The organism is Mucilaginibacter rubeus (genome assembly GCF_003286415.2).
GTDB lineage: Bacteria > Bacteroidota > Bacteroidia > Sphingobacteriales > Sphingobacteriaceae > Mucilaginibacter > Mucilaginibacter rubeus_A.
Genome location: NZ_CP043450.1, coordinates 2,998,915 through 3,460,287, shown reverse-complemented (window position 1 = coordinate 3,460,287; position 461,373 = coordinate 2,998,915). Strand labels below are relative to the sequence as shown.

At 42.9% G+C, this 461,373-nt stretch carries 310 protein-coding genes, 2 tRNA genes and 1 pseudogene (2 of these 313 cut by a window edge); 177 read left to right on the top strand and 136 right to left on the bottom strand.

The genetic code is table 11. The features are described from left to right. Nucleotides 1-573 carry the 3' portion of a response regulator transcription factor gene (locus tag DEO27_RS13490; RefSeq protein ID WP_190295408.1) on the top strand. Its footprint begins 69 nt before the window's first position, so 573 of the gene's 642 nt are visible here — the last part of the coding sequence; its start codon lies beyond the left edge, outside the window; the stop codon is at nt 571-573. Here DEO27_RS13490 and DEO27_RS13485 read toward each other — a convergent pair. Then, nucleotides 568-2,340, bottom strand: coding sequence for a tetratricopeptide repeat protein (locus tag DEO27_RS13485; protein WP_112574391.1), 1,773 nt, complete (start codon nt 2,338-2,340; stop codon nt 568-570). The two genes, DEO27_RS13490 and DEO27_RS13485, sit on opposite strands and share 6 nt — an antisense overlap. A 702-nt stretch (nt 2,341-3,042) precedes the next feature. On the opposite strand from DEO27_RS13485, the gene DEO27_RS13480 reads away from it, so the two are divergent. The 7 genes from DEO27_RS13480 to DEO27_RS13450 all read left to right on the top strand — a co-directional run bounded on the left by DEO27_RS13480 (nt 3,043) and on the right by DEO27_RS13450 (nt 8,553). Beyond that, a complete protein-coding gene (locus tag DEO27_RS13480) occupies nt 3,043-3,681 on the top strand; it encodes a hypothetical protein (RefSeq protein WP_146750095.1) in 639 nt (212 codons plus the stop codon). 51 nt (nt 3,682-3,732) lie between these two features. Next, nucleotides 3,733-4,533: a hypothetical protein gene (locus DEO27_RS13475; RefSeq protein ID WP_112574394.1), complete on the top strand. Its 801-nt coding sequence runs from the start codon at nt 3,733-3,735 to the stop codon at nt 4,531-4,533. Between the two features lie 236 nt (nt 4,534-4,769). Next, the gene (locus tag DEO27_RS13470; RefSeq protein WP_112574395.1) at nt 4,770-5,789 is read left to right on the top strand and encodes a metallophosphoesterase family protein; all 1,020 of its coding nucleotides are present in this window, start codon (nt 4,770-4,772) and stop codon (nt 5,787-5,789) included. Next, a complete protein-coding gene (locus DEO27_RS13465; RefSeq protein WP_112574396.1) occupies nt 5,789-6,343 on the top strand; it encodes a YceI family protein in 555 nt (184 codons plus the stop codon). Before DEO27_RS13470 ends, DEO27_RS13465 begins: the two co-directional genes overlap by 1 nt. A 7-nt stretch (nt 6,344-6,350) precedes the next feature. After that, complete coding sequence (locus DEO27_RS13460) at nt 6,351-6,770, top strand: c-type cytochrome (RefSeq protein WP_112574397.1); 420 nt, start codon at nt 6,351-6,353, stop codon at nt 6,768-6,770. Nucleotides 6,771-6,826: 56 nt separating this feature from the next. After that, a complete protein-coding gene (locus tag DEO27_RS13455; protein WP_112574398.1) occupies nt 6,827-7,840 on the top strand; it encodes a sensor histidine kinase in 1,014 nt (337 codons plus the stop codon). After that, the gene (locus DEO27_RS13450) at nt 7,837-8,553 is read left to right on the top strand and encodes a LytR/AlgR family response regulator transcription factor (RefSeq protein ID WP_112574399.1); all 717 of its coding nucleotides are present in this window, start codon (nt 7,837-7,839) and stop codon (nt 8,551-8,553) included. Before DEO27_RS13455 ends, DEO27_RS13450 begins: the two co-directional genes overlap by 4 nt. A gap of 27 nt (nt 8,554-8,580) precedes the next feature. On the opposite strand, the gene DEO27_RS13445 is transcribed toward DEO27_RS13450, so the two are convergent. Together DEO27_RS13445 and DEO27_RS13440 are read right to left on the bottom strand one after the other, a co-directional pair. Continuing rightward, nucleotides 8,581-9,672, bottom strand: a complete 1,092-nt coding sequence (locus DEO27_RS13445; RefSeq protein ID WP_112574400.1) for a hypothetical protein — start codon at nt 9,670-9,672, stop codon at nt 8,581-8,583. Nucleotides 9,673-9,846: 174 nt separating this feature from the next. Continuing rightward, complete coding sequence (locus DEO27_RS13440; protein ID WP_112574401.1) at nt 9,847-10,335, bottom strand: Lrp/AsnC family transcriptional regulator; 489 nt, start codon at nt 10,333-10,335, stop codon at nt 9,847-9,849. A 125-nt stretch (nt 10,336-10,460) separates the two neighbouring features. On the opposite strand from DEO27_RS13440, the gene DEO27_RS13435 reads away from it, so the two are divergent. After that, entirely contained in the window at nt 10,461-11,807 is a 1,347-nt protein-coding gene (locus tag DEO27_RS13435) for an MFS transporter (RefSeq protein ID WP_112574402.1), read from the top strand. 38 nt (nt 11,808-11,845) lie between these two features. Here the strand turns inward: DEO27_RS13435 and DEO27_RS13430 are convergent, their stop codons facing one another. From DEO27_RS13430 to DEO27_RS13420, 3 genes are all read right to left on the bottom strand, one after another. After that, nucleotides 11,846-12,379, bottom strand: coding sequence for a DinB family protein (locus DEO27_RS13430; protein WP_112574403.1), 534 nt, complete (start codon nt 12,377-12,379; stop codon nt 11,846-11,848). A gap of 107 nt (nt 12,380-12,486) precedes the next feature. Next, nucleotides 12,487-12,900: a VOC family protein gene (locus DEO27_RS13425; protein ID WP_112574408.1), complete on the bottom strand. Its 414-nt coding sequence runs from the start codon at nt 12,898-12,900 to the stop codon at nt 12,487-12,489. Nucleotides 12,901-12,949: 49 nt separating this feature from the next. Further along, a complete protein-coding gene (locus DEO27_RS13420; RefSeq protein ID WP_223818243.1) occupies nt 12,950-13,501 on the bottom strand; it encodes a helix-turn-helix domain-containing protein in 552 nt (183 codons plus the stop codon). A gap of 140 nt (nt 13,502-13,641) precedes the next feature. On the opposite strand from DEO27_RS13420, the gene DEO27_RS13415 reads away from it, so the two are divergent. Together DEO27_RS13415 and DEO27_RS13410 are read left to right on the top strand one after the other, a co-directional pair. Then, a tRNA-Pro gene (locus tag DEO27_RS13415) sits at nt 13,642-13,715 on the top strand. 96 nt (nt 13,716-13,811) lie between these two features. Continuing rightward, nucleotides 13,812-13,885 (top strand) — tRNA-Pro (locus tag DEO27_RS13410). Between the two features lie 77 nt (nt 13,886-13,962). Here the strand turns inward: DEO27_RS13410 and DEO27_RS13405 are convergent. The 31 genes from DEO27_RS13405 to glmS form a co-directional block, all read right to left on the bottom strand. After that, a complete protein-coding gene (locus DEO27_RS13405) occupies nt 13,963-15,087 on the bottom strand; it encodes an alpha/beta hydrolase (RefSeq protein WP_112574307.1) in 1,125 nt (374 codons plus the stop codon). 218 nt (nt 15,088-15,305) lie between these two features. Then, nucleotides 15,306-16,259 carry a hypothetical protein gene (locus DEO27_RS13400; protein WP_112574306.1) on the bottom strand — a complete coding sequence of 318 codons (954 nt, stop codon included), beginning with the start codon at nt 16,257-16,259 and terminating at the stop codon, nt 15,306-15,308. Nucleotides 16,260-16,262: 3 nt separating this feature from the next. Continuing rightward, a complete protein-coding gene (locus DEO27_RS13395; protein ID WP_112574305.1) occupies nt 16,263-17,714 on the bottom strand; it encodes an MBOAT family O-acyltransferase in 1,452 nt (483 codons plus the stop codon). Nucleotides 17,715-17,906: 192 nt separating this feature from the next. Continuing rightward, a complete protein-coding gene (locus DEO27_RS13390; protein WP_112574304.1) occupies nt 17,907-18,344 on the bottom strand; it encodes a helix-turn-helix domain-containing protein in 438 nt (145 codons plus the stop codon). A 594-nt stretch (nt 18,345-18,938) separates the two neighbouring features. Continuing rightward, nucleotides 18,939-20,426 carry a PAS domain-containing protein gene (locus DEO27_RS13385; protein WP_112574303.1) on the bottom strand — a complete coding sequence of 496 codons (1,488 nt, stop codon included), beginning with the start codon at nt 20,424-20,426 and terminating at the stop codon, nt 18,939-18,941. 137 nt (nt 20,427-20,563) lie between these two features. Then, the gene (locus DEO27_RS13380; protein WP_112574302.1) at nt 20,564-22,516 is read right to left on the bottom strand and encodes a polysaccharide biosynthesis protein; all 1,953 of its coding nucleotides are present in this window, start codon (nt 22,514-22,516) and stop codon (nt 20,564-20,566) included. Nucleotides 22,517-22,541: 25 nt separating this feature from the next. Continuing rightward, nucleotides 22,542-23,567: a GNAT family N-acetyltransferase gene (locus DEO27_RS13375; protein WP_112574301.1), complete on the bottom strand. Its 1,026-nt coding sequence runs from the start codon at nt 23,565-23,567 to the stop codon at nt 22,542-22,544. Between the two features lie 27 nt (nt 23,568-23,594). After that, complete coding sequence (locus tag DEO27_RS13370; protein WP_112574300.1) at nt 23,595-24,101, bottom strand: GNAT family N-acetyltransferase; 507 nt, start codon at nt 24,099-24,101, stop codon at nt 23,595-23,597. Further along, on the bottom strand, nt 24,098-25,072 hold the full coding sequence (locus DEO27_RS13365) for a hypothetical protein (protein ID WP_112574299.1): 975 nt from the start codon (nt 25,070-25,072) through the stop codon (nt 24,098-24,100). Before DEO27_RS13365 ends, DEO27_RS13370 begins: the two co-directional genes overlap by 4 nt. Before the next feature lie 31 nt (nt 25,073-25,103). Further along, nucleotides 25,104-25,907 carry a phytanoyl-CoA dioxygenase family protein gene (locus tag DEO27_RS13360; RefSeq protein WP_112574298.1) on the bottom strand — a complete coding sequence of 268 codons (804 nt, stop codon included), beginning with the start codon at nt 25,905-25,907 and terminating at the stop codon, nt 25,104-25,106. 26 nt (nt 25,908-25,933) lie between these two features. Further along, complete coding sequence (locus tag DEO27_RS13355) at nt 25,934-27,064, bottom strand: glycosyltransferase family 4 protein (RefSeq protein WP_112574297.1); 1,131 nt, start codon at nt 27,062-27,064, stop codon at nt 25,934-25,936. Between the two features lie 80 nt (nt 27,065-27,144). Then, on the bottom strand, nt 27,145-28,221 hold the full coding sequence (locus DEO27_RS13350; protein ID WP_112574296.1) for an NAD-dependent epimerase: 1,077 nt from the start codon (nt 28,219-28,221) through the stop codon (nt 27,145-27,147). Nucleotides 28,222-28,421: 200 nt separating this feature from the next. After that, nucleotides 28,422-28,856, bottom strand: a complete 435-nt coding sequence (locus tag DEO27_RS13345) for a hypothetical protein (protein ID WP_112574295.1) — start codon at nt 28,854-28,856, stop codon at nt 28,422-28,424. A gap of 55 nt (nt 28,857-28,911) precedes the next feature. After that, nucleotides 28,912-29,982, bottom strand: coding sequence for a glycosyltransferase (locus DEO27_RS13340; protein ID WP_112574294.1), 1,071 nt, complete (start codon nt 29,980-29,982; stop codon nt 28,912-28,914). Further along, nucleotides 29,982-30,899, bottom strand: a complete 918-nt coding sequence (locus DEO27_RS13335; protein WP_112574293.1) for a hypothetical protein — start codon at nt 30,897-30,899, stop codon at nt 29,982-29,984. The genes DEO27_RS13340 and DEO27_RS13335 overlap by 1 nt, the downstream gene beginning before the upstream one ends. Continuing rightward, a complete protein-coding gene (locus DEO27_RS13330) occupies nt 30,896-31,627 on the bottom strand; it encodes a hypothetical protein (RefSeq protein WP_146750089.1) in 732 nt (243 codons plus the stop codon). Before DEO27_RS13330 ends, DEO27_RS13335 begins: the two co-directional genes overlap by 4 nt. 14 nt (nt 31,628-31,641) lie before the next feature. Further along, complete coding sequence (asnB, locus tag DEO27_RS13325; protein ID WP_112574291.1) at nt 31,642-33,483, bottom strand: asparagine synthase (glutamine-hydrolyzing); 1,842 nt, start codon at nt 33,481-33,483, stop codon at nt 31,642-31,644. 28 nt (nt 33,484-33,511) lie between these two features. Next, nucleotides 33,512-34,573, bottom strand: a complete 1,062-nt coding sequence (locus tag DEO27_RS13320) for a glycosyltransferase (protein WP_112574290.1) — start codon at nt 34,571-34,573, stop codon at nt 33,512-33,514. Between the two features lie 26 nt (nt 34,574-34,599). Beyond that, on the bottom strand, nt 34,600-35,829 hold the full coding sequence (locus DEO27_RS13315; protein ID WP_112574289.1) for an O-antigen ligase family protein: 1,230 nt from the start codon (nt 35,827-35,829) through the stop codon (nt 34,600-34,602). A gap of 12 nt (nt 35,830-35,841) precedes the next feature. Continuing rightward, on the bottom strand, nt 35,842-36,432 hold the full coding sequence (locus tag DEO27_RS13310) for a sugar transferase (RefSeq protein ID WP_112574288.1): 591 nt from the start codon (nt 36,430-36,432) through the stop codon (nt 35,842-35,844). An 8-nt stretch (nt 36,433-36,440) separates the two neighbouring features. Then, nucleotides 36,441-37,685: a DegT/DnrJ/EryC1/StrS family aminotransferase gene (locus DEO27_RS13305; protein ID WP_112574287.1), complete on the bottom strand. Its 1,245-nt coding sequence runs from the start codon at nt 37,683-37,685 to the stop codon at nt 36,441-36,443. A 17-nt stretch (nt 37,686-37,702) separates the two neighbouring features. Beyond that, the gene (locus DEO27_RS13300) at nt 37,703-38,470 is read right to left on the bottom strand and encodes a DUF2334 domain-containing protein (RefSeq protein WP_112574286.1); all 768 of its coding nucleotides are present in this window, start codon (nt 38,468-38,470) and stop codon (nt 37,703-37,705) included. A 17-nt stretch (nt 38,471-38,487) separates the two neighbouring features. Then, nucleotides 38,488-39,657: a glycosyltransferase family 4 protein gene (locus tag DEO27_RS13295; protein WP_112574285.1), complete on the bottom strand. Its 1,170-nt coding sequence runs from the start codon at nt 39,655-39,657 to the stop codon at nt 38,488-38,490. 23 nt (nt 39,658-39,680) lie between these two features. Continuing rightward, on the bottom strand, nt 39,681-40,538 hold the full coding sequence (locus tag DEO27_RS13290) for a glycosyltransferase family 2 protein (protein ID WP_223818242.1): 858 nt from the start codon (nt 40,536-40,538) through the stop codon (nt 39,681-39,683). Beyond that, nucleotides 40,535-41,710 (bottom strand): DegT/DnrJ/EryC1/StrS family aminotransferase, encoded by a 1,176-nt coding sequence (locus tag DEO27_RS13285; RefSeq protein WP_112574284.1) that lies wholly within the window; start codon nt 41,708-41,710, stop codon nt 40,535-40,537. Before DEO27_RS13285 ends, DEO27_RS13290 begins: the two co-directional genes overlap by 4 nt. Continuing rightward, nucleotides 41,707-43,146, bottom strand: coding sequence for a lipopolysaccharide biosynthesis protein (locus tag DEO27_RS13280; protein WP_112574283.1), 1,440 nt, complete (start codon nt 43,144-43,146; stop codon nt 41,707-41,709). The genes DEO27_RS13285 and DEO27_RS13280 overlap by 4 nt, the downstream gene beginning before the upstream one ends. Before the next feature lie 5 nt (nt 43,147-43,151). Further along, a complete protein-coding gene (tviB, locus tag DEO27_RS13275) occupies nt 43,152-44,450 on the bottom strand; it encodes a Vi polysaccharide biosynthesis UDP-N-acetylglucosamine C-6 dehydrogenase TviB (RefSeq protein ID WP_317132986.1) in 1,299 nt (432 codons plus the stop codon). Next, nucleotides 44,440-45,000, bottom strand: a complete 561-nt coding sequence (locus DEO27_RS13270; protein WP_112574281.1) for a UpxY family transcription antiterminator — start codon at nt 44,998-45,000, stop codon at nt 44,440-44,442. The genes tviB and DEO27_RS13270 overlap by 11 nt, the downstream gene beginning before the upstream one ends. Before the next feature lie 626 nt (nt 45,001-45,626). Continuing rightward, entirely contained in the window at nt 45,627-47,939 is a 2,313-nt protein-coding gene (locus tag DEO27_RS13265) for a GumC family protein (RefSeq protein WP_112574280.1), read from the bottom strand. A gap of 33 nt (nt 47,940-47,972) precedes the next feature. Then, nucleotides 47,973-48,731 carry a polysaccharide biosynthesis/export family protein gene (locus DEO27_RS13260; protein WP_112574279.1) on the bottom strand — a complete coding sequence of 253 codons (759 nt, stop codon included), beginning with the start codon at nt 48,729-48,731 and terminating at the stop codon, nt 47,973-47,975. Nucleotides 48,732-49,040: 309 nt separating this feature from the next. Then, nucleotides 49,041-50,879 (bottom strand): glutamine--fructose-6-phosphate transaminase (isomerizing), encoded by a 1,839-nt coding sequence (gene glmS / locus DEO27_RS13255; protein ID WP_112574278.1) that lies wholly within the window; start codon nt 50,877-50,879, stop codon nt 49,041-49,043. 388 nt (nt 50,880-51,267) lie between these two features. Here glmS and DEO27_RS13250 point away from each other — a divergent pair, with 388 nt between their 5' ends. From DEO27_RS13250 to DEO27_RS13225, 6 genes are all read left to right on the top strand, one after another. Next, on the top strand, nt 51,268-52,554 hold the full coding sequence (locus tag DEO27_RS13250; protein ID WP_112574277.1) for an esterase-like activity of phytase family protein: 1,287 nt from the start codon (nt 51,268-51,270) through the stop codon (nt 52,552-52,554). A gap of 418 nt (nt 52,555-52,972) precedes the next feature. Beyond that, nucleotides 52,973-56,152, top strand: a complete 3,180-nt coding sequence (locus DEO27_RS13245) for a SusC/RagA family TonB-linked outer membrane protein (protein ID WP_112574276.1) — start codon at nt 52,973-52,975, stop codon at nt 56,150-56,152. Between the two features lie 27 nt (nt 56,153-56,179). Next, nucleotides 56,180-57,799, top strand: a complete 1,620-nt coding sequence (locus DEO27_RS13240) for a RagB/SusD family nutrient uptake outer membrane protein (RefSeq protein WP_112574275.1) — start codon at nt 56,180-56,182, stop codon at nt 57,797-57,799. Between the two features lie 363 nt (nt 57,800-58,162). Further along, nucleotides 58,163-59,911, top strand: coding sequence for a family 16 glycoside hydrolase (locus DEO27_RS13235; RefSeq protein ID WP_223818241.1), 1,749 nt, complete (start codon nt 58,163-58,165; stop codon nt 59,909-59,911). Between the two features lie 12 nt (nt 59,912-59,923). Next, nucleotides 59,924-61,885 carry a c-type cytochrome gene (locus DEO27_RS13230; RefSeq protein ID WP_223818240.1) on the top strand — a complete coding sequence of 654 codons (1,962 nt, stop codon included), beginning with the start codon at nt 59,924-59,926 and terminating at the stop codon, nt 61,883-61,885. A 68-nt stretch (nt 61,886-61,953) separates the two neighbouring features. After that, nucleotides 61,954-62,724 carry a DUF1080 domain-containing protein gene (locus DEO27_RS13225; protein WP_112574273.1) on the top strand — a complete coding sequence of 257 codons (771 nt, stop codon included), beginning with the start codon at nt 61,954-61,956 and terminating at the stop codon, nt 62,722-62,724. 188 nt (nt 62,725-62,912) lie between these two features. On the opposite strand, the gene DEO27_RS13220 is transcribed toward DEO27_RS13225, so the two are convergent. Next, on the bottom strand, nt 62,913-64,145 hold the full coding sequence (locus DEO27_RS13220) for an MFS transporter (protein WP_112574272.1): 1,233 nt from the start codon (nt 64,143-64,145) through the stop codon (nt 62,913-62,915). A gap of 57 nt (nt 64,146-64,202) precedes the next feature. Continuing rightward, complete coding sequence (locus DEO27_RS13215; RefSeq protein ID WP_112574271.1) at nt 64,203-64,856, bottom strand: FadR/GntR family transcriptional regulator; 654 nt, start codon at nt 64,854-64,856, stop codon at nt 64,203-64,205. Between the two features lie 185 nt (nt 64,857-65,041). Between DEO27_RS13215 and DEO27_RS13210 the strand changes: the two genes are divergently transcribed. The 5 genes from DEO27_RS13210 (at nt 65,042) to DEO27_RS13190 (ending at nt 73,543) form a co-directional block, all read left to right on the top strand. Continuing rightward, a complete protein-coding gene (locus DEO27_RS13210) occupies nt 65,042-65,650 on the top strand; it encodes an RNA polymerase sigma factor (RefSeq protein WP_190295406.1) in 609 nt (202 codons plus the stop codon). A gap of 48 nt (nt 65,651-65,698) precedes the next feature. Next, entirely contained in the window at nt 65,699-66,637 is a 939-nt protein-coding gene (locus tag DEO27_RS13205) for a FecR family protein (RefSeq protein WP_112574269.1), read from the top strand. A gap of 110 nt (nt 66,638-66,747) precedes the next feature. Then, nucleotides 66,748-70,101 carry a SusC/RagA family TonB-linked outer membrane protein gene (locus tag DEO27_RS13200; protein WP_112574268.1) on the top strand — a complete coding sequence of 1,118 codons (3,354 nt, stop codon included), beginning with the start codon at nt 66,748-66,750 and terminating at the stop codon, nt 70,099-70,101. A 33-nt stretch (nt 70,102-70,134) separates the two neighbouring features. After that, a complete protein-coding gene (locus DEO27_RS13195) occupies nt 70,135-71,649 on the top strand; it encodes a RagB/SusD family nutrient uptake outer membrane protein (protein WP_112574267.1) in 1,515 nt (504 codons plus the stop codon). 58 nt (nt 71,650-71,707) lie between these two features. Beyond that, nucleotides 71,708-73,543, top strand: a complete 1,836-nt coding sequence (locus DEO27_RS13190; RefSeq protein WP_112574266.1) for an alkaline phosphatase — start codon at nt 71,708-71,710, stop codon at nt 73,541-73,543. Nucleotides 73,544-73,700: 157 nt separating this feature from the next. Here DEO27_RS13190 and DEO27_RS13185 read toward each other — a convergent pair whose 3' ends face one another. The 4 genes from DEO27_RS13185 to DEO27_RS13170 all read right to left on the bottom strand — a co-directional run bounded on the left by DEO27_RS13185 (nt 73,701) and on the right by DEO27_RS13170 (nt 80,164). Beyond that, the gene (locus tag DEO27_RS13185) at nt 73,701-75,596 is read right to left on the bottom strand and encodes a gliding motility-associated C-terminal domain-containing protein (protein WP_112574265.1); all 1,896 of its coding nucleotides are present in this window, start codon (nt 75,594-75,596) and stop codon (nt 73,701-73,703) included. A 664-nt stretch (nt 75,597-76,260) separates the two neighbouring features. Beyond that, nucleotides 76,261-76,989, bottom strand: a complete 729-nt coding sequence (locus tag DEO27_RS13180; protein ID WP_112574264.1) for an MIP/aquaporin family protein — start codon at nt 76,987-76,989, stop codon at nt 76,261-76,263. A 24-nt stretch (nt 76,990-77,013) separates the two neighbouring features. After that, complete coding sequence (gene glpK / locus DEO27_RS13175; protein WP_112574263.1) at nt 77,014-78,528, bottom strand: glycerol kinase GlpK; 1,515 nt, start codon at nt 78,526-78,528, stop codon at nt 77,014-77,016. Nucleotides 78,529-78,583: 55 nt separating this feature from the next. Further along, entirely contained in the window at nt 78,584-80,164 is a 1,581-nt protein-coding gene (locus DEO27_RS13170; RefSeq protein ID WP_112574262.1) for a glycerol-3-phosphate dehydrogenase/oxidase, read from the bottom strand. Nucleotides 80,165-80,315: 151 nt separating this feature from the next. On the opposite strand from DEO27_RS13170, the gene DEO27_RS13165 reads away from it, so the two are divergent. Next, a complete protein-coding gene (locus tag DEO27_RS13165) occupies nt 80,316-81,080 on the top strand; it encodes a DeoR/GlpR family DNA-binding transcription regulator (protein WP_112574261.1) in 765 nt (254 codons plus the stop codon). Between the two features lie 4 nt (nt 81,081-81,084). On the opposite strand, the gene DEO27_RS13160 is transcribed toward DEO27_RS13165, so the two are convergent. Beyond that, entirely contained in the window at nt 81,085-82,113 is a 1,029-nt protein-coding gene (locus tag DEO27_RS13160; RefSeq protein ID WP_112574260.1) for a LacI family DNA-binding transcriptional regulator, read from the bottom strand. Between the two features lie 258 nt (nt 82,114-82,371). On the opposite strand from DEO27_RS13160, the gene DEO27_RS13155 reads away from it, so the two are divergent. From DEO27_RS13155 to DEO27_RS13135, 5 genes are all read left to right on the top strand, one after another. Further along, the gene (locus tag DEO27_RS13155; RefSeq protein WP_112574259.1) at nt 82,372-82,992 is read left to right on the top strand and encodes an RNA polymerase sigma factor; all 621 of its coding nucleotides are present in this window, start codon (nt 82,372-82,374) and stop codon (nt 82,990-82,992) included. An 80-nt stretch (nt 82,993-83,072) separates the two neighbouring features. After that, nucleotides 83,073-84,104, top strand: coding sequence for a FecR family protein (locus DEO27_RS13150; protein ID WP_112574258.1), 1,032 nt, complete (start codon nt 83,073-83,075; stop codon nt 84,102-84,104). 19 nt (nt 84,105-84,123) lie between these two features. Continuing rightward, a complete protein-coding gene (locus DEO27_RS13145; RefSeq protein WP_112574257.1) occupies nt 84,124-87,564 on the top strand; it encodes a SusC/RagA family TonB-linked outer membrane protein in 3,441 nt (1,146 codons plus the stop codon). Nucleotides 87,565-87,579: 15 nt separating this feature from the next. After that, nucleotides 87,580-89,115, top strand: a complete 1,536-nt coding sequence (locus DEO27_RS13140) for a SusD/RagB family nutrient-binding outer membrane lipoprotein (RefSeq protein ID WP_223818239.1) — start codon at nt 87,580-87,582, stop codon at nt 89,113-89,115. Nucleotides 89,116-89,189: 74 nt separating this feature from the next. Further along, nucleotides 89,190-90,818: an alpha-L-fucosidase gene (locus DEO27_RS13135; RefSeq protein WP_112574255.1), complete on the top strand. Its 1,629-nt coding sequence runs from the start codon at nt 89,190-89,192 to the stop codon at nt 90,816-90,818. Between the two features lie 160 nt (nt 90,819-90,978). On the opposite strand, the gene DEO27_RS13130 is transcribed toward DEO27_RS13135, so the two are convergent. The 6 genes from DEO27_RS13130 to DEO27_RS13105 are packed head-to-tail and all read right to left on the bottom strand — an operon-like array spanning nt 90,979 to nt 98,296. Further along, nucleotides 90,979-94,617 (bottom strand): ABC transporter permease/M1 family aminopeptidase, encoded by a 3,639-nt coding sequence (locus DEO27_RS13130; protein WP_112574254.1) that lies wholly within the window; start codon nt 94,615-94,617, stop codon nt 90,979-90,981. 22 nt (nt 94,618-94,639) lie between these two features. Continuing rightward, nucleotides 94,640-95,527, bottom strand: a complete 888-nt coding sequence (locus DEO27_RS13125; RefSeq protein ID WP_112574253.1) for an ABC transporter ATP-binding protein — start codon at nt 95,525-95,527, stop codon at nt 94,640-94,642. A 17-nt stretch (nt 95,528-95,544) separates the two neighbouring features. Next, entirely contained in the window at nt 95,545-96,282 is a 738-nt protein-coding gene (locus DEO27_RS13120) for a hypothetical protein (RefSeq protein WP_112574252.1), read from the bottom strand. Further along, nucleotides 96,266-96,673, bottom strand: a complete 408-nt coding sequence (locus DEO27_RS13115; RefSeq protein WP_112574251.1) for a GntR family transcriptional regulator — start codon at nt 96,671-96,673, stop codon at nt 96,266-96,268. The genes DEO27_RS13120 and DEO27_RS13115 overlap by 17 nt, the downstream gene beginning before the upstream one ends. A gap of 11 nt (nt 96,674-96,684) precedes the next feature. Beyond that, nucleotides 96,685-97,455 carry a hypothetical protein gene (locus DEO27_RS13110; RefSeq protein ID WP_112574250.1) on the bottom strand — a complete coding sequence of 257 codons (771 nt, stop codon included), beginning with the start codon at nt 97,453-97,455 and terminating at the stop codon, nt 96,685-96,687. Further along, nucleotides 97,448-98,296, bottom strand: a complete 849-nt coding sequence (locus tag DEO27_RS13105; RefSeq protein WP_112574249.1) for an ATP-binding cassette domain-containing protein — start codon at nt 98,294-98,296, stop codon at nt 97,448-97,450. Before DEO27_RS13105 ends, DEO27_RS13110 begins: the two co-directional genes overlap by 8 nt. A 123-nt stretch (nt 98,297-98,419) precedes the next feature. On the opposite strand from DEO27_RS13105, the gene DEO27_RS13100 reads away from it, so the two are divergent. Next, complete coding sequence (locus DEO27_RS13100) at nt 98,420-98,611, top strand: hypothetical protein (protein WP_146750087.1); 192 nt, start codon at nt 98,420-98,422, stop codon at nt 98,609-98,611. A gap of 110 nt (nt 98,612-98,721) precedes the next feature. Beyond that, nucleotides 98,722-99,504 carry an exodeoxyribonuclease III gene (gene xth, locus DEO27_RS13095; RefSeq protein WP_112574248.1) on the top strand — a complete coding sequence of 261 codons (783 nt, stop codon included), beginning with the start codon at nt 98,722-98,724 and terminating at the stop codon, nt 99,502-99,504. A 102-nt stretch (nt 99,505-99,606) separates the two neighbouring features. On the opposite strand, the gene DEO27_RS13090 is transcribed toward xth, so the two are convergent. Then, complete coding sequence (locus DEO27_RS13090; protein ID WP_112574247.1) at nt 99,607-100,218, bottom strand: hypothetical protein; 612 nt, start codon at nt 100,216-100,218, stop codon at nt 99,607-99,609. A 466-nt stretch (nt 100,219-100,684) separates the two neighbouring features. Between DEO27_RS13090 and DEO27_RS31420 the strand changes: the two genes are divergently transcribed. The 12 genes from DEO27_RS31420 (at nt 100,685) to DEO27_RS13040 (ending at nt 114,924) form a co-directional block, all read left to right on the top strand. Beyond that, the gene (locus tag DEO27_RS31420) at nt 100,685-100,858 is read left to right on the top strand and encodes a hypothetical protein (RefSeq protein ID WP_190295405.1); all 174 of its coding nucleotides are present in this window, start codon (nt 100,685-100,687) and stop codon (nt 100,856-100,858) included. Continuing rightward, the gene (locus DEO27_RS13085) at nt 100,855-101,052 is read left to right on the top strand and encodes a hypothetical protein (protein WP_112574246.1); all 198 of its coding nucleotides are present in this window, start codon (nt 100,855-100,857) and stop codon (nt 101,050-101,052) included. The genes DEO27_RS31420 and DEO27_RS13085 overlap by 4 nt, the downstream gene beginning before the upstream one ends. After that, entirely contained in the window at nt 101,045-102,010 is a 966-nt protein-coding gene (locus DEO27_RS13080; RefSeq protein WP_112574245.1) for a sterol desaturase family protein, read from the top strand. Before DEO27_RS13085 ends, DEO27_RS13080 begins: the two co-directional genes overlap by 8 nt. Further along, nucleotides 102,010-103,152 (top strand): formylglycine-generating enzyme family protein, encoded by a 1,143-nt coding sequence (locus DEO27_RS13075; protein ID WP_112574244.1) that lies wholly within the window; start codon nt 102,010-102,012, stop codon nt 103,150-103,152. Before DEO27_RS13080 ends, DEO27_RS13075 begins: the two co-directional genes overlap by 1 nt. A gap of 194 nt (nt 103,153-103,346) precedes the next feature. Further along, nucleotides 103,347-103,523, top strand: a complete 177-nt coding sequence (locus DEO27_RS31415; protein WP_190295404.1) for a hypothetical protein — start codon at nt 103,347-103,349, stop codon at nt 103,521-103,523. Then, complete coding sequence (locus DEO27_RS13070; RefSeq protein ID WP_112574243.1) at nt 103,520-106,609, top strand: SusC/RagA family TonB-linked outer membrane protein; 3,090 nt, start codon at nt 103,520-103,522, stop codon at nt 106,607-106,609. Before DEO27_RS31415 ends, DEO27_RS13070 begins: the two co-directional genes overlap by 4 nt. A gap of 24 nt (nt 106,610-106,633) precedes the next feature. Continuing rightward, entirely contained in the window at nt 106,634-108,190 is a 1,557-nt protein-coding gene (locus DEO27_RS13065) for a RagB/SusD family nutrient uptake outer membrane protein (RefSeq protein WP_112574242.1), read from the top strand. Between the two features lie 183 nt (nt 108,191-108,373). Beyond that, complete coding sequence (locus tag DEO27_RS13060; RefSeq protein ID WP_112574241.1) at nt 108,374-108,850, top strand: hypothetical protein; 477 nt, start codon at nt 108,374-108,376, stop codon at nt 108,848-108,850. 11 nt (nt 108,851-108,861) lie between these two features. Then, nucleotides 108,862-110,697: an arylsulfatase gene (locus DEO27_RS13055; protein ID WP_112574240.1), complete on the top strand. Its 1,836-nt coding sequence runs from the start codon at nt 108,862-108,864 to the stop codon at nt 110,695-110,697. A gap of 20 nt (nt 110,698-110,717) precedes the next feature. After that, nucleotides 110,718-112,598, top strand: a complete 1,881-nt coding sequence (locus DEO27_RS13050) for an arylsulfatase (RefSeq protein WP_190295403.1) — start codon at nt 110,718-110,720, stop codon at nt 112,596-112,598. A 2-nt stretch (nt 112,599-112,600) separates the two neighbouring features. Then, on the top strand, nt 112,601-113,332 hold the full coding sequence (locus DEO27_RS13045; protein ID WP_112574239.1) for a thioredoxin domain-containing protein: 732 nt from the start codon (nt 112,601-112,603) through the stop codon (nt 113,330-113,332). Nucleotides 113,333-113,340: 8 nt separating this feature from the next. Then, nucleotides 113,341-114,924: an arylsulfatase gene (locus DEO27_RS13040; RefSeq protein WP_112574238.1), complete on the top strand. Its 1,584-nt coding sequence runs from the start codon at nt 113,341-113,343 to the stop codon at nt 114,922-114,924. Between the two features lie 97 nt (nt 114,925-115,021). Here DEO27_RS13040 and DEO27_RS13035 read toward each other — a convergent pair whose 3' ends face one another. The 3 genes from DEO27_RS13035 to DEO27_RS13025 all read right to left on the bottom strand — a co-directional run bounded on the left by DEO27_RS13035 (nt 115,022) and on the right by DEO27_RS13025 (nt 119,195). Continuing rightward, nucleotides 115,022-116,875 (bottom strand): DNA topoisomerase 3, encoded by a 1,854-nt coding sequence (locus DEO27_RS13035; RefSeq protein ID WP_112574237.1) that lies wholly within the window; start codon nt 116,873-116,875, stop codon nt 115,022-115,024. A 127-nt stretch (nt 116,876-117,002) separates the two neighbouring features. Then, nucleotides 117,003-118,088 carry a phosphotransferase enzyme family protein gene (locus tag DEO27_RS13030; protein ID WP_112574236.1) on the bottom strand — a complete coding sequence of 362 codons (1,086 nt, stop codon included), beginning with the start codon at nt 118,086-118,088 and terminating at the stop codon, nt 117,003-117,005. A 75-nt stretch (nt 118,089-118,163) separates the two neighbouring features. Then, the gene (locus DEO27_RS13025) at nt 118,164-119,195 is read right to left on the bottom strand and encodes a LacI family DNA-binding transcriptional regulator (protein WP_112574235.1); all 1,032 of its coding nucleotides are present in this window, start codon (nt 119,193-119,195) and stop codon (nt 118,164-118,166) included. Between the two features lie 430 nt (nt 119,196-119,625). Here DEO27_RS13025 and DEO27_RS13020 point away from each other — a divergent pair, with 430 nt between their 5' ends. The 8 genes and pseudogenes from DEO27_RS13020 to DEO27_RS12985 all read left to right on the top strand — a co-directional run bounded on the left by DEO27_RS13020 (nt 119,626) and on the right by DEO27_RS12985 (nt 136,272). Continuing rightward, on the top strand, nt 119,626-120,936 hold the full coding sequence (locus tag DEO27_RS13020; RefSeq protein ID WP_146750086.1) for a DUF3472 domain-containing protein: 1,311 nt from the start codon (nt 119,626-119,628) through the stop codon (nt 120,934-120,936). A 24-nt stretch (nt 120,937-120,960) separates the two neighbouring features. Beyond that, on the top strand, nt 120,961-122,310 hold the full coding sequence (locus DEO27_RS13015) for a Gfo/Idh/MocA family protein (protein ID WP_112574233.1): 1,350 nt from the start codon (nt 120,961-120,963) through the stop codon (nt 122,308-122,310). Nucleotides 122,311-122,814: 504 nt separating this feature from the next. Continuing rightward, nucleotides 122,815-125,925: a SusC/RagA family TonB-linked outer membrane protein gene (locus DEO27_RS13010; RefSeq protein ID WP_112574232.1), complete on the top strand. Its 3,111-nt coding sequence runs from the start codon at nt 122,815-122,817 to the stop codon at nt 125,923-125,925. A 40-nt stretch (nt 125,926-125,965) separates the two neighbouring features. Continuing rightward, nucleotides 125,966-127,486 carry a RagB/SusD family nutrient uptake outer membrane protein gene (locus DEO27_RS13005; RefSeq protein WP_112574231.1) on the top strand — a complete coding sequence of 507 codons (1,521 nt, stop codon included), beginning with the start codon at nt 125,966-125,968 and terminating at the stop codon, nt 127,484-127,486. 85 nt (nt 127,487-127,571) lie between these two features. Then, nucleotides 127,572-128,972, top strand: a complete 1,401-nt coding sequence (locus DEO27_RS13000; protein ID WP_112574230.1) for an aryl-sulfate sulfotransferase — start codon at nt 127,572-127,574, stop codon at nt 128,970-128,972. A gap of 10 nt (nt 128,973-128,982) precedes the next feature. Then, on the top strand, nt 128,983-129,996 hold the full coding sequence (locus tag DEO27_RS12995) for a c-type cytochrome (protein ID WP_112574229.1): 1,014 nt from the start codon (nt 128,983-128,985) through the stop codon (nt 129,994-129,996). Nucleotides 129,997-130,178: 182 nt separating this feature from the next. Beyond that, nucleotides 130,179-133,162, top strand: a pseudogene (locus DEO27_RS12990) (glycoside hydrolase domain-containing protein). An 8-nt stretch (nt 133,163-133,170) separates the two neighbouring features. Beyond that, complete coding sequence (locus tag DEO27_RS12985; protein WP_112574228.1) at nt 133,171-136,272, top strand: DUF5107 domain-containing protein; 3,102 nt, start codon at nt 133,171-133,173, stop codon at nt 136,270-136,272. Here the strand turns inward: DEO27_RS12985 and DEO27_RS12980 are convergent, their stop codons facing one another. Continuing rightward, nucleotides 136,273-137,091, bottom strand: a complete 819-nt coding sequence (locus DEO27_RS12980; RefSeq protein ID WP_112574227.1) for an AraC family transcriptional regulator — start codon at nt 137,089-137,091, stop codon at nt 136,273-136,275. A 61-nt stretch (nt 137,092-137,152) separates the two neighbouring features. Here DEO27_RS12980 and DEO27_RS12975 point away from each other — a divergent pair, with 61 nt between their 5' ends. Genes DEO27_RS12975 through DEO27_RS12965 form a run of 3 tightly spaced genes read left to right on the top strand, consistent with a single transcriptional unit; the run spans nt 137,153 to nt 141,152 of the window. Further along, nucleotides 137,153-138,493 carry a TolC family protein gene (locus DEO27_RS12975; RefSeq protein ID WP_112574226.1) on the top strand — a complete coding sequence of 447 codons (1,341 nt, stop codon included), beginning with the start codon at nt 137,153-137,155 and terminating at the stop codon, nt 138,491-138,493. Nucleotides 138,494-138,495: 2 nt separating this feature from the next. Further along, nucleotides 138,496-139,551: an HlyD family secretion protein gene (locus DEO27_RS12970; protein ID WP_112574225.1), complete on the top strand. Its 1,056-nt coding sequence runs from the start codon at nt 138,496-138,498 to the stop codon at nt 139,549-139,551. Nucleotides 139,552-139,556: 5 nt separating this feature from the next. Further along, nucleotides 139,557-141,152 carry an MFS transporter gene (locus tag DEO27_RS12965; RefSeq protein ID WP_112574224.1) on the top strand — a complete coding sequence of 532 codons (1,596 nt, stop codon included), beginning with the start codon at nt 139,557-139,559 and terminating at the stop codon, nt 141,150-141,152. A gap of 275 nt (nt 141,153-141,427) precedes the next feature. Here the strand turns inward: DEO27_RS12965 and DEO27_RS12960 are convergent, their stop codons facing one another. Then, a complete protein-coding gene (locus DEO27_RS12960) occupies nt 141,428-141,760 on the bottom strand; it encodes a helix-turn-helix domain-containing protein (protein WP_112574223.1) in 333 nt (110 codons plus the stop codon). 867 nt (nt 141,761-142,627) lie between these two features. On the opposite strand from DEO27_RS12960, the gene DEO27_RS12955 reads away from it, so the two are divergent. Further along, the gene (locus DEO27_RS12955) at nt 142,628-143,194 is read left to right on the top strand and encodes an inorganic diphosphatase (protein WP_112574222.1); all 567 of its coding nucleotides are present in this window, start codon (nt 142,628-142,630) and stop codon (nt 143,192-143,194) included. A gap of 179 nt (nt 143,195-143,373) precedes the next feature. On the opposite strand, the gene DEO27_RS12950 is transcribed toward DEO27_RS12955, so the two are convergent. Further along, nucleotides 143,374-143,742 carry a hypothetical protein gene (locus tag DEO27_RS12950; protein ID WP_112575028.1) on the bottom strand — a complete coding sequence of 123 codons (369 nt, stop codon included), beginning with the start codon at nt 143,740-143,742 and terminating at the stop codon, nt 143,374-143,376. Nucleotides 143,743-143,844: 102 nt separating this feature from the next. After that, the gene (locus DEO27_RS12945) at nt 143,845-144,375 is read right to left on the bottom strand and encodes a UpxY family transcription antiterminator (protein WP_112575027.1); all 531 of its coding nucleotides are present in this window, start codon (nt 144,373-144,375) and stop codon (nt 143,845-143,847) included. Between the two features lie 832 nt (nt 144,376-145,207). Between DEO27_RS12945 and DEO27_RS12940 the strand changes: the two genes are divergently transcribed. Next, nucleotides 145,208-146,509: a WcaI family glycosyltransferase gene (locus tag DEO27_RS12940; protein WP_112575026.1), complete on the top strand. Its 1,302-nt coding sequence runs from the start codon at nt 145,208-145,210 to the stop codon at nt 146,507-146,509. 12 nt (nt 146,510-146,521) lie between these two features. Here DEO27_RS12940 and DEO27_RS12935 read toward each other — a convergent pair whose 3' ends face one another. Continuing rightward, nucleotides 146,522-146,743 (bottom strand): hypothetical protein, encoded by a 222-nt coding sequence (locus tag DEO27_RS12935; RefSeq protein WP_112575025.1) that lies wholly within the window; start codon nt 146,741-146,743, stop codon nt 146,522-146,524. A gap of 172 nt (nt 146,744-146,915) precedes the next feature. On the opposite strand from DEO27_RS12935, the gene DEO27_RS12930 reads away from it, so the two are divergent. From DEO27_RS12930 to DEO27_RS12805, 26 genes are all read left to right on the top strand, one after another. After that, the gene (locus DEO27_RS12930; protein WP_112575024.1) at nt 146,916-147,308 is read left to right on the top strand and encodes a response regulator; all 393 of its coding nucleotides are present in this window, start codon (nt 146,916-146,918) and stop codon (nt 147,306-147,308) included. Between the two features lie 447 nt (nt 147,309-147,755). Then, nucleotides 147,756-148,541, top strand: a complete 786-nt coding sequence (locus DEO27_RS12925) for a polysaccharide biosynthesis/export family protein (protein ID WP_112575022.1) — start codon at nt 147,756-147,758, stop codon at nt 148,539-148,541. 32 nt (nt 148,542-148,573) lie between these two features. Beyond that, entirely contained in the window at nt 148,574-150,907 is a 2,334-nt protein-coding gene (locus DEO27_RS12920) for a GumC family protein (protein ID WP_112575021.1), read from the top strand. A gap of 84 nt (nt 150,908-150,991) precedes the next feature. Next, nucleotides 150,992-152,296 carry a polysaccharide biosynthesis protein gene (locus DEO27_RS12915; RefSeq protein WP_112575020.1) on the top strand — a complete coding sequence of 435 codons (1,305 nt, stop codon included), beginning with the start codon at nt 150,992-150,994 and terminating at the stop codon, nt 152,294-152,296. After that, entirely contained in the window at nt 152,293-152,850 is a 558-nt protein-coding gene (locus DEO27_RS12910; protein WP_223818238.1) for an acyltransferase, read from the top strand. Before DEO27_RS12915 ends, DEO27_RS12910 begins: the two co-directional genes overlap by 4 nt. 7 nt (nt 152,851-152,857) lie before the next feature. Beyond that, nucleotides 152,858-153,826, top strand: coding sequence for a hypothetical protein (locus DEO27_RS12905; RefSeq protein ID WP_112575019.1), 969 nt, complete (start codon nt 152,858-152,860; stop codon nt 153,824-153,826). A gap of 33 nt (nt 153,827-153,859) precedes the next feature. Beyond that, nucleotides 153,860-154,981 carry a glycosyltransferase gene (locus tag DEO27_RS12900; RefSeq protein ID WP_112575018.1) on the top strand — a complete coding sequence of 374 codons (1,122 nt, stop codon included), beginning with the start codon at nt 153,860-153,862 and terminating at the stop codon, nt 154,979-154,981. A gap of 48 nt (nt 154,982-155,029) precedes the next feature. Then, on the top strand, nt 155,030-156,073 hold the full coding sequence (locus tag DEO27_RS12895) for a glycosyltransferase family 4 protein (protein WP_112575017.1): 1,044 nt from the start codon (nt 155,030-155,032) through the stop codon (nt 156,071-156,073). A gap of 4 nt (nt 156,074-156,077) precedes the next feature. After that, nucleotides 156,078-157,241, top strand: a complete 1,164-nt coding sequence (locus tag DEO27_RS12890; RefSeq protein WP_112575016.1) for a glycosyltransferase family 4 protein — start codon at nt 156,078-156,080, stop codon at nt 157,239-157,241. A gap of 11 nt (nt 157,242-157,252) precedes the next feature. Further along, on the top strand, nt 157,253-158,638 hold the full coding sequence (locus DEO27_RS12885) for a hypothetical protein (protein ID WP_112575015.1): 1,386 nt from the start codon (nt 157,253-157,255) through the stop codon (nt 158,636-158,638). 103 nt (nt 158,639-158,741) lie between these two features. Beyond that, complete coding sequence (locus DEO27_RS12880) at nt 158,742-159,869, top strand: glycosyltransferase family 4 protein (protein ID WP_190295402.1); 1,128 nt, start codon at nt 158,742-158,744, stop codon at nt 159,867-159,869. 3 nt (nt 159,870-159,872) lie between these two features. Continuing rightward, nucleotides 159,873-161,036, top strand: a complete 1,164-nt coding sequence (locus tag DEO27_RS12875; protein ID WP_112575013.1) for a glycosyltransferase — start codon at nt 159,873-159,875, stop codon at nt 161,034-161,036. A gap of 27 nt (nt 161,037-161,063) precedes the next feature. Continuing rightward, nucleotides 161,064-162,146, top strand: a complete 1,083-nt coding sequence (locus DEO27_RS12870; protein WP_112575012.1) for an acyltransferase family protein — start codon at nt 161,064-161,066, stop codon at nt 162,144-162,146. A gap of 42 nt (nt 162,147-162,188) precedes the next feature. Continuing rightward, on the top strand, nt 162,189-162,761 hold the full coding sequence (locus tag DEO27_RS12865; RefSeq protein ID WP_223818237.1) for a WcaF family extracellular polysaccharide biosynthesis acetyltransferase: 573 nt from the start codon (nt 162,189-162,191) through the stop codon (nt 162,759-162,761). A 13-nt stretch (nt 162,762-162,774) separates the two neighbouring features. Further along, nucleotides 162,775-163,494, top strand: coding sequence for a thioesterase II family protein (locus tag DEO27_RS12860; RefSeq protein WP_112575011.1), 720 nt, complete (start codon nt 162,775-162,777; stop codon nt 163,492-163,494). 2 nt (nt 163,495-163,496) lie between these two features. Beyond that, nucleotides 163,497-165,119, top strand: coding sequence for an MBL fold metallo-hydrolase (locus DEO27_RS12855; protein ID WP_112575010.1), 1,623 nt, complete (start codon nt 163,497-163,499; stop codon nt 165,117-165,119). A gap of 35 nt (nt 165,120-165,154) precedes the next feature. Further along, a complete protein-coding gene (locus DEO27_RS12850) occupies nt 165,155-171,454 on the top strand; it encodes a non-ribosomal peptide synthetase (RefSeq protein WP_112575009.1) in 6,300 nt (2,099 codons plus the stop codon). Between the two features lie 56 nt (nt 171,455-171,510). After that, nucleotides 171,511-185,766, top strand: coding sequence for a non-ribosomal peptide synthetase (locus DEO27_RS12845; RefSeq protein ID WP_149301874.1), 14,256 nt, complete (start codon nt 171,511-171,513; stop codon nt 185,764-185,766). A 48-nt stretch (nt 185,767-185,814) separates the two neighbouring features. Further along, nucleotides 185,815-199,386, top strand: coding sequence for a non-ribosomal peptide synthetase (locus tag DEO27_RS12840; RefSeq protein ID WP_190295401.1), 13,572 nt, complete (start codon nt 185,815-185,817; stop codon nt 199,384-199,386). Between the two features lie 15 nt (nt 199,387-199,401). Then, the gene (locus tag DEO27_RS12835) at nt 199,402-201,204 is read left to right on the top strand and encodes an ABC transporter ATP-binding protein (RefSeq protein WP_112565437.1); all 1,803 of its coding nucleotides are present in this window, start codon (nt 199,402-199,404) and stop codon (nt 201,202-201,204) included. Between the two features lie 64 nt (nt 201,205-201,268). Next, entirely contained in the window at nt 201,269-202,111 is an 843-nt protein-coding gene (locus tag DEO27_RS12830; RefSeq protein ID WP_112565440.1) for a glycosyltransferase family 2 protein, read from the top strand. A gap of 48 nt (nt 202,112-202,159) precedes the next feature. Further along, a complete protein-coding gene (locus DEO27_RS12825; protein WP_112565443.1) occupies nt 202,160-203,281 on the top strand; it encodes an XrtY-associated glycosyltransferase XYAG1 in 1,122 nt (373 codons plus the stop codon). A gap of 107 nt (nt 203,282-203,388) precedes the next feature. Then, nucleotides 203,389-204,306, top strand: a complete 918-nt coding sequence (locus tag DEO27_RS12820; protein ID WP_190295400.1) for an NDP-sugar synthase — start codon at nt 203,389-203,391, stop codon at nt 204,304-204,306. A 30-nt stretch (nt 204,307-204,336) separates the two neighbouring features. Beyond that, nucleotides 204,337-205,653 (top strand): UDP-glucose dehydrogenase family protein, encoded by a 1,317-nt coding sequence (locus DEO27_RS12815; RefSeq protein ID WP_112565446.1) that lies wholly within the window; start codon nt 204,337-204,339, stop codon nt 205,651-205,653. Further along, nucleotides 205,650-206,633, top strand: a complete 984-nt coding sequence (locus DEO27_RS12810) for a UDP-glucuronic acid decarboxylase family protein (protein WP_112565449.1) — start codon at nt 205,650-205,652, stop codon at nt 206,631-206,633. Before DEO27_RS12815 ends, DEO27_RS12810 begins: the two co-directional genes overlap by 4 nt. Nucleotides 206,634-206,835: 202 nt before the next feature. Further along, the gene (locus DEO27_RS12805) at nt 206,836-207,921 is read left to right on the top strand and encodes a mannose-1-phosphate guanylyltransferase (RefSeq protein WP_112565452.1); all 1,086 of its coding nucleotides are present in this window, start codon (nt 206,836-206,838) and stop codon (nt 207,919-207,921) included. Between the two features lie 120 nt (nt 207,922-208,041). Here DEO27_RS12805 and DEO27_RS12800 read toward each other — a convergent pair whose 3' ends face one another. From DEO27_RS12800 to DEO27_RS12785, 4 genes are all read right to left on the bottom strand, one after another. Beyond that, nucleotides 208,042-209,136 (bottom strand): SGNH/GDSL hydrolase family protein, encoded by a 1,095-nt coding sequence (locus DEO27_RS12800; protein WP_112565455.1) that lies wholly within the window; start codon nt 209,134-209,136, stop codon nt 208,042-208,044. Nucleotides 209,137-209,522: 386 nt separating this feature from the next. Beyond that, complete coding sequence (locus tag DEO27_RS12795) at nt 209,523-209,846, bottom strand: hypothetical protein (RefSeq protein ID WP_112565458.1); 324 nt, start codon at nt 209,844-209,846, stop codon at nt 209,523-209,525. 38 nt (nt 209,847-209,884) lie between these two features. Further along, entirely contained in the window at nt 209,885-210,817 is a 933-nt protein-coding gene (locus DEO27_RS12790) for a cation diffusion facilitator family transporter (protein ID WP_112565461.1), read from the bottom strand. A 5-nt stretch (nt 210,818-210,822) separates the two neighbouring features. Beyond that, entirely contained in the window at nt 210,823-211,863 is a 1,041-nt protein-coding gene (locus tag DEO27_RS12785; protein WP_112565464.1) for an AI-2E family transporter, read from the bottom strand. Between the two features lie 357 nt (nt 211,864-212,220). Here DEO27_RS12785 and DEO27_RS12780 point away from each other — a divergent pair, with 357 nt between their 5' ends. Genes DEO27_RS12780 through DEO27_RS12770 form a run of 3 tightly spaced genes read left to right on the top strand, consistent with a single transcriptional unit; the run spans nt 212,221 to nt 216,996 of the window. Then, the gene (locus DEO27_RS12780; RefSeq protein ID WP_112565467.1) at nt 212,221-213,459 is read left to right on the top strand and encodes an MFS transporter; all 1,239 of its coding nucleotides are present in this window, start codon (nt 212,221-212,223) and stop codon (nt 213,457-213,459) included. A gap of 8 nt (nt 213,460-213,467) precedes the next feature. After that, nucleotides 213,468-214,322 (top strand): ROK family protein, encoded by an 855-nt coding sequence (locus tag DEO27_RS12775; protein WP_190295399.1) that lies wholly within the window; start codon nt 213,468-213,470, stop codon nt 214,320-214,322. Nucleotides 214,323-214,335: 13 nt separating this feature from the next. After that, a complete protein-coding gene (locus tag DEO27_RS12770) occupies nt 214,336-216,996 on the top strand; it encodes a glycoside hydrolase family 2 protein (RefSeq protein WP_112565473.1) in 2,661 nt (886 codons plus the stop codon). A 144-nt stretch (nt 216,997-217,140) separates the two neighbouring features. On the opposite strand, the gene DEO27_RS12765 is transcribed toward DEO27_RS12770, so the two are convergent. Further along, nucleotides 217,141-218,073 carry an AraC family transcriptional regulator gene (locus DEO27_RS12765; RefSeq protein WP_112565476.1) on the bottom strand — a complete coding sequence of 311 codons (933 nt, stop codon included), beginning with the start codon at nt 218,071-218,073 and terminating at the stop codon, nt 217,141-217,143. Nucleotides 218,074-218,226: 153 nt separating this feature from the next. On the opposite strand from DEO27_RS12765, the gene DEO27_RS12760 reads away from it, so the two are divergent. After that, nucleotides 218,227-219,729 carry an aldehyde dehydrogenase family protein gene (locus tag DEO27_RS12760; RefSeq protein WP_112565479.1) on the top strand — a complete coding sequence of 501 codons (1,503 nt, stop codon included), beginning with the start codon at nt 218,227-218,229 and terminating at the stop codon, nt 219,727-219,729. An 89-nt stretch (nt 219,730-219,818) separates the two neighbouring features. Beyond that, a complete protein-coding gene (locus tag DEO27_RS12755) occupies nt 219,819-220,193 on the top strand; it encodes a DUF779 domain-containing protein (protein ID WP_112565482.1) in 375 nt (124 codons plus the stop codon). A gap of 260 nt (nt 220,194-220,453) precedes the next feature. On the opposite strand, the gene DEO27_RS12750 is transcribed toward DEO27_RS12755, so the two are convergent. Then, nucleotides 220,454-221,686 (bottom strand): alpha/beta hydrolase-fold protein, encoded by a 1,233-nt coding sequence (locus DEO27_RS12750; RefSeq protein ID WP_190295398.1) that lies wholly within the window; start codon nt 221,684-221,686, stop codon nt 220,454-220,456. Nucleotides 221,687-221,864: 178 nt separating this feature from the next. Here DEO27_RS12750 and DEO27_RS12745 point away from each other — a divergent pair, with 178 nt between their 5' ends. From DEO27_RS12745 to DEO27_RS12735, 3 genes are all read left to right on the top strand, one after another. Continuing rightward, entirely contained in the window at nt 221,865-222,557 is a 693-nt protein-coding gene (locus tag DEO27_RS12745; RefSeq protein WP_112565488.1) for a hypothetical protein, read from the top strand. Nucleotides 222,558-222,658: 101 nt separating this feature from the next. Then, nucleotides 222,659-224,200 (top strand): MFS transporter, encoded by a 1,542-nt coding sequence (locus tag DEO27_RS12740; protein WP_112565491.1) that lies wholly within the window; start codon nt 222,659-222,661, stop codon nt 224,198-224,200. A 178-nt stretch (nt 224,201-224,378) separates the two neighbouring features. Beyond that, nucleotides 224,379-224,960, top strand: a complete 582-nt coding sequence (locus DEO27_RS12735) for a hypothetical protein (RefSeq protein WP_112565493.1) — start codon at nt 224,379-224,381, stop codon at nt 224,958-224,960. A gap of 298 nt (nt 224,961-225,258) precedes the next feature. Here DEO27_RS12735 and DEO27_RS12730 read toward each other — a convergent pair whose 3' ends face one another. Further along, nucleotides 225,259-226,029 carry a DNA-formamidopyrimidine glycosylase family protein gene (locus DEO27_RS12730; protein WP_112565496.1) on the bottom strand — a complete coding sequence of 257 codons (771 nt, stop codon included), beginning with the start codon at nt 226,027-226,029 and terminating at the stop codon, nt 225,259-225,261. A 56-nt stretch (nt 226,030-226,085) separates the two neighbouring features. Beyond that, complete coding sequence (locus tag DEO27_RS12725; protein WP_112565499.1) at nt 226,086-227,132, bottom strand: winged helix DNA-binding domain-containing protein; 1,047 nt, start codon at nt 227,130-227,132, stop codon at nt 226,086-226,088. Between the two features lie 86 nt (nt 227,133-227,218). Here DEO27_RS12725 and DEO27_RS31410 point away from each other — a divergent pair, with 86 nt between their 5' ends. Beyond that, entirely contained in the window at nt 227,219-227,362 is a 144-nt protein-coding gene (locus DEO27_RS31410) for a hypothetical protein (RefSeq protein WP_190295397.1), read from the top strand. A 55-nt stretch (nt 227,363-227,417) separates the two neighbouring features. Here DEO27_RS31410 and DEO27_RS12720 read toward each other — a convergent pair whose 3' ends face one another. Then, nucleotides 227,418-229,046 (bottom strand): gliding motility protein RemB, encoded by a 1,629-nt coding sequence (locus DEO27_RS12720; RefSeq protein ID WP_112565502.1) that lies wholly within the window; start codon nt 229,044-229,046, stop codon nt 227,418-227,420. Nucleotides 229,047-229,366: 320 nt separating this feature from the next. On the opposite strand from DEO27_RS12720, the gene DEO27_RS12715 reads away from it, so the two are divergent. After that, nucleotides 229,367-232,387 carry a DUF2723 domain-containing protein gene (locus DEO27_RS12715; protein WP_112565505.1) on the top strand — a complete coding sequence of 1,007 codons (3,021 nt, stop codon included), beginning with the start codon at nt 229,367-229,369 and terminating at the stop codon, nt 232,385-232,387. 191 nt (nt 232,388-232,578) lie between these two features. Then, nucleotides 232,579-232,938 (top strand): endonuclease domain-containing protein, encoded by a 360-nt coding sequence (locus DEO27_RS12710; protein WP_112565508.1) that lies wholly within the window; start codon nt 232,579-232,581, stop codon nt 232,936-232,938. A gap of 14 nt (nt 232,939-232,952) precedes the next feature. Here DEO27_RS12710 and DEO27_RS31855 read toward each other — a convergent pair whose 3' ends face one another. Beyond that, nucleotides 232,953-233,075, bottom strand: coding sequence for a hypothetical protein (locus DEO27_RS31855; protein ID WP_262714166.1), 123 nt, complete (start codon nt 233,073-233,075; stop codon nt 232,953-232,955). Between the two features lie 87 nt (nt 233,076-233,162). On the opposite strand from DEO27_RS31855, the gene DEO27_RS12705 reads away from it, so the two are divergent. From DEO27_RS12705 to DEO27_RS12660, 10 genes are all read left to right on the top strand, one after another. Then, nucleotides 233,163-235,724, top strand: coding sequence for a DUF3857 domain-containing protein (locus tag DEO27_RS12705; RefSeq protein WP_112565511.1), 2,562 nt, complete (start codon nt 233,163-233,165; stop codon nt 235,722-235,724). A 282-nt stretch (nt 235,725-236,006) separates the two neighbouring features. Next, nucleotides 236,007-237,242: a Pycsar system effector family protein gene (locus DEO27_RS12700; protein ID WP_112565515.1), complete on the top strand. Its 1,236-nt coding sequence runs from the start codon at nt 236,007-236,009 to the stop codon at nt 237,240-237,242. 36 nt (nt 237,243-237,278) lie between these two features. After that, nucleotides 237,279-239,324, top strand: a complete 2,046-nt coding sequence (ppk1, locus tag DEO27_RS12695) for a polyphosphate kinase 1 (RefSeq protein WP_112565520.1) — start codon at nt 237,279-237,281, stop codon at nt 239,322-239,324. Next, complete coding sequence (locus DEO27_RS12690; RefSeq protein WP_112565524.1) at nt 239,311-240,207, top strand: SdiA-regulated domain-containing protein; 897 nt, start codon at nt 239,311-239,313, stop codon at nt 240,205-240,207. The genes ppk1 and DEO27_RS12690 overlap by 14 nt, the downstream gene beginning before the upstream one ends. Before the next feature lie 49 nt (nt 240,208-240,256). Then, the gene (locus tag DEO27_RS12685) at nt 240,257-243,862 is read left to right on the top strand and encodes a BamA/TamA family outer membrane protein (RefSeq protein ID WP_112565528.1); all 3,606 of its coding nucleotides are present in this window, start codon (nt 240,257-240,259) and stop codon (nt 243,860-243,862) included. A gap of 24 nt (nt 243,863-243,886) precedes the next feature. Continuing rightward, nucleotides 243,887-246,244 carry a GAF domain-containing protein gene (locus tag DEO27_RS12680; protein ID WP_112565533.1) on the top strand — a complete coding sequence of 786 codons (2,358 nt, stop codon included), beginning with the start codon at nt 243,887-243,889 and terminating at the stop codon, nt 246,242-246,244. A gap of 244 nt (nt 246,245-246,488) precedes the next feature. Beyond that, nucleotides 246,489-249,074, top strand: coding sequence for a hypothetical protein (locus tag DEO27_RS12675; RefSeq protein ID WP_223818236.1), 2,586 nt, complete (start codon nt 246,489-246,491; stop codon nt 249,072-249,074). Between the two features lie 449 nt (nt 249,075-249,523). After that, on the top strand, nt 249,524-250,174 hold the full coding sequence (gene rpe / locus DEO27_RS12670; protein ID WP_112565538.1) for a ribulose-phosphate 3-epimerase: 651 nt from the start codon (nt 249,524-249,526) through the stop codon (nt 250,172-250,174). Nucleotides 250,175-250,375: 201 nt separating this feature from the next. Further along, entirely contained in the window at nt 250,376-251,443 is a 1,068-nt protein-coding gene (gene serC, locus DEO27_RS12665; protein ID WP_112565543.1) for a 3-phosphoserine/phosphohydroxythreonine transaminase, read from the top strand. Nucleotides 251,444-251,524: 81 nt separating this feature from the next. Next, nucleotides 251,525-252,478 (top strand): D-2-hydroxyacid dehydrogenase, encoded by a 954-nt coding sequence (locus DEO27_RS12660; RefSeq protein ID WP_190295396.1) that lies wholly within the window; start codon nt 251,525-251,527, stop codon nt 252,476-252,478. A 74-nt stretch (nt 252,479-252,552) separates the two neighbouring features. Here DEO27_RS12660 and DEO27_RS12655 read toward each other — a convergent pair whose 3' ends face one another. From DEO27_RS12655 to DEO27_RS12635, 5 genes are all read right to left on the bottom strand, one after another. Further along, a complete protein-coding gene (locus tag DEO27_RS12655; RefSeq protein WP_112565547.1) occupies nt 252,553-253,299 on the bottom strand; it encodes a hypothetical protein in 747 nt (248 codons plus the stop codon). An 89-nt stretch (nt 253,300-253,388) separates the two neighbouring features. Continuing rightward, nucleotides 253,389-254,789 (bottom strand): MBL fold metallo-hydrolase, encoded by a 1,401-nt coding sequence (locus tag DEO27_RS12650; protein ID WP_112565550.1) that lies wholly within the window; start codon nt 254,787-254,789, stop codon nt 253,389-253,391. A 165-nt stretch (nt 254,790-254,954) separates the two neighbouring features. Beyond that, a complete protein-coding gene (locus DEO27_RS12645) occupies nt 254,955-256,787 on the bottom strand; it encodes an ABC transporter ATP-binding protein (protein WP_112565553.1) in 1,833 nt (610 codons plus the stop codon). Between the two features lie 29 nt (nt 256,788-256,816). Further along, complete coding sequence (locus DEO27_RS12640) at nt 256,817-257,344, bottom strand: hypothetical protein (RefSeq protein WP_112565558.1); 528 nt, start codon at nt 257,342-257,344, stop codon at nt 256,817-256,819. A gap of 15 nt (nt 257,345-257,359) precedes the next feature. Continuing rightward, the gene (locus DEO27_RS12635; RefSeq protein WP_112565561.1) at nt 257,360-258,136 is read right to left on the bottom strand and encodes an S-adenosyl-l-methionine hydroxide adenosyltransferase family protein; all 777 of its coding nucleotides are present in this window, start codon (nt 258,134-258,136) and stop codon (nt 257,360-257,362) included. A 102-nt stretch (nt 258,137-258,238) separates the two neighbouring features. Here DEO27_RS12635 and DEO27_RS12630 point away from each other — a divergent pair, with 102 nt between their 5' ends. The 4 genes from DEO27_RS12630 (at nt 258,239) to DEO27_RS12615 (ending at nt 261,606) form a co-directional block, all read left to right on the top strand. After that, complete coding sequence (locus DEO27_RS12630) at nt 258,239-259,204, top strand: PhoH family protein (protein ID WP_112565564.1); 966 nt, start codon at nt 258,239-258,241, stop codon at nt 259,202-259,204. A 92-nt stretch (nt 259,205-259,296) separates the two neighbouring features. Next, the gene (locus DEO27_RS12625; RefSeq protein WP_112566887.1) at nt 259,297-260,241 is read left to right on the top strand and encodes a phosphoribosylaminoimidazolesuccinocarboxamide synthase; all 945 of its coding nucleotides are present in this window, start codon (nt 259,297-259,299) and stop codon (nt 260,239-260,241) included. Between the two features lie 50 nt (nt 260,242-260,291). After that, nucleotides 260,292-260,669 carry an STAS domain-containing protein gene (locus DEO27_RS12620; protein WP_090527130.1) on the top strand — a complete coding sequence of 126 codons (378 nt, stop codon included), beginning with the start codon at nt 260,292-260,294 and terminating at the stop codon, nt 260,667-260,669. A 22-nt stretch (nt 260,670-260,691) separates the two neighbouring features. After that, nucleotides 260,692-261,606: a ribonuclease Z gene (locus DEO27_RS12615; RefSeq protein ID WP_112565567.1), complete on the top strand. Its 915-nt coding sequence runs from the start codon at nt 260,692-260,694 to the stop codon at nt 261,604-261,606. Nucleotides 261,607-261,650: 44 nt separating this feature from the next. On the opposite strand, the gene DEO27_RS12610 is transcribed toward DEO27_RS12615, so the two are convergent. Further along, nucleotides 261,651-262,595 carry an MlaD family protein gene (locus tag DEO27_RS12610; RefSeq protein ID WP_112565570.1) on the bottom strand — a complete coding sequence of 315 codons (945 nt, stop codon included), beginning with the start codon at nt 262,593-262,595 and terminating at the stop codon, nt 261,651-261,653. 111 nt (nt 262,596-262,706) lie between these two features. After that, entirely contained in the window at nt 262,707-263,639 is a 933-nt protein-coding gene (locus tag DEO27_RS12605; protein WP_112565573.1) for an N-acetylmuramoyl-L-alanine amidase, read from the bottom strand. A gap of 52 nt (nt 263,640-263,691) precedes the next feature. Between DEO27_RS12605 and DEO27_RS12600 the strand changes: the two genes are divergently transcribed. The 4 genes from DEO27_RS12600 (at nt 263,692) to DEO27_RS12585 (ending at nt 270,132) form a co-directional block, all read left to right on the top strand. Beyond that, the gene (locus DEO27_RS12600; RefSeq protein ID WP_112565576.1) at nt 263,692-266,430 is read left to right on the top strand and encodes a putative LPS assembly protein LptD; all 2,739 of its coding nucleotides are present in this window, start codon (nt 263,692-263,694) and stop codon (nt 266,428-266,430) included. A 7-nt stretch (nt 266,431-266,437) separates the two neighbouring features. Continuing rightward, nucleotides 266,438-267,685, top strand: a complete 1,248-nt coding sequence (locus DEO27_RS12595) for a competence/damage-inducible protein A (RefSeq protein WP_112565579.1) — start codon at nt 266,438-266,440, stop codon at nt 267,683-267,685. A gap of 43 nt (nt 267,686-267,728) precedes the next feature. Next, nucleotides 267,729-269,291, top strand: a complete 1,563-nt coding sequence (locus tag DEO27_RS12590) for a dihydrolipoamide acetyltransferase family protein (protein WP_112565582.1) — start codon at nt 267,729-267,731, stop codon at nt 269,289-269,291. Nucleotides 269,292-269,472: 181 nt separating this feature from the next. Further along, nucleotides 269,473-270,132 (top strand): protein-L-isoaspartate(D-aspartate) O-methyltransferase, encoded by a 660-nt coding sequence (locus DEO27_RS12585; RefSeq protein WP_112565585.1) that lies wholly within the window; start codon nt 269,473-269,475, stop codon nt 270,130-270,132. Between the two features lie 94 nt (nt 270,133-270,226). Here the strand turns inward: DEO27_RS12585 and smpB are convergent, their stop codons facing one another. Genes smpB through DEO27_RS12570 form a run of 3 tightly spaced genes read right to left on the bottom strand, consistent with a single transcriptional unit; the run spans nt 270,227 to nt 273,254 of the window. Continuing rightward, on the bottom strand, nt 270,227-270,679 hold the full coding sequence (gene smpB / locus DEO27_RS12580) for an SsrA-binding protein SmpB (RefSeq protein WP_090527145.1): 453 nt from the start codon (nt 270,677-270,679) through the stop codon (nt 270,227-270,229). A 26-nt stretch (nt 270,680-270,705) separates the two neighbouring features. After that, the gene (locus DEO27_RS12575) at nt 270,706-272,607 is read right to left on the bottom strand and encodes an Nramp family divalent metal transporter (protein ID WP_112565588.1); all 1,902 of its coding nucleotides are present in this window, start codon (nt 272,605-272,607) and stop codon (nt 270,706-270,708) included. Further along, on the bottom strand, nt 272,604-273,254 hold the full coding sequence (locus DEO27_RS12570; RefSeq protein ID WP_112565591.1) for a metal-dependent transcriptional regulator: 651 nt from the start codon (nt 273,252-273,254) through the stop codon (nt 272,604-272,606). The genes DEO27_RS12575 and DEO27_RS12570 overlap by 4 nt, the downstream gene beginning before the upstream one ends. Before the next feature lie 130 nt (nt 273,255-273,384). Between DEO27_RS12570 and DEO27_RS12565 the strand changes: the two genes are divergently transcribed. Continuing rightward, complete coding sequence (locus DEO27_RS12565) at nt 273,385-273,855, top strand: Lrp/AsnC family transcriptional regulator (RefSeq protein WP_022832833.1); 471 nt, start codon at nt 273,385-273,387, stop codon at nt 273,853-273,855. Nucleotides 273,856-274,045: 190 nt separating this feature from the next. Here DEO27_RS12565 and ung read toward each other — a convergent pair whose 3' ends face one another. Next, nucleotides 274,046-274,723, bottom strand: a complete 678-nt coding sequence (ung, locus tag DEO27_RS12560; protein ID WP_112565594.1) for a uracil-DNA glycosylase — start codon at nt 274,721-274,723, stop codon at nt 274,046-274,048. Between the two features lie 71 nt (nt 274,724-274,794). Between ung and DEO27_RS12555 the strand changes: the two genes are divergently transcribed. Then, entirely contained in the window at nt 274,795-275,343 is a 549-nt protein-coding gene (locus DEO27_RS12555; protein WP_112565597.1) for a DUF2892 domain-containing protein, read from the top strand. 57 nt (nt 275,344-275,400) lie between these two features. Here the strand turns inward: DEO27_RS12555 and DEO27_RS12550 are convergent, their stop codons facing one another. Continuing rightward, nucleotides 275,401-275,616 (bottom strand): hypothetical protein, encoded by a 216-nt coding sequence (locus DEO27_RS12550; protein WP_112565600.1) that lies wholly within the window; start codon nt 275,614-275,616, stop codon nt 275,401-275,403. A gap of 191 nt (nt 275,617-275,807) precedes the next feature. Beyond that, nucleotides 275,808-277,529, bottom strand: a complete 1,722-nt coding sequence (gene lysS, locus DEO27_RS12545) for a lysine--tRNA ligase (RefSeq protein ID WP_112565602.1) — start codon at nt 277,527-277,529, stop codon at nt 275,808-275,810. Between the two features lie 214 nt (nt 277,530-277,743). Between lysS and DEO27_RS12540 the strand changes: the two genes are divergently transcribed. After that, on the top strand, nt 277,744-278,637 hold the full coding sequence (locus tag DEO27_RS12540) for an SMP-30/gluconolactonase/LRE family protein (RefSeq protein WP_112565605.1): 894 nt from the start codon (nt 277,744-277,746) through the stop codon (nt 278,635-278,637). Between the two features lie 306 nt (nt 278,638-278,943). Here DEO27_RS12540 and DEO27_RS12535 read toward each other — a convergent pair whose 3' ends face one another. The 10 genes from DEO27_RS12535 to DEO27_RS12490 form a co-directional block, all read right to left on the bottom strand. After that, on the bottom strand, nt 278,944-280,392 hold the full coding sequence (locus tag DEO27_RS12535; RefSeq protein WP_112565608.1) for a DNA/RNA non-specific endonuclease: 1,449 nt from the start codon (nt 280,390-280,392) through the stop codon (nt 278,944-278,946). A 134-nt stretch (nt 280,393-280,526) separates the two neighbouring features. Beyond that, complete coding sequence (locus DEO27_RS12530; protein WP_112565611.1) at nt 280,527-281,678, bottom strand: hypothetical protein; 1,152 nt, start codon at nt 281,676-281,678, stop codon at nt 280,527-280,529. A gap of 20 nt (nt 281,679-281,698) precedes the next feature. Beyond that, complete coding sequence (locus DEO27_RS12525; protein WP_112565614.1) at nt 281,699-284,638, bottom strand: TonB-dependent receptor domain-containing protein; 2,940 nt, start codon at nt 284,636-284,638, stop codon at nt 281,699-281,701. 161 nt (nt 284,639-284,799) lie between these two features. After that, the gene (locus DEO27_RS12520) at nt 284,800-285,990 is read right to left on the bottom strand and encodes a FecR family protein (protein ID WP_112565617.1); all 1,191 of its coding nucleotides are present in this window, start codon (nt 285,988-285,990) and stop codon (nt 284,800-284,802) included. Between the two features lie 334 nt (nt 285,991-286,324). Continuing rightward, a complete protein-coding gene (locus DEO27_RS12515; RefSeq protein ID WP_112565620.1) occupies nt 286,325-286,918 on the bottom strand; it encodes an RNA polymerase sigma-70 factor in 594 nt (197 codons plus the stop codon). Between the two features lie 272 nt (nt 286,919-287,190). Beyond that, nucleotides 287,191-290,049 carry a M16 family metallopeptidase gene (locus DEO27_RS12510; RefSeq protein WP_112565622.1) on the bottom strand — a complete coding sequence of 953 codons (2,859 nt, stop codon included), beginning with the start codon at nt 290,047-290,049 and terminating at the stop codon, nt 287,191-287,193. A gap of 384 nt (nt 290,050-290,433) precedes the next feature. Further along, nucleotides 290,434-291,879: a TolC family protein gene (locus tag DEO27_RS12505; protein WP_223818235.1), complete on the bottom strand. Its 1,446-nt coding sequence runs from the start codon at nt 291,877-291,879 to the stop codon at nt 290,434-290,436. 12 nt (nt 291,880-291,891) lie between these two features. Further along, a complete protein-coding gene (locus DEO27_RS12500) occupies nt 291,892-295,056 on the bottom strand; it encodes an efflux RND transporter permease subunit (RefSeq protein ID WP_112565625.1) in 3,165 nt (1,054 codons plus the stop codon). 76 nt (nt 295,057-295,132) lie between these two features. After that, the gene (locus DEO27_RS12495) at nt 295,133-296,275 is read right to left on the bottom strand and encodes an efflux RND transporter periplasmic adaptor subunit (RefSeq protein WP_112565628.1); all 1,143 of its coding nucleotides are present in this window, start codon (nt 296,273-296,275) and stop codon (nt 295,133-295,135) included. Nucleotides 296,276-296,391: 116 nt separating this feature from the next. After that, a complete protein-coding gene (locus DEO27_RS12490) occupies nt 296,392-296,793 on the bottom strand; it encodes a hypothetical protein (RefSeq protein ID WP_112565631.1) in 402 nt (133 codons plus the stop codon). 248 nt (nt 296,794-297,041) lie between these two features. On the opposite strand from DEO27_RS12490, the gene DEO27_RS12485 reads away from it, so the two are divergent. Together DEO27_RS12485 and DEO27_RS12480 are read left to right on the top strand one after the other, a co-directional pair. Then, nucleotides 297,042-298,655 (top strand): Na+/H+ antiporter, encoded by a 1,614-nt coding sequence (locus DEO27_RS12485; RefSeq protein ID WP_190295395.1) that lies wholly within the window; start codon nt 297,042-297,044, stop codon nt 298,653-298,655. Between the two features lie 574 nt (nt 298,656-299,229). Further along, a complete protein-coding gene (locus tag DEO27_RS12480; RefSeq protein WP_223818234.1) occupies nt 299,230-300,609 on the top strand; it encodes a deoxyguanosinetriphosphate triphosphohydrolase in 1,380 nt (459 codons plus the stop codon). Nucleotides 300,610-300,696: 87 nt separating this feature from the next. Here the strand turns inward: DEO27_RS12480 and DEO27_RS12475 are convergent, their stop codons facing one another. Continuing rightward, nucleotides 300,697-301,092 carry a hypothetical protein gene (locus DEO27_RS12475; RefSeq protein WP_146749943.1) on the bottom strand — a complete coding sequence of 132 codons (396 nt, stop codon included), beginning with the start codon at nt 301,090-301,092 and terminating at the stop codon, nt 300,697-300,699. A 136-nt stretch (nt 301,093-301,228) separates the two neighbouring features. Here DEO27_RS12475 and DEO27_RS12470 point away from each other — a divergent pair, with 136 nt between their 5' ends. The 7 genes from DEO27_RS12470 to DEO27_RS12440 all read left to right on the top strand — a co-directional run bounded on the left by DEO27_RS12470 (nt 301,229) and on the right by DEO27_RS12440 (nt 310,334). Further along, nucleotides 301,229-302,128 carry a helix-turn-helix domain-containing protein gene (locus DEO27_RS12470; protein WP_112565633.1) on the top strand — a complete coding sequence of 300 codons (900 nt, stop codon included), beginning with the start codon at nt 301,229-301,231 and terminating at the stop codon, nt 302,126-302,128. 246 nt (nt 302,129-302,374) lie between these two features. Next, complete coding sequence (locus DEO27_RS12465; RefSeq protein ID WP_112566898.1) at nt 302,375-302,962, top strand: TetR/AcrR family transcriptional regulator; 588 nt, start codon at nt 302,375-302,377, stop codon at nt 302,960-302,962. Nucleotides 302,963-303,066: 104 nt separating this feature from the next. Next, the gene (locus tag DEO27_RS12460) at nt 303,067-304,233 is read left to right on the top strand and encodes an efflux RND transporter periplasmic adaptor subunit (protein WP_112565636.1); all 1,167 of its coding nucleotides are present in this window, start codon (nt 303,067-303,069) and stop codon (nt 304,231-304,233) included. Between the two features lie 54 nt (nt 304,234-304,287). Next, entirely contained in the window at nt 304,288-307,443 is a 3,156-nt protein-coding gene (locus DEO27_RS12455; RefSeq protein ID WP_112565639.1) for an efflux RND transporter permease subunit, read from the top strand. 37 nt (nt 307,444-307,480) lie between these two features. Next, the gene (locus DEO27_RS12450; protein ID WP_112565642.1) at nt 307,481-308,890 is read left to right on the top strand and encodes an efflux transporter outer membrane subunit; all 1,410 of its coding nucleotides are present in this window, start codon (nt 307,481-307,483) and stop codon (nt 308,888-308,890) included. Nucleotides 308,891-309,133: 243 nt separating this feature from the next. Then, on the top strand, nt 309,134-309,733 hold the full coding sequence (locus tag DEO27_RS12445; RefSeq protein WP_112565646.1) for a TetR/AcrR family transcriptional regulator: 600 nt from the start codon (nt 309,134-309,136) through the stop codon (nt 309,731-309,733). Nucleotides 309,734-309,737: 4 nt separating this feature from the next. Then, a complete protein-coding gene (locus tag DEO27_RS12440; RefSeq protein WP_112565648.1) occupies nt 309,738-310,334 on the top strand; it encodes a TetR/AcrR family transcriptional regulator in 597 nt (198 codons plus the stop codon). Between the two features lie 2 nt (nt 310,335-310,336). Here DEO27_RS12440 and rpiA read toward each other — a convergent pair whose 3' ends face one another. The 5 genes from rpiA to DEO27_RS12415 all read right to left on the bottom strand — a co-directional run bounded on the left by rpiA (nt 310,337) and on the right by DEO27_RS12415 (nt 318,928). Continuing rightward, nucleotides 310,337-311,026, bottom strand: a complete 690-nt coding sequence (rpiA, locus tag DEO27_RS12435) for a ribose 5-phosphate isomerase A (RefSeq protein WP_112565651.1) — start codon at nt 311,024-311,026, stop codon at nt 310,337-310,339. A gap of 229 nt (nt 311,027-311,255) precedes the next feature. Further along, a complete protein-coding gene (locus DEO27_RS12430) occupies nt 311,256-314,477 on the bottom strand; it encodes an error-prone DNA polymerase (RefSeq protein ID WP_112565654.1) in 3,222 nt (1,073 codons plus the stop codon). 6 nt (nt 314,478-314,483) lie between these two features. Beyond that, a complete protein-coding gene (locus DEO27_RS12425; protein ID WP_317132985.1) occupies nt 314,484-315,992 on the bottom strand; it encodes a DNA polymerase Y family protein in 1,509 nt (502 codons plus the stop codon). A gap of 6 nt (nt 315,993-315,998) precedes the next feature. After that, a complete protein-coding gene (locus tag DEO27_RS12420; protein WP_112565660.1) occupies nt 315,999-316,733 on the bottom strand; it encodes an ImuA family protein in 735 nt (244 codons plus the stop codon). Between the two features lie 452 nt (nt 316,734-317,185). Next, the gene (locus DEO27_RS12415) at nt 317,186-318,928 is read right to left on the bottom strand and encodes a tetratricopeptide repeat protein (RefSeq protein WP_112565663.1); all 1,743 of its coding nucleotides are present in this window, start codon (nt 318,926-318,928) and stop codon (nt 317,186-317,188) included. 99 nt (nt 318,929-319,027) lie between these two features. Between DEO27_RS12415 and DEO27_RS12410 the strand changes: the two genes are divergently transcribed. Beyond that, nucleotides 319,028-319,516, top strand: coding sequence for a cupin domain-containing protein (locus DEO27_RS12410; RefSeq protein ID WP_112565666.1), 489 nt, complete (start codon nt 319,028-319,030; stop codon nt 319,514-319,516). Nucleotides 319,517-319,520: 4 nt separating this feature from the next. Here DEO27_RS12410 and DEO27_RS12405 read toward each other — a convergent pair whose 3' ends face one another. Together DEO27_RS12405 and DEO27_RS12400 are read right to left on the bottom strand one after the other, a co-directional pair. Next, nucleotides 319,521-321,818, bottom strand: a complete 2,298-nt coding sequence (locus DEO27_RS12405) for a histidine kinase dimerization/phosphoacceptor domain -containing protein (protein ID WP_190295393.1) — start codon at nt 321,816-321,818, stop codon at nt 319,521-319,523. A gap of 322 nt (nt 321,819-322,140) precedes the next feature. Continuing rightward, nucleotides 322,141-323,043 (bottom strand): helix-turn-helix domain-containing protein, encoded by a 903-nt coding sequence (locus DEO27_RS12400; protein WP_112565672.1) that lies wholly within the window; start codon nt 323,041-323,043, stop codon nt 322,141-322,143. A 141-nt stretch (nt 323,044-323,184) separates the two neighbouring features. Here DEO27_RS12400 and DEO27_RS12395 point away from each other — a divergent pair, with 141 nt between their 5' ends. Then, a complete protein-coding gene (locus DEO27_RS12395; RefSeq protein WP_112565675.1) occupies nt 323,185-324,744 on the top strand; it encodes a DHA2 family efflux MFS transporter permease subunit in 1,560 nt (519 codons plus the stop codon). 264 nt (nt 324,745-325,008) lie between these two features. Beyond that, a complete protein-coding gene (locus DEO27_RS12390; protein WP_112565678.1) occupies nt 325,009-327,390 on the top strand; it encodes an ABC transporter permease in 2,382 nt (793 codons plus the stop codon). A gap of 70 nt (nt 327,391-327,460) precedes the next feature. Here the strand turns inward: DEO27_RS12390 and DEO27_RS12385 are convergent, their stop codons facing one another. From DEO27_RS12385 to DEO27_RS12375, 3 genes are all read right to left on the bottom strand, one after another. Beyond that, a complete protein-coding gene (locus DEO27_RS12385; protein ID WP_112565681.1) occupies nt 327,461-328,507 on the bottom strand; it encodes a PmoA family protein in 1,047 nt (348 codons plus the stop codon). A gap of 83 nt (nt 328,508-328,590) precedes the next feature. Then, nucleotides 328,591-329,946, bottom strand: coding sequence for a Gfo/Idh/MocA family protein (locus DEO27_RS12380; RefSeq protein WP_112565684.1), 1,356 nt, complete (start codon nt 329,944-329,946; stop codon nt 328,591-328,593). Nucleotides 329,947-330,178: 232 nt separating this feature from the next. Next, nucleotides 330,179-332,629, bottom strand: a complete 2,451-nt coding sequence (locus DEO27_RS12375) for an outer membrane beta-barrel protein (RefSeq protein ID WP_112565687.1) — start codon at nt 332,627-332,629, stop codon at nt 330,179-330,181. A gap of 150 nt (nt 332,630-332,779) precedes the next feature. On the opposite strand from DEO27_RS12375, the gene DEO27_RS12370 reads away from it, so the two are divergent. Beyond that, nucleotides 332,780-333,406 carry an NADAR family protein gene (locus tag DEO27_RS12370; protein WP_190295392.1) on the top strand — a complete coding sequence of 209 codons (627 nt, stop codon included), beginning with the start codon at nt 332,780-332,782 and terminating at the stop codon, nt 333,404-333,406. A gap of 282 nt (nt 333,407-333,688) precedes the next feature. On the opposite strand, the gene DEO27_RS12365 is transcribed toward DEO27_RS12370, so the two are convergent. Next, nucleotides 333,689-334,588 carry an AraC family transcriptional regulator gene (locus DEO27_RS12365; protein ID WP_112565693.1) on the bottom strand — a complete coding sequence of 300 codons (900 nt, stop codon included), beginning with the start codon at nt 334,586-334,588 and terminating at the stop codon, nt 333,689-333,691. A 121-nt stretch (nt 334,589-334,709) separates the two neighbouring features. Between DEO27_RS12365 and ppsA the strand changes: the two genes are divergently transcribed. The 3 genes from ppsA to DEO27_RS12350 all read left to right on the top strand — a co-directional run bounded on the left by ppsA (nt 334,710) and on the right by DEO27_RS12350 (nt 340,596). Next, entirely contained in the window at nt 334,710-337,169 is a 2,460-nt protein-coding gene (gene ppsA, locus DEO27_RS12360; RefSeq protein WP_112565696.1) for a phosphoenolpyruvate synthase, read from the top strand. A gap of 24 nt (nt 337,170-337,193) precedes the next feature. Further along, nucleotides 337,194-338,213: a class 1 fructose-bisphosphatase gene (gene fbp / locus DEO27_RS12355; protein WP_112565699.1), complete on the top strand. Its 1,020-nt coding sequence runs from the start codon at nt 337,194-337,196 to the stop codon at nt 338,211-338,213. 244 nt (nt 338,214-338,457) lie between these two features. Further along, the gene (locus DEO27_RS12350; RefSeq protein WP_112565702.1) at nt 338,458-340,596 is read left to right on the top strand and encodes a TIM-barrel domain-containing protein; all 2,139 of its coding nucleotides are present in this window, start codon (nt 338,458-338,460) and stop codon (nt 340,594-340,596) included. Between the two features lie 64 nt (nt 340,597-340,660). On the opposite strand, the gene DEO27_RS12345 is transcribed toward DEO27_RS12350, so the two are convergent. The 3 genes from DEO27_RS12345 to DEO27_RS12335 all read right to left on the bottom strand — a co-directional run bounded on the left by DEO27_RS12345 (nt 340,661) and on the right by DEO27_RS12335 (nt 348,560). Further along, nucleotides 340,661-343,861 (bottom strand): glycoside hydrolase family 2 TIM barrel-domain containing protein, encoded by a 3,201-nt coding sequence (locus DEO27_RS12345; RefSeq protein WP_112565705.1) that lies wholly within the window; start codon nt 343,859-343,861, stop codon nt 340,661-340,663. Nucleotides 343,862-343,978: 117 nt separating this feature from the next. Continuing rightward, nucleotides 343,979-345,283 carry a vanadium-dependent haloperoxidase gene (locus DEO27_RS12340; protein WP_223818233.1) on the bottom strand — a complete coding sequence of 435 codons (1,305 nt, stop codon included), beginning with the start codon at nt 345,281-345,283 and terminating at the stop codon, nt 343,979-343,981. 7 nt (nt 345,284-345,290) lie between these two features. After that, nucleotides 345,291-348,560 carry a VCBS repeat-containing protein gene (locus DEO27_RS12335; RefSeq protein ID WP_112565709.1) on the bottom strand — a complete coding sequence of 1,090 codons (3,270 nt, stop codon included), beginning with the start codon at nt 348,558-348,560 and terminating at the stop codon, nt 345,291-345,293. Between the two features lie 409 nt (nt 348,561-348,969). Here DEO27_RS12335 and DEO27_RS12330 point away from each other — a divergent pair, with 409 nt between their 5' ends. The 5 genes from DEO27_RS12330 (at nt 348,970) to DEO27_RS12310 (ending at nt 356,357) form a co-directional block, all read left to right on the top strand. Beyond that, nucleotides 348,970-351,126, top strand: coding sequence for a GH92 family glycosyl hydrolase (locus DEO27_RS12330; protein ID WP_112565712.1), 2,157 nt, complete (start codon nt 348,970-348,972; stop codon nt 351,124-351,126). A 634-nt stretch (nt 351,127-351,760) separates the two neighbouring features. Beyond that, entirely contained in the window at nt 351,761-352,561 is an 801-nt protein-coding gene (locus DEO27_RS12325; protein ID WP_112565718.1) for a polysaccharide deacetylase family protein, read from the top strand. A 9-nt stretch (nt 352,562-352,570) separates the two neighbouring features. Next, nucleotides 352,571-353,914, top strand: a complete 1,344-nt coding sequence (locus DEO27_RS12320; protein WP_112565721.1) for an alkaline phosphatase family protein — start codon at nt 352,571-352,573, stop codon at nt 353,912-353,914. Further along, nucleotides 353,898-355,688: a cytochrome c peroxidase gene (locus tag DEO27_RS12315; RefSeq protein ID WP_112565724.1), complete on the top strand. Its 1,791-nt coding sequence runs from the start codon at nt 353,898-353,900 to the stop codon at nt 355,686-355,688. Before DEO27_RS12320 ends, DEO27_RS12315 begins: the two co-directional genes overlap by 17 nt. Nucleotides 355,689-355,754: 66 nt before the next feature. Next, nucleotides 355,755-356,357 (top strand): HAD family hydrolase, encoded by a 603-nt coding sequence (locus DEO27_RS12310; protein ID WP_112565727.1) that lies wholly within the window; start codon nt 355,755-355,757, stop codon nt 356,355-356,357. A gap of 19 nt (nt 356,358-356,376) precedes the next feature. Here the strand turns inward: DEO27_RS12310 and DEO27_RS12305 are convergent, their stop codons facing one another. Continuing rightward, nucleotides 356,377-356,562, bottom strand: a complete 186-nt coding sequence (locus tag DEO27_RS12305; RefSeq protein WP_112565730.1) for a hypothetical protein — start codon at nt 356,560-356,562, stop codon at nt 356,377-356,379. A 51-nt stretch (nt 356,563-356,613) separates the two neighbouring features. Here DEO27_RS12305 and DEO27_RS12300 point away from each other — a divergent pair, with 51 nt between their 5' ends. The 15 genes from DEO27_RS12300 to DEO27_RS12230 all read left to right on the top strand — a co-directional run bounded on the left by DEO27_RS12300 (nt 356,614) and on the right by DEO27_RS12230 (nt 378,602). Then, nucleotides 356,614-356,853 (top strand): hypothetical protein, encoded by a 240-nt coding sequence (locus DEO27_RS12300; RefSeq protein WP_112565733.1) that lies wholly within the window; start codon nt 356,614-356,616, stop codon nt 356,851-356,853. 1 nt (nt 356,854) lies between these two features. Next, nucleotides 356,855-357,547, top strand: a complete 693-nt coding sequence (locus DEO27_RS12295; RefSeq protein WP_112565735.1) for a dihydrofolate reductase family protein — start codon at nt 356,855-356,857, stop codon at nt 357,545-357,547. Between the two features lie 122 nt (nt 357,548-357,669). Further along, nucleotides 357,670-358,686 (top strand): LacI family DNA-binding transcriptional regulator, encoded by a 1,017-nt coding sequence (locus DEO27_RS12290; protein WP_112565739.1) that lies wholly within the window; start codon nt 357,670-357,672, stop codon nt 358,684-358,686. A gap of 189 nt (nt 358,687-358,875) precedes the next feature. Then, a complete protein-coding gene (locus tag DEO27_RS12285) occupies nt 358,876-361,953 on the top strand; it encodes a SusC/RagA family TonB-linked outer membrane protein (protein ID WP_112565742.1) in 3,078 nt (1,025 codons plus the stop codon). A gap of 17 nt (nt 361,954-361,970) precedes the next feature. Next, nucleotides 361,971-363,686 (top strand): RagB/SusD family nutrient uptake outer membrane protein, encoded by a 1,716-nt coding sequence (locus DEO27_RS12280; RefSeq protein ID WP_112565746.1) that lies wholly within the window; start codon nt 361,971-361,973, stop codon nt 363,684-363,686. Nucleotides 363,687-363,698: 12 nt separating this feature from the next. Then, nucleotides 363,699-365,072 (top strand): sugar porter family MFS transporter, encoded by a 1,374-nt coding sequence (locus DEO27_RS12275; protein WP_112565749.1) that lies wholly within the window; start codon nt 363,699-363,701, stop codon nt 365,070-365,072. A gap of 30 nt (nt 365,073-365,102) precedes the next feature. After that, nucleotides 365,103-366,578 (top strand): family 43 glycosylhydrolase, encoded by a 1,476-nt coding sequence (locus DEO27_RS12270; RefSeq protein WP_112565753.1) that lies wholly within the window; start codon nt 365,103-365,105, stop codon nt 366,576-366,578. A 6-nt stretch (nt 366,579-366,584) separates the two neighbouring features. Continuing rightward, nucleotides 366,585-367,556, top strand: coding sequence for an ROK family protein (locus DEO27_RS12265; protein WP_112565756.1), 972 nt, complete (start codon nt 366,585-366,587; stop codon nt 367,554-367,556). Nucleotides 367,557-367,782: 226 nt separating this feature from the next. Beyond that, nucleotides 367,783-368,316 (top strand): N-acetyltransferase, encoded by a 534-nt coding sequence (locus DEO27_RS12260; protein WP_146749944.1) that lies wholly within the window; start codon nt 367,783-367,785, stop codon nt 368,314-368,316. 178 nt (nt 368,317-368,494) lie between these two features. Beyond that, nucleotides 368,495-369,238 carry a DeoR/GlpR family DNA-binding transcription regulator gene (locus DEO27_RS12255; RefSeq protein ID WP_112565762.1) on the top strand — a complete coding sequence of 248 codons (744 nt, stop codon included), beginning with the start codon at nt 368,495-368,497 and terminating at the stop codon, nt 369,236-369,238. Between the two features lie 264 nt (nt 369,239-369,502). After that, nucleotides 369,503-370,354, top strand: coding sequence for a phosphodiester glycosidase family protein (locus tag DEO27_RS12250; protein WP_112565767.1), 852 nt, complete (start codon nt 369,503-369,505; stop codon nt 370,352-370,354). Nucleotides 370,355-370,374: 20 nt separating this feature from the next. Then, nucleotides 370,375-371,604, top strand: coding sequence for an exo-beta-N-acetylmuramidase NamZ domain-containing protein (locus DEO27_RS12245; RefSeq protein ID WP_112565770.1), 1,230 nt, complete (start codon nt 370,375-370,377; stop codon nt 371,602-371,604). Nucleotides 371,605-371,685: 81 nt separating this feature from the next. Further along, the gene (locus tag DEO27_RS12240; protein WP_112565773.1) at nt 371,686-374,952 is read left to right on the top strand and encodes a SusC/RagA family TonB-linked outer membrane protein; all 3,267 of its coding nucleotides are present in this window, start codon (nt 371,686-371,688) and stop codon (nt 374,950-374,952) included. Between the two features lie 18 nt (nt 374,953-374,970). Continuing rightward, entirely contained in the window at nt 374,971-376,683 is a 1,713-nt protein-coding gene (locus DEO27_RS12235; protein WP_112565776.1) for a RagB/SusD family nutrient uptake outer membrane protein, read from the top strand. Between the two features lie 62 nt (nt 376,684-376,745). Next, nucleotides 376,746-378,602, top strand: coding sequence for a PQQ-binding-like beta-propeller repeat protein (locus DEO27_RS12230; protein WP_112565779.1), 1,857 nt, complete (start codon nt 376,746-376,748; stop codon nt 378,600-378,602). An 8-nt stretch (nt 378,603-378,610) separates the two neighbouring features. On the opposite strand, the gene DEO27_RS12225 is transcribed toward DEO27_RS12230, so the two are convergent. The 7 genes from DEO27_RS12225 to DEO27_RS12195 all read right to left on the bottom strand — a co-directional run bounded on the left by DEO27_RS12225 (nt 378,611) and on the right by DEO27_RS12195 (nt 389,831). Continuing rightward, nucleotides 378,611-379,114 carry a hypothetical protein gene (locus DEO27_RS12225; protein ID WP_112565782.1) on the bottom strand — a complete coding sequence of 168 codons (504 nt, stop codon included), beginning with the start codon at nt 379,112-379,114 and terminating at the stop codon, nt 378,611-378,613. Between the two features lie 429 nt (nt 379,115-379,543). Further along, on the bottom strand, nt 379,544-380,002 hold the full coding sequence (locus DEO27_RS12220; protein WP_112565785.1) for a MarR family winged helix-turn-helix transcriptional regulator: 459 nt from the start codon (nt 380,000-380,002) through the stop codon (nt 379,544-379,546). Between the two features lie 5 nt (nt 380,003-380,007). Next, a complete protein-coding gene (locus DEO27_RS12215; RefSeq protein ID WP_112565788.1) occupies nt 380,008-383,292 on the bottom strand; it encodes an efflux RND transporter permease subunit in 3,285 nt (1,094 codons plus the stop codon). A gap of 2 nt (nt 383,293-383,294) precedes the next feature. Then, nucleotides 383,295-386,549 carry an efflux RND transporter permease subunit gene (locus DEO27_RS12210; RefSeq protein WP_112565791.1) on the bottom strand — a complete coding sequence of 1,085 codons (3,255 nt, stop codon included), beginning with the start codon at nt 386,547-386,549 and terminating at the stop codon, nt 383,295-383,297. 44 nt (nt 386,550-386,593) lie between these two features. Further along, the gene (locus tag DEO27_RS12205) at nt 386,594-387,778 is read right to left on the bottom strand and encodes an efflux RND transporter periplasmic adaptor subunit (protein ID WP_112566904.1); all 1,185 of its coding nucleotides are present in this window, start codon (nt 387,776-387,778) and stop codon (nt 386,594-386,596) included. Between the two features lie 17 nt (nt 387,779-387,795). Beyond that, entirely contained in the window at nt 387,796-389,265 is a 1,470-nt protein-coding gene (locus tag DEO27_RS12200) for a TolC family protein (protein ID WP_112565794.1), read from the bottom strand. Nucleotides 389,266-389,450: 185 nt separating this feature from the next. Next, nucleotides 389,451-389,831, bottom strand: a complete 381-nt coding sequence (locus DEO27_RS12195) for a hypothetical protein (RefSeq protein WP_112565797.1) — start codon at nt 389,829-389,831, stop codon at nt 389,451-389,453. Between the two features lie 255 nt (nt 389,832-390,086). Between DEO27_RS12195 and DEO27_RS12190 the strand changes: the two genes are divergently transcribed. Continuing rightward, nucleotides 390,087-392,579 carry a M1 family metallopeptidase gene (locus DEO27_RS12190; protein WP_112565800.1) on the top strand — a complete coding sequence of 831 codons (2,493 nt, stop codon included), beginning with the start codon at nt 390,087-390,089 and terminating at the stop codon, nt 392,577-392,579. Nucleotides 392,580-392,634: 55 nt separating this feature from the next. Here DEO27_RS12190 and DEO27_RS12185 read toward each other — a convergent pair whose 3' ends face one another. Further along, complete coding sequence (locus tag DEO27_RS12185) at nt 392,635-393,000, bottom strand: DUF7009 family protein (RefSeq protein WP_112565803.1); 366 nt, start codon at nt 392,998-393,000, stop codon at nt 392,635-392,637. A 6-nt stretch (nt 393,001-393,006) separates the two neighbouring features. Beyond that, entirely contained in the window at nt 393,007-393,735 is a 729-nt protein-coding gene (gene cobA, locus DEO27_RS12180) for a uroporphyrinogen-III C-methyltransferase (protein WP_112565806.1), read from the bottom strand. Nucleotides 393,736-394,023: 288 nt separating this feature from the next. On the opposite strand from cobA, the gene nirB reads away from it, so the two are divergent. The 6 genes from nirB (at nt 394,024) to DEO27_RS12150 (ending at nt 405,590) form a co-directional block, all read left to right on the top strand. Then, nucleotides 394,024-396,519 (top strand): nitrite reductase large subunit NirB, encoded by a 2,496-nt coding sequence (nirB, locus tag DEO27_RS12175; protein WP_112565809.1) that lies wholly within the window; start codon nt 394,024-394,026, stop codon nt 396,517-396,519. Nucleotides 396,520-396,565: 46 nt separating this feature from the next. Beyond that, entirely contained in the window at nt 396,566-396,916 is a 351-nt protein-coding gene (gene nirD / locus DEO27_RS12170; RefSeq protein ID WP_112565812.1) for a nitrite reductase small subunit NirD, read from the top strand. Between the two features lie 675 nt (nt 396,917-397,591). Beyond that, entirely contained in the window at nt 397,592-399,133 is a 1,542-nt protein-coding gene (locus DEO27_RS12165; RefSeq protein WP_112565815.1) for an alginate export family protein, read from the top strand. 110 nt (nt 399,134-399,243) lie between these two features. Next, on the top strand, nt 399,244-400,539 hold the full coding sequence (locus DEO27_RS12160; RefSeq protein ID WP_112565818.1) for an MFS transporter: 1,296 nt from the start codon (nt 399,244-399,246) through the stop codon (nt 400,537-400,539). 91 nt (nt 400,540-400,630) lie between these two features. Next, on the top strand, nt 400,631-404,143 hold the full coding sequence (locus DEO27_RS12155; protein ID WP_112565821.1) for a nitrate reductase: 3,513 nt from the start codon (nt 400,631-400,633) through the stop codon (nt 404,141-404,143). A gap of 4 nt (nt 404,144-404,147) precedes the next feature. Then, the gene (locus DEO27_RS12150) at nt 404,148-405,590 is read left to right on the top strand and encodes a rubredoxin (protein WP_112565824.1); all 1,443 of its coding nucleotides are present in this window, start codon (nt 404,148-404,150) and stop codon (nt 405,588-405,590) included. A gap of 13 nt (nt 405,591-405,603) precedes the next feature. Here DEO27_RS12150 and uxuA read toward each other — a convergent pair whose 3' ends face one another. The 6 genes from uxuA to DEO27_RS12120 form a co-directional block, all read right to left on the bottom strand. Next, on the bottom strand, nt 405,604-406,794 hold the full coding sequence (gene uxuA, locus DEO27_RS12145) for a mannonate dehydratase (RefSeq protein WP_112565827.1): 1,191 nt from the start codon (nt 406,792-406,794) through the stop codon (nt 405,604-405,606). Nucleotides 406,795-406,847: 53 nt separating this feature from the next. Beyond that, a complete protein-coding gene (locus DEO27_RS12140) occupies nt 406,848-408,458 on the bottom strand; it encodes an FG-GAP-like repeat-containing protein (RefSeq protein ID WP_112565830.1) in 1,611 nt (536 codons plus the stop codon). Between the two features lie 160 nt (nt 408,459-408,618). Continuing rightward, nucleotides 408,619-410,307, bottom strand: a complete 1,689-nt coding sequence (locus DEO27_RS12135; RefSeq protein WP_112565833.1) for a RagB/SusD family nutrient uptake outer membrane protein — start codon at nt 410,305-410,307, stop codon at nt 408,619-408,621. 16 nt (nt 410,308-410,323) lie between these two features. Next, the gene (locus DEO27_RS12130) at nt 410,324-413,524 is read right to left on the bottom strand and encodes a SusC/RagA family TonB-linked outer membrane protein (protein ID WP_112565836.1); all 3,201 of its coding nucleotides are present in this window, start codon (nt 413,522-413,524) and stop codon (nt 410,324-410,326) included. Between the two features lie 534 nt (nt 413,525-414,058). Then, nucleotides 414,059-414,895 carry a family 16 glycosylhydrolase gene (locus DEO27_RS12125; RefSeq protein ID WP_223818232.1) on the bottom strand — a complete coding sequence of 279 codons (837 nt, stop codon included), beginning with the start codon at nt 414,893-414,895 and terminating at the stop codon, nt 414,059-414,061. Nucleotides 414,896-415,025: 130 nt separating this feature from the next. Continuing rightward, entirely contained in the window at nt 415,026-419,105 is a 4,080-nt protein-coding gene (locus DEO27_RS12120) for a hybrid sensor histidine kinase/response regulator transcription factor (RefSeq protein ID WP_112565842.1), read from the bottom strand. A 307-nt stretch (nt 419,106-419,412) separates the two neighbouring features. Here DEO27_RS12120 and DEO27_RS12115 point away from each other — a divergent pair, with 307 nt between their 5' ends. Continuing rightward, the gene (locus tag DEO27_RS12115; protein WP_223818231.1) at nt 419,413-420,270 is read left to right on the top strand and encodes a DUF1080 domain-containing protein; all 858 of its coding nucleotides are present in this window, start codon (nt 419,413-419,415) and stop codon (nt 420,268-420,270) included. 43 nt (nt 420,271-420,313) lie between these two features. Further along, nucleotides 420,314-422,992: a c-type cytochrome gene (locus tag DEO27_RS12110; RefSeq protein ID WP_112565845.1), complete on the top strand. Its 2,679-nt coding sequence runs from the start codon at nt 420,314-420,316 to the stop codon at nt 422,990-422,992. Between the two features lie 82 nt (nt 422,993-423,074). On the opposite strand, the gene DEO27_RS12105 is transcribed toward DEO27_RS12110, so the two are convergent. Beyond that, nucleotides 423,075-424,865 carry a hypothetical protein gene (locus DEO27_RS12105; RefSeq protein ID WP_112565848.1) on the bottom strand — a complete coding sequence of 597 codons (1,791 nt, stop codon included), beginning with the start codon at nt 424,863-424,865 and terminating at the stop codon, nt 423,075-423,077. Nucleotides 424,866-425,018: 153 nt separating this feature from the next. On the opposite strand from DEO27_RS12105, the gene DEO27_RS12100 reads away from it, so the two are divergent. The 8 genes from DEO27_RS12100 to DEO27_RS12065 all read left to right on the top strand — a co-directional run bounded on the left by DEO27_RS12100 (nt 425,019) and on the right by DEO27_RS12065 (nt 433,385). Beyond that, the gene (locus DEO27_RS12100; RefSeq protein WP_112565851.1) at nt 425,019-427,409 is read left to right on the top strand and encodes a heavy metal translocating P-type ATPase; all 2,391 of its coding nucleotides are present in this window, start codon (nt 425,019-425,021) and stop codon (nt 427,407-427,409) included. Next, nucleotides 427,406-427,567 carry a cbb3-type cytochrome oxidase assembly protein CcoS gene (gene ccoS / locus DEO27_RS12095; protein ID WP_112565854.1) on the top strand — a complete coding sequence of 54 codons (162 nt, stop codon included), beginning with the start codon at nt 427,406-427,408 and terminating at the stop codon, nt 427,565-427,567. The genes DEO27_RS12100 and ccoS overlap by 4 nt, the downstream gene beginning before the upstream one ends. Nucleotides 427,568-427,649: 82 nt before the next feature. After that, on the top strand, nt 427,650-429,776 hold the full coding sequence (gene ccoN / locus DEO27_RS12090) for a cytochrome-c oxidase, cbb3-type subunit I (protein ID WP_112565857.1): 2,127 nt from the start codon (nt 427,650-427,652) through the stop codon (nt 429,774-429,776). A 7-nt stretch (nt 429,777-429,783) separates the two neighbouring features. After that, on the top strand, nt 429,784-429,975 hold the full coding sequence (locus DEO27_RS12085; protein ID WP_091206730.1) for a hypothetical protein: 192 nt from the start codon (nt 429,784-429,786) through the stop codon (nt 429,973-429,975). After that, nucleotides 429,972-430,871: a cbb3-type cytochrome c oxidase N-terminal domain-containing protein gene (locus DEO27_RS12080; protein WP_112565860.1), complete on the top strand. Its 900-nt coding sequence runs from the start codon at nt 429,972-429,974 to the stop codon at nt 430,869-430,871. The genes DEO27_RS12085 and DEO27_RS12080 overlap by 4 nt, the downstream gene beginning before the upstream one ends. 21 nt (nt 430,872-430,892) lie before the next feature. Then, entirely contained in the window at nt 430,893-432,266 is a 1,374-nt protein-coding gene (gene ccoG / locus DEO27_RS12075; protein ID WP_112565862.1) for a cytochrome c oxidase accessory protein CcoG, read from the top strand. A gap of 4 nt (nt 432,267-432,270) precedes the next feature. Next, complete coding sequence (locus DEO27_RS12070; RefSeq protein WP_190295391.1) at nt 432,271-432,696, top strand: FixH family protein; 426 nt, start codon at nt 432,271-432,273, stop codon at nt 432,694-432,696. Then, nucleotides 432,693-433,385: a sulfite exporter TauE/SafE family protein gene (locus DEO27_RS12065; protein ID WP_112565868.1), complete on the top strand. Its 693-nt coding sequence runs from the start codon at nt 432,693-432,695 to the stop codon at nt 433,383-433,385. The genes DEO27_RS12070 and DEO27_RS12065 overlap by 4 nt, the downstream gene beginning before the upstream one ends. Before the next feature lie 132 nt (nt 433,386-433,517). On the opposite strand, the gene hemN is transcribed toward DEO27_RS12065, so the two are convergent. The 6 genes from hemN to DEO27_RS12035 form a co-directional block, all read right to left on the bottom strand. Further along, nucleotides 433,518-434,879 carry an oxygen-independent coproporphyrinogen III oxidase gene (hemN, locus tag DEO27_RS12060; protein WP_112565871.1) on the bottom strand — a complete coding sequence of 454 codons (1,362 nt, stop codon included), beginning with the start codon at nt 434,877-434,879 and terminating at the stop codon, nt 433,518-433,520. Nucleotides 434,880-434,890: 11 nt separating this feature from the next. Beyond that, nucleotides 434,891-435,913, bottom strand: coding sequence for a 2-hydroxyacid dehydrogenase (locus DEO27_RS12055; protein ID WP_112566910.1), 1,023 nt, complete (start codon nt 435,911-435,913; stop codon nt 434,891-434,893). A gap of 82 nt (nt 435,914-435,995) precedes the next feature. Continuing rightward, complete coding sequence (locus DEO27_RS12050) at nt 435,996-437,048, bottom strand: response regulator (RefSeq protein ID WP_112565874.1); 1,053 nt, start codon at nt 437,046-437,048, stop codon at nt 435,996-435,998. Next, nucleotides 437,045-438,232 (bottom strand): PAS domain-containing sensor histidine kinase, encoded by a 1,188-nt coding sequence (locus DEO27_RS12045; protein ID WP_112565876.1) that lies wholly within the window; start codon nt 438,230-438,232, stop codon nt 437,045-437,047. Before DEO27_RS12045 ends, DEO27_RS12050 begins: the two co-directional genes overlap by 4 nt. Before the next feature lie 134 nt (nt 438,233-438,366). Beyond that, nucleotides 438,367-438,741: a hypothetical protein gene (locus DEO27_RS12040; protein WP_112565879.1), complete on the bottom strand. Its 375-nt coding sequence runs from the start codon at nt 438,739-438,741 to the stop codon at nt 438,367-438,369. Nucleotides 438,742-438,892: 151 nt separating this feature from the next. Continuing rightward, the gene (locus DEO27_RS12035; protein WP_112565882.1) at nt 438,893-439,585 is read right to left on the bottom strand and encodes an OmpW/AlkL family protein; all 693 of its coding nucleotides are present in this window, start codon (nt 439,583-439,585) and stop codon (nt 438,893-438,895) included. Nucleotides 439,586-439,812: 227 nt separating this feature from the next. Here DEO27_RS12035 and queD point away from each other — a divergent pair, with 227 nt between their 5' ends. Beyond that, complete coding sequence (gene queD / locus DEO27_RS12030; protein WP_112565887.1) at nt 439,813-440,169, top strand: 6-carboxytetrahydropterin synthase QueD; 357 nt, start codon at nt 439,813-439,815, stop codon at nt 440,167-440,169. A gap of 151 nt (nt 440,170-440,320) precedes the next feature. After that, on the top strand, nt 440,321-441,178 hold the full coding sequence (locus tag DEO27_RS12025) for a universal stress protein (RefSeq protein WP_112565890.1): 858 nt from the start codon (nt 440,321-440,323) through the stop codon (nt 441,176-441,178). Between the two features lie 98 nt (nt 441,179-441,276). On the opposite strand, the gene DEO27_RS12020 is transcribed toward DEO27_RS12025, so the two are convergent. Both DEO27_RS12020 and DEO27_RS12015 read right to left on the bottom strand, forming a co-directional pair. Beyond that, a complete protein-coding gene (locus tag DEO27_RS12020) occupies nt 441,277-441,747 on the bottom strand; it encodes an organic hydroperoxide resistance protein (protein WP_112565893.1) in 471 nt (156 codons plus the stop codon). A 30-nt stretch (nt 441,748-441,777) separates the two neighbouring features. Further along, nucleotides 441,778-442,833, bottom strand: a complete 1,056-nt coding sequence (locus tag DEO27_RS12015; RefSeq protein WP_112565896.1) for an alpha/beta fold hydrolase — start codon at nt 442,831-442,833, stop codon at nt 441,778-441,780. Nucleotides 442,834-443,217: 384 nt separating this feature from the next. On the opposite strand from DEO27_RS12015, the gene DEO27_RS12010 reads away from it, so the two are divergent. Beyond that, nucleotides 443,218-445,572, top strand: coding sequence for a PAS domain S-box protein (locus DEO27_RS12010; protein ID WP_190295390.1), 2,355 nt, complete (start codon nt 443,218-443,220; stop codon nt 445,570-445,572). A gap of 4 nt (nt 445,573-445,576) precedes the next feature. Here DEO27_RS12010 and DEO27_RS12005 read toward each other — a convergent pair whose 3' ends face one another. Then, nucleotides 445,577-447,073: a lipase maturation factor family protein gene (locus tag DEO27_RS12005; protein WP_112565902.1), complete on the bottom strand. Its 1,497-nt coding sequence runs from the start codon at nt 447,071-447,073 to the stop codon at nt 445,577-445,579. Nucleotides 447,074-447,125: 52 nt separating this feature from the next. Beyond that, the gene (locus DEO27_RS12000; protein WP_112565905.1) at nt 447,126-447,635 is read right to left on the bottom strand and encodes a peptide-methionine (S)-S-oxide reductase; all 510 of its coding nucleotides are present in this window, start codon (nt 447,633-447,635) and stop codon (nt 447,126-447,128) included. Between the two features lie 116 nt (nt 447,636-447,751). Between DEO27_RS12000 and DEO27_RS11995 the strand changes: the two genes are divergently transcribed. The 3 genes from DEO27_RS11995 to DEO27_RS11985 all read left to right on the top strand — a co-directional run bounded on the left by DEO27_RS11995 (nt 447,752) and on the right by DEO27_RS11985 (nt 453,879). Further along, nucleotides 447,752-450,754 (top strand): PQQ-binding-like beta-propeller repeat protein, encoded by a 3,003-nt coding sequence (locus tag DEO27_RS11995; protein WP_112565908.1) that lies wholly within the window; start codon nt 447,752-447,754, stop codon nt 450,752-450,754. 162 nt (nt 450,755-450,916) lie between these two features. Continuing rightward, the gene (locus tag DEO27_RS11990; RefSeq protein WP_112565911.1) at nt 450,917-451,258 is read left to right on the top strand and encodes a HopJ type III effector protein; all 342 of its coding nucleotides are present in this window, start codon (nt 450,917-450,919) and stop codon (nt 451,256-451,258) included. A gap of 167 nt (nt 451,259-451,425) precedes the next feature. Beyond that, nucleotides 451,426-453,879 carry a bifunctional YncE family protein/alkaline phosphatase family protein gene (locus tag DEO27_RS11985; protein ID WP_112565914.1) on the top strand — a complete coding sequence of 818 codons (2,454 nt, stop codon included), beginning with the start codon at nt 451,426-451,428 and terminating at the stop codon, nt 453,877-453,879. Nucleotides 453,880-453,894: 15 nt separating this feature from the next. Here DEO27_RS11985 and DEO27_RS11980 read toward each other — a convergent pair whose 3' ends face one another. After that, on the bottom strand, nt 453,895-454,593 hold the full coding sequence (locus tag DEO27_RS11980; protein WP_112565917.1) for a Crp/Fnr family transcriptional regulator: 699 nt from the start codon (nt 454,591-454,593) through the stop codon (nt 453,895-453,897). A gap of 238 nt (nt 454,594-454,831) precedes the next feature. On the opposite strand from DEO27_RS11980, the gene DEO27_RS11975 reads away from it, so the two are divergent. Both DEO27_RS11975 and DEO27_RS11970 read left to right on the top strand, forming a co-directional pair. Continuing rightward, complete coding sequence (locus DEO27_RS11975) at nt 454,832-456,712, top strand: chloride channel protein (protein WP_112565920.1); 1,881 nt, start codon at nt 454,832-454,834, stop codon at nt 456,710-456,712. A 66-nt stretch (nt 456,713-456,778) separates the two neighbouring features. Then, entirely contained in the window at nt 456,779-457,018 is a 240-nt protein-coding gene (locus tag DEO27_RS11970; protein ID WP_112565923.1) for a hypothetical protein, read from the top strand. A gap of 106 nt (nt 457,019-457,124) precedes the next feature. On the opposite strand, the gene DEO27_RS11965 is transcribed toward DEO27_RS11970, so the two are convergent. Beyond that, nucleotides 457,125-457,901, bottom strand: a complete 777-nt coding sequence (locus DEO27_RS11965) for an SDR family oxidoreductase (RefSeq protein ID WP_112565926.1) — start codon at nt 457,899-457,901, stop codon at nt 457,125-457,127. A gap of 298 nt (nt 457,902-458,199) precedes the next feature. On the opposite strand from DEO27_RS11965, the gene DEO27_RS11960 reads away from it, so the two are divergent. The 3 genes from DEO27_RS11960 to DEO27_RS11950 form a co-directional block, all read left to right on the top strand. Continuing rightward, a complete protein-coding gene (locus tag DEO27_RS11960; protein WP_146749945.1) occupies nt 458,200-459,081 on the top strand; it encodes a PIG-L deacetylase family protein in 882 nt (293 codons plus the stop codon). Nucleotides 459,082-459,217: 136 nt separating this feature from the next. Further along, nucleotides 459,218-460,087 carry a helix-turn-helix domain-containing protein gene (locus DEO27_RS11955; protein WP_223818230.1) on the top strand — a complete coding sequence of 290 codons (870 nt, stop codon included), beginning with the start codon at nt 459,218-459,220 and terminating at the stop codon, nt 460,085-460,087. A gap of 112 nt (nt 460,088-460,199) precedes the next feature. Continuing rightward, a protein-coding gene (locus DEO27_RS11950; protein WP_112565932.1) for an amidohydrolase crosses the window boundary here: on the top strand, nt 460,200-461,373 show its 5' portion. It continues 170 nt past the right edge of the window; the window shows 1,174 of its 1,344 coding nt (coding positions 1-1,174); its start codon is at nt 460,200-460,202; its stop codon lies beyond the right edge, outside the window.

Sequence of the window (461,373 nt, the reverse complement as noted above, 5' to 3'; positions counted from 1 at the left end):
CGTATGTTATTACAGGGCGAGCCGGATATTGAAGTTATTAGTGTTGCGGCTAATGGTAAGGAAATGCTGCACTTGTTACATACCCATACGCCCAACCTTGTATTGCTTGATATCAATATGCCTGGTATAAATGGCTTTGAAGTACTTAAGCGGATAAAGGACTACTATCCTAAAATTAAGGTGATCATGCTTTCTACCTATAATGAAGAGCATCTGATTGAAAAGGCGAAAACAGAGGGGGCTAATGGTTACTTATTCAAAAATGCCGAAAAGGCAGAGCTGTTAAGTGTGATGAGATCGGTAGCAGGAGGGCAGCTTTGCTTTCCGTATAAACAACCTGCAGTTAGTTCATCGCTTAACGAGACGGATCCTTTTTTGAAACAATTTCAGCTTACCAAGAGAGAGACTGAACTTTTACAATTTATAAAGCAGAATTTTACCAATCAGCAAATGGCAGATCACCTTCACCTAAGTATCTATACTGTCGAGACGCATCGTAAAAATATTATGCAGAAGCTTAACCTGAAAAACCCGGTCGAACTTAACCGCTTTATAATGCAATATAATTTATGAGTTTTTCTTAGTGAGTGGGATGTAGACAGATACAAGCGTTCCCCTGTTAACCTGCGAATCAAATTCAACCTTGCCATTTAAAAAATTAATCCGCGACCGCAGGTTATTTAACCCCATCCCCTTAAAAATGTCAGGGTTGGTTGTGTCAAACCCTTTGCCGTTATCTTCAATGGTGAGGCTGATAGTTTCGTCGTTTCTAATCAATGAAATGTCAAGCCTATCGGCCTGGGCATGTTTCATTACATTGTTTACGCTTTCCTGCAGTACCCGGTATAAGATGATTTCGGTGGTATCATCATAAGGTGAATCAAAACCGTTGCTGAAAAAGTTTATTGCGATATTGTCGTTCCTGATATTTTCGATAAACTGTTTAATTACCTGTGCAAGCCCCGTTTTATGTAGTGCCCAGGGCATCATATTGTGCGATATTGTCCTTACCTCTTTAAATCCATAGTCAACAAGAGTGATCACTTTTTCAAAACGATTTCTTTGTTCGTTATTTATGAAAGGCAATTCGCTGCCAATAACCTGGAGATTGATCTTGGCTGCCGAAATAGTTTGGCTCACACTATCGTGCAAATCCTGGGCAATTCTGCGTCTTTCGCTTTCTTCGGTTGCAATGATTGCTTGCATCGCGATATTGCGTTGTTTTAACTGGTTTTGTTTGTAGTAGAAAAAACCTGAAAATAACATCAGCAGTATGAAAATTCCTGTACCTGCCATCCAGTAATTTCGTTTTGTAATTTCAAACTGCTGTTGTAGCACCTGGTCTTCCCGCTGCCTTATTTCATATTTTGCCTGTAGTTCATCAACAGTACTGCTGCCCGTTGGCTTAATTGTAGCATGCTTTTTTAAATAAATAAGCGACTGTTCATAATTTCCCATTCGTTCATACAGGTCAGCCAACTCATTCGTGGCACTTTTTTGCATGTCGGCATAATTTATTTGGGTGGCAAACTGCAGGCAGTTTTTTAAAGCATCAAGAGATTGCCCATATTGTTGCTTGTTTTTATAAAGTACGCCCAGGTTAAAATAATTTATTGAAAGTGCCAGGGTATCATTTAATGATTTTTTGATATCGATGGTTTTTAGAATTTCCTGCACCGATTGGCTTTGCCTGATACTCCCCATAACATCGCCCATAAATTGATGGCTATATGTTTCGGAAGTGTTTTGGTTTGTTTGCTTTACAAGGTTTAAAGAGTCTTTGATATCAAAAGACTGCCTGAAGTAGTTTAAAGCTTCCCGATAATTATTTTTAGCTTCATATACCTCCCCAAGTTGGCTTAACGCTTGCATCAGTTCGTTACGGTCGCCGGTTTGGGGCGCGTATGAAACAGCCAGCGTGTAAAATTCAATCGCCTTATCGTAGTTTTTCAGTTTAGCATAAGCTTTAGCTAATCTGCTGTAGTCGTTTGTTAAAATATACTGCTCATTTGTTTTACTGAGTATAATTGCAGCAATATTGTAATAGTAAGCGACCGAATCGTAGGAGTTGGTTTGGTAATAGGCTTTACCCAAAGTTTGGGATAGCAGGGCGATCTCTTTTTTATTGTTCAGTCTTTCGGCCAGGTTTAAACCTGCTTTGGCAACCGGAATCATCTTATCCGGATTTTGTCCCACCGGGTAAGAGGCCAATCGGGTAGCTGCCGCTAAACGCTTTTGCTGCGACGCGTTGCTGAAAACAATCTTTTTTAAACTATCAATATTTTGACCGGAACACGGAATTACAGTTAAAATAAGCAGAAGGAATATAAAGTATTTCATAGCCGGTTGCTGGTCCCGGTTAAAGATAACGATTTGACATTGATCAGCAATCAGGCTATAAGGATTATCAGAGCTGACATAACAGACAATACAAAAAATAAAATTTGCCGATGCCTGGCACTGATAATGCTGGGGATTCGGCCTGTTCCCTGTAGTTTGTTTAATTTAAGCTTATACATTGTTGATAGCCCCATGAAAGTTAGGGAAATAAAGCCTACAAGGTAGTTTAAGTTGTTTTCCATGATCTTTTTAATTTAGGTGATCAAAACTGTTAATATCAAAACCATTAGGGGCGGTACAGAAGTCACTGTGGTGTTTGATAATACAATTTTATGGAGCTGCCAAACCTTACACAATACAAAGCAGTTGGTATTTTGGTATAGAAGTATAAAGCTTAGTTTTACTGTTGATATTACAATAGGAATGCGATAGGCTTATATTGAACGCTGAATGCCGTGAATTAATAAAAACGATTAACTTTATTGGTGGCTTTGTTCGTATAAACTGCTTGGTAGCCAGATGTGGTTTTACCAATCAGCCATCGATATACATTTAATTTAGTTTACAAGAATATTTATAAAATTAAAACTCACTGATCGTTTTTAAACGATCGCTTTCTGCAGAAAGACACAAAAAATGCGAATGTTATACATCGTCCAAAAAAAGAAAAAAAATAGGCGGCGAAATAGATTGCTATCAGTTTTGATCGGATTGATTGCTGTATTAGGTAGTATGGATCATGCCACTGCCCAAAGCAGATATAACCAGTCGGACTGGAATGTGCCGCCGCCATTAACACCGGGAACGATAACTAAGGGAAATACGCTTGGTGGTAGTTCGGCCGGTAAACCTATTGTGCTTACACTTACAGATATTCCTGTGGTTTCGCAGCCGTTTGTTTCCGCAACTCAGGCGCCTGCACTGGCTGCAATTGGCACAAATCCACCAGTAGTTGACGCCCCAGGTCAGCCTAATATTGATGGAGTTGGTACTGGATTGCCGGAAATACCCGCACCTGAAGCTCCTGAAACCCCGCATTTGCCCAAGCAAATTATGCAGGATCTTCAGTTTTCGTCGGTGATAGATTTACCAGTACCTGAATCTCCCGAATTGCCAGCGGCTTCAGTTGAACCTACCGTGTCAGGGAAAATAAACATGATAAAAGGCCCGGTTCCGGTGATGCCGGAGATAACAGATGTAATGCCTGTTTTACAACCAACGGACGATATTAATCCCTGGTCTATCCCGCAAATTCCAGAAAGTACCGGTTTTAAATTGGCTGTATCAACCGGAAAGGAAGATAAGGCAAGAGGCAAATCCCATTCGAACAGGAAAAAATAACAGTTATGACGTAATGCCAGGCATTTAAGGGCATTATAACAAAACGCTAAAATGAAAAGTACCCCAATTGTGTTAAAATATATATTAGCTGCTATACTGACCTTTGCGAGTGGTGTTACATTTGCGCAGGTGAGGTTTAAACAGGGAGATGAGTTTCAGAGGCAGGTAATTACAAAATCAAATTGTGTTTTGCAGCGTGGCAGTCAAAACCTTCATGTTGGCTCGGTTTCGATAGTTGCTAAAACTTATAAGGTAACGGATGCTTCTGAAAAGGGTGTGTCTTTTACTATTACAACCGATAAGCTTGTTGATACCATTAATGCCATGAACCAGAACCTGATATATCATTCAGGTAAGCCTGCCGATCCAAATTCTATTATCCAGATTGGCCTGCAGAAAATTGTAAATAGCGCTGCTGTAGTTTCAGTAAATAATAAAGGCGAGATCACTAATTTAAAAAGGCCTGTAACGGCAAATGATACACTTTTATCATTTGCGGGGATTCAACCAGAGCATTTATCGCCAGGTAGCACATTGCAATTTATGGTTGATTTTCCGGTTAATGTTACACTAAAAAAGGGTTATTCATGGAAAGCCACCACATCATCGGCCGAAACCAATTATACGGTTTATGCCATTAACGGGCAAACTACGGTGGTTACTTATAAAACGTCTGTTTTGGGTGGTAGCTTAAATAGTCGTATAAATGGGTCGATACTTATTGATAACAACACGGGCATTATTTTAAAACGTTATTCGCAAAGTGTTTCAACCGGGTACGAAATGGTAAACGGAGTAGTTTATACTGCTACACGCCGTACCGCTGTTACCGAAATCTGTAATAAAAAGTAAATATTGATTCAAAATTGAATCAAATAACAAAAGGCCGCTGCATCCATTGCAGCGGCCTTTTGTTATTTAATACCCAATGTTTCGGCCAACGTATTGGCAGCAGGATAACCTCTGGATATCGCCCTTAAATCGTGTTCATCAAGTAATTGTGCGGGTTCATGTAAAATACTGTGCCAGGGGGAGTTGTTTGTGTTCTTTAGTGCTGTAATTCATTAAAGACACAAAAAAACAACTATATGAAAAATCACTTTCATGTTGATGAAAACTCAGACCACAATACCGGTAACGATGGAATAGACCGCCGTGGTTTTCTTGAATGTATGGCCTGGGCCGGTACCGGCGTATTATGGATGATGACTGGCGGGGTGCTAAAATCATACGGGATGAGCCAAATGATTGACAGGGCTACCGGTGGACTTAAAAAGGGTTTAATAGTGCCCAAGTCTGATTTTAGTTTTGTGCAGATCAGCGATAGTCATATCGGGTTTAATAAGGCTGCCAATCCTGACGTGGTAAGTACGCTGAACGCCACGATAGCCAAGATCAACAACATGCCCAGCGCACCTTCATTTGTATTGCATACCGGCGATCTGTCGCATCTGGCGCAGGCCGATGAATTTGACACGCTTGAGCAATCATTGAAGACTGTTAAAACCGAAAAGATATTTTATGTACCCGGCGAACATGATGTTACCGATAATGGTAAGCTATATCTTGAACGCTATGGTAAAGGTACTTTAGGCGACGGCTGGTATAGTTTTGATTCGCATGGTGTGCATTTTATTGGCCTGGTAAATGTAACCAATCATGTTGACGGGGGCTTAGGGTACATCGGACCTGCTCAGCTAAAATGGCTGGAGAATGATCTGAAGCCGCTATTCAACAGTACGCCAATAGTTGTGTTCGCGCATATCCCGCTTTGGGCTATTTATCCGCAATGGGGCTGGGGTACCGATGATAGTGCGCAGGCACTGGTCTTACTTAAACGCTTTGGATCGGTATCGGTATTGAACGGACATATTCACCAAACGATTCAAAAGGTTGAAGGTAATATTACTTTTCATACGGCCAATTCAACGGCATTTCCTCAGCCCGCTCCGGGCAGCGCGGCATCGCCCGGCCCTATGAAGGTACCAGCAGAAAAGCTTCGTAGTTTTTTAGGATTGACCAGTGTAAACTATGTGGAGCATGACCATTCGCTTGCGATCACTGATATCCCATTGATTGATGCTGAAAAAGCGATTGAGCAGAAATAATGAAAAAGTATAGGATGAAAAGGAATTTGTTGTTGTTGTTACTGATGATCGGCTTAGCAACAGAGAGCAAAGCTCAGTACAAGCCCGTAGAGCAGGGTTCAGGTTTGAAATTTATCATTAAAAATCTGGGATTTGATGTTGATGGCGCCTTTAGCGGGTTTGATGGTAATATTAATTTTGATCCTCAAAACATAGCTAACAGCAGTTTTGATGTAAGTATAAACGCGTCATCCGTAAATACCGATAACAGCTTGCGCGATGAGCACCTGCGCGGTGAAAATTATTTCGATGTGAAGAATTATCCCAAAATAAGGTTGGTTTCGGGAAAAGTGGCCGTATTAAATAAAAGTGGAATGTACCAGCTAACGGGAGTGCTAACTATAAAAGGTAAGGCAAAGCAGGTGTCATTCCCTTTTTCGGCCACACCTGCTGCCGACGGTTATATTTTTAAAGGGGGATTTAAAATAAACAGGAAAGATTTTGCGATAGGCGGCGTGAGTACCATTGCCGATGAACTTGAGGTGGATATCAGTGTAACTGCAAAGAGAGGTTAAAGAAGTTATGAACGTAAAAATAAATAGAAAGCTTTGTGTTATTGTGGTATTAGGTGCTTCGGTGACCTGTACCGCGGCAATAGCTAACAAACCTGAGCCTGTGCATTATGAAAACCTGAAAGTATTGCCAAGGGATATCAGCTCGCACGATTTGCAAAGCATCATGGCCGATGATTTTGAGGATGGTCTTGGTGTTACCTGTGGCTTTTGCCATGCCAACGCTAAAGATGGCCATGGTTTGGACTTTGTAAGCGACGCGAAGCCCGAAAAGGAAATTACCCGGCAAATGATGCGCATGACCATCGGTATCAATAAAAAGTATTTTAAGCTTAAACACCCCGGCATAGGCAACCAGGCGCTGGTAGTTTCCTGTATTACTTGTCATAAAGGTCAGCCATTTCCTGATGCTGCCACGGGCAATAATTAATTGTAAATTGCTTTATAAAGCTTTGCATGATAAACTGATTAAATAACCTTGAAAAATTGAAATTCAACAAAGTAGTATATCACATTGCATTTTGGCTGCTGGCGTACCTTTTCTGGATTTTTATTTTCAGGAACGGTACGCTGGTGTTAACTCATGCCATAACCATTCAGTTTTGTTACCTCGTATTTATTTCGGCTAATCATTACCTCAACACACTTTATGCAATTCCGTATTTGCTTAATAAAAAGCAATACATAAAATTCGGTCTTGTTTTTTTAACGGGGATATTGATCACAGCGGTACTAAGGGTTCCGGTATCGGCCTGGGTTACGGTACACTTATTTAAAACAAATCCCCGGTTTAATGCTGTTTCTGTTTTTGCCGACTCATTTGTTAATATCCTGTTTTGGGTGCTTTGCATCCTGGGAGCTCAAATGGTGATTGAAAAAATGCGGGCGCAGGTTTATATTGAGCAGATTGAAAAGGAGAAAGCCACCAATGAACTTAATTTTTTAAGGGCGCAGTTTAACCCTCATTTTCTTTTTAACTCCATTAATTCGATTTATGCCCATATCGATAAATCAAATAAGGATGCGCGTGATATGCTGCTGGTGTTTTCGGAAATGCTGCGCTACCAATTATACGAATGTAATGTAGAGCAAATAGACTTGAACCGCGAGATCAACTATATCCGAAATTACATAGCTATTCAAAAAGGGAGAATTGATGAAGAGGTTAATGTGAGTTTTTACGCAGATAATATTAACGGACAAGCTTTTGTAGCGCCCCTGTTATTTATAACGTTTGTGGAGAATGCCTTTAAATACGTGGGGTTTAACGAAGGGAGAATAAATAAGGTGGATATAAGCCTGAAGCAGGAGGAAGGAAAGCTGATTTTTAACGTGTATAATACTAAAGATAGTTTTGCGGGCAGGGATGAACATTCATCGGGCCTGGGGATAGCCAATACAAAACGGCGGCTTGAGATCCTGTATCCAGAAAAACACAAGCTTGATATAACCGATAGTGGCGATAGTTTTGAAATAAATTTAGTACTGCAGAACATATGATACTTAAATGCCTGATTATAGATGACGAGCCAATAGCACGTAAGTTGCTGCAAGAGTATATTGAAGAGACCGACTTTTTAGTATTGTCGGGCACGGCCGAAAATCCGCTTAAAGCAACCGGCCTGATCAATAAACTGGATATCGATTTGATTTTTCTTGATGTGAATATGCCAAAGATGAATGGTTTTCAATTTCTGCGGTCGGCGGTAAAATTGCCCATGGTGATCATGACAACAGCTTACGGCGAATATGCACTTGAAGGATTTAAAATGGCTGTGGTTGATTATCTCGTAAAACCATTCTCGCTCGAACGTTTTCTGAAGGCTTCACAAAAGGCATTTGAGCTGCATATATTAAAGCAAAAGGCCTCGCCCGAAAAAAATGAAGCCGACCATTTTTATGTTAAGTGCGATGGCAAAATTGAGCGGGTGCTATGTAGTGAACTGGTTTACATTGAAGCCATGGCTAATTACGTAACTCTTTATACCCTTCATAAAAAGCTTATTGTATACTTAACCATTAAAGGTTTACAGGAAAAGCTGCCGGTTGATAAGTTTATCCAGGTGCACAAAAGTTATATAGTTAATACAACCATGATCAGTAACATCGAGGGTAATATGCTTAATCTTAATGGGGCTAAAATTACCGTTGGGCAAAGCTTTTATGACGAGGTAATGGATAAGGTTTTAAAAGGCAGGCTTTTTAAAAGATAATATCGCCGGCATTTTAATAGTTAATGCTTAATTGTTTTTCAAGCCGATTTGGTGGTTGCTGTAATCAGTTAGGTATTCATTGCTAATGAAAAAGTCGAGACTGAAAATTGTGCGATAATCGCCGGTATTATTAGGATTTTGTACCTCCGTAAGATTGCCTGTACTTGATGTTGTATAGGTATAAACAAAGCCTTGGTTGGTGGTTATTGTAACAGTTGAATTTGCGGGCAGGCTGCCTGTTGAGGTAGTTGCCAGCCTGTCTTCAATAACTGTGGTTGAAGGTGTGCCTGTGTCAAACAGGATTTGCCCGGAAATAGTTTTGCCACTGTATGTTATAGTTGCCGGGATATTAGGTGAGTAGCCACCGCTGTTCGAATAACTAAGCGGATGCATGATGAATCCGGCTGATGAAAGATCACTATTGTTTAGTCCGATGGTTAAAAGGTTGCTTACATAAGTACCGCTGGTTGAAAATAAGCTTTTGTTTAACGTAGCCAATTTAAACCCGCTGGTGAGGTTGGTGCTGGTATTGAAATATCTTAAAGGGCTTTGAATTTCACTGGTTACATAGCTTGTGCCGGGGCCAACACCAAAAACGTCGCTTGCGTGAGCGGGCAGTTTAGCTCCTGTTTCATCAACTATTTTGTAATATAAAAAAAAGGGTACCCTTTTTAGCGCAAGATTACCTTGCGCATCACCTATGGTAATGTTGGCGTAGGCTAAGTTGCCATATTCTTTAGTTGAACTTAACTGATCTCCAAAGCTAATTGTGCCTTTGGTGCTGGTTATTGTAATTCCATTTACAACAGTAGAGTCGCCGGTAAACTGGAAGCCCGATGAGGTGATCATGGAAGCCGGTATGATGTCTGTTGCGTCAAGCGTCATGCCCGATGAACCGGTATCAAATACGGTATAATAGGTTACAGCCTTGGTTCCAACGAGTGTAACAGGTAAAAATATCCGTTTGTTTATCCCGCTGGCATACTCATATAAGCCCAGAGTAACAGGAGTTATTTGTGGCTGAACTACTGTTTTGTCTTTTTTACAGGAGAAAAAAGCGGTAGTTATTAATATGTAAACTATAATTTTAGACGTAAGCAGTAAATGTTTTGTAGTCATATATATCCTTTATAAACCCGGTTGGTAATAAATACGATAAAATAGCAGTTTTAGTTGGCTTAAAATTATGATAACGATTTGATAAGCCGGCCAATGAATCGATAAAACATAATGTTGAACCGATTAATTATCCGGACATATAAACGGATTAGCGGATGTCGCTATTGCCTGTAACTAAAGTAAATGGTTGGTTTCTTTAATGATATCCATTACAAAAGTGCTTTTTGAATGGCCAATTCCTTTTACCTCGCTTAGTTTATTTACAAAAAAAGAGTGGTAGCTATCCATGCTTTCAGACACGATCTTGAGCATAAAGTCAAAATCACCGGAGATATTATAGCACTCTATCACCTCGTCAAATTCAAGTACGGCGTTAATGAAATCCGCGCCCGCTTTGCGGCTGTGCTCGCGCAGGGTTACCATGCAAATCACCATAATGCGCTTGTTTAATAGCCGCTTATCTAAAATAGCGGTGTAGTTTTTAATTACTCCGGCTTTTTCAAGGCGTTTAATGCGTTCATGGGTGGGAGTAGGGCTTAAGTTAATCTTTACCGCAATCTCCCGTACTGTAAGTTTGGCATTTCGTTCAACCAATCGTAATATTTCATAATCCTTTTCGTCGAGTTGGATACCGGCTTTTTTTTGTTCTGTTTGATAGGCCATATGAAGGGGCTAATAGAATGTTTGTTCTTTTGTGACGCTTTTATTTTCTATTGTGTTCCAAAATTATAATAAATAATGTTATTAATTTCCGTGGATCTAATTTTGAAAGGACAAAAAATATAATTATGTCGCTGCAAAAGAACAAGATCCTCATCATCGCCTCCCTGGCCATATTTGTTGAAGCACTTGATATCGCTATTATCAACCTCACCATTCCCGCTATCCAAAAGCAGTTTCTGGTAACCAACGACCAGGTTCAATGGCTGCAAACGCTATATGTTTTGCTGTATGGCGGTTTCCTGATTATTGGCGGCAAACTATCGGATGTTGTGGGGCCAAAAAAGATCTTCATAGCAGGTGCCGCCCTGTTTCTGTTAACATCCCTGGGCGCAGGCTTAGCCGGTACTTTCGTGTTTCTTAGTTTGTCGAGGGCGATGCAGGGCTTGGCGGCAGCACTGATCATGCCATCAGCCTTTTCTATCATAACGCACACTTTTACCGAAGAGCGTGAAAGGAGCAAAGCAATTGGAATCTTTAGCTCGTTCGCGGCAGTTGGCTCGGGTATTGGCCTCTCGGTGGGCGGAATTATCAGTACCTACATGGGATGGCATTGGGTGTTCCTGATCAATGTGCCTGTGCTGGCCGTTATTATCATTGTAGGTTGGTTTTACCTGGCCAATGATACTCCTGAACAAAAACAACCTTCTCCCGATTTGTTTTCGGGCGTTTTATTGGTAATTAGCTTGTTAATGCTAAGCTATGGCGTGCATCAGCTGGCTGATGTTAAACAACAACTTTTCATGATCATGCTTTGCACCTTAGGTGTAATAGTTAGTTCAAGGTTGCTTTATATACGTTTAACGCGTCGAGCAAATCCGCTTATTGATCTTTCTGTTTTTAAAGCATCATCGGTTATTACAGCCAATGGTGTATTTATTCTGCTTGGGGCTTTTTTTACCGGGTACCTGTTTATCATATCTCAATTATTGCAAAAGGATATGCACTATAATGCAGCAAAGTCTGGTTTGCTACTTGTTCCTTTTAGTCTGCTTTCGGCTATTGTAGCGAAGTTTATGCTGCCGGGCATTATGAAACGCCTCACAACCGAACAAACCGGCTTACTGGGGATGTGCTGCATGTTAACCGGCGGACTGGTTTTAGTTTGCGCGGTATTTGCAGGCTATTCGCTCCCTTTGCTGCTGTTGTCGGCCGCTTTTATATCCGGTTTGGGCATGACCATCTGTTTTACAAGTTTATCTGTGCTCGCTGTAAAAAATATCCCTAAACAACACTACGGTTTGGCATCAAGCCTGGGTACTACCACTTACTTTTTAGGTGCAGGAGTTGGCTTGTCAATACTTACGCTGTTTATGCAACAAGGTAACCAGAGTGCTTCGGTAAGTGGTTTATCGCTTATTATTCTTTGCGTATACGCGCTGATAGGTTGCTGTGGCTTGTTATCTACCTTGTAAATTTAAAAGTTAAGAGCGTGCCTGTAACCCTGCCAAAATCACAAAGCTTGCCTGATGTTTTTTAACTGGTGGATGTGTTTTTGGGTATGATAGCAAATCAAGTACAGCCACTCCAGCCGGGTAAGTTCGCCGAAGAAAGGAACTACCAGTTCTGTGCTGATCGCGTAAAGATCTTTGGTGTTAATTACTTCTCTAACCTGGGAGATAGCTGTTTGTAATAAATCGATAAGCCCTGCTTTTTGATGAGGCCCGTCTGATGGCCATATGCCAGGCGCGGATTTAAATTTAGCTTCAAAATCAAGAAACAGGTCTTTAATCATTTTTACCTTTTCGTCTGGGTCTCTGTCTGCGGGCTTGCCGGCTCCGTTAAGTACAGGGATAAGTTGTGATGCAGATTTAAAAACGTGCTCAGCTATTTGTCCGGCTGTCCAGCTATCTGGTGAAAGTGTTATGTTTATTTGCTGCTCATTAAATAAAGCAACGGTTGATAACAATTTACTGGCAGTATCTTCAAATACTGCCAGTAAATTGATACGGGCATCAGTTTGGTGGTTGGTGGTTTGATTTTCCATGACGTTTTAAAGATTGATTGATACAAATCTCCGCCCAAAATCAAAGTTTGAACCTTGGCGTTTGTGCCATAATTGGGGTGGTTTTGCGCCATGCGCAAAATGAATAACTAACTTTTCTTTTCACCCAATGAAAACCAGTTACCCGAGTCGTCTTTAAACAGAGCTTCAAAGCCGTAAAACTCTTTAGTGGGGGTTTTTGTAAACTCAACCCCTTTGGCTTTTAACTCTTCATAAGTAGCTATCAGGTCATCGCATTCAAAAACGCCAAATCCGAAGGTACCGCGTTGTACTAATTCGCGCATTTGCTGCGCTGCCAATGAATCGAACATCATGCCTTCACTTATGGCCATGAGCGATATTTCCAATTCGGGCTGCTCCGGAGGGCAAACAGTAAGCCAGCGCATTCCGGGACCTATTGCTGCGTCGGTATTTACCTTAAAGCCCAGTTTGTTTACGTAAAAGTCATAAGCGCTGTCCTGGTTAAGCACAAATACGCTCACATGGTTCATTTTGGTTATCATTTGTGTGTTTTTTGATAAACCAAAAATCGAGATCATTAAAGAATGAAGCTTATTGAAAATTGCGTTTTTGCAGCCATTCTTTTTCACCGGCAAAACAGGCCGGTATAAATTTAAGGGGCGACTGCTGCATGTCATTTTGCCTTTTTAACTCTGCCTGCTGATAATTTGCCGGTGAACAGGAGGTAAGCTTTTTAAACAAGGCTGAAAAGGAGGTAATACTGTCAAAACCTACCGCATAACAAACATCAGCGACCGGAATATTCTTTTTTAAGAGCAAGCGGGCATTTTCAATCCTTACTTTAATGAGATACTGATGCGGCGTTTTGCCGTAGATGTTTTTAAACTGCCGGATGAAATGAAATTTGGAAAAATATGCCTCATCGGCAATGTCGTTGAGATCGATGGCTTCATGATAATTTTTATCGATGAACAACTTGGCCTGCACAAGTCTGCGGTAAAGATATATTTTGGGTAGTCGTTCAATCATCTGAATATAAATATCGGCTTTTATTTGGTTACCGCGCACAATAGCCCTTTCATTGCAACAAGGAAAATCAACCAAAATTCGTGGATAATTATATGATGAAAGGGGGGCTTTCATTGCGCCTGAAAAATCACACAAAATTTATTTTAGGGCAATATTTTGTTAATGAGTAGATTATATGAATACTTGAAAAATCTTTCAAAAAAAATTTTGCAACTTGATTTAAAATCCTACTTTTGCACACCCAATCAGGGAGACGGGATGTAGCGTAGCCCGGTATCGCGCCACATTTGGGATGTGGAGGCCGCAGGTTCGAATCCTGCCATCCCGACAAAAGCGATACCAAGTGTCAAAAACCCTCTAAATTGAAAGTTTAGAGGGTTTTATTTTCTGATTGGAAGAATCATAATACCCGGCGAAAGCCAAACGGGATGTAGCGTAGCCCGGTATCGCGCCACATTTGGGATGTGGAGGCCGCAGGTTCGAATCCTGCCATCCCGACTACCGGTAAACAAAAAAGCTTTGACGAAAGTCAGAGCTTTTTTGTTTTATAAGACTTTATAAACGAATCAGTTCAGTTATAATTTTGCCGCGTTTACCGAATGATAATCTCTCCAAAGCCATTCTAATGCTTCCGGAAGTGTTTGTTTTCTGACGTTATTGTCTACATGATGGGCGTTGCGCGCAAAAATAAACTGATATTGATAGTTTTTAGCTGCGAGTTCTTTGGCCATATTTTCGTTTGCAAGTACCCAGTCATGCATCCCGTCGCGCATTACATTTGGATTAAGAAGGTCCTGATCGCCCACTTCCAGCCAGATTCTTAATGGCTTTGGCCGGCTTCTGGCAATAAGGTGCTGATGAAATTCCCAGGCACCATGTGGTGTTTCCGGGTTATAGGGCCATTGCTGGTTAATGTAGGTGCCCGAATAGGTGAGCACTCTGTGATACCATTCCTGATGGAACCAAGCCATGATGAGGGCGCATGATCCGCCGGAGCTGCCGCCCATAGTGGCACGGCCATCCGGGTCTTTGGTTAATTTTACCTGGCATTTGTTTTCTACAAGTGGCAGCACTTCAGTTTCAACAAATTCTGCATATCTGCCGTTCATGGTATCGTATTCAAGGCCGCGTTGGCTCCCCTGTGCGTCGCCACCACCATTGCCAATTGATATAGCGATCATGGGAGGCAGTTTTCCTTCGGCAATAAGATTGTTCAAGACCGTAAAGAGCAAATCATCCGGCCCGTCGGTACCAATGATGAATGGGGCTTCGGTGCCGGCGACGTATTGTTTAGGAACATATACCGCTACCTGGCGGGTATAGGGAGCAGGGTGGCTTGTTGTAACAATCAGTTTAACTGGATTAGTCGGATCTGGTATACCAAACGTATTGGGTTCTCTTGCGATACCCGGATAGATTTTGCTTTCCTTCGAATTCATGGTAAACCGGTATATAGTGCCCTGCGGCACGTTGACCTGTACCATTGATTCTGTTGCGGGGGGATGGGTAGGCCCGATAATAAAATTCCCGTTTGCATTTGGCGAGGGATTGGTTCCATCCGGTAATTCTGTAGCGGTAACATACCCTGGGGTATGCGGGTCACGGATTGGTATTTGGGCTATGGTTGGGTTTACACGCCATATCGTGCAAAATAATATACCCAATACCAAGGGGCGATTGTATATTTTAATTAGCCTCATTTTGGTTTGATTTATGAAAGGGTGATTATTTAGGGTTGGTTTTAAAATTAGAATTTGCAGCTGATTATTACTAATTAGCCTACTGATTTACTTTTCGTAAAGGCGATAAAAGCTATGGTTGAGAATATATATTATGAAATAATAGATGGGAGTAAAAAAAAGCCCGATGCAAATTGTACCGGGCTTGTCAATATAGTTTAGTTGTTTGTTGTTGATTATTAGTGATTAAAGGTTACCAACTGCTTGTTTTCAAACGATTTTAAGGAATGTGCCGGGGGAGAAGCAAGCATTCCGTTCATGATCTGTTGCTTTATGAATGTCGAATATTTTATAGCTCCTTTATAATTTAAATGCCCAAAATCGGCAAACTCATCATTTTTTAGCGGAAAGTTATTGAAGTCAAGAAATTTTATATCACTGAAGTAACGTTGACGGATCAATGAAAATTCGGCCTCATTACTTCTGAATTCATACAATGGGTGCTGGGGGCTTCTGATCAGGAAAACGTTTTTGTGCATGCCATTGCAATAATCTACTATTTTCCTCAGGTATTGAATATTAGTTGCCGAAATGGTGCTTTCGTTTGGTGAGGCTTTAACATGTTGCCCTGCGGGATTAATTGAGGGTAAGGGTTTAGTACCTTCTATTTTAAAATAACCTCCCGTTTTTCCGGTGTAATTATAGTTAAATGAAATAGCCTTAATAAGATTGCTACGGGCAGCTATGCCTATACAATTCATAAAGTATTTTGAATTGTGTTGGGCCAGCAGTTTAAAATCCGATACTCCCATGAACGACGCATATTGCGGGAACATGTTCGACATATAGGTATACCCCCATGTCCAGTCGTCCATTTTAGGAGCAATTTGGTTATTTGAAAATTCAATTAGAACAGTTGTGATCTGCGGGTTTTGCGACAGGTACTTTTTTACTTTTTGAAAGGTGTAAAAATAAGATTCGGCAGAATGCGAAAGATTGGTAAGTTTGGGTATAAGCGTATCATCATAAGCACACTCAGAATGCGAGTGACCGAAGATTACAATGGTGTTGTCTTTTTTTATGCTGAATTTTGAAAACTTACTTACCATATAGCCCGGAATTAGGGCTATAGCCAATACAAGCAGACAGCCCGCAGAGGCAAATGTTACGGTTTTAATTACAAAGCGGTGCATGGCTTAAAACTGAAAATAAATAAACTGCTGCTCTTTACCTGTAAATAAAAATATCACGATAATTAGTGTGTAATAAAATGCTAATCTGTAGCCTCGTTTCCTTAGCCAGGTTAATTTTTCTATAGCATACTGGCTTTCCCGGCCTTGCCACTCCACTATAATAAAGGTGATAATAAGGAGGATAACTTCAAGTAGCTGCTCTTTGCTAACATCCAATTCAGGTACCGAGAAGAGTGATTTTGAGAAAATGCCGCCAATGTATTTAAACGCTTGTGTAACACTATCGGCCCTGAAAAAGATCCACGCAAAAATAACCTGTATAAACGTGATCACCATTTGTATAAATTCGCGGGGTGTTGGTAATGCCTTGCCCTTAGCTACAATTTCGAGGTGATTGCGGTTGGTTTTTAGCAGGATAGAGGGCAGGATGAATAACGCGTTCAGAAGCCCCCAGATAATAAACGTCCAATTGGCACCATGCCAGAAGCCACTCACCAGGAAAATTATTAAGGTGTTGCGTACCTTGAGCCAGGTTCCGGTTTTGCTGCCCCCAAGTGGTATGTACAAATAATCTCTGAACCATGATGATAACGAGATATGCCACCGGCGCCAAAACTCGGCCATATCCCGCGAAAAATAAGGGAATGCAAAGTTTCTGAGCAGTTCGAATCCGAAAAGCCTGGCAATGCCCAGGGCCATGTCTGAATAGCCCGAAAAATCGCAATAGATCTGGAACGCAAAAAATATAGCGCCTAAAACCAGCGTACTTCCCGAATAGTGGGCGCTGTTGGCAAATATCAGGTTGGCGTAGTCGGCGCATTGATCGGCTATGACAGCTTTTTTAAACAGGCCCCAAAGTATTTGTCTTAGGCCGTTAATGGCTTCCTGGTAATCAAATTTTCTTGGTGCTTTTACCTGAGGCAGCAAGTGTGTGGCACGCTCAATAGGGCCGGCTACTAAAAGCGGAAAAAAGCTTACGAATAATGAATAGTCGATAAAGTTTCGCTCGGCTTTAATACGGCCTTTATAAACGTCAATTACATATGATAAGCCGTGGAAGGTATAAAAGGAAATCCCGACAGGCAGGATAACATTAAGCGTAAACGGACTTAAATGAATGCCGATATCCGCGCATACTGAGGCAAGTGAAGCTGCGAAGAAGTTATAATATTTAAAAACGCCTAAAAAGCCCAGGTTTATTGTTATGCTTAACCAAAGCCAAAAGGTTTTGAGCCTCTGGTTTTTTGCCTCGTACATTTTTAGCCCGGTAAAATAATCCAGCAGGGTTGAAAATATCAATAAAAACAAAAAACGCCAATCCCAGCAAGCATAAAAAAAATAGCTTGCCGCCATCAACAATAAGTTTTGTTGCTGTAATTTTTGGTTAAATACAAACCAATAAAGCGCGAATACTACGATCAGAAATATTCCGAACCCAAACGAATTGAAAAGCATGGTACATGAAATTATTGGATCAGCTAAAAGGGGTGTTTAAGAAAAATCTGCAGAGGCAGGGCGCTGGAGGGGGTAGATGTATTAACGAAAGCAGCAATAAGCCGGCTGCTTTTATAGCGGCTAACTTATTGGTGCGTTAAAAGGGAAAGTATGTTTTTGTCAATATTTAAATGATTAAAAAGCAGGTGATTATCAATCAAGTTTTACTGTGTTTTCATTGCGTAAAGCTTCGTTGAATTTTTCAAGTAGCTTGATATATTTGTCCATCCAATAGTATATTGCATCAAGAGGGGCATCTTTTGCCTCATGAGTTTCAATATCCTTTTCGGCACTTTGTGAATTAAACCTCATGGCAAATTCATTCGGAAATTCTTTTGAAAAATCATGCTCTATAACAATGCCTATCTGGCAAATGATATCAAAGCTTAGCCTCTTTGTGTTGAACCAATTATACAAGGTTCGGCGGCTAACATTCAGTTTCCGGGCGATTTCACTTATTCCCATGTGGTCACGCCTCACAATTCGCTCTACAATTTTACCAAAATGTAAATCTTGAGTGTCATTAATACCAATAGATCTTTGATCATTATTGATATATGAGCTAACTGGGTAATAAACTTTGCTGTGCATAAGATTGGATTCGATTAGGTTGTCAATTTTTAGTTGGTTAGCATATGTAATTTAGGTTATATTAAATTGCAGGGTTACTTGCAGATATTTATGGCCATAAATATCCAATTTGGTTTTTTTGAGTCATGATATTAGGTTTAGGTTGTCCATTGGTTTAATATTTCTTTCCCTACTTTTCTACCCTGGTAAACAAATTGTAATTTTTTTGAAACTTTTGATTTGATGTTTACGTAATAAAAATATGTATACTTCTATTCTTATTTCAACCTATAAAAGGTCAAATTATACCTGTAAAAGGCGCTGATCAATGCTTTTTGACACCTATCAGCTATAAAGTGTCTTTCGTCTATCCATTTTGTGCATTTTTTTTGTGAGTGATAGTTAAGTTATTAAACTGTTACAGATCGAATATATTCATACGTTATCCGTATTTCTTTAAGGTGTAAGTAATTTCAAAATAAGATAAAATACTGATTGTGTAATTGCAAAGGTTCATTAATTCGTAAGATTCACCAAATAGCTAAAAAGTTTTTTATATGGTAATGGATGGCGGGTAATTAAGCACTTGTATTAAATAATGATTGGTTTTTATAATCAAACTGGAGTAACGTCAAAAAGTATTCCTGATAACTTTTTGCACTTGTTATTTTGAAGCTCGGGATATCCTATAATCCTAACTCGTCTTGAATTACCGCAGGCGGTTATCATTTCAACTTCAATGTCGAAAGGAGTTCCGTACCTTAATGAATTTTTTAAAGCTGTTTTAATCAGAATTTGGCTTTTACCTTTTTTTACAAATCTCCAGGCTGCTTTTATATCGGGTACAAAATGATCAGGTAGTTCAAGAATATTTTGTATAACCTTATCCCACTGGGTGGTATGCGTAATCATATCCCTGGTCCAGGTGCCTATTTTCGAGAAGGTATCAGCCCTTTTTAAAAGTTTTGCGGCTCGTTCATTTTCTTTTTCAATAGCCTTAACTTTTGAAATATCTTCGGTATGTACACATAAACCGCTAACCGCCCCAGATTGATTGAACCACGGATAAATATTCCATTTTAACCAGCTGCGAACACCATTGTTCTTTTTAAGTAACAAGCCATCGCACTGATAAATATTACCCTTTAAACAATGAAGATGTTGTTTCTCGCATTTCTTTTTTGTGTCGGGTAATATTTCATAAATGCTTTTTCCTATGAAATTTATATTCTGAAGATTGTATTCAGTAACCCAGCTTTTTGAAGCAGCTATAAATTGCATCTCCGTATCAAACATAGCAATCGTTATCGGAGCATCATCAATCAGCGTTGTATAATGATTAATATTTTCCTTTTTAGGTTCATTAATTTCCTGATCTGCCAATTTCTCTTCCAGATATTTATGATAGCATGCCGAAAAATTTGACGGGTTCGAGAAATTAAGCATTACTGCCATCTGGTTTTTATTGCAGCGCTTTTCCCGGATATACCTGTCGGCTATCTCCATTTGCAGGTACCGGTAATAGGAAAAAATTGTTCTTCCGAAACTCTGCTTAAAATCCCGTTTTAGTTTTGACTCTGATACGAAATGTTTTTTTGCAAGGGCTGATATGCTTGGAAAGCCGGTAAACAGGTTTTCATTTAACGTTTTAGCAACGTTTTCGAGTAGCTGATCATTCTGCGTTAAAAATTCCGGTAGCTCAATTCCTGTTTCTTCATCAGCCTGGTGGTTATTTAATGGGCTGATATCAGCCATATGTGCGTAAAAACCTTTTACTTTACCATCTACATAGTCGGGATGATAAGTTACCCGCACATTTTTAGCTTTACCTGAATACAGATGGATCACCTGGTCAAAAACCTGTATTTTTCCATCTAATGCCGCATTGATGTATGGCGTTTGTGCATCAAATAAACTTCCTAAAATTTCTGAAAGGTGCGATTTATTGATCATATGGTCTGGCGTAATGCCAAACCAATCGGCCGTAGCTTTATTGGCATACCGGCAAATCAGGTTTTTATCCCAATAAGCAAGCATAGCCTCTGTGTGCTCGGACACGTTGAATGCAATCTCAAAAAAATCAGAATTCAGGTCAAAGGACATAAGATTCCCTCTTAAAAAATATTACTCATCGGCTTTGCCCATCTTTTAGGCAGATGAGTCTTTAGGTTATAATTTGCTTAAATCTGCAAATTATTATTGATAACATTAGATATTGGTAATATAAAAATTACAAAAAATCAGTTGACCATGTGCTTATCAATCAGTTTTATATCGAGCTTCTCATACTGCGAATTATTGCTGATATAATCTGGTAGTATCGTTTTCATTTTCGAAACCATTAAATCAACCTCGTTGTGCAGGTTAAGCTCTAACAGATCTTTTATTAAATTGTTGATTTTAGTGTAACTAACGGGGATATTTTTGGAAATCTTAATATCCTTATTATATGTGGGTATAACCTCTTCCTCGGCATTTAATAGTTCTTCATATAACTTTTCGCCGGGGCGAAGACCTGTGTAAACAATTTGTATGTCTTTTCCGGGTACAAGGCCGGCCATCTTGATCATATTGGCTGCCAGATCGGCAATTTTCACCGGTTCGCCCATATCAAACAAGAATATTTCGCCGCCTTTACCCATTACCTCGGCCTCAAGTACCAGCTGCACAGCTTCGGGGATTGTCATAAAATACCTTGTAATATCCGGATGGGTAACGGTAACAGGTCCGCCTTTTTCAATTTGCGCTTTGAAACGAGGAATAACAGATCCGTTAGAACCAAGAACATTGCCAAAACGGGTTGTGATAAACCTGGTTTGATTGCCCTTTGCAGGATCGCTATTAAAAAAATGATCCTCAAACAACAGGTTGTTTAACGATTGAATATACATTTCGGCAATGCGTTTTGAAGCGCCCATGATGTTGGTAGGGCGTACCGCCTTATCGGTTGATATCATTACAAATTTTTCAACCTTATATTCAATGGATATATCAGCCAGGTTTTTTGTACCCCATACATTGGTTAAAATAGCCTCGGTAGGGTTGTTTTCCATCATAGGTACATGTTTATATGCCGCGGCATGAAAAACAATCTGAGGTCTGTACGTATTAAACAGCGTATTTATCCGGCCAGTGTTTTGGATATCTGCAATAAAAATTCGGGTGCGGTTGCCGTAAAGTCCATCTTCAATTTCCATTTGTATATCATGCAGCGGGGTTTCGGCCCTGTCACACAATACTACAAACTCCGGGTTGTACATCAACACTTGCCTTACCAGTTCTGACCCTATCGAACCTGCGGCTCCGGTAATCAGGATACGTTTGCCTTTTATTTCGCCTAATATATGTTCGTTACAGATTTTTATGGGTTTTCGCTCAAGCAGGTCTTCAATTTTTAAATCCTGAAACTGGTTTAAATTAGGTTTCCCGTTAATCCATTGATCTGATGAAGGCACAACAATAACTTTTATGCCCAGTTCAATACATTTTTCAACCGCTTCTCTTTTTCCGTCGACTTTTATGTCTTCAGCGGTTATCAATAATGATTTAATATCAAAGCGTTTTTTTAAGCTTTCAATTGATTTTATTGGGTAAACCCGCTTTTGTTCAATGATTTTTGATACCCGGTCAACACCATTGTCAATAAATCCCTGAACATTCAGCATAAAACCTTTTTGGGCTTCGAGGGCATTTTTGATCAGGATAGACGGTTCGTTTGAACCATAGATCAGCACGTTTTCTTTTTCAACTTTGTAACTTGTGGCTTCAATGAATTTAAACACATCCTTGATAATAATACGCATACACATCAGCATGGATGAGGTGATGAAAAAGTTGATCAGAAGTACATCCACCAGGCCCCTTACATCTATTTTAAGGTAGAAAGTAAAGAACAGGTTATAAAGCAACAAGAACGTAATATTGCTTGCCAGCACGGTTATCAATATCCGCATCATGTCCCTTGTGTTTGAATACCGGATAATGCAGGTATGTATCTTCATTATCATAAAAACCAATACCGCGTTGGCGCAGTAAAACATCATGTAATAAAGACTGATGGGATCAAACTGGAGCCGGTTTTTAAAATATAAGGATGTCCATAATGATAACAAAACCACCATTAGGTCAATTACCAGGATCAGCCATCTTGAATGGAATTTTTCCTGGAATAATAAATTTTTGAGGTATATCATAACTGGTTTATTTAGGTATTATCATTTAAGCGTATCTGTATAGTGGGAAAAAATCCACCTCGGTGGTTTCTTCGATACCTTTATCCTGTAAAAGCTTTTTGTATACTTCTGGGTTGGCGATATATCTCCAGGTTTGAAAATCAAAATGGAGATCGGAGAAAGCACATTTCCAATCAAAAAGCTTGTCGTTTTTAAAACCAAGACCGCCACCCAGGTTGTAATATTTCATACCCTTTTCCCGGCCTATCTGGGTTATTGAATCGGCCAGGAATTTGGTTGGACTATGGTGCAGATATTCTGCGCGGGTACCTACCAGGTGAGCCTGTATAATGCCATTGGTAAATGCGATAATAGTACTTGCAATGGGGATCTCTTTATAGTAAACCGTTAATAATCGGGCTTCATATTCGGAGGTGTTTAATATTTCCGAAAAGTATTTTTCATTAAACAGGTAGTAGTTGCTGGCACCCACCCGTTTCATGTTTTCGGTATAAATTTCAACAAAGGTGCTTACTCCGGCGGCGTTGGTTTCATCCTCAACTCTGAAACCTCTTTTCCATGCATGTTTAATGGCATCCATGGTTGATTGCCTGTACTTTTTACGCTGCTCTTCAAGGCTGAGTGAAAGGTCAAATACAACGGTTTTACCGTTTTCATGCACGCCTCCAAATTTGTCAAGCAATTTTTGTTGCTTATAAAAAGGATGCAACCTTACAAAAACAGATACGTACTTTTCATTTACAAGGAATTTGCTAAAAGCAGTTTTAAAGTTTTCCATCAGTGTCTCGTCTATCTCATCAATTTTTTGATTTGAGAACGGTCCGGAAAAACCATATACGCAGGTAAGGTCACTGTAATCAGATCCTGGAATCCTTCGCTGCAGCAACGGAAATCCTATATATGTATCTGCTTCTTCATATACAAAAAGAACCGGATCGCCGGCTGTTTCCAGCGAGTGGTAATGCCATGTATGATAAAAATCGTATTCGGCCGAATTGCCCACGTAAGAAATCCATTCCTCTTTGTTGAGGAGGGTAAGCATCTTGATCATTGAATTAAAGTTTAGGAAATGGTGATATTAAGCCTCTTGATTTTGAAGATGTACAAATTTGCTTTTAGTGATGTTCATTGTAATCAGGTCGTTTACTTTACCTGTAATTTCAAACCCTGCTTTTTCGTAAACTGATATTGCTGCAATATTGGCGGGGTGCACCTTTAAATAAATCTCGTCCAGCTCTTTATTTAAGAAACCATACTTAATCATTTGTACAGTTGCCTGGTACCCGATTCCTTTTCCCCAGTAAAGCTTGTTGCCAATAAACAGGTGCAGTTCAGCGTGGCCATCGGCTATGTCCAATAGCTGGATATTACCTATATAGGTATTAAGCTCTTTAACGCAAATAGCAAATCTGAGCTGATCAGGTCTGGCCAGTTTTTCGCGCAGCCAGGCTGTCTCTATTTCTGAACTAATGTAATGAGTTGGTTTGTAACCTGTATAAACCCATATTAGCGGGTCATTGCGCCAGGCGTAAGATGTGGACGCATCTTCTATTACAAGGGGGCGTATGTAAACTGAAATGGTCATAAAAAAAGTCTTAGAATATTTAACATATTGAACATATCCTGGAGGTCATAACGTTGGTCAATTGGGAGTGGCACAAGGCACTGCGCGAGAAAATTTTCGGTAGTGTTTTTTTTAGTCCATTTAAATACATTAGGCCAATAAGTTGCAACGTAGATTCTTTTTTGTATCAGGTGAACTTTCAGATGCTTATCGTTTGTTAAAAAGGGATAAACCATTGGCACGGTATGCTCGTCGGTAGCATCAAACTTAAGCAGGTTATATTCGGCAAGGTGTTTGTGCAAAAAGTTGAAGTTTCGTTGCCGCACAAACACACACTCATTATAATTAATACTCGAAAGCATTTTACGGGTTAATAACGACATGGATCTGATCTCGTTATTTTCCAGGTCCTTATTGTTGTTAACGTAGTCAGAGTAGCCCGATTCTATGCCCGAATCAATGCTCTTTATCAGGTGTGAAAACCGGTGTGTCGAATTATCGACCGGGAACTTTTTTGCAAGCTTTCTTTTAATGCTCAAATAAGCGCCATCAGGAACACCAAAAAACTTACGACAGGAATAAAATGTATCAACGCCGGGAAGTGGTTCAGAAAAAAAGGCTTGCGAATTATCAACTATAAGATTTTTGATTTTGTGGCTAAGCTCCACTATTTTTTCCAGCTTTATCCCGAAGTAGTTAGTGTACAGGAAGCTCGCATCCGATTCAATTTCAAAATCAATGATGGGATCTAACTGTTTGTCAACGTGATAAAACTGATATTGAATGTCTAATTTTACAATGGGCTCCAGTATGACGTCGCATGTAAAATAGGGGATATAGATTTTATGATATTTTTTTTGCAGCAATATGTACTCTAACGCGTTACGCCCTGTGTTTAAATGAACCAAATCGGGGTAGTATTCGTTCCCTTTGGGCAATTCCAGCTCTAAATACCCACCTATGGGTTTTACAGCGGCCTTATTTTTTTGCATGACTGTAAATTAATTTTGAAAAATAAAGTTGTTATCCCTGATCGCTTTTATACATTCTTAAATGGACCGGCTGGTAATATTCATCAAGGTTTTCAGGAATTCGTGAGTTGTATCCCAATACCTGCCGCTGATCGGCACTAAGCTTATCAATAAAATCATAGCCTAACATCCTTGGGTAATCCATCTGCGGTTTAATAAAGGGACGTGTAAAGCCCAGTGTTAATGCCCGGCGCTGTTTGATGGTTTTATTTTCACCCGCGGCGTGCCATATGTTAGAATCAAATAGAATGATGCTCCCTTTTGGAGCTATGGCCCTGTCTGCCGCCTGGAAGAAATAGCTTTCGTTAGGCTTGATATCTGTTTTATGGGATCCTGATAAAAAATAGGTAGCCCCGTTTTCTTCAGTAAAATCATCAAGCGTAACTATCATCTGCATCAGTAGCTTGGTATCGCCCATAAAAGTGCGTACATCGCGGTGCATGTTGCTTACATAAGGTTGCTGCTGTTGTGAATGTATTACAGCATTAAAGCCATTTAGTATGTAGTTTCCGCCTAAAAAATGAGCTATCTCATCAGCACAATACATTTTTTCAATAAAGGGCAGGCTGAAATTGTCTTTTTCAACAAGGTGATGAAGCGTACCCGCCATATTTGCACTTATTCCATTTTTTTCCTGTATGGCTCGTCGTTTAACATATGCTTCTTTCAGGTCCTCATTAATTTTCGCAACAAAATCGCTGTCTAAGGCATTCTCAAAAATCACCCATCCGTAATCACGTATCGCGACGCGGAAATCTTCGAAATGCCTGTCTCCGTAATTGACTCTATTTCTCATGTATCGTATTATTGATTTCCAGTAAATTAGTTTAACTCCATAATCTGCATCATCCTGGCGTTTACCTTATGCACGTCAAACTTTTCCCTGGCCAATGCCAGCCCGTTAAGTCCGAAACTGCTGATATCCTGATTGTTGGTTATGAAGTGCTCCATTTTGCGTACCAGCTCGGTTGTGTTTTTAACGGGGATTAAAAAGCCGTTGGCATTAGCAGATGTTTCTACCGTTTCCCGGCATCCAACCGAATCGCAGGTTATAATGGCGCGGGCCATAGCCATGGCTTCAAGCAAACAGCGGGGAATGCCCTCGCGGTAATATGAAGGCAACACAACAACCGATGAACTACTTAAATACGGCCTTACATCATCAACGGCTCCCAGGTAATCGATCACACTTCTGTGCTTTATCTCTTCAAATAAATCGGGATGAATGGCATCAACATTGTCATCATAAGGCCCTATAAGCTTGAAGGTTACCTGTGGGTATTTTAAATACACGATTTGTGCGGCTTCAAAATACTCTTGGATCCCTTTAGCGTTGATGAGCCTGGATACCATGATGAAACTTATGTTATTAATATCTGGCTGAGTAGGGGTGTAGTGGTTTAAATCAACCCCCGAGCCGTTAACAACACTGGTTTGATGCTTTGCAGTTATTATTTTGGAATCAAGCAGAGTTTGAACATCATCTTTATTCTGAAATATGACAGACAAGCCCGGTCTGTTTCTGAGACTTAGCTTAAGCAGCGTACGGGTAATTTTGCTTATGGCAGTTGTGTTTCCGGCTACAAAGTTGTAACCCAGGCCCGAAAGCATAGGGGTTATTTTTTGTACGCCGGCCAGTTTTGCCGCAAGTGTTCCGTAAATAACCGGTTTAAGCGTATAAGGGAAAAAAACATCCGGTTTTAGCTGTTTAATGAGCCGGTAAAGCCTGTATGCATATTGCAGATCGGACAAAACAGATACGTTACTGCCGTTCAGCTTGTTTTCAAAAATAATGATGTTTAGTAATTCAAGTTTTGCACGTTGATCAGCTGGTATGGTAGGAGTAAAAACATACACCGTATGTTCTTTTCGCATCAGTTCAACTAATTTGCCCCTGAAATCAATAAGCGACTTTGCTGAATCGCAGGCTATCAGCACTTTTTTGCTTGTCATAACAGTATAATAAGCAATGATTTAATTGAGATAAGGTTAATGCTGCTCAAGTGATCATGCACTAAGCAAAAGCGGCATTCTTAGTGAACAAGAACCGGTTCGGGCTGGATGTTATAGTACGTTTTATACCACGCTATAAATCGCTCTACCCCGGTAGGTACAGAAACTTCAGGTTTGTAGCCAAGCATTTCATCTAAATTTGAAACATCGGCACAGGTTTCGGCAACATCGCCATCCTGCATTGGCATTAATGTTTTGATTGCTTTTTTATTTACCTGTTTCTCTATTTCGGTAACAAAGTCAAGCAGGTTTACAGGTGCGCCCCTGCCAATGTTGAATACCCTGAACGGAGCAGATGAAGTAGCCGGATCTGGATTTTGAGCGTTCCACAAATAATTGCGTTCTGCCGGTTGGTCAATGGTATGAATAATGCCGTTAACGATATCATCTACATAGGTAAAATCGCGCAGCATGTTGCCATTGTTAAATACCTGGATAGGTTTACCTTCCAAAATTGCTTTGGTGAAAATAAATAAAGCCATATCCGGCCGGCCCCATGGCCCGTAAACTGTAAAAAAGCGCAATCCTGTGGTACGAAGGTTAAACAAATGGCTGTAAGTATGCGCCATCATTTCATTGGCTTTTTTTGATGCCGCGTACAGTGAAACCGGATGATCGGCAATTTCATGCTCGCTGAAAGGCATTTTTTTGTTTAAACCATACACACTTGACGAACTTGCGTAAACAAGGTGATCAATGCTGAAATGCCTGCAGCACTCCAGTATGTTCAGGAAGCCTTTGATGTTCGAGTCGATGTAAACCTCAGGGTTGGTAAGGCTATAGCGTACCCCTGCCTGGGCAGCCAGGTTGCAAACCGCGTCAAACTTATGATCCCGAAATTGTTGTTCAAGGTTTTCCTTGTCGGTTATGTCCAGTTTTACGAAAGTATAATTAGGATAGCTGGTGCTTACAACCGGTTTGTTATAAACAATATCAGACACTTTGATACCGGCATCCTGCAAGCGGGCATGTTTTAGATTTACATCATAGTAATCGTTAATGCTGTCGATACCAACAACGGTATCGCCGCGTTTTAGCAATTTTTGGGTTAAATGATAGCCAATAAACCCCGCTGTGCCGGTGATTAAAATTTTCATAAATGAGTGAAATTAGGTTTAAATGAAGCCTTTTGAGAAAAGGCGGTTGATTACTGGTTAAAGAGAAGCGCGAACGCTTAAGCAGGTTTCAGGTAGATGCCTACATAAAAGAATAAGAAAATGGTAGGTAGATGCAATTAGATTTATCTGAGTAAAAAGTGTACCAAATTGCGAGAGTTTTGAATGTGAGCAGATAAATCTTACTTCATAGAATACGTGTATTTCCTCCCGTTTTTTAGCGGATCGCTATTGTCTGAAGTTGAGAAATACAGGGTGTTGCCCCAGTGACTAAATTGCCCCAGCCCAAAATTGCGGATATCATTGTGGTTAGAATGAGCCGGCCCAAGCTCAACGCCATTTTCAAACAGCCTGAGTTTTGATACGGTTGGCGAGGTATTTGAATCGCCAATTTCGGGCAGATCGTAACCAATTTTGTAACAAAAACCGCTGTCTACCCTTAAGCCTATCAAACTTATTGTTTTGATAGTTTCATCCTGTGGGGCTACATTGGTAGTTGTGGGTGTTGTTGGCATTGGCTGCGCTCCTTTTTTACAGCCGTTCATCGAAGCCACAATAGCTACAATTGTTATTATAGGCAACACAACATTTCGGATGGATTTGATAATTGTTTTCATATTAATTTTATTTAGTTAGTTAAAGTTGTTGCGCTACTTGTATAGGTGGGGGAGGTTATACCAGAGCATTAAGTATTGACTTGATAAAAACTTCGGGGGTACGATCTTCTACATATTGCATTATTAGGTCCTTATTATGCTTTTTAGTGTTTAGGGCAGTGTTAATAGCTGTTGTTAATGAATTGACATTATCGGCTTCGGCAAGGTAAATTCCTGGGATTTCATCGATGCCTCCTGCGCAGTTGGTACTTATCACCACAGGGTTCAGGATCATCATTTGTAATAACACATTCGGGAAACCTTCTTTTATTGATGATACCACACAGGCTTTGGCCTGTTTAAAATAGGGCATCGGGTTAGCTACCCAGCCTTTCAATATAACACGGTCTTTTAATTTTAATTCGCTAATCAGGTTTTCGAGAGCGCCTTGTTCCGGGCCCTCACCCAATATGAATAGTTTCAGATTTGGGCGCGCTGCTTTAATTTCATCAAAAGCCATGATCAGTATGTCAAAGCCTTTTTCGGGGATGAGCCGGCCGGCGGCGCAAATGAATTCGGCTTTTGCATCTGCCGGCGGCAGCGCTGCTTTGGCTTTTATTAAATTTTGTTCAATATCAATCGGGTTTTTCTGAATGATAACCTTGTGCTCATCAATGTACGGAAGGTGCTCAACAAATGTATCCCGCATGCTTCCCGTTTGACATACTACCAGGTTTACACCCGGATAGCCAAACCAGTACGCAACTTTGTAGCTCCATTTTTTTATGCCACTATACCGGGTTAAAACAGATGAACATTCTCTTACTATCAATTTTGATTTTAAATATCCAATCCGCTTTAAAAAACCCAGATAGGCGTTTAAATACGGGTGGGTACTAAAAACAATATGATCTGTACGGTAAGGGCTTAAGCTCTTGATCAATCCGGAAAAGCCGCTTAACACGCTACCTGTACTTACATATTCGGCTTGCAGGTCATCAGGTATGCTTAAACCTCCGCTGTTTGCTTTTTTTAAAAATAGCAAACCGGCATTGCTGGCACTGGCCGCTTGTAATAGTATATTTTCGGCTCCGTTTGCCTGATCGGTGATTGAAACAAAAAGCAATTTTGGCTTCATCTCTGACATTAGTTATGCTTACTAAGGTTTTTGATTTTTCTGAACACTTTTTTAAACGGCCCCATGGCGCTAAATACCTTGCGTTTTCCGTCAACAACCAATAATCCGTTTTCAAAATTTATGGTGTGCAGGCCTTCATCATAAGGAGCCTGGGGTAGCAATTCAAACGCCGTGTGATATTGGAAATCAGACTCGGTGATGGTGGTTATTTCGTTGATCATTACCGAACCGCCATAACACCTTTTAGGGTTTTGGCTTGGCATATAAAGTTTTTGCCCCACAATAAACAGCCGACCGGCAGAACGGCTTACATTTGAAGCTACCCTTATAGGGTTTTGTTTGTGAGCTTTAAATGGGGCATCAAGATTATCTGCATAAAACAAGTATAATACGCCATGTTGCCCCGAAACGCTGGTAAAAAGCCAGTATTTGTTGTTATAACGTATGATGGAACTATCAACAAATGCCTGGCCTTCTAACAGCACCCTTATTTTTTCAAATTTATATGGATTGTTCATATCAATTTGATACAGCGAGACCTGTTTGGCTGTTGCTGTTTCCGGGATGCAATACAGTTGGTCGGAGTCGGTGAACATATAAGGGTATGAGAGGTGAATATCATCTTTCATGATACCATTTACTTTTTTCTTGTTCTTAAAATGCATATCGTCCGTCATCATGATCTCGCCTCGCCCCTTCCAAAAATTAAGCTCTTCGTAATAGAGGTGCACACGGCCGTTTATATTTGCTGTAAAAGGATCTGCAGCGTAATCGGCCTTATCTTCTGATAGCCAGTTGATTTTGCCGTTGAGTTGTTGAGTGCGGATTAGGTTTTCGGGAGATTGTATGATGTAGCCTATATTCCATTTATCATAGCTGAATAATTTATGAATAACAGAATTAAGGGCAGAGATAAGATCTTTCATAGTCGGAATACTTTTTTTAGAAATGACAGGAGTGTGAGTGATATAGGCAGATAGTCGGTTTCTTGCAGCAGGCTTCCACCAAAACTATCTTTGAATTTGTTTATTTTTAAAAGCTCAGTATCTGAAGTGTTATAGGCATAACCGCCCAGGTCATAAATTTTAAAGCCTTGCTGCTTAAAAAATCGGATATCTTCAAAATGCAGCAACCGGTTTGCCCTGCCTATAACTGCTCTCAACTGGCTGTCGTTTTCATTTCTGAACAAGGAGGCTGAATGCAGGAGCCTTACCCGTTGAGAGCCATTATCGCGGATGTAGGCATGCATAACAACGTCCTCATCCTGGTAAATGGCTTTCGTTATAAACACATGAGGTTTGTATTTATAAAAGCTCTTGTTAAGATTTTTCAATCCTTTGGTAACAGCGAAGGCATTATAAAAATCAATGAACTTTTTAATGCTGGTACCCATTACGGTGGTTACGCCATCTTTTACTGCTCTGCGTATTTCATAATTGGTATTTTTATCAAAGTTGGCTTCGATAACGGGTAACGACTCGTTAATGTCGATAACTTTGGTATAAAAATCTTCCCTGCGATATCCCGGAACTTCTTCATTGCTTTTACTTTGTTTATAATACTTCAAAAAACATCCCCATAAATTGGGTTTCGCGGCAAACCATACAACTGTATAAGGGACTATCCGCATAGCACGGTTGTTAATTTGGATCATAGGGTTAGTAAGTTTTAAGCTACCTGGTAAGTTGATATTGGGTTTGAACTTTGATTTTTTAGCCATTGGGTAAATACAAGCAACTTCCAGATCTGCGTGGCCCTGTTCCATTTGCCGCTCATGTGATCATTTATCATGTCAAATGATTTTTGTACGTTAATGCCCGGGATATTCTTTAGCTCATTTATTGAAAGATTATCCATAACATGATCTTTCAGTTCGTTTTTAAACCAGTGGTTGAGCGGCATGGTGAAGCCCGATTTTGGCCTGTCAAACAGTTGTGCCGGCGCGTACTGGTATAAAATATCTTTCAGGATCCGTTTTTGTACACCATATTTAAATTTATAGCTATCGGGCAGGTTTTGGGCAAAGGAAACTACCCTATGATCCATCAGTGGTGCCCTTGCTTCTAATGAAAAGGCCATTGTACCGCGGTCAACCTTGGTGTTTATATCGCCGTTTAAATAAGTTTTGGTATCAAACGCGGATAGTTTCTGCAAAACACTTGTTGATTTTGACGACCAGATATCCATGAATGGTACCTGCAGGCCGATACTTGGGTTTTCAAGCCAGGAGTATTCAAGTCCGCCAAGCATAAGCCCGTAAAGTGATCTTATTTCGGGGTTACAAATACCTATTGCAATTAGTTTATGCCTGTAGTTGGGTGAGATACTGATGATATCTGCCAGCTTTTTGCGCACGGCCAGCGGACATTTAAACAGCTGGTCAACCATGCTAAACCATTTATAGCGACTGTAACCTAAAAAGCTTTCATCGCCACCATCCCCGCTTAAAACTACGGTAACGTGTTTTTTGGTGTATTTGCTCAACAGCAGGGTAGGGATGGCGCTTGAATCGGCAAAAGGTTCATCGTAATACCTACCGAAGCTTTCAATTAGTTCGAGGCCTTCTTCTTTGTTGCACTCGATGGTATGATGATCTGTTTGCAGGTGTGCCGCGATCTTTGCTGCAAACACACTTTCATCAAAACCTTTTTCTCTGAATTTTATGCAGAATGTTTTTACGTTTTTAAAGTTTTTAGCGGCAAGTGAAGCAACCAATGATGAGTCGATACCACCCGAAAGATAAACACCCAGCGGCACATCGGCGTGCATGCGGATGTCAACCGCATTGGTTATTAGCCGGGTTAAGTCGGCCTGGGCTTCCTGGTATGAGCCTTCATAATGTTCGGCGTGCATTAAATCCAGTTCCCAGTATTTTTTAGCTCTAAAAATGCCGGTATTGCAATCGAAAGAGAATGAATGCCCTGCCTCTAATTTTTGAATTTCGTTCCATGCAGATTTAGGCTCAGGTACATAACCCCATATAAAGTATTCATTAATAGCCTGCTCATTAAGGGTAACATTACGGCCTATGCATATTTGCGATGGCTGACTGGCAAATTCAAAGTCGAGGCCGCAATGTGCATAGTAAAATGGTTTTTTACCCAGCCTGTCGCGTGCGCCAAAAAGCTGATGAGTGATGGTATTATAAATAACAAAGGCAAACATGCCATTAAAATGATTAACGCAGTTTTCGCCGTATTCAAGAAAAGCTGCGGTAATTACTTCTGTGTCCGAATCGGTAGTAAACCTATAACCTAACGCGGTTAATTTTACTCTTAAGGTTTTGTAATTGTAGATTTCGCCATTAAATACAATTTTAAGGTGATTGTAGGTAAATGGCTGATCTGAACGGTGATCCAGATCCACAATAGCCAGGCGGTTATGACCTAAAGTAACCAGTCCGCTGTGCTCAAACCCGGAGTAATCAGGCCCTCTGAAATCTGCCCGAGCTAATTTTTGAAATATGACATCATCGTCATACCTTACAGTTGATCCATAAATGCCGCACATACAAAAGGGGGAATAAGTTAATAGTTAGTTAATTAGCAAGTAATGTTTCGTATGCCAGGCCTATTTTGTTAAGCCCAAAGCGTTCACTGATATCCGCCTTGATATTAGGATGTTGCCATGTTTGACTGCAGGCGCGGATAATTTGTTGTTGTAATGTGCGAAGGTCGTTTTGTTCTGCTATAAATCCGTTGAAGCCTTCCCTGATCAGTTCATCAACTCCACCAACCCTGAAGGTAACAACCGGAACGCCAACAGATAATGCTTCAAGTACTACATTTGGAAAGCCCTCGGTAAAGGAGCTTAAAACCAGTAAATCATGCTTAGATATAACTTCGGCAACGTTTTTGATCTCGCCGATAAAAGTTACGCGTTCGTTGAGCCCGGTATTTATTACCTCTTCTTTTAATGTATTCATCAGAGGGCCATCGCCGGCTATAGTTAATACATAATTTTGAGGCAGCGCTTTCATAACCTCCAGCAAACGGAACACCCCTTTTTCTTTGATCAGGCGATTAACCGCTATCAGCCTTTTTAAATCAGATACCTGGGTCTGAGGTTTCAGAACGTTGGTTATAATAACCGGGTTATGGATAACTATGAGCCTGTTTAGGTTGATGTTGTAAAGCCGTGCAACTGATTGCTTCATCTCTTCCGACTGGCAAACTATAGTGTTAAAACGCACAAACAGAAACCTTGAAAAATAATTGTAAAAGCGGGCTTTAAATCCATAATACTGCCTCATTTGCTGCGGGTTGTTTGATGCCCTGGCTATTAATTGAGGTACTTTTACAAATATCGAAACAAAAGCTACCAGTATATTGATATGATCGGTAGTAGAGAAAACCGCATATGGTTTTTCATCTTTCAGCAGTTTCCGAAGTTTAAAAAATGAGCGTGAAGCTTTTAATGTTTTCAGATCCAAAAACCTGATGCCTGCTATTTCTTTCGAAAAGCTGCATATGTTTCCGTTCAAAAGCACTACTACTACTTCATAATCGGGTTTGTTAAAGTATTGGGATAGCAACCAGTAAACGCGCTCGGAACCACCCGCGCCAAGCGAACTGAGGACGAGGAAAATCTTCTTTCTCATTATAAGTTAAAAATTAGGATCAAGTTTTAGGCGATTGCCATTTCCTCCTGCACCAGTTCAGTCTTTTTTATCGGATCTTTTAATTTGTTGAAGTGTAATACAGCGAAATAAATGAATATGGTTGGTCCATCTACACTCATCAGCCATCCGTTGTGCGATAGCGCGTTTAACGAGAGGGCTATGAAAGTGAAAAATATCGCCACATAAATTGCGCTGCTTTTCTTTTTTATGTTTTTAATAGTTTGCCAAAACAAGCGGAGTGTTTTATAATACACCCCCCATAGTATCCCAAGCCCTAAAAATGGGCCAAGCACTGTAATGAACATCAGGTAAGCATTGTGCGATGATAGGCCGAATGTAAACAGGGGATTGCGATAAGTTACCTCGTCCCAGGTTTTGCCGTAAAATATGAGGCCAAAAGGATAGTCGGCATATATTTTAAGGTTTTCCGCTGCCATATCGGCCCGGTTAAAGTCATTGGCTTCTTTAGCCTGATTTTTGGATAAGATGTTGTTTTTCTCATCCATGTTATCCTTTAATACATAAGTATAAAGGCCGAAGCATATAATTACGGTGGCGGCAACCAGGAAAACCGCTTTATAGCGATAATAAATGAACAAAAACAAGGTAACAGCAGCGCCAAAGCTTATAAATGCCGAGCGGTTCATGCCAAGGTAAATACAAATGATGCCGGCTGCTAAAACTAAAAGCCTTACTATAACATATTGGTTAGTAGTGCATGAAGCAATGAAAGTAAAAGTACTAATTGCTACCACCTGGTACCCGAAGTTAAACTGGGTTACTGCTAAACCAGCGGGACTTTGTTTAACCGGCTCGCCTAATAACATGCTCCTTATAGGATCAATGGTGCTTGCCATACTATGATCTAATATCATGATGACCATAGAGCCTGCCAACAGCGTTAAGAACATCAATATAGAAGAATAATAACGTGTTTTATTTGATCCTACAAAGTAGTTAAAGTACAGGGAACAAGGTATGACGGTAAGCTGTATGGCAAAAAAAGTGATATAATTGCTCAGGCCAACTACCTGATACAAAAAAGTTCCTACTAATATAAGTATCAGCTCGTTGTAATAGCCAAAATCCAGCAGTGGCTTTTGCACGAAGAATAACAGCATGCAAAAAATTACAGGCGCTGGTATCCTTAAAGTATCTGTCATGAAAATGCCAAAGGCAAGTGTATACAGATAGAAGAACATTAAACTATAAAAGAGCGTTTTTTTAAGCAGCATGATAAAATGATACTATTGGAAAATTCGTTTTATGGTAGATAGTATTATTTTGACATCCATTAAAATGCCGTGGTTGTCAATGTATTCGAGGTTTTTGCTAATCTTTGACGGTACTATCACCCTGATATACATATCTTCAGGATCTTCACTACCAGCCAGGATATCATTTTCGTCGAAGTACTTGATAGATGCCCAATCTGTTACACCTGGTTTAACGCTTAGTACCCGCAACTGGGCCGGGGTATATAGGTTTACGTATTTGCGTACTTCTGGGCGGGGGCCAACAAAGCTCATGTCGCCTATCAGTACGTTTAGTAATTGTGGCAGCTCGTCAAGCTTATATTTCCTGAGCCAATAGCCTACGCCGGTAATCCGGTAATCTTTACTGCCTATGGTTAGCAGGCCGGCCCTGTCTGAGTTTACAAACATGGTCCTGAATTTAAACAAGTAAAACTCGTTGCCATCTTTACCAACCCGGGCTTGTTTATAAAACGCGCTCCCTCTTGAGTTAATTTTAATAGCAATGGCTATCAGCAGAAACAGGGGCGACAAAATAATCAGCGCTAAAAGTGAAAAGCTGATATCAAAAAGCCGTTTAAGCATAATGGTATTTATAATTCAACTTTTGCAGGTTCTTTACACACTTCCAGTACAGCATTAACCGAATTAATGACGGTTGTAATAATGAAGTCTATCTGCTCATCGGTAAGTTGCGGATAAATTGGCAGCGAGATCTCATTGGCATAAAGCGCATATGCTGATGAGTATTGAGAAATCTCGTAACCCAGATCTTTAAATAGTGTTAGCATGGGTAGCGGGGTAAAGTGCACGTTGGCCATGATCCCTTCGGCCATGATCATATCTATGATCTGATCGCGCTGAGCTTCTGTTATGCCTTTAATCCGGAGAGCAAACAGGTGATAAGATGATTCCCTTTGCTCATTTTTTAATGCCGGTTCAATAAACCAGTCCATGGCTTTAAAGCTGTCGCAATATATTGCAGCTACACGTTTGCGCATAGGAAGCAGTTGGGCGTCGTAGTTTTTGAGCTGGCCAAGACCTATTGCCGCGCAAATGTCGGGCATATTGATCTTGAGGCCCATAAACAGGATATCGTATTTCCAGCCGCCACCGTTGCTTTTGGTAAAGGCATCTTTAGTTTGGCCGTTAAGCGTATAAAGCTTTAAATATTTATACTCGTCGGCTGCGTTGAAATTGGCTGGCAGGTTAATGCAGATACAACCACCTTCTGCGGTAGTAACATTTTTTACCGCATGAAATGAAAATATCGAAACGTCGCTATATTTTGCAGCAGGCAATTCATTTATGGTTGCACCTATGGAATGTGCCGCGTCTGAAATTAAAAGGATCCTGCCTAAAAGCTGTTGTTTGGGACTTTCAGGAACAAAGAGTTTTTTAGTTTCCGGCGTGTTGATAATAGTTTTTAGTTGTTCGTAGTCGCAAGGCCAGCCTGCTATATCAACAGCAATAATTGCCTTGGTTTTTGGGGTTATGGCTTTGGCTACGGCTGTTGCTGAAATACAGCATTCATCATCAACATCAACAATAACCGGTGTGGCTCCGCAATGCAATACGCTTAAAGCGGTAGCGCAATAGGTATAAGCAGGAATAATTACTTCATCGCCCGCTTTTACGCCAAACCATTTTAACATTAGTATGGCGCCTGATGTCCAGGAATTTACGCAAATGGCCGCGTCTGAAGCGGTAAGTTGCTTCATCTGCTGTTCAAGAGCGGCTACTTTCGGTCCTGTGGTTATCCAGCCGGAAGTAAGGGTATCCATTACCTCGTTTATAACAGCCTGATCAATGTAAGGTGGCGCAAATGAAATTTTCATATCGGGTTTAAATAGGTTTAGTTTCCGGCAGGGATCCGTTCCATAAAAGCGAGTGCTTTTTGAGCATAATCGCGTGCTAATCTTTTATAAATGCAGTATTTTTCAAAAATGGCATTTGCCAGGGTGTAGCTTGAAAAATCCAGATTATCCAGTGATACAAAAAGCTGATGGTTTTTTTCGATAAAAACTTCAAGCTCGTTGAATGTTCGGGCCGAACAGGTTTCAGGATGATAATTGAATGTCCAGGTGTATTTTGTTTTTTGTTCAACCTCTGATAATTGAACAGGCACCCAATTAAAACCAAACCTTACATAAGGCGATCTGAGCAAGCCATCGCTTATTATTTTAATATTGGTGTACTCCTGTAAGGCCAGCAATGTATTACGATCAAACGTGTGTGCCGGAGCTATAAAAACAGAAGGATGAACGTTTTCGCGTCTGAAGATCTGGGAGGCCTTCCTTATTTTTTCTTTCTGGGTTTCTAAAGGTACACCGGCAAACTCCGACCGGTTGTTCATTTTTAGCAGGCCTGAGTTATGATTGATATAATAATGATCAAAACCGTGCATGCCTATCACATAATTTTTATCCTGAAGCTCGCGTACCAGTTGCCAGTAATAGGGGTTGAAATTACCGCAGGCCTGGAGTTTAGGATCCCTGTTGGCAGGTATAACTGCTATAATTGGCTTTATGCCATATCTGTCAAATAAATTAAAAAAACGGTCCCATTTGGCGAGATTATTTGTTGGGCACAAATCATCTAAACGAATTAAATATTGTAACATATTTTAGTGATAGGGGGTTACAAAGCTGGTTGGCTGCTTGCAATCTGAGCTGTTATAGCCGATGTGGCAGCATGTTTTTTGATCAAGGCTTCCCATTCGCCCAATATTTTATCGGGGTGATTGGTTTGTGATATAATGCGCGCTTTACTGCCGAGTTCATCCCTTAAAACCTGGTCGCTGGCAAGGCGTGCTATGGCATCGCTTAAACCTTTTACAGAGCCATTATTTACCAATATGCCGTTTTCGTTATTCGCAATGATCTCGGCAGGGCCAAAGTTGCAGTCAAAAGCAACAGATGGGCAACCAAAGCTCATGGCTTCAACCAATGCGTTAGGATAGCCTTCATTGCGCGATGGTAGTACATATATTTCGGCCTGGCTGTAATAGTTCTGCAGGTTGTTCCGGCTGCCCGGTAACAGTACCCGGTCTTTCAAGCCAAGTTTAGCAATCTGTTCTACCAGGGTCGCGCGTTCTTCGCCGTCGCCAACAACTATCAGATCAATATCCTCAAGGCCTGTTTTTGCATAAGCATCAATAAGGATATCAAAACCTTTTACATAAGCCAGGCGACCAACACCTAAAATAAACCTGCGGTTGTGTACTTTTTCATCTGAAGCGGGCTGAAAAATGGTAACCGCATTGGTAATACGATCAATGTTGCTCAGGCTTTTAAAATCCTTGTCTTTCAGCAAGCAATCTTCAACACCTTTAGCGCTTACAACAACTGCTGCCGCCCTTTTATAAAGAAATAAAGCAAGGTGTTTATGCCAATAAGTGAAACTGTTAACACTCCTGTCTGGTGAGGTACGTTCAGAAACAATGTAAGGTACACGGGTTAATGAACAGGTAATACCGCTCCAGATGTTAGCCGATGTAATAAATGATAAAGTACATACCGGCTTTAGGGTTCGTGATAGTTTTATGAGTTTATAAAAAGTTTCTGTTATATGATAAACACGGTCTACAAATCTGCTTTTCTGCCTATCTGTTAGATAATATACCTTAACATCATTGTCGATTTCATATGCCGGAATATCATTGTTTAAAGAAATAAGCACCGACTGAAAGTTGTTTTTATTAAAGTAATTAGCGAGCGATATGATAACTCTTTCTGCCCCGCCACCTTTCAGTGAGGGGATAATGAAAAACAGAACGGGTTTTGATAAGGGGGCGGCTGGTATGTTCATGTTTGTGTTAAATGCGCGGGCAGTTATAGCAGATATTTTAATGTATCGTAAGCTTTACGAAACCTTTTATTTTGTAATTCAAAAAGCAGATAGCGTTTAATATAAAGCAGTAATAGTTTTTTTTTGGCGATGGCAGAGTAGGTGAAGTTTTTGATGATCAGGTTAAAATCGCTGATCACCATTTCCATACGTACTTTGGTATTGATCATGCTCCAAATACCGCCTTTATGGTTTCGATAACAACTCATTACTTCGGGTATCACATAAATTTTGCCGCCTGTACGCTGAGTAGCCCATAGTTTAAACATTTTGTCGCCGGCGTGACATTCAAAAAACCAGGGCTTGGAAAATAGCCTTATGGTTTCGGGAGTATTACGGTAAACTACGGTTGCTGTTTTTGTTTCTTCCTGTTTCCCGGCCAATAAATCGGTATAAGTATGTACCAGTGGTTTGGGGTTGGGGTGCACATAAAGCGTTTCATTGTTGATATTTATTACCTTATGATAATGGCAGCAGATAACGAAATCGGCGTTGTTTTCTAAAAAGTCTACCTGTTTTTGCAGCTTATACTCATTTGTCCAGTAGTCGTCGCCTTCGCAAAGTGCTATGTATTTACCCTTACAATGTGCAATACAATTAATTAAATTTTTATGGGGCCCGGAATTGGTAGGGGTAGAGATCAGCTTGATCTTGCCCGGATAGGTTTCCGAATAAAATTTAATTATTGATTGTGTTTTATCCGATGAGCAATCGTCGCCAATGATGATGTCAAACTTAAAGTTGGTTTTTTGCATCAAAAAGCTCTGGATAGCTTCGGCTATAAAGTTCTCATGGTTGTAAGTAATACAACAGATACTCACCATTACCTCTTCATCAATCATACAGATCCATTTACGTTCACGGCTGTCACGTTTATTTCAGATTCAATTTTATCGGTAACCAGGGAGCCAAAATGTTTCGGCTTAACATTGTTATCGAAATTCTGCGCGCGAAGCAATAACCTGCAAATGAGATCAAGGTCGGAAAGGGAAAGGGTGTGGTATAACGGCAAACAAACTATTCTTGATGCAATGGAATCGCAAACAGGCATAGGCTGATTTTTTACGTATGGCAATGATGATAGTGAAGGGTAAAAATACCGCCTGCAATAAATTTGGGCCAGTTCAAGCTTTGCCTTGCTTTGGTGCATCAGTGCTTCACTTTCAAAAATAATAGGGAAGTATGCGTAGTTGTAATCCTGCTCATTTTCAAGTTTCTGGAACTGAACGTTCAGGTTGCTCAAACGCTGCAGATATTGCTCATACAAATACTTCCTTTTCTTAAGTATTTCATCAACATGGCGCAGGTTACATAGCCCCATTGCCGCATGGAATTCGCTGTTTTTTGCGTTTATCCCTTCCTCAGAGAAGGTATCTACTCCTGAATAACCGAAGTTACGCATCAGAGCCATCGTCCTTAACAATTCCGGATCCTGGGTAAATACCGCGCCACCTTCAATGGTGTGGTATAATTTGGTTGAGTGAAAACTGGTTACGCTGATATCGCCATATTCAAACACCGAGCGGTTTTTATAAAAAGTACCAAAGCAATGTGCCGCATCGTATATCACTTTTAAGTTATGCTTATCGGCAATAGCTTGTATAGCTGTAATATCGCAAGGGTTACCAAAAACGTGTGTAGCTAATATTGCTGTAGTTCTTGGAGTAATTGCCGCTTCAATCTTAGATGGATCGATGTTTAGCGTCCCCGGATCAATATCCACAAATACCGGCTCACAGCCTTGCCATACAATAGTGCTTGTAGTGGCAACAAATGAAAATGGCGTTGTGATAATTTCCCCGCTTATATTAAGCGCTTTAATAGCCAACTGTAATGCTATTGTACCATTTGTAACAAACAGCATATGGCTTATACCCAGGTATTGCTTTAGTTTTAACTCAAGTGTGTTTACAAGCGGGCCATTGTTGGTGAGCCATTGTCTTTCCCAGATACTTTTTACGTAAGCTCTGAATTCCTTTTCCGAAGGAAGAAATGGTTTGGTTACAGGAATCATCGTTTTAGGATTAATTGGTTAAAGTCTTTAATAGCAGATAGCTTAATTAATAAACTGGCTCCATAGTAAACCGCGGTAAATACTATGAGTAATATGCCAATTTGCATAGTAGGGATGAAAAAATCATTAATCAGGAGCTTATCAAGAAAATAACAGCATAGGCCGATGCCGCCGGCTAATGCTACTGTAGGTAAGATATCCTTTATCTGTTCGGTTACAGGGTAGTTAATTAAACGCCCGCTGTAAATGGAGTTAATGTAGTAGGCAATTACATTAAAAAATAGCTGGAAATACAGCAGCCCATAAATGCCGAAGGGGATAAAGCACAGGATACCGATGACACTTAAAACTTTTTTGACAACTTCTAATTTTAAAAACAACGCGCTTTGCCCCATTACTTTTAGCACATTTAAATTGTATGAGTGCAGCGGGTACATGATGCCTCCTATACACAATAACTGGAAAATCGGAACAGCGGGCAACCATTTGTCTGTTAATAAAATGTGAAATAGTGGTTTGGCAATGATACACAGCATAATGAGCACCGGCGCATTCCAGAACACTACCTGCTGCATGAGTCTTTTATAAACGTTTTTTAACTGTACCGGGTCGTTTGATATCTCCGCGAACATGGGGTAAGTGACCTTATTTATAGCTGCCGATATATTGCTGATAGGCAGCTGGCTTATCGAGTCGGCCCGGCTGTAGTAGCCAAGCTGAGTGGCCGAAAAGAACTTACCGATAATGATCAGGTAGATATTCTGATAAACAGTATCAATTAGCCCCGATAGTGTCATTTTGTAGCCAAAGTGGATGTGTTTTCTAAAACATGCTTTATCAAATATCAATGCCGGTCTCCAGTCTGAAGTAATCCAGTGTATAGCTGTTGATAAAAAGGATGTGCATAAACCCATCCAAACAAGGCTCCAAACGCCGTATCCTAATTTTGCCAGTATTATGCCCAATATGCCACCGCCAATTGCCGAGGGGATTTGAATGTTGGTTTGCTTCTTAAATTTTAAATCCTTAACCAGCAGCGTACTTTGTACGCCAAAAAACGCGTTTATGATCAAAATCAAGGTGTATACGCGTACTACTGAAGTTAACAACGGCTGATGGTAAAAAGCGGCAATAAGCGGTGCTGTTAAAAAGAGTAACAGGTACAGGATGCTGCTGCCAATGATATTGAAGTAAAACACGGTTGAGTAATCACGCTGATTGGCATCGGTAGTGCGGATCAGCGATGCTGTAAGGCCGCCATCCAGAAGGCTGTTACCTACCGAAATGAAAAGCGACAGCATGGCCAATAAACCAAATTGCGATGGCTCCAGGATCCGGGCAAGGAATATGGAAATGCCAAAGCTCACTACTTTTGAACTCAGCTGTTGCCACAACGCCCATACTATGCCTGATACGGCTCTTTGTTTATAGTTCATGATCTTTAAAGTCGGGCGTTAGCAACATTTTCTGGTAAAAATGCTTTCAAATCATAAAGGGCAGCATTCGGTTTGCAAAGCGCTTTTACATCCAGTGCTTTAAACTCTTCGTGGGCAACCGCGAGTAAAACACCATCATAGGTGCGGGTTTTTGATTCTCCGTTTTCGCAGATAATGCCATATTCTTTTTTAGCGTGCTCCGCGTTGGCCCATGGATCATGGATATGCACTTTTACTTTATACTCTCTCAGTCGTTTTACAATATCAATTACACGGGTATTCCTTACGTCGGGGCAGTTTTCTTTAAAGGTGAAGCCAAGTATCAGCACTTCGGCATCGGTTACAGAAGTACCCCGGCAAATCATTTGTTTAATAAACTGATCGGCAACATAAGCGCCCATCGAGTCGTTAATGCGGCGACCGGCCAGGATAATTTCAGGATGATAACCTGCTTCCTGGGCTTTTTGGGCCAGGTAATAAGGATCAACACCTATGCAGTGGCCGCCTACCAAACCCGGCCTGAAATTCAGGAAGTTCCATTTGGTACCTGCCGCTTCCAATACCTTGTGGGTATCTATGCCTAATTTATTAAAGATCATTGCTAATTCGTTAACGAAGGCGATGTTAATATCGCGCTGAGCATTTTCAATTACTTTGGCTGCTTCAGCTACTTTAATAGAGTGGGCCTTGAATGTGCCGGCAGTAATAACCGATTGATAAAGTTTGTCAATTGTTTCTGCAGCTTCAGGAGTGGAGCCAGAAGTGATCTTCCTGATTTTTGATACGGTATGCAGCTTATCGCCAGGATTGATCCTTTCAGGTGAGTAACCTGCAAAAAAGTCGACATTAAAGGTTAAGCCCGATACTTTTTCCAGTATAGGCATACACTCATCTTCTGTTACTCCGGGGTATACGGTAGATTCGTAAACTACAATATCATCCTTTTTTAAAACCTTGCCTACCACGCGGCTGGCACTAATTAATGGGGAAAGGTCGGGACGGTTGTTTTTATCAACCGGGGTTGGTACTGTTACAATGTAAACAGAACATTGCCTTAATTTTTCAACTTCATCGGTAACGTATAACCCGGTAGCGGTTGTGCAAACAGGGGTAATCACCGCGTTTAATTGTTCGGAGTCTATCTCCAGGGTATGGTCGATACCCGATTTGAGCTCATTAATGCGGTTCACATTAATGTCAAAGCCAATGACCTTGTATTTTTTTGCAAATTCAACTGCCAGGGGCAGGCCTACATAACCAAGACCGATGATGCCTAATTTAGGTTGGTAATTCTCAATTTTCATGATTTCCGCTGATGTTATGAACTGATAAGTTTTGGATTGAAACTCGTGTTACTAAGGCGCAATTGATGGTTTCAAAAACCATCAAAACATTTTTGCCCTGAATCTGCAGCACTTTACCCATCTGGTTTACAAGGGCTCCACCTTTTATAGTTACAGTATCGCCAATGCATAAATTCTGGAGGCTTATAATCTCCATATCTTTATAGCGTATAAGGTTCGCCCTGATCTCGTCAATAACATTGTCCCTAACTATGGCAGGTTTGCCCATGTAGTAAACAAAACCTAATACGCCCATGATATAAAGCGCCCGCGACTGCTCATAGGCGTCGACATGAACAAACACATAGGAGCTAAACAGTGGGACGCTGATCTCCTTTTTCCGGTCGGACCATTGGTTTACTACATCCCTCACAGGACAGTAGCATTCGATGCCGCTTTGCTTTAAAAGCTTGTCCACCTTTTTTTCCCATCGGGGCTTGGTGTAAATTACAAGCCATTTTTTTTCACGATAGTTTGTCATGCGATGTGCTACTCTTGATTGGGTTTCCATAAAGTGAATAAAGTTGGATCGGGTACTTAAGGCCTACTATAGCTTCGCCAACTCACTCACAGGTGCAGGGGTGATGATGTTGTGCAGAGGTATGGTAGTTGAAAATTATTGGCCTGGTTGCTTCAATTATTAGCTGCAAGCCTGGTTGGCTGTGGCTCCGCCAATCCAGTCACATGGTTGGTCGGTTGATGAAATAATCGAACTAAAGGTTTATAATATTCGCCGGTTTTACCCGGATTGTTTTGTTTGTCGCAGTTGCAACTTGCATTGGCTGTGGCTCCGCCAATCCAGTCACATGGTTAGGCGGTTTGTAAAAAATATCGAACTATCGGCTAAAATATTCTCCCATTTTTACCTGATATTTTATTTGTCTCAGCTAAAATTTGCGTCGGCTGCGGCTCCGCCAATCCAGTCACATGGTTAGGCGGTTGGTAAAAAATGGTCGAACTATCGGTTTATAATATTCCTCCGGTTTTACGCGGATTGCTTCTTCAAAACATCTGCAACTTACGTCGCTTGTGGCTCCGCCAATCCAGTCACATGGAGCCATGGCATTCAAATAAAACGGTCAAACTAAATGCTGATAAAAATTATATCAGTCTTACGGTATTGGTAAAAAGCTGCTATCAGCTGCCATAAGCCGACGCATATCCATAACTACCATAGGCATAAGCCGTGCGGTTTTCTTTTTTCGCGTCGTTAAACACTACCATAACATTATTTAGTTTTTTATTATCATAAATATCTCTCAGGATACTTAATTGCTCTGTATTGGTATAGTTATATCGTACAATGTAAATGCTTAGCTCTGCATATTTTGCCAGGCTAAATGCATCGGCAACAGCACCAACCGGCGAAGTATCAAGCACGATATAGTCAAACTCGGTTTTGCACCATTTAAAAAGCAGGTCGAGCCGTTTATCTGATAGCAGTTCGGCCGGGTTTATGGTCTTGGTTCCGCTGCCCATCACAAACAGATTTTCAGATTCACTATAAGCCTGTACGCAATCGGCCGGAGAATTGGTATTGCCGGTTAAGAAATCGTTTATACCAAGGCTTTGCTCCAGGTTGATGTTTTTAAGCAGATCGGGCTTACGTAAATCAAACTCCATGATCAGCACCCGTTTATTGAGCATAGCGAGCGTCAGTCCGAGGTTAATACTGAAGAAGGTTTTACCTTCACCTTTCATAGACGATGTAACCAGTATGGTTTTGTGCTGTGTGCCCTGGTTTAGGAAGCCAATGTTGCTCCTGATATACCTGAACAGTTCTGAAATATTGGTATTGCTTCCGTTTGATATAACCACCGAGTTTTTGTCTTCGTTGTTGTGGCATAGCTCGCCTAATATTTTTACGCCCTGTATATTCAGTAGGCTGGACTGATCTTTAATTTTTACGCTGAGTTTATCTTTCATGAAGATGAAAATACCCGGTGTAAATAATCCTGCTATGATTGCGAATAGATAGGTAAGCTGTGTTTTAGGAAATTCGGCTGTTGGATTAGCGGCAGGTTTATCAATCAATTGTGATGACGGAATTGTAGCGGATAACGACAATGCTGTTTCTTCCCTTTTTTGGAGCAGGTATTGGTATAAATTGGTTTTTACACCTTGTTCCCTGCTGCGTTGTAAAAGCCCGCGTTCAATTGACGGAACAGAGCGGATCCGGGAATCATACTGTGCAGAATTATCACTAAGTAATTTATGGCTGATAGCAAACCCTTTTTTAATGTTTTGAAGGTTTTCCAAAATATTAATACGTAACGCGGATATCTGGTTACTTAGGTTTTGCACAAGCGGGTTCTCAAGATTAGCACTGGTAAGCATACGGTTGCGCTCCAATTGCAAGTCGTTGAAACGGCTAACCAACGTATTTAATGAGGGGTCTTTTAATCCCATGGTGCTGGGTACCGCATTATATTGATTAGCCGAGCTTTTTAAATAAGTTTCAATAGATTTTATTATACCTAATTGTGTGTTTGCTTCTTCAATTAACTGGTTATACTCGGCAGATTTTGTAATGTTTACCTGTGTACTTGCATTGATCTCTGCAGCACCATTATGTTGTTTAAAGGTTTCGATATCGCCTTCGGTAAATGACAGATCGTGTTCAAGATCGTTTAACCTTTTATCGATAAACAATATGGTATTTACCGCAGTAACGTTTTTCTTAACAACATTTTCGGCGTTGTAAGTTGATATGATGTTGTTTAAAATATCGACACCTCTTTCAGGTACGGCATCAACCAGGCTTAACGTTAATGTATTTGATTCTTTAATAACCGGATTAACTTGCAGTAACCCTGCACTATATGACGAGGCCAGATTGGTAAGGTTTTTAAATTGAATTAGTATTGGAGTTTCGCTATCAATGCGTGCCGGGCCTTTTTCTACTTTGAACGAATAATCTTTATGCCTGATCATCTGGTTATAGCTATAGATCCAGGATTTGTTTTCATCCTTAAGCACAAACTTATCCTGCGTATATGGCTGCAGGTACAGTTTTTTTGCATACCCAATTTTGCTGATCTGGTTTATGGTGACAGTAAAAGGCCGCTCGGCTCCATAAAGCTCTTTTGTAGTAAATCCACTTTCGTCAAAAAAAGAAGTTTCCATGTGGAGTTTTGACAGGACCTTGTATATGAGGTCTTTTGATCGTAAAACTTCCATCTCGTTGTCAACGGTTTTAGTTTCCTGGAACATGTTCAGGTCACTGAACGCGGTTGCTTTTAAAATACCGTCACCCTTTTTATCGTCAGGTATTTGCAGTGTACTTGTTATTTTGTACAGTGGGGTAACATAGTTTAAGTAAGTCCAGGCGGCAGCTATGCAAACAACCATACTGATCAGGAATAAATACCAGCCGCTTAAATAAGGCGTAAGATTGTTCCTGAATTTGTTGCCTGGTAGAGGCTCTCTCAAAATAAAATTGTTATCCATATCACCAATGTTAGGTATCACTAAAACTGTATTTTATCTTCTTAAAAGTACTGCCGCCAATACAGCCAGGGCTGATATTGATGCTACTACAATAGGTGCCAGGCGTGTATTCTGGCTATATTCAACTGCTTTTGATTTATCAGGTTCCACGTAAACAATGTCATTTTGTTTAAGGTTGAAATAGGGCGAATCCATTGATTCAACTTTATTTAGGTTAAGGCGGTTCATGGTCTTGTGCCCGTTTTCGGTACGGATCACCAGCACGTTGTCCCTTTTTCCGTAAACTGTCATATCGCCTGCCATTCCTAATGCTTCAAGTAAGTTTACATTTTCATCAGTTATCACAAATGTTGATGGTTTGTTTACCTCGCCAATCACACTTATTTTAAAGTTTAATAGCTGGATATCAACCACCGGGCTTTTAACAAAGGCCGATAACCTTTTTGCAACTTCGGCCTGGGCCTCTTCAATGGTTTGTCCTTCAATTTTATAGTCGCCTATAAGAGGTAAATTCACAATGCCATTTTCATTTACTTTATATCCGCCGCGGTTTGAGGTATTGCCCGTTGTAGCATTTTTGTTTCCGTTAAAAAGTAAATTTGATTCGGGGTTTAAGCTGTTAACAGTTACATTTATAATGTCTTTCTGATGAATAATTACTGCTCCGCCCATGTTATTATTTACTGCACCTGTGTTAGCCATGTTACTGAAATAAACGAGGTCGCGTTTAGCGGCACACCCGGTCATCAACAGTAAGGCTGCAAGAAAACAGTATGTGTTAAATTTTTTCATCTCAATAGTTTAGAAGGTTAGGAAACTGGTTTCAACTGGTTTAATTGATTAATCAAATTTATCTATTTGGGTATTGATAGTATACGCTTTTGGGCGATTGCCGCTTTTTTGTAAACCTGTATCTTAACCTTTACAGAACCTGTAAAGTGCTCTTGCAGGCATGTGTAAAGGGTTGAGAAAAAAGTGTCTTTTAGTAGTTTTTTTGGCCACATTTTTCATACAATTGGGTTACAACAGGGTGTAATAACAAATAAAAAAAGCAGACCTAAGTCTGCTTTTTTTACGGATTGTTTGGTTAATTAATATGAATTATTCTACAGTAACTGACTTAGCCAGGTTCCGTGGCTGATCAACATTGCAGCCTCGTTTCACAGCTATGTGATATGATAACAGTTGTAAAGGGATGGTAGCCAAAAGCGGCAAGAATGCTTCGTCGGCGTCAGGTATTTCAATGCAGTAATCGGCCATGTTTTTTACCTTGACATCGCCTTGTGTAACAATGGCTATCACTATGCCTTTACGGGCCTTAACTTCCTGGATATTGCTAATCACTTTTTCGTATGATGAGTTTTTGGTGGCGATGAAAATTACCGGCATTTGCTCGTCAATCAGCGCGATAGGGCCGTGCTTCATTTCGGCGGCGGGGTAGCCTTCGGCATGTATGTAAGAGATCTCTTTTAATTTTAAAGCTCCTTCCAATGCTACCGGAAAACCAAACCCTCGACCTAAAAACAGGCAGTTGGGCGCATCTTTTATTTTAGTTGCAATGCCTTCAATCAAGTCGTTATCCTGTAGCAGCAATTGGATCTTATCGGGTATGGTATCAAGTTCGGTTAGCATATTGATGAGCTTGGCGGGTGTTAAGGTGCCTTTATGCTGTGCTATATATAAAGCAATTAAAGTTAAAACGGTAACCTGTGCTGTAAAGGCCTTTGTTGAGGCTACACCAATTTCGGGGCCGGCATGGGTGTAAACCCCGGCATCGGTTACACGCGGAATTGATGCCCCAACAACATTGCAAATCCCCAGAATTGTGGCGCCCCGTTCTTTGGCAATTTCAATAGCGGCCAATGTATCTGCAGTTTCGCCCGATTGTGATACGGCCATCACGATATCCTTGTCGGTAATTATGGGGTTGCGGTACCTGAATTCAGATGCATATTCAACCTCAACCTTAATGCGTCCGTATTCTTCAATAAGGTATTCGCCTGTGAGGCCGGCATGCCATGAGGTACCGCAGGCAATGATGATGATCCGCTCCGCGTTTTTGAGCTTATCGGTATATTGTTTAATACCACCTAACTCCACTTTGCCCTCAAGCGGGAAAATGCGACCGCGCATACAGTCCCGTACAGATCGTGGCTGTTCGAAGATCTCCTTCATCATGAAATGCTCAAAACCACCTTTTTCCAATGATTCAAGCTTTAACTCCAATTCCTGGATTAACGGGGTTTGTTCTACGTTATCCAGTTTTTTTATCAGGAGCCCATCGGGTTTAACAAGTACGATTTCGTTGTCTTTTAAATACACCACATTTTTGGTGTATTCAATAATAGGAGTGGCGTCTGAAGCGATAAAATACTCGCCCTGGCCAACGCCTATAACCAGCGGACTGCCTTTGCGGGCGGCGATGAGCCGGTCGGGATTTTCCCGGTCAAGTATAACGATGGCATAAGCACCTATCACGGTATTTAATGCTAAGCGAACGGCCTCGAGTAAATCTGTTTGTTCAATGTTCTGGATCTCCTCAATAAGGTGGATCAGGATCTCGGTATCTGTTTCGCTTTTAAAAGTGTGCCCGCGGGCCAAAAGTTCTTCCTTAAGGATCAGGTAATTTTCAATTATCCCGTTGTGAATAATGTGCAAACGGTTGTCATTTGAGCTGTGTGGGTGCGAGTTTGCATCAGAAGGGGCACCGTGTGTTGCCCACCTGGTATGTCCTATGGCAACCCGGCCACTTTTGTCCTTATCAGCAGTATACTCTTCAAGGCAAGCTACCTTCCCGGTTTTTTTATATACACTGAAACCTTCGTCATTAATGATAGCAATACCGGCACTATCATAACCACGATATTCTAATCGTTTGAGGCCGTTTAACACAACCGGCCACGCATCTCTCGATCCGATGTAACCAACAATTCCGCACATATTTTTAGGGCTTTAAATGGTAAATAAGTTTTTTGTTACTTGGTAAGTAAAATTATTTATTTGACTATCAATAAAGTAAGGCCTATGGCTGATTGACCGGAAATTGTAAATCTGTCAGAATTTTACACGATTAATCTGTAAAAGGATATAAATTACTTTACATTTTGAATTGATTGCCAGTAGTTACAGGCTTATTGGGGGGATATCCTGCAGCTTCGAATGAGCGACTTGTCACTAACCTGATGATCGATCAGTTAGAGATACTATCAGTCCTGAAACTGTAGGAATTATATATAATTTGTCTTTTAGGTTAAATTATTGTTATAAAATTAACAATAGGTTTACACGAGGCGGGTTCTTTTGTAGCAGTTAATCAATCACAGATCAAATGAAAAAACAATTACTCAGCGTCATCGCGGCTTCTGCGGTGATCCTATCTTCCTGCCATGACGATAATAAAATAAATCCATTCAGCTACCCCGATATGGCCGAAGCACAAAACCCGGCCGTGCTTTTCACCACTGCCGATGGTGTAAAAGTGTATAATGGTGGTTTCGGTTCGGCAGTTGCGGCCGATCCCAATCAGAAAGATGTATTTTATCTGCTTACAGACCGCGGCTCTAACGTTGCCGGGCAAACTGCAAATTCAATCATCATCGGTAAACCCGATTTCGATCCACAGATAGGCAAATTCAGGTTAATAGATGGTAAACTGATCCTGGAACAAACCATCGAACTTAAAAATGCCAATGGCGGGAAACTGAATGGCTTGCCAAATCCTGCAGGTATGGGAGCTTCCGGCGAGGTTCCTTTTGATCTTAGCGGCAACCAGTTAGCGGCCAGTGCCGATGGTATTGATTCGGAAGGCCTGGTATTGGCTGCCGACGGCACTTTTTGGATTAGTGACGAGTACGGTCCGCATATCGTACATTTTGACGCCAGCGGTAAAACCATTGAGCGCATCAACCCTTACGGTTCCGGAACCGGCGGCCGTAAAATTCCCGCTGTGTTTGCCACACGCAGGGCCAATAGGGGTATGGAAGGTTTGGCTATTACGCCTGATGGCAAAACACTGGTTGGCATGATGCAATCGCCAATGTATAACCCGTCTAAAGCAAAAGTTGCCAACTCAACTGTATTAAGGATCCTGACTTTTGATATTGTTTCAGGTGCTACAAAGCAATACGCTTATGTTATGGACAACGTTTCGTTAACAGGTGTAAGTGATATTACCGCTGTTAACGCCACAACATTTTTAACTGTTGAACGCGATGGTAATTTTGGTGGCGCGCCAACCAATCCGGCAACGTTTAAAAAAGTATTTAAGATTGATTTGAGTAATGCTACCGATATTTCTGACCCGGCAAACGGCGCTAACGGTAAATTATACAATGGTAAAACCGTTGAGGAGCTTAATGACGAGGCTGGTTTAAAAGCGGCCGGTATCACCCCGGTTACTAAAACGCAGGTGCTTGACCTGTTAAAAGATCTGCCAACCGTTTATCCGCATGATAAAGCCGAAGGTTTGGCTTTACTTCCGGGTAATATACTTGCTATATCTAATGATGACGACTTCGGTGTTATTGACAATGGTAAGAATGGTTTTGCAGCTAAAATTTTGCCTGCTACCAACACTGTCGACCGTAACAGGATCTATTTTGTAAAGCTTAAATAACAGCCCTGTAAAATCAAAATATTGTTAAGCCTTCCGGTTATGCCGGGAGGCTTTTTTATTGCTGCCAGTAGGGATGGTGTTTGGAGAAACCACTTGGGTTAAAAACTTATTTTATTGTTAAAATAACATTTATTGAATAGTTCGATTTTAACAATGGAAGATATTATTTTATCATCGAAACGATAAAATATTGGCCTGTTATTGATTTTTTATTTTTTAATTATTTGATAATTAGATTTTTATAAAATTATTTACCGTTTTTTTGATTGTGTTAAATTAGTACAAAAAACCACTCATATTGTATTACAATCGATTGTAACACGGAAGCTACATTTACTTAGCATAAAATCATATCTCAATAATTGTCAAAAAGTGATTTTATGTAACAAACCAATTTTAACAATTTAAAGTAAAATGTATGAGAGGAAAACTACACATCAAAAACGTTGTGGCCTTCATCTGTTTAAACTTATCGCTTGCGCTGATAAGTTTTTCAGGTTATGCTCAAAGTAAACAGGTAACCGGAAAAATCACCGGCTCAGATAACGGGCTGCCTTTGCCGGGTGTTACCGTTAAGGTAAAAGGAGGCACACAAGCCGTAGGTTCAAAACCTGATGGTACTTACGCTATAACCGCCGGCAGCAACGAAACACTTGTTTTTAGCTTTATTGGTTTCACAAACCAGGAGGTTGCAATAAACGGCAAATCGGTTGTAAACGTATCATTAGTGCCCGACAATAAAACCCTTACTGAGGTTGTAGTTGTGGGTTACGGTACCACCAAACGTAAGGATTTAACAGGTTCGGTGAGTTCGGTTACTTCCGAGCAAATAGCTAAGGTGCCGGTTACTGCTTTAGATCAGGCTTTACAGGGCCGTTCATCAGGTGTGCAGGTTACCAATAATGATGGTGCGCCGGGCGGTGGTGTTAGCGTGCAGATCAGGGGTATTGGTAGTTTGGGCAATAATGATCCTTTATATGTAGTGGATGGTTACCCTATTACCGGCGGCCTGAACAATATCAACCCCAATGATATTGCTTCTATGGATGTATTGAAAGATGCATCGGCTACTGCTATTTATGGTGTAAGGGCATCAAATGGCGTTGTTATCATCACCACCAAAAAAGGAAAAAAAGACGGCGTGCAGGTGTCATTAGATGCTTATGCTTCACTGCAGTCTGAACCTAAAAAATACAAAGTACTTAACGCGCAGCAGTGGGCTACCCTGGCAAATGAAGTGCACGCTGCCGAAGGCTTTACTGAATTGCCTGAATGGAGCAACCCTTCAGCTTTGCATAATGTGGATTGGCAGGATGCCGTATACCGTCAGGGTTTGAAACAAGATTATAACCTTGCCATCCGTGGGGGAAACGATAAAATTCAATCAGCTTTTTCAGCAGGTTATTATGATCAGAAAGGTATTGTACTTGGTTCGTTCTTCAAAAGGATCAACCTGGGTATGAATATTGATTATAATATCAGCAGCTGGTTAAAATCATCAACAAGTGCCAAATTCTCAAGGCAAAATACCAAAAATCCATTCGGAACAGGTTCATTAGCGCAATTGAGCGAGTTGATCCCAACGCTTGATGGCGGTAATAAACTTACCAGCGAAATTAAGGATTCAAAAGGTAATTATGGTTTCTTTAACCCGGTAAACATCTACACCAAAAGCTGGAATAACCCTGTTTATTCTATCGAAACACAGGATATCAAAAACTTACAGAACTACTTCTTAGGTTCAACATCGTTAGAGGCAACCATATTTGACGGATTGAAAATCAAAAGTAATTTAGGTATCAACACCAGTGATTTTTCTGGTTATTATTTTCAGCCTGAAGATAACAGGTCAAGCGAGCAATACAATTTAGGTGGTGCTAATCAGCTGAGCGTTTACTCGCAAAATGCAAGCAACACATTTGAGTGGCTTTGGGAAAATACCATATCATACAGCAAAACATTTGGCAAACATGCTATAGATTTTGTAGGTGGTGTATCTGAGCAGGAAAACACCGGCAGGCAGATTGGTGGCAGCGGTAATAACCTGCCAAGTAACTCCATCAGAGATTTAAGCCAGGTGCAAAATCTTGTTGCTTACGGCGGTCAGCAAACCTACTCGCTGGCATCGCAGTTTGCAAGGTTAAACTATAAGTTTGCCGATAAATATTTGCTTACAGCTACTGTAAGGCGTGACGGTTCATCTAAATTTTACACCGGCCATAAATACGGTACTTTCCCTTCTGGTTCAGTAGCCTGGAAAGCTAAAGAAGAATCATTTTTGAAGGATGTTAACTGGCTTTCTGATTTGAAATTCCGTGGCAGCTACGGTATGGTTGGTAATCAGTCAAGCATTGGTCTGTTCCAGTATTTAGCACGTTACACCTCTGGGGGGCCGGCTACTTCGGGTTCAAACGTTGGTTACCCTTTTGGCAAAATCTATCAGAGCGGCTTAGCGCTTACCAACCTTGATAACGTTAACTTAAAGTGGGAAACATCCAAACAAACCGATATTGGTATGGATATCGCTTTCCTGAACAACAGCTTAACCTTAACGGTTGATTACTATAAAAAAGACTCGAAAGATTTCTTGTTAAACCTGCTTACTCCTGCACAAACCGGCTTTACATCGGCAACACAAAATGCAGGCAGTATCAGCAATAAGGGTTTTGAGTTTGCTTTAAACTACAGGCATACCATTAGAGATTTTAATTACGGCTTAGGCTTAAATATTACTACCGTAAGCAACAAATTGGTTAGTATAAATAAGAACACTCAATTTATTACCAACCTGGTTAACCTGCCGCTTCCGGCAAATGGCTGGTCAACCTTCAGCGAAACCAATATCGGTCAGCCGGTAGGTGAGTTTTATGGTTACCAATCATTGGGCATATTCCAAAACCAGGCCGAGATTGACGCGCTGAATGCAAAATCGCCTACAGGCCATTATCAGGTAGCAACTACTCAACCTGGTGATCGTAAGTTCAAGGATATCAACGGCGACGGCCAGATCACGGCTGATGACCGTACCAGCTTAGGAAGCCCAATCCCTAAATTTTATGGAGGCTTCAATATCGACCTTTCATACAAAGCCTTTGATTTTAACGCGTTCTTTTATGGTAGCTATGGTAATAAAATCTTCAATTACCAGGAGCGTAACCTGGAAAGCTTCCAGGCACCGGGCTTTGTTGGAGTTGAAAACGTTAGCCAGCAGTATTATGAAAACCGCTGGACGCCAACCAACCCGTCAAATCGTTTTGCAAGGGCTACTTATAATGATGATGTTAGCGCAAATAACGTTGCATCAAGCGTTTATGTTGAAAACGGCAGTTACCTGCGTTTAAGAAACGTTACATTCGGTTATACACTACCTGCGGCACTTACCAAAAAAATGAGTGTTACCAAAATCAGGTTTTATATAGCGGCTCAAAACTTGTTCACTATTACCAAGTACACCGGTCTTGATCCGGAAATAGGGCAGGCCACCGGTACCGATCCAATTACGGGCGCTACTATCACCAACCCAACAGGTTCAGGTATCGATTTAGGTACTTACCCTTCATCAAAGTTTTACACCTTAGGTTTAAATGTAACTTTCTAATTCAACATTTAACATAACAGTAAAGAAATGAAATTCAACAAGAAATATATATACGTACTTTCAGTTGGACTGGCAGTATTGCTTCCATTAAGCTGTAAGAAAAACTTTCTGGATCAAACCGATTCGCAGCATCCTACGGCTACAACTTTGTTTGATAAGCCTGCCGATGGCATAGCCCTTGTAAATGCAATCTATGATACCTATCAAAATGCCGACCTTTTAAAGAAATCACTTTGGTATTACGCAAATTTCCAATCGCATGATTTTTTCAACTGGGGTAACGACAGGTTTTATAACACCTATGCAATCCCTTCAACCTTTGGCGCTATTGAGGTTTTCTGGACACGTGCCTATGTTGGTATAGCCCGTGCAAACTCGGCGCTGCCTATCATTGCAAAAATGAAGGCCGACGGTGTATTAACCGCCGCCCTTGCAGACAGGCTTACCGGCGAAATTTACTTTTTACGCGGTATGACCTACTATTACCTGGCTGCAAGCTTTGGTGGCGTTCCGTTAGAGTTAAAAGACGGTACCAACCAGGGTTTAACACCAAGAAGTACCCAGGATCAGGTGTTTACCCAGGTAGTGTCTGACCTGACAGCTGCAGCTGGTTTGTTGCCATGGAAAGAAGCATTGGCCGATTCTGAAAAAGGCCGTGCTACCAAGGGTGCCGCTTTAGGTTATTTGGGTGCGGCGCAAATGTGGCTTAAAAAATATGCTGATGCTTTAGCTTCATACAATCAGCTAACCGGTAAGTATACGCTTTTGCCCAATTTTATCGATGTACATGAATACGATAAGCAAAATAATGACGAGTCGCTTTTTGAAGTACAGTTTGATGTTGCCGGTACCCAAAGCTGGGGCGCAAGTAACGAGGTAGCCTGGATCAGCACCTTTGGTATGCCCGAAGAAGTAACCAACTTTGGTTATGATTACGCCAACTCAGCTTTAGCAAGTTCATTTCAGGATGGGGATTTGCGCAGGGTGGCAACAGTAATTGGCCCTGGTGATGAAAACCCAAGTCCGGGTATCAAGGCGAGGGGCGGCATAAAATCATATCCGTTAGTAATATCAGGCTTTGCCAGTACCGACCCGGCTGTGAAGGCAAAATATACCGGCGATGACGGGAAGATCATTAATACCTGCGGTACAAAAACTCGCCCATGGGTAGGTTCTGATAACACACAGTTAAGAACAGGCTATTATAATGAAAAGTTCTGGCGTGATCCTACATTGGTGGGTAACTCAGGCGATCAAACTATATTTGGTGCTCAAAACCAAACCCTGTTACGTTTTGGTGAGGTTTTGCTAAGTAAAGCTGAGTGCCAGGCGCGTACAGGCGATGCTGCAGGTGCTTTGGCTACGCTGAAACAAGTTCGTGACCGTGCGTTTGGTGGTTCGGCTCCTTTAACTTTCATTAGTGATGGTAAAGTAGTGACTGATCCGCTACAGATGGTTTACAGTGAATACAGGCACGAACTATCCGGCGAGTATTCAACTTTTTACGATTTGAGAAGAGCCGGTGTGGCAACAGATTTTGTGAAGAGTGTGTATGGTGTAACTATACCTACCGGTCGTGAGTTATATCCAATCCCTCAGTTTGAGATAGGGCTTAATCCTAATTTGACTCAAAACCCAGGTTATTAATAAGGCCTGATTTAAGAAAGCGGGTTTCTTCCAACCGGAAGAAACCCGTTTTGTATTTTAAGCTTTGCTAATGAAGAGAGTTAATGGCAGTTGATTGGACGATAATGGAGCCTAAGATGTTGTAAATTAGATTAGAAGATGCCAGTAAAAATTAAATCAGGTATTGATGAAATATTATTCGTAATCGATTGCGTAAATTAATTATCTTGCGTTACAAATGTGAGGCTGACATTACCATGCGCCTCAACCAATAAACCATATTATAATTCAAAACCAATGCATTGCTTTAATCAATCTCCTAAACTCCCCAGCCGGAAACCGTTTTGGATAGCTTGCGTGTGCTTGTTGGGTTGCCAGCAACTTATGGCGCAAAATGCTGTTCCTCTTAATGATCTCTCTTTTTTCGATAATCCATCATCAAACTGGAAGGTAGCGGCCAATGCACAGGCCGATATCACACAAGATGAAGTGTTAACTACAAAAGATGGCAATGGGATACTGGTAAATCTACCGGGCAAAAAGGGGGCAAAAGATCTGTTTACCAAAGCGGTTTATGGCGACGCCGATCTGGAGCTTGATTATATGATGGCCAAAGGCTCTAACTCGGGCATTTATTTACAGGGACGTTACGAAATCCAGCTATTGGATAGCTGGGGAACGCTGAACCCCAAATCGGGAGATAATGGCGGTATTTATGAACGTTGGGACGATAGTAAACCCGAGGGGCAGCAAGGTTATGACGGCCATGCGCCAAGGCAAAACGCAAGTCGCGCGCCGGGTTTGTGGCAGCATATGAAAATTTCGTTCCAGGCACCGCGCTTTGACGCTAATGGCCAGAAGATCAGTAATGCAAAAGTGCTTTATGTTTGGTTAAATGGTGTTTTGATCCAGGATAATGTGGAGCTTGCCGGGCCAACCCGGGGAGCTTTTGATAATAAGGAAGCAGCAACTGGTCCGCTGCGTTTACAGGGCGATCATGGGCCGGTAGCTTTCCGTAACATCAGGATCACCAATTACGATAAGCCGCACCCAACGTTATCAAACCTCAAATATTGGGTTTATAAAGGCGGTGAAATAGCAAGCGATAGTTATAAAAAGCTGAAACCTGAATCTGAAGGGACTTCACCTGTATTATCATCAAACCAAAGTAAGCTTAATAATGATTTTTTAATTCGTTACACAGGCAATATTCAAATTAAAGAAGCGGGCGAGTATGCCTTTAAATTGAACGTACCTGGTGGAAAGGGCATATTTCGTATTGACGGTAGCGATGCAGTTGCTTTAACAGAAAACAGGGGCGAGGGGAAAATACAATTGCAACCCGGCGATCATCCTTTTGAATTGTTCTACTCAAAAATTGTAGACTGGGCTAAACCAGCACTTGGTCTTACCGTTGCAGGGCCGGGTGTACGCGAATATCTGTTAAGCGATGCCAATGTGAGTAATAATGACCCGGTTGATCCTATCTTAATTAATGCCACATCGAATACCATTTTGCGCAGTTTCTCCGATTTGCCGGGCGGCATCCGGGTTACACATGGCGTAAATGTGGGCAGCCCCGAACTGTTGCATTACACTTATGATCTGGATAAAGGTATGATCGTAGAGATTTGGCGAGGCGGCTTTTTAGATGCTACACCCATGTGGCATGACAGGGGGGATGGTTCATCACGTCCTGCCGGCTCGGTTCAATATCTCGGCAAGCCCGTACCAGCTATTGAAAAGCTGAGCGATGCAAACGCCGCCTGGGCATTGGATACTGTTGGCACGGGATATAGGCCTAAAGGCTATGTGTTAAATGCCGATGATGTTCCGGCATTTAAATACAACATTTATGGCACTTCGGTAACTGATGCCAGCAGCATAATGGATAAGGGGCAGGGAATACACCGGGAAATTACGCTTGCTAATGCTGTTGATGGGTTGTTTTATCATCTCGCTTCAGGAAATATCGAAGCGCTTGGCAATGGATTGTATGCCATTGATGATAAATCCTATTATATCCGTGTTGATGATGCGGCGGGAGCCAAAGCAGTCGTTCGGGATGCAGGAGGGAAGCAGGAGCTTATCATTCCCATCCAAAAGAAATTAACCTATTCTATCATTTTTTAAGCTGCCCACATCATGAACAATACATTAAAACAAATGATAAACAGGGGCGCATTGCTTTTTACACTTGTAATTACAGCGCTGTTAAGCGATATTAAAAATACCTTCGCCCAGGCCGAATCGCCTAAAGAGGATGATTTTTTCAAGATCATGAAAGTGCCCGCACCCGAAGGTACTATACTGGAGGTTGGCGGTTTATGTACTTTGCCTAATGGTACTTTGGCGGTAACCACTCGTCGCGGTGATATTTTTATGGTCGAAAATCCAACCGGTCAGCATCCTTTCTTCCGCAAGTTTGCTTCGGGTTTGCATGAGGTGTTGGGGGCAGCCTGGAAAGACGGCGCTTTATACGTAGTTCAGCGTGGCGAGCTTACCAAGCTGGTTGATACCAATATGGACGGCAAGGCTGATGTTTTTGAAACCATCTACGCCTGGCCCTTATCCGGTAATTACCATGAATACAGCTTTGGCCCTAAAATAGCGCCGGATGGTTCGTTTTTTGTTACCCTGAACCTCGGCTTTCCGCCAGATTGGTGGCATCCGAAAAGCTTTGTGCCATGGCGCGGCTGGGCTTTAAATATCAAGGAAGATGGCACCGTTACACCTTGGGCGGCGGGTTTCCGTTCGCCATGCGGTATAAGTATGATCGATGGCGAACTTTGGTATGCCGATAACCAGGGCGATTGGGTAGGCTCTGGTAGTATCATGCCAATAAAAAAAGGTGCCTTTATGGGACATCCCTCAAGTTTGGTTTGGACAGGTTTGCCTAATTCACCGCTAAAACTCACTTCCGAACAGTTCTTTGCTAAAAATAACCCGCGGATTGAGTTTGATAAAAGCGGGCAACCGGTTAAACCACAAGATGTGGTTAATGAAAAATTCAAAACCGAATTTGAGGCTAAAAAAGAAATTCCTGAATTACAGCTGCCTGCCGTTTGGTTACCGCACGGTATATTAGGTATTTCCAATTCTGAGATAGTTAAAATTCCGGAAGGTGCGTTTGGGCCTTTTGCCGGTCAGTTGCTGATATGTGACCAGGGGCAAAGTATGGTAGACAGGATCTTTTTAGAGAAAGTTAATGGCGAATATCAGGGTGCAGCCTGGGCCTTCAGAAGTGGTTTTCAATCGGGAATTGTAAGGTTGGCCTGGTTGCCTGATGGTTCATTAGCGGCAGGCGAAACCAATCGCGGTTGGGGATCGGCAGGGGAGGCTACCATGGGTTTACAGCGTTTGGTGTGGAATAACAAAGTTCCGTTTGAGATGCGCGCTATCCGGGCTATGCCAGATGGTTTTGAGATAGAGTTTACCAAGCCGGTTGATAAAAAAGTGGCTGAAGATATTGCTTCCTATTCGGTTGAAAGTTATATCTATAAATATCATGGCGTATATGGCAGCCCGCCTGTAAATACCGAAAAATGCCCGATAGCCGGGGTTAAAGTATCGGAAAATGGTTTAAAAGCCCGCCTTATTGTAAATAACCTGCGGAAATATTATATCCATACCATTACGCTTGCTGCTATTCGTGACAAAGAGAACTATTTCAATTTAGTCCATCCAACCGCATATTATACACTGAATAACATCCCCGAAGGACAAAAACTTTCAATGAGCGAGGTAAGTACCGTGAATTCGGCCAAGGCGGTTTCTGCAGAGCTAAAAAAAGGTGTTGCAGGTAAAAAAGGAGTAGCGGCGAAACCTGTTTCGCCGGCTAATGCAATTCCTACCTATGCAGAAATACAGCCAATACTGCTAAAAAACACCTGCCTTTCTTGTCATAACGCTACCAAAAGGCAGGTTGGCCCGGCATACGTTGATGTGGCTAAGCGCAAATATAGCGTGGCCGAGCTGATCCAACTGATCCATAATCCTAAACCGGAACATTGGCCCGATTATTCAACACCGATGCCGCCAATGCCGCAGGTGTCTAAGGACGAAGCCCGGAAGATAGCTTTATGGATTAAATCGCTGGCTAAATAGTAGGGAAGCTTAAAGCCTAAAACAATTGGTTAATTATCGTTTGATATTAATGTTTTATATAAAGTTCAATGAAACACAAAATTATTTTCACTGCTTTATTAGCAGGTAGTTCAATAGCTGCATTCGCGCAGCAAAATGCAAAGCCGGAAGATACCGAGATCTGGTCGCCGGTGCCTGCTGTGGTTACACCGGGCAAAACTTTGGGTGATGCCCCTTCTGATGCTGTTGTTTTGTTTGATGGTAAAAACCTTGATGAGTGGGTGGCTACTAATGATACTACATCGGGCCATAAATGGAATGTGTTGGATAAAATAATTACCGTTGATAAAAGCGCGGGGGATATTCAAACCAAACGCAAGTTCATGGATTTTCAGTTGCATATAGAATACCGCATCCCTTCAAACATTACCGGTAGCGGTCAGGCACGTGGAAATAGCGGTATTTTCCTGGCGGCCTTGCCTTGGGGAGCAGGTGGTTACGAGTTACAGGTACTGGACAATTACAACAATAAAACCTACGTGAACGGACAGGTGGGCAGTTTGTATAAACAGGCAATTCCACTGGCCAATGCCTGCCGCAAACCCGGCGAGTGGCAAACTTATGATGTGATCTGGACGGCTCCGCGTTTTAACGAAGATGGTTCGTTAAAATCGGCAGCACGTGCTACCGTACTTCATAATGGCGTGCTGGTTCAAAACAATACTTCATTAATAGGAGATACCCCTTATATAGGTAAGCCTGAATATCGTAAACATGGTGCCTCGCCAATTAAATTGCAAGCGCATGGCGATAAAAGCGAGCCAATTAGTTATCGTAATATTTGGGTAAGGGAATTATAAACAAAAACGAGCGTCATTGCGAGGAACGAAGCAATCCCAACCCGTACAGAGAGACTTGCATAGCTGCTCTGCTAATAGGGGATTGCTTCGTTCCTCGCAATGACGTTTAATTTAAATTCTCATCTTGCGCTCGTTTGCGACGGGCGCTTAATATGGTTGGCGATTGCATCGCCTTTGCATTTTTAGCCTTAGCCTTTCACTGCTTTCTTTCCTTCAATATTTGGCAATAAGCCGGTGAAAATGCCTATCAGTGGCAAATAGGCGCAGATCTTAAATACATAGTTAATGCTGGTCATATCCGCAACTTTACCCAATACTGCCGAGCCTAAGCCACCCATTCCGAAGGCGAGGCCGAAGAATAAACCCGCTATCAGCCCAACTTTTCCAGGTACCAGTTCCGTCGCATAAACCAAAATCGCTGAAAATGCAGATGACAGGATGAGGCCGATGAATACCGATAAAACGCCTGTCCAAAACAGGGATACGTAGGGCAGGAGCATAGTAAATGGAGCTACGCCTAATATCGAGATCCAAATGATGTATTTACGACCAAAACGATCGCCCAATGGTCCGCCGAAAAGTGTACCCGCAGCTACCGAACCCAAGAACATAAACAGATAAATTTGCGATTGCTGGATACTCAAATGAAATTTATTGATCAGGAAAAAGGTGTAGTAGCTGGTGATGCTGGCCAGGTAAAAATACTTGGAGAAGATAAGTACCAGCAAGATACCTAACGAGAATACCACCCTTCTTTTTGATAAATTTAGCGGCGAGCCCTCATTAACGCTCTTGTTCTTTGCTTTAAGGCTTAAATGCTCGGCGTACCATTTAGCTATACGCAGTAAAACCAGGATGCCTGCAAGGGCGATAAGGCAAAACCAGATCACGTTTGATTGTCCGTAAGGGATTACTATAAGAGCTGCCAGCAGCGGGCCAACAGCGCTGCCCGCGTTACCTCCCAATTGAAAAATAGATTGGGCTAATCCTTTTTTGCCACCGGATGCCAAATGTGCAACTCGTGATGATTCCGGATGAAATATAGATGAGCCTATACCGATAAGACTTACTGCCATCAGCATAATATAAAAGTTGCCCGCGAAAGAGGCCAGCAGTAAGCCCAATAACGTAAAACCCATACCCATGGCTAATGAGTAAGGCTTTGGTTTTTTATCAGTATAAAGCCCCACAAAGGGTTGTAAAATAGATGCCGTAATTTGATAGGTGAAGGTAATGAGCCCTATTTGAGTGAAATTTAGACTGAAACGTTGCTTGATAAGCGGATATATGGATGGTATAACCGATTGCAGCATGTCGTTAATAAAATGGGCCAGACTTATAGTAAACAAAATTGAATACACAGTTTGCTGAACCAATTTTTTAGGTTCGGTGGTAGTAATTGTTGGCGATGTAGATTCCATTTAGTGATAGATTAAATTATAAAACATTATAACATCAGATGAATTTAATGAAAATTTTTAATGTTGATGAATTTCAATGACTGTATTCCAGGCCTGTTTCGAATCGCAGTCGAGAATATTTTTCAGGAGCTTTTCGTGAAGGTGCTGCGTGTCGATAAAAATGCGTGTATCCGGGTGGATTTCGGTGAACCAGTTTTTTAAATGGACGGCTGCAGTCTTATACAAATCGCTCAGGATCTCGTTTTTTGACGCTTCCGCAATAGCTATGTGAAATTTAACGTCGGCATCAATGCATTCTTCCAATAGCCCGGCCTCTGCAGTTCTTTTCCGGGTTTCCAAATGGCTTTTCATGGTAAAGATATCCTTCTGCGAGCGGTTTATAGCTGCTTTTTCGGCTATTTTCATCTCCAGTAACTGCCTTACCTCATCAAGGTCCTGCGACCGGGCGCGTTTTATACGGGCTTCCATTGGTTCGGGGTTAACAGTTGTGCGCTCTACAAAAGTTCCTGCACCCTGTTGGATCCTGAGCAGGCCAGATTGTACCAGGCTTTTTGTTGCCTCGCGGATGCTTGAGCGGCCAACACCAAACTCGGACATAAGCTCGGGCTCGGTAGGTAGTTTATCATTTATTTGATACCGGCCATCAGCTATCTGCTCTTTCAGTTTCTCAGCAATCTCCTCAGCCAGCGACCTTTTAATAATCTTACTCATTTATAAATCATCAGATGAATTGCAAAGGTATAAGTTTGTTTGAAAAATAAAAGTTATTTTGGGGCTAAAATCTATTTGTGAAAAAATAGTACCAATTAGTAACCGATGTTTTCTAAAGCATTAATATATATTTAAATTTAGCTTAACATTCGTGCCGTTACTTTGATGCCATAAAAATACCCCTTGTGAAACAATATTCGGATGCACAACTTCTACTTGAACTGCAGGGCGGTAACGATGGGGCATTCAGGGAAATTTATGAGCGTTATGCTGATAAATTAATAGCCTTCGCATTAAAGAAAACACAAAACGAGGATGAAGCGATGGATATGGTACAGGAGTTGTTCCTTTCCATATGGAAAAATCGTGATACCATCCAGGTAAATGGTGCGCTTGAGGCTTACCTTATGGTTTCTGTTAATTACATGAGCTATAAATGGTATAAAAAGCAAAGTACAAAGCCCCGCTCATTAGATGATGTTTGCGAATTGCAGGAAACTTACGAACACAGTACCGATCAAAAACTTTCCCTTGCCGAATTACACCTGTTGATAAACCGGGAAATAGAAGATATGCCCGAAAAGATGCGACAGGTTTACCTGTGCAGCCGTGAGCAGGATATGACCGGGCCGCAAATTGCCGAGTTTTTAGGTTTATCGCACCAAACCGTACGCAACCAGATCAGCAATGCTTTAAGCAGACTGAAAAAGTCTGTTCAGAAATATTACGATGTTATCCCTTTTGATAATTACAGCAGATTTTTGCTGCTGATAATTTTTTTCAAAAAGTTATAGTACACTCTCCCATGTTCGGTCACTTAACAGATATAAAGCCCCTGTTAGGTGAATCAAAAAGAAATAAAAAGATTACTCGATAAGTTTAAAGCCGGTAAATGCACCGACGAGGAATTGCAGCTTTTACAACAAATGATGCATGAACTTGATACAGACACCAACACCGATAACAATATTAAAGCCCTGAAGCAACCGCTTTGGGAACGTATAGAAAAACAAACCATAGCTAAGGGCAAGGTCCGCAGGTTAAATACTACGTGGTTAAAAGTTGCAGCGGCGGTTTTAGTGACTGTGTGCGCAGGTTTGTTCTACTCAAAAATAGCTACCCATAAAAATGAGCAGATTGCCTACCAGGTAATCACAGCACCCAAAGGCAGTATGAAACAGATCATGTTGCCCGATAGCACAACTGTACAGTTAAACGCGGGTACATCAATAAAATTCCCTGTTAGTTTCAGTGATTCAAAAAGAGAAGTAACGCTTATTAACGGCGAGGCATTTTTTGATGTGAAGCACGATATGAAGCGGCCATTCATGGTGCATACGGCTAAGGTTACTACACAGGTATTAGGTACATCATTCAATATCAAATTTTATAAAGAACTGCCCGATCTGCAGGTTTATGTGAGCAGTGGTAAGGTAGAAGTACATGATCTGCATCATACCCTGGGTTTTTATACTCCTCGACAGCAGTTAACCTACAATAAACAGCATGAAAGCTTTACGCGGCAGGAGCTAACGGCCGATCATTCCCTGAGCTGGATGCATGACGAACTGATACTTGACAATACATCATTTAAGGAGATTACGGTTTACCTGCAAAACCGCTATAGCGTAAACTTTAAATACAATGAAAAACGACTGGCGCAACAGCATTACTCGGTTAGGTTTTCAAATAGGCTGAATATCAGGCAGGTGTTGGATATACTTCAGTTTATTGATGGCCGAAAGTATAAGTTAAACGGAGATACAGTAAATATTAAATAACAATATAAAAGGAAAACCAATGCCTGCTCCAACAGGCACTGGCTCAATTAAGTGTAGCTGCCAAAACTAAAAGCCAACAGGCAGTTACTAATCACTTTAAAAACAAATGTATGGAAAAATCTTTAACCCGGATTTCAAGAAGATTAATCTCAGCAATTTTATTGCTGGTAACAACCCTGACGGCATTATTGCCCGTTCACGCCTTCGCCGAGCGTAGTGTGTCGCTGATGGATCAGCCGGTAACCGTAAAGTTTGCCGATGAAACCATGGATGCATCGCTCGAGAAACTCAAAAAAGCGGTAAATACCGTTGCGTTTAACTACAAGATGGATGATGTGGCCGCGGTAAAAGTAAAGGCAAATTCATTTGTTAACAAGCCATTAAAAGATGTACTTAACGCATTAACTGCCAACACGCAATTGGAGTACCGCGAAAAGTACGGCACTATCATCATCTCGCATAAAAAGGTGGTGCGTGCACCCGAAAAAATTACAGTAACCGGTTCGGTGACCGATAAAGACGGTCCGCTTGCCGGTGTAGCTGTACGCAGCAAAACCTCAACTGCCGCTACCTCTACTGATGTTAATGGTAATTTTAAAATTATCGTTGAAAAGGACGAAGTGTTGGTATTCAGCTTTATCGGCTACAAAAGTCGCGAAGTAGTCGCCGGTCAGTCTCCGCTTAACATTACTTTGGAGGCCGATGTTACCGGTCTTAACGCTGTAGTAGTGGTAGGTTACGGTACACAGAAAAATACCGACGTAACCGGTTCTGTAGGTTCATTGAAAGTAACCAATGTTAAAGATCGCTCTGTAGGCTCGGTTACCGAAATGCTGCAGGGACAAATTGCAGGTGTTACAGTTTTGAACGAAGGTGGTGACCCTACTTCTGGCCCAAGCATCAGGTTACGTGGCCAAAGCTCTTTCAATAATGAAGGTCCGCTGATGGTTGTTGATGGTACTATTTATAACGGCGGCCCTATCGATCCTTCGGATATCGAATCTATCGACGTATTGAAAGATTCATATGCCGCTATCTACGGTGCTAAAGCTGCCGGTGGTGTAATTTTGATCACTACTAAACGTGGCAAGCAAGGTAAAACCAACCTTGACATTACTGCTAAAGGCGGTGTACAAAACGCTTTGAAAATATTACAGGCTTTAAATGCAGCCGATTATGCGGATGCGATAAACACTGCTTATGATAACGCAGGTAAAACCCGTTTACCTGCATTTGATGGTACCGTGAACCCTGATTCGCGCGTAACCCGTACCAATTGGACAGACGCTTTGTTCAGAACAGGTTATGTCCAGGATTATAACATGAACATCAGCGGTGGTACAGAAAAATCTAACTTTTATGTATCAGGTGGCTACCGTAAAAACGATGCTATCCTGTTAAACACCAATGCTATCCGTTATAACTTTCGTGTAAACTCTGATCACCAGATCAATAACTGGTTGAAGATTGGCGAGAGTATGTCATACTCTTATAACAACGGCCAGGGTGCTAACACAACCAGCGCCTATACCGGTGCTATTTTATCGGCAATTTTTTATCCGCCTAATGCTTCTATCTACAATGCTGATGGCAGCTTTGGTGGTGTGCCGGCCCAGTACGCAGGTTCATATGGCGACGTTATTAACCCGGTTGCCTATTTAAAACGTTTGGATAACAGTGATGCTGTAAACAGCTTCAATATCAATCCTTATGTTGAAATTAACCTGATCAAAGGTTTAAAATTTCGCTCGAACCTTGGCATAACCAAAAACCTGGAAACCATCAAAAACTTCAGCACAAGGGTTTTGGAGCCAGGCAAGAAATTCTTTGATAACTTCCTGTTCCAGGAGCAATATAATGCCCGCACTATCCTTGCTGAGCAAACTTTAAACTACGACAGAACATTTGGTAACCACCACGTAAGTGCTTTGGCTGGTTATACCTACCAGAATGATACCCAGGAGTTTTTTAGCGTAAATACTGATAATTACCTGAGCGAAGATCCTGCTTATCGTTACATCATCAACGGTAGCCTTAACCCAACCGGTGTGCCCTTGCAGGGTAACAAAAACGAATCTGCTTTGATCTCTTACCTTGGCAGGATCGGTTATGACTATGCAGGCAAATACTTCATCAACGGCATTATTCGTCGTGATGCTACTTCATTATTGACAAGTAAAAACCGCGCAGAGGTTTACCCAGGTGTATCGGCTGGCTGGTTAATCAGCAAGGAATCATTTTTTCCTACAGATGCATTGGTATCATTTGCTAAGTTAAGGGCAAGTTACGGTCAGTCTGGTAACCTTGCAGGTTTGCCAAGCTTCCCAACTTCGGTTTCGTTAACTAAAACTGCCGGTTATTTAGGTAGCCCGGCCGCGGCCATTACAGGTTCGGCTGTTGATGGTTTGGCTAACCTTGACCTTAAATGGGAAAAAGCTACTCAAACTGATATTGGCGTTGATTTAGGTTTGATGAACGGTAAGATCAATGTTACTGCTGATGTGTTCCAGAAAAGAAATACCCGTTTCCTGTTCCAGCCTCCGGTTGCAGCGGTTTACGGTGTATCAAACCCTCCGTTTGTTAACGGTGGTCAAATCACAAACAGGGGTGTCGAATTAGCGGTTAAATACCAGGGTGCTGTTGGCGACTTCCACTATAACCTGGCAGCTAACGGATCTTATATCAAAAACAAAATTGATAACATACTTCCAGGTCAGCAAACTATCCTTTCTGGCCCAACAGTAAGGGATAACCTGGTGCCGGTTTGGTTGCAGCAAGGCTACTCATTGTATTCTTTCTTCGGTTTAAAAACAGCAGGCTTGTTTCAGTCGCAGGATGAGGTAAATAACTATAAAGATGCCTCAGGTAACCTGATCCAGCCAAACGCTAAAGCAGGCGATATTAAATTCCAGGACCTTAACCACGATGGTAAAATTACCGAGGCTGATAAAACTTACCTGGGTACGCCATTTCCTAAATTCAGCTATGGCTTTACAGCAAACTTTAGCTACGGTCCGTTTGATATGAGCGTGTTTTTACAGGGGATTGCAGGTAATAAGCTTTTCAATGCCGTTAAATACACTGGTTTAAACGCCTCTATCCAAAACTATAACCTGCTGGCCGATGCTAAAAACGCATGGAGCCCAACTCATACCAATACCAATATCCCACGTTTATCTGCAAGTGATGCAAACGGCAACTTTGGTAACGTATCTGACTTTTATGTTGAGAATGGCTCATACATGCGCATCAAAAACGTAACCCTCGGTTATACACTGCCAAAAGCGCTAATGACTAAAATTGGCGTACGTAGTGCCCGCGTTTTTGCCAACGCGCAAAACCTGGCCACATTTACTAAATACACAGGTCTTGACCCGGAAGTTGGTATCAATCAGAACGGCGTTGATTTAGGCTTGTATCCACAGGCAAGGATTATTTTAATAGGTGTTAACGTAGGCTTATAAAAAATCAGGAACCACAATTAAGAAGATACAGAGATGAAATTCAAAAATATAATTAGCAAAGGCTTAATGGGTGTAATGGTTATTGCACTGGCCCAAAGCTGTAAAAAAGGCACTTTAGATAATATTAAACCAACCGGTACGCCAACCAGTACAAACTTCTGGAAAACAGCTGCTGATGCTCAGGCAGCAGCCAATGGTTTATACGAAAAACAAAGTAACAGTGAGGATCTTTATGGTCGCGGTTTCTTTTGGTTCATTAACGCCAGCGATGATATGGTTGTAGGCCGTACATCTGCCGACAGGGAAAACATCAAAAACTTTATCTGTACCGGTAATGAAAGCAGTATCTACGCGCCATGGCAGTTACACTTCGTGGTGATGAAACGTGCCAATGACGTAATCAATAATGTGCCGAACATTAACATGGATGCAGCTACCAAAAACTTTATTTTGGGGCAGGCTTACTTTATCCATGCGGTAATGCACCTGGAAATCGCCGATTTATATGGTTCTGACAAGCAAGGCGCTCCTTTGCAAAACCGTACCAACGCTTTGGCTTTCCCTGCTCAATTAGCATCAGTAAAAGATAATTATGCTTATATCGAGGCCGATTTGAAAAAGGCAGCTTCTTTATTGCCTTATTTCGATAAACTGGGTACTGCCGATTATGGCCGTGCGCATAAAACTGCTGCCTATGCTTATTTGGCTAAAACCTACCTGCATGCTAAAGATTATGCAAATGCTGAAAAATATGCCGATTCGGTTATCCTGAGCGGTAAACATGCACTGTTAAGCAATTATGCCGATGTATTCAAGATCGCTAATAACTACAGCTCCGAGTATATCTGGTCGGTAGCAAGCAACCTGAATGGTCAAAGCATTTTGCCGGGAGCTATGTTGGAGAATAAAGGCTGGGGTTTATATAACGGCTTCGGTTATTATCAGCCAACAAAAGAACTGGTTGACGAGTTTGAGGCAGGTGATAAAAGGCTTCCGGCTACTATCCTGCAAAAAGGCGATAGCTTCCAGTATTTTGGTCAAACTTATACTTACCCTATCGGTGGTAAAAGCAACAGCTTAACCGGTTATCAGTTTAACAAATACATGGAGCCGTTTAGCTATGCTGGTGGTATCCACGTAAGCCCTAACGGCGATGAGCCATCTACAGACTTAAACGTACCGTTGTTGCGTTATGCCGAGATCTTGCTGATCAAAGCCGAAGCTCAGATTATGCAAGGTAAAAACGGCGATGCCGCACTAAACCTTGTACGTGTACGTGCCGGTTTAAAACCAATCACTAATGCTACCATGGTTAATTTGAAACATGAGCGTCGTGTTGAATTGGCAGGTGAGTGGAGTGATCGTAATTTCGACCTGGTACGTTGGGGCGATGCGCAGGCAATTTACGCAAAACCGTTACACGGTTCGGATGGCTCAGTTGTGTGGAAAGCTCGTAACTTTGATCCGGCAAGGGATAACGTTTGGCCGATACCGCCAAAGGATATTCAGATAAGCCAGGGTCAGCTGAAACAGAATGCCGGCTGGTAATTGACATATTGAAACTTACAAAACCGGGCACAGCCCGGTTTTGCTATATCTATACCCAATGAAAAAAAGTACTACCCTAATTACGCTGGCGGCGCTGCTGGCAAACGCTGGCCTGACGGCCAACGCGCAGGTTAAAAACTACACAGTAGCCGATGCACATTCCCACAACGATTACAAAAACAACATTCCTTTTTACCGGGCCTATGAAAAAGGTTTCGGTTCTATCGAGGCCGACTGTTATGCTGTTAACGGGCAGCTGATGGTGGCACACGATAAAAAGGAGATCGACGCCAAACGGTCGTTAAAGATCTTGTACATAGATCCGCTGATTGAAAAATTTAAACGTGATCCGCAACGCCATTTGAGGCTGCTTATCGAAATTAAGGAAGATCATAAAGCAGTATTACCGCTTGTGATTAAAGAGTTAAAGCCGCTTGAGCAGTATTTTGATTATGAAGGTCACCCGGGCAGGTTATCGATAGTTATGACAGGTGCGGTACCGCCACCGGCCGAGATGACCAACTACCCGGCCTGGATCTCGTTTGATGTAGACCATATGAACGGTTTTACAGCCGAGCAATGGAAAAAGATCGGGCTGGTAAGTTTTCCGTTTGGTAAATATATTCATTGGAATGGCAAAGGTGTATTAAATAACGAAGAAATTGCGAGGATAAAGGCAGGCATCGATAGCGTACATAACTCCGGTAAGAAGGTACGTTTTTGGGAAACTCCTGACACCAAAAGCAGCTGGCTGGCCCTTATCCGTTTGGGTGTTGATGTAATTGGCACCGATAAAATAGAGGAACTTGGCGATTTCCTGAACAAAAAGCCGACAAGCGAATACACAGCCCCACAGCCGTATACAATTTATAAACCAACTTATAAATCGGACGGGGCGGTTAAAAAAGTAAAAAACATCATTTTGTGCATTGGCGATGGCATGGGGTTATCGCAAATCTATTCAACCTATACTGCCAACCGTGGCCAGTTAAATATTTTCCAGATGCTGAATATTGGTTTTTCGGTAACCAACTCTGCTGATGCCTATATCACCGACTCTGCCGCCGGAGCAACCGCTTTTGCATCGGGACAAAAAACTAACGATAGGGCAGTGGGTGTTGATCCATCAGGAAAACCATTGAAATCATTAGCGGATTATAGTGCCGAAGCTGGTAAAAAAACAGCTGATATTGTGGCTTGTGAATTAACCGATGCGACTCCGGCAGCTTTCTACGCGCATGATTCGGAGCGGAGTCATTCTACAGCTATCGCTAATCAAATTACTTCGTCGCCTATTGATATTTTCTTAGGCTCGTCATATAAAGATTTTATCTGGCCGGTTAATGGTGAAAGTCCAGTTGATAAGATGAAGAAGAGGGGATATACGGTTATCCGTAACTTCAATGAATTTTTAAACAGTTCGGCCCCGAAAATTCTGGCATTGATGGATGATAGCGTAACCCGTCCAAAAATGGAGGGTAGAGGAAACTACCTTCCGTTGGCATTTAATAAAGTAACTCAAATATTCAAAAATGCTCCCAAAGGTTTCTTTATGATGATTGAAGGTTCGCAGATTGACCATGGTGGTCACGCCAATAACCTGAAACAAATAATTACCGAAAATAGCGACTTTGACCGCGTTGTTGGTGATGCTCTAAAATTTGCCGATGAAGATGGAGAAACGCTGGTAATAGTAACTGCCGATCATGAAACAGGGGGCTTAACACTGCTTGACGGCAGTATCAACAACGGTTACGTATGGGGCGATTTTAGCACCAATGATCATACCGGCACCCCGGTTCCGGTATTTAGCTACGGCCCCCACTCGTTGGATTTTAGAGGCGTTTACAGCAATACAGAGATCTTTAATAAGATTAAGGCTTTATTGCAATAGCTGTAATTAACAGAAACTATAATAAAACCATGTCGTTGCTGTAAGGAGGAACGACGAAGCAATCGCATGCTATACAGGGCGGTTATGCTTCCGTGCGATTGCCGCGCTACGCTTACAGCAATGACATGGTTTTAGTTTTAATAGATAGTAGGAATGATCAGCCTATGATCTGCACCCATCCTGAGTAAACCGTACCATTCTTCAGATCTATCTTGTAATAATAAGTCCCGGGGGGCAGCCTGTTGCCGTTGTATGTTCCGTCCCAGGCTTTTGTATAGCCTTTGGCATTGTAAACAATTGTTCCGTATCGGTTAAAAACCTGTGTAATGGCGTTATCGTAAGCGCCAAGGGCGTCTATTTGCCAGGTGTCGTTTATGCCATCGCCATTAGGCGTAAAAGTGTTTGGGATGGTGAATTTATCAATAACCTTTACTTCAACAGCAGCTTTAGACTCCAGGTTGCATGATCCTGGCTGCAATACATGCAAAATATAAGTGATGTTGCTGGTTGGAAATACGAAGGGCTCTAAGGAGGTAGTATTGCTGATATTTTCATTGGGCGTCCAGTAATAAGAAACATTTTCTCCGCTTACCTGGGCATGAAGCTGGATCCTTTCGCCCTTCATAACTTCACGTGTGGAAGTGGCAAAGGCTCCGGGCCCCTGATTTACCGTTATGGTAACGGCACTTGTGGCTTTGCAGTTATTGTTAGTCACCTCAACGGTGTAAGTGGTGGTTGCCTCCGGCGAGGCTATCGGGTCGGCAATGTTTGGGTTTGAAAGGCCGATTGTGGGATACCATTTATAGGATGTTCCGCCAGTGGCGTGGAGCTGTGTTTTATCGCCTTTGCAAATCGCTTTATTATCGCCTGCATTGGCAACTACAGGCGCGTTTACGTTTACTGTAACCGCGGGCGTAATACTTGAACATCCGTTTTTAAATACAGTAACATGGTATTGCCCACTCATGGCGGCTGTCGCGCCACTGATCACTGGATTTTGTTGCACCGACGTAAAGCCGTTCGGCCCCGTCCAGCTATAACTATCACCCGTGGATGCTGTAAGATAAATGTTTTCGCCAGGGCAAACCGGCGAGCTCGCAGTCGCAGTAACTGGTTGCGGATTGATGATAGTTAATGTCACGGCAGATGACATTAACCTGCATTGTGCCGAATTGATGTTGCCTTGCTGGGCAACCAATACCCTGTACTGATAATTGCTGGTGGCAGTGGGTTGATGGAGCGGGTAGGAGGATGATACCGCCCCCGGGATATTTATCCATCCGTTTGGTGTACTTATTTGCCACTGATACACTGGATTGGTGTAAGATAGGTCAGATGCGGCGCTAACGTTCAAAGTGTAAACCTTATCCGCGTCGGCGCATCCCTGCGCTGTTGTGGCTGTTTTATCGTTTCCGAAATAGGTAGTAAGTGCAGGGCCGTAGGGGCGTAATGATATATCATCGAGGGCCACATCGTTGCCGTAGCCACCGCTGGCATTATTGGTCATTTTGATGGTTACATCGCCTCCGGTTGGTGGGGTATTAAAAGTAATGTTGTATTCCAGCCAGCCTGAACCGTTATCTATTGGCCCGGTATGGTTAGTTTTTGTTTCGAGGGATGTAGTTACGGAAAAAGTAATATCCGGTTTGATACCGCCGGTTTGCATCAGGTTGAGCACAAAAACGCTGAACATGTAAGTGGTGCCGGGGCACAGGGTTTTAACGGTTCTTTTATAAAACTCATCGATGGTGTTGGTAGCATCCACAATCATCATGTAGCCATTAGGTTGCCCTGGCGTATGATTACCTGTTTGTAGCCACGATTCGGGGTACATGCCGGTAGTGGAGTTGGCAATAGTATAGCTGCCTTCACCCGGCTGTGATGGTATGTAATTATAGGTAGTAGAAAAATTCCCGTCATTAATTTTCGGACCTATTTGGGCCGATCCGGCCCCAAAGTCTTCAATTAATACCGGTTCCCCCTCCTGCGCTTTAAGGCGCAGGGCGAACTGTGGCGATAGGCATACTATCGCCAATAAAGTGATAAATTTCATGTGTTTTTACGCATGTCAGCCAGACTCGCAACGTGCTCGCTTGTCTTGCTTAAAAGTTTAATCAATGCGGCCGGGGGACAGCCGGTATTGATTAAACCTTAGTTAATGTTGTGTTTTTTTGAAGTGTAGGTTGCAAAAGGAAAGCCATGCCACCAGGGATTTTCGCGGACCGGGCAAGGTTCAAAACGAGGGGGAGTAAAGTGTATAATTGAGGAGAAGGGAAACTTTACAAATGGTAAAAACGTAGGTTGTAAAATATACACTAAGTAGCTGTACTATACTTTCTAAATGTACCCCCGCCGGAAAGCCGGGTTACAGGCTGTAAAATTCTGTTTACAAAAAATTAAAAATGTAATGGCTTGATTTTTGTAAACGAAATTGAGGTGGCGTTCGACGTTGTCGTTGCTTATTTTCTACTTAAAATCCCGGTTTGGGGATATAAATACACAGTAATTCTTGGTGCTTGTTAAAATGAACGCCATTCCTGTTAGCTCTTAGCTTAAGTATTAATTAAATGAACAATATGAACAGTAATGTTCATTATCCATTAAAATGGCTGAAATGAACAATGGTGATTTTGGGGGTTGAAGGAGCCTTGAAATAGAGCGTCCTAAGACTTTCGAAGTTTTTAAAACTTCGAAAGTCTGAATAGGGAATAAGATTATTACTTTATAGAAAGATACAGTATAGCTGCAATAGAAGCACCAACTAAGGGAGCGATAACGGGGATCCAGGCATAAGCCCAGTCGCTGGTGCCTTTACCTTTTATCGGTAGTATCATGTGCATAAAACGCGGGCCAAGGTCGCGGGCGGGATTAATGGCGTAACCGGTGGTTCCACCTAACGACAGGCCTATCACCCATACTAATAAAGCTACCGGGATTGCACCGATTGAGCCCAGGCCAATAGGGGTTTTAGCAGGTGTGATCTCAGCGCCGGCGATATAAAAGATAGTGAAGAGTAATACAAACGCGCCAATTATTTCACTGGCAATATTGGAAACATAATTGCGTACCGCGGGGCCGGTACAAAATACCGCCAGTATAGAGCCCGGATCATTGGTGCGCTTGAAGTGATCGTAATACATGATCCAAACTAAAAAAGCACCCATACAGGCGCCTGCAAATTGGGCAATGATATAGGGTACAATGTTCGCCCAGGCAAACTTACCTGCAATAGCAAGTGCTATGGTCACAGCCGGGTTAAGGTGAGCGCCGCTATATGGCCCTGCAACTACTACTCCAACAAAAACCGCCAGACCCCAGGCTGTCGTGATCACTATCCATCCGCCGTTGTTTCCTTTGGTATCTTTTAAAACTACGTTGGCCACTACGCCATCGCCTAATAATATCATGAGCATGGTGCCTATCAGTTCGGCTACAAATGGAGACATGTTTAAATATTTTAATGGTGGATATTAAATAGCGGATACAGGATGACCGGAATTAGACCAGCATTGGGCCGTGCTTACCGCGCGTTCCCAACCCGCTATACCGGTTTTTACTTCTTCCAGGTCATCACCCGGATTAAATTCGGCTTCAACTGCCCATAGATGCTGAATTTCGGCTATATCTTTCCAGTAACCTACGGCCAAGCCGGCCATATAGGCTACGCCAAGCGCTGTGGTTTCGGTAACCTCTGGTCGGATCACTTTACAGTTTAATACGTCTGATTGAAATTGCATTAGCAGGTTATTGGCCGTAGCGCCACCATCAACCCTGAGCTCTTTAATTTCCATGCCTGCATCGGCTTCCATGGCTTTAAGTACATCCATGGTTTGATAAGCAATTGATGCCAATGCCGCCCTTGAAATATGTGCCGCAGTCGCTCCGCGGGTTAAGCCAACTATTGCTCCGCGAACTTCGGGGTCCCAGTAGGGCGCTCCCAGGCCTGCAAATGCGGGCACAAAGTAAACGCCGGCGGTATCTTTTACGGATGTAGCCAGTTTTTCAATATCGGCCGAGGTTTTAATGATGCCAAGACCATCGCGCAACCATTGTACAACCGCGCCTCCTATAAAAATACTACCCTCAAAAGCATAAGTGATTTCGCCGTTTATTTTCCAGGCAATGGTGGTAAGCAGGTTGTTTTTCGATTTAATAAACTCCTGGCCAATATTCATCAGCATGAAACAACCCGTGCCGTAAGTGTTTTTCACCATGGCTTTATCAATACACATTTGCCCGAATAAGGCCGCATGCTGATCGCCGGCGATACCCGCGATAGGGATTCTTTGCGCGAATATATTGTTGGCAGTATGACCATATAGTTCGCTCGATTGCTTTACTTCGGGCAATATGCTTTTGGGGATATTAAATAATTGCAACAGCTCATCATCCCATTGCTGGGTACGGATGTTAAATAACATGGTGCGGCCCGCGTTAGTTACATCAGTAGCATGTACTTCGCTGCGGGTTAATTGCCATATCAGCCAGCTGTCAACCGTGCCAAAGGCCAGCTCGCCTGCTTCGGCCTGCGCTCTTGCACCTTCAACGTTATCCAAAATCCATTTGATTTTTGAACCCGAAAAGTAGGCATCTATCACGAGGCCGGTTTTATCGCGGATCATATCGCTATGGCCCTTTTGTTTCAGCTCATCACAAAAGTCGGCGGTGCGCCTGTCTTGCCAAACTATCGCGTTATAAATATGTTCGCCGGTTTTGCGGTTCCAAACTATGGTGGTTTCACGCTGATTGGTGATGCCAATGGCTTTGATGTTTCCGCCGCCTAATCCCGCTTTTGCAATCGCTTCTACAGCTACAGAGATCTGGCCTGCCCAAATCTCATTAGGGTCGTGCTCAACCCAGCCTGGTTTTGGAAAGTACTGCTTAAATTCTTTTTGTGCCGAAGTAATGATCTTGCCAGCGTGGTCAAAAATTATGGCCCGCGAACTGGTAGTGCCCTGGTCGAGCGCTAAAATATATTCCTGCATAATTTGGTTTGGTTTACCTTGGTTTATTAATTGAATATCACATTAAAATTGATATTTAATGCGGTGTGAGTATATAATTTTTTGCTGTTTCGTTAAATGCGTTTATCTGCGTCGTTTCCCACGCTGTATCTTTTCCTAATTCGCCGGCCATAAGGTGGGCTACTTCAGGTGCCATTTTGATAGCCAGGCGGGCATTTAAAAATAAAACCCTCGTTCGGCGTGCCAGGATATCTTCAACGCTTCTTGCCATTTCATTCCGTACAGACCAGATTACTTCGCCTTTAGTATAGCTACCTTCAGGGTTAATTTGGTTTTTCCAGTCAGGATTTTCGTCATATAAAGCCTGTATTTTCTCGATGTCAGTCCCATAAACAAACATGGGGTTTGTGCGGTCGGGATTTGGCCTGCTGCCATGGATAGCTAATGATTCTGTTTTACAAGGCGTGTTTTGGAGTCCGCCGGTTTTGATGGCCTGGTTAACAATATCCTCTGCCATTTTACGGTAGGTTGTCCATTTGCCTCCGGTTATGGTAATTAATCCCGAATCAGAGACAATCAGTTTATGGCTTCGTGAAATTTCTTTTGTTTTTGATGAACCGTCCTGGGGGGCAGCAAGGGGCCGTAAACCGGCAAATACACTTAAAACATCGGCGCGGGTAGGGGCTTTAGTCAGGTATTTTCCTGCTGTCCTTAATATAAATTCCACTTCCTCATCCAGTGCTACCGGTTCAAGGCTATGGGAGTCGATAGGGGTGTCAGTAGTGCCTATTAATAATTTCTCATGCCACGGAACCGCGAAAAGCACACGCCCGTCTTCTGTTTTCGGGATCATCAGGGCATCCTCTGCCGGTAAAAATGACCGGTCGAGTACAAGGTGAACACCCTGGCTTGGCCTAACCATTGGTTTCTTTTCTGGCGTATCCATTTTAAGTACGTCGTCAACAAAAACGCCGGTAGCATTAATTACAGTTTTTGCTTTCAATTCATAGTTAATGCCCGTTTCGATATCGGTAGCTGTTACTCCCGCAATTTTGCCACTCGTACCTTTGATCAATCCGCTTACTTTGAAGTAATTTAATAGCGTTGCGCCTTGCTCAATGGCAGTTTGCGCCAGGTTAATCGCTAAACGGGAGTCATCAAACTGTCCGTCATGATAAACAACGCTACCATGCAGGCCTTTTTCTTGTATGCCGGGTAAGCGTTTAATAGTTTCTTTTTTGGAGATATGTTTTGCCCGGCCAAAGCTCAGCTTGCCTGCAAGGATATCGTAAATACTGAGGCCTATGGTGTAAAAAACACCATCCCACCAACTGTAATTGGGGATAATAAAACTTTCGTTTTTTACAAGGTGCGGGGCGTTGTTTAATAGTAATCCCCGCTCGCGCAAAGCTTCGCGTACCAATCCAATATCCCCTTGTGCAAGGTAGCGTACCCCTCCATGAACCAGTTTCGTAGCCCGGCTCGAAGTACCCTTGGCAAAATCTGCCTGTTCCAATAATAAAGTAGAGAAACCACGCGATGCTGCATCCACCGCGGCACCAAGGCCTGTAGCGCCACCACCTATGATAATCAGGTCCCAGATCTTTTCGGTATTGGTAAGGTGCTCAAGATTTGCTTCCCTTGTAAATGGATTCATTTTATTTCGATATTTATTCAAATATATAAAATCGAAATAAAATAAAACTAAATGAAATATAAAATAATTTTATTTGGTTACTTTTGACGTATTCGAGACGCGATAGGCTCTTTTAAAATTTACAGTCAGTTTTTCTGTTTAATTTAGCTTTATGAGTAAAAATACCGATCGGCATAAGTTTATCCTGCAAAAAGTTGAGACAGATGGTTTTGTAAATGTGCAGGACCTGAGTGGCGAGTTAAATGTTTCGGAAGTTACCATCCGAAAGGACCTGAAACTTTTAGAAGATAAAAACCTGCTCTTCAGAACGCATGGCGGTGCAAGCAAAACAAATCCGTATGCCAATGATAGGCCGGTAGCCGAAAAGGAAAAACTGAACGGCCCCGAAAAGAAGAAAATAGCTTTCGAGGCCGCCGCCCGTATCGATGCTAACGATTCGGTTATTATAGCATCGGGTACTACCATGCTGGCGTTGGCCCGCGCTATGCAGCCCAATAAGCATCTTACGGTAGTTACCGCTGCATTGCCGGTAGCGCTTGAACTTTTGCAGCATCCCAAGGTTGACATTGTTCAATTGGGTGGACAAATGCGGAATACCTCATCATCGGTAACAGGCAACTATGCCGAGCTGATGTTGGATGATATGTTATGCGGTGTACTGTTTTTAGGGGTAGATGGCATCGATCCGGAAATAGGGTTAACCACTACCAATTTATCCGAAGCAAGGCTCAATCAAAAAATGATCAATGCAGCCCAAACTACTATTGTACTGGCCGATAGTACAAAGTTCGGCAAGCGTGGCCTGGCAAAGATCTGCGCGCTTGACCAAATCAATGAGATCATTACCGATAGTGGCATTAGCCCTGCAATGCTCAATATGCTGGAAGAAAAAGGGGTAAAGGTTACTGTCGTTTAGGAGATTAAGCTTTGTTTGACGACGACCGCACAATCAATTGCGTATCCACCTTTTCGGTAGTAAACTCTTCAACCGGCCATTTACTTTCAATGGTTTTGATAAGCATTTCTGTTGCCATTTGTCCTATCTGGAAAGCTGGCTGACGAATCACCGTTAATGGAGGATCAAACAGTTCAACCACATCCGAATTGGTGAAACCCGCAATAGCAATATCTCCGGGAACCTTAAAGCCCCATTTTTTTAATATCGACATACTACTGATTGTGAGCCGGTCGCTACCAATAAAAATTGCTTCAGGGCGGTCATCCAATGCCATTAATTCTTTCAGTACGAGTTCAACTTCGTCCTGGATCATGCCCCCATGATTGCAATGTTTAATGTATTCGGGCCTGAGCTCGATGCCGTGCTTATCAAGCGCTGCTTTATAGCCGTCAAAACGCTCATGGCTAATGAGCAGGTTATTTGAATTGGTAAGGTGGGCAATTTTGGCAAAACCCGAATTAATTAGCGTTTCGGTACCATTAAATGATCCCTGGAAGTTATCGGCAACAACCTTGTGGGTATTAAGATCGGGAGCGGCCCTGTCAAAAAATACTATCGGAAATCCTTTGTCAAGCAGGTATTTGTATTGCGATGTGTCGGTTGTTTGCGCCGCTAACGACACCAGTAAGCCATCCACATGCCTCGAGAGCAGGTGTTTTACATTGGCGCTTTCCCTGTCAAATGATTCGTGCGTTTGAGTGATGATAACATGGTATCCCCGGTTATAAGCGATGGATTCGATACCATTAATGGCCTGCGAAAAATAGTCATTAGCCACCTCGCATACTACCACACCTATGGAGTGGCTTTTTTGCTCCTTAAGGCTCAGTGCGATAGGGTTGGGGCGGTAGTTAATCTTTTCAGCATACTCCAGGACAAGCTTTTTGGTTTCGGTACCTATTTCATAGCTCCCGTTCAGTGCCCGTGATACGGTTGAGGTTGACACACCCAAAGCCTTGGCAATATCCTTAATAGTGACTGATTCAAACATAATTTAGTCCGCAAACCGGTTTTTAAATATCAGTAAAACATTTAATACTGACTAAGTTATTTTTTAAACGAAATGTTTGCCGGCGCTTTAAGTGTTGGAATTAATGAACGATATCAACAGATTGACAGGCCTTTGATTGATTATGTCCCGATTAATTAATTGTGATATTGATTTTTGAAGTTGATGTAAAATAATTGTTATAATTACTACATTGTACCTGATTTCAATTGTAAAACGTTTTATCCCCCTGGTTAAGCTATGTCTCACGAACAAATTGTTCATGACGATCATAATACTGCTACGTGGCTTGCTTTTAAAGAAGGCAATTGGGATGCTTACACCCGCTTATATAACAATCATTTCAAGATCCTGAATAATTACGGTTACAAATTTACACGGGATGTAAACGTAATTGAAGATGCCATACACGATCTTTTCATTAGGCTCTGGACAAACAGGGCAGGCTTGGGCAACCCGGTTTCGGTAAAAAACTATCTCTTCAAATCCCTGCGGAGCATTATTTTCCGTAAGCTGCAATCAAAATCGCGCTTTGTTGACCTGGAAGACGAAGCTGAGCATAATTTCCCTTTCGAAATTTCATTTGATCAGCAGATTATTGCAGATGAAGAGGAACTGGAATTACAAAAAAAAATCAAGTTTCATATAAAAACATTGCCGCCGCGGCAGCAGGAAATCATATATCTCCGCTTTTACGAAGGTTTAGGTTATGATGAAATAGCCGATATCATGGAAATCAACGTGAGCTCGGCTTATAAATTGATCTATAAGGCCTTTGATAATCTTCAGGATGTACTTAAAGCATCCAAATTAGCAATTGTTTTAGCGCTGTATTCGTGCTTTTGCGTAAATAATCACTAAAAAATAATTTTTTTTTCGGTTTGTAGGGATAATTGGGATAGGGTGCTGTCTATAAGGGTAAAATAACAACCTTATATCCAATGCTAACCTCAAAATATAGTAATTATACCCTTGCCGATTATTTAGAAGATGACGATTTTGTTCGTTCGGTCATCAATCCATCTGCAAATGATGGTTTATTATGGCAGGAAATAGCTGCCCAATATCCCGGTCAGCGAAAAATAATTGCCGACGCGTCAAAAATCATCACCACTTACCGGAAGCAGGACGTTTTTACCAATAGTAATAACCAGGAAAAGGTTTGGCTCAAAATAGCTGCTACTTTACAAACCGATCAGGTTAAGCCCCAAATATTCACATTAAACAAATACCTCCGTGTTGCCGCGATGCTATTGCTGGTATCGTCTATCGGTATCGCGCTGTGGCTTACTAAAGCCCGTCAGCAAGAAATTGATACTCCCTTTGGCGAATTGCGTACGGTTAACTTGCCTGATGGTTCAACCGTTGTGCTTAACGGAAACTCAAAATTAAGCTACAAAGACAATTGGGATAAAAACCCGCGTGAGGTTTGGATAAGCGGCGAGGGCTTGTTCAATGTGAAGCATATCAATAAAGACCCCCATTCAATAAAACCGGCCGAAAGGTTTATCGTGCACTGCTCGGATATGAATATCGAAGTACTGGGCACAACCTTTAATGTACGGAGCCGTCACAATAAAACCGATGTAGGGCTGGTACAGGGAAAGATCAGGCTTGATTATGTCGACGCTGTATCTGCAAAGCAATCGCTGATTATGAAGCCGGGCGACTATGTGCGCCATGCTTATAAGAAAAACGTTACCCGCGTTTTCCTCCCGGTTCCGGAAAAGATCACCAAATGGACAAAGCACCAGCTTTTATTTAATGACGCTACCCTGGCGCAGATCAGCGAGATCATGACCGATGACTATGGTTATCATGTTAGTTTTTCAAGGCCCGAATTAACCACGCTCAAAATAGAGGGAGAAATAAATGTGCCGAATGTTGATGAGCTGATAGAAACCATCTCTACTACGCTTCCTGTGAAAATTATACGCACCGATAAAAATATCACTATTACTAAACAAAACTAACCCCCTAAACAAACATTTTATGCGAAAACTCGACTCATCAAATTTTTTTAGATGTTGCTGTTTCCTGATGGTTTTGCTCGGCCAGTCGGTTTACGGTTTTGCCCAAATGGCATTAACCAGTAACAACCGTGTGCACGCCAAAAGCTTCGGTTATACGGCACCCCAGGCTGTTGAAAGCAAGATCCTACTGAAAGACGCGCTCGATAACCTGAAAAAACAGTTTAATGTTCAGATAGCTTACCAGGAAGGTTTGCTTGATAACAAGTTTGTACCGGCAAATTTAACAACCAATATAAGCCAGTTAACACTTGATGATAATTTAAAACAATTGTTATCGGCCTTTCAGCTAACCTATCGTAAGATAAATGATAACCAGATTTCCATTTTTACAGTAAAGGATGTTAATGTGGCTGTTGCAGCGGTTACATTAACCGGTAAAGTTGTTGATGCTGGCGATGGCCAGCCGGTTATTGGCGCATCGGTTTACTTAAAAATGGATAATAAAGTAGGGGCAACCACCGATTTATCAGGTAATTTTAAGCTGATAATACCAGACAAGTATGCTGGTAAGCCCCTAACCCTTGTGGTGGCCTATGTAGGATATAACCAGGAGGAAGTTCCTGTAACCGATCCTACGTCGCCTTTACAAATTAAACTCGCGCAAAATAACAAAGCCCTTAATGAGGTTGTAGTTACCGCGCTTGGTATCAGCAAGCAGAAAAAATCCTTAGGCTATTCGGTTACCGAGGTAAAAGGTACCGAATTTACCCAGGCACGTGAAAATAACGTAGCTAACGCACTTACCGGTAAAGTGGCCGGTGTTAACGCGGCTGGTTTATCAACCGGTCCGGGCGGATCAAGCCGCGTGGTGATCAGGGGTAACGGTGGCCTTGCAGGTGATAACCAGCCATTATATGTGGTGAACGGTATGCCGATTGACAACAGTGTACCGGGCGGTGCAGCAACTGTTAACGGTATCACCAACAACGTTGACCGTGGCGATGGTATAGCAGCTATCAATCCTGATGATATTGAATCGATCAGCGTGCTTAAAGGTGGTACTGCTGCCGCGCTTTACGGTTCAAGGGCGGCAAATGGTGTTATTTTGATCACCACCAAAAAAGGTCGCATCCAAAAAGGCGTAGGGGTTGAGTTTAACTCTACAGCTACCTATGATAATGTTGCTGTGTTTCCTGATTATCAGTATGAATACGGACAGGGTGACGGTGGCGTAAAACCAATCACACTGGCAGCCGCACAAGCCAGCGGAAGACGCTCATGGGGAGCAAAAATTGACGGCTCAACCGACTATGTTGCTGTCGACGGGCTTGCACACCCTTATGTAGCGCAGAAGAACAATCTTAAAAACTTTTACCAAACAGGTAGCACTTATACCAATAGCCTCGCATTTGTAGGTGGCAATGAAGCCTTTACTTACAGGTTTTCGGCTGCCGATCTGAACAGTAAAGGTATTTTGCCGGGGACTACCTATGATCGTAAAACTTTTAACCTTGCGCTAAACGGAAAGCTAAGTAACAAGCTTTCAATAGAGGCTTTAGCGCAGTACAACGTCGAAACAGGCCATAACCGTACCGGTGCAGGCGACGCGTTGGGTAACCCTAACTGGACACCGCTTGAAGTAGCTAACACGGTTGATGTTCGCTGGCTTAAACCAGGTTATGATGCGATGGGTAACGAAATGGTTTGGAATGACGCGTCAATCGCTTCAAACGGGTACTTTGTGATCAACAAATACAAAGAGGACGATGTAAAGAACCGTTTTATAGGCCAGGGATCAATCATTTATTCGCCTATCAAAGACCTTACTTTTAAGGCAACTATCAGCCGCGACTTTTTTAACTACAACTATACCAACATATTGCCAACCGGTACCCTATATACTCCTAATGGCCAGTACGCAGGTATCAAGTCGGATGTATCTGAAACAAACGAATTGGCTACGGTTAGTTACCGGACTAAGATTATCAGCGATTTAAACGTGGGCATTTTGGGTGGTGTAAACAGCCGTAAAAACGCAACTAACCAGTTAACGTTTAGCGGTTCGCAATTTACTATCCCCTATTTTTACAGTTTTACCAACCTTGCTGTTTCATCAACAACGCCGTATAACGCCAAAATCGTAACCAACTCGGTTTTTGGCTCGGCCGATTTTGATTACAAGAGCCTGGTGTTCCTGTCGTTCACCGGTAGGAAGGATTGGTTTTCGACACTTAGTCCTAAAAGTAACAGCATTTTCTATCCAAGTATAGGCGGTAGCTTTATCCTTTCGGATGCTGTTAAACTCCCTGAGTTTTTTAACATGGCCAAACTGCGCGGTTCATGGGCGCAGGTAGGTGGCGGTGCTCCCGATCCGTATGTTATTAACCTTACTTACAGCAATGTGCCAAGTGCCGGACAGCCACTGCAAAACGTAACAAGCAACAACATCACCAACAGCAACCTTAAGCCTTACACTTCAACAACGTTTGAAGGTGGTTTTGAGTTGCAGATGCTCAAGAACCGTTTAGGTTTGGATGTTACCTTGTATGATCGTAAAACAACCAACGATATCGTAAACACGGCCATTTCTTCAACTTCAGGCTATAATAACGTGATCCTGAATGTTGGCGAAGTAAGCAATAAGGGTATTGAGGTTTTATTGAATGGCACACCTGTAAAAACAGCCAATTTCACCTGGACTACAAGCTATAACGTGGCTTACAACGATAACAAAGTTGTTAAACTGGCACCAGGTCTTAACACCATTCAGTTGGCTACCTCGGTAGGTAACTGGGGTATTTTAGATAATATTGAAGGCAAACCATTTGGTATGCTGGTTGGTACCCGTATGCAAAAGGATGCTCAAGGCAATGTGGTATTTAATGCCATTACTGGCTTGCCGATACAAACCCCGCTGCAGCAGCTGGGTAAAAGCGTTGCTCCGCTTACTATGGGTTTAACTAACGAATTCAGGTATAAAAGGTTCTCGTTAAACTTCCTGGTTGATGGTAAGTTTGGCAACAAGGTGTTTTCGGTAATGGAAGTTTACGCCACCCGTTTAGGCTTGATGAAATCAACATTGCCGGGCAGGGAAAACGGATTGGTGTTGAATGGTGTTGATCAAACAGGTGCTCCTTATACCCGCACGGTGCCGGTAAGCGGCTTAAGGTCATACTATGATAACTATAAAACATACTCCGACCTGTTTTTGCACGATGGCAGCTTTGTTAAGCTCCGCCAGGTTATCCTGTCGTACGCTCTTCCAACCAACCTTTTAAACAAAGTTAAAATCCAATCGGCCAGTATTTCTTTTGTTGCCCGGAACCTTTGGACTATCTATAAGAAGACAGACAACTTCGATCCGGAACAAAGCTTTACAAACAGTAACGCGCAGGGATTCGAGTCTATCGGTTTGCCGCGTACACGCTCACTTGGTGTAAACCTGGCTGTTAAGTTTTAATACTTTAAATTGAAAATGATGAAAAGACATTTAACCAAATATATTTATTGCTCACTGGTAATGCTTGGCATTATCGGCACACAATCGTGTACCAAAAACTTCGATACACTTAACGTAAACCCCGATGCTTCGTCAAAAGCGGTACCACAGTACATTTTTACCAAAGCGCAGTATGATGGTACCGCCCGCATGCTTGACCTCTTGCTGGGAACCATGCAATACACCACCAGTTTTAATGATGTAGCAGGTTTCGGATCAAAATATGTTTTGAGCCAGAGCCCACAATCGGCAGCTGCTTTTAGTAATGCTTACCCTAACGAGATCAACGAATTGGTTGAAGTATTGAAAGCCGTTGGCACCGATGCATCGCAGGTAAACCTACAGGCCGAAGCACGGATCTGGAAAGTGTATTGCTTTAGCAGGCTTACCGATCTGTACGGTGATATCCCTTATTCACAAGCCGCACAGGGTTATAACCAGGCGGTATATAAACCTGCTTATGATGCCCAAAAAGATATTTATGCCGATTTATTGAAGGAGCTTGACCAGGCAGCTCAGAGCCTTGATGCTACAAAAACTACTTTTGGCGCATCCGATTTGATTTATGGTGGTAATACGGCGAAATGGAAAAAATTCGCCTATTCATTAATGCTCAGGTGTGCTATGCGCATGACCAAGGTTGACATTGCACAAGCACAAACCTGGGCTGCAAAAGCCATAGCCGGCGGCGTTATTCTTGATGATGCCGATGTTGCCAAAGTAGCTTATGTTGGTGCAGGTCAGGATATCAATAAAAACCCCTTAGCGCTTGATCTTTATAACAATGATTATATAGCAGGTAATGGTTCAACCAATACCGAAGGTGGCAAATACCAGGATGTGTTTATCAATTATTTAAAAGCCAATAAAGACCCACGTCTGGCTATAGTGTCTGTTGTATGGAACGGTGGTGTGGCTGATACTACTTCAGCTATCCAGAAAGGGATGTCATCAGGCCTGAATGCTAAGCCTGCAGATTTTGTGACTTACTCAGAACCAAATCCCAAAACCATATTGCTGTTAAACTCTCCAAGATTGGTTTTTACCGCTGCCGAAAGTTATTTCCTTTTATCTGAAGCCGCGGCAAGGGGCTGGTATACCGCCGCTACTGCCGAATCATTGTACCAGAGTGGTATAGCCGCGTCAATGCGTCAATGGAGTATTATTGCAGGCAGCGCGGGTACCATTACTACAGCGCAGATCAATTCATATATCAACGCGCATCCTTTTAACACCAGTGGTACACTTGATCAGAAAATGGAGCAGATCTACACCCAGTTTTGGGTTGGCATATTCCCTGATGCGCAGGAGGTTTTTGCAAGCTACAGGCGTACAGGTTATCCGGCTCTGGTGCCTAATAATTATGTTGGTAATGCTACTGGTGGTAAAATATTTAGGAGAATGTTGTACCCGGTTGGTGAGCAAAACCTTAACGCGGCATCATATGCGGCCGCAATCGCGCGTCAGGGTCCCGATGATTTTTTAACCAGGATCTGGTGGGATAAACAATAATGTTGAAGTTTGATTAGTTGATGTTGTTTTAGGGAGGGCGTGGGGCTCTCCCTGATTTTTTTAAACCATGTTTAATGTATAAGAAATACCTTTTTTTCCTGCTGCTGTTTTGCGGTATTCAAAGCGCATCGGCACAAAATGATTTGGTTAAAGATGATAATGCAAGTAATTATAACCTGAATAAACCCGAACGTGAACTGTGGCTCAAAAACACGGGTTTAGGTTTGTTTATCCATTTTAGTATGGATAGCCAGTTAGGGTTGGTGATCAGTCACTCGCTGGTTGGTGCAAGTGATGACTACGTTAACCGGTATTTTAATGATTTGCCTAAAACTTTTGATCCCTCAAAGTTTGATCCGCACCAGATAGCAACCCTGGCTAAACTGGCCGGGATGAAGTACATCGTTTTTACAACCAAGCATCACTCAGGTTTTTGTATGTGGGATACCAAAACAACAGATTTTAGTATAACTCATACACCGTATAAAAAAGACCTTTTAAAGGAGTTCGTTGATGCTACACGCGAAGCGGGCCTACAGGTTGGATTCTATTTTTCGCCGGAGGATTTTAACTTTCTTCGAGATCATCATATTGCTATCAGTCGTACAGATGTTAAGATGGACGCGGAAACCCGCCGTGAATATGACGACTATACCCGGAAACAATGCGAGGAGTTGATGACTAACTACGGTAAAATAGATGTACTTTTTATAGATGGCGATCCTAAAGAAGTAGTTAAACAAACCTGCTGGAAATTACAGCCGGATTTGCTGATAACCCGTGGAGCTATTAAAACTCCGGAGCAGATCATGCCGGGAGCCATGATCAATGAGCCATGGCTGTCATGCATTACCATGGGTACTGCCTGGGGATATCAGCCAACTAATGAAAGGTATAAATCGGGCAATCAATTGATAGGTTTATTGATAGAGGCGAGGGCTAAAGGTGGTTCGCTTTTGTTGAACGTAGGCCCTAAGCCCGATGGTGCATTGCCCATTGAACAGGAAGAAAGGTTACGCGAAATGTCGGCATGGTATTTTGTTAACCGCGAGTGTATTGACAGTGTACGAAGCTGGGTAATAAGTAAAGAAGGCGATACTTGGTTCACCGCTAAAAATGGCCATACACTTTACGCTATCGTCACCAATGCTGCCGATTGGAAGGAGGGGGCCCGGAAAACTTTCCTGATCCGCTCTGCCATCGCCACTGATAAAACTCAGGTGAGTGTATTGGGACAAAATAGTAAAGTAATTGAATATAAAACGGATGATGTAAGTTGCAGATACAAACAAACCGATAAGGGGCTTGAAGTTTCGGTTGTTAAGGCCCAACGCATTTATGACGATCATCGCTGGCCTAACCCTGTGGTTATTAAATTAGAAAATGTTAATCCGGTTTTTAATGAAGCCGCCATAGTTGAAACCGGTGCAGCTTTAAAAGTGAAAGCCGGAGCAGCTTTAAAAGGCAAGGTATTGAATTATAAAAGCATCTCGGCAAAACGGGCCCGGTTTGATTATCGCCCATATCATGGGCAGGTTGAAACCTTGTATGCAGGTAAGTGGACGGCAGGCACCTGGGTAAATATTAATGCCGATGGTACGTTTGAAGCAACACTTCCCTTAAAAGCCGATTATGAATACAAAGCAGTAGTTGAACAGGCTAATGTTGAAATTGAAGGGGAGAATAAGTTATTTAAGCCGTAGTATTTCTTAAAAGCTGTTTAAAAACATGCCGTCATTGCGAGGTACGAAGCAATCCCCAATAGGCAGAGGGGCTATGCAAGTCCGCCCTGTAAAGTAGGGGATTGCTTCGTACCTCGCAATGACGAGCATGATATGCAGTTTTATTTAACCGTTTTTACTCCTAAAGGTCTTTAATGTTGTCGTTAGGGTTCCTGTCAATTAGTTTACTGAAGGGATCAACGGCTACCGAAGCTGGCTGACCCTTAACCACAATGCTGAATTGTTGTTGACCGCGTTTCAGTTTATACTTTTTGAGGTATAGCGTGTTGCTTACCATTCGGTTATTTGCACCCTTAACCTGCTTGCCAAAGATGCCGATATCAATATAATCGTTCATGTTTATTGCCGGGATATCATTGTTTTTGGCGTCCTTCCATACTTTATCAATGTTTAGTTTGAAGGTAACCTTGTATTCGTTTTTATTACCGGTGGGTTTACTGCTTACTTCGGTTACCCCATTATCATACAGCGTGATCTTTTGCCAGGTATCTGTAAGGTAATATTGTAGCGAATCGGGTACATGCTTTTGAAGACATTGGTAAAGGTTGTTGGCTCCCGCAAACGGACCATCTGTTTTAAACGCATAGGCCTTTTTAAACTCGCGCAATGCCACGTTCAGACTGTCTTCGCCAATCAGGTCGCGCAGGCCATATAAGGCGACGCTTGCTTTGCCTCCCCATAAAAACCATTGATTGGCTTTTATTAAAGGATGCTCGTTTTCATTGAGGTGCCGCCTAATGAACAGATAATACCATAACTGATCAAGCACGGTGTAACGCATGTTATCCTTGCCATATTTATGCTCGGCCATCACCAGTTGATCATAGTTTGATAACCCTTCTGGTATTACCAGGCTACCTATAGTACTGTTTGGGGCAACCTGAAAACGCCACCACTGTTGTGATAATAATCTTGTAGTATTGGCATAGCAATAATCAAAACTGTTAGGATCGCTGAAATCGGCATTCCATCCAAAGTATTCGGCGTAAGTATTCAACGTCGTCATAGAGGCATCCCGTGGGCCGTAAACAGATGTTTCCACCAAGCGGATATCGTTAGACGGATAATCGCCGTAAACATTACTATAATAAGTTAATCCATCTTTATAAGCGGCGATGTACCTGTCGATATTAGTGTTATGTTCAGGATGATAGTAAATCTCGATATTTACTTTGTGATCCAACTGAACGGTTGCTTTCTTTACGGCCAGTTTTTCGGATATGATACCCATTGGCATATACATGCCTGGTTTATCCTGCACGTAGTGAAAATAGTTACGACCGTTCTGTTGCCAGTTTTTTACAAGCCTACCGGGAGCAATAACAGTTTGACCGGCCAGGGTGCCTATAGTAATGTCAAGTTTAAGTAGGTCGGCCGCTCTGCCGGCTTTTAAGGTATTAATGCCTTTAGGATCATTCTGCTGAATTTCTTCTTCCTTTTTTTCGGGTAGGCCGGCTTTTTTGCGTTCGTACGGACTGCTTAGTTCATCGTCTTCATCGTAGCCCAGTCCGGGTAATCCACCGTTAAAAAATGTACCGTTGTTAACGAGGGCCGCGGCATACATGCCGTTGGTAAATCCTTTGGGTACTATTTCTGCATTGATTTCCAGTGTTAGTGAATCGCCAGGCATTAAAGGTTTTGTAAACTGGTACAAGCGAAAATCGGCGGTATCAACCTTCGGCCTGAACCAGTTGAAAAACCCACGGGGATAAAGCAGAGGATTTGTAAAAGGGACTGATACTCCACCGCTTTTAATCGAATAAGCGGTAAGGTCATCACCATCCAGCAGCATTTGCGATATGGCAACTTTGTTTTTATTGGTGATTGTAACCCATGCATGCGAAGATACCTGCTGTTTATCAGGATAAAGCTCTACCTCCATTTTTATGTTGGTTACTTTAGGAAGAGGCAGGCGCTCATATTTTTTTAGCGTTTTTTCATACAACACGGCCCTGTCAGTGTTTTCGCTTTTGATGAGGTAGCTGTTTAAAAAGCTGATGTTGTAATAATTCCACGCGCCAACGGTTATAAACGCTATAGCCACTATTGTAGTGATCAAAGCCGTGCTTTTATTAAAACGCTGCGGAAATAAGCGCAGCCGTTCTTTAAAAGATGAGGTTACGCCACGGTAGTAAAACAATGCCGAAACAATGATGAGCAATCCGGCAAATAGTAACCAATAGAGGTTAAACCAATTAACGGGCGTTGCCATATGGCCCATGCCTGTCATGTCAGATATACCTGAAGATGGCGTATATGAATACAGCAGCAAGTTATAATCAAAAATGCCTGTTTTGCGCAAAAAGAAAACTATCACCCATAAAAAAACGCCTATACCATGTGCCGCGAATTTGTTATGTATGATAACGTGCATTACATAGCAAAAAACAACCATCTCCAGCAGCGAAGGCAGCAGTATGTAACCGATATAGATGAAATAGGCAGGCAAATTGAAGGTATAATAGCCTTTTAATAATTGAACAATAATGCCGGTTATGATTGGTATAAAAGATAGCCCGGTGCCAATAAGCAATAAGGTGATAAGCTTTGAGCCATTCAGTACCCAGTTTGGGGGCGGGAGCGAATCATTGATAAATGCATAGCGGGTAGCCCTGTCGCGGTGCAGGGTTTCGCCGGTATAAAACATGATGATAAAGAAAATGAAAAAGGGAAAGGCATCATTAAAAATTGCCAGGAGGGTAACCGTACGTGGAAAATCGGGTACGCCATACATGTTATTGCCAAGCCAAAGTACAAAGCCGAGAAACAAAGTGCCGCTCAGCAATATGATCCAGAAATAATTATCGCGGATAATGTTCAGCAGCTCGACCTTTACCAGGTTATTTAGAGTGTTCCTGTTGTATTTGCCCGTAAAGCTAACCGCAGGCTTGATAGTAATTGCAGTCTTGGTTTTAACACCCACCTCATCAATAGCTGCCTTATCGCGCCGGCCACTAAAGAACCGCTCAAAGCTGAACCGGAAATAGGTGAAAAGTACAACAACTATCCCTATACCTCCCCACAATATACGGTTGAGCATAAACGTACCGGTTACCGGGAACAGTGTAGTGTTTTGTTCAAGAGCGCTCGAATTGTTGGTTTGCATCCTAATGCCGTTAAGCCCAAAGGGATCGCTGAGATTGATTACCGTTGGATTGTTAACATGGTTAAGAAAAAACAGCGCGATAAAGTAGAACAGGAACAGCAGGATGCCACCAAAATAAATCACTTTTACGTTGCGCGTAAGCGCCACAAGGCCAAAAAACAACGAAGAAGTGAATAAAACATTAGGCAGCCCGATAGTAAAAAACGGGTGCAGGTAGTAAATAAGGTTATTGGGGCCGTATTGCTTGGCATCTGTCCATCCCATGACAGGGCCAAGTTTGGTGCCAATAAATGCACCGATAATAACTGCCGATGCTATGCCGATCATGAAAACAAACGAACCCAGGTAACGGCCCCAGAAATAACCGGTTTTTGTGATAGGGTAGGTTAAGTAATAATCTTTTGTGTTATACTCAATATCGCGGTATAGCGCGGTGCCCATGATGGAGGAACTCACCAGCGTGATCATCATGGTGATGCCGGAGCACCATAAGGCGAGTACATAGGGCGCATTAATGTGCTCTTTTTCGCCCAGTGGTAATGAGCCTGTTGAAAAGGTAAACACTGTAAATACAAGTGCTGCCAAAAAATATAGGTAAACGGCTGGCCTGCGGACCCGATTCTGGATCTCGAACAGAAATATTTTAAGAAACATAAACTATTGGTTTATAGTAGGTTTAAATGGTGTCTACATCTATTCGTGTAGCGATGTTGCTGAAGTATACATCTTCCAGGTTGGGGATGCTGCTGATAAAACCGTTGTCGGGTTCTGCTTCGCTGATAACGCGGATATGAAGTTTGCCGGTTTTAAGCTGCGTTGATATCACCTGGTAATCATCTTTATAAAAGCCCAGTTCGGACTGTGTGATCACCTTGCTGTAGATTTTTCCGTTCAGTTCATTTACCGCGGTTTCCGGGTCGCCTGCATAAAGCACCTCGCCCTGGCAAATAATGGCGAAATTGGCGCAGAGTGTACTCACATCTTCAACAATATGCGTTGATAGGATCACGATGGTGTTTTCGCCCAGGCGACTTAACAGATTGTAAAAGCGGTTCCGTTCGGCAGGATCAAGGCCTGCGGTTGGCTCGTCAACAATAATGAGTTTGGGGTTACCAATTAACGCTTGTGCTATTCCAAAACGCTGTTTCATACCGCCGGAGTAGGTGCCCAGGTGTTTTTTACGGTCTTTATAAAGGTTCACGCTTTCTAACAGTTGTAGTACCAGGTCTTTGCGCTCTGCATTATTGCCAACGCCCTTCAACTGTGCAATATGGTCAAGCATGCGTTCGGCCGATATTTTAGGGTACACGCCAAATTCCTGGGGCAGGTATCCAAGTAGCTGGCGAACTTCGGTTTTGTTTTTCAATACATCCAGGTCATCTAAAAAAATGCTGCCTTTATCAGCTTCCTGCAGGGTTGCTATGGTACGCATCAGTGATGATTTGCCGGCACCGTTTGGGCCAAGCAAGCCAAACATGCCATTACTAAGGGTAAGTGAAACATCTTTTAATGCATGTACGCCGTTGGCATATGTTTTAGACAGCGAGTTGATTACTAATTTCATGATTTGCTAAGTTTTGGTTATTTATTATTTCGGATCTGTCTTGTATTTCCGTTCAGGATAAGTTTGGCGCTATCGGCAAGTTTGTAGTTTATGTTGCTGAGGCTGTCATCCTTGATCCATAAGCGGCTTTTGTTCCGGATATCGAGGTTGGTTTTTCCGAATTGGTTGCCTGTTTCAATAGTTAAGTTTGAAACAGCGCCGTTACTACTGCCAACAACGGCATTTAAAGTGTTGAACTTGTTGTTCTTTAAAAATAGGTTGGAGGCATGGTCTGCGCTGATATTTAGCTTATCGCCGCTGAAACCGGTTATAGTCGTGGGCCGCCATTTAAAATCGGCACTGGCAGCGGTATCAATCACTTGTGTTTCGGCAGCCATGTATTTGGCATCTGCATCAAATGATGTGAGCTCGGGGCATGATATATATAACACCTGGTCCGAGCGTACGTTGTGCCAGTTTGCCTTAAACGCTGCCCGTATAAAAAGGGAATCATGGCGTTGGTCAATCTTGATGTATTCCATAGCATCGGGATCTGCAAGTACTTTGAAGGGCCCTTTTACCAGTGTAATATTGATAGTCGTTGATGAGCCGAGTTTAATAACTTTAAAATTCCTGTATTTTAAGTTGATGAACCCGTGGTAGGGGTTTTTATAATCGCCTTTAAGATATTCGGCTTTAAGCTGAATATCATATATCCCTACCGAAATGATCAGTAATAATACCGCGATAAGTAAAAATTTATTGCTTGTTTTCATCGTGATTGGCCTGGTTTAGTTCATTATTTTGTTGTGCCTGAAAGTTTTTATATTGCAGGCTGATCTCATCTATTGATATACCTAACAGGTACATGTTTTTAAAAAGTTCGGGCAGGTTTTGGCGTACAAAGTTTTCTTTGCGATAAGCTTTTACCTTCTCAAAACCGTCATCGGTCACAAATAAGCCCAGGCCGCGTTTGTTGTAAATAATTTCGAGCCCCTGTAAAAACTCGTATGATCGCATGACCGTATTGGGATTCACTTCCAGTTCAACAGCCATATCACGTACCGATGGGATCTTTTGTCCGGCGGGCCATTTGCCCATCAATATCTGGTCGCTTACAAAAGCCGCTATCTGGATGTATATCGCTTCATTATCTTTAAATTCCATTATCGTCTTTTTTAAGCCTGTTTTTCCTTGAGTTTAAAATAGGCCGCTATCCAAAATAGCAGGACAACAACAGGCAGCACAATAAAAGCCCAGGCCGATTGTTGCGCGTTTAAACCAATAGAGTAATAGTTTGTGCCATCTGGAAAGTTCAGGAAGGCAAATGGTGTTGCAGGGAAGATTTGTCTGCCTACAAGTACCCGCAGGAATATTGTATTCACGAGGATCAGCAATGCATAAAAAATAAAGAAGCTGAACCCTATTTTAATAAAATGCAGTTTTTCAAACCTGATAGCGCCATACATGGTGATGGCTTGCAGCAGTGAAAATATAAGCAGTAACACACAAAATTTATCCTGAAATATATAAAGCATTTCGGGGTGATGACCCGGCCATTGTTTCAGGTTAAGCAATATGGATAAAACAAGGTAAAAGATGCCGGTAAATACCAGGAGGAAGATAACATATGAGTAAATCCAGCTGACCAGAAATTTTTCGAGCTGTGATGCCGGTAAGGTGAGTGCAGGTATAGCTTTACGCTTATCGCCAAAATCGGTAAATATGGTGCTGGTAAATATTGGCCCAGCTATAACCATAAGCATGGCAAATAATGCGGTCTGAAATCCGGCATCCATTGGCCCCTGGATCATGTAAAATATAAACATACCGCCAAGCAAAAAAACACCTGCTAAAACCGAAGCCGACATTAAATAGGTACGGTAGTGCTCAACGGTATGTTTTATAAACAACTGCCGGAAGCGCTTTAGACTAAAGTAATTATTCATGGAGGGTGGCTGGTTTTAATACGTTTAATAATTTACTGCTATTGGTTGTGGCAGCGTTAAATAATAGTTCGAGATCCATTTTTCCATACTTGCCTGCGGTGTTTTCTATAATAGCGTATTTGCCCATGAGAGTATCTTCTTCATACAGCACATTCATTCCGGTAAGGTCTTTAAAAACACCGAAGAACAGCTTTTCGGTAAGTTCATCTATTGAGTTCTCAATTACGATGCGGTGGTCGTCCAAAATCAACACGGTATCAATGAGGCTATCCAAATCCCTTACCTGGTGAGTTGAAATAATAATACAGCGTTCTTCATTTAAAACCGAAGCAATCAATTTCCGGAACTGCACTTTTGATGGGATGTCAAGGCCATTAGTAGGTTCATCAAGTATGAGTACACCGGTATTGGTAGCAAGCCCGAAAGCGATGATCATCTTTTTTTGCTGGCCGTATGACATTTTGGTCATCAGCAAATCAGGGTCAATGTCCAGTATTTTCAGGTAGCTATAAAAGTCGGTAATACTGAAAGCGGGGTAGAAGCCGGCGGTCCTCTCTAAAAACTGCCCGGGTGTTAAAGCAGGTACATAAACCTCCTCGGCAATAAAATAAAGGTTTTGTAAAGTAGATACCAGTCGCTTTGAGCTTTCCGTTCCGTTTATAAGGCATTTGCCCGATTGCGGAAAAGCCAAACCTGCAATATTTTTCAATAAGGTTGATTTCCCGGCCCCGTTTTTGCCCAATAAGCCATAGATATGGCCCGCCTTTAATGAAAGGTTTAGATTTTTGAACAACGGCTTTTTGCTGTTGTAGCTGAAATTCAAATTATTGATTTGAATCATGGTTTAGTGTATTAGTGTTGTAGTACACTGTAAATGTAATTAAACATTTTTAAAATGCAAGAGGTATTTTATGAGATAAAAATCTTTCTGAAAACCAATTATATGCTTAGCAGTTAATAAGATATGTCGGAGAAGAGAACCATGCCAAACGAACCGGATGAAATGCCGGTAAACCCGGAACGCCCGGAGATCAGGCAGCCTACGGATCCGGGAGAACCGGAAATGCCCGAAGAAGCGCCCGAAAATATTCCGAACGAAATTCCTGATCCTGACCCAGAACGGCCCGAAGTAGATCCGGATGAGTTTGAAAAATAAGGGAACCTGATATTGTTTATTGTCATTGCAATCAAGCATTTGCCGTGGGTGGCAGCGCTTTTTATATTTTGCAACACGCATGATATAACCTAAACTGCTTAAATTGCGTCATGAAAATAGCTACCTATAACGTAAATGGGGTGAATGGCCGTTTGCCGGTTTTGCTCCGCTGGTTACAAGAAACCGCTCCGGATGTTGCCTGTTTGCAGGAGCTTAAAGCACCGCAGGAAAACTTTCCGGAACAAGCTGTTCTTGATGCCGGTTATAAAGCTATCTGGCATGGGCAAAAAAGCTGGAACGGTGTAGCTATACTGGCAAAAAAGGATAAGCAAATTACCGAGGTATGCAGGGCACTCCCCGGCGACCCTACCGATGAACATAGCCGTTATATTGAAGCTATTGTTGATGGCATTACCATTGGTTGCCTGTACCTGCCTAACGGCAACCCAGCTCCCGGACCTAAGTTTGATTATAAATTGGGTTGGTTTGAACGCCTTAAAACGCATGCGGCCGGTTTACTGGCTGCGGATAAACCTGTGGTATTAACAGGCGACTATAACGTAATGCCAACAGAACTTGATGCTTATAAACCGGAGCGTTGGGTAAATGACGCGCTCTTCCGCCCGGAAACCCGTGAAGCATTTAAAACGTTGGTAGAGCAGGGCTGGACTGATGCCATCCGTAAACTATATCCTACCGAAGTAATTTATACCTTTTTCGATTATTTCCGCGATGCTTACGGCCGTAACGCCGGTTTACGCATTGATCATTTTTTACTAAGTCCTCATCTTGAAAAACGGCTTGTAGCTGCCGGAGTTAACCGGGACGTACGCGGTTGGGAAAAAACAAGCGATCATGCCCCGGTGTGGATTGAACTGAAAGATGCTGAATGAGTTTAAGAGCCCTGAAGACTTACGAAGTTTTTAAAACTTCGTAAGTCCGGGTAAAGAAGCGCGTTCACTAACGCTTAGAATAACTGGTGTTGAGATCATCATCTACCTCCGCATGGCGATATTTTCGTGTACCCATTGGACTTCTTCTTCGGGCGTAACTTTATCTATAGTGCTGCTTACCCTGCTAAAAGTTGCGGCAGGAAAATCATAAGGTTTGCTGTCGTCAAAAAATGGACCTACAACGCCCAGTATCCATCCGCTTTCAGCAGTCTGGTGAGGTGGGGTTACCCGGAACTTAAACACCTCGTAGTGTATAAAATTGTTCCTGCCGTTAAGATCAATAGTAACCTGTTTTATATGTTCTATTTCATCAGGGCAGGCATCCAGCTCGGTAGGGAACTCCAGCCATTGGGCCAGCGAACTTTCGGCGCCTTTAACAATTGTATAGTATTCTTGCGGGAACAGGTTTAGTTGGTCAAGCTCTCTTAAATACAAAAAAGTATCATAACGGGTGAGCAGGTTTTGAGCAAAGGGCAGCACATCTTCGGCAGTTAAGCCAGTGATGCTTTCGGCTTTTTTATATAGTGGCAAAATCCTGGCAGATCGTTCCAGTTCAAGTTTCTGCTTTTTCTTTTTAACATCAAACAATCTGAAAGCCGCAAATGCGATAATAAAAACAATAATGGTAATGACAATTAGGGTAGTTATATCCATAATGATATGAATGTACGCTTTTATGCGGAATTGCAAATTTAGACTCGAAAAAGGAATGTGATGTGGCGATTTTTCTATTTTACCTGCCTTTAACCGTCGAAAGGAGCTTGTTTTAATAAAAAATGAATTTATTTATATAAATTCTATAGAATTAGTAGTATTTGTAAAATCTTTTTATACATTTGCCTCAGAAAATAAATCACAATAATCAAAATCATTTAAAAGCACCCACCATGCAACCCGAACTTTTACCTAAATACGGCCTTGCTAATTATCAGTTAAACACTGCTGCTTTTTCTTTTTCTTGTTGTTGCTGTTAATAGCATACAAGGGTTTTCCCTTCTCTATAACCGTGTAAATACACACGGCTTCCCAGCTTTTTATTTAATAATTTTTTAACGGGCATTGCTGCTTTGTGCGGATTGCTATGCACTGCCTGCATATTTAATCACTTAATAAGTTCATTATGACCATTAACGACGTTTCCCTGATCGGGAAAAAGGTGTTGGTAGGCGTTATAGTAACCCTCATACCTTTTATCATCATTTTCGGTGGGCTATGGCTTGGCCGTAAGCTATTGGAAAAAAGTCCTGCTAAAACATCCCAAATTGTTCAACCCCAAAACAATATCGCATCATGAAGTTAGAACAGGCAACTAAAGTACAGATAGCAAAAAACGCCTTGCTGAGCCTGCTGCTGTACATATTACCAATAGTGCTTATGTTTGCCACTTTTGCCATCACCGGCGAGCGCCCCTGGGAAAAGAAACGGCATCAGCACAAACAAGAAAACACAGTAAAAACTAAAACTTCAAACTCACAAGACAATGATTAACCAGATAAAACAAATAATAGAAAACCTTAACGGTTACGGTTTTTCCGTTTTGGTATTGGTATTAGGTGTACTCGAATTTTCGTTCGGCTTGTACAAAAAACGCTGGAATACAAACGAAAAGTGGGTGGATATAGCCTGCTTTACCATCCCTAAACTGGTGGTGAAACCGCTGGTTGCCTACTATAGCCTGTTGGTTTTACCTGCCATATTACCAACCTTAAAAAACACGTTTGATTGGGTTCCATTTTTATGGGGATGCGCCATTATAGCCGTGGCCGACGATTTGACCCAGTACTGGTATCACCGTCTGCACCACCAGGTGCCATGGTTATGGCGTTTTCACCGTACACACCATTCAGCATCTTATATGGGCATGGCCATGGCCAGCAGGCAAAATATTATTTACACATTGTTCTTTTCGCAAACCTATTTAACAGCGGCCTTGGTTTATCTTGGTTTGGGTATTCCAGCTATTGTAGTAAAAGGTATTAAAGGAACCATTACAACATTGGCACATTCAAGTATTCCGTGGGATAAGCCATTTTATCAGTATAAAATATTACATCCGCTGGCCTGGATCCTGGAACGTACCATATCAACCCCGGCCACGCACCACGCGCATCACGCGGCCACTACCGATGACGGGGTAGGCTACTACAAAGGAAACTTCGGCAACATGTTTTTTTGGTGGGATATCATTTTCGGCACAGCTCATATCTCGCGCCAGTACCCTAAAGCATATGGCATTTCACATTACGAAGGCGACCAGTGGTATGCACAGCTGGCTTGGCCTTTATTTAAATCAAAAGTGCCAGGTAGCGAGCTTGCTGCCGACGGCCCAATGGTTAAGGACGATGTGCCTTTGCAGCCTCATCAATTATACAGGCCTGATGTTACGGTTCAACCCGGAACTGAACAAGTTGATGCATCATTTCAATTACAGCCTGTAAAAGCGTAATGAAAAAGATTGTACTTATACTTTTTAGTACTGCATTGCTTTTTTCATGCAAACAACCGGCGAAACCTGTGGCGAGTATTGCGGTAGCCACGGTTCCCGGTACTAAAAAGAAACTTTGCTGCGAATCGAATATTCCCAACAGGTTTAAAGCGGCAGGACTAAGCGGTGCGGCGCTTAGTTTACCTGATACCGGTAATACCCATGCCAACCATGCGGGGATGGTATGGGTACCGGCCGGAACTTTTAGGATGGGAGCGGATAACCAGCAGGCCGAACCTGACGAATATCCCAAGCATGATGTAACCGTTGATGGTTTCTGGATAGATAAAACCGAGGTTACCAATGCTCAGTTCGAAAAATTTGTAAAGGCTACAGGTTATATCACCACTGCCGAACGCAAACCCGACTGGAACGAGCTCAAAAAGCAAATGCCCCCGGGCACCGAAAAACCTGCCGATAGTTTACTGGTACCGGCATCATTGGTGTTTGTACCGGCAGATCACCAGGTTAACCTGAACGATTATAGCCAGTGGTGGGAATGGAAAACCGGAGCTAACTGGAAACACCCCCACGGATCGGGCAGCAATATTAACGGTAAAGATAATTATCCGGTAGTACAGGTTTCTTGGTTCGATGCCGTAGCTTACAGCAAGTGGGCCGGCAAACGCTTGCCAACCGAAGCCGAATGGGAACGGGCTGCAAGGGGAGGACTGGAAGATAAGATCTATCCCTGGGGCAACGAAAAAGTGAATGAAGGCCAGCCGAAAGCAAATACCTGGGAGGGAAGTTTCCCCTATAAAAATACCCAGCGAGATCACTATTACTATTTAGCACCGGTGAGTTCATTTGCGCCCAATGGTTATGGCTTATATGATATGGCCGGTAACGTATGGGAATGGTGCGCCGATTTGTATAACAACAGCTATTATAAAACGGTGAGCAACCCTGCAGGGGTTAAAAACCCAAAGGGGGCTTCAAAATCGTATGATCCCGATGAACCTTATGCTATAAAACGGGTAGTGCGCGGAGGGTCATTTCTGTGTAACGACAGTTATTGTTCCGGTTACCGCGTATCCCGCCGTATGAAAACTACTGAAGACAGCGGTATGGAGCACCTTGGTTTCCGCTGTGTGAGCAACTAAAATAATACCCCGAATTAAGTAATTGATCTGCCTGCCAAAATGGGCATAATAAAGAAAGGACTATGAAATAATAAGAACAGGTACATAAACAAATAAGGGAAAAGCGATGCTTTTCCCCGGTCATTAAAACAACGAAACAGGGATCGATTGGCGTTGAGCCTGTTTCAATGGTGTCATTTTAACTATTCAAATCTATGCAAAATATTGCAAACGAGGCGAGGGGCTATGTTTTGCCCTTTACCTTGCCGGCAGCATCGTTTACGCTGCAAATAATTGAGGATGCTTTTCATCCGCAGCAATTATATATGCCGTTTAACGCGGTTGCTGATCAGTCGTCCGGTTTTTCATCTTTTAAAAACCTGTCGACATGAAAAAACTTTTATTAATCCCATTCCTGTTGCTTATCGGGTTTCCACTGTTGACCATCGCGCAGCAAACCCAGCCTACCATCAACTCACATTTGGTTGGTCGTGTAATAGATAGCGCAACCCGCGAGCCATTGCCTGGCGCTGTGGTTAAAATTCAAGGCACTACACACGTAGTTTCAACGGATATTGAAGGTAAATTCAGTTTTGTTACCGGTCAGAAGTTTCCGTATAAGCTCATTATCACCTTCACCGGTTACGAAAAAAAGGAATTTATTGCCGATGGCAGTCCGGTTGAAATTAAACTGAAAGATGCCCAGACACAGCTGAACCAGGTTGTTGTAGTAGGCTACGGTACGCAGAAACGTAAAGATATTACCGGGTCGGTGGCGTCTGTACCCGCGCTTGCATTAAAGCAGCCGGTTCCCTCGCTTGACAGGGCCTTGCAGGGCTCTGTTTCGGGTATCCAGGTTACTCAGGCTACCGGGCAACCCGGTGCAGGCGTAACTGTACAGGTGCGCGGTGTAAACTCAATTAACGCTGTTGCCGAGCCATTGTATGTGATAGATGGTTTCCCGACTTCAAACAGCAATTCGCTTACGGATGCGGGTGTAACCAACGGGCCTAAGATCAATCCGCTGGCATCTATCAATACTTCGGACATTGAAAGTATCGAAGTGCTAAAAGATGCATCGGCTACGGCAATTTATGGTACGCGTGGTGCAAACGGCGTAATCATCATTACTACTAAAAAAGGCAAAGCAGGTGTTTCATCTATCAATTATGATGGCAGCTACGGTAAACAGGAAGTGATCAAAACCTTATCATTGCTTAACACCCCGCAGTGGGAAGCCTTACGTAATGATGCTTTGGTGAACAGTGGTAAAACGGCCCAAACCGAAGCACAGCTTAATCCTTACAATGCCAATACCGACTGGCAGGATGCCGCCTTCCGCAAGGGAACTTCGCAAAATCATAGCCTTTCTATATTTTCAGGCACAGAGCGTACCCGACTGGCGTTTTCCGGTAACTATTTTAAACAGGACGGTATTCTGCAAAATACCAATTTTGAGCGCTATGCCGGTCGTGTAAATGTGGAGCATGATTATAACGATAAGTTTAAGATCTCCTCATTTATTACAGGTAGCCGCACTACCGCACAAATAGCGCCTCAAGGTGTGGTACCCGCCATCTTATTGATGACACCGACCACCCCGGTTTATAATAGTGATGGCTCGTTCTTTGTGAAAAATATATTTGAGGGTACGTATGGCAACCCTATTAATACGCTGTATAATCAAACCAACACAACTACCACAAGCCGTATTTTGGGTAACATTGCAGGTGATTACAAGATCACCGAAAACCTTACCGCAAGGGTATTGGCCGGTATCGATATCATCGACAATAAACAAAACCGCTACCTGCCTTCTACAGTGTATGAAGGTTCGGGCTACTCAGGCCTTGGCGAAGTAGGCACCCTTAACTCCTTTAACTGGCTTAATGAAAACACGCTTACCTACAATAAAAAGTTTGGCAAGCACTCATTGAATGTACTGGCGGGTTTTACCCAGCAGCAGTTTAAAGCCGAAGGTTCTATTAATGGCTCATCGGGTTTTGTGAGCGATTATGATACTTTTAATAACCTGGGTTCGGGGAGTGTTACTTCTATATCAGGCAGTGGTTTTGCCATAGCGCCGTCTACGTCATCCAATATATGGGCGCTAAAATCATATTTAGGCAGGATAAACTATGGCTTTAACAGCAAATACTTGTTAACCTTAACCCTGCGTGCCGATGGTTCATCAAAATTTGCTCCCGGTCATCAATGGGCTTCATTCCCTTCTGCCGCTGTGGCCTGGAACGCCTCGAGCGAAGACTTCCTGAAAAACGTAACCGCTATAAGCCAGTTGAAATTACGCCTAAGCGCCGGACAAACCGGTAACAGCGATATCCCGGCTTACCAGTCTTATTCGCAATTGGGCTATTATCGCTACAATTTTGGAAACTCAACAGTTGCCGGTTTTGCGCCAAACAGTCTTTATAACCCTAACCTAACCTGGGAAAAGACAAGTCAGTATGATTTTGGTTTTGATTTGGGCTTGTTTAAAGACAGGATTAGTATTACGGCAGATATCTATTATAAGAAAACTACCAACCTGCTGCTTTACTTGCCGCTACCTGCTACAAGCGGTTTAACTATCATTACCAATACCGCCATCACCAACCCACAGCAGTATGAAAACGTAGGGTCGGTGCAAAACAAAGGCTTTGAGATTGGTATTAACTCACACAACCTTACGGGCGGTTTTGTTTGGAATACCAACCTGGTTTTTGCTGTAAACCGTAACAAAGTATTAAGCCTTGGCGGTAACGGCGTTAACCAGTTCATTCCCGATTCGTCACTACCATCTATTATTAAAGTTGGCGAGCCTATAGGTTCATTCATCGGTTATAAAACCAATGGGCTTATACAGGCTGGCGGCCCGGTACTTACCCCGGCAGCTAATACACAGCCCGGAGGCCAGAACTACCAGGATATCAATGGCGACGGTAAAATTACACAGGCGGCAGATAGGGTGATCCTTGGTAATTCGCAGCCTAAATTTACCGGCGGTATCACCAACACGTTCTCATACAAAGGCGTTGATCTGAGCGTATTCCTGCAAGGTTCTTATGGCAATAAGATCTATAACCAGCAAAGAGCTGTACTGGAGTTGGGCACAGGTTATACCAATGCTACCACTACTTTGCTTAACCGTTGGACACCAACCAACACCAATACCGATGTGCACAGCGCATACCAGGATCCGGCACCTACCATATCCGACAGGTTTGTCGAAAACGGTTCGTACCTGCGCCTCAAAAGCCTGAGCTTAGGTTACACTTTCCCGCAATCTGTTCTGTCACGGTCGCCAATTAAAAAGGTTAGGGTTTATGTAAACGCGCAAAACCTTGCTACCTGGACTAAATACACCGGCTACGATCCGGAGGTGAGCAGTAACGAGCAATCGGCCATTACATCGGGAGTTGATAACGGAGCATATCCTAATAACAAATCATTTATTGTGGGTATAGGCGTAACCCTGTAGCCGATAACCTTTGATTTTTTTAACATGAAAACGAAAAATATTAAATACCTGGTTTTGTTGATTGCTTTTGGTGCCGCCTCGTGTGCCAAACTCAATGAAGATCCACGGTCATTCATTCCGGCGAGCCAGTTTTACAAAACCCAGGCCGACGCAGTATCTGCTGTTACGGCGGCTTATTCCCTGCTCAATGCAGGTGCTAATTCAGTACAAACTCCATATAATACACTTTTTAACACCGGTATGAATTTTATGGCTGATGATGAAGGCCCCGGCCCCGGCGCTACCAACGCCGACGTACGCTCACAGGCGGTATTAGGGCATTCGGCAACCGGTTTGCGCATTTTGCAGATCTGGCAGCAACATTACGCGGCCATAAAAAAAGCCAATATCGCCATTGACACCATTCCTGATATTAAGTTTGATGCTACCTTAAATAAGCGCTTGGTCGCCGAAGCCAAGTTTTTAAGGGCGCTTTACTACTTTAACCTGGTGCGTTTGTATGGCGATGTACCGCTTGTGCTTCACGATCAAACGTCTATCAACCTGTCTGATCTGCAAGTGCCAAGAACAGCCGCGGCAACAGTTTACACGCAGATAGAAACCGATTTAACCAGTGCTGCAACTGATTTGCCTAATAACTATACCGGTGCAGATGTCGGCAGGGCTACAGCCGGAGCGGCATATTCCTTACTGGCTAAAGTTTACCTTACTGAGCGTAAGTGGGATAAAGCTGTGGCGCAAGCCGAGGCGGTGATCAACGGCCCCTATGGGTACGATCTGTTTGCTAACTATGCTGATGTATTTTTGCCTGCATCTGAAAATGGTAAAGAACATATTTTTTCGGCGCAGTTTAAATCAAATTCGCAGGGGCAGGGTAACAACCAGGCGCCACGATCAATACTGAACGGCATCCCCGGTATGGTGGGCAGTTATGCCGATCAGGTGGTGTTTTATTCGGTGCCTGATGCTACCAAGCCAAACGGTGTAGATAAGTTTTTCAGTATTTATAAGCTGTACCCGGCCAATGACAAGCGCAAGCGGGTAAGCTTTGTAACCCGTTTTCAAAGCCCTACAACCAACCTGTGGTATGGCAAGTTGAACGATGCTACCATTGCTAATGATTCAATCCCATTTTTTAATAAATACTATGATCCAAGTGTCGCCGCTAACGAAGCCGAATCAGGAGCAAATGTGCCTATCATCCGTTTCTCGGAAGTATTGCTGATCCATGCCGAAGCAGAGAATGAACTGAACGGTCCAACAGCTAAAGCCTATACTTCTGTTAACAGGGTAAGGAGGCGCGCGGGGCTTGCTGATCTTGCAGGTCTTGACCAGTCATCATTCCGTGACGCGGTTTACCTGGAGCGCAGGCTGGAGTTTGTATTTGAGTACCAACGCTGGTTTGACCTGATCCGCGAGCGGGATGCTTCCGGTAACGGTATCCTGGAGACCAGTCTACTTAAAGTGGGTAAAACCAATGTGAGCAAAGGGGCTAAGGGTAAGTTTTACCTGTTCCCGATACCACAACAGGAAATTGATAACAGTAACGGCAAGCTAACCCAAAATCCGGGCTGGCAATAAACAAGTAATAGAAATAGCTTTTAAAAAGAATGCGGGCAAGGACCTGTGCGATTCCCCTCTTGAGAGGGGGGAGGGGTGTGTTATTCTACAAGCGGCTTATCGCTCGTAAAACACACCCCTCCCAACGCAAGGTCTTCGCACCCCCTCTCAAGAGGGGAGCAAAAAATTTAAAACCGATAAATTATGAAAAAGATAGCAATGTTCCTGCTCATCCTGGTCGCCCTAACCAGTAAGATATCGGCTCAAACTGCCGCCACAGAAAACGGTTCGCATGGTATCGATCCACGGGTGAGTGCGGCGGTACTGCAGGTGCTTGACGAATACATGGCCACTTTTAACGCCAAAGATCTGAAAGGATGGGAAGATACTTACCAGTTTCCGCATTACAGGCTGGCCGGCGGTAAGATGTCGGTGTTGGAAAAGGCCGGTCTGCGCGACTCGGCCAAAGTATTCGGCGAATTGCAAAAGGCAGGCTGGGATCACAGCCAGTGGGACCACCGCAATATTGTACAGGCATCGGCAGATAAGGTGCACGTTGATACCCGCTTTTCGCGCTTCCGGGCAGATGGCAGCCTGATAGGGAATTATGAATCATTATACATTTTAACCAAAGAAAATGGCCGCTGGGGCGTGAAATTCCGCTCCAGTTACGCCGAATAAATTATTTACCAATGAAAGCAAAGAAAATAACATTAGTCCTGTCGCTTGGCTTGTTTGCAACATTTACAGCCAAAGCACAAAACGGACAGGCACCGGCATTTGGTGGCACGGTGGGTAAAACGCTTGATGAGTCGAAGGAGTGGTGGCCCGAGCCTCATAAAGCACCCGCCGGTGCACCAAACGTATTATGGATCATTTTAGATGACGTAGGCTTTGGCGCTACAAGCACCTTCGGCGGCATCATCAAAACTCCTAATTTTGATACGCTGGCCAATAACGGCCTGCGTTACACCAATTTCCACACGGCGGGTATTTGTGCGCCAACGCGTTCGGCCTTATTAACCGGGCGTAACCATCATTACGTTCACGAAGGTGGGTTTTCGCACGTGAGCATGTCGGCCGGTTTCCCGGGATATGACGGGCGCATTCCATCTGATAAGGGAACCATAGCTGAGATCTTACGTGAGAATGGTTATAACACCTTTGCCGTGGGTAAATATGGCCTTACGCCAGATGAGGATGCTACCGATGCTGGCCCGTTTGACCGCTGGCCAACGGGTAAGGGCTTTGATCATTTCTTTGGGTTTTTAGGATCGGCAACCGATCAGTATAAACCCGACCTGGTGGAGGACAACGCCCATGTAACACCGGATGGCCGCCACCTTACCGACCAGATTACCGATAAAGCTATCTTTTACCTTACGCGCCAGCATAAAGTAGCGCCTGATAAACCGTTCTTTTTATACTACGCGCCGGGTGCTACCCACTCACCTCACCAGGTAGCTACTGAATGGAGCGATTTATATAAAGGCCAGTTTGACAGCGGCTGGGACGATTTCAGGGAAAAGGTTATCGCAAGACAAAAAAAGCTGGGTATTATTCCGGCATATGCCAAATTGCCTGAACGTAACACACGCATCCCCGCCTGGAAATCGCTGCCCGATGCCGAGAAAAAACTGTATGCCCGTTTCATGGAAGTTTATGCAGGATATTTAACCTATACGGATCATGAAGTTGGCAGGCTTATCAATCACCTGAAACAAAGCGGTCAGCTGGATAATACGCTGGTATTTGTGATTATTGGAGATAACGGGGCCAGTAAAGAAGGGACGGTTCATGGTGTTATCAACCCTAAAAAGAATTCGCCTAAATTGGTTGCAGAAGATGCTTACCTGAAAACCAATATTGAGGATATCACCGATATCGGCACGCCGCAGGCAAGCACCAACTATCCGCTTGGATGGGCGCAAGCTGCTAATACACCATTTAAATACTGGAAACAGGACGCCAACTCTGAAGGTGGTACGCGTAACCCACTAATTGTTTATTATCCAAAAGGCATCAAAGATAAGGGAACTATCCGTACCCAGTACGGCCATGTGATTGATGTATTGCCTACTACACTTGAGTACACCGGTATCAAACTGCCCGAATATATCAGGGGCATTAAGCAGGATACACTGCAGGGCACTTCATTAGTATATTCATTTGACCATCCCGAGGCAAAATCAAAGCATGTTTTGCAGCACTATTACATTTTTGGTTCGAGGTCGATTTATAGTGATGGCTGGAAGGCAGAAGCCGCGCATCACCCGGATAATGTAGAATTGGGCGACTTCAAAGTGGGACAAAACGTGCCTGATAAAAGCTTTGATGAGGATACCTGGGAATTATATAACCTGAACGAGGATTTTAACGAGCGCATTGATCTCGCTAAAAAATATCCTGAAAAATTAAAGGAGCTTAAAGCTGTTTTTGACGCGCAGGCTCAAAAGAATAATCTATATCCATTTATCGACTGGTATGATGTGTATCACCAGCGTATCCACAAAAACTATAAAAAGTAACCAATTAACCATTTACAATCATGAAATCCGTTTATCAACGTATTGTCGCCTTATCGGCAATAGCCGTAGCAATGAGCGCGCCCGCTTTTGCGCAATTGCCGCAGGTAAAGGTAACCCCAGCTAATATAGCGCCTATAGACCCTGCAAATTACAAAGGCGTGGAAGGTAAAACCCTTGCCGAATCAAAGGAGTGGTGGAATAAACCGCTTAAAGCGCCGAAAGGCGCGCCTAACATTGTCTGGATTTTGCTGGACGACGTAGGTTTTGGTGCATCAGGAACTTTTGGTGGCTTGATCAGCACGCCTAATTTTGATACGCTGGCCAATAATGGCTTGCGCTATGTCAACTTCCATACAGCAGGTATTTGCGCGCCAACCCGCTCATCATTACTTACCGGGCGCAATCACCATTATGTGCACATGGGTAATTTTGCCCATGCGTCAACTGCTGCTGGTTTTCCGGGCTATGATGGCCGCATTCCGCCAGATAAAGGTACCATTGCCGAGGCTTTACGCGCAAATGGCTACAGTACTTATGCGGTTGGTAAATGGGGGGTAACGCCTGATGAGGATACTACCGCTGTAGGTCCGTTTGACCGCTGGCCAACCGGTAAGGGTTTCGACCATCATTTCGGATTCCTGGAGTCGGCTACGGATCAATACAACCCGCCGCATTTGGTAGAGGATAATTTTCATATCAAACCTGATGGCCGCAACCTGAACGAGCAGATCACCGATAAGGCTATTGCCTATATTGATGCAGCACATAAAGCAGCACCAGATCAGCCATTCTTTTTATACTATGCACCCGGAGCTACCCACGCGCCACACCAGGTTAGCCATGAGTGGAGCGACCTGTACAAAGGCAAATTTGACGAGGGCTGGGACGTTTACCGCCAAAAGGTTTTTGAAAACCAGAAAAAGGCCGGCTACATTCCCGCTTACGCTAAATTACCGGAACGTAATGAGCGTATCCAGGCCTGGAATAGTTTGCCTGCCGATCAGAAGAAATTGTATGCCCGGTTCATGGAAGTTTATGCAGGTTATTTGACCTACATTGACCACCAGGTAGGCCGTGTGATCAGTTACCTGAAAGCTTCCGGTCAGTTTGATAATACTTTGGTTTTTGTGATGATAGGGGATAATGGGGCCAGTAAGGAAGGAACGGTTCATGGTGTTATCGATCCAAAAAACTCGGCAGCAACAACACTTGAGGCAGATTACATAAAAAAGAACGAAAGCGATTACGAAACCATCGGCACACCCGAAGCTTCAACCAATTATCCTTTAGGTTGGGCACAGGCAGCCAATACGCCGTTTAAATATTGGAAATCAGACGCTGACGCTGAAGGTGGTACCCATAACCCGCTCATTGTTTATTATCCAAAACTCATTACCGAAAAAGGAGGTATTCGTACCCAGTACAGTCACGTATCTGATGTGTTCCCAACCACTATTGAGGCGGCGGGTTTAAAATTACCGGAGTATGTTAAAGGAATTAAGCAGGATACTTTACAGGGCAAATCATTCTTTAGCTCGTTCAACAACGCTCAGGCTAAAACATTGCACACCCAGCAATACTATTACATTTTTACTTCGAGGTCTATTTACAAAGATGGCTGGAAAGCTGAAGCAGCGCACCGCCCGGATAATGTTGACTTGCTGAACTTCCCGAAAGAGAAAACCATCCCTGAACGCGATTACGATAAGGATGTTTGGAAGCTTTACAACCTTAACGAGGATTTTAACGAGCGTGTAGACCTCGCCAAAAAATATCCTGAGAAGCTGAAAGAGCTTAAAGACCTGTTTGATGCCGAAGCTAAAAAGAACCATATCTATCCCTTTATTGACAGGGACGATATCAACAATAAAAGGATCCATAAACTTGAAAATAACAACTAATTATGAAAAGCTTAAAAATTGCATTGCTTGCCTTACTGGTGGTTTTTATTGGCGAGGTAAAAGCGCAGTCGCCGGTTTTATTATCGCTTGAAGCCTTTGCGGCTAAATTGAAACAAGCAAAAGAGCCGCAGATCCTGGATGCGCGTTCGGCAGAAGAGTTTGCGCAGAACCATATTAAAGGTGCCGTAAATGTTGATGCCAAAGCTGCAGATTATCAGCAAAAACTGGATGGCTTGAGCAAGGAAAAGCCAACTTTTGTTTACTCGATAGCAAATGGCCGCAGCACAGTACTTTCACGCGAGTTGCGGGCTAAAGGCTTCAAGGATGTTGAGGAATTGCCGGGTGGTTTGGCCAACTGGATAGGTTCGGGGTATCCTATCATTTCAACAACAAAAAAAGGTGTGTCGCTGTCAAAAGCCCAGTTTAATGAACTGGCGGCATCATCATCTTTAGTATTGGTTGATTTTGGGTCGAGGTATTGCGGGGCCTGCAAAAAACTGGTACCGGTACTTGATTCGCTAAAGGCCAATACCGCTTTTACGCCCAAAGTAATAAGTATTGAGGTTTATGACAATACCAACTTAGCCAAAGAGCTAAAAGTGAATGTACTGCCAACGCTGGTATTGTATAAAAACGGCAAGGAAGTTTGGAAAAAGCAGGGCTTTTCATCAACCACACAAATTGAAGCAGTTGCCGAACAAGCCAAAACCGGTTTGGCGGCAAGCGGCAAATAAACATAGCCATGCTTAAAAAAATCAGCTACTTACTTATCGCTATATTTTACATGGGGCCTGCATTTGCGCAGGCCCCTAAACAAAAGCCCAATATCGTCATCATTCTGGCCGACGATATGGGCTTTTCTGATATTGGCTGTTTCGGCTCAGAGATCAGCACACCTAATATTGACAGACTTGCCCGCGAAGGCCTGAAGATGACGCAGTTTTATAATGCTGGCAGGTGCTGCCCCTCGCGGGCGGCGTTGTTAACCGGTTTGTATCCGCACCAGGCCGGTGTTGGCGACATGGTGAAATATAAAGGCTCGCCAGCTTACCAGGGCTATTTAAATGATCATAGCGCCACCATTGCCGAGTTGCTGAAAGATGAAGCCGGTTATAATACCATAGTATCCGGCAAATGGCATGTGGGGCTGCAGCAATCTGCCTTAGCCTACAACCGCGGGTTTGATAAATCATTTACCATGCTGAATAACGGCAGCAGTTATTTTAATTCGGCGCCGTTGTATAATGATGGCAGCAAGATCACCTTTATGCTGAATGACAGGGAGATCACCCGAAGTGATACCTCGAAATACCTGACGCAGGCTATTACTGATTTCGCGATTAAATCATTAGATGAGATCAAAGATCAGCAAAAGCCTTTTTTTATGTATGTAGCTTATAATGCCCCGCACTGGCCTATACAGGCGCTGCCCGAAGATATAGCGAAGTTTAAAGGCCAATACTTTAAAGGCTGGGATGTGTTACGGAAACAGCGCTATGAAAAACAGCTTGCGGCAGGTATCATCAAAAAACAATGGCAACTATCGGCCAGGGATAAACGCGCGCCGGACTGGGATTCACTATCTCCCGAAGACAAAGATAAATGGGATACCCGTATGGCCATTTACGCTGCCATGGTTTACCGCATGGATGCCTGTATTGGTGAGATCATGAGCAAACTGAAGCAATTGGGAAAAGATAAAAATACCATTGTCCTGTTTGCGTCAGACAATGGCGGCAGCGCCGATGAGGTTAAAAGCTTATCGACCGTAATTCAAAAAAATGGCTCGCCGGGTTCTGTAAATTCAATCGACAGTTATGAGATCCCCTGGGCAAACGTAAGCAATACACCGTTTAAGTTATTCAAACGCAACACGCACGAAGGAGGCATAGCGACACCGCTTATAGCCTGGTATCCCGGGCACATAAAGGCCGGGAGCTCCAATGATAGTCCGGGTCATTTGATTGACCTGATGCCTACCTGCCTTGAACTTGCCGGCATATCGTATCCAACTCAATTCAAAAACCGGCAACTAACATCTTTGGCGGGTATCAGTTTAGTTGATGCCTTTAATAGGAAGCCTTACACAGGCAATGAAACTTTGTTTTGGGAACATGAGGGCAGCAGGGCCATAAGAAAAGGCCACTGGAAATTAGTCGCTGAGATTGGTGAGCCCTGGGAATTATATGATCTGGAAGCCGACCGGTCGGAGATAAACAACCTTGCCGGTAAGTATCCAGATAAAGTTAAAGCGCTGGAAGTGGAATATCTGGGATGGGCGAAAAAAGTTGGCGTTGTTGATTGGAATACTACTAAAGGGTTGTAAAAACCATGTCATTGAGCGAAGCGCGGCAATCGCATGCTATACAGGGCGAACATGCTTCCGTGCGATTGCCGCGCTTCGCTCGCAATAACATTTTTTATTAAGCCTTAACCCCGGTTGTTTGCGCAGCCGGGATTTTTAATGATTTACCTTGCGCCAGTAGTTCAGAAGTAATGGCGCGGGTATAGGTTTTAATCTCATTCTGAAAATCAGTAACTGAAGCTCCTGAACGGATCTCCTCGAGGCGCTTTTCCCAATTTCCTGTAAGTTCGGCCTGGGCTATTTGTTGATTTTTTACTACTTCGTAAACAGCGATGCCTGTAGTTGTGGGCACCAGGTTTTTCTTTTCCCTGATGATATAATTGCGCTTAATCAGCGTTTCGATGATGGAAGCCCTTGTCGCAGGAGTTCCCAAGCCGCTATCCTTCATGGCATAGCGTAGCTCTTCGTCATCAATCTCTTTGCCTGCTGTTTCTAGTGCTTTAAGCAGCGTGGCTTCGTTATATAAGGGCCTGGGTTTGGTTTGTTTTTCAAGTAAAGCTTTGGCTGTTATCGGCAGATTTTCGCCTTGGGTAACTTTAGGTAAGGTAGCGTTCTCTTCGTCTTTTTTATCGTCTTCTTTATCGTTAAATACAGACCTCCATCCGGCAGTATGGATCACCGTTCCGCTGGCATTGAATTTCGCGCCCGATTGTACAACAATCTTGGTCACCTCCTTAATGCAATCCTGGTGAAAAGCTTCGAGCATACGACCGGCTACCATATCATAAACAGCCTGCTGATCAGCAGAAAGTTGATGCGGGTTTTCGCCGGTTGTGAGTACTGCGTGGTGATCCGTTACTTTTTTTGCGTTTACACTTCGTTTGTTAAGTGTAGCGCTGCCTAAAGCGGTAGCTTGTTTGCCAAAAAGCGGATGCTGTTCCAGTTTTTCAATCAGCGCAGGCACACCTGCAAATACATCATCACCTATATAGCGGCTGCCGGTACGGGGATACGTAACCAGCTTGTTTTCATATAAGTTTTGGAGGATGTTAAGCGTTTGATCGGCAGTAAAACCTTTGCGCTTATTGGCTTCCTGTTGCAGGCTGCTCAAATCGTGCAATAAAGGAGGTGGTTCTTTACGTGGTTTGGCTTCTACCTGTAAAATATGGCCACCCTGTGGAAAACCACCGTCAACATCCTGAACCTGGTCGAGTACGGCCTGCGCTTCTTCCTTTGTTTTATAATTTTCGGCCGATATGGCTTTAAATACCTGTCCGTCTTTATCCGGGTGGATACTTACCTGGTAAAATGTTTCGGGAACAAAGTTTTTGTTTTCGAGGTACCGCGAACAGATCATGGCAAGGGTAGGGGTTTGTACCCGGCCCAATGAAAGCACGGCACCACGAATGCCCGACGAAAGGCTCAAGGCTTGCGTGGCATTCATACCCACTAACCAATCTGATTGAGAACGGCAATGGGCCGAATTGAACAGTGTATCATAATCGCTTCCCGGTTTCAGGTTGCGGAAACCCTCTTTGATAGCCTCATCTGTTTGTGATGAGATCCAAAGCCTTTTGAATGGTTTTTTACACTTTAAGTAGTAGTAAATATAACGGAAGATAAGCTCTCCCTCGCGCCCGGCATCCGTCGCCACAATGATTTCGCTGGCTTCATCAAATAGCTTTTGGATGGTATCAAGTTGCTTTTTTACCGATGGGTCATCTACCACGCCATCCTTGGTTTTTACCTTGCGGATAGACAGTTTAAATTTGGGTGGCAGCATGGGCAGGTGCTGAACACTCCATCCGTAATAGCCGTATTCCTGCGGGGCGGCCAGCTGTAACAGGTGACCGAAAGCCCAGGTAAAGGTAAACCCTTTACCTTCGATATAGCCATCCTTTTTGGTAGTTGCCCCAAAAACTTTGGCGATATCCCTGGCTACAGATGGTTTTTCGGCTATAATTACTTTCATAAATCCTGCTCTCAACGCGTTGACCTATACCGGTGCTTGCTGATATGGGCGTCGAAAGTATGAATTTAGCGAGGGTTGTGCAAGGTTTGTTGGTAACATTATATCGGTCGGCATGGTTACCTAAGCGCTAAATGCCATCGGTAGTAGCCAGTAATTCTTTATCAACTCCGGCAATTATTTCTTTAAATTGAGGTTCGGCATTAGTATAACCTTCAAGCAATTTGAACTGGTTTTTAGCCCTGACTAAATTATGCCCTTCGTATTGCGCGCCGTAATAAATATCGTTATTTAAAAAGTCGGTTAAAAAGCGAAGCCCCTGCATATAGATCATCATCTTGCCCGAAAAAATGAAGTACTGTTTCTCGGTTTCGGTAAGGATGGTACCCATTTCGCTCATGTATCCCTTGTATATCGCCCTGAAAAAATCAGTCCTGATGATGATCTGATCAAGGTCTTTTTCTTCTTCATTGGCAGGGGAGAGATAGGTGCGCATCATATCGCCAACATCGCTTAAATAATAACCCGGCATCACGGTGTCAAGATCGACAAGGCAAAGCGCGTTTTGTTTATCGTCAAACAACACATTGTTTATTTTGGTGTCGTGATGTATTACGCGCAGTTTAATTTCACTGTTTGCAGTAAACTGATTATAGGTATGCAATATGTCAATATAAGTACGTGCTTTCTCTATTTCGCCAGCAGCTTGTTTTAGTTTTTCATCAGCTGCTGTTTGTAAACCTTGTTCAAATTGCTTAAACCGCAGTTTCAAGTTATGGAAATCTGTAAGGGTATATTCAAGCTTGTTGATATCAAAATGGTTTAAAAGACGCGTAAACCTGCCAAACTGCACTGCGGCACTGTAGGCTTCTTTTGTATCCTGTAAAAAGTTTACCGTATGCGATCCTTCAATGAACGGAAACAGGCGATAGAATTTGCCGTCGGCAGATTGAATGATAGATTTTCCGGTTTTGCTTTTTAACGGTGCAACAAACAAATAGCCCGGATTAGTTTCGTCAAGGTATTGCTTGATTAGCGCAAGGTTATTATCAATATGATCCGGGTGTTTAAAAACCGAATCGTTGATTTGCTGCAGGATAAATGCCTGGTTAGCATTATTTATTTTATAAGTATGATTTATTAAGCCCGAACCAAAGGGCTTAATATTATATTCAGAAACGTTTAATCCAAAATTTATAAGGATATCATTAAACATATTATAGCTGTTAACTATTCAAACATAGCTAATTGAAAAGCGATAGCCATGCGCAAACGTTTGAGTGTTTTTTATTTAGTCTTGTTTTTTGTTTTCGACCAGCTGCGATTCAATGATCACCTTATAAAAGGCGCTCGGTTCGTTGCCGCCTGTGCCCTGGTGATGCAGCAGGTCCATGAGGATATCAGTTGCCTTTTGTCCCTGTAAATAAGGAAATTGCTCAACCGAAGCTGCTGGAATATTCTCCATATAGTTGATGAGTGGTAAATTGGCGTAGCTTACAAATTCCAGATCTTTATTGACCTTGATATTTAATTTGACCGCATGCTTAATGGCAAAAAGCGCCACGTAATCATTAAAGGTTACAATGGCGGTTGGTTTGCGTTTGCTGGCCAACAGTTCATCCAAAGCTTTTTTGGTGCCTTCTTCGGTCAAATCGCAGGAAACTATAAGCGATGGATCATACTTGAGCCTGTTTTTAGTCATGGCTTTGATGTAGCCCTCTTTACGCTCGCCGGTGGCTACCATGGTTTGTGGCCCGTTGATCATACCAATGGCGCGGTGGCCTTTTTTCAAAAGATAACTGACGGCTTCAATGGTGCCAATCTCCATATTGCAGGCCACATAATGGATGTTGGGAATAGATGGGATCCTGTCGAAATAAACAACCGGGATATTATACTTTTTTAAATTTTCGAAATGCTGGTAGGAGGATGTATTTTTTCCAACCGATACCAATAAACCATCAACCCGGTGATTTTTCATTTTTTCAACCAGTTGCTTTTCTTTTTGCTCGTCATCGTGTGATTGCGCTAGCAATACCGTATAGTTCTTTTTATAAGCGGTATCTTCAATGGCACTTATAGCCGATGAAAAGAATGCTTCCGAAAGTTCTGGTAAAATAACTCCTATAGTTAGAGTTTTGCCTTTTTGCAAAAAGATGGCTGTTTGATTGGGCTCGTAATTGAGTTCGCCGGCCAGTTTTTTAACTTTCGCCCTTGTGGTTAGCCCTATGCTGGGATGGTCATGCAAGGCCCTTGAAACTGTAGACACAGAGATGCCTAATATTTGCGCTATTTCTTTTATAGTAGTTGGCTTTGTTTGCATTAATTATGGGCTAACGTTGTTTTGTATAGTTAAAGTTAAGCGATTATTATCAAATTATAGCTGTTTAGGCCTCGATTGCAAACGTTTGCGTAACCTTTTGCGTTGCCGACCGCTAATTTATAAACCTTGTTCAACTGTTATAGGGGAGATTTGAATATTGGCGTTACCGCGTTAGGATTCATCTGTTTTGATGATAAATGCGTCTGCCTGCAATCAAGGTTTTGAACAAATAAAGGCTCCTGAGGTGATGTTTGTCTTTATTTTTAGGAGATGGCGACACAAGCCATAAATGCCTGCTGTTCAATTAATGCCACTTAAAAGATAACTATGGCCATTTTTCAAACGTTTGCGTTGAAAATTGCGCTGTTTATTTTTTATTAAAGCCATTAATGCAATTACATTTATAAATCCGTACCAGCTTGATAAGCCAATGATTAAGAAAACGACCATATTTTACTTCACACTATTATTTATTACGATCGGTAGCAAGTTTGCCGTAGCGCAAAAGACAGGTATAGACGCAACCAAATTGCGCCATATAATTCCGCTTGGCGGCAATGCCTGGGTAAGCGCGCCCGATACTATCACCGATGAAGGTTTAACAGGTCTGAAAAGCCCTAAATCGACAGCGGATATTTATTTTAGGCTAAGTACCGCGCAGGATATTCAGCTTGCATTGGTAGTACGTGTTCCGCAAGGCAATAGCACATTGCAGTTATCAGCAGGAAAAAAAGCTTTTGTGAAAAAACTAAGCAATGCAGCATTTGATACCGTTAGTTTTGGAAAGCTACATGTTGAACCCGGTTATATAAAGCTAAGCCTTAAAGGTATCAATAAAACAGGAGCCGTTTATGCTGATGTTTCTGATTTGGTGGTTACGCTGCAAAAGGCGGATAATGATATTGCTTATGTTACCAAAGGAAGTTCATTCCATTTTGGCAGGAGGGGGCCTTCGGTGCACTTGCGCTATCCAGTTGCGGCAGACAAGGAGAATAAAGTAAAATGGTTTTATAACGAGATCATAGTGCCAAAAGGACAGGACGTTATAGGTTCATATTTTATGGCCGATGGTTTTGGTGAGGGGTATTTTGGTATGCAGGTAAACTCGGCTACCGAACGCCGGGTGCTGTTTTCGGTATGGAGCCCTTTTAATACCGAAGATCCTAAAAGCATCCCAGATAGCATGCGTATTAAATTGATAAAAAGCGGCAGCACTGTTCATATCGGCGAGTTTGGCAATGAGGGTTCGGGCGGACAAAGCTATATGCCTTTCCCATGGAAAGACGGACAAGCCTATGCATTCTTGTTAAGCGCCGAGCCTGACAATGCAAAGCACACCACTACTTATACAGCTTATTTTAAAGATGTATCAGCCGGTAAATGGTTCTTAATAGCCAGCTTCACCCGGCCGCAAAAGGCTACCTACTTAACGCATTTATATTCGTTTGTAGAAAATTTTGAACCTGAAAACGGCGATAAGGTGCGCAGGGCGTATTTTACCAATCAATGGATAGGTGATAGCGATAACAACTGGCAGGAGCTTACACATGCCATATACACGGGCGATGCTACAGCAAATGCCAATTACCGTAAGGATTACGCCGGAGGAAAAGAAGGCAACAAATTTTTCCTGCAAAACGGCGGTTTCTTTAATAAATATATTCAGCTCAAAACTCCTTATGACCGTGAGCTAACAGGAAAGAAACCTGTAATTGATTTTGAAAAATTACCCAATAAATAAGCCCCAAAAACCTCAATATTATATATGGAAAGAAGACAATTTCTGAAAACCAGCGCTATAGCTGCCGCCGGTTTTAGCATTTTACCATCAGGAAGCCTGTTTGCGTCGGCACCGGCAAAGGTACGTTTAGGTTACATCGGTGTAGGCGCCCGTGGCATGAGCCATATTGCCGAAGGTTTGCTTCGCGATGATGTGGAGATCGTGGCTATTTGCGATACCCAGGAAAGCTCATTGAAAATTTGCCGCGAATACATCGCCAAAAAAGGCCATGCACCTGTAAAAGAATACACCGGCGGACTGGATGCCTACAAAAAACTGCTTGATCATAAGGATATTGATGCGGTAATTATAGCCACACCATGGCAGTTTCACCATCCGCAAGCCATTGACGCGATGAAAGCCGGAAAGTATGTAGGATGCGAAGTAATTGCAGGTCTTACTGTTGAAGACCACTGGGATATTGTTAATACTTCAGAAAAAACAGGGATGCCGTACATGACGCTTGAAAACGTTTGCTATCGTCGTGATGTAATGGCGGCATTGAACATGGCACGCCAGGACTTATTTGGCGAGATCGTTCATTTAGAGGGTGGTTATCAGCACAATTTGAGAGGTGTATTATTCAACGACGGCAAGCACTATTACGGCGGCGGCGTTGAGTTTGGCCCTAAAGCACTGAGCGAAGCACAATGGCGCACCCAGTTTAATATTGATGTAGATGGCGATATCTACCCAACGCATGGCGCTGGTCCGTGTATGCATTATGCTAATATCAATGCAGGTAACCGTTTTACCAACCTTGTGTCCTTTAGTTCAAAAGCGCGTGGTTTATCGGCCTACGTTGAGGAATTATCGCCCGGTCACCCGAATGCCAAGATCCATTATAAAAATGGCGACGTAACCACTACCATGATCAACTGCGCCAATGGTGAAACGGTATTGCTGAGCCATGATACGCACCTGCCACGCCCGTATTCATTAGGTTTCAGGGTGCAGGGAACCAAAGGCTTATGGATGGATGTGAACAAAAGCGTATACATCGACCATAAGTCAAAAGAAGATGATTCATGGGATCCGGCAAAAGAATGGTTTGACAAATATGATCACCCACTTTGGAAAAAATATGAAAAGTTTGCCGAAGGAGCAGGTCACGGTGGTATGGATTGGTTTGTATTTAACGCTTTCGTAGAGTCGGTTAAGCAAAAACGCCAAACGCCTATTGATGTTTATGATTCTGTTACCATGAGTGTAATTACTCCTTTATCAACCAAATCATTAAAAGAAGGCAATGCCAGCGTAGCATTCCCTGATTTTACCAAAGGCAAGTGGAAAGAGCGCAAAAATACCTTCGCGCTTGATGACAGCGGCTTTTAATTATCGTTTATATTTTTTTGCATGTACTATGTTTAGCCTGGCCAAAAGCCAGGCTTTACTTTTTTAAGGGAATATCAATGGTGCCGCTACAAAGAGTAATAAAAGTGTAATTGCGGGGTACGAAGCCATCGCACGGAAGCAAAGCGTTTCTGTATAGTATGCCATTGCTTCGTCGTTCCTCCTCGCAATGGCATGGGAGCTTTCAACCAGCTCATAATCAAATTCTTCAGGCCTGATCCCGAAATACGCAGAATCGTTGAAGTTTACACCCTGGTCGACCCGTTTATAATTGCAAAAGCCTTCAAAAACTGAGTTCTATCGCCACAAAATACTTTGATTCAAACGTTTGCGTAAGCGTGATTTTGCTCAAAACAAACGTTTGCGCTGTGTTTGGAGGGGTGTTTTTTTGCTTTCAAAATCCTGTATTTCTAATTTCCAATATTCAAAAACAAAGCTAAATCACAACAGGAAACTAACAATTAATTAATACTAACACCACCACGTATGATTAAAATTTACTCAAACCCCGACAAGGGCTTCAGCAAACACATTTATTTAAGGAGGCAGATCAGCGGCCTTTTTAAAGTAATGTGCTGTTGCCTGCTATTATTATTGCCCATACTTGCGAGTGCGCAAACAACTATCAGCGGTAGCGTAAAAGATAAAGATGGCCCTATCATTGGAGCCACTGTAACCCAAAAAGGGTTTAAAAACACAACCTCTACCGATGTGAACGGTAAGTTTAAACTTATATTAAAGGGGAACTCAACGGTATTAGTTGTTTCTTATGTAGGGTTCAAAACCCAGGAAGTATCCATCGGTAACTCAACGGATGTCACCATCACCTTACAGGAAGATCTTAACAAACTGAACGAAGTGGTTGTGGTTGGTTATGGTACCGTTAAAAAAGGCGACCTTACCGGTTCAATCAGTTCTATAAAAAGTGATAACCTGACCCTTGGCGGTACTACATCTAATATAGGCCAGGCCATTCAGGGTAAAGCTGCCGGTGTACAGGTACAACAAGCCAGCTTTGCACCCGGTTCCGGTATCAATATTACCGTGAGGGGTGGTAACTCCATCAACACTTCAACAGCTCCGTTATATGTTGTAGATGGTTTTATAAGTGAGGCAGGCAGCCAGGTTAACCCGAACGACATTGAAGACATTCAGGTATTGAAGGATGCATCTGCAACTGCTATTTACGGTTCAAGGGGCGGTAATGGCGTTGTTTTGATCACTACCAAAAAAGGAAAAAACGGTAAAGTGTCATTAGATGCCGATATATCAGGCGGTACCCAATATTTAACTTACAAGCCTAACCTGTTAACAGGTCAGCAGTATACCGATATTCAAAACGCGACCGCTCTTGAAGACGGTAAACCGCAGCCATATCCTTCAAGTTTCCAGGTAGCTAATACCAATTGGTTAAAGCTGGCTACACGCAACGCAACTGTTCAAAATCAAAGTATCAGCCTAAGCGCAGGCGACCAAAATTCAAAGATTTATGTTGCAGGTAACCACATAAAACAAGTAGGTGTATTGCAACGTACAGGCTATGAAAGGTACACCGCAAGGATTGGTGCCGAGAAAACCGTAAATGAAAACCTGAAGATTAGCGCTAATTTTTATGGTGCAAACTCAAACGCAACTTTACAATCATACTCGGGCGATATCACCGCGCCATTATTCAGTTTGCTTACAGCACCACCTAACGTAACGCCATATAATGCCGATGGTACTTACAATTACTATGTTACCCAAGGCACAAAAACAAACGCGTTGGCGGGCCTTTTGGAACCAACTAACAACAGCGGCAACAAATTAATTAACGCTAATATTGGTTTGGATTATAAGATCATCAACGGCCTAACTTATCACCTAAATGCAGGTACTGAGTTTAATCAAACCACTACGGGGCAATATCTGCCGACAACAACAATCGCGGGTGCAAAACAGGGTGGTGTGGCCGCAGAGCAGATCTATTCAAACTTCAGATGGATTACTGAAAACTACCTTACCTATAAGTTCAATATTAAAAAAGACCATGATTTTACCGTGTTGTTAGGTACATCAAACCAAAAAGATGTTGCCGAATCATTACTTTCCGGAGCAAAAGGCTTTTCAACTGACGCGTTCCTGTACTATAATTTAAATGCCGGATCATTAAGTAATGGCTACGGAAGCAGCAAGGCAGAAGGTTTCCTTACATCGTACTTTACCAGGTTTAATTATGCTTATAAAGACAAAATCCTGGCGTCGTTCTCATATCGCGACGACCGCTCGTCACAGTTTGGTTCAAACAGACGTTCGGGCTTTTTCCCGGCTGGCGCTGTAGCTTACAAATTAACCGATGAGGATTTTATAAAAAATCTGAATACTTTTTCTAATTTAAAAGCACGTGTCAGCTACGGTGTTACCGGTAATGACCGTATCCCTGCAAGTTTATATCTTGCAACCTTTGGGCCGTACAGTACAGTGCTTAACGGAAGCGGTCAGCTACAAACAGGCATCGAACCTAAAAACCTTGCAAACCCCAATCTTCAATGGGAGGCAACAAGACAATTGGATATTGGTTTAGATATGGGCTTTGCTAATGGCCGTATCAATGCAAGTATTGATTATTACAGCAAAAAAACCACCGACCTGCTTATCCAGGTTCCCATCGGAGCACAATGGGGGGCTACTAATGGAACCCAATACATCAATGGAGGTGCTGTTCAAAACAGAGGTATCGAGCTTTCGCTAAATACAAGTAACCTGCGCAGTAAAGACCTGTCATGGAATACTACTGTTACCTTTGCGTACAACAAGCAAAAGACATTGAATTTAGGCCCTGGTGTTTCGATAATAAGCACTAACACGGCTAACCCAAGCGGTACCGTTTCAGGACAGGAGTTTACACGTGTTGTACCTGGTATTGAGTTAGGCGAGCTTTACGGCTATGTTTACGAAGGTGTTATAAAAACCGGCGAAAAATACGCTCCGCAACCAAACTCAAAAGCAGGCGATCCTAAATATAAAGATGTTAATGGCGATGGTGTAATTACCCCGGCCGACCGCACCTACCTGGGCAACTCCAACCCGCATTATATGGCAGGTTTCGGTAATGATTTCCATTACAAAGGCATCGATCTGGGTATATTTTTCCAGGGAGCATTTGACTATTACCTGTATAACATGAATGCCATGGTACTGGAGTCAACCACAGGTGCCGCTGCATTGAACAGGTTTGTTGCTGGTAAAAATGAAAATACATCTGTTCCGCGTGAGGGTTATTACCTGAGCACTTACGGTAGTTATGTAAACTCTCGTTTTGTTGAAAATGCTTCTTACGTTCGCTTAAAATCGCTTACGCTGGCGTATAACTTCCCCGCCTCATTATTTCAGAATATGAAAATTTTGCAGGGCATCAGGATTTACGCCGAAGCTCAGAACCTGTGGACTATTACAGGGTATAAAGGCACCGACCCTGAAGCAAACGTACATGCCGATGATACCAATGCACACCCAGGCCAGGTAGCGTTAAGGTCGGCTACCACCGGTGGTTTGGACTTTAACTCGTTCCCTGCATTTAAAACTGTAACATTCGGTATTAAAGCATCTATCCATTAATGAAATTATCCATTCAAGGGATCAACAAAATTTAAATCAAATGAAAAAATATAATATTCTACTCCTGGCAGCGGCGGTGATTACACAGTTTTCGTGTAACAAGACCAGCCTTGAACCTAAAATATACAGCAGTTTAACAAGCCAAAACGCGTTTCTTACCAAGTCAGATGCTATTGCAGCTGTTAACGCGGTTTATGCCCGCTTGAAAGGTCCGGCAGTTGGTGATAACTTTGATTATTGGACGGTAAGACATTTCGCCCTTACCGATTTAACTACCGATGTGGGCCACTGTAGCTATGCAGGTGACCCGGGGCAGTTATCGCTGGTGCAATGGAATTCGGCCAACGGCTTGATAGCTGAGGATTACAGGCAGATCTATAAGTTGGTAGCTAACGCCAATAACGCTATCTATAACATTTCGGCAATGAAAAGTATCACAGACGCTCAGAAAAATCAATTCTTGGCCGAGTTGAAATTTTTACGCGCTATCGCATATTCTGATCTTACCGACGCATGGGGCCCGGTGATCCTGAATACCGAGAAAGATATAGCCAACCCTGATTACAAAGCTCAAACGCCGCCAAGTCCGGTAGCTGATGTCGACGCCTTGATGATCGGCGATTTGCAAAATGCAAGCGCTGTATTGCCTGCCGATTATACCAAAAGTGATATTTATACAAGTAACGATGTTGGTCGCGCCACCAAAGGTGCAGCTATATTCCTGCTGGCCAAGGTTTACTTGCGCGAGCACCAATGGCAAAAAGCGGCCGATTTAACCAAACAGGTGATGGACTTAGGTATTTATCAGTTATATCCATCATATTCAGGTTTGTTTAAAGAAACAAACACATGGTGCTCTGAAAATATTTTCTCGGTATTGAGCGATGCCAACGTTAATGGCACCGAGTTGCTGAACCACTTTGGTCCGTTGAGCCATCCGATTTTAACCGACAGGTGGCAGTATTACGCCGTTACCTGGGATTTTTACAATAGCTATGGCGACGAGGATGACCGTAAAAAAATGTTCTTTACCCAATACCAGGGTGTTGACGGCTTAACTCATAAACAAGCGCCTTCGTTAGGTGCTACCGCTCCGGATGGCGTATTGTATATGCCGGATGTTGCAACTATGAAATATGCCGACCCTAACGGTGCTAACACTTATTATGATGGCCATAGTGTTGATGTTTTACGTTATGCCGACGTATTGTTAAGCCGCGCTGAAGCTTTGAATGAATTGGGAGGCCCGACTGCCGAAGCTGTTTCACTGGTAAATCAGGTTAAAGGCAGGTCACACGCCAAATTGTTAGTACAGGCTAACCTTACGCAGGCAACTTTCCGCGATGCATTATTGCAGGAACGTGGCTGGGAATTGTATTACGAGGGCAAAAGAAGGGCAGACCTGAAACGTTTTGGTAAATATGATGTGATCGTGAATGCGTACCTGAAACGTATTGGTCAAACCAATACCGTACAGTTGCCGCGCGATGAGTATTTCCCATATCCGCTTAACCAGGTTAACATCAACCCTAACCTGAATAATGCGGGCAGGCAGCAATAAGCATAAAAATTCAAATATTGGTAAAGAATATACAGCCAAAGGCTGTATATTCTTTACTGTTTAACCGGTATTACAAAATTTAGTGATGAAGGATTGGTTTAAAGTTTTAGCGGCAGGATTGTTAGTTTCAGTCATCTGTGGTTGCTCGGGCGGTAACCTTGTAAAAGAAATTCATATAGGGTTGTACAATAACAACGAGTTGAAAATTAAGCTTGAGGTTATGACCAGCAAGCCTGTTGATCTGTATGCTGAATACTGGATAGAGGGCAAGCAGCCGGTAAAATACCGGTCGACCACTACGGGCAATGGTACATCGTATAAGCTTGTGCTTTGTAATATTTTGCCTGATACTACTTACTCATATCATATTGTAACTGTTGATGGTGGCGACTCCGTGGTGAGCAAACCCCATACTTTTAAATCGCACCAATTGCCATTGTTTTTGCAGGAACAGTTTCACGCGAAAACAGCTGCTAAAGCCACTTTGCCGGCACAGTTTAATGACGGTTTGATGCTCATCAACAAGCGTTATGCGCCTGGTGTAGCATTTTTGGTTGATACAAAAGGGCAGATCAGGTGGTACCACATGATTGACAGGTTGGGTTTTAAAGTGATCAATTTTACTAAGGATAGAACGCTGCTCTCAATTTTGGGTCGAAATGATGAGTCAACCAGTTACGGTAGTGAGATATTGGAGATCAACATGCTTGGCGATACGCTGCTGCACCTTACCAAAGGACAGGGCGATTTCAAGCAAACCATCCATCACGAGATTCTGAAGAATGATAAAGGCCAGCTGGTAACTATTTTTGTCGATCAGCGCTTGATGGACCTTACTGCAATAGGTGGCGGTAAAAAGGATACGGTTAATGGCGATGGCATTATGGTGATGGATAAAACCGGCAAGCAGCTTTATAAATGGAGTGTGTTTGATGTTATGGATCCGCTGAAAGATCCTAAGATTCTGAAAACTAAAAAAGACTGGATGCATGCCAACAGTCTCAGTTATGATACAGACGGCAATTACCTGATGTCGTTCTACAACAACGGGCAGATCTGGAAAATTGATGCCCATAATGGTAAAGTGATTTACAAGTTTGGTAAAGGCGGCACCATTGCCATGCCAGCCGATTGCAACTTTACCCAGGCCCATGCCGCCCATATCAATAAACAGGGAAACCTGATGTTCTTCGATAACGGTGTAGAGAAACACCAGTCTGGTGTGTATGCCATGAAAATTGATGAAAAAAATCAGACCTCATCCATTGCCATGCACATCACACTTCCTAAAGAAATTTTTAACGGCAGGATGGGCAGCGCCTACCTGATCAATGATACAACTACGCTGGTTTGCTGCTCAAAAAGGCACATTATAGTACTGGCAAATAATAAAGGTGTATTACAATGGACAATGGAAACATCAGTACCTACTTACCGTGCAGGTTTCATTAAATACGAACAGCTTGATCCATATTTAAAACCATAGATCATTAAAAATGAAAAAGAAATATCAATATATAACTTTCCTGTTGCTGTTATTTGCTTTGGCAAACGTTGCTCAGTTAGTATCATGCAGCGGAAGCAAAGCGGAAGAAGCGGATAAGGCTGATTCTGCTGCTGAGAGTCTTGTTTCGGTAGATACCGGCAAAATGCCCGGCGGTAAATACGGTGATGCCGTACGTTATGGCCGCGAATTGATGCTGCATACTGCCTATTATATAGGCCCCGAAGGTATTAATGGTCATTATACCGGTAATAAAATGAACTGTACCAATTGCCACCGCGACGCAGGCACAAGGCCATACGCCTTTAACCTGGTAAGGTCGTTTCGTGATTATCCGCAGTACCGCGCACGAGAAGGTAGAATTTTATCCTTAGCCGAACGCATCAACAATTGCGTAATGCGCCCTAACCTGGGCAGACCTTTGCCATTGGACGGAAAAGAGATGATCTCGATCATGGCTTACCTTAAGTTTTTGAGCGATTCGTCAAATGTTTCTAAAACCACCAAAGGTTTAAAAAATATGGAGGTTGAGCTGCCCAATGTAGCGGCTTCATCAGACAGGGGCGAGGTTTTATATGCTCAAAATTGCGAGCGTTGCCATGCCAAAAATGGCGAAGGCAAAATGCGTTTTGATAATGTAACTTACGAGTATCCGCCGGTATGGGGATTATTGGCTTATCGTCCTGGTTCAAGCATGCACCGTGTGGTTAAGTTGGCGCAATGGTTAAAAGGGAATATGCCTTATGATAAAACAGCCGAAGGAAAACCTTTTTTGACCGACGCAGAGGCGCTTGATATAGCCGCATTTGTTAATGACGATAAAAAACACAAACGTCCGTTGCCTAAAACCACTAAGGAAGTTGACTATCCGCATTACGAAGAAAAAGCGATTGATTATGATAAAGGGCCTTTTAAAGATCCTTTCTCAGAGCAGCAACATAAATACGGCCCGTATAAGCCCATCATTGACTATTGGGAAGGGCAGGGGATAAAACCTGCTATTTAAAAAACAATAAGTGTGGTCGCTCGGCTCCAGCCGAGTGACCGCTATCTCCATGCCTCTGGCCTGCTTAACACTGCGGTCAGAGGCCGCGAAATAGTTGCCACTCGGCCGGAGCCGAGCGGCGGCGGTTTTAGGAATTATAATTCTTGAAACAACATTATAAAAAGACTGACTAAATTTATTTCATGAAAAAACAATTTTTAGCTATCACTTTCCTTTTATCGGGCTTTGCTGCTTCGGCACAAAAAGTACCTTATACCAATTGCGATAAATGCTGGCTGGCCGATTCATTGGGTAACCATCGTGTGGTATTAACCTTTAATGGTACAGGTAAAGTGGCTAAAGCGGTGATTAACTGGAGGCGCAGGGATAATGAGCCCGAGAACAAGCGGATCATTATTGAAGATGCTAAAACCAAACAAAAAATAACCAACGTAAAAATTGGTTCAGTAAACCGTGAAAGCGGTGAACTGTATTTTGAGCCAACGTCGGGCAAGGGTACTTACTTTGTGTATTACATGCCTTACAAAAACGAGGGGCGCTCAAACTATCCTAAAGGTGTTTACCTCAAACCCGAAAATACAGCCTCAGCCGAATGGCTAAGTGCTGTAAATAGCAAGCAAACACCTTTAGCTTCGGTAAAAGAATTTCAGTCGATAGATGCTTTTAACAGTTTTTACCCTATGGAGGTGATTGCTACCAAAGCAGAAACCGAAGCGTTACTGAATAAGCACAAATCTGAAACATTTTTGGTTTTCCCGGAAGACAGGATGAACTCTATCCGCATGAACAAAGATTTGCCGCAACGCTGGATTGAACTTGGCCCGCAAAGTAAATATACCGGTGAAGCTGCCCGTGGCGAAAACTTTGCATTTCAGCTTGGTATTTATGCATTGAAGGATATCGAAAATGTACAGGTAACATTTAGTGATTTGAAATCTGCTACAGGTAAAGTTATTCCGGCTTCTGCTCTGTTTTGTATCAATACAGGCGGTACCACTTATGATGCTAAGCCGCTTACTAAGGTTGTGAACGTGGCGAAAGCCGAGATCCAGGCCTTATGGTGTGGGGTAGATGTGCCTGCAGCAATATTACCTTCGGTTTATAGTGGTAAGGCAACTATCAGCATCAACGGTAAACCAGCTAAGGCAATTGCTTTGTCGGTTAAAGTAAATAGCAAGATTTCAAAAGATGGCGGTGTAAGCGAACCTTACAAAATGACCCGCCTGGGTTGGTTAAACTCAACTATGGCACAACAAAATACGGTTATCGCGCCGTATACCCCGCTTGAAATCAGCGGTAGCATCATAAGTTTGTTAGGCCGTAAGGTAGAAGTGAATAAAGATGGTTTCCCAAAACAGATCCAGACTTATTTTACGCCGGAGATGACGGAGTACGCCGCGGCTCCTAGTAACCTGCTTACCGAAGGTATCCACTTTCATTTTATCGACGCCGCTGGCAAAAAAATAAACCTGAAAAGCCAGGGTGTACAATTCACCAAAAAAGAAGCCGGCACAGTGCAGTGGACTGCGGTAAGTGCTAATGATAGCCTGCAGATGGATGTGACCGCTTCTCTGGAGTTTGACGGTTTTATGGCTTATACAGTAAAAGTGAAAGCCACGCAAGATGTTAGCCTGAAAGATATTACCATGCACATTCCTTTTAAAAAGGATTTTGCTAAATATATGATGGGCCTCGGTCAAAAAGGAGGCTATCGCCCCGAAAACTTTGAATGGAAATGGGATGTAGCCCATAAAAACCAGGATGGAGCCTGGATTGGTAATGTGAACGGCGGTTTACAGTATTCATTGAGGGACGAAAAATATGTTCGTCCGTTAAATACCAATTTTTATCTACAAAAGCCTTTATTACTGCCAACCTCTTGGGGCAATAATAACAAAGGTGGTATTAAGGTAGCATTTGATGGTAATGCTGTATTAGCCAACAATTACAGCGGCGAGCGTGATCTAAAAAAAGGCGACGAGCTTTATTATAACTTTACCCTGTTGGTAACACCTTTCCATACCATTAATACTGATTTTCAGTGGGCTACAAGGTTTTATCATTCATATAAACCTATTGACACAATTAAGAAAGCGGGAGCAACGCTTATCAATATTCACCATGCTACCGCGATAAACCCTACTATCAACTATCCGTTTATTGCATGGCAAAAAATGAAAGCCTATGATGATTCGGCCCATGCTGCCGGGTTAAAGGTGAAGATCTATAATACCATCCGTGAGTTATCTAATCACGCCTATGAAACTTTCGCGCTGCGCAGTTTAGGACACGAAATTTATTCGCCGGGTAAGGGTGGCGGCTTTAGCTGGTTGCAGGAACATGTGGGCGATGATTATATAGCTGCCTGGTTTGTACCCGAAATTAAAGATGCTGCCATCATTAACAGCGGCATGAACCGTTGGCATAATTACTATGTGGAGGGTATGAATTGGCTAACCCAAAACGTAGGTATCGATGGTATTTACCTGGATGATGTGGCTTTTGACCGTGTTACCATGAAACGTATTAAACGTGTATTGACTAAAGATGGTCACCCGGGAATTATCGATCTGCACTCGGCTAATCAATACAATAAAAGCACGGTTTCAATAATAGTGCTAACCTGTATATGGAGCATTTTCCTTATCTAAACCGTTTATGGTTTGGTGAGTATTTCGATTACGAAAAAAATGATCCTGATTTCTTCCTGACTGAAGTGAGCGGTATTCCTTTTGGTTTAATGGGCGAGATGTTACAGGGCGGCGGTAACAAATGGCGTGGCATGGTTTACGGCATGACTAACCGTATGCCTTGGAGCGATGGTGCAGATCCGCGCCCGATTTGGAAAGCCTGGGATAATTTTGGTATGAAAGGCACAAAAATGATTGGTTACTGGGTTGATGATAATCCGGTAAAAACCGATAAAGCCAAGGTTATAGCAACCGTTTATAAAAAGGATGGCGCTGCCATGGTAGCCATTGCCAGTTGGGAAGATGATGATTCAGATTTTCAGTTAAATATCGACTGGAAAAAATTAGGCATCGATCCGGCCAAAGCAACCATCACGGCTCCGGAAATTAAAAGCTATCAGCCAGGCAAAACATTTGGCTTGACCGATAGGATCCCGGTTGAAAAAGGTAAAGGTTGGTTACTGGTGATTAAATAAACGGAAACATGAATAAAAAATGGTTTATCGCCGTATGCCTTTGCATTGGCGGCCTGAAGGCTTTTGCCCAACAAACGGCAAGTATCCGCGAGTATACTAAAGCTATTACCACTTATCCGTTTTCGGATCCTAATCCGATACCGGCATTCACCAATATTTATCCGTATTTCCGTTACGACGGATTTACGGATAAACCGGTGCAAAAGGAGTGGAAAATAGTTGAGCTGGAAAACGAGTATATCAGGTTAACCATTTTACCCCAGATAGGCGGCAAGATCTGGTCGGCAGTTGAAAAATCGACAAGTAAACCAATTGTTTATGAAAACCATGTAGTAAAATTCAGGGACATTGCCATGCGCGGCCCCTGGACAAGCGGTGGCATCGAACCTAATTACGGTATCATTGGGCATACACCAAATTCGGTTACCCCGGTCGACTACCTTACCCGTACAAATGCCGATGGCAGTGTAAGTTGTTTCATCAGCGTGCTTGACCTGCTTACCAATACCACCTGGACAATGGAAGTAAACCTTCCGGCAGATAAAGCTTATTTCACTACAAAATCATTCTGGCATAACTCAACACCGCTTGAACAACCCTATTACCACTGGATGAATACCGGTATTAAAACCAGCGGTAAACTTGAATATATTTTCCCCGGTACTAAATACCTCGGTCATCAGGGGGAGTACGCCGACTGGCCCATCAATAAACAGAACGGGAAAGATCTTTCCTTTTATGATAATAACAATTTTGGTGGTTATAAATCATACCATGTGTTTGGCAAGTACACCGATTTTTTCGGTGCTTACTGGCATAACGATGATTTTGGTATGGCCCGTTATGGCGGTCACGAAGATAAAGCGGGTAAAAAGATCTGGATCTGGGGACTGTCAGATCAGGGCATGATCTGGGAAAAGCAGCTTACCGATAACGATGGTCAGTATTCTGAAATTCAATCGGGGAGGTTGTTTAACCAAACCGCAGTTAAAAGCACGTTCACACCTTTCAAACACAAAGGTTTTGCGCCCGGCACTTCAGATACCTGGACAGAATACTGGTACCCGGTACTCAAAACCAAGGGCTTTGTACAGGCAAATAACTATGGCGCGCTTAATGTGAAGACTGATGGCGGCTTGTTGAAACTGTATTTTAACCCGGTTCAAAAAATAGCCGATACGCTGAAAGTAAAGCAGGGTGATAAGGTGATCTACAGTAAAAAGGTAACATTGCAACCCTTACAATTATTTGCAGATTCGGTTAAGGCTGATGTCGGGGATGTGCTGGTAACTTTAGGTACTAATAAACTTATCTATAATTCAAAGCCTGAAGCAGATAACCTTAATCGCCCGGTTGACTTGCCAAAGGATTTTGACTGGAATAGCCCTTATGGTTTATACACCCAGGGCAAGGAGTTCATGGATCAAAAAATGTACCCCGAGGCCGAAGAAAAACTGCAGGAAGCATTAAAAAAAGATCCATACTTTTTGCCGGCACTGGTACAATCGGCAGCGCTGATGTACCGTGATATGCGTTATGCCGAAGCTTTGGCTTTTGCCAAAACTGCCTTGAGTATCAATACTAATGATGGTGCTGCAAACTATTATTATGGCATCATAAACGCGCAACTGGGTAACGTGGCTGATGCTAAAGATGGTTTTGATATAGCCGGTTTATCGGTTGAATATCGTAATGCGGCTTACTCGGCTTTGAGTAGTTTGTATTTAAAAGAAAAGAATGATGTGAAGGCTTTGGAGTTTGCCTCAAAAGCGCTGGATTTTAACAGGTTTGATATATCTTCCCTACAGGTACAAGCTATAGCTTACCGGCATTTAAACGAGCGCAAAAATGCCGAGCAGGTTTTAGACACCATATTGACATACGAACCGCTTAATCATTTTGCCAGCTTTGAACAGTATTTATGGCAACAATCTGAAGCTACAAAAAAGGCTTTTACATCAATGATTCGGAATGAACAGCCTATTGAAAGTTACCTTGATCTGGCAAATTTGTATGATCATAACGGTTGTACAGAAGAAAGTGAAAAGGTTTTACTGCTTTCGCCAGCCAGCGCATTTGTGTACTATAAACTGGCATTTTTGCAGCAAGGGCAAACAAAGCCATTTAGTGAAGCCTTAAATAAAGCCAATACAGCAACGGCGGCATTTGTATTTCCTTTCCGCAATAGTGATGAAGGTGTGTTAAAATGGGCTATGCAACAAAGTAATAACTGGAAGCCAAAGTATTTTCTGGCATTGCTTTACAAAGACCGGAACCGCCTTGACGAAAGCAAAAAGTTGTTTGCTGCATGTGGCAACCAACCAGATTTTGCACCATTTTATGTAGCGCGGGCTGCAATGCAAACAGGAGAAAATGTTCTGGCAGATTTAAATACCGCAGCCAAACTTGATAAAGGCTGGCGTTATAATAAGCTGCTTGGCGAATATTATGTTAATAATAAGCAATATGCCAAAGCACTAACTACTGTTGAACCCTTTTATAAATCGCACCGTGATAATTACATTATTGGTATGCTGTACGCCAAAATATTGCTCCTGAATAAACGGTACAACGAATGCGGTGAGCTGTTATCGCACATTGATATCTTACCTTTTGAAGGCGCGACGATTGGCCGCGAGTTATACCGGGAAACCGAGTTGATGCAGGCGGTTCAAAAGATCGATACTAAAAACTACAAAGCAGCTTTAAATTACATAGCCGAGGCTAAAAAATGGCCGGCAAACCTGGGTGTAGGTAAACCCTATGCCGAAAATATTGACGAGCGATTGGAAGACTGGATGAGTTACCTGTGCTATACCAAAATGGGTAAGACTAATGAAGCCACACAGTATCTGCAAAAAATAACAGCCTTTAAGCCTCAAATAGATAATACGGTAAGTAATTTCCTTTCGGCTAATCATTTGGTAACCGCCTGGGCTATTGAAAAGCTGAATGGCCGCACTCTGGCGATCAACTGGTTGGATGCAGAAATTCAGAAGTATCCGGATGATAAAGTGATCAAATGGTGTAAAGAGGTTTATGAAAGTAAAGCCTTTAAGGAAAGCGAGGCGAGCGACGCAAACATCAGGATCCTGGAGCGGTTGATGTAATTACCTCAGCTGCTTGGCAAAATCAGATGGCCTGATATTGGTGAGCTGGTAAAATATGGCGCTAAAGGCCGATAAACTATTGTATCCCAATTTATAAGCAATCTCGCTCATAGACATATCGGTTTGCAGCATCAGCTCAATGGCCTTTACCATTTTTAGCAATTTAAAATATTGCAAAAACGAAGTGTTAAGGGTTGATTGGAAAAGGCGTGAAAGTGTCCTTTCGCTAAAGCCGGTTTCTTCGCTTACAGATGAAAGTGTTAGCGGTTCAAATGCGTTTTTATTCATATAATCCAGCACAGGGTGCATCCGGGTGTTATCTGTAGTAGGTAAGGCTACAGGTAAAGATTTTTCGCTGATCTCCGGCAAAATCGCCTTTATTCCCGCTAAAAAATGGAATGCCTGTTCATCAGGGAATACATTGCCGTCCCAGCGCTCGGAGTAAATGAGCATCTGTAGTAATAAATTATTGATGGGGTAAATTCCGCCTTTGGTGTAAAACGGGTTGCTGTTATCATCGTGCCAGTAAAAATATACCGTGCGGGTAATTGCCGATTTGTGCATTTCCACAAAATGCATCATCCCGCCGGGGATCCATACATAATGCCTTGCCGGTATTACCAAAGTTTTATCGGTTAAATGAATATAGGCAATGCCTCCTTCTATGTAAATCAGCTGACCTTTTTTGTGGTTATGGTTGGGGAAGTTTCTTTCTGTTTTCCAGTTAATTACATAAACGGATTCGGGATATTGGTCAATATCCCGGAAAAAGTTATCGGCTGTAGCTGTATCTATATTTTGGCTGGAATGAATAAACATTTGGCAAATTTAAATAAAATAAGCTTTTAGCGAGTGCCGAACTTTGTACTATTAAATCACCATGAACTTTAATAGTAAATTTTATCTGGCCTTGTTGCCAGTTTTGTTGTTGGCCTTTTCGTTAAAAGCCCAACAACCCGCTGCTGATACCAGCAAAAACCTATCCTTAACCATAGCACAGGTTTGGCAAAAAGCAGCCACAAACAGCAAAGCTGTACAAATTAAACAATTGAAGGTAACAAGCAGTGCCGAAGGTATTAAAGATGCCAAAGCAGAGCGCCTGCCCGAGATTAATATTAACGGCGAATATGCCCGTGTAAGCAATATGCCGGTTTACGAAAACGGTATTTTTAATACACCAACTCAGTTCCCGGTTTTGCATACTACTTACACTGTAGGCGGCGAGGCTTATTTAAATATTTATAACGGTAATAAAACCAATCTGGAAATTGACGCCCGCAAACGCGAAAATAATATAGCAGGGGAACAGCAAAAGCTGACACTTTCTGAGGTTAAGTTACGTGTCGCAGCCTATTATCTGGATATGCAACGCAGTATCATCTTTAAAGATCTGTTGTTGAAAGATATTGCTGCGCAGGAAAAACAGCTTTTACAAATCAAAACCCTTCAAAAAAACGGCGTAGTATTAAAAAGCGATGTGCTAAGGGCGGAGCTAAAGCTTTCTAAGCAGAAACTCTCTTTGGTTCAGTTGGATAATGATCTGGCTATAGCTAACCAAAAGCTGAATATCCTGATAGGTTTGCCTGATGATCAGCGGATAAACCCGGTTGAAGCTGTTCAGTTGGATACAACAGGCAAAGAGACGTACGACGAGTATTTAACCGATGCCGGGAAGAACGCCTATCAGCTCAAGATCTCTGAACAGGAAACGGAGCTAAGCAAGCTGAAATTGAAGAATATAAAAGCAAACGTATCGCCTAAAGTGGGCTTGTTCGCGGCTTATAACTATAGCTACCCGCAAATCCTGTTTTATCCCTACTCGCCGAGCTTGTACGGTTTGGGTTTTGCAGGGGTAAAAGCTTCGTTTTCTATATCCTCGTTTTATCATAACAGCCACAAGGTAAAAGTGGCAAGGCTTGATCTTGAAAGCCAGGAAATTGAGCATGCGCAAACTGAAGATGGCGTACGCCAGCAGGTTAATGAGGCCTGGCTCAGGTACAAGGAAGCTTTAAACAGGGTAGATGTTAGCCGCGTTAATGTCCAACAGGCTACAGAAAACAGGCGCATTGTAAACAATACCTACTTTAATCAACTATCGCTGATAACCGATCTGCTTGACGCGGATACGCAGTTATTACAAACCCGCTTTGATCTGGCTGCTGCCAGAATAGCCGCTCAACTTCAATATTATCAATTACAAAACGTAACCGGGAAACTTTAATCATGAACAAACATATAAACACTTATACTGCAACTGATAAGTTAATAACTAAAATAACCACGTGGATAGCCGGCATAGTTGCAGCTGGCTTATTGGTATGGGGGATTGTAACGTTGGTACACCTGTACAGCTATGAAGAAACCGATGATGCCCAGGTTGAAGCCTATATTAATCCTATTACAGCAAGGGTAAGCGGCTTTATTAAAGAAATAAGGTACGATGAAAACCAGGACGTAAAAAAAGGAGATACCCTGCTCGTTATCGATAATCGTGAATACCAGATACAACAGGAAGAAGCAGGCGCTGGCTTACAGAACGCCCGCGAGCAGGTGAGTGTATTGCAAAGTAATGTAGAAACCGCCGCTAAAATTGCCGAAGTCAATAAGGTTCAGATAACAGCCACCAAAGCTAAATTGGTGAAAGCCGAACAAGAGTTTGATCGGTTTACAAAGTTGTATGAAGCTGAATCGGCTACCAAACAGCAACTGGAAAATGTACAAAGCGCCCTTGATGTTGCCCGGTCTGATTATCAGGCATCGTTAAATAATTACCAGGCATCGCTGTCAAAAGTAAATGATAGCCGTTCGCAGATCTCGCCGGTACTTTCGGAGATCAAACGCCGTGAATTGGTGCTTCAACGTAATAAGCTTGACGTTTCTTATACTGTAGTAACTGCGCCTTACGATGGCAAAATGGGCAAAAGAACTATCCAACCCGGTCAGCAGATTCAGTTGGGGCAAACGCTTGCTTATATAGTTGATAAAGAAACTGGCCTTTGGGTAGTAGCTAACTTTAAAGAAACACAATTACATAATATGCGGATAGGCGAGGGTGTTGAAATTACTACAGATGCCTATCCCGATAGGAAAATAAAAGGAGAGATCCTTTCTTTATCACCGGCTACGGGTTCCCGTTTTTCATTATTGCCGCCGGACAACTCTACCGGAAACTTTGTGAAAATAGCACAGCGTATCCCCGTGAAAATTAAAATAGATAATAAGGCTGCTGATTTCTTAAGCGCGGGTATGAATGCCAGTGTAACTGTACCTAAAAATTAACAGCCATGAGCAATCAAATTCCGGTTTTTAAACCCTGGGTACCTGAGTGGCTTATACGTATCACCCTGCTGTTAGTGGTACTGCCCGGCATTATATTGTTTTCGCTATCGATTAGCAACGTTAGCGCGGCTGCTGGCTATTATGGTATAAGCCCCAATGACGCGCAGTTTTCAATGATTATCCTGTATGCCGCAACCGCAAGCTTCGTGGTGTTGGAAAAGCGCTTTTTTAAAAATATCGCCAGTAAAATGTACCTGCTCATCAGTGTATTGTTACTGGTTACTACCTGTTATATCTGTTATCATGTGCGCGATTTTTTTGTGCTCTTGATTTTTAGGTACATTCAGGGTTTATTAACCTGTACAAGTCTCAGCATTACGCTTACGCTGATGTTTACGCGTTTGCATACCGAACGTTCAAAAGAGATAGGCTATTCAGTTGTTTATTGTATTCTGCTTTGTGTATCGCCTTTGTCAACCTTATTTACGGCATCTATTATTGATAATTTTAATTTCAATGTGATATATAAATGCGCTATCTACTCTTTTTTGCCGGGTGCAGCGTTGATGTGTATCATTATGAATAATGTGCGCCTCGATAGGAAGTTGCCTTTGTATCAATTGGATTGGGCAAGCTTTGTGATCTACTCGGCGGGGCTTTGTCTTGTTGGCTATGTTATGGTTTATGGCCAGCAATATGATTGGTTTGATGATAGCCGTATCCTTTACAGTGTGATAGCTATTGCGGTATTGTTTTCTGTTTTTGTGCTGAGGCAGCTTAGTTCAAAAAGGCCGTATTTCCATATTCAGGCTTTTAAGTACCGGAAATTTGTATTAGCCGCATTGCTGCTCTTTGTGTTTTATATCTGCCGCGGCTCATTCGGGATCACCACATCTTTCATGAGCAGCACTATGGGTATGGACCCCATACATGTTGGTTATTTGCTTATTTATAACCTTGCAGCTATCATTATCAGTGTTACTATCTCGTCAAGGTTTTTACTGATGAAGAAGCCTCTGCGGCAGATCCTCATTTTGGGTTTTACTTTTCTGCTGGCTTTTCATGTGTATATGTGCTTTGTGTTTTCGGCCCAAGTTAATACCGAAGACCTGATTATACCGGTAATATTACAGGGCTTGGGTGCTGGTATGTTGATGACTCCGGTTATCTTGTTTGTGATATCATCATCTCCGGCTAAATATGGTACAACGGGTTCGGCAGTGGGGATCTTTATGCGTTTTACCGGGTTTAGCAGTAGCATAGCGCTTATTAATTATTTTCAGTTGTACAGGCAAAATGATCACGCAAACCGTTTCCAGGAGCAGTTAAGTCAGTTAAACCCGCTTGCGGTTCAAAAATTAGCGATGTACAAACAAGCCTTGACCGGTAAGGGAGTAGCCGCAGATCAGGCTGCGAAAATTGCCAACGGTTTGCTGGGTAGAAATATAAGCGCGCAAGCCCAGCTGCGTTTTGCTGTTGATTATTATCAGCTCATCAGCTGGGTGCTGCTGGCTGTTATATTGCTTGTTGTTTTATTCCCATCGACTAACCGGACTGTCATTAATCTTAAATCCAACCAGCCTGCGCCTGTTGTTTATTAATCGATATCTTATTCGCTTTTCAGGTTCTTTACAGGGTCGTCAAGTGTTTTGATAGTATGTGTTCATGAGGACGCCAATTGCCGTTACCGTAAATATCTACCAGGATATTTCGGTACGGTATTGGTGATTTTAACAGGGTGAGGGCATATATGGGATATTTCCCAGTCCCTGGACGATAGTAGGAACGCGGACTTAGGTTTTTATAAAACTGTAAAATATTAACACGCATTTAAATGCTTGATACACATTTAAATGCGGCAAATAATTAATCGAACTTACTCGGTAGACAACAATTGGATGTACTGCTCAAGTAAAACAATGTATTTATCTTTCCATATATTTACCCTGTTTTGATTAGGGCGCATTTCGCCGTTCCTTGAATCGTATATATCAGTATTTTTTTTCTGGAAATATTCAGGGAATTCCTTTGAAAAGTCGTGGTCTACAATTCTTCCAATCCGGTGTATAATATCCGCGTTTAATTCTTTTCTGTTAAACCACTGATATACTACACTTCGGCTTACATCCGAATGCTGTGCAAGTTCGGTAATACTGAATCCTTTTTTTCTAACGAGTATCTCTACAATCTGACCGTGATGTTTTTGCATAATTTTTAGCTGTAAAAAGTTAAAAAACTAATCAAAATAAGCTTAGGTGCCAGTAATAATTAGTTGTTAATCAGTTTACTAACTATTGACAGGTGCCCATGTAATGCAACTTCTATGCCAGTGCGCCAAATTTAATCTTGACGAAATTGATAGGATATGTTGGTTTGGCGAGAAAAGAGATTCCCAACTTTTAAGAATAATTTTAACTTTTAGATTATTTATTTTCTCTTGTATTTTTTATGAATAAAATTTCGTGTATTTAATTACGCACGAAGTGTGGAATAATGTATACATAGTGTGAAAATTTATTCCCCATTTATTGATTTTAAGATAGGTGTATTGAGGTGGGAAAGAAATAGTGGGAAGTTAAACCCCGAAATGCTACAATAATGTTACAATTTCAACTGGTGCTTTGAAATTATGAAAATCTATGCCGCAATTTTTTCTGTTAGTCTTTATTATATTAATAGTTAATTAATATGGAATTAATCTGAAGATCAGACTTTTTGAAAATCTTTGCATCAAACTTTCTATGTAATTATTGAAGGGGGGCTTTAAATTTTTTTAACAATCAATATCCACATATCCAGCACCGTAGCAATTCTGACAGAAATAGCATGGCTTGGTGATTTTTTTTCCATTGCAAGGAAATTTGTTTCAGCATTCAGTATTGTTTCTCGGCTATCTCACTTATCATCTGATTGGGTTTATAATGTGCTGTAAACCAGATTGAAGTGAAAGGAATGATAAGTTGAGAAGGATTTGAGTAATAAAGTGTATAAAAAATAGAATGGAGATTTTGTAATGAAATTGCCAAATTGTTAGTACTTTCATAAAAAAAATACGAAAACATTAAGATTACTACCAATGAATACACAGCATCCATGGCATGAAGTTTCAACGGGGCCTAAGGTTCCTTACGTTGTAAACGCCGTTATTGAAATTCCTAAAGGTTCAAAAGCTAAATATGAGATTGATAAAGAATCCGGTCTTTTAAAATTAGACCGCGTGCTTTTTTCATCTGTAATGTACCCTGCTAATTATGGGTTTATCCCGCAAACTTATTGTGATGATGAGGATCCGCTTGATATTTTGGTATTATGTTCTGTTGATGTTTTCCCGATGTCAATTATCGAAGCGAAGGTGATAGGAGTAATGCACATGATTGATAATGGCGAGCAGGATGATAAAATTATTGCTGTTGCCAATAATGATATGTCTGTAAATTATATAAATGATTTAAGCGAATTGCCTCCGCATACTATTAAAGAGATTGAGTGCTTTTTTAAAGACTATAAAGTTTTAGAGGGTAAAAATGTAACTGTTGAACGCTGGATGGGCGTTAGCTATGCGCACCGTGTTATTGAAGATAGCCAGGTGTTGTATGATGTTAACTTTAAATCGGCTCAAAACGAAGTTAAGGTAGCCGGCTAAGTATAGCTGAAAACTAAAAATGCTTAATCCGGCTCCTTTATTAATCAGGTTGCCGGATTAAGCATTTTTAGTTTAGTATAATTAGGTTTATAAGTTAGGTTATTACCGTTGTTTGTTCTGTTCTTATTTATGTAAGTGCCCGCCGCCTGATGTTTAATCAATTTAGCAAGGGCATATTTTTAACGCTGGTTAAATTTCTTTTTTGAATTTTCGAGCAGGCTTTTATTGTATTTCTCTAATAGTTCAATGTATTTATCCCGCCAGTACGAATCCTCCATCTCGTCTGCATGATAATCAGGTGTGTGGGTATAACCTTGATTTTTTATATTGTCAAATTCTCCCTCAGTAAATAAATGAGGAAACTCAACAGAAAAATCATGTTTCAGGCAAAGGCCTATTTTGTAAATGATTTTTGGTTTTAGATATTTTTGATTAAACCAGTAATAAACCGAGCGTCTGTTAACATTAGTGAATCGTGCGATTTCGCTTATGCTGCAGCCTTTGCGCCTAACCACTTTCTCCACTATTTCACCATGGTGCAAATCCATAAGTTTTATAAAATGAGTTTTGAACTACTTAATAACAATCGTAATTTTAATTGAGTTCTATAATAAAAAATAAGAAGCAAGTTAATAATACATCTTTAGAAGTTAACTTGCAACATTTAAACAAATTTGATCTACGTTTACCTTTACAGTTAAAACGCAGTTTAATTGTTCAATGGTCATTAATATGGTTTTGCCCATAATTTGAGTAACTACACCCTGGTAGTTATACAATAATCCGTCCTTTATTTTAACCCTGTTGCCAATGTTTAAATTTTGGATACTCATTAGCTCAACTTCCGAGTAGTTGTCAACTATTGACTTTATTCGTTCAATTTCCGTGTCATTTAATACAACGGGCTTTCCGCCATAGGATACGAAATTGATAACTCCTGGAACCTGCTTTACTTTAAGCTGCTCACCGGTATTTGCCTTGACAAAAACGTATGATGGAAATAATGGAGTTTCTATCATTTTGTTTCGGTCGGCCCATTTTTTTAATGATTTAATCACCGGACAAAAGGAGGTGATATGATTGTCATTTAAAGTTCTGTCTATTTTTTTCTCAAATCTGGATCTTGTGTACACAACCATCCAATTTGCAGGTGTAGGTTTAATTATAACAGCGTTTTTCATTGTAGTGCATTTTTATTTGTTTGATAATTAGGTAGATGATCAAACAAAATGATCCTCAATTCAGGTGCATTATTTTCATAAAAATCGCCATTTAGTTTAATAATTCGCATGGTCTCGCACATTTTGTTTTCAAAATGTGAAAAAAGTGTGGTGTGAAAAATACACATGTTTCAAAGGTGTGTTTAAACGCCTATCGACCGTTACTGATGGTGGATTTTAATCCAGGGACGCCATAATCATTAAAAAAATTAATAATTAGTTAGGTAAAAAAGGCATTTAACTAATAGTTGTTAAAAAAGGTAGTTTATTTTCTTTATTCGTTAAGTTAATATGCGGGAGCGACCCTGATCTGGGTTTTGTTAATAAATCGGTTTTTATCCTGTCGATGGTGGAGATTTCCTTACGTAAATGGTTGTTGGTTTGTTACATAAATGTGAATAATATCACACTTTTGTACATTTCACAACAATCGGCAGTTTTGTTGATGAAAAGTAAATTATATGGCTAATTTTGTATCAATGTGTTAAATAAAATTCATGTTTAATTAAACATTGATAATGAATTGATAACCTAACACACTGATTTTTAATTGAAAATAGCTCATTGTAAGCGAAATGGCGAAGCTATACTCAATTGTTAATTAATGTCTCTAACCAATCCTATAGTTACTGCAGCCACCGTACCCAAGTTAATTTAATTAAATAATACAGATTACCGATGTCTGCATGTTGAACAGCTGCGACGCGAATTAACTTTAGACGAATTTGGGGCGGACATTACTTAGTTTAATAATAACCGGGGTTTTTAACCCCCTCGCTGATAACTTAATCAAATGAATAAGCCAAACGCATCGAGCAAAAAGATATTAATTATAGGCATCAACTTTTCTCCAGAATTGACGGGTATTGGAAAATATACCGGAGATATGGTTGAATGGTTTGTTGATAACGATTATGAATGTACTGTAATAACATCTTTCCCATACTACCCATTCTGGAAAGTGCAGCCTCCATACACCAATAAGTTTTATAAGCGTGAGGTGCTCAAAGACGGTAAGCTCACTGTATACAGATGTCCGTTATATGTACCGGAAAAGCCCGGTGGTTTAAAACGACTTATTCACGAAGCTACCTTTTTTTTGTCGGCTTATTTTGTGCTGATTTCCTTGTTATTTAAGTCTAAAAATGATTACATATTTTGTATAGCACCACCTTTTCATTTAGGTTTTTTAGGTTTGTTTTACCGGTTTTTTAAACGGGGCGAAATCATTTATCATATCCAGGACCTGCAAATTGAGGCCGCACGCGATTTAAACATGCTAAAATCAAAAAGAGCATTTAAAATTTTGTTTGCGATGGAGAAATTTATCATGCACAAGGTAGATTTTGTAAGCTCGATTTCAAAAGGCATGCTTAAGAAGATAAGTGTTAAAACTAACCGGGAGATCACCTTTTTTCCCAACTGGGTTGATACTGACACTTGTTACCCAATAGCTAATTCTGCCGAATTGAAATCGATGTGGAACTTTGATGCGGATGACAAAGTAGTACTATATTCTGGCAGTATAGGCGAGAAACAAGGGATTGAAGCTATTTTAGATGTAGCTGAGCAGCTTAAACAGGTTAGCTTTATAAAATTTGTTATCTGCGGCACGGGGCCACACAAGGATAAACTAATACAGCGGGCTAAGCAACAGCAGCTTGATAACGTAAGTTTCTTTCCGCTGCAGGAGCGTCATCTGTTCAATAGTTTTTTGAATATGGCCGATGTTCATCTGGTTTTGCAAAAAAAGAGCGCCGCCGACCTGGTGATGCCGTCAAAGCTAACCACCATTTTGGCTGTTGGCGGCCTGGCACTGGTAACTGCAGAGCAAGGCACCACTTTATATGAGGTTATAAAAGACAACAACATGGGTGTTGTGATCCCGCCGGAAGATATCGATCAACTGAAGGCAGCCATATTTAACTGTTGTACATCTGATAACGCCGAAATTAAACTAAATGCCCGCAATTATGCCGAAAATCATCTTAATATCAGCAAAGTGATCAGAAGAATGATGTCCAATATGCAGAAAACGGTATATCCCGAACCAAAGGGAATTAAATATTTGAGATTGGACAGAGACGCGGATTAGAATTAAAAGTAGTTACACAGCATCTTCAATATGGAAGCGAGATGCAGGGCCTGATAATGAAATTTCGGGCTGGGAGTATAAAAAATTAGAAGATGAATATTCATACACAGTAACATTGTTCAATAAAACTGTGACATTTTCATCCTTTTTTTCAAAGGATTTAACCTCGCCCAAAAAGGTAAGGTCGGTGTTGAGATCGGTGATATATATATTTTTTGTAACGGACTCACTCATAGTTTAATTATTGGCGCAAAGAAAATAAAATTTTATGGCAATCTTTTTTCGGGTAGAAAGAAAAATGATTGTTTTTTAACGCTATGTGATCGTTTTAATTGGTATGTAAATCTGAAACAGGTAGCTAAATACTTGTTCCATAATAAATAATATAAACCTAACCTTAACCTGTGTGAAATTAATATTTATTGACGATGAACCTATCCAGCATTTCATAATTCAAAGAATGATTGAAACCTATCTATCATTTCAGCCCGTAACTACATATTATTTCGATGCAACAAAAGTTGTGGAGTTTTTAATTAAAAACAAAACTAACAGTGATGAATTGCCCGATATGATATTCGTTGATATTAATATGGCTATTATGAGCGGTTCTTCATTTCTTCATAAATATAATAAACTAAGATCCGGTTTAGCAAGGAAAATAGATGTTTATATTATGTCATCGTCAATTGATCCCGCAGACCTGGCCCTGGCAAAAAAATATGATTTTGTTTTAGATTATATTATAAAACCTTTAACAAAGGTTACACTCAAAAAAATACTGGAGCCCGCTCTGTAATCAGCATAAAGCTGCAATGTTTTGGCAGGCAATATCTTCGATATAAATTTTATGCCTACTTTTTGTTAAGGTAGTCTCCGCTAAGCTAAACAACGGTGTTGATGAGGTGTAATCATAAACTTCAATATCGTGCAGGGTAACAATAACATTATCATTTATTTCCTTATATGATTTCAGGAAGCCCGAAAAGGTCAGATTTTGTTCTAAGTCAGTTAAATAAATTTTCTTTTTAGGGGATAAAGTCATTGCAAATATGCTTGGGTAACCAATAAAGTATTTGTCGTGTATACGGTACTCTCCAGATAATGTTGCGGCAATTATTTAATCATTTATTGTTACTGTATTAACTATTCATATGCTGTTCACAGCGTAAGCTGTGCTAACTCTTCAAAGGTTCCCGGAAATAAACCCGCGGCCTATCTTTTTCAAGAAATAATTAAATCGATCATGATGAAAAATCAATTATTAACAACATTTTTAATTTTAATGGTATTGCTGACATCCTGCGCCAGCTATAAGGAGAACAGTTACTTTCAGGGATTGGATAGAAACCCGGAGATGGCTTACAAAATCACCAATTTTTCCCCGCCAACCATACAGCCTGGTGATGTTTTATCATTAAGCGTTAAAAGTTTAAACTCAGACGGCTCAGCCATTTTTAATAGCGGAGCTGTAACTACAGCTAAGGGTAAAGACGGTAGCAGCAGTGCCACATCGTCGGCTAATGATGGCTATCTGGTAAATAAGGATGGCGAAATTCAATTGCCATTGGTCCACGGTGTAAAAGTTGGCCAGCTTTCACTTGAAGACGCTGCCGCCCTTATAAAAGGTAAAATTTCGCCATATCTTAAAGAGCCTGAAGTATCATTGGCCTTTACCAATTTTAAAGTTTCGGTATTGGGCGATGTGGCCCATCCAGATGTGATTACTGTTGACGGCGAGCGCTTTTCAATTACCGACGCGCTTAGCAAGGCCGGCGATCTTACCGCTACGGCCAATCGCAAAAATGTTTTATTGGTTAGGGAAGTTGACGGTAAACGGAAATATATAAATATCGACCTTACTTCGCCAAGGCTATTTGAATCGCCATATTATTATCTCAAAAGCAACGATTTGATTTACGTTGAAGCCGGTAAAGCAAAATTTGCGACCCAGAGCACGTTTGTTAAAGTACTCCCAATCGTGATTTCAATAGCGTCATTGATCTTGATTGCTATACAAGTAAGTAAATAACTGCAAAAAATATACATATACCTTCAAATATTATGGACGCTTCTAATTCAAATGATGCCGGATCGGCTAAAATCAGTAATTTTTTTAACCGGTTATTGTTTCATTGGCCTTTATTCCTGATTTTTTTTGTTATATGTTTTTGCCTTGCTGTGTTTTATTTAAAATATAAAAGGCCTGTTTATCAGATATTTGGTAAGGTTATGGTTAAAGATCAGCAAAAGGAAGCTAATAAGGCCGCCCTGGAAGCTATCAATTTAACTGAAAACCAGAGCGGTATAGATGAGCAAATGAGCCTCATGAGTTCAATTCCTGTTACAAGGCAGGTGGTTGAAGATCTTCAGTTATGGGTTACATATCTTCAGAAAACGCCGTATTATTCTTACAAAGATATTTACTCTGATACTCCAGTTCAGTTTAAATTAATTAGTCGGGGAAAAGGATCCTTGAATTCAATATTTGATATTGTAATTGAAAGTGACAGTACCTATCTGATAAAACAGCCTAACGGCAAATTGATCAGGTTTGCGTTCCAAAGTAACCTTACCAATAGCTTTGGTACCTGGAGGCTTGATAAGACAGCTGACTTCAAACAATACATCGGCAAAACAGTGCGTATTAAATTACGCGAAATAGACGATGTGGTTGGTTATTATCAGGGCGCCATTCATGAATCACCGATAGCCAAGAGTTCGGTTGTTGTTTTCAGGCTGGATGACGAAGTACCCGAAAGAGGGCGTGAAATTATTGATGATCTGATAAGGGTTTACATGGCCGCTTCAGTTGAGCAAAAACGCAGATCGACCCAAAATACCATTAAGTTTGTTGAAGAGCGTTTAGGATCGATCACCAGCGAGCTAAACAATGTAGAAAGTAAATATCAAGGCTATAAAAGTGCGCGTGGAATTACTGAATTAGCCGATCAATCATCAGTATACGTAGGTAATGCCCAAACCAATGAAAAACAGGTTAACGATCTGAAAATTCAGTTGAGTGTGCTCGACGGCATCGAACGTTATTTGAACTCCAACGATGGTAAAGGCACTATGCCTTCAATTATCGGATTTTCTGATGCTACCCTGCAATCATTAACAGACAGGCTTACTGATTTGCAGATGGAGAAAACGAAGTTGTTAACCACTTTACCGGAAAATAACCCATTGTTTAATCCGATAAACCAGCAAATAAATGCTACAAGGGTATCATTACGTGAAAATCTGAAAACCACCAGGGCTTCATTGGTAGCTACCCTGCAAAGCTTACAAAATGTGGGTTCGGGCTTTAAATCAAACATTCGCGCATTGCCAGGTGCCGAACGGGATTTGAGCGACATAAAACGTATGCAGGGTATTAAGGAAAATCTTTACATCTATCTGCTGCAGAAAAAAGAAGAACTAAGCCTGGATTATGCCTCAACAATTTCTGATGCGGTGGTAATTGAACAAGCTCACATAGGCGGTCCGCCTACACCTATACCAGGTTCTGTTTATGCTACAGCATTGATATTAGGCCTTGTATTCCCGGTAGGTATGGTATATGGTCGTACCGCGTTAAAAAACAAGGTATCAAGTAAAGGCTCAGTAATTTCGGCCACCGGGTTGCCAGTTTTGCTTGAAATTGTACAATCTGAAACTGATGAGCCAATAGTTGTACTTAATCAAAAAACCTTTATCGGCGAACAGTTCCGCGATCTCCGGACCAAGCTGGCTTATCTGCATAAAAACAATAACAACCCTGGTAAAACCACAATTTTTACTTCAAGCATGCAGGGCGAGGGTAAGAGTTTTGTATTGAGTAACCTGGGAACAGTATTGGCAATAGCCGGGAAGAAAACGGTACTTCTTGAACTGGATTTAAGAAAACCTACACTGGCGAAACGATTTAATTTAAATCCATCAGTGGCAGGCGTAACAGATTTTATTATTGGTAATGCCTCGCAGGCCCAGATCATACAGCGTTCAAGCATCTCTGACGATCTGGATATTATTTGTGGCGGCGCGATACCTCCTAATCCTTCCGAGCTGCTTGAAAGCACACAATTGGTAGAGCTGATAACCAATTTGAAAGCAAAATATGATCATATTCTTATTGATACGCCGCCAGTTCACATCCTGGCGGATGCTATGATCATTGCCCATATGTGCGATCTTTGCTTGTACGTGATCCGCCAGGATTATACGCCCAACCAGGAACTGGAGTTTGTGAGGGAGTTAAAGGCCGAAAATAAATTGCCACGTATGAAACTGATCTTTAATGCGGTGAAAGGTGAACAGAGCGCCAACAGCTATATCTATCAGAAAAATAGCTATATAAAAGAGCCCGCTAAAAGCGTAAAAAGCCGAATGCGGAAATTTGCGAGCAGGTTTTAATCGTTATTTCCTATCCTATTTATAATAACAACTCTTTATAAATATGCAATTGATACATCAATTTCATAAACCATCGCCTGCTATATGAAAAGTTTAACAAGCGATGTTGTTGCCGATAATAAATTTGCTAAGTGGCAACAATGGACTAAACTTATCGCTGTCACATTCTCGGCCCAGGCAATTATTCAATTATTGGGATTAGTAACCGGGATATTGATAGTAAGGTTACTACCCACAACCGAATATGCGTTTTATACGCTGGCCAATACAATGCTTGGCACAATGACCGTATTGGCCGACGGCGGAATTTCATCAGGAGTGATGGCGCAGGGGGGCAAGGTTTGGCAAGACCGCCAAAAACTGGGAACCGTAATAGCCAGCGGACTTAAGCTCCGTAAGATATTTGGCATGTTTAGTTTGCTAATCTCTTTACCTATCCTGTTTTACCTGCTCATCCGTAACGGTGCTTCGCCTATTGCTTCGGGTTTAATTGTGTTGGCCATCATTCCATCATTCTTTGCTGCCTTAAGCGATACACTGCTCGAAACCGCATCGAAACTTCACCAGGGAATAAACAAACTCCAAAAAAATCAGCTATCTGCGGGGCTTGGCCGTTTTGTGCTGATGGTAGGATCGCTTTTGGTTTTTCCGTTTACTTATATAGCTATCCTGGGCAACGGTATACCCCGTATGTGGGCCAATATCCGGCTACGTAAAATCTCGGCCGAATATGCAGACCCAGAACAAAAGTCAGATCCTGCTGTAGAAAAGGAGATACTTGCCATTGTAAAGCGGTCGTTGCCCGGCGCCATTTACTTTTGCGTATCCGGGCAGATCACTATTTGGTTAATCTCGGTTTTTGGCAATACGCAATCTATAGCGCACGTAGGGGCATTAAGCCGTTTGACTACGGTATTAACTGTATTTACTACTTTATTCAGCACATTGGTAGTACCGCGCTTTGCCCGCCTGCCCGAGAAAAAGAATTTGTTGGTACAACGCTTTATCCAGATAGAAGCAGCGCTTTTTGCCATCAGCTTTATAATTATAGCGATAGTGATGCTGTTCCCGTCGCAGGTGCTCTGGATCTTGGGTAAAGGTTATTCAAACCTTAACAAGGAGATTTTATTGCTTACTATATCAAGCTGCCTTACCATGCTGGCAGGCGTTACCTACTCGGTTTTGGTTTCGCGCGGGTGGATCATTAAGCCGGTCATTAACCTTTCGGTGAACATATTATTCCAGGTAATCCTGGTGGTTACTATGGATCTTTCAAAAACCACTAATGTGTTGATGTTTTCCATAGTCGACTTTTTGCTTGCTTTCGTAATTCTAATTATATACTTCATTTACAGGGTATCCAGACTACCCAAACCAACAGTTTCATGAAACAGAGATACCCTGCCATGCTGAGGCATAAACTTAGCAATGTTAGTATATCGCTCCGGAAAAAGTACTATAAGTTTTTAGGTATGCAGATTAACAATGGGGTAATATTAGGCAAAATAAAATGTAAATGGCCTGGCAAAATCAGTGTTGGCAACGAAAGTGTAATTGAAGATGATGTTGTTTTTAAAACCCCACAGCCATTTGCCGAAACCAATTATGTAAAAATTGGAGAACGTGTATTTATTGGCCACGGATGCGATTTTAACATAACCTTAGGACTGACAATAGGCGATGATTGTCTGATAGCAGCCAATACCATATTTGTTGATGCCGGTCGCGAAATGAAGCGCGATTTACCCATCAATCAGCAACCTGTGATACACAAACCAATAATTTTAAAGAACGATGTATGGATTGGCGCGCATAGTATTATCCTTCAAGGGGTAACTATAGGGGAGGGCAGTATTGTGGGTGCAGGTTCTTTGGTTAACAAATCAATTCCCGATTACCAGATATGGGCCGGTACACCCGCCCGCTTTATAAAAAACAGATAAAACACCTATGCAATCAGTTATTTGTACGCTTTTCGAAGGACATTACCACCTCGGTGTCGCGGCATTTGTCAATTCACTTTATAAGCATGGCTATAAAGGTGATATCTATGCCGGTTATTTAGGCGAGTTGCCTCCCTGGGCTAAAACAACAACTTCGTCTGTTTTCGGCGATCTGCAATTGGCAACCTTTAAGGTTAATGATGATATAAACATCCATTTTGTTAAGTTGAAAACCAGCTACCACTTAGCCAATTATAAACCTGATTTTTTGAAGTGGCTTTTTGAAGGCCCTGCACAGCAAGTGGACAATATCTTTTATTTCGACCCGGATATCATTTTAGATTACAGCTGGGATTTTTATGAAGAATGGGTTTCTTTCGGTGTTACGGTTTGTGAGGATGTGAATTCGCCACTTCCTCCAAACCATCCCCGTAAAATGGCCTGGAAAAAGTATTTCGGGCAGTTTAATATTGATCTTGACTTGAACCGTGATATCTATGTGAATTCGGGGTTTATAGGTGTCAATAAAAAAGATATCGGTTTAGTTGATACCTGGATAATGATCCAGGAAAAAATTGGCCCCGTAATAGGCGGATTAAGCCGGGCGCCATTCCCTGGCGAAGCCAATCTTGCAAAAGAGCACGCGGGCGACTATGCGCCTTTCAGTAAAACTGATCAGGATGCTTTGAACATAGCTATTGCAGCGTGGGACGGAGTTGTGAGCTTTGTAGGTAAAGAGGGCATGGGTTTGCAAGGAGGTGCCACACTAATGCTTCATGCTTTAGGAAATCCCAAACCATGGAAAATTAAATTTTTGAAACAATCATTTTTGGGAATTAGCCCGAGAAGCGTTGATAAGAAATACTGGAAATGTGTTGATCATCCGATTTCAATATTCAACAATAATTATGTTCAGCGGAAAAGCCTCGTTGTAAATATGGGTGCGTTTATAGGCAGATTTTATACGAGAAACTAAACCTGCAGCCTTTTATACTATTCTACCGGTTATATGAAAATTTTACTTGTTTGCGCTTCGCTGGAGCCTGGTCTTGATGGGGTAGGAGATTACGTAAGAAGGTTAGCAGCGGAGTTTTGTAAAACTGGTCATGGCGTTATGCTGGTGGCGTTAAATGACAGGCATATAAACGAGTTAACTGTAGATAGTACCAACAATTTCGGAATAACAAGGCTCCCGAAATCAATGCCTGAGCAGGAACGCTATAAAGCTTTTCAAACCGTATTAGATGCCTTTAATCCTGATTGGCTGAGCTTACAATACGTTTGCTATTCTTTCGAAAAAAGGGGCATAACCTTTAACCTGGTAAAACAGCTTAAAAAAGTTAAGATAAAGGCTAATGTCCATATCATGTTTCACGAGATATGGATAGGAGAATCAAACGAAAGTACCTGGAAAGATAAAATAACAGGCTTTTTACAACGGTGGGCAGTATCGGCATTAGTTAAAACATTAAAGCCTGCTGGTATTTCAACATCAAACTCGTTTTACAAAAACTGCCTTGCAAAAGCGGGTATCCAAGCCAATAAGATCCCAATATTCAGTAATATGCCTGTTGGCAATCCAACCGGCAAAAAAATATATGAGCAGTTGCCTGCCGAAGTTCAAAGTAGCCGTTCAGCATACGTTTTAGCCACCTTCTTTGGTGGGTTTCACTATCGCGATCAGCTTGATTCAAAACTTATCCGCTTAGCAGAGCATGTCAGCCAGGAAATGAAAAAGAAGCTGGTGATCACACATGTAGGTAAAAGTGCCGGTATCGAAGAGCAGTTTGAAAGGTTAGCACAAACTACCAGTATATCCATGAGGGTAATGGGAACATGGGACGCTCAGGATATTGCCGATTACTTTAGTTTATGCGATGTAAGCCTTGCCAATCATCCCCTGGTACTATTTGAAAAAAGCGGAAGCATTGCCGCGGCTCTTTACAATAAATGCCCGGTTATAGTTTTAAGAGACAACATTGCTTCTGATGATCAAAAAACTGCCGAGGTGGAGCAAGTGGAAAGGATTAATAACATTGAAAAGTTTATAAATCAGGATACCGGTTTTTCTGAAAAATACAACCCGGAAAGTGTAGCAGGGCAGTACCTGACAATGTTTAAACCAAGCTGATAATCATAGCGATATAATAGTCCGTGTTTACCAAGCAATAAAACCAATATGCTTAAGCCTTTAAAAATTCTATTTATAACCCATAAATTTTATCCTGATCTGGGTGGTACGGAAGCTAACGCCGAATTTTTAGCGGGAGCGTTTCATGATAAAGGTGCAATTGTACACCTTCTCACCTGGACAAAGGAATCAGGGACAAAAGAATTTCCTTACAGAATTGTTCGCAATCCGGGCTTATTGCAGGTGATAGGTGAGCATGCCTGGGCCGATGTGGTTTTTGAAAATAGCCCGGTTTTGCGTTTATCATGGCCTGCCGCATTTTTTAATAAACGGTTGGTAGTGGTTTTAAATACCTGGCTTAGTAATGAAGACGGCTCCAAATCAATGCAGGCACGGCTCAAATATGCATGGCTTAAAAAGGCTACCAAAGTGATTACAGTAAGTGACGCGCTCCGGAAAAAATGCTGGCCAGCTGCTACAGTGGTAGAAAACGCATACAACGATAAGCTTTTTGTACGAAACAATACCGAAGCCCAACGCACTAAACGTTTCGTTTTTTTAGGAAGAGTGGTATCTGATAAAGGGGCCGATATGGCAATTGAGGCTATCGATAAATTAAAAAAGGAGCAGGCCAACCAAAACCTTGGCGATATTTCATTAACTGTTATAGGAGAGGGAAAAGACCTTGTCAAACTGAAACAATATGTAAAGGATCTGGATTTGGAAGATCTGGTAACATTTGAAGGAAGTTTAACCGGCGAAAGGTTGGTGGCGTCTTTAAATCAGCATAACTATTTGTTGGTTCCGTCACGGTGGGAAGAGCCTTTTGGAATAGTAGCATTAGAAGGTCTTGCCTGCGGATGCATCCCTGTAGTTTCTGATGGTGGCGGCTTGCCTGACGCGGTTGGTGATGCAGGGGTGGTTTTTAAAAGGGGCGATATTGATGACATGGTAAACTCAATTACCAACGTGTTAACAGATACATCATTACAACAACGCCTGAAAGCCGCGGCAAATAAGCATTTACAGGAACATAGCAGCGAAGTAGTTGCTCAGCAGTATTTTGACATTATACAGGCATCGGTGAATTAAAAACATGAAAGTAATATATACATCACCTAACAGTAGTCATCACTATCGTTATGCACGCATGCTTCATGAGGCTGGGGTGCTGCACAAGTTTGTAAGCGGGTTCTCAAGATTAAGCCCCCGGGCAGCGCTTGACGAATTAGGTGACGAGTTGGTTCGTAAAGATTTTCTTCAAACAGCTTACCTGATTAGTTTAAGGTCAAAAATTCCGGTTGCGGTAAGCAGGCAGATTGCTTACCTGGCTAAAATTGAACAGGACAACGCTTGCAAACGCTATCTCGACGGGGCTGATATCTTCATGTACTACAATGGTAGCGGCTTAAACACAAGCAAAGCAGCCCGAAAAAAAGGCAAGATCGTTATAGTGGAGGCCGTTAACAGCCATGTGCAATACCAGGAAGATCTGATGAAGGAGGAATATGAATCATTGGGTTTGCCGTGGGTGCCATTTCATGCTAAAGAAAAAGAAAGGCGCTTAGCCGAATACCAGCTGGCCGATTACATACTGCTTCCGTCCAATTTTGTAAAAAGGAGCTTTATTCAAGCTGGTTTCCCCGAAAAAATGTTGCTGAGGGTACCTTATGGCTTTACTCAGTTAACGTCCGCTACTACAGAAAATGTTGAAAAAGAACAAAAAGAGTTTGTGGTTTTATACGTTGGCAGTATCTCGGTACGCAAAGGCCTAAGGTATTTGATCAAGGCTTTTGAACAGCTTAATCACCCCAACAAAAAGTTGATGATAGTAGGCCCGGAAAGTAACCCTAATGGCTTGAATGATATTGTAATACCGGAAGGTGTGGTATTTACCGGCATATTAAAAGGCGAGCAACTTAACGCCGCCTATAAAGGCGCGAGTGTTTTCTGCTTGCCATCTATTGAAGAAGGGCTTGCATTGGTATTAGGCGAAGCCTTATCATTCGGCGTGCCAATAATAGCCACCGAAAACACAGGTGCAGACGATATTATTACCAATGGTGAAGAAGGATTTATAGTGCCAATAAGGGATAGCAATAGTATTCTTGAAAAACTGCAATTGCTTGCTGATGACAGGGATGCTTATAACACGATGAAAGAAAAAGCGGTTAAAAAAGCCAGCAGCCTTAAAGGTTGGGACGAAACCGGCCGTTTGTTGGTAGCATCACTTAATGATGTATTTACCGCCAGGGTTTAAAGAAAATATACATGAACAAAGCTCAGGAGAGATTAAGGGTACGCTGTAAGCAACTGCTATATATCATAGTATTGGTGCTTATTTTTGAGGGGGTTGTCCGCAAGTTGGTGCCGGCAGCAGGCATGCTTATCTTCTTCCTAAAGGACATTTTATGCATTATTGGTTTGGTATTGATTAAAAATGCAAAACTATCCGGCTTGACCATCAGGTTGGTACAAAAATGGAAAGTAATGCTGATGGTGTTTGCTCCACTGGTTTTGTTTACCCTCTTTCACGATGCTCTTTTAAGCATTTTTGGATTAAAGCAATACCTGCTGTTCCCGATTGTTGGGGTCCTGATGCCTTTCGCTTTTCCGGCCAATAAAATTGAAGAATTCAAACAGTTTGTACTGATCATTACTCTGGCCTTAGTGCCAACATCACTGGTTGCCATTATACAAAACTCCTTACCAGCCACCCACTGGTTAAACATGAGTGTTGACGGAAATTCTTTAGAGGGTTTTTCGGCCGCCGGTCGCCTTAGGGTTAGTTCAACATTTTCATTTACAGGGCAATATTCCTGGTTTCTGAATTTTGTGTGTACGTTTTTAACACTTTGTTTCTTTTGGCCCAATAAAACAAAAGAAAAAAGTGGGTTTAAAAAAATGGCTTTATTGATTGCTGCAAGCATCGCATTGATCATCGGCATATTCATAACAGGTGGGCGTACCGCTGTATTGGGTTGCGGTTTTTGCATTGTCGGTGGCTTGGCATTTTCGGCGGTAAAAGCGCCCGGAAAAATCATATCAAGAGCATTGGTTGGCATAATAGCGTTTGCTGTTTTATTAGGAGGGATCCGTGCTGTTAAACCCGAATTTTTTGCCGCATACGATGAGCGTTCAAGCGACCACGGCGATGGTTCACAAACCAACGAAATCTCGGGCAGGGTACAGGATGGCTTTTTAAACTGGACAAACTGGGTTTTTGAACAGGATATAGTTGCTGTGCTATTCGGTAATGGCTTGGGTGTAATGAGCAACGGATCTGAAAGGATAAGCTATTATGCTAACGATATCAAATCGAAAGGCTTTAGTACAGAAAGTGACCTTGATACCACCATTTATGAGGGCGGATTGTACCTGGCCATAAGCTGGTATGCGTTTAGAATTGGCCTTATTTTCTTCGCCCTTAATCTTTGGCAAAAGATGAAGAGTAAAGAACTAAGTATAGTTGTTTCATTTTTATTGGCCTACATTATCATGACAGCCTCCTTTGGCGTGGTAGCCAGGAACCCGCCACTCAATATTTGGTTATGGCTGGCCATTGGCAGCGTAGTAATCATCAAAAACTACGACGAGCAGCAGCAAAAAGAACTGAAGGTTTCAAAGCCTGAACCGGAGTCGGTTTTCGCGATATAGATATTCTCATTATAATCTTATGTCAAACAATAATTTTCGGGTAGCCATAGTTGTATCCCACCCAATCCAACATTTTTGTCCGCAGTATATAAGCTTTACAAAAATGAAGGATGTTGAAGTAAAGCTGTTTTTTGCCTCGATGCTGGGCTATAAAAAATATGTCGACAAAAATTTCGGACAGGAAATATCCTGGAACAACCTCAGGTTAGACGAATTTGATCATGAATTTTTGAATGGCGAACAGGTTCTTCCGTCAACAAAGGAGCTTGATGCCCCATCAATAACCGAGGAACTGGATAATTACCATCCTGACGCCATCATTACTTATGGGCATTTTCAAAAAGTGCAGCGTAGGGCGCACAAGTGGGCAAAAGCCAATAATGTGCCTATTGTTTACATTACAGATTCTGAAAACCGCCAGCGCCGTAAATGGTATAAACTTTTGGCCAAATTCTTTTTGCTAAGGCAATATTACAACAAGGTGAACTACTTTTTTACCGTTGGCGATGCGAATGAAGCCTATTTCAAACTTTACGGTGTACCCGAAAAGAAATTTATCAGGATGCATTACCCAATTGATGTTGATGTATACGCCGATGCTTACCAAAACAAAGCTGCCTTACGTAGTCAAATTCGCGAGCAATACGGCATCCCCAAAGAAGATTTTGTGATAGCTGTAGTAGGTAAGCTGGTAACCTGGAAAAACCAGGAACACCTGATAGATCTTTTGATCGATCTGGAGAGTAAAGGTCAAAAGGCGCACGCGTTCATCCTTGGCTCCGGTAAAACCCTTGACGGTTTAAAGCAAAAAGCCGAACAATTAAAGGTTAATAAAGCTCATTTCACGGGCTTTGTTGATCCGTTAAGCCTGCCTGCTTATTACGCGGCTATAGATGCTTATGTGCATCCGGCCAGTATCGAACCTCATTCATTAGCCATAAGCGAAGCAATTTACATGGGATGCCCTGTAATTTTGAGTAGCACCTGTGGCAGCTACGGCGATACCGATGACGTTCAGGTAAACAAGAACGGTTATGTGTATAACTTTGGTGATATCCAGGAACTTTCTGAGAAAGTTATAAAGCTGATCAACGATCAGCAGCTACGCCAGCAATTCAGCGATCACTCACGTAAGATCTCTTTAAAATTTCAGCAGCGTGCGCACCGCGATTCTATGCTTGATTTGATAAATAAGGTTAATAAAGGCAAACGCAAAGCTGTATCTGTTTAAATTATGCGCATCGTTTTCTTCACCCATCCTTCGTTTTTAGGTTCACAGAGTATGCCCCGGTTTGCCAATATGCTTACTAACGGTATGCAGCAACGTGGGCATGAAACCGAAGTTTGGACATCTAAGGCTTTTTTTTACAATCTCGGTGTACCAAAGAGCCTAAAAAAATGGCTTGGTTATATTGATCAATACATTCTGTTCCCGGGCCAGGTTCGCAAACGATTAAAAGCTTATCCGGCGGAAACACTGTTCGTATTTACGGATCACGCTCTTGGCCCATGGATCCCGTTGGTAGTTAAAAGACCGCATGTGATTCACTGTCACGATTTTTTAGCACAGCAATCCGCATTAGGAATGATTGCCGAAAACAAAACAGGAAACAGTGGTAAAAAATATCAGCAATATATCCGCAACGGGTACAGTAAAGGCAAAAACTTTATCTCGGTTTCAGTTAAAACACAAACTGATCTGCACCAGATGCTGGGTTCAAAGCCTGCAATGTCAGAAGTGGTATATAACGGTTTAAACCAGGAGTTTACTTCTGCTGAAGTAACCCTTGTGAGGATGCAGTTGAGCAAGGAAACAAGTATTGATCTCAGCGGCGGCTATATATTGCACATCGGAGGTAATCAGTGGTATAAAAACCGCGCGGGAGTAATCCAAATTTACAATGCCTGGCGGGCGAAAAACGATAGCAAGCTACCGCTAATAATGTTGGGCGTAACGCCTAATCCAAAAATTATCGCTGAGTATAACCAGTCGACATATAAAAATGATATCCATTTGCTTTCGGGCAAAAGCGACCTTTTTGTAAGAAATGCTTACGCCGGTGCATCTGTGCTTTTGTTCCCTTCGCTTGCCGAAGGTTTTGGCTGGCCAATTGCCGAGGCTATGGCTTCAGGCTGCCCTGTTATCACAACCGGTGAAGCACCAATGACAGAAGTGGGAGGTGATGCCGCTTTTTATATCCCTCGTCAGCCTCAGGATCCGGAAGGGTTAAATGAGTGGCTGCAAACTTCAAGCAATCTGTTAAACACCGTATTAACATCATCGGCACAACAACGCACCGAGATGATTAGCAAGGGGTTTATAAACGTAGGCCGGTTTGATACCGATGTTACCTTGAATGAAATTGAAAAGATCTACCAGCAAATAGTTACCAGCTAAAACTAATTCAAACGCAATTACATCGATATGGAAAGAAATACCGATACACTGTATATTTTACGTTTTATTGCCGCAATAATGGTGGTTTGGTATCACTTTGGCAGCCCTACGTTTTTTTCTTACAATGGCGGAGAGGCGGTTAACTTTTTCTTTTTTATTTCCGGCTTTGTCATGATTGTTGCCAACGCCCGGTATTTTAAAAGTGAAAATACCGAGTTTGCAAGGAAAGAGTTTTATGTAAAGCGCTTTGCACGTATTTATCCTTTATACTTTTTAGCGTTGCTGGCACAGGCTATTTTTCACTATTGCATTAAAACTATTGATACCCCTACAGTAAAATACAGGTTAATATTTGAGGTTTTAGGTATTGAACGCTGGTTGTATGTTGGCGCGTTTAACGCTCCGGGCTGGACAATATCATGCGAGTTCTTTTTCTATCTTTTCTTTCCGTTCCTTATCGTTTACATGCGCAAGAATGAGAAAAAGTATAAAACTATGGCATGGGGATATTTCATTTTTACCTATTGTTTAACGCTGGTTTTATCGTATTTAAGCGAGCTTCATTTACCTACCATTCCTAAATTGGTGGTTACCGGATTGCGCCTTAATCCGGTATTCCTGATCTCAATTTTTATTTTGGGAATGCTATGCGGTAAGGTGTTTCTTGACAGGAAGGCACTTTTTTTCAGGAATCAGATAAACTCATTAATAACGGTAATACTTTGTATCGCAATCGTATTCCTGGTTAAGTTTTATGTGCCGGGGTATTATGTGCTTGCCAACGGCTTACTATCGCCGGTTTACTTTGTAATGGTGTTAGCTGTTACAAGCTTCAAGAAAAAAGATACAGCATTCTTCAGCTCAAAACCAATCGTCTTTTTAGGTGATATCAGTTATAGCATCTATATTTTCCAGGCTCCATTCATGAATTACTTTAAAATGTTTGTGATGCCGATAGGCACCTGGCCTGCTTTGATAGTTGCCACACTTGCGCTCATAGCCTTCTGCAGTATTTTATATTTTACTGTTGAAATGCCTTGCAAAAACCTGATCCTGAATTTATTTAACAAAAGGCGGGCCCCTAAAGAACCAGACTTCGCGGTGTTATAATCCTATCAAATATTCATTAAATCGGTTATAGCTGATTGAAAAATGGAAACTACTATTTACCCTATGCAAACGGATCTTTCAAAATTTACTATTGGCGATTATAAAAACGGCAATAAATTAAAAGTAACCGTTTGGTATTTTATCAACTACTTCATCTTTAACAGCGCGTTTCCCTGGCCTTATAAAATGAAAGTGACTTTACTTCGGTTGTTTGGTTCAAAGGTGGGCAATGGTGTTGTTATCAAAACAAAAGTTAAAATTAAAAACCCGTGGCGATTAACCATTGGCGATCATACCTGGATAGGAGAATCGGTTTGGATAGATAACCTGGAAGATGTGAGCATCGGAAAAAACGTTTGTATTTCGCAGGATGCCATGCTGCTTACAGGTAACCATGATTATACTAAAGTAGATTTTCCATATCGTTTGGGTAAGATCACGCTTCATGATGGTACATGGATTGGCGCAAAAAGCGTAGTATGCCCCGGAGTGGTTTGCCGCAGTCATTCTATTTTAACTGTTAACTCAGTTGCCACTAAAGACCTTGAGCAATGGAGTATCTACTCAGGAAACCCGGCCGCTTTTGTAAGGATTAGAAAAGGAATCACCGATTAATAGCTGTAACAAAATGAGCGAAAAGATCAACTTAGTTTGTCTGCCGTTTGCCGGAGGGAACAAGTATTCATACAGGCCTTTGTTTACCGAAAATTCGGCTGTATTCAATGTTATTACCCTCGAATATCCGGGCAGGGGAACGCGGATTTTTGAAGAGCTTACGTCAGATATTGACGCGCTGGTTAATGATCTGTTTAATCAGCTAAAACCTATATTAAGCAAAGGCAATTATGCCATATATGGTCATAGCCTGGGTGGTTTGCTGGCTTATTTGCTTGCGGTGAAAATTCGTGAAAATAGCTACGAGCTGCCTAAGCATATTTTCATCACCGGCGCTTCAGGCCCGTCGGCAACATCGCGTCAAACAAAAAGGTTTCATTTATATCCGCATAAAGAATTTATTGATGAGGTGATCATATTAGGCGGAATGCCCGATGAGATTTTACAGGACAATGCCATGCTGGAATTTCTTGAACCAATCCTGCGTAATGATTTTAAGGTAAGCGAAACCTATATACACAAAGCTGCCGAACCACTGAATATCCCTTTTACGGTTATCACGGGTACTGACGAAGATCTTAAGGCAGAAGAAGTTTTGCTGTGGCAAAATGAAAGTATCCCGGCAGTTGATTTTATACAGCTTGAAGGTGACCATTTTTTTATCATGCAGCACAGGGCTTTTATTATCAATGCTATAGCTGAAAAGCTGACCAAACAATTAGAAACATTTTAGTCATGAACGAGGAACAATTATATCTGAAACCCAACGTGGTAATGGAGCCACTGGTAGACAAATGGTATGCCTGGAGCCACCTGATTTCTCCGGCAACAGCCGCCATGAATATAGTTGGAAGGCATTTGGCCATTATCGAATCGTATTTAATGGCTCCGGCAATTCATGCCAGTGCTGTGCTCAACCCTAAAATGAAAGGCGGCCCGTTTATGGATTTTGGTGGTGGCAGAATTGAGGAGGTGACCCAGCTTCAAGACCAATCGCTTGAAAAACAGAATAAAGTAATAGAATTTGCTAAAGCGATAAAAACATTAGACAGGCTATTGGACGCCGAAGCAACAGGCTACGGTCTGGAGGATTTGTATGCTAAAGTCCCCGATATTTTACGGGGCTACGTGGAGTTGTATTATGATCGTAATAACAACCCCGGTTTCCGGTTTTTTGAATCATTGCTGTACCAAAGCGAGTTTTATAACAAAAGCTCGCAAAGCCTGGCCATGTGGATCACCAATAACGATGAGCGCCCGTTTTGCCTGAGTACACCACGTCTTAACGAGCCGGATGTTTTAAGTCTGGACGTACCGTTTGACCATGCTTGCATTGATGCTTTGGCCAAAATGAAACGCACAGCCAATAGCTACGCGGCTATTAAAGAAATCTGCGGCATCACCCCGGAGCAGGAACCTTTGTTTAAAACGTTTTTTACAGAAACGCCTCCGCCGCCTTACGAAAAATATACCGGCGACAAGATCAGGATGCGCTATTTTGGCCATGCCTGTATCCTGGTTGAAACTAAGGATATCAGTATTTTGGTCGACCCACTGATTAGTTATTATGGTTATAGCTCGGATGTTCAGCATTTTTCGGATGTTGACCTGCCGGATACTATCGATTATGTACTGATCACCCACAATCACCAGGATCATATCCTGTTTGAAACCCTGTTGCCTTTAAGACATAAAATCAAAAACCTGATAGTTCCCCGTACATCAAGCGGCAAACTGGAAGATCCGGATCTGAAATTAATGTTCAATAACATTGGCTTTAATAATGTAATGGATATCAGCGAAATGCAAACCATCCATTTTAACGATGCCATTATCACTGGTTTGCCTTTTATAGGCGAGCACAGCGATATGAATATCCTTACCAAAGCTTGCTACCTGGTAAAAATAGGCGATTTTAAACTGCTCTTCCTGGCCGATTCAAGAATTGTGGAACCTCGTTTATATGAGCTGGTTCACAAATTTATTGGCAATGTAGACGTGCTTTTTATTGGTATGGAATGCGATGGCGCGCCTTTAACATGGCTGTACGGTCCGCTGCTTACCAAAAAACTGGCCAGAGATATGGATGGCAGCAGGCGTCTTGCCGGCTCCGATTGTGATAAAGGAATGGCGCTTATAGACATTTTTCAACCTAAAGAGGCTTATGTGTACGCCATGGGTCAGGAGCCATGGGTTGAGTTTATCAGCAGTATCAAATACACCGACGAATCAAACCCTATTGTACAATCAGATAAGCTGGTAAAGCTATGTACAGACCGGGGGATAATTGCCGAACGCCTTTACGGCGAAAAGGAGCTATTGTACAATAAGCAGGTTGATAGCCTTATCGAACAATAATCATTCAGCTTTTAAGCATTTTAGAAAACAGCAGCATGTCAGGGCTTCAGTTTCCATTACATCCCGCGCAACGGGAGGTTTATGTAAATCAACTTTTACATATGGATAGCGCGCAATATAATATTGGCGGCTATATCATATTAAGAGGTGGTTTGGACGTGGAAAAATTTCACGAAACAGTGAGCTCGCTTCCGCTGGTTTTTGATGCTTTTAAAATGAGTTTTGATTTAACAACACCAGATTTTGTTTATCAGCTTAATGCCGATTATAATGCCTGTGAATTGATTGAGGCGGATTTTAGCACGCAGGCCAATCCGGAAGCTGAAGCTAATATATGGATGCGCCAAACTTTTAGCGCTCCTTTTGATTTAACCCGTGATAAGTTTCCGTTTGAGCATTATTTGATAAAGATTGCAGATAATGAGTATTGGTTTTTAATGAAATATCATCATTTAATTACCGATGGCTATGGCTTTATTGTAAGCATTCAATATCTGGCTAAAAAATACGAGTCGTTGACTACAGGGAAACCGTTTATATTTAATGCTCCGTCTTATCAGGCCGAAACTGTTCGGGCTAATGAAAACTATTATTCAGAGAGCTATCAAAAGGATGGTGATTACTGGAAAGGTAAAATTGAAGCGAGGCCTGAAAAGCTACTTGCGAAAAGATATCCCCTATATAACAACGAAGGTAAAATAGGTGCAACCCATAGCATTGAACTTTCAGACAATCAAAAGATCCAGCTCGAACATATTCAGTTGGTTTGTAATGCCAGTTTACAACAGTTAACCATCGCGGCGCTGATTATCTATTTTGGTAAAATTACCTCATTTACCGACTTTATATTTGGCTTGCCGGTTCACAAACGTGGATCAAGACAGCAACGGAGCACGGTTGGCATTTTTACAGGAGCGCTTCCTTTTAAAGGTGGGTATGATGCAGGGCAAACCTTAGCCGATTTACTTGGGGGAATAATAAACACACAAAAGCAGGATTATCGCCATTACAATTACCTGGTAGAAGATTTAGGCCGTGTGCTTAAAATCAATTCGGCAGTTGATAATTTGTATGATGTTATCGTAAACTACGAGCCGCTTGATTTTGATATCAATTTTGGCGAAGCGCTTGAATCAAGCATCTGGCGGTTGGCTAATGAAAGCGAACGCACACCGCTGCAATTATGCTGGCGCGATTATCATAAACAACAGCGCCTGCAATTGCAGATTCAATTTTGTTATGAATATTTCACCCAACAGGAGATAGAGCTTTTAGGCGAACGAATCTTTCATATTATTATCCAGTTTCCGGAGTTCATTCATAAAAGTATCAACGGCATCGATATTTTACCGCTGAGAGAACATGACCTGTTATCGGTGTTCAGTACATCAGATCATGAACTTGATGAAAATATAGCCAAAAACAAAAACATAATATCAGCTTTTGAAAAGCAGGTAGCCTTACGCCCGGAAGCTACGGCACTTGTATTTGATGACGAAACCATAAGCTACGGAGCACTTAATAAAAGCGCAAACAAAATAGCCAGCTATTTAAAAGGTTTAGGTGTAGGAAGCGAAACCCTGGTTGCAATTTGTATAGAACGGAGTATTGAGATGATATCCGGCATTTTGGGCATATTAAAAGCCGGAGGTGCTTATGTACCTGTGGATATTGACTACCCCAAAGAAAGGATCAACTATATCCTCGGTGATACGGGAGCGAAGATCATCCTGAGCAGCAGCGCAGGCAGTTCGGTACTGCGCGATCTGGATGCTATGATTGTGGAACTGGACAATGAACCATTGATAACAATTCAGAGCAAAGAAAATTTAAATACCATTATAAACTCAAACCAACTCGCGTATGTAATGTACACCTCCGGCTCAACCGGCAAACCTAAAGGGGTAATGGTTGAGCATGGGGGAGTTGTGAACCTTGCTGCCAGCCAGGCTGTTGCCTTGGGGTTAGTGCCCGGCATGCGTACGCTGCAGTTTGCATCTATAGGTTTTGATGCTTCCTGCTATGAGATTTTTAATACGCTTGCGAGTGGTGGTTGTTTGGTATTATGCAGAAAAGAGGCAATACTATCTGCCGAAGAATTTAAGAAACTGCTTGCTAAGCAAAAAGTAGAATTGGCGGTAATTCCTCCTTCATTTCAGCAGGCCATAGCTGATTCATTGGGAACCGTTAAAACAATAGTTTCGGCCGGTGAAGCATTAAATGAAAATATAGGAAGATATATTCAGTCCCAAGGCGTAAGGTTGATAAACGCCTACGGCCCGACAGAAAACACAGTGTGTGCGACGCTAACAGATGACCCTGTTCGTGAAGATAAAATTATAACTATTGGCAGGCCAATTGCTAATACAAGTATTCATATCAGAAATCAAGGGGGTGAATTAAGCCCGATAGGCGTACCGGGCGAGATCTGCATAGGCGGTGTACAGGTAGCGAGAGGTTACTTGAACCAACCGGAAATGACGAAAGAGAAGTTTGTCACAGATCCGTATAACGAAGAAGCAAATGCAAAACTGTACAGAACCGGTGACCAGGGCAGATGGCTGCCAGATGGTAATATCGAATACCTGGGCCGGATAGATGACCAGGTAAAGATCCGTGGTTACCGGATCGAATTAGGCGAGATTGAACAGGTGCTGTTGCAAAACGAAAACATAAGGCAGGCGGTAGTATTAGCGAGGGCGGATAAGCGAGGCACTAAAAGGCTGACTGCTTATGTGGTGATGGAAGAAGCGGCCTACGATAAACAGGGGCTACGAAATTATCTTGGCGAAAGGTTACCTGAATACATGGTGCCGAGGCTATGGGTAAGACTGGACAGCTTGCCGCTAACACCCAACGGTAAAACCGATAAACGCGCATTACCTGAAGCTGAAGCGAGCCAGGAAGAAAGCTATACTGCCCCTGAAACGACTACAGAAAAACAACTGGCAAAAATCTGGGAAGAACTGCTTGGGGTAGATAACATAGGAACAAAAGATAACTTTTTTGAGTTAGGTGGCCATTCGCTGCTCGCCATGCGTGTGATCTCCCAGGTAAGAAAGGAGCTGAACAAGGAATTGAAAATCCGTGATCTGTTCGTTTACCCAACGATAGCAGATTTAGCGAAGCAACTGGAAGAGGAAAACACCACAACAGAGGGTACGATACAGAAAGCTGCGCCAAGACCGGAATATATCCCGCTGTCTTACAGCCAGGAACGGTTGTGGTTTATCGACAGGCTGGAAGGCAGTGTACAGTATCATATCCCTGCTGTGCTGAAACTGACCGGTGAGGTAAATGTCAATGCGTTAGAAAGCGCGCTGAGAAATGTGGTAGAGCGCCATGAAGTACTGCGTACAGTGATTAGGGAACATGAAGGGCAAGGTTACCAATATATCAAAGCTAACAACTGGGCATTAAAGCAAAGCAGGATAAACGAAAACAAAGCAGAACTCAAAGCATATATCAGCCAGGAAGTCAACAGGCCGTTTGACTTGTCACAGGATGATATGCTAAGGGCGGAGCTGATCGCAACAGCAAAAGACGAATATGTACTGCTATTGGTCCTGCACCATATCGCCGCCGATGGCTGGTCGATGCCGGTATTGGTAAGGGAGTTCAGCAAGCTTTATAGCAGCTACAACAAAAGCGAGCCAATAAAACTTAAAGCACCGGAGATCCAATATGCGGACTATGCGATCTGGCAAAGGGAATATCTGAATGCCGAAAAACTGCAAAGCAAACTGAGCTATTGGGAAGAAAAGTTAGCAGGCACAACAACGCTTGAATTACCAACCGATCACATGCGCCCGGCGGTACAAAGCAGCAGGGGATCGGTATATGAATTCATGATAGCTAAAGAACAGGCAGAACAACTAAAACAGTTAAGCCTTGAACAAGGCGCAACGCTGTACATGACGCTGCTGGCTATCTTTAAAGTGTTGCTTTACCGTTATAGTGGTCAGGAAGATATTTGTGTTGGTACCCCGGTAGCCAACCGTGACAGGGAAGAAACCGCAGAGCTGATCGGCTTTTTTGTAAACACACTTGGGCTAAGAACAACGTTAAACGGAGAGGAAACATTTACAACGTTATTAAGCAAAGTAAAGCAAACCACGCTGGAAGCATACGGCCACCAGGAAGTGCCGTTTGAAAAAGTAGTAGAAGCGGTAGTAAAAGAAAGGGATCTAAGCAGGAGCCCACTGTTCCAGGTAATGTTTGTGCTGCAAAATACAGGAGTTATCCCAACCTTTGAAATAGGCGATATCAAGGTCACAGGTGAACGCGCGGGTGACTATTCGAGCAAATATGACCTGAGCTATAACGCGGAGGAAACTAAAGATGGCATCCGGATCGCGGTAGAATACAATACCGATTTGTACGAGGCTACGACGGTTGAAAGGATGGCGGGACATTATTCACAGTTGATAACATCGGTAATTATCCAACCGGCAACCGAGATCAATAAACTTCAGTTACTAAGCAAAGCAGAAGAGCTGCAATTAGCTTTATTTAACGAAACAGAAGCAAACTATCCGAAAGAAGAAAATATCGTTAGCCTGTTTGAAGCGCAATCAATAAAAACACCTGAGGTTATAGCACTGGTATTTGAAGATGAAACAATAAGCTACGGGGAACTAAATGAACATGCCAACCAGATAGCGCATTTTCTAATCAAACAAGGTATAGGCAAAGAGTCACTTGTAGCCATCTGTATAGAACGCGGCCTCAATATGATGGCAGGCATTCTTGGTATCCTAAAGGCAGGTGCAGCTTATGTACCGGTTGATATGGACTATCCAAAAGAACGCATCAGCTACATCCTTGAAGATACTCAAGCTGCTATTGTTTTAACAAGTAACACAGCCAAGGCAAACCTGACCGGCATAAATGCTCAGATTATCGAACTGGATAATAACGATGAAATAAAAGCCCAAAGCAGCGAAAACATAAATATAGCCATTGAGCCTAACCAACTTGCTTATGTGATGTATACTTCAGGCTCAACCGGAAAACCTAAAGGGACAATGGTTGAACAAGGCAACATAGTGAGCCTGGTGAAGAATGCGTGCTATTTTGAAGCTGATAACAATGACACTTTATTGGTAACCGGTTCTCCATCATTTGATGCAACTACATTTGAGTATTGGAGTATGCTGCTCAACGGAGGCAAACTAATACTTTGTAATGATAAAGAACTATTCAATAGCAAAACGCTCAAAAATCTGATAACAAAGCATAAAGTTACTGTAATGTGGTTCACGTCAAGTTGGTTCAATCAACTTGCTGATGACGCGCCGGAAGTGTTTAAAGGATTAAATACCATATTGGTTGGCGGCGAGAAACTTTCAGTTCCGCATATCAAAAAGATCAGATCGACGTACCCGGATCTGAAACTGATAAACGGTTATGGGCCTACAGAAAACACAACGTTCTCTTTAACTTATGCCATATCCGAAATTAACGCCGACGGAATAATCCCGATAGGTAAACCTTTAAACAACCGCAATGCCTATATTCTTGGTCCGGCAAATCAACAGGCCCCTATATGTGTATTTGGGGAAGTATGGCTTGGTGGTGCGGGTGTGTCTCGCGGCTATTTAAATCAACCCGAATTAACCAGTCAGAAGTTTGTTAAAGACCCTTTTACATCCGCCAATACGTTGATGTACAAAACCGGTGATATTGGCCGCTGGCTTGCTGACGGTAATATAGAATATCGGGGCAGGGTAGATGATCAGGTTAAGATCAGGGGGTACAGGGTTGAGTTAGGCGAAATAGAAAGTGTATTGCTGCAAAGCGGTCTCGTTAGCCAGGGTGTTGTACTGGCCCATCCCGATAAAAACGGTGTTAACCGCCTAACCGGCTACGTGGTTGCAGATACTACACTTGACAAACAAAAACTCCAGGAATACCTCCATAACCAAATGCCGGATTACATGGTGCCCCGTTTTTGGGTACAAATGCAAAGTTTCCCGCTCACAACTAATGGAAAGGTAAATAAACGTGCCCTGCCTGAGGCGGAGTTATCGGCAGTGCCTGCGCAAGGTTACGTAGCCGCTCGCAACGAGGTTGAAAAGCAGTTAACAAAAATCTGGCAGGAATTGCTCGGCGTAAACCCCATTGGCGTTCATGACAATTTTTTTGAATTGGGAGGGCACTCGGTATTAGCTATGCGGGTTGTCCACCACATCGAAAAGGAATTTTCTATAGATATTCCCATCAGCGTCCTGTTTCAATTTGCCTCTATCAGCGAATTAAGTAAGTATATAACCGTCCGCAACAGTAATAAAGCAAGCAATCAAACATCATCATTTACAATAGTTGACATCTAAGCCGAAAAACCTAATCCTCCCTCTTCAAACCCCCGATTTTCCAAAGAAAGTAGTACATGAAAGAATTGTTTACTAAAGCGATTGATATTTTATACCTGGCCGAACAAAATGATGTAAAGATCATATTGAACGGAGATCGTCTGCAACTTCAGGTTCCTGAAAACGTTGCTGTCGATCCGTTGCTTATCGACGAAATAAGGGAAAATAAAGAGTCAATTATCAGCTTCTTAAAGCAGGACAGCTGGAATATCAATGCAGATGCTGACAATAAAATAATACCGTTTAACAGAAATACCGTTTCGAGCATTCCGGTATCATTTAGTCAAGAGCGTTTATGGTTTGTGGATAAGTTACAAGGCAGCCTGCAATACCACTTATCTGAAGTGCTTTTATTACAGGGAAATCTGGATGTTGACGCGTTGGAAAATACTTTCAAAACCATCGTTAACCGCCACGAGGTACTCCGCACGGTGATCGGGGAAAAAGAAGGGGCCGCTTACCAGGAAATAAAGGTTGCTGATGGCTGGCACTTAGGCCGTGATCTTTCGGGTGGTTACGTGAACGGTACCGAAGCATTGAAAGAGCGCATCAGTTTACTCATTGAAAAGCCTTTCGATCTTGCCGCCGATGATATGCTTCGCGCTGATGTGATCAAGCTTGAAAACGGGATACATATATTAGTTGTCACCATACACCATATAGCCGGTGATGCATGGTCGATGCCTATCCTTGTGCAGGAGATTACCGCTTTGTACCAGGCATATATTAAAAATGAAAAACTTGAGTTACCCGCGTTACCATTGCAGTTTGCCGATTTTGCCTTGTGGCAACGTAATCCTATTCATGAGCAGCAACTGGAAAACAAGCTGGAGTACTGGAAGCAAAAACTCGCTGATGTTCAGCAACTGCAGTTACCGGCTGATAGTATCAGGTCATCAGGAGCCGTTGTCAATGGTTCGACACTAACATTTAATATTGGCAGCGACCTTACCGGTGCATTACACAAGTTAAGCCAGAAGAACGGCGCAACACTGTATATGACCCTGCTTACTGCGTTCAAGATATTACTTTACCGCTACAGCGGGCAGGAAGATATCTGCGTTGGTACTTCGATAGCAGGTCGCCCGCAACGCGAGTTGGAGCAATTGATTGGCTTTTTTGTAAATACACTCGCCCTTCGCGATCAGGTAAAAGGCGAAGCTACATTTAATCGACTACTGGCTGATGTAAAACAAACAGTGCTTGATGCTTTTAGCCATCAGGATGTGCCGTTTGAACGCGTCGTGGAAGCAACTGTGAAAGAGCGCGAAGCAGGTATCAGCCCGCTTTTTCAGGTGATGCTGGTTTTGGGTAACACTCCCGAGATCCCGGCTATAACCCTTGGCGATCTGGAATTGTCAGGATACGGTTACGAACATAAGACCGTAAAATTTGATCTTACCTTTTTTGTAACAGAAACAAAGTATGGCTTAAAATGGGCAGTACAATACAATACTGATCTTTATAACACAGCGCGCATTAGGCGCATGGTGAAGCATTTCGAAATGTTGCTGATCTCTATCGTCACGAACCCCGATATGGAGATCAGCAAGCTCAGGTTATTGAGCCGCAAAGAAGAGCTGTGGCTGTTCAAGAACGAACGTAGCCATTGCGCATACATCGCCAATGAAACCATCATTGAACTATTCCTGGCCCAGGCGCTACTAAATCCCGATATACAGGCAGTTGTATTTGAAGGTAGGGCGCTGACTTATCGCGAACTGCATGTGCGCTCTAATCAACTTGCTCATCACCTGCAGCGTTACGGCGTAAAAACAGGTGTATTGGTGCCTGTTTATATGGAGCGCGGTTTGGATATGATCGTAGCTATTTTGGGAATCCTTAAGGCGGGAGGAGCTTATGTTCCTGTTGATACCGATTTTCCGTCTGATCGTGTAAAACATATCCTGGATGATACACGGGCAGGGATTATCGTAAGCAGCAGCAAATTTGCAGATCGAGCTGCTTCAGTAACTCAGTTCCAGAAGGTTTGGGAATTGGATAATATGGAGTGGGAACTTTCCCTCGAACCGGAAAATGATCCCGAGATATTCCCTTCACCCGATGATTTGGCTTATGTGATCTATACTTCCGGCTCAACGGGCAAACCCAAAGGTGTACTCGTAGATCACGACAGCCTTACGGATTATGTGTATGGCTTAAATGAGCGTGCCAGGATAGGTGATTGCGAAACTTTCGGTCTGATGTCGACTATCGCAACCGATCTTGGAAATACTGTGTTATTTAGTTCGCTGGTTTACGGCGGAACGCTGCATGTTTTCTCTAAGGAGATAGTGAGCAATGTCCATCAGATTCATCGCTATTTTAACGAAAACCGGATCGACTGTATTAAAATTGTGCCATCTCATTGGAAAGCGCTGTCACCGGAAACGGATGCGCCATTGTTACCTGCAAAACTGTTGATCTTTGGCGGCGAAACTTTACCTAAAGAATCTGTAGAGCGTATTGCCCGTTATGGCGATTGCCGGGTAGTTAATCATTATGGCCCTACTGAAACCACTATAGGCAAATTATTATACGAGGCATCCGGTCAGGTAATTGAGGGGCCGCGCATTCCAATAGGGCGCCCATTCTCCAATACTATCGTTTACGTTTTAGGCAAAGAACTGGAACGTTGCCCAATTGGTATCCCCGGCGAGCTCTATATCGGCGGCAGGGGATTAGCACAGGGATATCATCGTTTGCCTAAATTAACCAAAGAAAAATTTATTGCCGACCCGTACCGCAGGGAGGGTGCCAGGATTTACCGCACCGGCGACCGCGTAGTTATGCGCGCCGATGGCAATATCGAATACCTAGGCCGCATGGACGACCAGGTAAAGATAAGAGGCTACCGGGTTGAACCCGGCGAAGTTGCCCTGGTACTTGAACACAGCAAGTATATAAGCCAGGCGGCTGTATTGGCTCTCGACGATAAATTGGGCAATAAGCAATTGGTAGCCTATATCATACCATCAGCAAAGTTTGAACCCGTTGGATTGAATGTCTACCTTAAAGAGCATTTGCCAGATTATATGCTGCCATCGCATCTTATTCAATTAACAGCAATTCCTCTAACCGCGAACGGAAAAATAGATCGTAAAGCTTTACCTCATCCGGAAGTACAGATATCTGGCAGGGGATTCATTGCTCCTCGCAACAAGGTTGAAAGCAGACTTGCTGAAATCTGGCAAAATATCCTTGAGATTGAAGAAATCGGCATTAACGATAACTTTTTTGAACTTGGCGGCCATTCATTATTGGCGGTAAAGCTAATAGCCGAAGTCAGAAAAGCCTTTGAGCAGGACCTTTCCATAGGCGAAGTATTCGATTATCCAACAATCGGTTCATTGTCGTCACGTTTAGGTCGCGCGGAGCAAAATACAGCGGCCACTATCATCGCGCAAACCCGCCCGGAACGCATACCGTTGTCATATAGCCAGGAGCGTTTATGGTTTATCGACCGGATGTTAGGCAGTGTTCAATATCATGTACCGGCGGTATTCAACTTGTCAGGGACATTAAATGTCGAAGCACTGGAAAAAACGTTTCGGGAAATTGTGAACCGTCATGAAGTATTGCGCACGATTATTTTTGAACAGGACGGTGAGGGATATCAGCAAGTAAAACCTGCAAATACCTGGACATTAAAGCAAACTGATGCAAAACATTACCAGGATCAGCATTTATCACTTGAGCAATACATTAAATTGCAAATAGCGCAGCCATTTGATCTTTCTGCAGATGATATGCTTCGCGCGGAGCTGATAAAAGTTAATGAAAGCGAATTTGCACTGCTGCTCACGATGCACCATATTGCTTCAGATGGTTCGTCATCGGCTATATTGGCAAAAGAATGGATTGAATTATACAACGCTTTTTCGACTAACAGGCAACTGGAACTTCCCGCATTAACAGTCCAATATCCTGACTATGCCATCTGGCAAAGGGCTACTTTGCAAGGCGATCTATTAGCCTCAAAACTTGCTTACTGGGAACGGAAGTTAACCGGTGTAAGTACGCTTCAGCTACCGGCCGACCGTCAACGCCCGGCCGAACAAAGCACTAACGGTGCGCTGTATGAGTTTGAGATAGCGTCCGGAATTACAGGCAGACTACATGAATTAAGCGTACAAAACGGAGTGTCGATTTACATGACATTGCTGTCGGCCTTTAATATCCTGTTGTATCGTTATAGCGGACAGGAAGATATCTGTGTAGGTAGCCCGATAGCAAATCGCAATCAGCCTGAAATAGCGGAATTGATAGGTTTCTTCGTAAATACATTGGCCATACGGAGCCATTTGGACGGAGAGATGCCGTTTATCAAATTTTTGGCGCAGGTAAAACAAACTATGCTGGAGGCCTACGAGCACCAGGATGTGCCGTTTGAAAAAGTGGTTGAAGCTGTTGTAAAAGAAAGGGATTTAAGCAGGAGCCCATTGTTTCAGGTGATGTTTGTGTTGCAGAACACCACCCGCGTACCTGAATTGCAATTTGGCGATCTGACACTAAAGCAAACGAAAGACGAGCACCAGACCGCCAAATTTGATATCACCCTGTTTGTCATTGAATCGGAAAATGGCCTGCAAGTTGCACTTGAGTATAATACTGATATTTATGACGAGGCGACTATTAGCCGTATGGCAAGCCATTATAGCCAGTTGCTAAACGCTATCGTCGATGCACCAAATGAAACAGTTGGCCATTTGAATATGATTGGTGAGACTGAACGTGTTCAGCTCGAACTGTTCAACGCAACCAAAGTTGATTTTACTGGCGATGAAAGCATTGTAAGCCTGTTTGAAGAGCAGGTTTTGAAAAGTCCTGACGCAATAGCATTGGTATTTGAAGGTGAAGAATTGAGTTATCAGGCTTTAAATGAGCAAGCTAACCGACTGGCCAGATACCTTCAGAAACACGGTGTAACCAATGAAACCCTTGTGCCTGTTTGTACAGAGCGCGGTTTGGGAATGATCATATCGATTCTTGGTATTTTGAAAGCTGGTGGTGTTTATGTACCGATTGATCCAGATTTTCCACAGGATCGGATTAACTACATGATAGCCGATACCGGCGCATCTGTGGTTGTAAGCACCAAACAAAGCAGCAAATATGTTTTGAACCCAGCTGTATTGGTTATTGAGGTTGATGGGCTGAACGAAAATGCTATAGCTCAGGAGGCAAAAGACAATCTTGGGATAGCCATAAATGCCGAACAGTTGATTTACATCCTTTATACTTCTGGTTCAACCGGCAAGCCTAAGGGTGTAATGATGCCTGAGTGTGCTATGTTTAACTTGTTAAACTGGCAGGAAACCCAATTTAAAAATAAAAGCCGCAAAGTTTTACAATTTGCCGCTTACACCTTTGATGTAAGTTTCCAGGAGATATTTTCGACGCTTTGCTTTGGAAATAGGCTTTGCCTTATTGATGGTGATACCCGTCGGGATCTGGATGCTTTAATTGATCATATTGCTAAGCATGAGCTGACGCATTTATTTTTCCCGGTAGTTGTGCTTCAAAATATAGCCGAACAGATCATTGCTGTTCCGGATTTTTCATTTGCGGTTGAAGAGATCATCGTTGCAGGCGAGCAATTAAAGATCACGGATGAAGTAAAAACGTTGATCAGGAATACAGGAATAAAAGTGATCAATCAATACGGGCCTACCGAAGCGCATGTGGTAAGCAGCTTTACTGTTGATAGTTCAACACTTTCGGTTTTGCCTCCTATCGGCGTGCCTGTATCAAACACGCAGATCTACATCAGAAACGCATCAGGCGAGTTAAGTCCGATAGGCGTACCGGGCGAGATCTGCATAGGCGGTGTACAGGTAGCAAGAGGTTATTTGAACCAGCCGGAGCTGACGAAAGAGAAATTCATTGCAGACCCGTATAGCGAGGATAAAAACGCCAGGCTGTACAGAACCGGGGACCAGGGCAGATGGCTACCAGACGGCAATGTCGAATATTTAGGAAGGATAGATGACCAGGTAAAGATCCGTGGTTACCGGATTGAATTGGGCGAGATTGAGCAGGTTTTATTGCAGAACGAAAACGTAAGGCAAGCGGTAGTATTAGCGAGGGCAGATAAACAAGGCACGAAAAGACTGACAGCCTACGTGGTAATGGAAGAAGCAGCCTACGATAAACAGGAGTTACAAAATTATCTTGGCGAAAGGTTACCGGAATACATGGTGCCGAGGCTATGGGTAAGACTGGACAGTTTGCCATTGACCCCAAACGGCAAGACGGACAAACGCGCTCTGCCTGAAGCAGAAGCAATGCAGGAAGAAAGCTACACTGCTCCTGAAACAGCTACAGAAAAGCAACTGATAAAAATCTGGGAAGAACTGCTTGGTGTAGAGAAAATAGGGACAAAAGATAATTTCTTTGAGTTGGGCGGGCATTCGCTATTGGCTATGCGCGTAATCTCGCAGGTAAGAAGAGAACTAAATAAAGAACTAAAGATCCGTGACCTGTTTGTTTACCCGACTATCGCGGATTTGGCGAAACAACTGGAAGTAGAAAACATCACAGCAGGAGGTACGATACAAAAGGCAGAGCCAAGACCTGAATACATTCCGTTGTCATATAGCCAGGAAAGATTGTGGTTTATAGACAGACTGGAAGGTAGCGTACAATACCATATCCCTGCGGTACTGAAACTGACCGGCGAGGTAAACACAGCTGCCCTTGAAAACGCGCTGATAAATGTGGTAGAACGCCATGAAGTACTGCGTACCGTGATCAGAGAACACGAGGGGCAAGGTTTCCAATATGTCAAAGCCAATAACTGGGCATTAAAGCAAAGCGGGATAAACGAAAACAAAGCAGAACTCAAAGCATATATCAGCCAGGAAGTCAACAGGCCGTTTGACTTGTCACAGGATGATATGCTGAGGGCAGAGCTGATCGCAACAGCAAAAGACGAATACATCTTGCTGTTGGTACTGCACCATATCGCGGCCGATGGCTGGTCGATGCCGGTATTGGTAAGGGAGTTCAGCAAGCTTTATAGTAGCTACAACAAAAGCGAGCCAATAAAACTTAAAGCCCCGGAGATCCAATATGCGGATTACGCGATCTGGCAGAGGGAATACCTGAGTGCCGAAAAGCTGCAAAGCAAACTAAGCTACTGGGAAGAAAAGTTAGCAGGCACAACTACGTTGGAATTGCCAACTGACCATATGCGTCCGGCTGTACAAAGCAGCAGGGGATCGGTATATGAGTTTACGATAGCCAAAGAACAGGCAGCGCAATTAAAACAGTTAAGCCTTGAACAGGGTGCTACGCTGTACATGACCCTACTGGCAATATTTAAAGTACTGCTTTACCGTTATAGTGGTCAAGAAGATATCTGTGTAGGTACGCCTGTAGCTAACCGCGATAGGAAAGAAACTGCTGAACTTATCGGCTTTTTCGTGAACACGCTTGCACTAAGAACAGCCCTGAACGGAGAAGAAACATTTACAGAACTATTAAGCAAAGTAAAGCAAACCACACTGGAAGCTTACGGCCACCAGGAAGTACCGTTTGAAAAAGTAGTAGAAACGGTAGTAAAAGAAAGGGATCTCAGCAGGAGCCCGCTGTTCCAGGTAATGTTTGTGCTGCAGAATACAGGCGTTATCCCGACATTAGAGTTGGGCGATATTAAAATCACCGGCGAACGTGCAGGTGATTATTCCAGCAAATATGACCTGAGCTATAACGCTGAGGAAACTAAAGATGGGATCAGGATCGTAGCGGAATACAATACCGATTTATATGAGGCAGAGACCATTGAAAGGATGGCCGGTCACTATGTACAGCTGATCGCATCGGTAACTGAAACACCTGCAACTCAACTTAACAAGTTAAAGTTGTTAAGCCAGGCGGAAGAGCTACAACTACAAAAGTTCAACGAAACAGCAGCGGCATATCCTAAAGAAGAAAATATTGTCAGCCTGTTTGAAAAACAGGTACAAACCAGTCCAACTGCGACAGCATTGGTATTTGAAGGAGAAACAGTAAGCTATCAGGAACTAAATGAGCGTTCCAACCAGATAGCAAATTATCTAAAAGCGCGAGGCGTAAAAGCGGAATCATTAGTAGCGATCTGTATTGAACGCGGCATCAATATGATGGCGGGTATATTAGGTATCCTGAAAGCAGGAGCAGCTTATATACCGGTTGATATGGACTACCCGAAAGAGCGCATCAGCCATATCCTTGAAGATACTCAAGCTAATATAATACTAAGCAGCAGCACAGGCAAAGCAACCCTAACTGGTGCAAATGCTCAAGTTATCGAGCTTGACAGTAACGAAGAAATAAAAGCCCAAAGCGGCGAAAACATAGATATAGCTATTGAGCCTAACCAGCTGGCCTATGTGATGTATACTTCAGGTTCAACCGGAAAACCTAAAGGGGTAATGGTGGAGCACCAAAGCATCGCCAATTATTGCAATGGTTTTGTGAATTACTTTGGTATCACAGCAGCAGACAACGTGCTTCAGCAATCATCGGTATCATTTGATACCATGTGTGAGGAAATTTATCCGGCGCTGATAACAGGTGCCAAAGTAGTGATTGTAAAAGAAGGCGGTAAAGATGTAGATAGTATCAAATACCTGCTAAAAACAGAAGAGATAACAATCCTGAGCGCTACGCCAACGGTAATAGCTTACCTGAACAAAGAAGCGGCAAATAATAAAATTGATATTCAAAACCTGCGCTATATCATTAGCGGGGGAGAACTGTTGCAGCCAGGTTTTGTAGATCACCTGTATCCAAAAGTACAGGTAGTAAACAGCTACGGCCCAACCGAGGGAACGGTATGCGCGAGCTATTATACAATTAATGATATCAACAAAGCAGCGCTGATAGGCTCTCCGGTATCGAATACACAGATCTACATCAGGAATAAAGAGGGCGAGTTAAGCCCGATAGGTGTACCGGGGGAGATCTGTATTGGCGGTGTACAGGTAGCAAGAGGCTATTTGAACCAACCGGAACTATCAAAAGAAAAGTTCATCACAGATCCGTATAGCGAGGATGAAAACGCCAGGCTGTACAGAACCGGCGATCAGGGCAAATGGTTGTCAGATGGTAACATCGAATACCTGGGCAGGATAGACGACCAGGTAAAGATCAGGAGTTACCGGATTGAGTTGGGTGAGATCGAGCAGGTGCTGCTTCAAAACGAAAACGTAAGGCAAGCGGTAGTATTAGCGAGAGCTGATAAACAGGGCAGCACGAAAAGGCTGATCGCCTACGTGGTAATGGAAGAAGCAGCCTACGATAAACAGGAGCTACAGAATTATCTTGGCGAAAGGTTACCTGAATACATGGTACCAAGGCTATGGGTAAGACTGGACAGCCTGCCTTTAACACCCAACGGTAAAACCGATAAGAAGGCATTGCCCGAAGCGGAAGCAAACCAGGAAGAAAGCTACACAGCACCAGAAACCAAAGCAGAAAAACAACTGACAAAAATCTGGGAAGAGTTGCTGGGCGTAGAAAAGATAGGGACGAAAGATAATTTCTTTGAGCTGGGCGGGCATTCGCTGCTGGCTATGCGGGTGATCTCGCAGGTAAGAAGAGAGCTGAACAAAGAACTAAAGATCCGTGATTTGTTTGTTTACCCGACTATCGCGGAACTGGCAAAGCAACTGGAAGTTGAAAATACCACAACAGAAGGAACGATACAAAAAGCAGAGCCAAGACCGGAATATATCCCGCTATCCTACAGCCAGGAAAGGTTATGGTTTATCGACAGGCTGGAAGGCAGTGTACAGTATCATATCCCTGCTGTGCTGAAACTGAGCGGTGAGGTAAATGTCAATGCCTTAGAAAGCGCGCTGAGAAATGTGGTAGAGCGCCATGAAGTACTGCGTACAGTGATTAGGGAACATGAAGGGCAAGGTTACCAATATATCAAAGAAAACAACTGGGTGTTAAAGCAAAGTGAGATTAACCAGGCGGAGCTTCAAGGATATATCAGCCAGGAAGTCAACAGGCCTTTTGATCTGTCACAGGATGATATGCTAAGGGCGGAGCTGATAGAAACAGCAAAACAAGAATATGTACTGCTGTTGGTCCTGCACCATATCGCCGCCGATGGTTGGTCGATGCCGGTATTGGTAAGGGAGTTCAGCAAGCTTTATAGCAGCTACAACAAAAACGAGCCGATAGAATTAAAAGCACCAGAGATTCAGTATGCGGATTACGCGATCTGGCAGAGGGAATACCTGAATGCCGAAAAGCTGCAAAGCAAACTAAGCTACTGGGAAGAAAAGTTAGCAGGCACAGCAACGCTTGAACTGCCAACCGATCATATGCGCCCGGCTGTCCAAAGCAGCAGGGGAGCAGTTTATGAGTTTACCATAAATAAAGAACAAACAATAAAACTGCAGCAGCTGAGCCTTGAACAAGGCGTAACACTGTATATGACGCTGCTGGCGATATTTAAAGTTTTGCTTTACCGCTATAGCGGCCAGGAAGATCTGTGTGTAGGTACCCCGGTAGCCAACCGAGACAGGGAAGAAACGGCAGAACTGATTGGCTTTTTTGTGAACACGCTGGCGTTGAGAACAAATCTCAACGGAGAAGAGGCGTTTACAGAACTGCTAAGCAAAGTAAAACAAACCACGCTTGAGGGATACAGCCACCAGGAAGTACCGTTTGAAAAAGTAGTAGAAGTGGTAGTAAAAGAAAGAGATCTGAGCAGGAGCCCGCTATTCCAGGTGATGTTTGTGCTGCAGAATACAGGAGCTATCCCAACCCTTGAACTGGCTGATATTAAAATCACCGGCGAGCGAGCAGGTGACTATTCCAGCAAATATGATCTGAGCTATAACGCCGAGGAAACTAAAGGCGGCATCCGGATCGTAGCGGAATACAACACCGATCTTTATAAAGCTGCAACCATCGAAAGGATGGCTGGTCATTATGTTCAACTGATTCAGGCGGTAATAGAAAATTCGGCAAATCAGATCAATAAGCTTCAGTTACTAAATAAAATTGAAGTAGAACAATTACAATCATTCAACGATACAACAATAGACCATCCGAAAGATGAGAATATTGTTGGTCTGTTTGAAAAACAGGTACGAATAGATCCAACAGCAACAGCATTGGTGTTTGGGGGAGAAACAGTAAGCTATCAGGAACTAAATGAAAGATCAAATCGGATAGCGCATTATCTAAAAGCAGATGGTGTAAAAACGGAAAGTCTTGTAGCGATTTGTATCGAACGCGGCATCAATATGATAACTGGTATATTAGGTGTTCTGAAATCAGGAGCAGCCTATGTACCGGTTGATATGGATTATCCGAAAGAGCGCATCAGCTATATCCTTGAGGACACTCTGGCAACGATAATATTGACCAGCAGCATAGGCAGGGCAAATCTAAATGATATAAACGCTCAAGTTATTGAACTTGATAATAATCAGGAAATAGCAAACCAAAGCGGCGACAATCTGAATATTGCTATCGCTTCAAGCCAACCGGCCTATGTCATCTACACCTCTGGCTCAACAGGCAAACCAAAAGGGGTAATGATAGAACATGGTAACCTGATCAGCTATCTCGTAAATAACAAAACGAAATATATCAGCAACAATGGTAGTAAATCAGGCACTTTCATCCATTTATCATACACATTTGATGCCTCAGTTACCGGTTTGTTTATGCCGTTGATCAATGGCAGATCGATAGTGATAGCAGGTGCAAAATATAATAACGTATTTGAAGACGAGAACCTGCTGAAGTATGCACCTTATGAGTTTATTAAATTAACCCCGGCACATATCAGTCTGCTACAAGAAGCAACATCGGGCGAAGACAGAAGTAGGCTTGCCGACAGACTGGTAATAGGTGGGGAAGCGCTTCGGTTAAACCATTTTGATGGCTACAATACTGGCATGTGTGACACGGAAATTATTAATGAATACGGTCCGACTGAAGCTACTGTTGGTTGCAGCGTTTACAGTTTCAAGCTGTCGGATAACCTTGAAAATATCCCTTCAGATATTCCTATCGGCAAGCCCATCTCCAATACAACACTATACGTCCTGAATGAATATGGTGATCAGCAGCCTATTGGTGTAAAAGGAGAACTGTATATTGGCGGTGAAGGTGTGGCGCGCGGATATTTGAACAACGCTGATTTGACTTTGACGAAATTTATTCCAAGCCATTTCAAAACAGGGGAGCGCCTTTACCGAACCGGTGATAGCGCCAGATGGTTATCTGACGGAAACCTTGAATACCTGGGCAGGCAGGACGACCAGGTAAAGATCCGTGGCTACCGGATAGAATTGGGCGAGATTGAAAGCGCGCTACTTCAAAATCCTGAAGTATTACAAGCCGTAGTGCTCGCCCGCGAAGATAAGCAGGGAGTTAAACGCCTTTGCGCTTATGTGGTGACAGACGAAGCAGCTTTTGACAAACAACAATTGCAGCAATATCTGCAAGAGCTCCTGCCCGAATATATGATACCCCGCCTTTGGGTAAGAATGGAAAGTTTACCCTTAACAATAAACGGTAAAATAGATAAGAAAGCCTTACCCGAAGCAGAAATAAGCGAACTGATACCGGAAACTCAGGTTGCTCCCCGTAATCAAACCGAAGAACAACTTGCAGAAATCTGGCAGGAACTTTTAGGGATAGATCAAATAGGCATCTATGATAATTTCTTCGAGCTTGGCGGTGATTCTATCCTGACCATACAGGTGGTAAGCAGGGCGCGTAAATATGGAATAGAAATTCAGCCTAAGGATATATTTTACCACCAGGTAATAGCACGCCTCGCCGAGGCTGTGCATAAAAACGGTGCCGGCAAAATCAAAACTGAACAAGGGACATTAAACGGCGACGTGGGTTTACTCCCTATTCAGCAATGGTATCTCGAACAACATCAAACAGAGATCTCGCATTATAACCAGGCTGTTTTGTTATCGATAGATAAAAATATTAGTGTAGTAACCCTACAAACATGTTTCGATGCTTTGGTTGCTTATCATGATGCCTTAAGGTTACAATACGGCAACACCAATGGCAATTGGGAACAACATTACGGCACAGCCAAAGTAGAGGTATTAGTTGAAGACCTGACCAATGTGCAGGATTTAACCGCCGGTATTAGTGCATATGCCAATGAGTACCAGCGCAGCCTGTCAATTACCGAAGGCAGACTAATTAATGTGGTGCTGATGAAAACGGCGGACAATGAAACCGCGAACCGACTTTCGATCGTTGTGCATCATTTGGCCATTGACGGTGTATCATGGAGAATTATACTAAACGATTTAAATACCCTGCTCGATAAAATTACCAATGGCGAAATACCAAATTTGGGTGCTAAGGGAAGCTCATACAGGCAATGGTACCAGGCCTTAATTCAATACAGCGAAAGCAGAAGGTTATTGGCGCAGGAGAAATATTGGGAGCAGATCACAAGCAGCTATGAACCATTACCGGTCGATATAGAATTTGCCCGTAAAGCCCAGGTTGGCGATATGGCTAATATCCGCGTAAAGCTCAATACCGAATATACAGCCCTTTTGCTCCGCGAAGTACCAAAAGTGTATCATACAGAAATAAACGACCTGTTATTAGCCCCTTTGGCCGGAGTATTAGGTAACTGGGCTGGTAAACAGGAGATTGTTGTAGGTTTGGAAGCTCATGGTCGTGAGTCAATAACCGATGGGGTTGATATAAGTCGCACAGTTGGTTGGTTTACCAGCCTCTACCCGGTAAAACTCAGGACTGCAGCAGATAAAGACTGGTTGATAAAAGAAGTTAAAGAAGAGTTGAGGAAGGTAGCTGATAAAGGCCTGGGTTTTGGAGTTTTAAAATATATCAACAAGGTTGACAGCTTACAGGGAAATGATCCATGGGATATCATGTTCAATTACCTGGGGCAGTTTGATCAGGCCATAAATTCTGGGAAATGGTTTGGTTATGCTAATGAAGATAGTGGGGAATCTGTACACAAAACGCAGTTTTCGCCGGTTAAAATCACAATAAATAGCTATATTATTGCCGGAGAACTCACAGTAAACTGGAGTTTTAGTAACAAGCATTATATTGAAACAACGATTAATGATTTGTCGCTAAAGTATATAACCTATCTGTCACAATTAATTGATCACTGTTTGGAACAAGCCAAATCAAAAGCAGTATTTACACCCGCCGACTACGGCTTAGGGGCCGAGATAAATTACCAGGAACTGGACAAGTTTCTGGATGATAATGATACGGATAATATCATGAGTTTTTAAGTTACAGGTTTTATGGAAATAGGTGAATTTTTATTAAACCTTGAAAAAATGAACTTTTCGTTATCGGTAGATAATGAGAAGCTTAATTTAAATGCGAATAAGAACAAGGTTACCCCGGAACAGATAAACGCTGTAAAGAACAACAGCGAGATCATTAACTTTATCAAAACTCATAAAGATGAATTAATCAGGTACATTTCTAATCTTCCTAAACTATCAGCAGGTAACCAAAAAAATGTAGTTTCTATTTACAGGTTAAGCGGCTTGCAGGAAGGCATGTTGTTTCATAGCCTGTACAATGAGCAGTTTGGCAGCTACATTGAGCAGTTTACGTGCGATATCATCGATGCCGATCTTGACGTGCTAAAAGCGGCCTGGGCCGAAGTTATTGCAAAGCATACCATTTTGCGTACCGGCTTTTATTATGAGTCGTTCAGTATTCCTGTTCAATGTGTTTATCGGGATGTAACTCTTCCCATAGCAGAGTTTGATTACAGTGAGCTGGATGCTGCATCACAAACTACAGCGTTTGATGAGTTTTTAATTACCGATCGTGAACGGGGCTTTGATTTTGATAAGCCGCCTTTAATGCGCATTTCTTTATTTAGGTTAAATGATAGCCGTTACCGGATGTTATGGAGTTTTCATCATATCCTGTTTGATGGCTGGTCGTTACCAGTATTGATGAGCGAGTTTTTAGAAGCCTATGAGCTTTTGTTAAGAGGACAAGCTCTTGCCCAAACACCAGAAGACAAGTATGAAGATTTTATCCGTTTCCTGGAGCGAAGGGATAAATGGGCAGAGGAAAGTTATTGGAGAAATTATCTGCAGGGTGTAAGCGAAGGGACTTCGTTGCCTTTTGTTAAAAAAACAAACACTGCACTTTTAAAAGCCAAATTTCTTTCGGTTAGCAAAGTATTTGATAAAGATAGCTCGGCGCTGATCAATGCTTTTGTAAAGAAACACCGTATCACTTTAAACACCCTTATGCAAGGTGTATGGGCATTGCTGTTGAACAGGTACACTGGTAATCAGAATGTATTGTTTGGTACAGTAGTTTCCGGCCGACCAGATGAATTGACAGATGTAGAACAGCGTGTGGGTTTATTTATCAATACCATACCGTTTAAGGCTACTTTTGATAACCAGGAAATAATTAACTGGTTGCAGGGTTTGCAGTCCGATCAGGCTGCTTCAAGAAATTATCAGCATGCTACACTTCAAAATATCAAAGCGTGGGCGGGCGTAAAAACCGATCTGTTTGACAGCATCCTGGTTTTTGAAAACTATCCTGTAAACAAAGCTATAAACGCCAAACAATGGTCGTTAAAAGTTGAGAACGCCAATACTTACGAACAAACTAACTACCCTTTAACTATTTTAATTGCCGATGCCGATGGTTTGAACTTTACTTTTAATTATAATTCAGATCTTTTAGAAACAAGCTATGTACAGTCTATCGTTGATCAGTTTACTTACGTGATGTCGCAGGTTACTGAAGGGGCTGTAAAAACACTAAACGAAATTTCTATACTTACTCCTGCTGAAGCATCGATTTTGGCAGGTTTTAATAATACAGCCGCATCGTATCCGGCAGATAAAAACCTGGTAAGCCTTTTTGAAGAGCAGGTGAAGAAAACACCTGAGGCCATCGCCGTAAAGTTTGAAGGTGATACACTTACTTATCAGAAATTAAATGAACGAGCTAATCAGTTAGCCCGTTATCTTCAGTTACAGGGAGTTGCTAAGGAAACGTTGGTACCCATTTGCCTGGAGCGAAGTTTTGAAATGTTGATAGGCATAATTGGCATACTGAAAGCCGGCGGTGCGTATATTCCGGTTGATCCCGAATATCCTGTTGATAGGATAGCTTACATGCTTAATGACAGTGCGGCTAAAATTGTGTTAAGCAGCGGAGCCGGAACTTCAAAGCTTCAGGCTGGTACATTACAGGTAATTGAGCTGGATAAAGATTGGGAACTGATTTCAGAACAGGATAACAGCAACCTTGATACGATAATAACTGTCGATCAACTGGCCTATGTAATTTATACTTCCGGGTCAACAGGCAAACCTAAGGGTGCTATGAACGAGCATGGCGGGGTAGTGAACAGGTTAGCCTGGACACAAAGTTATTTCGGGTTGGCCGATGAGGATACCGTACTCCAAAAAAACACATTCAGCTTTGACGTATCTGTATGGGAACTTTTATGGCCTGTACTAACCGGCGCTAAACTCGTTTTTGCCAAACCCGGCGCGCAAGGCGATAGCCTTTATCTGAAATCGGTAATAGAACGTCAAAACGTAACACTCCTTCATTTTGTGCCATCAATGTTAAGCGTGTTTTTGCTTGATATCGAAAAAGGGGATTGCCCGGAACTTAAGCATGTATTATGCAGTGGCGAAGCCTTGACAACAGCGCAGATTAAACTGTTCCGAAGCAAATTACCGCATGTTGCCTTACATAATTTATATGGCCCAACCGAGGCCGCTATAGACGTTACGTATTGGAGCGATTTAGAGAAAGATCCGAATATTGAGATTGTACCCATCGGTGCGCCTGTATCAAATACACAGCTCCATATCAGGAATAAAGAGGGCGAGTTAAGCCCGATAGGCGTACCTGGCGAGATCTGTATAGGCGGTGTACAGGTGGCAAGGGGCTATCTGAACCAGCCTGAACTGACAAAAGAAAAGTTCATCACAGATCCGTATAGCGAGAATGAAAATGCCAGGCTGTACAAAACAGGCGATCAGGGCAGATGGCTACCGGATGGCAATATCGAATACCTGGGCAGGATAGATGATCAGGTAAAGATCCGGGGGTACCGGATCGAACTTGGCGAGATCGAACAGGTATTACTACAGATCGAGAACGTAAGGCAGGCAGTAGTGCTTGCCAAAACGGATAAACAAGGCACTAAAAGGCTGACGGCTTACGTGGTGATGGAAGAAGGAGCCTACGATAAACAGGAATTACAGAACTACCTTGGCGAAAGGTTACCGGAATACATGGTACCAAGGCTATGGGTAAGACTGGACAGTTTGCCATTAACACCCAACGGTAAAACCGATAAACGTGCACTACCTGAAGCGGAAGCAAACCAGGAAGAAAGCTACACTGCTCCGGAAACCAAAACCGAAAAGCAATTAGCAAAAATCTGGGAGGAACTGCTTGGTGTAGAAAAGGTAGGTACAAAGGATAATTTCTTTGAGTTGGGCGGGCATTCGCTATTGGCTATGCGGGTAATCTCGCAGGTAAGAAGAGAACTGAACAAAGAGCTGAAAATTCGTGATCTGTTCGTTTACCCGACCATTGCGGATCTGGCCAAACAACTGGAAGTAGAAAACATCACAGCACAGGGCACGATACAAAGAGTAAACCCAAGACCGGAATATACCCCGCTGTCCTATAGCCAGGAAAGGTTATGGTTTATAGACAGGCTGGAAGGCAGCGTTCAATATCATATCCCCGCTGTGCTAAAACTAACCGGCGAGGTAAATGTCAATGCGTTAGAAAACGCGCTGAGAAATGTGGTAGAGCGCCATGAGGTACTGCGTACCGTGATCAGGGAGCATGAGGGACAAGGTTACCAATATATTAAAGCTAACAACTGGACGCTAAAACAAAGCGGAATAAACGAAAACGAAGCAGAACTCAAAGCATATATCAGCCAGGAAGTAAACAGGCCTTTTGACCTGTCACAGGATGATATGTTGAGGGCAGAGCTGATCGCAACAGCAAAAGATGAATATGTCCTGCTACTGTTGCTGCACCATATCGCGGCAGATGGCTGGTCGATGCCGGTATTGGTAAGGGAGTTCAGCAAACTTTATAGCAGCTACAACAAAAACGAGCCAATAAAACTTAAAGCACCGGAGATCCAATATGCGGACTATGCGATCTGGCAAAGGGAATATCTGAATGCCGAAAAACTGCAAAGCAAACTGAGCTATTGGGAAGAAAAGTTATCGGGAACAGCGACACTTGAACTGCCGACAGACCATATGCGTCCGGCTGTACAAAGCAGTAGGGGATCGGTATATGAGTTTACGATAGCCAAAGAACAGGCAGCGCAATTAAAACAGTTGAGTCTTGAACAAGGAGCTACGCTGTACATGACGCTGCTGGCGATATTTAAAGTGCTGCTTTACCGCTATAGTGGTCAGGATGATATCTGTGTAGGTACGCCTGTAGCTAACCGCGATAGGGAAGAAACTGCTGAACTTATCGGCTTTTTCGTGAACACGCTTGCACTAAGAACAGCCCTGAACGGAGAAGAAACATTTACAGAACTATTAAGCAAAGTAAAACAAACCACACTGGAAGCTTACAGCCACCAGGAAGTACCGTTTGAAAAAGTAGTAGAAGCGGTAGTAAAAGAAAGGGATTTGAGCCGGAGCCCGTTGTTCCAGGTGATGTTTGTGCTGCAGAATACAGGCGTTATCCCGACATTAGAGTTGGGCGATATTAAAATCACCGGCGAACGTGCAGGTGATTATTCCAGCAAATATGACCTAAGCTATAACGCTGAGGAAACTAAAGATGGGATCAGGATCGTAGCGGAATACAATACCGATTTATATGAGGCAGAGACCATTGAAAGGATGGCCGGTCACTATGTACAGCTGATCGCATCGGTAACTGAAACACCTGCAACTCAACTTAACAAGTTAAAGTTGTTAAGCCAGGCGGAAGAGCTACAACTACAAAAGTTCAACGAAACAGTAGTGGCATATCCTAAAGAGAGCATAGTTAGTCTGTTTGAAAAGCAGGTACAAGCAAATCCAACTGCAACAGCATTGGTGTTTGAGGGAGAAATAGTAAGCTACCAGGAGTTAAATGAGCAATCAAACAAGATTGCAAACTACCTGATCAAACAAGGGATAAAAACAGAAAGTCTTGTAGCGATTTGTATCGAGCGCGGCATCAATATGATGGCGGGTATATTAGGTATCCTGAAAGCAGGAGCAGCTTATATACCGGTTGATATGGACTACCCGAAAGAGCGCATCAGCCATATCCTTGAAGATACTCTGGCAACGATAATATTGACCAGCAGCACAGGCAGGGCAAATCTAAATGATATAAACGCTCAGGTTATCGAACTTGATAATAATCAGGACATAGTAAACCAAAGCAATGGGAATCTGAATATCGCTATCGAGTCAAATCAGCTGGCGTGCGTGATGTATACTTCAGGTTCAACAGGCAAACCCAAAGGAGTAATGGTGGAGCACCGAAGTATCATCAATTATTGCAACGGGTTTGTGAACTATTTCGAGATCACTAAAGAAGATAAAGTGCTTCAGCAATCATCGGTATCATTTGATACCATGTGTGAGGAAATTTATCCTGCACTGGTAACAGGGGCCAAAGTAGTGATTGTAAAAGAAGGTGGTAAAGATGTGGATGCTATCAAGCATCTGTTAGCAACAGAAGGGATAACGATCCTGAGCGCTACGCCAACAGTTATCGCTTACCTGAACAAAGAATCGGCAAACCATAACATCGATATCCAAAGCCTGCGCTATATCATTAGCGGAGGAGAGTTGTTGCAACCCGGTTTTATAGATCATCTGTATCCAAAAGTACAGGTAGTAAACAGCTACGGCCCAACCGAGGGAACGGTATGCGCGAGCTATTATACCATAAACGATATAAATAAAGCCGCGCTGATCGGTTCACCTGTATCAAACACGCAGATCTACATCAGAAACGCATCAGGCGAGTTAAGCCCGATAGGTGTACCGGGTGAGATCTGCATTGGCGGTGTACAGGTAGCAAGAGGCTATCTGAACCAGCCTGAACTAACAAAAGAAAAGTTCATCACAGATCCGTACAGCGAGGATAAAAATGCCAGGCTGTATAAAACCGGCGACCAGGGCAGATGGCTACCTGATGGCAACATCGAATACCTGGGCAGGATAGATGACCAGGTAAAGATCAGAGGCTATAGGATCGAATTAGGCGAGATTGAGCAGGTGCTGCTTCAAAACGAAAACGTAAGACAAGCGGTAGTATTGGCCAAAGCCGATAAACAGGGCACGAAAAGATTGACCGCCTACGTGGTAATGGAAGAAGCAGCCTACGATAAACAGGAATTACAGAACTACCTTGGCGAAAGGTTACCTGAATACATGGTGCCGAGGCTATGGGTAAGACTGGACAGCCTGCCTTTAACACCCAACGGTAAAACCGATAAGAAGGCATTGCCCGAAGCGGAAGCAAACCAGGAAGAAAGCTACACAGCACCAGAGACAACTACAGAAAAGCAACTGACAAAAATCTGGGAAGAATTGCTGGGTATAGAAAAGGTAGGGACAAAGGATAATTTCTTTGAACTGGGCGGGCATTCGCTGCTGGCTATGCGGGTGATCTCGCAGGTAAGAAGGGAACTGAACAAGGAGTTAAAGATCCGTGACCTGTTTGTTTACCCGACCATTGCGGATTTGGCAAAGCAACTGGAAGTTGAAAATACGACAACAGAAGGAACTATACAGAAAGCAGAACCAAGACCGGAATATATCCCGCTGTCATACAGCCAGGAAAGGTTGTGGTTTATAGACAGGTTGGAAGGAAGCGTGCAATATCATATCCCCGGCGTCTTAAAATTAGAAGGTATTCTTGATGCCGGTTCTTTGGAACGGGCAATAAGGGAAGTTGTGAACCGGCATGAGGTATTGCGTACGGTGATCAGGGAACATGACGGTCATGGGTTTCAGTTTGTAAAACCTGCTGGTCAATGGAAATTATCCCGGACTTCATCTGAAAATGATGCGGCATTAAATTCGCATATCAATACATTTATAGAACAATCGTTCGACTTGGCAGCGGATGATATGCTTCGTGCGGAACTGATCAGCATTGACAACAATTCGCACGTATTGGTAATGGTCATCCATCATATCGCGTCAGATGCTTGGTCATTACCAATAATAGTTGATGAAATAGCCGCTTTATATAGCGCTTATAGCAACGGTAATCAATTACATTTACCGGAACCTGCATTACAGTTTACCGATTATGCCTTGTGGTTACGCGATAATTTGCATGAAGATAAATTAGAAGAGAAACTTCAATACTGGAAATCGAAACTTCAGGATGCAGTGCCCCTGCAATTACCTACCGATCATGTGCGCCCGGCAAGTAACAGCAGCAAAGGATCTACCTTAACCTTCAATATCGACAAAAAGCTAAGCGAGGGCTTACAGTTGTTAAGCCAGGAGCACGGCGTGACACTTTACATGACGCTGTTATCAGCCTTTAATGTATTGATGTACCGTTATAGCGGTCAGGATGATATTTGTGTAGGCACATCAATCGCCGGCAGGCCAAATCCTGAGCTGGAAAGATTAATTGGTTTTTTTGTAAATACCCTCGCGTTACGCAACCACATCAACGCCGACGAGTCCTTTACAAAGCTGCTGGCCCAGGTAAAGCAAACTACTTTGGAAGCCTATGAGCACCAGGAAGTACCATTTGAAAAAGTGGTTGAAGCCGTTGTAAAGGAAAGAACGGCCGGCGTTAGTCCGCTATTTCAGGTGATGCTGGTATTGGGTAATACGCCAACGGTACCCGAATTAAAACTAAGCGGCCTCGAGCTTTCAGGTTTTGATTATGAGCAATCTGCTGTAAAGTTCGACCTTACATTTTTTGTAAGCGAAACTCTTGATGGGTTACAATGTGCCGTACAATACCGGACCGATATTTTTAGCTCGGTGCGGATTGAAACCATGGTTCAGCACTTCTGTGCCTTACTGGCTTCGGCAGTAGCCGAACCCGAAATGCCGGTAGGTAAACTGGAAATGCTTGATCTATCGCAAAAAGAAAATCTACTAACGCTGGGTAAGAGTGTTTGCTTATATCCAACGGATAAAACTATTGCTGATATCTTCGACAACATAGTTTCAAAATCTCCAATTGCAAACGCGGTTACCTATGAAGGTCAGTCAATTAGTTTTGATGAATTAAATAAACGTTCAAACCGGTTAGCGCATCATTTGCAGCGTTATGGTGTTGGAGCTGATACATTAGTACCACTTTATATCGAGCGCGGTATCTCCATGATTGTTGGCATTGTAGGCATCCTGAAAGCAGGTGCTGCTTATGTACCTATTGATACGGACTATCCGCTTGAAAGGGTTAACCATATCCTGGAAGATACGAATGCAAAAATCGCTGTAAGCACTCCTAAATTTGCTGATAGTCTGGCAGATATTTCAGAATGGTTAAAAGTTGTTGAACTTGATGAGCAAAACTGGGAGCTGGCTGCTGAGCCCGAAACCGATGTGATAAGGGCCATCTCACCGGATAATCTTGCCTATGTGATTTATACATCAGGTTCAACGGGCAAACCTAAAGGGGTACAAATTACCCAACGAAACATTGTCGATTATGTTTATGGTCTGGATGACCGTATCGGTATCAGCGCCTGCAAAACATTCGGTTTAATGTCTACCATTGCAACCGATTTGGGTAATACCGTTTTATTTAGCTCATTATTGTTTGGTGGTACACTGCATGTTTTCTCTAAAGAAACATTGAGCCACATTGAAGCACTGCATACTTATTTTGAAGATCACCGGATAGATTGTATCAAGATAGTGCCATCGCATTGGAAAGCATTATCGGCAGATGAGCCGTTGATGCCTGCTCGTATGCTTGTTTTTGGAGGAGAATCATTATCGACTGAGATCGTTTCCAAGATCAGGCAATACAGCGATTGCCGCATCATTAATCACTATGGGCCAACCGAAACCACAATTGGTAAACTATTATATGAGGTAAATGATGCAAACCATACAGTTATTCCAATCGGACGGCCGTTTGCAAATACGCAAACATATGTATTAAATAAAGATCTGCAATTGTGCCCAATAGGTGTTCCCGGCCAATTATTTATAGGCGGAACAGGATTGGCTAAAGGTTATCAGGGACAAGTAGCGTTGACGGCAGAAAAATTTATAGTTGACCCGTATAGCAATGATGGCGCCCTGATATATCAAACGGGGGATGCCGTACAATATAATGCTGAAGGAAATATCGAATACCTTGGCCGTGTAGACGATCAGGTAAAAATAAGGGGCTATCGTGTTGAGCCTGGCGAAATTAGCCGGATCCTGGAACAAAGCAGATTGGTAAGCCAGGCAATAGTATTGGCCCGCCGCGATAAACAGGGAAATAACCAACTGGTAGGCTACGTGGTTGCTTCCGGCGAATTTGATAGGGCAACGATCATAGCAGGCCTAAAAGAGCAGCTGCCTGAATATATGATACCCGCTTACCTGGTTGAACTTAAAGAAATTCCGTTAACGGCGGCTGGTAAAATAAACCGTAAGCTATTACCTGATCCGGAAGTTGAAGTATCCGCGGAACGTGATAACAAACCGGCCACCGAAACAGAGATCAAACTGGCCGCTATCTGGCAGGACATCCTTGAGATAGAATCGATAGGCGTTCATGATGATTTCTTTGAGCTTGGTGGCCACTCCTTGCTGGCTGTACGCCTGATCTCCGCGGTGCGCAAGGCATTTATGGTTGAGTTGCCGATAAGTGATGTGTTTGATTATCCTACGGTAAGCAAATTAAGTAGCCGCTTAAATATAAGTAAGGTTGATGAAGATATTACAAACATAGGTGTACAGGAGCGTCCGGAGCATATCCCGCTATCATTCAGCCAGGAGCGCATGTGGTTTATTGACAGGCTGGAAGGCTCTGTACAATATCACCTTCCGGCTGTATTACGTTTAACCGGTAAATTAAATATACCGGCGTTAACGAGCGCATTCCAACAGATAGTTGGTCGTCATGAAGTTTTACGCACCGTAATAAGGGAGCATGAGGGGCGTGGCTATCAATATATAAAACCGGCGGGTGATTGGCTGTTAGAGCAAACCTCCCTGGAAGAAATTGAAACCGTAGGCATTAATTTACAAGATTATGTTCAGCGCCAAATAGCCAGACCGTTTAATTTATCGCAGGATCATATGCTGCGTGCCGAACTGATTCAGACTGGTGCGGAAGCATATATTTTGTTGTTAACCATGCACCACATAGCCTCAGATGGCTGGTCAACCTCAATTCTTGTACGGGAATTAGGCGTTTTATACAAAGCATTTGCATCAGGAACTGAGGCTGAAACTTCGGAGCTACCTGTCTTGCCGATACAATATGCAGATTATGCTATCTGGCAACGGAATCATCTTCAAAGTGATCTGCTGGAACAAAAGCTCGGTTATTGGAAAGATAAACTGGAGGGAATATCTGCCATTCAATTACCTACAGATTATCGCAGGCCTTTGATCAGAAGTAATCAGGGTTTAACTGAGGCGGTATTTGTAGATAAATCACTGGTTGATGGTTTAAATGCCTTAAGTCGTAAACAGGGAACAACGCTGTATATGACATTGCTTTCGGCATTTGTAGTGCTCCTTTACCGTTACAGCGGGCAGGAGGATATAAGTGTAGGTACACCGGTATCCGGTCGTAGCCACCAGGAAATTGAAGGTTTGATAGGTTTCTTTATCAATACGCTGGTTTTAAGAAACAATGTACAGGGCGGCGAAGCCTTTACAAAACTCCTTGAACAGGTGAAAAATACAACCCTCGAAGCTTATAACCACCAGGAAGTGCCGTTTGAAAAAGTGGTTGAAGCCGTTGTGAAGGAAAGGGATATGAGCCACAGTCCGCTGTTTCAGGTCATGTTCACACTTCAAAATACACCTGAAATACCTGAGTTGAAATTGGCTGATGTAACATTAAGCGCCGAAACAGCCGACGATACAACGTCTAAATTCGATATCAGTTTAAATCTGGTGGAGACTGCAGAAGGCCTTGTTGGTGGATTGACTTATAACACTGATCTCTTTAAAGCTGCGACTATGGAGCGTATGATTGGTCATTTTACCGCCATCCTGCAATCCGTAGTTCAAAGTCCTGCCGAAATCATCGGACGGATCAACATGCTGAGTTCGAACGAAGAACAACAGCAGTTAAAGAACTTTAACGCCACGGACGCTGATTATCCTACAGATAAAAGCGTTCTGGATATTTTTGAGCAGCAGGTTGCCCAAACACCAGAAGCGGTTGCCGTGACATTTGAAGATGAAACACTGACTTATCAGCAGTTGAGCGATAAAGCAAACAGCCTGGCAAAATATCTGCAGGCTCATGGGGTTAAAACGGAAACCATCGTGCCTGTTTGCATCGAGCGCGGAATTGAAATGATAGTTGGCATTTTGGGTGTAATGAAAGCCGGAGGCGTATACGTGCCTTTTGATCCGGAATACCCGCAAGATCGTATCGATTATATGCTGAAAGACACCGGCGCTAAGCTGGTAGTAAGCAGCAGCGCTTGCAGTAACAAATTTGCTAAGGCAAATATCCCGGTAGTTGAACTTGACAGACATTGGACAGATGTGGCAAAGTATGATGCAGACAAACTAAATTCATCCATTACCGCCGAGCAACTCGCCTATATCATTTATACATCGGGTTCTACCGGCAGGCCAAAAGGGGTAATGATTGAGCACCGGAGTGTGGTAAACCTGGTGTTGGCCCACAAACGCGACTTGAAGCTTAAGCACGGTACGCGGTTCCTGCAATTTGCATCATTTGGTTTTGACGCATCATGTAATGAAATATTCAGCACGTTGTTAACCGGCGGTTGTCTGGTGATGTGCACGAAAGAATCGCTTTTATCAGCCGACGAATTTAGTCAGCTTTTACTAAAGCAAAAAGTAGAGATCGCCATATTGCCGCCCGCTTTTCAGCAATTTATCGAAAATGTGCCCGGTACGCTTCGTGTTGTTATTTCTGCAGGCGAGGCCCTGAATGAGGCCGCTACGAAGCATATACAATTGCAAGGTGTAGAGGTGTTAAACGGTTATGGGCCAACCGAATGTACCGTATGTGCCGCACAAACACATCAACCCATAAGGCCCGATGGAATTATAACCATAGGTAAACCTATGGATAATGTACAGATCTATATTCTGAACAAGGAAAATCAGCTAAGCCCGGTAGGCGTGTCTGGCGAAATCTGCATCGGCGGTATCCAGGTGGCAAGAGGATATTTGAATCAACCTGAGTTAACAAACGAGAAATTTATAAAAGATCCGTTTGCAGAAACGCCAGGCACACGTTTATATCGTACCGGCGATTTAGGACGCTGGCTGCCTGATGGAGATATTGAATATCTTGGTAGGATGGATGATCAGGTTAAGATCCGTGGTTTCCGTATAGAACTTGGCGAGATCGAAAATGTATTGCTTCAAAGCGGATTGGTTTCGCAGGCCGTTGTGTTATCAAAACCAGATATCGACGGTGTAAACAGGCTGATAGCTTATGTTACATCAGATACGGGGTATGATAAACCAGCCTTGATAGCATACCTGACTGCTCATTTACCCGAGTACATGGTTCCCAAATTATGGGTACTGCTTGATAAACTGCCCGTAACAACTCATGGCAAGGTAGATAAACGGGCCCTGCCTGATGTTGATATGGCCGAACAATTAAACTATAACTACGTAGCGCCGCGCAATAAAACAGAAGAAGGACTGGCAGCAATATGGCAGCGCCTTTTGGGCATCGATAAGATCAGTATCCATGATAACTTCTTTGAGTTGGGTGGCCATTCCATATTGGCTATGCGGTTGATAGCCGCGGTTAAAAAGGAATTGAGCATCAATATTACCATCAGGGATCTGTTTATTAACCCAACAATTGCCAAGCTTTACCGTAGGTCGCAAAATCAAAATATTGATCTTACGCAATCGCTTATCCCAATAAAAACTACCGGTAATAAAACACCACTTTATATAGTTTGTGGCGCCGGCGGTACGGCATTCAAGTTTAAGGATTTTGTGAACCTGCTTGATCCGGAGCAGCCTGTTTACGGTTTGCAGCAGCCTTTACACATCAGTAATCCTGCTGATTTTCCGGATACTATAGAGGGAATTGCCGAACGATACGTAACAGAAATGCTGTTGGATAACCCTTATGGGCCTTACGCATTGGCTGGTCATTGCCTTGGCGGTATGATAGCCGTTGAAATGGCCAGTCAGCTTCAAGCCATGGGTAAAAAGATCTCCATGCTTGCCATGTTTGACGCGGATGCGAAACCATTGACAGAAGCTGTTGTTGAACAGCCTAACAATAACCTGCCATCATTGGTTAAAAGATCGGTTTCAGTAATATCTACCAAAGTTAAGTTTGAGTTGTTTTTGTTGATGAAGCACCCTAAACAGGCTATTATGTATAAGGCCAGGAAAATAGGGCCTCTGTTTAGCAACACCGAATCAAAGCTTGCAAATGTTGATCAGGATATTTTTGACAGGATTACGCTGCAAATAAAAACGGCTGCTGATAATTATCAGATAAAGCCATACAATGGCGAAATAGTTTTGTTTAACGCGACACAGCAATACTACTTTATTGATAAGGTTAACAAGATCATTTACAAAGAGCTGGAAGTTAACTTCGAAAACAAAAATGCCTGGAAAGATTATGCTCAATCTGTTAAAATACACGAAGTTAAAGGGGAGCATTCAACCATTTTTGATGAGTTGAACGCAAGAGAGTTTTCTGAAATATTACAACACTACTTAGGTTAATAAATCGCAAAAAGAATGGGATTAACAATTAGGGACAGATTGGTTGCATACCGTAATCTTCCAAAGTTTTTTAGCCTGGTTTGGAAAGTTAGCCCCCGGCTAACTTTATGTAATATCGTTATCAGGATTTTGCAGGCAATTATTCCGCTTGGTTTACTTAGCGTAGGTAAGTACATCATTGACGAGGCTATTGCCATAACGCATAATAGGGCGCTGTCATATGATTATCTCTGGAAATTGATTGCCATTGAATTTATACTGATCCTGGTATTAATTATACTTGGTAAAGTCACTTCGCTTATTGACGAACTTTTAGGTGAGCGTCTTACAAATGACACCACCAACATGATCATGGAGCATGCCGCTAAGCTGGACCTGGTGCAGTTTGAAAACTCGCAGTTTTATGATAAGTTGGAAAGGGCAAGGCAACAAACTACCGGTCGTGCCATTTTGTTAACGCACGTATTTAGCCAGGTTCAGGATATGATCACCATTACCTCATATGTAGTGGTGTTGGTAGCCTTTAATCCATGGATAATCGTAATCCTTTTATCGGTTACATTACCATCATTACTGGGCGAATTTTATTTCAATAATAAAAACTACAGCTTAATACGCAGTCAAACGCAGGCCAGACGCGAGCTTGACTATTTAAGCCTGGTGGCCAGCAGCGACGTGGCAGCCAAGGAAGTCAGGTTATTTGATCTCTCGGGCTTTTTTATCAACCGGTTCAAAAAAATCTCCCATAACCTTTATGATGCCAAGCGGAAATTCGGTGTAAAACGACTTATCATAAGCTCTTTGATAAGCATTCCGGGAGTAGTAGGGTTTTACATCGTGTTTTTTTATATCGTACAACGTGTACTACAGGGGAGCCTTACAATAGGTGGATTAACCCTTTTATTAGGAACCATAAGGCAGCTGGGTGGTTTAGTACAAAACAGCGCCAAGCGGTTTAACGCCGTAGCACAGGGAGCAATTTACTTGACGGATTTCTTTGATTTCTTCAGGATCATGCCCACTATCACAATCCCCAATAGTCCACGGCCATTTCCTGATCCTATTGTGTCAGGCTTCACCTTTGAAAATGTCGGGTTTAAATATACCAACTCTGATAAATGGGCTAACAGGCATTTGAACTTCACCCTTCGCCCCGGCGAGAAACTGGCATTAGTGGGGGAGAATGGAGCAGGTAAAACAACCCTGGTAAAGTTGCTGGTACGTTTATATGATCCTACAGAGGGACGCATAACACTTGACGGGTATGATTTAAAGGAATATAACATCGAGGATATCAGGACGCAAATGGGTATCATTTTCCAGGATTTTATCAAATACCAAATGCCTGCATCGGTAAATATAGCTGTGGGGGATATAGCAGGGATTGATCAGGAAGACCTTATTATTAGCGCTGCAAAACAAAGCCTGGCACATCCCATAGTAGATAGGCTGCCAAAAAAATATCAGCAAATGCTGGGTACGCATTTTGAAACAGGTGTTGAGCTATCGGGCGGCGAATGGCAGAAAGTAGCGCTTGCCAGGGCTTATATGCGTAATGCACAGATAGTGATCCTCGATGAGCCAACGGCTGCCTTGGATGCGCGTTCGGAGTACGAAGTATTTAAACGTTTTTCGGATATCACTGAAAAGAAAACCGCGGTGCTTATCTCTCACCGTTTTTCAACAGTACGCATGGCCGATAGGATCATCGTATTGGATAAAGGAGAGATCCTGGAAATAGGAAGCCATGAAGAACTTTTACAAAAAGGCGACCGCTATGCGGAGTTATTTGAGCTACAGGCAGCCGGCTACAAATAAAAAATTGCCAAAACCTTACACCGATAAAGACATTTACCTATATAAATAACATAACACTCGTAAGATGGAATTGACCTCATCAACCTTAATTACCGCATTAATTTTAACTAAAAACGAAGAACCTAATCTCAAGCGGGTTCTCGACAGGTTAACCTGGCTTCAACGGGTTGTTATTCTGGATAGTTTTAGTACTGATGCTACATTAGACATTGCTAATTCCTATCCCAACGTTGAAGTTTTTCAACGCAAATTTGATACACATGGCAACCAGTGGAATTACGGGCTTTCATTACTTAAAAGCAAATGGGCGTTAACACTTGATGCCGATTACGTACTTACGCCGGAGTTTATACAGGAAACCCAAAACATTATCGCCAATCCGCAAAATGAAGCCTACGAGACCACGTTCAGGTTTTTAGTTTTTGGAAAGAAGCTTTCCGGCGATAATACAACGCCCCGCCCTGTTTTATTTGACATTAATAAATGTATTTATTACGATGATGGGCATACCCAGCGTTTAAAAATTAACGGGTCTACTGGTATGTACAAATCGTATATCTTACATGACGACAGAAAATCGCTGTCGCGCTGGTTAAGTAACCAGGATGGCTATGCTATTAAAGAAAGTAAAAAACTGGTTAATGAACCGACGTCAGAAATGCCTATAAGCGGCAAAATCCGTAAAACAAAGGTGTTAGCCCCGTTTTTGGTTTTCTTTCATTGCCTGTTTGTTAAAAGGCTGATCTTTAACGGCTGGGCTGGCTGGCACTATACGCTTCAGCGAACCATGGTTGAGATATTGCTCGCTATCCGATTGATTGAAGATGAAAAGCTTGCCGAAAAGCCCGAGTCCGTGCCAACTTTGAGTATCGTTCCGGACGATTTAAAATCCAACTTGGTTAAATAATCTACAATGAGTGCATATTTGCGCTTTCTATATATCTAATACTACCTTATGAAGATACTGCACATTATACCTGCTTATAAACCTGCTTACGGATACGGAGGTCCAACGGAATCTGTATCGCGCTTGTGCGAAGGGTTAGCGGCTAACGGGCATGATGTTGATGTTTATACCACCACTGCCAATGGCAAAACAGAACTGGATGTAACGCCCGGTGCCGTGACAAATGTAGAGGGGGTTAACGTAACTTACTTTAAACGCATTACCGGCGATCATACGCATGTAAGCCCTACCTTATGGCGCATGCTTTTCAAAACGGCTAATCATTATGATGTGATCCATATCCATTCATGGTGGAGTATTTTAAGTGTGGTAGCTGCACGGATTGCCTTATTCAGTAAAACCAAAGTGATCCTTGCGCCCCGCGGTATGTTGAGTGAGTACGTATTTGAAACCGGAAACAGTGGTTATAAAAAATTGATCCATAAGTTTGGCGGGCGCAGAATTTTGAAGAAATGCGTATTGCACGCTACCGCCCAGTCCGAATATGTTGAATGCCGGAAATTGATCCCCGGGTGGGAAGGTTTTGTTTTACCCAATATTTTATCGTTACCCGATATTGAGATAAAGGAAATAGATAATGAGTGCTTCACGGTTATTTTTATGTCGCGCATTCACCATAAAAAAGGACTTGAAAAATTGTTTGCAGCCATAAGTCAACTTTCGTTTGACCTGAAACTGGTTATTGCCGGCGATGGTGACGAAACCTACGTTCAACAACTGAAACAACTTGCTGATGAGCTGAAGATAGTTTCAAAAATTGAATGGTTAGGCTGGGTAAACAGGCAGGAGAAATTTGAACGCCTCAACCAGTCGGACTTGTTTATTCTGACATCCTTAAATGAAAACTTCGCTAACGTCGTAGTCGAGTCTTTACACATGGGTACTGCCGTTTTGATCTCCGAAAATGTAGGTCTTTCTGATTTTGTTAGCGAGAACAACCTCGGTTGGATTTGCACATTAGATACCGACAGCACTATAGAAAAATTAAACGAAGCATACCTTGGGAAACAAAAATTAGATTATATCCGCAAACATGGCCGCGAAATTATCAGGACAACATTTCATGAGCAGGTATTGATTGCGAAGTACTACGAGGAGTATTTAAAATAGCCCTCTTTTCTTTCAACTATTTACCATTCAGGTAAACATCACCATATTTCTTTTTGGTGAGCATATATTCTTGTATCTATTAAAAACTAAAAATCAAATTGAAAATTATGAAACCAACCTTACTCATTCTGGCGGCAGGTATGGCCAGCCGTTACGGCAGCATGAAACAAATTGACGGTTTTGGCCCTAACGGCGAAACCATTATTGATTATTCTATTTACGACGCGATTAAAGCGGGCTTTGGAAAAGTATGCTTCATCATCCGCGAAGAATTTGCCGATAATTTTAAAGCCATATTTGAACCTAAGTTACAGGGGCTTATTGAAACCGAATATGTTTTTCAAAGCTATGACCTAACGCCATTCGGTATCGATAAAACTATTGAGCGTGCAAAACCATGGGGTACTGCTCATGCTGTTTTGGCAGCACGTGACGCGGTAAAAGAGCCATTTTGCGTAATTAATGCCGATGACTATTACGGCTATGATGCTTTTGAAAAAATGGTTGAGTTTTTAACTACTGAGGTTGCAGAAGATCAATATTCATTGATCGGATACCAGATCAACAATACCCTCTCTGAAAATGGTTCGGTATCTCGCGGGGTATGTAAGGTAGATGAAAACGGTAACATGGTACAGATAAATGAGCGTGCCGAAGTTTATTTTAAAGAGGATGGCGGCATAGCCTACAAAGATGAGACCGGCGAACACGATTTACCGGCTGATACACGAGTGTCGATGAATTTCTGGGGTTTTACACCGGCTGTGTTTGAGCAAAGCAAGCCAATGTTCACCAGGTTTGTGCAGGCCAATGAGGATAAGCCTAAAGCCGAATTTTATATTCCGCTGGTTGCTGATGAGTTGATTAAAACGGGAGCTGCAAGCTTTAAAGTTATCCCAACTAAATCAAAATGGTTTGGTGTTACTTATGTAAATGATAAGGACATTGTTAAGGAGAGCATTTCAAAGCTGGTTGAAAGCGGAACCTATCCGTTGAACCTCTGGAATGATGTTTTAGTAAAGTAATCTAACTTAAAAACACATAAATAGTAAAATATGAAGATAGCAGTAATTGGTACTGGCTATGTTGGTTTGGTAACGGGAACCTGTTTGGCCGAAACAGGGAATGAAGTAACCTGTGTAGATATAGTAGAAGAAAAAGTAAACAAGATGCGCAATGGCGAGATGCCGATCTATGAGCCGGGTCTTGATATTTTATTTTTACGGAACATTAAACAGGAGCGGTTAACCTTTACCACCGATCTGGCCGAAGCGATAGCACCGGCAAAGGTGATCTTTTTAGCCTTGCCAACGCCACCGGGGGCCGATGGTGCGGCAGATTTGAGCTATGTACTTGGCGCGGCTAAGGATATCGCCAAACTGATCACCGAGTATAAAGTGATCGTGACCAAATCAACCGTACCGGTAGGCACGGCAGATAAAGTGACCGCGGTAATGAAAGCCAATACAGATGTACCATTCGCGGTAGTATCCAACCCTGAGTTTTTACGCGAAGGTGTAGCGGTAGAAGATTTCATGAAACCGGACAGGGTAGTAATAGGTACCAGGGATGAAAAAGCCCGCCAGGTGATGGGTGATTTGTATGCCCCATATGTACGCCAGGGTAACCCGATCCTGTACATGGACGAGCGCTCATCGGAGCTGACCAAATACGCCGCCAACTCGTTTTTAGCTACCAAGATCACGTTCATGAACGAGATTGCCAATATGTGCGAGCTGGTAGGAGCAGATGTAGACATGGTGCGTAAAGGCGTAGGTGCCGATGCCCGTATCGGCAAACGTTTCCTGTTTCCGGGTGTAGGTTACGGCGGCAGCTGCTTCCCTAAAGACGTGCAGGCCCTGTCAAAAGCAGCCGAAGAAAATAAATACGACTTCAAGATCCTGAACTCGGTGATGGAAGTGAACGAAACGCAGAAGAAACGCCTGGTGGTAAAAATGCGTGAATATTATGGCGAAGGCGGCCTGAAAGGCAAACACTTCGCGCTGTGGGGCTTAGCTTTCAAACCGGAAACCGACGATATCCGCGAAGCACCGGCCTTGTATATCATTGATGAGCTTTTAGCAGCAGGAGCTACAGTAACCGCTTATGACCCTGAAGGTATGCCAAACGTAAAAAAACTGCTTGGCGATAAGATAGGTTATGCTACCAACCGTTATAACGCGCTGGAAGAAGCAGACGCGCTGCTGATCGTGACCGAATGGCCGGTATTCCGTACCCCGGATTTTGACTTCATGAAAGAAAAGCTGAAATCGCCGGTGATCTTTGACGGACGTAACCTGTATGACCTGGACAGGATGAAAGACCATGGATTTTATTATAACAGCATAGGCCGTAAAACAGTAGCAATATGACAGAAAGAAAAAGGATCCTGATCACGGGTGCTGCCGGCTTTTTAGGCTCGCACCTGTGCGACAGGTTTATCAAGGAAGGTTATCACGTGATCGGGATGGATAACCTGATCACGGGCGACCTGAGGAATATCGAACATTTGTTCAAACTGGAGAACTTTGAGTTTTATAACCATGACGTATCCACGTTTGTGTATGTACCGGGCGATCTGCATTACATTTTGCATTTCGCGTCACCGGCCAGCCCGATCGACTATTTAAAAATCCCGATCCAGACTTTAAAAGTAGGTTCACTGGGTACCCATAATTTGCTGGGACTGGCCCGGAACAAGAAAGCCAGGATGCTGATCGCCTCAACATCAGAAGTATACGGCGACCCGAATATCAGCCCGCAGCCGGAAGAATACTGGGGTAATGTAAACCCGGTAGGTCCGAGAGGGGTTTATGATGAAGCCAAAAGGTTCCAGGAAGCCATCACCATGGCTTACCACACTTTCCATGGTGTAGAAACCAGGATCGTGAGGATCTTTAACACCTACGGGCCAAGGATGCGGCTGAATGACGGCAGGGTATTGCCGGCTTTCATCGGTCAGGCACTGAGAGGCGAACCGCTGACGATGTTTGGCGACGGTTCACAGACCAGGTCATTCTGCTATGTAGATGATTTGATAGAAGGTATCTACAGGTTGTTGTTGAGCGATTATGCCCAGCCGGTAAACATTGGTAACCCGGATGAGATCACGATCAAACAGTTTGGTGAGGAAATCATCAAGCTGACCGGAACCGATCAAAAGCTGATCAGCCTGCCATTGCCTACAGATGACCCGAAACAACGTCGTCCGGATATTACCAAGGCCAAAGCCATATTGGGCTGGGAGCCAAAAGTATCCAGAAGCGAGGGTTTGAAGATCACGTTGGAATACTTCAAGTCGTTACCTGAGCAGGAAATACACCATAAAGACTTTTCTTACTACAATAAGTAAAAGTTTTTAAAATCAAATGGTACAGTGATTTCGCTGAGCGTATCACTGTACCTTAAAGAAATTGTAACTCCCCAACCCTAAACTTGAGTTACAAATCAAAAACGTAGCAATAATCAATAAGCTGCACCATTCCTGCACGCAGGCTTTGTATCAAAGCCAATCATGTACAGTTTAATTCAGTTAACCAACATTAAAGTAAAGCATGAACAAAAACTATTACGCGATAATTTTAGCAGGGGGTATCGGAAGCCGGTTTTGGCCAATAAGCCGTACATCGCACCCCAAACAATTTATAGATATTATTGGCAGCGGAAAAACATTGATACAGGATACGTATCAGCGGCTTTCCAAAACATGCCCAAAAGAAAACATCTTCATATTAACTAATGAAAACTATACCCAACTGGTAAAGGAGCAGTTGCCGGATATAACAGATCAGCAGATCCTGACTGAACCCGTAATGCGAAATACCGCTCCCTGTATAGCTTACGGATGTTTTAAGATAGAAAGCCTGAACCCGGACGCGGTAATTGTTGTAGCTCCTTCCGATCAGCAGATCCTTGATGAAGACGCCTTTGTAGGCTCGCTCGAAAAATCATTGGAGACCGCTGCAGAACACCAATGCCTGGTAACGTTGGGTATCAAGCCGTCAAGACCGGATACGGGTTACGGCTATATTCAATATACAGACGCTGTTATAAACAATGATTTTCATAAGGTAAAAACCTTTACCGAAAAGCCAACCCTTGAGGTTGCCAAAAGCTTTATTCAAAGCGGCGATTTTTTATGGAACGCGGGGATTTTTGTTTGGTCGGCCAGGGCGATAGTGCAGGCATTTGAAACCTATATGCCCGATCTGCACAATATTTTTGCTGATGCACGGCCGGTGTACAATACAGAAAATGAAGCCACTCACATTAACCAGGCTTATCACCACTGTGTTAATACATCTATCGACTACGGTATTATGGAGAAGGCGGATAATGTTTATGTATTGCCATCTGATTTTGGTTGGAGCGATCTGGGAACCTGGGCATCTATATATGAATTGTCCGAAAAGGCTGAGGCCGGCAACGCGGTAATCCCAAACGAAAAGGTGATCATGTATAACTCATCTGATTGTATGGTAAATATGCCCGACGGTAAGCTGGTGATACTACAGGGTTTAAACAATTACATAGTAGTCGAAGCCAACAATACGTTACTTATCTGCCCCCGCGATCAGGAGCAAAGCGTAAAACAAATTGTTGCTGATGTGAAAAGCAGGTTTGGCGTGGAGTATGTTTAATCCAGGAAAGATGTTCAGGCAATAGCGAACGATCCCTCTTTTAATAACCGATAAGGTAATAAGGCTGTTTTCGAAAGATAACAGCCTTTTTTGTACCTGTACTATTCGTTCGCCAAACAACTACTGTTTTAGCAAACCGGCAAAAAACGGTTTAAGTTCTTCCGCTAAGATTTGATGATCGGCTACGCTTGGGTGCCCGGAACAACCATGAGCCTCCATCGGTTCAAAAAAGAAAGTTGCAACAGGCCTGTCTTTCGGATAGGTGGTGTCAGCAGTGGCTTTTATCCTGCTTAAACATCGTTGTAATATCTCCCTTGAGTTACCTTTAATCATCGGACTGGAAAGCAAGGCAATTTGAGCTTTTGGATATTTGGATTTAACCAGTTGTACAAACTTTACATAGTCGTTAACAAATCGTACGGTATCAAATGGGGCTCTTGCACTACCATCGCCATTACTCATATCATTAGTGCCTAAGGCAATGCTTATAATTTTAGGCTGATAGGTTTTAAAATCCCATTTCAACGAATCCTTTTCCTGAAAATTTGCGTTTTCGTATACCAGCGGCATCGAAGGAGAATCCCTGTTCCAGGTGCGGTAAACGCCGATACCGCTAACGCTTGATAAAATAAAATTGACATTTAATGCTCTTGCTACCCTTGGGCCATAAGCCATGTAGGCATTATGATGGTCCTGGTAATCACCGGTTCCGCATGGAATTTCCGAATCGTCAGCTGCCGCTCCGCAGGTAATACTATTACCTATAAATTCTATTAACGGCAGTTTGGGAGCAGATAAACTTTTAACGCCTTCGCCCGCGACCTTTGAAAATAGCAAAGCACCGCTGGTTGCTTCCGTTGCTTTATAAATCCAGATACGATGTGAACCTATGCTATTGGTCTTAATGATAATTGGCTCTTTTAAGTTTCCGTCAACCCTGATCCTTTTTTGATAAATCCCGTCAAGTTCATATTGTAGGTAATTATGACCACCGGCATCCGCAATGCTTACATATATCGCGCACTCATTCCCCTTAAAGCTAAAGCCAAAGTGAGCACCTGAAGTAATAAGCGCTAAGTTATGCTGATTATTGATGAGCGTACGCCCGATAGGTTGCAGATCAGCCGCGTAAATAGTATCAACTTTGGTTTTCGCATGGCTATGCAGTGAGCAAAAGATAAATAAGATAAAGGTAGACAGTATGCTGTTTTTCATCGCATCACAAGATTACCAATATCAGTTCATGAAACCAAATCCCTGAAATTTATCAATATAAATTGCTGTAAAAGTATCAGCCTAATGTATAAGGTAAATAATCTAAGTGGTGAAAGGACAGATGTTTATTTTTTGTTACGATGTGCTTGTTCTTTCGTTGCTCACCTTGTTCAATTCCCCGTAGGGGATACCTGTTTGTAGCAATAGCAAAAGAATAGATTGTGATTTTTGCGCCGTAGGTGCTACCCTTTTCGACATTGTTTTTTTAACTGTCGGGTAGCACTTACGGCGCAAAAGCCTTTGATAAAGATATGTTACAAACAGGTAGCACTTAACGGCGCAGCATTGGTGAAGTTAGGTTGCCGGAAAAAATGAAGTGCCAAAAACTACTGCTGGCTTTGCTGATATTTGTAATGTAAATTCTTTAAGGTTTCGATGGTCGCTTCATCTGTAGAAATGCCGTAGCCTGTTACCAATGTGCCTTTAGTACCGCCGGTTGAAGCGAGTGCATAAACGATTGCTTCATCTGCAGGGTCAGAAGGACCTTCATAACGGTACAGGTCAACTATTTCAAATTCGCTTACCGGGAATGTTTCTGCACCGGCTTTCAGATGATCCCCTTCAAGACTAAACTCGTGGGTATAGCCTTGTTCTTTTAATTTGCTTATTGCTTCGGTTACTGTGGCGTAATGAAATTTTTGCTCTTGCATCAGGTAGGATGTTTAGTTAAGTTGTAGCTAATATACAATTAAAGTACGCTGCCTGTTTCAGTAATTTCTGCCGAAAATGTTTCAGGCTGTACCAAAACAAAACGTACCAGGCTAAACTCATGCTTAATACAATCGCGGATGCGGTCTATCGCTTCGTTGATTTGTTGGGTGTCGAGATCTTCCTTAAAAGCGACGATCAGCATTAGTATAATTTCATCAGGCGATTGATAGGTTGATAGCATGTGCATCACTTTTAAAACGGCACTGTCGCGTTCAACCAATGCTGTGATTTTTATCCTCGATTCGGATGAAATCCCTTCACCCATCAACAAGCTTCGGCTTTCGCGGGCTAATATAGCCGAAACGGCAACCAATATCAGACCAACCAATAAAGACGCTATGCCATCAAGTACAGGAATGTTATAACGATGGTTCAGGAACATGCAGATTCCAACAATAAAAAGCCCTGCAACAGCCGCGCTGTCTTCAAACATTACCAAAAAAGTTGATGGGTCTTTGCTTTTCACTACGGCATCCCACCAGGTTTGATCGCCCCGGATCGCGTTAAATTCTTTCAGGGCTATAATGAGCGATGAACCTTCAAATATGATAGATAATCCCAAAACGATATAGCTCATGGTAGGGTCGCCGAGTTGCTCAGGCTCGCGGATGTGTAAAATGCCCTGGTAAATGGACAGCCCTCCGCCTAAACCAAATATCATAATAGAGACAATGAACGACCAGAAATACAACTCCTTTCCATACCCAAAAGGGTGCGTTTTGTCTGGCTCTTTCCGGCTACGGTAAAGGCCGAACAATAACAGCAATTCATTGGCAGTATCAACCAGCGAATGGATCCCTTCAGAAATCATTGATCCGCTTCGCCCGATAACGCCCGCTATGAATTTGGTTATCGCTATAAGCAGGTTGGCGATGAGCGCGCTGTATATCGATTTTTTTGATGAGGCCATGTTGCTCAATGGGCTATTACTTCAGCATCGCCAAGTTTTTTTACATATAGTTCATCCACCAAAATTACAATGATGGCTACAATTGGCACTGCGAGTATAATGCCCAGCACACCCGAAAGCGTTCCCATTACCACCTGGCTAATGATGGTTAATGCAGGTGGGAGGTTAATCATCCGGTTTTGAACTATGGGCACAACAATATTGCTCACAATAGTTTGCGACACCACGTAAATTAACGCTACTATGATAGCTGTGTTGGTACCAACGGTAAGGGCAAGCAGTACGCCCGGTATCATGGCTATCACCGAACCTAAATTCGGGATGATCTTCAGCATGCCTGCAAACAAAGCCAGTATTAAAGCCGCCGGGATCCCCATAATGCTTAAACCGGTTGTAAGCAACACGCCCAGTAGTACCATGGACAGCAGCATCCCCTTAAGCCAGCCTTTCAACGAAAGACTGATCCTGTCCATAATATCCTGCCCTAATGGCTTTTTCTTATCTGATAGCAGCATTAAAATACCATTCTTATAAACATCGGGATTAGTAGTAAAAAAAATACTGAGAAACAGGATGATATAAATATCACCCAGTACCCCAAAACCCGTACTGAAAAAATGCTGAACAGTAACTACCACCTTATCCGGGTCATTGTCGCCCGAAAAATAATCAAGTATCTGCTGCCCGGTTGGGTTTGAGGCCACCTTGGCTTTAAAGTTATTAACTGTATGCGGTAACGTATCTTTTAATAATGCTATCTGGTGCTGTATGGTGGTGCCCATCAGGTAAAACAGCCCTATCAAAATTAAAAATGAACCTACTACCGATATGATCATGGCGTATCTTCTGCGCATTTTAGTGTTGCGCTCAATGAGGTCGCCAAGGCCGTGAAAATAAGTGGCAATGAGCGCGCCGGATAATACCATCAGCAGTACGTTGAATGCTACTCGTGCTACGAGTATCACCACAACCAACAGGGCAACAATGGCAACGGTATGCCATACTTTTTCAATGTAGGTAAGTTCTTTTTCTTTTTTTGGGGTCATAAAGCAGGTGTTTGTTCCATAAACACATTAATAAGCCTTAAATGTTTTGATTGGAAACAATTTAAGGTTAAGGGGATGTTAAGAGTTCGGGGCGAAGAAGCGGGGAATGTGCGATTCCCCTCTTGAGAGGGGCGGAGGGGTGTGTTACTATTTTTGAAAATCAATCGCAGAAACACACCCCTGCTACCGCACATTCTTCCGCGCCCCCTCTCAAGAGGGGAGTTTTGAAATTGACTTCTTAAAATACTTTAAAAAGAAAGTGTAACAATTTAAATAAGTTTTTGTAAAATTATCCAGCCAACGGATTTTTAACGATATTTAGTTAATACCGAACCAAAACCATAACCCTCTCAATTGATGAAGAAAAACTACTACATCGTAACGCTGATCATGCTTACGTTTTTTGTTATTTCATTTTTAACCAATATCATAGGCCCGTTATCCCCCGAGTTTATCAGGGATTTTAAATTGAGCGATGCGATGGCCGGCTTATTGCCCTTCGCGTTTTTTATCGCTTACGGGGTAATGTCTATTCCGTCGAGTATGCTGGTTCAAAAGTATAACGAAAAAGCTATCATGGTAGCGGCCTTTGTGGTGGCGTTTCTGGGTTCGTTGTTACTTGCTGTTTATCCTAACTATTTAACTGCCATATTATCCTTGTTTTTAATTGGCTGCGGTATGGCCATGTTGCAGGTGGTGATCAACCCGCTGCTCCGTACATCTGGCGGGGAGGAGAATTATGCTTTTACATCGGTGCTGGCGCAATTGATATTTGGCGGGGCATCGTTTGTTAGTCCCCTGGTTTACTCTTACATGGTTAAAAATATGGGAAGCAGCAAAGGCGGGATTTTTCCGTTACTTGAAGCACATGTACCTGCAACTATGCCCTGGATCTCGTTGTACTGGTTATTCGCGGTGATTTGCCTGGCCATGTTTGTGATCATGCTGATATCTAAATTTCCGAAGGTTGAACTGGCACATGATGAAAAAGCCGGACCCTGGAAAACACACGTCGATCTGTTTAAAAAGCCGGTTGTGATAGCCTATTTCATCGCGCTGTTTTGCTACGTTGGCAGCGAGCAGGGGGTATCTTACTGGATGTCGCAATTTTTGTTTGAATATCACAAGTTTGATCCGCAAACTACAGGCGCCAACGCGGTAGCCTACTTTTGGGGATTGATGACAGCCGGCGGGATCCTGGGCTTGTTTTTACTTAAACTGATGGATAGCCGTAAATTACTGGTGATCTTCACTATCCTGGCGCTTATCTTCCTGTCTCTGGGTTTATTCGGCGGCCCGCAAACATCATTGTATTCATTTTCAATAGTTGGGTTCTTCATGTCGGTGATGTATCCTATCATATTTTCGCTGGCGCTAAGTTCTGTTGCCGAAGATCACGGTTCCTTTGCTGGGATCCTGGTTACGGGTATTATTGGTGGCGCGGTTGTTCAGTTATTGATAGGCGGATTGGGCAGTTTGTTTGGCTTGCGCCAAGGCATGTTTTTCCTGTATATCACATTTGGCTATATGCTGAGCATCGGATTTTGGGCTAAGCCATTGGTAACTAACAAAACTATTTTTGATAATAAAGCATAAACATATACATGAGCAACATAAAAGTTATAGGTATTGACCTGGGCGCTACCAATATTCGCGGCGCTGTGGTTAGCAATAATGTAATTGGAAATATCGCATCGCAACGAATTAAAAGCGATGGCAGTGTAGAGGATGTGCTGAACGATATTTATACCGTTGTTGATGCCCTTTTACTAAATGATACCGCCAGCGCTATCGGCATAGGTGTACCCAGCGTTGTTGATGTGGCCGAAGGTATTGTTTATGATGTGCAATACATTCCGTCATGGAAAGAAGTTCCCTTAAAAAAACTAATGCAGGAGCGTTATAATATCCCGGTATATGTAAATAATGATGCTAATTGCTTTGCCGTGGGCGAGTTATATTTTGGCAAGGGCAAAAATGCTGATAGCATGGTTGGCGTTACGCTTGGCACAGGTTTGGGCACCGGCATAATCGCCAATGGTAAATTGTATGCAGGCCACAATTGCGGTGCCGGCGAGATTGGGCTATTCCCTTATATCGATAACATTCTTGAATACTATTGTAGTGGCTCGTTCTTTAACAATGTGTACGGATTGGATGGCGTACAGGTATTTAAGGATGCACAGGCAGGAGATGAACAGGCGTTAAAGTTATATGCGGAGCTGGGTACTCATGTAGGTAATGCAGTTAAAATGGTAATGTACGCTTATGACCCCGAGTTGATCATTCTTGGCGGCTCTGTAAGCCACGCTTTTGAATATTTTAAGGAAACCATGTGGCAGCAGGTAAAAACATTTGCCTATACCAAAACGCTTGAACGCATTAAAATAGAGATCTCCGAATTGCAAAACAGCGGTATTGTGGGCGCAGCTGCCTTGTATTACGATAACCAGAAATAAACCTATATCTACCATGAAAAGAATATTATTAATGTCGGCAATGTTTCTGTTTAGCGCAGGAGCATTTGCACAGGGGCGACAGGAAAATTTTAACCTGTTATTGAAAGATGACTGGCAAATGCAATCGGTAGTTACAGCACCTGCCGCCGCTACAGAGATCTCGAAGGAGAACTTTAACACACAAGGCTGGTATAAGGTAAGTGTGCCCTCTACCATTTTAGCGGGCTTGCTGGCTAATCAGGTTTATAATTTCGATCCGTTTATGGGCAAGAACCTCGAAAAACTGGCCGATCCTAAATTGGATAAACCCTGGTGGTTCAGAAGAGAGTTTAACCTCCCTGCTGCCGAAAATGGCAAGAATGTGATCTTGCGCCTGCATGGCATTAACTACAAAGCCAACGTTTGGTTCAATGGTGTTAAAATTGCCGATTCAACCAAAGTTAAAGGCCCGTACCGGATCATCGACCTCGATCTGACCAAAAACATCAATTACACCGGCACCAATACGCTGGCAATTGAGGTATTAAGGCCATTTACTCCTAACAAACGCGACGGCGACCTGGCCATTGATTATGCCGACTGGATCCCGTACCCGCAGGATTATAACGGTGGTATCATCAATAATGTAGAGGTAAAAACATATAATAAAGTAGGTGTGAAGTTTCCGCTGGTTACTACTGATTTCGATCTGCCTTCACTTGCGGTTGCTCATTTAACTGTAGATGCTCAGGTAACCAACTACACCAATAAAGCTCAGGACGCGGTAATTAAAGGTAAGATCAACCAGAATATCTCCTTCGAAAAAAAGGTACATCTGCTGCCCAATGAATCAAAAAATATAAACTTTTCGCCGCTTGAATTTAAACAGCTTAATGTTAAGGATCCATCTGTCTGGTGGCCTTGGCAGTATGGTAAACCCAATCTTAACCGGATTGAAGTTGCCGCTGTGGTTGATAAAAAGTTAAGCAACTCGGTATCCGAAAATTTTGGTATCAGGGAGTTTACATCAAAAATTATTGATGATAACCAATCGCGCGAGTTTATTATAAATGGAAAGCCTATCATGCTGAGAGGCGCGGCCTGGTCGCCAGATATTTTCCAGCGCCGTTCTGCTGAAAGGCAGGAGCAGGAAATCCGCCTGGTGCGTGATATGAATATGAACATCGTACGCTCCGAAGGTAAAATGGAGGATGATAATTTTTACGATCTGTGTGATAAATATGGCCTGATGGTTATGAACGGCTGGATGTGCTGCGGCACCTGGCAACATCCCGAAAAATGGGATGCCGCAGAGCGTAAAGTGGCTATGGCATCAGATAGCAGCGTGATGTACTGGCTGCGCAACAAGGCCAGTTTGTTTGTATGGCTCAATGGCAGCGATATGCCACCTACAGATACTTCGGTTGAGCGCGATTACCTCGAGATTGAAAAGCAACTGAAATGGCCTAACCCGCTGCTGGCAACCGCAAACGAAAGCAAATCGAAAGTATCGGGTTACAGCGGGGTGAAAATGGCCGGCCCATATGAGTGGGTGCCCCCAATTTACTGGGAAACCGATGCCACTAAAAAGTTTGGTGGTACTTACAGTTTTGCTACCGAAATTTCGCCGGGCCCGTCAATACCGCCTTACGAAAGCCTGATCAAATTTATTCCGAAAGATTCATTGAACGTAACCTCGGCCGATTGGAATTATCATTGCGGTACTGGTTCATTTGGTACAACAAAGGTTTTTACCAAAGCGCTTTATGGCCGTTATGGCGAAACGTCATCCATCAAAAATTATGTAGCCAAGGCACAGGCCCAAAACTATGAAGCACACCGCGCCATGATGGAAGCTTATGGTTTAAATAAATACCAAACTGCTACAGGCGTGGTTCAATGGATGCTAAGCAACCCATGGCCGGGACTGATCTGGCATACTTATGATTACTACCTGTATCCTGCCGGTACTTATTTCGGTATGAAAAAGGCTATGGAGCCTTTGCACGTATTGTATTCATATAAAACAAACGAAGTAGCTGTGATCAATTCGTATCTGAAAACATTCAGCGGGTTAAAAGTTAAAGCTGATGTTTATAACCTGGATGGAAGCAGCAAGTTCAGCAAAACGGTAACCGCCGATATTGGTGCCGATGCCTCGAAAAGGTTATTTGCGCTGCCTGCCATTACAGGTTTATCAGATACTTATCTGCTACGCCTTGAGCTGAGCGATAAAAGCGGCGAAACCAAAAGCATTAATTGGTATTGGCTCTCCAAAAAAGGCGACGAGCTGAACTGGAAAAAGTCAAACTGGTTTACCACGCCGCAATCTGCCTATGCAGATTATTCGGCATTGCAATCGCTTCCTAAAACAAAGCTAACTGTTAGCCAAAGCAACAAAGTTGGGAGTGATAGTACTTCGTACGCTGTAACTATAAAAAATACTGGTAGTGCTGTGGCTTTCTTTGTTCATTTACGTGCTTTAAAAGGCCAGGGTGGTGATGATATTTTACCGGTAATTTTCAGCGATAACTATATTTCATTGGCTCCCGGCGAAAGCAGGATCATTAAATGTACTTACAGCAATAAAAATGCAGATGGTGCAGCGCCTTATTTATTAACCTCGGCCTGGAACCTGGATATAGCCGGAAGCAGTGGCGAAGGTGGTTTTGAGGATGGGGTGCCGAAGGAGTAAACAGTGAATAAATAGCTTTGGCCCCTCCACCCCTCTTGAGAGGGGTGGAGGGGTGTGTTTCAGTAAGCGACCATAATGCAGTAGAAACACACCCCTGCAGCCGCACATCTCATCGCGCCCCCTCTCAAGAGGGGATTTTTCTCTTTAATTCAAATGCCCGCCCCGTAATTTAGCCTTATAACAACTCGGCGTTATACCTTCAATTTTCTTAAAGGCGCGGCTAAAGTAGTTGAGGTTATTGAATCCGGCTTTAAAGCAAGCTTCAGAGATACTGTTATTGGGGTTGTTCATCAGTTGCTTCGCTAATTGCAAGCGTTCCTTGATGATATAATCAACCGGCGAAATTCCAAGCTCATGTTTAAATGCCCGGAAAAAGCTGGCTTTGCTCATGAAGGCCATCTGGCTTAGTGCATCAATATTGAGCTTATCGCTCAAATGTACCCTGATGTATTCCAGCACATAGGCAAATCTGCTGCTGCTTGATAGCTCATGCAGGTTGTCGCTTACTTCATGCAGATTTTGCATTTGCATAATGCGGATGAGTAATTCCTTTAAAGTCAGATTAGCCAGTACATCTTTAGTTAATGCGTCGCCGGTACTTATACGGATGAGTTTGTTGATGAGCTGGGCAAGTTCGTGATTATTAAAAAAGTGGAACTGGTTATAATTCAGCTGCCAGATCTTTTTATCTTCTCTCGGATAGTTTTCGTTTAAAAAATCAAGTGTATTGCTTATTTCCTGGTGGTTGATGGCAAGGGCAGTACATTGCGATGGCTGATTGATGCTGGCCTCCGGGAAATCAATTTTCATGGTAATATTCGGCGGAACTATAACCGTTTCACCGGGCAGGTAATCAAAACCCGGCTTATCAAACAGGTGCATTACCTTTTTGCCGCGCAACATACTGGTAATTACCAGGTCGCTGAAGGTTAAGGGCACAAGTTCGCTGCGCTGAAACGTTTCAAAAACATTGAGCTCGCACTGGTTCATGGTGTAAGCCTTGCGGTTTTCAACCAGGGTGTTCAGTTCTTTTCCGTGCGATAGGCTTAGTGGAGATAACAGGATTTTGTTATTCATAGCCGTTTATAATTTAAGCCAAATTAGGCATACTTATCCTCAATAACAAGCCGCTGCAAAAAATGCGACCATTGTGCTACCATTTGAGAGCATAATACAAATGCCTTACAGCGAGCTAACTCTACATTAGCATTACCAAAAAACATAAAAATTATGAGCGCTGTTTCTAAACCATCCTTTAAGGATAAGTACGACAATTTTATTGGCGGCAAATTTGTTCCGCCAGTTAAAGGCGAATATTTTGACAACATTTCGCCTATTGACGGTAAGGTGTTCACCAAAGCCGCACGATCAGGAAAGGAAGATGTTGAAATGGCTTTAGACGCCGCGCATGCCGCATTCCCAACCTGGGGCAAAACATCGGCTGCTCACAGGGCATCGTTACTGAATAAGATTGCTGATATTATAGAGGCTAACCTGGAGCAATTGGCTGTTGTGGAGTGTATTGATAACGGCAAAGCCATCCGCGAATGCCGCGCGGCCGATTTGCCACTGGTGATCGATCACTTTCGTTACTTCGCTGGCGTAATCCGTGCCGAAGAAGGAGGAATTTCCGAACATGACGAATATACTGTAAGCATTTGTTTAAACGAGCCGCTTGGCGTTGTAGGACAGATCATCCCCTGGAATTTCCCCTTGCTCATGGCTACCTGGAAAATTGCTCCCGCTCTGGCTGCCGGTAATTGCTGCGTGGTTAAACCGGCCGAGCAAACTCCGACATCTATCATGGTGCTGATGGAATTGATTCAGGATGTTTTGCCTCCTGGCGTTTTAAATATCATCACAGGTTTTGGCCCTGAGGCAGGTAAGCCGCTGGCTTCATCACCAAGGGTTGCAAAAGTTTCTTTCACCGGCGAAACTACAACGGGAAGGTTGATCATGCAGTACGCCTCTGAAAACCTGATCCCTGTTACTATGGAGCTGGGTGGTAAATCACCAAACATCTTCTTTGAATCGGTTGCTGATGCCGATGATGAATTTTTTGATAAAGCGGTAGAAGGGGCTGTGCTGTTTGCCCTTAACCAGGGAGAGGTTTGTACCTGCCCGTCGAGGATCCTGGTGCATGAAAACATTTATGACAAATTTATGTCGAAGGTGATTGAGCGTACTAACGCTATTATTATGGGCAATCCGCTTGACAGCAATACCATGATGGGCGCGCAAGCCTCTAACGACCAATATGAAAAAATTCAGTCATACCTTAAAATAGGTAAAGAGGAAGGTGCGGAAGTACTTTGCGGCGGCGAGATTAAAAAGTTAGATGGCGAGCTGGAAGGCGGCTACTATATTCAGCCAACCTTGTTTAAAGGCAATAACAAGATGCGCATTTTCCAGGAAGAGATTTTTGGCCCGGTGGCTTGTGTAACAACATTTAAAACCATTGAAGAAGCTATCGCGATAGCAAATGATACACTATACGGCTTAGGTGCAGGGGTGTGGACCCGCGATGCCCACGAACTTTACCAGGTGCCCCGTGCTATACTGGCCGGTAGGGTTTGGGTAAATAATTATCATGCTTACCCGGCGCACGCGCCATTTGGTGGCTATAAAAAATCAGGTTTTGGTCGTGAAAATCATAAAATGATGCTTGGCCATTACCGTCAAACTAAAAACATGCTGATCTCATATAATAAGAACAAGCTGGGATTTTTTTAGTCCCGGCTTTTACCGATCCCCGTTCTTAAACTTACGAAGTTTTTGAAACTTCGTAAGTTTTTACACATCGTGACAACTAATCTATTAAAATGATCAAAAGAGTAACCATAACCCCGGCAGCTTCGGGGCTGATAGCCGAACTCAAATCGCGTTTTGGTGAATTGATGTTTCATCAAAGCGGCGGTTGTTGTGACGGCTCATCACCCATGTGCTTTGAAAAAGGCGAGTTTAAACTTGGGGGTAGCGATGTAAAAATAGGAGAGGTTGATGGGTGCGAGTTTTGGATGAGCAAAGATCAGTTTGAATACTGGCAGCATACCCAGCTGCAGCTTGATATAACCAAGGGGAGGGGTTCAAGCTTTTCCATAGAGATCCCCACCGGGTTCAGGTTTATGATCCATTCCAGGTTATTTACCGATGATGAGCTGAAGGATCTGGAGCCTGTTGGCTTTATTGAAGATTGATATTAAAGTATTGTCATTGCAGAGAACGAAGCAATCCGGAACTGTTCAGGCCGGAATCTGCTCATCGGTGATTGCTTCGTGCAATGGCTTAAGAGAAACTACGTTGAATCAAGTAGGCTTAAGGGCAAAATAATATTCCATCACGTCATTGCGAGGCACGAAGCAATTTCTAACTGTGCAGAGGGATGTGCATAGCCTCTCCACTAATCGGAGATTGTTTCGTTACTCGCAATGACGTGATTTTTACAGATAGCAAAAAATTACTTCGCTGCCTGTACTTTATCCAGCTTGTCCATGATCTCTTTGGTGTACTTGATGGATAACGCTTTTTTGAAATACTTTTCGGCATTGGCATTATCGCCCCGCGCTAAAAAGCAATCACCTATGCTATCGTAAACATTAAAGTTTTTGGGGTAGTTATCTATATTCACCTGGAAAAACATCGCCGCTTTTTCATAATCCTTTTGTTGTAAAAAGGCATATCCTATACCGTTCATTTCAGCCTCGGGCGGGTGCACGGTGTACCCCCTTTCTTTAGACATCAGGCTGTAATGTTCATCTATCATTTTCCTTAATTGAGCGCCACTATATTGTTTGTCGAAATATTGATTATAAGGCTGGTTTCGGGGGAAACGATTGTTTTTGAAGATGAATCTTAATCCATCATATTCGGCATTGATAGGGACAGAATTATGATCATCGTCAGGGTAATACTTCTTTGCCCATTGCAGGTTGTTGGTTTTATTGAGGGTAAGGTTATCAGCCAGTTTCATGATCGACCGGATATGGTGTGATATCCCGGATGTGTCCCGTTTTACCTGCACGGTATCCATGCCGGGGTTCATAGTATTGGCAAAGCCGAGGAACAGTTTTTTGCCACTAAAATTCTTTTGTTTAAAGATTGCTGTAGTTTGCTTCAGTAAATTATCATTATCATAAAACATACTCGGGTCGATAGCTATGTAAGCGTTGAAAACCTGCGGATGTTTCAATAGTATATTGATTGCGGTTAAGCCTCCTAACGAGTGACCAATCATAGTACGGTAAGGGGCGGTAGAATATCGCTTATCTATGTATGGGATCAGTTCGCTTTGTATAAAGGAAGCAAAGTTTTCGCCCCCGCCTGATGACTTATCCATAGCAGTGTTAGTAGGGGTAAGATCGCGTGTACGGTGATGCGGTGTATTCAAAATACCAACAATGATCATTTGCGGAAGTACGGTATTTCCGGCTGTAGCGCTAAGTTCTTTAACCATGGTAACCAGCGACATAAAATGATCATCGGCGTCTAAAACGTACAAAACCGGGAACTCCGGTTTTGAAAAGTAATTGGTATCGTATCCAGGAGTATACACCCAAAGCGGTCGGTTTTCTTTCAGGATGTTGGAATAAACGGTATCAATCCGCCCTAAAACTATGGGTTGTTGCGGTGGCTGGGCCTTTAGCAGGTATGCTATTGTAAGGTGAAAGAGTATCAGGATAAGCTTTTTCATGTGGCTGTTGATTTGTTGATTCAATATTACTGCAACATTGCCCACGGCGGAATTAAATGTGATGAATGCCTCCATTTATGTGATGGAAATAATTCGGACTACCTGTTCGTTTTAAAAGGAGCGAAAACATGTATTAACAGGTTTTTGTTAGTCCTTACATCATCTATAAATAATTGCCGTGCTGAATACTTATAATACCGCCCGTAAAAAAAATAGTTTAACCAGGTTCGAGAAAGTGATCTTCGGGTTAATAACCGTGTTTACCGCCTTGGCTATCGTGCTGTTTTTTACCAATAAGGCATATTTTGAAATGATCTATAGCGCCGATGGGGGATTTTTCGGATATGTCACTGTTTTATTATTGCTGGTGATCTTTGGCGTTTCAGCAGTATACCTCATCAGGCTTTCCCGCTACCGCAGTATCCAGTTTTGTATCGTTTTTATTTTAGCCGGGGTAGTGAGCTTGTTTTTTATCGCCGAAAAAATGAGCCATCTGCCCGATCTGCTTCATCTCTCCACGCATAAACTTTTTAAAACTAACACCACCATATTACGCGCAAACGCAAGCGGGATAATGAAGATTAATGAAGTTGGACAAATTGCCCTGCATTGGGTTTTGATAGCCGCTGGAGTTTTTTACTTCATGGTACTTCCCTTTATATACCGGAGCAACTTCAGGGCTAAGCGGTTTATTGATAAAATTGGTATTCCTATTCCGCATCGTAACCACGTTATAGCCATAATTGTATTATTGGTATTGACAGTTTTATTTTCTGTCGTAAATCAGTCGGAAGTATTACCGCTTAACCTTTCGGCTATATTTTTGACGATACTCTTTTGCCCGGAAAATATTGGTGTTTTCAGGCGGTAGTCATTTTTTAACGCTCCTTTATTTTATTGTTTTGCAGTGTACTTAATCCGATCATTTACTGCAACTTTGCAATAAACGCACCAGTTAAAACCTTATAGAATATGGCTACAGTTTCATTGGGCAGCCCTGCGGGTAAATGGATCATGGTTTCTGCTATACTGGCTTCGGCTATGGCTTTTATTGATGGTACAGCGCTCAATGTAGTGCTGCCGGCCCTGCAACAAAGCCTTAATGCCAAAGGTGCCGATCTGTTCTGGATCCTGAATGCTTACCTGCTGATGCTGGCCTCGCTGATTTTAATAGGAGGTTCATTGGGCGATAAGCTGGGGCGCAAGAAGATCTTTATGATCGGGATCTTCATTTTTATAACAGGCTCGGCGCTTTGTGGCTTTTCGCCGGGTGTATTTTATCTTATTGTTTTCAGGGTTATACAGGGAATTGGCGGCGCGTTAATGATCCCGGGGAGCCTTTCGCTTATTTCATCTTCTATAGATGCTAAGGAAAGAGGGAAGGCTATTGGTACCTGGTCGGCCATTACCACCGTGGTTACCATGGGCGGACCGGTACTTGGCGGCGCATTGGCCGATGCAGGCTTGTGGCGATATATCTTCTTTATCAATGTACCGATTGGAATAGTTGCCCTGCTCATTTTGTGGCGTAAAGTTGCCGAAAGTAAGGACGATCAAACAGATCAATCCCTTGATCTCCCTGGCGCTATCTCGATTGCTTTAGGCCTTGCATTGCTTACGTTTGGTTTTTTACGGATGCCCGCAGTTGGTTTCAATAACTGGCAGGTTTACGGGGCGTTGAGTATAGGGTTGTTGTTGCTGTTGGGTTTTATTTACATAGAAGGAACAAGTAAACACCCCATGATGCCCCTTACCCTGTTTAATAATAAAACCTTTAGCGGGATAAATCTGCTTACCTTTTTTCTGTATGCCGGTTTGGGCGGCGGGATGCTGTTTATGTCGTTAAACATGGTGCAGGTGCAGGGATATAGTCAACTGCAATCGGGGTTAACGTTTTTACCTTTTACTGTGCTTATGATCTCTATTGCACGTTATGCCGGAGTCATCGCCGATAAAAAAGGCCCACGTTTATTGCTAATCATTGGTCCGGCACTGGCGGGTACCGGCTTGCTGATGCTATCATTTATCAAGCAAACCGCAGGTCCGTCTGATTACTGGACAAGTTTCTTCCCGGGGGTGCTTGTTTTTGGCTTTGGTATGTCATTGACGGTAGCGCCGCTTACGGCTACGGTTATGGGTTCGGTGAGCGACCACTTTTCGGGTACCGCGTCGGGTATTAATAATGCTATGACGCGCATTTCAAATGTCTTTGCCAATGCCATTTTCGGCGCACTTGCAGTTTTGTTTTTTTCTGGCGCTATGCAGGGCGAGATGAAGAAGCTTTCTCTAAATGATAAAGATAAAAAGGCTGTTATGGAACAATCGGCAAATTTGGGGAATGCGAAAGTACCAGCCAATATTGACGGAGCCAATAAAAAGGCAGTAGAGACTGCCTATCACAACGGATTTATTTCAGCTTATGGCAATATCATGCGTATCTGTGCTGGCTTAGGATTTTTAGGCGCGCTGATGTCTGTTATTTTTATCAGGAATAGTGTAGTTAAAAAGGAGTGATTGTCCTAAAGGGAGATGGATCACATGCGTCTACCTTTAGGACAATTTGAATACATTGCAGACGCGTGTGATGCATCTCTACGATGCATAAAATAAATCGATAAAAATTTCAGATTGATGTTGCAACCATTTGTGTGTAAGTATCGTCTACCCTGTAAATCCATCTAAAAATATTGTTATGCTAAATCTTATATCACCTCGAAATTTTGTAAAATTATTTGCCGTTTGCTTTTTATCTCTTGTTGCCGTCGGCGTATCTGCACAAGATAAAACCAAAACAATAGGTAATAAGTTGCGAACTGGTTCATCCAATACTTCTTTCGATGCTGTTAAAGGCAGACAAGTTGGCATTGAAATGAATGCAGGTAAAAACCCCGTTCAATTATTGAAACTAAGTTTTCATACCCAAAACCGTTCAAACGATAGCATCCCATTTAAAGTGAATGTTTACCAAATGGCCGGAAAACTTCCAAATGAAGCTAATTTGGTTAAAGACGAAATAAAAGGCTATATCAAAAAATATAACAATCAGGATAATCACCAGCTAATTACAGTAGATATATCGTCATATAATGTTAAGGTAGCCGGAGATATTGTAGTTTCTATTGAGTTTTTAGAAACTAAAACCGGTTCAAACATTGGTTTTGCCTGTGGCTTGTTTAACGGTGGTACTTTTCATAAAGATACCGAAGCAGAGCCTTGGAAAAAGATCCCGGTTGTAGGCGTTGATTTTAATGTTGTGGTAAAAAAGTTGAAGTAGTTCCCTAAACCTCCCTAAGGGGCAGACTTTAAGATTAATAACGAAGAGTAAACGACTTTGCTGTACATCAAGTAGGCTAAGTATCTGTGAAACCTCAATTTCCCCGTAGGGGATACCTGTTTGTAGCAATAATATTCATAAAAGATATTTTGCGCCGTAGGTGCTACCCTTTCGGATATGCTATTAAAGGGTAGCACCTACGGCGCAAAAGTCTCCACCCATTATTTTTGCTACAAACAGGTAGCACCTGACGGTGCCTATTGTCAAAATGCGGGTGTAGTTTTTGCCTTAATTAATCTTATTCAAACAACTCCTGCTCATCGGTATAATACGTTTTTCTTGATGCTTCATTAATCAGGATTGCTGCGCCGGTTGGACTGTGCTTTTTCTTTGAATTATGGATGTTCATGAAATCCCGCACTTCGCCGTTAATAATATCGGGGTTTGATTTCAGGATACTTTTTTCCGCGTCTTCGAGTACCGATCTTATGGCCTGCACCAGGTCTTTCAGTTTTGCTTCCGGTATTTTACTGCTTACCGAAAACGGTGAAACGCGGGCATGCCATAAAATTTCATCCGCGTATGCGTTACCAATACCGCGCAAAATCTTTTGATCAAGCAAAACTGTTTTGATATTGGTTTTTGTTTTTGCGAGGCGTTTTTTTAGGTAGTCAACATCTGCCTCAAGGGCGTCGGGTACATCCTTTTTCTCGGGGTTAAGGGTTGGAGCTGCAATCCCTTGGAAATCGGTTAACGTTAATCCACTGTCATCGTCAAAGTACAATTCAATGATACTGTATTTGTTTTCGTTTTTAATATCAAATAAAAACAACTTGCCATGCAGCATCAGGTGTAAACCAAGCACATCGCCTTTACTAAATTTAATGTGCAGTTCTTTACCTTCACGGTAAACTTTATCAAGTTTTTGTCCGCTTAAAACTTCATCCAGTTCATGTGCGCTAACATTTAGCTTTTTAGCGTTTGGGACTGCTATCTTTTTTACGGTTTTGCCTGCAAGCTTCTTTTGCAGGTTATGGCTAAAAGCCTGAAGGTCGGGTAATTCGGGCATGGTGTGTATTTTTATAGGTAACTTATAGTGGTTATTAATGTTTGTTATCGCGATAATCAGTTGAACTTTTTAAAACGATGGGCTGCCGTTTTAATAGCGTCGCTTTGTGCTTTTGTGAGATTACCAAACGGCTTTAACTCAATATCTATAGCTTTTTTGCCAATGCTCCGGCCCCAGTTGCCCAGTACTTGGTTATTGACCATTATGGTTGGGAAAAAGGTGATAGCACCCGTTTTATCCCGGAATTTAGCAGGTACCATAGCATCGCGGTTTTTATAGGCAATGAGTAATTCATCATACACGGGCAACAGGTATGTGCCTGATTTTTTTACTTTACTTAAATCTACCTCAACAGCCATCCAGTAATTTATTCCTTCAATGACAATGCTGCTCAGCTGTTGTTTGTTTATTTCAATGCCTGCTTTAGCATCGGCAACGGTTAAACCACTCCAATGTACAAAATCATTTAAGGTAGCGGGGCCATGGCTTGTAAAATAACGAAGAACAAGCCGGGCTACCGCTTCGTCCCGATCAATGACCGGTGTCATGGGGGCACGTTCGTCAAGCAGGGTATAGGTGAATTGTTTGCCCTGTCTGGCACCACTACAAATCAACTGTTCCAACTCGGCTTTCATTAATATTATGGTAAGCCTCAAATCGTCCGTAGCTATGTTAGCTTCATTAAGGGCTTTAGCTATTTCGGTACGAGTTAACTGTTTACCACCCTGCATGGTTTTTGTAAATACATTAAAGCTTTTATTGAAAATATCTTCAGTAACTTCTTGCTTTTTATACATGGTGGCATTGCCCGCGTTGATCCTTGGCGCGGTAAGGCTAAGCATCCAGCGGATATCCTGTGGTAATACAAAATGCCAGGTTGGCCTTAGTACATGCGTTCTTAAAATTGTGCCTGCAGTCATCGCCTTTTCTACAGATTTATCTGCGGGCGACAGCATTCGCAATCCAATTGCCCATTTGGCATAAGCATATTCCTGGGCTTGCATAGCGCCCATATAGCCTATTACCTCCTCTGGTTTCTTAAACTTATTTTGATTAAGGCGCTGGTTATAAGCCCGGAGGTTAGCTACGTCGAGATTGGTCATGTATATTTATTTAAAACGCTATTCAAAATAAATATATAGCAATGACAACTGTTTGTCAGCAGGAAAAAATGATTTAATTTGAAATAATGAACAGGATAGGTTTTGATTATTTCTTCGGGGGATTTGTACTTGGTATTGTTATCGGTTTGCTTTTACACAATATTGAAGTAGGGGTAGCTATAGGTGTAATATTGGGCTGCTTATTAGGCTTAAGAAGAAAAAGAAGATGATAAAAGAAAAGCCTTACAAGGTTTGTACACTTTGCAAGGCTTTTATTAAGTTTGATTAAAAATCGTGATATAAATTCCTGAACGAACTTCTTAGTCCTAATGTGATCAGCGTGTTCTTTGAATCTTTCAGATCATTTTTTTCCTGGCGATACAGTGCGCCAAGCTCAACACGCAAATTATATTTGGGGTTCAGGATATAGGCAACTGTGCCTTCGCCATAGTAAAGTTGTGTACTTATACCCTGGCCAATGGTTGTGGTAGTATTTGCCGAAGGTATAAATGGTTTGGTAATAATTTTACCGTTATTGTCTGTTTTTGTAGGATCGAGGCCATATTTGGCATAATTAACCTGCCCCTGGAAATCAAAACGTCCTACAGAATAATTTAAGATACCTAAAAACTCTCTGAAGTTTGCGCCGTAAGGGTGGGCTAAAGGATCGCTATAAAAAGAGTAGCTGCTTATCGGCTGCTGATTGCTGTAAGTATATGGTTTAACGGTATTGTATTCAAACAGGTAGTTTAACCTTTTAACCTTAAAAATATCTGCTCCTCGGATACCTAACTGCCAGCCATTGGTATTATCGGTACTGTTGCCCGAAAAGAAATTGCTACCCTTGAACCTGTCAAACATAATCTGCCCGTATAAAGCCGCTTTATCAAAGATCTTGTATTTAGCGTTAAAGCCTAAAAAAACATTGTCTTTTTGGTACCCGCCAGGCCCTAATGAGCTGGCAAATAAGATAGGGTTTACAAAATTAGCGTCAAAACCCGCCCGTTTTCCCTGATCATCAGCCTCCGGCGTTATTAATGCATTAAACATCCCAAATGACACCCGTTTGGTTATATTCCAGTCAATGTAGTGAAATAAGGCCCACTTGCGACGGTTATTCCCGAAGTTATCAAATCGGGGAACGGTAGGGCCAAGGTCTTCAATGTAAGCCCAGGCTGCCATATAGCGTACAGGGCCAAGATCGGCCGTAACTCTTAACAGTGGCATATTAGCTGCAAAATCGGAAAGTAGCACCGATCTGTAGCCATCGCCAATAAACATTTTATCCTCGCCTAAAGTAATATTCAGTTTTGGAGTTATTGAGTACGAGAGAATCGCGGTTACATACGACCAATCCTGTGAGTTGCGTGGTTGACCGGTGTATTTTCTGGCATAAGCCTGGCCAGGTATAAAACCGTTGGTGTTTACATAGTTGTTGTAATAAGACGCAAACTTGGCCGAATTTTCAAAACCACTGGTATAAAATGAAAACTTATTTCCAACCGTACCACCTATTTGATAGCCGCGTACATTTAAATTAGTTGTAGTGCTATTTGTAAAGTCCCTGCCGGCCTGTACATCGGTAATGTAATCGGCGTAAAAGGTATATTCTTTAGCTTTTACATCAAAAAGGTGTTCGTTAAATAATTTACGTCCGCCCCAGGTTTTGCGATCTTTAACACCAACGTTCATCACAGAATCATAAGTGTGTAGAATAGTACTATCAATCAAAAATGGGCGTAATGAGGTATGTGCCGAGTTTTTTACAGAATAAATATCTGAGTTGAATTTTTGATACAACTGGTATGAATTAGGTAAATAAACCGATTGTGCCTTAGCTAACTGCGATATAAATAAGGCAGTTACAGCTATTATAATTGTTTTTCGAAGGCTTACAGAGTAGAGGTTTTGCATTACAACAAAATAAGTATTAATTGTTCTAAGATAAAAATTTCATTCATAAATAAGGGTATATACATAAATGCCCCCCTGGTTGTTTCTCTCTGCGGTAAATATGAAGCGAATTAAAACAGGTTGATCGCTATGAAGGTTTATGTATCGAAAACACTTTATGGTGTGTCTGCGGATTTAAACCTGTGGTAAAATTTTGCTTAACTACAATGCTTCAAAAAGTTAATTATTGTTAAATTTTGTCACGCGCAGGTGTTTTTTTTTATTAAGTTATAAAAATCATGATATTTGCCGCGCTATTAAATCAATTGATATATTATTAAATGCAGTACAAAAAAATCAATAACCTGTTAGGTTGGCTTTGTTTTGTTATAGCCTCAATAACCTATATTTTAACATTAGAGCCATCTGTAAGCTTTTGGGATTGCGGCGAATTTATTTCATGTGCCTACCGTTTACAGGTAGCCCATCAGCCCGGTTACCCGGTTTTTGCCATGATAGGCAAGGTTTTGTCGCTGCTGTCATTTGGTGATAATACTAAAGTGCCATTTTTTACCAATATGGGCTCGGCTTTGGCCAGTGGTGCAACCATCATGTTTTTGTTTTGGACAATTACCGCTTTTGCCAAAAAACTCATGGTTGAAAAACGCGATGAAGCGCTCGAAGGTTATAAATTATATGTGATCATGGGAGCCGGCCTGGTAGGCGCATTAGGTTTCACTTATACCGATACGTTTTGGTTTTCGGCTGTTGAAACCATAGTATTCGCCTTATCTTCACTATGTACTGCAATAGTGTTTTGGGCAATTCTTAAATGGGACGAACACGCGGACGAACCGGGCGCAGATAAATGGATTGTTTTTATAGCTTATGTTATTGGTTTATCTATCGGTATTCACCTGCTTAACTTATTGACAATCCCTGCCATTGCAATGGTTTATCATTTCCGCAGGAGCAAAAAGGTTACTACAGGTAACGCGATAATTGCTTTCCTGGTAGGTGTTGTAATTTTAGGCCTGGTTCAATATGGTATCAGGGGATACACTATCAAGTTTGCCGCTTATTTCGATCTGTTCTTTGTTAACTCATTAGGGATGGGCTTTGGCAGCGGTGCTTTCTTCTTTATCCTGCTGATAATTGTAGCATTGGTAATAGGTATCATTTACAGTATCCGCAAAAAGAAACCGGTGCTAAACCTGGCATTATTGTGCGTAGCATTTATCTATTTCGGTTACGGTTCATTCGCTTATATACCTATTCGCGCTACTGCTAATACCAATTTAAATAACTCGCACCCCGATAACGCGTTTACACTTTACGGATACCTTAACCGTATTCAGTACGGTGAAGTGCCTTTGCTAACCGGTCCTATGTATGACTCCCAGGTTACCGATCAGAAACAAGGAAGTATCATTTACCGTAAAGGTAAAACCCAATATGAAAATGCCGGTCGTAAAACCGACTACGTTTATGATCACACTACCGCCTTGCCGCGTATGTACAGTACCGATCCTAACGATGTGCAGTTTTACAAACAATGGCTACGGATTCCTGAAAATCAGGCCCCAACTATGGGCGACAACCTGAAATGGATGTTCAGCTGGCAAATGTACCAGATGTACTGGCGTTACTTTTTCTGGAACTTTGTTGGCCGCTATAATGATGCCGATGGACAAACCAGCACTGAAGGTATTGATGGTAACTGGACAAGCGGGCTGTTTGACGGCGGTAAACACCTGCCAAAATCAGTAACAGCTGCTACTACCTATACCCCGCTATATGCATTGCCCCTAATCATTGGTTTAATAGGTTTGTTTTTCCATGTTAACCGCCGCAGTAAAGACGCGTTGATTGTTGGTTTGTTGTTCTTCTTTACCGGTTTGGCAATTGTGTTGTACGTAAACCAGGCATCGGTTCAACCCCGTGAGCGTGATTACTCGTACGTAGGTTCGTTTTATGCCTTTGCTATATGGATAGGGCTTGGTGTAATTGCTATTGCCGAATTTGGCCGCAAATACATTGATGCTAAAATAGCCGCTGTTGGCTCAACGGTGATCGGTTTGCTGATTTGCCCGGTACTTTTGGCCGCTAAAGAATGGAAAGATCATGACCGTTCAACCAAAATGACACCGCATGATATGGCTTACAACTACCTGATTTCATGCCCGCCAAATGCCATTCTGTTTACTTATGGCGATAATGATACTTACTCTTTGTGGTACGATCAGGAGGTCGAAGGCATCCGTCCGGATGTGCGCATCGTAAACCTGAGCTTGTTTACCGGCGATTGGTATATCCGCCAGATGCAGAAGAAAATGAACGACTCGGAACCGTTGCCTATCACCATGCCATACGACAAGTATAAAGAAGGAGTGAGGGATGTTATTTATTTTAACGACCAGAAATTGCCAGGCTTTCAGGAGATTAAAGAAGTGTTTGATTTTATTACCTCTGATGATAAAGCTACCCAGGTACAATATCAAAGCGGCGATTATGGCAATTATCTGCCAACTAAAAATCTTAAGCTTACCATTAACCCGGATGAGGTTATTGCTAACGGCGTTGTGAAAGCCGACCAAAAAGATAAGCTTGCTCCTGCTATGGAATGGAAGTACACATCAAACTACGTAACCAAAGAGAATTTGGCCATGTTTGATATTTTGGCGCACAACCACTGGAAACGCCCAATCTGCTTTACTACAACCATCGGCAATGAGAACCTGATTGGTCTGCAGCCTTACTTGTACAAAGAGGGCTTCACCTACCACCTGATTCCGTTTAAACCAGATACTGCTTTACATGATCAGTTGAGCAAAACCAATACCGATGTAATGTTTGATAATGTGATGAATAAGTTTAAATTCGGTAAATTCAAAACTGCCAAATATCTTGATCACGAATCAACCTCAATGTTTTATCCAGTAATGGTAACTACTTTCCTTGATCTGGCTCAAAACCTTGTTCAGGAAGGGAAAAATGATAAAGCCCTGAAAGTTGTTCAGAAATATGATGCCGAGCTTCCTGATCTTTATCCGTATGTAGATGTTGCTGGTCGTAAGTTGTATTTAACCCAGCTGGCTTATGAGCTACATGACGTAGTATTAGGAAACAAGCTGGCTACCAATATTGATAATTACCTTACCGATCAGCTGGATTATAATGCTTACCTACTCACTCAGGACGTTAACAGCATTAACGGTAGAGATGTGCAGATAGGTATGCAGGTGTTGAATGGCCTGGTACAGTTTACCAAAGATAACCATCAAACCACGCTGGCTACTAAATTTGAAAACCAGTTAAAGGGCTATGAAACTAAATTCCGCGCTGTATTGGGCGGGCAATAATAGGTTTCATAAATATTTTATTCAACAAAGCCATCCCGGTTCGGGGTGGCTTTGTTGGTTTAAAAGGGTTTACTCACCCCGACATCGCTGCGCTTGTCACCCCTCTCTACGCTTCGCGTAAAGAGGGGGAATAGAAAAACTTAGTTTCTTAATTTACTCGTTATATTTACAACACCCTATCACCTTATCAAATGGCCGACATTATTAAACTTTGTAGAGAACTAAGACAACAAGAAACGAGGGCGGAGAAACTTCTTTGGCAAGAGTTGAGAAATAGGAAATTGATAAATAAGAAGTTTCTTCGCCAACACCCTCTTTGTGTACAAACTAATTTCGGAAAAAGCTTATACTATATTCCGGACTTTTACTGCCATGAGGCAAGATTAGTGATTGAAGCCGATGGTGGCATTCATTTAATTAAAAAACAATATGATGAAAATCGTGATAAAGTGTTAGCAGGCATGGGCTTAAAAATATTACGTTTTGAAAATCATGAAATAGAAAATAACATCAATGATGTTTTATTAAAGATCATACAACATCTTCGTTAATCATTTGAAATAACTCATCCTCCAATTTTCATCTTCCCCTCTTTACGCGGAGCGTAGAGAGGGGTGGCGAGCGAAGCAACGCCGGGGTGAGTAAACTCTTCGCGCAGTATTCTTTTTGCAACGCTTTTTTTATCCATATAAATACCACGTTAAATATTAAAATAGTTACATCAAGTTATTTTAGTTTTCTTTATTTTCAGAGCCGGTATACAAAAGCTTTTAAAATGCGTTTTACGTTTTCCCTTTGTTTGGTGATGTTGTTTTGGTGCAGCGGGGCTGCTTTTGGCGATGCACCTTCGGTACATATTTCGGCCAAACCTATCTGGCTAAGTGTGTTAAAACAGTATAATCAAAAACCATCTGCACGCACTATCGAGCGGGGCTTTTATTACGAGCTTATTGAAGAGCAGGTGCAGGTTGAAAAACAGGCCGACTATAACCACATTATACGTAATATAGTTTCTGAAACAGGGATCCAAAACGCGTCGCAGATTTCGGTTAGTTTTGATCCTGCTTATGAGCGGCTCGATTTTCATGATATTACCGTTTGGCGCGATGGTAAACCTTTAAACCGTTTAAAAGCTTCGGCATTTAAAGTAATAGCCGATGAGCAGGATCTTTCCAATTTTATTTACCAGGGAAGCTTTTCTGCATTATGTATCCTCGACGATATCCGCAAAGGCGATCGTATCGAATATTCATATACGCTTACTGGTCGTAACCCCATACTGAACGGTAAGTTTTGCTCAACTGTGTATGCGCAGTGGTATACACCAATTGCGCATCATTATACTGCTATTATTGCATCGTCGCAACGAAAGCTGAATTTCAAAACTTTTAACAGCGTACCCAAGCCAATCATTACCGAAGCTAATGGGTTAAAATGCTATCAGTATGAGGGCTTCCAGGTACCGCCGGCGCATGACGATGACAGGGAGCCATCATGGTATGATGAGCGCGGTTTTATCCAGGTGAGCGAGTTTGCCAGCTGGGCCGAAGTGGTGAACTGGGCTTTAAGCATTAATCCACCCTCATTGAATATTAAAGGCGAGCTTGGCGAACGGATAGCCAAATTAAAAAAGGAAGCAGGCGACGACAAGGCGAAATACTTCCGGGCTGCAGTGCGCACTGTACAGCAAGAGGTCCGTTACATGGGTATCGAAATTGGCGAATACTCGCACCGCGCCAATAACCCGGAGAAGGTATTTAAACAGCGTTACGGCGATTGTAAGGACAAATCCTTACTGTTGGTATCTATGTTGAAGGCTGATGGGATTGACGCAGCTATGGTTTTGGTAAATACCGATATGAATGAGCATGTTGAGCAGTACATTCCTACAGCTTATGCCTTTAACCATGCCGTTGTAACCGCTAATGTAAACGGGAAACAGGTTTGGGTTGATGCCACAATGGATAACCAGGGTGGAGAAGGCACAGATATTTATTTTCCGCTTTACGGTAAAGGATTGGTTTTGAAAGAAGGAGGCAGCGCGCTGACCACCATTCCGCCGTCAAAAGGTGGTAAGGTTATTGGCGAGGATGTTTACACAGTAAAAGATGCGAAATCGCCAGTGTTGTTTACCGTAAAAACTACTTATACCGGCGATGAGGCTGATTATATGCGTGGTAAACTGGAGTCTTCAGGTATGGCCGAAACCGAAAAAAGCTATCTCGATTATTATTCCAAGATCTATAATAAGATCGAAACCAAAGATTCTATCATTGTAACAGACGATCTGAAAGCGAATAAGCTTATTACCATCGAGACCTATAACGTGGGTGATTTCTTTAAAAAGGATTCAACCAGCGGGAAACTAACTGCCGATCTTTTCGCCAATTTTATTTATAACCAGTTTCCTTCCATAACAGGTCGCACTAAAACACCGGTAGCTTTAACATATCCGTATGATGCCCACTATACCATCAAGGTTGTTTTACCCGGTGGCTGGAATGTTAATGAAGATCATGATGCCATAAGCCGCGATTACTACAGCTATGCATCCAATTTTACAGCTAAAGGGGATACGCTGTTACTTAATTATGGCCTTGCATTCCTGAAGGATAATGTGCCGGTAAATAAACTCGACGAGTTTAAGACGGATATCAAAAAGCTTAACAGCACCAGTTTAGGTTACAGTTTTTCTTATACCCCGCCAGGAACCTCCAGACCGTCAACAATCAACAGCGCGTTGGTTTTGGTGGTTTTCTTAGTAACCGTGGGGCTTATTGTACTTGGGGTATGGTTTTATCAGAGGGAAACTCCGGGAATTGTATTCGCCTATGGATCAACCTTTGTGCCGATAGGGGGATGGTTAATATTTATTGCCTTAGGCTTAGCGGGTACAGCTTTGCTCACTGGTTCCAATATGGTTAGTCAGGACTATTTTAGTAATCATATCTGGAACATATATCATGGCAGTAAGCATGAGCTTAACTTTAGGATTTTACTTGTTGCGGAGTCAATAGGTAACATTACACTAATGGTTTATGCCGTTTTTTGCCTGGTGCTGCTGTTAAACAAGCGCGACATATTGCCTGCCTGCATTACCGGTTATTTTGCTTTCGCCTTCGTGTTTTTCCTGGCCGATTATATTTTGGCAGCTAATATCAGTACTAAGCTTGCAGAAACAGCACTCAATCCGCTTTTGAGGTCAATAGTTACGGCCGCAATTTGGATTCCGTATTTTAAAAAGTCGTCGCGTGTGCATGAAACCTTTATTGTACCTCATCCACCATATAACTACAGCTATGAGGGGCCGGGCGTGGTAGAAGAATCAGCGTCGTAAATACTACTGATCAGGGAAGTTTATTTAAAAGAGAGTTTCACTTCGTCGTAATAAAGTATCGGCATTAGCGATATTTCGCCACATGATTTTGCATATTATTGTTCAAGTTGTTGATATTCAATGGTGTTTTTGTGTGGCATATGGTTTGCAATTGCAATACCATACATTTTCTTGCCTTTTGTATAAACAATGCCCGATAAATTAATGTTTCTCCCCGGTGCGTGGCTGCAAATAGGCATTTTTAAAATAAATTTGATTTACTTTTAACAACAAAAAACTACGATGAAATTTCAACCGCTGTTAGAACAGGTAAAGCAGTACGTTATATCTTATTTTGACGTGCATCATGATTCCGACTTAATTTACCATAACCTGAGACATACCAAAGATGTTGTTGCAGCGGCCACCCAAATAGCTAACCATTATCAGTTAAGCGATGAGGATTTTTTTGTGGTGATCTCATCTGCCTGGTTTCATGATACCGGGTATTTTACCGATAAAAAAGACCATGAAGCAAAAAGCGTAGGGATAGCCACACATTTTCTGAAACAGCATAAAATTGAGCAACCGGTTATTGACAAGGTTGAAGGTTGTATCATAGCCACAAAAATGCCGCAAAGCCCCGCCAATCTGTTGCAGCAGATTATTTGCGATGCCGATTTGTTCCATTTGGGTACCGATGATTTCCGCGATAAGAACAAGTTGTTGCGCAAAGAAATGGAAGCCATCAAAAAGCATGATATTGATAAAGATGAATGGCGTAATTACAACATCCAGTTTTTGCAGGGCCACGAATATTATACCGATTACTGCCGCTTGCTATTGAATGATCAAAAACAAAAGAACCTGCAAAAACTGATAGAAAAACAGGCCGATGTTGAAGTGCGTGAAACTCCCGATCTGCATACTACCGATACCGGCAGCGGTACTATAATTACGCAGGAAAAAGATAAGGATCATGATGATGATCATGGTGGTAAAAAACACAAAAGCGACAGGCCTGATCGTGGTATTGAAACTATGTTCAGGATTAGCTCAAGTAATCATCAACGTTTAAGCGATATGGCCGATAATAAGGCTCATATCATGATCACAGTTAATTCTATCATTCTTTCGGCTATAATCAGTTTGGTATTGCGTAAACTTGATGAGCACTCTAACCTGCTGATCCCTACTTTCATGCTGTTGTCGGTTAGTTTGGCTACTATGATTTTCTCTATCCTGTCAACCCGCCCTTCAATTCCGCCGGGATTATTTACCAAAGAGGATATTGAAAATAAGAAAGTGAACCTCTTATTCTTCGGTAATTTCTACCGTATGTCGTACGATGACTATAGCGATGGTATGGAGAAAATGATGGACGACAGGGAATTCCTCTACGGTAGCCTTATCCGCGATAATTACTCACAGGGTGTTGTTTTGGGTAAAAAATACAGGTTGCTCAGGGCATCGTACAATATCTTTATGTTCGGGCTTATCATATCGGTAGTAGCGTTCATCATATCATCATTATTGTAAGCGGTCGCGCTATCGCAAAAAACAAAATCTACACCTATGGAATACTCATTTTTCGACAGGGACCTGAGCTGGTTGCTTTTCAATGAACGCATATTGATGGAGGCCGAAAGCGAAGAACTCCCTGTAATGGAAAGGGTAAATTTTCTTGCTATATTCTCATCTAACCTCGACGAATTTTACCGCGTGCGTATGCCCGTGGTAATGGCCTTACATAAGCTTAGCCAGCATAACAAAACAGAACAAACTGAGGATGTTTTGCATAAAGCCCAGGAACTTGTAGAGGGGCAGCAAAATCGTTTCGGTAAGGTTTTTACTGGTAGACTTATTCCGTTGTTAAAGGAAAATAATGTAAACCTGCTGTTTAATGAACCAATCCCGGTTTCTATAGCCGATAGGGTGAGCGATTACTTTTACAGTCAGGTGCTGGCTTTTTTAAAGCCTGTTGACCTGGTAGGTGGTAAAAAACAATTCTTTCCAGAAAATAACCGCCTTTACTTTTTGGTGAACCTTGGGCTGGATAATGGAAAAGAGCGGTCGGTGATCTTAAATATTCCGTCTAATCAGCTGCCACGTTTCTTCAGCGTTAATGAGGATGGTAAGCAGTACATTGTCTTCCTTGATGATATTGTACGGTATAATCTTAACAAGATCTTCAAAACCGAAGAAATAAAAGGCTGCTACAGTTTTAAAATAACTCGCGACGCTGAGCTTGAGCTAAGCGACGACTATGACGGGGATGTTCAGGAGCAGATTGAAAAACAGCTTCAAAAACGCGATCAGGGTTTGGCAACACGCTTTCTGCATCAGCCAGGGATCCCATTGAGGATTTTGCACCTAATTGAGGATAAGCTGGGTGTACAGGGATCAAGCATAGTGGAAGGTGGTTTTTACCATAATTTGAAAGATTTGATGGGCTTGCCTGTCAGCATTCCATCGTTAAAATATACTAAATGGCCTCCCTTGGTAAACAGGCAGATCAGTGCAGATGAATCCATATTTGACTATATCGACAAAGGTGATTGCATTTTTCATGCGCCTTATCAATCGTATAACGCCATTCTTCGTTTCTTTAACGAGGCGGCTATTGACGAAAGCGTAGAGGAAATCTCAGTTACCCTTTACCGGGTAGCCAGTGATTCGAGGATCGTAAATGCCCTAATTAGCGCCGCCGAAAGCGGTAAAAAAGTGAGGGTGTTGGTAGAACTGAAAGCCCGTTTTGATGAAGCCAATAATATCAAATGGGCCAAAAGGTTAAAACTTGCGGGCGCCAATATTATTTATAGTGATAAGGCCATAAAGGTACATGCCAAAGTAGGTCTTGTTAAACGCCTGGTTGATGGCCGGGCAAAATATGCGGGTTTATTGGCCACAGGTAACTTTAATGAAAGTACCGCCGCTTTTTATACCGACCATATCATGATGACGGCCAATCCGCAATTGCTGCGCGAGATGGACTTGTTGTTTATCTACCTTGGTAAAAAAGCTAAATCGGCAGAGGGGTATGAGATTGATTTTAAGCATTTACTGGTAGCTCAATTTAATCTGCAATCGAAATTTATTGAACTGATTGACAGGGAAATTGAGCAGGCGAGAAAGGGCAACCCGGCAGGTATCACCATAAAACTGAATAACCTCGAAGAGCGGGTACTGATAGGCAAGCTTTATGAAGCATCCCAGGCCGGTGTAAAAATCAGGATGATAGTGCGCAGCATTTGCTGTTTAATACCTGGTGTACCGGGGATGAGCGAGAACATTACTATCAGGCGTATTGTTGACCGCTACCTGGAACACGGGCGGATATTTATTTTTCATAACGGAGGCAATCAGGAGGTATTCATGGGCTCGGCCGATTGGATGAACCGCAACGTCTATCGACGTATTGAGGTGTGTTTCCCTGTCTATGATGAGGGCATCAGAAAAGAGGTAATTGATATGATAAATATTCAGCTGGCAGATAATGTTCAGGCTGTAAATTTAAATGAACAATTGCAAAATATAAGAGTTGATAGAACTGAACCGCAGGTACAATCACAGCGGGCCATTTATGAACTTTTACAGCAAAAAAAATATGACAGGGTTTAAAAAACAACCTGCTAAACTTAAACTGGCTGTTTTTGCAATAGCCATGCTTTGCGTTGCAACTATTTTTTTGACTATATCATGCAAAAATAAAGAGAAGGCTATCCCAGTTAGTCCGCCTGGATATGATTTGAATAAACCCGTCAAATACAAAATGCCTGATGATCTAACCGAGATCTCCGGCTTTGCTTTTTATAAAGGGAAGAGCGATTCGGTTTATGCCGAGCAGGACGAAGAAGGCTTTTTGTTTAACCTGAAGCTGGGCGATAAAAAAGCCAATTACACCAAGTTTGGCAAAAGCGGTGATTATGAAGACGTGGCCATCTGCCGCGAACAGGTGATCATGCTTAAAAGCGACGGTACGTTTTTTACTTTCCCGTTTAGCCAGGCGAGGACTAAACAGGTGGCCAACGTACAAAAAACTAAAGGCGAGCTTCCCGAAGGCGAATTTGAAGCCATGGGCGCCGACGAAAAATCAGGCCAAATCTATGTATTGTGCAAGCATTGTGCTGATGAAAAAACATCAAAAAGCAGCAGCGGATATATCCTCAAATTACAACCCGATGGTACACTAAAGCAAAGCGGCAGTTTTACTATAGATGTTAAGGAAATTGAGCGCCTGGTCGATAAAAAACGGGTGCCGTTCCGTCCTTCGGCAATGGCGAAAAATACATTTACCAATGAGTGGTATATCCTTTCATCGGTAAATAAAATGCTGGTGGTTACGGATGCCAGCTGGAAAGTGAAAAATGTGTATCCGTTAAGTGTCACTATCTTCAATCAACCTGAAGGCATGGCATTTGATAACCAGCGAAACCTGTATATCTCAAACGAAGGCGATCAGGTAAGTGCCGGTAATATTTTGAAATTCGGCTTTATAAAATAGTTTTTGTAAAGCTTTGCTAATTTAAACAACATACATCTAACCAAACCCTATGATTAAAAAGTTACCCCTGTTTTTAGTTTTACTGTTGAGTTTTCTTGGTGTAAAAGCCCAGGATTCGGTGCAATACCGGATGATTCTGATTGGTGATGCCGGCGAAATGGATATGCAGCAAAGCGCTGTTTTAAAACATGCCGCAGCCCATGTTCTTAAAAACAAAACTTCGGTATTTTATCTGGGCGATAATATTTATCCGCGAGGGATGGGTTTACCAGGCAGTCCGGAAGAGGCTGAAACCCAAAAGATCCTGCAGTCGCAATATCAACCTATGCGGGCAGCTGGTGCACCGGTATATTTCATCCCCGGTAATCATGACTGGGATAAGATGGGCCCGCTTGGCCTGGCCAAAATAAAACGGCAATGGGAATACCTGGATCAACAGGGTGATAAATTACTGAAAATGGTGCCCGAAAACGGTTGCCCGGATCCGGTAGAGATCAACCTCGGCAAGGATCTTACTGTAATTGCCTTCGATAGCGAATGGTGGTTATATCCTTTCAACAAAAGCAATCCCGGTGCTGAGTGCGATTGCAAGACAAAGGATGATGTAGCAGATAAGATCAAACTGATATTTGAGCACAATAAAGATAAGGTGATCATACTGGCCTCGCACCACCCATTCCAGAGTTATGGTACACATGGCGGGTATTTTTCGCTTAAGGATCACATCTTTCCGCTTACCGTAGCCAATAAAGACCTTTGGATCCCGTTGCCTGTCGTAGGCTCACTTTACCCGTTTTTACGTTCTACATTCTCCAATCCGGAAGACCTTGGCCATCCTTTGTATAAGGATATGATTAAAAAGGTTGACGGCGTTTTTGCCGGTTTCCCAAACCTGATCCATGTGGCAGGGCATGAACATGGGCTACAATTTATCAAAAGCAAACAGGTGCAGGTGGTTAGTGGAGCAGGGGCTAAGCAAACTTATGCCATCAAAGGTAAATACTCGCTTTTTGCAGATGCCACACAAGGCTACGTAACTGCCGATATGCTGATTGACAAGCGGATGCGGTTTACCTACTACATCGATAGTGATCAGGGTGTTAAACAGGTGTTTACCTATACACAACCCTATACATCGGTAAAAAACGTTCCTGATACACTGCATACGCCTATTAAGGTTGATAGCATGATTGTAAGGGTTCATCCTAAATATGATAGTGTAAGCAATTTTCACCGTCGTTGGTTTGGTGAAAATTACCGGAAGGAATGGGCCGCCGAAACCAAACTGCCGGTGATCAGGCTTTCAGAAATTCATGGCGGTTTAAAGGCCGAAAGCATTGGTGGTGGTTTCCAGACACACTCATTACGCTTAATTGATAAAGAGGGTAAGGAATGGGTATTACGTAGTGTAGAAAAGCAACCGGAGAAGATTCTGCCCGATGAATTCCAGGAAACCTTTGCCAAAGATTGGGTTAACGATGCCATGAGTGCCCAGCATCCGTTCTCAGCGTTGATAGTACCGCCGCTGGCTACTGCCGTGCGGGTGCCGCACGCCAATCCGATGATAGGCGTGGTATCGCCTGATCCGGTTTTGGGACAGTACGCCAATATTTTTGCCAATAAGGTTTGTTTACTTGAAGAGCGTGAACCGGGCGGCAAATCGGATAATACCGTAAAAATGATTGGCAAAATGTTGGAGGATAACGATAACACGGTAGACGGGGATGAATTTTTACGCGCCCGCCTGCTCGACCTACTCATTGGCGATTGGGACAGGCATGGCGATCAGTGGCGCTGGCGTGACGAGGACAAGGGTAAAGGCAAGTTTTACACCGCTGTTCCGCGCGACCGCGACCAGGTATTTTATACCAATCAGGGTGTGTTGCCAACCATAGCTGCCCAACCATGGATAGCGCCTAACTTGCAGGGCTTTAGCGGAGAGATTTACAGCGTCAAATATTCGTTATGGAAAACCATGTTCATGCAAAGGTGGCCATCTGTTCAGTACAGTCATGAACAGTGGACAAAAATTGTAAATGATTTTGTCGCTGCCGAAACTGATGAGGTGCTGGAGGCCGGGTTAAGACGCCTGCCAGAATCATCGTATAAACTGAGGCATGATGTATTGCTGAAGCAATTGAAAGAGCGTCGCACTAACATCCCGGCCGAAATGGAATACTATTACAAGTTCATCAATAAGATAGTTGATATCCATACCTCTAATAAAAACGAACTGGTAACTGTAAAGGATCAGCCTAACGGCAGCCTGAATGTGGTGATCAATAAGATCAACAAGAACGGCGAGGTTAAGGATACGCTCATGAACCAGAATTATCATCCCGATATTACTAAAGAGCTTCGCATTTACGTAAGTGGTGGCGATGATAAGGTGGTGCTTGATAATTCTACATCGCCAATTAAGTTGCGGTTTATTGATAGCACAGGTACCAAAAACTACAATATCGTAAACTCGCTTAATACGGTGCAACTGTATGACAGGGGAAAAAAGCTTACCATCACCGGTGATGAATCAAAGGTTAACAAGCATATCAGTAAGGATAGCGCTAATACTTCATACTTGCGTGTTAACCTGATGAACGTGATAGCGCCGCTGGCCAATATCTCTTACAATCCGGACGAAGGTGTACTGCTTGGGGCTGGTTTTAAATACACCCACCAGGAAGGTTTTCAAAAGCTACCTTATAATGATGTGCAAACCGTATTTGCAAGCCACTCGTTCAGCACAAAGGCTTTCAAGATCAGTTATAGCGGCGAGTGGATCCACGCTTTTGGTAAAGCCGACTTTTTGATGAACGGCCAGTTTGATTATCCGGATAATATTAACTTTTTTGGCCGCGGTAACGAAACACAGTTTATCAAGGTTGGCGACTATCGTAAATACCACCGCACACGCTTTACCAACTTAACGTTTAGCCCAGCTTTCAGATGGCGTAACGAATCGGGCACTTCATTAACGGTAGGCCCTGCGTTTCAGTACTATAATTTAAATATCGATGACAATACAGGTCGATTTATTACATATCCGTTACTGACAAACGCGCCTGACAGTTATACCTTTGACAAAACAAAATTACACGCTGGCATAGTTGTTGACTTTACCAACGATAAGCGTAATAATAAGATACTTCCGGCCTGGGGAAGCTTTATAAATATCAAACTTCAGGAGTTTAAAGGTTTAAATAATAACTCCACAAGTTTTGCTCAACTGATGCCCCAGGTTGCTTTATACAAGAGCCTGAACGCTAAAAGCAGTATTGTTTTGGCCGATAGGGTAGGCGGTGGTATTACCATTGGCAAAGCCTCCTTTTACCAGTCGTTGTTTTTAGGCGGGCAGGATAATTTATTAGGCTACAGGTTGTACAGGTTTGCCGGTCAGCATAGTTTTTATAATAACCTGGAGCTGCGTATTAAGCTGACGGATTTTGCCAGCTACATTGTTCCCGGACAGATAGGCGTTATCGGTTTTTACGATATAGGCCGCGTTTGGGAAAATGGGCAAAGCTCGGATAAATGGCACAACGGCACCGGTGCCGGCTTTTATGTAGCGCCTGCACGGCTTGCAGTTATTAAAGTAATTGCCGGTTACTCTGAAGAAGGATGGTACCCTTATCTTTCAACCAGTTTCAGATTTTAATAAAGGGTAAATTGAAATTTTAAAATGCATACAGAAGTACTCAATATAAGCAAAAACGAATGCAGCATTTGCCAGGTTGAAACATGCCTGACATTTAACCCCTTCGTTGAGCATTTAAAAGAAAGGATTGCTACCGAGAAAACGCTCAAGAGCGAGTTTTATCGTTACGTGCTGGGCCGTTTTGAGCATGACATTTGCATTGACCTGGACATGCGGCCATCTGACGCCGAAAAATACAGGGAAATGCTGGAGCTTATTTACTCCATACTTACACCGCCAATAGCCAACGAAAAGGAATTTTACTGGGCGCTGAGCACACCGGTACCTGATAAGATATTTTTCAGCACCGAAGCTTTTTATGATTTTCATTCAAGTCACCATTCTAACCTATACGCGTTGAATGTGCCCAAGAATGATATGTTTAGCGACAGGCAAAAACGTTTCATTTATAACCTCATCCTTGAGCGGATGTATGGCTTTTCGACAGCAATGAAAAATGAGTTACTGTTTTCATACGAGGATCCCGAAACAGGCCTTTCCAGGTATTTTAACATCGTGACTGATCCACGCTTTGTAGAGATTGAACTTAATGGCGAGTTGCCAGAGCTTAGCTTTGATACTATTGAACCCTATTTACATTCGCATGCAAGCCTGGAGTTAATTGAGCAGGTGTTGCCGCTTAATATCTTTAAATTTAAAGGGTTTTCAATTATAAGTTTAACGGATATTACCCTTACTCACGCGCTTGAAAACATCCGTACCGAACTGGTTAATCACTCGTCAAATGAAGATGAACAGTACGCGCACGTCATCAGCTCGCTTAAAACCCTTGCCGAAAGTCCGGGTATTGAATTTGGGTTGATGCCTTTTTTAACCATCAATAACGAACCAGTTTTTGACAATGATGAATGTTCAAAAAGCATTTTGTTAAAAGCTGCCAAAGAGTTTAACCTTGCGGAAGAAACATTTGATGCCGTTGTGGATGATTATAATCAAAACCCAAGGCCAATTTTCTTCAACTCCATTACCGACGATAAGATAGGTAAGTTTCCATTTTTGCAGGTTCTGAAACAGGCGGGCATTAAATCGTACGGCATTTTTCCGGTGTATTACAACAAAAAAAATGTGGGTATCATGGAGGTGTATTCTTATAAGGAAATTGTTTTTTATGAGAAACTGCTTTCAAAACTACAGGCCACTATTCCGCTGATAGCACAATTGCTTCAAAACAGCATCGACCAGTTTGAAGCCCGCATTGCTGGTGTTATCAAACATAAATTTACCTCACTACAGCCTTCTGTTCAGTGGAAATTTAACGAGGTAGCCTGGAACTATCTTAAAGAAAAACGCAGGAAGAAAAAGAATCCCGAGATTGAAACGGTATCCTTCAGCCACGTTTACCCGCTGTTTGGCGCTATTGATATCCGTAATTCAACGGTAGAAAGAAACAGCGCGCTGCAGGAAGATTTGAAAAGCCTGCTTACTATTCTTATCGATACCTTGCGACATCTTAACGAGCATATTCATCTAAGCCTAACCGGTAAACTGGTATCTAAATGCGAAGAGTGGCTGGAACGCATCAGTGGTTATATAACTACGAATGATGAGTTGATGCTGGATACTTTCCTGCATAATGATGTTAATCCTTTCCTGGAACATTTTAGAAATAATTATCCTGCCGAGCGGGAAATTATTGATAAGTATTTTGATGCCATGAATGAGGAAACCGGAGCTTCATTTGAGCACAGGCGAGGCTTGGAAACTTCCATGCAGCTGATCAATACTTCTATCAACCAATATCTTGAACAGGCTCAGACAGAAGTGCAGGAATCGTTCCCCTGTTATTTCGAAAAGTTCCGTACCGATGGGGTTGAGTACGATATTTACATTGGGCAGTCGATAGCGCCACAACGGGTTTTCGACACGCTGTACCTTAAAAATATCCGTTTGTGGCAATTACGGTCAATGGCCGAGATAGCCCGGATGACCAATGATCTCAGCGAGCAGCTTTCACGTCCGTTGCAGACTACACATTTGATCTTTATCCATTCTAATCCGATAGATATCAGCTTCAGGAATGACGAAAGGCGTTTTGATGTTGAGGGCGCTTACAACATCCGCTACGAGGTGATCAAAAAACGTATCGACAAAGTTTTAATTGCCGGAACTTTTGAACGCCTTACCCAGCCCGGTAAAATAGCCATGGTGTATTTCAACCCTACAGAAGCTGCCGAGTATGACGAGTACGTTAGGTATTTACAGGCTCAAGGCTACCTGCTTGATGATCTTGAATATCTTGAACTGGAGGAGTTACAGGGCGTTAGCGGCTTGAAAGCTCTCCGTGTCGGCGTTAATTATCAATTGCCATTGTTGAATAATTAAGCCACTGGGATTTATAAATAATCGTCGTTGTGAGAAAATTATAAAAAGCGTCATTGCGAGGAACGAAGCAATCCCCGATTGGCAGAGCTGCTCTGTATAGTTTGGGATTGCTTCGTGCCTCGCAATGACGTTTTAGAGTAAAGCCAACCCAATTAAATTGCATGAAACTCGCGGCTATTCGTGTATTAATTAAAACTATTTTGTAATATGCATTATTCTACTGTTGCATCACTTACAAAACCACATGAGCGGCACAAAACTGTTCAAAGCTTTATCCTTTTTTTTAACGGCGGGCTTAGGCTTAGCTGGTCACATTTCTTACGCTCAAACAAGTACAGATAGCGTCAAACTGGCTATCGAGCCGTCATATAATAATGTAAGCGGGACTCATCAATTTTTTCTTGGCGATAATTACCGCAAACTCTGGGCTGCTCCGGTCACTTTTCCTGTATTTCATCTAACTGCCGAAAAAGGTGGACTGAAGATATTGCAACGTGGCGGAGGTAAGCAAACCAAATCATTACGTCTTCAGGATCCAACCGGCCAGCAATGGGTGTTACGAACCATCCAAAAATATCCTGAAAAAGGGTTGCCTGTTGATTTAAGACCTACCGTAGCTAAAGATATCCTGCAAGACCAGGTATCGGCTGCGCATCCGTTTTCTGCACTTTCGGTTCCGCCACTGGCCGAAGCTTTGGGGGTACCGCATTCCAATCCTAAAATTGTTTACGTTCCGGATGATCCTGCTTTTGGCGAATATCAAAAGGATTTTGCCAACCAGGTATTTTTGTTTGAAGAGCGTGAGCCGCTTGATGCCGATAAAACCGATAACACCGAAAAGGTACAGCGCAAGCTGCAGGATGATAACGATAACCGCGTTGATCAAAAGACCGTGCTTCGTGCCCGACTGCTGGATATGCTTTTGGGTGATTGGGACAGGCATGAAGACCAATGGCGCTGGGAAAAGATAGATGGTAAGCACGAAACCGTTTATGAACCCGTTCCGCGCGATCGTGACCAGGTTTATTACAAAACTTCGGGTGTTTTACCCTGGATAGTAGCGCACCAGTGGCTCAAATCAAAATTTCAGGGCTATAGCGATGAGATCAGGGACATCAACGGATGGAACTTTAATGCCCGCTACTTTGACCGCTATTTCCTGAACCAATTGAGCGAAGACGACTGGAAACAACAGATAGCCTACGTGCAAAGCAAACTTACTAATGACCTGATCAAAAAAGCAGTGCGTTTAATGCCTGATACCATTTATCAGCTTTCGGGCCCGGAGATTATCCGTAAAATGATAGCGAGGCGTAATATCCTTCAAAAACAGGCGCTTGAGTATTATAAGTTCATTTCTAAATATGTAGATGTTCCGGCGAGCGATAAAACGGATAAGTTTACCGTAGCTCATGAAACCAATGGCGATATTACCCTTACCATAAATAAGATCAAGAAAGATGGTAGCGTTGACAAGGTAACCTACCAGCGCACTTTTAAACCGGATGTTACAAAAGAGGTGAGGATGTATGGTTTTGACGGTGACGATTTTTTCACGGTTACAGGTTCAACACCATCGCCCATTATAGTGCGAATGATAGGAGGGGATGGGATGGATACTTTCGCGGTAGACAGCAGTTTGAATAACAGGGGCAATACCTACATTTATGACCGTTCAGATCAAAAAAATGTACTGCCTCCTTCATCCCTGGCAAAGAACCGGACATCGAGAGATACTACTGTAAATAGCTATGATAAAACCAGTTTCAAATTTGACAGGTTTGAGCCTATCATCCTGGCCAATTACAGTAATGATGTTGGTGTGTTGCTGATAGGTGGTTTTTCGTACGAGCGGCATGGCTTTAGGAAAGAACCATATGCTTTCCGCGAAGAGTTTTTGACCAATTACTCGTTGGAGCGTAAATCATTTTTATTTACCTACATGGCCGACTGGAAAAAAGCTATAGGTGAAAATGATCTGAAGATAAACCTGCTATCTCGCGGGCCACATAACCTGAGCAATTTCTTTGGCATTGGCAACAATACTGTTTTTGAAAATAAAGACGACAGGAAGATCTCGTACTATCGTAATCGCTATGATTATGTTACGGGAGATGTTTCCCTGCACCGCGATTTTGGAACATTACATGTCAGCGCTGGTATTGCCGGTCAGTTTTATAACAGCAAAGCTTCAAACAATACCGAAAGATTTTTAAACGGTTATAATGCCGCGTTCCCGGATGAGCAAGTATTTGGTACCAAGGTTTACGGAGGCCTAACAGCTAATGCAACGGTGGATACACGTAACAAACTCATTATTCCAACACAAGGCATTTTATGGACAACTACCGTAAGCGGTTTTAGCGGTGGCGGCTCGGGCAGTCATAATACTTATGGACAGGTGTTATCCGAGTTTAGCTTTTATTTGAACCCCGACAGGGATTCGGTATTGGTGATTGCCAACCGTACAGGCGTAGGAACCACGGTAGGCAACGCGGCCTATTTTCAGCAATTAAAATTGGGTGGTTTCCAAAATTTCAGAGGATTTCATACCAACCGCTTTACCGGGCGTACAATGGCCTATAACAACCTCGAGTTGCGATTAAAAGTGCTTGATTTCACATCTTACCTGTTACCCGGTTCGTTTGGGCTGATAGGCTTTAACGATGTAGGCAGGGTGTGGGTTCCTGGCGAATCATCAGACAGGTGGCATGATGGCTATGGTGGCGGTTTATACATCATCCCTGCCCAGCTGGTGTTAATTGAGGCGGTCATGGGCTTTTCGAAAGAAGGATCGCTGCCTTATGTTTCTATTGGATTTAGGTTTTAAGGAAGATAAATTGCCGCGGGTTTAACGCAGTGTAACCCGCGGTTGAGCATGTTAAAAGCTTCCAGCTTTAGCACCCAAAACGGCCGTTCAAGTGTCCTCGTTTGAATGATTTTTTGGGAGGCGCTTCCGCTTGAGCCCGCGAAGCGTTTGTCATCCTGAGCGATAGCGAAGGATCTTCTTCTATAGGCAAGCCGCTATACAGAGCGAAGAAGATGCTTCGTTCCTCAGCATGACAAACGTTTGTAAATATATGATGGATAACTTGTTTCAGCATCCCACGCGACAGGCGATTTGATTGGCAGACAGCTTATCAAATGAGATCTGAAGCAAGTTCGGGATGACGGCCTGATTAATAACCGCTAAAACATATGTTCCATTTTTTTACATTTATATCATAAAATAATTACCCTTTACCGGCGGGCAGGTAATCGGGTTTTATATATTTGCATATGAATCACCTCATAGCCCCATCTATCTTAGCGGCCGATTTTGCCAACCTGCAACGCGATATCGAAATGATCAATAACAGCGAAGCCGACTGGATCCACGTTGATGTTATGGATGGCATGTTTGTTCCTAATATCTCTTTTGGTTTCCCGGTGATAAGTGCTGTAAAAAAGCACGCTACCAAACCGCTTGACGTACACCTGATGATTGTTGAGCCCGACCGTTACCTGAAAGCATTTAAAGATGCCGGAGCAGATAGCATCACCGTTCACCAGGAAGCTTGCCCTCATTTACACCGTACCATTCAGGCTATTAAGCAATTAGGTTGTAAGGCTGCAGTTGCCATTAACCCGGCCACTCCGGTATTTATGCTGGAAGATATTGTTGCCGATTTGGATATGGTTTTGATCATGTCGGTTAATCCCGGTTTTGGCGGACAACACTTTGTTGAGAATACTTATAAAAAGATAAAAGAGCTCAGGACACTAAGTACCGAAAAAAATCCCGGTCTGTTAATTGAGATTGACGGTGGGGTAGACGCTAACAATGTAACAAAACTGATAGATGCAGGAGCAAATGTGTTTGTTGCAGGTACTTCGGTATTCTCGTCGGCCGACCAGCTGGCCGCGATATCAAAACTTAAACATCCTTAATTTATTATAATGGCAATAATTACTACCAGCCCTGTAGGGTTAGTTTAATTATTTGCAATCAAAGGGCCTTTTGTTGATTAATTGTATATTTTTTCAAAAAATGTAAATAATGTCTATATATTTTGTCAAATTAATTAACTTCGGCCCAACAAAATACAAACTTCCTAATAGTGTATTTAGAACCTACAATTCGTTAATTTTATGAAACATAATTTTGGTGCCGGACCTGGCATTCTACCACACGAAGTTTTAAAGCAAGCTTCAGAAGCAGTTATTGATTTTAATGGTACTGGACTCTCTTTGCTTGAAATTTCGCACCGATCAAAAGAGTTTGAGGCTGTTTTAGATGAAGCTGTAAGCCTGGTAAAAGAATTATTCAACGTTCCTGAAGGTTATTCGGTATTGTTTCTGCAAGGCGGCGCGAGCACTCAGTTTGCTTTGGCTCCTTACAATTTGCTGCCAGAAGGCGGTAAAGCTGCTTATGTTGAAACCGGCGTTTGGGCAAACAAAGCTTTAAAAGAAGCTAAATATTTTGGCGAAGTGCAGGTTGTTGCTTCATCAAAAGAGGCTAACTTTACTTACATCCCTAAGGATTTTGAAATCCCGGCCGATGCTGCTTATATCCACATTACTTCTAATAATACCATTTACGGTACACAGTTACAGGAGTTCTTTAAATCGCCTGTTCCGGTGGTTTGCGATATGTCATCAGATATTTTCAGCCGTGTGGTTAACGTTGCCGATTTTGGTTTGATCTACGCCGGCGCTCAGAAAAACATGGGCCCTGCAGGTGTTACTTTGGTTATTGTTAAGGACGATCTGCTTGGTAAAACCGGTCGTAAGATCCCTGCAATGTTCAACTACCAAACTCAAATTGAAGGTGGTTCAATGTACAACACTCCACCGGTATTTGCTATCTACGTATCTATGCTTACCCTTAAATGGTTAAAGGCAAAAGGTGGCGTTCCTGCTATTGAGCAGGAAAACATTACCAAAGCACGTGTATTGTATGAGGAAATTGACCGCAACCCATTGTTCAAAGCAGTGGCTGCCGTTGAAGACCGCTCAAAAATGAACGTTTGCTTTGTAATGGAAAACCCTGAGTTGGAAAAACCATTCCTGAAACTTGCCGAAGAACGCGGTATAGTTGGCATCAAAGGCCATAGGAGTGTAGGTGGTTTCCGTGCTTCAATTTACAACGCGTTGCCAATAAGCAGCATCTACGTGCTGATTGACGCAATGCAGGAATTTGCTGAAAAGAATAAATAATTTATTTCATTAAATCATTGAGTCATTATGTCGTTTTTATGGCAATGACTCAATGACCTGATGACCCAATGATATAATAAAATGATCAAAATATTAGCTAACGACGGTATCGACCCAATAGGAAAAAAAATGCTGGAAGATGCCGGCTTTTTTGTAGATACCAACAATATTCCACAGGATGAGCTTCCTGAAAAATTGAAAAACTATGATGCTATTACCGTACGTAGCGCAACTAAAGTACGTAAAGCATTAATCGACGCTACCCCCAACCTGAAACTGATTGGTCGCGGTGGTGTAGGTGTTGATAATATTGATGTTGATTACGCTAAAGAAAAAGGTATTGGCGTGTACAATACCCCGGCTTCATCTTCATTATCAGTAGCTGAGCTTGTATTTGCGAGCTTATTTGGCGCTGTGCGCTTTTTACCTGATAGCAACCGTAAAATGCCGGTAGAAGGTGGTACTAAATTTAACGATCTGAAAAAAGCTTATGCCAAAGGCGTTGAGCTTCGCGGTAAAACTTTAGGTATTGTAGGCTTTGGCCGTATTGGTAGGGAAGTAGCTAAAATAGCTATCGGTGTTGGTATGGATGTGCTGGCTTATGATCTTTTTGATTTCAATCCTGAATTGGATCTCGTTTTAGGTGGTGGTACTACTGTTAAAGTAGCTGTTAAAAAATCCACCCTTGATGAGATCATCGCTACAGCGGATTTCATCACCCTGCATACCCCATTCATCGACAAAGCCCTTTTTGGTGCCGAAGAATTGGCTAAAACTAAAAAAGGTGTTGGCCTGGTAAATATTTCACGCGGTGGCTTGATCGACGAGCTTGCCCTGGTTGACGCTTTAAACAGCGGTCAGGTTTCATTTGCTGCACTTGACGTGTTCGACAATGAGCCAACTCCTCGCACAGAGATCTTAACTCATCCAAAAATTTCCCTGACACCGCATATTGGTGCTGCCACCAACGAGGCTCAGGAAAGAATTGGTGTTGAGCTTGCAAGCTTAATCATTGAGCACTTTAAAAAAGCTTAATTAGCTGATAAATACTAAATAGAAACGGCACCGATTTAACATCGGTGCCGTTTCTATTTTAGATAGATTCTGATCTACCTAATGTTAGGGAAGGGAAAACGATATGATACTGAAAATAATCGTCCGTTAACCCGTACAGCTTGTTTGTCTTTCAATGAGCTAATGAACTTTGTAAGCTTATCGAGATCTTTTCTATCGATATAGACGCTATACAGGTCTGTATTTCTTTGAACGGTATGCTGATCTCTTAAATCGGGCCATCCGAGAGGCCAATTTAACGGGCGCTCGGCAGAGTAGCTATAGCTCGTTAAAATTACTTCTATGCTGTCGGGTAGCCACTCTTTGGCTTTGCTATCTTTAAAATTGATAAGTTTGTCGAATACCTTTAGAAATGGTGAGGGCGTTTTTTGTCTTGCTTCACTTTTTTCATAACGAAGACTCCCATATACTTCTATTCGCTTAGGATGACCTAAATTCAACGTTAATTTACTTGAAGGATGATCTGTTGCGCGCGTGCCTGCGATGTACGAAGGAAGTATCCGAAGGCTATCCGTAACACCGAGCATTTGTAGTGTCTCGTTTATTTTATTTGATGGAACTTTAGTTTGAAAGTACTTTATTTTGCCTGCGATGGTCTTTTTATACAAAATCTGACCATTTTTATAAAGTACAAAACTCGGTACGTCTGATCCAATGACCATCATCCACGGATTAGTTTCGATAAGTGCGAGGACCGGATATCCGTATTCTGATTTGTAGTTTTGACTAAATGCAGATGGCGTTAATAAAACAAATAAAGCAAACAGAATCGTTTTTTTCATGAGTGTTTTTTAATGAAGATGCCAAATAAGCAACATTTCCATAACCATAACTAAAAACTTCTGTTCCAGTAAACGAATTGAAATAGAGGCTAAATAATGTACGAAATACCCTTTTCAGGCATAGTCACCCCATAGCCTTCTTTTTCCAGGTCATTGGCTAATAACTGCATACTTTCCCCTTCACCGTGTACAAGGAATACATGTTTTAATCTATCCTTACCAATAGCGTTTACAGTGCTCATAAGATCATCATGATCGCCGTGGGCACTAAGTACGTCTGTTTGCTTGATAGTGGCATAAACGGCAAGTTCGCGGTCTTTGATGTGCACAATCGAATCGCCACGCAGCAGGCGGTGTCCTAAAGTTCCCTTGGCGCAATAGCCTATGAATAGGATGGTGGCGTAATAATTCTGGATGTTGTAAAACAAATGGTCCTGTATACGTCCGCCTTCAAGCATTCCTGCAGATGATATGATGATACAGGGCTCCCAATAATTAGAGATCTGCCGGCTATCCTTTAAGGTCTCTACATAAGTGAGATTATCAAATTCAAACTCGTCACCGCGTTTCTGGTAAAATTCCTGGGCTTCCTGGTTAACGTGGCTATGGTACTTCCTGAAAACTTCAGTGGCCTGCGTGGCCATCGGACTATCCACAAAAACTTTAACAGGGGGCAGCAATCCCATACTAAAGATCTTATTTAAAGTATATACCAATGATTGCGTACGCCCGATACTAAACGCAGGGATAATTAAACGCCCCTGTTCTTTAATACAGGCCTTTTCAATAACCTCTATCAGGGTTTGTTCAACGGTTTTGTCTTTACTGTGATAGCGGCCACCGTAGGTAGCTTCTGATACCAGGAAATCTACCGGGGGCAGGGGCTGAGGATCGTTTAATACAGGGTAATTTTTCCTGCCGATGTCGCCGGTAAAGGCAATTGATTTTTCTTCGCCTTTGTCGTTTATTTTAAATACTGCTGCCGCAGCACCTAACAGGTGACCAACGGGTACAAAAGTTAATTCGATATCGCCGGTGATACGGAAAGGTTTGTTGAAGCCTATGGTAACAAAACGCTCAACTGTATCCATTACGTGTTTTTGCAAATACAGCGGTTGTACATGACCGCTGTGTTTGCCTCTGCCACGCTTGTGGTGTTTGTTCCTTTCTCCGGCTTTTCGCATAAACAGGTTTACGGAATCAAGCAGGAGCAGCTCAGTTAAATCGGCAGTAGGAGAGGTGCAAAGTATCTGCCCGTCAAAGCCCAAACGGATCAGGGTGGGCAGGTTTCCTGAATGATCGATATGGGCATGGGTAAGCACAACCACATCAATGGTTTCGGGGTTAAAGGGAAAGTTTTCGTTGGATATTACACTGCGGTCCTTTTCATAATCCAGCCCGCAATCCACCAAAATTTTATATTGGCCAACCTCAAGCAAATGCATGCTTCCGGTAACCTGACGGGCCGCCCCGTGTATAGTTAGTTTCATTTTTTATAAGTGATACGCATCCCCGGGGCGGTATCTATAATTATATTACGTTATAAGTAATCTTTAATTTGTGAATATAGCAGTTTACACTCGTTTTACTGCGAGTGTAAACGGAATAATCGGCTATAAGTTCTGACATATGCCGAATTAATCTGAGCAAGCTAATCAGGCCTGGCTGCTTTCGAACTGAAGCTGACTTAGGTAACGATACAGTCCCTGTTCGTTGCTAATAAGTTCAGCGTGGCTGCCGCTTTCAATAATGTTACCTTTTTCAAGTACTACTATTTTATCGGCTTCGCGAATGGTTGATAAACGATGAGCTATAATGATGGAAGTCCGGTTCTTCATCAGCTCTTCCAACGCTTCCTGTACCAGGCGTTCCGATTCGGAGTCTAACGATGAAGTAGCCTCATCAAGTATCAGTATGGATGGGTTTTTAAGCAATGCCCTGGCAATTGCAATACGCTGCCGCTGACCGCCGGATAGCTTTACGCCACGCTCGCCAACAACGGTTTCATAACCTTCGGGGAATGATGAAATAAATTGGTGTGCATTGGCTCGTTTAGCTGCTTGTATGATATCTTCTTTTGTGGCATTTAAACGGCCATAAGCAATGTTTTCCATAATAGTACCGCCAAACAACAATACATCCTGCGGAACAATAGCTACCTGGTTACGGATATCAGTTAAGGAATAATTATCGGCAGATTTGCCATCAAACAAAATGTTGCCGCTTTGCGGATGATAAAACTGCAGAATCAATGAAGCCATGGTTGATTTTCCCGAACCACTTGGGCCAACAATGGCTACACGCTGTCCGGCATCGGCACTAAATGAAATTCCTTTTAATACGGTTATTTCCGGGCGGGATGGGTAAGCAAATACCACATCGTTAAATGCCACGTCGCCTTTTATGGTTTGTTTGACAGCATTATTGCTTTCAACCATTGAAATGTCTTCACCTTGCTCGCCAAGTATTTCCAATACACGTTCGCTGGCTCCCACAGCTTTTTGCAGATTGGCATATAAGTCGGGGAAGCTACCCATGGCAGCACCAACAAATATCGAATACATGATAAAAGTGGTTAAATCACCAACATAAATTTCATGGTTGGCAACCAACACCGAGCCATACCAGATAACACCAACAAAGGTTCCGAATAGGCAAAATACAATAAATGAAGCAAATGTGCCCCTAAATTTAGCGCCACGAACGGCAATGTTCACCACCTGGCGTAATATTTTATCGTAACGATTAGCTTCATAAGCTTCGTTAACAAAAGCTTTTACATTAGCAATGCCTTGAAGGGTTTCTTCAACTATGGTATTTGATTCGGCTAATTTATCCTGGGCTTCGCGTGATAGCTTACGGATAAAGCGCCCGAAGAATACTGCAAATGCAACAAGGAAAGGTAAAATAGCCAACAGCGCAAGTGTAAGTTTGATAGATACGATTGCTAATAGCGTAGTACTGCCTACCATGATCACCAACTGACGGATCATTTCGGCAAAAGTAGTAGTAAGGGTATCCTGAATCTGGGATAGATCGGCAGAAATGCGGCTGTTCAGTTCACCAACTCGGCGGTTGGCGAAAAAGTTCATGGGCAAGGTAATAAGTTTGAAGTAAGTATCGCGCCTGATATCGGCCAATGATTTTTCGGCTACCTGTACAAACCAAACCACCCTGAAAAACGATACGAATGCCTGGGCAAACAAAATAATGAAACCCATTATGGCTATGGCATTTAATCCGTGCGGCAGATATTTGTATTTATATATGCCTTGTGCCGCATCAATTAACGCGCCCAAAATTGCAGGGAATGCCAGACCTACAAGGCTGGACAGGAACAGGAATACTAATCCTGCAATAAATTTCAAGCGGTAAGGTTTCAGGTAAGTGAGCAATTTTGCTACATTGCGCAGGCTGCTCCGGTTTATTTTTGCTTTAGGTAATTCTGCTTCTGCCTTGCTGCCACTATTCAGTCGTCCTCTTGCCATGTATACGTTTTCGTGTTTAAGCCGCGAATTTACGCTTTAACACGGGTTTTTCGGAACATGAGTAACAAAATTGACGCACCCATGAAAAGTATCACTATCACAAATATGGTTTGGCGGGTACTAAGGCGCTGTTCTGATGCTGTTAACTGTTGTTTGAGCTTGCTGTTTTGTTGCTGTAAATGAGCAATAACTTTAAGATAATCAGAGTTAGCACTCTCGGTTTCGTGACTATGACTCTGGATTTGTTTTTGCAGAAAATCGCGGTACTCAAGCAGGATTTTAAGCTCTTTAAAAATGGCATCGTCCGTTTTGGCAATATCCATTAAAATGCCTGCCGACCGGCGAATGTCATCTTTGGTTTGAAAGCCAAAAATGCCCGTATGCTGCCCGAGACTTTGCTCATACTGCCCAAATTTTTGCTTACGGGCAGCCAGCATGTTGTTTATTTTCTGACGCTGTAACTGGTAGGCCACCGAGTCGGAATTAACGGCACTTTGGGCAAATAACGTAGCAGTCCCAATTAGCAGAAATGCAACAAGCAACGCGATTTTCTTCATTTTATTAATCAGGGATTATTGAAATTCTATGATCACCTTATCGTTAAGGTTAAGGCCCAACAAACCACTTGCATTACCTTTATTGATAGCTATTTCAAGGTGGTCGCTAATGCCGAACAAGCAAAGTTTTTCGCCAACGGGCACCTCGTTGTAGTGCCAGCTTAAATGGTTTATGGTTTCGTTACGTTTAAAGTTGAGTACAAAACGTCTGCCTTGCTGCACGTTGTTAAAAAACTCTTTGGTGATATTGGTTATCACATTCTGAAATGAATCGATATAGATCACTACGCCTTTGATCAGGTTTTTTTCGATAACAGGCTGCAAATTCATTTTGTTTTCGATATCATTTACAGGCAAACCTATTTCATCAAGCTTGCCGCCCTTGGCCAAATGGCAGGCCGTTTTTACAAAAACATCTGCCAGCGGAAAATGCAGAAATTTAAGGTCCTGCATAATGTTGATCTCTACAATCTCTTCCGGTGCCTCATCAAACATTAGCGAAAAAATGCCATTATCTGCTCCTACAAAATAGTGTTTTTTATAGCGGATGGCGAGATACTTTGTATGGTCGTTATAAACAGTATCAATACCAATAAGGTGCACGGTATCTTCCGGAAAGTAGTGGAAACTGTTTTTAAGTATAAAAGCAGCCTGCTGTACGTTAAATGCGGCTACGTTGTTGGTAATATCAACAATATTTACTGTAGGCAACAATTTGTAGATACTGCCTTTTAACGCAGCCTGGTAAATATCTTTATCGCCTAAATCAGTAGTTAATGTTATAATTGCCATTAATTTTATAAATATTTATTGCTAATCTTGTAGTAGCATTTGAAGCTACAAATATTCAATTTTTAATTCATAAAAATCTGTAACTAAAAAATCAAATTAGTATTGAACGAGCTTAAGCTATCAATTGAAAACGTAAACCCTGCAGTATTGTGGGGCCCGAATAATGATCATTTTGAGATCATTAAGAAGCAATACCCCAAGCTTAAAATAGTTGCCAGAGGCAGTGAAGTAAAAGTTTTGGGCGATGATAATGAATTGAATATTTTTCAGGAAAAATTCACTCACCTGATAAATCATGTTGAGAAATTTGAAAATCTCAATATAACCGACCTCGAGCGGATCCTGGGTTCAAAGGCCAGTAACAACGCCGCAAATGCTGAACCGGCTGTTGCCGATAAGTTTGCAAGCGGCGAAGTGATTGTGTTTGGTCCTAACGGCATTATGGTTAGGGCGCGTACTACCAATCAGCGTCGTATGGTTGATAGTATCAACAAGAGCGATATCCTGTTTGCCATTGGCCCTGCCGGTACCGGTAAAACCTATACCGCTGTTGCTTTGGCGGTAAGGGCGTTAAAGAACAAAGAAATTAAACGTATCATATTAACCCGGCCGGCGGTTGAAGCAGGGGAGAACCTTGGTTTTTTACCGGGCGACCTTAAAGAAAAGATCGACCCTTACCTGAGGCCTTTGTATGACGCGCTTGACGATATGATCCCGGCCGAGAAACTTAAGGTTTACCTGGAGAACCGTACTATCGAAATTGCTCCGCTGGCATTTATGCGTGGTCGTACCCTTGATAACTGTTTTGTTATTTTGGACGAAGCCCAGAATGCTACCGATATGCAGCTGAAAATGTTCCTGACCCGTATGGGGCCATCAGCCAAATTCATAGTAACCGGCGACGTAACCCAGATAGATTTACCTAAAAAACAACAGTCGGGCTTACATACCGCTTTAAGGATCCTGACCGATATTAAAGGCATCGAAATAGTATACCTGAGCGGTGAGGACGTGGTAAGGCACAAATTAGTAAAACGAATATTAGAAGCCTACGGGGATATACAGTAATTAGCGATTAGTTTATAGTTCATGGTTGATAGTTCATAGTAAAAATGCAAATCAGCTATGAACTTTCAACTATCAACCATGAACTAAAAACAATGAACTCAATAAAAGAAACACATTTTAACTTTCCGGGACAGACTGCTTTTTACAAGGGGAAAGTACGCGATGTTTACACTATAGATAATAAATACCTGGCCATGGTTGTTAGTGACCGTATTTCGGCCTTTGATGTTGTATTGCCTGAAGCTATTCCTTACAAAGGGCAGGTGCTTAACCAGATTGCCGCCCGTTTTTTGGAGGCTACAAAAGATATTGTTCCAAACTGGGTTATTTCAGTTCCGGATCCGAGCGTTACTATTGGTCGCATTTGTGAGCCGTTTAAGGTGGAGATGGTGATCCGCGGTTACCTTGCCGGCCATGCCGCGCGTGAGTATGCAGCAGGCAGGCACCATGTATGCGGTGTGGCTTTGCCCGAAGGTTTAAAAGAAAACGATATCCTGCCCGAGCCAATCATTACGCCAACTACAAAGGCATCGGTAGGGCACGATGAAGATATTTCACGCGAGGAAATCCTGGCAAGAGGTATCGTATCTGAAGAAGATTATGTGAAACTTGAAGCTTATACCCAGGCGCTGTTTAAACGCGGCACCGAAATTGCAGCTAAACAAGGTTTAATATTGGTTGATACTAAATATGAATTTGGTAAGGTTGATGGTCAGATCTATCTGATTGACGAGATCCACACACCTGATTCATCAAGATATTTTTATAAAGAAGGATACGAAGAACGCCAGCAAAAAGGTGAACCGCAAAAACAGCTTTCGAAAGAGTTTGTACGCAGATGGCTTATCGAAAATGGTTTCCAGGGTAAAGACGAACAGGTGGTACCGGTTATGACCGAGGAGATTGTTAATTCGATATCTGAGCGTTACATTGAGCTTTATGAAAAGATTATTGGCGAAGCATTTGTTAAACCTGCCGAAGGCAGTGTACTAACCCGTGTTGAAACAGCAATTAATAACGCCTTGAGTGTTATGTAATTTTAAAATATCCATAAAATATTTATCTTAGCTTATTAAATTTAATAAGAATGAAATTTACTGTAGATAAACACGAGAAATATATATTATTGAAGCTTAATGAATCAAAATTAAATTCAATAGTAACTCCTCAGTTAAAATCTGAATTGATACTGATCAATACCGAAGGTCAGCGCAACATCATTCTTGACTTGTCGCAAGTTAAATATGCCGATTCATCAGGTTTAAGCAGTTTACTGGTTGGTCATCGCTTGTGTAAAAATGCTACAGGTTCCTTCATTCTGGCTGGATTAAATGATGCGGTTGCACGTTTAATAACCATATCACAATTGGATAATGTATTAACCATTGTACCAACTGCCGAAGAAGGTGTCGATCTTATTTTTATGGAAGAGATTGAAAAAGAGTTAAAAAAGGAAGCAAGATAAACCATTTGATTGTTTACCTATTATGAAATTTGAGGTAACAATACTTGGAAGCAGCTCCGCAACTCCCATCTTTAACAGAAATCCCACTTCACAGGTGCTCAATATCAATGAGCGCCTGTATTTAATAGACTGCGGCGAAGGCACGCAGCAACAAATGCTCCGCTTTGATGTCAAAGCCAGTCGCATTGATCACATTTTCATCAGTCATCTTCACGGCGATCATTATTTAGGCCTGGTAGGCTTATTGTCATCCATGCACCTCAACGGGCGTAAAAAGGGGCTTAAGCTGGTTTGCCCCGAACCATTGAAGGAGATCATTGATCTGCAGTTAAGATATTCAGATACCGAGCTTCAATTCCCTGTTGAATATGTTTTTACTAACGCGCAGCAAAGGGAAGTAGTGGTCAGCAATAATGACGTTACTATTGAAACCATACCGCTTGATCATCGTATTGCCTGCACCGGTTTTTTATTCAGGGAGAAGAAACGACTTCGCAAACTGATCAAAGAGAAAATTGAAAACCTTGATATCTCCGTAGCCTATTACTCGATATTAAAAAAAGGCGGTGATTATACTGATGAGAAGGGGAATGTCTACAAAAATGAAGATTTAACTATCGATTCGGCGGAGCCAAAAACGTATGCTTACTGCTCCGATACGATGTATAATGAAAACTACTTAGCCCAAATTGCCAACGCAACGCTGCTATATCATGAGGCTACCTTTTTAAATGATATGCTTGATAGGGCTGTTATAACCCATCATACTACAGCATTACAGGCAGGAGAGATAGCCTTAAAAACCAATGCTAAGAAACTGCTTATCGGTCATTTTTCGGCCCGTTATAAAACCCTGAACGAGTTACTGGACGAGGCTAAAATAAATTTCCCCTCAACTGAACTTGCAATTGAGGGGAAAACCTTTTTTATAGAATAGTTTTTAAAGCTTTATGCTTTATGCATTCAGCTTCATGCTCTTCTTTAGTCTTTTTTACCACCGAATACTGAGAAGCTTACGTAGCGTTTTGGATGCGCTTTCAAATCAATAAACAGGTTATTGAGGTTATTTGATGCATCGGTAAGGTTTTTGTACATCTTATCGTCGTTAAGCAATAAACCCAATGAACCCTGACCGGCGTTGATCTTGGCGATTGTTGCCTGTAAATCGGCCATGGCTTTGTTGGCGTTATCAAGCGTTTGTTTCAGGTTGGCTGCAGCTACATCATTACTTACTTTTTCAAAGTTAGCGGTCATGCCGTTAAGGTGTGCAGTGCTTGTTTTTAAATTGCCTGATACTACCTCAGCATTGGTTAAAATGGCATCGATATGGCCGCTTTGTGCACCAACAAGATGATCGATCTTTTTTGTAGTTCCTTCAAGCGTTTGCAAAGAGTTGGCGATGCTCATGAAGCTGCGATCGATGTTTTTCTGAAAGTTAGGGTTCAGGATCTTGTTTACCGCTGTTAAAGATGAATCGAGCTTGGTGATCAACAACTCTGCCTTTTTTTGTATTGGTTGCAGGCTTTCTGCAAGGCTACCCTGAATATCGGCTTTAAGTGTGTCTTTATCTTCGGCGGGTACATTGCTATTCCCTAACTCAAAAACTATGGCTTTGCTGCCTAACAAATCGGTACTTTCAAGTTTAGCAAGCGTATTTTTAGGTACAACTACATCCGGTTCAATTTTAAATTCAACCACGGTACGCCCGTCAGGCTGAAGTTGCATTTTAGAGATGCGTCCTATCTGGAAGCCGTTTACCAAAACAGGTTTTGAAACGGTAAGGCCTTCAACACTATTATAGATAGCGTAGTATTTATTTGATCCCGAAAAAATATCATTACCGCGTAAATAACTGTAACCTAATATGAGTATAGTAATTGCAATGGCCGTAAGTGCACCAATTTTTGTTTCGTTAGAGATTTTCATTAAGTAGAGTTTATGCGTTAATTGTGTTTAAGGTTATAAACCTGCAAAAAGGTTTATATGTTTTATTATGTACGTTTTATTTACGTAGAAGGTAACAGTTTAGCTTTATAATTATTGCGCAACCTGTTCCATTTCTTTTTTATAGCTTGTTAATGCGCGGATAATTGAGGCCACAATTTCGTTTTGCCCATCTTCCGAGTTGAGGTATTTCTCATCATCCGGGTTGTTGATATAGCCGGTTTCAACCAGTACCGATGGCATTGCGCTGTGACAAAGCACGTAAATACCTTGCTCCCTGATACCCTCACTGCGCCTTCCGTCGGTATCAGTAAACTCGCCATTTATTAAAGTAGCCAGTTTAATACTTTGCTGACGGAATTTCCTTTTGTACTCGTTAGTTAAAATAATGGTCATCGGGTCGTTAGGATCCAATGCGCCGCCATCAAGTTCACTTTCCTCGCCAACCTGATTTTTCTGAATAGCGCTTTCTTCCTCGCGGGTACGGTGCAATCCGTAAACCAAAATCAGCACACCTTTGCCCGAACGGTCGGGTACTCTTACCGTGCGGTAAACGGCTTTATGACGTTTAGTGCCCACTTTTTCGCGAACGGTTCTGTCAGATAATGAGTTACAGTGGAGCGATATAAAAAGCTGTCCCTTGTTTTCGTTTGCTATTTCGGCCCGGCGCTCAAACGAAACATCATCTTCGGTAGTACGGGTCATCACAGCTTTAACGCCGGTCAATTCTTTTTCTATAGCGGCCTGCAATTTAAAGCCAATAGCCAGCGTTACATTCCTTTCTGACGAATATGAGCCCGACGCACCATGCGAATAATGACCTGTAGACGCTGATGGTTTGCCACCATGCCCTGGGTCGATAATAATGGTTTTGATCTTAAAACCGGTGCTGTTAACAACAGTATCCGACTGAGGGGGAACACTATTAGTTAAATTAGAACTGTATGATTTAAAAGGAAAAAATGAAAGGAGAACCAGCAATACCCACAAACTATAAATCAATCTTTTCAATGCCTTATTTTTCATTATTTTTGAACGCTGTTAACTATATCTGCAAAAATACTATTCATAATCAATTTTGAAATTCATAACCTTTTTTTTTCTGCTTGCAATTATATTAATAGTAAACGGCCTTGCTAATGCTGGTACCATTTTAAATGGCAGCCACAACGGCAGACCTTTAAGGGATACTATTATCAAACTTGATTCGCTTCGTGATAAGAAACTTCTTAAAGGTAAAAAATCCGGCTCAATTACGCCACTTAGAAACGGTAAACCGGTAAATTCTTTACCTGGCAATGATACCACAAAGAAAAACAAAAGCGGGATTCAGTCGGAAATAAAAGCAACCGCCGAAGATTCGATCTACTCGGACAGAGAGAACCAGATCAATTACTTTTATGGCAAAGCCCGTGTAACCTACGAGGATTTTGAGCTTGATGCAGATTATATTAGGGTCGACGAAAAAAATCACCTTGTTTTTGCAAGTGGTAGCATAGATCCGCGTACGCACCAATATATCCGCAGGCCTATCATGAAGCAAAAAACGGATAAGCCGGTTGCGTCCGACTCTTTACTATTTAACTATCAAACTAAAAAAGTAAAGATCTACAACCCAGCATCCGAGCAGGAAGGGAACTTTATTTCTGGCGGACAGGCCAAAAAGCTTAATGATGATGAGGTGGCATACCGCAACGTAATTTTCAGTACCTGCGATTTGCCTTATCCCGATACGCATTTTGGTATAGTAATAACCCGTGGTATAGGCGAAAAGAAACGTATCATATCCGGCCCGGCCTACCTTGAAATTGAGGGGATACCATTGCCGCTTGGGATACCTTTCGGCTTTTTCCCAAAGCCGGATACCAGGACATCGGGTGTTATTTTGCCAACCTTTGGCGAGGACAATACGCTCGGCTTTTATCTTAAAGGACTTGGATATTATATCGGTATAAATGATTATTTGGATTTAACCACAACCGGCTCTATTTATTCAAAAGGCTCGTACGAGTTAAGCAGCACTGCCCGTTACTTAAAACGGTATAAGTATACCGGTAACGTAACGTTGAGCTTTGGATCGCACAATTATGGCCTGGAAGGCGATCCGGCTACTAAGGATGCGCATATTTACTGGTCGCACGTGCAGGATGCCAATGCTAACCCTGGTTCAACATTCAGTGCTTCGGTTGATGCGGGTACTTCAGGCTTCTTCAGGAATACGCCATCGGCAACTAATTATAACCCAACCGCGCTTGCCCAAAGTAGTTTGCGTTCAAGTATCGCGTATGGTAAAACCTGGGCCGGTACACCATTTAACTTAAGTATCGGTATTTCGCATAGCCAGGACATAGCGCGTAAAACGGTAAACATCGAGTTGCCTACCATAGCGTTTGGTATGTCGTCAATAAACCCATTCGATTCAAAAGACAGGGTAGGCGAACAAAAGTGGTATCAGAAAATTACAGTCAGCTACAACCTGGTAGGTACCAACAAACTGAACGATATCCCGGAGGCCCAGTTGTTCAAGAGCGAAACCTTATCGAAAAGGTTGCAAAATGGTTTCCAGCATACCATTCCGGTTAGTTTAGGCCTAAACGTGTTTAAGTACTTTCAGTTTAATAACAGCATCAACTATACCGAACGCTGGTATTTTCAAAGCATTAATGAAAGGTTTGAAAGGGGAAGTATTGCCGGATCAAACCAGTTAGTTATTGATACTGTTCCGGGCTTTAAGCGCGCTGGGGAATACAGCATCAGTACCGGCTTATCAACCAAATTATATGCTACCATGAACTTTAAGCATGGTAACCTGAAAGCCATCAGGCACGTGGCTACGCCGTCGATAAGTTTCAGTTATCGCCCCGACTTCAGCGACCCAAGCTTTGGATATTACAAAACCGCTGTAAGTACTGCTACAGTGCCATATCCGTACACTTATCAAAAGTATTCTATTTTCCAAAACGGCGTTTACGGCGGGCCTTCGGCCGGTAAACAGGCGGGTTTGAACTTCTCGGTTGATAACACGATAGAGGCAAAAGTGAAAGCGAAAAGCTCGGATACCTCCGGTACCGACCGTAAGATCACGATTTTGCAGGGTTTATCATTCTCTACCTTTTACAATTTCGCGGCAGATTCAATGAAATTGTCGGATATCTCGTTTTCGGGTCACACGGCAATCTTTAATCAAAAGCTGAGTATTAGCTTTTCGGGAGTATTTAGCCCTTATGTTACCAAGGTTAGCGATTCTATTTCCAATAACACCATCGTAAAAACAAGCCGTTACATAAACAGGTATGCCTGGCAGGATGGTAAATTTCCAACTTTAACAGGTTTGAATATCTCAATGGGCGGTAGCTTAAATTCAACCAAGGCAACCCCGGGTAATGCGGCGCTGAATACCATTGCAACCATGAATACCAGCCAGGCGCAACGATTGGCATTGGTGAATAGCGACCCGAATGCTTATGTGGATTTTAATGTGCCGTGGAATATATCATTGAACTATAGTTTCAGCTATCAAAACTATCTGAATAATAAAAACACAAGTAATACGCTCCAGATCTCGGGCGACGTAAACCTTACGCAAAAGTGGAAGATCCAGTATACTACCACTTATGATATAAAAGCGGCTAAATTTGCCAGCGCTACGTCGTTTTCCATATACCGGGATCTGCATTGCTGGGACATGGCGTTTCAGTGGATTCCGTTTGGGGTATATAAAATGTATAACGTAACTTTAAAGGTGAAAGCATCTATTTTGCAGGATTTGAAGCTGAGCAAGAGAAGCGATTACAATCCCCAATCATCTTTTTATTAATATAAAAATGCTGGCAGAAATAATTACCATCGGCGACGAAATACTTATCGGACAAATTGTTGATACGAATTCGGCCTGGATGGCTACCGAACTTAACAAGATAGGGCTTAGGGTAAAACAGATCTCATCAATAAGCGACGACCGGGAACATATCCTGAAAGCGCTGGCCGAGGCGGCAAGCCGGGCCAATGTGATTTTTATTACCGGAGGCCTTGGTCCTACAAAAGATGATATCACCAAAAAAACATTAGCAGAGTATTTTGACGTTGATCTGGTTGAAAATAAAGAAGCCCTGGTCAATGTAGAACGTATTTTTGCTAAATATAACCGTCCGCTGCTTGAAGTAAACAAACAGCAGGCTCTTGTTCCGGCCAACTGCGAAATAGTGCTTAACGAAAATGGCACAGCTCCGGGTATGTGGTTTAACCATAATGGGGTGATCTATGTGTCGATGCCGGGCGTGCCGTTTGAAATGATGTATATGATGGAAGAACAGGTGCTGCCAAAGCTTAAGGCTACACTTAAATTTCCGACTATTATTCATAAAACATTGCTAACTGTTGGTGAAGGTGAATCATTTTTGGCCGAACGCATAGTGGATATTGAAAACGATTTACCGCCGCATATTAAACTGGCATACCTGCCTAAGTTAGGCCAGGTACGTTTGCGTTTGAGCGCTTTTGGCGAAAACGAAGCCACTTTGCAACAGGAAGTTAATGCGTTTGCCGCGCGCCTTATTGAGCGCATTGGTTTGCCCTTTGTAATTGATCAGGATATAACGCTTGAGAAGGCCTTGCTTGATATCATGGAAGCCAATAACTTCACTTTATCAGTGGCCGAAAGCTGTACCGGTGGTTATCTTTCGCACTTGTTCACCCAGCATCCGGGTTCGTCGCATGTATTTTTAGGCGGAGCCGTATCTTATTCATACGAGTTAAAGGAAAGCATTTTGGGCGTAAAGAACGAAACTTTATGGCAACATGGCGCCGTTAGCGAGGAAACTGTAAAAGAAATGGTAGAGGGTGCACTGTTAAATTTTAAATCGGATTTGGCAATCGCAATAACCGGAGTTGCAGGTCCGGGCGGCGGTACGGAAGACAAACCCGTTGGTACAGTGTGGATTGCAGTTGCGGGAAAAGGGAAGTCATTAATAAAAAAGCATATATTTGGTACTAAACGCCGCCAAAACATTGAGAGGAGTGCTATAGCTGCACTGTCAATGTTGAATACTTTACTTACTGAAATTAAAAAGTAAAGATTTAAATATATAATTTTGGGGTTAAACTATATTCTACTGTATGGCCAAATACCAACTGTTATTGCCAAAAATGGGAGAGAGTGTTGCCGAGGCAACCGTTATCAAATGGATAAAAAATCCGGGTGATAAGGTAAATGCCGATGATGCGGTAATGGAGATCGCTACCGATAAAGTTGACTCTGACGTGCCTTCGCCTGTAGCGGGTAAGTTAGTTGAACAACTTTATAAAGAAAATGATGTGGTGCAGGTTGGGGCGGTTATCGCGATCATTGAAACTGAGGAACCTGAAGCAGCACCTGCAATTGTTCAGCCAGAGTCAGCTCCGGAGGTTAAACCTACCGATGAATCCAAAATAGCAGAATCAACTTATCACGAAACTGTTCAGTTTAAAGAGATTGAGAAAACTCCTGAACCAGAATTAAATGAAATTCAATCCGAAAGCTTAGCGGGTATTCCGGGCCTGGATCAGCTCGGGCAAAAAAGCTCACCTGCTCCGGTATTTAAATCAGAAGGGCGCTTTTATTCGCCACTGGTAAGAAATATTGCTGCCCAGGAAGGTATCAGCATTGATGAACTTGACAGTATTTCCGGAACCGGTTCTGAAGGACGTTTAACTAAAGACGATTTATTGAACTACCTGCAGGCAAAAACTTCGACTGCCGCTCAAAATGGTCAACCTTCGGCGTCGGTTAGTACTCCGCCTGCCGAAGCTGTAAAAGTTGCCGAGCCGGTTAAGGAAGCACAGCCAGTTGCAGAAAAAGTAAATACACCTGTTCAGGATCCGCAGCCGGTACCACAACCAGTTATTCCGGCAAGTCCTGAACCTGTAAAAACGGAAGTGACGAAAACCGTTCCTGTTGAGCAGAAACCAGCTCCGGCTACTTCTATAACAGGTACCGACGAGATCATTGAGATGGACAGGATGCGCCGCTTAATTGCCGACCATATGGTGATGAGCAAGCAAACATCGCCTCACGTTACCTCCTTTGTTGAAGCCGATGTTACCAACCTGGTATTATGGCGCGAAAAAGTAAAAAATAGCTTTGAGAAACGTGAAGGTGAAAAGATAACCTTTACGCCTATATTTATTGAGGCCGTAGTAAAAGCCATCAAGGATTTCCCGATGATCAACGTATCTGTTAATGGTACCCAAATCATCAAGAAAGCAGCAATCAATATCAGCATGGCAACTGCTTTGCCAAGCGGTAACCTGATAGTACCTGTAATTAAAAAGGCCGATGAACTTAACCTGGTTGGCTTAACAAAAGCCGTAAATGACCTGGCAAACCGTGCCCGTATTGGCAAACTACAGCCTGATGATGTAAAGGACGGTACATTTACAATCACCAATGTTGGCTCGTTTGGTAACGTTATGGGTACGCCTATAATTAACCAGCCACAGGTTGCCATTTTAGCTGTTGGCGCTATTAAGAAGAAACCGGCAGTTATTGAAACAAAAGAAGGTGATATGATCGCTATACGTCACATGATGTTCCTTTCGTTATCATATGATCACCGCGTTGTAGATGGTGCCTTAGGAGGCTCCTTTGTAAGGCGTGTGGCTGATTATTTGGAGAAATGGGATAGCAGCAGAGAAGTATAATTCTAAATGATATAAAAACGAAGAACGCCGGGCAAATAGCCCGGCGTTCTTCGTTTTAGGGATTGCCGTTGGGAAATTGAATTTTAAATTTTTACTAATGAAGCATATAAATAGCTTCGGACGTTAAATCACGTTTATCGGGCAAATTCTGTGAAAATTCGTATTAACTTTGCTCTTGAAAATGGCTTACAAGTATATTGATAATTACCGCGAACAGGGTGCCCGTAAAAGATTGGTTGATGTTTTAAGAAAGAAGGGAATTGGCGACGAACATGTTTTAGAGGCTATCGGTAAAGTAAAACGCCATTACTTTTTTGATGAAACTTTCTGGAACCAGGCTTATAGGGACATCGCGTTTCCTATAGGCGAGGGGCAAACCATATCGCAACCATATACTGTTGCCTATCAAACCGAATTATTACATATTCGCAAAGGGGATAAAGTGCTGGAAATAGGTACGGGCTCCGGCTATCAAACCTGTATCCTGCTTGAGCTTGGCGCTACAGTTTACACCATCGAACGCCAGGAAAAGCTGTATCATCGTACTAAATTTATATTGCCCAGCGAAATGGGGTACAATGCCCACTTTTTTTTGGGCGACGGCTCTATTGGTTTGGCGGATCATGCGCCTTATGATAAGATCATTGTAACGGCCGGCGCGCCAACTGTTCCCGAAGTGCTTTTAAAGCAATTAAATATAGGCGGAATCCTTGTGATCCCGGTTGGTGATGAAGAAACCCAAAAAATGGTTACTATCCTAAAAGTGGGGGAGAACGACTACGAGAAAATTGTACTGGATACCTTTAGGTTTGTACCGTTAGTAGGAGATAAGGCCTGGTAGTGGATTGAGGATTTCTAATTTTCGATTTCGGAATTGTGAATGGACAGATGTAAATATAATTCCGAAATCCAAATTCTCAATTCCGAAATCGGTTTTATCTTTTCATCACCCTGTCTAATTCTATCTTAGTATCACGTTCCTTCATGGTTTCGCGCTTATCATAAGTCTTTTTACCCTGGGCCAGACCTATCTCCAGTTTCGCAAACCCACGTTCACTAATAAATAAAGCCAATGGAACTATGGTTAATCCACGTTCTTCGCCACGGGTTTGGAGTTTTTTGAGCTCTTTTTTATTTAGTAACAGGATACGGTCGCGCTTGGCTTCATGATTATAGAATGAGCCAAATGAGTATTCTGAAATGTGCAGGTTGCGTACATATAACTGATTGTTAATGAATGTGCAAAATGCGTCGTTAATATTAGCCTTACCTTGCCTTATCGATTTGATTTCGGTGCCGAGCAGCTGTATACCCGCCACGTACTTATCAAGTATGTGATATTCAAAGTAAGCTTTTTTATTTTTTATATAGATGTTATCCTGGCTCATAATTATTAATCCGCAAACTTACAAAATTAGTTTGACTGTGGCTTTACCACCAGTACAGGCACATTAACCATGTGCCTCACGGAGTTTACGGTAGTGCCAAATATAAGATCTTTCAACGCCTTGTGCCCGTGTGAGCCCATCACAATAAAATCAACATTTTGATCTTTCACAATTTCGGCAATGGCACTGGCCGGGTTCCCGTAGCCAATTTGCCCCTGTGCATTATAGCCAAGATTTTTAAGCGCACATACATACTTATCCAGGTTGTCAAAATCAACCTGGGTTTCGTTGTCCAGTACCTCGCCGCCGTAGTAGCGGGCACCAGCAGTTTCAACAACGTGAATCAATGTATAACCGGCCTTTTTGCCACCCTGCATAATGGCGTGGCGAAGGCAATCGGTGTCATTTTTTGAAAAATCAATTGTTATACCAATATGGCCGTAAGTTATGGCATCAAGCTCGGTAATGGCATTGGCTATACCATGGGGCACATAAGCAGGTTTATCGTAGTGTTTGAACAACAATGGTCTGATGAAAACATAGATCAATAGTACCCCTATGCCGATAACAATCGGAACCACAACGGCGTATATCCATACGGCCGAAGGATTACCCGTTACCCAATCAATAATTTGTTCATATACTAATTTGGCATTTAAGGCTACAATTAACAGGGCGCTTGCCCATGCCAATGCCCTTGTTTGGAAATTGATAGCAAATTTGCCCATCCGTTTCCTGTCGGATGTAAAGTGGATAAGTGGGATCACCGCGAAGCCTAACTGCAGGCTCAGCACAACCTGACTTAAGATCAGGAGTTTTCCTAAACCATCTTCTCCATAATAAAGTATGGTAAACACTGCCGGTACAATAGCCAGTATCCGGGTAAGCAGACGACGTAACCAGGGCTCAATCCGCAGGTTAATATGGCCTTCCATAATGATCTGCCCGGCAAGCGTACCGGTAATGGTCGAGCTTTGGCCAGATGCTATCAAGGCTATGGCAAACAGCGTAGGGGCAATGGCTCCAAAAATATGTTCCAATAGCTTAAACGCATCCTGAATTTCTGCAACCTCAAAATAGCCGTTTCTGAAAAACGCGCTTGCGGCTAATATCAGGATGGCAGCATTTACAAAAAAGGCAAGGTTAAGCGCTATAACGGTGTCAAAAAGATTGAACTTAATTGCGGCCCTGAAACCTTCTTCGGTGCGGGTTATTTGCCGGGTTTGTACCAACGACGAATGCAGGTACAGGTTATGGGGCATTACCGTTGCGCCAATAATACCAATAGCGATATAAAGCATCTGCTGGCTTATTTTATCACCTTTAAATAGGTTACCCGGTATAAAACCTTTTGCTACTTCTATCACATCCGGTTTAACAATAAACATCTCAACCAGGAAAGACAGACCTACGATAAAGATCATCGAAATGATAAAGCCCTCAAGTTTGCGCATGCCTTTGTTCATGAGGTAAAGCATGAGCACTGTATCGGTTATGGTAAGCGATACACCCCAGATCAACGGCAGGTGAAACAGCAACTTTAAGCCAATGGCCATACCAATGATTTCGGCAAGGTCGCAGGCCACGATGGCGATTTGGGCCAATATGTATAACCAAAAGTTAACAAAGCGTGGATAGGCGTTTTTAGAAGCCTGTGCAAGATCAAGCCCACGAACTATTCCCAACCTGGCTGCCAGCGATTGCAGGAGCAGCGCTATCAGGTTTGATACAAATAGCACCCAGATCAGCTTATATCCAAAGGCACTGCCACCGGCAATATCCGTTGCCCAGTTTCCCGGATCCATATAGCCCACACTCACCAGGTAAGCCGGGCCCAAAAAAGCCATCAGCTTGCGCCATCCGGTTTTATTTTCGGTGGCTACCGATCCGTGTACATTGCCTAAAGATTCGTTGTGTTTATTATTCATAGGGCTATAAGCAGATTGTTGGCTACCTCGCGACTGATCTGCACTTCTTTATTGCCGGTTTGTACCACTACCGAGTGGTCATATTCAATAATATCGGTGATCATGATTTTGCAGCCGATGGTAAGCTGTTGTTTATCGAGGTATTGTAAAAAAGATGAACTATGGTCGCGAACGCCGGAAATAACGCCGCATTGATTGATTGTTACCGCCGAAATGGGCTTGAGCTCATGGGTGTTAAAACGGCCGTTACAGTCGGGGATGGGATCTCCATGCGGATCATGCGTAGGGTAGCCCATAAACTGATCGAGGCGGTCAATCAATTCCTCGGATGAGATATGTTCCATTTCTTCGGCAAGGTCATGTACCTGGTCCCATTTAAAGTTGAGTTTCTCAACCAGGAAATACTCCCACAAGCGGTGCTTACGGATAATACCCAATGCTATTTTTTCGCCGGAAGGGGTAAGGTTGACACCCTGGTAAGGAGTATAGTTAATAAGGGCTTTATCGGCGAGCTTTTTTAGCATATCGGTAACCGAAGATGCTTTGGTATTTAGCGAGGATGCGATTTGATTTGTACTCGCATTGCCATCATTTTCAGTGAGATGATAAATGGCTTTTAAGTAGTTTTCCTCGGCTAAAGTATTCATTTAAACAAATCTAATAAAAAATTTAGACTAATCTAAAAAAATAAACGTTAGGAAATATGTTTTTGTTGAAGTACTTTAAAGAAAAATTAAATTTTGCGAAGCAAGGAAAATACTATATTTGCATACAACTATGGCCGCCGAATTAGATAAAATAGACCTACAGATACTCAAGATTTTACAGGAAAACGGAAGGATAACCAACCTCCAGCTGTCTAATGAGATAGGGCTTTCACCAGCACCTACCCTTGAACGCGTGCGTAAACTTGAGAACGCCGAATACATTAAAAGCTATCATGCCCTGGTAGATGAAGAGAAGTTAGGATTGGGGATCAAAACCTTTATCCAGATTTCGCTTGATTTTCATCAGAAAAATACCATTCAAACTTTTTTGGATGAGATCAAGAATATTAAGGAAGTTACCGAGTGCCATCACGTAACCGGCCAGTGCGATTTTCTGCTGAAGGTATACGTACGTGACATTAAATCGTACGAGCAATTGATCATGGAAAAGATCAGCCGCATTACGGTAGTGAAAACATTCCAAACCATGATGATCATGTCGACCAGCAAAAAGGAGCCAATAGTGCCGCTGGAATATTAGGGGAAAGAATCAAAACAGCAAGAGTCAAGAATCAAGAGGACAAATAAAGGAGTCAGGAAGAGAAGATTTAATGTCTTTTATCCCTGACTCTTTTTGTTGATCACGCTTTACAGATCTTGATTCTTTTATCTTGACTCTTGTATGTTTCTTGGCTCTTGTATCTTGACTCTTGCTGTTTTGATTCTTTCCTCTAATGAATCTGCCAGTCAATTTCTTTCTTTCCTTCTTTTTTCAATATTTCATTAGTTTTTGAAAATGGCTTGCTGCCAAAAAAACCACGATCTGCAGAGAATGGTGAAGGGTGGGCAGAGCGGATGATAAAATGTTTCTTTTCATCGATCAAAACCGCTTTTGACTGGGCAAAGGCTCCCCATAGTATAAACACAATACCTTCTTTTTTATCGGAGATGGTTTTGATCACTTCGTCGGTAAATTCTTCCCAGCCTCTTTTTTGGTGCGAGCCTGGGGTGCTCGCCCTAACGGTAAGTGTAGCATTTAGTAATAATACACCTTGTTTAGCCCATTCTTCAAGATTACCGTGCACCGGGGCTTTAAATCCCGGAATATCAACCTGGAGCTCTTTATAGATATTCATTAATGAACGTGGAATAGCAATTCCTTTTTGTACCGAAAAGGATAGTCCATGGGCTTGGTGGGCACCATGGTAAGGGTCCTGGCCTAATATTACCACTTTAACATCATCAAAATGGGTAGTGTTAAAAGCATTGAAGATGTCGCTGTTTTTTGGGTAAACAATTTGTCCTGATTCCTGCTCTTCTTTTAAAAATTGTTTAAGTTTTACCATGTAAGGTTTGCCAAATTCCTGCTGTAAAACCTCAAGCCATGATGGTGGTAATGCAATCGCCATAAATATTTATATAGAAGTTGGTTTAGCGTGCAAATAAACAGATATTTGCGTTAATATTAGTATCACAAATTATGTCAAATATTGTTCGGTTAATTATTGCTTGTGTAGTGATGGGTGCGGCGGTCGCGCTTTGTGCATTCGGTTTTTGGGGATGGGGTATCTTAGTTTTGTTAATAGGTGGTATTTTACTGCTTAGCTTCTTCTTTAACGAAAACATGATCATTGCCCAGTACTTTTTACGTAAAGAAAATTCTGAAAAGTCAGAAGAATGGTTATTGAAAATCACTGATTACGAAAAGCAGCTGCATAAAAACCAGCACGGTTATTATAACCTGTTGATCGGTTTGATAGAATCTCGCAAGGCTCCGATGAAAGCAGAGAAATATTTCAAGAAAGCTTTGTCTCTGGGTATGAAAATGTCGCACAATGTGGCATTGGCAAAATTGAGCCTTGCCGGTATTTCAATGGCTAAACGTAACAAGCGCGAAGCACAGATGTATTTGTCAGAGGCTACAAAAGATGATAAGAACAAACTACTTACCGAACAGATTAAGATGATGAAAGGCCAGTTGGCACAGATGGATAAGCAGGTAGTAAGAGGGGGATATCGCCAGTACTAAAAAGAGAATAAAATAAAAGGAATAAAAAATAAAAGGGACGCGAAAACCGCGTCCCTTTTATTTTTCTTCAATGGCGCTGAAATAGTCAGGCGTTGCAGAGTGGTTTTGATAAGGCTGAACGTAGCTATCAGTATGATAGGTGTGTGTATCTTCAGATGGATTGGCTACTTCAACAAGTTTCAGTAAACTCCTGATGAAAGACAGGTTGAAATTATTCCTGTTTAGTTTGATCAGGTATTCGTTTTCGGTTATCTCTAATATTGAGTTAGTCATAATGCGTATGAGTTGTATAATACAATATTAAAGAATAACTTAATATCGAAAGTTTTCCTTTTTTTATGATTTTGTTAACAAATTGTTATCCGGGATTGGATTTTGAGGCAGTGGAGAGGTAAACGGAATTGAACGGAGGTGATAATGAGATTATTATCACCTCCGTTTTTTGATTTTAGCAGAAAATCAGATTATTCAAACCAGGCCATAACAACTTCTTTAGTTGGCATGGTAATATCAAGTTTTAATTTTTTGCGCATACCGCCAAGGTCATTAAATACCTTGTTAGGGTTGCCTGCTTTTAGTTCTTCAACGGTGTTGAAGCCCATTTTATTTAATACAGGAACCCATTCGGCAGGTACGCCAATGTTTATGAAATCATCGGCAGTAGCAACCTTGATTTTTTTCTCCGGGCGCATCTGCGGGAAGAATAATACTTCCTGGATAGTGCTCTGATTGGTCATTAACATTACCAGCCTGTCGATACCGATACCCAAGCCTGATGTTGGCGGCATACCATATTCAAGCGCGCGTAAAAAGTCGTCATCCATAGCCATAGCCTCATCATCACCACGACCAGCCAGGATTAGCTGCTCTTCTAAACGCTCGCGCTGATCAATAGGGTCATTCAGTTCTGAATAAGCATTGGCAATTTCTTTACCATTTACAAATAACTCAAAACGCTCAACCAGCCCTTCTTTAGTACGGTGCTTTTTGGCAAGCGGCGTCATTTCGATAGGGTAGTCGGTAATATAAGTAGGCTGGATCAGGTGATGCTCAACTTTAGCGCTGAAGATCTCATCGATCAGTTTGCCTTTGCCCATGCTTGGGTTTACTTCTATTTTCAACTCTGCACAAACCTCGCGTAACCCTGCTTCATCCATTGCCGATACATCGATACCGGTGTATTTCAGGATAGAATCATACATAGACAGCTTTTCGTAAGGGCCAGCAAAGTTAATTTCGTTGCTGCCAACCTGCACAACCGGGATGCCGTGAACGGCTCTTGCCACGGTTTCCAGGCATTCCTCAACCATGGCCATCATCCATATATAGTCTTTGTAGGCTACATAAATTTCCATGGCGGTAAATTCCGGGTTGTGGGTGCGATCCATACCCTCGTTACGGAACATTTTACCAAACTCATAAACACCGTCAAAACCGGCTACGATAAGCCTTTTTAAGTAAAGCTCGTTGGCAATACGTAAAAACAATGGCATATCAAGCGTATTATGGTGGGTAGCAAACGGACGTGCCGCCGCGCCGCCATGTACAGGCTGCAGGATAGGCGTTTCAACCTCCATCCATCCCTGGGTATTGAAGTAACCACGCATAGCACTGATCACTTTTGAGCGGTTGATGAAGATTTGTTTGTAATCCGGGTTAACGGTTAAATCCACATAGCGCTGGCGGTAGCGTAACTCAGGATCGGTAAAACCATCGTGGATGGTGCCATCGTCCTCGCGTTTAACAACCGGTAGCGGTTTTAACGATTTTGAAAGCACAACCAGTTCACGTACGTGAACTGAGATCTCGCCGGTTTGGGTAAGGAAAACGTAGCCTTTTACGCCAACGTAATCGCCAATATCAAGCAGTTTCTTAAATACGGTGTTATATAAAGTTTTATCCTCATCAGGGCAAATATCATCGCGTTTCAGGTAAATCTGCACACGACCGGTTGAATCCTGTAACTCGGCAAACGAAGCGCTGCCCATGATACGGCGGGTCATGATACGGCCCGCAATAACAACATCCTGGTAGGCCTCGGGTTTATCCTTAAAATTATCGGCTATATCCTGTGCCCAGGCGTTAACATTAAAAGCTTCGGCAGGGTATGGGTTAATACCCAGTGCGCGTAATTCCTGTAAAGATTTGCGGCGAAAGATTTCCTGTTCGGATAATGCAATACTCATGTGATGTACGGTATTTTAATAAAGGTGCAAAAGTAAGGTTTTTAAATCTATCTTTTTAATCAAACATTTGATAGATGGTAAAGAAGTATGCGTGAGTAGTAAAGCGTTAACAATCCTACAAATCCACTACTTGTATCAAATATTTTACCCCTGCAAAATAATCGGGCAATAAAACGTGTTACTTTAGCAAAACCAAAAGTAACCTGTACCGTACATGAAAAAACTATCCGTTATTATATTATTCCTATCGGCCATTGGTGGCAAGGCCGTAGCTCAGGATCAAACCGGCCTTTACTCTCCTGATACTAAAGCGCAGCTGATCGCGAAGCAATTCTCTTTTACTGAAGGCCCGGCTGTCGACAAAAAAGGCAATGTGTTTTTTACGGATCAGCCCAATAACAAGATCTGGAAATACGATACCGACGGCAAACTTTCCGTTTTCCTGGATAGTGCAGGCCGCTCAAACGGCATGTATTTCGATAAAAAAGGAAACCTCATCAGTTGTGCCGATGCCGACGATCAGTTATGGTCTATCAGCCGCAAAGGAAAAGTAACTGTTTTATTAAAAGATTATCAGGGCCATAAATTTAACGGCCCTAATGATGTTTGGGTACGCCCGGATGGCGGGATCTACATCACCGACCCATATTATCAGCGCGATTACTGGACACGTAAACAACCCGACCTTGATGGTCAGAAACTATATTTCCTTGCCAAAGGAAAAGCACCTGCCGTAATTGTTGATGATAAATTTGTGCGCCCTAACGGTATTATCGGCACACCGGACGGAAAAAACTTGTACGTGGCAGATATCGGCGATAATAAAACCTACAGGTATGATATCAATAAAGATGGCACACTATCAAACCGTACCTTGTTTATAGCGATGGGATGCGACGGTATGACAATTGACGAGCGCGGCAATATTTATATGTGCGGTAAAGGTGTTACCATCGTTAATCCTAAAGGCGAAAAGATAGGCCATATAGATATTGACGAACCATGGACGGCGAACATCTGCTTCGGCGGCAAAAACAAAGATGTGTTATTTATTACAGCCTCGAAGGCAGTTTACACCTTTAAAATGAATGTAAAAGGTGTGGATTGATCTCGTGTCCCAACAGCAAGGGATTCCCAAAATATAACATGAAATGGCAAGTGTTCAACTTTAAAAGTATGAACACTTGTTGTTTTTGCTTAAGTGTTATTGCTTGATAGTCAATTGATTGCAAATATGCAAAAGCGCTCAATCGATCAGTTTGAATATTTTGTTGTTGGTAATCAATGAGTTGTGTTATTGGGCTTTCAAAAGTTGAACACCCATTTTTCAAAAATTGAACACTTTCTAAAGTACCAGAAAAAAAGCCGAAAATATTTTACATTTCCGGCTTTCCTTGTTCAATTACCAATTTTGTTATGATCCCGAAGCGCCGGTATCTACCTTAACTTCAAGTGCTGTCCTAACCGACGCAGGCAGGCTTGATAGCAGTGTATAACCGGTAGCGGTTTCTATCTCTTTGATTGTAGTGATGTACTTAGTCCAGTCGGAATTGATAGTATTGATGTTAGGCGTGTTTACCGCGATAACCCTTGTTGAAGCGGTAACCCTTGCAACGTCGCCATCACCTTTTGGAATGATCAGGGCAACTTTCCAAACATTGCTTGGTACGTTTACATGACCGCTATTGATGGTGCTGGCGGTACCGTTTGAACCTGTGCCTCCTGTACCGTAGCTGCCCATAATGATGTATACCTCGTTACCGGCAACCACTTGCTCGCGCAGGTAATTTTCAAGGTTGGCCCAGGTTTGTTGGTTGTTTTGAGGGGCTTGTGGAATCATATTGGTCATCAGGAAGGTTGAAGCATTAGCATCGGTAGAGCTTGTACGATCGGCCGACGGACAGTTGTGCCCCCTGTCGAATCCGCTGCCTGAGTAGCTGTTGCTCTCTACCTGGTACCAGGCAGCAGGCAATCCGCTCCAGCCCGCAAAATCATCTAAACGGCCGGTTGCGTTGGTTGTGTTGGTAGCATCCAGGTGCCAGCTTACCCAGTTTGGTTCACCTTTGGTAGCGTTGTATGACTCTACATAGTACTTCTGATCTATCAGGTAGTTATCCATTGAAGCTAATGTCGAAAGCGCGTTTGACGGGTTACCGAAAAGCAGGTTGCTGTTGTCGCCGCTTGTTGGTGGCGCATCCGCACCGGCGGTAACATCACGCGGAGTCGAAGCACTTGAACCACCGGCGGTATCGCCGCTGCCGGTATCTGGGGTACCAACGGTTATACCAGGATCGCCAGTACCTTTAAAAGTGATATCATCAATGTTGATACGGGTTGTACCTGTCTTTTTAATTTCAAACCTAACTTTACCGGTAACGCTCACTTTAAATGAGTCGGTTACCAGCGTGGTATTGGTTTCGGTAATATCGGTACCAACCTGGGTATAATTTGTTCCGCCATCGGTCGACATTAATAATTGCCATGTAGATGTTGCATCGGTACCATATTTACCATGTTTAATATACAAAGTAGTAAGGCCGTTGATATCAAAATTCATGGCGATGTCGCCGGTACGGATCCTTACCGATTTTGTACCGTCTTTTAAATCAGCAGCAAGGTTGACTATCAATGCATCGTTAAAATTCCAGCTGCCTGTACTTAGAGATACATCTGCCGCTGCATAGGCGGTTTTCGCACCCTGTTCAAAATCCTCGGTAATGGTATAAGGAGTGGGGGCGGGAGGAGTGGTTGTCTTCGTAGTATCGCCGGTTTTAGGCGGAGTTGGCGAGTTTTTAAGGTCTTTAGAACATCCGGCAAAGGTTAAAGCTAAACCCAGGCCAATAAGCAGGTTGTTAATTTTCATAATTGTTGTTTTATGATAGATAAATACAAAGCACAGTCAATGCGTTTACGCTGTGCAATTTTTTAAAACCAGGAAAGATTTAGGGAAGAAAAAAACAGGCCCGGCCAGTATACCGGGCCTGTTGGTATAAGATATTACGATTGCGGAACTACGAATTTTGTTCCGTCGAATACGAAAGTTTTGCTGACGTTTGAGGTTTTACCAAAGCTGTAAACAACATAGGTAACCACAAATTTTTGATTTGGAAGTGCGGTGGCTTTAAATTTCTCTGTTAATACCGCTATCATAGCAGCATTCAGATCTGTATCGCTCCAATAAGTGGCATCGGTTGTAGCACTGATGTTAAAGTCGGGGTATTTGGCAACGTTGTCCCTTGCAGCCTGGGTACCTGCGGTGGTTTGCGTGCCAATGTAAACGTAATCATCTTTAACAAGGGTATAGCTAACAGTGCTGCTTACTACCCATTTGCCACTTGCACGCTCAAATGATAAAGTGCGTGGAGTTGAACCGGAAACCCAGTTACTGCCATCAAAGGCGAAGGCTGTTACCTTTTGAAAATCAGTAGTACCATCATAGTAGTTATAGCTTACATATTGGATATCGCCAACCTGTGCGGTTGCAGATATGCTTAAGTCGGCTTTTAATAATGCACCGATATAAGTGTTGACACTGCTCACGTTATCGGTAGCAACAAACTCGTTATGGTTTGAGCGACCAATTGAGGCGTACTGAGCAGGCGACAAAAGATAGATTTGCTGCCAGGCGCCATTTAAATACATGTATCCAAATGTTTGTACAGATACACTGCCCGAGTAGTAATTAAAAGTTAACACCGCCAGCTGGTTAGCTTTAGGAGATGATGTTTTAGGCCCGTAAGGCAGCCATGAAAGTATTTGTGCCGCCGTAAAATCGGTGAATTTGTTGCCCGGTAGTAGTAAATAATCAGCGTTGGTTAGCGTATATGCTACGTTTTTGTAAACGCTGTCTGCAACTTTAACCTGTGGCGTACCTACGTTGAAAGTTACATCGGCGGTTGAACCATCGTCAACGCGCGGATATTCAGTGGCCAACAGTCCCGGAATGGTTTGTTTAGCGTCATCCTCTGATTGAAAAACGCCGTTTTTATAACCATATGATGAGGTATCAAGCTTTTTATAATCGGCCGCAACCAGTGTTTGGGTCAGCTTGGCCTTATGCAAAGGCATAGTATTTGGAATAACCGGTTGTTTTTGGCAGGCCGATAATGCAAGGGCTGCCAGTACCAGTATGTTAGATATCTTTTTCATTTTAATTACTTAAAATCTTATTAAAATTTAATTTTTAAACTGGTTACAAATGTTCTGCCTAAGCCGTAGTAAACTAATGCGTTGGCCGCGTTACCGGTTAGGTTACCGTCGTAAGAGTCGGCTATGTATTTGGTGTTAAGCAGGTTGTTTACGTTGCCGATTAACACAGCATTCAAACCTGCAATTTTAAACCTGAATACACCATTAAGGTTCCAGATAGAATAGTTTGGCAATTTGTAAGGGTGCATATTGGGTTGACCAGCATTTGCAAAGTTGAAATCTGAATAGTAGTTACCATAGTAAAAATAGTTACCACCAATAGTCAAATCTGGCAATACATCAATATCGGCGCCTAAAGCAGCAGTAGTTTGTGCTGCATCGCCAACTTTAATGTCTTTTAAGTAAACTTTGTTAACGGTTTTAACAGCCTGTTGCTGTGAGTTATAAACTGTGGTCGGGCCAGCATCGTTGGTGTAGCGCCAATCGCCATAAGACAGCATACCATTCAGCGTAATTTCTTTAATCGGCTTTAATTTCATCTCAAGCTCCAAACCCTGGTGTAATTCGTCAACGCCTGCCACGTTAACGGTATAAAGCTGATTAGTTGGTTGGTCAAAGTATGATGTAGCAAACGACTCGTCATTATACTGTGTTCTGTAAGCGTTTAATTTGGCGCTGAAATGTGCCAGTTTAAGGCCATATCCCAACTCATAGCTCAGTAATTTCTCAGATACCGAATTTGGATTGATGGTATTGGTGAACTTTTGGAAAACGTTATCAAAATAAGGCGCTTTAGTCATGTAGCCAACATTGGCAAACACGTTCATTGCCTCATTGATATTATAGTTGGCACCGCCTTTAGCCTGGTAGTTGAAAAAGTTTACGTATTTGCTGCTTTGGTTAGGGTCGCTGTTCAGGTAATTATAATAGTCGTTACGTTGGTTGCCGGTGCCGCTACCTGTTACAGTTACAAAGGCCGAGAAATCATCCTTTGAATATTCGGCCTGGGCAAACACGCCGCCTGAAATCACGTTATCTTTATTAAAATAACCTATTTTATCGCCAACCATTGCGCGGTGTTCGGGGTTGTTAATATCGCCCGAACGACTGCCAAGATTGCTGCTTCCGGTATACGGATCATAAACATAATCGGCGCCTAACAAATCGGTAACAGTTTTATAATGGGTGCCTTTGTAATACCTCGCGTCGATACCTGCAGACAGATTAAGGTATTTACTTAATTCGGTACGGTAAGTACTGCGTAAACCATACCAGGTATGATCATTGTGTGATGAATAGAAATAGGTGCTTGCAGAACCGTCAGGGTTAGCGAAGTTCGCTTTTTCGGCAGCTGTATAATCATATGGCGAATATAAATTGCTTACCCTTGGCGCTTCGCCCTGGATACCACCGCCACCACCTGTGCCGTAAGTTGCATATAATACGGTTGATAAGCTTGAGCTTCCATTGATATTCCACTCATGGTTTAATGAGAATAATGGCTTGCTAAAGTTGTTATTGTACGGATTGATTTGTTTGCCGTCTTTTACACCCAGCTCATAGTTCCAACGGATGCCCTGAGGCGCATTTTGCCAATCAGAGATCAGTTCGTCTGGTCGTTGACCATGTGTTTGATTGGCCCCCATTACCGAAAGCGATAAGGTTTGGCTTGGTGTAAGCTGTTTTGAAATGTTAAAGAAGTAGTTATAACCTAAAAAGTTTAAACCATCGGCATTACCACGACCTTGAGTCCTGCTGCCCTGGAAGGTAGCAGCCCAGCCATTTTTATCTAAGCCGGTTGATAATAAAACGGTTGTTTTTTCATAACCATCGCTACCGATACCCTGAGAAATATAGCCGCCTTTTTCGGTCTCGGTACCACGTGTGGTGATATTGATTGTGCCACCGAAAGAAGGTACTATGATTTTTGAAGCACCTAAACCGCGTTGTAACTGCAATGAAGTGGTTACATCGGTAAGGCCAGAAAAATCTGACCAGTACAGTGAACCATTCTCCATATCATTAACAGGAATGCCGTTTATGGTTAAAGCTACGTTACCTTTCTTAGATCCGCTGTTGAAACCACGGATGTTGATGCGTGAATCACCGTAACCACCGTCGCCTTGAGTAGCCATTACACCAGGAACAATACTTAATAATTGCGGGATATCCTGGTTGCCCAGTTTTTCTTCAATAAAGCGTTGGTTAATGGTTGTTACCGCTACAGGAGTTTTACGGTCGATGGCAACATCGCCGGTTACCACAACTTCATTCATAGAACTTGCACTTGATTTAAGCTCAATTTCGCCAAGATTGGTGGTACCTGAAAGCGTAATCTCTTTGGTTACATAACCGATATAGGAAACTACCAGCACAGTGCCGTCGCCATTTTCAAGGTTTAATTTGAAAGTACCATTAAGACTGGTTGATGTAGCTTTGCCTCCGCCTTTAACACCTACCGAAGCACCAATAAGCGGCTCTTTGGTAACAGCGTCAATAACTTTACCGGTATATAATGAAGCCGGCGCGTTTGCGGAAGTTTGCGCGTTTTTTTCCTTTACTACAATGGTATGGCCCACAATAGCATAAGTTACAGGCTGACCTTTAAATACCCTGTCGAGCACTTTTGTTAACGCTTCGTTTTTTACATTTAACGATATTCTGTTGCTGCCGGCAAGCAGTTCGGTTTGCATGAAGATATCATAACCGCTTTGCTGCTCAATTTTGTTCAGCACCGCTTGAAGACTGCTGTTTTTTTCGGCTAAAGTGATGTTTTGGCTGAAACTTTTAGCGCTGAGATGCATGCAAACTGCAAATAACAGGACGGCGATAAGCTTAATCCGCATAATAAATTTCCTTTTTGTTTCCCGGTTCATCCGGAAAAAACCTTTGGTAGCGTTTTTGAATTTATTTACCCGGCCATCGTTGTGTAAGGGCACAGGAAATGTAGAAAAATCCATATTTTTGTTTTGGGTTGATTAGTTTAAAAAGTATTTAGTCGATATAATTTGGATGATGTTAGCCCCAAAATATAGCCGGAAGTGGTCGCAACACTTTCGGTTTTTTTATGGGCCAACTTTTAGTAAACCGGCCTGGCCGTTTACCACATATTGGATTTTTGTTATGATTTTACTATAATCTTCCTCCCGTTAATTGTGAAGTTTAAGCCGCTTGTTTTAAGAATTTCAAATATTTGTGACACAGGTACATTGCGCGAAATACGCCCCATGTAATGTTTTTGCGCTGTTTTGCCCTGGTACTCTACATCCACATCATACCAACGGGATAGCTGGCGCATAATGGTTTGCAGATCGGTATTGCTGAAAACAAATTTTCCATTCTTCCAGGCCACTGCCTCGTCAATGTTGGCATTCTCATTAATGTTGATGTTGCTTAAAGTGTTGACAGCCTGCTCGCCCGGTTTTATTTTAACCGATTGTCCAGAGTTGCCGGTAACCCTCACACTGCCTTCAAGCAGGGTGGTTTTAGTAGCCCCCTCATCGGCATAACTGTTAATGTTAAAATGTGTACCTAACACTGTAACGGTCTGGCTCGCGGTTTTTACATTGAATGGCTTTGAAGGATTTTTACTTACTTCAAAATAGGCCTCGCCGGTAAGTTCAACCCTGCGCTCATTACCTGTAAATACGGTTGGATATTTCAGTGAGGATGCAGCGTTTAACCAAACCTTTGTGCCATCGGGCAAAACAACCTGGTATTGTCCGCCTCGTGGAGTAGCCAGCATATTCATGGCTATAGTTTCGGCAGGAGCAGAACGGGCAGGGTCTTGAGTTTCGTGAGTCGCCTCATAAACTACTTTGCCGTTTTCATCTTCCTTGATCACCACATTTTGCTGACTCGCAATTTGCCCGTGTTTGGCGCTATCCAAAACTATAGTTGAACCATCGGCAAGGGTAAGTATTGCTTTATTTGTTCCCGGAGGGATGTCTTTATGTTGATTGGCCAGGTTTTGTGGCTGCTCTGCAGTTTGGCGTTTATTTAGAGTAATGGTTAATGCGGCCAGTAAAAGCACGGCTGCGGCGTATCCAACCCACCGCAGTTTGTTACTTTTGCGTTTAAACCCCGTGCTTTTGGTAATATTATGCCATGCTTTAGCCTTATCAGTTGCTGAAAAGGTTTCCAGCTCATTATTGAGCAGATGTTCATCAGTTAGTTTTTTGAATAATTCCTGGTTGCGGGCGTCAGCCTGAAGCCATTGGTCAAGCTGGAGTTTTTCCTGTTCGCCCAACTCGTTTCGCATATATTTCGCGATCAACTGGCCCAGGTCAAAGTATGAGTCGTAATTATTCATTTTTCCTTTTCGTACATAAAGACACCTTCATTTTAAAAGTGGATAAAGTGAGGTGAATATTTTTTTAATTTTTTTTGAGAGGGAGCGACTGGATTAAAACTTGTTTGAGAAAATATCTGATAGGGGGCACCTACGGAGCCTTTACTTTTACAAATGCCTTGCTACAAACATGGTACTCCTCCGGAGTTTCAAAATGTGATTAGTACTCCGGAGGAGTATCTTGTTTATAGTGAAAAAAAGGAAAATGGTGGGCTCCGTAGGTGCCTCCTACAAACAAGAATTTTTTTCAGCCTTTACCTGTGAATTTCAGTAACAGAATTGAAGTGTAATTAATTTACTTTTTAAAAAAGCTCAAGCCAATCGCTATAAAAGCAGTGAACATCTCTGGCGAAAGTTTTACACGCATCAGTTCAAGGGCGCGTTGTTTTTGTTTTTTAACGGTATTTACTGACATATCCAGCTCATCGGCAATTTCCTGGTTCTTTTTACCATCAAAATACCCCATGATTGATATGGTGCGGTGACTTTCGGGTAGTGAGTGCAGGGCGGCATGGATTTCGGCTACAGCTTCGGCCGTGATGATAGCTTCAATTACGGGTGGTTCTTCCGGTTCGGTATTACCTTGTTGCTGAATATAGGCTTCAACAACTTTACCATGCCGTATGGTGTTTAGGCTTGCGTTGCGAACGGTACTGTACAGAAAGTTTTTGATCGCGATCTTATCCTGCACAACACTTTCGCGTTGGTTCCAGTATTTAATGAAAGCGTCCTGTACAATATCTTCGGCCTGGTCTTTATCTTTAATAAACTGGAGAGAGAAGTATACCAGCCTGTCGTAATATTGTTTGAAGAGAACATCCAGATCAACATTTTCTGCTGAAGTGGTAGCGTTATTTTTTTGCCCAAAAATTCCCTTTACGATACTCATTTGTTTTTCTGGCAGAAATAAAACCTGAACCCAACGAAACAGCACCTTTTGTGCCGATAAAAACTTAATCCAAAATTGAATTTTCTGTATTTAATTTAGGTTAAGTGCGTGTTAATAAATGGGTTTTTGATGGTAACTTTTCAGTTGCAGAGGGGCTAAGAAAATGAAGGTATCGATAGTAGTGGTTTTTAGTAATGTGTTGATTATCAAAATAAAAATCCCCTTATGCCAATATCGACATAAGGGGATTTGAAGCTTGCTGTTATGTTAACTTATTGCTTTGGCTTGCCATCAACGTCAAGTTCAACAATAGGGTATCCCAATTTTTGTAAGCCCGGAGCTATCCTTGCTTTATCACCAACAACTAAGATGATCATGTTGTCTGGGATAAGATATTTTGACGCGAGCGTGTTGATCTCGGCAGGAGTAATGCTTGATAAGATCTTGTTTTGCTCGTCAACATAAGTTGGCTTCAGATCATACTCCTGAATGCGTGATAAAAAGGCTGCTTTTTGCGCATTGGTTTCATAATGGCGTGCGTCGCTCTGACCGATGGAGGTTTGTGTAAACTTCAATTCATCAGCGGTAATACCTGTTTTTTGATAATTGGTGATCTCCTTCATGAATTCAACCACCGAGCTATCTGTAGCGGTAGCCAATACCCCGGCCGATGCGGTAAAATCGCCGCCATATTTACCTGAGCTGAAAGATGAGCGGGCACCATAAGTCCAGCCTTTTTTCTCCCTTAGGTTAAGATTAATATGGCTGTTGAACGCGCCACCTAAAATGTAGTTGGCAATGTTCAGTTTATAATAATCGCCGGTTGCATCATAGTTAAGTTTATCAAGATAGCCGATCCTGATTTCGGATTGCGCCGCACCCGGAATATCAACAAGATATAAAGTTGTTTTATCAAACGTTTTGCCTTCAACCGGGGCAGGGACAGTTACCTTTTTATCTTTCCATGAGTTTAAGAAAGCAAGGGCACTTTTTGCTGATGCCTCGCTAACATCTCCCACTACAACAATTTTTGTTAATGACGGAGCGAAGTTTTTATCGTAATAATCCTGAACGTCCTGCAAAGTAATACCGCCAACAGTTTCTTCGTTACCACCGGCTGCGTAAGTACGTACATTGTCTGTACCGTAAAGTATTTTGCTGTAAACAGTGCTGGCAACACCTGCAGGTTGGGTTTTCGCTTGCTTAAAGCCTTCCAACGTTTGTTTCTTGATCCTGTCGAGCGCGTCCTGTGTAAATTTAGGATGGTATAGCCTTTCTTCCAGCAGCGACATGGTTTTACCCAGGTTTTTGGTGAGTGACGATACCTCGGCACCAATCTGGTCTAAACTGGCGTAAAAGGTAATGCTGCTGCCCAGTTTATCCAGTTCGGAGTTGAAATCTTCAGCGGTGTATTTCTGGGTTTCTTCGTTCATCATGCGGGCAACAATATTTGCCAGACCTGCCTTAGATGGATCACTGACAGCAAACAAACCACCGCCTTTAATAGCGATAGTCATAGACACCGAAGGGATCTCATTATTTTGTGTGCCGATGATATTGATACCATTTGGCGTATTGGCCGACCATATAGCCGGAACTTTAATAGCCGGGTTGGCACCAACACCGGGTTTTGCAGCGCGGTCAAAACTATCTTTAGGTTTGTGGTAAACCAAACCTTTGTAACCGTAGTCAGGCGCTTTGTACCCTGTGGTATCAACAGTAAAATTATCAGGAGCTACCGGCTGCAAGTTGCCGCCTTTAGGTAGTACGCTTAATATTACGGCAGGTTTACCTTTAACGTATTGGTTGTAAACGCGCATTACATCTTCTTTGGTAACGGCACGAATGGCGGCCAGTTCGCGTCCAATCTGGTTAGGGTTACCTGTAAAAGTTTGCGCCTGTGCCAGTTCAGATACTTTACCGCTTACGCTTGACAGGCTGTTGATGTAATCAGCTTCAGAGCTTGCCTTAAAGCGGGCCAGATCGTCATCGCTTACACCTTTTTTCTCAAACTCAACTAACGATTCATCTACCAGTTTCTTAGCATCAGCCAGTGTTTGACCAGGGAAAGGTACAACCCTGATACTGATCTCGCCGGCAAGTTCGGTGTTAGATGAGCCCATGGTTGCCTGTGCCGCCTTACGGGTTTTTACAAAGTTTTTATAAAAAATAGAGTTACGTCCCTGACCGATGATAGCCGATAACGCGTCAAGCGGCGACATATCTTTATCATAGATCTTAACGCCCGGATAGCTTATTGATAGCAGCGGGAACTTGGCGTAGTTGTCTGTATAGGATACATACCTGTCGGCTTTTAATACCGGTGCCGGTAATGACATATTTTTAACCATCGGGCCTCTCGGGATGCTGCCGAAATATTTGCTTACCCAGGCTAATGTTTGCTTAGGGTTAAGATCGCCGCCAATGGTTAGCGTGGCATTGTTAGGGCCATACCATCTCAGGAAAAAGTTTTTAAGATCGTTTACACCTACTTTGTTCAACTCCTCGATGTAGCCGATGGTAAGCCATGAATAGGGGTGACCATATGGATATAATGTTTTTGAAGCGTACTGGCCAACTAAACCGTACGGACGGTTATCATAATTCTGCCCGCGTTCGTTTTTTACTGTTGCACGCTGAACCTCAAATTTTTGTTGTGTAACGGCATCAAGCAGGAAACCCATCCTGTCTGATTCCAGCCAAAGCATTTTTTCCAGTTGATTGGCCGGTACGGTTTCGTAATAATTGGTGCGGTCGCGGTTGGTTGATCCGTTCAGGGTACCGCCTGCTTCGGTGATGATCTTGAAGTGATCGCCATTTGCTACGTGGTCCGACCCCTGGAACATCATGTGCTCAAAGAAATGCGCAAAGCCCGATTTACCGATCTCCTCGCGGGCCGAACCTACGTGATAGGTTATATCAACGTGAACAAGTGGGTCGGAGTGGTCTTCAGCCAAAATAACGGTTAGTCCGTTAGGTAATACATACTTTTCATAAGGGATCACCAGCTCGGTTCCCTTGCGGGTAACCTTTTCAATGAGCTTTGGCTGAGCGCCGGTTTGAGCAGCGGCGTTAAAAGCCAGTACAGCAATTGATGGGGCAATCAATGCATGCTTTAAATGTTTGATCATTTGTGTTAATTGTTTAAGTAATAAGTCAGTCAGTAGATGCTTCCTTCAGCAAGCATCGAAAGCTACTATATTAAGCAATTTTATACTACTGGTTAATATTATTGCGATGTAATTTGATTTGTGTAACGGATTTGTGACGGGTGCTCTATGAGGAATTGAGCTCATGCATTGACAATTCCCTCCCTTGGGAGGGGTGCGTTAGGATTGAGTATTGGCAGGGAGGGGTTTATGCGACTTTGAAATGGCCCGGCACTCGCTGAAACCCCTCCCTACACCCTCCCAGGGGAGGGAATCGCACAATCATACGCTTTAAAAGGTTTCGGAACCCCTTTTAACAAAAATGGGCGCCAACAAGCGCCCGTTTTTGTTTGATTAAATAACAGCCTATCTCCAACCACCACCAACAGCCTGGTATAAATTAACCGAGCTTAAAAATATATCGCGTTTAATGCCGGCCAGTTCAAGCTCGGCATCAAGTACGCTGCGCTGGGCAGTGATAATTTCAAGGTAATTGGCCCGGCCAACAAGATATAAGTCATTTGCAACAGACAGTGCGTTGTTAAGCGCTTGCAACTCCTGTTGCTTAAACTCAAAGGCGCGGTTAAAATTCTCTATTCCGCTTAAATTGTTGTTCACCTCCTGGAAGCCGGACAGGATGCTTTTTTGATAATTGTACACCGCTATCTTTTGCTCGGCTATGGTTCGCTCATATTCGGCTTTGATAGCTTTGCGATTAAAGATAGGGGCGGTGATACCTCCTAAAATACCATAGGTAAACGAAGCCGGGTCAAATAAAAGATTTGCCCTGAAGCTGTTATAGCCAACATATGGGGTTAATGTTAAAGTAGGGAAAAAGTTTGCCCTTGCCGCTTTAATGTCTGCATTCATTGCTGTAAGCTCCAACTCGGCGCCGCGGATATCCGGGCGGTTTAATAACATTTGAGACGGAACACCGGTACCGATAACTACAGGAAGCTTGGTTTTCATGATAGAAGTATCCCGTGTGACTTTGCCCGAATAGCTTCCGGTTAAAAAGCGAAGCTGGTTCTCGGACTCGGTGATTTGCTGGCGGGTGGTATATTCCATGCCTTTAGTACGGGACAACTGCGCCTCAAACTGCTGAACTGCCAACTCCGTAGCACGACCGCCAAGCTTTTGGATTTTAACAATTTCCAGCGCATGCTCCTGGAGTTTGATATTCTTTTTGATGATCCCCAGTTCGGTATCATAAGCCAGCAATTGGTAATAAAGGCCCGCAATTTGGGCTGTAAGCGCGGTTGTTACTAAACGATACCCGCTTTGGCTGGCCAGGAAGCGGGCGAAAGCCGCTTTTTTCTGGTTGTTCAGTTTGCCCCAAAGATCAACCTCCCATGAGCTTTGAAAGCCCAGGAAATAGTTAGGCACCGGGTTAGGGATATGCTGATCGCTGTTGATGTTGTTTGAAAAATTGGTGTCGTAATTACCCACGCCATTCTGGGTGTAATCGCCGTATTTTTCAACGCCGGCATTTGCTGCCAGGTTGATAGTAGGCAAAAGTTTTGATGCGTTGAACCGCAGATTAGCCCTGGCGGCCTCAACCCTTTGCAGGGCGCTTAACAAATCAGGATTGGCTTTAAGCGCTGTGTCGATAAGGTTAACGAGCCTTTGATCGGCAAAAAACTGACCGATGGGCAGGCTTGCAACCGTTGCCGTATCGGTATTATTGTTAAAAGTCGACGGCAAATTGGCAGTTACTTCCTGGCCCGTGACCGGCTTATAACTTTTGCAACCGGCCATGATGACCAGTAAAAGTGCTGTATTAAGTATATAGAAACTTGCTTTTTTTAGCATTGTAGATCTTGATTAATTATTAACGATATCCAACTCATGATGAACTACTTCTGTAGCCGGCTTCTTCTTTTTGTTCCGTTCGGCCAGGCCTGCGAAAATCACGTACAACCCCGGAATAAGGATCAAACCAAAAATGGTTCCCATCAACATACCCCCGGCAGCGGCAGTACCTATTGAACGGTTACCCATAGCGCCAGCGCCACTCGCTACGCACAATGGGATCAAACCGGCAATAAACGCCAGCGAGGTCATGAGGATAGGTCGTAAACGGGAAACAGCACCCTCAATAGCCGCTTTCAAAACGCTCAAGCCTTCTTTTTGCCTTTGGATAGCGAACTCAACTATCAGGATGGCGTTTTTGCCTAACAAGCCGATAAGCATCACCAATGCCACCTGCGCATAGATGTTGTTTTCGAGCCCGGTGATCTTTAAAAAGAAGAATGCCCCGAAAATACCCGTGGGCAGTGAAAGGATAACCGGAAGCGGCAATAAAAAACTCTCATACTGGGCTGCCAGCAACAGGTAAACAAATATCAAACAGATCACGAAAATGTAGATAGCCTGGTTGCCTGACAGGATCTGCTCACGTGTCATTCCCGACCATTCAAAGGCATAACCTTTAGGGAGTTTTTCGGCAGCGATACGTTCAATGGCTTTAATCGCGTCGCCGCTGCTGAAACCTTTGTCGGCATCACCGGTAACCATGGCTGACGTATACATATTGTAACGGGTAAGCTGTTCGGGACCAAATACTTTCTCCATTTTAATGAAGGTAGAGAACGGCACCATTTCGCCTTTGTCATTCTTAACCTGCAGGTTTAACACATCCTCCGGGCGCGATCTGTATTCGGGCGACGCTTGCACCATCACTTTGTACATTTGGCCAAAACGGATAAAGTTTGAGGCATAAAAACTACCCATCAACGTTTGCAGGGTCGACATCGCTTTATCTACAGTAATACCTTTCTGCGCGGCCGTTTGCTGATCAACAGAGATCATGTACTGCGGAAAATTAGGGTCGAAGCTGGTAAATGCACCGGCAATCTCCGGCGAAGCATTGAGTGCGTCGACAAAGTTTTTGGTTACCTCGGCGGCTTTTTGCAAATCACCCTGTCCGCTTTTATCCAGCACCCGTATCTCAAAACCACTGGCGTTACCAAAACCTGGTACAGTAGGCGGAGGGAAGAACTGGATAGAGGCATCTCCGATGTTTTTTGTTTTAGTGGTTAGCTCGGCAATGATATCGTCTAATGATTCTTCACGCTCATCCCATGGTTTAAGGTTGATCATGGCCATACCGTATGATGCACCCGCTATCTCGTTCACCAAACTATAACCCGAAAGCGTTGAAACTGATTCGATAGATTTCATCGATTTGGTTTTGGCTTCAATCTCTTTTAATACCTGTTCAGTACGTTCAACAGTGGCACCGGCGGGAGTAGTTACGTTTACGTAGAGCATACCCTGATCTTCAGTTGGGATAAAACCTGTCGGCAAAATAGCGCTGGTGCCCCAGGTTAGTATGAAGAACCCTGCCAACAGTATCAACGTAATACCCTTGCGTGGCGACAGGTAAGTCATGAAGGTTGAATACTTATTCTGCAACCCGTTGTATTTATTGTTAAAGCCACCAAAAAAGCGCTGCAACAAGGTTTTCTTTTGCGATGCAGGATTATGCTTAAGCATAATGGCACAAAGGGCAGGGGTAAGCGTTAGCGCGTTAACACCCGATATCACAATAGAGATAGCCAGCGTAAGCGAAAACTGCCTGTAAAACACACCAACTGGTCCCGACATGAAAGCCACCGGCACAAATACCGCCGACATTACCAGCGTAATAGCCACGATGGCCCCGCTGATCTCACGCATAGCGCTAACAGTGGCATCCATGGCGTTCATGTGGTTTTCGGTCATCTTTACGTGTACTGCTTCCACCACTACAATTGCGTTATCCACCACAATACCAATAGCCAGTACCAGGGCGAACAGCGTGAGCAGGTTGATGGAGAAACCCAGCATCTGCATAAAAAACAGTGAGCCGATAAGGGCGACGGGCACGGCCAAAGCGGGAATTAAGGTAGACCGGAAATCTTGCAGGAAAATAAATACTACAATGAAAACCAGTATAAAAGCCTCAACCAGCGTACGTAATACTTCATGTATGGATGCATCCAAAAAGCGGGATACATCATAGTTTACGTTGAAGGTCATCCCGGCCGGGAAAGAGCTTTCCTTAAGCTCGGCCATGCGGGTTTTAATGTTATTGATAACGTCGCGGGCATTTGAGCCGGGGCGTTGTTTTATCATAATTGATGCAGAAGGCTTGCCATCAGTATTGGATACCATACTGTAGGTTAAGGAACCAAATTCAACATCAGCAATTTCTTTCAATCTTAGTACCGAACCATCTTCCTCGGCGCGGATCACAATGTTTTCATATTGTTTGGGCTCAAAAAACTTACCCGGATAGCGCAATACATATTGTAGCGCCTGCGGTGTTTTATCGGAGCTCTGGCCGGTTTTACCCGGTGCCGCTTCAACGTTTTGGGCACGAATAGCCTCTATCACCTCATCGGTTGATACCTTGTAGGCCATCATCCTGTCGGGTTTAAGCCATACACGCATGGAGTATTCCTTAGCACCCATGATCTCGGCCCTACCTACACCTTCAATTCGCTTAAGTTCCTGCAAAACGTTGATATCGGTGAAGTTATAGATGAATTTCTCGTCCATGCTGGTGTCCTGGCTCATGATGTTCAGGTACATCAGCATACTGTTTACTTCTTTTTCTGTGGTAACACCGGCTTTAATAACTTCTTCCGGCATTTCGTCAATAATGGTGGCCACACGGTTTTGAACGTTCACCGCGGCCTGGTCGGGGTCAACCCCAACGTTAAAGTAGATCTGGATCACCGTTAAGCCATCATTACTACAAACGGTAGACATGTAAGTCATGCCTGGCACACCGTTGATGGCACGCTCCAATGGAGTAGCTACGGCTTTGGCGCACACCTCGGCATTGGCACCGGTGTAATTGGCTGTTACCGTTACCGATGGCGGTACAATATCAGGGAACTGGGTAACGGGCAGCGTTATTAACGCCAGCACGCCCAGCATGGTAATTATCAGGGAGATAACAAGCGACAGCACTGGCCGCTTTATAAAAGTTTCGAACATAGTTTGTTAGGGTAAGTGTACAATAAACCTGTGCCGCGCGTTTACGCGGCCTGGAAATGGAAACATGGGCAACTGATTACTTCATTGCCAGCAATGAGTCTTTTGCCATTTTCCTTGGTTTAATGATCATGCCATCACGTACGTTCTGCGCTCCCTGAAACAAGATCCTGTCGCCTGCTTTTAAGCCGTCTTTTACAATGTAATAGGTAGAAAAACGGGTTTGCGGCAAAAAGGCCTGCATGTGCAGTTTATTGTCCTTATCAACAATGTATACGTAGCTTTTATCCTGGATATCAAATACCGATTGCTGCGGCACCATGATCACGCTATCAGCCTTTGTAGAGATAAAAAGCTTGCCTGTAGCGCCATGTCTTAACAGTTTTTGAGGATTAGGGAACTTTGCCCTGAAGTTGATAGAACCTGTTTTTTGCTCAATTTCGGCTTCTACGGTTTCTATTTCGCCCTGGTAGGGGAAGTCCAGTCCATCTGCTAAAACCAGCTTAACTTTATCGCTTGTTTGGCCCGGTGCCGATTCTTTTTTGCGGATGTATTGCAGATACTCATTTTCCGGGAAGCTGAAGTAAGCATACATCGAGCTGATGTCTGAAAGGCTGGTAAGCAAAGTACCCTCATCAATCAAACTGCCCGATTTAAGCGGGATCCTGTCGATGATGCCATCAAATGGAGCGTGGATGTAGGTGTAGGCCAGCTGGTCTTCGGCACTTTGTACCATGGAGCGCGCTTCTTCAATGGTTGCTTTATCAGCATTCATTTTTGATTCCGCTACTTCAAGTTCTGATTTGGAGATTACTTTCTTGTCAACCAGTAGCTTAACCCTCGCTACCTCAAGTTCTGTTGCCTTGGCATCGGCCATGGCATTACTCAATGCAGCCTTGGCTTTTGATAGGTTTACTTTAAATTCCTGGTCGTTAAGTTTAAATAATAGCTGGCCTTTTTTAACCTGTTTGCCTTCATCTATATAAATCTTTTCAAGAAAGCCGCGAACGCGTGAGCGGATCTCGATATTTTTTTGAGCCTGGATGTCGGCAACGTATGATTTTTGAAGAACAGTGTCTCTTGTATTTAAAGTAAGTACCGGCAATTGCAGGGTATCTGCAGTTGCGGCTTCGTTATTGGTTTTAGCTTTTGATGAGCAGCCCGTGACAAGCATACCGGCAACTATGGCCAATAAGGGCATATAAATAATTAACCTTTTCATTTTTCCGAATGGGGGTAATAGGCAAAGCAGTGCATATCACGTACTGTTAGCCAATGTTAAATTGATAGTGTAAAAACAGGGATTTGCCACAAAGGGCATTTGAAACGGAAAAAGAATTAGAACGGACTGAGCCTGAAGAGGAAATTATAATATGCAGGCAAAAAGCCTTTTATGGATTTATTCTGATTGTGTTGTTTTTCTACCGTTGATATAACATCAGCAAGTAAAAGTTGTTGCCCCGGTAATAATGCCGAAGAATAATTTACCCGGCTTGGTAAAAAACGTATGATGTTACGGGTATGGGCAGCTTCGTTACCATCGGAATCAGGCGAATCATCTTGTACTTCCTGCTGTTGAATTTGCCCTATGATCCTTTGGTGGGTAAGGGAAATTACATCGGCAGCCCGACCTGATTTTTTGTAGTGGGTTAAAATTGATTCGGCGTTAGCAGGTGCTACAGCTATTGCAAGCTGGAAAAAAAATAATGCGAAGAATATTTTTTTTATCGACGACCACATGATTGCGAAATTACCAAAATTTTTGAAGCTATAGAAATGACTTTGTATTTTTTTTGATATAAAATGACTTTATTTTTATTTTTTATTGCTGTTCTTTAGCATTTTATCTTTTTCTATCTCAATTTTTTATTCAAAAATTAAGTTAATGTTATCAGAACAGTCAAAACGGTTATTTGTTCGGACCTTTTTAAGGTGCTTAACACAAGAAGAAGCAAACTTTACTCGTTGAATAATTGTATTTTAGCTACATGCTGCATCACCTTATTGTCCAATGTACCTGCTTATTGCTTGTTATTCTGTCTGTTGTAATGCTTGGGCAGAAGATAAAAATCGCCTATCCCATATTACTTGTACTTATTGGTTTGCCCCTGGGTTTCGTGCCGTTTTTAAAAGGCATTGAAATAAATCCCGATCTGATCTTTGTAATCTTTTTACCGCCCTTGCTCTATGAATCTGCCTGGAACACATCCTGGAAAGATTTTTGGAAATGGCGCAGGATAATTTCAAGTTTTGCATTCCTGATAGTTATTTTAACCTCATGTTTGATAGCCTTTGTATCCAATAGTCTTATCGCTGGGTTCACCTTACCCCTTGGTTTTTTGCTCGGAGGGATAATTTCACCACCTGATGCTGTATCGGCCAGTAATATTCTGAAAAACGTTAAGGTTCCTAAACGATTTGTAGCCATTGTTGAAGGTGAAAGCCTCATGAACGATGCATCGAGTTTGGTGATCTTCAGGTTTGCACTGGCCGCTGTGCTTACCGGTAAGTTTGCTTTTGGTCAGGCTGCCTTAAGCTTTGTTTTAGTGATAGTAATGGGTATAGTTATCGGCCTGGCTGTGGGCTTGATTTTTTATACCATACACAGGTGGTTACCAACTACGGCTAATATTGATATTATCCTCACGTTTATCACACCGTATGTGATGTACATGGCTGCAGAAGAGTTTCACTTTTCGGGTGTGTTGGCAGTAGTGAGCGGCGGTTTATTCCTTTCATCGCAGCGGCAGGTGATATTAAGCTATCGCAGCAGGTTGCAGGGGGTAAATGTTTGGGAAACAGTAGCTTTTGTGCTAAACGGTTTTGTTTTTATTTTAATAGGGTTGGAGTTTCCTGTTATTATAAAGGCGCTTGGTCCTGAAGGGTTAAAACCGGCTATAAATTATAGTTTGATCATAACCGGTGTGCTGATACTTGCCCGCCTGGCAAGCACCTACGGCGCTACAATATTTACGGTCTTTATCAGCCGTTACATCACTACCGCCGATCCAAGTCCGGGTTGGAAAGGGCCATTATTACTCGGCTGGACAGGCATGCGTGGCGTGGTTTCACTTGCTGCGGCGCTGAGTATCCCTGAGCTTTTACCTTCCGGCGTAGCCTTTCCTCAACGGAACCTTATCCTGTTTATCACATTTGTTGTCATTATATTTACACTGGTTGTTCAGGGGCTTACCTTGCCCATATTAGTGAAACTTGTAAACCTGCCCGATCGTGACTATACAGGCTCACATGAACAGCAAAAACAGTTGGTTAGGAAGAAGTTATCAAAGTTGGCTTTACAGATACTTGAAGATAAATACGCCGACCGTTTAGATGGTAATGATATGATCAAGGCATTCAGACTGAGGCTAAGTGCCGATATGGAACTGCTGAAAGACTGGGAAAAAGATAACAACGAACAGCGCGCCAGCGAATTTTACCACGATTACCGCATGATCTTAAACGATGTTATGGCTCAACAGCGCGATCTGCTGTTAACGCTCAATAAAAAGGAAAACATCAGCGATGAAATAGTAAAGCAGCAATTAGATCTGCTTGATCTGGAAGAGGAAAAGTTGAGGCAGCATTTTGAGGTGGTGTAGGTTTAGGGAATCACTTTTAGAACAGGAGGCACCTACGGAGCCAATACTCGATTGATTTTCCCTACAAACATGGGTACTCCTACGGAGTTAGGAAAGCGCACATAGAAAAACTCCGTAGAAGTACCATGTTTATAGAAATTGTAAAGCTAACTCTAAATAAAAAAACATCAGCGATGAAATAGTAAAGCAGCAATTAGATCTGCTTGACCTGGAAGAAGAAAAATTGAGGCAGCATTTTGAGGTGGTGTAAGCTTAGGAAATCATTTTTAGAACGAGGCTCCATCCGGAGCCCAAGAACTTGACTTGCGTTTAGCTACAAACACGCAACTCCGCTGGAGTTGTGAGTAGCACATTGTAAACTCATAACTGGATTATCTCAAAATCTGTAAACTTTTTTTAGAACGAGACAATTGGGATACTCCTGTTATGAGTTTACAATAGGTATAACTCCGTCAGGAGTATCGTGTTTATAGCAAAAGTAACGTCAAATCCGGCTCCATAGGAGCCTCGTATCCTCTGCTTATTTCAAAACGATCTTCCTCCGGTGCAACGGCAGGTATTTCTTTCGGGGATAATGGCTACTTTTGCCGCCCATACACATCATACTATCATGAACTGGGATAAGCTACTATCGGCGAAGCGCTGGGGTTACGAGGATAAATATATTGCAAACCATATCGATGCCAGATCGGAGTTTCAGCGGGATTACGACCGGATAATTTTTTCATCACCATTCAGGAGGTTGCAAAACAAAACCCAGGTATTCCCATTACCCGGAAGCATTTTTGTACATAACCGGCTTACCCATAGTTTGGAAGTAGCCAGTGTAGGACGCTCGTTAGGGCGTATGCACTTTAACCGGATGCTTAAGGAAGATCCCGAGGTAGAGAAAAAATATCCACTTATCAGCGAGATTGGTAATATGATTGCGGCAGCTTGTTTGGCGCATGACCTGGGCAACCCTGCTTTTGGCCATTCAGGCGAATCTGCTATTTCGTATTATTTTGCAGAAGGAGCGGGTAAAGATTACAAGGCAACTGTTACCGCTCAGCAATGGGAAGATCTGACGCATTTTGAAGGTAATGCTAACGCCTTAAGGTTATTAACTCATCAATTTGCCGGTAAAGGCCGGGGGAGTTTGGCGTTAACCTATTCTACCATAGCTTCTATAGCAAAATACCCATGTTCATCTGTAGCCGGGCATAAAAAGGGTATCATCTACCGGAAAAAATATGGTTTCTTCGATTCTGAGCAGCAGGATTTTGAAAAGATAGCTGAGGATTTGGGTTTGATCAGGGTAGAGGGTGACGAACTTATTTACAAAAGACATCCATTGGTATACCTTGTTGAAGCCGCCGATGATATTTGCTATAATGTTGTTGACCTGGAGGATGCCCATCGCCTTAAAATACTCTCCTATGAGGAAGTGAAAGAGCTACTGATGCCTTTGTGTACTATCCCCAGAATGGAAGAGCGATTGGAAGAGTTTGATGATAGTGACGCTAAGGTGGGCTATTTGAGAGCGATAGCAATAAATACTTTGGTAAATCAATGTTCAAATCTGTTTTATGACAAACAGAATGAGATAATGAACGGCGATTTTAATTCTGCACTAATGGACGCCATTGAAGAGCCGCTACGGTCTGCCATGAAAGCTATTGAAAAGGTATCTGTAAAAAAGATCTACAACTATAGCTCAGTAGTGCAGAAGGAAGTTGCCGGTTATAAAGTAATGGGCGGTTTATTGGAAGAGTTCGTTCCCGCGTATTTAAAAAATAATTCAAAATACCACGAGAAACTGATCGAACTGATCCCTAAACAATTTTTAACCAAAGCCGGGGATGATTATTCAAAGATCCAGACCATCCTTGATTTTGTTTCGGGCATGACAGACTTGTATGCCGTTGAATTGTTCAGGAAGATAAAGGGGATCTCGTTCCCGTCGATGAGCTGATAAACTGGAAAAACGAGCGTCATTGCGAGGAACGAAGCAATCCCCGATAAGCAGAGCCGCTCTGTATAGTTTGGGATGGCTTCGTTCCTACCCATGACATGTTAAAAAAAAAGGCGTGTTTTCCGTCAGCAGGAAAGCTTCGGGTGAAAACAGACAGAACAATGGTGGCCAGTAGCGAAGGATGGGGCATAGCAAGTTTTTGCAGAAGCGTTGAGGAAGCGCGTGCGAAGCCGGGCAAAATAATTGCAGTCCGTGGTTCTGTTTGTTTTGCAGGGTAAGGGCCGAAGCGATGGCCAGTGCGGAGGGCAGCGCAAAGAAGCCTCCCTGCTGACTTGATTTTTTGGGTACTTTTGTATCAAGACAAAAGTACCTGGCCCCGCGCGGCCAAGAGCGCGACGATGCAAGTTTAATAACCCTAAGCACGTTACCTGCCTGTAGGGGATTGCTTCGTTCCTTACAGCAATGACGTGGTGGAGATGTCATTCCTCCTTTATAGATCTCAATTTTTTCCTACTTGCAATAACTCTTTTTTATTTAAGATATTTATTAGAGCGAGCTTGAATGCCACGCGTTTTCAATTTAATTCGCAAAATTAGCGCAGGAGCCTTATAATTGCCTTATGCCAAAAGAGATCCTGCCTGTACAGACGCACACCATGGAGCAATTGCTTGCTCCGCTTGGCATTACAAGTCAGCATAAGGGTTTGTATGTAACTTCATTTAACCCGAGCGATGTAGAAGTGCCAATTCTGTATCCTTTCAGGTCAGATCATTTTTCTTTTACGCTGGTTCATGAGGGCGATTTTTCCATCAATGTAGGTCTGCTGGAGTATAATGTAAAAAAGGACAACATTCTGCTAATCGCGCCTAATACCGTTCGCCAGTTTCTTAATGTTTCGCCAGATTGCAGGCTTACCTCTGTCATATTTACCTCGACTTATTTATCGGCTACCAGTATCCACACCAAAAATGTTGAGGCATTTGATTTTTTGTCGTCGCAGGTTAGCCCTTTATTGGTTACCGGTGAAAAGTCAATGGCCCCGCTTACAGCAATCCTTGATATCATTGAAAGTAAAATAGACATCTGTGATGAGTTGGCTTTTCGGGATGAAGTTTTATTGAACCTTTTCACCGGTTTTATTTATGAGGTAAGTGCCTTATATAAAAAGCAGGAAAAATTAGGAGAGATAAAAGGCACACGTAAGGAGGAATTAACTTTTCGTTTCCTGAAGATCCTGCCGCAGCATTTCAAGACGGAAAGAAGCGTACAGGCTTATGCGGCTATGTTGAACATCACCCCTAAATATCTTTCCCAAACTGTAAAAGAGGTAACAGGTAAAACGGCAGGCGAGTTTATTGACGAAATAGTGATCATGGAGGCAAAGGTAGCCTTGAATGATCCGGCACTGACTATAGCCCAGGTAGCAGCGTATCTCAACTTTGCCGACCAATTTTTTTTCAGTAAGTTTTTCAAAAAACAATGCGGTATCAGTCCCAGTAAATACCGCCAAACTCCTTAATAATTACCATCCACTTTATTTGGATAGGTGCTGTTGTAATTTTAATTACAAAGTGATAGTATCGTTGTAATAGTATAATCAAAATTACTATTCTATTACAATCTTTTTATCGAAAACGACTTTTTGACATATTGCGCCATCTTTTAAACATTCTGCAAAAACGATAATTGGGGCAATTTTGCCCTGTCATCAATTTTTGGTGCAGCCGGGCATAATAGTGTGCCTGGTTAAATGCCGTTTGTTTTTATGCCAATAAGGGATACCGGTGCCGAGCAGTTAATTAAGAATACCGCCAAGCACATTTTTTTTGCCGAAGGCAGGCTACACGCCAATACCCAGGATATTGCCGACGCCGCCGGAGTGAGTCGCACTTTGTTAAACTACTATTTCCGCACCAAGGATGTTTTAATTGAGCAGGTGTTTAAGGAAGCCATGCTTGCTTTAACCACCCGCCTTGATGCTGTGATGGCTTCCGATCTGCCGTTTAAACAGAAGATCGAAAACTTTATCGACCTGTTCTTAACCGAGGCCAACGCGTATCCGTACCAGGAAACTTTTCTCATCACCGAACTCAATTCAAATACCTGTAAATACACCAACGAGGTTAAGCCTCATCATATCCAGATGTTCCTGGAGCAGATCAAAACTGAAATGGAAGCTGGTAACATCGAACGGATGAACCCTGTACATTTTGTGCTGAACCTGTTCTCGCTGATGTCGTACCCGCTTATTATGAGTGCCATTTACAAAAAAGCTTTTGAACTAAGCAATGAGGGCTATGCCTGCCTTATCAATGAGCGAAAGAAGATGATCTGTAAAATGATTTTCCAATAAAAAATTTACCCCGTTATTAACGCATTTGTCAAACAGAATAATTAACACACATACCTGCAATGCCTTTTATATCAATTCAATCCAATAGCTACAAGTTTATATTTATGAAAAATACAGTTCAACTGCTAACCGGCTTTAGTGCCGCCTTAATTTTATTGTCGTCATGCGGCGGTGGTCAAAACCAGGGTGCTGCAATGGCCGCAGATGGCCCGCAGCCACCCCAGAGTTACCCGGTTTTTAAAATTAGTTTACATGATGCCACGCTGAACAGCGAATATCCCGCTACACTTCAGGGGCAACAAAATATTGAGATCCGCCCGAAAGTTGATGGTTATGTCGACCAGATTTATATCGATGAAGGCAGCGTGGTAAAAAAAGGCCAGCTGCTTTTTAAGCTCAGTGCGCCACAATATGCGCAGGAAGTAAATACCGCCAATGCTGCCATTGCTACTGCCGAAGCTGATGTAAGCTCGGCCGAGTTACAGGTTAACAAAACCAAGCCCCTGGTTGAAAAAGATATCATCAGCCACTATGAGCTTGAATCGGCCGAATATACTTTGAAAGCTCGCAAAGCCGCCCTTGCCCAGGCAAAAGCCAGTTTGGCCAATGCCAAAACCAATTTGGGCTATACCGTTATAACCAGTCCGGTTGATGGCGTAGTAGGAGCTATCCCTTACAAATTAGGTAGCCTCATTACCGGTTCAACAGCACAACCGTTAACAACGGTATCAAACATTGGCAAGGTATACGCTTACTTCGCCCTGAATGAAAAGCAGCTGCTCGATTTTTCAAGATCGGTTAAAGGCAGCACCATGAACGAGAAGCTGGCCAACACGCCGCCTGTATCACTTGTATTGCCTGATGGCAGTACTTATGCCGAAAAAGGTAAGGTTGAAACCATCAGTGGTTTAATCAATACCGAAACCGGATCGGCAAGTTACAGGGCTACATTCCCTAACCCGATTGGCCTTATCCGCAGTGGTGGTAGTGCTACTATCCGTATTCCACAAACTGTAAAAAACGCGGTGCTTATACCACAGAAAGCCTCTTACGAGCTGCAAGGAAAGCATTTTGTTTATGTAGTTGATGGAAAAGGCGCGGTTAAAAACACCGAGATCAAGGTTATGGATTTAACCGCAGGCCAGTTCTATGTAGTTACCGATGGCCTTAAAGCAGGCGATACCGTTGTTACCGATGGCGCTGCTACTTTAAAGGATGGCGCGGTTATCAAACCTGAAGCACAGGAAATAGCGGCTAATTACGGAGAATAAAATAAATTTTATAGCAATAGCTGTGCTGTTTAGCCCGGCATCAACATAAATAATATGTTACGTACATTCATTGAAAGACCAGTACTATCTACCGTAATATCGGTAATCATAGTAATACTGGGTATTTTGGGCCTTACTACATTGCCCATATCCCAATATCCGGATATAGCGCCGCCAACGGTGCAGGTATCAACATCATACCAGGGCGCCAATGCCGAGGTGGTGATGAAAAGCGTTATCGTTCCGCTTGAGGAGCAGATAAACGGTGTGGAAAACATGACCTACATGACCTCTACCGCGAGTAACGATGGTAGTGCTGCCATTACTGTTTATTTTAAACAGGGTACAGACCCCGATCTGGCTGCGGTAAACGTGCAGAACAGGGTATCAAAAGCTACCAGCTTACTTCCTGCCGAAGTAACCAAGGCGGGTGTTACTACCAGTAAACGCCAAAGCAGTATGGTGATGGTGTTTTCCCTGTCGAGCGATAACAAAAGTTACGACGAGAAATTTCTGCAAAACTATGCCAATATCAACCTGCTGCCGCAGATTAAGCGTATCAACGGTGTGGGTGACGCGTCGTCATTTGGTATACAGGATTATTCCATGCGTATTTGGTTAAAGCCTGATGTAATGGCCACCTATGGCCTTGTGCCCGATGATGTGAACAACGCTCTTGCCGAGCAAAATATTGAGGCTGCGCCGGGTAAAGTGGGAGAGAATGATAACCAGTCGTTCCAATATGTGTTAAAGTACAAAGGCCGACTTACAAGTGTGCCCGAGTTTGAGAACATTGTAATCCGTTCATCAACCAAGGGGCAATTATTGCGCCTGAAAGATATAGCACGTGTAGAGCTTGGCGCGCAAAGTTATGCTAATGCTACTACCATGAATGGTAAACCGGGCATAGCCATAGCCATTTACCAAACTGCAGGTTCAAACGCGCACGAGTTAATTAAAAACTGTGAGCAAACTATTGAAGCCGCTTCAAAAACGTTTCCGGCGGGTATTAGCTATACCTCCCTTTTCAGCGCCAATGACTTTTTGGATGCCTCTATAGAGAAGGTAGTGCATACACTTATTGAAGCCTTTGTGCTGGTATTTATCGTAGTGTTCATTTTTCTTCAGGATTTCCGTTCTACATTGATCCCGGCTATCGCTGTGCCGGTAGCTATTGTGGGTACGTTCTTCTTTTTACAATTGTTTGGTTTTACCATCAATCTGCTTACCCTGTTTGCTATGGTACTGGCCATTGGTATTGTGGTGGATGACGCAATTGTGGTGGTTGAGGCTGTGCACGCCAAGCTTGATCATGGTGCTAAATCGGCAAAGGCCGCCACCATCAGCGCTATGAATGATATCAGTGGGGCCATTGTATCCATCACTTTGGTAATGGCTGCAGTGTTTATCCCGGTTTCGTTCATTACAGGTTCAACCGGGGTGTTTTATAAGCAGTTTGGTTTAACGCTTGCTATCGCGATATTAATATCTGCAGTAAACGCTTTAACACTAAGCCCGGCCTTGTGCGCCTTGTTATTAAAACCGCATCCCGAAGGTGAGCATCATAAAACAGGTTTTTTACAGCGATTTTATAGTGCTTTTAACACCAGCTTTGATTCCCTTACCCGCAAGTATAAAAGATCGGTAGGTTTTCTGGCGGCTAAAAAATGGCTTTCAATAGCAGGGATCCTGGTTTTTGCCGCGATATTCTGGTTTTTGCTCAAAACAACACCATCGGGCTTTGTGCCTAATGAAGATCAAGGCTTCATCATTGGCGATGTATCCTTGCCGCCTGCGGCATCATTAGAGCGTACTACCGAGGTTATCGATAAGGTATCTGGTATGGTAAGGTCGTTACCAGAGGTTGAATCGGTGATCAGGGTTGCCGGGCAAGGCATTCTGAGTGGTGCAGGCGGTTCATACGGTTTGATCATGATCAAGCTGAAACCTTGGGATCAGCGTACGGCCAAAGGATCGGACGTAAACAGTGTTACCGGCAAACTTTTTGGTATGACGGCCGGGATCAAAGGCGCTACCATCCTGTTTTTCGCCCCTCCAACGCTGCAGGGTTTTGGTAACAGCAGTGGTTTCGAGTTCCAGGTACAGGACAAAACAGGCGGCGACATCGTAAAATTTGCCGAAATAAACGGCAAGTTTTTAGGTGCGCTAAATCAACGCCCCGAAATTCAATATGCATCTACTTTCTTTAATACTAACTTCCCGCAGTTTTTGGTTGATGTAAATGTGGCTAAATGTAAAGACGCGGGTATCACCGTAAACTCGGTATTGAGCGTTTTGCAGGGCTATTTCGGCGGTGTTTATGCTTCTAACTTTAACGAGTTTGGTAAACAATATCGTGTAATGATCCAGGCTGATGCCGCATACAGGGGCACAACCGGTAGTTTGAATAATATGTATGTGCGTAATGCCAATAATACCATGGCGCCAATTTCGGAGTTTGTTACGCTGAAAAGGGTTTATGGGCCGGAGTCTATCAACCGCTTTAACTTGTTTACCTCTATTTCGGTAACAGGCGCGCCAAAACCGGGCTTTAGTACCGGTGATGCCATTAAAGCCATACAAGAGGTAGGTGCTAAAACATTGCCTGCAGGTTATGGATTTGAGTTTTCGGGCTTAACACGGGAGGAGATTGCCAGCGGCAGCCAAACCATTTTCATTTTTATGTTGTGTTTGGTGTTCGTGTACTTCCTGTTAAGTGCACAATACGAAAGCTATATCCTGCCATTCGCGGTATTGTTATCGTTGCCGATAGGTTTGGCCGGCGCGTTCATCTTCGCCCGCATCTTCGGGATCGAGAATAATATCTACCTGCAAATCACGCTCATCATGCTTATTGGTCTGTTAGCTAAAAACGCCATCCTGATTGTTGAGTTTGCGGTAGCGCGCAGGCGCAGCGGCGAGAGCATTGTACAGGCTGCTATTGACGGTTCGGTAGCACGTTTAAGACCTATTTTGATGACCTCCTTTGCGTTCATTCTCGGTTTGGTTCCGTTGATGCTTGCCTCAGGTGCAGGTGCCGAAGGTAACCGTTCGATTGGTACGGGCGCTGTAGGGGGGATGTTGATCGGTACCATATTCGGTGTGTTTGTAATACCGGTGCTGTTCATCATTTTCCAGTCGTTGCAGGAACGTATCAGCGGTACGCCTGCCGAACAGGAAATAGAAGTTGAAGAAGAAACGCTGGCCTGATAGCAAAAATTTTAAGAAACAATTAAGAAGCAACAAAATGATCTATTCATATAAGCGACAAATATTGGCTACGTTGGCAGCAACGGCGGTATTTGCATCGTGTGTTACAAAAAAATACCAGCAACCGGTAGTAAATACCGATAAGCTATATCGGGATACCACCATTACCGATACTACATCAATGGCCAATATGCCTATGAACCAGTTGTTTTCGGATACGGTACTGGTAAACCTGATTCAGGAAGGACTGCGCGAAAACCTTGACCTGAAAACTGCCGTACAGCGCATCAATGAGGCGCAGGCTACATTTAACCAAAGCAAGGCGGCCTATTTACCAAGCCTGGAGGGAAGTATAACCGGTACAAGAGCAAAAACATCGGCGGCAAGCTTGAACTTTCCACCGGAGTTTGCCAGTTCGTTCAACCTGAAAACTACAACTTACCAGGCGGCCTTAAGCACAAGTTGGGAAGCCGATATCTGGGGTAAGCTAAGCAGCGCTAAAAGGGCTGCATTAGCTTCGTTATTGCAAAGCGATGCTGCTAAAAGAGCTGTTCAAACCCAGTTGGTGGCAGATATCGCCAATGCTTATTATAACCTGCTGGCGCTTGACCAGCAACTGGCTATTACCGAGCAAACGCTTACCATCAGGGTAAAGGATGTGGAAACAGTAAAAGCCCTGAAAGAGGGTGCAGTAGTAAACGGTGCAGCTGTTGTACAAAGCGAAGCTAACCGTTACGCGGCTGAGGTTACGATCCCTGATCTTAAACAAAGCATCCGCGAAGCTGAGAATGCACTGAGCATTTTACTGGCGAGGGCCCCGGGCACTATCAAACGTACAAGCTTGAACGACCAGAAACCGGTTGCGGATCTGAAAACCGGAATCCCGTCGCAACTGTTGAAAAATCGCCCGGATGTGCAGCAGGCCGAGTTCGCGTTCAGAAGTGCCTTTGAAAACACTAACCTGGCGCGTACTTACTTTTATCCGCAGCTTACCATTACCGGTCAGGGCGGTTTATCAACCCTGCAGCTGAAGAATTTCTTCGATCATTCTATCTTTTACAATTTTGTTGGCGGAATTACCCAGCCTATTTTTAATAAAGGTCAAAACCGGGCCCGTTTAAGGACAGCCCAGGCTCAGCAACAGGAGGCTTACTATGCTTTTCAAAAATCATTGTTGACGGCAGGGCAGGAAGTAACCAACGCGTTATTCTCTTATCAAAATGCCGTTGCTAAGCAAGGCTCAAGGGCCAAGCAGTTGCTGGCGCTCGAAAAATCGGTTGATTATACCAAAGAGCTGCTTCGTTACAGTTCGGCTACAAACTATACCGATGTTTTAACTTCCGAACAAAGTTTGCTTGCTGCCCAGTTAAGCAGTGTTAATGATCGTTTGCAGGAATTGCAATCAATTGTTAACCTTTACCGCGCTTTGGGTGGCGGCTGGAAATAGAACAATAGTTTTAATCCCCTGTTAATCAAGAAGCCCGGTTTGCGCCGGGCTTCTTTTTTTGTCGTGGTGATTTTGACATATTTTGAAGTTGTTTAAACATTTATTATCTATGCTGACTAATTGATATTTATAAAAGCCTGTTACAATGCTAAACCTATAGTCATAATTGTAATTTGATTGTGATTAATTGTTTATTAATGAGTAAATTAAAGCATAATATGCTTGTAGCTACAAGGTTAAACCATGGGAAGTAAAGAACGGATATTAAGGCAAAAGGACGATACCCGCCGGAGGATACTGGACGCAGCGTTGGATATGATTAAGTGCGAGGGATGCGATTCATTGAGTATGCGTAAACTTGCCGATAATATTGAATACACCGCCCCCGCCATTTACGAGTATTTTGAAAATAAAGACGCGTTGTATGTAGAACTTGCGCGTACTGGTCACCTGAAATTGGTTGCCATGGTTAAAATAGCCAAAGATGCGCATACCGGAGCGGCACAGCAAATGGAAGCCATGTGGCTGGCTTACTGGAGTTTTGCAATTACTTATAAAGAGCTTTATCAGCTGATGTTTGCCGTTGGAACCGGCTGTTGCCCGGTAGAGAACCAGATTGGTGAAGCAAAGCTTTTTCCGGAAATGGTTTCGGATGTGATACGGATGCTTTATTTACCCCACGAAGCAAGTGACGAGGAAGTTCAAAAAAAATACTATACCTATTGGGCTATAATTCATGGTTTGATAGCGATTAGTATGATACAGCTTACCCATGACGAGAAAATGAACCAGGAGATCCTGATCGATGCCATCAAGGGGATCAATGCGCTGATAACAGGATAAAGTGATGATTGATAAGGAACGGGTTTTAATTGGGAGCGAAGAGCTTTTTCTAAAGGCAGGCATAAAAAGTATTACTATGGATGATATCGCCCGCCATCTGGGCATCTCCAAAAAAACAATCTATCAGCATTTCAGGGATAAGAATGATCTTGTTACGGCCCTGGTGAAAAAGCGGCTTGCAGATGATGAGGCGATGCTTTGTGCTATCATCAGTGATGCCGGCAATGTGATGGATGAGATGGTTGAGCTGACCAAATGTACAGGCGAGATTTTTTCGAGAATAAATCCTGCTGTATTGTTCGATCTGCAAAAGTATCATCATGAAGGTTGGATGTTATACCTGAAATTTAAAACAGGCTTCATGGTCAATATCATCGAGAAGCTTTTAAAGAAAGGTATCGATCAGGGTTATATCCGTCCTGAAATTGACGCCCGGATAATAGCCATCATGCGCGTAAACCAAATTGAGCTTGGTTTCAACTCATCTATCTATCCTCATAACGAGTTTAATTTGTGGGATGTACAGCTGCAACTCTTAAACCATTTTAATTATGGTGTTTGTACCATAAAAGGCATTACAGTGTTAAACAATCCCGATTAAGTTTATCGTTGAGGTAAAATGGTTTTGATGCCGTTCTCTCCCGCAATAATTGCTTTAGCTGCTATCTGGTAAAATAAGGAGTGCTCCACAACACCCGGTATCATTTTTACAAGCGTATTTAAATGGGCAGGTTCAGGTAATTCGGTAAATAGCACATCTACAAGCATATTGCCGTTGTCTGATATCAGCGCGCCATCTTTTTGAGTGCTCATACGCTGTGTAAGCGTAGCAGATGGGAAAAGCGCATTTAGCTTTGCCAATATAATTTGTAAGGCCTGTGGCAGGATCTCGATAACAAGCGGATAAGTGGCATTAAGTTGAGGCGAAAATTTTCCTTCATCGCCCAGCAAAATAAATTCCTGTGCCATGGAAGCCAGTACTTTTTCGGTAGTATGGATACCGCCGCCGCTTTTCAGTGCATTCAGTTCACTGTCAAACTGGTCGCAGCCATCAAAATAGGTGTCAAGTTTACTAAGCAAAGCCGGCGACTGGATCCATAACCCGTGTTTGCTTAATAATTGAGTAGTTTTAAATGATGATGATGTAAATGTTAATGAAGCCGCAAGCTCTGGGTTTTGAGCCAACATATTAACCAGGTGTGCTATGGTGCTTCCGGCTCCTAAACCTATAGTTTGGTTGGGGCTTATTAAGGTTAAAGCGGCTTTCGCTGCTTCCAGTTTGTAATCAATCATGGCGCTAAGATACAGCACCAGCCGCTAATAACCCGGTCAAATTATTCTTTTAGTCGTCTATGCCCTCCCACAAATATTGGGTATGATGGGCTGATATTGGATATGTTTTCATGTTGGTGTTTCTAATTATTATTTTATTATTCTGTACTGTTTTTAACGATCTCGACAGCTGTTTTTATTCGTCGTATATTAATGCAGACGAATCAGCTGCAAAAACATTTTAAATTTTTTATTTAAAATTTCGTCCCTTGTGAAATACCTCTTTTTGCTTGCTTTGCTGAACCTGTCCTTTGTTTGATCCTGCCGGATAAGGCGCGGTTGTTTCGTCGCTGCGGGATAAGGTCATTACCGGCTGGTCGTCATTACCAACGGTTGTAAGTGTGCTCAACAGCTTCGATAAATTAAAACAGCGCCGTATAATAACGTGGATCACCTTGCCCTCAATCTGTAACACACCTTCAACCATGAGTAAGCGTGATTGGACAATATCTTTGCGGTATTTGTCAAAGATCTTTTCCCAGGCAACCAGGTTGGCAAATCCTGTTTCATCTTCAATGGTGATAAATAAAATGCCCTTGGCAGTGCCAGGCCTTTGCCGTACAGTTACCAAACCGGCAACTTTTATCTTATCCCCGTTTTTAAGATTAGGCAGTTGCGCAGTCGGGGTTACTTGCAGCATATTAAGCTGCTGGCGTAAAAAACTAACCGGATGTGCCTTAACGGATAAACCGGTAGCCGCATAATCCTGTACCACATGCTCGGCCTGGGTCATAAACGGCAAGCTGATCTGGGTTTCTTTAGTACTTTCAGATGGTTGCCCTGCAAACAAGCCTATGGGTTTATCACTAAGTGCCGGTACTTCCCACAGTGCAGCACGACGATCAAGGCTTAACGACCTGAAGGCATCGGCATCGGTAAGTTTTTCAATCTGGGTTTGCGGTACTCCGGAATCGCTTAAATGACTGATACTGGTATATCCTATACCGCGACCGGCTATGAGCGCCTGCATATCATTTTCATTAAGGCCCTTAACCTGCCTGAAACCTAAGCGCAATGCCCGGTATGCGCCGTACTGTTCTTCAAGGGTGTTATCCCAAAACGAGTGGTTAATATCTACAGGTCGTACCACTACGCCATGCCTTTCGGCATCTATTACAATTTGGGCCGGCTGATAAAAGCCCATTGGCTGGCTGTTTAACAAGGTAGCCGCAAATACATCAGGGTAATGGTATTTAAGCCATGAAGAGATATAAACCAAATGCGCAAATGATGCCGCATGACTTTCGGGGAAACCATAACTACCAAAACCCTCCAGCTGTTTAAAAATGCGATGGGCAAAATCCTCTTTGTAACCCCTTCTTGTCATGCCATCAACCAGTTTTTGACGAAACTGGCTTACCAAACCTTTAGCTTTGAATGTGGCCATGCTCCGGCGTAGCTGATCAGCTTCGGCTGCGGTAAACTCGGCCGCTACCATGGCTATTTCCATGGCCTGTTCCTGGAACAGGGGCACCCCTTTGGTACGACCCAGTATTTTCCGTAATTCTTCTTTGGGATAACTTTCTTCTTCTATTCCGTCGCGACGTCTTAAGTAAGGATGAACCATATCGCCCTGGATAGGACCAGGGCGTACAATGGCAACCTCTATCACCAGGTCATAATATTCTCTTGGCTTAAGCCGTGGCAGCATTGACATTTGTGCGCGGCTTTCTATCTGGAAAACGCCCAGCGTATCGGCATCACAAATCATATCGTAAACTTTCGGGTCTTCGCGCGGAACGTTCTTTAAATCATAAGTTTCGCCATAATGTTGTTTAATGAGATCAAAACTTTTACGGATACAGGTAAGCATACCCAGGCCAAGTACATCAACTTTAAGAATGCCAAGTGCTTCCAGGTCGTCCTTATTCCATTCCAGTTGGGTGCGGTCTTCCATTCGGGCATTCATTACCGGGCATATATCTGATAGTTTGCCCTGGGTAATAACAAAGCCGCCTGTATGCTGGCCCAACTGGCGCGGAAAGCCCATCAATTGTTCGGTAAGTACCAATACTTTATGCAAGGCCTTATCATCAGGATTAAGCCCCTGATCAATGATCCGCTGCCGGTCAAATGCCTCTTCCGAAAAATCCCAGATAGCACCCGACAGACGGTTGATGGTATCTACAGATAAGCCCATGGCTTTGCCAACATCCCGAATAGCGCCCTTATGCCGTTCTTGGGTAACGGTAGCTACAATGGCTGATCGGTCGCGACCGTACTCGCTGTAAATCCATTGGATGATCTCTTCCCGGCGTTCATGCTCAAAATCCACATCAATATCTGGCCATTCATCACGCGCATCAGACATGAAACGGGAGAAAAGTAATTGCGTTTGAGTAGGATCGACAGCGGTAATAGCTAAACAATAACATACGGTAGAGTTAGCCGCCGAGCCGCGTCCCTGGTAAAGTATACCCAACTCTGCCGCTTTGCGGGTATACCTGTAAACCCGTAAAAAATAGGGCGCTAACCGTTTCCGCTCAATAAAGGCAAGCTCAAATTCTATTTGTTGTTTGATACTGTCAGGCACATTATTGTTGTACCGTTGCCGCGCGCCCTGCCAGGTGAATTTGGTTAACCGCTGTTGCGGTGTAAGGCCGTCGGTATTGGGCTCTTCGGGTTCAATGTACTTAAGGGTATCTAATGAAAACTGGCAGGCTTCGGCTATTTCGGCAGTTCGGGTTATGGCATCGGGATATTGACGAAACAGGCGTTCCATTTCATCCGGGCTTTTCAAATACCGTTCGGCATTGGCATTGAGTTTAAAGCCTGCATTATGAATGGTACATTTTTCGCGCACACAGGTAACAACATCCTGAAGCTGCCTGCGGGCTGATTCATGGTAATGTACATCATTAGTTGCTACAATGGGTACGCCCGATTGTGCCAGCCTGTGCAACCGTTTACCGTCATCAATATTATAAGCGCGTGAGGCGGCAAGATAAAGTTCATGCCCGAAAGCTTCCTGGTACTCTTTTAAATCGGTTTTGAAAGTTTCGTCAAAATCAAAGCGACTGTTTAGCGATTCGGGAGGTACAGCTATGAACTTGATGCCTTTAGCATATTCATATACATCTTGCTTGTACAAATGGCACTGGCCTTTTTCGGCCCGAAGGTTTCCCCGGGTAAGCAGCCCGGAAAGGCGCGACCATGCATCCATATCTGTTGGATAAGCAAGCAGACTGGCGCCATCAAGCAGGTCAAGACGGCAAGCTGGAATAATTTTAATATTGACATCATCCGGCCGGGTGGCTAAGTGCGCACGTACAACGCCGGCTACGCTATTGCGGTCGGTAATGGCAACTTTAGTATGGCCCAGCGCTGCTGCCTGCATTACCAGTTCTTCGGGGTGCGATCCTCCCCGTAAAAAACTAAAATTGGTGGTTACCTGTAATTCCGAATAGCTCATAACCTGTTATGCAAAAAATCCGTGAATAAACCATTGTCCCGACTGACTGCCCGCATAATGTCCTGACCGGAATAGCCAGTACCGCCTGCCATCCTGATCTTCAACCTGGTAGTAATCGCGATGCTCACCCTCGTCAAGCCACCATTCGCGTTCTATACGCTCGGGGCCGTCAGATCTTTTAATATGGTGCGTTTCATTTTTGTAGATGAACAGCATTGGCGGATAATCGGGGATAGGCGAGGTTACCTCTATTGGTTGCGGGCGAGGGAGTAAAATAGACGGTCGGGGACGATCTTTTCGCCAGCTGGTCTGCGGTTTTTCATTAATGGAGATGGCAGGTTTGATGCTGCGCTCGGGCCAGTAACGTTCCTGTGGCAGATAACGATGAATGCTGCCTGCACCAATTTTATTGGCTAACCTATCCAGTAACTCAGCCAGGTCTGTATCTTCAAGGCCGCAACTTTCTGATTGCCATAACACTTCCTGCTCGGGCTCCACATCGTCAATTTTGGGTGCTTCGAGCGTGAAAAGTTCAATGCCCAATGCCGGTTCCAGGGTGGGGATCTTAAGCTCGAACAGTTTGAACAGATGATCAATATGATGTGATGCGCGATTGGTGCCGATATCAGCACTGATCACATGCCCATCCACCCGGTAACATTTTAAAATTGCTGTCCGCAAGCCTTTACCTTCGCCCTGTAAACGGTGACAAAGTTTTTCGAGCAGGGTTTTAATGGCTATTTCGATCCCGGTGGCCGTACGGATAGGCTCAAGGCAAGGTAATCTTTCCGAATAAGGTTCAACGGGATGCAATAATTGCAGGGGCTCATCTGAATTGCCCAAAGCCTGGTCAAGCCTCAGCAATAATTCGGGCCCAAAACGTCGGCGCAATACTGAACGCCCCATACCCATAAAGGTTTTGATAGTATAAAACCCAAGTTTTTGCAGCCTTTCAATAACCAAAGGTTCAAGCCGCAGGGCAGAAGGGGGCAAGGGCAGCAATGCATCTGCTTGTTCGCCGGGAAGGATGATTGGTTTTACTTTACCAAAGCGGGCTACCGCCCATGCTGCACCCGGCGTATCTGCCATGGCACCACGAACATCATAGCCCTTACTTCTCAGGCGGGTAACAACCTCCTTTAAATATTCCCGTTCGCCTCCCCATAAATGGGCGCAGCCCGAAATATCAAGCAATAGCCCATCAGGCAGATCGGCAGCTATCAGCGGTGAATATCGGATACACCATTCGCCCAAAGCCTTGAGTAGTTTATCGGCCTGGCCGGGTATGTCATCAATAACCTGAAGATCAACTATTATAGCTTTTGCATCAGCTGCGGTCATGCCTGTGGTTACGCCCTGTGCTTCGGCCAACGCGTTGGTAGCGGTAATCATAACCCGGCCACGTACAGGCGAGGCAAAAACAAAAGGCACTGTTTTAAGTTCTGGCCGACGAAGGGAGAGCCAGTCTGTCAGTAAATGACGAAACCATAAGGATACAAAGCGCTTGTTCATCATATCTCACTATCCGGCTATCCTTTCGTGTAAATTTACTTGCGCGGCTTTTTCTTCTTCTACCGGTATAAAATTCCCATCGATCCATTCCAGTTTCCAGCTGCCAGGATTGCCATTGCGTACCCGCAGCAGGTCAATCTGCCAGCGGGGAAAGCCAATGCCGGGCAAATCATCATGGGTTTGGCTTGGCAGGGGCGTTATTTGCCAACGGGCCACACAGGTTGTTGAGCCCAGCTTGCGCGGATCATTACGCAGTAAAAAACCGGTTACTTTGCTGTTTTCAACTGCCAGCTGCAAACGCCGCGATTGTGCAAAGCTGATCTCCCTTACTTCTGCTATTACGGCAGCGAGGCCTTCACACTTTAAAGCCTCTTCCATTGCCCAAAGCAGGTCTTTTTCGCGTTGTACATCAATAAATATTACCCGGTGGGGTTCTACATTGTAACTTGCTAATGCCGCCGGGAATAATTGCCTGTGCATGCTCACCCATAAACACACGCCACCTTCTTTCATTAAACGGGTAAGCAGACCGGATATCAACCCTCCGGTAGCCGCGGTATGTTCGGGAGTGGGGCATATCATTTCATGTATTGTGCCGGTAGGGAAAACACCATTAGGAAAAGCAGCTTCCAGCGGGCCCAAACCAATACCCTTAGCTTTACCGGCCATAGCTGGCGCAAAGCCCTGCCAAAGCAAAATATCTTTTTGCAAACGGCTGATGATATCTTTTTTGGCTACCGGCATTACACGTCATTTAATTTAAATCATAGCTTTAAATGCTGCTGATGAATTTGAATGACAAATATAATGCTAAAAATATTAGTATTTCCTAATTGGTGGATAAATTTTGTAAATGGTTGATTTTTAATCGAATGATGGTGGTAATGGTAGCTAATACTATAGCCGTCAACTTAAGGATAAAAAGCGGGTAGATAGTGCGATTTTCTTCTTAGAGGGCATAGTCGTTAACTAAGCCAAAAGCTTGGAGCCAAGTGATCGCTGACTTAAGCAAGGAAAAGCGCGGGATTGAGCGATTCCCCTCTTGAGAGGGGTGGAGGGGTGTGTTTCTGCTTTGATAAGCTTGTAGCAGAAACACACCCCTGCTACCACTCGTTCCCTCCGCGCCCCCTCTCAAGAGGGGAATTTTAAAACCTTTGTTCCCCGCACTGGTCGAAGTTACTGCGATGTGTTTTTGTTCAAAAAACAGGTTTGTCAATTTCTACATCCTTTATTTTCCAGGCTGTTTTTAATTGCTTTTTTGTTTTATTTAAGGCCGTTACGTTGCTTGTGCTTTGATAGGCTAACTGAAGGCCGGTTAATGCCCAGCCATTGTTGGGATTAATTACCAGGTCTTTATTTAGTACAGTTATGGCTTCGTTATATCTGCCTGCTTTTAATAATGCATTGCCCAGGTAATGCCTTGCGGGCAGCGGCCAGTCGCGGGGTTCATTGTAGATCAGGTGATCTTCGGCAGTAACGGCTTTTTGTAAAATATCAATGGCCGCACTATAGTTTTTTTCGGAGGTGGCGATGCTGCCCTGTAATATAAGGCTGGCAACCCCTGCTGATTCATAAGCACTGCTGAAATTATCTATAGGAGCCTTTAATGACCGGTCTTGTATTTTGAGTTTCAGCATTTGTAGTTCATGCCGGGCATTGGTAATATTACCCTTACTGCACCATGCCAGTCCTTTTGAAAAATGCAGCAATGCCGATGCGTAAACAAGCGAATCAACAGGTTGGGTATTTAAAATATCTGCCCATTTACCAAAGCGGACAGCTGTTAACACCGGCTGCATATAAACATACTGGAAAAAATTGCCATCGGCACCCTTAGCGCCTAAATAATAGGGTGGTAATGCTGCCCTTGCATCGTAAGCTGCAGCACGGGCGGTTTGGTAATTGCCGGCCATTTGGGCGCAATTTACTTTTAAATGGATGTTGTGGATCTTATATAATACGTCCCCGTTTGCTACAGGGCTGTACTGTTTCAGATAGGTATCAAAACCAGCAACAGCTGTTGTATTATTGGTAATGCCCTGCTCATAATTGCCGGTGCGGATATAAATATGCGAAGGCATATGTGTCAGGTGCGATACCAGGGGCATCAGGGTATCCAATAAATGAGCACTTTTTAAAGCCATCTGCGGAGTTGCGGAAGCCTCCATGGTATGGATATAAAAGTGATTAGCCCCGGGATGTTTCGGGCAAATGGCTATACCTTGTTCTAACAGGGAGCGGATTTGCGGTGTCCATGGTTTGGGTTTAAAATCATGAGTATAGAGGTCCCAGGGGTGAAGCAGTAGCAAGGCATCGGCATATAGCGTTAATACTTCGGCATTTTTGGGATATTTTGAATATACTGCCCGCATGGCATCGGCATAATTAGTTCTTAGTCGTTGTACAGTAAGGGCACTATCATTACTATAACGCTGTTGCATGGCGCCAATAAGCTCTTTTTCGAGCGGGGTACAATTGGCGCTTAGCTTTTTACTTTTTTCGGCTGCGTCAAGGGCATCGGCAGGTGGAACATAGCCGTTAGGGTAATTGATAGTTGGGCCCAGGGCCAGCGATTTTCCATACCAGGCCATTGCACAGTCGGGATCAAAACGTGTGGCTTTAATAAAAGAAGCTATCGCTTCGATAGAGTGAAAGGCATAATACATGCTTATGCCCTGGTTAAAATAAAATTGCGCGCTATCTGATGCTGTTGTAATTTTCCATTGGTAATTACCCCAGCCTTTCAATGCCGGGATATCCGGAATACTATCTGCGCTGTTATACACAAAGCCGCATACTATTGCCCGCTTAACGGTGCCTTTATACATAAAGGTTGTTGTTACAGCGCTTTTTTGATAGTGATAATAGAAGGACTGTGCCGTAAAGAAAACAACAATCAATCCAAAAAAGCTTTTGATTAAAAGGAGTTGATTTTTCATTGCAATACATTGAGAAGGTATATGCAATTTAAGATTTTTACTGAACTAATTCGCTCAATATTAGTTAGATTAGTGTGCGCTTTAATAAGGTTTTAAGATATGAATAACATAATAACCGTAGATGAAAAAGAGGGGCAAACGCTTGCCGTAGTTGGTGATGCCTATAGGGTAATTATTTCGGGTAAACAAACCGGCGGTGCCTATGCCGTTATTGATATGCTGGTGCCGCCAGGCGGTGGGCCCGGGCCGCATGCCCATGCCGAAATGCAGGAGTCATTTTATGTAATTGAAGGCGAATTAGAATTTAAAACCGAAGCAGGCCCCTATATCGCGAAAAAGGGATCTTTTGTAAATATCCCGAAAGGAGGTGAAGTACATTGTTTCAAAAACAAAGGCAATACCACTGCGCATATGTTATGTACCGTTATTCCCGCAGGTTTAGATGAGTTTTTTGAGGAGATAGGAACCCCGGTTGCTTCGGGTACATTTTTGCCTCCGCCTGCTTTGACTGAAGATGATTTAGCCCGGTTAAAATCTATTGCAGAAAAATACGGCCAAAAGCTTTATCCTCCTGATTACCTGGGGTAACAGATTAAGAGTTTACTTCCTGGTCGGTACTGAGATAATTCCTTTCTTCAAAAACTTCAAGGTGGTTTTGTTCAATCGGAAAGGTGATCATTAATGTAACGCCATGGGTATTTTCAATCGCGAATTTTCCTTTTAGCTGTTTGCCAAGGGCTTTCATCATTTCCATGCCGAGTGAATTGGCCTGACAAAAATCAAAGTCGGGAGGGAGGCCGCGCCCGGTATCTGATACTTTTAATATGGCCTCGCCATTATCAGCAACAAACAAGCTCACCTGTATCTCCCCGCCATCATGATCAAAGGCATATTTTATGGCGTTTGTAATGGCTTCGTTCAATATCAAACCTATGGGTACAGCCAGGGCTGGGTCAAGGCTCAAAGGCTCTAATATCTGCCTGATTTTTATTTTCCTGAAGCTTGTATCAAATGAATCGCTCAGATAATCTATCAATTCGGCAATGTAGGCAGGCATAGATACAAGCGCCGCGGTAGTCCCACTGTACAATTTCTGATGCAGAAGCGCGATTGCGTTTACACGGTGCTGACTACCCCTGATGGCTTCAAGGGCCACATCATTTTGTAAATAAGCCGATTGGGTGTTCAGAATGCTCATTACAATTTGCAGGTTGTTTTTTACCCGGTGATGTACTTCTTTTAACAGCCATTCTTTTTGCGACAGGAGGTCTTCAAGCAGGATGTTTTTGGAGGTGACTACCTCATTGTTTTTTTGCTTATGTAAGTTTTGCCTGAATAATAAAATAGCAATGATCAATAATAAGCATATAGCGCCGATAGTGAGGTTTTTAACCTGGTTTGCCTGCCTTAAATTAGCTTGCTCAAACTTGCTTTTTTCATTGAGGAGCGCAATTTGTGCCTCTTTTTGCCGGGTACCATAATCAATTTGTAACTGCTCTATTTGTTTGCTTTTGGTGCTGTTAAAAATGGAATCTTTAATGGTGTTGGCTGATATAAGATGATAAATAGCCGATTGATATTGCCTTTGGGCAGTATCCAGGTGAAACCAAAGAATTTCATTAGTGCCAAGGTCATTATCGTTCCCAATCTTCTTCAATACATTTTGATTCAGCTTAAGGTATTTTAACGCTTCGGCAAATCCGGCAGTCGCGGTATAGTATTTAATGATCAGTTCATAATAGCTGCTGCGGGCATATATGTTAAGGTTGGGGTTGTTAGTTTGGCGGATAAGCTCATCGCAGTAGCGCTTAGCTGTATCATACTGTTTTAATGCCAGGTAAATTTTAAGATAGGTTTGGCTAACCTCATCGCCTCCTTCATACAACTTTCCCGATGGGTATGCAAATTTTTGAGTTATCTGGTTTAAAAAGGCTTTGGCTTTTTGCGGCTGGTTCATGCGCAGGTATACATCAACAATATTGCCGGCCAGCAGGTATACAGTCGCGTTATCTTTTTCGGTTTTGGCTATCTCTAACGCTCGTGAAAAATAAGTGATCGCTTTGGGGTTTTCACCAAGTTTAATAAAGTCATATCCCAGGTTATTATTGATCTGGCATATCAGCCTTACGTTATCGGCGCTGCTTGCGGTAGCAATCCTCAGCGCCGTAAGTTCATAATCAATAGCTGTTCTATAGTCGCCCTGGGTATAAAACAACCTGCCTAATAAAGCGTAAAGTCCCTGTGTTTCTGTGTAATGTGCTTGCTTATAGTAGCCTAATGCCTTTTTTGCTTCACTAAATGCAAGTGTGTAATTATTCATCATCTGGTGCAGATCGGCCAGTAAGCGGTAACATCGTGCAAGTTCAACCAGATGATCTGTACGTTCAAAAGCGCTCACAGCCAGGTTTAGATAATTGATCCGGGTAACCATGGTTTGCTGCAAAAAATCCTGGCTATAATATTCTGATAATTCAAAATAAGCCTTGCCAAGAAGTACCCAGTTATGAGCTTGCTTTATTTCCTGTATTGTTTGCTCAAGTAAAGCCCTGCCGGCTTTAGGTTCGCCCTTTGATTTGTAAAACGCCGAGCGGATCAGCGATATTCGAAAATTAATTTCGGTTTGCGGAGAGCGGTGATTAAGTTGTTCGGCCTGATTAATAAAGTAAGAAGCACTGTCTAACTGTGCAGGATTGGGATGGCGTAACTGGCTAAAAAACTCCGCGAGTTGCAAAACAGATGAGAGGCGTTCGGTTGCAGTACCCGCAACCTCCTTTTGTAGGAGCAAAGAATCTACATGACGCCTGGTGATTTCCTGCGCCCTTGCCGAAATGATGCAAAGGAAACAGGGTATAATCAGTTTGCACTTTCGTATCAAGTCGGCTCTTCTCATTTTTGGTTGAGAGCCTGTATGCATCAATCTTTTTTTAAATTTAAGCATATTCAAGCGCATCTGCTAATTTTTAACAACAGTATTTGCTGTAATTTATTAATAGTCAATTGTTTTAATAGGGGCTGGATTTCATTGCCGGCCATAGCCAACAAGCAATTAAAGCTTTGTACATGTGTTGGGTAACAAAAATAAAGCTTTATATGCCCGGCCTTTAAAATTGAATTTTTACCATGGCTCCCGCAATGTATAAAGTACGGTTATTGTTGTGCAAATCATCGATAGTATGAAACCTTTAATCGAGACGGAATATACTGACAATGTTTTAGCTATTTGACAGGCGGGATGTAGCCGGAGATATACCTGTATGTTTTTTGAAAAAATTGGTGAAGTAAGCTGGTTCTTCAAAACCAAGCCCCGCGGCAATCTGCGCAATACTCCAGTCGGTATGTTTTAACAGGGCTTGCGCTTCTTTTAATATGCGTGCAGAAATATGCTGGCTGGTTGTTTGCCCGGTGCTTTCCTTAACCGAGCGGTTTAAATGATTGGTATGCACTGCAAGGCAATTGGCAAACTCATTAGCTGTTTTTAGTTTGAGGTATTGACCTGATGAATCGATGGGGAATTGTCTTTCCAGTAACTCCAGAAATTGATTAGTGATTCGGGCTGGGGCATTGATATTGTTTTCGGCAGGATTTAAAGGACTTATTTTTAAAGCCTCGTGCATCAGGATGCGTAAATAATTGCGGAGCAGATCGTATTTGCCGGAATATTCTGAATCCATTTCTTCCATCATTTTTCGCAACACGGCAGAAAAGAAGGCCTGCTGACTTTCTGTAAGAAAAACAATATGACTGCCACCTGCTTTGAATAAAGGAAAATCCTGTATTTGCGGGCTGCCGGATTCAATAAAAGCTTGCGTAAAAAGACAAAACCAACCGGTTTGAGGCCCTGTATCGCTCTCCCATGAGCTTGTTGCAGATGGGCTGGAGAACACAAGTGCAGGCCTGTCTACCACTACCTCTTTATCGGTATAATGCATCTTTCCGTTACCTATAACAAGCGCTATCTTATAAAAATCGCGGCGACTGAACGGGCTGCGTACCATACAGGGCTTGCGCATAAATACATTAAAATGCCCCTGCCCGGTATTGTTTTCGGCAAATACTTTTTGATTATCTACGGGGTGGCGCCTGTAAAACTCCTCAAGTGTTTCTATCGTTTGCATAAAACGAAGTTAAGGTTTATTTGATTATTATAAATATTTATGACTTTTTGATGATTGATAAAATTGCCTTTGTTTGATTTTTATAATTTCCTGTTTGAATACTATAATGGCGGCGGTAAGGAGCGAAGGTAATTTTGCTTTATGGAAACAGGTTTCAGAAAATGGATCATCGTGATAACGATCATCACATCAACCATCATAGAGCTTATTGATACCACAATTGTAAACGTGTCAATTAATACCATGAGCGGCAATTTAGGCGCGTCGCTTGAAGATACGGCCTGGGTTATTACTTCGTATGCCATTGCAAATGTGATCATTATACCCATGACCAGCTTCCTGGCCGAGAAGATTGGCCGAAAGCAGTATTATATCGGCTCTATTCTTTTATTTACACTTGCCTCGGCCTTATGCGGGTTCTCTCATAATCTTTGGGAACTTGTCGCTTTCCGCTTTTTTCAGGGTATTGGCGGCGGGGCTTTATTATCAACTTCGCAGTCGATATTATTTGAAACTTTCCCGGTGAAGGAAAGGGCAACTGCAAGCGGAATCTTTAGCCTTGGTATTATCATAGGCCCATCTATAGGCCCGGTAATGGGCGGCTATATCGTAGATAACTTATCATGGCAATGGATCTTTTATGTAAATATCCCTATAGGATTAATGGCCGCGTTGTTATCATATATTTACCTCAAACCCAGCAAGCCTTCGGCAGATGGCCGGAGTATCGACTGGTTTGGCATCTTTTTACTGGCAGTAGGTGTCGGCAGTTTGCAGGTAGTACTCGAGCGTGGCGAAACCGACGACTGGTTTGCTGCAACCTATATCATTATACTTACTTTACTCTCCGTTTTGAGCTTAGCGATACTGATCTGGTGGGAACTAAGGATAGAACACCCTGTTATTAACCTGCGTGTATTGAAAAGCACCACTTTATCAATCTCTGCAATCATGACCTTTGTATTGGGGTTTGGCTTGTTCAGCGCGGTATTTGTTTTTCCGTTGTACGCCCAGCGTATTATCGGCTATTCTGCCTTTCAAACTGGTACAATGTTATTACCGGGAACTTTGATGGCTGCCATGATTTCGCCGTTTTTAGGTAAAATGCTCCAAAGTGGGATCCGCCCGCAATATCTCATTATCCTGGGATTTGGTTTATCGGCCATTTTTGGGTTTATGATGTCGGGTTCTAACCTCGAAACTGGGAACGCCTATTTCTTTATTCCGCTGATTTGTCGCGGGTTGGGAGCGGCCTTGCTCATTGTTCCTTTAACTGCACTGGCAGTTTCGGAGCTTAAGCCAGCTGACATTCCGCAGGGAGCCGCCCTGAATAATATGATGCGGCAAATGGGTGGCTCATTTGGTATAGCACTGATCAATACCTATATCGCACACCGGGCGGCCGATAACCGGATGGCTTTGATTACGCATGTAACCGCTTCCGATCCGCAAACTATAGCACGGCGACAATCTTTTATCAGCAATTTCATAGCACATGGAGCCAGTTATTTGCGCGCGTTACAGCAGTCAATTGGTGCATTGGAAAATACGATAACCAGGCAAACTTTCCTGCTTAGTTATATGGATGCTTTTCTGTTGCTGGCTATATTAAATGCCTGCTGTATCCCGTTGGTGATCATGACGATAAAAAAACGCGCGGCTGTAAAAGCGGGTAAGGTAGAAGTACCGGACGCGCACTAACTACACTTTTATAAGTCTTGAAATAACCGGGCCGGCTCACTGACAAAGTGCACCGGCCTTTTTATGTTGCATCATTCTGAAACAGAGACTATAATGTCTTTTACTATATCCGAACACAGGCTGTCCGTATGCGGACAGTTTTTTGAATGATATCTTTGTTTAATTTTTTGATATATAGATTGTTATGTGTTTGGCATGTATCTTATACAGATATCGACAATAATCTTCTTTGTTCAATCACGGCTGCCAATTAAAATTATCGTTATGATCAAAAACTATCTGAAAATAGCCTGGCGCAACCTTATTAAAAACAAGGTGCACTCTTTTATCAATATCGCGGGATTATCTGTTGGTATGGCAGTGGCCATGCTGATCGGTCTCTGGATCTGGGATGAATTATCGTTTGACAATAATCATCAAAACCGAGGAAACATCGCCCAGGTAATACAAAACGTTACCAATAATGGCGAGGTGCAAACCTGGCAGGCTGTACCCTTGCCACTCGCAGCCGAATTGCGGAAAAGCTATGGCAGTCTTTTTAAACAGGTGGTAAACAGTGCCGGCTATGGCGATCATATGCTTGCGCTGGATAATAAAAAATTAACCCGGACCGGGGTATTTATGGAAGCCGGGGGCCCTGAGATGTTCACATTGAAAATGCTGAAAGGCAACCGTAATGCATTGACAGATCCTACTTCGGTTTTGATATCGGCATCAACAGCAAAAGCTTACTTCGGCGATGCTGACCCGATGAACCGGACTTTAAAGATTGATAACCATTATAATGCGAAGGTTGCCGGTGTGTTTGAAGATATGCCCCACAATGCAACATTTGCCGGCCTTGGTTTTATTGCGCCCTGGGAAATGGGCTTTACCGCTAACGATATCAGGTCGATGAGTGAGCCCTGGCGGCCCAACTTTTGTGCATTGTATGTGCAAACGCAACCCAATGCAGATCTTGCTGCTTTGTCCCTGAAAATAAAAGATGCAAAGCTGCGCAACGTTAGCGCAGTACTTGCCAAAAAGAAACCCGTGTTGTTTTTGTATCCTATGAGCAAATGGCATTTGTACGATGAATTTAAAGACGGCAAAAACACAGGGGGCCGCATTCAATATGTATGGATGTTTGGCATCATCGGTGTTTTTGTATTGCTGCTGGCCTGCATAAACTTCATGAACCTGAGCACAGCCAGGTCGGAGAAGCGGGCCCGTGAAGTGGGCATCAGGAAAGCAATTGGTTCGGCCAGGGGCCAGCTTATTTACCAGTTTTTTAGCGAGTCGGTTTTATGTGTAGCGCTGGCGTTTGTAATTTCTTTGGTGATGGTGCAGTTGAGTCTGCCTCTTTTTAACGAAGTAGCAGAAAAGCAAATGACCATACTGTGGGGCAGCGCCTTGTTCTGGTTATTGGGATTGGGCTTTACTTTATTTACCGGGATTGTTGCCGGAAGCTACCCCGCGTTTTACCTGTCGTCGTTTCAGCCGGTAAAAGTGCTCAAAGGGGTATTCAGGGCAGGAAAACTGGCGGCGCTTCCGCGCAAAGTACTCGTGGTATTGCAATTTACGGTATCGATAACACTGATCATCGGCACTGTGGTTGTTTTCAGGCAGATCCAGTTTGCAAAGGACCGGCCGGTAGGTTACAGCAGGGACGGCTTGTTAGCTGTTAATCCCGGCACCGACCAGGTTCATAAGAGCTTTACTGCGCTAAAAAATGAGCTTTATAAAACCGGCGCTGTTGTTTCTGTTGCCGAAGGTGATGTAAACCCTACCCAAACCGCGGGCAGCACCAGCGCTATTGAGTGGAAAGAGAAAGATCCGAACTTAAGCGTCGATTTTCAGCAAAACGGTGTTTCTGTTGATTACGGAAAAACCGCAGGCTGGCAATTTAAAGGAGGGAGGGACTTTTCAAAAGATTACCTGACTGATTCATCGGCAGTGGTAGTTAATGAGTCTGCGGTAAAGTTTATGGGGATGAAGAACCCGGTAGGTGAAAATATCACCTTTTACGGGCATCCTTTCAAAATAATTGGTGTCATCAGCAACATTATTGTTGATTCGCCTTATGGAGAGGTAAAGCCTTGCATTTACTTTTTTAATAAAGATGCTGCCGGGACAGTGTTATTACGTATTAATCCTCAAATGAGTGCCGGAAAAGCTATCGAGAGTATACAACAGGTATTCAAACACTTCAACCCCGAACAACCTTTTCAATATAGCTTTGTGGATTCGGCATACGCTCAAAAATTTGGCAACGAACAGCGTATTGGTAAGCTGGCGGCGTTTTTTGCAGCACTGGCTATCTTTATCAGTTGCCTGGGATTATTTGGCATGGCATCCTTCATGGCCGAACAACGTGTTAAGGAAATTGGCGTACGCAAGGTACTTGGAGCAACAGTTTTCAATCTTTGGAGATTGTTAACTACCGACTTTATTACCCTGGTATTTATCTCGCTCCTGGTTGCCACACCAATTGCAATTTATATGATGAATAACTGGCTGCAGCATTTTGATTACCGGTCGGGGATTTCGCCATGGATATTTGTGTTAACGGGTATTACCGCGATAGTGATCACTATGATTACGGTTAGTATCCAAACCATAAAAGCGGCATTAACAAGCCCGGTTAAAAGTTTAAAAAGTGAATAATTGGGCTTAATTAATAGCACATGAGGTATATATTTATATACCTCATGTGCTATTATTGGGAGATGTAATTTTATTTCGTTTTGCCAAAAGCCGCCGCTTCCTGGTTTAATTGAGCGCTGCTGCTGGTTTGGCTGCCGTTATGGATAATGATCCGGTATCTGAATGTTACAGATTCACCCTTTTTCAGGGTAAGGTTCTTTTCCGATTTTCCGTTGGTAAATACCTTTTCGCCTAAAGGATTAGCTGCAAACAGACCGTAGCCCCGGGCATGCCAAAAAGTAGGGTAATTAGGGTTTTGCGGGTGATCAATAATGGTGATACTTACCGAGTCGGCACCCATTTTGCCGTATACCTTGCACCATACACTGCGGGTGCTCCAGGCATCATTACCGGTCTTACCCTCGCTGGTTAAATAAGTGCCATTAGCTATTTTATCGGCGCCGCCTTTTACTATGGTGATGTTGCCTTTATCGTCGGTGAATTTTTGGTCTGCCGGGTCCGGAATCTGCAGATCGTGGGCCAGGCGAAGGCCAAGCATTCCGTCTTTAGCATCTTTAAAAAATGCTTCCGTATCAGCTTTGAGTGTGGTTATACGGTCAATTATCCGGTCTTGCCCGTTTCCGCTAAATTCAAAACGGGTATTCTCTTCCAGTATAACGTGTTTTTGCTGATTTGTCCAGTTGGCGTGATACGCCAGGACACCTTTTGTGCCGCTCTCCATTTTTAGGATGCGGTCGGTACGGATCCAGCCATAGCCGCTCTTTTTAGCGGCAGGTATCGCGTATGAGTTATTCCAAAAATCCAGTCCGTTCAGGTTTTCAAAATTAAACCAGAGGCCAATATGATGCGGGTGATCTGTAGGATCGCCGGCGCGTGTAGCCAATGGGAAGCCGCGGGTTACCAGGGTGCCATTGGCCGAGTGTATCGGATATAGCACCGGCTTTTCCAGCGTATCCGGATACAGGAAACTGGTAAAGGGTTTGCCACCTATCAGGATATCTATTTTATTGCCCGTGGCTTTTACCAGTTTTACAGGCTCGGCCTTTTGGGCTTGTACTGCCGGCAACAACATCAAGTTTGCTGCAACGGCAAGCCCTAATTTTTTTATGATCTTCATTGTTTGATGTAAGGTTAAAGCTATCTATGTGTTAAAGCTAACACACAGACAGAGTCAGATAATGCTTATGACCTGGCTGCAGATCAATATTTAAACACCTTGCCGTTAGCCATTACCTCCTGGCTGGCTTCATCAAAAGTGGCTTTGTAGCCGGTATGTACGGCCGCGTTGGTCATGATGTTTGCTATAGAATGACTGTAGCCTGCTTCAACCGGGGCATTGGGTTGTTTACGACTGCGTACGCACTCCATCCAGTTACGCACGTGGTTTGAGGTGAGCACATCACCTCCGGTATTGGCAGATGCAACAACTTGTTCTGTATTGGCCAGGTTAAGATCAGGCAGCAGGTTGGCTTTCATGTGCATGGCATCAGCCATTTTTTGTGTAAGTCCACCTTCGGGCGATACCTTGTTTGTGATCAGATTAAGCTCGCCTCCGTTTGAGTAGTAGATCTCGGCCGGATGCTCATCTCCATTATGCATACGCGAGGCAAAAGTAACCTGGAAACCGGTTGAAGGATCTTCAAGTGGCCCGTAATCAAATGCTGCAAGTATGGTATCCCAGTTGCGGCGACCATCTTTCCACATATAAATACCGCCATTGGCAACTACGCTGCGTGGGCGTTTTAAACCACTGAACCAGTGTACAGTATCAATCTGGTGGCTCATCCACTGGCCGGCAAGCCCCGATGAGTATGGCCAGAACAAGCGGTATTCCAAATATTTCCGAGGATCGAAATCCTCATAAGGGCGGTTCATGATAAAGCGCTTCCAGTCGGTATCCTGTTCTTTTAGCTGGCTCAAAAGTTCCGGCCTGCGCCAGCGTCCGGGCTGGTTTACATTCCAGGTAAGCTCAACCATAGTGATAGGGCCAAATTTTCCCGAACGGATAAAATCGTTGGCCGCATGATAATTAGCTCCACTCCGGCGTTGGGAGCCTATTTGCACAATCTTGCCCGATTCCTTTACCGCTTTTAAGGCAGCTCTGTTATCTTCCATGGTTTCGGCAAACGGTTTTTCTACATACGCGTCACAACCGGCCTTTACCGCTTCAATGCAATGGCGCGCGTGCTGAAAATCGGCAGTACTGATAAATACGGCATCTACCGTTTTGCTGTCATACAGTTCTTCGTTATTGCGATACGCTTTTACATCATGCTGCATTTTATCTTTCCACAGTGCAGCACCTTCTTCACGTCGTTTGTTCCAGATATCAGATACAGCTACCACATCAAAATTAAGCTCCTTATAATGGTTCATGAAGCTGGGCACATGCGAACTTTTGTGTCTGTCCGAAAAGCCCACAACGCCAACCCTAACACGGTCATTAGCGCCAATGATACGTTTGTAACTTTGCGCGCTCCAGCTTTTAGGGGTAAGCATAATTCCGGCACCGGCTAATGCGGCCTGCCTGATAAAGGTACGGCGTGATTTTTCCATATAGTAGATAGTTTGATTTGCAGGTTGTTTTTATATACCAAAAGCAATAACGCTTAACTGTGTAAGCGCCTGTTTCTTTGATAATTTAAAAGGTAAATTGGTTTAGCCACGCAACACATCTGCGCGGCTAAACCAAATATCGAAGAAATGGATTGAAATGCAATAACGTTTTTAACCGTTAATGTAACAATTATACTGCAAGTATGCGCTACTTATGGGAGGGTTACGCAGGTTAATGTGCCCTGCCTTGCTCGCTCTCGGCACCACCGGTATCCCGTTTGGGAGCGGTATGGGTTAAGTTACCCAGGTTATAAGTAAATGCCAGGGTTGCTACCTGTGTATCTAAATAGTTGTGATAGGTAGCTGTAGCACCCACAATATTAGTAATAGTGCCGCTTGGACTAAAGGAGTGAAAAACATCCCGCATGTTTAGCTTGATGGTTCCCTTGTTATTCAGGATCTTTTTCTGGATAGCAGCATTGAGCATACCGGTAGGGATAGAAACAAATTGCCCGTAAGTTCCGCTGGTATTATAAAAGCCACTTAACTCGGCGCTCCAGCTTTTGGACATGGTAAACTGGTTATTGCCATTGGCCGAAAACGTATATTTTGAAGCATGAAGGTATCCGTTATAAAATGCGCCCTGGTAGGTGTTGTTATAAACTTCGGCATATAGGTTTACCGACCACCATTTAGCGGGCTGGAGATTTGTGTTGATCGAATAGTCCCATGTTTTTTGTTGCCCTATATTGCCTGTGGTGCTTATAAAGATCTTGCCGTCTCTATGAATAGTTTCATTTTGTACGTCGGTTGTGTAGTTGTAGGTAACCGCTATGGTGAACAGGCTTTTGAAACTGTAGGCCAGTTTATAGTTATCGGTAAATTGGGGCCTTAGGAAAGGGTTGCCGGAAAAATAGGTGTACTCATCCACAAAAAAAGTGAATGGATTTAAGCTTCCGTAGCTTGGGCGGCCTATGCGGCGGCCATAAGAGGCAACCAACACTTTGTGACCGGCTGTATCCAGATTGTACGATAAATAGGCGGTAGGAAAAAGATTGGTGTAATGATTGGCAAATGATGAGTCGGGCCTTTGGGCGTTCCCCAACTGGTGACCGATGCCATTGGTGTTCTCGGCCCGTAGCCCCGTTTGTATAGAGAACCGGCCTACGGTTTTATTAAAATTAACATAGGCGGCATTGATATTCTCCTTATATAAAAAACGATTGGTATTGTTATAATCAATACTGCTTTCGCCGTTAACCACATTGAAATAATTAGCGGCATTGTCGGTATTTACGTAGCTGCTTTTAATACCCGCTTCAAACTTGGCTTTGCCTTTAAGAGGATGAGAGTAATCGGCTTTCGCAGAGTAAATATTGATGGTTGATGGCAAGTCATCACGGAGTGTACGCGAATTGATTGAAGTACCATCGGGTAAAAAGGTGTCATTCATAAACAGCTGTTTACTGCCGGATAAATCGTTGATATAATCCAGGTCAAAAGTAAGCGTACGACCGGTGCTGTCATATTTATGAGTATAGTTTAGGTTGATGCCTTTGCTGTCAAATTTATTCCGGGACGAGTTAGAAGTAGTGATGCTCGAATCCAGGCCACCGTTTGGGCCATACGATAAGCTATATACCGGGCTGTTGTCATGGTCGCGCGATATCGTGCCGGTAAAAACAACACCCCAGGTAGTTTTGGGTGATATATAATAATCCATCCCGGCTTTGATATTGGTATTGCTGCTTGAAGGCCTGAAGTATGAAATATCCTTTAATGACGAGGTTTTGGCGCCGTTATCGTCCAAATAGTCCCTGTCAATTTCCAGTCTCCGGTATGTGCGTTGCCCGTTGTAAGAAAGGTTGGCAAACAGGTTGACCTTGTTTACGCGGTAATTAAGGTTGATGCTTTCGTCGGTACGGCTGTAATGGCCTTGTGCGTAATCAGCAGATATCACCGCATTGAAACCCTTAATGGTATTTTTCTTGGTCTTGATATTGATGACGCCCGCGTTTCCGGCAGCATCATATTTGGCCGGCGGGTTATCCATCAACTCAATCTGATCTAATGCCGAAGATGGCAAAGAACGCAGATAAGTAGCCAGGTTTGAGGCCGAAAGATAGGTGGGTTTATCATCTATCATTACCAATACGCCGCTTTTTCCCTTAAAAGTTATATTACCATCGGCATCTACCTGCACACCGGGGCTTTTTGAAAGTACTTCCAGGGCGTTGGCGCCTGTATTGGATATCAGTGAGCCCACATTAACCACGGTGCGGTCAATCTTCTGCTGAATGTATGATCTTTTTGCGGTAACAGCTACTTCATTCAGGGTTTTTCCTGCTGCCGCCAAAATAATCGGCGATAAATTAACTGCTTTTTGCCTGCTGATAATTACCGGTTCGCTGCGGTAATTTTTATAGCCTATGTAGCTTGCTTTTATAGTATAGGTGTTTTCTTTCAGGTTTTGAAATAAGAAGCTGCCATCCTTGTTGGCAAGCAGGGTGCCTACTACTGTTGAGTCTTTTGCAATAAGCAGGGTTACAGTTGCTCCGTCAAGTGGTTTTTTAGCGTCATCTAAAACACTTCCCGATATTTTACCACCTGTGGTTTGTGCATTGGCAAAGTTGAATATTAAAAGTGTAAAGAAGGTTAAAATAGATATCCGGATCAATCTCATTCCTATAAGACCATGCTTTGGACAATATAGTTACAGGGAAAATTTACATTTAAATAAAGTGAGCGATTGTGTGTAAACGAAAGTTGCGAAGTAAGTAATATTTATTACTATTGTTAATTTGAATAGCAGGCTCAATCCATTGAACAAATCATGACAGAAATAAAATTTTGCAAGCCATCGGAACCTTATGGCGAGTTTTCTAATTTTTACTCAATGCCGATTATTCTGCTCAATGAAATATGGCCAACAGCCGAACATTATTTTCAATCAATGAAGTTTGAAGATGTTAATTTATGGGATCGGATTAAGGCGACAAAGTCTCCCTGGGAAGCTGTTGACCAAGCGTCGAATCTTGGAAGTAAGCTGAGATCAGATTGGGAGGAAGTGAAAGATTCAGTTATGCTAAAGGCAGTAAAAGCGAAATTTTTTCAGCATAATGAATTAAAAAAGATCTTGGTGGAAACAGGTGACGCAACGATAATATACCACAATTCTGCTGATGACTATTGGGCTGATAAGGGAGATGGTGCTGGTAAAAATATGCTCGGTCAAATTTTAATGCGTGTAAGGGCGCAATTGTTTGAAGTTTCAAAAGATCCGGATTTGATCTTTCCGCCCTGGATTGCATTTCCAAATTGTGACAGAGGTGGGATGTTCTGGGGGATGGGTTGGGGCGAAGACTATATTATTCAATGGTCGCATTTCGTAGATCAATTTGGAGCAGAAGAGTATAAAAAACTCTTCCCCGAGCCTGTAGAATGGGAAAGAAGCTTATGATTGATTCTTCAGATACATGCTTGTTTAAGCTCCTGCAAATTAAAGGTTTTTTCAATAACGAGTGGACTATTAGTACGTCATGCCAGGGAAATCGCTTTTAACAAATTGGCGATACGTGGCTCCTATGAAGCCCGTAAATTCTTTCAATTTAACACTATAAACACGTTACCCGTCTGGGGGGCTTTTATAACTCCGTTAGGAGTTCCGTGTTTATAGCAATGTATTAGCCCAATATCCGGGCTCTGTAGGAGCCTCCTATTTTAAAAGCGATTTCCCAGTACGTCATAATGTTGTAATTGAACGTTGGTTCGTCTTTCTATATTCTAACGGTGTTTGTCCTGTTATCTTCTTAAAATGCCTGTTGAAATTAGAGTGGTTACTAAAGCCCGAATCATAGCAAACTACAACCATGCTGTAGTCGGTTTCTTTAAGCAAGCGGCATGCATAGTTTATTTTTACCTCCAGCAAAAACTCAAAGTAGCTTTTTTGGGTAAGGTTTCTGAAGTATTTACAAAACGCGTTTGGGCTCATGTAAATAATGGCCGCTACCTCCTTAAGCTTGATGGTTTTGGTGAAATTATTCAGGGTGTATAGGTAAATTTTAGTCAGCCGCTGTTCATCCAACTTATTGTAAGTATTGACGGAAGGGGCAGAGGTAAAACTGGTATGCTGCTGACTAAGGGCTATGCCATTAAATAACCTCATTAGTAAAGGTAAGTGGTCATACTTGGGTGCATTCATCAGCTCTCTTAGCCGGGCGAGGATCGTTGGATGTTCATTAGGATGGATAACCAGGCCATTCATACAATCGGCGAACAATTGATTGATCAGGTAATTTTCGGGGAGGGCCATAAAGGTGTTGCCGAAAGTGTCGCGATTAAAGTGTAAGGTAAGCAGCCGCACAGGCAATTCATACTTTCCCATTTTGGTTAAAGGTTTCAGATACGCAAACGATTCAAACCGCAGCATGTGCGGAACATTGCTTCCAATCATGATCATCGTGCCACCCACAATCTGTTCAATTTTTTCATGGATCATGATGGTACCCTTTCCTTCTATAACATAAATCAATTCCACCTCATTGTGGGCGTGCAGGTCATTCAAGCCATGATAAAGCGACGACTCTTTCAAACTGAAGGACTGTTCACTATTGCCTGAAATTCTGCTAAAGATAAAATCCATGTTATATTATATGAATATCTTAATTGTGTTCAATATAAGGATAATATAGTATCATTTTTAAATAAGATTTACACATGTACTCCATTGCTGCCAAAATACCTTTACTAAAAAAACAAACATTATGCAGCAGGAAAAATTCACCCTCAGGTTAGCGGAAGCCGCTATCAGGGATATTGAGGCAGTTGGCGGTAAAAATGCATCTCTCGGCGAAATGCTTCAAAACCTTGCTCCGTCAGGTATCCGGATTCCGGATGGATTCATTATTACAGCTTCTGCTTATCATCGGTTTATAACATTCAACCATCTGGATAACGTGATCCGTGAGAGGATCAACGCCACAGATACAGATAACCTGCAGCAACTGGCAGCATGCGGATTAGCTATCAGAACACTGATCAGCGATGGTAATTTTCCTGACGAAATGACTTCGCAAATAAGCGCGGGGTATAAACAACTTTGTTTACAGTACCGGCAGGAAAATGTTGATGTCGCAGTCCGTTCTTCTGCAACCGCCGAAGATTTGCCCGATGCTTCTTTTGCCGGGCAACAGGATACCTACCTGAACATTAGCGGTATCGAGAATGTATTAAAAGCGGTCAAAAACTGTTTTGCGTCGCTGTTTACGGATAGGGCTATCAGTTATCGTAAAATGTTTGGATATGATCATTTCCAGGTGGGGCTTTCTGTTTGTATCCAAAAAATGGTACGGTCCGACCTCGGGATGTCTGGTGTCGCCTTCTCCCTGGATACAGAAAGTGGTTTCAAAGATGTTATTGTCATCAACGGCTCTTATGGTTTGGGTGAAATGATTGTTCAGGGCTCGGTAAATCCCGATGAGTTTATCGTGTTTAAACCTTTGCTGAAACGAGGTTTTAGCTCCATCATAGAAAAAAAACTTGGGCAAAAACATCAGAAAATGGTTTACGGAACAACGGCTGCTGAACCGGTCAGGGTGGTTCCTGTTTCTGCTTCCGAAGCCGCGTCATTCTGTCTCAATGATGATCAGATTATTGAATTAAGCCGTTGGGTTGCCATTATTGAGGATTATTATTCTGTCCTTAAAAAGAAATGGTGTCCCATGGATATTGAATGGGCGGTTGACGGGATCTCTGGCGAGCTCTTCATTGTACAAGCCAGGCCAGAAACAATTCATTCGCGCCGGGAAGTAGGTTCGGTAGTTGCCTATCAAATACATGATGAAAGCCGTCATGAAAAGATTTTGCTCAAGGGGATTGCCGTTGGTGATAAAATAGCCGCCGGAAAAGTTCATTTATTGGAGGGCCTGGACAGGGCGGGAATTCAACACATCGATTTCAAGGAAGGTGATATCATGGTTACTGACATGACCGACCCGGATTGGGAGCCCGTTATGAAAAAGGCGGCCGCTATTATCACCAACAAAGGGGGCAGAACCTGCCATGCCGCTATTGTTGCCCGTGAGTTGGGCGTACCGGCCATTGTTGGCTGCGAAAACGCTACAGCTATTTTAAAAACAGGAATGGATATCACGGCCTCATGTGCCGAAGGAGAGGCCGGGATTATTTACGACGGGATCATAGCTTATGAAAAAACGGAGCAAAAGTTTACCTCCTTGCCCGCAATTAAAACACCGTTAATGATGAATGTAGCCTCGCCCGAAATGGCCTTTCATTATGCCAGTTACCCAAGTCAGGGCGTAGGTTTAGCCCGCGAGGAGTTTATTATCAATAATTATATTAAGGTACACCCTATGGCTTTACTTAAGCATGAAAGCATTGGCGACGCTGAACTTAGCAGCTATATAGCAGCGCAAACCAGGGGATATGCCAATGGCGAAGAATTTTTTATCGAAAAATTATCATATGGCATAGCCAGGATAGCTGCTGCTTTTTATCCCAACAGGGTGATTGTCCGTTTCTCTGATTTTAAGACAAACGAATATGCCAACATGCCCGGTGGTAAATATTTTGAACCTGAAGAGGAGAACCCGATGATAGGCTGGCGCGGGGCTTCAAGGTATTATTCAGATGCTTACCGGGAGGCTTTCGGTATGGAATGTAAAGCCATACGGAAAGTGAGGGAGGTAATGGGGCTCAGCAATGTTACTGTCATGATCCCATTCTGTCGCACCGTTGGAGAACTGCTGAAAGTTTACGAAACCATGGAAGCGTACGGGTTAAAACGTGGTGACGAAGGTTTGGAGGTTTATCTCATGGCCGAATTACCCTCCAATATTATCCTTGCGCAGGAGTTTGGTAAATACATTGACGGGTTTTCGATAGGCTCAAATGATCTTACGCAACTGGTGCTCGGGCTCGACAGGGATTCTGCCCTGGTTGCCGGCCTCTATAATGAGCGTAACGAAGCTGTAAAAACCATGATCTCATCGCTCATCCGCACTGCCCGGGATATGAATGTTAAAGTAGGGATCTGCGGTCAGGGGCCATCTGATTTCCCCGACTTCGCCCGCTTCCTTACCGAAGAGGGGATAGGTAGTATCTCGGTAACTCCTGATTCTTTTATGAAAACGGTAAAAGTGATTAGCGCCGCCGAAACCAGTCAAAGCAAGCTAAATGAGCCGGTTCCTGAACCTATTTTCTGAGCGTACATCAAAAAAGAAACAGTAATGAAACCACAATTCAAAACTTTAGACCAGTTTATTATTGAAAAACAGGCTGATTTTCCTAATGCCAAAGGTGAGTTGTCGCGCTTGTTAAGGGATCTCGGCATAGCCGCGAAAGTGGTGAACCGGGAAATCAACAGGGCTGGGCTTGCAGGAGTATTAGGAGAAACTGATTGCGTAAACATTCAGGGCGAATGCCAGCAGCGCCTGGATGTTTATGCCAATGAACAGTTTATAACCGCACTAAAAAGAGGAAGTGAATGTAGTGCTGTTGTTTCCGAAGAAAACGATGAGCCTGTCATATTTGATTCACCGTTACCGGGAAAAGGAAGCTATATAGTAGCTATTGATCCGCTGGACGGCTCTTCAAATATTGACGTAAATGTTGGAGTCGGAACGATATTTTCCATTTATCGGCGCGTTAATAGCAGTGCAATAAAGCCGCATGATTTGCTCCAGGACGGAAATCAGCAGGTTGCAGCAGGTTATGTTATATATGGCTCTTCGACCATGCTTGTCTATACCACCGGAAACGGGGTGAACGGATTTACGCTGGATCCCTTTTTAGGCGAATTCTGCCTGTCGTACCCTGATATGATGATCCCGGATCAGGGCAGGATCTATTCTGTGAACGAGGGGAATTATAACCGTTTTCCTGAAAGCGTCAAACAATACATCAGGTATTGCCAGGAAGAAGATCAGCCCACCGGTCGGCCATATAGTTCAAGATACATCGGCTCTTTGGTTGCTGATTTTCACAGAAACCTGATTAAAGGTGGCATCTTCATTTATCCACCCATGATTGGCGCCCCAAATGGAAAATTGCGGCTGGTTTACGAATGTAATCCCATGGCCATGATCATAGAGCAGGCTGGTGGGGTGGCATCTGACGGGCAAACAAGAATCCTTGATCTCGAAGTAAGGGGACTTCATCAGCGTTCGGCCTTATTTATCGGCTCAAAAGCTATGGTAAAAAAAGCCATGGAGATGATAGAGTTATATAGCGAAGTGTACCAAAGTTGACTGATTATTATAATTAACTATTAAGGACTGGCTAAGGTTGAGGCTTTAGTCAGTCCATGTTTAAAATTGGGTAATTGTACTAATGACAGATAATACTTACCTTGTGTGGGCATAACAGCGGTGCCTTTTTATACCTTGGGTAACAGGCAATCCGGCTCTCCTTATGAAGTTTGGATCAGGAAAGGCAGTAATCAATAAATAAGTATTTAAGCAAGCGCCCTTTAATTTTAGATCTTCTACATCGATGAGAAATTTTATCTGTTTGGCAGTGTTAGCCAGCTGTTTTAACGTAATAGCCTTTAACGCCTATAGTCAAACCATGCAATTGGCGGCAGGTGTTCAGAAAGTCACTTCAGGAACTATTGATAAGTTTACGCCTTATAGTTTTTGCAGCGAACAGCCTATGAGCGCGGCCTTGAGTGAGTTGCCTGCCGGAAAGCTGCCTTTTAGTGTCGACGATATCAAAATAAAGATTAATGACAGGGGAGTAGTAGTGGAGGTGCCCTTAGATGACACCGAGCAATTGTATGGATTTGGGATGCAGATAGGCTCGTTTAATCAGCGGGGATTAAAGAAACGTCCCATTGTTAATGATAACCCGCTGAATGATCTGGGTTATACGCACGGCCCCACAACCTTTTACGTTTCAAGCAAAGGGTACGGCATTTTAATCAACACTTCCCGTTATGCTACTTTTTATTGTGGCAATACCTCCAAGCTTAATAAAAGCAAAAACGACGGCAAAGAAAGTAACGGCGGTAATTCGGTTGAGGAATTATATAAAAGCGATAATAAAGCTTCGGGATCTGTAACGGTTGATATTCTCGGCGCCAAAGGGATTGAGGTATTTGTTTTTGATGGACCCGATTTGAAAACCGCGGTACAGCGTTATAACCTGTTTTCGGGCGGAGGAGCCTTGCCTGCCATATGGGGGCTGGGTGTAAAGTATCGTGTTAAAGCGGATTTTAACCAGTATCAGGTTGATAAAATGGCTGCTTACTTTCGCGATAATCATATCCCCTGCGATGTTTTGGGCCTGGAGCCACGCTGGCAAACCGCTTCCTACTCATGCTCTTACGTATGGAACAAAAGCTTTTTCCCTACGCCCAATGAATTTATTGATTCCATGAAAAACAAGGGTTTTCATATCAACCTGTGGGAGCATGCCTTTGTATCACCAAAATCGCCATTGTATGAGCCTTTAAAAAATAAGGCGGGTAATTACCTGGTTTGGAATGGCCTTGTTCCTGATTTTGCCGATACCTCAGCAAGTAACCTGTTTGCTGATTATCACAAGCAGACTTTTGTGCAACCTGGAATTTCGGGTTTTAAAATGGATGAGTGTGACAACTCAAACATTGCTTTCGGAAGCGGGGCCTGGAGCTTTCCGGAGCTTAGCCAGTTTCCGTCAGGTATTGATGGCGAGCAGATGCACCAGCTTTTTGGCCTGCTTTATCAGAAAACGATCTATAGCATTTATAAAAAATTAAATCAGCGTACTTATTTGGATGTTCGGGCTTCAAACACCTTTGCTTCATCATATCCGGCAGCTTTATACAGCGATACCTATCTGCATGACGAATATATCCGCATGATCCTTAACTCCGGTTTTGCGGGTATGATCTGGTCGCCTGAGGTACGTGAATCTAACTCTATAAAAGATTTTATGCGCCGCAGTCAAACGGCGGTGCTTTCGGCACAAACGCTGTATAATTCGTGGTACCTGCAAAATCCGCCCTGGCTGCAGATCAACAGGGAAAAGAATAACAAAGGCGAGCTGATGGACAATGCTAAGGAAGTTGAAGGAGATATCCGCAAGCTGCTGAACTTTAGGATGAGCCTGATCCCATACCTGTACAATGCCTTCGCCGATTATCATTTTAAAGGCATCCCGCCATTCAGGGCTTTGGTAATGGATTATCCACAGGACAAAAATACGTTCAACTTATCAGATGAGTACATGATTGGCAACGATATTCTGGCCGCTCCCTTGACCGAAAAGATGGATGAGCGCCAGGTTTATTTGCCCGAAGGTGTATGGTATGATTATAATACCAATCAAAAGTACGAGGGAGGCAAATCTTATACCATAAAACCCAGCCTTACCCAACTGCCTATATTCATTAAAGCCGGAACCATTTTGCCGTTGGCTAAACCGGTAGAGTTTGTTGCACCCAATACCAAATTTGAAATTACCTGCTATGTGTACGGCAATGGAAACAAAGCTTCTTTATTTGAAGATGACGGCCTGACTTTTAACTACGAGAACGGAACTTACAATACCGTAAACCTTGTTTGGAATAAGAACAAAGGAGAGGTTAAGCGTACCGGAAAATTCAAAAGCAGCAGATATATCATTAAAAACTGGCAGGTGATTAATTGAAATCTTCGCAAATAAAAAAGGGCCAGCACACTGTGCTGGCCCTTTTGTTTATCGCTTAAGCTAATTATTTTTTACTCAACAACTGGATCTGGTAGCTAAAGCTTGCGTCCTTAGCGTAAACCCTGTATTGTTCCAATGGTTTTGGCCCGCAGCCATTTGAGCCAACACCCAGCGTTTTATGGCTGATACACAATACCGTGCCCTTGCTTTTAGGCAGATCAATCTTGTATTCAACATCGGTCATTTCCTCATCGCTGTATGGCAATGCGGCTGCCTGGAATAACTCGCCGGTTTGTTTAATGGCAATTCCAGAACCTTTGGCGCCAAACACCTTGGCCCAGCGCACATCTTCATGATTGCCGCAATCCATTGGTTTTTCGTACGGCGTCATTTGCTTAACAACGCTGCTTGAATAATGACCTACATCAAAACCGCTTTTTCTGTCGGCGTAGTTTTCCATCTCACCACGGCCAAAATATTCAAACTGATCAAGGTCTTTTTTCAGGAATAAACGTACGCCCAACCTCGCCAGTACCAGTTTAGGATCGGCGTTAAAGCGTACTTTATTATCAGCCTTGATAACACCATCGCCGTTAATGGTATAAGTAACTTCATGGTGCACCACGAAATCCTTTTTACCGGTACCGGTTAAGCTGGCTTTTATCTCAACTTCACCATTGGCAAGCTGTTTGCCTTGTACATCGCTTGCTTTCCAGGTTATTTCTTTTAAGCCGTATTTCACCCAATCTTCGTAAGCCCACATATCGTCAATACGGTGTGGCGCGCGCCATAGGTGCAGCATTGGGCCGCCGTTATCCTGCAACACATTTTCACCGTCTTTTTCCATTTTAGTGAAAGTGCCCTTGGTTACATCAAACTCCAATGCAAATCCGGTTCCTTTTACCTTGATCTTATTATCCTCGTTTGATAGGCTTAATTTTCCTGTTGCCGCCGGTTCTTTAGCAGCAGGTACAGCTACAGGAAGTTCCAGTTGCTGGGCTGCAACTTCATACCCTTTTTTTGCCCACATATTATCGGCAGCCTGGTCAAATGAAACCCTCAAAAAATATTCTGCTCCGGGTTTAGGAGTAACCGTGTATGGGATTTTTACATCCAGCTCCTGGCCGGGTTTAATTTCTTTTAACGGCAGGTTACCTGAAGATATGATTGAGCCATTTTCGCTTACAGCCCATTTGGCTGCAAAGCTGTTGAGCGTTATAAACTGGTAACGGTTTTTAATAGTAATGATACCATTTTTCAGATCTTTGGGATGAATGCTAATCCACTGGTAAGCATGTTTCAGTTCGGGGTAGTGAGGTTTTAACGACCTGTCTGAAAACACAACGCCTTTATGAATAAAGTACCTGTCGTTTGGATACTCGCCAAAACCACCGCCAAAAGCCGTTATCGGATGCTTTGGATCGCGGTTGTTATAGATTCCCTGATCCTGCCACTCCCAAATGGCGCCACCCAATAACTGAGGGTATTTATCAAACAGATCATTGTAAATATCTACCGAGCCCATAGAGTTGAACATGGCGTGTGCGTACTCGCACAGGTAAAACGGCTTGGTTAATGTATTATCGTTAGCATGTTTTTCAAGGTTTTCTACATCGGTATACATTTCGCTGTCCATATCGGCAGGATTGTTTTTACCGATGCCAAAGCCCTGGTAGTGCGTAGGGCGACTTGGATCGATATCTTTAATGACTTTCAATATCGCCCTGAAGTTTGAACCGCCGCTACCGCACTCATTACCCAAGCTCCAGATAATAACAGACGGATGGTTTTTGAAATTCTCTACGTTGGCCACATTCCTGTCAATCAACGCGGCTTTGATCCTTGGCTCTTCATTAAACTCATCCCAGGCACCGTGGCTCTCCAGGTTGGCTTCGGCCACAAGGTAAATGCCATACTGGTCGCACAACTCATACCAGCGCGGATCATCAGAGTAATGGCAGGTACGTACGTGGTTACAGTTGGCTTGTTTGATCAGTACAAGGTCCCTGATCATTTGCTCTTCGGTAACCGCATGGCCATCATTTGGCCAGTTTTCGTGACGGTTTACACCTTTCAGCTTAATAGGAACACCGTTAACCAGGAATAAGCGGCCTTTGATTTCAATGCTCCTGAAACCTGTACGTGATGATAGTGTTTCAATAGCGTTAGCCCCGTCATTAATTTTAACAACGGTGGTATAAAGCTTAGGCGTTTCTGCCGTCCATTTTTGCGGGTTGTTTACATGAAAGCTGGTTTCAACAACAACCTCTTCGCCTGGCTTCATAGCAGGGATGGCCTTTTTAGCGGTTGCTCCCGGAACCTGTACGCCGCCATTGTATAAAGCCACATCCAATACACGGGCTTTAATCGCGGCAGTGCCGTAGTTTTTTACTTTGGTTGATACTACAACATCGGCATTTTTATACTGTTTATCCAGATTGGTTTTAACAAAATAATCCCTGATATGCTCCTGCGGACTGCTCCAAAGGGTTACATTTCTGAAAATGCCGCTTAAACGCCACATATCCTGATCTTCCAGGTAGCTGCCGGTGGTAAAGCGGTAAACTTCTACAGCTAAAGTGTTTTTACCGGGTTTGATATATTTGGTAAGGTCAAATTCAGCGGCATTACGACTGTTAACACTATAGCCTACCTTTTTGCCGTTCACCCAGATAAAGAAACCGGCATCAACACCATCAAATGTGATAAAAATGCGGCGACCGCTCCATTCGGCAGGTACGGTAAAATCACGGCGGTAGCTGCCAACCGGGTTTCGCTCTTTGTAAGCGGTATACTTTTCCGACGGGGTGCTCATTACCCGTGGGAAATCTTTTTGGAAGATATAGGTAAAGTTGCTGTAATAAGGCGTGCCGTAGCCTTCAACCTGCCAGTTGGACGGTACTTTGATATCCTTCCATTTGGATACGTCATAATCGGGTTTGTAAAAATTAACCGGGCGCTTTTGTGGCCAGTCTACCCAGTTAAATTTCCAAAGCCCGTTCAGGTTGCGGCTGTATGATGACGCATGACGATTACCAGCCAAAGCTTCTTTCAACGAAGCGTAAGGCATTAACGTAGCATGGCTGGCTTCTTTATTGATACCGATGTTTTCAGGGTCTTCAATTTCTTTCGGCACAGACGCGGTATCTGATTTTGATAGCCCGTTATCCGATTGCTGAAAACCGAACCCTGCTTTATGGCTAAAAACAAAAATGGAAAGCAACAAAACCCTGAGGAATTGTTTGCTAAAACGAGATTTGGACATAGGTGTGTATATAATGGTTGATATGATTTAAACTTTATATAACAGATCAAAGACAAAGAAATATAAAATTTAGATCATAACAACTGTCATTTACACATATTTATTTCATGCCCCTTTTTATTTTAACTTGTCAAGCACCCTGTTACCTACCTTATTTCCCTGGATAATGCCGTTATCAATAGCATCCATAAAGTGGATGCCGCCCCAAAACCTGGATATAGCTGCCTCTTTAGCTGCCTGAGTAAAGGAGCTAAAATGTCTTGGCGGTATGCCATAACCGATCTCGACATTATCGGTATACTTAAAATTATCACCAAAATAGTGTGTAAGGATCACTGCCGATGCCGATGAAACTACCGAATGGCCGCTAATGTACTCAGGAAACGGAGGTGTTTGTAGTAAAGGTTTCCAATGCGGATCGATGTATTGGCGAATAGCTGTTTCCGGGCGGATGCGGTTAGTACGGTATTTATCATCCCAGCAGCAAATAAACGCGTCTGTCAAGCCTATGGCAACAACGGTATTTACTTCAATAGCTTTTGAAAAGCTTGCTTTGGTTTGTTTGCAGGCAATGTTGGTAATGCCCATCCAATGCGCTCCCGGCGAGATTTTTTTGAGGCCGATAAGCATGTGGCCGTCATTTTGAACGGCGAATGGGTTACAATCCCAGAAGTTGGCAATGTCTTTTTCCTCTTGCTTTAAGCCATCGCCACTTTTAGCGTAGCTTAACTGTAAAAACTTATAAAAAGTTGAGTTTTTATCTGTAGAAAAAGGAATAGGAGGATCGGGCACAAATTGCGCCGCCGAATCGAGCGTAAATGGACGTACCGTATTAAAATAAGGTTCAACAGGCAGCATATAGGCAGGAGGGGTGAGGTCCCAGCTGCCGGGCGTATGCTTAAGTTTATAACGCGGGTAGTTGTTTATCTTCCGGTACCCATCGGCTTTAGCATAAGCCAGGATCTTTTTGCTGATGAATTTGGCATAGCTTTTTGAACTGTCGATCATTTCATCGCTAAAGCCAATTTTGCGGCACGAGTCCAAAAAGGCACCTTCGTTTTTAATCATTAAACTACCTGACGGCTGAAGTTTTCCGGCTGTTTCATACATAGCCAGTATCGCGCTTAACTGGCTGTTATAGCCCGAAATTTGTTTGGGTGCAGCGATAGCAGGATAGTCATTCAGGATACCGTGCATGCTTTTAACCTGCTTGTCGTTTTGTGATAAAACTTCATAACCCGCTAAACAGGTGTACGCAAAAAAGCGTGATGCTAAAGGCGGATTGGTAACGTCATGGATCATTACATCGGCCATTTGACCAATCACCTTGCTAACATCACCGTTCCCTAATGGTTGAGGCGGTGTTTTATGGCAGCCTGTTATAAATAAACCAAGCAATGCTATAGATAGATATTTTTTCATGATTTGATTACTGTGGTTTATAAGCTTTCAGTTTGCCCTTATCCATACTGAACAGCAGTACATCATTTAATGGCAGCACGCCCCTTACATCGCCTTTTAAGCTAAAGCCGGATTGCTGCTGGTTAACATAACTATAACCACCTTTTCCATCACCCTTAAGCAATACGCCATAATTGGCATCGTACTTACCAAAACGAATGCGGGCATGGTTCATATTACCGCAAAGTAACAGGTCGTTTTTGCCGTCATGGTCATAGTCAAGCGTAGTTATGGTATAAACCGGGCTGTATTGAGCCTGGATTGGCAATGCAGCTTCATGCAGTTTGCCCTGCCCGTTGCTTACAAAAAGGGTAGTAGCAAGATGATTGGCGCTCAGTTTTTTTACGCCCTGCAATTCTTCCGGGGTAAATATTTTATCCACCGTAGCGTCGGCATAGCTTTTATAATCGGGGAAACGGGTACGCATCATGCTCATTTGGTCGAGCATTTCATCGCGGGTTACGTAAGGATAACTCGTGTGCTGAATGTAAAAGCAAAGAATAGGGTCAACCGAGCCATTGTCATCAAAGTCTTTGTATAATAATTCCGCCGGCTCGGTGTCACTGGCTTTGCATTGGGTGTTTAGCCCGAGGTTTCCCGCAACAATATCCGGATGACCGTCATGGTTTACATCACTTACCTGGATGCAGTTCCACCAGCCGGTATATTTTTTATCAAAGTATTTTGTGGTGGCATCAGTAAGTTTGCCGTTGCTGTTTTCAAAAACAGTTAATGGCATCCATTCGCCGGCGACTATTAAATCGGGCTTTTTATCGCCATTCATATCAACCCAGGCAGCATCGGTTACCATGCCTATGTTTTTCAGCGTAGGACTATAAGAAGCAGTTTGATTACTGAATTTCCCTTTGCCATCGTTTATTAAAATATAGCTTTCGGGTGTTTCCGGATATTGCCCCGGAATTACCCTGCCACCTACAAAAAGATCAGCAAAGCCATCGCCATTGATATCAGCCACTTTTACGCAGCTTTTGCTGCTTGCCATTTTGGGCAGAGCGTCTTTAGCTTTCGTGAAGTTTCCTTTGCCATCGTTAAGGTATAGCCTGTCCTGCAATAAAGCATCGTCAGGTTTATAGTCGGCATATCCGCCCGAGCAAACATACAAGTCGGGTTTGCCGTCATTATTCGCGTCGAAGAACACAACGGCGGCATCGGTACTTTTCTTATCGATTTCAAAAGCAGCCGTTGTCTTGGCTATAAATTTGCCATCCTTCTGCTGCAAGTATAAAACTCCTGCTTTGTCGTCATGCCCGCCAACATACACATCCTCCAAGCCGTCGCCATTTACATCGGCTTTGGCCAAAACGGAGCCGGAGAATGAAATAGAGTTAATCAGCAGCGGTTGCCGTTTAAAATCATTGGTGGTATTATCGCTTTCGACAGATGCTATAGGCGATGGGATTTCTTTAAACAGCAGTTTTACAGGTTGAGATGCTGGATTGGTACCTTTAGCATCTTGCTCGTTCAACGTGATCTGTTTATCGGCTTTTACATTGGTAAGCAGTTGTGAGCCGCCGCGCTGCCAGGTAATCCTTAATGAATCTATCTGTTTATCCTTGCCCAAACCAAAATGCAATACAGGAGATACGCTCGACTGGAAACCACGTGTCGGCATTTGCTCAAGGTACTGCCGTTTGCCGCCATTGTATATGGAAACTTTAGCACCAATACCTTGTGTGTTACCGCCTGCACCTTTCAGGCTGATAGCTAAATAGTGGTTGCTGTTTTGTTTGGCTGCCTGGTTTTCATAAACAAAGGCAGGTTGATTGATATTGTTCACTACCAGGTCAAGATCACCATCATTATCCAGATCCACGTAGGCGGCACCATTACTGTTTGATGGCAGCGTTATTCCCCATTGCTGGCTGATATTTGTAAAAGTAGTATTGCCGTTATTTTTAAACAGGTAGCTTTTAACCTGCGATGACGGCATTTGGTTTACAATATTTAACAGGTCTTGACGCATAACGCGCCTGTCTTTCAGGTTATCGCCCATAAACTTTAAAAAGTCCATGTTGGTATAATCACGTGTGTAGCCGTTGCTTACAAACAGGTCTTTCCAGCCATCGTTGTCATAATCGGCAAAGAGTGGCGACCAGCTCCAGTCGGTATTGGAAACACCAGCCAACTGACCAACCTCGCTGAAGGTATTATCACCGTTGTTGATCTGCATCATGTTGCGCATGTACTGGTAATAAAAGCCAACCCGCAGGTTTAAGTCGAACGCTTCATAGTTGTCAATACCGAACAGCAGTTTTTGGCGCTTGTTATCTTCAGGCAGCATGTCCAGCGTGTAAATATCCGGTTTGCCATCGTTGTTGATATCGGTAACGTCATTACCCATCGAGTAAAATGAAGTATGCCCGATCTGCTTCTGTAATTCATCGGTAAACGCGCCCCTGGTATTGTTGATATACAACCTGTCGGGTACGCTGTAATCATTGGATACATAAATATCCGGCCATCCATCGCCGTTGATGTCGGCAATGCCAGCAGCCAGACCGTAGGATAAAGGATTATTGATAATCCCGGCGTTAGTAGTGATATCCGTAAAACGGTTATTGTCATTTCTTAAAAGGCGAATCCCCGATTCGGCATCCCTTTTAGCAGATACATCCTTAACATAAATATCATCGATGATACTGATCCGCGCCGGGTTATGGTTAACCAGTAACAAGTCCAGGTCGCCGTCGCGGTCGTAATCAAAAAAGTAGGCTTGCGTACTGAATGATGGGAAATCAAGGCCATAATCGGCAGTCATGTCTTTAAATATGGGATTGCCATTGGCATCGTTACCCTGGTTTATAAATAGCTGGTTAATTCGTTTTTCGGCCCTTACTTTTCCCGAATAGCAAAGGTATAGGTCGAGCTTGCCATCGCCGTTAACATCGGCCATGGTTACTCCTGTTTTCCACGGACCGGGGCGACCAGCCACACCGGCTTCGGCAGTAATATCCTTGAACTGCATGTGGCCCTGGTTCAGGTATAGTTTATTATCGGTCATGTTGCCGGTAAAATAAACATCGGGTAAGCCGTCGCCATTCAAGTCGCCGGTGGCAACACCGCCGCCATTATAAAAATACTCATACATCAACACGTTGGTATTAAGGCCCTCGGTTAAAGTATTGGCAAAGTCAATGTGCGTTTGCTCCTGCGGGAGCAGTTTAAACAGTGGTTGGGTAGAATCGGTGCCAGGCTCATGGCTACATCCGGCGGACATTACAAGGGTACACAATCCCCCAAATATTAAAAAAGTTCTGTTTTTTTGCTTTTTAAGAGATAGAGAGCGCCGGAATATCTTCATTTTGGTTTAACTATGGTTACGGCAATTGGGGGCCGTTAAATTTGTTGTCAAGATAACAATTATTCGGAGTTTTATATAGGCTGGGAGATTAGTTCTGAAATACTTTTAAGAGATTCATTTAATCTTCACGCTTGGCGCTCTTCAAGAAGAATTGCGCGCTATTGTACATTAATTAAAACTAAGGTTATTTAGTTTTTGAAGAGGGCTTATAAGCAATCGCCGATCAATTTTATAAAAAAAGGATGACAGATAAATAAATATGTATAATTTGGCGATGTCCTAAATCAATTTAGCAACTCAATTAAAACGCTAATTAAACCTATCAATGAATAAACCAATTAAAATCCTGTTCAGTTTAACGTTATTAATTATTTCCAAAGCAAACACGGTAAATGCCCAAACCCAACCGGTGTATACTAAGTATGTAAATACTTTTATAGGTACCGCACCGCTCAATGATCCTAAAATTCTGGGTTATGAATTGCCCAAAGGATGGCGGTCATGGGCCGGGCTTACTTTTCCGGGCAGCTCATTGCCTAATGCTATGGTCCAATTAAGTCCTATGACTGCCTATGGCTCTGGGGCGGGTTATCAGTATGAGGACTCGGTTATTTATGGCTTTACGCATACCAATAAAGGGCATTGGAATTTGTGTAATATTCCTATTCTGCCAGTATCAAATCCGCAGGGAAACAAATTCGGCTCAAGGTTTTCGCATAAAAAAGAAAGCTCGGCACCGGGGTTTTACCAGGTATATCTTGAAGATTACCAGGTAAATGTGAGCCTGACCTCGACCCTAAGGAGCGGTTACCATAAATATGAGTTTAAGAATAACATCAACAGGCAAATTCTTTTTGATCTGGGCAAAGCCAACAGCAGGGTATCAACCTGGCGTATAGAACAGGTAGGCCCGAACGCCGTACAAGGTTTTCAGGGCGGCGAAAACGTTTATTTTTATGCCGAACTAAACACCAAAATAAACAAATTAGAAAAAACCGAGGAAGGGCAACGTAGCGGATATGCGATGCTGTATTTAGCTGATGGAGGTTCAACCCCTGTTGAACTTAAAATCGGGCTCTCATTTGTAAGCGAGAAAAACGCTAAAGAGAACCTGGAGAAAGAGATAGGCAGTAAAAGCTTTGATGCTATTCGTAATGAGGCGACACAGACCTGGGAAAAGCTCTTGGCTAACATACAAGTTAAAGGCGGAACCGAGAAACAAAAACGCATGTTTTATTCCTGCCTGTACCGTTCTTTTTTGTGGCCTGCATTACGCAGCGACGTAAACGGCGAGTTTACCGATGCCAAAAGAAACGTAGTGAAAACAGGGGCGAGGTACTATACAGAACCATCGTTATGGGATACTTACCGGAATAAAGATGTGCTGCTTGGGTTGATCTCGCCTGATGTAACGCTTGATGTTATTAAATCATTAAAGGATGTTGGCGATAAAACCGGTTTCATCCCTACGTTTTTCCACGGTGATCACGGTGCTTCGTCCATCGCGGGAGCTTACCTGAGGAGAATTGATAATTTTGATGTTGAAGGCACTTATAAATTGTTGCTAAGAAACGCCAATGTTGAAGGCGGTGCGCGTCCGTACATTACTGAATATATTCAGAAAGGTTATATCTCTGATCCGGATATTGCCAAACCCGAGGTGGAAACCAAAGCCAAAGCAGGAGTTTCAAAAACACTGGAATACTCATACGATGATTATTCGGTAGCACAGATAGCCAAAAAATTAGGTGATACCGCTAATTACCGCATTTTGATGGCGCGTTCAAAAAACTATAAAAACATGTTTGACCCATCTACACGGTTTATGCGGGGTAGGTTGGAAAACGGTGAATGGATCAGGAACTTTGACCCTCAGCATCCGTATTATGAATACATGTACCGCGAAGCTAATGCCTGGCAGGTATCGTTCTTCGCGCCGCATGATATGCCCGGTCTGATCAAACTTTACGGCGGGCCAAAAGGATTCGAATCAAAGCTTGATTCGTTATTTACCCTGCCATGGAACCCTAATTATATTGCCCGAAACGTAGAAACTATGATAGGTCAGTATTGCCAGGGTAACCAACCCGATCATGAGGCGCCGTTCGCTTATATTTTTATTAATAAGCCGGCAAAATCCCAAAAAATACTCGATCATATTTTGAACAACCTTTATGGCATTGGCGACGAAGGACTGGAACTCAGCGGGATGGACGATGCCGGTGAAATGTCGTCGTGGTATGTTTTCAGCGCATTGGGTTTATATCCGTTTTCGGCAACCGATCCAAAATATATTGTCACCGCCCCGTTGTTTGATGAAGTGAAATGGACTACCAGCAACGGCAAAACTTTAACTATCAGCAAACCGGGAAAAGGCAGGGCTGTTACCTCGGTAAAAGTAAACGGAAAGGTTAATAACGGATATTTTGTATCGCATGATTTGTTTAAAACAGGCGGTAAAATATCAATAGCTACAAACTAAAAAAACGACTTTTCAAGGCCATAGCCCCGTTATTGTATTTGGTAACGAGATTGTGGCCTTGAAAAGTTAATAGTGCCTGATTTTACCGGAGAACTGTTTTTGATTTGTCGGCAACATGCCTTAATATTGTGCGTTCTTTCATGAACATCAATCTAAATGAGCAGGAAAACGGTAAATATCTTGATATTGAGTATCGGAGTGCTCATGCTTCTGATCCGGCCTTATCTGGTTTACCAACTAACAGGTTATGAAAACAAAGGCAAGAATCCTGTTAAAACCATCCTGCTACAACGACTGATTAAGAAGAAGGATGATCACTATGAGCATTCTGAAAACTCAGCGGTCGAAATCCAAACCAGGAAGATTAATTTTAAAGTCCCGGTAAAGCCGGTTCCATTTTTGCGTCTCCGCAACTTAGTATCAGCTTCTTATTTTAATTCAAACATCTCCGTTAACAGAGCGCAGTTTACATTGCTCGTTAGGCCAGGAAAATATCTTTTAAATTTCTTATCCTGTTTTCGTATCTGATTATTAGCTTATGATTATTGCCTGCTTATCAGATTGTACATGTTGTGGCGATACCACAGCAATGCTTTTTCTGTTTGCAAAAAATTGATTTTTAAAAGCTTACTACATGAAAACAATATTTTTTACTTTTCTTTTTCTTGCTACGCTTGCAATTGCACATGCACAGCAATCAATAACATGGCCGGATGGCAAAAAGGCAACCATCATCCTTACTTATGATGATGCTTTGCCCTCGCAATTGAAAAATGCTGTACCTGAACTTAAAAAAGAGAAATTGACAGCTACTTTCTTCCTGACAAGTGATATCGACAGTACGTCGATACCCCAATGGCGAAACCTTGCTAAAAAGGGCTATGAGTTGGGTAACCACACTGTGTTTCACCCTTGCGCAGGAACGGATGACAACCCTGTTCCTTCTGATCATTATACCGCTTACCAGATCATTCGGGAGATTGAGGTAATGGACAGGTTTTTATACGCTGTAGACGGAAAAACCAAACGGACATTCGCCTATCCATGTGCCGAAACTATTGCGGGTGGGAAGGATTATGTAGATTCTCTGCGGAAGTATACTTTGGTTAAATATGCCCGGGACGGTGGCGACTCAACAGCTTTTATAACTGATTTTAATCATCTTGATCCTTTTCGCGTACCTTCTTATGGATTAGAAGGTGGCGAGACCGGGGCTCAGCTTATTGCTTTTGTAAAAAAAGTGCAGCAAAGCGGTGGTTTGGGTATAATAATGATTCATGGCGTAGGCGGCGATTATATCACCATCTCTGCCGAAGCCCATAATGAGCTTATCAGGTACCTGAAAGCTAACCGGAAAGAGATCTGGATCCCGACTTTTCAGCAGGGTATGGATTACGTGAACAAACAAATTCCTTTAAAAGCACAAAAACTATAATAACAAACTATGAAAAATTTAAACAGGAGATACTTTTTTATTCCGGCTGCTGCTTTAACCCTTGCTACATGCCTGAGCGTTTCGGCTTTTCGTGACCCGGAGGCACCCGGCATTAACAAGGTACAGCATGTGGTAGTTATTTATATGGAAAACCACAGCTTTGATAACCTTTGGGGGCAATTTAAAGGAGCGGACGGCCTTACATCTGCAAATAAGGAAAACATTATCCAGATAGATGCCGAAGGTAAACCTTATAACACCTTGCCACCGGTGCCGAGGAGCAGCGCTTTCCCTACAAACCTGCCAAATACTTATTTTAATATCGACCAATATGTAGCTGCCGATCAGGCTACACCCGATGTTACGCATGCTTTTTACCAGGAGCAAATGCAAATAAACGGCGGTAAGATGGACAAGTTCGCGTTATATAATTATACCAAAGGTTTAACCATGGGATATTATACTACTGCTAAACTACCGTTGTATGAACTGGCGACTAAGTATACGCTTTGCGATCACTTTTTTCACAGCGCTTTTGGCGGGTCATTTCTTAACCATCAATGGCTGATCGCGGCTGCTTCACCAGAGTTTCCTAACGCCCCGGAAAATATCAAAGCGCAACTGGATGCGTCCGGAAAAATGATTAAAGACGGATCGGTAACACCGGATGGCTATGCCGTTAATACTTCTAATTCTGTAAACCTGCATCCAAAAGGTGCCAATCCTGCAACTCTGATTCCTAATCAAAATGGCCCGACCATTGGTGATCGTCTTACCGATAAGGGAATTTCCTGGGCCTGGTATTCAGGAGGTTGGAATGATGCTGTAGCAGGTAAAGCCGACCCGACTTTTGCCTTTCATCATCAGCCATTTGCATATTTTACCAAATATGCGGAAGGCACAGAAGAAAGAAAAAAACACCTGAGAGATGAAACCGAGTTTTTGGAAGCAGCAAAAAAAGGTACCTTGCCCGCAGTATCTTTTGTTAAACCGATAGGGCTTGAGAATGAGCATCCTGGTGCTTCTACAGTTACTGCCGGTGAAAGCCATGCCGTTAAGTTAATTAACGCGGTACTGAACGGGCCAAATGCTAAAGACGTGGTTATAATCCTCACTTACGATGAAAATGGCGGTTTCTGGGACCACGTTGCACCACCGAAGATCGACAAATGGGGCCCAGGCACACGCATCCCCGCATTGATCATCTCGCCATTCGCGAAAAAAGGATTTGTTGATCATACTAATTACGAAACGGTAAGCATTATGGCGTTTATAGAAAAAAGATGGGGGCTGAAACCGCTTAATAGCCGCGATCAGCATGCCGATCCCTTAAGCCATGCGTTCAACTTTTAAGGTTATTTCAGCAGGCCTCCTGGCTATCATCGGGTTTGGCCTGCTGAGTTTTCATAATACCCCGGCGTCCACATCCGAAAATGTACGTGAAAAACTGGTACTGCAGGCTGATAGTTTTTTGACAGCGGTGCACGGTTTGCAGTCGGCGGCAACGAGGGGCAACAAAGAGGTGTTGCAGCAGCGGTTTAAAGATGTGCGATTGGCCTATAAACGGATGGAGTGGGCTACAGAATATTTTGATCCACTTACCTCGCGGCAGGTTAACGGGCCTCCGGTACCCGAAACCGAGCTTAGCGGCCTGGTTATTCAGCCGGAGGGTTTGCAGGTCATAGAGCAGTTTTTGTTTCCTCATTTTAACCCTGCCTCACGGAAGCAGCTTAACGCTTCGTTAAGTAAACTCAAGACTAACGCCGAAGCTTATCGTGATTATTTTATGCACGCCGATTTGCAGGACTGGCAGATCATGGACGCGCTCAAACTCGAGGTTTTTAGGATAGAGACATTAGGGTTGAATGATTTTGATGATCCCCTCGTTCATCAGTGTTTTGCAGAATCAGCGGCTGCGCTTAAAAGTGTTGGGGTTGTTACGAGGTACTACGTACAGGATAATAACGATCCGTTGCATGAACTTTTCGATCAGGCTATAGGCTATCTTTCCAGACCTGTTGTTTTTGATCGTTTTGACCGGGCTGCATTTCTCACCCTTTATGCAAATCCCTTAACAAAGGCTTTAACCCATTTACATCAACAGTTAAACTTGCCCGATGTCCGTTACAACCGTTTGTTGAATCAGGATGCGGAAACCTTATTTGATACCAAAGCTTTTAATCGCAATGCTTATATCGCCGCCCCGGAGGATTCTGTTACCGAAAAAAAGATAGCATTGGGTAAAAAGCTATTTTTTGATCCCCGGCTGTCCGGTACTTTAACCCGCAGTTGCGCCAGCTGCCATCAGCCAGGTAAAGCTTTTAGTGATGGTATGGTTAAAAATCTGGATATCATGGGTAAAAAAACAATCTTCCGCAATACACCAACATTGATCAACGCGGCGTTACAGCCTGCTCAGTTTTACGATCTTCGGGCGGCTTCGCTGGAAGAACAGATTGTTGATGTAATAGGTAATCGCGATGAAATGCATGGCGACATTAAACTCTCGACCAAAAAGCTGTGGCAGGACAAATATTACACCGGGCTTTTTAATGACGCTTTCCCGATAAAAGACAGAACAGCTATCGATACGGGAGAAGTGATGAATGCTTTGGCAAGCTATATCCGAAGCCTCACCGCATTGAATAGCCGGTTTGACGCTTATATGCAAGGCGATCCGAAAATACTTACTCAAACGGAAATCAACGGTTTTAATATTTTTATGGGCAAGGCGCGTTGCTCAACATGTCATTACATGCCTTTGTTTAACAGTACGCTTCCGCCAAGATATGTACAGATGGAGGCCGAAGTGATTGGGGTGCCGAAAATGAAAAATCGTAAAATCATTGATCCGGATCCCGGGTTATTTGGCATTCAACCATTAGACTTTAACCGGCATGCGTTTAAAGTGACAACCGTACGTAATTCCAGTAGGACTGCGCCGTATATGCACAACGGCGTTTATAAGACACTGGAGGAAGTAATTGATTTTTACAATGAAGGCGGAGGTGCGGGAATGGGATTGAAAGTGCCAAACCAAACACTTTCTGCCGATAAACTTCGCCTCACAGCTAAGGAAAAAAAGGAGTTGATTGCTTTTATTAAAGCACTGGACAGCCATAATTAAATTATCCGCGATTTTAATGACCGCTTCGTTATTTTATTTAATTGCTGTCGGGCTATATTTGCCGCCATGGAAATTTCAAAGCTTGAGCAATTAACCAATCTGAGTAAAGGATATAAAGCTTATTTATACGATTGTGACGGCACACTGGCCGATAATATGGGTGCGCACAAGGAAACTTACATCAAAGTAGCAGCAAATAAAGGGCACGTTATTGAAGGAGATATTATAGATGAACTGGCAGGATGGCCGGTGGTCAATGTTATTGAGGAGATAAACAAAAAATACGGGACAGACTTTGACCCGCTGGAGTTTAAGGAGTTGAAATATAAATTGTTTCTGGACGAATATATAGCGCATACTTTACCCATAGCCCATGTGGTAGACCATCTGCGGGCGCATGCGGGGAAAGTAAAGATCGGCGTGGTATCCGGAAGCGGCAGGGTTGCGGTAGAAAAGACGCTGGAAGTGCTTGGGATAGCATCGCTTGTTGAAGTCATGGTCTGTGCCGGTGAAACCGAGCATGGAAAACCTTTTCCAGACCCTTTTTTGAAAGCGGCGAAATTGCTTGAGGTTAATCCGGAAGATTGCCTTGTATTTGAAGATGGCGAAGCGGGAACCATAGCTGCTACATCGGCCGGTATGAACTGGGTCCGTATCGACCACTTATAGAACAAGACAAATTCAGGTTTTATTCTCCTTTGGTTTTTTCTTCTTTTTTGAAATGGGCCCGCGCTTGTTTCAGACCGGTTGCGATAGCTTCGCCTTCGTTGCCGGTTGTTTTTAGCACTTCGTTTGCAATTTCGGTTGCTTTGTCCCTTATTTTTTTAGGTTGATTTTTGTATGATGGCGGGTAGTCGCCGTTAAGCCATGGCATAATTCCTCCTTTTTTATGCTAACAATTTGCCGCAGGTTTTGTTAACCCATTATGAAAAATCCATTTAAAAAAGAAGATAATACAGGGCTTATTGTAGCCATAGCAGCTGGCGCGTTGGTGGCCGGTACATTAGCTTATTTATTTTTAACCGAAAGCGGGGGAGAGGTGGTCCGGTCTATTAAGCATAAACTAAAAGATGAGGCGAAAGATCTGGCTTCGGATGTTGTTAGTGCTAAGACTGGTATAAAGAAAAAGAAAATAAAAAAAGTAGCCGATCATATCGTTAAATAACATGCCTCCGAAATCAAAATTACCTTACGTTGTTTGCCACATGATGAGTTCGGTTGATGGCAAAATATTGACCAAGAACTGGGCGGATACCAAAACAGGTAAAGGTTCAACGGGTTTGTATGAAAAGGTTCATAAGAAATATGACAGCCAGGCCTGGATGTGCGGCAGGGTAACCATGGAGCGAGACTTTTCAGATGGCCTGTACACTCACCATGGTGAGCAAACAAATGAAACTACCGACTTTGTAGCCGATGCTAAAGCCAAATCGTTTGCTATCGCGATAGATGCTAAAGGCAAGTTGGCCTGGAAAGAAAACAACATCGACGGCGATCATTTAATCGAGGTACTTACGGCCCAGGTTTCACAAGGCTATGTTGATTATTTGCGTGACCGTGGAATATCATATGTTATCGCGGGCGACAAGGAAGTTGATCTTGCATTGGCTTTAAAGAAGTTGACAAGCCTGTTCCCGATAAAAACAATAATGCTGGAAGGTGGCGGAAATTTAAACGGCGCTATGATGAAAGCAGGATTGGTTGATGAATTAAGTTTGCTGCTTTTGCCACTGGCCGATGGAACAACTGCAACCAGCGTGTTTGAAGACGGGGCCGTTACCGAAATGAAGTTAAAAAAGGTAAAAGAACTGCCCGGCGGTGTGCTTTGGCTAAACTACAAGATAAGGAAAGCTAAATGAACAGGTTTTGATCTGGCATCTAATTTTGGATAAAATTTGCAGATTTATTTGCTTTAATCGTTTAAAGCGTTAGATTTGTTTTCATATTCCAATTTAACCGAAATCTGTAGCCTTTCAACACCGTGAAAAAAGTTGTCCTAAAAGATATTGCGCAACACGTTGGTGTATCCACCGCGCTGGTTTCGTATGTGCTTAACGGGCAGGCAGAGGAAAAGCAGGTGAGCAAGGAAAACGCGGAGAAGATCAAATTAGCCGCTATTGAATTAAACTACCAACCCAATCAGGTGGCCAAAAGTCTCCGCATCCGGAAAACCCATACCATTGGCTTAGTGGTGGCCGATATAAATTACCGCTTTAGTACCGGGATTACCCGGGCTATAGAGGCGGAGGCCAAGCGCCTCAACTTTACTGTGATTTTTGGCAGCACCAACGAAAACCGGGAGAAATTTACCGAACTGACCAATGTGCTGGTAAACCGGCAGGTAGATGGCCTTATCCTTGTGCCGGGCGGAGACTCGCAGGAGCAAATCCTGCATCTGCAAAATTCAGGGATCCCATTTGTGCTGATTGACCGTTATTTCCCTGAGATAGATACAAACTACGTTGCTTTAGATAATTACAAGGCTGCGTATGACGCGGTATCCTATTTGGTTGCTTCTGGCCATAAAAGGATCAGCTTTATCAATCTAAAAACAAACATGTTCCATTTGCAGGAGCGTGATAGGGGGTATTTAGATGCGCTGAAAGACCATCACCTTGAAAGCCACCCCGAATGGTTGATCCATGTTAAGGGCGACGATTTATCAAAGGAAATAGAACCAGTTCTTAAACCATTATTAAATTCTGCCAATAAGCCTGACGCCATTTTTCTGGCAACAGATCGTTTAGCTATCGAAGCTTTAAAGCGGTTAAACGCGCTGGGGGTAAAGGTGCCGGGTGATGTATCTGTACTGAGCTTTGACGAATCGGACGCGTTTGATTTGTTTTACTGCCCGGTTACACACGGAAGGCAACCATTGGAAGAAATGGGGGAGGCCGCGGTAAAGACTTTGGTAAACCTGATCAATAACCAAAAGATAAAGAAAAAACTGACATTCCAGGCGGGGTTTGTCCCGGGAAAATCATGCCGTGAAACATAGAATTTTTTTTTGCCCCTTTACTTTAATCGATTAAAGTAAAGTTTAAACCAGATAATCAATTTTAAAATTAAACAGTACAATTATATGAACCATTTTAAAATCCATTACTTTAATCGATTAAAGTGCAATTCTTCTTGATTAAAACTTTCAAAAAGAGCTTATCAAACCAACATTAAAACCAAACGAATTATGAAAAAAATTTTAACAATCATGTTCATGCTCTGTTACGTGGCCCTGTACGGTCAGCAAAAAGTAGTAACAGGCACGGTGACCGAAAAAGAGCGGGGGACACCGCTTGCCGGCGTTACCGTAAAATCGGCCATAGCAAGTACCATTACGGATGTTAACGGAAAATTTAGCCTTAACGCCACCGTAAACGGTAATATCACTTTCTCTTTTGTAGGGATGCAAACGTTTACCTACACCGTTAAAGCGGCTAACGAACCGGTGCTTATAGCCCTTGAATATCAGTCGGGCAACCTTGACGAAGTAGTTGTAACCGGTTATCAAAGCCAGAAAAAGGCCGATCTGACAGGCGCTGTATCCGTAGTAAAAATGACCGATATTAAGGATATTCCGCAAGGTAATGCTACCAAAGCCTTACAGGGCCGGGTACCCGGCGTGTACATCACCACCAACGGTTCGCCCGAAGGTGGTGCAACTGTCCGCATCCGCGGTATCGGCACCCTGAATAACAACGATCCATTGTATGTTATCGACGGCGTACCAACCACCCGTGGGTTGGAAGAAATTAACCAGGCGGATATTGAATCATTACAGGTATTGAAAGACGCTTCATCAGCAACCATTTACGGTTCGAGGGCAGCTAATGGTGTTATCATCGTAACCACAAAACGAGGTAAAAAAGGTATCAGTCGTATTGATGTAAACGCTTCATCATCATTGCAGTACTACAATTCAAAGCTTAAAGTATTGAATACCCAACAGCACGGCGAGGCTTATTTTAAGGCATCGGTTAATGACGGTACCGATCCTAATAATAACCAGATCTACCAGTTTGACTGGAACAAGGATTTTAATAACCCGGTGTTGAATAAAATAATCCTGCCTGAATTTATAGATGGCGCCAAAACTATGAAACCTGCCGATACGAGGTGGTTTGACGAAATTGGTCAAACCTCATTATTGCAGAATTATAATGTTTCTGTTAGCAATGGCGGCGAAAAAGGGAATAGTTTTCTTTCTGTTGGCTATTACGACAACAAGGGTATAGTTAAAGAAACCCATACCCGCAAGGCCACCATCAGGCTAAATACTGATTATAATTTCTTCAATGGTCGTTTAAAAATTGGCGAAAACCTCAATGTTTCTTTCATTAACGACAGGCTTATTGATGTAAATAGTGTTTTGTTTACAGCGCTGGTTCAAAATCCGATTGTGCCGGTTTATACCGTTACCGGCGGATGGGGTGGCCCGGCTGCAGGTATGACCGACCGCCAGAACCCGGTACGTTTAATTATGGATAACAAGCAGAACCAAAGTTATTTTGGTCGCATTACCGGCAACGTGTTTGCCGATTTAACTGTTATCCCGGGTTTACACCTGAAAACCACCTACGGGGTTGATTATGATGGTCTTTATGAGCGAACCTTGCGCAAATCATACATTTCGGGTTTTTTGGTTGATCCTTCTAACCTTGTGGCTAACTCGCAAAATTTTGACGGTAACCTCATCTGGCAAAACACTTTAACTTATGATCTTAACCTGAAAAAACACCAGATCAATGTGCTGGCTGGCCAGGAATCTATCCACTACATGAACCAAAACTTTTTTGGCAGCAGGCAGGGCTACGCGTTAGAAGATATTAATTACGCGTATCTCGATGCCGGTTCATCAAATATCCTTAACGGTGGCAATGGCGGTGCTTATTCCCTGTTGTCGTTCTTTGGCAAGGTGAACTATACTTTCGATAACAAGTACCTGGCATCGGTTACTGTCCGCCGCGATGGTTCTTCAAGGTTCGGTGCCAATAACCGGTATGGAACATTCCCTTCAGCAACCGTTGCCTGGAGGCTGAGCCAGGAGGATTTTATTAAACAGATTCCCGCTATTTCCGATTTGAAATTACGCTATGGTTACGGACGTACTGGTAATCAAACCATAGGTAACTATGCTACCAACTCTTTATATGCGGCTATCTACGGTACAGATCCTACTTTTACTGCAGACAGGGGAACCGCTTATGATATAACCGGTGCCGGTACGGGTACGCTTCCTTCAGGCTTCGTTAAAATTCAGGAAGGTAACAATTCCCTGAAATGGGAGGGTACCAGGGAGTCGAACTTCGGTATCGACTTTGGATTGTTTAACCAAAAGCTTTCCGGCTCGGTTGATTATTTCATCAAGAAAACCTCTGATATCCTTATTACCCCAGGTTATCTGGCAGTTATTGGCGAGGGCGGTACAACTACCTTTAATGGCGCATCTATGCAAAATAAAGGTATCGAGGCTTTGCTTACCTATGATGGGCAAATTAACAAAGACCTGAATTTCACCGTGAGCGGTAATATCGCCACTTTCCGGAACAAGGTTACCTATATCCCTTCTGAAGTAATTACTGCCTATCCGGGCAATGGTACAACGCAAACCATCATCGGCCATTCCATCAACTCTATCTACGGCTATGTTGCCGATGGCTTATTTACCTCACAGGAACAAGTAACCAATTCTGCCGCGCAACCGGGTAAGGGTATTGGCCGGATCAGGTATAAAGACCTGAATGGCGATGGTGTAATTGATAACAAGGATATGGACTACATATCTAACGGTAACCCCAATTTTACCTATGGTCTGAACTTGAACCTGTCGTACAAAAACTTTGATCTTGCGCTGTTTTTCCAGGGAGTACAAGGCATAAGTGTCTACAACTCTTACAAAAATTATACAGACTTTACCTCAATTTGGCCGGGCACCAACTGGGGCACCAGAACATTAAACGCATGGTCGCCAACAAACACCGGTTCAACTATACCGGCGTTGACTTTGGTTGACAGGAACAATGAGGCCAGAACATCTACCTATTACCTGGAAAACGGCTCGTACATGAAGCTGCGTAATGCGCAGATTGGTTATAACCTGAAAGACGCGCTACGGAAAATTAAAGTTCAGCGGGCGAGGATTTACATACAGGCAAATAACCTGTTCACGGTGAAAAGTAAATCATTTACAGCTACCGATCCTGAAAACCCGTCGGGCGCTTATCCAATCCCAACAATTACATCCATTGGCCTCGACCTGTCATTTTAACCCTAAATTTTAATGAGATGAAAAAAAAATTATTACTGATAATTTGCCTGATAGGAACGCTGGTTTCCTGTAAAAAGGCGCTTGATGAGCAGCCGCAGGGCGTTATAGCCAGCGATCAGCTGAACACGCCGGTGAACATCGAAAAAATGGTTGTTGCCGCTTATGCATCTTTAGGCAACGAAAACCTGCACACTTCCAACAGCTTATGGCCCTGGGGCAGTATGCGCAGCGGCGACGCTTATAAAGGTGGCGATGGTGTTGGCGACAACAGCGAATGGAACGATTATGAAACTTTTGTAACCAACCAAAATACCAATGGCCTTACCGACCAGATGTGGGCGCAGATCTACAATAACATTGCCCGGGCAAACAACGCCTTATTACGTCTTGATAATGTTGCCGGAGCCGACTTTCCACTAAAAACAAGCAGGCAGGGCGAGATGAAGTTTTTGAGGGGTAACTATTATTTTATGGCGAAAATATTGTGGAACCTGGTGCCATACATAGATGAAAATGTACCAACATCAGACTATATCAAAATCTCGAACACGACGCTGTCAAGCGATCAGCTATGGGATAAGATTGCCGCTGATTTTAGGAGCGCAGCAAATGTTTTGCCGGCTAAACAGGCAGATGCGGGCAGGCCTAACAAATACACCGCTTTGGCCTACCTGGCCAAAACCCTGCTTTATCAGGCCTATAAACAGGATGATAATCACAACATGACCGGTATTGACCAGGCTAAGCTAAACCAGGTGGTAAGCTTGTGCGATAGCGTGATCAACTTTAGCGGCTACGCCTTGGCTCCTGATTTTGGCGATAACTTTTTAGAAGCAACTGAAAACGGCCCCGAATCGGTATTTGCTATTCAGTATTCTAAAAACGATGGTACGCAGTTTGGCCGTATTGATATGGGGCATTCACTTACCTACCCGATGAACCCGGAGTATGGTTGCTGCTGGCAACACATCCCCAGCCAGGATTTGGTGAACAATTTTAAAACGGACGCGAACGGTTTGCCTTTGTTCAGCGGTTATAATAACACAGACGCCACCAAGGTTGCCGATTTTTTGAATCAAACCTTCGACCCAAGGCTGGATCATACCGTGGGTATTCCCGGTCACCCGTTTAAATATGTGCCTACTTTTGTATACCAAACTTCCTGGGCGCGTGCACCTGCTATTTACGGTTTTTTTACCAGTATGAAGGATGATGCCGCGGCTAACGACCCATCATTTCAAAAGATCCCACCGTTTATGTCAAGCTCAAAAAACTGGGAGCTGATCCGTTTTGCCGATGTGCTGCTTTGGAAAGCCGAAGCGCTAATTGAGCTGAACAGGCCAAATGAAGCGTTGCCGCTCATCAACATGGTAAGGCAACGAGGAGGCAATAGTACAGCGAGGTTAAAACAGGCCGATGGCAGTTTTATTTCCAACTATAAAGTGGGTGTATATCAGCCAGGTGTAAACTGTATCTGGACGCAGGATTACGCGCGCCAGGCTTTACGCCGCGAACGCAGGTTGGAGTTTGCTATGGAAGGTAACCGTTTCTTTGATTTGGTAAGATGGGGGATTGCCGATACTTACCTGAATAGTTATTTTGCAAGTGAGTCAACCAAGCGTACTTACCTGAAAACTGCTAAATTTACGAAGGGGCGCGATGAGTATTTACCTATTCCGCTCAACCAGATCAATTATAGCAAGGGCTTGTACAAACAAAACCCTGGATTCTAAAAACAAACAAATATGAAGTTAAAACCTAATGTGCTGCTCATCGCAGTTATTGCAGCTACCGGTGGCCTTTTATTCGGCTTTGATACCGGCGTTATTTCAGGGGCCTTACCATTTCTGAAACAGTATTGGCAGCTTAGTGATGCCAGTATTGAATGGATTACCACCACAGTGCTTGTTGGGGCGGTTATTGGCGCTTTAACAAGCGGAAAACTATCCGATATCATCGGCCGCAAAAAAATGATCATTATTAATGCGGTCATTTTCACTGTTGGTGCCCTGGGATGCGCTTACGCGGCTAATGTAACTATGTTGATGATCATGCGCGTTATTATTGGTTTTGCCATTGGTATCACCTCATACGTGGTACCAATGTATATTTCAGAGATCTCGCCTGCAAGGGTTAGGGGAGCGCTGGTAACATTAAATCAATTGATGATCACTTTAGGGATCCTGCTTTCGTATATCACCGATTATTGGTTATCCAACGATACCAACAATGAAAGCTGGCGCTGGATGTTCTTGGTTGGCTTTGTGCCGGCGGCTATCCTGCTTTTAGGCATGTTCTTTTTACCCGAAACCCCGCGTTGGCTTATCAGCAAAAATCGCTGGGACGAAGGGAAGAAAATCATCCTGAAACTGGAAGATCCTGATATGGTGGAGAGCACCCTGGCTGGTCTTCAGGAAGAGATCGCTATATCAGCAAAACACAAAGTTTCATCTGCTGAGATCCTGAAACCATGGCTCCGCGCGCCGTTGATTATCACCGTGGGTATTTTCTTTTTTCAACAGTTTTCGGGGGTTAATACTATTATCTATTATTCGCCAATCATCTTTAAAATAGCTGGGATAGTGAGCAATACGGCCAGTATCGTTCCTGCTATCATCATAGGCGGGGTAAATGTATTGGCCTGTCTGCTATCGGTATTCCTACTTGATAAAGTGGGGCGGCGCAAGTTGTATTTTATTGGTATTTGGGGTATGATCCCTTCATTAGCCTTGTTGGGTGCATGCTTTCATTTCAAAGAGGCGCTTGGCTCAAGCCTGCCGGTATTCGCGGTTTTAAGCATTGTTTGCTATATTATTTTTATAGCTATCAGTCTTGCTCCATTGGGTTGGCTCCTTATTTCTGAAGTATTCCCGCTTAGTGTTCGCGGCGTGGGTATGAGCATTGGTTCATTGGCTCATTGGGGTTTTAACGCTATCATAGCTTTTACGTTCCTTAAACTGGTTGATAACCTGGGTATCGATTATACTTTCTGGAGTTATGCCATTATCTGCGTTATTGGAGCCGTTTGGGGATACTATTACATCCCGGAAACCAAAGGGAAATCGCTGGAAGCTATTGAAAACCACTGGCGCAACGGCGATGCGCCAAAAGATATCTGATCTATTTACATATTACTTATCTAACACTATATGAAAAAAATAACACTTGCCTGCTTACTATCTGTCATGGCATTTATGGCTAAAGCCCAATTGGGCGTCAAGTATGATCCAACCGTCCAGTCGACAAAAAGTATGCAATACTTTAAACCTAAAGGGAACCTTTTTGTGGGCGATTGCATTCCTTTTTCGAAAGATGGAACCTACTATTACTACTGGTTGCTGGATTCGGCACATCATAAAAGCCTGAACGGGCTGGGCGGGCACCAATGGGCCCTGAGCAAATCAACCGATTTGAAACACTGGGAGCAATTTCCGTTAGTGCTTAAAATTGATGAACCCTGGGAAAAGTCCATCTGTACAGGGTCGGTAGTTTATCACAAAGGTAAATATTACGCATTTTACGCTACCCGTTTGCTTAACGATGGTAAAGTGAACGAGCAGTTGAGTTATGCCATCAGCAATGATGGTGTGAATTTTGAAAAGCAAAAGCCTAATCCTTTTTATACATCGGCGCCAGGCTACAGTAAACGGGATTTCAGGGACCCTAAGGTTTTTGTAGATGAGAAAACCGGCGAGTTTCATTTGTTTGTATCCAGTTGGCAGGAAAACCCGGTAATGAAAAACAATGGTGGCGCTTTGGTGCACCTTTCATCAAAAGACCTGAAAAACTGGACGGTTCATGAGCCAATCCTAACCGGGCAACCATCTACTCCCGAATGTCCTGACTATTTCTTTTGGAAAGGCTGGTATTACCTGGTTTACAGCGACGGCAGTAATACATCATACGTAAAATCAAAAAATCCTTATGGCCCATGGGAAGCTCCACGTTACCAGGCTTTGAATGAGGATTGGTCGAACGTGGTTAAAACCGCTGAGTTTAAAAACGGACGAAGAATAGCTGCGGCGTGGGTACCCAACAGATCTGAAAGCAAAGATGATAACCATGAAATTTTTGGTGGCAACTCCTTGTTCCGGGAAGTTTTTCAGGAAACTGACGGGACATTAGATACCAGCTTCCCGCAGGAGATGATCCCCGAAACCGGCGACAAACTAAATGTGAAAATCGCGACCGATCTGCAGGCTTCAGCAATTGGTGATGATGGCGTAGCTATTAATTCGCCGGGTGGTGTTGGAACCGCTCATATTGAAGGCGTACCACTTAATTCCCGCATCACTTTAGAGGTTGAGCCAACCGGAGCTAATGAGGAATTCGGACTTTACCTGCGCTCAGGCGAAGGGGCAACCGGCGGTTACAGGCTTAATTTTTCGGCAAGTAGTAAAACAGTAAGGTTAGGCAATACCGTGATAGAGGGCGTTGATGGTCTGGATAAACCATTTAAATTAGATATTGTGATGAAAGACGGTATCATAGATGTTGATGTTAACCACAAACGTACTATTGTTAACCGTACTTATGAGCAGAACGGCAGTTTTGCCTGGTTTTACGCTAAGCATGGTAAAGTGAATTTTAAATCGATCACGGTAAGCCCACTTAAAGAAAATTAAAAATATATGCTGTTAGGATTTGACATTGGAGGCACAAAATGCGCGGTAATATTAGGTAAAGTTGCTGCCGATGGCGAGATCGATATTGTGGGCAAACAGGCAATGCCTACAAATAAGCCGGTTTATGAAATGATTGAACTGCTGTTTACTACAGCAGAAGAATTATTATTACAACACAGCGTGCAGAAAGAGCAACTGGAGGGGATTGGTATAAGTTGCGGTGGTCCTTTAAGCAGTAAAAAAGGCCTCATCCTTTCCCCGCCCAATTTGATTGGCTGGGATGAGGTACCTATTGTAAAGATGACCGAAGAAAGGTTTGGGATAAAAACTTTGCTGCAAAATGATGCCAACGCCTGCGCGGTTGCCGAGTGGAAGTACGGGGCAGGCAAAGGCATAGATAATCTTATCTTTTTAACCTTCGGAACCGGCATGGGCGCGGGCTTTATTCTTGACGGACGGTTGTATTCCGGGCCATCTGATCTGGCCGGTGAGGTGGGGCATATGCGCCTTGCGGATATGGGGCCTGTTGGTTTTGGTAAGGCCGGCTCGTTTGAGGGCTATTGCAGCGGCGGTGGTATAGCCCAGTTAGGGCAGATCAAAGCCCGGGAAAAGCTGCAGGTAGGAGAGCCGGTGAGCTTTTGTAAAAGTATTGACGACTTGCCGAGCATTACTGCCAAATCTATTGCCGATGCCGCTTTCAATGGTGATCCTGTAGCGATAGAAGTATATAGAATCTGCGCGGAGTATCTTGGTCGCGGGCTTGCTTTATTGATAGATATTCTGAACCCGGAGATGATCATCCTGGGCAGCATTTACGGTCGGGCCCACAAACTGCTTGAACCAGTTATGCTTGAGGTGATCAACAGAGAGGCTTATAAAGATTCGGTAGGTGCCTGCAGGATTGTTCCGGCGGGCCTGTCCGAAAATATTGGTGATATTGCCGCGCTGTCATTGGCGCTGATCAGTAAGGGTTTATAACCTGTCACAATTCGCTTCGTTCTTTATAATTATATTAATTGGTTAATGTATTTGATGAATCCGGTAAACCCGCCAGGCGACGGCAGCCGGGTTCATATTTTTAATCTTACTTCAATCGCCCGATCCATCCAATTAAAAGTGCCATAAATACGCTAAAAAATACCGTAAGCAGTATTGGGTAACTGATAGATTTGATCTGTTCATAATTTTATAACAGATAATCAAATTGGAAATTGAAATGCCGGATAAAATAGTAACAAAATTCACTATTGGAAATAGAGACGGATTTGACGCGCTGTTGTTTATCAGTACAGCCATAGCCAAAGAAAAGTTTGCCGGGAAGATTGATGATCAGGGGCTTCAGGTTTATATCAACAGAAACTTCAATGAGAGCGAACTGTTGAAAGAACTGAATAGCTTATCTAATCAATATTTGATTGTTTATGTGAACGACAAGCCAGTCGGTTATGCCAAAGTAACATCCAAAGGTACCCGTCCCACTATTTTTGAGGGCAAAACTTTAGCCCGCATAGCGGATTTTGGGGTATTGGAGAAACATAGCGACCCTTTAATACGGAAAGCATTATTCGAAAAATGCCTTGCCATATCAACTGCTCAGCAAGCGGTTTGGATAAGTGAATATGAAAATAGTCCCTACTTGGATTTCTTCGAAAGCTATGGATTTAAACGAAGTACGGACATCATTGCTCCACAAGAACTTCCGCTCCCGCCTGTTTATCTCGTTAAAGAGAAAATTTGATGTAGCCTCCATATTTTATATCGGGAATGCTTAAGATTATCATCTGTGTTTTAAACCTGGTTGAATTTTGTTGTAACGTGCCTGTAAGTTCGCTGTCTTTTAAGGTGAATATTTTTATTCATAACAATTTAATATAATTACAATATATTGATCCTTAAAAACCAACAGTCACTTAACCATGTTAAAAGAAGAAAGACAGAACTTTATCATGAAGCAGTTGAACCTGCACAACAAGGTATTATCATCAGATTTATGCGCAAAGCTAAATGTATCAGAAGATACTATCAGGCGTGATTTGAATGAGCTTGCCAGTAATTCACAAATCAAAAAGGTTTACGGAGGCGCTATGTCTAAATCATTTTCGCACAGTACGGGGGTAAGGGAAACCTATGCACAGGAAGCCAAAAGGCAAATTGCCAAAAAAGCCTTAACACTTATTAGTGATGGCATGGTAGTACTTTTAGGCGGGGGCACAACTATTATTGAAATGGTGCGGATGATACCCAAAGATTTGAGGTGCACATTTTTTGTTGTTAGTCCGGTGGTGGCCATGGAGCTTATCGAGTATTCGGAATGTGAGGTTGTATTGTTAGGCGGAACATTACTGCACGACTCCTACATTGTTACAGGCTCGATGGTTGTTAATCAGCTTGCGGATATCAATGCTGATCTGTGTTTTTTAGGAACAAATGCCATATCGATGGAAAACGGCATTACCGATGCCATATGGGAAGTTGTTCAGGTTAAAAAAGCTATGATCAAATCGGCAACAAAAACAGCTATTGTGAGCATAGCAGAAAAACTTGATTCGCTCGAAAAAATGAAGGTCTGCAGCATAAATGAAATCAACTACCTCATAACCGATGCCAACCCCGGCGAAAGCGCGTTATCATCTTATTCAAAGGTACTTACTGTACTGTAACCACCTCTCCCGATAAAGTACAATTACCCCGCATAATCTTACTAACAAGAATTTTACAATAAGCGTTTTTTTGAAAAAATACACAGAGAAAGTAGCTTTTATGATGGTTTGAAATGCGGTTTTGTGCGTTATTTAATTTAATAGCGCACAAAACTTGCATTTTAACTTTACTTATTAGTTATATTTGGACACGGTTACTCATTTGTATGCGTGTTTATGCGTTATTTAAGCGGGTAATCTATCCAAGCCTTTATCTGTCATCGTATGCGTTTATCAGTCGTATTCGTGCTATTATTTGTGTTGTGTGCAGGAGAGGTATCCGCACAAACAGATTCTGTAAACTTTAAACGAGTAGAGTGGGAAACCAAACGATTGGCTCCCGGCATTCGTTTAAGGCAGGCATGGTTTAGGGGGAAAACGCTTTTTAAATCCAATCAATTTATCTCTGTTCTGGAGATTAAACCCAAAATCAAAAACAGGCTTAGCATCGCTTTTGAACCAAAAGTAAAAAGAACAACCAGCGATTTTGGTTCTGGCAGTATGGCCATCGCAGCTATCAACGGTACTTTTTTCGATGTGAAAAATGGTGGCTCGGTTGATTTTATACGGGCTGGCGGACAAATCATCAATGAAAATCATCTTGAGAAAAACAACACGCGGGCAAGGCACCAGCAAGCCGCGCTGGTAATAAAAAATGGCGCGTTGCACATTGACGAATGGGATGGCAGTACCGATTGGGAGAAAAACCTGGACGGCGAAGATGTGATGTTGACAGGGCCGCTGTTGTTACACAACGATAAGCAGGCAAAGCTGGATTCCAACACTTTCAACGTAGCACGGCACCCGAGATCAGCAATGGCGGTGACGGATAATAACAGGGTGTTGATGATCACGGTTGATGGCCGTGACGCTAACTCGGCAGGAATGAGCCTGTTTGAGTTGCGCCAGGTACTTCGCTGGCTGCACTGCCGGGATGGAGTAAACCTTGACGGCGGAGGTTCAACAACATTATGGACAAAAGCCCAGGGCGTTGTAAACTATCCGTCTGATAACGGAAAGTGGGATCATAAAGGGCAGCGAAGGGTTGCCAACGTAATATTGGTTAAAAGGAACTAACAATATAACTCTACCACCACATGAAAACAGCAATCCTTGCTTTAATGTTGACCCTTACCAGTTGGATAACAGGTCAGCAGCAACCCCGTTATGCACCGGATTTATCGCCGCCCGCATCAAAAAAAGCGCTCATTACCGGTGCCGATCAAACTGAAAAGTACCTTCCTTATTTAAGCGGCAAGAGGATAGGGATGGTGGTTAACCCTTCATCTCAAATTGGTGATAAGGCAAGTGTTGATAGCCTGAAAGCCCTTGGGGTAAATATTGTAAAGATCTTTGGCCCCGAGCATGGTTTCAGGGGGGATGCCAGCAACGGCGCAAAGGTTGATGACAGCGTTGATCCTAAAACGGGTATCCAGGTGGTATCGCTATACGGTAAAACAGGAAAGCCAAGTCCAAAAGATTTAAGTGAAGTTGACCTGATGATCTATGACCTGCAGGATGTGGGTGCCAGGTATTATACTTATCTGGCAACCTTGCACCGTGTTATGGAGGCCTGTGCGGAAAACGATAAGGAACTGCTGATACTTGACAGGCCAAATCCCAACGGTTACATGGTTGATGGTCCGGTGCTTGACATGAAACTGAAATCGGGCATAGGGTTTCACCCGGTGCCAATCGCCCACGGAATGACGGTAGGCGAGTATGCCCAAATGATTAACGGCGAGGGCTGGCTTGCCAATGGTGTTAAATGCCGTTTGAAAATTATTACGATAGCCAATTACAAGCATAGTATGCCCTATACGCTTCCGGTACATCCTTCACCAAACTTAAATACCCAGCAATCTATCTTATTATATCCTTCGTTGTGCCTGTTCGAAGGTACAATCATCAGTCAGGGCAGGGGTACTTATTTTCCGTTCACGGTTTTAGGTAATCCCGATTTGAAAGGTCAATACGGGTTTTCATTTACTCCTGTAGGCATCAAAGGTATGAGTGAAACACCGCTGTTTGAAAACCAGGAATGTTTTGGCCTTGATCTCAGGAATTACGATACCCAAAAAATGGTTAAAAGCAAGCAAATTAACCTGAGCTGGCTCATTGAAATGTATAAAGCCTATCCTTATAAAGACCGCTTTTTTGATTTCAAACAAAGTAAACAGATCGGAAACTTTGATAAGCTGGCCGGCACAACTGATCTGAAAGAACAGATCATAGCCGGTAAAACCGAAGACGAGATCAGGAAAAGCTGGGAACCTAAACTAAACCAGTTTAAGAAAATGCGCAAGCAATACCTGCTCTATCCCTGATCATATTGAAACTTAACAAAAACTATATAAAAATCGCAGCCCAAAGTTTTCAAATCAAACACTACTAAGACAAAACAATTCATGAAAAAAAAGCTACTTAACCTGCTTCTGGTTCTGTTGTTTTTTTGCGTGCAGGCCTTTGCCCAGCAAAAAACAATAACCGGAAAAGTAACTTCAGCGGACGACGGAAAACCGCTTCCGGGAGTTTCAATTAAAATTAAGGGAACCCCCAACGGGGTAATTACCGATGGTAACGGATCGTACTCCATTCAAGCCTCAGGCGGACAGGTGCTGGTATTCAGCTTTATCAGCTTTGCCACACAAGAGGTAACCGTAAAGGATGGGGCAACTATCAATGTTAAACTTGGAGCCGATACCAAATCATTGAATGAGGTGGTGGTGGTAGGCTACGGAACACAAAAACGGGCCAACTTAACAGGGGCGGTTGCTACTGTAGATACCAAGGTTTTACAATCACGCCCTATTACCGATGTGGCCCGTGGTCTACAAGGCGTTGTGCCGGGCTTAACCATTACAACCGCTACCGGCGATTTGGGTACCGACCCCAAGATCAGGTTGCGTGGCCTGGTGGGCTCTATAAATACCGGCGCGGCAGGGGCAGCTCCGCTGATATTGGTAGACAACGTAGAGATCCCAAGTCTTCAATTAATTAATCCTGATGATATCGAGTCTATATCGGTATTAAAAGATGCGGCATCATCTTCAATTTATGGTGCCCGTGGCGCGTTTGGTGTTATTTTGGTTACTACCAAGACTGGTAAACGGAACGGTACCAACAGGATCACATACTCTAATAACTTCGCATGGTCATCGCCTACAAAACAACTGGAATTGGCTTCGGCGGCAGATAACTCGCAAGCTTCATTAACGGCGCTGCAGCGTTTTAACCCTAACACCTCGTCATATAGCATTATCGGTTACTCTGTAGATCAGGCATCCATCCAAAAAATGCGTGATTGGGAAACGCAGTATGGCAGTCAGAATTTAGGCCCGGAAATGGTTCAGGGACGTGACTTTGATATCATAGGCGGTAAATTATACTTTTATCGCTCCTGGGATGCGGGTAAAATGTATCTAAAAGATTGGACTCCGCAACAGTCGCACAACGTAGGCATCAGTGGCGGCAGCGAAAAGATCAATTACAATCTCGGCCTCGGTTACCTCGGGCAAACCGGTGTATTAAAAGTAAACCCCGATCAGTTTGACCGTTATAATTTTTCGCTTGGCGTAGGTGCAAGTCCAACCAAATGGCTTGATGCACGTGCCAAAGTAATTTTGTCGAGTACGGACACTAAAACGCCGTTTATCTTTTCGGCAAGTCAATATGGCCCGTACTATTACCTTTATCGCTGGCCGGCAAACTATCCTTACGGTACTTACAATGGGTTGCCTTTCAGGAGCGCTGTAACAGAAGTGCAGCAGGCCAAAAGAGATGACGATAAAAACAACCTGTCAAGAGTTTCGATTGGCGGTACCTTAAAAATTTTACCAGGCTTTACTGTTGACGCGGATTATACCTATACCGGCACCAATGAGCACCTGCATCAAACAGGTGGTAATACCAACGCTTATGATTTTTGGTCGTTTAACGGTACGGCGTTAAACTATACAGGTTATCAAAGCGCCTCGTACAACAAAGCCCGGTACTACTCTTACTGGAACACTGTTAATACCGGTAAATTATTCGGTACTTATAACAAAAGCATTGGCGATCATTCTTTTAAAGCAATTTTAGGATCTGATATCGAGCTTAACCAGTATACAAGCCAATCATCGGAAAGAAGAAACCTGCTTGATCCTAACTTTGGAGAGGTAAACCTTGCCACCGGCGATCAATTTGCCACGTCATCAGATGGGCATTACTCAACGCTTGGTTTTTTCGGGCGTATTAATTATGCTTATAAGGATAAATTCCTGCTCGAACTTAACGGAAGAAAAGATGGTTCATCGCGTTTTCCGGTAAATCAGCTATACGGTTTCTTCCCTTCAGCATCGGCAGGCTACGTATTGAGCAAAGAAAACTACATGGATTGGAGTAAAGGTTTTCTTTCATTCCTGAAAGTGAGGGCATCATATGGTTCAATAGGTAGCCAGGTGATAGGCAGTAATAATTTCAGGTCGCTACTCACCGCCCAAAACTCTGGCTGGATATTACCGTCGGGCAATGCAACGACATTGACTACACCAAGTGCGCTTTCGCCAAGTTTAACCTGGGAAACTATCCGCACTGCCGACCTGGGTTTGGATGCCCGCTTTTTAAATGATGAACTGGGCTTAACATTTGATGTTTACAACAGGACTACCAGCAACATGATCGGTCCGGGTGTAACGCTGCCAAGTTCATTCGGCGCTGCTTCTCCAACCCGTAATTACGGAGAGTTGCAGGGTAAAGGCTGGGAATTGGCTATCGATTATAATCATACATTTAGTGGCGGCTTCCATTTCAGCGCTACCGCCACACTATCGGATGCGCAGGAAACAATTACCAAATTTGCCAACACAACCCTTGCATTGCCCGCGCCAATTGCCGGTTTAAATACATCATATTATAAAGGTATGAAACTGGGTGAGATATGGGGCTTTGAAACTGACAGGTTATTTACCCAGAATGATTTCTCGGGTAAAGATGCTGCCGGGCATTATATCTACGCGCAGGGCGTTCCGTCACAAAGTAAGCTTGAAAGCGGCTCATTTTACTTTGGCCCCGGCGATGTTAAATACAAAGACCTGAACGGTGACGGTGTTATTTATTACGGTAGTAATACAGTTGACGATCATGGCGATAAAAAGATCATCGGTAACTCAACCCCACGTTATCAATACGGATTAAGGTTATCAGCAGATTGGAAAGGTTTTGACCTGAATGTATATTTTCAGGGAGTAGGTAAACGCCAGCTATGGGCCAGCGGTCCGGTGGTGTTCCCGGGTTTCAGGGCAGCTGAGGGATGGTATTCGTACCAGATGAATTATTGGACACCAAGCAATCCTAACGCGTTCTATCCAACACCAACTGATTATGGTGCCGCCGTTGATAAGTGGGATTATCAGCCTCAAACCCGCTATTTGTTAAATATGGCTTACCTGCGCCTCAAAAATTTAAACCTGGGTTATTCATTTAATAAAGCCGTTACCAGGCGCTTAGGCATTGAAAGGTTACGCGTATTCTTCAGCGGTGAAAACATCCTAACCTTCGATCATTTGGGTAATATCCCAATCGATCCGGAAGTCGACTTTTCACAAACCCAGATAGATAATGACCGCGCCGGTTTCGGTCGTGTTTATCCTTACAGAAAAACCTATTCAATGGGATTACAGGTAACATTTTAAAAATTCAGAAAGCAGATTATGAAAACGATAAAATATTTAATGTTAGGCTTGATCCTTGGTTCATTAGGATGCAAAAAGGCCGATGATTTTTTAACCAAACCGCCGCTTGATCAGTTTACAGATGATACCTATTGGACAAGCGAGGGCAACGTGCGTACGTTTGCTTTTGGTTTTTATCCAACCTATTTTGTTGGCTATGCTTCAGGTTTTGACCTTAGCTGGGGAGGATATTTCTCTGGCGAAAGCTTGAACGATGATTTTGCTCCTACAACGCCTACTACTTTTACCAAAAATGTACCTGCTACGGGTGGCGGATGGTCATTCTCAAATATCCGTAGGGCTAATTTGTTTATTAACCGTATCCAAACCGTTAAAATGCCCGATGAGGCCATTAAGCACTGGACTGGTGTAGCTCGTTTTTTCCGCGGACTGGAGTATGCAAACAAAGTGAAAGCTTTTGGCGATTATCCATGGTATGGTAAAGTATTGCTGGAAACAGACACAAAAGAACTTTATCGTCCGCGCGATCCTCGTACCACGGTGATGGACAGCGTACTGGCCGATTTTAATTACGCGGCTGCCAATGTGCGTACTGTCGATGCAGGAACTGGTCCGCAGGGATTGATAGTGAACAGGTATGTGGTACTGGCCTTCATGTCGCGTGTGTTTTTGTTTGAAGGTGCATGGGAAAAATACCAGGCCAATAACCAGGCAAAAGCGACTGAGTATTTTACAGCGGCAAAATGGGCTGCCAACGAGGTGATCACTAAAGGAGGCTACTTAGTTGGCCCGGATTACCGTAAATTGTTTAACTCACTTGATTTGACAGGTAACCCTGAGATCATCCTTTACAGAAAATATCAAACCGGTTTACTAACGCATAGTCTGGAAAGCTATGTAAATAATGAGCCGCAAACAGGCGCTTCAAAAAACGCTTTAGATGCTTACCTGTGTAAAGATGGCTTACCTATTGGTGTATCGCCACTTTATAACGGCGATAAAACTGTGAGTGATTTGATGACCGATAGGGATCCAAGGATCAGCGCTACGTTTGTGCCAACTGTGAGATTAAACGGGGTAGTATCTAACTATTCATCATCGGGCTATGCTGTATTGAAGTTTTTTAATGAAGATATTAAAGACCTTACCGATGGTAACAGCAATTTAAATGATACCCGGGCCCCGGTGATCCGTTATGGCGAAGTGTTGATAAACTATGCTGAAGCCACTGCTGAGCTGGGTACTTTAACTCAAGCCGATCTGGATGTGTCTATCAATAAATTGCGTAAACGTACCGGTATTGGTATGCCTGCTTTACAGGTAATTGGTGATCAGCCCGCCGTGAATGGCGCTGTTTATGATGATCCAAAACGTGATCCAGCTGTACCGTCGTTGCTGTGGGAAGTACGCCGTGAACGCCGTATCGAGTTAATGATGGAAGGTTTCAGGAATGACGACCTTAAGAAATGGAAAAAGTATGCCTATCTTGATACACAGGGCAACCCGGATATTAACTTAGGTGCCTGGATAAAAAGGGCCGACTATCCTAAAACCTTATCTGTGGCTATCCAAAACAACGCCGACGAGGGCTATGTAGTTCCGGCTACCAAGTCCGAAACACAAAGGATTTTTAATGATCCGAAGGTTTATTTAAGTCCGTTGCCCTTAGATCAGATCAAGCTTTATAAAGATCAGGGTGTTGAGCTGAAGCAGAACCCGGGTTGGCAATAAACATAATCTAAACTCAAACCCTTCCTGCTTGCCAGGGAGGGTTTTGTATAATTACAGGACCTATGAGATATCAAAAATTAACTATCCTTTTATTGGCACTGTTGTTTGCAGCGGGTATTAGCCGGGCGCAGTCGTTCAAATTTGCCCTGGTGTCTGATACGCATGTCAATATCGGAAACCCGACGGCGGCCGAAGATCTGCGCAGGACGGTAAAGGATATCAATAACAACACTGATTTGAAATTTGTAGTCATCACCGGCGATATAACTGAGTTTGGCGCGGATGACGAACTTAAACTGGCTAAACAAATTCTGGATAGCCTTAACAAGAAATGGTATATCATTCCCGGTAATCATGATGCCAACTGGTCCGAAAGTGGAAGCAATACCTTTCGCCGTGTTTTTGGTTCCGAAACTTTCGCGTTTAATTATGGCGGCTACCTTTTTGCGGGTACCAGCTCTGGCCCCAACATGCGCATGGGGCCAGGCCAGGTGCCAAGGGAAAATATTGTATGGCTCGACTCAGTTTTAAACCGTACCTCTCGTCAAACGCCGCTCATTTACCTGAACCATTATCCGCAGGATTCGGCACAGAATAACTGGTATACGGTAATCAATAAGCTCAAAACCAAAAACATCCAGATGATATTATGCGGACACGGGCATAATAATCATAGTTATACTTTTGATGGGATTTCCGGCGTAATGGGACGATCAAACCTTAGGGCTAAGGATAGTGTTGGCGGCTATAACATTGTAACCATTGCCAACGGAAAGGCCACTTTTGAAGAACGTAAGCCAGGTATAGAAACCAAACCGCAATGGGCTTCGGTCGATCTGTTTGACCATCATTTTGAAAAAGATACGGCGCACTACTATCGCCCTTCATATGAAGTTAATAAGGGAACTAAGGTTAAAGTTTTGTGGACTTACCAGGATCAGAGTGACGTAGGGGCAGGGATGGCTATCGCCAACAATAACATCATCCTTACGGATACCAAAGGCCTGATATACGCCCTCAACAGAGCCAACGGAAAACGCGTTTGGGCGTACGCTACCGGCGGTAAAATATATTCAACCCCAAGTGTGTCCAATAATTACGTGATGGCAGGCTCATCCGATAAATATATTTATTGCCTCAATGCAGCTACCGGTAAATTGGTTTGGAAAAGCGCTGCCGAAAAAGCTGTTATCGCGTCGTCGGTAATTAAAAATAACGTGGTTTACATTGGCGCATCCGACGGTCATTTCCGGGCTTTTAATTTAGTTACCGGCAGGCTGGTGTGGGATTTTGACCAGGTAAAGGGCTTTGTTGTAACCAAACCGCTCATTTACCAGAATAAAATATATTTTGGCTGCTGGGCAAATGATTTTTACGCGCTTGATGTTGTCACTGGCAAACTGGTATGGAAATGGAGTAACGGTTCATCAAACCGCATGTTCTCGCCGGCCGCGTGCTACCCGGTGGCTGCTAACAACCGTGTGTTTATTGTAGCGCCCGATCAGTACATGACTTCCTTAGATGCTGCCACCGGCAAAGTTTTATGGCGCGAAAAAATGCGTGGCAAAAGGGTAAGGGAATCAATGGGGATTTCGGCAGACAGCGCTTTAGTTTACGTGAAGATCATGGACGGCCAGTTGCTCGGGATCTCGACTAAAGGCGATAGTATGCAAATTGCCTGGACTGCCAATTTACAATTGCCCTATGAGCTTTGTCCGTCGGCTATAGTAGAAGATGCCGGCGTGGTTTACGTGCCTACCCATTCGGGTATCGCTTATGCGGTAGATCGTAACAACGGCAACGTATTGTGGAAATACAAAGTATCCAACTGTTTGGTGAACCCGATATTGCCGTACAAAAATACGGTATATGTAAGTACGACAGATGGAAAGGTGGATGCTTTGCAAGGCCCAAGATAGTATGTTGGTTATTTGACTCTGTTGATCTTCAATATTCTGACCCGGTTATATTGTTGCAGTAGTATAGGGTAGAAGTTATAAAAGATGTTGCTTATGGTGATGAGTAGAAATTGAAGATAGTAGCCCTTTGTAAGGGTTATAATACTGGTAAGCAAAAAGAAAATGAGACACATAAAATGATAGCGCTCATACATCATAATGGTTTTAAGATAATTTGCCGGGGCGGCGCCGTTGCGTATAACACGATATCGCGGATCGCTTGTTCGTGCCAGTTGGTTCGCAAAATCGCCATGCTGAACAAACTTGCGGATAAACCTGATGCCGAAGCGCTCATAAAATTTAGTGTTGCTGCTTAACTGTAAATGATCAGCTACTTTTTGAGGTAGGATGACCGGAATGATACTTACTATTAAAAACAAATAGAACCAGGTAGATAAACCTGCAGAAACCCAATAGGACACCACCGCTGTAAAGCCAAGGATTGTCCAGAAGAAATTGATGAATTGGTTCATATTGATTTCAGGTTCGATTCTAATATCGTTCTTTAATGCCTCAATATAAAATTAAAGGTGCACCTGATCAATTACGACCAACGTTGTTGCGGAGATTAAAAGAGATGTATGAGTTTGCCTTTCTTGAAAATGATGATAAGTATTTATACCCTTTGGTCTTAATTCCCCGTAGGGGATACCTGTTTGTAGAATACGAAAATAATAACCTTTTGCCTCGTAGAGGCTACCTTGTCTAACTAAGCCCTTCCGTCGGGTAGCACCTACGGCGCAAAAATATTAAAAATATTTTTCTACAAATAGGTAGCACCTGACGGTGCATATCTACAACAGTTCAAATTATAATTAAAAAATCGAGTTTAATGATAATAATAAAGCCGCTCCTCCTCATGGAACGGCTTTATTATTGTGTTACGCTATCGAATGAAAAAGCTATTGATCACTCTCCGGAGGTTTTTTTCCGGTTTTGTTCTTCGTCAGGTTTTGCATCATCGCTTCAGCTACTTCTGTAAAAACTATCAGTTTTTCTTCACTGATGCCGGTGTTTGCAAGCTCATTGATCTCCATAACTTTTTGTTCGATGTAAGGAATAATCTTTAACGCGTTTGGCGATAGCGAAATAAGATGTTGCCGCCTGTCGGCCGGATTGGTTTTTACCAAAACTATCTTGCTTTCCTCCATCGAAAAAATGATGTGGGCAACGCGTGATTTATCAATGTGCAATAACTCAGCTAATTGATTCTGAGTAATTGGTTTTTGCTGTTTGGCCAACATCAGCAACACCTCAAAATGATGATTTGCATCTATTGATGACAGTTCACGGGAGAGGTTTCTTGTATAAAGGTGATTAATCAGCCTTAAATTTTGCGATAGCAGTTCTGTGTTTTTCATAAATGCTATTGATTGTTTTCTTTAATCGATGCCTTGTATTCATTATGCGCGGCATGAGCTTCAGCGATATCATATTCCAGCTCGGGGTCGATATTCTGCGCTTCTACTTTCCTGGCTTTTTCCATCAATTCTTCATGGTGGGCCTGTAAATACTCAAGCTGTTTTTTCCCGTAGGATAAGCGCGTGAATAGCACAAAAAGCACTGGAACGATGAATATTGAAATGGTGGACGACGCTATCATTCCTCCCAAAACGGTTACGCCGATAGTATTGCGCGATTCGGCACCGGCACCTGTTGCCAGCACTAACGGCAGTACGCCAAGGATAAATGCCAGCGAGGTCATGATGATGGGCCGCAACCTGAGCCTTACAGCTTCAAGGGTTGATTTGATGAGTTCTTCGCCACGGTCAACCCTGATCTTGGCAAATTCTACAATAAGGATTGCATTTTTGGCCGAGAGACCTATTAGCGTGATCAAGCCTATTTGCGCGTACACGTTGTTGGTGATGGTTGGCACTATGGTAAGCGCCAGGATTGCTCCAAACGCGCTTATCGGCACCGCCAGCATTACCGAAAAAGGTACCGACCAGCTTTCATACAAAGCAGCCAAAAACAGAAATACGAATATAATGGAGAAAAGGAAGATATAAACCGTGGTTGATCCCGCCTTTAACTCCTCATAGCTCAACCCCGAAAACTCATAGGTATAACCTCGTGGCAGAGTTTTAGCGGCTAATTCCTTCAATGCTTCAATGGCCTGTCCGCTACTATATCCCGGTGGAATGGAACCATCAACCTCCGCCGAGCGGAAAATATTAAAGTGGCTGATCAACGGGGCAGCTACTATCGGTTTATAGCTGATTACTGCACTTAACGGAAGCATCTGCCCCGCAGAGTTTCGCACATAATATTTATTCATGTTGGATATCAGCGCACGATAGGCAGTATCTGCCTGCACAACCACGTGATAGGTACGGTTATACAAGGTAAAGTTGTTGACAAACAAACTGCCCATGTAAGCCTGCATAGTCGAGAAAACGTCTGAGATGTTGATGCCCAGCTTTTCGCATTTTTCCCTGTCTACATTTAATTGATAACTTGGGGTATGTGCAGAGAAGTAGCTGTATGCACCTGCCGTTGCCGGGGTAGCTTTTGCCGCGGCTACAAACTTTTTAACCACTTTTTCAAAGGTGTAAATATCATCGGTGGAGTTACCCTGCTCAATCTGCATGCTAAAACCGGCCGCCTGGCCAATACCCCTGATGGGTGGCGGCTGCGCAACAACTACGTTCGCGTTTTTGATCCCAGCTTTGGCTATCTTCTTTTTAATGACATCCATTAGCCCGGGTACACGTGTATCCGGGGTGGTACGGTCATCCCACGGCGTAAGCATGCAAAACATGGAACCATTGTTGGAGTTTGCACCACCGTTAAGAATATTGAAGCCAGATATAGCCGTGTAATGCATAATGCCCGGTGTTGAAGCCACAATTTTCATCAGCTTGTTCATCACATTAACCGATTGGATGGTTGATGAAGCCTCGGGCAATTGATAGGTAACATAAAGCCGTCCACCATCCTCGGCCGGAACAAATCCCGATGGTTTTACTTTGAACAATAGGTAAGTTCCCGCACAGATACAAACCAACAATACGACAATGTACCTTGCCCCCTTAATGCTGCGGTGTACACCGTTGGTGTATTTGAAAGTTAGCTTTTCAAACATCTGGTTAAAGCTCCTAAAAAACCTGTCGAGCCAGTTTGATTTGTCCGTTACCGGCTTGGTGGGTTTTAGCAGTAAAGTACAAAGGGCAGGGGTTAAGGATAAAGCGATGAATGCGGAAAGCATTACCGATATGGCAATAGTAATAGCAAACTGCTGGTATAATCGTCCGACGATACCGGGGATAAAGCCTACCGGCACAAACACCGAGGCCAAGATAAGTGCGATAGCGACTACCGGTGCCGAAATCTCCTTCATGGCATGATAGGTAGCCTCTTTGGGCGACATATGCTTTTCATCAATGTAATGCTGCACGGCTTCCACCACAATAATGGCATCGTCTACCACAATACCGATAGCCAATACAAAACCAAACATGGTTAGCGTGTTTATGGTAAAGCCTAAAGGAATGAAGAAGATAAAGGTTGCCAGTATCGATACCGGAATAGCCAAAATAGGGATGATTGTCGACCGCCAGTTTTGGAGGAAAAGGAATACCACAATAGCTACGAGAATGAGCGCTTTAATAAGTGTACCCACTACTTCATCCATCGATACCTTGATAATGGTAACCGATTCAAAAGGCACCACAAAATCAACATCCTTAGGGAACGATTTTTTTAATTTGGCTAAAGCGGCATAAACGTTTTCGGCAGTTTGCAGGGCGTTACTTCCCGGTGATTGATAGATCTGGATGGTAGAAGCCCGGTTGCCATCGACAAAAGCATTGCTGGAAAAAGTAAACTTGCCCAGCTCAACCCTTGCCACATCTTTGAGGTGTACCAACTGACTGGTACCGGGAATGCTTTTCACTACTATGTTTTCATAGTCCTTCACCTTATTGAGCATGCCGTTAACCAAAATGCCTGTTTCAAAGGTTTGAGAGGCATCCTGCGGAGGTGCACCAACGGAACCCGCTGCTACGTACACGTTTTGAGCATTTAAGGCCGCGGTTATTTCGGCAGGGGTTAAGCCGTAGGATGCCATCTTATCCGGGTTCATCCAGATCCTCATACTGAAGTTATCGGTACGGGCGCTTACGTCGCCAACGCCCGGTACACGCAGTATGGCATCCTGTATAAAGGTGCTCGTGTAGTTGTCCAGGAAGGTAATATTATGGCTATGCTTCGGCGAGTAAATAGCCACCAGCATTAACTGATCGGGATTACTGGCACGTACCGTTAACCCCAATTTACTTACTACCGATGGTAACAGGGGAGCGGCAATACCTACACGGTTTTGAACGTTAAGTGCTGCGATATGTACGTTAGTGCCTATTTTAAAAGTCACCCTGATGCCCATACTACCGCTGTTAGTACTGGTGCTGGTCATGTATTCCATGCCAGGGGTACCGTTTACCTGTTCCTCAATAGGGGTGGCTATATTTTGCTCCACCGTTTGGGCATCGGCACCGGTGTACGACCCGTTAACCGATACACTTGGCGGCGATATGTTGGGGTACTGATCAACCGCGAGGTTAAACAGGCATATCACCCCGGCAATCATCAGCACCAGCGATATCACTATGGCGGTTACGGGCCTTTTTATAAATGTATTTGAAATCATCCTTAATTAGCTTTATGTAATGCACGGGATTTTTCAATCTCATATTCCAACTCGGGGTCGATACTCTGAGCCTCTACTTTTTTAGCTTTTTCTTTCAGGTCTTCTTTGTGGGCTTGGAGATATTCCAGTTTTTCTTTGCCATAAGAGAAGCGGGTAATGAGCACAAACAATACAGGCACTATAAAAATTGCCAGTGTTGATGCCGCAATCATACCGCCTAAAACCGTATAACCAATTGTGCGGCGGGCCACAGCGCCCGCGCCGGTTGCCAATACAAGCGGCAATACGCCTAACACAAAAGCGAGGGAGGTCATGATGATTGGCCGCAAACGCAGGCTCACTGCTTCCAGTGTAGATTTAATGAGCTCTTCGCCCATATCAACCCTAACCTTGGCAAACTCTACAATCAGGATGGCGTTTTTGGCCGCAAGCCCGATGAGCGTGATCAATCCTATTTGAGCGTATACGTTATTGGTTAAACTGGGTACCAGTACCAAAGCAAGGATAGCTCCCATGGCGCCAATAGGCACAGCTAAGAGTACTGAAAAGGGTACCGACCAACTTTCATACAGCGCTGCCAGGAACAGGAACACGAAGGTGATAGAAAACAGGAAGATGTAAATGGTAGTTGAACCCGCCTTGATCTCCTCGTAACTCAATCCCGAAAATTCATAATCATAACCTTCAGGTAAAACGCGTTTAGCCAGTTCCTGCATGGCCTGGATAGCCTCGCCACTGCTATGGCCTTCTGCCGCGGAACCGTCAACCTCCGCGGTACGGAAGATATTGAAGTGGGAGATAAGCGGTGGCGCGTCAACCGGTTTATAGCTCATGAGCGTACCTAATGGTACCATTTCGCCACCCTGGTTACGCACGTAATACTTATCCATATTGGCTACCACTTTGCGGAACGCCGTATCGGCCTGCACCACTACGTGGAAGGTGCGGTTATAGGTAGTGAAGTCATTGATATAGAGGCTACCCATATATGCCTGGATGGTGGTGAATACATCGGCCACGTTAACACCTAACTTTTCGCATTTTTCCCTGTCTACCGTTAAGCTATAGTTAGGTGTGTGCGAAGTATAGAAGGTGAACGCTTTGGATATAACCGGATTTTTGTTAGCCTCGGTCACAAAATTGTCAACCACTTTTTGAAAGGCCTGCAAATTATCGGTAGTGCTGCGTTGTTCTATCTGCAGACTGAAACCTACGGTTGTACCAATGCCCGGCAGTGGCGATGGTTGGATCACCTCCACATTGGCATCCTTTATCCCGGCGTCCGAAATTCTTTTTTGCAATTCGCCGATGATGCCCGGTACCTGTTCGGTTTCTTTACCGCGTTCATCCCATGGGGCAAGCTGGCAATAAATGGTACCGTTATTAGAGTTGCTGGCATTGGTTACTACGTTCAATCCGGATAATGCCGCATAATGCGCCACACCGGGCGTGGAGCCGATAACCTTCATCAGTTTAGACATTACCTCGACCGATCTTGCGGTAGATGAGGCAGGTGGTAGCTGATAAGTTACGTACAAATTGCCATCGTCTTCTGAGGGGATAAAGCCCGATGGTTTGCCCTGGAAGAGGAAATAGGTGCCAACGCAGATACAGATCAGGATGATGATCACAAAGCGCGATGCCTTGATACTTTTTCGTACCCCTTCGGTATAGCTGGCGGTTACCCGCTCAAACCAGCTGTTAAACTTGAAGAAAAACTTATTGATGCCTTTTGCTTCGCCATCAATATGGGTTGGTTTTAGCAGTAGGGTACACAAGGCAGGGGTTAGTGATAGGGCGATAAATGCCGATATCATAACCGAAATGGCTATAGTGATGGCAAACTGTTGGTATAAGCGGCCCACAATACCGGGGATAAAGCCAACCGGTACAAATACTGCCGCCAATATCAACGCGATGGCTATAACCGGCGCCGAAATATCCTTCATGGCCTGATAGGTAGCCTCCTTGGCCGACATGCCGTCATGATCAATATAATGTTGCACCGCTTCAACCACAATAATGGCGTCATCTACCACAATACCAATAGCCAGTACGAAGCCAAACATGGTGAGCGTATTGATGGTAAAGCCGAGCGGTATAAAAAAACAAAACGTACCGAAGATAGAAACCGGGATAGCGAGGACCGGGATCAATGTCGATCTCCAATTTTGAAGGAACAGGAATACCACCACAGCTACCAATCCTAATGTTTTCAGTAAGGTGCCTACCACATCTTCCATCGAAACTTTTACCACGGTAACCGATTCAAACGGTACCCGATATTCAACATCCGAGGGGAAATTGGTTTTTAATTTAGCAAGGGCGGCGTATACTCCGTTAGCTGTTTCAAGCGCATTACTACCAGGGGCCTGGTAAATTTGAAGGTAGGAAGCTTTGTGCCCGTCTACAAACGAATTGCTGGAGAAGGTAAATTTACCCAGTTCAACCCTGGCTACATCTTTAAGGTAAACCAGTTGACCGGTTGCCGGTATGGTTTTTACAATGATCTTTTCAAACTCCGATACCTTGCTGAGCCTGCCGTTTACCAGGATGCCCAGCTCATAGGTTTGACTGGATGCTTGTGGCGGCACGCCCGCGGTTCCCGCTGCTACCTGCACGTTTTGGGCGTTGAGGGCTGTAATAACGTCTTGAGGGGTTAAGCTGTAAGCCGCCATTTTATCCGGGTTCATCCAGATCCTCATACTGAAGTCATCCGTAAAGCGGTTAATACTACCCACGCCCGGTACACGCAGAAGTGCGTCCTGGATAAATATGTTGGTGTAGTTATCTAAAAACGTGATGTTATGTGTGCCTTTTGGGGCGTAAATAGCCACCATCATGAGCATACTTGGATTTACGGCTCGTACAGTGAGGCCAAGTCTGCTCACCACGGCAGGCAATAGCGGCGTAGCAATACTAACCCTGTTTTGAACATCAAGAGCGGCAACGTCAATGTCGGTACCCATTTTAAAGGTTACGTTCATGCTCATTTGTCCGTTGTTTGTATTGTTGCTCTGCATGTATTCCATGCCGGGCGTTCCGTTCACCTGCTCTTCTATGGGAGTGGCTACGGTTTGTTCAACCGTTTGCGCGTCGGCACCGGTAAATTGCCCGTTAACCTGTACAACAGGCGGCGTAATATCGGGATACTGGTCTATCGGTAACATGAGGATGCTCACGGTACCGGTAATGATCAATACTATAGATATTACGATAGCTGTTACAGGTCTTTTTATAAATGTATTAGCGATCATAGGATGTCTTCGTCTAAAAAATTATTTGTGTTTTAGCCTCACCACTAACGGGAGCCTTTGCCTCCGGCAGATGGCCCAACTTTATTGGCGGTGGTTATTTTTGAACCGTCATGCAATAGCTGCACACCGTCCACAATTACCCGGTCGCCATTGTTGATACCACTTTTGATGATCATGTTAGCTCCAATGGTTTCGCCAACCTGAACCTTTTTCTGTAATGCCACCAATCTCTTTATTTTGTTTTTTGCCGAATCGGCACCTGCTTTAGGATTGTTCATGAGGCTATCTTGTGCTGTGTATACAAAGTATTCGCCCATTTGCTCAACAACCGCTTTGCCCGGTACCACAATCTGCGGGCCCGCCTCCTGGTTATGCACGCGTACAACACAGCTCATACCAACCCTTAACATCCCTTTCGGATTCGGGAATACCAGTCTTACGGTGATGGCGCCTGTTTGCGAATTAACAGCACGGTCAATTACCGAGATCTTTCCGTTTATAGGATAAAGAGAGTTATCTGCCAATAAAATAGTAAATAGCGAGTCGGTTGGCTGATGTTTGGCTTGCTGCAACCTTTCAAACTTGGGCAGCTGCTTTTCGTTAACAACAAAATCTACAGCCATCGGGTCGTTGGTTGAGATGGTGTTCAATACGGTAGTGCCCGGGGTAACTACGTTGCCCAGTTTAACCTGGCTTAAACCGATAGTGCCATCAAATGGGGCGTATACTTCGGCATAATTCAAATTGGTTCTGGCTGTTTTAACTGCCTGATTTGCCGACTGAACCTGGCTTTTAGCATTTTCAAGCGTGATTACCGCGTGATCATAAAGTTGCTTGGCAACGGCGTTATATTTATTCAGGTACTCGTAACGGTCGGCATCTTGCTGGGCCTGTAATAGGGTACCCTCGGTAACTTTACGGTTGGCAACGGCTGCGTCATAGCTGTCCTGGTATATCCGTTTATCGATCTCGTACAGCTTTTGTCCCTTTTTTACCTGCGAACCTTCGGTGAAAAATATGCCGGTTACAGCACCCTGCACCTGGGGTAATAGGGTCACCTGGCTTAAAGCCGCTGTAGTTGAGGGGTACTGGTCGTAGTATAATACAGGTTTTGCCTTTACCTTGTAAAGGTTAACGGGTACTTCAGTATTTTGCGGTGGTTGTTTCTTTTTGCAGGCTGCAAAAACTACAATACTTATAAAAATGGCATTAAAAAATACGCGCTTCATGGTTTGGTTTTTTGGCATTAATAAGTGATATCTCCCATTGCTTTTTCCAGGTCAATTTTGCTCGATAGCAGCTGGAAAAGCGAGTTAGTGTAATTGATTTCGGCAGTGATCAGGTTTGATTCGGCGGTGATCACGTTAAGGTAGGCTACAACGCCTTGTTTATATTGTAGGTTAACCACAAAGTATACACGCCGCGCCATGGCCACATTTTTGCGCTGTACATTGAAGCCGAACAGGTTGCTTTTATAGCTGGCCAGTCCGGAGGTATATTCTTTATACAACTGTGATTTAAGGTCAACCTCATCCCAATGAACTATCTGTTCCTGCAATTGCGATTTGTGTATATTGTGCAGTCGCGCAAAACCGGTGAATATGGGTATGCTCAATGACACGCCCACTATTGAACTTGGGTACGACCTTGAGAAAAGGTTGGAAAAATTATTATTGGCATATTGCAGGCTATAGTTGAAAAAGCCTGAAATAGTAGGCAGATAAGCGTACTTGTAATAACTGGTAAGCTGCGATTGCAGGTCTTTACGGGTCTGGATCTGCTTATATTCTATCCGCTTTTCGTATTCCAGTTGCCGGGTAGTGTCAATCTGGATATCGGCCATCATCTGGACGGTATCAATGCTTACATTAAAGTTCTTTTCGGGTTCATAGCCCATTAGCTGTTTTAGCGCCGCATATTGGGGGATGATATTTTCATTGGCCTGTTTTAACTGGGCGACAGAATTGTTAAGTGTAATGGTAGCCTGCAGGTAGTCAGTTTCATCAACAATACCGCCTTTGTATTGGTGATAGGCATCACGTAAATTTTTGCCAAGTCTCGCGGTATCTTCTTTCAGCACGTTAATTTGTTGCAGTGTGAGCAACACATTGTAAAAAGATTTACTTACAGCAGATACTAAAAATATTTTGGTGCTATCGGTAACTTGCTGTGCCTGTTTTACCAATAGGGGAGCGCTTTTTGCGGCGTATAATAACCCCGGACTTAAAATAGCCTGAGATACCGCCAGCTCCGGAATGAAAGTATTAGAGTAACTGCTGCGTACAGTACCGGTACCACTGCCGGTTGTTGTGCTCCCCGTGCTTGTACCCACACCGGTAGAGATATTGGAATTTGATTGCTGGATATAATGGATCAGGTTGCCGTTGGCGTTTACCTGTGGCAACCAGGCAGCCAGGTTAATGGAGTTGGTTGTACGGGTAATATCCGTATTAATTAATGCCTTGTTTAAGGCAGGCTGATGTATCAGCGCATAATCAATACATTGTTTTAGGGTTAAATACTCGCCGCCATTTTTACCGGCATCGGTAGCGTTGGGGATAACAGGAAAACCGACGGTAGGGGTGTCCGGTACATTTTCAGGGACAGGAGTTTGCTTCTTCTTTATGTTTTGCGCCGAGGCGGATAATGATAAAGAAAGTAAGCCTGCAAATAAAAACGGCTTTAAGCCATAAATATTTATTGGTATGCGCGTCATGGCAAAACAGGTTGTTAGGACGAATGGCTTTTAAACCACTCTGATTAAGTTTTAAGATGAAGATGGAATTTGAATGATGCGGAATTTGATTGCCTTGCAAAAGACAATGAAATCAGCATAACAGCTATTGTACCGCGATGCCTGTTAGCACCTGGTCAGCAAATTCAAAAAGATGTAAGAAAAACTCAGATCCTGAGTGTACGCAGGTTGAGATAAGAAGAAGGGGTATGAGAATACACCGAAGCTAAAACGCTATCCGGTCTTCTGTTTATAGTAAACATCAAACTGTCGGTGAGCAGGAAGGCGAAAAACAGCACAAGCAATTTCGATGGAGCCTTAAGGTCTTTGCGGCTTTCGTCAACAGAATGAAAACTTCGCTGAAATTGCACCCTTGGCAAGTTGGCGTTCGTGTTCTTGTGCAGAAAATCGATGGTCGACGCTGAGTGAACACCGCTCGCGTAATTTTGCCGCGGGAGGTAAGCAAGGTGAACCCAACCCACAAACTGGTATATCACTAAAAGTGACAGTACTACATATTGCTTTATGGTTTGATTATACCTTTTCACTGCGTTGTTTAACTAAGGCAAAAATAGTTCATCACCCTAAAATGTTTTGTAATGATTTGGATACATGCTTATTGAACCAAAGAATCGATTGTTTTTATGGTGTTTGACTGCAAATAATCACAGTTAAATGACAAATGCCACTGTTGTAATGACCTACAATTTGAATAATTCACTGTTTAGGGTTCAAATCTCTATATCGTATGCAAATTATTCATCCGGATATGTATCTTAGCGTTTGGTAAAACGTTTTATTAGATGAAAAAAATATACTTGTCTTCATTTTTAGGGTTGGCGTTATCTGTCGGGCTTTCTTTTTCGGCAGAAGCACAACTTAATCATCATGCTCCCGACCAACCTTATTATCATGCATCTGCTCCAAAAATCAACGACCTGATTGATACACGCCTTGATGTAAGGTTCGATTATCAAAAATCTTACTTAAACGGAAAGGAGTGGGTTACCCTGAAGCCACATTTTTATCCTACCGATTCCGTAAGGCTTGATGCTAAAGGGATGGATATTAAAACCATTGGTATTGTTGAAAATGGCAAAGTTGTCCCGCTTCGTTATCATTATGAAGATAGCCTGTCATTAGCCATTCAACTAAACCGGACCTATACCGAAAAAGAACATTATACCTTGTTTATTGATTACACCGCCAAGCCAAACGAGTTACACGATAAACCCGGCTTTAAGCTTGATGGAAAAGGTTTGTATTTTGTAAACCCCTTAGGTAAAGAGCCGGGAAAACCAACCCAGATCTGGACACAAGGCGAGGCTGAAAGTTCATCATGCTGGTTCCCGACCATTGATAAGCCCGATCAAAAAACAACCGAGCAGGTGAGCATGACGGTACCTGCAAAATATACCACGCTATCAAACGGTTTGCTCATCAGTCAAAAAAGCAATGCCGACGGCACACGTACCGATACCTGGAAACAATCTTTACCGCATTGCCCGTATTTGTTTATGATGGCGATAGGCGATTTTAAAATTTATAAGGATAAATGGCGCAATAAAGAGGTTTCTTATTACCTGGAACCTGATTATGCGCCTTATGCTAAACAACTGTTTGGCCAAACTCCTGAAATGATTGAATTCTATTCAAAAGCTTTGGGCGTTGATTTTCCATGGGAAAAATATAGCCAGGTCGTTGTTCGCGATTATCCGCTGGGTGCCATGGAAAACAGCTCGGCTACTTTACATGGCGAGTATGTTCAGAAATCACCATGGGACCTGATCGATGATCCTAACGGTTCGGGCGGAACAACAATTGCACACGAGCTTTTCCACCAATGGTTTGGCGACCTGGTTACCTGCGAAAGCTGGAGCAATGAAACGCTTAACGAATCATTCGCGGTGTTTGGCGAAAAATACTGGAACGAAAAGAAATATGGTAAAGACGATGGCGATGCTAAACGATATGACGAACTGCAGGCCTATCTAAATAACGCAACCGCATACAAGCAACCGTTAACGCCATTTATATATACCGATAACGAAGGTATTAACGGGGCTAATATTTATGATAAAGGCGGTTTGGTGCTCATCATGCTGCGTAATTACCTCGGAGACGATGCCTTTTTTAAAGGCTTGGGACTTTATCTGAAAACCCGTGGCTTTAAAAATGGTGAAGTACATGATCTCCGCCTGGCTATGGAAGAAATATCCGGAAAAGATTTGAACTGGTTCTTTAATCAATGGTACTATGGTGCTGGCCATCCGGTATTGGATATTACTTACCAATGGAACGAGGCCAATCACGAACAAAAAGTATTTATAAGTCAAAAGCAGGAAGGGCAGATATTCCATGTCCCAGTAGCTGTCGATTTATACGCAGGCGGAAAAGTGACCAGACAACAGGTTTGGCTCGCGCAAAAAAACGACACGTTAATATTTAAAAGCGCTGTAAAGCCTGATTTAATTAACGTTGATGGTGATAAAGTGCTCCTTACTAAAAAGACAGATCATAAAACCCTGACCGAATTTGATTATCAATATCATCGCGCACCACTTTACCTGGATAGGTTAGAGGCTTTGAGCGCGGCTATTGACCGTCAAACATCCACAGAAGGTAAGGATATTATTACCGCAGCTTTAAAAGATAAATATTATGGCATCCGGATAAAAGCTATCCGTGCGCTGAAGATGGATAGTGCTGAAGTTGCGAAAACAGCATTGCCAATCGTTGCTGATTTGGCCCAGCATGATGTTAACTATCCTGTTAGAGCGGCTGCAATTGGCGTTTTGGATAAAACAAAGTCAAAGGAATATCTTGATATCTATAAAAAATCGCTTTTAAGTCCATCTTATACAGTTAAAGGTGCCGCGCTTGCTGCTTTAAATAGCGTATCATCGGATGATGCTTTCCAAACCGCCAAAAGCCTGGAGGCTGACGGGAAAGGTAAATTGGGTCAAGCCATTGTTAATGTTTATGCTGCCAATGGCTCTGATAAAGAATGGTCATACGTGATCAACGCCTTTGAAAAAGGATCGGTACAACTGAAGTTTGATCTTGCACGTGGTCCGCTGCCACAAATGATTGGCAAGCTGGATAATAAGCAATCGGTTTTGCAGGGTATTAGTGCCATTAAGGGTATTGCCATAAACTTCAAAAAGTATGGTATTGCGCCAAAGCTTGTCGCGTCGCTGCAACAAATTGAAGAAGCAAGGAAAAAACTTAACGATACTGCATCTGCAAGTGCCGCTGAAAGTGCTATCAGCGAAATCAATCAGGCAAAAGGATAACAGTAACCATGATCTGATATAAAAAGGGGATTCCTTTTTAGAAATCCCCTTTTTTTTAATGTGCATGCTGCATCTTTAAAATCAACGGATTCGGGTAATTGTCGCTTTGGTCTTCAGCTACATTGTCAAGGCATTTGAAGTCTTTTTCAATAAGCAGGTACATTGAGCTGGTGTTATTTTCGTAACCAACCCGATCGGTACTTGTCCATTCAAGTGCCATGGTAACCGGCATGTACATGGTTATGGTATCGTCGTCAAAATCTGCAGTTAAGGCGTTATTTGAAGAACGTTGCAGCGCATATTTAAATGTTTTGGCTCCAAATTGAGTAACTTCTTCCAGGTAGCCATTGGTGTCAAATCTTTCAACATCGGTTTTAGTCAGGCGATAACGCAACGAGTTTCCTTTTATTCTGATCTTCATACTTGTTTAATTTTTTACGTTTACTACATCTCCTATAATAATAATGGCTGGGTAGGTGAGCTGATTATCTGCCGCGATAGTCTCCAGGTCACTTACTTTTCCTTTTGCTGATTTTTGTTGAGGTAACGAAGCGTGTTGTATAATGGCTGCCGGTGTGTTACCCTTGCCTGCCTTTACATAGGCTGCTGCTATTTCGGCAAGCTTTTTCATTCCCATATATATAACTACTGTCGCGTTGCTGTGCATGGCGCAAGTAAGGTCGGCAGAGAGGTTGCCGTCTTTCTTAGTACCGGTAACCATCCAAACGCTTTCGCTTACCTGCCGGTGGGTTAGGGGAATGTCTTCCAGCCCAGAAGCCTGCATGCTGGTAACACCCGGTATATAATGGGTGGTAATGCCGTGCTGTCGCGCATAAATGATCTCCTCAAACCCACGACCGAATATGAAAGGGTCGCCTCCTTTTAATCTTACCACATTTCCTTTAGTAAAAGCATAGTGCTTTATTAGTTCATGAATGGTTTCTTGTGGTGTATAATCGCCGTAAGGCTGTTTACCAACGTATACTTTTTCACAATCATCGCGGCTTATCGCGAGTAATTCCTTGTTAGCCAGATTGTCATATAAAATCACATTTGCCTGTTGCAAAACCTTAAAACCCTTCACTGTCATCAATTCCGGGTCGCCTGGACCTGCTCCGAGCACAAAAAGTTCTGGATTTTGTATTTTATTTTGCATTTTATTAAATTTTGTATCAAAAAATAGCTTTTAGAGTCTTTTTATTTTGTTGATTTTGATAAAAGTGCAAAATCGTTTGAAAAATTATGCTCTAAAAATGATTTAAATTATAATTATAGCAGCAATTTACGTAATTAAATGTCAATATTTATGATTTAAGTGATAAAAAATTGAAATTAAATTTTCATTTGATGTTTTTTTAGGTTATAATTGTGATATAAATGATATCAAGGTCGCAGCTGGGTCATTTTTAGTTTGAAAATTGCTTTAACATTTAAAAAATTCAATATGTCAAAACCAACGGTCGTAGTAGTTGGTAACGGCATGGTAGGTTACAAGTTTTGTGAGAAACTTTTGGCCCGATCAGCGCAGTTCCAAATAATTGTTTTTGGTGAAGAGCCTCGTCATGCTTATGACAGGGTGCATCTCAGCGAGTATTTTAACGGTAAAACAGCAGAAGATCTGTCGCTTTCCACTTTGTCCTGGTATTCAGATAATGGTATCGCCCTTCATTTGGATGATCCTATCCAGGAAATTAATCGATCCGAAAAAACTGTCCATTCTTTAAAGGGTATTACGCTCAAATATGATTACCTGGTTTTGGCAACCGGTTCATCGGCCTTTGTGCCTGATATTCCGGGTATCGAAAAGGAGGGGGTGTTTGTTTATCGTACCATTGAGGATCTGGAGCTTATAAAGGCTCATGCAGTAAACGCAAAATCAGGCGCGGTAATGGGCGGTGGCTTGCTGGGCTTGGAAGCTGCTAAGGCTTTAATTGATCTTGGTATCGCCGAAGCGCACGTTATTGAGTTTGCTCCACGATTGATGCCGAGGCAGATTGACTCCGCAGGGAGTAATATGCTGCAAATGAAATTGAGTCAGCTGGGTTTGCATATTCATTTAAATAAAAGCACCGCCGCTATTGCCGGTGATAGGAAAATCCAGTCGTTGAAATTTAATGACGACAGTCAGTTGGCGGTGGATATGCTGGTAATTTCGGCAGGTATCCGTCCGCGCGACGAGTTGGCCAAATTGGCGGGGCTCCATGTTGGTACCCGTGGTGGTATTGTGGTGAATGAAAAAATGCAAACCAGCGATGAATGCATTTACGCTATTGGAGAATGTGCTCTATATGAGGGGATGATCTATGGTTTGGTTGCGCCAGGCTATGAGATGGCTGATATAGTAGCAGTTCATTTAACTGAGGGTGAGAAAAGTTTTTACGGTTATGATATGAGCACCAAGCTGAAATTGATTGGTGTTGATGTGGCCAGCTTTGGTGATGCTTTCATAACCGAGCCCGACTGTCGTACTATTTTATTCGAGGATACCCATAAGGGGATTTATAAACGTATTAATATCACTAACGATGGCAAGAATTTGTTAGGTGGTATTTTGATTGGTGATGCAGATGCTTATAATATGCTGCTGCAAACGGTCAATAACAAAATTGTATTGCCTCCTGATCCCGAAGATCTGATATTGGGTTCAAGAGGTGGTGAAACTAACGCCGGAGCGGGCGTTATGAGTTTGCCGGACGATGCGCTGATTTGCTCGTGCGAGGCTGTTACTAAAGGCGCTATTTGCTCGGCCGTAAGTGATGGTGGTGTAACCGGCATTGATGGTATGAAAAAATGTACCAAGGCAGGTACGGGCTGTGGTGGTTGTGTGCCATTGGTAAAGGATCTGATTGTCGGTACCATGAAGGCTAACGGGCAATATGTTAAAAATGTTGTCTGCGAGCATTTTGACTACTCGCGCCAGGAGCTTTTTGACCTGGTGAAAATAAATGGGCTTAAAAACTACGACCTGGTGCTTGATCATTATGGTAAAGGCGATGGCTGTGAGGTTTGTAAGCCGGTTGTAGCCAGTATATTATCCAGCTTGTGGAATGATGTTATTGTAAAGCAAGAGGTAATACAGGATAGTAACGATCGTTTTTTGGCCAATATTCAAAAAGGGGGCACTTATTCCGTTGTTCCGCGGATACCCGGCGGTGAAGTTACGCCTGATAAGCTTATTGTTATAGGTCAGGTTGCCAAAAAATATGGTTTATATACTAAAATAACCGGTGGGCAGCGCATAGATCTGTTTGGCGCGCACCTGAGTGATCTGCCTTTAATTTGGGAAGAATTAATTGACGCCGGTTTTGAAAGTGGCCATGCATATGGTAAGGCGCTTCGTACTGTGAAAAGTTGCGTGGGCAGTACCTGGTGCAGGTTTGGCTTGCATGATAGTGTGACGTTTGCTATCGAGGTAGAGGATAGGTATAAAGGCATCCGGGCGCCGCATAAAATAAAAGGCGGAGTAAGTGGCTGTGTGCGCGAGTGTGCCGAGGCGCAGTCGAAAGATTTTGGAATTATCGCAACGGAAAAAGGCTGGAATTTATACGTGTGCGGCAATGGTGGATCTAAACCGCAGCATGCTCAGTTATTGGCCACTGATATTGACAAAGAAACTGTAGTTAAATATCTCGACAGGTTTTTGATGTTTTACATTAAAACTGCCGATCAATTAACCCGTACCGCAACCTGGCTTAATAAGCTTGATGGCGGAATGAGTTATCTTAAAAATGTAATAGTAAACGATAGTTTGGGTTTGGGTGAGCAGTTGGAAGAGGAAATGCAGGCCCTGGTGAATACTTATCACTGCGAATGGAAAGAGGCTATCAATAATCCGGCTATGCGCAAACGTTTTGCTCATTTTATTAATGCTCCAGACGAAAAAGATCCTCATGCGCAATTTGAACCGATGCGTGAGCAGGTTCGTGCTAAGGAGTGGTAATTTTTTAGTCTGAAGTTAGATTGGTCATTATTTAAAAGAAAACACAATGGAAACTGTAATAGCAACACAATGGATTATGGCTTGTTATGTTGATGATGTGCCCGAAAATGGTGGCTCATGTATCAAGCATGGCGATGAGCAGATAGCGATATTTAATTTTGCACGCCGCAATGAGTGGTATGCTACTCAAAATCTTTGTCCGCATAAGCAGCAAATGGCTATCTCGCGCGGAATGATTGGTAGTGCAGGTGAAAACTGTGAGCCGAAGGTGGCCTGTCCTTTTCATAAAAAGACATTTTCACTGCTTACCGGGGAGTGTTTAGGTGAAGAAGAGTTGGTTTTGAAGACGTATCCGGTAAAAATAGCCGACGGAAAAGTTTTTGTAGGGATCGATTAAGAATTATAGGAAGTAATTCGTATCGGGCGCTGTTGTCAAGTAGGGCAATAGCGCTTTTTTATGCGCGATATTTCGGAATTTAATTGTTGCTTTTTCGATTTTGCTTGGTTTTGTTAATTCGATATAGAAGAAATAGCGTGTTTTGAGGTGAAATGGGCGGGCTTTGAATGATTTGTTGTGTAATTGTTACACTTTGATTGATTTTTATGATGGCGTGTGTTTTGTTTTTGTTGTTTTTTAAATGTGTTAGCTTGGTTGTTGTTTGGTTTTTGTGAGTTTGTTTGATTTTTTATTCTGTTTTAGAAGTTTTGTGCGTTTGGTTTTGATTGTTTATATGATTTGTATTAGTTTTTTATTTGTTTTTGATGTGTAATGTTCGTAAAAAAATTGTTAAAAATGTATTTCTGTAGTTTTTATATGTTTTAAAATTGAGTTTTTGCCAAAAAAATCAATTTATACTAACTTTTATCATAAAAATTAACTTTAAAAATTGATTATTTGTACTTAATCATTAAATAAGTTATATTTATCATAATTAATTCAATCAAAAAATAGAAAAAAGATAGTGCCTATGATGAAAATCAAAAAAACATAAAAAAGCCCTGCCGGGAGGTCGCATTCCCAGACAGGGTTAAACAGTTTTTAATCGCTTTAACAAATAAAAAACCATTTCAAATGTACAAAAATGTATGTAATCAATACACTATTGGGAAAATTCTATTAATTATATCATGTTTTGTTTCTTATAATGCCTCCGCGCAGCTGTCTTTAACCGGTCAGATCAAAACAAGAGGCGAATTACGTGATGGTTATGGGACTTTAGAACCGATAGGTAACAAAAACGCGGCCTTTGTATCACAACGAACGCGGCTCTCCTTTAATTACAAAAGCAGCAAGCTTATTTTTCAAACCTCGGTACAGGATGTAAGGCTTTGGGGCCAGGATGCCTCAACAATTACTATTAACGATGGCAACAGGCTAAGCCTCCACGAAGCCTGGGCCGAATTGATCCTCTCTAACAAAAAAGACACTTCTTTCAAGAAATCACCTGTCGATTATTTTGCTATTAAAGCTGGCCGGCAGGAAATCAGCTATGACGATGAACGCCTGCTTGGTGCTACCGACTGGATACAACAGGGGCGCAGGCATGATGCTATAGTATTAAAACTTCTTCAATCGGGCTGGCAGCTTGATCTGGGCGCTGCTTTTAATCAAAGCTCAGATGCTATTAACTATAACGGAACTTACTATACACCGGCAAACGTACCGGCTACCATTAAAGATAGCAAAGGTAATTTAGCTAATACACCGGCCGGACTTATTCCACTGGTAAACGCATCGGGTGTTAGCGCTAAAAACGGTAACTTGTCATTCTTAAATCCGCCCGGAACCAACGGGCAAAATCAAAACTATAAAGCACTTGAATATCTCTACTTTGCAAAAAAATTAAACAAGACCAAAATAAGCGGTCTTTTCCTGGCCGATCAGTTTGCCAAATACAAGCTTGATTCGGTAAAAAATGTATCCGGTGAGGACGTTGGCTATATCTATGGCCGCCGGTTTAATCAGCCTGGTGTTAATACCCGCTACACAACCGGTTTGCTTGTCAACCCCGTTTTCGGTAATAAAGATGAATGGGCTGCAACCGGCGGGTTCTACTACCAGGGCGGTCATAACCGTGATGGTGCCGAGTTGAGCGCATATACTTTTACAACATCCTTATGTTATAAAGGCGGTAACCTCGCTTATACAGCCGGCTGGGATTATCTATCGGGCAATGATTCTTTTTCATCTTCAAAAACTGATCACCGGTTTGACCCGCTGTATGGTACCCCGCACAAGTTCTGGGGCTATATGGATTATTTTTATGCCGTCAGCGGATCTCCGACTGGAGGCTTAAGTAACCCTTATCTTAAAATAAAATATCTTTCAGATAATAAGCGCTTTAGCACAGAACTGGCTAACCATTACTTCCTGCTGGCAAAAGATCAGAAAGCAACTGACGGGCAACCTATTGATAAATACCTCGGTACCGAATTTGACCTTACCAACAGCTATAAGCTTAACAAATTTACCGTTGTTGATTTGGGTTTATCCTACATGGCGGCAACCCATAGTATGGAGTATGCCAAAGGCTTAACGCCTGATGCAAATAAGCTGCACCCATTTTGGGCATACCTGCAGCTTAACATTAAACCCGAGTTTTTGAATAAGTAATGGGAGCAGAAAGCTTAAGGCTCAAAGCCTAAAGCTAAAAGCGCTAAATAAATCAGAGTAAAAAACAAAAGCTTTCGGCCTGCGGGCTTTGAGCTTAAAGCTTAGAAAAAATGGAAAAACAACTTACTAAACTCAATATATTCTCGCTGAAAGGCATTCAAATGCGCACCTTTCACATTACATGGCTTATGTTTTTTGTGTGCTTTTTTGGTTGGTTTGGCCTGGCGCCGTTAATGCCAACCATTCGCGCCGAACTGCATTTAAGTAAAGGACAAGTGGGGAATACCATTATCGCTTCGGTAGCGGCAACAATCATAGCCCGCCTTATTATTGGTAAACTTTGTGATACCTGGGGGCCACGGAAAACAGCCGTCAGGTTGTTGATAGTTGGTTCCTTACCTGTGTTCCTGGTAGGCCTGGCGCATGATTATACTTCGTTTTTATTGTTCCGTTTGGCTATTGGGGTAATTGGTTCATCATTTGTAATTACCCAGTTCCATACCTCAATGATGTTTGCGCCCAATATAAAAGGTACCGCCAACGCGGTAACCGGTGGCTGGGGCAACCTTGGCGGCGGGGTAACCAATATGGTAATGCCTTTAATATTTGCCGCAATTGTAGGGGCTGGCTATACCAAAGCCGAAGCCTGGCGCTATGCCATGATTGTACCGGGAGTACTGATGCTGGCAATTGCTTTTTTATACTGGAAATTCACTAAAGATACCCCTAATGGTAATTATGACGAGATTGGTTATGCCAAAACCAATCCGTCAAAAACAGATTGGTCAATATTGGCCGACTGGCGCGTTTGGGCATTGACCATGGCCTATGCCATGTGCTTTGGTATGGAGATCACTTTTGACAACGTGGCTTCACTGCATTTCGTAGATACCTTTCACCTGTCGCAAAGTTCAGCCGGTTTTTGGGCCGGCATATTCGGGTTCATGAACCTTTTTGCGAGGGCATTGGGCGGCATTGTATCTGATAAAGTTGGCGGCAAATTCGGCATGCGTGGCAAAGGCCTGCTGCTGGCGGGTGTTTTACTGCTGGAAGGCATTGGTCTCATCCTGTTTGCACAATCGGGCAATCTTACAATGGCTATTATATCTATGCTATCATTCGCGCTGTTCCTTAAAATGTCAAATGGGGCTACTTATGGTATCGTGCCTTTCATCAATAACAAAAATGTGGGCATGGTAAGCGGTATAGTGGGCGCCGGTGGTAACCTTGGCGGGATGTTATTTGGTTTCCTTTTTAAATCAGAGCATATCACCTATGTACAGGCATTTACTTATATCGGTATTACGGTAATGATTGTTTCTGCAATTGTTTTGGTAACCCGTTTCCAAAAACAAGCTGTTACCGAACCTGCAAAAGATGCCGTATTAGCAGGAAGCGTAGCTTAAAGCCAAAGGCGGAAAGCTTTTTTGAATACTAATAAAGATAAAGAACGAAAAACAAAGCTTTAGGCCTCAAGCCTTCAGCTTTAAGTTAAAAATGAAGCGCTCACAACAAAATACATTTACAAGCACCTGCTGTTATTGCGGGGTTGGCTGCGGCGTGGTCATTAATAAAGAAAAAAATGGCAGTATAACGCTTGAGGGTGATAAAGATTATCCCGTAAATAAAGGGATGCTGTGCAGTAAGGGACTCAACCTGCATTATACTGCCAACGATAAATCAGACAGGCTGCTGTACCCTCAAATGCGCTATAATAAAAGCATGCCCCTGCAAAGGGTTAGCTGGGATGATGCATTGGAGCGTACAGCAGCTATTTTCAAAACATTTATCGATAAATACGGCCCGGATTCGGTAGCGTTTTACGCTTCGGGACAATGCCTTACCGAGGAATATTATGTTGTTAATAAGCTGATTAAGGGTTTTATCGGTAGTAATAATATCGATACTAATTCGCGCTTGTGTATGAGCAGCGCTGTAGCTGCTTATAAAATAGCCCTGGGCGAAGACTCCGTGCCCGTTTGTTATGATGATATTGAACTGGCCGATTGCTTTTATGTAACCGGGGCCAATCCAGCCTGGTGCCATCCTATTTTATGGAGAAGGGTTGAGGCGCATAAAGCCGCCAATCCTGATGTGAAGATCATTGTGGTTGATCCGCGGGTTACGGATACCTGCAGCAGTGCCGACCTGCACCTTCAATTGAACCCCGGTACCGATATCACGCTGAACCACGCTATCGGCAGGGTGTTGATTGAGAATGGCGACATCGATATTGACTTCGTGACTAACCATGCCGATGGTTTTGAACAGTATAGTAAACTGGTGTTCGAACGCACCCTTGCCGAATCATCGGCTATTTGTGGTGTTAGTGAAAGTGATATCCGCCTTGCGGCCCAGTATATCGCCGAAGCAAAAGGCTTTATCACCATGTGGACAATGGGCTTAAACCAAAGTTCTGTTGGGGTAAATAAAAACCTGAGCCTCATAAACCTTAGTTTAATAACTGGTCATATTGGTAAACCGGGCTCCGGGCCGCTTTCATTAACCGGCCAGCCGAATGCTATGGGGGGGCGCGAGGTTGGTGGCCTTGCAAACCTTTTACCGGCGCATCGTAACCTGGCGAACCCGGTTCACAGGGCAGAGGTTGAAAAGTTTTGGGGCGGAAAAGAAATAGCCGCCAAGCCGGGGCTAACTGCAACCGAAATGTTTGAGGCCCTGAATGATGGTAGCCTTAAAGCTATCTGGATCATGTGTACTAATCCGCTTACCAGTTTGCCGAATGTACGGCTGGCTGAGGAAGCCCTGAAAAAAGCAAAATTTGTGGTGGTTCAGGAGATCAGCAATAAGCCCGAAACTTTGGCTTATGCCGATGTGATTCTTCCGGCTGCGGCTTGGGCCGAAAAGGAAGGGACTATGACCAATTCCGAAAGGCGTATCAGCTACCTCAATAAAATACTTGATCCACCGGGTGAAGCTATGCCCGATAGCGAGATCATTTGCCGTTTTGCCCGTAAAATGGGATATAAGGGCTTTGACTTTAAAAACGCTGCTGAAATTTATGCCGAGCACGCTAAACTTACCGCTAAAACCAATATTGATATCAGCGGACTTAGCTATGATATCATTAAACAGCAGCGCTCGGTACAATGGCCATATAAAAAACGCCAGGCAGCGCCCGGAACTTCCAGATTGTTTACTGATAAGCAGTTTTACACGGCTACGGGTAACGCGCAAATCAGCGCTGTGCCCGATAAGCATAGCAGCGAAATGCCTGATGATGATTATCCTTTCATTCTCACTACCGGCCGTATCCGCGATCAGTGGCATACCATGAGTAAAACCGGCAAGGTGAACAAGCTTAATCAGCATATTAAGGAGTCTTTTGTTGAGATCAACCCTGCCGATGCTGCCGTTTTGGGTATTAGCGAAGGCGACGTTACTATTATTACGTCCCGTAGAGGCGAAGCAAGGGTAAAAGCCCGGCTTACCGAACAGATAAAGCAAGGCGTAATTTTTGTGCCGATGCATTGGGGCAAGATTCTGAATAATGACCTGCATCGCATTAACAATGTTACCAACGATGCCGTAGACCCAATATCGAAAGAACCTGATTTTAAGTATTGCGCGGTAAAAGTTGAAAAATATAAAAAACCTTTCCAAAAAATTGTGGTAGTGGGCGCCGGAGCAGGTGCACATGGCTTTGTACGCTCGTACCGCGAGTTGAATAAGGATGACGAGATCATTATTTTCAGTAAAGAAGATCATCCTTTTTACAACCGCGTAATGCTACCCGATTATATCAGCGGCGAACAACGCTGGGAGCAACTGGTAAAAATGACCGATGAGGAAGAGCCTGAACTTAAAATAAGGTTGCTACGAGGCGTAAGCATCGAAAAAATAGATCGTGCCAATAAATATGTGCTGGACAGCCGGGGCATAAAAACATATTATGATGTACTGCTGCTGGCTACCGGCAGTCGAGCGGCTGTCCCTAAAAACGTACCATCGTTGCCGGGCATCTTCAGCATGCGTAGCCGTAACGACGCCGATAACTTTAAAAAGCACGTACCTAAAAACGGGCATGTGGTTATTGTAGGTGGTGGCTTGTTGGGTTTGGAAATGGCAGCTTCCCTGCGTGAGATAGGAATCACCATAACTATTATTCAACGTACGTCAAGGTTTTTAAACCGGCAACTGGATGAGCTTGGCAGCAGGCTTTTGCATGAAGAGATGGTTGACCAGGGCTGCGATATTTTTTATGATGATGAAGTGCAGTTGTTCTATGGTCGTAGTAAACTTACCGGTATAGGTTTAAAAAGTGGGCGAAAAATTGATTGCGATGCCATGATCCTGGCCATAGGCACAACGCCTAACCTGGAAATTGCCAGGGATTGTGGTCTTGAAATTAAGCGCGGCGTAATAGTGAACGAACGCTTGGTCACCAGCGATCCTAACATCTACGCCATTGGTGAAATAGCCGAATTTCAGGGTACCCTATACGGCATAACCGCGGCTGCCGAACAGCAGGCGGCTGTTGTTGCCGGATATATAAATGGCGACATTGCCAGTTACTATAAGGGTAGCTTGTTTATGAATATCATCAAAATTCATGGCTTTGATTTGTGCAGTATCGGTTTATCTGATTGCCCTAATGATAAGGATTATGAGGAGATTGTATTTATAGATAAAGCCAAACGCTATTACAAGAAGTGTATTATTCACCAGGACAGGCTGGTAGGCACCATTTTAATTGGTGATAAGGGCGAGTTTCAGGAGTTTAGAGAATTGATAGCCAATAAAACCGAACTAAGCGATAAGCGCCTTAAACTACTTCGCAGCGGTAAAACTGCCGAACCTGTTTTGGGTAAGCTGGTTTGCAGTTGTAACAACGTAGGTGCAGATAATATTCGTAATAAAATAGCAAGCGGGTGCACGCAGCTGGCAGATGTTTGCAGCCAGACAGGAGCCGGAACCGGATGCGGATCATGCCGGCCCGAGGTTAAACGTTTGCTGGAGGAGGCACTTCAGCAGCAATTAGTAAAAGCTTGAACCAATGGAGAATAAGCAACTGATTAAGATAAACCTGCCGGGGGGAGTAGCTTCTGCCGGCGATTTTTATGAAATGCTCATCATTGCGCAAAATGCAGGTGCTACACAAGTGCGTTTTGGTAACAGGCAGCAGCTTTATTTTGAGCTTGACGAGGCACGGTTGGAGGATCTGGAGTTTGATATGTTAAGTGCCGGTATCGATCATGAAGTTAACCAGGATGTTTATCCCAATATTACCAGCTCTTACATTGCCGATGGTATCTTTAACCAGGAAAACTGGCTCAAAGAAGGTGTTTATAAAGACATTTTCGATCTGTTTGATTATCAGCCCGAGTTAAAAATAAACCTGGTTGACAGCAACCAAACTTTCGCCCCGTTTTTTACAGGTAACCTTAACTTTATTTGCTCGCCGGTAAGTAATTACTGGTATTTGTATATCAGGTTTCCTAAAACCAATATTCTGTATTGCTGGCCTGTATTGATTTATTCGGACGATATTCCTGCCGTGGGCAAAGCCATACAACAGGTAATTTTTGCTAATAAGGCGCGCTTTTATGATCAGGCCGAGATCAATCCTGAAGAGCTTTATCAATTGGTTATTGCCAGTCACCAATTTGTTATACAGGAAATTGATCAGCCGCTGGTAATCCCTGAATTTCAATTACCCTATTACGAGGGTTTTAATAAGCAGGGTAACAAATACTGGCTGGGAATATACCGGCGTAATGAGCTTTTCGACATCGAATTTTTGAAGGAGATCTGTAACCTGTGCATGCAAACCAGGGTAGGGCAGTTGTACATCAGTCCATGGAAATCTTTACTGATAAAAAATATTGAGGCTAAACACCGGCCATTATGGGGCAATTTGCTGAACAAATACCGGGTAAATGTCAGGCATGCCTCAAATGAACTTAACTGGCAGGTAGAGGATCTTTGCAGTTCATGTCTTGAGCTTAAGCAGCAATTGGTAAGCGAGTTTGAAGAGGCTGATCTGCGAACTTACGGCCTTAGCTTTGCCATAAAGCGTTCGCCTAAATCGGGTATTTATGGTTCGGTTATGATCCGTTCGCGGATGCCCGATAAGTTTGAAATTGTACATACCCGCGATTTTAACCACAACACCCGCGAATTTGTGGTATATAAACAAAGCGTTCCAAAAGCAGATCTCAGTAAACACCTGATAGCGTTGTGCGATATGTTTTACGAACAGCAGTGCAATAACCGATTGCCTTTACAAGTAAGTACCGGCAATAGCGACATTAAATCAACTAATCAGAAAACCGTTCACCAATGCAAAAGCTGCTTCACCATTTATGACGAGTTATATGGTGACCTGCTGAACGCTATAGAACCCGGGATCCCATTTGAAAGTTTAAATAACTATGAGTGCCCAACCTGTGGCTCAGAAAAAGAGAATTTCGCCGAGGTTATGTATGTGGTTGAATAAATACTCGGATGGCTTAAAATAACATCCGCTTTATACCCAGCTCCAGTCCGCGCAATTCTGCAAGGCCTTTTAAACGCCCAATTACCGAATAACCGGGGTAAGTATTATGATTAACATCATCTAATATCTTATGCCCATGATCCGGACGCATTGGTATCGCTGTATCATTCCGCCCGGTTTTTTCCCTTTTTATTTGTTCATCAATAACCGCTTTCATAACGGCAAACATATCTGTGCTGCCGTTTAGGTGTTCGGCTTCATAAAAGCTGCCGTCAGGCTCCCGCTTTACATTACGAAGGTGCAGGAAATGAATATGGCTGCCCAGGCGGTTGATAATACCCGGAATATCGTTATTGCCGTTTGCGCCTAATGAACCGGTACAAAGTGTCAATCCATTGGCTTCAGAGGGATACATATTAACGATATCAGTCAAATCCTGCTCATTTTTAACAACCCTCGGTAAGCCTAAAATGGCAAATGGCGGATCATCAGGGTGGATGCACATTTTTATTCCCAGTTTTTCGGCATGAGGTATTATCGCACTCAAAAAGTAGCTGAGATTTTCCTTTAGCTTTTGCTCGTTTACGGCAGCGTATTTTTCCAGGTATACTTTAAACTCATCTATAGTAAACACCTCGTCGGTTCCGGGTAAGCCGGCTAAAATGGTATTGATCAGGAGCTCACGTTCGCTTGCACTTAAGCTGTCGAGGTATGATTTTGCTACTGATTGCTGTGCCGGACTAAAGTCGTTAAACGCTTGTTCTCTTTGCAGTATATAAAGGTCGAAAGCTGCAAGTGAGGGTGCGTGGTACCTGAGGGCCGAGGCGTTATCTGGCAGACGGTAATCGAGATGGGTACGTGTCCAATCCAGTACAGGCATAAAGTTGTAGCATACCGTATTAATCCCGGCATTAGCAAGATTCTGTAGCGTTTCTATGTAGTTTGAAATGTATTGATCGCGATCAGCAGTTCCTATTTTTATACTTTCATGAATATTTACGCTTTCCACTACCGACCACCGGAAACCGGCATCAGTGATCATCTTTATTCTACCGCTGATTTCAGCTCTGCTCCATACATCGCCGCATGGTATATGATGCAATGCGGTAACAATGCCGGTTGCCCCGGTTTGCCTGATAGCCTGTAAGGTTACCGGATCGGAGGGGCCAAACCATCTGAATGTCTGTTCTAAATTAGGCGCCATTTTGAATACTTGAGCTGATGTATAAAGCTAATTAGTTTAGATGTTATGCTCCATTATTTCGAAATGTTTTTCAAAGCATAAAAAAGCGGCTCGCTAACGTTATAACCAAATGGCCCAAAATCAAAATAGGCATTCCCAATCAGCAGATCAGGCTTGTTATCTCCATTGATATCACCTGCATCAAGGGTAACCGCCCGCTCAAATTTGATATCGGATGAAAACGCGTAAGGAGCAAAAGTTAAACCTCCTGTGCCCTTTAGATATACAAAGCCCTCTTCCGGTTGCCGGGCATCAGTGAACAGGCTGATAGTCGCAATGTCGATATTACCATCGCCGTCAAAATCTCTTGCAATTGCCTTATAGCACCCGTTTATAGGGTAAAAATATTGCTGTTTGTAATTGCCTTTTCCGTCGTTTATAAAAATGTACACGCCATGATAGGGTTTTAATACCAAAGTGGCATTCCCATTGTCGCCACAGGTGTATACAATATCTTTGTATCCATCATGGTTCATATCAACCATCTCAAAGTATGATGAACCATAAATAGCCGGGAACCTAAGCATTTCCTTAGTCTCAAATTTACCATCGCCTTTATTGGTAAAGTGAAAAATACCTTCTTCGCCTTGTGCAAAAAGCACATACAGTCCGGGCAGCTTACCTTCCTGATTGTTGATGTAGGCTTTAATGGCACCGGGTAAGGTACTTATAACATGTTTGGTAAAGTTGCCGTTGCCTATGTTCTCCATCCAGCATAACTCGCCCGTTAGACTCCCAAACTCACAAATAACATAGTCGGTTTTGTTGTCTCCATTAATATCAGCAGCCAAAATCTGTACAGGCCTGCCGAGTTTACTAAAAGTAGGCTCGGGGGCAAGCTGCATTTTACCTTTAGCCGAAATCGTTAGCTGGGTTATTGTACCCAGTTTATCGCTGTTTGCACCCAGATCTTTACCTATTGTACAGATCATGATATTGCCATGGTCAAAAAGTATATCAACCACCGGCCCTGTTGTCGCTACTGAATCAATGATTTTTAGTTGTGCCGATAACAGATAGAGTTTTTTGACTTGCCCATTGGCAACAAATATCCGGGCTGGTTTAACACTGTTATCTATTTTTACATAGCTTCCTAATACCTGTTTCCCTTCAAGTGAATTTTGTGGATTTTCGACGGTGAAAAAAGGCAATTCTTTTTTTATAGGTAATAACCTGTTTTGAGGCGGAAGCTTAATAGGGGCGGTATTCATGTAGTAATCTATAATGTCCTGCCACTGCTGGTCATTTAATATGGGAGCAGAAGGCACTATCAGATCATCACCTTTTATTGATCCTGTGTATGATTCCCCGCGGTGACTTTTGATGCCCATACGTAAGCCCATTTGCGGAAAAACATTTTTCCATTTAAACCTGTTGAGCAACGCGGGATCTGGCAGCATATGGCATGAAGTACAGTATTGTTGGGCTAATACCTTTCCGGCAGCAATGCTTTCCACTGTGGCTATTCGGAAACTATCTGCCTCGTTGGCAATTGTGTTGTTGTCTTTATCTGCAGGTAAATACCAAAACAAACCAATAGCAACTGCTATCACCAAAATCACAATACCAACAATTACAGTTTTTGAAACTTTTGCAGGGCGAGGCTTATCGGGTTTATTAGTCATGAATAATTGAAGGTAAGAGGTGTGCTGAAGATACAATCATTAATTAAAAGAAGGAGGCTATAGTTATTTCTTTTTGGGACCTCATTTTTTTACGATTCACGTTAAACACATAACCCCAGGCATTACGCCCGGGGTTACATCGGTTTAGGAGTTAATTAGTTTAGTATCCTGGGTTTTGCACCAGTTTTTTATTCTTATCAATTTCTGTCTGCGGGATCGGCATCCAGTTTTGCCGTTCGAAGAAGGTATTGGTAAATATCTTAACCGGCGTATAGGATAATCCCGAGCCGGCGGCCTCTATCTTCATACCATATTCAGGCGAGGTAAGTACACCGTTTGGCCCGGTTGTGATGAGCCACCTGCGGATGTCAAACCATCGCTTATCTTCAAACGCCAGCTCGATACGCCTTTCACGCCGGATATATACACGCATTTCATCCTTGGTTAAGCCTGCTTTTACAGCCGGTAGTGCCGAGCGGGCCCTCACTTTATTAACCGCGTCATAAACAGACGCGTCTGGCCCGGCGGCTTCGTTTTGAGCCTCGGCATAGCTTAATAATACCTCGGCATAGCGGAAGATGATGTAATTGGCAAAGCTCGGCGCCAGGTTGATACTGGTTTGTCCGGTAATGCTTTCATCAAGCGTTTTACGGGCGTTATAACCAGTATTGGTGATATCGCTTGTTGAGCCAAGGTCAATCTGGTTACTACCACCTATACGCGATTTAAATATATCACCCTGCCATGGTGCTCCATCATATAAAATAGACTGATAGAAACGCTGCTCACGATGGGTGTAAGGAGCTTGCGGATTATAGCCTGAAGCCGCATCGGTAATCGGCAAGCCATTATCCATCGAGTAATCATCAACCAGGCCCTGAGTAGGCGCAAGGTTACCCCATGATTGCTGAACGCCATTTACATATACCGGCCCAAGATAACCTTCCCTGTGACTGCCTTTTGCAGGGCCTGTAGCATAGCCACGGGCAAAAATGGTTTCAACGTTCCAGTTGTTTGCCGATAAAAACTGATCGGCATAAGAAGTAGCTGAAGCGTTGAAAAGGCTATAAGTCCCCATATCCATTACCGATTTATTGGTAGCTGCCGCTTTGCTCCATTTAGTAGCATCATTAGCAGTATTCACCAACGGACTGGCTGCAAAAAGCTCAACCCAGCCTTTTAGTGTTAATGCTGCACCTTTGGTTGCACGGCCGCTTTCTGTAGCTTTTGTTGGCAAAACCGCAGCTGCTGCGTCGCAATCAGCTTCAATAAAAGCAACTGTTTCATCAATAGTAGAACGTGCGGTGAAAATGTCGCTTCCGTCCTGGTTGTTAAGCGGAGTGGTAATAATAGGAACACCGCCGTAGGCTGTGAATAGCAGCGAGTAAAAATAAGCCCTCATATAGGTAACTTCAGCAACACGCTGTTTGTACCAATCGTCGGTGTATTTAGCTTTATTAGCTGCAGCCTGTTGCAGGAAGATATTACATTTCCTAATCTTGCCGTAGTTGCCTTCCCAGTCCCACATACCGCCGGGACCGGTGGGTACGTTACTTGGACCTATTGATCCGGCCCTTACAGTGGCCTGCCCGTTTTCCCAGGCGGCGCCGCAAAAGCTATTGTCGGCATATTGCTCGGTAAGCTGATAGTCGTTGTTGATATCCGGAATTTGATTATAAATATCGTTCACAAAAAGATCAGCGTTGCTTTGCGAACCAAATGTAGCAACGTCGGTCAGAAACCCCTTTGGCGTTACATTTAAGGAATCATCTTTCTTACATCCACTAATACTTACAACAAGTAAAGCAAGTAAAAAAAGCTCTCGGTATTTTATAAAAATCTGTTTCATCGCTTTCTTATTTTAGTTAAAATGTGGCATTTACACCTAATGAAAATACACGCTGCTGGTAGTAATTGGTGTTACTGCCACTGTTTTCCGGGTCGATGATCTCTTTTACATGCGGTAAAGAGTTAATCACGTTTTGCCCGGCAAGATATATCCTTATGGATTGGATCTTGTTTTTCAACAGTTTGTTTGACAACGTATAACCAAGCTCAAAGCTTTTTAACCTGATGTACGAATCGTTCCTGATAAACCAGGAAGAAGCCTGTGTATTATTTGATGTTGGCGTACCCGTAACCCGTGGATATAATGCATTTGGGGTAGATGGTGTCCAGTGGTCATCAAATACCAGCTGTGAAGCCGAACCTGACGCGTTGAATGGAAACGCGAAGTAGTTGTTGATTTGGATACTACTGTTGCCTGAACCCTGGAATAATACATCCAGATCAAAGTTTTTAAATGTTAACCTTGGCTCCAAACCCCAAATAATTTCGGGAGTGTTAGGATGGCCTATCACGGTTTGGTCATTGGCATCTATTTTGCCATCCGGTTTGCCATCTGGGCCGCTCAAATCCGCGTATTGGATATCGCCTGCCTTAACCGGGCCGAAAGACGGAACAGGTATGCCTGCTTTTAATGATCCGTCTGGGTTAAAATCGGTTGTTTTGAAGTATCCCAATGCCTCATAGCCAAATTGAGTGTTTATAGGGCGGCCGGTTTGCCTTCTGTTTGGGTTATTGGCTGTAGCGCTGGTTTCATAAACCTGTAACAATTTATTCCTTGCAAAAGTGAATGTACCGGTAACATCTAATCTTAAATCTTTTGAAAAACTATGGCCGCTTTGCAAGGTTAAATCCACACCATGGTTGCTCATGATGCCACCATTTACAAGCCCTGTACCTATACCATATTCGCCCGGTAAGGTGTTACCAATGCTTACCAGCATATTGGCACGTTTCTCATAAAAATAATCGGCTTCGATACTTAGTAAACCTTTCCATAAAGTTGCTTCAAAACCTACGTCAGTTTTAGTCGCTTTTTCCCAGGTGATATTTGGGTTACCCTGTAGCGACTCATTGATACCCTGAGTAGCACTGCCGTTAAGAACGGCCGAATTAGAATAAGGGTTATAAGGGCTCAGGTATTGGTACGTCTGTATAGCACCACCGGTTCTTGGATAAGCACCCGATTTACCCCATGAAGCCCTAAGCTTTAAATTATCAAGCCAAAGCAGGTTGTCTTTAATGAATTTTTCTTCAGATAAGCGCCAGCCTGCTGAAAAAGCGGGGAAGAAACCATACCGGTGACCAGGGGCAAATAAGTAACTTCCGTCATACCTGCCGGCAGCTTCAAGCAAATACTTTTTATCGTAAGAGTAGCCAACCCTGTAAACGTAACCTATTTGTTTTTGCCCGTTTGAGTAGCCATAGTTGGTGGCATCCGCGGCAGCCGGGCCACCATAATTTAGCTCATCAATATCAAGGTTATAGTTGTACTTGGTTGCTCCAAAAGTTTCGTATTTAACCCGGCGGCTTTCAAATACAGCTAAAGCTGTAACATCGCTCTTGCCAAATGAACCGGCGTATGATAGCAAGCCCTGAATGGTTAAAGAGTGGTTTTGGCTATAGTTTTCAGAGAACGTTGCCTTTGAGTTACCCTGGATACCTTGTTTGTAGGTGTAAGGGGTAGTAGTTACGTCAACGTTATAAAAAGGTATTGGCGTAGTATAAATACGTTGAACCGATGTGATATTGCCTGTAAACAGCGGATCCGGGCCGTTATCGTAGCTAATAACACCTTTTAAGCTTAAACCTTTGATTGGAAGCTTCTGATCAATTGTAAATTGCGAAAGGACGGCGGTATTTTCATTGAATTGATAGCCGCTGTGGTAAATTTCACCAATAAGCGATTGCCCGATATAACCCGACCATAATCCATTACTGTAGTAGATGGGGGTTGTTGGTGCCTGGCGCTGTGCCTGACCTATAATGGTGGCAGCACTTTGAGATGGGAAATGCTGATCCTCAACATAACTGTTTACCGATAACGACACAGTAGTGCTTTTGGTTGCATTTGCAGTTAAGTTTAAAGAACCATTGTACTTGTTAAGATAAGTAGTACTCCACATACCATCCTGGTGAGTGTAACCTAAGGCTGCAAAATATTTGATATCCTCGGTACCACCCGCCAATGTTACGTTATGATAAGTAATTGGACGGTTTTTCTGGATAATTTGCTGTAGCGGATGCCCATCCGGGTGACCGTCTGGATCTGAATGGTCTTTAAATTTCTGGATGTCATCGGCAGTGTATGCAGGTGGCTGACCATCGTTGGCATTCGCCTCATTCCTTAATAAAGCGTAATCATACGATCCAACAAAGGTTGGTACTTTGGTTGGGTTCTGGATACCATAATAACCGTTGTAGGTTAATGTCGGCTTGCCCGATTTACCCTTTTTGGTAGTAACCAGGATTACACCGTTTGCACCGGCCACCCCATAAGGAGCAACAGCTGCCGCGTCTTTCAGTACCGAAACATTCTCGATAGTATTGGGGTCAAGACGGCTGAAGTCGCGTGGTACACCATCAACGATCAATAGGGGAGAACTACCACCGGTAGAACCAATACCCCTGATCTGGATGTTTGAACCGTCGTAACCCGGCTCGCCGCTTCCCTGGGTAATAATTAAACCCGAGGCACGACCAACCAGGCTGTTGGTTAAGTTAACTACGGGCTTTTTAGCAATTTCGGTGGTTTGTATGGTTGATACTGCCGCGGTAGAGGAAGTTTTCTTCTGGGTACCGTAACCCACTACGATAACCTCGTTAAGGTTTTTGGCAGATGCCTGCAGTCTGATGGTAACTGAGGTTTGGCCGTTAAGTTGAAATTCGGTTTGCTCGTAGCCGATGTAAGAAACTATCAAAGTAGCATTAGGATCGGCGTTTAACGTGAAACTACCATTTACGTCGGTAACGGCGCCTACGGTTGTTCCTTTCACCTTTACAGATGCACCAATGATGGTTTCGCCGGTAGTTTTATCAACGATTTTTCCTTTAATGGGGGCCGGTTTATAAGCGGTGGCTGATAGGTTGGGCTTATTGCTGAAACGGGAGCGGTTTGCCGCATAGGAACTTGTTTGAGCAATTATCAGCAGGATCAGGGGGAAGGTGACTGATCGGGATATTTTTCTTAAAAATATTTTAACAGGTAAAAAATACTGCATAATGAGAGTTGATTAAGAGTTGAGATTGGAGCATTTGTTTAATGCATTGGGATCTTAGTCCGATTTTCTTTTTACTTTTTTTGTCTTGCCATGTTTTTTTTTTGGTTAGGTTTATAATTGGTTAATTAACAGGATAATAAGTGTTAAAACAACAGTTTAAATTTAGGGCGTAATAATATATCGCTATCAAAGAACAGGAGTTACTTTTCCGTATTATTAAACCATAAATAAGCTCCCGCTCTGAGGCGTTTTCCTAGCTATATTATGGTTGATTTTATGGATCAACTTAAATGAAAATTGTACAAGCAGGTCGTAATAATAGTTGCGGTAATCAAGCGCTTACCGCTAATTGGTTTCACAATTAACCGCTATTTTTTCAGAAAAAAAGGGGACAAAGCTGTAAAATAAAGGGGATAAAATACATAACATCGCCGTTTTTGAAGCGAAATCGCATTTTATTAAGATGGCGAGCATATAACACTTAAACATTCCGGGGTAAAAAAGTGCCGGAAATTTATTATTCGCTGCGAGGGGTTAATTTTTTTGATATACCCTAACGTAGTCAACTTCATAACGTTTAGGGAATTTTGTTGCTGAAGGATCGCCGCCATTGTCGCCGCCTATGGCAAGGTTCAGCAATATGTAATGCGGCTGCATAAAAGGATTAAACTGGCTTCCATCCTGGTTAACCAGGTCTTTAAGCGCTACACGGTTAAGCAGGAAATCATCTACATATAAACTTATAGCTTCTGTATCCCAATCCATCCGCCAGATATGAAATTTTTTGCTCCAGTTGGCTTTGAAGGTATTCAACGCTTTGGTGTTACTATACCATTTGGCCTTGTAAGGTACCGAAGTACCGCAGGCGATATTGGCCAGAAGTTTCTGCCGATAATATTCCATGATATCAATTTCACCGTTAGATGGCCATGGCTTGTCTATACCCAGTGTCCAGAACGCGGGCCATAAACCGGCATCAGTACTGATACGCCCACGCATAATAAAGCGCCCGTATTGAAAATTATGTAAGCCGCTGGTATTTATACTTGAGGATGTATAGTTTATAAACTCCCTTTTCTGTTTCCAGTTGGTACTGTTGGGAACGTAATCAGGATTGGGTTGGTGCACTTTTCTCGCTTCTATTATAAGTTTACCATTGCGGCAAAAGGCATTTTGTGTCTGGTACAATTGATCCTCATTGTTGCGAACAAAGCCTGTTTCAAATTTCCAGTTGGCAGGATCAGGCGCGCCGTTTGTATTAAACTCGTCTGCCCAAACCAGTTTATACCCACCGGTGGTATCCTGCTGGCATTTACCTGCAAAAGGACTGATCATTAATATTCCGGCAATAATTATCTTCTTGATCATCATAAATGCGCTTATTTAATGGTTATATCCCGGTAATCCGGCTGGCGTTATTTAAAACAAATTAAGTGATATTCGGGAATGCCGATGGGGGGCAAAACAATAAATTAAAGGGGGAATATCCTTGGGGTTTATGTTATGCCGATTTTTCAAACTCATTTAGGCGGTACGAAACCCGGAAGTTTGCTCTGTGCTTCTTGACAAACTCTGACGGGTTAACACCAAACTGTTTATTGAATTGCTGCCTGAAATATTTGATATCGCTGATGCCTACCTGTATCGCGGCTTCATTGATGTTACAATTGGTTTGAATAAGCAGTTCGGCAGCCTTTCGCAACCGAACAAACCTGATAAAGTTATTAATGGATTGACCGGTAGCGCCTTTAATTCTTTTAAACAGTGTAGGATAACTGATACCGATGGCTTTGGCCAAAGCATAAACATCAAAGTTATCTTCGGTAAAGTTTTGCTCAATAACAGCTATACAATTATTAAGCAGGTCTTTATCTTCCCCGGAAATTTTAAGTCCGGCATTGTCCTTGGTAACCTCTTTATAAAAATACTGATGAAGCTTTATCTGGTTCCTGAGTACACTTTTAACCCGGGCTATAAGCAATTCCTTATCAAATGGCTTTCGTAAAAAATCCATCGCGCCTTGTTCAATGCTTTTTACCATAATATCTGGTGTGGTATCGCCGGTAAGCAAAATAACGGGGATATGTTTTATCGCGGCATCTTCCATGATCATTTTGCACAGATCAAGGCCGTTTATTCCATCCATCACAATATCGCTTATAATCACATCAGGTATATGTTTTCTGATCAGTTCCAAACCAATAGCGCCATCTTTTGCCTCAATTACCGAATAATCGGCCGAAAATATTTTCCTGATATAGGTTCTTATCTGTTCATTATCGTCTATAATAATGATGGTGTGTTTTTCTTCTGCAAATAATTCAAGCTTCTGTAATTCAGCGCTTTCTTCTGCAATGTCTTTGTTGTCAAGATCAATAAGGTCATTAACAAATTCATAATCAGGCGAAGTACCAACACCCATAGTTATCTCATCAGTATTAAAATGTTTTGCGCCCTTTTGAAGCATTAAAGTGAAGGTGGTGCCACCATCTTTGTTGTTTATGTAACTTATTGCACCCTTATGGCTGTCAATAAATACTTTAACAAGATACAAACCAATGCCAAACCCCTTTTTTGAACTGTTGCTGTCCTTTACCTGGTAAAACTTATCAAAAAGCTTATCCCCGGTTTCGGCATCAATACCGATGCCGCTATCGCTGATTTTAAAGTAGACCTGTGTTTCATCTTCCTCTACAAACACATTCACATGGCCATGATCAGGTGTGAATTTAAGCGCGTTTGAAATCAGGTTGAACAACGAGATCTCAATTTTTTCGATATCAGCAAATACCTCGATGCGCGGGTTTGTTGTTTCGAAAGTATAGTTCAACTTTTTAATTTTTGCCTGATGGGCAAAGCAGGAAAATACCTCTTCGCATACCCTTACAAAATTTATCTCACTTATAGTCAGTTCGGCATTTTCGCTTTCAGTTTTTCTGAATAACAGCAAATGGTCCACCAAACCTAATAACCGGCGGGCGTTTTTGTATACTGTACCGAGCTCATCGGTACTGCCTTTGTTTTTATCCAACAGATCTTTAATTGGGTTGATGATAAGCGTAAGCGGGGTACGGAACTCATGCGATACATTGGTAAAGAAAGCGAGTTTCTTTTCGTTAACTTCTTTTTCCTTTTCAACGTTCAAGTTGGCAAGGTTAATTTCAAATTTCAGTTTTGCCTGTTTTTCCCTGTATCTGAAATAGATGTATATTAAGGCGAAAGCTATAATCATATAGGCGGCATAGGCCCACCAAGTTCTGTACCAAGGCGGGAATACAATTACCTTAATACTTATTTGCCCGGGCATCCAGTTTCCGCGGGTGTCGGTGGCTTTAATTCTGAGCGTATAATTGCCCTCATCTAAATGAGTGTAAGAAGCCGATTTGGTTTGGCCCACGTAATTCCATCGGTGATCCCAGCCCTCCAGGTAATAAGCGTATTCAATTTTATCGGGGAAGGAGTATTCAAGCGCGGTATAATGTACGGTTAAAGCTGCCTGCGCGTAATCCAGCTCAATGGTTTTAAGATCGGCCAGCGATTGGCTTTTCATTAGCCCGGAGCTATCAGCTTCCGAATTGTTGATCTTTAAACTGGTAATGTGCAGGTCTGGCTTATGGTCTTCCACCTGTATACTATCCGGATCAAAAAGATTAAAACCGTTGATACCACCAAACGCCATTTTTCCGGACTGCAACCGTATAGCGGCGTTGTAATTAAACTGGAGGCTTTGAATACCGTCTGAAACTGTGTAATTCGTAAAAGTGTTTTTTGACGGCGAATACCTTGTCAGGCCGTTGTAAGTACTGCACCAAAGATTTCCTTTTTTATCTGTCAGGATGTTCAAGGGAGAGTTACCCGGCATACCGTTAGCTTTGGTGTACCTTTGATATTTCATATTTGAAAGATCGTATTTAAGTAAACCGCCGCCCTCTGTTCCAACCCACAGATGATTAGAATCGTCGTCGGTTATAGCTCTGACCCCGTAACCAATATCAAAAAAACGGTGCTTTTTTATAACGGTATCTAATCTAATGAGCCTGGTTAAATCACCTGCCCATATTGTGCCGTGCCGGTCTTCAAATATGGAATGAACATTAACCAGGTTGCCATCAAATAGTTCAAATTCGTCTTTTTTTCTGTTGTATAGATATACGGAACCGCTGCGTGTACAGGTGGCCCACAAACGGTGTTTGGAATCTTCATAAAGTTTCCAAAGGTTTTTATCGATAGTGCCGGATAAGGTATTATAACAGTTGTAGTGTTTAAACTTACCGGTTGCTTTATTGAATTGATCGATACCGCCATTGTATGAGCCAATCCATATTTTATTATCGAAGGTTTTAAGCACGCTGGTGATAAAATCAGAACTTAAGCCGCCACCGGTGGAGGTATGCGTATAATTGGTGTATTGGTTGTTTTTAGTATTCCAATAAGAAAGTCCGCCGCCATCCGTACCTATCCATAAATTGTGTTTCTCATCTTCGCAAAATGACAGGATGAAATTGTTGATCACACTGTTGCTGTTAAATGGATCATTGCTGAAGAGCGGGAATGGTTTTTTTAAATTATCTATAATGCTCACCCCGCCGCGTAATGTGGCTATCCACTTCCTTGACTCCCTGTCGTGATAAACGGTTGTAACAGCCCCGCTGCGCAATGAGCCTGCTTTATTGCCGCAAGTTATAAAGCTGAGCTTGCCCGTTTTAAAGTTGAAGATATTTATACCCCCGCCGTCTGTGGTTATCCACAAATCACCCTTTTCGTCGATAGTTACATTAAATATATTATCGTTTGTAAGTTTACCTGCAACCGGGTTAAACTTGCTTACAGCTTTGGTATTTTGGTTAAAAATATACAGGCCGTTTTCGGTTCCGATCCATACGTTGCCTGCTTTATCTGCAAGCAAGCAAGTGGCGGATGTTAATTGATTATTAATTAAATTTAGATGGCCTGATTTAGTGTTGTAAAAGCAGAGCCCGTTATTTTTTGCAAATACCCACACCCCGGCAACGCCAGTACTCAAGGCTTGTACGTTATAATTATAGTTGTTATTGAGGGCCGCCTGAAGGTAAATTTTCCGACTCTTGTCATACTCAAAAAGTCCGTGCGCACTTGAACCGACATATACATTACTATCCTTGTCGCTGGATATATTGTTAATGCTAAAAGCAATTTTTGACTGACGTTTGCTGTGGCTATCCAGATAATATTCGGGGTGAAAATGCGCATCCTGATAGTCGTAAAATGAAAGCCCTCTCTGGCTGCCTACCAATATTTTATCAGCTGTGCCATCTATAGCGGTTATGTGGTTGTAGGGCAATGATCTGTCGTCGCCCCATTCATTTCTGTATATTTTAAATACATCGCTGTCGTATCGGTTCAGGCCGTCGTAAGTGCCCATCCACATAAAACCATACTTATCCTGGTAAATACAGGTGACAGCGTTATTGGATAAACCGTTTTCGATGCCAAGATATCGTATTGGCCCGCCGGTAGCACCTAAGGCATGCAGGTAAGTAAAAAGGAATAATAAACTAAAATATATTCTCGGATTTAAAGCATTATTTATCCTGCTATACATTATCGGTTATTAAATTATTGGTTAATAGTTGGTAAGTAAAAATATCAAAATCATTGACAAAAGAAACCTGATTTTAATAATAAACGGGAATGTTACAAAAGTGGGAACGGCTCGGTACGGTTGACTGCACTTAGTGCGGCTTTGTTTTTTGAATGATTTATTTTACCCCCTTAAATATAAGGCTTTGTCCCCCTGATATCTAATAGTATTATTGCATTTTTGATGGAAATACCAATTTAAGCCAACTGCACAAGTTTGCTTGTAAAACCAAACCAATTCATATCACGCACAAAAATTATAAATACCTATGTTGAAACGCCGTCACCTATTCCCGATGCTGAGTATCGCAGTGTTATTCTGCCTGCCCTTTCTGTTGGCCCTTAAAAGCGCGGATGCTCCGCCTAAAGTTAAATGGGAGCAGCTTTTTAACGGGAAAGATTTAAAAGATTGGACTGTTAAGATCAGGAAGCATAAATTGAATGAAAATTTCGGCAATACCTTCAGGATTGTGGATGGTAAAATACAAGTGAATTATGATCAGTATTCAAAATTTGACGAGCAATATGGCCATTTGTTTTACAAAAAGCCTTTTTCATATTACCTTATAGCAGTAGAGTATCGTTTTACGGGTGATCAGGTTAAGGACGGTCCCGGATGGGCGTATCGCAACAGCGGCGTCATGATACATGGTCAGGACCCAAAAACCATGGGTCTCGATCAGGATTTTCCTGTTTCAATTGAGGTTCAGCTGCTGGGAGGTAATGGCAAGGATAAAAGGCCGACGGCCAACGTTTGTACGCCGGGCACCCAATATGTATTGGATAACTCTGTTGTTAAAAGCCATTGCCTGGATTCAAAATCAGCAACCTTTCATGGCGACCAATGGGTTAGGGTGGAAGCATTGGTATTGGGTGACTCACTGGTTGTGCATTATGTAAACGGTGATGAGGTATTACGTTATCAGCGCCCGCAATTAGACCCGGTAGGTGGGGCAGAAGAGGGAGCGCTGTTAAAAAGCGGTACAATTTCTTTACAAAGCGAAAGTCATCCCGTAGAATTCAGAAAGGTGGAAATTGTTAATTTAGAAAAGTATGCGCATGACCCTCAAAAACTGGCGGGCGTGATACAGCAATTAACAGCCGAAAAACGTATCCCGAAGCAATAAAAAGAATCACCAATAATTTTACCTATAACCAAAGAAAGAAACAATGTTAAAGTTTTCCCTGACCCTGTTCTTATGTATGTCCTTTTTGCTGACGTTCAAATATTTTGTGAATACAGGCAATCATGAAGTAAAGCCCTCTAAACGTAGCGTTTCCGTTTCAAAACAAGCGAAAGATTTAAATCATATTAAAAGCGATTCGCTTCACTGGCCTGCTGGTTTTACTATAACCAGGTTTGCCGGGCCCGATCTTACTCCAAGTCCGGCTTGTTTGGCTGTAGCAGCAACGGGCGAAGTTTTTGTTGGCGTTGATATGATTGGTTCGCTGGGTAAAGACCCGGGGAAAGGGCGCATAATTAAACTTATTGATAGCGATAACGATGGCAAATTAGATAAGCATACCGATTTTGCCGATGTTGATGATCCCCGTGGTATACTCATCATGGGCGACCAGGTTTTTGTGCTTCATACGGTTTTCTCCAAAGAAACACTTAAAGCAACCGGAATGATCCTTGAAGTTTTTGAAGATAAAGATCATGATGGCATTGCCGATGGGCCTCCAAAACCACTTCTTGAACATTTGAGTAATGCACATATGCTGGTTGAGCGTGGAACAGACCACGCTACCAACGGTATCCGCATGGGTATTGACGGATGGATCTATATAGCTGTGGGCGATTTTGGTTTTCATGACGCAACGGACCGTGATGGTAAAAAACTTACCATGCTTGGGGGCGGTATTATCAGGGTGCGGCCAAATGGTAAGGAAATGGAGGTTTATACGCATGGTTTACGTAATATTTATGATGTAGCTATAGATCCATATATGAATGTATTTACCCGCGATAATACCAATGACGGCGGAGGCTGGAATATCCGTTTTTCGCATCAAATCCAATCTGGCGAATATGGGTACCCATTGTTGTTTCAGCATTTTACTGATGAGATTTTGCCGGCACTGGTTGATTTGGGCGGCGGTTCAGGAACGGGTTCATTGTTTATGGACGAACCTACCTGGCCAGAAAAATATAACCACGTACCTATGACAGCCGATTGGGGACGCAGTGAGCTTTATATTAACAGGGTAACACCCGATGGCGCCAGTTTTAAACAAGCCGAAGAGCCGTTTATTGAATTGCCGCAGATCACCGATCTGGATGTAGATGGCTCGGGAAGGCTTTACCTTTCCGCCTGGGACGGTGCCGGTTATTCGGGCAGCGCTTCTAAGGGTTATGTTATCAGGGCCGTACCTAATGGCTGGACATATAAAGCTTTCCCGGATATTAAAGCGATGTCGGTATCGGATCTGGCCAATATGCTAAAATCAGAAAGCGCCGTGGCAAGGTTAAATGCATCACAGGAGCTTATCACAAGGCCGGCAGATGAAAGCAGTAAAGCGGCTTTCGCGATAGCATCAGATGCAGGTGCTGCTTTATATGCCCGCGTAGCAGCGCTGTTTACTTACGCTCAAATTGCCCGCGAAAATGGAATAACCAACCTGGTACAACTTACGCATGATAATGCTCTAAGGGAATTTGCCCTGCGTGCCTTAACCGACAGGAAAGGCGGAATAGATCAGGTTCCGATTGCGCCATTTCTAAGCGGACTAAAAGATGCTTCACCGCGTGTGCAGGCATCGGCCATTATAGGCCTGGGGCGTCTGGGGCGTTTAGAGGCCGCTTCTGAATTGCTAAAAACTCCGGTTCCGGCAAGTTTTGTAGCTCCTGCAAAAAATACAGAGGGGCCGCACGCTACACCTAATTCGCCTATAATACTACCGCATTTAGCTGTGCGGGCGCTTGTGAGTATGAATGCGGTTGATGCATGTGTTAGTGCGATAGGAACATCTAATTCGACATTAGCATTGTGGGCACTGCGTTATATGTATGATAACAAAGCGGTAAACGGTTTAATTGCTGCTTACCCTAAAATCAAAGATCCCAAAACAAAGAAACAGATATTGGTAACCCTGGCGCGCCTGTACAAGCAGGAAGCACCATATGACGCCTCATGGTGGTGGGGAACGCGTCCGGATTCGCACGGGCCTATTTATAAAGGTATCCAATGGGAAGCTTCACCGCGCATAGAGAAATTCCTGACTCTTGAACGAACCAAAGCCGGTGCAATGGGCAAACAATTTTTTGCCGATCTGAACGAGCGCCATCAAATGGGCATCACTGCTTTTGGCGGTGAGGAAAAACCTGCTGCGACAAAAGAGGTTAAGGTTGACCTGGCTAAGATCCGCAACAAAAAAGGTCAGATAGGCAGCTCATCTATTGAGGATATTATGCTGATGCTTAACCAGGTTAAAGGTAATCCCGCAATAGGGAAGGCTTTGTTTACCCGCCAGGGCTGCGTTGCCTGCCATAGCCTTAACCGCGGCGAAAAATTGAAAGGGCCGTTTATGGGTCAGATAGGATCTATCATGAACCGCCAGCAAATAGCCGAATCCATATTGAAACCGAGCGCTTCCATATCGCAGGGCTTTGCAACCGTGATGATCACTGCAAAAGGCAATAAAAGCTATATGGGCTTTATTTCTGAAGAATCGGCTCAGAAAGTGGTGATGAGAAACATAGCGGGCGATGTATTCACTATCAAGGCAAGTGATATCCTTAGCCGCAAGGAATTGAAAACATCTATGATGCCAACCGGATTGGCAAGCGCTTTATCTTATGAAGAGTTCGCGTCGCTGGTTACCTTCCTTTCTCAGCAAAAGAATTAATAGTTTATAATCTCGCTAAACAAAGAAGGCTGATTTTCCTGAGGAAATCAGCCTTCTTACTTATAGCCTGCATATTATTAATTTAGATAACCTCTTCTTTACAAGGAATCAGCAGGCGGTGCAAAATATCTTCAAAAGTGAATAGTTCATTAAGGTAATCCTTGGTTACTAAGGCCTTGGATTCGGTAAATAGCTGCTTGTAGTACTTGATGCCATCCTGTAACTGCGCCTTAAACTTATCCAGCTGTTTCTTTTTCTTATCGGTAAGGGTAGTTAAATGACCCTTAATATCAGTTTGTAAATAATCAATATAAAGTTCAATCTCTTTAACGAACATATGCGGACGTTTTACTTTATCAAGCAGGTCCAGCTTGCCATAAATATGTTTTACCATTTCATCAAGCGTATATAACCTGTTGAAGTAGGCCAGGTTAGGGCCGGGACATACGGCTACTGCCGGTGTTTCTTTAGGTTTAAGAATATCGTATTTGATATAAGCCGATGTACATAACCCTTCACAAAGGCAGATCTTTTCTGTTACCGAATCAACCTGTTGCTGTAACTCATCCTCGGGCAGGTTAAGTGATTGCAGTTGTTTGATTTTTAAGTTCTGGTATTCTCTTGAAGCAGTGCAAATGGGCTGCTCGGTAAATTCAGTGTTGGTAACCAGGTATTTCTTGGTGCAGGGGCTGCCTGGCCTGTTCATTTGCAGGCGTTCCAGTCTCAATTGCTCCATGCTGTTTGGTCTGAAATTGTTGAACAATATGCCCAGAGGCGAGGCTTCGCTTACATAAAAATCATCGGTGGTTGCGCCGGCAAGCTGCGTGAGTGTTTGTTCATCAACATTGGTAGTTTCCGGAACCAGCAAAAAAGGGCTTCCCCAGCCGGTTGCATCCACCTGGTAGTACTCCATCAGGAAATTATTTTCTTCGGCAGTGCCTATGCCGCCCTGTACACTTAGGCGTTGAGCAGGCATGCTGCTGTTAATTCCTTTTTGATTTAATGCTGCATGATATAAACCAAAAAGTTCGGCAGTCATTTCGGCGCGTTTCTCTTTAAACTCTTCCAGTATTGGGCCCAGTAAAAAGCCTTCGGTGGCAAAGGCGTGCCCACCGCAGTTTAATCCTGATTCCACCCTGAATTCCGACACCCATAGGCCTTTCTTCGCCAGAAATTTTGCCTGTATAAATGCTGAGCGAAAATCACTTACTTTCAGAATGATCCGCTTGGCAAAATGTCCTTCACTATCCGGCAAAAATTCATTAAAGGTTTCCAGGTAACTGTAAAGTCTGGGGTTCATCCCGGCGGATAAGATAATTGAAGAATGAAGCGAGCTGTTAACAAAACCACGTAAGGCCGCCAGCGCATCTGTATTTTCATCGCCCAGATAATTGCCATCGGCATCAAAATTCATCTTATCCACTTTCGACATGATGTTTACGTCGATAGCGCCGATAGTCATTTTTTTACGCAGGATGTTTTGAAAAATCTGCTTGCGTTCACCATCCGGGTATTCCAGCATCAACTCATAGCCTTGTTTAAGCTGTGATGAATCGGGCAAAAGCTCAAAATAGCGGGTTATATCGCTGCCCGGTTCAAACGGTTCTTTTTGTAATTTCTCAAACTGCCGGTTTACCAATTCATGAACAAGGTTTAAGTAAGCGGTGATCCGTTTGGCCCTTGCGTCGGGAACCGATTTAGGAATAGGGGTAAATGTTTCATTGCTATCTAATGTATGATACCCGCGCATCCTTTCAATCAACTCGTCATCAACTATCGAAATAACCGACGATATGCCGTAGCGTGCAACCTTTAATGGTGTATCAACAGAATATCCTAATCCTAATACAGGGATATGAAATGTATGGCTCATGCAGATTTTTGTTTTGATGGAACATTAGCTCCGGTGCCAAAATTATGCAGGGTTCAATGTTCAAAAACTGACAGATATCACTTTTTAGGCAATTGCTCATCATTATTTATACGGCGTTTATGGAGCAGTTTTGAGCCCGAAAGCATATCAAGCATGACAGGAAACCCTACTATTGAAAAAATAAGCTGTTACCATTGCGGTGATGATTGTTTAACCGAAGCTTATACCTTGGATGATAAGCATTTTTGCTGCCACGGCTGTAAAAGCGTTTATCAGTTGCTATCAGAAAGTCAGCTTTGCAATTATTATACTTACAATGACCATCCCGGCGCTACGCGTGCCCGTATTGACAGGCGTTTTGATTACCTGTCCGAACCGGCTATAGTAAGTCAGCTTATTGATTATACCGATGACCAGGTTACCATGGTCACGTTTTATATACCGCATATCCATTGCAGTTCGTGTTTATGGCTGTTGGAAAAACTCCATAAAATTAATCCCGCGGTGCATTATTGCCGTGTAGATTTTTTGAAGAAACAGCTTAATATCCGCTTTGATCATCACCGCATAAGCCTGCAGCAATTGGTTGAGCTGTTATATGATATTGGTTATGAACCATTGATCAGCTTGCAGGATGTTATTAAAGAGGGAAACGCCGCTACTGAAGATCACCTTGTTCAGAAAATAGCCGTGGCAGGGTTTTGCTTTGGTAATGTAATGTTGCTGAGCTTTCCCGAATACTTTGGCATTTCGACGTACGAACATTCGTTCAGGCAGTTTTTTGGCTGGTTAAATGTGTTGTTCAGTTTACCGGTTGTTTTTTACAGCGGCCGTGAATACTTTGTTTCTGCCTGGCAAAACCTTCGTCGTAAATCGTTAAATATTGATTTTCCGCTGGCGCTGGGAATTGCCGTACTTTTTATCCGCACTTTTTTTGAAGTTGCCACCCATACCGGGGCGGGCTTTGCCGATACGCTTTGCGGACTTGTGTTCTTTTTACTGGTAGGTAAGTTTGTGCAAAAGAAAACCTATCACCATATATCCTTTGAACGCGATTACCGTTCATTTTTTCCTGTAGCGGTAAACACTATTGTCGATGAAAAAGAAAAGCCTGTTCCGCTTGCTGATCTGCACACGGGGCACCGGATATTGATCCGCAATAATGAGATCATCCCGGCTGATGCCATTTTACTGAAAGGGCATGCGCTCATCGATTTTAGCTTTGTTACCGGCGAAGCCGTACCGATAAACAAAACCTGGGGAGAGATCATCTACGCGGGCGGTCGCCAAACAGGAGAAGCTATTGAACTTGAAGTTATAAAACCCGTATCGCAAAGCTACCTTACCCAACTCTGGAACAACGAAGCTTTTAACCGTAAACAGGATAACCGTATGCAAACCTTTAACCAAAAGGTGAGCAAGTATTTTACTGTTGTTTTATTGGTTATAGCTATTGCTTCCTTGTTGTTTTGGTTGCCAACAGATCTAAACCGGGGAATTGCCGCTTTCACAGCGGTGCTTATTGTGGCCTGCCCATGCGCATTGGCTTTAAGTACGCCATTCACCATGTCGGCGGCCCTAAGCATTTTCGACCGGAACCTTTTCTATTTAAAAAATACTGCTGTTGTTGAACAGCTGGCGGCTATTGATACCATTGTTATGGATAAAACGGGTACCATAACTACAAGTGATAATGATAATATCCAGTTAAACGCCCGGTTAAGTGATGCAGAACGCGAATTGGTTTACAACGTTTGTATGCACTCCAACCATCCGCTTAGCAGGATGATTTGCCGGTATCTGGGTACTCACAAGCGTTTGAACCTAACTGACCTTTCTGAAGCTGCGGGCAGGGGTATTACCGCTTCAGTTAATGGGTATCAGGTGCGTATTGGCAGCGAACAGCATGTTTCAGGCTATAGCAGGAATACATCAGCCGGTACAAAGGTTCATGTTGCTGTAGATGGTAACTATAAGGGATACTTTGCCTTTGCACATCAATATCGCGAGGGCCTGAAAAACATTAATGGCCTCGAAACCGATTATGAATTATACCTCTTATCCGGCGATCAGGATCATGAGCGTTTTGAATTGATCCGCTTTTTTAAAACTACCGATAAGTTGCTTTTTAACCAGTCGCCCCAGGATAAGCTTGATTTTATAGGCAAGCTGCAGGAGAATGGTGCTAAAGTAATGATGATAGGCGACGGGCTGAATGACGCGGGTGCTCTTAAACAAAGTGACCTGGGTATTGCTGTCACGGATAACGTAAACAACTTTTCGCCGGGAAGCGATGCCATTATGGATGGCCGGTCATTTGGCAAGCTTCCTGCGTTTTTAAAGTTTTCAAAAGATACGGTTAGGATCATTCACGCATCATTCCTGATTTCCCTTACCTATAATTTTATTGGTTTAAGCTACGCCATTACCGGAAAGCTCTCACCGCTGTTTGCGGCAATCCTGATGCCGGTAAGTACGGTAACTATTATTTCTTTCACCAGTCTGGCAACGCATTTCGCGGCCAAGAAAAGGAAATTATCATGAGCGTTATTTATTTTCTGATAGGGTGCAGCGTGGTGCTGGCACTCATTTTTTTGACTGCTTTTTTCTGGGCTCAAAGAACCGGACAAAACGAAGATTTGTACACTCCATCTGTGCGTATCCTGTTGGACGATTCGGAGGATGCCGATACCGAAAAGTGATATCTGTCATCTTTTACGCCAATCTCCATCATTCTGCCGCTTACACCAAGGCAATAGTTTTACACCATAATAAAAACACTTTATGCAGCCCGAAAAATTTTACTATGACAACAAGATCGTGCGGAATTTTGGCATAGCCACCGTGATCTGGGGAATAATTGGGATGACCGTGGGCCTCATCGTTGCTATACAGCTGTATAGTCCGGGGATGAACATGGGCAACCAATATACCACCTTTGGCCGTATCCGGCCGCTCCACACCAATGCTGTAATATTTGCCTTTGTGGGTAATGCCATTTTTATGGGCGTTTATTATTCACTGCAACGTTTGCTTAAGGCCAGGATGTTCAGCGATTTATTGAGCAATATCCATTTCTGGGGCTGGCAGCTTATTATCGTTTCGGCCGTTATTACATTGCCGCTTGGGTTGACCACATCTCATGAATATGCCGAGCTTGAATGGCCTATTGATATTGCCATTACGGTGATTTGGGTGGTATTTGGGATTAATATGTTTGGCACCATATTTAAACGCCGGGAAAGGCATTTATATGTAGCTATCTGGTTTTACATAGCCACTTTTGTTACCATTGCGGTATTACATATTGTAAACTCATTTGAGCTGCCGGTATCTGCCTTTAAAAGCTATATGGTTTATGCTGGTGTGCAGGATGCCCTTGTGCAGTGGTGGTATGGCCACAATGCGGTAGCGTTTTTCCTTACCACACCTTATTTGGGTATGATGTACTACTTTTTGCCTAAAATGGCTAACAGGCCAATTTATTCATACAAGCTTAGTATCCTGCACTTTTGGGCACTCATATTCATTTACATCTGGGCAGGGCCTCACCACCTGTTGTATACCACACTGCCAGGCTGGGCGCAGTCTTTAGGCATAGCATTTTCCATTATGCTGATAGCACCAAGCTGGGGAGGTATGATCAATGGTTTGCTTACGCTGCGCGGCGCCTGGGATAAAGTTCGTGATGATGTTATCCTTAAGTTTATGGTGGTTGGTCTTACGGCTTATGGTATGGCAACTTTTGAAGGCCCCATGCTTTCGTTAAAACAGGTTAACGCCATAGGCCACTTTACTGATTGGATTATTGCCCACGTGCACGTTGGCGCTTTGGGCTGGAACGGTTTCTTAACCTTCGCTATACTTTACTGGCTGATACCCCGCATTTACAAAACTCAGCTCTACTCCAAAAAAATGGCTTCGTTTCATTTTTGGATTGGCACTTTGGGCATCTTATTTTATGCGGTGCCGATGTATTGGGCTGGCTTTACACAAGGCTTAATGCTTAAAGAATTTACACCCGAAGGTATCCTGAAATATCCAAACTTCCTGGAAAGCACCTTGCGCATTATCCCAATGCACGTAATGCGCTCTGTAGGCGGCGGATTTTATTTGCTTGGTGTAATTGTAATGGCGTACAACCTTGTACGTACAGCAATGCAGGGCAAACTGGTGGCCAACGAGGCTGCGCATGCGATGGCTTTGGCACCATTGCCAAAAGCCGCTAAAGATGGCACATGGCACCGTACGCTCGAGCGCAAGCCTATTCAGCTCATGATAGCCGCTTTGATAGTGATATTGATAGGTACGTTTGTTGAACTTATGCCAACGCTTACAATTTCATCAAATATCCCAACCATAGCCGCTGTTAAACCTTACACACCGCTTGAGTTGCAAGGCAGGGATCTTTACATCAGGGAAGGTTGTTCAAATTGCCATTCACAAACAGTAAGGCCTTTCCGGTCTGAAACGGAGCGATATGGCGAGTACAGCAAGGCAGGCGAGTTTGTGTATGACCACCCGTTTTTGTGGGGATCAAAACGTACCGGCCCCGATCTGGCCCGCGAAGGAGGGAAGTATGGCAGCGCATGGCATTATAATCACCTGATGGATCCACGTCTGATGTCGCCGGGCAGTATCATGCCAAATTATGATTGGCTTTTAACCCAAACGCTTGATACTACTACCACCATAGCTAAAATAAACGCGATGCGGAAACTGGGCGTACCATACGCACCGGGCTACGAAAGGATTGCCAACAGCGATTTGGATAAACAGGCCAAAGAAATTGCGGCCAACCTTTACACCGATCATATCAAAATCAAGAATGATAAGGAGGTGATTGCGATCATAGCATACTTGCAACGTCTGGGAACAGATATCAAAGCCAACAAAACAGCCAATAAATAAAATAGCCATGTTTAAACAATTTACAGAAAGCGTTAACGGTACCCAGGTGTACCTGCTGTTTTCATTAGCCATATTCCTGGTGTTTTTTATTGTTGTATCTGTGTTGCTCATCCGCCTCAGGAAACAACATATCGACCACATGAGCGATTTGCCGTTGGAAGATGGCATTGGTGAATCATTTAATCCTTATCAGTTATGAAACATTACCGCATATTATTTCTAATACCGTTTATGTTATTGATGCAACCCGGTATGGCGGTTGCCGATAATCTGATCCCCGACGATCTGCAGAATGAAATAGCTTACTGGATCATAGTTGGTATGCTGTTACTATTTGTTGTAGCCATGCTGGTATTGCTCAAAACCTTTAAAGTGCTCGCAAGGGTGGTACTTAAATCGCAGGGGTATACTGAAGAGCAGATAGCCGCTGAATTGGCTCCCGCTAAAAAAGTTAAGAAACCCAAGACTGAGGTTTGGAACAAGCTGCTTTCATTAAGGCCACTTGCCGAGGAGAAAGAACTGCTTATTGCGCATGATTACGATGGCATCCAGGAATTGGATAACCCGATACCTGCCTGGTTCTCATACCTATTTTATGCCACTATCATTTTCGCAGTTGGATACATACTTAACTATCACGTTTTTCATTTCGGGCAGCTGCAATACGAGGAGTATAGTACCGAAATGGCGCAGGCGGATATTGCAAAGAAAGCTTACTTGAGTAAAGCCGCCAATCGTGTCGATGAAAATACCGTGAAGTTAGATGCTGAACCGGGAGTAGTGGCCGCGGGGCAGGTGATATTTAAGCAAAATTGTGTGCCTTGCCACGGCGATCATGCGCAGGGAGTTGTTGGCCCTAATCTTACTGATGATTACTGGCTGCACGGCGGCAAAATTAATGATGTATTTAAGACTATTAAATACGGTGTACAGGCTAAGGGTATGCCAACCTGGGAGAAGCAATTATCGCCTAAACAGATCTCGGATGTGGCAAATTACATCAAATCATTACACGGTACTAACCCCGCGGGTGCGAAAGAGGCCCAGGGCGAAAAGGAAAGTGATGATGATGCTAAAGCAACAAAAAAGGCGTAGCGCAATGTTATTATTAAAATAATGGAAGGATTACTGGAGGGTAAGGAAAGCAAAAAGCGGCAATGGATGTATCCGTTGGTGCGTAAGGGCAGGTTTTATAAATGGAGAAGCTGGCTGAGTTATTTTTATCTCATCTTCTTTTTCAGCGGACCATTTTTACGTATCGGCGGGCAGCCGTTGTTGCTGCTTGATTTTATGAACCGGCATTTTGTGCTGTTGGGCCAGGTATTTTGGCCTCAGGATATTTTTCTGTTCGCGCTGGCTTCGTTGGTTTTCCTGGTTTGCATTGTGGTGTTTACCATAGCTTTCGGCCGGATATTTTGCGGTTGGATTTGTCCGCAAACCATTTTTATGGAGATGGTTTTTCGTAAAATTGAGATCATGATTGAGGGCGACGCCAATAAACGTAAAAAACTGGATGCCGGCCCCTGGACTAAGGAAAAGATCACGAAGAAAACGCTCAAACATGCTTTGTTTATACTGGTATCATTCCTGATAGCCAATACTTTTTTGGCTTATATCATCGGTAGCGAAAATTTGATCCGGATCATAATAGAGCCAATTACACAGCATTGGGTTGGCCTTGCCAGTATCTGGGTGTTTACCTTGGTGTTTTACCTGGTTTATAGCCAGGTGCGTGAGCTGGTTTGTACATTGATATGCCCTTACGGCAGGCTGCAGAGTGTTTTGATAGATCAGCACACACTTGTTGTGGCCTATGATGATTTACGCGGCGAACCTCGGGGGAAATTGAACAAGGCTGCCGATCCTTTTAATTTGAAAGGCGATTGTGTTGATTGCAGTTTGTGTGTGGCGGTTTGTCCTACCGGGATCGATATCCGTAAGGGAACACAAATAGAATGTATTAACTGCACCGCCTGCATTGACGCCTGTGACCAGGTGATGGATAAAATAGGCAAGCCCCGCAACCTGATAGGCTATTTCTCCGAAAATATGATCAGGCTTAAAGAGAAGCCAACTTTTACCGGCAGGATGATGGCTTATACTGCTGTAATCACTGTTCTGGTTGGTGTATTAAGCTATTTTATTTTTAGTCGCAGCGATATGGATATGACGGTTATGCGAAGTGCGGGTATGCTCTATCAACAACAGCCCGGCGGCTATATCAGCAATATTTATAATGCCGAGATCATCAATAAAACCGATAAAAACAAACGCATAACTATTGTGACCGATGACCCTTCTATCCAAATAAAATATATCCAAGCACCTGCTGTAGTTACCCGGGGCGGAACGGAGAAGACGGTATTTTTTGTTATGCTGCCCGCATCACATATCCATACCGCCAAAACAAAGATCCGGTTACAGCTGGTGGCCGATAAGCGGGTTATCCAAACAGTGAGCACCAATTTTATAGGACCAGTAAATGATTAAGCAAATGAATTGGGGAAAAGGAATTATAGCAGGAATGGCGGCATTTATGCTGTTTATCCTAAGCATGTGTATCTATATGTTCAACGCACCGGCTGATGACTATGATCATCAGTATTATGAAAAAGGATTGAGTTTCAATAAAGATCATGACCGCGAGGAACAGGTAAGTAAAGATCATGCAGAACCTGCCATATCACAAAGTGCCGACCGGCTTATGATAACTTTTAGCGAACCTATAACCGGAAAGGTAAGTTTTATGCGACCATCTGATAAAGCTTTGGACAGATCGTTTGAGCTTGATAGCAAGGACGATAAACTTTTTGAAATTGAGTTAAAAGACGTTGCCAAAGGCCCATGGCAATTGACATTTGAATGGGAAAGCGGTAAAAAATCATACTTATACCATAAGGAGGTATATATTAAAAAATGAGCAATAACGAGATAGCATTTTTTATCGGGCTGTTTGGCAGTGTACATTGTATAGGTATGTGCGGACCGCTTGCCTTTGCCGTCCCCGTGTCGCAAAACCGCTGGTGGCTTATTGTAATCGATAAAGTGTTGTATAACATTGGCAGGATAATCACCTATACGTTTTTAGGATTGTTGATTGGTTTGGTTGGTAAACAATTGTGGCTTTACGGTTTGCAGCAGGGGATAAGTTTACTGAGCGGCGCGCTTATTATTATGGCCGGTCTCTCTCGTTTATTTAAACTGCGCCGGTTATCGCAAATGAAAGGGTTTCCTGCTATATTATCGCCTATTAACAAACTGCTGCAATATGCCTTGAAGCATAAAGCCGGTCATTTGGTTATTGGTTTGCTAAACGGCTTTTTACCTTGTGGCTTTGTCTACCTGGCGCTGGTGGGAGCGGTTAACAGTCCTTCGCCTGCAGATGCTGCAGCTTACATGTTTTGGTTTGGAACAGGAACTTTTCCGCTGATGCTTGCTGCTACGGTTAGCTCAGGTTTTGTTGGGCCGGCGATAAGGCGCAGGATCAACAAGATAATGCCTTATATGATGGTTTGCCTTGGGTTCTGGTTTATTTTGCGGGGATTAAATTTGAATATCCCTTATTTGAGTCCAGCAAAGCAATCATCGGGTATTGGGGTATGCAGGTGAGGAATAATAACGTCTATTATTAATTTAAGGAATTATTTATACACAAAAAAGCGTCATTGCGAGGTACGAAGCAATGACGTGCTGGAGATGGCCGGTCTTTAAATTACCATCAATTGTAGCTTTTTAGAATAATCATATCGCCATACTAAATAACTGCGTAGCAGGTTTATTTGCCCATAGCCGGGCATCAATAGCCATACAAATATTGCGTAAAAAGTTCTTGCCTGTTGGAGTAACCTTCAAGCCCCATGAGTTGAGTTCTATCAGTCCATCGTCGGCTAAGGGTTGCAGGCGTTCAATGCCTTCAAGCAACGGCTCACAGGGTTCTGTATGATGGTTCCAGGTGGTTTGGCCTGTACACATGATATCCTGAATATGCCTGCGGATGATCATATCATCATTGGTTAAGATATGACCTTTAAAAACTGGTAGCTCGCCATTTTTTACAAGCCCCAGGTATTCCTCAACTGTTTTTACGTTTTGGGCGAAAGCATATTGCGAATCGCTAATAGAGGATACCCCTAAACCAATCAATAGCTGTGTGTGCTGATGGGTATATCCCATAAAATTACGGTGGAGGTTACCGTTTTGTTCAGCCAAAAGCAATTCATCGCCCGGGAGGGCAAAATGATCCATACCTATTTCAATGTAGCCGTAGTGTTTTAGCAGAGACCGGCCTACCTCATATAACTTAGCCTTAAGCTTTGCATCGGGCAAGTCTTTTTCTGTAAACCGGCGCTGGCCGGGTTTTATCCATGGTACGTGCGCGTAGCTGTAAAAAGCTATTCTGTCGGGCATTAATCCGGCAACCTGTTGCATAGTTTCTGCTAAACCGGGTAAGGTTTGCAAGGGCAAGCCGTAAATAAGATCATAGTTGATTGATGTATAACCAATACGGCGTGCCTGGCCGGTAACAGCTTGAATCTGTTCTATGGTTTGATGGCGGTTGATGATAAACTGAACTTTAGGGTCGAAATCCTGGAGGCCCAGGCTCAACCTTCGGAAACCAAGATCATACAAAACCTGTAAATGATCAACCGTAGTATTGGCCGGATGAGCTTCAAAGCTAAAGTTTGCATCCGGATGGATATCTGCATTAAGCAAAATAGCGCTGATCAGCGCTTTAAGATTTGCCGGACTAAAGAATGTGGGAGTACCGCCGCCAAGATGAATTTCGCGGATGAGGGGCTTCTTACCAAAGATGTTCTTGTACATAGCCCATTCCAGTAGCAAGGCTTTAATGTACGGTTCCTCAACCCGGTGATTTTTGGTGATACGTGTATTGCAGCCGCAGTATGTGCACAGGTTTTCGCAAAAAGGTAAGTGGATGTATATACTGATACCATCCCGCGTGTTACTTTCTATAAAGGAGCGTTTTACCGTTTTTACCCATTCGTCATTACTAAATACATCGGTATCCCAATAAGGCATGGTTGGGTAACTGGTGTAGCGGGGAGCAGCCACATTGTATTTGGCTGTAAGTGATTGTTCCATGATCTGAAATCTTAAAGCGTTGAGTGGATGGTATTATTCCGGCAACTGTTGGCGCATACACAGGCTTCGCCGGAACACTTGTTCTGCCGCCACTGATCAAGGTTGCGGATGGTTTGGTCTGCTATTTCCTGCAGGGCTTCTTTGGTTAAATAGGCCTGGTGCGGCGTAACCAGCACGTTGGGATAATTTAATAAGCTATGCAGTAAAGGATCTTTAATAAGATCATCTTCATGATCCTCAAAAAATAAACCCTTTTCAAATTCATAAACATCCAAACCCAGATAGCCAATCTTGCCACTTTTTAGGGCCGCTATAACATCGGTAGTACGGATGAGCGCACCTCTTGAAGTGTTGATCAGCATTACCCCGTTTTTCATGAGGCTGATGGTTTCGTTTTTGATGAAGTGTTTGGTGCCTGGCGTAAGCGGTAAATGAAGCGAAATGATATCAGCAGTGGCAAGCAGTTCATCCAAAGCAACGGGTTTTATATTGGGAGCGTCTGCGGGGAATGCCGGATCATAAGCAATTACATTGCAGCCAAGGCCGTCAAAGATCTTCGCTGCAGCTTTGCCCGTATTGCCAAGGCCAATTAGCCCCACTGTTTTTCCTGAAAAGTTAAATCCCATCAACTCATCATTTCTGAAATCAAAATGATGACTGTGCTCATCAGCCCTGATGATTTGCCGGTTTAGCGCGAATGCAAGGGCTACCGCGTGCTCAGCTATAGCCTGCGGCGAATAGGACGGGATATTTGATACACTGATGCCATATGCAGCCGCTACTTGTTTATCAATATGATCGGTGCCGGTTGAGCGGGTGATGATGAGCTTTACACCAAAGCCGGCAAGCTTTTCAATTACCGGGGCCGACACGTCATCATTGGTAAAAACAATTACGGCATCTTTACCCTCGGCAAACACGGCTGTATCTGGGCCGAGGGCGTTGGATATTAAAGTAATGTCGTGTTTTTTTTGATTGGCTTTTGCCAGAAACTCCTTTTCAAAAGGTTTGATACTGTATGCTACCGCTTTCATTTGCAATGATTTATCAAGCGTAAAATTAGGCTTGGATACGCGCATGCGGAATGAGCCTCATCAGCAGAAAAAGTGATGCTGGTCAGTTTCTCATCTTTGATAGCTTGTTGATATCAAGGATGGTGATCACGCTGCCTTTTTTATCTATCAGGCCCTCGTCTTTAAAATCGGATAGCGTTCTGCTAACCGTTTCTGTAGCCATGCCTGCCATAGCGGCTAAATCTTCCCTTGATATTTTAAAGCTGTCGATAGCGCTGGTATATTGTTTATGGAGGCGCAGCATGGCTTCGGCCATTCTTTTTCTGACGGAGTGATAGGCAAGTTGCAGCAACTGTTCTTCCTTATCACGGATGTTGTTGGCAAGCAGCCTGATAAATTCGCGTCCAACCTCGGGGTATAAATTCAATAGCTCATCCAGCTGGTCTTTAGGGATAAGGCATAGTAAACTATCTTCCAGTGCTGTGGCCGTTTCGCTATAGGTTTCGTTTGATAGCAGGGAATGAATGCCCAGGTATTCGTCGGTGGTATAAATTCCGGTCATCAGCTCACGGCCATCCTCGGCCATTTTTACAGTTTTTATCCTTCCTTTTATTACCAGGTAAAGGCCGTTACCTTTATCGCCCTCATAATAAATTACCTGGTTTTTCTTGAACTGACGGGCGCGCCGTTCTTCAATGATTCGCTTTAATTCGGCCAGACCTTTGTTTTTAGATAACAGCTGGTTTAAATTATCGAGAGAGCGGCTGTAAAAGATCTGTTGAGCTTCTTTCTTTTTGAGCCGGCTTTCAACGGCGCTCAGCAGTTCCATATCATCAAACGGCTTGGTAAGGTAATCGTCGGCACCCATTTCCATGCCTTTGCGCAGGTCAACCCGCTCGGCTTTGGCGGTTAAAAATATAAAGGGGATGGCAGCCGTGACCGGGTTTTTATTCAGCATATACAATACACCGTATCCATCCAACTCCGGCATCATAATATCGCATAAGATAACATCCGGGATGTTTTTTAAAGCCAGATCGACCCCGGTGCGGCCGTTGCTGGCTTCAAATACGCTGTAGCCGGCAAGCTCCAATATCTCAACCACGTTTTCGCGGATATCGTTGTTATCTTCAATAATTAGTATCTTTTTGCTCATTGTTCTGGAAATGAAATGGTGAATATGGTGCCCTTGTTAACGCTGCTTTTAAAAGCTACGCTGCCATTCATGAGGTGGGCATAGCGGGCAACAATGTTTAAGCCTAAGCCGGTGCCGGGAATATTGCCCGTGTTGTGTGCCCTGAAGAAAGCTTCAAATAAATGCTTCTGATCGGTTTCGGGGATGCCTATACCGTTATCTTTTACGGTAATGATACAGCCGTTTTTTCCAATCTCGGTATTAAACTCTATAAAAGTGTTTTCGCCAGAGTATTTGATGGCGTTGGCAATGAGGTTGATAATGCAGTTTTTGAGCAGGTTTAAATCGAGGTTAACCCCGCTGTTGCTACCGGTGTGCTGATAGATGATGTTCTGGTCTTTTTTGGCTATCAGCTGCATTTCCTCCGTGATCTCTTCTGCCAGCTTTACCAGGTCAAAAGATGTTAATGAGGCCTCAACACGCCCGGCCTCGAGCTTTTCGTGCGACAGGAAATCATTGAGTATAGTAGTAAGATTGCCTACCGCGTTTTTGATCTTGTTGACGTGTTTGCTGATGTTTTGACTTTGCACATGCCCCGCGTATCGTTCAATGAGTGAGGCAGATAGTTGCACAGCACTTAAAGGAGTACGAAACTCGTGCGATGCCATCGATACAAAACGGCTTTTTAACTGTCCTAACTCTTTTTCTTTTTCGAGCGAAATGCTGACTTCCTCTTTAGCTTGCTGAAGTTCTTTTACGGAGAGTTGGAGTGATTGCGTACGTTCATGTACCTCATCTTCCAGGTGTGACGCATAATCCTTTAGCTGTTCTTCTGCTTCCTTTTCGCGGCTGATATCGTGTATAAAGCCGGTGTATATTTTGCGCCCCGAGTATTTTACCTCGCTTACCGCAAGGCGGAAAGGGAATTGTGAACCATCTTTTCGCAATCCCGTAACCTCACGGCCAATACCTATAATGTGTGCCCGCCCGGTGTTCTGGTACCTGTTGATGTATTCATCGTGATTGTTCCTATCTGGTGGGGGCATCAGCATGGATACGTTTTTGCCGGTTACTTCGGCAGGGGTATACTGAAATAGTTTACATGCAGAAGGGTTGATCGATTCGATCAACCCTCTTTCATCAATTGTTATGATACCATCAATAGCGTTTTCGATGATCGCATTCAGTAATGCTGCACTTTCCATATTAAACCCATCGCCATTTTATGTGGCAAACAAATATCCGTACCCAATGCAAAGTGGAGCATAATCACCTTCAGTTTAAAAAGTGATATTGATCATTTTTTAAACTGAAGAGTTTACTTATAGATGGCCTGATCTTACGCCCATTCGGTAGTGAATTGTTCAAATTCCGATCTTAATTCGTTTACCGATTGCTGTTGCGCTAAACATTCCTGATTTAAGACTTCGAAGATTTTTAAAGTTTTGTCAACGGAGTCTTCATCCGCAGCGTCCGCTGCCAACCGGTTCAGGTTTTCACGGATCCGGTTTCTTAATTTGTCGATATGATTTTTGCGGGCAATTAGTACGGCCTTAAAATGCTCCGCCCTTTTTAAAAGATCCTTATCCGCACTGCCCTCTGTTACTTCGTCCAACTGCTCTTGTATGAGAAATAACTCAAAATGATAAAAATCAAGCCTCCGCAGCCATTCCTGGTGAAGAGGAGTGGTGTGTTTTATGTTGATTTGTTCCATGCCATAAGAGTAGTGATCACATCGCTTAAAAAAAATGACTTTCGTCACCTTTTTTATTGATTGATATCATAAAGCGGAACTGAGTGTTCATAAAATAACCAGGAGATCGCTGCCTGGCTATTTTGAAATTGTTGTATCGTGTTGAAAATTATTACTTTATCCGGTATCCAACTCCAATGCCAACTACCCAGGGCCTTATTTTAACATCCGCACCAATGTGTTTCAATACAGGTTCAAGTGATTGATTACCGGCAGGTGTGAGGTTAGCGGCGTTTACGGTTGCATTAGTATTCAGGAAAAGTTTCTTCACATCAATATTTAGGAATACGGTTTTAGTAATGTCGTAATCAATACCGGCCTGCGTTGCAAACGAAAACTTGTTTTGATAATTTATTGCCTGTACAACCGGGCCTTTATCGGCATTATAAAATATGGTATAATTTGCACCCGCGCCTATGTAGGGTTTAAATGCTGTACCGGTTGGCAAATGGTATTGTAAAGTAAGGGTGGGTGGTAGCAACCAAACTTTGCCAAGGTTAATATCTGCCGAAGAACTGCCGCCTATAGCTGTAAGGTTTGATCCCTGCGTTTTTACTTTATGCTTTGATGTACCAAGAATCAGTTCGGCCGAGAAGTTTTTGGCGAAGAAATAAGTAACATCCAGCTCGGGCACGTACGCGTTGCTTATATTGATATCGCCGCCTATAACTCCAATTTTGGCGCTTTCCTGGGGTAGTATGCCTATTGCCCTCACGCGGATATCCCATTCATTTTTCTGTTGGGCTAAGCCGTTAAACGCACTAAACAGGCATAACGCCAACATACATAGTTTTAAAGTTTTCATAATATATGGATTTGAATTACGGCTCAAAACTATAGCTGGTATTTAGTCCGGTACATGACGGTAAGCAGGCTGTTTACTGATTATTGTCATTGCCATACAGTGCTAAAATGTGAGCGGGTAAAATGCGTATCAAACAATGATAAAGGTTACTTACTTAAGCAATCCTGGTCATATACTCATTAATAGGTTTAGCCTAATCTTACAGCTTTTATTTAGTTAACTTATTTATGATCATTTACCAACACTTTACATTTGATGCCGCGCACTTTTTGCCGCATGTTCCCGAGGGCCACAAGTGCCGTAATTTGCATGGGCACACTTATCATCTTACACTTTATATTACCGGCGATGTGCTGGAACAAGAGGGCTGGATTCTGGATTTTTCTGACTTGAAAGCAATTGTAGCACCAGTTATTGGCATGCTTGATCATACACTTTTGAATAATATTGAAGGGCTAGAAAACCCCACGGCCGAACTTTTGGCCACCTGGATCTGGAAAAAAGTAAAGCCTTTATTACCGGGGCTGAAGAAGATAGAACTGAAAGAAACGCCGTCATCAGGTGTGATTTATGAGGGCGAATAGATCTGATTAAGTTGTTTGATAGGAATACCCGGTATTTTATTGTTATACAGTTTGTTTTGGGTTTTTAATCACGTAGATAGATGACGATGGTCATTATTTTTAGCCCTGTAAACAGGCAGTTTTGTAGTGTAAAACATTCAACACTCAAAACATGAAAACACTGCTTGTTACCACCGATTTTTCAGCCAATGCAAAGCATGCTGCTGAATATGGCTATAAACTTGCCAAACAGATCAAAGCTAACATGGTACTATGTAATGCGGTTATCGTACCTGCCGAGATGCCGCAAGCGGGCACTGTAGTATGGCCCATGGACGATCTTGAATTATTGTTAGGGGATAGTACTATCGGCCTTGAGTGCTTAAAATCTGAGTTGGAAAAGGCGGCTAATACTAACGGTTTTATCCCCGAAATTACTATTAAAAATGAACCGGGAATTTTGACTGATGTTGTGGAAAGCTATGCGGAAAGCCAATCGGTTGATTTGGTAGTGATGGGTACTCATGGCGAAGGGATGAGTAGCTTTTTATTAGGCAACCACTGTAAAAACATGATAGCAAATACCACCAGGCCTTTAATGCTTATTTCTCCCGATACTCAATTTGTGCCCTTAAAAAAAATAGCTTTCGCAACGGATTTTGCTGATCCGGAGAATGATATACAGAGCTTGTTTCATTTGATTCCGCTCGCCAAAATTTTAGGTGCCGAAATTTTGCTTACCCATGTTTATGATGGTGAAGAACTCACCGCCGAGTTGAAAAAGACAATCTCGGATTTCATGACCCATGTATCTAACAAAGCGAATTACCCGCACATATATTATCGCAGTGTGCGGAACAGCAAGGTTGAAGCTGGTTTAAGCTGGCTTTGTGAACACGGGCAGGTGGATATGCTGGTAATGGTGCACAGGCCTCATAGTTTTGTTTACCGCTTGCTGAAAAGCAGCCACAGTGAAAAAATGGCCGGTCGTATCACTATTCCGCTATTGGTTTTCCCCGCTGTGAAATAGACTGTTTTTAAAAAGCGATCCGGCTGCAGTTATACCCCCCGTGTTTTGAAAAGGTATAATTGCAGCCGGTTTGTTTTTATAGCCTTGTTTCGATCTTATCAGACAGAAACATTAATTAAAACGTTGATATTACCGCGTGTAGCCTTTGAATAAGGGCAGGTTTGGTGTGCGGCTTCAACCACTGCCTTTGCCTGGTCTGCTGTAAGGCCGGGAAGATAAACTTTCAAACGCGCCTGGAGGCTAAAGGCAAGGCTGCTTCCCTCGCCGTTTGTGGCCAGGTCAATTTCTGCTTCAACGGTAGTATCAGCCGGAAGCGGGATTTGCAAACCTGCCGCATTGCGCCTCATAGCACCAATAAAACAAGCCGACCAACCGGCAGCAAATAGCTGCTCGGGATTAGTCCCGCTGCCTTGCCCTCCCGGAGTAGACAGACTGATATCCAAACGGCCATCGGTGCTTTTTGAGGTGCCTTCGCGGCCGCCGGTTGTTTTTACTTTGCCTGTATATAATACTTTATCCGCAACTATCTGCGCGTTATTGGTTACATCAATTACTGTTACTGGTTCCATTTTATTTAGGGAATTTTAAGAGGTATTGAATTATTTAGTAAAGCTTTCGGCTTCAATTATCGCGTCAGCAAAAGCTTTAGGGGCTTCCTGCGGAAGATTATGGCCGATACCACCGGTTATGGTGTGGTGTGCATATTTGCCTTTAAACCTGATGGCGTAATCAGCAGGTTGAGGATGCGGTGCACCGTTGGCGTCGCCTTCAAGTGTTACCGTTGGCACGGTGATAGGAGGGGCCATGGCCAGTTTCTTTTCAAGCTCGTCGTATTTTGCTTCACCTTCGGCAAGGGCCAGGCGCCAGCGGTAATTATGTATCACAATGGCAACGTGATCAGGGTTGTCAAAAGCTGGAACTGAGCGCTCAAATTCGGCGTCGCTGAACTTCCATTTAGGTGAAGCCGTTTCCCAGATCAGCCTGTTAAAATCGCGCCTGTTGGCTTCATAGCCCGCGCGGCCGCGTTCAGTGCTAAAATAAAACTGGTACCACCATGATAGTTCTGCTTTTGGCGGTAATGGTTTTTTATTTGCTTCCTGGCTGCCTATCAGGTAACCGCTTACAGATACCAGGGCTTTACAACGTTCGGGCCATAAGGCTGCCATGATATCGGCTGTGCGAGCGCCCCAGTCAAACCCGCCAATAATCGCGCTATCTATTTTCAAGGCATCCATTAGCTCGATGATATCGGTTGCTAATGCGGCCTGTTGTCCGTTTCTGAATGTTTGTGCCGAAAGGAATTGTGTTGTACCATGGCCGCGCAAATGAGGAACTATTACCCTGTAACCAGCCTTAGCAAGTATGGCAGACACCTCAACATAACTATGTATATCATAAGGCCAGCCGTGAAGTAATATCACAGGTTGTCCGTTAGCCGGACCGCTTTCGGCATATCCGATGTCAAGCAGGCTGGTTTTTACCTGTTTGATGGTATCAAAACTTCTGTTGGAAAAAGGAGTGTTTTGTGGCGCAGATGAATCAGTATTCCTGGTTTCAGCTTTCAATAATCCGAAGCCGCCAAATTCTGCAGCTGCAACAGTTAGGGCGGTGATGCTAAGGAAGCGGCGGCGACTGAAGTTTGTTTTGTTTTCCATGATAAATATCGTTTTTAAGTATGCTGTTCAGTTGTTTTTGATTGTTTGTTATAACAAAATTATATCGTCATGATTGATATAGGAACGACAGATGCTATGAACCGGACAGATCAGAGTTTCAGTTAGACATTTTTACTGATGGATTAATTTTCGCGGTTTTTTTAGTCGCTAAACGAGAGTGTATTTATCGATAATAAAAATATGCGTAACAAAAAGTGACGAATGATCCGGCACAACGACACGGTTAAATTAAGTCAGTATTAATTATTGTAACATGTATGTTACTTGGGCGTTTATCGACTGCCATAGATAAACATGCTTGTGGTATTTTTTTGTAAAAACCTAACTTTAGCGGGCGCACTTATACGTGCGTTGGTTTACCTTATGAAGCTAAAATTTAACCGTAACCTGCAACTCGGCTATGGGTTTTCTATTATAACCTTACTTGTAGTCGGCATCATATCTTATATTACACTAAATAATCTTCTGAATAGTAACAAGGCTGTAGAGCACAGTACATTGGTGATCCAAAAGCTGGAGCAGGCTATGTCTGTGATGAAGGATGCCGAAACCGGGCAGCGAGGTTATTTGCTTACCGGTAAAATCGCCTTTTTGGAGCCATATAACGGCGCTTACCAACGTGCAACCAAACTTGTTAATGAAGTGAGTGTACTCACTGCCGATAATCCGCAGCAGCAGGCAAATCTGGTTAAGGTGCATGACGTACTTACTCAGCGCATGGAAATTCTGAAAGAGTTTGTTTCCAAGAAGCAACAAAACCAGCTGATACCACCCATAGACTTGGAACGGGGCAAATCTGCTATGGATGCGCTGCGTTCTGCTGTTGATCGTGCAGAAAATGATGAACGGAGATTACTGGAGCAACGGGCATTGGTTTTAGAGAAGTATACCTTTTTTGCCCCAACGGCTATTATTGCAGCCCTTGCGCTCGCTATTATTATTGCATTGATATCTTATTTCAATATCATGCGGGATGTGCGGGAGAAAGACAGGCTTCAAAAAGAACTACAGGCCAAAGAGGAAGAAACAGCGGCTTTCAATGAAGAACTAACGGCAGCCAACGAGGAAATCACAGCAGCAAATGAAGAACTGACGGCCATTAACGAAGAGCTTTTCCAAACGCAGCACCAGCTCTCTGAAATGAACGAATTGCTTGAAGAAAAGGTAGCTACCCGTACCAGGGCACTGGCAGAAAGTGAGGAAGAAACCCAGGCACTTAATGAAGAGCTCACCGCGATAAACGAAGAACTGGCAGCCGCTAACGAAGAAATGCTGGCAACCAACGAAGATTTACAAAAAAGCCGGGAGGAAACCCAGCAGAGTGAGCGGTTATTTCGTTCCATTGCTGTAAATATTCCAAAATCGTTAATTCTGGTGATGGATCCGGCACATAACCTGGTTACGGTAGAGGGTGATCTGATGGATAAGTTAGGATACCACCGCTCCAGTTACAGAGGTGTGCCCATGGCATCTGTTACAACCCCGGATCGATACGAGGCAACAAAAGGTTATTACGATAGGATGCTAAACGGTGAGCAGATCCGGACTGAGCTTAAAAGTCCTGCGGGAGAAGATTTTCAGGTTGATTTTGTGCCACTGAAAAATAATAACGGAGCGGTTTACGCGGGCCTGGTGATAGCACTTGATATTTCAGAACAAAAACTTGCCGAGGAACGAAGTGCGAAGCTCGCGGCTATTGTTGAATCATCAGACGATGCTATCATCAGCAAAACACTGGATGGGGTAGTCACCAGTTGGAACAGGGCGGCCGAAAGGCTTTTTGGCTATACTGCTGAGGAAATGATTGGTCAGTCAATTTTGAAGATTTTCCCTGAAGAGCGTGTAGATGAGGAACCCGAACTTGTTATCCGTATTAAAAAAGGGGAGCGGATAGAGCATTATGAAACTGAAAGACTTACAAGCGATGGTCGTATGTTGAATGTGTCCCTTACGGTTTCGCCTATATTTGACATACATGGCAATATTACCGGCATCTCCAAGATTGCGCGGGATATTTCAGAAAAGAAACAGGACGAACAGCGGAAGAGCGATTTTATAGGTATGGTAAGCCACGAGCTTAAAACACCGCTAACGTCATTGATGGCCCTGATTCAGGTTACCAATATTAAGCTGAAAGGCAGTGAGGACAGTTTCCTGGCGGGCGCTATGGAAAAGGCAGAAATCCAGGCGCGAAGAATGAGCAGTATGATCAATGGTTTCCTGAATGTTTCCCGGCTGGAGTCCGGTAAAATCGCCATAGATAAAGAGTTATTTGATCTGGACGAGCTGATCAGCGAAGTTGTGGAAGAATATGAATTGACAGTTTCTTCGCATATCATTCATATTGATATTTGTGATCATGTACAGGTAAACGCCGACAGGGAAAAGATAGGCTCCGTTATTTCCAATCTGCTTAGTAACGCTGTAAAATATTCGCCTAAAAATAAAGATATCGAGCTAAGGTGCGCCTTGGTTAACGGCTTCGCCGAAGTAAGCGTGAAAGATCGAGGTATGGGGATCAAGGAGCTGGACTTGCCTAAAATATTTGATCGTTATTACCGGGTGGAAACCAGCCATACTCGCCATATCTCAGGTTTTGGTATCGGCCTTTATTTAAGTGCCGAGATCATCCGCAGGCATGATGGGCAGATCTGGGCAGAAAGTGAAAGCGGAACCGGATCTGTTTTTCACTTTAGTTTACCGATAGAACAGGTTTAATGCTTTACCGGAGCCACTCTTCACTTTTCAGGAATGCGATAAGCTGCGGGTTTTCTGCAGAAAGTATGGGGAGCCAGAGGTCTGTTTCCTGACGTTTCCAGAAAATACCCTCTGTATTTCCAGGATCGGCAAACCAATACCTGTAACGTACTGCCCGGATATAACGGGGCGGTTTGTTGGGAAAAGGATTTATGGCAAATAAACTTACAGCGCCGGGATCATTATGAAGCAGTTTCCAGGTTAGGTTGTAGGTCCAGGGATATTGATCGGCCGATGACATGGCGGCGAACCACATTTGCCAGTCCAGACGCAACTGGTATGGGGCTATTTGAGGTGGTCGCTTATTTGGTAAAACCGGTAACCCTTTATAGATATAGGGTTTCCATCGCGCTTTATTTCCGGTGGTATCGTCGCTTGTGCCTTCAAAAACTACATTATACCGCTCTTGCCCCACCGAGCGAAATGCCCCGTAAGTATTAACCAGTTCAAGCGGATCGAAGGAAGTATTCATCACCTGGTTGGGAGAAAGCAAGTTGAGCGTAGGCTGTATACTTAGTAATGCAACAATACCGGCCACAACCCACGAAGCGGTAGTCATTGCTTTTGATTCGTGTGCACCGGCTATAGCGGCTTCAGCTTTTTTAACAAGCACGTTCGGAAGGATCTTTTTCCAAATACTATCGTCAAAGCAAGCCAATGCAGGGACGATAGTGAGCCAGTTTAAAAATGACAGGTTACCGCTGATAAATATGGCCAGTTGAAGCAAAATCATGATGACGCCCGCTATGTGCCGGGCCAATTTTGGGCCGAAACTGAACCATGGAGCTATGAGCTCGGCTAACCAGTTAAACCATACGCCGATTTTTAAGAGCGTGCGCGGTAAAAAATGAAACCAGCGTGTGAATGGGCCGGGAATAGGCTGCGTTTCAAAATAGTAATAGAGTGCTGTGCCATTTCGCCAGACCTGGTCTCCGCGGTATTTAATAAGACCGGCACCCAGCATGATCCGGAAAATGAGCCACCTGAAAAGTATGATAATGAGCAGGGGCGGTGGATATTTAGGAAAAGGCCGCATATCCCAAAGCGGGCAAAGAAATATCGCCAGGAAACCGGTTTCGGCCAGTTGGATTTCCCAGCCGTATCCATACCAGTCCTGCCCGGCGTGGATAAAGGACAAATACAGGAACCAGAGTACGGTAAGCAATGGTATGTTGGCATAACCGGCAATTAGCACAATGGAAAGTATTAGTCCGCCCCAGGCGGCATATAACAAAACGTTATCAGAATACGTAAACCAAAAAACGGAGGGCAGGCGGATAAAGCCCGCTCCTGTTGAGCCAAGAGCTGAACTGATATGGTTAAAGTAAAGCTTAACGGGTAATAACCCGTTTGAGCCAATTAGCGGAATAATCTGGTTAATGGCCACCAAAAAGGCTATAGCATAGATGACGCCGAGCAGCCGGAGTATCATAAAGCGGGTTAACCAGTAGGTGGAAGGCATTGGTTATTGATTAAAACATGTTACAAACTGTGGTAGCTTTTGAAATTAATATTTAGAAATTTTGAATATAGTTTTGTTTGTCCGGATCGACTTGGTTTTTGAAGCGTATTAGTAACGCTTTTAACTTAGGATTAACGATGTTTTGGCAAAAGGGTTTGGATGGATCTTTATAATAATAGTCCAGGTAGTTTTCGCTATTGAGTTTGAAGGTTTGAAAGGGCAAAGCTTTGGTGATAACAGGTTGCTCAAACTCGGTCTGTAATGCTTTAATAGCTGCTGTTGCCGCATTTAATTGTGCGTCATTAAAGGTGTAAACTGCTGATCTGTATTTGCCGCGCATGGTGTGTTCGGCTGTGCAGCTATGTGTGTGTAAATGAATAGCGACAAGCGTTTCGAGGCTGATCTGTTGCTGATCAAAATGCACGATGACGGCTTCAGAAGGCGTAGTGTTTTCAGCATCAGATGCTATCCAGCCTTGATCAACGCTGCTAACACCTTTAAGTGAACGGAAGATTGCTTCTGTGCACCAGTGACACGAACCGCCAAATCCAATTTTTTGCATGGCGTAAAATTAAGAATTCTGACACGGATGTTCGCTAATGCCAAACGATGTTGACGATGATCGGGCATTAAATAGTGTTGTTACAGAGCTGTTTAGTTAGTTTACATATCGGTTTTATGAAAAAGAATAGTACCTGCCGTTGCCTTGTTACTTTATTCACCGCATCAATTTTTATACTAATAGCACAACGCTCTTTTGCCCAGGCAAGTTTTACTTTTAAACTTGATGGCACAGCAAAAACCAGTGCAGGGGTATATACAAAAGATGGAACCCTGGTACGAACACTGTGGAGCGGAGTAACCTACAATGCCGGTACACAGCAATACAACTGGGATGGCCTTAATGACGATGGTGTTGCTGTAGCAAATGATGCCTATGTGGCTAAAGTATTATCGAACAACGTGCGATATAAATGGGAAGGTGTAATCGGCAATACATCAGATTTGTTTAGTGGTTCATCGGTACACCATGCTATTGAACGTATGTACGGTATGGCCATCAGCGGTAATAATGCCTATTTCGCGGTTGGGTACAATGAGCAAAACGGTAGCAGCTTTAGGTTTAGCACAAGTACTCCTCAAAAAAAAATAGCCATACTTGGTAAAGGATTGTCTGCAAAATATGTGGCTACGGATGGTGTAAATGTTTATTGGGCGGCCAACGATGCAGCCGTTGTTAATAACTGGATGGTGTTTGGCACCAAAGTAGCCGGAGATGCTGAAGTTAGTTTTACCAAAGGTAAAACTCAAGGTACAAAATACGGCCGAAGTTATAAAAGCGTCATAGATTTATTAAATAATGATAAATCTGAAATTTCAGGCCTGGCGGTTCAAAAGCGTGGCAAATACCTTTTTGTAGCACATAAAAAACTCAACGAATTACATGTACTTGATAAAACAACGGGTGCCCTTGTGCAAAGGCAATCATTTGATAGCCCTTTAGGTATTACGGCGGATGATGCCGGGCATATCTGGCTCATCTACTCAAAAAATAGCAAGCGGATCATAGAGAAATTTACCGTAGGGGCTGATGGGAAATTGGCTTCATTGCACATATTGCCAGCAAGTTTACTTTATCCTATGGCGTCGGCCGTGAGCCCGGATGGTAAAACCCTTGTTGTTGCAGATGGTGGGGATAGTCAGCAGTTAAAAGCATATAAGGCTGATAATGGTTCGTTATTGTGGACATATGGTACAGCCGGCGGGTACAAGACTGATCCTAACGTGCGTAATGAAAAGTTTTATTTCAATGAAGCCAAAGGCCCCGGTACTTTTATCGCATTCCAGCCTGATGGCAGTTTCTGGGTAGAGGACGCCGGCAATTTACGGGCACAACATTTTGCTGCCGACAGAAAGTTTATTGACCGTATCATGTACCTGCAAACATCTTATAGCTCTTTTGTTGACGGCAATGATCCCACGCGCGTGTTTTCTGATTATCTTGAATTTAAGGTAGATTATAGCAAGCCCCTGGCCCCCAATAACGGATCATGGCAGTTGGTACGCAACTGGGGATATGGCATACCTTCGGAATATGATGATAAATATAACAGGCTTAGGGGAGTTGCAACATTGAGCAACGGCAGAACATATGCCGTGCTGCAACAAAGGGTTAGCTCGCTCATAAGCTGGAAAGTAGTTGAATTGCCTAAAACCGGGCCATTAAGAATAACCGGAGCCAATTTTCCTAACGATAATACGCAATTATATCCTGATGGCTCGTTGCGTAAGGTTTCTACATTTAGGGCGGGGGTACCAACAGTTTTTACCAAAAAAGAACTTGTAAAATTTGCGGCCAATAATGATCCTGTTTGGGGCCCCGAAAGTATTATCGCCCAAACCCAACCTGCTTTGCCCGCAGACCCAGGTTTTCGTGGTGATAATACGTTATTAAGGTCGGGGGAAATTACATCATCCGGGATAGTAACAGTATTTGACGGTACCATTGCTGATAGCTGGCACCTGGGCGGAATAAAAGTTGGTGGAAATAAACTGCTTTGGCGAACCGCTATGAGCACAATAAAAGAGTATAGCGGTCCTTTTCCTGCTAACGGGGATTTTGATATTGGTAACCATACTAATAACGCAGGGTGTGTAGGGATTGCAAATGGCCGCAGCGTTTTTTGGGGATATCACGGCGAATTTTGGAAAAACAGCCAGGTGAACAAATGGACACAAGTTTACGACAACGGGTTATTTGTAGGCCAGTTTGGCACCACCGGTCCTGAAACCGCGAACGTTGAAGCGGCAGCTGAGATGGCCGGCAACGGTTTTTCAGCCTCGGTGGTAAAATTGCCCAACGGCGATACTTATCTATACCATAATGATGAAAGCGTTCACGGGGGCGTTCATCGTTGGAAAATCGATGGCTTATCAACCATAAAAGAACAAATAATCCCGATTGATTTAACTGCTAAAGCCCTCGTCGCAGAAAAGCCTGTAACTTCATCGGCTATTCAATTGATGGAGAAGCTTCCGTTTAACAGTGTTCTTGAAAATAACAAGTACGGATGGACGAGGAACCCGGCACGGGATGATAATACAAGTAAGTATACGCAATGGTGGACTGTACATACCAATGTCAAAACCTACCGTAAAATCAATCCTGATATTTACATCGAATATAGCCAGCAAAATAAGCAGGCGATTTTAAATCGGGATTTTAATCAGCAATCTAATTTATTTTCCTGGACATTATCGGGCATTATTGATTTTACCCAAAGTTGTGTTAACGTTGGGCCCAGCTATACTTTTGATGAAAAAAATGGCGTTCATCTCCAGGTGTTGGACAAGAACAAAAAAGTAATTGCTAAGGTGTTTTTAATATCGGCCTATTACCGTGGTGATGTAAGTTTAGTGGTAAACGGAACAGCTATTTACACATTTAAATATGATAGCTTAATGTCCCTGACAGACAATTGGCAACCAATTACCTTAAAAATGGCTAATGGCAGGTTACAGATTGCTTATGCCAATAACAAGTCATTTGAAATTAAAGGCCTGAATAATGCGGACATTAAAAGTCCGGCGTCTATAAAGTTAGTTTGTTCATCGCTAACAAAAAAAGGAAATTACAGTTTGGGCTTAGACGCCTGGAAGTTTGAAAAGAAATGGCCTTAACGGTTTTAAACGACAAGGGGGATTTATTGCTTTAATCTTTTATGATAAAAAAATTAAAGATGCGTTTGCCCTGTAGCATAACGGGACTTATGTTATAGTATAAAGCTTCGGTATTGTGCAGATAACAGTTTTTAAATTCTATTTTCGCAAAAAATACAAAGGATGAAAGAACAACTCTCAGATCTGCTTAATGCTTTAAAACAAGGCACTGTTCCATTTAATGAAGTTATCGCGTTTATAGAAACTTATTATACACATCGGCCAACAGCATTTAAAAACGGCGAGGCTTATAACGAAGCCACGCAAAACCAGGGTAGCGCGAAGGTTTTTACTTTTGCCCAACTTAATGAACTATCTGCAAAAGATACCCTTTACTTATTTGCAGAACACTACAAGGCTGTATTAGCCACTCCAAATGCTACAGACCATCAAAACATTCGTCAGTTTATTGCTCATGGCTGGGCGGGGATTGTTTTTGAAGGCGAGGCCTTGACCTTGAAATAATAACAGGTACTAATTTGTTACAATAGGAGTGATCATCTGTTCCTTGACTTAATAGTATATTAACACTGATGGGCTACTTTTACCGGCGCATCAGTTGTTTTATGCTGCCAGATCTGAGTAGTAGTCTGGAATTTTTGAGGGCGAGGCAATTGAAAAACAATTTTCTCATGAAAACTCTATCGAATAAAATTCTTTGCCTGGCATTTCTGTTGCTTACTTGTAATAAATTTGTGCATGCACAAGATCTCGCCACTATTGAAAGCAAAAGGGTAAAACTGCCTAACGGGTGGTCGTTAACGCCGGTTGGTAAAAGCCTGCCCCTGGGCGATTTGCCATTAAATATCGCCATAAGTAAAAGCCACCATTACGCCGCCGTTACCAATAACGGACAAAGCGTGCAAACCATCCAGTTGTTGGATGCCCATACAGATCGCGAACTTGATAAAGTATTGATTAGCAAAGCCTGGGGCGGCCTGGTGTTCAGTGCCGATGAGCGGTCGCTTTATGCATCGGGAGGCGATAATAACTGGATTGTTCGCTATGCCATTAATAACGATAAACTGATAGCCGCCGATACTATCAAGCTGGGCGAAGCCTGGAGCAAAAAGCCAAACTCTGCATCTATTTCTCCTACGGGTTTGGCGCTTGATGATAAGCGCGGTATTTTGTATGTGGTTACCAAGCTGGATAACAGCCTGTATCTTATCAATCTTAAAACAAAAAGCATTCGTCAGCAGATTAAACTGGGCACCGAAGCTTATACCTGTCTGCTATCGCCAGATATGTCAAAGCTGTACATCAGTCTTTGGGGAGGCGATAAAGTAGCCATATTTGATACCAAAGAAAATAAACTGCTTGATCCCATTGCAGTTGGCGATAACCCTAATGATCTGTGTGTATCCCGGAACGGAAAATACCTATACGTAGCCAACGCCAATGACAATACCGTATCTGTAATTGATACGCGCAAGGCTAAAGTACTTGAAACTTTAAACACGGCAGTGTCGCCTACACCATTAAGCGGAACTACCAGCAACTCTGTGGCGCTAAGCAAGGACGGCAAAGCTTTATACATTGCCAATGCCGATAATAATTGCCTTGCAGTATTTGATGTAACAAAGCCGGGGTCAAGCCAGTCGCGCGGTTTTGTGCCAACAGGCTGGTATCCAAGCGTTGTACGCGTTATAGATGACAAGTTGTATGTAGCTAATGCAAAAGGTTTTTCATCATTGCCAAATCCGCATGGGCCAAATCCAGCTGCAAAAAACCAAACGGTTGTACTGCACGGCGGCGACCCTTTTCGTCCGTCTCGTACCGAATATATAGGTGGCGGTTTGTTGATGGGCACCCTGAGCATCATTCCAGCACCAACAGAAAAAGAGCTTTCTGTTTACTCGCAAGCCGTAGTTCATAATACACCTTATCATCGTGAGCAGGAAACAGGTGCAGATGGCGAAGCCGGCAACCCCATACCGGCAAAAGTTGGAGCCGCATCACCTATCAAATATGTATTTTACATCATCCAGGAAAACCGGACGTATGACCAGGTATTATCTGACATGCCTAAAGGCAACGGCGATACAAGCTTGCTGTTATTCGGAAAACGCGTAACGCCTAACCACCATGCCCTTGCCGAAAATTTTGTATTGCTGGATAATTTTTATGTAGATGGAGAAGTTAGTGCCGACGGGCATAACTGGAGCCTGGGTGCTTATGCTACCGACTATATGGAAAAAAACTGGCCAACCAGTTATGGTAACCGTGGTCCGGGGGCTGTTGGTCTTACAGCTAAAAATAAATTGTACATCTGGGATCAGGCCAATCGTTTTAACGTAAGTTACCGCACTTATGGTGAGTTTATTAATGCCGATAATACTCCGCAGATACCTGTGCTAAAAGACCATTTTACTAAAGCATATCCAACCCGCGATTTGCGCGATCCTGATACCCTGCGTTACAGTGCCTGGGAACATGATTTTGATTCATTAATGCACAATAACGCGGTGCCACGTCTTAATACCGTACGTATGCTTTCTGACCATACCGAAGGTACTACTGCCGGCAGGCCTACGCCTTTTGCCCACGTGGCCGATAATGACCTTGCCGTGGGTAAACTGGTAGAGCATATCAGCAAAAGCCCGATATGGGAAAACAGCGTGATCTTTATATTGGAAGATGACGCCCAAAACGGCCCCGATCACGTAGATGCGCACCGTTCACCTGCATATATTGCCGGTGGCTTCGTAAAACGCAATTTTGTAGATCACACCATGTACTCTACATCATCCGTGCTTCGTACCATAGAGCTTATTCTCGGTTTGCCGCCTATGACGCAATATGATGCTTCGGCTAACGCGATGTGGCGCTGTTTCGATAAAAAATCAGATGCTACACCTTTTAAAAGCTTTCCTTCAAACATCAACCTTAATGAGCTTAACCCTAAAGGCACCAAGCTTGCTGCAATGGCCAAAGGACTCGATTTTACGGGCGTGGACCGTGTGCCCGATGAGATCATGAACACGATGATCTGGAAAGCCATTAAAGGAGAGTATGCCCCGGTACCTACTCCGGTACGCGCTGCTTTTGTAAAAGCAGTTCAGAAAGCCGACGATGACGATTAAGCTTTATTAATAATGTTATAGCTGGACTTTATCAATTGTCATGGCCTTAAGTTCGGCTTCATTCAGCAGCTTGATACTCTTCCCATTTGTCGCGATCAGGCTGCTGTTCTGAAACTCGTTCATTACTTTAAACAGAGTTTCGTAGGCGACTGCCGCGAACGAGGAAAGGTCCTGCCGGGATAGTTCAATGTCGATGTAGCCATCTTCGGTAGTGCCGAATTGTTTTTTAAGGTTTAACAAAGCAAGTGCAATTCTTTCTTTAACAGGCATATGCACCAGGTTTCGCATCCTTTTTTCAGATTCCTGCAATTCGTTGGCGAATAGTTTCATCAACGAGTAGGTGAGTTTCGGGTTAACGTTTAAACTCGATTCAAAAAAAGCGAGATCGACGGAACAGATCACCGAGTTTTCAAGGGCGGTTGTAGTTACCGGGTATACGGGTTCATTGCCGAGGCCCATATGACCGAGTATATCACCGGGTTTGGCAAACCGTATAATCAGTTCCTTTTCGGCATCCCAGCGTTTGTGTGTTTTTATTTTACCGGAGTAAACAAAATAGATCCGCGTAACAGGTTCTCCTTCAATAAAAATGTGCTGCCCTTTTTTTACTTCGTAATTCTTTTTGTGTGAAGTTATTGCTATAGCCCAATCTTTAGAGCAATGGTTGCATAAGTAACAATTGCTTACATCACATTTACCTTTTATTTCCTTCATGCTCTCGTTTGGATAAATATCCGCAATAATAACCAAGTAACGCAGCACTTAAACAGCACCATGGTTCAGGTCCAGTTTAATCCACAGCGTGCAAAAATCTAAAAAAAATCAAAAGACATTGTTTTGATGATTTTATATTGTTTATGCAATTATAAATAACTAATTTTGTATTGTAAAATTAATAATTATATTGTTTAAGCAATATTTTAACTCTTAAAATCGACGCTCTGATTTTCTCATGAAAAAAAACATTCTTTCTAATGCCATTCCAATTGCTCCTCTGCTAAACGAAATAGGCGAAAACGAAAGCGATACCAAAGTAATTACTTATAAAAAAGCACGACTTATCCGGATTTCTGTATACGCTGTTGCGGTAGCTTTCTGTATCAGTCTTATTGCCAAGGTGCTTATTTCTTTGATCAACTTAGTAACCAATATCTCTTTCTATGGAAATCTTGATTTGCGGTTTCACAGTCCGGCCGGCAATCATTTAGGTTTATGGGTGATTATAATTCCGGCTATAGGTGGTATACTGGTAGGATTAATGGCCCTATACGGCTCAAAAGCGATCAGGGGGCACGGTATTCCCGAAGCCATGGAACAGATCCTGGTAAATGAAAGTAATATCAAACCTTCCATTACTTTTCTGAAGCCGATCTCATCTGCCATAGCGATAGGAACAGGCGGCCCTTTCGGTGCTGAAGGTCCAATCATCGCGACCGGTGGTGCTTTGGGTTCAACTTTAGGTCAACTTTTTAAGATCACTTCTAACGAACGTAAAATTATCCTTGCTGCAGGTGCAACGGCTGGCATGTCTGCCATATTCGGTACGCCGATAGCCGCGGTTTTTTTAGCTATTGAACTATTACTTTTTGAGTTTTCGCCACGTGCTATATTGCCGGTAGCTTTAGCCTGTATAACCGGAGCGGCAGGGCACCATCTTTTATTTGAATCGGGCCCGGTATTTACCATGCCGGAGCTTGCTATACCTTCCAATACCGCCCTGGGCATTTACAGCTTTATGGGGATTGTAATTGGGTTTATGTCTATCGGCATTACTAAAATTGTTTACTTTATAGAAGATAGTTTTGAAAAGCTACCTATACATTGGATGTGGTGGCCCGCTATTGGCGGTCTTGCTGTGGGTATTATAGGTTATTTTGCGCCACATACACTTGGCGTAGGCTATGATAACATCACCGGTGTGCTTTCGGGCACGTGGTCTATCCGCTTAATTGCTATGCTGTGCTTTTTTAAGTTTCTATCCTGGGCTATAGCATTGGGTAGTGGCACATCGGGTGGTACACTGGCTCCGCTTTTAACCATTGGCGGCGCTGCCGGTGCGCTTATTGGTTCGGGGATACTGCTGGTTTTTCCTGATTCGGGTATTACAATACCATTGGCTGCATTAATTGGTATGTCGGCTATGTTTGCGGGCGCGTCAAGGGCATACCTTACCAGTATAGTTTTTGCCCTGGAGGCCACAATGCAGTCACATGCATTACTTCCTTTGCTTGGCGCCTGTACAGCTGCCTACCTGGTATCTTTCTTTTTAATGGAGAATACCATCATGACAGAGAAAATAGCCAGGAGGGGAGTGTTTACACCCGATTCGTTTGAACCTGATGTTTTACAGAAAATGAGCGTAGGGCAGGTGATTAGCGAAGAAGGCATAGTTATTAATGATAAAAGCACGGTAAGCGAGGTACGCAAGTGGTTAGGTAATAACGTAACTGACGATAATTACCTGATCCTGGTTGATGACCAGGGCGCTTATGCCGGTACAATACAGATCACCGCTGTTTATCAGGATAAGTTATCGCCTGAAACTTTATTAAAGCAGATAGTTAAGCAACAGCCCGCTTATTTCATTAGCACTAAAGATAGCTTGCGGAAAGCTTTGGAAACCATGTCAAAAACGGGGGCGGATGTATTGCCTATTTCATCCGCAGGAAGCAATCGTAGTTTGGTTGGGGTGTTATCCTATAAAGATATTGTAAAAGCTTACCAGATCCAGATGGATGCCGATGATAACACCCATGTGAAAATATCATTGAAAAGACAACGCATCAAAATGCCTGCAAACGGGAAGGAATTGACTGGCGTTAACGACAAATAAAAATTTCGCCCAGCTCGGCATACAATTGATTAAAAACAAAATTCATCATTACCATAATTTATCATCATGAGAAAGTTCAGTATCATATTAGCTATAATTGGCTTGGCTCTTTTTGTTGTTCCAAATTTCTTTTACCATAGTACGGTTAATGCCGTAGATAGCAGCGGTTCGATGGAGATCATCACTTACCCTGATGGTACCTGGACTAATAAATTGCCTGTGTTTTTTGGCGCGGCAATCGTTGGCATTGCCGGAGTATTTTATGTTGCCGGACAACCTGATAAGAAAAAGAATCCAGCGTTATAATAAAACCCCGATAGGGAAAGGTCATCATTGCCCGATTATCAGCAATAAAAAAGGGAGGAAAGTACACTATACTTTTCTCCCTTTTTTTGGTTTTTACGGAATAATTTTAGAGAATAGCGCGGCTTGCACCCCCGTCTATCTGTATGGTTGTTCCGCTGATGTAGGCAGCCGGGGTAGATGAAAGAAACGCCACTAATGCCGCGAATTCTTCCGGCTTACCGATACGGCCAAGTGGGATACTTTTTGTTTTCTCTTTAATGGCTTCTTCAGGATCTACATCTTGGGGTAGCGTGTGCTTGATCCGGTCTGTAAGGATAAGGCCTGGCGCGATATTATTAACGCTGATGCCGTAAGGTCCCAATTCGTCGGCCAGCATTTTTGCCATACCAACCACGCCCATGCGCATCGCGGTTGATAGTACCGAGTTTGTTAATACCGATTTAACCGACCCACTAACGATATTAATAATGCGGCCGCTGCCGGTAGTTTTCATAAATGGCAATACTAATCTTGATGTCCTGACGAAACTAAGCATATTTTGTTCAAATGCCTGCTGCCATTGCATATCATCAAAGCCTTCAAATTTTCCAAAGGGAGGTCCGCCGGCATTGTTCACTAAAATATCTATGTGTCCATATAGGCTTCCGGCATTATTGATAAAAGACGCCAATTGTTCGCTGTTATTAACATCAACCTGCAGGCAAGCCACTTCATTTCCTGTTTGCTGCCGGATCTCTTCGGCTGCCGAATTCAGTTCGGCCAGGTTCCGTGAGCCTATAATGACTTTTGCGCCTTCAGCCGATAGAGCCAGTGCCGAAGCCTTTCCGAGGCCCTTGCTTGCCGCCAGTACTACGGCTACTTTTTGATCTAATCCCAGGTTCATAAGTAAGTATTAAAAGGTAAATGAATTTCCAATGGCTCATCTGTCAGCACATTGTGATTGCCCCGGCAAGTTATATCAAATTTGGAAATTAACGTTTCGTCAGGTCCGGAAAAAATGCTATAAACTATTGTTTTTGATTCTTTAGACAAAAAAGAGATGCCAGAGCATTGAATTTTAGAAGATAGTTATAAAAAATACAATTATCGGAATAACGAACACAATCTCGCATAATGCTGAAAACTTAGATTTGTTTCATCCAACAAACCTGTTGAGTTCAACCACTTATAAACCTAAAATTATGCGATTATTACTCTTGTCCTTTTTTATCACTGTTTTTTTCGTGAGCGCACAAGCGCAACAAACGCCACTTCGTGTCATGATGATCTTCGCACACCCAGATGAGGGCGAAGTGTACACCGGCGGTACCGCTGCATTATATACGCAGATGGGGCACCAGGTGAAATTTATGTCGCTCACTAACGGGGATAAAGGCCATTGGGTGGAAAAGCCCGAAGTATTGGCCAAGAGGCGTTACCAGGAGGCGATGAACTCTAAAAAAATTCTTAACCTGGCTGACTATGAAGTATTGAACTATCACGATCAGGGATTAAAGAACACCCCGGAATCGCGCGGAAAGGTGATCAAAAGCATTGAAGCATTTAAACCCGATGTTGTATTTACTTTTTACCCGGCACAGGGCGGTCATACCGATAACATGACAGCCGGGTACATTGTGCGTGATGCCGCGAAGGATCTGAAAATGGAAAAAATGCCTGTATTCCTGTATATCCGCGATTTTCATACACACAATTTTTCATACATCCCTGATTTTGCTTTCAGCATTGATAAAGTTTGGGAAACCAAACTTGCTGCATGCGGCGCACATAAAACGCAGGTGGAAGAAGCTATTCCGCATGGTATGGGGATTTTGGATGAAGTAAGAAAAGATCCGGCAAAGCAAAAGCAGTTAATTTATAATAATACCTACGCATACAGCAAAGTATTTCCATCATATGTTTATGCATTAGAGAAATGGAGCGGAAAGAAAGCCGTACCCGAGGTAAAATATGCCGAGGGATTTGAAATAGCTGAATTTGGCAGGCAGGTAACCGAAGTTGAACTGGTGAAACTTGTGCCGATGCTTAATGCTTCTTTGGCAGTTCCCGTCACAAAGGATTGATCCGAAGCTGTAAGTTTTTGGGCATTTGTTTATATCGGCTTGTTTTTATAAATTTCACAATCGGCGTTGGCCTGGAATTTGAATCCGGGTTACGGAAAGCGGAGTAAGCCGATGATTTTAACAATAACAGCCGATTGTGAACAAAATTGCCAAACATGAAACAGAAGCCCGGGTACCGATTATTGGGCTGGATGGCTTCCGCGAAGGGCAAACTGCGGGGCGTGAAGAGTTGTTGTTCAATGAAATTCATGGGGAAAGGCACATCGAGAAGCCCCATAAACATGACTTTTTTATTATCATGCTTTTTGATAAGGCTGAAGGTGTGCATACTATAGACTCGGTTGATTACACTATCAGTGATCGTCAGATCCATGTGCTTTTTCCGGGGCAAATGCATAAATGGTATATTGGCAGCAAAACCATAGCATACCAACTCATGGTTGAGCGTCCATTCTTTGAGCATTTTGCGCCGTTTTTCAGGTTCTCGTTTACCAATTATCAGAACCATCCGGTTATCGACCTTACGGAAGATGCCTGCGATCAGTTACGCTATGAATTTGATGCCATCAAAAAAGAACTGAGGAGAGATAGTTCGCTTGCTACCCTGATCACTGCCCGCGCGGGTACCATTGCGGCAATCGTGAGCAGAGAGGCCGAATATGCGTTTACTGAGTTTAAGGTATACCAGTCAAATCCAAGGTTGGCTAAATTCAATATGCTGATAGATGAATATTTTAAACAGCAGAAATTCGTAATGTTTTATGCTGAAAAACTTCATATATCCGCTAACTATCTTAATATCCTTTGTAAGAAACATTTGAAGATATCGGCAACAGAGCTCATTCATCAAAGGGTTTGCGTAGAAGCCAGGAGACTGCTCCAAAGCGGAGATCTTTCTATCAAGGAAATAGGCTTTGAGCTGGGCTTTACAGACAACGCCTATTTTTCCAATTTTTTTAAAAGTCAGACCGGGATGACGCCAACCGAATTCCGCGAGAAATTATAAATTTTACAAGCATTGGCAGGAATAGTTCACCGGCGACGGGCGGCTGGCTGCGTACTTTTGTGAAAGTTAAAGCGATTGCTTTTGCCAAAAAGTATGATAACCCGGAAGCCAAATGAACAGATCAAAACTATCCCGTAAAGAATTTATCCGAAACTCAGCATGGGCTCTCGCCGGTGCCACACTTATTCCCGGAATGCTATTTGCAGATGAGCGGGAAGAACGCACCGGATTGAACTCTTTGAACGTAAACACCGGCAAAAGTTTTACGCTTAAAAATGTGCGTTTAGAAACCGGTTTTGAATACGAGGATGGTGATATTGTGGCTACCAAGACCGGCATTTTTTCGATAGAAATAGCAAACGGCAAGATCAAAAAAGTCAGCACCGGTCAGCCCAGTGCAGATGCCATTGATGCAAAAGGGATGCTGATGTTGCCTTCCTTCAGGGATATGCATATCCATCTGGATAAAACTTTTTATGGTGATAAGTGGCAGGCCGTTCGGAGAAGAACCGGAGGTGTAAAGGGAATGATAGCGCTGGAGCAGGAGATACTGCCCGAAATGCTGAAAAATTCTACCTACAAGGCTGAGAAACTGATTGAGCTACTGCAATCAAAAGGGACCTCTTTCGCGCGGAGCCATGTCAATATAGAGCCTACTTCTAAACTGGATTCACTCAGGCATTTGCAAAAGGCCCTGGATAATAAAAAGAAGGGCTTTGGCGCAGAGTTAGTGGCCTTTCCGCAACACGGGGTGTTTTATACTGATACCGCTCCTTATTTGAAGGAAGCAGCCCAGGCCGGTGTCGATTTCATAGGGGGAGTAGATCCCTTTACCGTTGACGGCGCTATTGAAAAAACAATGGATTTTACAATTCAGCTGGCACTGGATCATCATAAAGGGATTGATATCCACCTGCATGAAACAGGCGAATCGGGATTAAAAACCGTTGAATACCTGATTAATAAAGTGAACGAAAACCCGGTACTGAAAGGGAAAACGTACCTGAGCCATTGCTTTGTACTAGGAAAACTTGACCAGGCGAAGCAAGAGGAAATGGCAGAGAAACTTGGTGCAGCGCAGATTGGGATCAATTCAACCATACCTTTCGGCGGCCTTATCATGCCCATTCCTATGTTGATCAAGCACCAGGTAAAAGTAATGACAGGGAACGACAGCATTGTTGATCATTGGAACACCTTCGGCACCGGAAGTGTGCTGTACAAGGCAAATATGGCGGCGCAGCTATACGGACATAACACAGAGTTTGGCCTGTCCCGGATGCTGG

Excerpts from the sequence above, each read along its gene's own strand:
- DEO27_RS13485 (WP_112574391.1), bottom strand. The coding sequence starts at position 2,340 with ATGAAATACTTTATATTCCTTCTGCTTATTTTAACTGTAATTCCGTGT.
- DEO27_RS13475 (WP_112574394.1), top strand. The coding sequence starts at position 3,733 with ATGAAAAGTACCCCAATTGTGTTAAAATATATATTAGCTGCTATACTG.
- DEO27_RS13470 (WP_112574395.1), top strand. The coding sequence starts at position 4,770 with ATGAAAAATCACTTTCATGTTGATGAAAACTCAGACCACAATACCGGT.
- DEO27_RS13465 (WP_112574396.1), top strand. The coding sequence starts at position 5,789 with ATGAAAAAGTATAGGATGAAAAGGAATTTGTTGTTGTTGTTACTGATG.
- DEO27_RS13460 (WP_112574397.1), top strand. The coding sequence starts at position 6,351 with ATGAACGTAAAAATAAATAGAAAGCTTTGTGTTATTGTGGTATTAGGT.
- DEO27_RS13450 (WP_112574399.1), top strand. The coding sequence starts at position 7,837 with ATGATACTTAAATGCCTGATTATAGATGACGAGCCAATAGCACGTAAG.
- DEO27_RS13445 (WP_112574400.1), bottom strand. The coding sequence starts at position 9,672 with ATGACTACAAAACATTTACTGCTTACGTCTAAAATTATAGTTTACATA.
- DEO27_RS13440 (WP_112574401.1), bottom strand. The coding sequence starts at position 10,335 with ATGGCCTATCAAACAGAACAAAAAAAAGCCGGTATCCAACTCGACGAA.
- DEO27_RS13435 (WP_112574402.1), top strand. The coding sequence starts at position 10,461 with ATGTCGCTGCAAAAGAACAAGATCCTCATCATCGCCTCCCTGGCCATA.
- DEO27_RS13430 (WP_112574403.1), bottom strand. The coding sequence starts at position 12,379 with ATGGAAAATCAAACCACCAACCACCAAACTGATGCCCGTATCAATTTA.
- DEO27_RS13425 (WP_112574408.1), bottom strand. The coding sequence starts at position 12,900 with ATGATAACCAAAATGAACCATGTGAGCGTATTTGTGCTTAACCAGGAC.
- DEO27_RS13420 (WP_223818243.1), bottom strand. The coding sequence starts at position 13,501 with ATGAAAGCCCCCCTTTCATCATATAATTATCCACGAATTTTGGTTGAT.
- DEO27_RS13405 (WP_112574307.1), bottom strand. The coding sequence starts at position 15,087 with ATGAGGCTAATTAAAATATACAATCGCCCCTTGGTATTGGGTATATTA.
- DEO27_RS13400 (WP_112574306.1), bottom strand. The coding sequence starts at position 16,259 with ATGCACCGCTTTGTAATTAAAACCGTAACATTTGCCTCTGCGGGCTGT.
- DEO27_RS13395 (WP_112574305.1), bottom strand. The coding sequence starts at position 17,714 with ATGCTTTTCAATTCGTTTGGGTTCGGAATATTTCTGATCGTAGTATTC.
- DEO27_RS13390 (WP_112574304.1), bottom strand. The coding sequence starts at position 18,344 with ATGCACAGCAAAGTTTATTACCCAGTTAGCTCATATATCAATAATGAT.
- DEO27_RS13385 (WP_112574303.1), bottom strand. The coding sequence starts at position 20,426 with ATGTCCTTTGACCTGAATTCTGATTTTTTTGAGATTGCATTCAACGTG.
- DEO27_RS13380 (WP_112574302.1), bottom strand. The coding sequence starts at position 22,516 with ATGATATACCTCAAAAATTTATTATTCCAGGAAAAATTCCATTCAAGA.
- DEO27_RS13375 (WP_112574301.1), bottom strand. The coding sequence starts at position 23,567 with ATGATCAAGATGCTTACCCTCCTCAACAAAGAGGAATGGATTTCTTAC.
- DEO27_RS13370 (WP_112574300.1), bottom strand. The coding sequence starts at position 24,101 with ATGACCATTTCAGTTTACATACGCCCCCTTGTAATAGAAGATGCGTCC.
- DEO27_RS13365 (WP_112574299.1), bottom strand. The coding sequence starts at position 25,072 with ATGCAAAAAAATAAGGCCGCTGTAAAACCCATAGGTGGGTATTTAGAG.
- DEO27_RS13360 (WP_112574298.1), bottom strand. The coding sequence starts at position 25,907 with ATGAGAAATAGAGTCAATTACGGAGACAGGCATTTCGAAGATTTCCGC.
- DEO27_RS13355 (WP_112574297.1), bottom strand. The coding sequence starts at position 27,064 with ATGACAAGCAAAAAAGTGCTGATAGCCTGCGATTCAGCAAAGTCGCTT.
- DEO27_RS13350 (WP_112574296.1), bottom strand. The coding sequence starts at position 28,221 with ATGAAAATTTTAATCACCGGCACAGCGGGGTTTATTGGCTATCATTTA.
- DEO27_RS13345 (WP_112574295.1), bottom strand. The coding sequence starts at position 28,856 with ATGAAAACAATTATCAAATCCATCCGAAATGTTGTGTTGCCTATAATA.
- DEO27_RS13340 (WP_112574294.1), bottom strand. The coding sequence starts at position 29,982 with ATGTCAGAGATGAAGCCAAAATTGCTTTTTGTTTCAATCACCGATCAG.
- DEO27_RS13335 (WP_112574293.1), bottom strand. The coding sequence starts at position 30,899 with ATGAAAGATCTTATCTCTGCCCTTAATTCTGTTATTCATAAATTATTC.
- DEO27_RS13330 (WP_146750089.1), bottom strand. The coding sequence starts at position 31,627 with ATGATCCAAATTAACAACCGTGCTATGCGGATAGTCCCTTATACAGTT.
- asnB (WP_112574291.1), bottom strand. The coding sequence starts at position 33,483 with ATGTGCGGCATTTATGGATCAACTGTAAGGTATGACGATGATGTCATA.
- DEO27_RS13320 (WP_112574290.1), bottom strand. The coding sequence starts at position 34,573 with ATGAGAAAGAAGATTTTCCTCGTCCTCAGTTCGCTTGGCGCGGGTGGT.
- DEO27_RS13315 (WP_112574289.1), bottom strand. The coding sequence starts at position 35,829 with ATGCTGCTTAAAAAAACGCTCTTTTATAGTTTAATGTTCTTCTATCTG.
- DEO27_RS13310 (WP_112574288.1), bottom strand. The coding sequence starts at position 36,432 with ATGCTTAAACGGCTTTTTGATATCAGCTTTTCACTTTTAGCGCTGATT.
- DEO27_RS13305 (WP_112574287.1), bottom strand. The coding sequence starts at position 37,685 with ATGAAAATTTCATTTGCGCCACCTTACATTGATCAGGCTGTTATAAAC.
- DEO27_RS13300 (WP_112574286.1), bottom strand. The coding sequence starts at position 38,470 with ATGTTACAATATTTAATTCGTTTAGATGATTTGTGCCCAACAAATAAT.
- DEO27_RS13295 (WP_112574285.1), bottom strand. The coding sequence starts at position 39,657 with ATGAACATACCAGCCGCCCCCTTATCAAAACCCGTTCTGTTTTTCATT.
- DEO27_RS13290 (WP_223818242.1), bottom strand. The coding sequence starts at position 40,538 with ATGATTGATGAAGAGGTAATGGTGAGTATCTGTTGTATTACTTACAAC.
- DEO27_RS13285 (WP_112574284.1), bottom strand. The coding sequence starts at position 41,710 with ATGATTCCTGTAACCAAACCATTTCTTCCTTCGGAAAAGGAATTCAGA.
- DEO27_RS13280 (WP_112574283.1), bottom strand. The coding sequence starts at position 43,146 with ATGAACTATAAACAAAGAGCCGTATCAGGCATAGTATGGGCGTTGTGG.
- tviB (WP_317132986.1), bottom strand. The coding sequence starts at position 44,450 with ATGAAAATTGAGAATTACCAACCTAAATTAGGCATCATCGGTCTTGGT.
- DEO27_RS13270 (WP_112574281.1), bottom strand. The coding sequence starts at position 45,000 with ATGGAAACCCAATCAAGAGTAGCACATCGCATGACAAACTATCGTGAA.
- DEO27_RS13265 (WP_112574280.1), bottom strand. The coding sequence starts at position 47,939 with ATGGATAACAATTTTATTTTGAGAGAGCCTCTACCAGGCAACAAATTC.
- DEO27_RS13260 (WP_112574279.1), bottom strand. The coding sequence starts at position 48,731 with ATGAAAAAATTTAACACATACTGTTTTCTTGCAGCCTTACTGTTGATG.
- glmS (WP_112574278.1), bottom strand. The coding sequence starts at position 50,879 with ATGTGCGGAATTGTTGGTTACATCGGATCGAGAGATGCGTGGCCGGTT.
- DEO27_RS13250 (WP_112574277.1), top strand. The coding sequence starts at position 51,268 with ATGAAAAAACAATTACTCAGCGTCATCGCGGCTTCTGCGGTGATCCTA.
- DEO27_RS13245 (WP_112574276.1), top strand. The coding sequence starts at position 52,973 with ATGAGAGGAAAACTACACATCAAAAACGTTGTGGCCTTCATCTGTTTA.
- DEO27_RS13240 (WP_112574275.1), top strand. The coding sequence starts at position 56,180 with ATGAAATTCAACAAGAAATATATATACGTACTTTCAGTTGGACTGGCA.
- DEO27_RS13235 (WP_223818241.1), top strand. The coding sequence starts at position 58,163 with ATGGCGCAAAATGCTGTTCCTCTTAATGATCTCTCTTTTTTCGATAAT.
- DEO27_RS13230 (WP_223818240.1), top strand. The coding sequence starts at position 59,924 with ATGAACAATACATTAAAACAAATGATAAACAGGGGCGCATTGCTTTTT.
- DEO27_RS13225 (WP_112574273.1), top strand. The coding sequence starts at position 61,954 with ATGAAACACAAAATTATTTTCACTGCTTTATTAGCAGGTAGTTCAATA.
- DEO27_RS13220 (WP_112574272.1), bottom strand. The coding sequence starts at position 64,145 with ATGGAATCTACATCGCCAACAATTACTACCACCGAACCTAAAAAATTG.
- DEO27_RS13215 (WP_112574271.1), bottom strand. The coding sequence starts at position 64,856 with ATGAGTAAGATTATTAAAAGGTCGCTGGCTGAGGAGATTGCTGAGAAA.
- DEO27_RS13200 (WP_112574268.1), top strand. The coding sequence starts at position 66,748 with ATGGAAAAATCTTTAACCCGGATTTCAAGAAGATTAATCTCAGCAATT.
- DEO27_RS13195 (WP_112574267.1), top strand. The coding sequence starts at position 70,135 with ATGAAATTCAAAAATATAATTAGCAAAGGCTTAATGGGTGTAATGGTT.
- DEO27_RS13190 (WP_112574266.1), top strand. The coding sequence starts at position 71,708 with ATGAAAAAAAGTACTACCCTAATTACGCTGGCGGCGCTGCTGGCAAAC.
- DEO27_RS13185 (WP_112574265.1), bottom strand. The coding sequence starts at position 75,596 with ATGAAATTTATCACTTTATTGGCGATAGTATGCCTATCGCCACAGTTC.
- DEO27_RS13180 (WP_112574264.1), bottom strand. The coding sequence starts at position 76,989 with ATGTCTCCATTTGTAGCCGAACTGATAGGCACCATGCTCATGATATTA.
- glpK (WP_112574263.1), bottom strand. The coding sequence starts at position 78,528 with ATGCAGGAATATATTTTAGCGCTCGACCAGGGCACTACCAGTTCGCGG.
- DEO27_RS13170 (WP_112574262.1), bottom strand. The coding sequence starts at position 80,164 with ATGAATCCATTTACAAGGGAAGCAAATCTTGAGCACCTTACCAATACC.
- DEO27_RS13165 (WP_112574261.1), top strand. The coding sequence starts at position 80,316 with ATGAGTAAAAATACCGATCGGCATAAGTTTATCCTGCAAAAAGTTGAG.
- DEO27_RS13160 (WP_112574260.1), bottom strand. The coding sequence starts at position 82,113 with ATGTTTGAATCAGTCACTATTAAGGATATTGCCAAGGCTTTGGGTGTG.
- DEO27_RS13155 (WP_112574259.1), top strand. The coding sequence starts at position 82,372 with ATGTCTCACGAACAAATTGTTCATGACGATCATAATACTGCTACGTGG.
- DEO27_RS13150 (WP_112574258.1), top strand. The coding sequence starts at position 83,073 with ATGCTAACCTCAAAATATAGTAATTATACCCTTGCCGATTATTTAGAA.
- DEO27_RS13145 (WP_112574257.1), top strand. The coding sequence starts at position 84,124 with ATGCGAAAACTCGACTCATCAAATTTTTTTAGATGTTGCTGTTTCCTG.
- DEO27_RS13140 (WP_223818239.1), top strand. The coding sequence starts at position 87,580 with ATGATGAAAAGACATTTAACCAAATATATTTATTGCTCACTGGTAATG.
- DEO27_RS13135 (WP_112574255.1), top strand. The coding sequence starts at position 89,190 with ATGTATAAGAAATACCTTTTTTTCCTGCTGCTGTTTTGCGGTATTCAA.
- DEO27_RS13130 (WP_112574254.1), bottom strand. The coding sequence starts at position 94,617 with ATGTTTCTTAAAATATTTCTGTTCGAGATCCAGAATCGGGTCCGCAGG.
- DEO27_RS13125 (WP_112574253.1), bottom strand. The coding sequence starts at position 95,527 with ATGAAATTAGTAATCAACTCGCTGTCTAAAACATATGCCAACGGCGTA.
- DEO27_RS13120 (WP_112574252.1), bottom strand. The coding sequence starts at position 96,282 with ATGAAAACAAGCAATAAATTTTTACTTATCGCGGTATTATTACTGATC.
- DEO27_RS13115 (WP_112574251.1), bottom strand. The coding sequence starts at position 96,673 with ATGGAATTTAAAGATAATGAAGCGATATACATCCAGATAGCGGCTTTT.
- DEO27_RS13110 (WP_112574250.1), bottom strand. The coding sequence starts at position 97,455 with ATGAATAATTACTTTAGTCTAAAGCGCTTCCGGCAGTTGTTTATAAAA.
- DEO27_RS13105 (WP_112574249.1), bottom strand. The coding sequence starts at position 98,296 with ATGATTCAAATCAATAATTTGAATTTCAGCTACAACAGCAAAAAGCCG.
- DEO27_RS13100 (WP_146750087.1), top strand. The coding sequence starts at position 98,420 with ATGTCGGAGAAGAGAACCATGCCAAACGAACCGGATGAAATGCCGGTA.
- xth (WP_112574248.1), top strand. The coding sequence starts at position 98,722 with ATGAAAATAGCTACCTATAACGTAAATGGGGTGAATGGCCGTTTGCCG.
- DEO27_RS13090 (WP_112574247.1), bottom strand. The coding sequence starts at position 100,218 with ATGGATATAACTACCCTAATTGTCATTACCATTATTGTTTTTATTATC.
- DEO27_RS31420 (WP_190295405.1), top strand. The coding sequence starts at position 100,685 with ATGACCATTAACGACGTTTCCCTGATCGGGAAAAAGGTGTTGGTAGGC.
- DEO27_RS13085 (WP_112574246.1), top strand. The coding sequence starts at position 100,855 with ATGAAGTTAGAACAGGCAACTAAAGTACAGATAGCAAAAAACGCCTTG.
- DEO27_RS13080 (WP_112574245.1), top strand. The coding sequence starts at position 101,045 with ATGATTAACCAGATAAAACAAATAATAGAAAACCTTAACGGTTACGGT.
- DEO27_RS13075 (WP_112574244.1), top strand. The coding sequence starts at position 102,010 with ATGAAAAAGATTGTACTTATACTTTTTAGTACTGCATTGCTTTTTTCA.
- DEO27_RS31415 (WP_190295404.1), top strand. The coding sequence starts at position 103,347 with ATGCAAAATATTGCAAACGAGGCGAGGGGCTATGTTTTGCCCTTTACC.
- DEO27_RS13070 (WP_112574243.1), top strand. The coding sequence starts at position 103,520 with ATGAAAAAACTTTTATTAATCCCATTCCTGTTGCTTATCGGGTTTCCA.
- DEO27_RS13065 (WP_112574242.1), top strand. The coding sequence starts at position 106,634 with ATGAAAACGAAAAATATTAAATACCTGGTTTTGTTGATTGCTTTTGGT.
- DEO27_RS13060 (WP_112574241.1), top strand. The coding sequence starts at position 108,374 with ATGAAAAAGATAGCAATGTTCCTGCTCATCCTGGTCGCCCTAACCAGT.
- DEO27_RS13055 (WP_112574240.1), top strand. The coding sequence starts at position 108,862 with ATGAAAGCAAAGAAAATAACATTAGTCCTGTCGCTTGGCTTGTTTGCA.
- DEO27_RS13050 (WP_190295403.1), top strand. The coding sequence starts at position 110,718 with ATGAAATCCGTTTATCAACGTATTGTCGCCTTATCGGCAATAGCCGTA.
- DEO27_RS13045 (WP_112574239.1), top strand. The coding sequence starts at position 112,601 with ATGAAAAGCTTAAAAATTGCATTGCTTGCCTTACTGGTGGTTTTTATT.
- DEO27_RS13040 (WP_112574238.1), top strand. The coding sequence starts at position 113,341 with ATGCTTAAAAAAATCAGCTACTTACTTATCGCTATATTTTACATGGGG.
- DEO27_RS13035 (WP_112574237.1), bottom strand. The coding sequence starts at position 116,875 with ATGAAAGTAATTATAGCCGAAAAACCATCTGTAGCCAGGGATATCGCC.
- DEO27_RS13030 (WP_112574236.1), bottom strand. The coding sequence starts at position 118,088 with ATGTTTAATGATATCCTTATAAATTTTGGATTAAACGTTTCTGAATAT.
- DEO27_RS13025 (WP_112574235.1), bottom strand. The coding sequence starts at position 119,195 with ATGCAAACAAAGCCAACTACTATAAAAGAAATAGCGCAAATATTAGGC.
- DEO27_RS13020 (WP_146750086.1), top strand. The coding sequence starts at position 119,626 with ATGATTAAGAAAACGACCATATTTTACTTCACACTATTATTTATTACG.
- DEO27_RS13015 (WP_112574233.1), top strand. The coding sequence starts at position 120,961 with ATGGAAAGAAGACAATTTCTGAAAACCAGCGCTATAGCTGCCGCCGGT.
- DEO27_RS13010 (WP_112574232.1), top strand. The coding sequence starts at position 122,815 with ATGATTAAAATTTACTCAAACCCCGACAAGGGCTTCAGCAAACACATT.
- DEO27_RS13005 (WP_112574231.1), top strand. The coding sequence starts at position 125,966 with ATGAAAAAATATAATATTCTACTCCTGGCAGCGGCGGTGATTACACAG.
- DEO27_RS13000 (WP_112574230.1), top strand. The coding sequence starts at position 127,572 with ATGAAGGATTGGTTTAAAGTTTTAGCGGCAGGATTGTTAGTTTCAGTC.
- DEO27_RS12995 (WP_112574229.1), top strand. The coding sequence starts at position 128,983 with ATGAAAAAGAAATATCAATATATAACTTTCCTGTTGCTGTTATTTGCT.
- DEO27_RS12985 (WP_112574228.1), top strand. The coding sequence starts at position 133,171 with ATGAATAAAAAATGGTTTATCGCCGTATGCCTTTGCATTGGCGGCCTG.
- DEO27_RS12980 (WP_112574227.1), bottom strand. The coding sequence starts at position 137,091 with ATGTTTATTCATTCCAGCCAAAATATAGATACAGCTACAGCCGATAAC.
- DEO27_RS12975 (WP_112574226.1), top strand. The coding sequence starts at position 137,153 with ATGAACTTTAATAGTAAATTTTATCTGGCCTTGTTGCCAGTTTTGTTG.
- DEO27_RS12970 (WP_112574225.1), top strand. The coding sequence starts at position 138,496 with ATGAACAAACATATAAACACTTATACTGCAACTGATAAGTTAATAACT.
- DEO27_RS12965 (WP_112574224.1), top strand. The coding sequence starts at position 139,557 with ATGAGCAATCAAATTCCGGTTTTTAAACCCTGGGTACCTGAGTGGCTT.
- DEO27_RS12960 (WP_112574223.1), bottom strand. The coding sequence starts at position 141,760 with ATGCAAAAACATCACGGTCAGATTGTAGAGATACTCGTTAGAAAAAAA.
- DEO27_RS12955 (WP_112574222.1), top strand. The coding sequence starts at position 142,628 with ATGAATACACAGCATCCATGGCATGAAGTTTCAACGGGGCCTAAGGTT.
- DEO27_RS12950 (WP_112575028.1), bottom strand. The coding sequence starts at position 143,742 with ATGGATTTGCACCATGGTGAAATAGTGGAGAAAGTGGTTAGGCGCAAA.
- DEO27_RS12945 (WP_112575027.1), bottom strand. The coding sequence starts at position 144,375 with ATGAAAAACGCTGTTATAATTAAACCTACACCTGCAAATTGGATGGTT.
- DEO27_RS12940 (WP_112575026.1), top strand. The coding sequence starts at position 145,208 with ATGAATAAGCCAAACGCATCGAGCAAAAAGATATTAATTATAGGCATC.
- DEO27_RS12935 (WP_112575025.1), bottom strand. The coding sequence starts at position 146,743 with ATGAGTGAGTCCGTTACAAAAAATATATATATCACCGATCTCAACACC.
- DEO27_RS12925 (WP_112575022.1), top strand. The coding sequence starts at position 147,756 with ATGATGAAAAATCAATTATTAACAACATTTTTAATTTTAATGGTATTG.
- DEO27_RS12920 (WP_112575021.1), top strand. The coding sequence starts at position 148,574 with ATGGACGCTTCTAATTCAAATGATGCCGGATCGGCTAAAATCAGTAAT.
- DEO27_RS12915 (WP_112575020.1), top strand. The coding sequence starts at position 150,992 with ATGAAAAGTTTAACAAGCGATGTTGTTGCCGATAATAAATTTGCTAAG.
- DEO27_RS12910 (WP_223818238.1), top strand. The coding sequence starts at position 152,293 with ATGAAACAGAGATACCCTGCCATGCTGAGGCATAAACTTAGCAATGTT.
- DEO27_RS12905 (WP_112575019.1), top strand. The coding sequence starts at position 152,858 with ATGCAATCAGTTATTTGTACGCTTTTCGAAGGACATTACCACCTCGGT.
- DEO27_RS12900 (WP_112575018.1), top strand. The coding sequence starts at position 153,860 with ATGAAAATTTTACTTGTTTGCGCTTCGCTGGAGCCTGGTCTTGATGGG.
- DEO27_RS12895 (WP_112575017.1), top strand. The coding sequence starts at position 155,030 with ATGCTTAAGCCTTTAAAAATTCTATTTATAACCCATAAATTTTATCCT.
- DEO27_RS12890 (WP_112575016.1), top strand. The coding sequence starts at position 156,078 with ATGAAAGTAATATATACATCACCTAACAGTAGTCATCACTATCGTTAT.
- DEO27_RS12885 (WP_112575015.1), top strand. The coding sequence starts at position 157,253 with ATGAACAAAGCTCAGGAGAGATTAAGGGTACGCTGTAAGCAACTGCTA.
- DEO27_RS12880 (WP_190295402.1), top strand. The coding sequence starts at position 158,742 with ATGAAGGATGTTGAAGTAAAGCTGTTTTTTGCCTCGATGCTGGGCTAT.
- DEO27_RS12875 (WP_112575013.1), top strand. The coding sequence starts at position 159,873 with ATGCGCATCGTTTTCTTCACCCATCCTTCGTTTTTAGGTTCACAGAGT.
- DEO27_RS12870 (WP_112575012.1), top strand. The coding sequence starts at position 161,064 with ATGGAAAGAAATACCGATACACTGTATATTTTACGTTTTATTGCCGCA.
- DEO27_RS12865 (WP_223818237.1), top strand. The coding sequence starts at position 162,189 with ATGGAAACTACTATTTACCCTATGCAAACGGATCTTTCAAAATTTACT.
- DEO27_RS12860 (WP_112575011.1), top strand. The coding sequence starts at position 162,775 with ATGAGCGAAAAGATCAACTTAGTTTGTCTGCCGTTTGCCGGAGGGAAC.
- DEO27_RS12855 (WP_112575010.1), top strand. The coding sequence starts at position 163,497 with ATGAACGAGGAACAATTATATCTGAAACCCAACGTGGTAATGGAGCCA.
- DEO27_RS12850 (WP_112575009.1), top strand. The coding sequence starts at position 165,155 with ATGTCAGGGCTTCAGTTTCCATTACATCCCGCGCAACGGGAGGTTTAT.
- DEO27_RS12845 (WP_149301874.1), top strand. The coding sequence starts at position 171,511 with ATGAAAGAATTGTTTACTAAAGCGATTGATATTTTATACCTGGCCGAA.
- DEO27_RS12840 (WP_190295401.1), top strand. The coding sequence starts at position 185,815 with ATGAACTTTTCGTTATCGGTAGATAATGAGAAGCTTAATTTAAATGCG.
- DEO27_RS12835 (WP_112565437.1), top strand. The coding sequence starts at position 199,402 with ATGGGATTAACAATTAGGGACAGATTGGTTGCATACCGTAATCTTCCA.
- DEO27_RS12830 (WP_112565440.1), top strand. The coding sequence starts at position 201,269 with ATGGAATTGACCTCATCAACCTTAATTACCGCATTAATTTTAACTAAA.
- DEO27_RS12825 (WP_112565443.1), top strand. The coding sequence starts at position 202,160 with ATGAAGATACTGCACATTATACCTGCTTATAAACCTGCTTACGGATAC.
- DEO27_RS12820 (WP_190295400.1), top strand. The coding sequence starts at position 203,389 with ATGAAACCAACCTTACTCATTCTGGCGGCAGGTATGGCCAGCCGTTAC.
- DEO27_RS12815 (WP_112565446.1), top strand. The coding sequence starts at position 204,337 with ATGAAGATAGCAGTAATTGGTACTGGCTATGTTGGTTTGGTAACGGGA.
- DEO27_RS12810 (WP_112565449.1), top strand. The coding sequence starts at position 205,650 with ATGACAGAAAGAAAAAGGATCCTGATCACGGGTGCTGCCGGCTTTTTA.
- DEO27_RS12805 (WP_112565452.1), top strand. The coding sequence starts at position 206,836 with ATGAACAAAAACTATTACGCGATAATTTTAGCAGGGGGTATCGGAAGC.
- DEO27_RS12800 (WP_112565455.1), bottom strand. The coding sequence starts at position 209,136 with ATGAAAAACAGCATACTGTCTACCTTTATCTTATTTATCTTTTGCTCA.
- DEO27_RS12795 (WP_112565458.1), bottom strand. The coding sequence starts at position 209,846 with ATGCAAGAGCAAAAATTTCATTACGCCACAGTAACCGAAGCAATAAGC.
- DEO27_RS12790 (WP_112565461.1), bottom strand. The coding sequence starts at position 210,817 with ATGGCCTCATCAAAAAAATCGATATACAGCGCGCTCATCGCCAACCTG.
- DEO27_RS12785 (WP_112565464.1), bottom strand. The coding sequence starts at position 211,863 with ATGACCCCAAAAAAAGAAAAAGAACTTACCTACATTGAAAAAGTATGG.
- DEO27_RS12780 (WP_112565467.1), top strand. The coding sequence starts at position 212,221 with ATGAAGAAAAACTACTACATCGTAACGCTGATCATGCTTACGTTTTTT.
- DEO27_RS12775 (WP_190295399.1), top strand. The coding sequence starts at position 213,468 with ATGAGCAACATAAAAGTTATAGGTATTGACCTGGGCGCTACCAATATT.
- DEO27_RS12770 (WP_112565473.1), top strand. The coding sequence starts at position 214,336 with ATGAAAAGAATATTATTAATGTCGGCAATGTTTCTGTTTAGCGCAGGA.
- DEO27_RS12765 (WP_112565476.1), bottom strand. The coding sequence starts at position 218,073 with ATGAATAACAAAATCCTGTTATCTCCACTAAGCCTATCGCACGGAAAA.
- DEO27_RS12760 (WP_112565479.1), top strand. The coding sequence starts at position 218,227 with ATGAGCGCTGTTTCTAAACCATCCTTTAAGGATAAGTACGACAATTTT.
- DEO27_RS12755 (WP_112565482.1), top strand. The coding sequence starts at position 219,819 with ATGATCAAAAGAGTAACCATAACCCCGGCAGCTTCGGGGCTGATAGCC.
- DEO27_RS12750 (WP_190295398.1), bottom strand. The coding sequence starts at position 221,686 with ATGAAAAAGCTTATCCTGATACTCTTTCACCTTACAATAGCATACCTG.
- DEO27_RS12740 (WP_112565491.1), top strand. The coding sequence starts at position 222,659 with ATGGCTACAGTTTCATTGGGCAGCCCTGCGGGTAAATGGATCATGGTT.
- DEO27_RS12735 (WP_112565493.1), top strand. The coding sequence starts at position 224,379 with ATGCTAAATCTTATATCACCTCGAAATTTTGTAAAATTATTTGCCGTT.
- DEO27_RS12730 (WP_112565496.1), bottom strand. The coding sequence starts at position 226,029 with ATGCCCGAATTACCCGACCTTCAGGCTTTTAGCCATAACCTGCAAAAG.
- DEO27_RS12725 (WP_112565499.1), bottom strand. The coding sequence starts at position 227,132 with ATGACCAATCTCGACGTAGCTAACCTCCGGGCTTATAACCAGCGCCTT.
- DEO27_RS31410 (WP_190295397.1), top strand. The coding sequence starts at position 227,219 with ATGAACAGGATAGGTTTTGATTATTTCTTCGGGGGATTTGTACTTGGT.
- DEO27_RS12720 (WP_112565502.1), bottom strand. The coding sequence starts at position 229,046 with ATGCAAAACCTCTACTCTGTAAGCCTTCGAAAAACAATTATAATAGCT.
- DEO27_RS12715 (WP_112565505.1), top strand. The coding sequence starts at position 229,367 with ATGCAGTACAAAAAAATCAATAACCTGTTAGGTTGGCTTTGTTTTGTT.
- DEO27_RS12710 (WP_112565508.1), top strand. The coding sequence starts at position 232,579 with ATGGCCGACATTATTAAACTTTGTAGAGAACTAAGACAACAAGAAACG.
- DEO27_RS31855 (WP_262714166.1), bottom strand. The coding sequence starts at position 233,075 with ATGGATAAAAAAAGCGTTGCAAAAAGAATACTGCGCGAAGAGTTTACT.
- DEO27_RS12705 (WP_112565511.1), top strand. The coding sequence starts at position 233,163 with ATGCGTTTTACGTTTTCCCTTTGTTTGGTGATGTTGTTTTGGTGCAGC.
- DEO27_RS12700 (WP_112565515.1), top strand. The coding sequence starts at position 236,007 with ATGAAATTTCAACCGCTGTTAGAACAGGTAAAGCAGTACGTTATATCT.
- ppk1 (WP_112565520.1), top strand. The coding sequence starts at position 237,279 with ATGGAATACTCATTTTTCGACAGGGACCTGAGCTGGTTGCTTTTCAAT.
- DEO27_RS12690 (WP_112565524.1), top strand. The coding sequence starts at position 239,311 with ATGACAGGGTTTAAAAAACAACCTGCTAAACTTAAACTGGCTGTTTTT.
- DEO27_RS12685 (WP_112565528.1), top strand. The coding sequence starts at position 240,257 with ATGATTAAAAAGTTACCCCTGTTTTTAGTTTTACTGTTGAGTTTTCTT.
- DEO27_RS12680 (WP_112565533.1), top strand. The coding sequence starts at position 243,887 with ATGCATACAGAAGTACTCAATATAAGCAAAAACGAATGCAGCATTTGC.
- DEO27_RS12675 (WP_223818236.1), top strand. The coding sequence starts at position 246,489 with ATGAGCGGCACAAAACTGTTCAAAGCTTTATCCTTTTTTTTAACGGCG.
- rpe (WP_112565538.1), top strand. The coding sequence starts at position 249,524 with ATGAATCACCTCATAGCCCCATCTATCTTAGCGGCCGATTTTGCCAAC.
- serC (WP_112565543.1), top strand. The coding sequence starts at position 250,376 with ATGAAACATAATTTTGGTGCCGGACCTGGCATTCTACCACACGAAGTT.
- DEO27_RS12660 (WP_190295396.1), top strand. The coding sequence starts at position 251,525 with ATGATCAAAATATTAGCTAACGACGGTATCGACCCAATAGGAAAAAAA.
- DEO27_RS12655 (WP_112565547.1), bottom strand. The coding sequence starts at position 253,299 with ATGAAAAAAACGATTCTGTTTGCTTTATTTGTTTTATTAACGCCATCT.
- DEO27_RS12650 (WP_112565550.1), bottom strand. The coding sequence starts at position 254,789 with ATGAAACTAACTATACACGGGGCGGCCCGTCAGGTTACCGGAAGCATG.
- DEO27_RS12645 (WP_112565553.1), bottom strand. The coding sequence starts at position 256,787 with ATGGCAAGAGGACGACTGAATAGTGGCAGCAAGGCAGAAGCAGAATTA.
- DEO27_RS12640 (WP_112565558.1), bottom strand. The coding sequence starts at position 257,344 with ATGAAGAAAATCGCGTTGCTTGTTGCATTTCTGCTAATTGGGACTGCT.
- DEO27_RS12635 (WP_112565561.1), bottom strand. The coding sequence starts at position 258,136 with ATGGCAATTATAACATTAACTACTGATTTAGGCGATAAAGATATTTAC.
- DEO27_RS12625 (WP_112566887.1), top strand. The coding sequence starts at position 259,297 with ATGAACTCAATAAAAGAAACACATTTTAACTTTCCGGGACAGACTGCT.
- DEO27_RS12620 (WP_090527130.1), top strand. The coding sequence starts at position 260,292 with ATGAAATTTACTGTAGATAAACACGAGAAATATATATTATTGAAGCTT.
- DEO27_RS12615 (WP_112565567.1), top strand. The coding sequence starts at position 260,692 with ATGAAATTTGAGGTAACAATACTTGGAAGCAGCTCCGCAACTCCCATC.
- DEO27_RS12610 (WP_112565570.1), bottom strand. The coding sequence starts at position 262,595 with ATGAAAATCTCTAACGAAACAAAAATTGGTGCACTTACGGCCATTGCA.
- DEO27_RS12605 (WP_112565573.1), bottom strand. The coding sequence starts at position 263,639 with ATGAAAAATAAGGCATTGAAAAGATTGATTTATAGTTTGTGGGTATTG.
- DEO27_RS12595 (WP_112565579.1), top strand. The coding sequence starts at position 266,438 with ATGCTGGCAGAAATAATTACCATCGGCGACGAAATACTTATCGGACAA.
- DEO27_RS12590 (WP_112565582.1), top strand. The coding sequence starts at position 267,729 with ATGGCCAAATACCAACTGTTATTGCCAAAAATGGGAGAGAGTGTTGCC.
- DEO27_RS12585 (WP_112565585.1), top strand. The coding sequence starts at position 269,473 with ATGGCTTACAAGTATATTGATAATTACCGCGAACAGGGTGCCCGTAAA.
- smpB (WP_090527145.1), bottom strand. The coding sequence starts at position 270,679 with ATGAGCCAGGATAACATCTATATAAAAAATAAAAAAGCTTACTTTGAA.
- DEO27_RS12575 (WP_112565588.1), bottom strand. The coding sequence starts at position 272,607 with ATGAATAATAAACACAACGAATCTTTAGGCAATGTACACGGATCGGTA.
- DEO27_RS12570 (WP_112565591.1), bottom strand. The coding sequence starts at position 273,254 with ATGAATACTTTAGCCGAGGAAAACTACTTAAAAGCCATTTATCATCTC.
- DEO27_RS12565 (WP_022832833.1), top strand. The coding sequence starts at position 273,385 with ATGGCCGCCGAATTAGATAAAATAGACCTACAGATACTCAAGATTTTA.
- ung (WP_112565594.1), bottom strand. The coding sequence starts at position 274,723 with ATGGCGATTGCATTACCACCATCATGGCTTGAGGTTTTACAGCAGGAA.
- DEO27_RS12555 (WP_112565597.1), top strand. The coding sequence starts at position 274,795 with ATGTCAAATATTGTTCGGTTAATTATTGCTTGTGTAGTGATGGGTGCG.
- DEO27_RS12550 (WP_112565600.1), bottom strand. The coding sequence starts at position 275,616 with ATGACTAACTCAATATTAGAGATAACCGAAAACGAATACCTGATCAAA.
- lysS (WP_112565602.1), bottom strand. The coding sequence starts at position 277,529 with ATGAGTATTGCATTATCCGAACAGGAAATCTTTCGCCGCAAATCTTTA.
- DEO27_RS12540 (WP_112565605.1), top strand. The coding sequence starts at position 277,744 with ATGAAAAAACTATCCGTTATTATATTATTCCTATCGGCCATTGGTGGC.
- DEO27_RS12535 (WP_112565608.1), bottom strand. The coding sequence starts at position 280,392 with ATGAAAATTAACAACCTGCTTATTGGCCTGGGTTTAGCTTTAACCTTT.
- DEO27_RS12530 (WP_112565611.1), bottom strand. The coding sequence starts at position 281,678 with ATGAAAAAGATATCTAACATACTGGTACTGGCAGCCCTTGCATTATCG.
- DEO27_RS12525 (WP_112565614.1), bottom strand. The coding sequence starts at position 284,638 with ATGGATTTTTCTACATTTCCTGTGCCCTTACACAACGATGGCCGGGTA.
- DEO27_RS12520 (WP_112565617.1), bottom strand. The coding sequence starts at position 285,990 with ATGAATAATTACGACTCATACTTTGACCTGGGCCAGTTGATCGCGAAA.
- DEO27_RS12515 (WP_112565620.1), bottom strand. The coding sequence starts at position 286,918 with ATGAGTATCGTAAAGGGAATTTTTGGGCAAAAAAATAACGCTACCACT.
- DEO27_RS12510 (WP_112565622.1), bottom strand. The coding sequence starts at position 290,049 with ATGATCAAACATTTAAAGCATGCATTGATTGCCCCATCAATTGCTGTA.
- DEO27_RS12505 (WP_223818235.1), bottom strand. The coding sequence starts at position 291,879 with ATGCTAAAAAAAGCAAGTTTCTATATACTTAATACAGCACTTTTACTG.
- DEO27_RS12500 (WP_112565625.1), bottom strand. The coding sequence starts at position 295,056 with ATGTTCGAAACTTTTATAAAGCGGCCAGTGCTGTCGCTTGTTATCTCC.
- DEO27_RS12495 (WP_112565628.1), bottom strand. The coding sequence starts at position 296,275 with ATGAAAAGGTTAATTATTTATATGCCCTTATTGGCCATAGTTGCCGGT.
- DEO27_RS12490 (WP_112565631.1), bottom strand. The coding sequence starts at position 296,793 with ATGTGGTCGTCGATAAAAAAAATATTCTTCGCATTATTTTTTTTCCAG.
- DEO27_RS12485 (WP_190295395.1), top strand. The coding sequence starts at position 297,042 with ATGCTGCATCACCTTATTGTCCAATGTACCTGCTTATTGCTTGTTATT.
- DEO27_RS12480 (WP_223818234.1), top strand. The coding sequence starts at position 299,230 with ATGGCTACTTTTGCCGCCCATACACATCATACTATCATGAACTGGGAT.
- DEO27_RS12475 (WP_146749943.1), bottom strand. The coding sequence starts at position 301,092 with ATGACATCTCCACCACGTCATTGCTGTAAGGAACGAAGCAATCCCCTA.
- DEO27_RS12470 (WP_112565633.1), top strand. The coding sequence starts at position 301,229 with ATGCCAAAAGAGATCCTGCCTGTACAGACGCACACCATGGAGCAATTG.
- DEO27_RS12465 (WP_112566898.1), top strand. The coding sequence starts at position 302,375 with ATGCCAATAAGGGATACCGGTGCCGAGCAGTTAATTAAGAATACCGCC.
- DEO27_RS12460 (WP_112565636.1), top strand. The coding sequence starts at position 303,067 with ATGAAAAATACAGTTCAACTGCTAACCGGCTTTAGTGCCGCCTTAATT.
- DEO27_RS12455 (WP_112565639.1), top strand. The coding sequence starts at position 304,288 with ATGTTACGTACATTCATTGAAAGACCAGTACTATCTACCGTAATATCG.
- DEO27_RS12450 (WP_112565642.1), top strand. The coding sequence starts at position 307,481 with ATGATCTATTCATATAAGCGACAAATATTGGCTACGTTGGCAGCAACG.
- DEO27_RS12445 (WP_112565646.1), top strand. The coding sequence starts at position 309,134 with ATGGGAAGTAAAGAACGGATATTAAGGCAAAAGGACGATACCCGCCGG.
- DEO27_RS12440 (WP_112565648.1), top strand. The coding sequence starts at position 309,738 with ATGATTGATAAGGAACGGGTTTTAATTGGGAGCGAAGAGCTTTTTCTA.
- rpiA (WP_112565651.1), bottom strand. The coding sequence starts at position 311,026 with ATGATTGATTACAAACTGGAAGCAGCGAAAGCCGCTTTAACCTTAATA.
- DEO27_RS12430 (WP_112565654.1), bottom strand. The coding sequence starts at position 314,477 with ATGAGCTATTCGGAATTACAGGTAACCACCAATTTTAGTTTTTTACGG.
- DEO27_RS12425 (WP_317132985.1), bottom strand. The coding sequence starts at position 315,992 with ATGATGAACAAGCGCTTTGTATCCTTATGGTTTCGTCATTTACTGACA.
- DEO27_RS12420 (WP_112565660.1), bottom strand. The coding sequence starts at position 316,733 with ATGCCGGTAGCCAAAAAAGATATCATCAGCCGTTTGCAAAAAGATATT.
- DEO27_RS12415 (WP_112565663.1), bottom strand. The coding sequence starts at position 318,928 with ATGAAAAATCAACTCCTTTTAATCAAAAGCTTTTTTGGATTGATTGTT.
- DEO27_RS12410 (WP_112565666.1), top strand. The coding sequence starts at position 319,028 with ATGAATAACATAATAACCGTAGATGAAAAAGAGGGGCAAACGCTTGCC.
- DEO27_RS12405 (WP_190295393.1), bottom strand. The coding sequence starts at position 321,818 with ATGAGAAGAGCCGACTTGATACGAAAGTGCAAACTGATTATACCCTGT.
- DEO27_RS12400 (WP_112565672.1), bottom strand. The coding sequence starts at position 323,043 with ATGCAAACGATAGAAACACTTGAGGAGTTTTACAGGCGCCACCCCGTA.
- DEO27_RS12395 (WP_112565675.1), top strand. The coding sequence starts at position 323,185 with ATGGAAACAGGTTTCAGAAAATGGATCATCGTGATAACGATCATCACA.
- DEO27_RS12390 (WP_112565678.1), top strand. The coding sequence starts at position 325,009 with ATGATCAAAAACTATCTGAAAATAGCCTGGCGCAACCTTATTAAAAAC.
- DEO27_RS12385 (WP_112565681.1), bottom strand. The coding sequence starts at position 328,507 with ATGAAGATCATAAAAAAATTAGGGCTTGCCGTTGCAGCAAACTTGATG.
- DEO27_RS12380 (WP_112565684.1), bottom strand. The coding sequence starts at position 329,946 with ATGGAAAAATCACGCCGTACCTTTATCAGGCAGGCCGCATTAGCCGGT.
- DEO27_RS12375 (WP_112565687.1), bottom strand. The coding sequence starts at position 332,629 with ATGAGATTGATCCGGATATCTATTTTAACCTTCTTTACACTTTTAATA.
- DEO27_RS12370 (WP_190295392.1), top strand. The coding sequence starts at position 332,780 with ATGACAGAAATAAAATTTTGCAAGCCATCGGAACCTTATGGCGAGTTT.
- DEO27_RS12365 (WP_112565693.1), bottom strand. The coding sequence starts at position 334,588 with ATGGATTTTATCTTTAGCAGAATTTCAGGCAATAGTGAACAGTCCTTC.
- ppsA (WP_112565696.1), top strand. The coding sequence starts at position 334,710 with ATGCAGCAGGAAAAATTCACCCTCAGGTTAGCGGAAGCCGCTATCAGG.
- fbp (WP_112565699.1), top strand. The coding sequence starts at position 337,194 with ATGAAACCACAATTCAAAACTTTAGACCAGTTTATTATTGAAAAACAG.
- DEO27_RS12350 (WP_112565702.1), top strand. The coding sequence starts at position 338,458 with ATGAGAAATTTTATCTGTTTGGCAGTGTTAGCCAGCTGTTTTAACGTA.
- DEO27_RS12345 (WP_112565705.1), bottom strand. The coding sequence starts at position 343,861 with ATGTCCAAATCTCGTTTTAGCAAACAATTCCTCAGGGTTTTGTTGCTT.
- DEO27_RS12340 (WP_223818233.1), bottom strand. The coding sequence starts at position 345,283 with ATGAAAAAATATCTATCTATAGCATTGCTTGGTTTATTTATAACAGGC.
- DEO27_RS12335 (WP_112565709.1), bottom strand. The coding sequence starts at position 348,560 with ATGTCCGCCGGATGTAGCCATGAGCCTGGCACCGATTCTACCCAACCA.
- DEO27_RS12330 (WP_112565712.1), top strand. The coding sequence starts at position 348,970 with ATGAATAAACCAATTAAAATCCTGTTCAGTTTAACGTTATTAATTATT.
- DEO27_RS12325 (WP_112565718.1), top strand. The coding sequence starts at position 351,761 with ATGAAAACAATATTTTTTACTTTTCTTTTTCTTGCTACGCTTGCAATT.
- DEO27_RS12320 (WP_112565721.1), top strand. The coding sequence starts at position 352,571 with ATGAAAAATTTAAACAGGAGATACTTTTTTATTCCGGCTGCTGCTTTA.
- DEO27_RS12315 (WP_112565724.1), top strand. The coding sequence starts at position 353,898 with ATGCGTTCAACTTTTAAGGTTATTTCAGCAGGCCTCCTGGCTATCATC.
- DEO27_RS12310 (WP_112565727.1), top strand. The coding sequence starts at position 355,755 with ATGGAAATTTCAAAGCTTGAGCAATTAACCAATCTGAGTAAAGGATAT.
- DEO27_RS12305 (WP_112565730.1), bottom strand. The coding sequence starts at position 356,562 with ATGCCATGGCTTAACGGCGACTACCCGCCATCATACAAAAATCAACCT.
- DEO27_RS12300 (WP_112565733.1), top strand. The coding sequence starts at position 356,614 with ATGAAAAATCCATTTAAAAAAGAAGATAATACAGGGCTTATTGTAGCC.
- DEO27_RS12295 (WP_112565735.1), top strand. The coding sequence starts at position 356,855 with ATGCCTCCGAAATCAAAATTACCTTACGTTGTTTGCCACATGATGAGT.
- DEO27_RS12285 (WP_112565742.1), top strand. The coding sequence starts at position 358,876 with ATGAAAAAAATTTTAACAATCATGTTCATGCTCTGTTACGTGGCCCTG.
- DEO27_RS12280 (WP_112565746.1), top strand. The coding sequence starts at position 361,971 with ATGAAAAAAAAATTATTACTGATAATTTGCCTGATAGGAACGCTGGTT.
- DEO27_RS12275 (WP_112565749.1), top strand. The coding sequence starts at position 363,699 with ATGAAGTTAAAACCTAATGTGCTGCTCATCGCAGTTATTGCAGCTACC.
- DEO27_RS12270 (WP_112565753.1), top strand. The coding sequence starts at position 365,103 with ATGAAAAAAATAACACTTGCCTGCTTACTATCTGTCATGGCATTTATG.
- DEO27_RS12265 (WP_112565756.1), top strand. The coding sequence starts at position 366,585 with ATGCTGTTAGGATTTGACATTGGAGGCACAAAATGCGCGGTAATATTA.
- DEO27_RS12255 (WP_112565762.1), top strand. The coding sequence starts at position 368,495 with ATGTTAAAAGAAGAAAGACAGAACTTTATCATGAAGCAGTTGAACCTG.
- DEO27_RS12250 (WP_112565767.1), top strand. The coding sequence starts at position 369,503 with ATGCGTTTATCAGTCGTATTCGTGCTATTATTTGTGTTGTGTGCAGGA.
- DEO27_RS12245 (WP_112565770.1), top strand. The coding sequence starts at position 370,375 with ATGAAAACAGCAATCCTTGCTTTAATGTTGACCCTTACCAGTTGGATA.
- DEO27_RS12240 (WP_112565773.1), top strand. The coding sequence starts at position 371,686 with ATGAAAAAAAAGCTACTTAACCTGCTTCTGGTTCTGTTGTTTTTTTGC.
- DEO27_RS12235 (WP_112565776.1), top strand. The coding sequence starts at position 374,971 with ATGAAAACGATAAAATATTTAATGTTAGGCTTGATCCTTGGTTCATTA.
- DEO27_RS12230 (WP_112565779.1), top strand. The coding sequence starts at position 376,746 with ATGAGATATCAAAAATTAACTATCCTTTTATTGGCACTGTTGTTTGCA.
- DEO27_RS12225 (WP_112565782.1), bottom strand. The coding sequence starts at position 379,114 with ATGAACCAATTCATCAATTTCTTCTGGACAATCCTTGGCTTTACAGCG.
- DEO27_RS12220 (WP_112565785.1), bottom strand. The coding sequence starts at position 380,002 with ATGAAAAACACAGAACTGCTATCGCAAAATTTAAGGCTGATTAATCAC.
- DEO27_RS12215 (WP_112565788.1), bottom strand. The coding sequence starts at position 383,292 with ATGATTTCAAATACATTTATAAAAAGGCCCGTAACCGCCATAGTGATA.
- DEO27_RS12210 (WP_112565791.1), bottom strand. The coding sequence starts at position 386,549 with ATGATCGCTAATACATTTATAAAAAGACCTGTAACAGCTATCGTAATA.
- DEO27_RS12205 (WP_112566904.1), bottom strand. The coding sequence starts at position 387,778 with ATGAAGCGCGTATTTTTTAATGCCATTTTTATAAGTATTGTAGTTTTT.
- DEO27_RS12200 (WP_112565794.1), bottom strand. The coding sequence starts at position 389,265 with ATGACGCGCATACCAATAAATATTTATGGCTTAAAGCCGTTTTTATTT.
- DEO27_RS12190 (WP_112565800.1), top strand. The coding sequence starts at position 390,087 with ATGAAAAAAATATACTTGTCTTCATTTTTAGGGTTGGCGTTATCTGTC.
- DEO27_RS12185 (WP_112565803.1), bottom strand. The coding sequence starts at position 393,000 with ATGAAGATCAGAATAAAAGGAAACTCGTTGCGTTATCGCCTGACTAAA.
- cobA (WP_112565806.1), bottom strand. The coding sequence starts at position 393,735 with ATGCAAAATAAAATACAAAATCCAGAACTTTTTGTGCTCGGAGCAGGT.
- nirB (WP_112565809.1), top strand. The coding sequence starts at position 394,024 with ATGTCAAAACCAACGGTCGTAGTAGTTGGTAACGGCATGGTAGGTTAC.
- nirD (WP_112565812.1), top strand. The coding sequence starts at position 396,566 with ATGGAAACTGTAATAGCAACACAATGGATTATGGCTTGTTATGTTGAT.
- DEO27_RS12165 (WP_112565815.1), top strand. The coding sequence starts at position 397,592 with ATGTACAAAAATGTATGTAATCAATACACTATTGGGAAAATTCTATTA.
- DEO27_RS12160 (WP_112565818.1), top strand. The coding sequence starts at position 399,244 with ATGGAAAAACAACTTACTAAACTCAATATATTCTCGCTGAAAGGCATT.
- DEO27_RS12155 (WP_112565821.1), top strand. The coding sequence starts at position 400,631 with ATGAAGCGCTCACAACAAAATACATTTACAAGCACCTGCTGTTATTGC.
- DEO27_RS12150 (WP_112565824.1), top strand. The coding sequence starts at position 404,148 with ATGGAGAATAAGCAACTGATTAAGATAAACCTGCCGGGGGGAGTAGCT.
- uxuA (WP_112565827.1), bottom strand. The coding sequence starts at position 406,794 with ATGGCGCCTAATTTAGAACAGACATTCAGATGGTTTGGCCCCTCCGAT.
- DEO27_RS12140 (WP_112565830.1), bottom strand. The coding sequence starts at position 408,458 with ATGACTAATAAACCCGATAAGCCTCGCCCTGCAAAAGTTTCAAAAACT.
- DEO27_RS12135 (WP_112565833.1), bottom strand. The coding sequence starts at position 410,307 with ATGAAACAGATTTTTATAAAATACCGAGAGCTTTTTTTACTTGCTTTA.
- DEO27_RS12130 (WP_112565836.1), bottom strand. The coding sequence starts at position 413,524 with ATGCAGTATTTTTTACCTGTTAAAATATTTTTAAGAAAAATATCCCGA.
- DEO27_RS12125 (WP_223818232.1), bottom strand. The coding sequence starts at position 414,895 with ATGATGATCAAGAAGATAATTATTGCCGGAATATTAATGATCAGTCCT.
- DEO27_RS12120 (WP_112565842.1), bottom strand. The coding sequence starts at position 419,105 with ATGTATAGCAGGATAAATAATGCTTTAAATCCGAGAATATATTTTAGT.
- DEO27_RS12115 (WP_223818231.1), top strand. The coding sequence starts at position 419,413 with ATGTTGAAACGCCGTCACCTATTCCCGATGCTGAGTATCGCAGTGTTA.
- DEO27_RS12110 (WP_112565845.1), top strand. The coding sequence starts at position 420,314 with ATGTTAAAGTTTTCCCTGACCCTGTTCTTATGTATGTCCTTTTTGCTG.
- DEO27_RS12105 (WP_112565848.1), bottom strand. The coding sequence starts at position 424,865 with ATGAGCCATACATTTCATATCCCTGTATTAGGATTAGGATATTCTGTT.
- DEO27_RS12100 (WP_112565851.1), top strand. The coding sequence starts at position 425,019 with ATGACAGGAAACCCTACTATTGAAAAAATAAGCTGTTACCATTGCGGT.
- ccoS (WP_112565854.1), top strand. The coding sequence starts at position 427,406 with ATGAGCGTTATTTATTTTCTGATAGGGTGCAGCGTGGTGCTGGCACTC.
- ccoN (WP_112565857.1), top strand. The coding sequence starts at position 427,650 with ATGCAGCCCGAAAAATTTTACTATGACAACAAGATCGTGCGGAATTTT.
- DEO27_RS12085 (WP_091206730.1), top strand. The coding sequence starts at position 429,784 with ATGTTTAAACAATTTACAGAAAGCGTTAACGGTACCCAGGTGTACCTG.
- DEO27_RS12080 (WP_112565860.1), top strand. The coding sequence starts at position 429,972 with ATGAAACATTACCGCATATTATTTCTAATACCGTTTATGTTATTGATG.
- ccoG (WP_112565862.1), top strand. The coding sequence starts at position 430,893 with ATGGAAGGATTACTGGAGGGTAAGGAAAGCAAAAAGCGGCAATGGATG.
- DEO27_RS12070 (WP_190295391.1), top strand. The coding sequence starts at position 432,271 with ATGAATTGGGGAAAAGGAATTATAGCAGGAATGGCGGCATTTATGCTG.
- DEO27_RS12065 (WP_112565868.1), top strand. The coding sequence starts at position 432,693 with ATGAGCAATAACGAGATAGCATTTTTTATCGGGCTGTTTGGCAGTGTA.
- hemN (WP_112565871.1), bottom strand. The coding sequence starts at position 434,879 with ATGGAACAATCACTTACAGCCAAATACAATGTGGCTGCTCCCCGCTAC.
- DEO27_RS12055 (WP_112566910.1), bottom strand. The coding sequence starts at position 435,913 with ATGAAAGCGGTAGCATACAGTATCAAACCTTTTGAAAAGGAGTTTCTG.
- DEO27_RS12050 (WP_112565874.1), bottom strand. The coding sequence starts at position 437,048 with ATGAGCAAAAAGATACTAATTATTGAAGATAACAACGATATCCGCGAA.
- DEO27_RS12045 (WP_112565876.1), bottom strand. The coding sequence starts at position 438,232 with ATGGAAAGTGCAGCATTACTGAATGCGATCATCGAAAACGCTATTGAT.
- DEO27_RS12040 (WP_112565879.1), bottom strand. The coding sequence starts at position 438,741 with ATGGAACAAATCAACATAAAACACACCACTCCTCTTCACCAGGAATGG.
- DEO27_RS12035 (WP_112565882.1), bottom strand. The coding sequence starts at position 439,585 with ATGAAAACTTTAAAACTATGTATGTTGGCGTTATGCCTGTTTAGTGCG.
- queD (WP_112565887.1), top strand. The coding sequence starts at position 439,813 with ATGATCATTTACCAACACTTTACATTTGATGCCGCGCACTTTTTGCCG.
- DEO27_RS12025 (WP_112565890.1), top strand. The coding sequence starts at position 440,321 with ATGAAAACACTGCTTGTTACCACCGATTTTTCAGCCAATGCAAAGCAT.
- DEO27_RS12020 (WP_112565893.1), bottom strand. The coding sequence starts at position 441,747 with ATGGAACCAGTAACAGTAATTGATGTAACCAATAACGCGCAGATAGTT.
- DEO27_RS12015 (WP_112565896.1), bottom strand. The coding sequence starts at position 442,833 with ATGGAAAACAAAACAAACTTCAGTCGCCGCCGCTTCCTTAGCATCACC.
- DEO27_RS12010 (WP_190295390.1), top strand. The coding sequence starts at position 443,218 with ATGAAGCTAAAATTTAACCGTAACCTGCAACTCGGCTATGGGTTTTCT.
- DEO27_RS12005 (WP_112565902.1), bottom strand. The coding sequence starts at position 447,073 with ATGCCTTCCACCTACTGGTTAACCCGCTTTATGATACTCCGGCTGCTC.
- DEO27_RS12000 (WP_112565905.1), bottom strand. The coding sequence starts at position 447,635 with ATGCAAAAAATTGGATTTGGCGGTTCGTGTCACTGGTGCACAGAAGCA.
- DEO27_RS11995 (WP_112565908.1), top strand. The coding sequence starts at position 447,752 with ATGAAAAAGAATAGTACCTGCCGTTGCCTTGTTACTTTATTCACCGCA.
- DEO27_RS11990 (WP_112565911.1), top strand. The coding sequence starts at position 450,917 with ATGAAAGAACAACTCTCAGATCTGCTTAATGCTTTAAAACAAGGCACT.
- DEO27_RS11985 (WP_112565914.1), top strand. The coding sequence starts at position 451,426 with ATGAAAACTCTATCGAATAAAATTCTTTGCCTGGCATTTCTGTTGCTT.
- DEO27_RS11980 (WP_112565917.1), bottom strand. The coding sequence starts at position 454,593 with ATGAAGGAAATAAAAGGTAAATGTGATGTAAGCAATTGTTACTTATGC.
- DEO27_RS11975 (WP_112565920.1), top strand. The coding sequence starts at position 454,832 with ATGAAAAAAAACATTCTTTCTAATGCCATTCCAATTGCTCCTCTGCTA.
- DEO27_RS11970 (WP_112565923.1), top strand. The coding sequence starts at position 456,779 with ATGAGAAAGTTCAGTATCATATTAGCTATAATTGGCTTGGCTCTTTTT.
- DEO27_RS11965 (WP_112565926.1), bottom strand. The coding sequence starts at position 457,901 with ATGAACCTGGGATTAGATCAAAAAGTAGCCGTAGTACTGGCGGCAAGC.
- DEO27_RS11960 (WP_146749945.1), top strand. The coding sequence starts at position 458,200 with ATGCGATTATTACTCTTGTCCTTTTTTATCACTGTTTTTTTCGTGAGC.